This is a genomic window from Arthrobacter sp. CDRTa11, from assembly GCF_026427775.1.
Classification (GTDB): Bacteria; Actinomycetota; Actinomycetes; order Actinomycetales; family Micrococcaceae; genus Arthrobacter.
This window is the reverse complement of sequence record NZ_CP044532.1, coordinates 2,974,662-3,436,034: the sequence shown is the minus strand read 5'-3', so window position 1 is coordinate 3,436,034 and position 461,373 is coordinate 2,974,662. Positions and strand designations below refer to the sequence as shown.

Annotated in this window: 414 protein-coding genes, 12 tRNA genes, 1 other RNA gene, 3 pseudogenes and 4 riboswitches (2 of these 434 running past the window's edge); of the genes and pseudogenes, 295 read left to right on the top strand and 135 right to left on the bottom strand. The window is 64.3% G+C overall.

From position 1 onward, the window contains the following. Together F8G81_RS15490 and F8G81_RS15485 are read left to right on the top strand one after the other, a co-directional pair. A protein-coding gene (locus F8G81_RS15490; RefSeq protein WP_267275579.1) for an NAD(P)-dependent alcohol dehydrogenase crosses the window boundary here: on the top strand, positions 1–1,122 show its 3' portion. 54 nt of this gene lie to the left of the window's left edge; only the last 1,122 of its 1,176 coding nucleotides appear in the window; the start codon falls outside the window, past its left edge; its stop codon occupies positions 1,120–1,122. Then, entirely contained in the window at positions 1,119–1,547 is a 429-nt protein-coding gene (locus F8G81_RS15485) for an HIT family protein (RefSeq protein ID WP_267275578.1), read from the top strand. Before F8G81_RS15490 ends, F8G81_RS15485 begins: the two co-directional genes overlap by 4 nt. Before the next feature lie 20 nt (positions 1,548–1,567). Here F8G81_RS15485 and hrpA read toward each other — a convergent pair whose 3' ends face one another. Next, positions 1,568–5,614, bottom strand: coding sequence for an ATP-dependent RNA helicase HrpA (gene hrpA / locus F8G81_RS15480; protein WP_267275577.1), 4,047 nt, complete (start codon positions 5,612–5,614; stop codon positions 1,568–1,570). A gap of 71 nt (positions 5,615–5,685) precedes the next feature. Further along, positions 5,686–5,853 (bottom strand): hypothetical protein, encoded by a 168-nt coding sequence (locus tag F8G81_RS15475; RefSeq protein ID WP_267275576.1) that lies wholly within the window; start codon positions 5,851–5,853, stop codon positions 5,686–5,688. An 81-nt stretch (positions 5,854–5,934) separates the two neighbouring features. Here F8G81_RS15475 and F8G81_RS15470 point away from each other — a divergent pair, with 81 nt between their 5' ends. Further along, the gene (locus F8G81_RS15470) at positions 5,935–6,903 is read left to right on the top strand and encodes a GlxA family transcriptional regulator (RefSeq protein ID WP_267275575.1); all 969 of its coding nucleotides are present in this window, start codon (positions 5,935–5,937) and stop codon (positions 6,901–6,903) included. On the opposite strand, the gene F8G81_RS15465 is transcribed toward F8G81_RS15470, so the two are convergent. Together F8G81_RS15465 and F8G81_RS15460 are read right to left on the bottom strand one after the other, a co-directional pair. Continuing rightward, a complete protein-coding gene (locus tag F8G81_RS15465) occupies positions 6,900–7,274 on the bottom strand; it encodes a protealysin inhibitor emfourin (RefSeq protein WP_267275574.1) in 375 nt (124 codons plus the stop codon). The genes F8G81_RS15470 and F8G81_RS15465 overlap by 4 nt on opposite strands. Positions 7,275–7,330: 56 nt before the next feature. After that, a complete protein-coding gene (locus F8G81_RS15460; protein ID WP_267275573.1) occupies positions 7,331–8,404 on the bottom strand; it encodes a M4 family metallopeptidase in 1,074 nt (357 codons plus the stop codon). Positions 8,405–8,735: 331 nt separating this feature from the next. Here F8G81_RS15460 and F8G81_RS15455 point away from each other — a divergent pair, with 331 nt between their 5' ends. Next, positions 8,736–10,247: an HNH endonuclease signature motif containing protein gene (locus F8G81_RS15455; RefSeq protein ID WP_267275572.1), complete on the top strand. Its 1,512-nt coding sequence runs from the start codon at positions 8,736–8,738 to the stop codon at positions 10,245–10,247. A gap of 486 nt (positions 10,248–10,733) precedes the next feature. On the opposite strand, the gene F8G81_RS15450 is transcribed toward F8G81_RS15455, so the two are convergent. From F8G81_RS15450 to F8G81_RS15435, 4 genes are all read right to left on the bottom strand, one after another. Continuing rightward, positions 10,734–10,806, bottom strand: a tRNA-Arg gene (locus F8G81_RS15450). Positions 10,807–10,929: 123 nt separating this feature from the next. Beyond that, positions 10,930–12,528, bottom strand: a complete 1,599-nt coding sequence (locus tag F8G81_RS15445; RefSeq protein WP_267275571.1) for a ferredoxin--NADP reductase — start codon at positions 12,526–12,528, stop codon at positions 10,930–10,932. Further along, positions 12,525–13,400, bottom strand: a complete 876-nt coding sequence (locus F8G81_RS15440; RefSeq protein ID WP_267275570.1) for an FAD:protein FMN transferase — start codon at positions 13,398–13,400, stop codon at positions 12,525–12,527. Before F8G81_RS15440 ends, F8G81_RS15445 begins: the two co-directional genes overlap by 4 nt. Positions 13,401–13,403: 3 nt before the next feature. After that, on the bottom strand, positions 13,404–13,871 hold the full coding sequence (locus tag F8G81_RS15435; RefSeq protein ID WP_267275569.1) for an FMN-binding protein: 468 nt from the start codon (positions 13,869–13,871) through the stop codon (positions 13,404–13,406). Between the two features lie 189 nt (positions 13,872–14,060). Here F8G81_RS15435 and argS point away from each other — a divergent pair, with 189 nt between their 5' ends. The 10 genes from argS (at position 14,061) to F8G81_RS15385 (ending at position 27,097) form a co-directional block, all read left to right on the top strand. Beyond that, complete coding sequence (argS, locus tag F8G81_RS15430; RefSeq protein WP_267275568.1) at positions 14,061–15,710, top strand: arginine--tRNA ligase; 1,650 nt, start codon at positions 14,061–14,063, stop codon at positions 15,708–15,710. 11 nt (positions 15,711–15,721) lie between these two features. Then, on the top strand, positions 15,722–17,182 hold the full coding sequence (lysA, locus tag F8G81_RS15425; protein ID WP_267279246.1) for a diaminopimelate decarboxylase: 1,461 nt from the start codon (positions 15,722–15,724) through the stop codon (positions 17,180–17,182). Continuing rightward, positions 17,183–18,535 carry a homoserine dehydrogenase gene (locus F8G81_RS15420; RefSeq protein WP_267275567.1) on the top strand — a complete coding sequence of 451 codons (1,353 nt, stop codon included), beginning with the start codon at positions 17,183–17,185 and terminating at the stop codon, positions 18,533–18,535. After that, positions 18,536–19,642, top strand: a complete 1,107-nt coding sequence (thrC, locus tag F8G81_RS15415; protein ID WP_267275566.1) for a threonine synthase — start codon at positions 18,536–18,538, stop codon at positions 19,640–19,642. Position 19,643: 1 nt separating this feature from the next. After that, positions 19,644–20,618 (top strand): homoserine kinase, encoded by a 975-nt coding sequence (thrB, locus tag F8G81_RS15410; protein WP_267275565.1) that lies wholly within the window; start codon positions 19,644–19,646, stop codon positions 20,616–20,618. 295 nt (positions 20,619–20,913) lie between these two features. After that, positions 20,914–23,193, top strand: coding sequence for a transcription termination factor Rho (gene rho / locus F8G81_RS15405; protein WP_267275564.1), 2,280 nt, complete (start codon positions 20,914–20,916; stop codon positions 23,191–23,193). Positions 23,194–23,434: 241 nt separating this feature from the next. Beyond that, positions 23,435–24,508, top strand: coding sequence for a peptide chain release factor 1 (prfA, locus tag F8G81_RS15400; RefSeq protein WP_267275563.1), 1,074 nt, complete (start codon positions 23,435–23,437; stop codon positions 24,506–24,508). A 13-nt stretch (positions 24,509–24,521) separates the two neighbouring features. Beyond that, a complete protein-coding gene (gene prmC / locus F8G81_RS15395) occupies positions 24,522–25,391 on the top strand; it encodes a peptide chain release factor N(5)-glutamine methyltransferase (RefSeq protein WP_267275562.1) in 870 nt (289 codons plus the stop codon). A gap of 15 nt (positions 25,392–25,406) precedes the next feature. Next, positions 25,407–26,342, top strand: a complete 936-nt coding sequence (locus F8G81_RS15390) for an L-threonylcarbamoyladenylate synthase (RefSeq protein WP_267275561.1) — start codon at positions 25,407–25,409, stop codon at positions 26,340–26,342. Beyond that, entirely contained in the window at positions 26,339–27,097 is a 759-nt protein-coding gene (locus F8G81_RS15385; RefSeq protein WP_267275560.1) for a WecB/TagA/CpsF family glycosyltransferase, read from the top strand. The genes F8G81_RS15390 and F8G81_RS15385 overlap by 4 nt, the downstream gene beginning before the upstream one ends. On the opposite strand, the gene F8G81_RS15380 is transcribed toward F8G81_RS15385, so the two are convergent. Next, positions 27,094–27,990, bottom strand: a complete 897-nt coding sequence (locus F8G81_RS15380) for a glycosyltransferase (protein WP_267275559.1) — start codon at positions 27,988–27,990, stop codon at positions 27,094–27,096. The genes F8G81_RS15385 and F8G81_RS15380 overlap by 4 nt on opposite strands. Positions 27,991–28,294: 304 nt before the next feature. Between F8G81_RS15380 and F8G81_RS15375 the strand changes: the two genes are divergently transcribed. The 14 genes from F8G81_RS15375 (at position 28,295) to F8G81_RS15310 (ending at position 41,803) form a co-directional block, all read left to right on the top strand. After that, complete coding sequence (locus tag F8G81_RS15375) at positions 28,295–29,407, top strand: MraY family glycosyltransferase (protein ID WP_267275558.1); 1,113 nt, start codon at positions 28,295–28,297, stop codon at positions 29,405–29,407. 96 nt (positions 29,408–29,503) lie between these two features. After that, the gene (locus tag F8G81_RS15370; protein ID WP_267275557.1) at positions 29,504–29,986 is read left to right on the top strand and encodes a hypothetical protein; all 483 of its coding nucleotides are present in this window, start codon (positions 29,504–29,506) and stop codon (positions 29,984–29,986) included. Beyond that, entirely contained in the window at positions 29,979–30,308 is a 330-nt protein-coding gene (locus F8G81_RS15365) for an AtpZ/AtpI family protein (RefSeq protein ID WP_267275556.1), read from the top strand. Before F8G81_RS15370 ends, F8G81_RS15365 begins: the two co-directional genes overlap by 8 nt. Positions 30,309–30,399: 91 nt before the next feature. Further along, positions 30,400–31,200 (top strand): F0F1 ATP synthase subunit A, encoded by an 801-nt coding sequence (gene atpB, locus F8G81_RS15360; RefSeq protein ID WP_267275555.1) that lies wholly within the window; start codon positions 30,400–30,402, stop codon positions 31,198–31,200. Between the two features lie 80 nt (positions 31,201–31,280). Continuing rightward, positions 31,281–31,484, top strand: a complete 204-nt coding sequence (atpE, locus tag F8G81_RS15355) for an ATP synthase F0 subunit C (protein WP_009356484.1) — start codon at positions 31,281–31,283, stop codon at positions 31,482–31,484. 51 nt (positions 31,485–31,535) lie between these two features. Next, positions 31,536–32,087: a F0F1 ATP synthase subunit B gene (locus F8G81_RS15350; RefSeq protein ID WP_267275554.1), complete on the top strand. Its 552-nt coding sequence runs from the start codon at positions 31,536–31,538 to the stop codon at positions 32,085–32,087. Further along, positions 32,087–32,914: a F0F1 ATP synthase subunit delta gene (locus F8G81_RS15345; protein ID WP_267275553.1), complete on the top strand. Its 828-nt coding sequence runs from the start codon at positions 32,087–32,089 to the stop codon at positions 32,912–32,914. Before F8G81_RS15350 ends, F8G81_RS15345 begins: the two co-directional genes overlap by 1 nt. Positions 32,915–33,000: 86 nt before the next feature. Then, on the top strand, positions 33,001–34,638 hold the full coding sequence (atpA, locus tag F8G81_RS15340) for a F0F1 ATP synthase subunit alpha (RefSeq protein WP_267275552.1): 1,638 nt from the start codon (positions 33,001–33,003) through the stop codon (positions 34,636–34,638). Positions 34,639–34,714: 76 nt separating this feature from the next. Further along, positions 34,715–35,605 (top strand): F0F1 ATP synthase subunit gamma, encoded by an 891-nt coding sequence (locus tag F8G81_RS15335; protein ID WP_267275551.1) that lies wholly within the window; start codon positions 34,715–34,717, stop codon positions 35,603–35,605. Between the two features lie 78 nt (positions 35,606–35,683). Next, positions 35,684–37,138, top strand: coding sequence for a F0F1 ATP synthase subunit beta (gene atpD, locus F8G81_RS15330; RefSeq protein ID WP_267275550.1), 1,455 nt, complete (start codon positions 35,684–35,686; stop codon positions 37,136–37,138). A gap of 1 nt (position 37,139) precedes the next feature. Then, entirely contained in the window at positions 37,140–37,424 is a 285-nt protein-coding gene (locus F8G81_RS15325; RefSeq protein ID WP_247042889.1) for a F0F1 ATP synthase subunit epsilon, read from the top strand. 10 nt (positions 37,425–37,434) lie between these two features. After that, positions 37,435–37,866 carry a DUF2550 domain-containing protein gene (locus F8G81_RS15320; RefSeq protein ID WP_267275549.1) on the top strand — a complete coding sequence of 144 codons (432 nt, stop codon included), beginning with the start codon at positions 37,435–37,437 and terminating at the stop codon, positions 37,864–37,866. Between the two features lie 5 nt (positions 37,867–37,871). Then, a complete protein-coding gene (locus F8G81_RS15315; RefSeq protein WP_267275548.1) occupies positions 37,872–39,182 on the top strand; it encodes an alpha/beta hydrolase in 1,311 nt (436 codons plus the stop codon). Continuing rightward, positions 39,179–41,803 (top strand): bifunctional lysylphosphatidylglycerol flippase/synthetase MprF, encoded by a 2,625-nt coding sequence (locus F8G81_RS15310; protein WP_267275547.1) that lies wholly within the window; start codon positions 39,179–39,181, stop codon positions 41,801–41,803. The genes F8G81_RS15315 and F8G81_RS15310 overlap by 4 nt, the downstream gene beginning before the upstream one ends. A gap of 246 nt (positions 41,804–42,049) precedes the next feature. Here F8G81_RS15310 and F8G81_RS15305 read toward each other — a convergent pair whose 3' ends face one another. Beyond that, a complete protein-coding gene (locus F8G81_RS15305; protein ID WP_011692441.1) occupies positions 42,050–42,253 on the bottom strand; it encodes a cold-shock protein in 204 nt (67 codons plus the stop codon). Positions 42,254–42,563: 310 nt separating this feature from the next. Next, entirely contained in the window at positions 42,564–43,259 is a 696-nt protein-coding gene (gene nucS / locus F8G81_RS15300; RefSeq protein ID WP_267275546.1) for an endonuclease NucS, read from the bottom strand. Positions 43,260–43,353: 94 nt separating this feature from the next. Here nucS and F8G81_RS15295 point away from each other — a divergent pair, with 94 nt between their 5' ends. Together F8G81_RS15295 and F8G81_RS15290 are read left to right on the top strand one after the other, a co-directional pair. Next, positions 43,354–43,722 (top strand): ATP/GTP-binding protein, encoded by a 369-nt coding sequence (locus F8G81_RS15295; RefSeq protein ID WP_267275545.1) that lies wholly within the window; start codon positions 43,354–43,356, stop codon positions 43,720–43,722. Positions 43,723–43,795: 73 nt separating this feature from the next. Continuing rightward, entirely contained in the window at positions 43,796–44,596 is an 801-nt protein-coding gene (locus F8G81_RS15290; protein ID WP_267275544.1) for an alpha/beta hydrolase, read from the top strand. A gap of 66 nt (positions 44,597–44,662) precedes the next feature. Here the strand turns inward: F8G81_RS15290 and F8G81_RS15285 are convergent, their stop codons facing one another. Then, on the bottom strand, positions 44,663–46,036 hold the full coding sequence (locus F8G81_RS15285) for an AI-2E family transporter (RefSeq protein ID WP_267275543.1): 1,374 nt from the start codon (positions 46,034–46,036) through the stop codon (positions 44,663–44,665). A gap of 207 nt (positions 46,037–46,243) precedes the next feature. Here F8G81_RS15285 and F8G81_RS15280 point away from each other — a divergent pair, with 207 nt between their 5' ends. The 8 genes from F8G81_RS15280 to F8G81_RS15245 all read left to right on the top strand — a co-directional run bounded on the left by F8G81_RS15280 (position 46,244) and on the right by F8G81_RS15245 (position 55,783). Beyond that, a complete protein-coding gene (locus F8G81_RS15280; protein ID WP_267275542.1) occupies positions 46,244–48,043 on the top strand; it encodes a hypothetical protein in 1,800 nt (599 codons plus the stop codon). Between the two features lie 69 nt (positions 48,044–48,112). Further along, positions 48,113–49,129, top strand: coding sequence for a tetratricopeptide repeat protein (locus F8G81_RS15275; RefSeq protein ID WP_267275541.1), 1,017 nt, complete (start codon positions 48,113–48,115; stop codon positions 49,127–49,129). Further along, complete coding sequence (locus tag F8G81_RS15270) at positions 49,129–50,226, top strand: NADH:flavin oxidoreductase/NADH oxidase (protein ID WP_267275540.1); 1,098 nt, start codon at positions 49,129–49,131, stop codon at positions 50,224–50,226. Before F8G81_RS15275 ends, F8G81_RS15270 begins: the two co-directional genes overlap by 1 nt. Before the next feature lie 142 nt (positions 50,227–50,368). Next, complete coding sequence (locus F8G81_RS15265; RefSeq protein ID WP_267275539.1) at positions 50,369–51,163, top strand: ABC transporter ATP-binding protein; 795 nt, start codon at positions 50,369–50,371, stop codon at positions 51,161–51,163. Further along, positions 51,145–52,716 carry a transporter gene (locus tag F8G81_RS15260; RefSeq protein WP_267275538.1) on the top strand — a complete coding sequence of 524 codons (1,572 nt, stop codon included), beginning with the start codon at positions 51,145–51,147 and terminating at the stop codon, positions 52,714–52,716. The genes F8G81_RS15265 and F8G81_RS15260 overlap by 19 nt, the downstream gene beginning before the upstream one ends. Positions 52,717–52,757: 41 nt before the next feature. Then, a complete protein-coding gene (nagB, locus tag F8G81_RS15255) occupies positions 52,758–53,540 on the top strand; it encodes a glucosamine-6-phosphate deaminase (protein WP_267275537.1) in 783 nt (260 codons plus the stop codon). 108 nt (positions 53,541–53,648) lie between these two features. Further along, positions 53,649–53,990 carry a DUF3039 domain-containing protein gene (locus F8G81_RS15250; protein WP_056349372.1) on the top strand — a complete coding sequence of 114 codons (342 nt, stop codon included), beginning with the start codon at positions 53,649–53,651 and terminating at the stop codon, positions 53,988–53,990. Continuing rightward, a complete protein-coding gene (locus tag F8G81_RS15245; protein WP_267275536.1) occupies positions 53,990–55,783 on the top strand; it encodes a DEAD/DEAH box helicase in 1,794 nt (597 codons plus the stop codon). The genes F8G81_RS15250 and F8G81_RS15245 overlap by 1 nt, the downstream gene beginning before the upstream one ends. Positions 55,784–55,865: 82 nt before the next feature. Here F8G81_RS15245 and F8G81_RS15240 read toward each other — a convergent pair whose 3' ends face one another. After that, a complete protein-coding gene (locus F8G81_RS15240; RefSeq protein ID WP_267275535.1) occupies positions 55,866–56,504 on the bottom strand; it encodes an isochorismatase family protein in 639 nt (212 codons plus the stop codon). Continuing rightward, positions 56,504–57,832 carry a nicotinate phosphoribosyltransferase gene (locus F8G81_RS15235; protein ID WP_267275534.1) on the bottom strand — a complete coding sequence of 443 codons (1,329 nt, stop codon included), beginning with the start codon at positions 57,830–57,832 and terminating at the stop codon, positions 56,504–56,506. The genes F8G81_RS15240 and F8G81_RS15235 overlap by 1 nt, the downstream gene beginning before the upstream one ends. Positions 57,833–57,963: 131 nt before the next feature. Between F8G81_RS15235 and clpS the strand changes: the two genes are divergently transcribed. The 6 genes from clpS to rdgB all read left to right on the top strand — a co-directional run bounded on the left by clpS (position 57,964) and on the right by rdgB (position 62,388). After that, complete coding sequence (gene clpS / locus F8G81_RS15230) at positions 57,964–58,347, top strand: ATP-dependent Clp protease adapter ClpS (RefSeq protein WP_267275533.1); 384 nt, start codon at positions 57,964–57,966, stop codon at positions 58,345–58,347. Further along, on the top strand, positions 58,340–58,906 hold the full coding sequence (locus F8G81_RS15225; RefSeq protein WP_267275532.1) for a DUF2017 domain-containing protein: 567 nt from the start codon (positions 58,340–58,342) through the stop codon (positions 58,904–58,906). The genes clpS and F8G81_RS15225 overlap by 8 nt, the downstream gene beginning before the upstream one ends. A 102-nt stretch (positions 58,907–59,008) precedes the next feature. Continuing rightward, positions 59,009–60,076: a glutamate racemase gene (gene murI / locus F8G81_RS15220; protein WP_267275531.1), complete on the top strand. Its 1,068-nt coding sequence runs from the start codon at positions 59,009–59,011 to the stop codon at positions 60,074–60,076. Continuing rightward, positions 60,073–60,870: an MBL fold metallo-hydrolase gene (locus F8G81_RS15215; protein ID WP_267275530.1), complete on the top strand. Its 798-nt coding sequence runs from the start codon at positions 60,073–60,075 to the stop codon at positions 60,868–60,870. Before murI ends, F8G81_RS15215 begins: the two co-directional genes overlap by 4 nt. An 85-nt stretch (positions 60,871–60,955) precedes the next feature. Continuing rightward, positions 60,956–61,714 (top strand): ribonuclease PH, encoded by a 759-nt coding sequence (rph, locus tag F8G81_RS15210; protein WP_323809194.1) that lies wholly within the window; start codon positions 60,956–60,958, stop codon positions 61,712–61,714. Then, a complete protein-coding gene (rdgB, locus tag F8G81_RS15205; protein ID WP_267275529.1) occupies positions 61,711–62,388 on the top strand; it encodes an RdgB/HAM1 family non-canonical purine NTP pyrophosphatase in 678 nt (225 codons plus the stop codon). Before rph ends, rdgB begins: the two co-directional genes overlap by 4 nt. A gap of 164 nt (positions 62,389–62,552) precedes the next feature. Here rdgB and F8G81_RS15200 read toward each other — a convergent pair whose 3' ends face one another. Beyond that, entirely contained in the window at positions 62,553–63,329 is a 777-nt protein-coding gene (locus tag F8G81_RS15200; protein ID WP_267279244.1) for a DedA family protein, read from the bottom strand. A 68-nt stretch (positions 63,330–63,397) separates the two neighbouring features. Between F8G81_RS15200 and F8G81_RS15195 the strand changes: the two genes are divergently transcribed. Together F8G81_RS15195 and F8G81_RS15190 are read left to right on the top strand one after the other, a co-directional pair. Continuing rightward, on the top strand, positions 63,398–64,417 hold the full coding sequence (locus F8G81_RS15195; protein ID WP_267275528.1) for an exonuclease domain-containing protein: 1,020 nt from the start codon (positions 63,398–63,400) through the stop codon (positions 64,415–64,417). Between the two features lie 92 nt (positions 64,418–64,509). Continuing rightward, positions 64,510–65,076, top strand: coding sequence for a DUF4395 domain-containing protein (locus tag F8G81_RS15190; RefSeq protein ID WP_267275527.1), 567 nt, complete (start codon positions 64,510–64,512; stop codon positions 65,074–65,076). Here F8G81_RS15190 and F8G81_RS15185 read toward each other — a convergent pair. Continuing rightward, the gene (locus tag F8G81_RS15185; RefSeq protein ID WP_267275526.1) at positions 65,063–66,214 is read right to left on the bottom strand and encodes an ADP-ribosylglycohydrolase family protein; all 1,152 of its coding nucleotides are present in this window, start codon (positions 66,212–66,214) and stop codon (positions 65,063–65,065) included. The two genes, F8G81_RS15190 and F8G81_RS15185, sit on opposite strands and share 14 nt — an antisense overlap. Before the next feature lie 172 nt (positions 66,215–66,386). Between F8G81_RS15185 and F8G81_RS15180 the strand changes: the two genes are divergently transcribed. From F8G81_RS15180 to F8G81_RS15165, 4 genes are all read left to right on the top strand, one after another. Next, positions 66,387–67,490 (top strand): MIP/aquaporin family protein, encoded by a 1,104-nt coding sequence (locus F8G81_RS15180; RefSeq protein ID WP_416377058.1) that lies wholly within the window; start codon positions 66,387–66,389, stop codon positions 67,488–67,490. Positions 67,491–67,561: 71 nt separating this feature from the next. Continuing rightward, positions 67,562–68,806 (top strand): exonuclease SbcCD subunit D, encoded by a 1,245-nt coding sequence (locus F8G81_RS15175; protein WP_267275525.1) that lies wholly within the window; start codon positions 67,562–67,564, stop codon positions 68,804–68,806. Continuing rightward, a complete protein-coding gene (locus tag F8G81_RS15170; protein ID WP_267275524.1) occupies positions 68,803–71,841 on the top strand; it encodes an AAA family ATPase in 3,039 nt (1,012 codons plus the stop codon). Before F8G81_RS15175 ends, F8G81_RS15170 begins: the two co-directional genes overlap by 4 nt. A 113-nt stretch (positions 71,842–71,954) precedes the next feature. Beyond that, positions 71,955–73,346: an MFS transporter gene (locus F8G81_RS15165; protein WP_267275523.1), complete on the top strand. Its 1,392-nt coding sequence runs from the start codon at positions 71,955–71,957 to the stop codon at positions 73,344–73,346. Between the two features lie 17 nt (positions 73,347–73,363). On the opposite strand, the gene F8G81_RS15160 is transcribed toward F8G81_RS15165, so the two are convergent. Further along, positions 73,364–74,098: an IclR family transcriptional regulator gene (locus F8G81_RS15160; protein WP_267275522.1), complete on the bottom strand. Its 735-nt coding sequence runs from the start codon at positions 74,096–74,098 to the stop codon at positions 73,364–73,366. 177 nt (positions 74,099–74,275) lie between these two features. Here F8G81_RS15160 and F8G81_RS15155 point away from each other — a divergent pair, with 177 nt between their 5' ends. The 3 genes from F8G81_RS15155 (at position 74,276) to F8G81_RS15145 (ending at position 77,851) form a co-directional block, all read left to right on the top strand. Next, a complete protein-coding gene (locus F8G81_RS15155; RefSeq protein WP_267275521.1) occupies positions 74,276–74,812 on the top strand; it encodes a flavin reductase family protein in 537 nt (178 codons plus the stop codon). Positions 74,813–74,865: 53 nt separating this feature from the next. Further along, positions 74,866–76,320: a 4-hydroxyphenylacetate 3-monooxygenase, oxygenase component gene (gene hpaB, locus F8G81_RS15150; RefSeq protein ID WP_267275520.1), complete on the top strand. Its 1,455-nt coding sequence runs from the start codon at positions 74,866–74,868 to the stop codon at positions 76,318–76,320. A 199-nt stretch (positions 76,321–76,519) separates the two neighbouring features. Continuing rightward, positions 76,520–77,851, top strand: coding sequence for an MFS transporter (locus F8G81_RS15145; protein WP_267275519.1), 1,332 nt, complete (start codon positions 76,520–76,522; stop codon positions 77,849–77,851). 159 nt (positions 77,852–78,010) lie between these two features. Here the strand turns inward: F8G81_RS15145 and F8G81_RS15140 are convergent, their stop codons facing one another. From F8G81_RS15140 to F8G81_RS15125, 4 genes are all read right to left on the bottom strand, one after another. Beyond that, entirely contained in the window at positions 78,011–78,658 is a 648-nt protein-coding gene (locus F8G81_RS15140) for a phosphoribosyltransferase (RefSeq protein ID WP_267275518.1), read from the bottom strand. A 208-nt stretch (positions 78,659–78,866) separates the two neighbouring features. After that, a complete protein-coding gene (locus tag F8G81_RS15135; RefSeq protein ID WP_267275517.1) occupies positions 78,867–79,694 on the bottom strand; it encodes an alpha/beta fold hydrolase in 828 nt (275 codons plus the stop codon). Between the two features lie 17 nt (positions 79,695–79,711). Further along, positions 79,712–79,858, bottom strand: a complete 147-nt coding sequence (locus tag F8G81_RS15130) for a hypothetical protein (protein ID WP_267275516.1) — start codon at positions 79,856–79,858, stop codon at positions 79,712–79,714. Positions 79,859–79,927: 69 nt separating this feature from the next. Next, on the bottom strand, positions 79,928–81,307 hold the full coding sequence (locus tag F8G81_RS15125; protein ID WP_267275515.1) for an amino acid permease: 1,380 nt from the start codon (positions 81,305–81,307) through the stop codon (positions 79,928–79,930). A 269-nt stretch (positions 81,308–81,576) separates the two neighbouring features. Here F8G81_RS15125 and F8G81_RS15120 point away from each other — a divergent pair, with 269 nt between their 5' ends. From F8G81_RS15120 to F8G81_RS15100, 5 genes are read left to right on the top strand one after another with little or no spacing between them, the layout of a single operon-like run. Continuing rightward, positions 81,577–82,287, top strand: coding sequence for an NUDIX hydrolase (locus F8G81_RS15120; protein ID WP_267275514.1), 711 nt, complete (start codon positions 81,577–81,579; stop codon positions 82,285–82,287). After that, the gene (nadA, locus tag F8G81_RS15115; protein ID WP_267275513.1) at positions 82,284–83,597 is read left to right on the top strand and encodes a quinolinate synthase NadA; all 1,314 of its coding nucleotides are present in this window, start codon (positions 82,284–82,286) and stop codon (positions 83,595–83,597) included. The genes F8G81_RS15120 and nadA overlap by 4 nt, the downstream gene beginning before the upstream one ends. After that, positions 83,594–85,366: an L-aspartate oxidase gene (gene nadB, locus F8G81_RS15110; RefSeq protein WP_267275512.1), complete on the top strand. Its 1,773-nt coding sequence runs from the start codon at positions 83,594–83,596 to the stop codon at positions 85,364–85,366. The genes nadA and nadB overlap by 4 nt, the downstream gene beginning before the upstream one ends. Continuing rightward, positions 85,359–86,246, top strand: coding sequence for a carboxylating nicotinate-nucleotide diphosphorylase (gene nadC, locus F8G81_RS15105; protein ID WP_267275511.1), 888 nt, complete (start codon positions 85,359–85,361; stop codon positions 86,244–86,246). The genes nadB and nadC overlap by 8 nt, the downstream gene beginning before the upstream one ends. 7 nt (positions 86,247–86,253) lie before the next feature. Continuing rightward, entirely contained in the window at positions 86,254–87,411 is a 1,158-nt protein-coding gene (locus tag F8G81_RS15100; protein ID WP_267275510.1) for a cysteine desulfurase family protein, read from the top strand. A 61-nt stretch (positions 87,412–87,472) separates the two neighbouring features. On the opposite strand, the gene F8G81_RS15095 is transcribed toward F8G81_RS15100, so the two are convergent. Genes F8G81_RS15095 through F8G81_RS15080 form a run of 4 tightly spaced genes read right to left on the bottom strand, consistent with a single transcriptional unit; the run spans position 87,473 to position 90,278 of the window. After that, on the bottom strand, positions 87,473–88,210 hold the full coding sequence (locus tag F8G81_RS15095) for a VOC family protein (RefSeq protein WP_267275509.1): 738 nt from the start codon (positions 88,208–88,210) through the stop codon (positions 87,473–87,475). Between the two features lie 40 nt (positions 88,211–88,250). Next, positions 88,251–88,754: a GtrA family protein gene (locus F8G81_RS15090; protein WP_267275508.1), complete on the bottom strand. Its 504-nt coding sequence runs from the start codon at positions 88,752–88,754 to the stop codon at positions 88,251–88,253. A gap of 17 nt (positions 88,755–88,771) precedes the next feature. Beyond that, positions 88,772–89,617, bottom strand: a complete 846-nt coding sequence (locus F8G81_RS15085; protein WP_267275507.1) for a fumarylacetoacetate hydrolase family protein — start codon at positions 89,615–89,617, stop codon at positions 88,772–88,774. Position 89,618: 1 nt separating this feature from the next. Then, positions 89,619–90,278, bottom strand: coding sequence for a DUF1684 domain-containing protein (locus tag F8G81_RS15080; protein WP_267275506.1), 660 nt, complete (start codon positions 90,276–90,278; stop codon positions 89,619–89,621). A 167-nt stretch (positions 90,279–90,445) separates the two neighbouring features. On the opposite strand from F8G81_RS15080, the gene F8G81_RS15075 reads away from it, so the two are divergent. Beyond that, positions 90,446–91,279 carry a hypothetical protein gene (locus F8G81_RS15075; protein WP_267275505.1) on the top strand — a complete coding sequence of 278 codons (834 nt, stop codon included), beginning with the start codon at positions 90,446–90,448 and terminating at the stop codon, positions 91,277–91,279. Between the two features lie 74 nt (positions 91,280–91,353). Beyond that, complete coding sequence (locus tag F8G81_RS15070) at positions 91,354–92,160, top strand: transglutaminase-like domain-containing protein (protein WP_267275504.1); 807 nt, start codon at positions 91,354–91,356, stop codon at positions 92,158–92,160. Positions 92,161–92,199: 39 nt separating this feature from the next. On the opposite strand, the gene F8G81_RS15065 is transcribed toward F8G81_RS15070, so the two are convergent. Beyond that, the gene (locus F8G81_RS15065; RefSeq protein ID WP_267275503.1) at positions 92,200–92,682 is read right to left on the bottom strand and encodes a MarR family winged helix-turn-helix transcriptional regulator; all 483 of its coding nucleotides are present in this window, start codon (positions 92,680–92,682) and stop codon (positions 92,200–92,202) included. Next, positions 92,682–93,791: an LLM class flavin-dependent oxidoreductase gene (locus tag F8G81_RS15060; RefSeq protein WP_267275502.1), complete on the bottom strand. Its 1,110-nt coding sequence runs from the start codon at positions 93,789–93,791 to the stop codon at positions 92,682–92,684. Before F8G81_RS15060 ends, F8G81_RS15065 begins: the two co-directional genes overlap by 1 nt. Positions 93,792–94,056: 265 nt before the next feature. On the opposite strand from F8G81_RS15060, the gene F8G81_RS15055 reads away from it, so the two are divergent. Beyond that, on the top strand, positions 94,057–95,949 hold the full coding sequence (locus tag F8G81_RS15055; protein ID WP_416377057.1) for a DUF222 domain-containing protein: 1,893 nt from the start codon (positions 94,057–94,059) through the stop codon (positions 95,947–95,949). Positions 95,950–95,986: 37 nt separating this feature from the next. Here F8G81_RS15055 and F8G81_RS15050 read toward each other — a convergent pair whose 3' ends face one another. The 6 genes from F8G81_RS15050 to bcp form a co-directional block, all read right to left on the bottom strand. Further along, a complete protein-coding gene (locus tag F8G81_RS15050) occupies positions 95,987–99,214 on the bottom strand; it encodes an efflux RND transporter permease subunit (RefSeq protein WP_267275501.1) in 3,228 nt (1,075 codons plus the stop codon). Between the two features lie 108 nt (positions 99,215–99,322). Continuing rightward, entirely contained in the window at positions 99,323–100,825 is a 1,503-nt protein-coding gene (locus F8G81_RS15045; protein ID WP_267275500.1) for a malate:quinone oxidoreductase, read from the bottom strand. Positions 100,826–100,904: 79 nt separating this feature from the next. Beyond that, entirely contained in the window at positions 100,905–102,578 is a 1,674-nt protein-coding gene (locus F8G81_RS15040) for an ABC transporter substrate-binding protein (RefSeq protein WP_267275499.1), read from the bottom strand. A gap of 130 nt (positions 102,579–102,708) precedes the next feature. Beyond that, entirely contained in the window at positions 102,709–103,383 is a 675-nt protein-coding gene (locus tag F8G81_RS15035; protein WP_267275498.1) for a fasciclin domain-containing protein, read from the bottom strand. A gap of 311 nt (positions 103,384–103,694) precedes the next feature. Then, positions 103,695–103,776 (bottom strand) — tRNA-Leu (locus F8G81_RS15030). A 147-nt stretch (positions 103,777–103,923) separates the two neighbouring features. Then, positions 103,924–104,397: a thioredoxin-dependent thiol peroxidase gene (bcp, locus tag F8G81_RS15025; protein WP_267275497.1), complete on the bottom strand. Its 474-nt coding sequence runs from the start codon at positions 104,395–104,397 to the stop codon at positions 103,924–103,926. A 96-nt stretch (positions 104,398–104,493) separates the two neighbouring features. Here bcp and F8G81_RS15020 point away from each other — a divergent pair, with 96 nt between their 5' ends. The 5 genes from F8G81_RS15020 (at position 104,494) to F8G81_RS15000 (ending at position 107,897) form a co-directional block, all read left to right on the top strand. Continuing rightward, positions 104,494–104,949 carry a MarR family winged helix-turn-helix transcriptional regulator gene (locus F8G81_RS15020; protein ID WP_267279241.1) on the top strand — a complete coding sequence of 152 codons (456 nt, stop codon included), beginning with the start codon at positions 104,494–104,496 and terminating at the stop codon, positions 104,947–104,949. Positions 104,950–104,958: 9 nt separating this feature from the next. Further along, entirely contained in the window at positions 104,959–105,561 is a 603-nt protein-coding gene (gene epsC, locus F8G81_RS15015; RefSeq protein WP_267275496.1) for a serine O-acetyltransferase EpsC, read from the top strand. A gap of 71 nt (positions 105,562–105,632) precedes the next feature. Beyond that, on the top strand, positions 105,633–106,268 hold the full coding sequence (locus tag F8G81_RS15010) for a hypothetical protein (protein ID WP_267275495.1): 636 nt from the start codon (positions 105,633–105,635) through the stop codon (positions 106,266–106,268). Then, positions 106,268–106,489 carry a helix-turn-helix domain-containing protein gene (locus F8G81_RS15005; RefSeq protein ID WP_267275494.1) on the top strand — a complete coding sequence of 74 codons (222 nt, stop codon included), beginning with the start codon at positions 106,268–106,270 and terminating at the stop codon, positions 106,487–106,489. Before F8G81_RS15010 ends, F8G81_RS15005 begins: the two co-directional genes overlap by 1 nt. Before the next feature lie 145 nt (positions 106,490–106,634). Continuing rightward, positions 106,635–107,897, top strand: a complete 1,263-nt coding sequence (locus F8G81_RS15000; protein WP_267275493.1) for a hypothetical protein — start codon at positions 106,635–106,637, stop codon at positions 107,895–107,897. Between the two features lie 85 nt (positions 107,898–107,982). On the opposite strand, the gene F8G81_RS14995 is transcribed toward F8G81_RS15000, so the two are convergent. The 3 genes from F8G81_RS14995 to F8G81_RS14985 form a co-directional block, all read right to left on the bottom strand. Further along, positions 107,983–108,058: transfer RNA gene (locus F8G81_RS14995), tRNA-Lys, on the bottom strand. A 116-nt stretch (positions 108,059–108,174) separates the two neighbouring features. Further along, positions 108,175–109,359, bottom strand: a complete 1,185-nt coding sequence (locus F8G81_RS14990; protein WP_267275492.1) for a PQQ-dependent sugar dehydrogenase — start codon at positions 109,357–109,359, stop codon at positions 108,175–108,177. Continuing rightward, entirely contained in the window at positions 109,313–110,575 is a 1,263-nt protein-coding gene (locus F8G81_RS14985) for a hypothetical protein (protein WP_267275491.1), read from the bottom strand. The genes F8G81_RS14990 and F8G81_RS14985 overlap by 47 nt, the downstream gene beginning before the upstream one ends. A 218-nt stretch (positions 110,576–110,793) precedes the next feature. Between F8G81_RS14985 and F8G81_RS14980 the strand changes: the two genes are divergently transcribed. From F8G81_RS14980 to F8G81_RS14920, 13 genes are all read left to right on the top strand, one after another. Beyond that, complete coding sequence (locus F8G81_RS14980) at positions 110,794–111,729, top strand: LysR family transcriptional regulator (protein ID WP_267275490.1); 936 nt, start codon at positions 110,794–110,796, stop codon at positions 111,727–111,729. A gap of 142 nt (positions 111,730–111,871) precedes the next feature. After that, a complete protein-coding gene (gene ilvD / locus F8G81_RS14975; protein ID WP_267275489.1) occupies positions 111,872–113,593 on the top strand; it encodes a dihydroxy-acid dehydratase in 1,722 nt (573 codons plus the stop codon). Between the two features lie 366 nt (positions 113,594–113,959). Next, positions 113,960–115,867 (top strand): acetolactate synthase large subunit, encoded by a 1,908-nt coding sequence (locus F8G81_RS14970; RefSeq protein ID WP_267275488.1) that lies wholly within the window; start codon positions 113,960–113,962, stop codon positions 115,865–115,867. Positions 115,868–115,869: 2 nt separating this feature from the next. Next, a complete protein-coding gene (gene ilvN, locus F8G81_RS14965; RefSeq protein WP_056628144.1) occupies positions 115,870–116,382 on the top strand; it encodes an acetolactate synthase small subunit in 513 nt (170 codons plus the stop codon). 96 nt (positions 116,383–116,478) lie between these two features. After that, positions 116,479–117,504 (top strand): ketol-acid reductoisomerase, encoded by a 1,026-nt coding sequence (gene ilvC, locus F8G81_RS14960; RefSeq protein ID WP_267275487.1) that lies wholly within the window; start codon positions 116,479–116,481, stop codon positions 117,502–117,504. Between the two features lie 125 nt (positions 117,505–117,629). Beyond that, positions 117,630–119,219: a phosphoglycerate dehydrogenase gene (gene serA, locus F8G81_RS14955; protein ID WP_267275486.1), complete on the top strand. Its 1,590-nt coding sequence runs from the start codon at positions 117,630–117,632 to the stop codon at positions 119,217–119,219. Between the two features lie 195 nt (positions 119,220–119,414). Next, on the top strand, positions 119,415–122,210 hold the full coding sequence (locus F8G81_RS14950) for an ABC transporter permease (RefSeq protein WP_267275485.1): 2,796 nt from the start codon (positions 119,415–119,417) through the stop codon (positions 122,208–122,210). Next, complete coding sequence (locus F8G81_RS14945; RefSeq protein WP_267275484.1) at positions 122,207–122,962, top strand: ABC transporter ATP-binding protein; 756 nt, start codon at positions 122,207–122,209, stop codon at positions 122,960–122,962. The genes F8G81_RS14950 and F8G81_RS14945 overlap by 4 nt, the downstream gene beginning before the upstream one ends. 33 nt (positions 122,963–122,995) lie before the next feature. After that, on the top strand, positions 122,996–124,555 hold the full coding sequence (gene metG, locus F8G81_RS14940) for a methionine--tRNA ligase (protein WP_267275483.1): 1,560 nt from the start codon (positions 122,996–122,998) through the stop codon (positions 124,553–124,555). A 270-nt stretch (positions 124,556–124,825) separates the two neighbouring features. Continuing rightward, positions 124,826–125,638: a hypothetical protein gene (locus F8G81_RS14935; protein WP_267275482.1), complete on the top strand. Its 813-nt coding sequence runs from the start codon at positions 124,826–124,828 to the stop codon at positions 125,636–125,638. A gap of 126 nt (positions 125,639–125,764) precedes the next feature. After that, positions 125,765–126,502: a class F sortase gene (locus F8G81_RS14930; protein WP_267275481.1), complete on the top strand. Its 738-nt coding sequence runs from the start codon at positions 125,765–125,767 to the stop codon at positions 126,500–126,502. 93 nt (positions 126,503–126,595) lie between these two features. Then, entirely contained in the window at positions 126,596–127,648 is a 1,053-nt protein-coding gene (locus tag F8G81_RS14925) for a 3-isopropylmalate dehydrogenase (RefSeq protein WP_267275480.1), read from the top strand. Positions 127,649–127,815: 167 nt separating this feature from the next. Then, positions 127,816–128,928 carry a branched-chain amino acid aminotransferase gene (locus F8G81_RS14920; protein WP_267275479.1) on the top strand — a complete coding sequence of 371 codons (1,113 nt, stop codon included), beginning with the start codon at positions 127,816–127,818 and terminating at the stop codon, positions 128,926–128,928. 131 nt (positions 128,929–129,059) lie between these two features. On the opposite strand, the gene F8G81_RS14915 is transcribed toward F8G81_RS14920, so the two are convergent. Then, the gene (locus tag F8G81_RS14915) at positions 129,060–129,659 is read right to left on the bottom strand and encodes a hypothetical protein (RefSeq protein ID WP_267275478.1); all 600 of its coding nucleotides are present in this window, start codon (positions 129,657–129,659) and stop codon (positions 129,060–129,062) included. A 117-nt stretch (positions 129,660–129,776) separates the two neighbouring features. On the opposite strand from F8G81_RS14915, the gene F8G81_RS14910 reads away from it, so the two are divergent. The 8 genes from F8G81_RS14910 (at position 129,777) to F8G81_RS14875 (ending at position 137,697) form a co-directional block, all read left to right on the top strand. Next, complete coding sequence (locus tag F8G81_RS14910; protein WP_416377056.1) at positions 129,777–130,580, top strand: MBL fold metallo-hydrolase; 804 nt, start codon at positions 129,777–129,779, stop codon at positions 130,578–130,580. A gap of 43 nt (positions 130,581–130,623) precedes the next feature. Beyond that, positions 130,624–131,400 carry a fumarylacetoacetate hydrolase family protein gene (locus tag F8G81_RS14905; protein WP_267275476.1) on the top strand — a complete coding sequence of 259 codons (777 nt, stop codon included), beginning with the start codon at positions 130,624–130,626 and terminating at the stop codon, positions 131,398–131,400. Positions 131,401–131,458: 58 nt separating this feature from the next. Then, entirely contained in the window at positions 131,459–132,994 is a 1,536-nt protein-coding gene (gene gltX, locus F8G81_RS14900; protein WP_267275475.1) for a glutamate--tRNA ligase, read from the top strand. Beyond that, positions 132,994–133,731, top strand: coding sequence for an HAD family hydrolase (locus F8G81_RS14895; RefSeq protein WP_267275474.1), 738 nt, complete (start codon positions 132,994–132,996; stop codon positions 133,729–133,731). Before gltX ends, F8G81_RS14895 begins: the two co-directional genes overlap by 1 nt. A 134-nt stretch (positions 133,732–133,865) precedes the next feature. Then, a tRNA-Gln gene (locus F8G81_RS14890) sits at positions 133,866–133,937 on the top strand. A gap of 127 nt (positions 133,938–134,064) precedes the next feature. Further along, positions 134,065–134,140, top strand: a tRNA-Glu gene (locus tag F8G81_RS14885). Between the two features lie 159 nt (positions 134,141–134,299). Then, entirely contained in the window at positions 134,300–136,084 is a 1,785-nt protein-coding gene (locus F8G81_RS14880) for a dynamin family protein (RefSeq protein WP_267275473.1), read from the top strand. After that, positions 136,081–137,697 carry a GTPase gene (locus F8G81_RS14875; RefSeq protein ID WP_267275472.1) on the top strand — a complete coding sequence of 539 codons (1,617 nt, stop codon included), beginning with the start codon at positions 136,081–136,083 and terminating at the stop codon, positions 137,695–137,697. The genes F8G81_RS14880 and F8G81_RS14875 overlap by 4 nt, the downstream gene beginning before the upstream one ends. A 63-nt stretch (positions 137,698–137,760) precedes the next feature. On the opposite strand, the gene F8G81_RS14870 is transcribed toward F8G81_RS14875, so the two are convergent. Together F8G81_RS14870 and F8G81_RS14865 are read right to left on the bottom strand one after the other, a co-directional pair. Continuing rightward, a complete protein-coding gene (locus tag F8G81_RS14870; RefSeq protein WP_267275471.1) occupies positions 137,761–138,300 on the bottom strand; it encodes a DUF1697 domain-containing protein in 540 nt (179 codons plus the stop codon). Positions 138,301–138,389: 89 nt separating this feature from the next. Then, positions 138,390–139,109, bottom strand: a complete 720-nt coding sequence (locus F8G81_RS14865; protein WP_066292257.1) for an IclR family transcriptional regulator — start codon at positions 139,107–139,109, stop codon at positions 138,390–138,392. A gap of 123 nt (positions 139,110–139,232) precedes the next feature. Here F8G81_RS14865 and leuC point away from each other — a divergent pair, with 123 nt between their 5' ends. The 6 genes from leuC to F8G81_RS14835 all read left to right on the top strand — a co-directional run bounded on the left by leuC (position 139,233) and on the right by F8G81_RS14835 (position 145,761). Next, on the top strand, positions 139,233–140,687 hold the full coding sequence (gene leuC / locus F8G81_RS14860) for a 3-isopropylmalate dehydratase large subunit (protein WP_267275470.1): 1,455 nt from the start codon (positions 139,233–139,235) through the stop codon (positions 140,685–140,687). 8 nt (positions 140,688–140,695) lie between these two features. Further along, on the top strand, positions 140,696–141,298 hold the full coding sequence (leuD, locus tag F8G81_RS14855; protein ID WP_267275469.1) for a 3-isopropylmalate dehydratase small subunit: 603 nt from the start codon (positions 140,696–140,698) through the stop codon (positions 141,296–141,298). A gap of 121 nt (positions 141,299–141,419) precedes the next feature. Next, a complete protein-coding gene (murA, locus tag F8G81_RS14850; protein ID WP_267275468.1) occupies positions 141,420–142,745 on the top strand; it encodes a UDP-N-acetylglucosamine 1-carboxyvinyltransferase in 1,326 nt (441 codons plus the stop codon). A gap of 9 nt (positions 142,746–142,754) precedes the next feature. Beyond that, positions 142,755–143,558: a lysophospholipid acyltransferase family protein gene (locus F8G81_RS14845; RefSeq protein WP_267275467.1), complete on the top strand. Its 804-nt coding sequence runs from the start codon at positions 142,755–142,757 to the stop codon at positions 143,556–143,558. After that, positions 143,555–144,607: an NAD(P)H-dependent glycerol-3-phosphate dehydrogenase gene (locus tag F8G81_RS14840; RefSeq protein ID WP_267275466.1), complete on the top strand. Its 1,053-nt coding sequence runs from the start codon at positions 143,555–143,557 to the stop codon at positions 144,605–144,607. The genes F8G81_RS14845 and F8G81_RS14840 overlap by 4 nt, the downstream gene beginning before the upstream one ends. A gap of 2 nt (positions 144,608–144,609) precedes the next feature. Beyond that, positions 144,610–145,761, top strand: coding sequence for a D-alanine--D-alanine ligase family protein (locus F8G81_RS14835; RefSeq protein WP_267275465.1), 1,152 nt, complete (start codon positions 144,610–144,612; stop codon positions 145,759–145,761). Between the two features lie 50 nt (positions 145,762–145,811). On the opposite strand, the gene F8G81_RS14830 is transcribed toward F8G81_RS14835, so the two are convergent. Then, on the bottom strand, positions 145,812–146,318 hold the full coding sequence (locus F8G81_RS14830; RefSeq protein ID WP_267275464.1) for a DUF3515 domain-containing protein: 507 nt from the start codon (positions 146,316–146,318) through the stop codon (positions 145,812–145,814). Positions 146,319–146,428: 110 nt separating this feature from the next. On the opposite strand from F8G81_RS14830, the gene thiL reads away from it, so the two are divergent. The 4 genes from thiL (at position 146,429) to rsmD (ending at position 151,479) form a co-directional block, all read left to right on the top strand. Continuing rightward, positions 146,429–147,469: a thiamine-phosphate kinase gene (thiL, locus tag F8G81_RS14825; RefSeq protein WP_267279240.1), complete on the top strand. Its 1,041-nt coding sequence runs from the start codon at positions 146,429–146,431 to the stop codon at positions 147,467–147,469. A gap of 22 nt (positions 147,470–147,491) precedes the next feature. Further along, positions 147,492–148,514, top strand: a complete 1,023-nt coding sequence (locus tag F8G81_RS14820) for a DAK2 domain-containing protein (protein ID WP_267275463.1) — start codon at positions 147,492–147,494, stop codon at positions 148,512–148,514. Next, complete coding sequence (locus F8G81_RS14815; protein ID WP_267275462.1) at positions 148,504–150,783, top strand: ATP-dependent DNA helicase RecG; 2,280 nt, start codon at positions 148,504–148,506, stop codon at positions 150,781–150,783. The genes F8G81_RS14820 and F8G81_RS14815 overlap by 11 nt, the downstream gene beginning before the upstream one ends. A gap of 66 nt (positions 150,784–150,849) precedes the next feature. Then, on the top strand, positions 150,850–151,479 hold the full coding sequence (rsmD, locus tag F8G81_RS14810) for a 16S rRNA (guanine(966)-N(2))-methyltransferase RsmD (RefSeq protein WP_267275461.1): 630 nt from the start codon (positions 150,850–150,852) through the stop codon (positions 151,477–151,479). Positions 151,480–151,505: 26 nt separating this feature from the next. Here the strand turns inward: rsmD and F8G81_RS14805 are convergent, their stop codons facing one another. Then, on the bottom strand, positions 151,506–152,288 hold the full coding sequence (locus F8G81_RS14805) for a spermidine synthase (protein ID WP_267275460.1): 783 nt from the start codon (positions 152,286–152,288) through the stop codon (positions 151,506–151,508). Positions 152,289–152,299: 11 nt separating this feature from the next. Further along, the gene (locus tag F8G81_RS14800) at positions 152,300–153,529 is read right to left on the bottom strand and encodes an aminotransferase class I/II-fold pyridoxal phosphate-dependent enzyme (protein ID WP_267275459.1); all 1,230 of its coding nucleotides are present in this window, start codon (positions 153,527–153,529) and stop codon (positions 152,300–152,302) included. Positions 153,530–153,572: 43 nt separating this feature from the next. On the opposite strand from F8G81_RS14800, the gene coaD reads away from it, so the two are divergent. From coaD to ftsY, 9 genes are all read left to right on the top strand, one after another. Further along, positions 153,573–154,073, top strand: a complete 501-nt coding sequence (coaD, locus tag F8G81_RS14795; protein ID WP_267275458.1) for a pantetheine-phosphate adenylyltransferase — start codon at positions 153,573–153,575, stop codon at positions 154,071–154,073. Positions 154,074–154,197: 124 nt separating this feature from the next. Continuing rightward, positions 154,198–154,722, top strand: coding sequence for a YceD family protein (locus tag F8G81_RS14790; protein ID WP_267275457.1), 525 nt, complete (start codon positions 154,198–154,200; stop codon positions 154,720–154,722). 36 nt (positions 154,723–154,758) lie between these two features. Continuing rightward, positions 154,759–154,962, top strand: coding sequence for a 50S ribosomal protein L32 (rpmF, locus tag F8G81_RS14785; RefSeq protein ID WP_003806041.1), 204 nt, complete (start codon positions 154,759–154,761; stop codon positions 154,960–154,962). Positions 154,963–154,983: 21 nt separating this feature from the next. Continuing rightward, positions 154,984–155,712, top strand: a complete 729-nt coding sequence (gene rnc / locus F8G81_RS14780) for a ribonuclease III (protein WP_267275456.1) — start codon at positions 154,984–154,986, stop codon at positions 155,710–155,712. A gap of 8 nt (positions 155,713–155,720) precedes the next feature. Beyond that, on the top strand, positions 155,721–156,710 hold the full coding sequence (gene mutM, locus F8G81_RS14775; protein WP_267275455.1) for a bifunctional DNA-formamidopyrimidine glycosylase/DNA-(apurinic or apyrimidinic site) lyase: 990 nt from the start codon (positions 155,721–155,723) through the stop codon (positions 156,708–156,710). Positions 156,711–156,863: 153 nt separating this feature from the next. After that, positions 156,864–158,189, top strand: coding sequence for an MFS transporter (locus tag F8G81_RS14770; RefSeq protein ID WP_267275454.1), 1,326 nt, complete (start codon positions 156,864–156,866; stop codon positions 158,187–158,189). After that, a complete protein-coding gene (locus tag F8G81_RS14765) occupies positions 158,186–159,286 on the top strand; it encodes a hypothetical protein (RefSeq protein WP_323809193.1) in 1,101 nt (366 codons plus the stop codon). The genes F8G81_RS14770 and F8G81_RS14765 overlap by 4 nt, the downstream gene beginning before the upstream one ends. Positions 159,287–159,424: 138 nt before the next feature. Beyond that, the gene (smc, locus tag F8G81_RS14760) at positions 159,425–163,075 is read left to right on the top strand and encodes a chromosome segregation protein SMC (protein WP_267275453.1); all 3,651 of its coding nucleotides are present in this window, start codon (positions 159,425–159,427) and stop codon (positions 163,073–163,075) included. 91 nt (positions 163,076–163,166) lie between these two features. Next, the gene (ftsY, locus tag F8G81_RS14755) at positions 163,167–164,375 is read left to right on the top strand and encodes a signal recognition particle-docking protein FtsY (RefSeq protein WP_267275452.1); all 1,209 of its coding nucleotides are present in this window, start codon (positions 163,167–163,169) and stop codon (positions 164,373–164,375) included. A 1-nt stretch (position 164,376) separates the two neighbouring features. Here ftsY and F8G81_RS14750 read toward each other — a convergent pair whose 3' ends face one another. After that, positions 164,377–165,615, bottom strand: a complete 1,239-nt coding sequence (locus tag F8G81_RS14750; RefSeq protein WP_267275451.1) for an MFS transporter — start codon at positions 165,613–165,615, stop codon at positions 164,377–164,379. Between the two features lie 225 nt (positions 165,616–165,840). On the opposite strand from F8G81_RS14750, the gene F8G81_RS14745 reads away from it, so the two are divergent. Continuing rightward, complete coding sequence (locus F8G81_RS14745) at positions 165,841–167,205, top strand: ammonium transporter (RefSeq protein ID WP_267275450.1); 1,365 nt, start codon at positions 165,841–165,843, stop codon at positions 167,203–167,205. Beyond that, on the top strand, positions 167,202–167,540 hold the full coding sequence (locus F8G81_RS14740; RefSeq protein WP_267275449.1) for a P-II family nitrogen regulator: 339 nt from the start codon (positions 167,202–167,204) through the stop codon (positions 167,538–167,540). The genes F8G81_RS14745 and F8G81_RS14740 overlap by 4 nt, the downstream gene beginning before the upstream one ends. A gap of 89 nt (positions 167,541–167,629) precedes the next feature. On the opposite strand, the gene F8G81_RS14735 is transcribed toward F8G81_RS14740, so the two are convergent. Beyond that, positions 167,630–169,036, bottom strand: a complete 1,407-nt coding sequence (locus F8G81_RS14735; protein ID WP_267275448.1) for a glucose-6-phosphate dehydrogenase — start codon at positions 169,034–169,036, stop codon at positions 167,630–167,632. A gap of 84 nt (positions 169,037–169,120) precedes the next feature. On the opposite strand from F8G81_RS14735, the gene ffh reads away from it, so the two are divergent. Both ffh and F8G81_RS14725 read left to right on the top strand, forming a co-directional pair. After that, positions 169,121–170,698: a signal recognition particle protein gene (gene ffh / locus F8G81_RS14730; RefSeq protein ID WP_267275447.1), complete on the top strand. Its 1,578-nt coding sequence runs from the start codon at positions 169,121–169,123 to the stop codon at positions 170,696–170,698. Between the two features lie 129 nt (positions 170,699–170,827). After that, the gene (locus F8G81_RS14725; RefSeq protein ID WP_267275446.1) at positions 170,828–171,562 is read left to right on the top strand and encodes an alpha/beta hydrolase; all 735 of its coding nucleotides are present in this window, start codon (positions 170,828–170,830) and stop codon (positions 171,560–171,562) included. A gap of 94 nt (positions 171,563–171,656) precedes the next feature. Here the strand turns inward: F8G81_RS14725 and thiC are convergent, their stop codons facing one another. Further along, complete coding sequence (gene thiC, locus F8G81_RS14720) at positions 171,657–173,516, bottom strand: phosphomethylpyrimidine synthase ThiC (protein WP_323809192.1); 1,860 nt, start codon at positions 173,514–173,516, stop codon at positions 171,657–171,659. After that, positions 173,512–173,619, bottom strand: a riboswitch (TPP riboswitch). It overlaps the preceding gene by 5 nt. Positions 173,620–173,679: 60 nt before the next feature. Between thiC and F8G81_RS14715 the strand changes: the two genes are divergently transcribed. The 18 genes from F8G81_RS14715 (at position 173,680) to F8G81_RS14630 (ending at position 187,591) form a co-directional block, all read left to right on the top strand. Next, positions 173,680–174,180, top strand: a complete 501-nt coding sequence (locus F8G81_RS14715; RefSeq protein WP_267275445.1) for a GNAT family N-acetyltransferase — start codon at positions 173,680–173,682, stop codon at positions 174,178–174,180. Positions 174,181–174,183: 3 nt separating this feature from the next. Next, complete coding sequence (locus F8G81_RS14710) at positions 174,184–175,266, top strand: amidohydrolase family protein (RefSeq protein WP_267275444.1); 1,083 nt, start codon at positions 174,184–174,186, stop codon at positions 175,264–175,266. 110 nt (positions 175,267–175,376) lie between these two features. Next, entirely contained in the window at positions 175,377–176,252 is an 876-nt protein-coding gene (locus tag F8G81_RS14705) for a VOC family protein (protein WP_267275443.1), read from the top strand. 125 nt (positions 176,253–176,377) lie between these two features. After that, positions 176,378–176,827 carry a hypothetical protein gene (locus F8G81_RS14700; protein WP_267279237.1) on the top strand — a complete coding sequence of 150 codons (450 nt, stop codon included), beginning with the start codon at positions 176,378–176,380 and terminating at the stop codon, positions 176,825–176,827. 212 nt (positions 176,828–177,039) lie between these two features. Then, entirely contained in the window at positions 177,040–177,453 is a 414-nt protein-coding gene (gene rpsP, locus F8G81_RS14695) for a 30S ribosomal protein S16 (RefSeq protein ID WP_267275442.1), read from the top strand. Between the two features lies 1 nt (position 177,454). Continuing rightward, positions 177,455–177,697 carry an RNA-binding protein gene (locus F8G81_RS14690; RefSeq protein ID WP_267275441.1) on the top strand — a complete coding sequence of 81 codons (243 nt, stop codon included), beginning with the start codon at positions 177,455–177,457 and terminating at the stop codon, positions 177,695–177,697. A gap of 177 nt (positions 177,698–177,874) precedes the next feature. Then, positions 177,875–178,420, top strand: a complete 546-nt coding sequence (gene rimM, locus F8G81_RS14685) for a ribosome maturation factor RimM (RefSeq protein ID WP_267275440.1) — start codon at positions 177,875–177,877, stop codon at positions 178,418–178,420. After that, complete coding sequence (gene trmD, locus F8G81_RS14680) at positions 178,421–179,236, top strand: tRNA (guanosine(37)-N1)-methyltransferase TrmD (protein WP_267275439.1); 816 nt, start codon at positions 178,421–178,423, stop codon at positions 179,234–179,236. A 242-nt stretch (positions 179,237–179,478) separates the two neighbouring features. After that, positions 179,479–179,838 (top strand): 50S ribosomal protein L19, encoded by a 360-nt coding sequence (rplS, locus tag F8G81_RS14675; protein WP_267275438.1) that lies wholly within the window; start codon positions 179,479–179,481, stop codon positions 179,836–179,838. Between the two features lie 81 nt (positions 179,839–179,919). Further along, on the top strand, positions 179,920–180,597 hold the full coding sequence (gene lepB, locus F8G81_RS14670) for a signal peptidase I (RefSeq protein WP_267275437.1): 678 nt from the start codon (positions 179,920–179,922) through the stop codon (positions 180,595–180,597). After that, the gene (gene lepB / locus F8G81_RS14665) at positions 180,598–181,431 is read left to right on the top strand and encodes a signal peptidase I (protein WP_267275436.1); all 834 of its coding nucleotides are present in this window, start codon (positions 180,598–180,600) and stop codon (positions 181,429–181,431) included. Between the two features lie 2 nt (positions 181,432–181,433). Next, complete coding sequence (locus tag F8G81_RS14660; protein ID WP_267275435.1) at positions 181,434–182,180, top strand: ribonuclease HII; 747 nt, start codon at positions 181,434–181,436, stop codon at positions 182,178–182,180. 54 nt (positions 182,181–182,234) lie between these two features. Beyond that, positions 182,235–182,561, top strand: coding sequence for a DUF2469 domain-containing protein (locus tag F8G81_RS14655; protein WP_267275434.1), 327 nt, complete (start codon positions 182,235–182,237; stop codon positions 182,559–182,561). Positions 182,562–182,695: 134 nt separating this feature from the next. Then, the gene (locus tag F8G81_RS14650) at positions 182,696–183,052 is read left to right on the top strand and encodes a YraN family protein (RefSeq protein WP_267275433.1); all 357 of its coding nucleotides are present in this window, start codon (positions 182,696–182,698) and stop codon (positions 183,050–183,052) included. After that, positions 183,053–184,597 carry a YifB family Mg chelatase-like AAA ATPase gene (locus F8G81_RS14645; RefSeq protein ID WP_267275432.1) on the top strand — a complete coding sequence of 515 codons (1,545 nt, stop codon included), beginning with the start codon at positions 183,053–183,055 and terminating at the stop codon, positions 184,595–184,597. It begins immediately after the preceding gene. Positions 184,598–184,609: 12 nt separating this feature from the next. Next, positions 184,610–185,794 carry a DNA-processing protein DprA gene (gene dprA / locus F8G81_RS14640; RefSeq protein WP_267275431.1) on the top strand — a complete coding sequence of 395 codons (1,185 nt, stop codon included), beginning with the start codon at positions 184,610–184,612 and terminating at the stop codon, positions 185,792–185,794. A 51-nt stretch (positions 185,795–185,845) separates the two neighbouring features. Next, the gene (locus F8G81_RS14635) at positions 185,846–186,772 is read left to right on the top strand and encodes a tyrosine recombinase XerC (protein ID WP_267275430.1); all 927 of its coding nucleotides are present in this window, start codon (positions 185,846–185,848) and stop codon (positions 186,770–186,772) included. Positions 186,773–187,087: 315 nt separating this feature from the next. Further along, entirely contained in the window at positions 187,088–187,591 is a 504-nt protein-coding gene (locus F8G81_RS14630; RefSeq protein ID WP_267275429.1) for a DUF3145 domain-containing protein, read from the top strand. Positions 187,592–187,739: 148 nt separating this feature from the next. On the opposite strand, the gene F8G81_RS14625 is transcribed toward F8G81_RS14630, so the two are convergent. From F8G81_RS14625 to aceE, 6 genes are all read right to left on the bottom strand, one after another. Continuing rightward, positions 187,740–188,975, bottom strand: coding sequence for a beta-ketoacyl-[acyl-carrier-protein] synthase family protein (locus tag F8G81_RS14625; RefSeq protein ID WP_267275428.1), 1,236 nt, complete (start codon positions 188,973–188,975; stop codon positions 187,740–187,742). Positions 188,976–189,137: 162 nt separating this feature from the next. Further along, the gene (locus tag F8G81_RS14620) at positions 189,138–189,383 is read right to left on the bottom strand and encodes an acyl carrier protein (RefSeq protein WP_056335424.1); all 246 of its coding nucleotides are present in this window, start codon (positions 189,381–189,383) and stop codon (positions 189,138–189,140) included. A gap of 85 nt (positions 189,384–189,468) precedes the next feature. Next, complete coding sequence (locus tag F8G81_RS14615; RefSeq protein ID WP_267275427.1) at positions 189,469–190,530, bottom strand: beta-ketoacyl-ACP synthase III; 1,062 nt, start codon at positions 190,528–190,530, stop codon at positions 189,469–189,471. Continuing rightward, on the bottom strand, positions 190,527–191,456 hold the full coding sequence (locus F8G81_RS14610; protein WP_267275426.1) for an ACP S-malonyltransferase: 930 nt from the start codon (positions 191,454–191,456) through the stop codon (positions 190,527–190,529). Before F8G81_RS14610 ends, F8G81_RS14615 begins: the two co-directional genes overlap by 4 nt. 88 nt (positions 191,457–191,544) lie before the next feature. Continuing rightward, on the bottom strand, positions 191,545–192,789 hold the full coding sequence (locus tag F8G81_RS14605; RefSeq protein ID WP_267275425.1) for a PucR family transcriptional regulator: 1,245 nt from the start codon (positions 192,787–192,789) through the stop codon (positions 191,545–191,547). Positions 192,790–192,961: 172 nt separating this feature from the next. Further along, on the bottom strand, positions 192,962–195,730 hold the full coding sequence (gene aceE, locus F8G81_RS14600) for a pyruvate dehydrogenase (acetyl-transferring), homodimeric type (protein WP_267275424.1): 2,769 nt from the start codon (positions 195,728–195,730) through the stop codon (positions 192,962–192,964). A 398-nt stretch (positions 195,731–196,128) separates the two neighbouring features. Here aceE and F8G81_RS14595 point away from each other — a divergent pair, with 398 nt between their 5' ends. The 7 genes from F8G81_RS14595 (at position 196,129) to F8G81_RS14565 (ending at position 201,224) form a co-directional block, all read left to right on the top strand. Further along, positions 196,129–196,548 (top strand): DUF3052 domain-containing protein, encoded by a 420-nt coding sequence (locus F8G81_RS14595; protein WP_267275423.1) that lies wholly within the window; start codon positions 196,129–196,131, stop codon positions 196,546–196,548. Beyond that, complete coding sequence (locus F8G81_RS14590) at positions 196,545–197,048, top strand: peroxiredoxin (RefSeq protein ID WP_416377055.1); 504 nt, start codon at positions 196,545–196,547, stop codon at positions 197,046–197,048. The genes F8G81_RS14595 and F8G81_RS14590 overlap by 4 nt, the downstream gene beginning before the upstream one ends. Before the next feature lie 6 nt (positions 197,049–197,054). After that, the gene (locus F8G81_RS14585) at positions 197,055–197,975 is read left to right on the top strand and encodes an NAD-dependent protein deacetylase (protein WP_267275422.1); all 921 of its coding nucleotides are present in this window, start codon (positions 197,055–197,057) and stop codon (positions 197,973–197,975) included. Positions 197,976–198,109: 134 nt separating this feature from the next. Next, a tRNA-Val gene (locus F8G81_RS14580) sits at positions 198,110–198,185 on the top strand. A 147-nt stretch (positions 198,186–198,332) separates the two neighbouring features. Continuing rightward, positions 198,333–198,620 (top strand): hypothetical protein, encoded by a 288-nt coding sequence (locus F8G81_RS14575; protein ID WP_267275421.1) that lies wholly within the window; start codon positions 198,333–198,335, stop codon positions 198,618–198,620. A 297-nt stretch (positions 198,621–198,917) separates the two neighbouring features. Beyond that, on the top strand, positions 198,918–199,715 hold the full coding sequence (locus F8G81_RS14570) for an IclR family transcriptional regulator (RefSeq protein ID WP_267275420.1): 798 nt from the start codon (positions 198,918–198,920) through the stop codon (positions 199,713–199,715). A 159-nt stretch (positions 199,716–199,874) separates the two neighbouring features. Then, entirely contained in the window at positions 199,875–201,224 is a 1,350-nt protein-coding gene (locus tag F8G81_RS14565; protein WP_267275419.1) for an MFS transporter, read from the top strand. Between the two features lie 175 nt (positions 201,225–201,399). Here F8G81_RS14565 and F8G81_RS14560 read toward each other — a convergent pair whose 3' ends face one another. Together F8G81_RS14560 and F8G81_RS14555 are read right to left on the bottom strand one after the other, a co-directional pair. Further along, positions 201,400–202,452 carry a D-2-hydroxyacid dehydrogenase gene (locus F8G81_RS14560; RefSeq protein WP_267275418.1) on the bottom strand — a complete coding sequence of 351 codons (1,053 nt, stop codon included), beginning with the start codon at positions 202,450–202,452 and terminating at the stop codon, positions 201,400–201,402. 50 nt (positions 202,453–202,502) lie between these two features. After that, positions 202,503–203,234 (bottom strand): FadR/GntR family transcriptional regulator, encoded by a 732-nt coding sequence (locus F8G81_RS14555; protein WP_267275417.1) that lies wholly within the window; start codon positions 203,232–203,234, stop codon positions 202,503–202,505. A gap of 238 nt (positions 203,235–203,472) precedes the next feature. Here F8G81_RS14555 and gndA point away from each other — a divergent pair, with 238 nt between their 5' ends. Further along, the gene (gndA, locus tag F8G81_RS14550) at positions 203,473–204,909 is read left to right on the top strand and encodes an NADP-dependent phosphogluconate dehydrogenase (RefSeq protein ID WP_267275416.1); all 1,437 of its coding nucleotides are present in this window, start codon (positions 203,473–203,475) and stop codon (positions 204,907–204,909) included. 121 nt (positions 204,910–205,030) lie between these two features. Further along, positions 205,031–205,864, top strand: coding sequence for an oxidoreductase (locus F8G81_RS14545; RefSeq protein ID WP_267275415.1), 834 nt, complete (start codon positions 205,031–205,033; stop codon positions 205,862–205,864). 2 nt (positions 205,865–205,866) lie between these two features. On the opposite strand, the gene epsC (F8G81_RS14540) is transcribed toward F8G81_RS14545, so the two are convergent. From epsC (F8G81_RS14540) to msrA, 3 genes are all read right to left on the bottom strand, one after another. Continuing rightward, positions 205,867–206,451: a serine O-acetyltransferase EpsC gene (gene epsC / locus F8G81_RS14540; protein WP_267275414.1), complete on the bottom strand. Its 585-nt coding sequence runs from the start codon at positions 206,449–206,451 to the stop codon at positions 205,867–205,869. Positions 206,452–206,490: 39 nt separating this feature from the next. Next, positions 206,491–207,426 (bottom strand): cysteine synthase A, encoded by a 936-nt coding sequence (gene cysK / locus F8G81_RS14535; RefSeq protein WP_267275413.1) that lies wholly within the window; start codon positions 207,424–207,426, stop codon positions 206,491–206,493. A 64-nt stretch (positions 207,427–207,490) separates the two neighbouring features. Next, complete coding sequence (gene msrA / locus F8G81_RS14530; protein WP_267275412.1) at positions 207,491–208,015, bottom strand: peptide-methionine (S)-S-oxide reductase MsrA; 525 nt, start codon at positions 208,013–208,015, stop codon at positions 207,491–207,493. A 99-nt stretch (positions 208,016–208,114) separates the two neighbouring features. Here msrA and F8G81_RS14525 point away from each other — a divergent pair, with 99 nt between their 5' ends. Further along, complete coding sequence (locus tag F8G81_RS14525) at positions 208,115–209,044, top strand: Nif3-like dinuclear metal center hexameric protein (protein WP_267275411.1); 930 nt, start codon at positions 208,115–208,117, stop codon at positions 209,042–209,044. Positions 209,045–209,105: 61 nt separating this feature from the next. Further along, positions 209,106–209,843, top strand: coding sequence for a zinc ribbon domain-containing protein (locus F8G81_RS14520; RefSeq protein WP_267275410.1), 738 nt, complete (start codon positions 209,106–209,108; stop codon positions 209,841–209,843). 65 nt (positions 209,844–209,908) lie between these two features. Here the strand turns inward: F8G81_RS14520 and F8G81_RS14515 are convergent, their stop codons facing one another. Further along, positions 209,909–210,673 carry a YaaA family protein gene (locus F8G81_RS14515; RefSeq protein ID WP_267275409.1) on the bottom strand — a complete coding sequence of 255 codons (765 nt, stop codon included), beginning with the start codon at positions 210,671–210,673 and terminating at the stop codon, positions 209,909–209,911. 99 nt (positions 210,674–210,772) lie between these two features. Here F8G81_RS14515 and rnpB point away from each other — a divergent pair. From rnpB to F8G81_RS14495, 4 genes are all read left to right on the top strand, one after another. After that, positions 210,773–211,163, top strand: an RNA gene (gene rnpB, locus F8G81_RS14510) — RNase P RNA component class A. A 350-nt stretch (positions 211,164–211,513) separates the two neighbouring features. Then, a complete protein-coding gene (locus F8G81_RS14505; RefSeq protein ID WP_267279235.1) occupies positions 211,514–212,956 on the top strand; it encodes a glyceraldehyde-3-phosphate dehydrogenase in 1,443 nt (480 codons plus the stop codon). An 80-nt stretch (positions 212,957–213,036) separates the two neighbouring features. Next, positions 213,037–213,246 carry a hypothetical protein gene (locus F8G81_RS14500; protein WP_267275408.1) on the top strand — a complete coding sequence of 70 codons (210 nt, stop codon included), beginning with the start codon at positions 213,037–213,039 and terminating at the stop codon, positions 213,244–213,246. A 127-nt stretch (positions 213,247–213,373) separates the two neighbouring features. Next, on the top strand, positions 213,374–214,174 hold the full coding sequence (locus tag F8G81_RS14495) for an HNH endonuclease family protein (protein WP_267275407.1): 801 nt from the start codon (positions 213,374–213,376) through the stop codon (positions 214,172–214,174). Between the two features lie 54 nt (positions 214,175–214,228). Here the strand turns inward: F8G81_RS14495 and def are convergent, their stop codons facing one another. The 3 genes from def to orn all read right to left on the bottom strand — a co-directional run bounded on the left by def (position 214,229) and on the right by orn (position 215,785). Then, entirely contained in the window at positions 214,229–214,801 is a 573-nt protein-coding gene (def, locus tag F8G81_RS14490) for a peptide deformylase (RefSeq protein WP_267275406.1), read from the bottom strand. Positions 214,802–214,914: 113 nt separating this feature from the next. Continuing rightward, a tRNA-His gene (locus F8G81_RS14485) sits at positions 214,915–214,987 on the bottom strand. A gap of 129 nt (positions 214,988–215,116) precedes the next feature. Further along, positions 215,117–215,785: an oligoribonuclease gene (gene orn, locus F8G81_RS14480; RefSeq protein WP_267279234.1), complete on the bottom strand. Its 669-nt coding sequence runs from the start codon at positions 215,783–215,785 to the stop codon at positions 215,117–215,119. 195 nt (positions 215,786–215,980) lie between these two features. Here orn and mptB point away from each other — a divergent pair, with 195 nt between their 5' ends. Then, positions 215,981–217,537, top strand: a complete 1,557-nt coding sequence (mptB, locus tag F8G81_RS14475) for a polyprenol phosphomannose-dependent alpha 1,6 mannosyltransferase MptB (RefSeq protein ID WP_267275405.1) — start codon at positions 215,981–215,983, stop codon at positions 217,535–217,537. Between the two features lie 60 nt (positions 217,538–217,597). Here the strand turns inward: mptB and F8G81_RS14470 are convergent, their stop codons facing one another. Next, entirely contained in the window at positions 217,598–218,305 is a 708-nt protein-coding gene (locus F8G81_RS14470) for a DNA alkylation repair protein (RefSeq protein WP_267279233.1), read from the bottom strand. Between the two features lie 67 nt (positions 218,306–218,372). On the opposite strand from F8G81_RS14470, the pseudogene F8G81_RS14465 reads away from it, so the two are divergent. Further along, positions 218,373–218,498: pseudogene (locus F8G81_RS14465) on the top strand (type I methionyl aminopeptidase); the annotation flags it as partial. Between the two features lie 94 nt (positions 218,499–218,592). Further along, complete coding sequence (locus F8G81_RS14460) at positions 218,593–219,495, top strand: aldose 1-epimerase family protein (RefSeq protein WP_267275404.1); 903 nt, start codon at positions 218,593–218,595, stop codon at positions 219,493–219,495. A 76-nt stretch (positions 219,496–219,571) separates the two neighbouring features. On the opposite strand, the gene F8G81_RS14455 is transcribed toward F8G81_RS14460, so the two are convergent. After that, a complete protein-coding gene (locus F8G81_RS14455) occupies positions 219,572–220,258 on the bottom strand; it encodes a GNAT family N-acetyltransferase (protein ID WP_267275403.1) in 687 nt (228 codons plus the stop codon). Positions 220,259–220,398: 140 nt separating this feature from the next. On the opposite strand from F8G81_RS14455, the gene F8G81_RS14450 reads away from it, so the two are divergent. Then, positions 220,399–221,193 (top strand): sugar phosphate isomerase/epimerase family protein, encoded by a 795-nt coding sequence (locus F8G81_RS14450; protein ID WP_267275402.1) that lies wholly within the window; start codon positions 220,399–220,401, stop codon positions 221,191–221,193. On the opposite strand, the gene F8G81_RS14445 is transcribed toward F8G81_RS14450, so the two are convergent. Further along, on the bottom strand, positions 221,169–221,927 hold the full coding sequence (locus F8G81_RS14445; protein WP_267275401.1) for an alpha/beta hydrolase: 759 nt from the start codon (positions 221,925–221,927) through the stop codon (positions 221,169–221,171). The two genes, F8G81_RS14450 and F8G81_RS14445, sit on opposite strands and share 25 nt — an antisense overlap. A 2-nt stretch (positions 221,928–221,929) precedes the next feature. Continuing rightward, the gene (locus tag F8G81_RS14440) at positions 221,930–223,024 is read right to left on the bottom strand and encodes a LacI family DNA-binding transcriptional regulator (protein ID WP_267275400.1); all 1,095 of its coding nucleotides are present in this window, start codon (positions 223,022–223,024) and stop codon (positions 221,930–221,932) included. Positions 223,025–223,224: 200 nt separating this feature from the next. On the opposite strand from F8G81_RS14440, the gene F8G81_RS14435 reads away from it, so the two are divergent. Genes F8G81_RS14435 through F8G81_RS14425 form a run of 3 tightly spaced genes read left to right on the top strand, consistent with a single transcriptional unit; the run spans position 223,225 to position 226,462 of the window. Further along, entirely contained in the window at positions 223,225–224,394 is a 1,170-nt protein-coding gene (locus F8G81_RS14435) for a Gfo/Idh/MocA family protein (RefSeq protein WP_267275399.1), read from the top strand. After that, positions 224,394–225,608, top strand: a complete 1,215-nt coding sequence (locus F8G81_RS14430) for a dihydrodipicolinate synthase family protein (RefSeq protein WP_267275398.1) — start codon at positions 224,394–224,396, stop codon at positions 225,606–225,608. The genes F8G81_RS14435 and F8G81_RS14430 overlap by 1 nt, the downstream gene beginning before the upstream one ends. Then, positions 225,605–226,462: a sugar phosphate isomerase/epimerase family protein gene (locus F8G81_RS14425; protein ID WP_267275397.1), complete on the top strand. Its 858-nt coding sequence runs from the start codon at positions 225,605–225,607 to the stop codon at positions 226,460–226,462. Before F8G81_RS14430 ends, F8G81_RS14425 begins: the two co-directional genes overlap by 4 nt. A 109-nt stretch (positions 226,463–226,571) precedes the next feature. On the opposite strand, the gene F8G81_RS14420 is transcribed toward F8G81_RS14425, so the two are convergent. After that, positions 226,572–227,993: a xylulokinase gene (locus F8G81_RS14420; RefSeq protein WP_267275396.1), complete on the bottom strand. Its 1,422-nt coding sequence runs from the start codon at positions 227,991–227,993 to the stop codon at positions 226,572–226,574. 80 nt (positions 227,994–228,073) lie between these two features. Then, on the bottom strand, positions 228,074–229,261 hold the full coding sequence (gene xylA, locus F8G81_RS14415) for a xylose isomerase (protein WP_267275395.1): 1,188 nt from the start codon (positions 229,259–229,261) through the stop codon (positions 228,074–228,076). A gap of 254 nt (positions 229,262–229,515) precedes the next feature. On the opposite strand from xylA, the gene F8G81_RS14410 reads away from it, so the two are divergent. Continuing rightward, on the top strand, positions 229,516–230,742 hold the full coding sequence (locus F8G81_RS14410) for an ROK family protein (protein ID WP_267275394.1): 1,227 nt from the start codon (positions 229,516–229,518) through the stop codon (positions 230,740–230,742). 457 nt (positions 230,743–231,199) lie between these two features. Here F8G81_RS14410 and F8G81_RS14405 read toward each other — a convergent pair. Then, positions 231,200–231,272: transfer RNA gene (locus F8G81_RS14405), tRNA-Arg, on the bottom strand. Between the two features lie 215 nt (positions 231,273–231,487). On the opposite strand from F8G81_RS14405, the gene F8G81_RS14400 reads away from it, so the two are divergent. From F8G81_RS14400 to ettA, 3 genes are all read left to right on the top strand, one after another. Beyond that, positions 231,488–232,060: a single-stranded DNA-binding protein gene (locus F8G81_RS14400; protein WP_267275393.1), complete on the top strand. Its 573-nt coding sequence runs from the start codon at positions 231,488–231,490 to the stop codon at positions 232,058–232,060. 97 nt (positions 232,061–232,157) lie between these two features. Further along, the gene (locus F8G81_RS14395; RefSeq protein ID WP_267275392.1) at positions 232,158–232,772 is read left to right on the top strand and encodes a DUF6993 domain-containing protein; all 615 of its coding nucleotides are present in this window, start codon (positions 232,158–232,160) and stop codon (positions 232,770–232,772) included. Between the two features lie 46 nt (positions 232,773–232,818). Next, the gene (ettA, locus tag F8G81_RS14390) at positions 232,819–234,501 is read left to right on the top strand and encodes an energy-dependent translational throttle protein EttA (RefSeq protein WP_267275391.1); all 1,683 of its coding nucleotides are present in this window, start codon (positions 232,819–232,821) and stop codon (positions 234,499–234,501) included. 104 nt (positions 234,502–234,605) lie between these two features. Here the strand turns inward: ettA and F8G81_RS14385 are convergent, their stop codons facing one another. Continuing rightward, the gene (locus F8G81_RS14385; protein ID WP_267275390.1) at positions 234,606–235,586 is read right to left on the bottom strand and encodes an acyl-CoA thioesterase; all 981 of its coding nucleotides are present in this window, start codon (positions 235,584–235,586) and stop codon (positions 234,606–234,608) included. 63 nt (positions 235,587–235,649) lie between these two features. On the opposite strand from F8G81_RS14385, the gene F8G81_RS14380 reads away from it, so the two are divergent. After that, entirely contained in the window at positions 235,650–236,324 is a 675-nt protein-coding gene (locus F8G81_RS14380; RefSeq protein WP_267275389.1) for a hypothetical protein, read from the top strand. Between the two features lie 46 nt (positions 236,325–236,370). On the opposite strand, the gene F8G81_RS14375 is transcribed toward F8G81_RS14380, so the two are convergent. Together F8G81_RS14375 and F8G81_RS14370 are read right to left on the bottom strand one after the other, a co-directional pair. Continuing rightward, entirely contained in the window at positions 236,371–236,823 is a 453-nt protein-coding gene (locus F8G81_RS14375; protein WP_323809190.1) for a globin, read from the bottom strand. 4 nt (positions 236,824–236,827) lie between these two features. After that, entirely contained in the window at positions 236,828–237,514 is a 687-nt protein-coding gene (locus tag F8G81_RS14370) for a mechanosensitive ion channel family protein (protein ID WP_267275388.1), read from the bottom strand. A gap of 120 nt (positions 237,515–237,634) precedes the next feature. On the opposite strand from F8G81_RS14370, the gene F8G81_RS14365 reads away from it, so the two are divergent. Continuing rightward, on the top strand, positions 237,635–238,627 hold the full coding sequence (locus F8G81_RS14365; protein ID WP_267275387.1) for an epimerase: 993 nt from the start codon (positions 237,635–237,637) through the stop codon (positions 238,625–238,627). A gap of 92 nt (positions 238,628–238,719) precedes the next feature. Here the strand turns inward: F8G81_RS14365 and F8G81_RS14360 are convergent, their stop codons facing one another. Then, the gene (locus F8G81_RS14360; protein WP_267275386.1) at positions 238,720–239,193 is read right to left on the bottom strand and encodes an OsmC family protein; all 474 of its coding nucleotides are present in this window, start codon (positions 239,191–239,193) and stop codon (positions 238,720–238,722) included. A gap of 22 nt (positions 239,194–239,215) precedes the next feature. Further along, a complete protein-coding gene (gene pepN, locus F8G81_RS14355) occupies positions 239,216–241,783 on the bottom strand; it encodes an aminopeptidase N (protein ID WP_267279231.1) in 2,568 nt (855 codons plus the stop codon). A 180-nt stretch (positions 241,784–241,963) separates the two neighbouring features. Between pepN and F8G81_RS14350 the strand changes: the two genes are divergently transcribed. The 3 genes from F8G81_RS14350 (at position 241,964) to F8G81_RS14340 (ending at position 244,493) form a co-directional block, all read left to right on the top strand. Next, entirely contained in the window at positions 241,964–242,998 is a 1,035-nt protein-coding gene (locus tag F8G81_RS14350; RefSeq protein WP_267275385.1) for a hypothetical protein, read from the top strand. Between the two features lie 110 nt (positions 242,999–243,108). After that, positions 243,109–243,603 (top strand): ribose-5-phosphate isomerase, encoded by a 495-nt coding sequence (locus F8G81_RS14345; protein ID WP_267275384.1) that lies wholly within the window; start codon positions 243,109–243,111, stop codon positions 243,601–243,603. Then, entirely contained in the window at positions 243,603–244,493 is an 891-nt protein-coding gene (locus tag F8G81_RS14340; protein WP_267275383.1) for an Fpg/Nei family DNA glycosylase, read from the top strand. Before F8G81_RS14345 ends, F8G81_RS14340 begins: the two co-directional genes overlap by 1 nt. On the opposite strand, the gene F8G81_RS14335 is transcribed toward F8G81_RS14340, so the two are convergent. Continuing rightward, entirely contained in the window at positions 244,490–245,182 is a 693-nt protein-coding gene (locus F8G81_RS14335; RefSeq protein WP_267275382.1) for a hypothetical protein, read from the bottom strand. The genes F8G81_RS14340 and F8G81_RS14335 overlap by 4 nt on opposite strands. A 225-nt stretch (positions 245,183–245,407) precedes the next feature. Continuing rightward, a tRNA-Gly gene (locus F8G81_RS14330) sits at positions 245,408–245,481 on the bottom strand. Positions 245,482–245,642: 161 nt separating this feature from the next. Here F8G81_RS14330 and F8G81_RS14325 point away from each other — a divergent pair. The 6 genes from F8G81_RS14325 (at position 245,643) to F8G81_RS14300 (ending at position 250,907) form a co-directional block, all read left to right on the top strand. After that, a tRNA-Pro gene (locus F8G81_RS14325) sits at positions 245,643–245,717 on the top strand. An 80-nt stretch (positions 245,718–245,797) separates the two neighbouring features. Beyond that, positions 245,798–247,195, top strand: coding sequence for a trigger factor (tig, locus tag F8G81_RS14320; protein ID WP_267275381.1), 1,398 nt, complete (start codon positions 245,798–245,800; stop codon positions 247,193–247,195). A 234-nt stretch (positions 247,196–247,429) separates the two neighbouring features. Further along, positions 247,430–248,053: an ATP-dependent Clp protease proteolytic subunit gene (locus F8G81_RS14315; protein ID WP_267279230.1), complete on the top strand. Its 624-nt coding sequence runs from the start codon at positions 247,430–247,432 to the stop codon at positions 248,051–248,053. 37 nt (positions 248,054–248,090) lie between these two features. Beyond that, positions 248,091–248,750, top strand: coding sequence for an ATP-dependent Clp protease proteolytic subunit (locus F8G81_RS14310; protein ID WP_267275380.1), 660 nt, complete (start codon positions 248,091–248,093; stop codon positions 248,748–248,750). A 174-nt stretch (positions 248,751–248,924) separates the two neighbouring features. Then, the gene (gene clpX / locus F8G81_RS14305; protein ID WP_267275379.1) at positions 248,925–250,205 is read left to right on the top strand and encodes an ATP-dependent Clp protease ATP-binding subunit ClpX; all 1,281 of its coding nucleotides are present in this window, start codon (positions 248,925–248,927) and stop codon (positions 250,203–250,205) included. An 87-nt stretch (positions 250,206–250,292) separates the two neighbouring features. Next, entirely contained in the window at positions 250,293–250,907 is a 615-nt protein-coding gene (locus F8G81_RS14300; protein ID WP_267275378.1) for a DsbA family protein, read from the top strand. A 360-nt stretch (positions 250,908–251,267) separates the two neighbouring features. Here F8G81_RS14300 and valS read toward each other — a convergent pair whose 3' ends face one another. Beyond that, positions 251,268–253,901, bottom strand: coding sequence for a valine--tRNA ligase (gene valS, locus F8G81_RS14295; RefSeq protein ID WP_267275377.1), 2,634 nt, complete (start codon positions 253,899–253,901; stop codon positions 251,268–251,270). A gap of 101 nt (positions 253,902–254,002) precedes the next feature. Between valS and F8G81_RS14290 the strand changes: the two genes are divergently transcribed. Then, complete coding sequence (locus F8G81_RS14290; RefSeq protein ID WP_267279229.1) at positions 254,003–254,800, top strand: SDR family oxidoreductase; 798 nt, start codon at positions 254,003–254,005, stop codon at positions 254,798–254,800. Here the strand turns inward: F8G81_RS14290 and F8G81_RS14285 are convergent. Both F8G81_RS14285 and F8G81_RS14280 read right to left on the bottom strand, forming a co-directional pair. Then, on the bottom strand, positions 254,740–255,861 hold the full coding sequence (locus tag F8G81_RS14285) for an endonuclease/exonuclease/phosphatase family protein (RefSeq protein WP_267275376.1): 1,122 nt from the start codon (positions 255,859–255,861) through the stop codon (positions 254,740–254,742). The genes F8G81_RS14290 and F8G81_RS14285 overlap by 61 nt on opposite strands. A gap of 88 nt (positions 255,862–255,949) precedes the next feature. Next, positions 255,950–256,996: an endonuclease/exonuclease/phosphatase family protein gene (locus tag F8G81_RS14280; protein ID WP_267275375.1), complete on the bottom strand. Its 1,047-nt coding sequence runs from the start codon at positions 256,994–256,996 to the stop codon at positions 255,950–255,952. A gap of 362 nt (positions 256,997–257,358) precedes the next feature. Here F8G81_RS14280 and ileS point away from each other — a divergent pair, with 362 nt between their 5' ends. The 4 genes from ileS to ndk are packed head-to-tail and all read left to right on the top strand — an operon-like array spanning position 257,359 to position 262,954. Then, positions 257,359–260,694, top strand: a complete 3,336-nt coding sequence (ileS, locus tag F8G81_RS14275; RefSeq protein ID WP_267275374.1) for an isoleucine--tRNA ligase — start codon at positions 257,359–257,361, stop codon at positions 260,692–260,694. Positions 260,695–260,697: 3 nt separating this feature from the next. Then, positions 260,698–262,056: a bifunctional folylpolyglutamate synthase/dihydrofolate synthase gene (locus tag F8G81_RS14270; RefSeq protein WP_267275373.1), complete on the top strand. Its 1,359-nt coding sequence runs from the start codon at positions 260,698–260,700 to the stop codon at positions 262,054–262,056. 3 nt (positions 262,057–262,059) lie between these two features. Beyond that, the gene (locus tag F8G81_RS14265) at positions 262,060–262,497 is read left to right on the top strand and encodes a DUF4233 domain-containing protein (protein ID WP_267275372.1); all 438 of its coding nucleotides are present in this window, start codon (positions 262,060–262,062) and stop codon (positions 262,495–262,497) included. A gap of 37 nt (positions 262,498–262,534) precedes the next feature. Continuing rightward, positions 262,535–262,954: a nucleoside-diphosphate kinase gene (ndk, locus tag F8G81_RS14260; RefSeq protein WP_267275371.1), complete on the top strand. Its 420-nt coding sequence runs from the start codon at positions 262,535–262,537 to the stop codon at positions 262,952–262,954. Between the two features lie 134 nt (positions 262,955–263,088). On the opposite strand, the gene F8G81_RS14255 is transcribed toward ndk, so the two are convergent. Further along, positions 263,089–263,766, bottom strand: coding sequence for a vitamin K epoxide reductase family protein (locus tag F8G81_RS14255; RefSeq protein ID WP_267275370.1), 678 nt, complete (start codon positions 263,764–263,766; stop codon positions 263,089–263,091). Between the two features lie 456 nt (positions 263,767–264,222). On the opposite strand from F8G81_RS14255, the gene F8G81_RS14250 reads away from it, so the two are divergent. The 14 genes from F8G81_RS14250 to F8G81_RS14185 all read left to right on the top strand — a co-directional run bounded on the left by F8G81_RS14250 (position 264,223) and on the right by F8G81_RS14185 (position 281,123). Further along, positions 264,223–267,630 carry an Rne/Rng family ribonuclease gene (locus F8G81_RS14250; protein WP_267275369.1) on the top strand — a complete coding sequence of 1,136 codons (3,408 nt, stop codon included), beginning with the start codon at positions 264,223–264,225 and terminating at the stop codon, positions 267,628–267,630. 265 nt (positions 267,631–267,895) lie between these two features. Then, a riboswitch (TPP riboswitch) is annotated at positions 267,896–267,993 on the top strand. Continuing rightward, positions 267,976–269,589: a bifunctional hydroxymethylpyrimidine kinase/phosphomethylpyrimidine kinase gene (locus F8G81_RS14245; protein ID WP_267275368.1), complete on the top strand. Its 1,614-nt coding sequence runs from the start codon at positions 267,976–267,978 to the stop codon at positions 269,587–269,589. (Overlaps the previous riboswitch by 18 nt.) Positions 269,590–269,929: 340 nt before the next feature. Next, positions 269,930–270,238 (top strand): 50S ribosomal protein L21, encoded by a 309-nt coding sequence (rplU, locus tag F8G81_RS14240; protein WP_247045937.1) that lies wholly within the window; start codon positions 269,930–269,932, stop codon positions 270,236–270,238. A 59-nt stretch (positions 270,239–270,297) separates the two neighbouring features. After that, positions 270,298–270,561, top strand: coding sequence for a 50S ribosomal protein L27 (rpmA, locus tag F8G81_RS14235; RefSeq protein ID WP_009372867.1), 264 nt, complete (start codon positions 270,298–270,300; stop codon positions 270,559–270,561). Positions 270,562–270,679: 118 nt separating this feature from the next. Next, complete coding sequence (gene obgE, locus F8G81_RS14230) at positions 270,680–272,269, top strand: GTPase ObgE (protein WP_267275367.1); 1,590 nt, start codon at positions 270,680–270,682, stop codon at positions 272,267–272,269. Between the two features lie 4 nt (positions 272,270–272,273). Further along, positions 272,274–273,410 carry a glutamate 5-kinase gene (proB, locus tag F8G81_RS14225; protein ID WP_416377146.1) on the top strand — a complete coding sequence of 379 codons (1,137 nt, stop codon included), beginning with the start codon at positions 272,274–272,276 and terminating at the stop codon, positions 273,408–273,410. A 26-nt stretch (positions 273,411–273,436) separates the two neighbouring features. Further along, positions 273,437–274,801, top strand: a complete 1,365-nt coding sequence (locus tag F8G81_RS14220; protein WP_267275365.1) for a glutamate-5-semialdehyde dehydrogenase — start codon at positions 273,437–273,439, stop codon at positions 274,799–274,801. 76 nt (positions 274,802–274,877) lie between these two features. After that, positions 274,878–275,102 carry a hypothetical protein gene (locus F8G81_RS14215; RefSeq protein WP_267275364.1) on the top strand — a complete coding sequence of 75 codons (225 nt, stop codon included), beginning with the start codon at positions 274,878–274,880 and terminating at the stop codon, positions 275,100–275,102. 55 nt (positions 275,103–275,157) lie between these two features. Beyond that, positions 275,158–275,772, top strand: coding sequence for a nicotinate-nucleotide adenylyltransferase (gene nadD, locus F8G81_RS14210; RefSeq protein WP_267275363.1), 615 nt, complete (start codon positions 275,158–275,160; stop codon positions 275,770–275,772). 8 nt (positions 275,773–275,780) lie between these two features. Beyond that, complete coding sequence (locus F8G81_RS14205; RefSeq protein ID WP_267275362.1) at positions 275,781–277,073, top strand: hypothetical protein; 1,293 nt, start codon at positions 275,781–275,783, stop codon at positions 277,071–277,073. 47 nt (positions 277,074–277,120) lie between these two features. Beyond that, positions 277,121–277,522: a ribosome silencing factor gene (gene rsfS, locus F8G81_RS14200; protein WP_267275361.1), complete on the top strand. Its 402-nt coding sequence runs from the start codon at positions 277,121–277,123 to the stop codon at positions 277,520–277,522. A 101-nt stretch (positions 277,523–277,623) separates the two neighbouring features. Beyond that, a tRNA-Ala gene (locus F8G81_RS14195) sits at positions 277,624–277,696 on the top strand. A 197-nt stretch (positions 277,697–277,893) separates the two neighbouring features. Then, a tRNA-Ala gene (locus F8G81_RS14190) sits at positions 277,894–277,969 on the top strand. Positions 277,970–278,318: 349 nt separating this feature from the next. Beyond that, the gene (locus F8G81_RS14185; RefSeq protein WP_267275360.1) at positions 278,319–281,123 is read left to right on the top strand and encodes an AAA domain-containing protein; all 2,805 of its coding nucleotides are present in this window, start codon (positions 278,319–278,321) and stop codon (positions 281,121–281,123) included. Positions 281,124–281,328: 205 nt separating this feature from the next. Here F8G81_RS14185 and F8G81_RS14180 read toward each other — a convergent pair whose 3' ends face one another. After that, positions 281,329–282,633 carry an SAM-dependent methyltransferase gene (locus tag F8G81_RS14180; protein ID WP_267275359.1) on the bottom strand — a complete coding sequence of 435 codons (1,305 nt, stop codon included), beginning with the start codon at positions 282,631–282,633 and terminating at the stop codon, positions 281,329–281,331. 204 nt (positions 282,634–282,837) lie between these two features. On the opposite strand from F8G81_RS14180, the gene F8G81_RS14175 reads away from it, so the two are divergent. The 7 genes from F8G81_RS14175 to F8G81_RS14145 all read left to right on the top strand — a co-directional run bounded on the left by F8G81_RS14175 (position 282,838) and on the right by F8G81_RS14145 (position 290,159). Beyond that, positions 282,838–283,209 carry a zinc ribbon domain-containing protein YjdM gene (locus tag F8G81_RS14175; protein ID WP_267275358.1) on the top strand — a complete coding sequence of 124 codons (372 nt, stop codon included), beginning with the start codon at positions 282,838–282,840 and terminating at the stop codon, positions 283,207–283,209. 16 nt (positions 283,210–283,225) lie between these two features. Further along, positions 283,226–284,326, top strand: coding sequence for an FAD-dependent oxidoreductase (locus F8G81_RS14170; protein ID WP_267275357.1), 1,101 nt, complete (start codon positions 283,226–283,228; stop codon positions 284,324–284,326). Positions 284,327–284,330: 4 nt separating this feature from the next. Beyond that, on the top strand, positions 284,331–285,536 hold the full coding sequence (locus tag F8G81_RS14165) for a class I SAM-dependent methyltransferase (protein WP_267275356.1): 1,206 nt from the start codon (positions 284,331–284,333) through the stop codon (positions 285,534–285,536). A 187-nt stretch (positions 285,537–285,723) separates the two neighbouring features. Next, the gene (locus F8G81_RS14160) at positions 285,724–286,926 is read left to right on the top strand and encodes an ROK family transcriptional regulator (protein ID WP_267279228.1); all 1,203 of its coding nucleotides are present in this window, start codon (positions 285,724–285,726) and stop codon (positions 286,924–286,926) included. 120 nt (positions 286,927–287,046) lie between these two features. Further along, a complete protein-coding gene (locus tag F8G81_RS14155) occupies positions 287,047–288,399 on the top strand; it encodes an extracellular solute-binding protein (RefSeq protein WP_267279227.1) in 1,353 nt (450 codons plus the stop codon). 60 nt (positions 288,400–288,459) lie between these two features. Beyond that, complete coding sequence (locus F8G81_RS14150; protein WP_267279226.1) at positions 288,460–289,281, top strand: carbohydrate ABC transporter permease; 822 nt, start codon at positions 288,460–288,462, stop codon at positions 289,279–289,281. After that, positions 289,278–290,159, top strand: coding sequence for a carbohydrate ABC transporter permease (locus F8G81_RS14145; protein WP_267275355.1), 882 nt, complete (start codon positions 289,278–289,280; stop codon positions 290,157–290,159). Before F8G81_RS14150 ends, F8G81_RS14145 begins: the two co-directional genes overlap by 4 nt. A gap of 33 nt (positions 290,160–290,192) precedes the next feature. Here the strand turns inward: F8G81_RS14145 and F8G81_RS14140 are convergent, their stop codons facing one another. After that, positions 290,193–290,396: a hypothetical protein gene (locus tag F8G81_RS14140; protein ID WP_267275354.1), complete on the bottom strand. Its 204-nt coding sequence runs from the start codon at positions 290,394–290,396 to the stop codon at positions 290,193–290,195. Between the two features lie 153 nt (positions 290,397–290,549). Here F8G81_RS14140 and F8G81_RS14135 point away from each other — a divergent pair, with 153 nt between their 5' ends. The 8 genes from F8G81_RS14135 to metE all read left to right on the top strand — a co-directional run bounded on the left by F8G81_RS14135 (position 290,550) and on the right by metE (position 299,574). Then, positions 290,550–291,557, top strand: coding sequence for an AAA family ATPase (locus tag F8G81_RS14135; RefSeq protein ID WP_267275353.1), 1,008 nt, complete (start codon positions 290,550–290,552; stop codon positions 291,555–291,557). Positions 291,558–291,563: 6 nt separating this feature from the next. Further along, a complete protein-coding gene (locus tag F8G81_RS14130) occupies positions 291,564–292,448 on the top strand; it encodes a DUF58 domain-containing protein (protein ID WP_267275352.1) in 885 nt (294 codons plus the stop codon). After that, complete coding sequence (locus tag F8G81_RS14125; RefSeq protein WP_267275351.1) at positions 292,438–292,908, top strand: hypothetical protein; 471 nt, start codon at positions 292,438–292,440, stop codon at positions 292,906–292,908. The genes F8G81_RS14130 and F8G81_RS14125 overlap by 11 nt, the downstream gene beginning before the upstream one ends. Continuing rightward, positions 292,908–293,927, top strand: coding sequence for a vWA domain-containing protein (locus F8G81_RS14120; protein WP_323809242.1), 1,020 nt, complete (start codon positions 292,908–292,910; stop codon positions 293,925–293,927). The genes F8G81_RS14125 and F8G81_RS14120 overlap by 1 nt, the downstream gene beginning before the upstream one ends. Continuing rightward, the gene (locus tag F8G81_RS14115) at positions 293,924–294,979 is read left to right on the top strand and encodes a VWA domain-containing protein (RefSeq protein WP_267275349.1); all 1,056 of its coding nucleotides are present in this window, start codon (positions 293,924–293,926) and stop codon (positions 294,977–294,979) included. Before F8G81_RS14120 ends, F8G81_RS14115 begins: the two co-directional genes overlap by 4 nt. Further along, on the top strand, positions 294,976–295,785 hold the full coding sequence (locus F8G81_RS14110) for a hypothetical protein (protein WP_267275348.1): 810 nt from the start codon (positions 294,976–294,978) through the stop codon (positions 295,783–295,785). The genes F8G81_RS14115 and F8G81_RS14110 overlap by 4 nt, the downstream gene beginning before the upstream one ends. A 340-nt stretch (positions 295,786–296,125) precedes the next feature. Beyond that, positions 296,126–297,094 carry a methylenetetrahydrofolate reductase gene (locus F8G81_RS14105; protein ID WP_267275347.1) on the top strand — a complete coding sequence of 323 codons (969 nt, stop codon included), beginning with the start codon at positions 296,126–296,128 and terminating at the stop codon, positions 297,092–297,094. Between the two features lie 137 nt (positions 297,095–297,231). Continuing rightward, positions 297,232–299,574: a 5-methyltetrahydropteroyltriglutamate--homocysteine S-methyltransferase gene (gene metE, locus F8G81_RS14100; RefSeq protein ID WP_267275346.1), complete on the top strand. Its 2,343-nt coding sequence runs from the start codon at positions 297,232–297,234 to the stop codon at positions 299,572–299,574. 106 nt (positions 299,575–299,680) lie between these two features. Here metE and F8G81_RS14095 read toward each other — a convergent pair whose 3' ends face one another. Further along, on the bottom strand, positions 299,681–300,187 hold the full coding sequence (locus F8G81_RS14095; protein ID WP_267275345.1) for a DUF2004 domain-containing protein: 507 nt from the start codon (positions 300,185–300,187) through the stop codon (positions 299,681–299,683). A 46-nt stretch (positions 300,188–300,233) separates the two neighbouring features. Next, entirely contained in the window at positions 300,234–301,151 is a 918-nt protein-coding gene (locus F8G81_RS14090) for a LysR family transcriptional regulator (RefSeq protein ID WP_267275344.1), read from the bottom strand. Positions 301,152–301,651: 500 nt separating this feature from the next. Here F8G81_RS14090 and nrdH point away from each other — a divergent pair, with 500 nt between their 5' ends. The 4 genes from nrdH to nrdF all read left to right on the top strand — a co-directional run bounded on the left by nrdH (position 301,652) and on the right by nrdF (position 305,764). Beyond that, positions 301,652–301,897, top strand: coding sequence for a glutaredoxin-like protein NrdH (gene nrdH / locus F8G81_RS14085; protein ID WP_267275343.1), 246 nt, complete (start codon positions 301,652–301,654; stop codon positions 301,895–301,897). A 54-nt stretch (positions 301,898–301,951) separates the two neighbouring features. Next, positions 301,952–302,509, top strand: coding sequence for a class Ib ribonucleoside-diphosphate reductase assembly flavoprotein NrdI (nrdI, locus tag F8G81_RS14080; RefSeq protein ID WP_267275342.1), 558 nt, complete (start codon positions 301,952–301,954; stop codon positions 302,507–302,509). 68 nt (positions 302,510–302,577) lie between these two features. Beyond that, positions 302,578–304,698, top strand: coding sequence for a class 1b ribonucleoside-diphosphate reductase subunit alpha (gene nrdE, locus F8G81_RS14075; RefSeq protein WP_267279225.1), 2,121 nt, complete (start codon positions 302,578–302,580; stop codon positions 304,696–304,698). Between the two features lie 91 nt (positions 304,699–304,789). Next, on the top strand, positions 304,790–305,764 hold the full coding sequence (gene nrdF, locus F8G81_RS14070) for a class 1b ribonucleoside-diphosphate reductase subunit beta (protein ID WP_267275341.1): 975 nt from the start codon (positions 304,790–304,792) through the stop codon (positions 305,762–305,764). A 182-nt stretch (positions 305,765–305,946) separates the two neighbouring features. Here the strand turns inward: nrdF and F8G81_RS14065 are convergent, their stop codons facing one another. The 8 genes and pseudogenes from F8G81_RS14065 to F8G81_RS14030 all read right to left on the bottom strand — a co-directional run bounded on the left by F8G81_RS14065 (position 305,947) and on the right by F8G81_RS14030 (position 313,275). Further along, a complete protein-coding gene (locus F8G81_RS14065) occupies positions 305,947–306,753 on the bottom strand; it encodes an SCO1664 family protein (protein ID WP_267275340.1) in 807 nt (268 codons plus the stop codon). Beyond that, positions 306,753–307,307, bottom strand: a complete 555-nt coding sequence (locus F8G81_RS14060; RefSeq protein ID WP_267275339.1) for a DUF3090 domain-containing protein — start codon at positions 307,305–307,307, stop codon at positions 306,753–306,755. The genes F8G81_RS14065 and F8G81_RS14060 overlap by 1 nt, the downstream gene beginning before the upstream one ends. 24 nt (positions 307,308–307,331) lie before the next feature. Continuing rightward, positions 307,332–308,024, bottom strand: coding sequence for an MSMEG_4193 family putative phosphomutase (locus F8G81_RS14055; protein ID WP_267275338.1), 693 nt, complete (start codon positions 308,022–308,024; stop codon positions 307,332–307,334). Between the two features lie 127 nt (positions 308,025–308,151). Next, positions 308,152–308,607, bottom strand: coding sequence for a VOC family protein (locus tag F8G81_RS14050; RefSeq protein WP_267275337.1), 456 nt, complete (start codon positions 308,605–308,607; stop codon positions 308,152–308,154). Positions 308,608–308,629: 22 nt separating this feature from the next. Beyond that, a complete protein-coding gene (locus F8G81_RS14045; protein ID WP_267275336.1) occupies positions 308,630–309,769 on the bottom strand; it encodes a PDDEXK nuclease domain-containing protein in 1,140 nt (379 codons plus the stop codon). A gap of 38 nt (positions 309,770–309,807) precedes the next feature. Continuing rightward, positions 309,808–311,235 carry an HNH endonuclease gene (locus F8G81_RS14040; protein ID WP_267275335.1) on the bottom strand — a complete coding sequence of 476 codons (1,428 nt, stop codon included), beginning with the start codon at positions 311,233–311,235 and terminating at the stop codon, positions 309,808–309,810. A 55-nt stretch (positions 311,236–311,290) separates the two neighbouring features. Beyond that, positions 311,291–312,186 (bottom strand): annotated as a pseudogene (locus F8G81_RS14035) (hypothetical protein). 9 nt (positions 312,187–312,195) lie between these two features. Then, positions 312,196–313,275 carry an SPFH domain-containing protein gene (locus F8G81_RS14030; RefSeq protein ID WP_267275333.1) on the bottom strand — a complete coding sequence of 360 codons (1,080 nt, stop codon included), beginning with the start codon at positions 313,273–313,275 and terminating at the stop codon, positions 312,196–312,198. A 101-nt stretch (positions 313,276–313,376) separates the two neighbouring features. Between F8G81_RS14030 and F8G81_RS14025 the strand changes: the two genes are divergently transcribed. Further along, a complete protein-coding gene (locus F8G81_RS14025) occupies positions 313,377–314,114 on the top strand; it encodes an NUDIX hydrolase (RefSeq protein WP_267275332.1) in 738 nt (245 codons plus the stop codon). Between the two features lie 244 nt (positions 314,115–314,358). Here the strand turns inward: F8G81_RS14025 and F8G81_RS14020 are convergent, their stop codons facing one another. Next, a complete protein-coding gene (locus F8G81_RS14020; RefSeq protein WP_267275331.1) occupies positions 314,359–315,720 on the bottom strand; it encodes a hypothetical protein in 1,362 nt (453 codons plus the stop codon). Between the two features lie 2 nt (positions 315,721–315,722). Further along, positions 315,723–315,906, bottom strand: a riboswitch (cyclic di-AMP (ydaO/yuaA leader). Positions 315,907–316,006: 100 nt separating this feature from the next. After that, positions 316,007–317,122, bottom strand: coding sequence for an acyltransferase family protein (locus F8G81_RS14015; RefSeq protein WP_267275330.1), 1,116 nt, complete (start codon positions 317,120–317,122; stop codon positions 316,007–316,009). Between the two features lie 199 nt (positions 317,123–317,321). Between F8G81_RS14015 and F8G81_RS14010 the strand changes: the two genes are divergently transcribed. After that, the gene (locus F8G81_RS14010; protein WP_267275329.1) at positions 317,322–318,785 is read left to right on the top strand and encodes a protein adenylyltransferase SelO; all 1,464 of its coding nucleotides are present in this window, start codon (positions 317,322–317,324) and stop codon (positions 318,783–318,785) included. Between the two features lie 57 nt (positions 318,786–318,842). Here F8G81_RS14010 and F8G81_RS14005 read toward each other — a convergent pair whose 3' ends face one another. Further along, the gene (locus F8G81_RS14005) at positions 318,843–319,316 is read right to left on the bottom strand and encodes a YybH family protein (protein WP_267275328.1); all 474 of its coding nucleotides are present in this window, start codon (positions 319,314–319,316) and stop codon (positions 318,843–318,845) included. Positions 319,317–319,454: 138 nt separating this feature from the next. Here F8G81_RS14005 and F8G81_RS14000 point away from each other — a divergent pair, with 138 nt between their 5' ends. Then, positions 319,455–320,438, top strand: coding sequence for a dienelactone hydrolase family protein (locus tag F8G81_RS14000; protein WP_267275327.1), 984 nt, complete (start codon positions 319,455–319,457; stop codon positions 320,436–320,438). 461 nt (positions 320,439–320,899) lie between these two features. Here F8G81_RS14000 and F8G81_RS13995 read toward each other — a convergent pair whose 3' ends face one another. Further along, on the bottom strand, positions 320,900–321,721 hold the full coding sequence (locus tag F8G81_RS13995; RefSeq protein ID WP_267275326.1) for a C40 family peptidase: 822 nt from the start codon (positions 321,719–321,721) through the stop codon (positions 320,900–320,902). A 3-nt stretch (positions 321,722–321,724) separates the two neighbouring features. Continuing rightward, a riboswitch (cyclic di-AMP (ydaO/yuaA leader) is annotated at positions 321,725–321,929 on the bottom strand. Between the two features lie 258 nt (positions 321,930–322,187). On the opposite strand from F8G81_RS13995, the gene F8G81_RS13990 reads away from it, so the two are divergent. Beyond that, on the top strand, positions 322,188–323,504 hold the full coding sequence (locus tag F8G81_RS13990; protein ID WP_267275325.1) for a lytic transglycosylase domain-containing protein: 1,317 nt from the start codon (positions 322,188–322,190) through the stop codon (positions 323,502–323,504). Between the two features lie 54 nt (positions 323,505–323,558). Here F8G81_RS13990 and F8G81_RS13985 read toward each other — a convergent pair whose 3' ends face one another. Continuing rightward, a complete protein-coding gene (locus tag F8G81_RS13985; RefSeq protein WP_267275324.1) occupies positions 323,559–323,945 on the bottom strand; it encodes a cupin domain-containing protein in 387 nt (128 codons plus the stop codon). 162 nt (positions 323,946–324,107) lie between these two features. Here F8G81_RS13985 and F8G81_RS13980 point away from each other — a divergent pair, with 162 nt between their 5' ends. Genes F8G81_RS13980 through F8G81_RS13970 form a run of 3 tightly spaced genes read left to right on the top strand, consistent with a single transcriptional unit; the run spans position 324,108 to position 325,565 of the window. Then, positions 324,108–324,470 carry a TraR/DksA family transcriptional regulator gene (locus tag F8G81_RS13980; RefSeq protein WP_267275323.1) on the top strand — a complete coding sequence of 121 codons (363 nt, stop codon included), beginning with the start codon at positions 324,108–324,110 and terminating at the stop codon, positions 324,468–324,470. Continuing rightward, positions 324,467–325,132, top strand: a complete 666-nt coding sequence (locus tag F8G81_RS13975) for a DNA alkylation repair protein (protein ID WP_267275322.1) — start codon at positions 324,467–324,469, stop codon at positions 325,130–325,132. Before F8G81_RS13980 ends, F8G81_RS13975 begins: the two co-directional genes overlap by 4 nt. Continuing rightward, positions 325,125–325,565: a DUF1810 domain-containing protein gene (locus F8G81_RS13970; RefSeq protein WP_267275321.1), complete on the top strand. Its 441-nt coding sequence runs from the start codon at positions 325,125–325,127 to the stop codon at positions 325,563–325,565. The genes F8G81_RS13975 and F8G81_RS13970 overlap by 8 nt, the downstream gene beginning before the upstream one ends. Positions 325,566–325,574: 9 nt before the next feature. On the opposite strand, the gene F8G81_RS13965 is transcribed toward F8G81_RS13970, so the two are convergent. Further along, complete coding sequence (locus F8G81_RS13965) at positions 325,575–326,468, bottom strand: glucose 1-dehydrogenase (RefSeq protein WP_267275320.1); 894 nt, start codon at positions 326,466–326,468, stop codon at positions 325,575–325,577. A gap of 131 nt (positions 326,469–326,599) precedes the next feature. Further along, positions 326,600–327,106: a metallophosphoesterase family protein gene (locus tag F8G81_RS13960; RefSeq protein ID WP_267275319.1), complete on the bottom strand. Its 507-nt coding sequence runs from the start codon at positions 327,104–327,106 to the stop codon at positions 326,600–326,602. Between the two features lie 72 nt (positions 327,107–327,178). On the opposite strand from F8G81_RS13960, the gene F8G81_RS13955 reads away from it, so the two are divergent. Together F8G81_RS13955 and F8G81_RS13950 are read left to right on the top strand one after the other, a co-directional pair. Then, entirely contained in the window at positions 327,179–327,382 is a 204-nt protein-coding gene (locus tag F8G81_RS13955) for a DUF1918 domain-containing protein (RefSeq protein ID WP_267275318.1), read from the top strand. Between the two features lie 63 nt (positions 327,383–327,445). After that, positions 327,446–328,024, top strand: coding sequence for an NUDIX domain-containing protein (locus tag F8G81_RS13950; RefSeq protein ID WP_267275317.1), 579 nt, complete (start codon positions 327,446–327,448; stop codon positions 328,022–328,024). 38 nt (positions 328,025–328,062) lie between these two features. On the opposite strand, the gene F8G81_RS13945 is transcribed toward F8G81_RS13950, so the two are convergent. Beyond that, a complete protein-coding gene (locus F8G81_RS13945; protein ID WP_267275316.1) occupies positions 328,063–328,770 on the bottom strand; it encodes a class I SAM-dependent methyltransferase in 708 nt (235 codons plus the stop codon). Between the two features lie 36 nt (positions 328,771–328,806). Continuing rightward, positions 328,807–329,484, bottom strand: a complete 678-nt coding sequence (locus tag F8G81_RS13940; protein ID WP_267275315.1) for an endonuclease/exonuclease/phosphatase family protein — start codon at positions 329,482–329,484, stop codon at positions 328,807–328,809. A 149-nt stretch (positions 329,485–329,633) separates the two neighbouring features. Between F8G81_RS13940 and F8G81_RS13935 the strand changes: the two genes are divergently transcribed. Both F8G81_RS13935 and F8G81_RS13930 read left to right on the top strand, forming a co-directional pair. Next, positions 329,634–330,437: a thioesterase family protein gene (locus F8G81_RS13935; protein WP_267275314.1), complete on the top strand. Its 804-nt coding sequence runs from the start codon at positions 329,634–329,636 to the stop codon at positions 330,435–330,437. A 37-nt stretch (positions 330,438–330,474) separates the two neighbouring features. Then, positions 330,475–331,254 (top strand): lipoate--protein ligase family protein, encoded by a 780-nt coding sequence (locus F8G81_RS13930; RefSeq protein ID WP_267275313.1) that lies wholly within the window; start codon positions 330,475–330,477, stop codon positions 331,252–331,254. Here the strand turns inward: F8G81_RS13930 and F8G81_RS13925 are convergent. Then, on the bottom strand, positions 331,242–332,174 hold the full coding sequence (locus F8G81_RS13925; protein ID WP_267275312.1) for an EamA family transporter: 933 nt from the start codon (positions 332,172–332,174) through the stop codon (positions 331,242–331,244). The genes F8G81_RS13930 and F8G81_RS13925 overlap by 13 nt on opposite strands. 68 nt (positions 332,175–332,242) lie before the next feature. Here F8G81_RS13925 and F8G81_RS13920 point away from each other — a divergent pair, with 68 nt between their 5' ends. Beyond that, entirely contained in the window at positions 332,243–333,118 is an 876-nt protein-coding gene (locus tag F8G81_RS13920; RefSeq protein ID WP_267275311.1) for a LysR family transcriptional regulator, read from the top strand. A gap of 12 nt (positions 333,119–333,130) precedes the next feature. Here the strand turns inward: F8G81_RS13920 and F8G81_RS13915 are convergent, their stop codons facing one another. From F8G81_RS13915 to F8G81_RS13905, 3 genes are all read right to left on the bottom strand, one after another. Further along, on the bottom strand, positions 333,131–333,709 hold the full coding sequence (locus F8G81_RS13915; protein WP_267275310.1) for a DinB family protein: 579 nt from the start codon (positions 333,707–333,709) through the stop codon (positions 333,131–333,133). 54 nt (positions 333,710–333,763) lie between these two features. Next, positions 333,764–334,573 (bottom strand): alpha/beta fold hydrolase, encoded by an 810-nt coding sequence (locus tag F8G81_RS13910; RefSeq protein WP_267275309.1) that lies wholly within the window; start codon positions 334,571–334,573, stop codon positions 333,764–333,766. 94 nt (positions 334,574–334,667) lie between these two features. Next, positions 334,668–335,114: a hypothetical protein gene (locus F8G81_RS13905; protein WP_267275308.1), complete on the bottom strand. Its 447-nt coding sequence runs from the start codon at positions 335,112–335,114 to the stop codon at positions 334,668–334,670. A 634-nt stretch (positions 335,115–335,748) separates the two neighbouring features. Between F8G81_RS13905 and F8G81_RS13900 the strand changes: the two genes are divergently transcribed. Together F8G81_RS13900 and F8G81_RS13895 are read left to right on the top strand one after the other, a co-directional pair. Beyond that, positions 335,749–335,892, top strand: a complete 144-nt coding sequence (locus tag F8G81_RS13900) for a hypothetical protein (RefSeq protein ID WP_267275307.1) — start codon at positions 335,749–335,751, stop codon at positions 335,890–335,892. 98 nt (positions 335,893–335,990) lie between these two features. Continuing rightward, positions 335,991–338,195, top strand: coding sequence for an FG-GAP-like repeat-containing protein (locus tag F8G81_RS13895; RefSeq protein ID WP_267275306.1), 2,205 nt, complete (start codon positions 335,991–335,993; stop codon positions 338,193–338,195). A gap of 38 nt (positions 338,196–338,233) precedes the next feature. On the opposite strand, the gene F8G81_RS13890 is transcribed toward F8G81_RS13895, so the two are convergent. Further along, a complete protein-coding gene (locus tag F8G81_RS13890; protein ID WP_214959633.1) occupies positions 338,234–338,491 on the bottom strand; it encodes a mycoredoxin in 258 nt (85 codons plus the stop codon). Between the two features lie 133 nt (positions 338,492–338,624). Here F8G81_RS13890 and F8G81_RS13885 point away from each other — a divergent pair, with 133 nt between their 5' ends. Then, positions 338,625–339,356, top strand: a complete 732-nt coding sequence (locus F8G81_RS13885) for an SOS response-associated peptidase (protein WP_267275305.1) — start codon at positions 338,625–338,627, stop codon at positions 339,354–339,356. 25 nt (positions 339,357–339,381) lie between these two features. Here the strand turns inward: F8G81_RS13885 and F8G81_RS13880 are convergent, their stop codons facing one another. Continuing rightward, positions 339,382–339,804 carry a VOC family protein gene (locus tag F8G81_RS13880; RefSeq protein ID WP_267275304.1) on the bottom strand — a complete coding sequence of 141 codons (423 nt, stop codon included), beginning with the start codon at positions 339,802–339,804 and terminating at the stop codon, positions 339,382–339,384. Positions 339,805–339,823: 19 nt separating this feature from the next. On the opposite strand from F8G81_RS13880, the gene F8G81_RS13875 reads away from it, so the two are divergent. Next, a complete protein-coding gene (locus F8G81_RS13875) occupies positions 339,824–340,144 on the top strand; it encodes a chorismate mutase (protein WP_267275303.1) in 321 nt (106 codons plus the stop codon). Positions 340,145–340,204: 60 nt separating this feature from the next. Here F8G81_RS13875 and F8G81_RS13870 read toward each other — a convergent pair whose 3' ends face one another. Further along, a complete protein-coding gene (locus F8G81_RS13870; protein WP_267275302.1) occupies positions 340,205–340,594 on the bottom strand; it encodes a hypothetical protein in 390 nt (129 codons plus the stop codon). A gap of 158 nt (positions 340,595–340,752) precedes the next feature. On the opposite strand from F8G81_RS13870, the gene F8G81_RS13865 reads away from it, so the two are divergent. The 6 genes from F8G81_RS13865 (at position 340,753) to pdxS (ending at position 348,998) form a co-directional block, all read left to right on the top strand. Then, the gene (locus tag F8G81_RS13865; RefSeq protein ID WP_267275301.1) at positions 340,753–341,094 is read left to right on the top strand and encodes a DUF6504 family protein; all 342 of its coding nucleotides are present in this window, start codon (positions 340,753–340,755) and stop codon (positions 341,092–341,094) included. Continuing rightward, a complete protein-coding gene (locus F8G81_RS13860) occupies positions 341,091–344,579 on the top strand; it encodes a DNA polymerase III subunit alpha (protein ID WP_267275300.1) in 3,489 nt (1,162 codons plus the stop codon). Before F8G81_RS13865 ends, F8G81_RS13860 begins: the two co-directional genes overlap by 4 nt. A 116-nt stretch (positions 344,580–344,695) precedes the next feature. Further along, entirely contained in the window at positions 344,696–346,705 is a 2,010-nt protein-coding gene (gene thrS / locus F8G81_RS13855; protein WP_267275299.1) for a threonine--tRNA ligase, read from the top strand. Between the two features lie 20 nt (positions 346,706–346,725). Then, entirely contained in the window at positions 346,726–347,313 is a 588-nt protein-coding gene (locus tag F8G81_RS13850) for an HIT family protein (RefSeq protein ID WP_267275298.1), read from the top strand. Beyond that, positions 347,303–347,926, top strand: coding sequence for a phosphatidylinositol phosphate synthase (gene pgsA, locus F8G81_RS13845; RefSeq protein ID WP_267275297.1), 624 nt, complete (start codon positions 347,303–347,305; stop codon positions 347,924–347,926). The genes F8G81_RS13850 and pgsA overlap by 11 nt, the downstream gene beginning before the upstream one ends. A gap of 145 nt (positions 347,927–348,071) precedes the next feature. Then, positions 348,072–348,998: a pyridoxal 5'-phosphate synthase lyase subunit PdxS gene (gene pdxS / locus F8G81_RS13840; RefSeq protein WP_323809188.1), complete on the top strand. Its 927-nt coding sequence runs from the start codon at positions 348,072–348,074 to the stop codon at positions 348,996–348,998. Positions 348,999–349,233: 235 nt separating this feature from the next. Here the strand turns inward: pdxS and F8G81_RS13835 are convergent, their stop codons facing one another. After that, positions 349,234–351,246: a M3 family metallopeptidase gene (locus tag F8G81_RS13835; RefSeq protein ID WP_267275296.1), complete on the bottom strand. Its 2,013-nt coding sequence runs from the start codon at positions 351,244–351,246 to the stop codon at positions 349,234–349,236. A gap of 84 nt (positions 351,247–351,330) precedes the next feature. On the opposite strand from F8G81_RS13835, the gene F8G81_RS13830 reads away from it, so the two are divergent. Continuing rightward, positions 351,331–352,572, top strand: coding sequence for a CapA family protein (locus tag F8G81_RS13830; RefSeq protein ID WP_267275295.1), 1,242 nt, complete (start codon positions 351,331–351,333; stop codon positions 352,570–352,572). Positions 352,573–352,586: 14 nt separating this feature from the next. On the opposite strand, the gene F8G81_RS13825 is transcribed toward F8G81_RS13830, so the two are convergent. Both F8G81_RS13825 and F8G81_RS13820 read right to left on the bottom strand, forming a co-directional pair. Further along, entirely contained in the window at positions 352,587–353,339 is a 753-nt protein-coding gene (locus F8G81_RS13825) for a type 1 glutamine amidotransferase (RefSeq protein WP_267275294.1), read from the bottom strand. Further along, the gene (locus tag F8G81_RS13820; protein WP_267275293.1) at positions 353,336–354,628 is read right to left on the bottom strand and encodes a Mur ligase family protein; all 1,293 of its coding nucleotides are present in this window, start codon (positions 354,626–354,628) and stop codon (positions 353,336–353,338) included. The genes F8G81_RS13825 and F8G81_RS13820 overlap by 4 nt, the downstream gene beginning before the upstream one ends. Before the next feature lie 90 nt (positions 354,629–354,718). On the opposite strand from F8G81_RS13820, the gene pdxT reads away from it, so the two are divergent. The 9 genes from pdxT to F8G81_RS13775 all read left to right on the top strand — a co-directional run bounded on the left by pdxT (position 354,719) and on the right by F8G81_RS13775 (position 364,624). Beyond that, positions 354,719–355,429: a pyridoxal 5'-phosphate synthase glutaminase subunit PdxT gene (pdxT, locus tag F8G81_RS13815; protein WP_267275292.1), complete on the top strand. Its 711-nt coding sequence runs from the start codon at positions 354,719–354,721 to the stop codon at positions 355,427–355,429. 3 nt (positions 355,430–355,432) lie between these two features. Continuing rightward, positions 355,433–356,188 carry a YebC/PmpR family DNA-binding transcriptional regulator gene (locus F8G81_RS13810; RefSeq protein WP_267275291.1) on the top strand — a complete coding sequence of 252 codons (756 nt, stop codon included), beginning with the start codon at positions 355,433–355,435 and terminating at the stop codon, positions 356,186–356,188. 35 nt (positions 356,189–356,223) lie between these two features. After that, entirely contained in the window at positions 356,224–356,802 is a 579-nt protein-coding gene (ruvC, locus tag F8G81_RS13805; RefSeq protein ID WP_267275290.1) for a crossover junction endodeoxyribonuclease RuvC, read from the top strand. Positions 356,803–356,892: 90 nt separating this feature from the next. Continuing rightward, entirely contained in the window at positions 356,893–357,537 is a 645-nt protein-coding gene (gene ruvA / locus F8G81_RS13800) for a Holliday junction branch migration protein RuvA (RefSeq protein WP_267275289.1), read from the top strand. Further along, a complete protein-coding gene (gene ruvB, locus F8G81_RS13795) occupies positions 357,530–358,618 on the top strand; it encodes a Holliday junction branch migration DNA helicase RuvB (RefSeq protein ID WP_267275288.1) in 1,089 nt (362 codons plus the stop codon). The genes ruvA and ruvB overlap by 8 nt, the downstream gene beginning before the upstream one ends. Positions 358,619–358,806: 188 nt before the next feature. After that, positions 358,807–359,202 carry a preprotein translocase subunit YajC gene (gene yajC, locus F8G81_RS13790; protein WP_267275287.1) on the top strand — a complete coding sequence of 132 codons (396 nt, stop codon included), beginning with the start codon at positions 358,807–358,809 and terminating at the stop codon, positions 359,200–359,202. 113 nt (positions 359,203–359,315) lie between these two features. After that, entirely contained in the window at positions 359,316–361,073 is a 1,758-nt protein-coding gene (secD, locus tag F8G81_RS13785; protein WP_267275286.1) for a protein translocase subunit SecD, read from the top strand. Beyond that, a complete protein-coding gene (gene secF, locus F8G81_RS13780; protein ID WP_267275285.1) occupies positions 361,073–362,092 on the top strand; it encodes a protein translocase subunit SecF in 1,020 nt (339 codons plus the stop codon). The genes secD and secF overlap by 1 nt, the downstream gene beginning before the upstream one ends. Positions 362,093–362,230: 138 nt before the next feature. Beyond that, a complete protein-coding gene (locus F8G81_RS13775; RefSeq protein WP_416377054.1) occupies positions 362,231–364,624 on the top strand; it encodes a RelA/SpoT family protein in 2,394 nt (797 codons plus the stop codon). On the opposite strand, the gene F8G81_RS13770 is transcribed toward F8G81_RS13775, so the two are convergent. The 3 genes from F8G81_RS13770 to F8G81_RS13760 form a co-directional block, all read right to left on the bottom strand. Further along, positions 364,505–365,191: a type IV toxin-antitoxin system AbiEi family antitoxin gene (locus F8G81_RS13770; RefSeq protein WP_267275284.1), complete on the bottom strand. Its 687-nt coding sequence runs from the start codon at positions 365,189–365,191 to the stop codon at positions 364,505–364,507. The two genes, F8G81_RS13775 and F8G81_RS13770, sit on opposite strands and share 120 nt — an antisense overlap. Before the next feature lie 137 nt (positions 365,192–365,328). Next, on the bottom strand, positions 365,329–366,879 hold the full coding sequence (locus tag F8G81_RS13765) for a DUF349 domain-containing protein (RefSeq protein ID WP_267279222.1): 1,551 nt from the start codon (positions 366,877–366,879) through the stop codon (positions 365,329–365,331). Between the two features lie 457 nt (positions 366,880–367,336). Continuing rightward, positions 367,337–368,143: a peptidylprolyl isomerase gene (locus F8G81_RS13760; RefSeq protein ID WP_267275283.1), complete on the bottom strand. Its 807-nt coding sequence runs from the start codon at positions 368,141–368,143 to the stop codon at positions 367,337–367,339. Positions 368,144–368,382: 239 nt separating this feature from the next. Between F8G81_RS13760 and hisS the strand changes: the two genes are divergently transcribed. Further along, positions 368,383–369,741: a histidine--tRNA ligase gene (gene hisS, locus F8G81_RS13755; protein WP_267279221.1), complete on the top strand. Its 1,359-nt coding sequence runs from the start codon at positions 368,383–368,385 to the stop codon at positions 369,739–369,741. 99 nt (positions 369,742–369,840) lie between these two features. On the opposite strand, the gene F8G81_RS13750 is transcribed toward hisS, so the two are convergent. After that, positions 369,841–371,085 carry an APC family permease gene (locus F8G81_RS13750; protein WP_267275282.1) on the bottom strand — a complete coding sequence of 415 codons (1,245 nt, stop codon included), beginning with the start codon at positions 371,083–371,085 and terminating at the stop codon, positions 369,841–369,843. Between the two features lie 108 nt (positions 371,086–371,193). On the opposite strand from F8G81_RS13750, the gene aspS reads away from it, so the two are divergent. Both aspS and F8G81_RS13740 read left to right on the top strand, forming a co-directional pair. Next, the gene (gene aspS / locus F8G81_RS13745) at positions 371,194–372,963 is read left to right on the top strand and encodes an aspartate--tRNA ligase (RefSeq protein WP_267275281.1); all 1,770 of its coding nucleotides are present in this window, start codon (positions 371,194–371,196) and stop codon (positions 372,961–372,963) included. A 151-nt stretch (positions 372,964–373,114) separates the two neighbouring features. Further along, on the top strand, positions 373,115–373,912 hold the full coding sequence (locus F8G81_RS13740) for a GNAT family N-acetyltransferase (RefSeq protein WP_267279220.1): 798 nt from the start codon (positions 373,115–373,117) through the stop codon (positions 373,910–373,912). 7 nt (positions 373,913–373,919) lie between these two features. Here the strand turns inward: F8G81_RS13740 and F8G81_RS13735 are convergent, their stop codons facing one another. Continuing rightward, a complete protein-coding gene (locus F8G81_RS13735; RefSeq protein ID WP_267275280.1) occupies positions 373,920–374,594 on the bottom strand; it encodes an acVLRF1 family peptidyl-tRNA hydrolase in 675 nt (224 codons plus the stop codon). Between the two features lie 78 nt (positions 374,595–374,672). Between F8G81_RS13735 and F8G81_RS13730 the strand changes: the two genes are divergently transcribed. From F8G81_RS13730 to nusB, 14 genes are all read left to right on the top strand, one after another. Beyond that, a complete protein-coding gene (locus tag F8G81_RS13730) occupies positions 374,673–376,115 on the top strand; it encodes a replication-associated recombination protein A (protein WP_267275279.1) in 1,443 nt (480 codons plus the stop codon). Between the two features lie 256 nt (positions 376,116–376,371). Beyond that, complete coding sequence (gene rpsD / locus F8G81_RS13725; RefSeq protein WP_111905420.1) at positions 376,372–376,998, top strand: 30S ribosomal protein S4; 627 nt, start codon at positions 376,372–376,374, stop codon at positions 376,996–376,998. A gap of 144 nt (positions 376,999–377,142) precedes the next feature. Continuing rightward, positions 377,143–377,517, top strand: coding sequence for a DUF948 domain-containing protein (locus F8G81_RS13720; RefSeq protein WP_267279219.1), 375 nt, complete (start codon positions 377,143–377,145; stop codon positions 377,515–377,517). Positions 377,518–377,533: 16 nt separating this feature from the next. After that, positions 377,534–377,776: a hypothetical protein gene (locus tag F8G81_RS13715; RefSeq protein ID WP_267275278.1), complete on the top strand. Its 243-nt coding sequence runs from the start codon at positions 377,534–377,536 to the stop codon at positions 377,774–377,776. Between the two features lie 114 nt (positions 377,777–377,890). Beyond that, complete coding sequence (gene alaS / locus F8G81_RS13710) at positions 377,891–380,569, top strand: alanine--tRNA ligase (RefSeq protein ID WP_267275277.1); 2,679 nt, start codon at positions 377,891–377,893, stop codon at positions 380,567–380,569. 8 nt (positions 380,570–380,577) lie between these two features. After that, complete coding sequence (ruvX, locus tag F8G81_RS13705; protein ID WP_267275276.1) at positions 380,578–381,177, top strand: Holliday junction resolvase RuvX; 600 nt, start codon at positions 380,578–380,580, stop codon at positions 381,175–381,177. Next, a complete protein-coding gene (gene mltG, locus F8G81_RS13700) occupies positions 381,174–382,943 on the top strand; it encodes an endolytic transglycosylase MltG (RefSeq protein WP_267275275.1) in 1,770 nt (589 codons plus the stop codon). Before ruvX ends, mltG begins: the two co-directional genes overlap by 4 nt. After that, a complete protein-coding gene (locus tag F8G81_RS13695) occupies positions 382,940–383,821 on the top strand; it encodes a shikimate dehydrogenase (protein ID WP_267275274.1) in 882 nt (293 codons plus the stop codon). Before mltG ends, F8G81_RS13695 begins: the two co-directional genes overlap by 4 nt. 26 nt (positions 383,822–383,847) lie before the next feature. Continuing rightward, the gene (gene aroC / locus F8G81_RS13690) at positions 383,848–385,047 is read left to right on the top strand and encodes a chorismate synthase (protein WP_267275273.1); all 1,200 of its coding nucleotides are present in this window, start codon (positions 383,848–383,850) and stop codon (positions 385,045–385,047) included. Positions 385,048–385,106: 59 nt separating this feature from the next. After that, the gene (locus tag F8G81_RS13685; RefSeq protein WP_267279218.1) at positions 385,107–385,616 is read left to right on the top strand and encodes a shikimate kinase; all 510 of its coding nucleotides are present in this window, start codon (positions 385,107–385,109) and stop codon (positions 385,614–385,616) included. After that, positions 385,613–386,704 (top strand): 3-dehydroquinate synthase, encoded by a 1,092-nt coding sequence (aroB, locus tag F8G81_RS13680; RefSeq protein WP_267275272.1) that lies wholly within the window; start codon positions 385,613–385,615, stop codon positions 386,702–386,704. The genes F8G81_RS13685 and aroB overlap by 4 nt, the downstream gene beginning before the upstream one ends. After that, entirely contained in the window at positions 386,704–387,222 is a 519-nt protein-coding gene (locus F8G81_RS13675) for a tetratricopeptide repeat protein (RefSeq protein ID WP_267275271.1), read from the top strand. The genes aroB and F8G81_RS13675 overlap by 1 nt, the downstream gene beginning before the upstream one ends. 156 nt (positions 387,223–387,378) lie before the next feature. Continuing rightward, positions 387,379–387,942 (top strand): elongation factor P, encoded by a 564-nt coding sequence (efp, locus tag F8G81_RS13670; RefSeq protein WP_267275270.1) that lies wholly within the window; start codon positions 387,379–387,381, stop codon positions 387,940–387,942. After that, complete coding sequence (nusB, locus tag F8G81_RS13665) at positions 387,942–388,352, top strand: transcription antitermination factor NusB (RefSeq protein WP_267275269.1); 411 nt, start codon at positions 387,942–387,944, stop codon at positions 388,350–388,352. The genes efp and nusB overlap by 1 nt, the downstream gene beginning before the upstream one ends. 90 nt (positions 388,353–388,442) lie before the next feature. Here nusB and F8G81_RS13660 read toward each other — a convergent pair whose 3' ends face one another. Then, positions 388,443–389,237 (bottom strand): SDR family oxidoreductase, encoded by a 795-nt coding sequence (locus tag F8G81_RS13660; RefSeq protein ID WP_267275268.1) that lies wholly within the window; start codon positions 389,235–389,237, stop codon positions 388,443–388,445. Between the two features lie 99 nt (positions 389,238–389,336). Between F8G81_RS13660 and F8G81_RS13655 the strand changes: the two genes are divergently transcribed. Continuing rightward, entirely contained in the window at positions 389,337–389,777 is a 441-nt protein-coding gene (locus tag F8G81_RS13655; protein WP_267275267.1) for a protein-tyrosine phosphatase family protein, read from the top strand. A gap of 19 nt (positions 389,778–389,796) precedes the next feature. On the opposite strand, the gene F8G81_RS13650 is transcribed toward F8G81_RS13655, so the two are convergent. After that, entirely contained in the window at positions 389,797–391,089 is a 1,293-nt protein-coding gene (locus tag F8G81_RS13650; RefSeq protein WP_267275266.1) for a PrsW family intramembrane metalloprotease, read from the bottom strand. Positions 391,090–391,268: 179 nt separating this feature from the next. Between F8G81_RS13650 and pyrR the strand changes: the two genes are divergently transcribed. The 13 genes from pyrR (at position 391,269) to F8G81_RS13585 (ending at position 406,391) form a co-directional block, all read left to right on the top strand. Further along, positions 391,269–391,856, top strand: a complete 588-nt coding sequence (gene pyrR / locus F8G81_RS13645) for a bifunctional pyr operon transcriptional regulator/uracil phosphoribosyltransferase PyrR (RefSeq protein ID WP_267275265.1) — start codon at positions 391,269–391,271, stop codon at positions 391,854–391,856. Continuing rightward, positions 391,853–392,866: an aspartate carbamoyltransferase catalytic subunit gene (locus F8G81_RS13640; protein WP_267275264.1), complete on the top strand. Its 1,014-nt coding sequence runs from the start codon at positions 391,853–391,855 to the stop codon at positions 392,864–392,866. Before pyrR ends, F8G81_RS13640 begins: the two co-directional genes overlap by 4 nt. Further along, on the top strand, positions 392,866–394,227 hold the full coding sequence (locus tag F8G81_RS13635; protein WP_267275263.1) for a dihydroorotase: 1,362 nt from the start codon (positions 392,866–392,868) through the stop codon (positions 394,225–394,227). Before F8G81_RS13640 ends, F8G81_RS13635 begins: the two co-directional genes overlap by 1 nt. Continuing rightward, positions 394,227–394,745, top strand: coding sequence for a hypothetical protein (locus tag F8G81_RS13630; protein WP_267275262.1), 519 nt, complete (start codon positions 394,227–394,229; stop codon positions 394,743–394,745). Before F8G81_RS13635 ends, F8G81_RS13630 begins: the two co-directional genes overlap by 1 nt. 4 nt (positions 394,746–394,749) lie before the next feature. Beyond that, the gene (gene carA / locus F8G81_RS13625; protein ID WP_416377053.1) at positions 394,750–396,039 is read left to right on the top strand and encodes a glutamine-hydrolyzing carbamoyl-phosphate synthase small subunit; all 1,290 of its coding nucleotides are present in this window, start codon (positions 394,750–394,752) and stop codon (positions 396,037–396,039) included. Then, positions 396,039–399,398: a carbamoyl-phosphate synthase large subunit gene (carB, locus tag F8G81_RS13620; RefSeq protein ID WP_267275261.1), complete on the top strand. Its 3,360-nt coding sequence runs from the start codon at positions 396,039–396,041 to the stop codon at positions 399,396–399,398. Before carA ends, carB begins: the two co-directional genes overlap by 1 nt. Then, positions 399,391–400,260: an orotidine-5'-phosphate decarboxylase gene (gene pyrF / locus F8G81_RS13615; RefSeq protein ID WP_267275260.1), complete on the top strand. Its 870-nt coding sequence runs from the start codon at positions 399,391–399,393 to the stop codon at positions 400,258–400,260. The genes carB and pyrF overlap by 8 nt, the downstream gene beginning before the upstream one ends. 109 nt (positions 400,261–400,369) lie before the next feature. Continuing rightward, a complete protein-coding gene (gene mihF / locus F8G81_RS13610; protein ID WP_267275259.1) occupies positions 400,370–400,687 on the top strand; it encodes an integration host factor, actinobacterial type in 318 nt (105 codons plus the stop codon). Positions 400,688–400,735: 48 nt separating this feature from the next. Then, positions 400,736–401,308: a guanylate kinase gene (gmk, locus tag F8G81_RS13605; protein ID WP_267275258.1), complete on the top strand. Its 573-nt coding sequence runs from the start codon at positions 400,736–400,738 to the stop codon at positions 401,306–401,308. Between the two features lie 39 nt (positions 401,309–401,347). Next, positions 401,348–401,608 (top strand): DNA-directed RNA polymerase subunit omega, encoded by a 261-nt coding sequence (gene rpoZ / locus F8G81_RS13600; RefSeq protein WP_267275257.1) that lies wholly within the window; start codon positions 401,348–401,350, stop codon positions 401,606–401,608. Between the two features lie 48 nt (positions 401,609–401,656). Then, the gene (coaBC, locus tag F8G81_RS13595) at positions 401,657–402,889 is read left to right on the top strand and encodes a bifunctional phosphopantothenoylcysteine decarboxylase/phosphopantothenate--cysteine ligase CoaBC (RefSeq protein ID WP_267275256.1); all 1,233 of its coding nucleotides are present in this window, start codon (positions 401,657–401,659) and stop codon (positions 402,887–402,889) included. 78 nt (positions 402,890–402,967) lie between these two features. Continuing rightward, positions 402,968–404,203 (top strand): methionine adenosyltransferase, encoded by a 1,236-nt coding sequence (gene metK, locus F8G81_RS13590; protein ID WP_267275255.1) that lies wholly within the window; start codon positions 402,968–402,970, stop codon positions 404,201–404,203. A 49-nt stretch (positions 404,204–404,252) separates the two neighbouring features. After that, positions 404,253–406,391: a primosomal protein N' gene (locus F8G81_RS13585; protein ID WP_267275254.1), complete on the top strand. Its 2,139-nt coding sequence runs from the start codon at positions 404,253–404,255 to the stop codon at positions 406,389–406,391. On the opposite strand, the gene F8G81_RS13580 is transcribed toward F8G81_RS13585, so the two are convergent. From F8G81_RS13580 to F8G81_RS13565, 4 genes are read right to left on the bottom strand one after another with little or no spacing between them, the layout of a single operon-like run. Continuing rightward, entirely contained in the window at positions 406,388–407,479 is a 1,092-nt protein-coding gene (locus F8G81_RS13580) for a glycosyltransferase family 4 protein (protein WP_267275253.1), read from the bottom strand. The two genes, F8G81_RS13585 and F8G81_RS13580, sit on opposite strands and share 4 nt — an antisense overlap. Continuing rightward, the gene (locus F8G81_RS13575) at positions 407,476–408,405 is read right to left on the bottom strand and encodes an alpha/beta fold hydrolase (protein WP_267275252.1); all 930 of its coding nucleotides are present in this window, start codon (positions 408,403–408,405) and stop codon (positions 407,476–407,478) included. Before F8G81_RS13575 ends, F8G81_RS13580 begins: the two co-directional genes overlap by 4 nt. An 11-nt stretch (positions 408,406–408,416) precedes the next feature. Next, positions 408,417–409,283, bottom strand: coding sequence for an aldo/keto reductase (locus F8G81_RS13570; RefSeq protein ID WP_267275251.1), 867 nt, complete (start codon positions 409,281–409,283; stop codon positions 408,417–408,419). A gap of 23 nt (positions 409,284–409,306) precedes the next feature. Continuing rightward, positions 409,307–410,269 (bottom strand): sugar-binding transcriptional regulator, encoded by a 963-nt coding sequence (locus F8G81_RS13565; RefSeq protein ID WP_267275250.1) that lies wholly within the window; start codon positions 410,267–410,269, stop codon positions 409,307–409,309. Between the two features lie 156 nt (positions 410,270–410,425). On the opposite strand from F8G81_RS13565, the gene F8G81_RS13560 reads away from it, so the two are divergent. After that, positions 410,426–412,222: a glycerol-3-phosphate dehydrogenase/oxidase gene (locus tag F8G81_RS13560; RefSeq protein WP_267279216.1), complete on the top strand. Its 1,797-nt coding sequence runs from the start codon at positions 410,426–410,428 to the stop codon at positions 412,220–412,222. 99 nt (positions 412,223–412,321) lie between these two features. Further along, a complete protein-coding gene (gene glpK / locus F8G81_RS13555) occupies positions 412,322–413,836 on the top strand; it encodes a glycerol kinase GlpK (RefSeq protein ID WP_267275249.1) in 1,515 nt (504 codons plus the stop codon). A gap of 42 nt (positions 413,837–413,878) precedes the next feature. Here the strand turns inward: glpK and F8G81_RS13550 are convergent, their stop codons facing one another. After that, positions 413,879–416,155 carry a PEP/pyruvate-binding domain-containing protein gene (locus F8G81_RS13550; RefSeq protein ID WP_267275248.1) on the bottom strand — a complete coding sequence of 759 codons (2,277 nt, stop codon included), beginning with the start codon at positions 416,153–416,155 and terminating at the stop codon, positions 413,879–413,881. Positions 416,156–416,490: 335 nt separating this feature from the next. Between F8G81_RS13550 and leuS the strand changes: the two genes are divergently transcribed. The 4 genes from leuS to F8G81_RS13530 all read left to right on the top strand — a co-directional run bounded on the left by leuS (position 416,491) and on the right by F8G81_RS13530 (position 423,128). Next, positions 416,491–419,016 carry a leucine--tRNA ligase gene (leuS, locus tag F8G81_RS13545; RefSeq protein WP_267279215.1) on the top strand — a complete coding sequence of 842 codons (2,526 nt, stop codon included), beginning with the start codon at positions 416,491–416,493 and terminating at the stop codon, positions 419,014–419,016. A 55-nt stretch (positions 419,017–419,071) separates the two neighbouring features. Beyond that, on the top strand, positions 419,072–420,076 hold the full coding sequence (locus F8G81_RS13540; RefSeq protein ID WP_267275247.1) for a DegV family protein: 1,005 nt from the start codon (positions 419,072–419,074) through the stop codon (positions 420,074–420,076). An 85-nt stretch (positions 420,077–420,161) separates the two neighbouring features. Next, the gene (locus tag F8G81_RS13535; RefSeq protein ID WP_267275246.1) at positions 420,162–421,124 is read left to right on the top strand and encodes a ComEA family DNA-binding protein; all 963 of its coding nucleotides are present in this window, start codon (positions 420,162–420,164) and stop codon (positions 421,122–421,124) included. 24 nt (positions 421,125–421,148) lie between these two features. Then, positions 421,149–423,128 carry a ComEC/Rec2 family competence protein gene (locus F8G81_RS13530; protein WP_267275245.1) on the top strand — a complete coding sequence of 660 codons (1,980 nt, stop codon included), beginning with the start codon at positions 421,149–421,151 and terminating at the stop codon, positions 423,126–423,128. A gap of 424 nt (positions 423,129–423,552) precedes the next feature. On the opposite strand, the gene F8G81_RS13525 is transcribed toward F8G81_RS13530, so the two are convergent. From F8G81_RS13525 to F8G81_RS13520, 3 genes and pseudogenes are all read right to left on the bottom strand, one after another. Further along, positions 423,553–424,680, bottom strand: a complete 1,128-nt coding sequence (locus F8G81_RS13525; protein ID WP_267275244.1) for an NAD(P)/FAD-dependent oxidoreductase — start codon at positions 424,678–424,680, stop codon at positions 423,553–423,555. 78 nt (positions 424,681–424,758) lie between these two features. Then, a pseudogene (locus tag F8G81_RS23595) lies at positions 424,759–424,833 on the bottom strand (ATP-binding protein); the annotation flags it as partial. Positions 424,834–424,863: 30 nt separating this feature from the next. After that, complete coding sequence (locus tag F8G81_RS13520) at positions 424,864–426,024, bottom strand: glycosyltransferase (RefSeq protein WP_267275243.1); 1,161 nt, start codon at positions 426,022–426,024, stop codon at positions 424,864–424,866. A gap of 289 nt (positions 426,025–426,313) precedes the next feature. On the opposite strand from F8G81_RS13520, the gene F8G81_RS13515 reads away from it, so the two are divergent. The 3 genes from F8G81_RS13515 to F8G81_RS13505 all read left to right on the top strand — a co-directional run bounded on the left by F8G81_RS13515 (position 426,314) and on the right by F8G81_RS13505 (position 428,417). After that, positions 426,314–426,757 carry a hypothetical protein gene (locus F8G81_RS13515; RefSeq protein WP_267275242.1) on the top strand — a complete coding sequence of 148 codons (444 nt, stop codon included), beginning with the start codon at positions 426,314–426,316 and terminating at the stop codon, positions 426,755–426,757. 167 nt (positions 426,758–426,924) lie between these two features. Continuing rightward, positions 426,925–427,941, top strand: a complete 1,017-nt coding sequence (gene holA / locus F8G81_RS13510; protein WP_267275241.1) for a DNA polymerase III subunit delta — start codon at positions 426,925–426,927, stop codon at positions 427,939–427,941. A gap of 92 nt (positions 427,942–428,033) precedes the next feature. Beyond that, positions 428,034–428,417: a DUF1304 family protein gene (locus F8G81_RS13505; protein WP_267275240.1), complete on the top strand. Its 384-nt coding sequence runs from the start codon at positions 428,034–428,036 to the stop codon at positions 428,415–428,417. Positions 428,418–428,530: 113 nt separating this feature from the next. On the opposite strand, the gene rpsT is transcribed toward F8G81_RS13505, so the two are convergent. Together rpsT and F8G81_RS13495 are read right to left on the bottom strand one after the other, a co-directional pair. Then, positions 428,531–428,791 (bottom strand): 30S ribosomal protein S20, encoded by a 261-nt coding sequence (gene rpsT / locus F8G81_RS13500; RefSeq protein ID WP_066291556.1) that lies wholly within the window; start codon positions 428,789–428,791, stop codon positions 428,531–428,533. Positions 428,792–428,958: 167 nt separating this feature from the next. Then, positions 428,959–429,564 (bottom strand): type II toxin-antitoxin system PemK/MazF family toxin, encoded by a 606-nt coding sequence (locus F8G81_RS13495; protein ID WP_267275239.1) that lies wholly within the window; start codon positions 429,562–429,564, stop codon positions 428,959–428,961. A 176-nt stretch (positions 429,565–429,740) separates the two neighbouring features. Here F8G81_RS13495 and lepA point away from each other — a divergent pair, with 176 nt between their 5' ends. Both lepA and hemW read left to right on the top strand, forming a co-directional pair. Continuing rightward, positions 429,741–431,594, top strand: coding sequence for a translation elongation factor 4 (gene lepA, locus F8G81_RS13490; protein WP_267275238.1), 1,854 nt, complete (start codon positions 429,741–429,743; stop codon positions 431,592–431,594). Between the two features lie 36 nt (positions 431,595–431,630). Continuing rightward, entirely contained in the window at positions 431,631–432,860 is a 1,230-nt protein-coding gene (hemW, locus tag F8G81_RS13485) for a radical SAM family heme chaperone HemW (RefSeq protein WP_267275237.1), read from the top strand. 22 nt (positions 432,861–432,882) lie between these two features. On the opposite strand, the gene F8G81_RS13480 is transcribed toward hemW, so the two are convergent. Both F8G81_RS13480 and F8G81_RS13475 read right to left on the bottom strand, forming a co-directional pair. Further along, a complete protein-coding gene (locus F8G81_RS13480) occupies positions 432,883–433,302 on the bottom strand; it encodes a DUF4870 domain-containing protein (protein WP_267275236.1) in 420 nt (139 codons plus the stop codon). A gap of 138 nt (positions 433,303–433,440) precedes the next feature. Next, positions 433,441–434,286 carry a DUF3097 domain-containing protein gene (locus tag F8G81_RS13475; protein ID WP_267275235.1) on the bottom strand — a complete coding sequence of 282 codons (846 nt, stop codon included), beginning with the start codon at positions 434,284–434,286 and terminating at the stop codon, positions 433,441–433,443. A 143-nt stretch (positions 434,287–434,429) separates the two neighbouring features. Between F8G81_RS13475 and hrcA the strand changes: the two genes are divergently transcribed. From hrcA to F8G81_RS13460, 3 genes are all read left to right on the top strand, one after another. After that, complete coding sequence (gene hrcA / locus F8G81_RS13470; RefSeq protein WP_267275234.1) at positions 434,430–435,443, top strand: heat-inducible transcriptional repressor HrcA; 1,014 nt, start codon at positions 434,430–434,432, stop codon at positions 435,441–435,443. An 81-nt stretch (positions 435,444–435,524) separates the two neighbouring features. Then, positions 435,525–436,652 carry a molecular chaperone DnaJ gene (gene dnaJ / locus F8G81_RS13465; RefSeq protein WP_267275233.1) on the top strand — a complete coding sequence of 376 codons (1,128 nt, stop codon included), beginning with the start codon at positions 435,525–435,527 and terminating at the stop codon, positions 436,650–436,652. Positions 436,653–436,654: 2 nt separating this feature from the next. Beyond that, positions 436,655–437,437 carry a 16S rRNA (uracil(1498)-N(3))-methyltransferase gene (locus F8G81_RS13460; protein ID WP_267275232.1) on the top strand — a complete coding sequence of 261 codons (783 nt, stop codon included), beginning with the start codon at positions 436,655–436,657 and terminating at the stop codon, positions 437,435–437,437. A gap of 50 nt (positions 437,438–437,487) precedes the next feature. Here F8G81_RS13460 and F8G81_RS13455 read toward each other — a convergent pair whose 3' ends face one another. Next, a complete protein-coding gene (locus F8G81_RS13455) occupies positions 437,488–438,372 on the bottom strand; it encodes a GerMN domain-containing protein (RefSeq protein WP_267275231.1) in 885 nt (294 codons plus the stop codon). Positions 438,373–438,816: 444 nt separating this feature from the next. On the opposite strand from F8G81_RS13455, the gene F8G81_RS13450 reads away from it, so the two are divergent. The 5 genes from F8G81_RS13450 to F8G81_RS13430 all read left to right on the top strand — a co-directional run bounded on the left by F8G81_RS13450 (position 438,817) and on the right by F8G81_RS13430 (position 444,336). Then, positions 438,817–439,905, top strand: a complete 1,089-nt coding sequence (locus tag F8G81_RS13450) for a PhoH family protein (RefSeq protein ID WP_267275230.1) — start codon at positions 438,817–438,819, stop codon at positions 439,903–439,905. Then, on the top strand, positions 439,902–440,375 hold the full coding sequence (ybeY, locus tag F8G81_RS13445; RefSeq protein WP_267275229.1) for an rRNA maturation RNase YbeY: 474 nt from the start codon (positions 439,902–439,904) through the stop codon (positions 440,373–440,375). Before F8G81_RS13450 ends, ybeY begins: the two co-directional genes overlap by 4 nt. Next, complete coding sequence (locus F8G81_RS13440) at positions 440,372–441,703, top strand: hemolysin family protein (protein ID WP_267275228.1); 1,332 nt, start codon at positions 440,372–440,374, stop codon at positions 441,701–441,703. Before ybeY ends, F8G81_RS13440 begins: the two co-directional genes overlap by 4 nt. Further along, positions 441,654–442,661 carry a GTPase Era gene (gene era, locus F8G81_RS13435; protein WP_267275227.1) on the top strand — a complete coding sequence of 336 codons (1,008 nt, stop codon included), beginning with the start codon at positions 441,654–441,656 and terminating at the stop codon, positions 442,659–442,661. The genes F8G81_RS13440 and era overlap by 50 nt, the downstream gene beginning before the upstream one ends. Before the next feature lie 97 nt (positions 442,662–442,758). Next, positions 442,759–444,336, top strand: a complete 1,578-nt coding sequence (locus F8G81_RS13430; protein ID WP_267275226.1) for an LCP family protein — start codon at positions 442,759–442,761, stop codon at positions 444,334–444,336. Between the two features lie 61 nt (positions 444,337–444,397). On the opposite strand, the gene F8G81_RS13425 is transcribed toward F8G81_RS13430, so the two are convergent. Further along, a complete protein-coding gene (locus tag F8G81_RS13425) occupies positions 444,398–446,350 on the bottom strand; it encodes a M13 family metallopeptidase (RefSeq protein WP_323809187.1) in 1,953 nt (650 codons plus the stop codon). A gap of 253 nt (positions 446,351–446,603) precedes the next feature. Here F8G81_RS13425 and leuA point away from each other — a divergent pair, with 253 nt between their 5' ends. The 3 genes from leuA to F8G81_RS13410 all read left to right on the top strand — a co-directional run bounded on the left by leuA (position 446,604) and on the right by F8G81_RS13410 (position 450,027). Further along, positions 446,604–448,343: a 2-isopropylmalate synthase gene (leuA, locus tag F8G81_RS13420; RefSeq protein WP_267275224.1), complete on the top strand. Its 1,740-nt coding sequence runs from the start codon at positions 446,604–446,606 to the stop codon at positions 448,341–448,343. An 83-nt stretch (positions 448,344–448,426) separates the two neighbouring features. Next, the gene (recO, locus tag F8G81_RS13415) at positions 448,427–449,179 is read left to right on the top strand and encodes a DNA repair protein RecO (RefSeq protein WP_267275223.1); all 753 of its coding nucleotides are present in this window, start codon (positions 448,427–448,429) and stop codon (positions 449,177–449,179) included. Positions 449,180–449,181: 2 nt separating this feature from the next. Further along, the gene (locus F8G81_RS13410; RefSeq protein ID WP_267275222.1) at positions 449,182–450,027 is read left to right on the top strand and encodes an isoprenyl transferase; all 846 of its coding nucleotides are present in this window, start codon (positions 449,182–449,184) and stop codon (positions 450,025–450,027) included. Positions 450,028–450,056: 29 nt separating this feature from the next. Here F8G81_RS13410 and F8G81_RS13405 read toward each other — a convergent pair whose 3' ends face one another. Then, complete coding sequence (locus F8G81_RS13405; protein ID WP_267279214.1) at positions 450,057–450,800, bottom strand: alpha/beta fold hydrolase; 744 nt, start codon at positions 450,798–450,800, stop codon at positions 450,057–450,059. A 134-nt stretch (positions 450,801–450,934) separates the two neighbouring features. After that, entirely contained in the window at positions 450,935–452,014 is a 1,080-nt protein-coding gene (locus F8G81_RS13400; RefSeq protein WP_267275221.1) for an alpha/beta hydrolase, read from the bottom strand. A gap of 127 nt (positions 452,015–452,141) precedes the next feature. On the opposite strand from F8G81_RS13400, the gene F8G81_RS13395 reads away from it, so the two are divergent. Beyond that, on the top strand, positions 452,142–453,236 hold the full coding sequence (locus tag F8G81_RS13395) for a quinone-dependent dihydroorotate dehydrogenase (protein WP_267275220.1): 1,095 nt from the start codon (positions 452,142–452,144) through the stop codon (positions 453,234–453,236). A gap of 92 nt (positions 453,237–453,328) precedes the next feature. Here the strand turns inward: F8G81_RS13395 and F8G81_RS13390 are convergent, their stop codons facing one another. Continuing rightward, positions 453,329–453,931: a DUF3043 domain-containing protein gene (locus F8G81_RS13390; RefSeq protein WP_267275219.1), complete on the bottom strand. Its 603-nt coding sequence runs from the start codon at positions 453,929–453,931 to the stop codon at positions 453,329–453,331. Between the two features lie 188 nt (positions 453,932–454,119). On the opposite strand from F8G81_RS13390, the gene F8G81_RS13385 reads away from it, so the two are divergent. The 5 genes from F8G81_RS13385 (at position 454,120) to F8G81_RS13365 (ending at position 459,359) form a co-directional block, all read left to right on the top strand. After that, positions 454,120–455,580 (top strand): dipeptidase, encoded by a 1,461-nt coding sequence (locus tag F8G81_RS13385; protein WP_267275218.1) that lies wholly within the window; start codon positions 454,120–454,122, stop codon positions 455,578–455,580. Between the two features lie 194 nt (positions 455,581–455,774). Then, the gene (locus F8G81_RS13380) at positions 455,775–456,164 is read left to right on the top strand and encodes a HesB/IscA family protein (RefSeq protein ID WP_267275217.1); all 390 of its coding nucleotides are present in this window, start codon (positions 455,775–455,777) and stop codon (positions 456,162–456,164) included. A gap of 186 nt (positions 456,165–456,350) precedes the next feature. Beyond that, on the top strand, positions 456,351–457,223 hold the full coding sequence (gene coxB / locus F8G81_RS13375; RefSeq protein ID WP_267275216.1) for a cytochrome c oxidase subunit II: 873 nt from the start codon (positions 456,351–456,353) through the stop codon (positions 457,221–457,223). A gap of 10 nt (positions 457,224–457,233) precedes the next feature. Continuing rightward, positions 457,234–458,961 carry a cytochrome c oxidase subunit I gene (ctaD, locus tag F8G81_RS13370; RefSeq protein ID WP_267275215.1) on the top strand — a complete coding sequence of 576 codons (1,728 nt, stop codon included), beginning with the start codon at positions 457,234–457,236 and terminating at the stop codon, positions 458,959–458,961. Next, the gene (locus F8G81_RS13365) at positions 458,958–459,359 is read left to right on the top strand and encodes a cytochrome c oxidase subunit 4 (protein WP_267275214.1); all 402 of its coding nucleotides are present in this window, start codon (positions 458,958–458,960) and stop codon (positions 459,357–459,359) included. Before ctaD ends, F8G81_RS13365 begins: the two co-directional genes overlap by 4 nt. Positions 459,360–459,521: 162 nt before the next feature. On the opposite strand, the gene F8G81_RS13360 is transcribed toward F8G81_RS13365, so the two are convergent. Beyond that, entirely contained in the window at positions 459,522–459,815 is a 294-nt protein-coding gene (locus F8G81_RS13360; protein WP_267275213.1) for an HPr family phosphocarrier protein, read from the bottom strand. A gap of 176 nt (positions 459,816–459,991) precedes the next feature. On the opposite strand from F8G81_RS13360, the gene F8G81_RS13355 reads away from it, so the two are divergent. Further along, the gene (locus F8G81_RS13355) at positions 459,992–460,783 is read left to right on the top strand and encodes a GntR family transcriptional regulator (RefSeq protein WP_267275212.1); all 792 of its coding nucleotides are present in this window, start codon (positions 459,992–459,994) and stop codon (positions 460,781–460,783) included. Positions 460,784–460,886: 103 nt separating this feature from the next. Here F8G81_RS13355 and F8G81_RS13350 read toward each other — a convergent pair whose 3' ends face one another. Continuing rightward, on the bottom strand, positions 460,887–461,373 hold the end of the coding sequence (locus tag F8G81_RS13350; RefSeq protein ID WP_267275211.1) for a cytochrome b. Its footprint extends 1,190 nt past the window's final position; the window shows 487 of its 1,677 coding nt (coding positions 1,191–1,677); its start codon lies off the right edge, out of view; it ends in the stop codon at positions 460,887–460,889.

Genomic DNA, 461,373 nt, shown 5'->3' with positions numbered 1-461,373 from the left:
GACCGCCCTGCTTCTCCTGCGAACAGCGATGACCTCCTGGCCGGCAACCGCCTCGCGGCCGCGTATGGTGCCGTCTCTGACAACAGCGGCCTGGTGCCCCTGACGCTGGCACGGCGTGCGCCCAAAGACGACGACGTCGAGATCGCCATTGACTTTTGCGGCCTCTGCCACTCCGACGTCCATGCAACGCGTGGTGAGTGGGGATCACAGCACTATCCGCTGGTGCCGGGCCATGAAATCGTCGGAACTGTCAGCCGCGTGGGGTCTGCCGTCGATGATTTCTCCCCGGGCGACCTGGTGGGTGTGGGTTGCATGGTGGACTCCTGCCGTGAATGCGAGAGCTGCCTTGAAGGACTGGAGCAGTACTGCGAGAACGGCATGACCGGGACCTATGGGGCCCCGGATGCACGCAACGGCGGGTCTGTCACCCAAGGTGGCTACTCGTCCGCCGTAGTGGTTGACCGGCGCTACGTGGTCCACGTTCCCGGGAACCTGGACCCGGCTGCCGTGGCCCCGCTGCTCTGTGCCGGCGTCACCACTTTCTCTCCGCTGCGTCACTTCAATGTGGAGGAAGGCGACGTGGTGGGCGTGGTGGGCCTGGGCGGGCTGGGGCACATGGCCGTCAAGCTTGCCAAGGCCATGGGAGCCGTGGTTAAAGTCTTCACGACCTCCGAGTCGAAGGTCCCGGCGGCGCTGGAGCTGGGAGCGGATGAAGTCATCCTTTCGGCGGACAAGGACGCCATGGCTGCTGCTGGCCGGAGCATCGATGTCATCATTGACACCGTCGCGGCACCCCACGATCTGAACCCGTTTTTCCGCACCCTGCGCCGGGACGGCGCCTTGTTCCAGCTGGGATTGCCGTCGGAGGCCATGCCTCCGGTCAATCCCGGTGCGCTGATCCGCCGTCGGATAGCTTATGCGGGTTCGCTCATCGGCGGGATCGCCGAAACGCAGGAAATGCTCGACTTCTGTGCTGAACACGGCGTGGTTGCGGACATCGAAATAGTGCGGGCAGACCAGCTGAATGAAGCCTACGACCGCATGGTGGCAGGCGACGTTAAATATCGGTTTGTGCTGGATACCAGCACACTGCAGGCTCCGGCCAAGGAGGCAAACGCATGAGTACCCTGTTCACCAGGATCCTGAACGGTGAAATTCCGGGCCGCTTTGTCTGGCGCGAACCCGACGTTGCGGCGTTCCTCACCACCGGCCCGCTGGCCGATGGCCACACTCTGGTTGTCCCTACTGAAGAGGTGGACCGCTGGACCGATGCGTCACCGGAAACGCTGGCGAAGGTGATGGAAGTGGCACGGCGGATTGGCGCTGTCCAGGTGGAGCTTTTCAACGCCCAGCGTGCCGGGCTCATCGTGGCAGGCTACGAAATCAACCACTTCCACGTCCACGTCTGGCCGTCCCAGAGCATGGCAGACTTCGACTTCGCCTCGGCGGACCAGAATCCGGACCCCGCTGTATTGGACGCGAACGCGGAGAAGCTGCGTGAGGGATTGAGGGCGGCAGGCTACGGGGAGTTCGTTCCGGAAAGCTAGACGATGATGTGGCTCAAGGCCTAGGCAGGGGCCAGGGCTTTGTTCAGCACGGCCCGGATCCGCTTTTCCGACACGGAGTAGGCCGTGCCGAGTTCGACGGCGAAGAGGCTCACCCTGAGTTCTTCGATCATCCACCGGACCTGCCTTAGCTCTGAACCCGCCTGCCGCCCCGGGAGAAGGGCGGAGACGGCGTCGTCGTAGTCGTCCTCCAGCCGCTGGATGGCAGCCATGTGGAGCGCATCGCGCTGGACATTGCCCGGCAGGCGTTCCAGCCGTTTTTCTACGGCGGCGAGGTAGCGGGGGAGTTGACTCAGCTGTGCGTACCCGGTTTTGGCCACAAATCCCGGATACACCAGCTGTTCCAACTGGCTCTTGACATCATTAAGGGCGCTGATCAGGGCCAGGCTGGTGGTTCCCCGGAGCTGCTTCTCGATCCGCCGGGTGCTCGAGAGGATGCGCTCCACCACGGCTGTCACGCCGAAAACGGTATCGATCAGTTCAGCCCGGACCTGCTCGTAGAGGGCGTCAAAGGCTTCGCGGTCCCAAGGCAGTTCCACCGGCGTCAGCTTGTCGATGGCAGCGAGGGCGCAGTCAGCTATCAGCGCGGATACAGAGCCATGGGGATTCTGGCTGAAGGTCAGTTTCTCGATGTTGTTCAGGTGCTCCAGCACATACCGGTCGGGCGCGGGCACCCTAAGGGCCAGAAGCCTGATGACGCCGCCCCGCATGGACTCCAGCTGTTCGGAGGGCGTCTGGAAAACCCGGAGCGCCACCGACCTGCCCTCGTCCACCAAGGCAGGGTAACCAGTAACGGAGTGTCCCTTGACCGTGTTGCTGACCTGCCGCTGAACGGTGCCGAAGGTCCAGGTGGTCAGGCCGCTGAGTTCCCTGAAACCGGCGGACGCGGTTTGCCCGCCTGCACCGGCCTCGACGTCACCACGGCCTCCGCCTGCAGTCCGGCCGCCCGCCCGGCCTCCGACTCCGCCTCCGTCCGAGGCTCCGCCCCTGGAGCCGTTCCCGTGGGCGCCTGGACCTGTGGTCCCGGGGGTTGCTCCCAGGGATTCTGCGATGGCACGGCGGGTTGCCGGTGCCAGGCGCTCCTGGAGCACTCCAAGGTCCTTGCCCTCATCCAGAACCTTGCCCGTGCTGTCCACTACTTTGAAGCTCACGCGGAGGTGCGGCGGTACGGCTTCCCAATTCCAGGATCCCGGCGGGATAACGTGCCCGCGGATCCGGCGCAGGGCCAGTTCCAGCGACGCTTCCAGTTCGTCAGTGGCGGGATCAAAATCGGCTTCGAGGGCCGCCACTGCCTGCCGGGCAATGTCAGGGGCAGGCACGAAGTTCTTGCGGATCTGTTTGGGCAGCGACTTGATCAGGGCCGTCACCAGCTCAACACGCTGCCCGGGAATCAGCCAGCGGAACGGGGCATCATCAAGCTGATTCAGGAAAAGGACCGGCACTTCAGCTGTGACGCCGTCGGACGGATTAGGAGGTGAGCCGGGAGCTACAGGGTGGAATTCGTACGTCAGCGGCAGCTCAAAGCCCTTGTGGTACCAGGTCTTGGGATAGGCGTATTCGTCCAGCTCCTCGGCATCCTCACTGAGGAGGAGGGACTTGTCATAGTCCAGGAGGTCCGGATTCTTCTGCCGGGCTTCCTTCCACCACTTGTCGAAGTGCCGCTCGGACACCACCTCGGGTCCGATCCGTGCATCATAGAACTCAAAGAGTGTCTCGTCGTCCACCAACAGATCGCGGCGGCGCATCCTGGCCTCGAGCTCCTCAACCTCCAGCAGGAGGGCCCGGTTGCGGTGGAAGAACTTGTGGTGGGTCTTCCAGTCGCCTTCCACCAGGGCGTGCCTGATGAAGAGTTCGCGGGCAAGAACAGGGTCTACCCGGCTGTAGTTGATCCTCCGCTGCGGGATGATGGGCACGCCGTACAGCGTGACCTTTTCATAAGCCATCACGGCGCCCATTTTGGTGGACCAGTGGGGTTCGCTGTAGCTGCGCTTGACGAGGTCCGGGGCCACCTGTTCCGCCCATACAGGATCGAATTTGGCTGCCACGCGCGCCCAAAGGCGGCTGGTTTCCACCAGCTCGGCAGCCATGACAAACGTTGGCGACTTCTTGAACAGGGCCGAGCCCGGGAAGATCGCGAAGCGGCTGCCGCGGGCACCGGCGTACTCACGTTTGCGCTCGTCCAGGATGCCGATGTGGCTGAGCAGCCCCGAAAGCAGGCTGATGTGGATACCGTCGTGGTTGCCCACCGGATCGGCAAGTCGCTTATTGTCCAGGCTGATGCCCAGGGGCCTGGCGAGCTGGCGGAGCTGGGCAAAAAGGTCCTGCCACTCACGGACCCGCAGGTAGTTGATGAACTCATTGCGGCAGAGCCGTCGGAACTGGGTGGAGGACAGTTCCTGCTGCTTCTCCTGCAGGTAGTTCCACAAATTCAGGAATCCGGTGAAGTCCGAGTTCTCATCACGGAAGCGGGCGTGCTTCTCTGCGGCGAGCTGCTGCTTGTCCGTTGGGCGCTCGCGCGGGTCCTGGATAGTCAGGGCAGCAGCGAGGATCATCACTTCGCGGACACAGCCGCGTCTGCCCGATTCGACGATCATCCGGCCGAGCCTCGGGTCAACAGGCAGCTGGGCCAGTTGCTGTCCGACGGCGGTCAGCCCGCTCTTGTTTTTGCCGGCACCGTTTCGTGTGTTGCCATCTCTGTTGTGGTCGCCGTCGCCGTTACCGGTGCCGTCTTCGAAGCGGACAGCGCTCAGGGCGCCGAGTTCGCGAAGGAGGGTGACGCCGTCGTTAATTGCACGCGAATCCGGAGGCTCCACGAACGGGAACTTTTCGATGTCCTTAGGGCCGCGGGCAACGCCCATGGCCGTCATCTGGAGGATGACGGCCGCGAGGTTTGTACGAAGTATTTCAGGATCGGTGAACAACGGGCGTGACTCGAAGTCCTCCTCGGAGTAGAGCCGGATGGCGATTCCATCCGACACGCGTCCGCAGCGCCCGGAGCGCTGGTTTGCCGATGCCTGCGACACGCGCTCAATGGGCAGGCGCTGGACCTTGGTGCGGTGGGAATAGCGCGAGATGCGTGCCGTGCCCGTATCGATGACGTACTTGATGCCCGGAACCGTCAGGGACGTCTCGGCCACGTTGGTGGCCAGGACGATGCGACGCTTGCTTCCCGGGTGGAAAACCTTGTGCTGTTCCTGGAGGCTGAGGCGGGCAAAGAGCGGGAGCACCTCGGTGCCGGCGAGCCTGCGGTTGGACTGAATCCGTGCATTCAACGCCTCCGCCGCATCGCGGATCTCGCGTTCGCCCGAGAAGAAGACCAGGATGTCGCCCGGTGCCTCGGTGGCTAACTCGTCTACGGCGTCGCAGACGGCGTCAAGGGGATCCCGGTCTTCCTCCAGTTCGTCGTCGGAGGCGCTTTCCTCATCCGCTCCGCCCGCCGGCTGGGACAGCGGCCGGTAGCGTATCTCCACCGGGAAAGTACGGCCGGAAACCTCGACGATGGGGGAGGGCGCTTCGTCACTGCCGAAGTGCTTGGCGAAGCGCTCAGGGTCGATGGTGGCCGAGGTGATGATGACTTTCAGGTCCGGCCGCTGAGGCAGGATGCGCTTGAGGTAGCCCAGGATGAAGTCAATGTTCAGGCTGCGCTCATGGGCCTCGTCAATGATGATCGCGTTGTACTTGCGCAGCAGCCTGTCCCGCTGGATTTCGGCCAGCAGGATGCCGTCCGTCATGAGCTTGACCTTGGTGGCGCTGCTGACTTCCCCGGTGAACCGAACCTGGAAGCCCACCTCCTGGCCAATTTCCACGCCGAGTTCCTCTGCGATGCGCTCAGCTACGGTCCGGGCGGCCAGCCGTCGGGGCTGGGTATGACCGATCAGCCCGTTTTCACCAAGGCCGAGTTCGAGGCACATCTTGGGGATCTGGGTGGTCTTACCGGAGCCGGTCTCCCCGGCGATGATGGTTACCTGGTTGGCGGCGATGGCCGCCATCAGGTCCTCGCGGCGCTCGGAGACCGGCAGCTCGGCAGGATAGGAGATATGAAATGTCATGGCTGCTGACAGTCTACTGGGAAGTTGAGGCCGCTCCCCGTACGCTGCCGCAGTCCGGATGCGCCTGCGGGTCAGAAGATCCGCAGGGAGTAGCTGCTGCTGGGCAGATCCAAGGCAGACCACTCATGGTGGGAGGAGACGGGGGGAGTGTGTCCGCCGCCATCGCGCAGGAGCGCTGAGAAGGTGGCGGCCAGGATGAGGAGGAGCAGGATAACGATGATGAGTCCGAAGATTTCCATAGCTCCATCGTTCTCCGACGGCACCTTAAGGAACAGTGGCAGAAATGACCAAAAAGCTATAATTTCTGCCACAATGGAAGCATGCTCAAAAAAGTGGCAGTCATCGTGGTTTCCAACTTTTCCATCTTCGAATTCGGCACCGCCTTTGAGGTGTTCGGGATAGACCGGTCCGCGCGCGGCACCGGCGTCCCGGCCTTCGATTTCCGCGTTTGTACGCCGGAACCCGGGAGCGTCAAGCTCAAATCCGGCCTTTCCATGGACGTCAGGCTGGGCCTGGAGGCAACAGAGGATGCCGACCTGGTGATCATGACTCCCTACGGGCGGGACGAGGATGTTCCGGAGTCCGTGCTGGAAGCTTTGAGGGCCGCCGACGCCAGGGGAGCGTGGGTGATGTCCATCTGCTCCGGAGCGTTCGCCCTGGCCCGCGCCGGACTGCTGAACGGCAGGCGGTGCACCACTCATTGGCACTACTCCGCCGAACTTGCCAGCCGATATCCCGACGTGCAGGTGGACGAGAACGTGCTCTACGTGCAGGACGGCAACGTCATCACAAGCGCCGGGACGGCCGCAGGAATTGACGCATGCCTCCACCTGGTCAGGGTGGAACTGGGGGCGAATGTGGCTGCCGCGATTGCGCGTGACATGGTGGTGCCACCCCACCGCGACGGCGGCCAGGCCCAATTTATCGAGCGGCCGATGCCCGCCTGTGGCTCCGCCCCGATGGAGGAGCTGCTGCGCTGGATGGTGAAAAACCTGGAGACCGAGCACACCGTTGGTGAGCTCGCGGCCCGCGTGCACATGTCGCCGAGGACTTTCGCCCGGCGGTTCCGGTCCGAGACGGGGGCAACGCCTGCTGCCTGGCTCAATTCGCAGCGGGTACTGCGGGCCCAAGAGCTGCTGGAGTCCACTGACCTGAATATTGATGAAGTGGCCCGGGAGTCCGGCTTTGGCCATACCGTCCTGCTACGACACCACTTTGCCAAGGTGTTGGATACAAGCCCCCAGTCCTATCGGCGCGCCTTCCGGGGTCAGTTGGCGGACGCGATTTAGGCCTGACCCAGGTTGGGTCCCTGTTCTTGGTGGGGTCCACGTTCCTGTTGCTGTTCTTGTTCCTGCTGTCGACTGGAATGGGCATCTTCTGCCGCGGCGCGGGCGGTGTCCACCAGGACGCGCCAGGGGCCAGTGACGGCTTGCTCCGGCAGCGCCGCCCGGCGCGGCCCTGCCTGGATGGAGTAGATAAAGCGGTCAGGTTGGGTTCCGGTGCTTTCAGCCGCTGCCCTTGCCGTCCTGGGCACTGCATCCCAGGGGCAGGCCTCGACAATCGGCTGCCATTGGCTCTTGGCGCTCTCGGTTTCCGCGTTCACGGTCCACACCCTGGTAAAGGCGGCGATGCCGCCGCTGCGCTCCACGCTGATCTTCATGGCCTGGTACCTGGGCTTTCCTGCAGCCTGGCCGGCTGGCCCCACCAGGCGTTCGACTAAACCTTGACCTTCACAGTTTCCCATGCCTGCAGCACGGCGTCATGCTCTGGTGAGCCTGGCCCGAAGAGTTCCACTGCCGAGGACGCTGTGGCCCTTGCAAAGACGCCGAAGGTTGCTGTTACAGGCAGCGAGCCAGAGGTCAGGGCGTCGTACCAGATTTGCCCCGGCGCCTCCCATGCGTTGGAGCCCAGGGCTTCGGCCACGAGGTAGAAGGCGCGGTTGGGGATGCCGGAGTTGATGTGGACGCCCCCGTTGTCCGCGCTGGTCCGCACGTACGAGTCCATGGAGTCGGGCTGCGGATCCTTGCCCAGAACGTCGTCGTCGTACGCTGTTCCGGGGGCCTTCATGGAACGGAGGGCCGCGCCTTCCACCTGAGGAGTAAAGAGTCCCTCGCCGATCAGCCAGCTGGCTTCTTTGACGGATTGCTTGTTCACATACTGCTCCACAAGGGCCCCAAAAACATCTGACATGGACTCGTTGATGGCACCAGCCTGATTCCGATAGGCCAGCCCCGCGGAAAACTGGGTCACGCCGTGGGCAAGCTCATGGCCTATGACGCTCAATGAACGTGTGAAGCGCTGAAACACCTCACCGTCACCGTCGCCAAAAACCATCTGGCGTCCGTCCCAGAAGGCGTTGTCGTAGAGCTTGCCGAAATGCACGGTGGCGTCGAGCGGAAGCCCTTCGCCATCTATTGAATTACGGCCAAAGAGGTCGGCGTAGAGGCGGTGGGTATGGCCCAGTCCGTCGTACGCTTCATCGGTTGACGCGTCCCCGGATGCGGGCTCGCCTTCCTTTCGCACCAATTTGCCGGGGAGGGTTTCGGTGCCGCCCGCATCGTAGACGCTGCGTTGAGGTTGGCCCGGCCGCGCATGCCGTACCGTCACGGGAACGACAGGCGCGGGCTGCGTACGCGCCGCCTGGAAGGACCTGACGTGAACCAGTGCTTCCTTGGCAGCCCGGGCGGCGGCCGAGAACTGAGGTGCATCCTGGCGGGCCAACCGCCGCAGCAGATAGGGCGGAATGATTGAACAGTGCGCGGTTGAAAAGTTCTGTGCTGGCAATTGCATGGTGTGCCCCCTGAAGTTGGTTGAAACAGACTACGAGGGGACCCTGACAATACGAGGAAGCAACACCCTTGGCAGCGGAACGGGCACTTGAGCCTCCGGCTTGGCTCTACCAGGACACTTAAGCCCCTCGACCCTGCGCGAACGGGCACTTCAGCCCCTGTCCGTCTGGCGGCCGAGGCATAGGGCGTCGGGCTGGAATGAGCGGGCCGGAAGAGCTCGGCGGGGGCTGGACGGGATGCCGTTGCCCCTGCGTTTGCGGGTGCGGAACGTTTTTGGGAGCGGGCGAGCTTCGGGACGGTTAAATGTCGGTGGCTGCTGACAAGCTAAGGGTATGGACAACGGGGAAGTCTTGCAGGCGATAGAGGCACCTGGCTCTGCCCTCGTCACGATCGAAGCGGACTCCTCCTCTGCCGCCACAGGTTCTGATTCTGGTTCTGGTTCTGGTTCTGGCGCAGGGTCTGAGGCTGATGCTGGTTCTGATCCCCTGAGGGATTTGGCGGAGGAATGCCTGGCCGAGATGGCGGAGGCTGCCCGCGATGAGGCCCGGGCCGCTGCGCGGAAGGCCCGCGCGGCCGCCACCTACGCGGACACCTGCCGGCGCATGCTTCCCCCGTCGGCCTCGCTGCACGAACGCTCTGCGGCGGAAATGGGCATGGTCGCTGAGGTCGCCTGTGTCCTGACCATCAGCGAAGGCACCGCCTCAGCGTTCCTGGTCCAGTCCCGCCAGCTGAGCACCGAACTGCCCCGCACCCTGTCCGCCCTGCAGGCCGGGGCGCTGTCCTGGCAGCACGCCCGGATCCTCTGCGATGAAACCACCGGCCTGGGCCCCGCCGGCGCGGCCGCCCTGGAAACCCACTTCCTGGACCCCGACGCCGCCAAGGCTTCCCGCGCCTGCCTTGCCGGGGACCTCACACCCTCCCGGTTCCGCGCCAGGGCCCGGACCTGGCGCGAACGCCACCACCCCGTGAGCATCGAAACCCGCCACGCCAAGTGCGTCCTGGACCGCCGGGCCGAATACACCCCGGACCGCGACGGCATGGCCTGGCTCTCCGCCTACCTGCCCGCAGACCAGGCCGCCGCCATCTGGGAACACACCACCACCACAGCCCGGGCACTCCAAGGCCCCACCGAGCCCCGCACCCTCACCCAACTCCGCGCCGACACCCTCGCCACCGCACTCCTCAGCGGAGAAACCACGAACGGCGAAAAGAACCGGCCCACTGGCGGCGAAGAGCGCACTCCTGATGACGACGCAGAGCGCACAGCCGGGCAGGTCCCGCCGCCACGGGCCCAGGTACTGGTCACCGTGCCCGTCTTCTCACTCCTGGGCCTCACGGATGAACCAGCCACCCTCGACGGCCACGGCCCCATCCCCGCCTCCATGGCCCGGAACCTGGTCGCCAACGGAGCCCACTCCTTCCACCGCGTCCTCACCGACCCCCGCGACGGCGCACCACTGGAAATCGGCAGAACCAGCTACCGCCTCACCACAGCCATGCGCCGCTGGCTCAGACTCCGCGACGCCAAACGCCCCTTCCCCGGCTGCAACAACCACTCCCTCGACAACGAAGCAGACCACCTCCTCGCCTGGGCAAACGGCGGCACCACCGGCATCAACAACCTCGGCCAACCCTGCCGAAAACACCACCACCTCAAACACCACTCGGCCTGGCAACCAACCCCAGCCAGCAAAAACCAACCACCCGGCTGGACCTCACCCACCGGCCGCCACTACAACAGCGAACACCAAGACTGGGAACCACCCACCTGGCCGGACCAGATGGCAGAGATTTTCCCTGCAGGCGACACAGAACACTGTCCGGAGCTGGAACCGGACCTTTAATCCGAGCAAAAACCGCCGCTCGAGCCTGCCTTTATCCCGAGCAAAAACCGGCGCCCAGGTCTGCCTTAATCCCGAACGCTGACCGGCGCCCAAGCCTGCCTCAATCCCAGGCAGTGTCCGGAGCTCAAACCTGCCTTAATCGGTAAGCTCGTCCGGATCGAAAATGGGCCTGATGCCCGGACACAGTCCGGAGAGGGATCCGGGCTTCGCATGTGGAGTTAAGTGACCCGCGTTCCTGGATCGTAACGCTGACATGTACAAGCCCCCGACCCCGCTGCCGGCTGCCCCAAGCCTTCGATCCAGACATGGCAGTTTTCCAATGTGCTGTGCGCACAGTGCGACGGCAGACTGGGCACCGATGACTGCCAAGCAGGTTCTTCTCATCACTTTGGCACGGCTGCCGAAGGGTTAATGGCTGAGCGCCTGGCATATGGGGGAGGAACCAAAAAACCCCGCCGCTTGTGTAAGCGGCGGGGTTTTTCTCTGTGCCCTCGATAGGATTCGAACCTACGGCCTTCTGCTCCGGAGGCAGACGCTCTATCCCCTGAGCTACGAGGGCATTTCCCGGATCCTGCCGTTGCCGGTGGGACGTCCTAGAGCTTAGCAGCAAGGTGGCCTGCAAGGGAAAATCGCCCTCTCCCTCAGCCCGGAACCGGATGCGCTTAGCCGCGGAACATCCGCATCAGTAGCCCGCGAAAGAGTCCACGTGCACCCTTCGTGCCCCAGCTTTCTTGGCAGCGCCCCGCAGGGACGCGACACTGGCCGGCGAACCGGAAACGTACACCTCGCGTTCTCCAATGTCCGGCACCAGAGCCTGGAGGGATGCGGCATCCAGCCTGGAGCCTCGGGCGGCGGTTTCACCCGAGGCCCCGTTTCCGGAATCCATGCGAGACCCAGTGATTGTTCCCGCGTCAGTAATGAACGGGGGAGGGGCTGAACCGTCGGCGAGCCGGGCCAGGATCTTGGCTCCGGAGTTTTTCAGTTCCTCTGCGTAGGCGATTTCTTCAGCATTCCTGGCCAAAAGGAGCAGGACAATGTCACGTTGCTGGGCAGCTCCGGATGCAAGATGCGCCAGATAAGGCGTGATGCCAATGCCGGCGGCGATCAGCAAAACAGGAGTTTGGGGATCGCGCGGAAGGACAAAGTCCCCTCCCACGGACGTGGCTGTCACCGTGTCGCCCGGCTCCAACGACAGCAAGACCTTCTTGGCGGCAGAGAGCGGCTCGGCGGTCCGGACTCCGAACTTGACCGCTCCGGCGTCGGGCGCGCTGGTCAGGCTGAACACCCGGCGTCGGCCCTTACCATCGGACTTGGCATGCGGAAGGTCCAGCTCCATGTATTGTCCGGGCCGAAAGCGGACAGGGCGGGAGGGCTCGAAGGCGAACTCGGTGGTGGTGGGTGTTAACGGCCGGGCGCCTATAAACCGCAGCCGCAATCCACCGCGCTGGCCCACCATGAACGCCAAAAGGTTGCCCACCAGCAGGGCGAGTTCGGGAGAGTTGGCCACAAAGCCGAAGTTGTACGGCACCGCAAACAGCACCCCAACCACTGCCGCGAGCACCAGCTGCTGCCATCGGCGTGGGGGCAGCGTCAGCGGCTCCGTCAGCATAAAACCGACAAAGAACAGCACCGGGCGCTGGGCCAGCGGCTGCCACAACGCCATGGCCGCGGTCATGCCCGACTGGAGCAGTTCCACGGCGACGATCGACGTAGCCGCAACGGTGAACACCGCCGCCATGAGGAACTTCCTCGTGCGGTACAGGACCAGGAGTATGCCGGGCACCAACAGCCACAGCATTGCCGGGGTTGCCGCCCACCAGGTGGCGATGTTGAGTCCAGTCAGGCCGGTGACAAAAGCGCCCAACGCTGCCGGGTTGAAGATATGGCGGCCGCGCCAGGCAAGGGCGTACTTGGAGGCCGACGCGAGTACACAGGCCAATGCCACGCCGGCCATGTCCACGGGCACAAGCGTCGGCCAGAACAGGAAATAGAGGAGCAATCCGGTAATCAGCGAAGATTCTGAATGCGGGCGGACATGGAACAGGACCGCAAGCCCGCGGTTCGAGGAATATGTCAGGCCAAGGCACAAAGCCAGGTGAACCAGCATTTCCGGGATGCCAAAGGTTAGCCATCCGAGCGCATTGAGCAGCAGGCTGTAGCCCGCCAGCGCGGCGAGCACCAGGAGAATAAGCCGGTACATGGTGAACCTGCCGAGCACCGTATCCAGCCGCGCGGCGGGGGAGAGGGCTGCGCCGGTTTTGGGGGCATCAACGGAGCTCATGTGAACAGTGTCCCTTCAAATCCTGCCGAGTAGGCAGCGCTTCCATCGGAAAAAACCGTAAGCCAGGAAAAGTCGAAGGTCTTCTCCAGATCAGCCCCGGGAACAAAAAACAGGGCGGTGGCCAGCCCATCGGCCAGCAGCGCGCTCTCGGCCATGGCCCACGTTGCCACTGCTGTCCTGACCGGGCGGCCAGTGGTTCCATCCAGCACGTGGTGGAGGCCGTCACCCCAGGATCGCCGGTTTGACGCGGACGCGCACAGGGACATGCCGCCGGGCAACTGCATCGTCCCGATGGCTTTGCTGGAGTCGTACGGGTGTTCGAGGGCCACGGAGAGTGGTTCGGAACTGCCGTTCAGGAGGTCCCCGCTCGCATCGACCAGGAACGTGTCCACTCCGCAGGACCGCAGTTCGTCAGCCAGGAGATCAACCAGCATGCCCTTGCCGGCCGCGCCGATGTCCAGTACCAGCGGGACGGAGGTGGTCAGCACGCGGCCGTCCCAGTCCAGGACGTCCTCCCAGCGCAGTGCGGGCAAGGCCTCCCCGGCGGGACGGAGGGTATACCGGGCGTCGTAGCCCAGGCGTTCGAGACTGCCTCCGATCAGGGGAGTCATGGCGCCTCCACTGATTTCATAAAGGGAGCTGTACAGGCCTCCAAGGGCAATGGCTTCGCCCGGCATTTCATAGCGCCCCGCCCGCCGGGCCATGGCCCCCACAGTGGAGTCCTCCCGGAAACGGGACCAGTCGGCGTCGTAACGCTCCACGAGCGCCAGCAGCCGCACACGCACGGAAGGATTCAGCGGTACCGGCGTGGAAACGTCCCAGCGCGTGCCGATCCCGTCAAAGCTGAAGTCTTCCCAGTGCGTGTGCGGCACTGCCTACTTGGCCTCCGACTTGATCTTTTCCACCGCGTCGTTAAAGCCGCCGCTGGTTAGCGATGACCCGGCCACCTTGGAAACCTTGATTTCGTCGATGCTCTTGCCGACCACCTGGGCCGCGATGCCGCCCGCGAACTCCCCTTGGAATTTGCGCGTGTTCGGATTGGACGGGTGCTGGGTGATCTCGACGGCGGTGACCTTGCCCGAGGCGAGTGTCAGTTCCACGCCAACTGTTTCGGTGCCGTTGGGCGAGACATACGTTCCGTCGGCGTTGTACGTTCCGTCCTTGTAGGTGGAGCCGCTGGTGGCCAAGGAGGACGATGTTGCCGCGGGCGCGCTGCTGGAGGTGCCACCGGCGGGGGTTGCAGGCGTGTTCTGAGTGGCGGAGGGTGCGCAGCCGGCCACCGTTCCAATAAGGGATATGCCGGCGATTCCGGCGAAAACACTCTTGCGGACTGACGGTCTCATGTAGGGGCTCGTTTCGTTGGCGGGGGGTGCTTACGCTGATCACAACGTCGGATTCAGCGTAATGGTTCATTCTGTGTTCTTCGCCAGCAGTTCCTGTGAAAGAGCCGCACGCCCGCTGTGAAGGAAGCCAGGCGCAATGACCGGACATGCCAAATTCCTCCACGTGGCGGGCCCCGGTAGGCTAGAGGCGTGACTCCCGAAGAACTCTCCCTCGCCATATCCGCCTGCCTGAAGGATGCCGTCGCCGCAGGCGAAATCGCCCTTGCTGTATCAGCCGTGCCTGCCGAGGTGCGAGTGGAGCGTCCTAAGAACAGGGAACACGGCGACTGGGCCACCAACATTGCCCTGCAGTTGGCCAAGCAGGCCGGGACCAACCCGCGGGAGTTTGCCACCATCCTCAGTGCCCGGCTGAAGACGATCTACGGCGTTTCGGCCGTGGACATCGCGGGGCCGGGATTCCTCAATATCACCGTTGACGCTGCGGCAGCAGGTGCTTTGGCCAAGGTCATCGTGGAAGCCGGACCTGCCTACGGAACCACTTCCGTGCTGGCCGGCCACGTGGTGAACATGGAGTTCGTCTCGGCGAACCCCACCGGTCCGCTGCATATCGGCCATACCCGCTGGGCCGCCCTGGGCGACTCCATCGCCCGTGTGCTGCGCGCCTCTGGAGCGGAAGTCACCGCGGAGTACTACATCAACGACGCCGGTACCCAGATGAACGTTTTTGCCCAGTCGGTGTACTCGCGGCTCCACGGCCTGCCGGTTCCCGACGGCGGCTACCCCGGACAGTACATTGCCGACCTCGGCCACGAGGTGCTCACCGAACACCCGGATATCCGTGAACTCACCAAGGTGGCCGCGATTCCCGTTATTCGGGCCGCCGCCTACAAGGCACAGATGAAGGACATCAGGTCCACGCTTGCGGACTTCGGCGTCCACTTCGACGTCTACTTCTCCGAACAGGAACTGCACGACGCCGGGGCGATCGAAAGTGCCGTCGCCCGCCTCCGTGAACAGGGACATGTTTACGACGACGGCGGCGCCGTCTGGCTGCGCACCACCGACTTTGGGGACGACAAGGACCGGGTGATGATCCGGGCCAACGGCGAGCCAACGTACTTCGCCGCCGATGCTGCCTACTACCTCTCCAAGAAGGACCGGGGCTTCACCGAGAAGATCTACCTGCTGGGCGCAGATCACCACGGGTACATCAACCGGCTCAAGGCCATCGCGGCCTGTGCCGGCGATGACCCGGAGGCAAACATCGAGGTGCTGATTGGCCAGCTGGTCTCCGTCAACGGAGCGAAGCTGTCCAAGCGCGCCGGCAACATCATCGAGCTCAAGGACCTCATTGACTGGCTGGGCAAGGATGCGGTGCGGTATTCACTGGCCCGTTTCCCAGCGGACTCCCCGCTGACGCTGGATCCTGACCTCCTGAAGAAGCACAGCAACGAGAACCCTGTGTTCTATGTGCAGTACGCCCACGCGCGCTCACGCGGTGCTGCCCGGAACGCCGTTGCCGCCGGCGTGGACCGCAGCGCCTTCGACGCGTCTGTGCTGGACCACGCCACGGAAAACGAGCTGCTCTCCTACCTGGGAAGCTACCCGTCGATTGTTGCCATGGCCGCTGAGCTGCGCGAGCCGCACCGCGTGGCCCGCCACCTTGAGGTCATCGCCGGCGCCTACCACCGCTGGTATGACGCCTGCCGCGTGGCTCCCCTGGGTGACGAACCGGTCACCGACGTCAACCGCACCCGGCTGTGGCTCAACGATGCCACCAGCCAGGTACTGGCCAATGGCCTTGACCTCCTTGGCGTCTCTGCGCCGGAACGGATGTGAACACCGTGTCAGTGCAGACCGGACAGGCAGCGTCCCCCTTGGCTCCCGGCTGGCTGTCGGTGCCGGCGGACCTGAACGCCCTCCACGAACCCATGTGGGCGGGCAGCGTGAAGCGGAACAACGACGGCGTCCTGACAGTGGGCGGACTCGACGTCGCCGCCCTGAAGGAACAGTTCGGAACACCGCTTTTTGTGATGGACGAGGCCGACTTCCGTGCCAGGGCACGCGCGTTCAAAGACTCCTTCGACGCTGCGTTCGCTGATATTTGCGGGGGAGTGGACGTCTACTACGCCGGAAAGTCCTTCCTCTGTACCTCCGTGGTGAAGTGGGTGGAGGAAGAGGGCCTGCGCCTGGACACAGCCTCCGGTGGCGAGCTGGCAGTAGCCGCGCGCGCCGGCATTTCAGGTGAGCGTGTGGCACTGCACGGTAACAACAAGTCCGACGCCGAGATCAACCGGGCGCTGGACATGGGCCTGGGCCGGATCGTGGTGGACAGCCTCGATGAGCTGGTCCGCGTCGGCGCCATCGCCCAGCACCGCGGCGAACAAGCCAAGGTCATGCTCCGCCTGACGCCTGGTGTCCATGCCCACACTCATGAATTCATCGCCACTGCCCATGAGGACCAGAAGTTCGGCCTGTCCATGGCCGAAGACTCCACCGACAAGGCAGGCCTGTCCGCAGCCGAGGAAGCCGTGGCAGCAGCCTCGGCGCATCCGGGCATTGAACTGCTGGGCCTGCATTGCCACATCGGATCCCAAATCTTCGAGCCGGACGGCTTTGCGCTGGCAGCCGAGAAACTCCTGCGCTTCCTCGCCGCCATGCAGGAGAAATACTCCGTAACGATGCCTGAACTGGACCTCGGCGGCGGCTACGGAATTGCCTACACTCCCGTTGACACCCCCCGCCCCGCAGCTGAAATAGCGCAGGCGATGGCCGCCGTCGTACGTTCCACGTGTGCCGAACTGGGCATTACGGCACCCCGGATTTCCATCGAACCCGGCCGGGCCATCGTTGGCACCACTACCTTCACGCTGTACGAGGTGGGCACGCTGAAGACCGTCCGCGTCGACGCGCCTGCCAAGGCGGAAGGGCCGGAGAACGTTACGCATCCGCGTCGCTATGTGTCGGTGGATGGCGGCATGAGCGATAACGCCCGCCCGGTGCTCTATGACGCGGATTATTCGGCGATTCTTGCCTCCCGCACGTCCTTGGCAGCTCCGCAGCTGTCCCGCGTGGTGGGCAAACATTGCGAGAGCGGCGACATAGTTGTTAGAGATGTATATCTGCCCGAGGACGTGGCAGCCGGTGATCTGCTTGCTGTACCGGGTACCGGCGCCTACTGCTGGGCCCTGTCGAGTAACTACAACTATCTGGCCCGGCCGGGCGTTGTCGCGGTGCGCGACGGATCTGCCCGGTTGATTGTCCGCGGGGAAACCGAAGAAGATTTGCTCAACCGCGACATGGGAGTCTGAATGACGGAAATGCGAACCCTGAAAGTAGCCCTGCTGGGCTGTGGCAACGTTGGGGCCCAGGTTGCGCGGATTCTCATTGAGGACGCCGACACCCTTGCCGCCAGGACCGGTGCAAGGCTGGAACTCAGCGGCATTGCCGTGCGAAACGTCAACGCCCGCCGCGATGTTGACCTGCCGCAGGAACTGTTCACCACCGACGCCGACACCCTGGTGAAGGATGCCGACCTCGTGATCGAGTTGCTCGGCGGGATTGAACCTGCCCGCTCGCTGATCGTTTCGGCCCTCCGCAACGGCGCCGGCGTGGTCACCGGCAACAAGGCCCTGCTGGCCCAGGACGGTCCTACGCTCTACGAAGAGGCCGACAAGGCAGGCGTGCAGCTTTCCTACGAAGCCGCAGTTGCCGGCGCCATCCCCATCCTGCGGCCCATCCGCGACAGCCTGGCCGGGGACCGGATCACCCGCGTCCTGGGCATCGTCAACGGCACCACCAACTTCATCCTGGACCAGATGGACACCACCGGCGCGCAGTTTGAGGACGCCCTGGCAGAGGCCCAGCGCCTCGGTTACGCGGAGGCGGACCCCACCGCCGACGTCGAGGGCCACGATGCCGCCGCCAAGGCTGCCATCCTCGCCTCGCTGTCCTTCCACACGCGGTTCGCCCTGGAGAACGTGCACTGTGAAGGCATCACCTCGGTGACCGCGGCGGACATCGCCGCAGCCAAGGACGCCGGCTTTGTCATCAAACTGCTGGCCATCGCAGAAAAGCTTCCTGCCGCAGGCACGGACGCAGGCACGGACCTAGGCACGGAAACCAACGGCACCGAAGGTGTATCGGTGCGCGTGCACCCCACCCTGCTTCCGCGCGAACACCCGCTCGCCGCGGTGCACGGTGCTTTCAACGCTGTCTTCATCGAGGCTGAGAACGCCGGCGAACTGATGTTCTATGGCCAGGGCGCGGGAGGAACTCCGACGGCGTCTGCCGTACTGGGCGATCTCGTCTCCGCGGCCCGCCGAATCGTGCTGGGCGGCCCCGGACGCACCGAGACCACCACAGGACACGTTCCGGCCCTGGGCATCGAGTCCTCCACCACCAGTTACTACATCGGGCTCGACGTCGCGGATCAGCCGGGCGTGCTGGCCCGCATCGCACAGCTCTTTGCCGAGCATGGCGTCTCCATCGAAATCATGCGGCAGACCATCCACAAGGACACAGCGTCCAACGTGGAATCCGCCGAATTGCGGATTGTCACGCACCGCGCATCCGAGGCTGCCCTCGCAGCCACCGTCGAGGCCGTGAAGGGCCTGGACGTTATCAATTCAGTTACATCCGTTCTGCGGGTAGAAGGAGTCTAAGTGGCTCACCAATGGCGCGGCGTTATCCGCGAATACGCTGACCGTCTGCCCGTGACGGAATCCACCCGGGTCATCAGCCTGGGCGAGGGCGGCACCCCGCTGGTCCACGCGCAGAAGCTCTCCGAACTGACTGGTTCCACCGTGTACCTCAAGGTCGAGGGGATGAACCCCACCGGTTCTTTCAAGGACCGCGGCATGACCATGGCCATGACGGCCGCCGTTGCCTCCGGCGCCCAGGCTGTTGTCTGTGCATCCACCGGCAACACCTCAGCCTCCGCCGCCGCTTATGCCACGGCGGCCGGCCTGAAGTGCGCTGTGCTGGTCCCGGAGGGCAAGATCTCCATGGGCAAGCTCAGCCAGGCGATCGCCCACGGCGCCACGCTGCTCCAGGTTGACGGCAACTTCGACAACTGCCTGGACATTGCCAGGAAGCTGGGGGAGTCCTACCCCGTTTTCCTGGTCAACTCCGTCAACCCGGCCCGCATCCAGGGCCAGAAGACAGGGGCCTTCGAGATCGTCGATGCCCTCGGCGACGCCCCGGACATCCATGTGCTCCCCGTCGGCAACGCCGGCAACATCACGGCATACTGGAAGGGGTACAAGGAATACTCGGCCCCGTTCGAATCCGAGACCGCCGGAACCCTTCCTGCCGTGTCCACCAGGACCCCGCAAATGTGGGGCTTCCAGGCTGCCGGCGCGGCCCCCTTCGTGGCGGGCCACCCCATCACCGAACCTGACACCATTGCAACCGCCATCCGGATCGGCAACCCCGCCTCCTGGGACGGAGCGATCGAAGCACGGGATGAGTCCGGCGGATTCATCGATGCCGTAACGGACGAGGAAATCCTGGACGCCCACCGCTGGCTCTCCGCCCGCGAAGGTGTCTTTGTGGAGCCCGGCTCCGCAGCCGGTGTCGCCGGCCTGCTCAAGAAGCACGCCGCCGGTGAGGTTCCTGCCGGCAAAACCATCGTCATCACGGTCACCGGACACGGCCTCAAGGACCCCCAGTGGGCCCTGCGCACCGAAGACGGCAGCGACGTACAGCCCGTCAAGGTCTCCAACGACGTTGTGACGGTTGCGGCCGAATTGGGACTGGAAGAAAAATAGCGTGGACGCCACCTCGCAGACCACTGTTGGGCTGCCACTCATCGACGCCGGACAGCAGGTAACGGTCCGGGTCCCGGCCACCAGCGCAAACCTCGGGCCGGGCTATGACAGCCTGGGATTGGCGCTGGCGCTCTATGACACCCTGACCGTGGAGAGCCTGGAGACGGACGAACTCGTCTTTGAGCTCAGCGGCGAGGGGGCGGATACGCTTCCGCGGGATTCCAGCCATCTGGTGATCAAAGCAATGGAGGCCGCTTTCGCGCGTCTCGGTTACCGCCACGGCGGCTTGAAGGTCACGGCGGAAAATGTGAACCCGCACGGCCGCGGGCTGGGATCCTCGGCATGTGCCGTGGTGGCCGCCGTTTCCGCGGCCAACGCTTTGGTCCCGGCGCAAAACCGTCGGGGCCGGGACTGGGTTCTGCAGCTCACCAGCGAGCTGGAAGGACACCCGGACAACGTGGCACCGGCTATTTTTGGCGGACTGGCGCTGTCCTGGCAGGACAGTGACCGGTACAGCAGTACCTGCGCAACGGTGGCAGAGTCGGTCGTTCCCATAGTTGCCGTGCCTGACTATGAGCTTTCCACCGAGGCGGCCAGGGCATTGTTGCCTGCATCAGTGGCTCACCACGCAGCAGCCATGAACTCGGGCCGCGCCGCGCTGCTGATCCTCGCGCTGACGCAAAAACCGGAATTCCTCCACGCCGGAACAGAGGATTACCTCCACCAGAGCTACCGCGCCGCGGCCATGCGCCCCAGCGCAGCCCTCATCACGGCCCTCCGCACAACAGGACGGGCGGCCGTTGTCTCCGGCGCCGGGCCCACGGTACTGGTCCTCGCCAACGGCGAGGCCGAAGCCGCCGACGTCGTCAGGTTCATCGAAGACTTCACCCAGGCCAACACGCCTGACATTGCCTGGCGCGTGATGAAGCTGGCAGTGGACGTCGAAGGTGCTAAGGTGGACTTGCACCGGCGGTAGTTCCGCCTATCTGATCTTCCATTGCACTTAGTTGCTGTTTGGTCTCCTACTGCGCAATATTTTCCGGTGCCGCCTGCTTGGTCTGTCGCAGGAACCCGCAGCCTCATTGTCTGCCCTGAACCGTCAGCCCGCCGTTCCGTTAATGCGGAACGGAAGGTGAATCAGTATCCGGCCCTGCTGGCCGAAATCCAACCGGCAAGGCCGAAATCCCGGCTGCAGATCTGAACCTGCAGCCCAGATCAAATCATCGCGTCCAGCTCCCAGTCTGGACGCCGTCGAGGGGGAAGGATCCTTCGTGACCGAAACCACTGAGCTGTCTTCAGCTGTGGAACTATCATCTTCTGCTGCCGGATCATCAACGGCCGCGCCCGCAAAGAGCAGCGGCCTTGCCGGCCTGAAGCTCGCCCAACTGCAGGCACTTGCCAGCCAGTTGGGTATTTCCGGCGGATCCCGCATGCGCAAGGGGGACCTGGTTACTGCCATTTCCGCCCACCGTTCGGGCACGCCGGTCACCAAGGCCCAGGTCAAGGGCACTGAGAAGGCGACCGAGAACAAGGCCGCTCCCGCCGCAGCAGCACCGGTTGAGGCAGCCAGCGAAGCTGCGGAGGCCCCGGCCGCCGAGGGAACCCGGGCACGTGGCCGCGGCCGCAGCCGCCGGGCCGGAAGCGACGGCGTTGTTGCCGCTCCCGCCTCAGAGGCTCCTTCCGCTGAAGCTCCCGCCGCATCAGTAGCCCCCGCCGTCGAAGCGCCCGCCGCCGAATCGGGCGAGACCGCGGCCGAAGGCGCCGGCGAGCGTCGCCAGCCCCGCACCCGTAACCGCCGCCGTGGAGAAGCAGTTGCCTCTGCTCCTCTGGCTGCCGAAGCCGTTGAAGCCGCAGCAGAGCAGCCTGCTGCCGAGCAGCGCACGGCAGAGCGCATTGAGTCGCAGCCCGTCGAGTCCGGTGACGGTGCACGGGCGGACCGAAGCAGCCGCACCCGCGGTGCCAGGGATAGTGCCAGGGATAACGCAGCCCGCGAGACCCCGGTACGTGAGACCCCGGCACGCGAGACACCTGCACGGGATACCCCGGCACGTGAGGCTGCCGACGGCGGCCGCGACAACGCAGGCCAGCGTGACTCCTCTCAGCGTGACGCCGGCCAGCGCGATTCAGGCCAGCGCGACGGCAACCGGCGGGAAGACACCCGGGAGATCGGCCGGGACAGTGACGATTCAGACGGTGGCAGCCGCCGGAACCGCCGGAACCGCCGCGACAGGAACGACCGCAACGACCGTTCAGGCGGCCAGGACGGCCGGGACAGCCGCGACAGCCGGGACAACAACTCCCGCAACGACCGTTTCCGTGACCGCAACGACCGCCGCCGCGGACGTGCCCAGGGCCCTGACGTCGACGACGTCGAGGTCACCGAGGACGACGTCCTGCTGCCGGTAGCGGGCATCCTTGACGTCCTGGAGAACTACGCGTTCATCCGTACGTCCGGCTACCTGCCGGGCCCGAACGACGTTTATGTGTCCCTGGCCCAGGTCAAGAAGTACAACCTGCGCAAGGGCGATGCGGTGGTTGGCGCCATCCGCGCTCCCCGCGATGGCGAAGACCGCAGCCAGCAGTCCGCACGCCAGAAGTTCAACGCACTGGTCCGCGTCACGTCAGTGAACGGCAAGACGTCCGAAGAGCTGAAGGACCGTGTCGAGTTCGCCAAGCTGGTGCCGCTGTACCCGTCCGAGCGCCTGCGCCTCGAGACCGACCCCAAAAAGATCGGTCCGCGTGTCATCGACCTCGTGGCACCCATCGGCAAGGGCCAGCGTGGCCTGATCGTCTCGCCGCCCAAGGCCGGCAAGACGCTCATCCTGCAGTCCATTGCCAACGCCATCACCACCAACAATCCTGAGGTCCACCTCATGATGGTGCTCGTGGACGAACGCCCCGAAGAAGTCACGGACATGCAGCGCACCGTCAAGGGTGAGGTCATTGCCTCCACCTTCGACCGTCCCGCCGATGACCACACCACTGTTGCCGAACTCTCCATCGAACGCGCCAAGCGCCTCGTGGAGATGGGCATGGACGTGGTGGTCCTGCTGGACTCCATGACCCGCCTGGGCCGCGCCTACAACCTGGCAGCACCGGCCTCCGGCCGCATCCTGTCCGGTGGTGTGGACTCCGCAGCCCTGTACCCGCCGAAGCGCTTCTTCGGTGCTGCCCGCAACATCGAAAACGGCGGCTCGCTGACGATCCTGGCAACGGCACTCGTGGAGACCGGGTCCAAGATGGACGAGGTCATCTTCGAAGAGTTCAAGGGCACCGGCAACATGGAGCTCCGCCTGTCCCGCCAGCTGGCAGACAAGCGCATCTTCCCGGCCGTGGACGTCAACGCGTCCGGCACCCGCCGCGAAGAGAACCTGCTTTCCCCCGAGGAAGTCAAGATCATGTGGAAGCTGCGCCGCGTCCTCTCCGGGCTCGAGACGCAGCAGAGCCTTGAGCTGCTGACCAACAAGATCCGGGAGACCCAAAGCAACGTCGAGTTCCTGATGCAGGTCCAGAAGACGACGCTTGGTGCGAAGTCCGATAACGACAAGTAGCTAGTTTAGGGGCGGGGTGCGGATGCCTCGCGTGGTTCGCCACGCGGGTTTTCCGCCCCCGCCCCTTCGCGTGGTGGCCATGTCCTGACGGACTTGGCCACCACGCTCCGGCAGGCCCGATGCCACTCCCGGGGCGGAAAACCCGCGCGTCGTGTGCCCGGGTCACCGTTTGCCCGGCCTGCTTTGGGAATGGATTCCTGCGCCCCACTAAAATAGGGCGCAGAACGAAAGGTTTTGAAAAATGTTTGAGTCCGTACAGGGCCTGCTTGATGAGCATGATGCTATCCAGGCGCAGCTGGGGGATCCTGCTGTTTATGCTGACCAGCGGCTTGCCCGGAAGCTGGGGCGGCGCTCCGCTCAGCTGAACGGCATTGTGGAGGCTTACAACAAGTGGCATGCCATTGAGGATGACCTTGCCGCGGCCCGGGAGATGGCGGGGGAGGACCCTGAGTTTGCTGCCGAGGTGCCGGTGCTGGAGGCTGCCCTGGAGGAGGCTGCCGCCAAGCTGCGCCGGTTGCTCATTCCGCGCGATCCTGATGATGCCCGCAACGTGATCCTGGAGGTCAAGGGTGGCGAAGGCGGCGACGAAGCTGCCCTTTTCGCCGGGGACCTGCTGCGGATGTACACCCGGTACGCGGAATCGCGCGGCTGGAAGACTGAACTCATCTCAGCCACAGAATCCGATCTTGGCGGGTACAAGGACGTCCAGATGGCCGTTAAGGGCAACTCCAACGATCCGGCTGAAGGCGTCTATGCCCGGCTGAAGTTCGAAGGCGGTGTGCACCGCGTCCAGCGTGTGCCCGTGACGGAGTCGCAGGGCCGCATCCACACCTCGGCTGCCGGTGTGCTGGTCCTGCCCGAGGTTGACGAGCCCGAAGAGCTCGAAATCAACCAGAACGACCTCAAGATCGATGTCTACCGGTCCTCAGGCCCCGGCGGCCAGTCCGTGAACACCACTGACTCAGCTGTCCGCATCACGCACCTTCCCACCGGGATTGTGGTGGCCATGCAGAACGAAAAGTCGCAGCTGCAGAACCGTGAAGCCGGCATGCGCGTCCTGCGTGCCCGCATCCTGGCGCATCAGCAGGAGCAGATCGACGCCGAGAACTCGGCCCAGCGGAAGTCCCAGATCCGCACCATGGACCGTTCCGAGCGCATCCGCACCTACAATTACCCGGAAAACCGGATTGCCGACCACCGCACCGGTTACAAGGCGTACAACCTTGACCAGGTCATGAACGGCGACCTGGAGCCGGTGATTCAGTCAGCCATCGAGATGGACGAACAGGCACGCCTGGACGCTATCGGGGAATAGCTGCGGGATCAGAATGACCATCAGCTCCGGGCAGTCCCTCGCCGCTGCCGTCAGCGAAGCAACTGCCGTACTCCAGGACGCCGGCGTTCCCAGTCCCCGCGTGGATGCGGAGCTGCTGGCGGACCACCTGCTGGGTGTTGGGCTGGGCCGGTTGCGGGCCTTGATGCTGGGTGATGCACCCGCACCGGAAGGCTATGCCGAGATTGTTGCCGAGCGGGCGCGACGGATTCCGCTGCAGCACATCACGGGTGTAGCTCATTTCAGGTACCTTGAGCTCGCCGTCGGGCCCGGCGTGTTTATTCCGCGTCCTGAAACCGAATCCGTGGTGCAGCTGGTGATTGACCATGTCAAGGACATGCCGCACCCGCGGATTGTGGACCTGGGAACTGGTTCCGGCGCGATTGCCGGTTCACTTGCGCACGAGATCCCCGGCGCTGACGTCCACGCCGTGGAGTACAGCGCCTTCGCCCACGCGTGGGCAGCCAGGAACCTGGCGCCCTTGGGCGTCAAACTTGTCCTGGGGGACCTGCGGAACGCGCTGCCCGAGCACAACGGAACGTTCGACGCCGTGGTGTCCAACCCGCCGTACATCCCCGCCGAAGCCGTCCCGAACGAGCCGGAAGTGGCCCTGCACGATCCCCCGGAGGCGCTTTACGGCGGGGGAGCTGACGGCATGGAACTTCCGACGGCGGCAGCGGCCTCAGCCGCGCGGCTGCTGGTTCCGGGCGGCTACTTCGTGATGGAACACGCCGAGGTGCAGGCGGCCTGGATCGCCACCATGATGAAGCGCGCCGGCGTCTGGACGCGGATCACCACGCATCTGGATCTCAACGGCAAAGAACGCGCCACCAGCGCCACGCTTGCCGGTCCGCCTCCTGAGTGATGAAAGAATAGGCCAGTGACCACAACCTACGACTGCACGTCCGATGATCAGCGCGCCCTGGGACTGGAGCATGCCCAGCGTGCCATCAGCGAAAAAAAGTGCGTGGTATTGCCCACCGACACGGTATACGGGATCGCCGCGGACGCCTTCTCACCGCACGCAGTCACCATGCTGCTGGTCTCCAAGGGACGCAGCCGGACCATGCCTCCGCCCGTCCTGATCCCGCGCCTTAACGCGCTGGACGGACTGGCCACAGATGTTTCCGCGGACGCACGCAAGCTCGCCGAGGCTTTCTGGCCCGGCGGACTCACCCTGATCCTGCATGCCCAGCCATCGCTGGACTGGGACCTGGGGGAGACCCGGGGAACCGTTGCCCTCAGGATGCCTGCAGACGAGGTTGCCCAGGACCTGCTCACGCTCACCGGGCCCCTGGCTGTGTCGTCCGCCAACCGGACCGGCCAGGCGCCGGCACAGACGGCCGCCGAAGCACGTACCCAGCTCGCCGACTCCGTGGAGGTCTACCTCGAGGGCGGTGTCCGGCCGCTCAACAGTGCCGAAGCCGTGCCTTCCACCATTGTGGACGCCACCGGCCCTCTCCTGCGCGTGGTGCGCAATGGCGCCGTGACGCTGGCGCAGTTGCGTGAACACGTGCCGGGTGTCCTGGGGCTGGGAGAAGTTCCGATGGCCGAGGAGCCGGCCGCGGAAGAAGAGCCGGCAAAGGAAGAGCCACTGGCAGGGGAAGAAGTCCCGACAGCGATCGCGGCACCGGAGGTGCCTGCAATGGAAAAGACGCCGGAGGCAAAGCCCGAAGCTGACAAAACCCAGGCAGTCCCTGCAGACTCAGTTCCTGTAGACGCAGCCCCAGTAGACGCAGCGGGGCCGGAGCAGGGCACAACGCAGCCTGCTGTGGCGGAGCGCGCCGCCGGACCGCGGGAATCCGACGCCGGATGACGCTGGCTCGGCAGCAGATTCCTGTCCTGGGCATTGACGCCACACCCCTGAAGGTAGCCGAACTGATGGATGTCCTTGAAGGTTTTGTGGCCGACGGGACCACCAGGACCGTCCTTGGACACAACCTGCACAGCGTTACGCTTACCCATTCGGACGCGGCATTCCGTGCACTGTACGAAGACAGCGACGTCGTGCTTCTCGACGGCGCACCCGTCCTGTGGTTGTGGAGCAGGTCCCGCAAGGCCTCAGGGGCCGTGATGGATTACCGGCTGGGTTCCACCGACTGGATCCCTGCCCTGGGCCAGGTGGCCGGCCTTGAGCGGATCGCAGTCATCGGGGCAGGACCTGAAGCAAACGCCAAGGCAGTCCTGCGGCTGGAGGGTATTGTGCCGTCGGCCACGGTAGTGGGTATTCCCGGCGAAGGCTGGAATGACAGCGCCGAAGAAGCCGCAGCCGCGTGGCTCGAGGAGCAGCGGCCCCAGCTTGTCCTGCTCGGATTGGGCATGCCGCTGCAGGAGTCCGTGCTCCAGCGCCGGATTGGTTCACTGCCGCCGGCGATCTATTGCACCGTTGGCGGGGCCATCGAACAACTGGCGGGAATCCAGAAGCTCGCACCCCGATGGCTGGGCAGGCTCGGCCTGGAGTGGGCATGGCGGCTGATCCTGCACCCCCGGCGGGTTGCCTACCGGGTGTTCGGCGAGCCATGGGTGCTGCTCTGGCTCCTGGCCCGCCGCCGCCTCCGGCGGAACCCCTAGAACTTCTGGTCCTCCAGGGGAGCGAAGCCCTTGGCCCGCAAACCGGTGGTGAACGACCTCGCCCAGTCCAGGAAACCGGGCAGGTCCCTGCGCTGGGCAAAATAACCAACATAACCGCCGACGTCGGCCACTAACGATTTGACGCGGAAGTAGCGCCTGATCAGGTAACCGCGATTGCGGTAGTAGTAGTAGCGCTTGAACGCCGACTCCGGCACAATCACATGCCAGCCGGCGCCGTAGACGTGCTTGGTTTCGGTGAAGGCATGCGGATGGGTGATGGCAGTGGTGGTGACAGTGCCAAAGCGGATGCCCGCCTTCCGCAGGCGGATGGTGAAGTCCACTTCGTCGCCGCGGATGAAGAGGCGCATGTCCGGCAGGCCCACTTTGAAAAAGACGTCAGAGCGGATCAGCGCGCCGTTGAAGAAGTGGCCGTCATCCGGCATGAAGCCAAGCTTTTCCACCTCTGCCCGGTCGTGGGTAACCTTGCCGTCCAGGCGGAAGAAAAAGGACAGCCGGTCCGGATGGCCCGGCGCCGTCACCAGCGGGACCACAGCCTCAAGGTCGCGTGCCTCGGCCTCGCGCAACAGCGTGGCCAGGCATTCGGCGTCGGCCGGCTCGGCGTCGTCGTCCATCATCCAGATCCATTTGGCACCGCTGGCAACAGCTTTGAGGGCGGCGAGGGCAAAGCCGCCCGCCCCGCCGAGGTTGGCCTCGGAGCGGACGTAATCGACGTTGGAATGCTTGGCGGCCACGTCCCTGGCCGGTTCCGTGCCGCTGTCAACGAGGCAAATCGTGTCCACCGTTGCGGACTGGGCGTTGATGGCGTCCAACAGGACAGCCAGCTCTTTGTGACGGTTAAATGTCACGGCGGCGACAGCAACCCGAACGGGCATGGGATTCCTTTCAGCATGGCCTTCAGGGTGTTCCCCGCTCGCAATGCGCCAGTGTGGCGCGAAGCCATGGAGCCGTTGGCGCTAGTATCTTGACTAGAGTCCACTGTAATACAGCCCTGTAAGGCACTGCGTACAAGAAAACGTACTGCCTGCTGCGCGCCCGGCGACGGAGAAGTTTCATTTATCGAAAGTCAGATTCCCGGCCAGTGAGCCCATCAATCGAGGAGCACCTGCACGGGCAGCAGCCTGAGCCTGCGCCCTTTCCAGGGCCTGCAGGGCACACCGACGAAACGGCCGCCATCGCATGATTATGTACCTGCTCATGGGCTTGACGGCTGCCGTCGTGTCCTATTCGATGACCTGGCTTGCCCGCGTGATCGGCAACAGGCTTGAACTGCACATGCCCATCCGCAGCCGGGATATGCATTCCACCCCGGTATCACGTCTCGGCGGCGTAGCGATCTTCCTGGGGGTGATGGTTGCGCTGATTGTGGCCAGCCAGTCCTTTTTTGTGAAGGACATCTACCGGAACAACTTTTCCCCATGGGGGATCCTCGCCGGAGCCGCGCTGATCGTGCTGGTGGGCGTAGCCGATGACCTGCTGGACATCCGTTGGTGGGTAAAGCTCATCGGACAAAGTGCCGCAGCCCTGGTGGTGGCCATCTGGGGAGTCCGAATGACCATTGTCCCCTGGGTACCGGAACCGATCACTTTGGACAATGAGATGCTCAGGGTGGGGCTGACTGCCGGGCTGATCGTGACCACCATGAACGCCTTCAACTTCATCGATGGGCTGGACGGCCTGGCTGCCGGCGTGGCCATCATCGGCGGCACAGCATTCTTTTTCACCGCCTACTGGGTGCACCGAAACGCCGTACTCCTGGACTATTCGGACCTGGCGACGCTCATCACCGCCGTAGTGGTGGGCAGCTGCATCGGATTCCTGCCGCACAACTGGTTCCCCTCCAAGATTTTTATGGGAGATTCCGGGGCAATGCTGATCGGCCTGCTGATGTCCGCTGCCGGTATCGTCTCCACCGGCCAGATCACCTCAGGCCTGTACGACCGCGCCAACGGTATTTCAACCGTCATTCCCATCCTCCTGCCGTTCGCCGTGCTGTTCCTGCCGCTGCTTGACCTGGGCCTGGCAGTAGTACGCCGCACAGCCCGCGGGCGTTCGCCATGGTCTGCGGACCGCGGCCATCTGCACCACAAGCTCCTGGACATCGGCTATTCGCACCGGACCGTGGTGATCCTGATGTACCTCTGGACTGCCATTCTGTCCTTTGGGGGGCTGGCTTTTGCAGTGTTCCCGTGGCAGATCGTGCTCTCGGTTGACCTCTTCGCCACTCTGGTTATGGGCCTGATCACCGCGTGGCCGTACCTCAGCCGCCGTAACGACCAGGCGCCGGCGTAACAGCGTTAAGGAAATATTTCTATCTCGTGTAGAATTCAGGGGCGGCCAAACGCTGCCTTCACTCAGCTCTGCCAAGCCACAGACGATCGGGATCCCATGACCTCCAACGCCGAATCCGGACATGCGTCCGGCTCCGGACCCGTTGGTGTTTCAGGTCCCACTGGATCATTGTGGCTGGGGCTCCTGCGGCTCAGTTCGCTGGCAGCCGCGGCCGGCCTGGCCGTGTGCTCCGTGCCCGCCGCGCTTCTGGATGGCGTCAACGGCGCCTTCTCGGTTGTCCTTGGCGGCCTGCTGGTTATGGCATTCTTCGGAATCAGCCTCCTGGTGGGCCATTTCGTGGGGCGCAGCAACCCCTCCGGTGCCATTGGGGTGTTCGTTGCGACGTACTTCATCAAGGTGGTCGGGTTCGCGGTTGTCCTGTTCCTGATCGGGGCACCGGAATGGCTGCACGGCCGTTGGTTCCTGATCGGTGCAGTCGTCGCAGTGCTGCTGTGGCAGGCCGCGGAGCTTTACGGCTTCAGCAAGGCACGGCTGCAGATCTACAACGACCCCGAGACCAAGGAACGGCACGATGTCTGACCGGAAGCGAGTGGGAGACAGCGACGCCTCCAAGCACCAGGTAACCGGTTCCGCACCTGGTGTTTCGGCTGAGAATAACGACGGCGGATACAACGCCGGGATAGCCGTCTTTAGCTACATAATTGGCGGAATCATCGTCTGGAGTTTGATAGGGTGGGGTCTGGATTATCTGTGGGGAACGCGCTGGTTCGTGCTCGCAGGCGCTCTGCTTGGAGCCGTCGGAGGTTTTTACCTTTCCCACATGCATGGCCTCACCAGTACTCGAAAAAATGCGGGGGATCGCCCTGCTGCCAGCGGGCCGTCCAAGGACGGCAAACACTAATGCCAAATAATTTCACATGGGGAACAGCAGGCCTAACGGCTGCCGGTCCCTGCCCAACGCCCAATGATGGACACTGCAGAGAGGAAACGCGTTGATCGCGCTTGCGCTCCCGGCCCAAGATTCAGGAGAGTTTACTCCTCCTGGAATTAACGAAATGCATTTGCCGGCAATCCTGCCGTGGGGTGCTGCAGAGGGATTCTCCAAGCAGATGCTGCTTGTCCTGCTCTCTGTTGTCTTTATCGCCGTCTTCTTCGTGCTTGCCGCACGCAAGCAGCAGCTGGTACCCGGCAAGCTCCAGTTCGCCGGCGAGGCAGCCTACGGCTTCGTCCGCAACGGAATCGCCAAGGACATTATCGGCGGCAGGGACTTCATGAAGTATGTCCCGCTGCTGTTCAGCCTGTTCTTCTTCATCCTGGTGAACAACATCTACGGGGCCATCCCGTTCTTCCAGCTCCCCACGTTCTCACACGTCGGCGGCGCCTATGTCCTGGCGGGCATCGTTTACTTCACCTGGATCGCCATCGGCATCAAGAAGAACGGCCTGCGCTACTTCAAGCTGGCCACGGTGCCCTCAGGCGTTCCCTGGTACATCCTCCCGATCGTTATCCCGATCGAAATCATCTCCAACTTCCTGGTCCGGCCCGTCACGCACAGCCTCCGTCTGTTCGCGACCATGCTCGCCGGGCACCTCATCGTGATGATCGCCGGTTACGGCATCGAGTTCCTGATCATGCAGGAGAACGTCCTGCTGAAGGGCACGTCCCTCCTGGTCCTGGGCGGCGCCATCGCCATGTACATGCTTGAAGCACTGATCATGGTCCTGCAGGCCTATGTGTTCACCCTGCTGACCGCGATCTACATCGAAGGCGCACTTCACGCCGACAGCCACTAGGCTCCCAAAAAACTTCCCCTCGCGGGGATGAAGCAACCCAAACAACCTGCCACATGGGTGGCATCTTGAAAGGAAGAAAAATGGAAGGCAATCTCAACCTCGTAGGTTACGGTCTGTCCGCAATCGGAGGTGGTATCGGTGTTGGTCTCGTGTTCGCCGCTTACATCAACGGTGTGGCACGCCAGCCGGAAGCCCAGCGCGTCCTGCAGCCGATCGCGTTCCTCGGCCTCGCGCTGACTGAAGCCCTCGCCATCCTCGGCCTGGTCTTCGCCTTCGTTCTCTAGTCTTCAGAACAAGCGAACATCAAGAACCGAGTAGATAAGGACGGGTGAATTATGAACCAGGTGATCATCTCAGCCGCCACAGAGGGCGAGACTAACCCACTGGTACCCAACGTCTGGGAAATGGGCGTTGTCCTCGTCGGCTTTGCTGTCCTCATGTTCATCGTGGTCAAGTTCGTTGTCCCGATGTTCGAGAAGACATTCGCAGAGCGCGCTGAGGCAATTGAGGGCGGCATCGCCAAGGCCGAGAAGGCCCAGGCGGAAGCTTCTGCAGCCCTCGAAGAATACAAGCAGCAGCTCACGGACGCCCGCGCAGAGGCCAACCGCATCCGTGAGGAAGCACGTGCCGAAGGCGCCCAGATCCTTGCCGATCTGAAGGAAAAGGCTGCCGCAGAGTCCGCGCGCATTACCGCGCAGGCGCACACGCAGATCGAATCAGAGCGCCAGGCGGCAGTTGTCTCCCTGCGCTCCGAGGTTGGTTCACTTGCTACCACGCTTGCCGGCCGCATTGTGGGCGAAGCCCTCAATGACGACGACCGCGCAAGCCGCGTTGTTGACCGCTTCCTGGCAGATCTGGAGAGCCAGAACGCAGGTGCAGCTAAGTAATGGCAGGTGTATCGAGCGAATCGCTGACCAAAGCGCTGGCTGAGTTGGAAGCCAAGCTTCCTACGGCTTCGCTGCAGTTGGCTAAGGAACTCTTCGGCATTCTGGGAACGGTGGACACGTCGGCTGGACTGCGGCGTGCGCTTACTGACCCCTCCCGCAACGGCGAAGAAAAGGCGGCGCTGGTCCGGCAGTTGTTTGGCGGAAAAGTTTCCGCCGATGCTGTTGAAATTGCGAGCGGACTGGCCGGCTCACGCTGGGCATCTGCACGCGATATCGGCGATGCACTCGAGACCCTTGCCGCTTCGGTGGTTATCGCCGTCGCTGAAAACAAGTCGGCCGTCTCAGCCTCTGGAATCAGCGGGCTGGAAGAGCTGGAGAACGATCTGTTCTCCTTCAACCAGGCCGTTGCCTCCAACCACGAGGTACAGCGTGCTCTGTCCGAGCCGCAAGCAAGCGCTGCAGCGAAGACAACCTTGGCCGAGAAGCTTGTTCCTGGAGCAAGCGAGGAAGCAAAGGTCCTGATTGGCCAGGCAGTGTCCCAGCCCCGCGGTATCAAGCCCACCCGGCTTGTGGCGCGGTTTGCAGAGCTGGCAGCAAAGCGCCAGCTGCGCTGGATCGCAACGGTCAGCGTTACCCGTCCATTGACGGAGACGCAGGCCAGCCGGCTCCAGGCCGGGCTGAACGCCCTTTACGGGCGTGAGCTCAAGGTCAACATCAACGTTGACCCAACGCTTATTGGCGGTATCCGGATCCAGGTGGGCGACGAAGTGGTTGACGCTTCCGTTGTTACCCGTCTGGGCCAGCTCCACCGTCAGCTCGCCGGCTAAACCGGACAAAGCACAACCTTAACTGATAGAAACCCCGGTCATCGTGAGCAACGATGATCACGAAAACAGGAGAGCAGGGACTGCAGATGGCCGAATTGACCATCAACGCCGACGACGTCCGTAATGCGCTGAACGAGTTCGCGGCGTCCTACGAACCCGGAAACGCAGAACGCGTAGAGGTCGGCCGCGTTACCACCGCAAGTGACGGCATCGCCCGTGTTGAGGGCCTTCCCTCGGTCATGGCGAACGAGCTGCTTCGCTTCGAAGACGGCACTCTGGGCCTGGCCCAGAACCTCGACGTCCGCGAGATCGGTGTTATTGTCCTCGGTGACTTCACCGGGATTGAAGAAGGCCAGGAAGTTCACCGCACGGGACAGGTTCTGTCCGTACCCGTCGGCGACGCATTCCTCGGCCGCGTGGTGGACCCCCTCGGTGTCCCCATCGACGACCTCGGCGAAATCAAGGCCGAGACCACCCGTGCCCTGGAACTCCAGGCTCCGGGCGTCACCCAGCGCAAGTCAGTGCACGAACCGATGCAGACCGGCCTCAAGGCTATCGACGCCATGATCCCGATCGGCCGCGGCCAGCGCCAGCTGATCATTGGTGACCGCCAGACGGGTAAGTCGGCCATCGCCATTGACACGATCATCAACCAGAAGGCCAACTGGGCTTCCGGTGATGTGACCAAGCAGGTCCGCTGCATCTACGTCGCGATCGGCCAGAAGGCGTCGACCATCGCTGCCATCCGCCAGACCCTCGAGGACAACGGCGCACTGGAGTACACCACCATCGTGGCGTCCCCGGCTTCTGACCCCGCAGGCTTCAAGTACCTGGCACCGTATGCAGGTTCTGCCATCGGCCAGCACTGGATGTACGGCGGCAAGCACGTCCTGATCGTGTTTGATGACCTGTCCAAGCAGGCTGAGGCCTACCGTGCAGTGTCGCTGCTGCTCCGCCGTCCGCCGGGACGCGAAGCCTACCCGGGCGACGTCTTCTACTTGCACTCCCGCCTCCTGGAGCGTTGTGCCAAGCTCTCTGACGAGCTGGGCGCCGGTTCCATGACCGGCCTGCCGCTCATCGAGACCAAGGCAAACGACGTCTCGGCCTACATTCCGACCAACGTCATCTCCATCACTGACGGCCAGATCTTCCTCCAGTCGGATCTCTTCAACGCCAACCAGCGTCCCGCTGTTGACGTGGGTGTCTCTGTGTCCCGCGTTGGCGGTGCCGCACAGGTCAAGTCCATGAAGAAGGTCTCCGGTACCTTGAAGCTGGACCTGGCCCAGTACCGCGACATGCAGGCATTCGCCATGTTCGCCTCGGACCTGGATGCTGCCTCACGCCAGCAGCTGACCCGTGGCGCACGCCTGATGGAACTGCTCAAGCAGGGACAGTACGCGCCGTTCCCGGTCGAGGACCAGGTTGTCTCGATTTGGGCCGGCACCAACGGTTACCTCGACGACGTTCCCGTGGAAGACATCAACCGCTTCGAGGCAGGCTTCCTGGAGCACCTCAAGCACCGGTCCTCCATCCTGACCACGCTTGCACAGACCAACGTCCTCGACGACGACACCGCCGCCGCACTGAAGACCGCCATCGTGGACTTCAAGCAGGGCTTCTTCGGGGAAGGCGACAACCACCTCGTTGGCGCCGGCCACGAGGAGCACCAGGCCATCGATGAGGCCCAGGTCGACCAGGAAAAAATCGTCAGGCAGAAGCGCTAGTTTCGCTGGCAGGGACTGCCGGGACCCCTCGCGGTTCCGGCAGTCCCGGCCAACGGGATCTTAGGAAAGGATAAGTATGGGAGCCCAGATTCGGGTCTACCGCCAGAAGATCAGCTCGACGACGTCGATGCGCAAGATCTTCAAGGCGATGGAACTGATCGCTACCTCGCGCATCGGCAAGGCCCGCGCACGCGTAGCAGCTTCACTGCCTTACGCGAACGCGATAACCCGCGCCGTTTCTGCTGTCGCAAGCCAGAGCGAAATCGACCACCCGCTGACCACCGAGCCGGAGCAGATCCGTCGCGCAGCAGTCCTGGTAATCACCTCGGACCGCGGCCTGGCAGGGTCATACTCCGCAAGTGTGCTCAAGCAGGCGGAAGGTCTTAACGAACTGCTTCACGCCGAAGGCAAGGAAGTAAAGACGTACCTCGTCGGCCGTAAGGCGCAGGCGTACTTCGAGTTCCGGGGCCGGGAGTACACCCGCGTATGGACCGGCGGCACTGACGCACCTGAATTCGAAACGGCACGCGAAGTTGGCGAGGCACTCCTTGCGGATTTTGCCACGGACTACGAAGAGGGCGGCGTGGACGAAATCCACGTTGTCTACACCCGCTTCAAGTCCATGGTGACGCAGGAACCCACAGTGGTCCGCCTGCTTCCGCTCGAAGTTGTTGAAGAGCAGGCTGCATCGGAATCCGAGCTCCTGCCGCTGTACGAGTTTGAGCCGGAAACCGAGCGGGTACTTGACGCTCTGCTGCCGCGCTACATCGAATCGCGCCTCTTTGCGGCGATGCTGCAGGCGGCGGCTTCCGAGCTCGCGGCCCGCCAGCGGGCGATGAAGTCTGCAGGCGATAACGCTACAGACCTCATCAAGAAGTACACGCGTCTGCGCAACACTGCCCGCCAGGCTGAGATTACGCAGGAGCTTTCAGAGATTGTGGCCGGTGCCGACGCGCTTGCGTCCTAACCGCCAACAGCCTCAGATCAGCTGTACCTGCACCACAAATAAACGTAACCACGCCATCTACTGAGTGAAGTGAGAGAGATGACTGCCACTGCTACCGAACACGTAGCCGCAACGTCCGGTGCCACCGGCCGTATTGCTCGTGTCATTGGCCCGGTTGTCGACGTCGAATTCCCGGCTGACGCAATCCCCTCGATTTACAACGCCCTCACCGCTGAAATTACCCTCAACGGTGTGACCCGGCCCATCACGTTCGAGACCTCCCAGCACCTGGGTGACAACCTCGTCCGCGCCATCGCCCTGCAGGCTACCGACGGACTTGTCCGCGGCACGTCTGTCGTGGACAGCGGTGCCCCGATCTCTGTTCCCGTCGGCGACGGCGTCAAGGGACACATCTTCAACGTCCTGGGCCAGCCCCTGGACATTGCCGAGTCGGAGCTGGAGACCACCGAGCGCTGGCCGATCCACCGCAAGGCACCGTCTTTCGCCTCGCTTGAAGGCCAGACTGAAATGCTGGAAACCGGCATCAAGGTCATCGACCTCCTCACCCCGTACATCAAGGGTGGAAAGATCGGCCTCTTCGGTGGCGCCGGCGTCGGCAAGACCGTTCTGATCCAGGAAATGATCACCCGTGTGGCCCGCAACTTCGGTGGTACTTCGGTATTCGCCGGTGTTGGCGAGCGTACGCGTGAAGGTAACGACCTCTGGGTTGAAATGGAAGAGGCAGGCGTCCTGAAGGACACCGCCCTTGTGTTCGGCCAGATGGACGAGCCGCCTGGAACGCGTCTGCGCGTGGCACTGTCCGCCCTGACCATGGCGGAGTACTTCCGCGATGTGCAGAAGCAGGACGTGTTGCTCTTCATCGACAACATCTTCCGCTTCACGCAGGCAGGTTCCGAGGTTTCCACCCTCCTCGGCCGCATGCCGTCGGCCGTGGGTTACCAGCCCAACCTTGCAGACGAGATGGGCCTCCTGCAGGAGCGCATTACGTCCACCAAGGGCCACTCCATCACCTCGATGCAGGCCATCTACGTCCCCGCAGATGACTACACCGACCCGGCCCCGGCCACCACGTTCGCGCACCTGGATGCCACCACGGAACTTTCCCGTGAAATTGCATCGCGCGGCCTGTACCCCGCCGTGGACCCGCTGACGTCCACCTCCCGAATCCTGGACCCCCAGTACATCGGCAAGGATCACTACAACACGGCTGTCCGTGTTAAGCAGATCCTGCAGAAGAACAAGGAACTCCAGGACATCATCGCCATCCTCGGTGTTGACGAACTGTCGGAAGAGGACAAGATCGTCGTGTCGCGTGCACGCCGCATCCAGCAGTTCCTTTCCCAGAACACCTACACCGCCAAGCAGTTCACCGGCGTCGAAGGCTCCACGGTTTCCATCAAGGACACCATCGAAGGCTTCACCGCGATCTGCGACGGCGACCTCGACCACATCGCAGAGCAGGCGTTCTTCAACGTCGGCGGCCTGGATGACGTTGAGCGCCAGTGGGCCAAGATCCAGGAACAGACCAAGTAAGATGGCTGAGCTTGAGGTTGAGATTGTCGCAGCGGACCACTTCGTGTGGTCCGGAGCGGCCAAGATGGTCAAGGCCCGCACCAGCGATGGTGAAATCGGAATCCTGCCCGGCCACTCGCCCCTGCTGGCGATCCTGGCCGAAGGTGAACTGGCGATTCAGCCGGTTTCCGGTGACCGCATTGCCGTAGTTGTTGATGGCGGATTCTTCTCCGTCGACAACAACCGCGTGGTTATTGTTGCTGACAACGCCCAGCTGGGTGACGCGGCTACTGCTGGGATCCGCTAGCACGACCTTGATGGACGCACCGAGTCTTCCGTTCATCGCCATGGCAATCATTTTTGGATTGCTGATATTTGCACTGTGCCTTTTCGGGGTGCGCCGCTTCAATCTGCGGCGCGCCCTGGGCACGGTGGACGCCTCCATTTGCATTGCTGGAAACAGCTGGCAGATGGGGGTTTGTCGTTATCAGGACAACGACCTCGAATGGTTCCGGCTGCTCTCGCTCAGTGTCCGCCCCAAACATAAGTTCAAGCGCAGTTCCCTGGAGCTCCTTGGACGCCGCAAACCCACCGAGTCCGAGGCCGTCAAGGTCCAGCCCGACGTCGTGATCGTTGAATTGCGGTACGAAGGCCAGGACCTGCGGCTCGCCATGAAGTTCGACGCCTACACCGGCTTGTCGTCCTGGCTTGAAGCCGGACCCGTTATCGGCGTAGGCACCTGGCGCTAGCTGCCGTGGATTTTGTTGCTGACATCCGCCTGACCGACGGACCGGTTTTCTGGGCTGCCTGGATCCTCGGGGTAGCAGCGGCCGCCTATCTTGCCTGGCGCCCGCCCCCTTTCCGTCCCCGCCGGTGGCTTCTGGCAGTTGGCCTGGCCATTGTTGGCGCCGCCGCCCTGGTGGCCGCGGTGCACTGGGCCCTGATCTACGTTTTTTCCACCTTCCCGGAAGATCTCCCGGACGACGTACTGTTCTGGAGCGTCCCACCCCTGGCCGCCCTGATCGTGGTGCTGCTGCGCCTGCCCGGCGGTTCGTGGCGTCAGCGGAGCACTGCCGGCGTAGGCCTGCTCCTGGTATTGCTGCTCTCTGCGGTGCAAATCAACGCCTACTTCGGCCTCAACCGCACTGTCAGCGACCTCACGGGCACGGCTGTAGCGCGGATCCCCGTCCTTGAACCCGACTTAGTGCGGCGCGCGGATGCGGCTGCCCTGTTGCCGCTTCAAGGATGGCAACCCCAGGAAGAACTGCCCGGGGAAGGGGTGCTGCGCAAGGCCTACATCCCAGGCGATGCTTCCGGGATGGACACCAGGGAGGCCTACGTCTACCTGCCGCCGGCCTACTTCGCCGCCAACCGGCCTGCCCTTCCGGTCCTGCTGCTTTTTTCCGGCCAGCCCGGCGGGCCTGCTGATTGGCTGACGGGAGGAGCGCTGCGCGCACACCTGGACACTTTCGCTGCGGGCCATGGCGGGGTGGCACCCGTGGTGGTGGTGGCGGACCCCAACGGTTCCCAGTCCGCGAATACGCTGTGCATGGACAGCCGCATTGCACCTGCCGATACCTATCTGTCCAAAGACGTTCCGCGTTGGATCAGCGACACCCTCAGTGTGGATCCGGACCACCGGCACTGGGCTGTGGGCGGGTTCTCCTTCGGCGCAACATGCGCACTGCAGATGGGCACGCGGCACCCGGACATCTTCAGCTCCGTGCTGGCATTCTCCAGCGAAGTGGAGCCTGCCCTGGCGAAGGAGCGGCAGAAGACCATAGACGCCTCTTTCCCGGGGGACACCGCCAGCTTCGAGAGCCTGACACCGCTGTCCGTCATGGGACGGACACGATTCGATTCCTCGGGGGCCTATTTTGCGGCAGGGGAGCGGGACCCGGAGTTCGTGGGCTACATGGACACGCTGGCAGACGCAGCCCGTAAGGCAGGCTTCACAGTCGAGGCCAGGCAGGTGGAAAAGGCCGGGCATTCATGGGACACCCCGTCGAAGGGAATGGCGGACGGACTGGCCTTCCTGGCCGGCCGCTGGGGCCTGCTGCAATGAGCGCGGACCCGGAGATCCGAACTGCCGCGCTGGCCTGGCATACGGTAGGACGCCCCACCTGGAAGCTGGCGGTGGCCCGCCTCCGTTCAGCGCCGTTCACCCTGACTGTTCTGGGCATTTTCCTGCTGACTGGCGCCATAAGCGGGAGCTTCCTGAGCGGCCCGCCTGAGTCGCTGCTGGATCTCGCGGGCGTCAGCGGGCCAGGGTTGAAATCCGGCAGCTGGTGGACACTCTTTACCTCGCTGTTCTTCGCCACCAACCCGCTGGCCTATGTGCTGGCATCCCTGATGATTCTGCTGCTGCTGGGCCTGGCTGAGAGCAGGCTCGGAACACTTCCCACCGCGGCCTTGTTCCTTGGCGGCCAGTTTGCCTGCGTCACCTTGTTTCTGCTGATTACCCAGCTGGCCCGGTATGCGGGGGACGGCTGGCTGGGCCTGATGGCTGACAGCATGCTTATCGGACCGTACGCCGCCGTCCTGACCGTTTCCATGGCGGCCAGCGGGAGGCTGCCGGTCCTCTGGCAGCGAAGGCTGCCCACCATCCTGCTGTCGGTTTCCCTCCTGCTGGTTCTTTACGTCGGACACCCCGAGACTGTCATCGGACTCCTGGGAGCAATCCTGGGACTGTCGGTCCGCTGGTGGGTCCGCGGTGACCACGGCCCGTTCCGCCGGCACCGGTCCACCGGCCGTGAGACCAGGAACCTGCTGGCCCTGACCGTTGCCGTTTTTGCGGTGGGTCCCATCCTGACCGCCGTCGCCCGGACGCCCACCGGTCCGCTGGCCCTCCTGCGTGATATTGTCCTCAACCCCTTGCCTACGCTCAACCAACTTGAGTTGTACTGCGGCACCACCGTGCAGGCCTCGTGCCTGGAGGCGGGCCGGCAGGGCTTCGCAGGCCCCTTCGGATTGGCGCTGGCCGTGGTTCCCGTGGCCCTGCTTCTTATCTGTGCGGACGGGATGCGGCGGGGCCGCCGAATGGCGCTTCGCATCGCACTGGCCCTCCAGCTTGCCGTCACGGCATTGGCAGCCGTCTACCTGGCGCTGTTTGCCCTGATCCCGCATTTTCCGTCGGGCCGGCACACAGCCGCCATGGGATCCGGCTTCGCGCATATCCTGCCGCTCGTGACAGTACCCCTGCTGTTGACCCTCCTTTTGTGGTTCAACAGACGCCAGTTCAGGGTTGAAACTCCTCCCTCCTACAGGCGCGCCCTGGTGGCCGTGGTGGGTGGAGTGTGGATTGCCCTGGCAGGTGCATACAGCCTCGCATGGTGGGGAGCCGGCGGAATGGCACGCGACGGAGGACTGTTTGGCCTGCTGGCTGAGCTGGCACGGCAGTACCTTCCCGTTCCGGTCCCCAACGTCTATCACCGGGTGTTCTCGGAACGGGACGGCCTGGAATCCTTCATCTTCGCTTACTCGGGACCGGCGTTCTGGGTTGTCGCCCTCGCGGGAGTCTGGGCAGTCCTGATGGGACGGCACCACAGCGGCGATCCCGGCAGCACCAACAAGGCCCGGGTGCGCAGCCTCCTACAGCAGGGAGGTGATTCCTTGTCCTGGATGGCCACCTGGGATCCCAACATCTATTGGTTCAGCCCGGACCACCAGGGTGCCGTGGCATACCAGCAGCACGGCAGCGTTGCGCTCACCCTGGCTGGACCCTTTGGCGCCCCTGACGGGCATCACAGGGTGGCTGAAGGATTCCTGGGGCATTGCAGCAGCAGGGCACTGATCCCTGCCTTCTACTCCTGCGATGACAGGCTGTGGCCGCTCCTTCGGGACCGGGGGTTCCACCGGGTGCCGGTGGCCCAGGAGACCAGGCTCGCGGTCAGGGAGCTGGAATTCAAGGGCAAGGAATGGCAGAACGTGCGGACCGCCCTGAACCGCGCTGCCAAGATGGGAGTCAAGGCGGTCTGGGGAACGTACAACGGGCTGCCCGCGGCCCTTCGCGCCCGCCTCAGTGAGGTTTCTGAAGAGTGGGCGGCCGCCAAATCGGTACCGGAAATGGGATTTACCCTGGGCGGCATGGATGAGCTGATGGACGACGAGGTCCTGTGCTGCCTCGCCGTGGACGCGGAAGGCAACGTGCACGGCGTCACCAGCTGGCTGCCCGTTTACGACGGCGGGAGGCTGGTCAGCCGGACCCTGGACGTTATGCGGCGCGGTGCCGGGGGATTCCCGGGAGTGATGGAGTTCCTCATCGCCTCAGCGGTGCTGGAACTTCGGAAATCAGTGGAGGTCATCTCCCTGTCCGGTTCCCCGCTGGCACGGGGGCCGGCGGACAGCCAAACAGCAAGCCCCACGGAGGCAGACCGGGTTACAGAGGGAGACCGTGTCACCGATGGCGACCCTTTGGATGAGGGAGAACCGGTCCCGGAGGAGCCGGTGGTGGCGGAGAACCTCGTGCGCATCCTGGATGTGGTGGGGCATGCCCTGGAACCCGTGTACGGCTTCCGGTCGTTGGCAGCCTTTAAGTCCCGGTTCAAGCCTGACTACCGCACCCTATATCTGTACTACCAGGATCCGCTTCAGCTGCCGGCGATCGGCCGGGCCCTGACGCGTGCCTATTTGCCCGGCCTTTCGCTTCGTCAGGGTGCACGCCTGCTTCGGGAAATTGTGACTTGATTCGCCGCTGATAGTTCATGCATTGACAACATTTGTGACACGTGTTGTCGTTTGGGAATTCCGCTCGGTTCCACTGAGTAATTCCGTCCGAGTCCACTGGTCCGATTCCAGTGGCGTCCGATTCCACAGGCCATCGGCTCAGCACGAGAATGGTCTCCACAAGACTGGTCTTTAACAAAAATGGTCCCCGGCGAAAGCCGGGGACCATTGATGTGCAGAAAGCCGCTGAGGGCCTTCGGCGGGGGACTAGACCAGCGTTACGCCGGTAGCCTGGGGACCCTTGGCGCCCTGACCGATTTCGAACTGAACGCGCTGGTTCTCGTCGAGGGTCTTGAAGCCACCGGTCTGGATCTCAGAGTAGTGAACGAAGACATCGCCATCGGAGTCATCCGGGGTGATGAAGCCGAAGCCCTTTTCAGCGTTGAACCACTTGACGGTTCCCTGTGCCATTTATTTCTCCTCATTGTGGAACTTGTCTAAGTCCAGCACACCTCGTGCTGGACTTGGTCACTCCGCGAGAAGAATCCTGGATTGCCGTTTCCTGTGGAATCGGCGCTGCAGGAGCTTCGCGCTCGCAACATGTCTTGCGAGCATGAAAAACACCTACACAAAGACTGGTCTAAGAATTTCATGACAGTTCCGTCTGGTCAACGGTCTAAGCGCCCATTCCTGGAAATTTTAGGTAAAAATCGCGTGAAGCCCCTCGTCAGGCGCATGTACGCCATCGCGGCGGTGAGGCTGACCAGGCAACGTAAAGCAGTCAGAAGAGCCGTGATTCGGTGTCGTCAACCCCGCGCATGGCGTCGTAGTCCAGCGTGATGCAGTCAATTCCGCGGTCATTCGCCAGAACCTTGGCCTGCGGTTTGATCTGCTGGGCGGCGAAGATCCCGCGGACAGGAGCAAGCAACGGATCCCTGTTCAGAAGTTCAAGATACCGGGTCAGTTGCTCCACCCCGTCAATGTCACCCCGGCGCTTCAGTTCTATGGCAACGGTCGCTCCGTCGGCGTCACGGGCGAGGATGTCCACGGGGCCAATGGCGGTGAAATACTCTCGCCGGATCAGGGAAAAGCCCGAGCCAAGTGTCTCGATCTGTTCCGCCAGCAGCCTCTGGAGGTCCGCCTCCACACCGTCCTTGATGAGGCCTGGGTCAACGCCCAGATCGTGTGAGGACTCGTGGAGGTGTTCATGGATGTTGATAATCAGGCGGTCGTCGGTCTTGGCCGACTGCACGGTCCACTGCTCAAGGACTCCCAACTCCAGGTCCACCTCGTCCGGGGACGAAACACGGAGGGTGGCCGGCGGACTCATCCAGTTCAGCGGCTTGTAGGAACCGCCGTCGGAATGGACCAGCACCGACCCGTCGGCCTTGACCAGCAGGAGCCTGGTGGCAAGGGGGAGATGGGCTTTGAGCCGGCCAACATAATCAACGGAGCATCGGGCTATGACAAGTCGCACGCCGTACAGACTACCGTCTCACCGGCCGCCGAATTTCCACGGCCGCCCGGACCGGGCCTGTCACGGGATGCCGCTGCTGGGGCAGAATGGAGGCATGCCGCGTTCCAACCGACCCCGCCGTCCTGTCTCCGGAAAAGGCGGCGGAGCTGCAGGCAGGGGCACCGCTAAGGGCGCGGGCAGGAAAGGCGGCGGCGAGGTGCCCGAACTTGACCTCGAACGGTCCCGTGCCGGCATCGCCCGCCGGGAAACTGCCCCCGACGGCGACTGGATGGTCAGGTCCATCACCGCGAAGAACGCGGAAAAGACCTATATCTGCCCCGGCTGCTCCACAGCTGTTCCGCCGGGAATCGCGCACCTTGTGGTGTGGAAGGATGACCACCTGTTTGGTGCCGCGGCGGGACTCGCGGAGCGCCGCCACTGGCACAGCAACTGCTGGGTCTCACGGAGTTACCGCTACCGCTAGCGCCGGGGCGGGTCGGTGACCGGAGCACCCCCTTCGTCTATGCCTCCCCGCGCGGGTCGCTAAGCTGGCAGGCATGACTTTTGATCCGGCGTCGTACGAATTCAACCAGCCTGATGGCCCGTCAGCCATCCGCGCGTCCTCAGTCCTCCCCGCCAAACGCGAAAACGTGGAACTCCATACGGAAGACGGCCACACCCTGGTGGGCGAGCTGGCCTTGCCGGAATCCGGCCCGATCAATGCCACGCTGATCACCCTGCACCCGCTGCCCACCCACGGCGGCTTTATGGATTCGCACGTGTACCGCAAGGCGTCGTACCGGCTGCCTGCACTCGCCGGCGTCGCGGTCCTGAGGTTCAATACGCGCGGAACAGCCTCGCCCCGCGGTACCAGTGATGGCTCCTTCGAAGAAGGGATTGGGGAGCGTTTCGACGTCGAGGCAGCAGTCAGGTTTGCCGCCGAAAGGCAACTCCCCAACCGGTGGCTGGTGGGCTGGTCCTTTGGGACGGAGCTCGCGCTGATGTACGGGGCCACGGAGCCCGTGGCGTCCAGCATCGAGGGCGCCGTGCTGCTTTCGCCGCCGCTTCACCGGGCAACTGATGAGCACCTGCGGTTGTGGGCCGGAAGCGGCAAGCCCCTGACGGTCCTCGTGCCCGAGCATGATGACTACCTCCGGCCCGCAGAGGCAGCGCAGCGGTTCAGCCTTGTACCCCAGGCCCGCGTCGTGGGCGTTGACGGGGCCAAGCACCTTTGGGTGGGCGAGAAGTACGCAGCCCGGGTCCTGAACGAGATTGTCGATGAAGTGACTGAGGCCGGGTCCGGACCCGGCGGCCTTCCGCAGGAGTGGGACGGCCCCGTGGCCACGGCTGCTGCCTAGCTGTCACACACATGGAACGGTATCGGACACCTGGTACAGCACGGGCCCTCCATTGACGGCTTCCGCCTAGTGTTTGTCCTGCCGGACGATATAGATCTCTTTGACCAGCAGGAGGGTTGCGGCGGCCGTGGGGATGGCGATCAGGGCACCCAGGACACCCAACAGGCTGCCCCCGGCAATGACCGAAATAACAGCCACGGCACCGGGCACCGCGACGGCCTTCTGCATAATGCGCGGTGAAATGAAGTAAGCCTCGAACTGCAGGTAGGCGAAGTAGCAGATCGCGTAGATTGCGGCCGTCTGCCAGCCCTCGGTCAGGGAGACCAGGAGCACCACAACGGCAGCGATCAGTCCGCCGACCAGCGGGATGAACGCGAGAAGCGCAACCACAAACGCCAGCAGGACCGCAAAGGGGATGCCCAGGATGGACATCACGATAAAAGCGAAGGTGGCGTTCAACAGGGCCACGCAGGCCTGTCCAATGACGTAGTTGCCCACGGACCGGGTGATCTCCTCCGAGAGGGCCTCCACCCGGGCGCGCCGGGAGCGTGGCGCCAGGCGGTAGCCCCATTTCTTCATGGCCGGCAGGGCGGCGAGGAAATAAAGGCTCAGCACCAGGACGATCAGGGTGCCAAACAGCCCGTTGGCCAGCGTGGAGCCGAAGCCCACCACACCGCCGAAGATGCCGCTCATGGCCTGGGGATCGTTGACGAACTTATCGAGTTCTTCAGAGATGCGGTCGCGGACGCCAAACTGGTCATCCAGGCTGCGGAAGAACTCGGAATCGATGAAGTCGCGGACCCAGGTGGGCGCCTGCTCCACAATCTCAGTGACCTGTTCAACGATGGTCGGGATCAGCGTGGCAAAGAACCCGACGACCGCCGTCACCAGCACCGTTACCGCCACAAGAATTCCCGCCGGGCGCGGGATCCTGCGGCTCTCCAGCCATCCCACCACCGGTTCCAGGCCCAGGGCAATAAACAGGGCGGTCACGATCCACAGCAGGAGCTGGGTGTTGTTGGAACCGATCCAGTACACCAGCAGCGCCAGCCCGACGCCCACCGTCCCCATGAATCCCAGGTACAGGGGATGCTGGGCGGACATCCTTGGCCCGGGATTACCGAACTGCGGCGTTACCCGGGTGGCCTCGGCCTCCTCAACCTCTTCATGGTGTGAGTACTCCGGCGGCATCTCAAAACGGAGCCGTGGCTGCGCGCCGGGAAGTGGCTGGCGCAGCCTGCGCACAACAGAGCCAAGCGCCGCGGCCGATCCCGCCCGCCAACTGGCGCGTGCCGGTTTCGCCTGCCCTTCGTGTGAGCGCTGCCCTTCCGGTATGCGCCGCATTTCCGGGCTGGCCGGCCGTTCAGGGCTGGGCTGCAGGGAGTCACCGGCGGCTGGATTGTCCTGTCCAGCGGGGGACTCTTCCGTCTTGTCAGTCACTGCGTTTTGGGGCCTGTTCCGTCCGTGGCGCCGCCGTTGCGGGCCGGTGTGATGATCATCGCAAACACTATCAGCAGCCTTGTCAACAGCAGGAAGGAAAGCCGCGCCAGGGCCGCCACGCGGGACGGCCTGCTCCGTCCGACTGAGGTATTGATAACAAAACGGTTACTATTGAACGTAAACCCCCGCTGATGATAGGTGTTTCCTTTGCGTTTCAAGACTGCAGTCGCACTCGTGCTGCTCGGCCTGCTGACCCTTTTGGCCGGCATCGGCCAGAAGACCATCTGGGCTCCGTCCGAGACTTTTACAGTCTCGGTTCCCACGGATGCCACCCAGGCTCCACTGACCGTCATTGACCAGAACCTTCGCACGCTCCACGGCGGAACCGTCACGATCAATATCCAGGGTGAAGGCAACTTCACCCTCGCGGCAGGACGGCCGGACGATGTGGACGCGTGGGTGGGCCCAACAGCCCACAACACCATCACGGGGGTTGCCGACGACGGGAAGTCCCTCCAGCTCGAACACGCCGACGGCGAAGCCACCGCGCCCAGCCCGGCCGGCTCGGATTTGTGGGTAGCCAGTGAAGACGCGAGCGGTGAACTTGACTATTCCTGGACTCCGCCGGCAGATGGTGAATGGTCGCTGCTGCTGGCCTCGGACGGAACCAAACCTGCCCCGTCCTCCATCTCCATGACGTTCCCGAACGATACCTCCACCCCGTGGGCCGTCCCGCTGATGGTCATCGGCTCCTTGCTGATTCTCGCGGGAATCGTCGTCGCGGCGCTGTTCTCCGGCGGCACCTCCCGCGGACCCAAGGGCGGGAACGGAAGCGGCGGTGGCAGCCTGTTCGCCCAGCGCGCCCGGGCCAAGGCGGAGGCACGGTCCACCGCCCCGCTCGGCACGATGGCCGCCGGACCGGAGGGATCCCCGTCTGCGTCCCCGGCTCCGTCTGCGTCTCCGTCCTCGTCCAGGTCCACCGTCATGACAGCAGTGGCGGCCGTGGTTGCGGCTGTCCTGGTGGCCGGAACCGGCGCGGTTGCCAGCGCCAGCTCAGGGCCTGCCCCGGCCCCGTCCCCGGAACCCACCGGAAACGCCTCCGAAACCGCTGAGGAAGCACCCGTATCCCCGGTGCTCCTCGATGCCCAGTTCCGCCGCATCCTGGAGCAGGTGTCCAGCGCCACCGACGCGGCCGATGCCGCCAAGGACGCCGGACAGCTTGTCCCCCGCGTTGCCGGAACGGAGCTTGAGGTCCGCACGCAGAACTACAAGATCCGCTCGCAGGTGGGCGCGTATGAGGCCAGGATGCCCGTGCGCTCAACCAAGCTCCTCACCACCGTGGTCACGAGCAAGCGTGACTGGCCCAGGTCTGTCCTTGCTGTCACCCAGGGGGAGGGGAACGTTGTTCCCCAGTTGCTGACCCTGGTTCAGCTCACGCCGCGTGATAACTACAAGCTGGTCGAGACCACACCACTCCAGCCGGGCACCACCTTCCCTTCGATTGCGCGGGGCGGAACCGAGACGCTGGCAGCGAATGACAAGTCCGGCCTGCTTTACAGCGGCGAGGAGGCCCTGGCCGGCCTCGCGGACCGCCTCACAACACCTGATTCGAGCTTCAAGGACAAGCTGGTGGAGGGCGAATCCTCGCCCTACATCGCCGACACCCTCTCCTACCAAGCTGAAGTTGTGAAATCCGGCGAGAACGGCAACTTTGCCTTCACCCACAAGGTGGTTCCGGAAAGCGTAGTGGTGTTCCGGACGGCTGACGGCGGGGCCCTGGTTCTGGGCCGCATCAACTTCGGGTTTGATGGCACGCCCAAGGCTGCAGGCGACAAACTGACCATTGGGGACGACGCCGCGGCGCTCGCCGGCGGCAAGGAAACCACCACCGGAATGGTCCTGAGTTTCGCTGAGTCGACGGCGGTCTACATCCCGCCGGCAGGATCCACCGACCCCATGAAGCTTGTGGCCGCAACGCGTGGCCTGGTGGGTGCCAGCTTCAAGTAGGGAAGGGAAGCAAACACCCTCCTGACCTGATTACCCCCGGCAGCGGCTGGAGTGGCTAGAGTGGAAAGCATGAGTTCGCCTGCTTCCCGCCCTGTCCCTCCGGCCGCTGCCAACCCGCTTAACCTGCGGGGCGCCATCGATCTTTCCTCGCTGAAACAGCGCTCCGCCCCTCCTGCCGCCGCCGCTCCTGCCTCGGCGGCGGAGCGTCCGGGTGCTGCTGCGCCAGGAGGCGCTGAAGCGGGCTCCGGCTCCGTTGATGCCGGCCAACGCCCCCTGCGGGTCGACGTCACGGAGGGAAATTTCCAGGACCTCGTGGAGCTCTCCGCGCAGGTGCCGGTTGTCATCGCCCTGTGGGCCACGTATTCACCTGAGTCCGTGCAATTGCTGGAAACCCTTGAGCGGCTGGTGGATACCTACGCCGGCCGCCTGGTTCTCGGCGCAGCCGACATCGATGTTTTCCCCCAGCTTGCACAGGCCTTCCAGGTGCAGGCCGTACCCACCGCCGTGGCCGTGGTCAAAGGCCAGCCGGTGCCTTTGTTCCAAGGCGGCGCCGACGAAGCCCAGATACGCAGCCTGCTGGACGAACTGCTGAAGGTGGCCGCGGCCAACGGGGTCACCGGCAGCCTGGGCGGCGCAGCAGCGGAGGAGGCCGGACCGGCGCCTCTTCCCCCTCTGCACCAGGCAGCCTACGACGCCATTGAAGCAGGGGACTACGACGCCGCGGCAACGGCATACCGGCAGGCTCTCAATGAGATGCCGTCCGACTCCCTTGCCAAGGCCGGTTTGGCCCAGGTGGAGCTGATGGCCCGCCTGCAGAAGCTGTCGGCACAGGACAGCGAGGCGCTGCGCACCCTGGCAGCCGATGAACCGGACAACCTCGACGCACAGCTCGGCGTTGCTGACCTGGACGTCGCCGGCGGGCATGTGGAAGACGGCCTGGCCCGCCTGGTCAGCTTTATCGGCCGGAACTTCGGACCGGAACGGGAAACCGCCCGCATCCGCCTCCTGGAACTCTTCGAGGTCGTCGGGACCGGAGACGAACGCGTGTCAAAAGCCCGGCAGGCCCTGGCCAGGGTCCTGTTCTAGTGCCGGCACTTTTCCAGCCGCTGAAGCTCCGTCAGCTGGAGCTCCCGCACCGCGGCTGGGTTTCACCCATGTGCCAGTACAGCTGTGACCCCGACGACGGCCCCGGAGTGCCCAACGACTGGCACCTGACGCATTTGGGATCCTTCGCCGTGGGCGGTGCTGCCCTGATCCTGACCGAGGCGGCAGCCGTGAATGCCGAAGGACGGATCAGTCCCCGCGACGCGGGCCTCTACAGTGATGAACAGGCCGAGGCCTGGCAACGGATCACCGCATTTGTGCATAAGCACGGCGCCGTTAATGTGAGCATCGGTGCCCAGCTCGCCCATGCCGGCCGCAAAGCCTCCACGTACTGGCCATTTTCCGGGAAGCGCGGCAGCGTCCCGGCGGCCGACGGCGGCTGGTCCACGGTGGGGCCGGTGCCAGCAGCTTTTGACGGGTACGCCGAGCCCGAGGCAATGACAGAGGAACAGATTGGCAGTGTGATTTCTGATTTTGCTGCTGCCGCCGTCCGAGCGGTTGACGCCGGGTTCGACACCGTCGAGATCCACGGTGCCCACGGCTACCTGCTGCACCAGTTCCAGAGCCCGCTGATCAACACCCGGACAGATGCGTGGGGCGGGGACGAGGCGGGACGGAACCGCCTGATGCTCGCCGTGATCGATGCCGTCCGCGGTGTCATCCCTGATTCCATGCCGCTGTTGCTGAGGATATCGGCCACGGACTGGGCACCCGGAGGGATCGACGTCGAGGCTTCCGTCCGTCTGGCTGCGCTGGCAGCCGAGCACGGAGTGGACCTCGTGGACGTCTCCAGCGGTGGGGCTGTGGCACACCAGCAGATCAAGCCCGGCCCTGGCTACCAAAGCGGCTTTTCCGAACGGATCCGTCGGGAAGCGGGTGTGCCCACCGGGACGGTGGGACTGCTTACCTCCCCGGGGCAGGCGGAGCACGCCGTGGCAACCGGGCAGGCGGACGGCGTCTTTATCGCCCGCGCTGCCCTGCGCGATCCGCACTGGTGGCTGCGGGCAGCCTTCGAACTTGGGCACAACATCACATGGCCGCCCCAGTACGAACGGGCTGTGCCCAGGCATTCCTTTTAGCTGATCGGTTTAGCCGATTGTCTTAGCCGGTCTTCCAGCCGGTTCACCCCGTTTCCAGGGCCCACACCCCTGGCCCGTACTCCTTTGTCCCTACTCCCAGCGGAGGACCCCTCCAGCTCCGCCCCGGGTCTAGGGTGGCAGTATGACTGATCCGCATCCTGATCCGGTGGTGGGCGCTGGCCCTGTTCCCGCCCTCTCCATCCGTGGCCTCGCCAAAAGATTCGGCGGAAAAATCGCCGTGGACGGCCTCAGCCTTGATGTGCCTGCGGGATCCTTTTATGGAATCGTGGGCCCCAACGGCGCCGGCAAGACCACCACCCTCTCCATGGCAACCGGACTCCTGCGCCCGGACTTCGGCACCGCCGTCGTACACGGCGTGGACGTCTGGGCCCGGCCGCTGGAAGCCAAGAAACTGATGGGCATCCTTCCCGACGGGGTCCGGCTCTTTGACCGGCTCACCGGCGAACAGCTGGTGACCTATGCCGGGCTGTTGCGGGGGATGGACAAGGATGTGGTCTCTGCCCGTGTGCCGGAGCTCCTGGCGGCATTGGATCTGGGCAAGGATGCCGGCACGCTCGTGGTGGACTACTCGGCAGGCATGACCAAAAAGATCGCGCTCGCGTCGGCGTTGATCCACGCGCCCCGTGTCCTGGTTCTGGATGAGCCCTTCGAATCGGTGGACCCCGTCTCGGCCTCGAACATCCGCGCCATCCTGGAGCGGTATGTGGCATCGGGCGGCACCGTCATAGTCTCCAGCCACGTCATGGACCTCGTCCAGCGTATGTGCGACCACGTGGCAGTGGTGGCTGCCGGACGGCTGCTTGCCGCCGGGACCGTGGATGAAGTGCGGGCGGGAGCTTCCCTTGAAGACAGGTTCGTCCAGCTTGTCGGCGGCCGGACTGACGCGGAAGGCCTGGAATGGTTGCGCACCTTCTAAGGCTCAAGCTGACCCTGCTCCGCAACGGCCTGCGGCGCAGTCCCTGGCAGCTGGTGGGCATGGCCTTCGGCGGGCTCTACGCGCTGGGGCTGGTGGCCGCGCTGGTGGTGGCCCTGATGGTACTCCGTGGCGAAGACCCCGGGCTCGCCAACACCATTGTGGTGCTGGGCGGTTCCGCGGCCGTCCTGGGCTGGGGCATTATTCCGCTCGTGGCCTCGGCGGCCGACCTGACCCTGGACCCTGCCCGCTTCACCACCTCAGCCATTCCGATGCGGCAGCTTTTGGCCGGCCTGGCTCTCGGCGGGCTGATAGGCATCCCGGGGCTGGCCACGGCGCTGGTTGCCCTTGCCACTGTGTGGACCTGGTCCCGCGGCCTTCTGCCGGCCATTGCGGCACTGGTGGGTGCCGCCGTCGGCATCCTCACGTGCATCGTCCTGTCCAAGGTGGTGACCACCGCAACAGCCAGCCTTGCCGCCTCCCGCCGCTTCAAGGACGTCAGCGCCATTGTCTTTATGGTTCCGCTGGTCCTGATGGGCCCCATCGTGGCAGGAGTGACTCAGGGTATCGCCGCCTCTGCCGGCTTCCTTCAGGAGCTCGCCGGGACCCTGTCCTGGTCCCCTCTCGGCGCAGCCTGGTCCCTGGGTGGGGACGTTGCCCTGGGACGGTCGGCTGATGCTGTGGCCAAGCTGTTCATCGCCGCTGCCACCCTGGCCGGGCTTTTCCTGTGCTGGAAACTCCTCCTAGAGCGGGCCCTAATCAGCCCGCCCTACTCCGGAAGCGGAAGCCGGAAGGGCGGGAAAATGGGGCTGTTCGCCCTCCTTCCCGCTACGCCTGCCGGGGCAGTGACCGCCAGGTGCCTCACCTATTGGATCCGGGATCCGCGGTATGCGGGGTCCCTGGTGGTCATCCCGTTGCTGCCCGTCCTGCTGTTGTTCCAGGGAAGCCAAACCGGCGACTACGGGAGCCTGGCCTTTGCCGCTCCCTTGGCTGCCTTCCTGCTCGCCTGGTCCATTTCGGCCGATGTCTCGTACGACAGCACGGCCTTTGCCCTGCACCTGGCCACGGGAGTGCGTGGCGTGCACGACAGGCTTGGACGGGCCTTGGCCTGCCTGGCGTTCGCGCTGCCCGTGGTACTGATTTTCGCCGTCGGCCAGTTTGCGTTCACCGGCGGATGGGAGGGATTGCCAGGGCAGCTGGGCATGAGCCTGGGAATCCTGTTTACCGGGCTGGGCCTGTCATCAGTGGTATCTGCCCGCTACACCGTGGCCGTTCCGTTGCCCGGGGACAGCCCGTTCAAGAAGCCGCCGGGCAGCGTAGGGCAGACCCTGGCCGTTCAGTTTGCCGGGATGGGCATCCTGGCACTTCTGGTCCTGCCGGAAGCTGCGCTCGTTGTCGCCCAATGGGTGACCGGCAACCCCCTGTTCGGATGGCTCAACCTTGCACTGGGCCTGATCCTCGGACTGGTCATTTTTGTGGCCGGCGTCAGGATTGGGGGAAGATGGCTTGACGCCCGCGGGCCTGAGCTGCTGGCCCAGCTTGTTGTTAACCGCTGACGCCAGGCGCCACAGAATGGCCACCAGAAAGGTGAAGATCCATGGAAGTAGTTATCCTCCCGGGCACCAGGCAGATCGGTCAGCTGGCGGCCGGGGCGATCGATGACCTGCTGCGGCGCAAGCCGCAGGCGGTTTTGGGACTCGCCACCGGATCATCGCCTTTGCCCATCTACGACGAACTGGCGGCGAGGCACGGGCAGGATGGGCTGGATTTCAGCCAGGCGCACGCATTTGCACTTGATGAATATGTTGGCCTGGAACCTGGCCACCCGGAATCCTATCGGGAGGTGATCCGCCGCGAGTTCACCAGCCGGGTCAACATCGCCCCGGAAAATGTCCACAGCCCCGACGGGACCGCCAAGGACATCCTGGCCGCCTGCAGCGCCTACGAGGAATCGATGCAGGCCCTGGACGGCGTGGATCTCCAGATCCTGGGGGTCGGAACCGACGGCCACATCGGCTTCAATGAGCCTGGTTCGTCCTTGGCTTCGCGGACCCGCATCAAGAGCCTGATCGAGCAGACCAGGCGGGACAACGCCCGCTTCTTCAAGAGCATCGCCAACGTCCCGCACCACGTGGTGACCCAGGGCCTGGGCACCATCATGGAGGCCAGGCACGTGGTCCTCGTGGCTACGGGAGCGCAGAAGGCCCAGGCCGTGCGCGACTTCGTGGAAGGACCTGTGTCAGCGATCTGCCCGGCTTCGGTCCTGCAGTTCCATCCGCACGCCACCGTCCTGCTTGATGAGGCTGCGGCGTCATCCCTGAAACTGGCAGACTTTTACCGCCACACGTATGACAACAAACCGTCCTGGCAGGGGCTTTAGCGGAACCCCGTACTGCCGGGAACGGCCTGCCTGGGTGGGTGCGGCAGCCGCGGCGGCCGCAAAACGCCTCCTCCCGGCGTCGAACGCCACCAAGCGGGAAAGGCTAAGATGGATGCCATGACTAGCATGACGGACCCTCTCGAAAACGACCCAATGCGCGAGCTTTCCGGGGCTGGAACGTCCACGGCCACCATTGAGCGCGAGGAACTGCGCCAGGAAGTGGAGCCCGGCGACCGGGAACGCTTCTCGCACTACGTTCGCAAAGAAAAGATCATGGAATCCGCGCTGACGGGCGATCCTGTCATTGCCCTGTGTGGCAAAGTGTGGACGCCGGGCCGGGATCCGCAGAAGTTCCCGGTCTGCCCGATGTGCAAAGAGGTTTATGATGGCCTCCGCCCGGGCAACGACGGCGGCAAGGGTCCCGGAGGGGACTCGGGCAACAACAAGTAGTGACGGAAACACTGTTTGGCGGTCCCACCCTGCCTCCGGCTTATCCGGAACGCGCAGCCTGGGGAACCGCCCAGAAGCTCCGTGCCTGGCAGCAGCAAGCGCTTGACCTCTACTTCCGGACCAGTCCCAGGGATTTCCTTGCAGTGGCGACGCCCGGGGCCGGCAAAACCACGTTCGCGCTGCGTGTTGCCTCCATGCTCATCGAATCCGGTGCCGTCAACCGGGTGACCATCGTTGCCCCCACCGACCACCTCAAAAGGCAATGGGCAGACGCTGCGGCCCGCGTGGGAATAGCCATCGATCCCAACTTCAAGAACTCCGACGGGCAGCACGGCCGCGGCTTTGTGGGAGTTGCCGTGACGTACGCGCAGGTTGCCAGCAAACCCCTGCTGCACCGTGCCAAGACTGAAGCTGCCCGCACCCTGGTGATCCTTGACGAGATCCATCACGGCGGCGAGGCACTGTCCTGGGGCGACGGACTTCGGGAGGCTTTCGACCCCGCCATTCGGCGCCTGTCGCTGACAGGCACGCCCTTCCGCTCTGATACTTCACCCATTCCCTTTGTTGAGTACGCGGAGGACCGGGACGGCATCAGGCGCTCCAAGGCCGACTACACCTATGGCTACGGCAACGCGCTGCGGGACCACGTGGTGCGCCCGGTCATGTTTATGGCCTATTCGGGCCAGATGCGCTGGCGTACCAGCGCCGGGGAGGAGATGGCTGCTTCCCTCGGCGAAGCCGCGGTGACCAAGGACGTCACATCGCAGGCGTGGCGGACGGCCCTGAATCCCACGGGCGAGTGGATTCCCGCCGTCCTGGCCGGTGCCGACAAGCGTCTCAGTGAGGTCCGCCGGACAGTCCCCGACGCCGGCGGCCTGGTCATTGCCACAGACCACGATGATGCCAGGGCCTATGCGGGCCAGCTGAAGAGGATCACCGGTGAATCACCCACCGTGATCCTTTCCGATGACGCGAAGGCCTCCAGCAAAATCGAGGAGTTCACGGCAAGTGAGAAACGCTGGATGGTGGCCGTCCGGATGGTGTCCGAAGGCGTCGACGTTCCCCGTCTGTCCGTGGGCGTCTATGCCACCTCCACCTCCACGCCGCTGTTCTTCGCCCAGGCAGTGGGCCGCTTTGTGCGTGCCCGCAAGCGGGGTGAAACGGCGTCCGTCTTCCTGCCGTCGGTGCCGCAGCTGATGGCACTGGCCAACTCCATGGAGGCCGAGCGGGACCACGCACTGGACCGGCCGGAGAAAGAGGACGGCGACGGCCTTTTCAACCCCGAAGATTCCCTGATGGCGGAGGCCAACCGCGAAGACAAGGCCTCGGACAGCCTCACCAAGGGAAAATTCGAGGCCCTGGATTCGCAGGCCTCGTTCGACCGGGTACTTTTCGACGGCGGCGAGTTCGGCACCGGGGGAGAAGTGGGGTCAGAGGATGAGCTGGATTTCCTCGGGATCCCCGGGCTGCTTGACGCCGAACAGGTGGGCACCCTCCTTCGCCAGCGCCAGCACGAGCAGCTGAACAGGAAGAACCGCAGGACACCACCGGCCTCGGCTGACCCTGCCGCCGGTGCGGCACCTGGCGTACCCGACCACCGGATGCTGATGGACCTGCGCAATGAGCTGGCCAAGAATGTTGCGGCGTGGTCTGCCCGGACAGGTACCCCGCATGGCGTGGTGCACACGAAGCTCAGGACGGTCTGCGGCGGCCCTCCCGTGGCGCAGGCAAACGAGGAGCAGCTGCAGTCCAGGCTGCGAAAGCTTCAGGACTGGTTTATCGGACGGAAGTGACCGGCCTGCCTTAGGTGGCCGGGGTCCGAACAGGCCGCGTCACGAATACGGCTGCGGAATGAGAAGCGGGGCGGCGAGGGCGTCAGAGGACGTCTACGCCGCCCAGTTCCATCTCGGCAACAGCGTCTTCGAGGTCGTCCGCGATGCCGGCCGTGAGCGAGCGGATGACGGTGACGGAGTAGCCCGCCTGGACGGCGTCCAGGGACGTGGCCATCACGCAGTAGTCCGTGGCGATCCCCACCACCACAACATCCTCGACGTCGTGGCTCTGGAGCCAGTCATCAAGGCCGATCGCTTCGTCCGACGGCGGGAAATTATCGGGGCTGATGTCGTCAGCAACCGCCGCAGGCTGGCGCTCTCCGGTGGGAACGGCGTCCTCGGGGGCCAGGAGGCCCTCGAATCCCGAGTACGCTGCCGCGAACTGTCCCTTCTGGAAATAGGCCTGGATGTACTCGGTGTCCAGGTCCGGATGGAGTTCAGCGCCACGGGTTCCGGCCACGCAATGCGGGGGCCAGCTGTCCTTAAAGTCGGGGGAGTCCGAGAAATGCGCACCGGGATCAATGTGCCAGTCCTGGGTGGCAACAATGTGGTCGAACTCAAGATGGTGGGCGTCGACATAGTCGCTGATGGCCGCGGCAACACGGGCGCCGCCGGCCACGGCAAGGGAACCGCCTTCGCAAAAGTCGTTCTGGACGTCAACGATGATCAGGGCCCGGGACATTAGTTCTCCTCATAAGTGGTGGGGATGGCGGGCTCGCCGCGCTGGAGCCGGTTGACCACCGGCGGAAGTTCGGCCATGCTGTCGGCATGCCGCTGACGGGCGCGGAGCACACCCTCGTGGCCGGTCCAGCCCGGCAGCAGTTCGCCGTTCTTCATGAATTGCTGCAGCAGCGGGCGGTCGTTGCCGTCGTCCTCGGGCCGGTGCCCGATCCCCACGATTTCCTCACCCGCGATGCCGTGTTCATTGAGCCTGCGCAGCGCATACTTGCGCCCGCCCATGCTGGCCTTGTTCTTGGCCGATTTCGCCACCGACACGAAGGTGCCGGCGCCGTCGGTGCGGCTGACCAGCTTGTAGACCATACTGGCGGTGGGTGCCCCGGACCCGGTGACGAGGGACGTGCCCACGCCGTAGGAGTCAACGGGCGCGGACTGCAGCGCTGCGATGGCAAATTCATCAAGATCCGACGTCACAACGATCTTGGTGTTCACGTTGCCCAGGTCGTCCAGCAGTTGGCGGACCCACTGGGCCTGTGCCACGAGATCGCCTGAATCGAGGCGTACTGCCCCCAGCTTGGGCCCCGCCAGGTCCACAGCCGCGCGGACCGCCGTTTCGACGTCGTACGTGTCCACCAGGAGGGAGGTTCCGGCGCCCAGCGAGGCCACCTGGGCCTCAAAGGCATCCCGCTCAGTGTCGTGCAGGAGCGTGAAGGAATGCGCCGCGGTGCCCACCGTCCTGATGCCATACCGGAAGCCGGCCTCCAGGTTGGACGTGCTGTCGAAGCCGGCGATATAGGCGGCGCGGGCGGCGGCCGGGGCCGCCTCCTCATGGGTCCGGCGCGAACCCATTTCAATACAGGGCCGGTTGCCGGCAGCGGAAATCATCCGGGACGCTGCCGAGGCAATGGCACTGTCATGGTTCAGGACCGAGAGCAAATAGGTCTCCAGGATGCAGGCCTCGGCGAACGTCGCCTCCACTATCAGGATGGGGGAGTGGGGGAAGTACGCCTCGCCTTCGGCGTATCCCCAGATGTCCCCCGAGAACCGATAGCCGGCCAGGTAGTCCAGCGTGTCCTGGTTGACCACGCCCGTCCGTTGAAGGAATTCCAGCTCGCTGTCGCCGAAACGGAAATTAGCGATGCCTTCCAGCAACCGTCCCGTTCCCGCGACGATCCCGTACCGGCGTCCGTCCGGCAGCCGACGGGCGAAGGCTTCGAAGACGGATTTCCGGTGCGCCGCGCCCGAATGAAGCGACGCCTGCAGCATGGTCAGCTCGTAGTGGTCCGTATAAAAAGACGTGCGGGGATGGTCCCAGCGTGCAGAGGTACTCACAAATTCACTCTAGTCCCCACCGGCTCCCACGTCTCGCTTCGCTTCGCCGCGGGGCCCTCCCCACCGGCTCCCACGTCTCGCTTCGCTTCGGCCCATCCGGCGTGGGCCCATCCTCCCCATAGAATAGACAGATGACTTCAAGCGTTGCGCTCGGCCCTGATACGCAGGAGGGCACCCGGACCGGAACAGAAACCTCCCAGGGTTCCCTGACCGCACCGGACATCCCCTGGAACCTGGTGATTTGGAACGATCCCGTTAACCTGATGAGTTACGTCAGCTACGTGTTCCAGAGCTATTTTGGCTACCCGGAGAGCAAGGCCAACAAGCTCATGATGGAAGTCCACAAGAAAGGGCGCTCCATTGTTGCCCACGGCAGCAAGGAGCAGGTTGAGCGGCACGCCGTCGCCATGCACGGCTTTGGCCTGTGGGCCACCGTTGAACAGGCAAGCGGCGGACGGGGCGGCAACCCGGGCAAGCCGGGCGGCTCCGGGCAGGGCAAGGGAAAACGTGGCTAAGGCATTCAAATACGGCCTCAAAGGCATCACAGGTTTCCTCGAGCCTGCCGAGCGTGAGCTCCTCCGGAGCCTTATCGATGACGTCATCTCCATGCTTGAGCCGGAGGAACGGGCCAACCAGGATCCCCTGGCAGCATTGATCGGGCTGGACATGGACGTCCGTGAGCCCACGGACCGCGCCGTGAAGCGGCTCCTGCCCAACGTCATGAAAAACGACGACGGCGCGTCCCTGGAGTTCCGCCAGCTCACCGAGCGATCGCTGCGCGAGACAAAGATCGGCGCCCTGCGGGCGGCCGCGCTGGACCTTGACAAGGACGAAATCGTCCTGACTCCGGAAGGTGCCCGGCATTGGTCCATGGCCCTGAACGACGTCCGTCTGGTGCTGGCCGAGCGCCTGGACATCCGGGACGAAGAGGACGCCGAACACGTCCACCTGATGCAGGACTGGTCCCAGGCGGAGGACGTGGAGAGTTACCTCGCCCTGGTCTATAACTTCGCCACCTGGCTCCAGGAATCGCTGGTGCAGGCGATGCTCACGTCCATGGACACCAAGGCGTAGCATACGCTTTGGCCCTGCGCTCGCCCTGCCTTTGGACCGCTCCGCAGCGGCCTTTTCCCGCGGACTGTGACAAATTTGACATGAGTCGGACGCCACAATGAGATGGCTGAGCCGTCCGGGAAGACCTATCCTCGAATAATCATGACAACAGCCTCGAGCATGGACCCGTCAGCAGCAGCTGCATCCGCGTCCCCAGCCAGCACCAGCCCCGGCGCTCTCCTGGGATCCCGGCCTATCGGCGTCTTTGATTCCGGCGTTGGCGGACTGACAGTGGCACGGTCCATCATTGACCAGCTGCCCAACGAATCCATCCTGTACGTCGGGGATACGGCCCACGGGCCGTACGGACCGCTGCCGATCGCCGAAGTCCGGGCCAACGCACTCGGTGTGATGGACGAACTCGTGGACTCCGGCGTCAAGCTGCTCACCATAGCCTGCAATTCGGCGTCGGCCGCTGTCCTGCGTGATGCCCGCGAGCGGTACACCGCACGGTACGGAATTCCTGTCATCGAGGTGATCCAGCCGGCTGTCAGGCGCGCCGTGGCCGCCACACGCAGCGGCAGGATCGGCGTTATAGGCACGTCCGCTACGGTGGGCTCCCGGGCCTATGAGGATACTTTTGCCGCCGCGCCGGACCTGGACATCACCTCCGTTGCCTGTCCTGAATTCGTCAGCTATGTGGAGGCCGGCATCACCACAGGTCCGGCGCTGCTGGCCGTCGCGGAGGAATACCTGGCCCCGCTGAAGGCTGCAGGGGTGGATACGCTGGTGCTGGGCTGCACGCACTATCCGCTGCTCACCGGTGTCATCTCCTACGTCATGGGCGAGGACGTCACCCTGGTTTCGAGCGCCGAGGAAACGGCCAAGGATGTGTACCGCGCCCTGGCCACCCACGATCTTCAGCGGACAACGGCAACGCCGCCGGAGCACCACTTCATCGCTACCGGTGACGCCGGCCAGTTTGAGGCATTGGCCCGCCGGTTCCTGGGGCCTGAGGTACTGTCTGTCCGCCATGTTGATCATGTGGCCGCACAGTATCCCACCGGCAGCCTGGCCAGGATCACCCCGGAAATGATCGCCGCTGCGCAGGGCGCCTCGGCAGCACGGGCCACACCGGCGCCCAGGGTCTCCAACTTTGTGGGCAACGGAACCGGAGGTTCCGGCCTGTGAAGCTCACCATCGTCGGCTGTACAGGTTCCTTCCCCGGGCCTGGCTCGCCGGCGTCGTGCTATCTCCTGACGGCGCACGACGGCGAGCGGACCTGGAAGATCGTGATGGACCTCGGCAGCGGTGCGCTGGGGGCGATCCAGCGCTATACCGATCTTGAAGACATCGACGCCATCTTCCTGACGCACCTGCATCCTGACCACTGCATGGACCTGTGCGGGCTCCACGTTGCGGTGCGCTGGAAGCCCGGCGGATGGGGCCGCGGCCGGATCCCGGTCTGGGGACCGGCGGCCACTGCAGACCGGATGGCAACGGCGTACGGCCTGGAACTGGATCCAGGCATGCATGAGGAATTCGACTTCACCAACTGGACCGAGAGGGAGCCCGTGAAGCTGGGGCCCTTCACCGTGACTCCGTTTGCCGTCAACCATCCGGTGGAGGAGGCCTACGCCCTCCGGGTGGAGGTCACCGAACCGGATAAGGAAGGCAACCAGGTCTCACGGGTCCTGACGTATTCCGGGGACACTGACTCCTGTACCGGGCTGGAGGAAGCCGCCAAGGACGCGGACCTGTTCCTGTGTGAAGCCGCCTTTGAGGAAGGCCGGGACGACGGCATCAAGGACGTGCACCTGACCGGCAAAAGGGCCGGTGAGGCGGCTGCTGTGGCCGGTGCCCGGCGTCTTCTGCTGACCCACATTCCCGTCTGGACGTCCCAGACAAAAGTCATGGCCGAGGCGAGGCCGGTTTTCGGCGGCGACGTTGCGGTTGCCGTGGCCGGGGTGCACTACACCATTTAGGTGCGGCTGCATCCTGCCCGGCCCAGTCCTGCCCTTAGCTTATCGACTCGCGGAGCAGGTCTCCGCGAGTCGATAAGCTAAGGGCATGACTTCTGAAGCAACTGCAGTTCCTGTCGTGCGCGCGGACGGCCGCGCTCCCGACCAGCTCCGTCCCATCAGCATCACCCGCGGATGGTCCAAGCAGGCCGAAGGATCGGCCCTGATCGAGTTCGGCAACACCCGGGTGCTGTGCACGGCTTCCCTCACCGCGGGGGTGCCCCGCTGGCTCAAAGGCGAAGGCCGCGGCTGGGTCACCGCGGAATACGCAATGCTTCCGCGTGCAACCAACACCCGTTCGGACCGTGAGTCGGTCAAGGGGAAAATCGGCGGCCGCACGCATGAGATTTCCCGGCTGATCGGCCGTTCGCTGCGCTCCATTATTGACACCAAGGCCCTGGGCGAGAACACGATAGTGCTGGACTGTGACGTGCTCCAGGCCGACGGCGGTACCCGGACAGCCGCGATCACGGGGGCCTACGTTGCCCTCGCCGACGCCATCCGGTTTGCCCGGGACAACAAGCTGATCGCCAAGAACGCCCAGCCCCTGGTGGACACCATCGCTGCCGTATCGGTGGGAATCATCGACGGCGTCCCCATGCTGGACCTGCCCTATGTGGAGGACGTCCGCGCCGAGACCGACATGAACGTCGTTGTCACGGGCTCGGGGAAGTTCGTGGAGGTCCAGGGCACCGCCGAGGGCGCGCCGTTCGACCGTGACGAACTTAACAAGCTGCTTGATCTTGCCCTGCTGGGGACCACCCAGCTGGCCGCCATTCAGCGTGAGACGCTCGCGGACGCCCTGTGAGCCTGCCGGATCCGGGAACTGCGGGGCAGGGCGGGGCGGCTCCCCGTTTGGTCCTGGCAACCCATAACAAGGGCAAACTGAAGGAACTGCGGGAAATCCTCCGCGGCCAGGTCCCCGGGCTCGACGTCGACACCCAGGTGGTGGATGCCGCGGCGGCGGGGGCGCCGGACGTCGTCGAGACAGGAATCACCTTCGCCGAGAATTCGCTGCTAAAGGCGCGTGCGGTTGCTGCCGCCACCGGACTGGTGGCCATCGCTGACGATTCAGGGCTGGCCGTGGACGTCCTAGGCGGTGCCCCGGGAATTTTTTCAGCGCGCTGGGCCGGCAGGCACGGTGATGACGCAGCCAACCTGCGGCTCCTGCTGGACCAGCTCTCCGATGTGCCGGATGAGCACCGCGGCGCCGCCTTTGTCTGCGCCGCCGCGCTCGCCGTTCCAGGGGACAGCGACGGCGGGGAACGCCGTGAAGTGGTGGAGTACGGCCAGCTTGAAGGCGTCCTCCTGCGGGAACCGCGGGGCGACGGCGGTTTCGGCTACGACCCCGTGCTGCAGCCCGCCGGCGAGGTCCGCAGTTGCGCTGAACTGTCGCCGGCCGAAAAGAACGCGATCAGCCACCGTGGCCAGGCCTTCAGGGCGCTGGTCCCAGCGATCGTCGAGGCACTGGGCGGACGCTGACACCGGTCTAAGCGCGGTGAAAGTGCCACGGTAAGGAACTGCTGCGGTAAGGAACTGCTGCGTCGTGGAACTGCGACTCCGTGAAACACCCGCTGGAAGAAACGTCAGGGCGCCCCACAGTTGGGGCGCCCTGACGTTATTCCGGTGTGTAAAGTCCTGCCGGCTTAGTGCTTGGGGTGCGTCTTCCGCTCGTCCTCGGGAGCATGTTCCTCGATGAACTCATCAACGGGATCGGTTCCGAAGGCAGCCGCCTGGCGCTTGGCCGAGATTCCCCGGAGCACTTCAATGCCGATGGGAATCACCGAGACCAGCACAATGACGATAAAGATGATGTCCAGGTTCTCGCGGACCCAGGGAACCCTGTCACCCAAAAGATAACCGAGGAGCGTGACGCCGCCGCCCCAGAGGACTGCGCCGATCACATTGAAGAGGAAGAACTTCTTCTTGTCCATCTGGGCAACGCCCACGATGACCGGCACAAACGTGCGGATGATGGGGACGAAGCGGGCGAGGATCAGTGCCTTGCCGCCGTGCTTTTCGAAGAAGGCATGGGCATTTTCAACGTTTTCCCGCTTGAACAGCCGGGAATTCGGCTTGTTGAAGATGGCCGGGCCGGCCTTGGACCCGATCAGGTAGCCGGTCTGGTTGCCGATGATGGCCGCCACAATAATGAGCAGCGACAGCAGCCAGACATTGAACTTGATGGTGTCGGTGGCAACCAGCAGGCCGGCCGTGAACAGCATCGAATCGCCCGGCAGGAAGAAGCCCACCAGCAGGCCGGTTTCGGCAAAGACGATGCCGCAGACCAGCAGCACAACCCAAGGGGCCAATGCCGGGTCAGCAAGGAAAATTTGAGGGTTCAGCCAGTCGGGCAGGAAGGAGGCCAGCGGTGGCTGGACCGGTCCCGCACCGCCCAGCATGGGCACGGCAAAGTCACTGATCGCAAGAAAGTTCACTTACCTAGGGTACTTGAAGGGCGCGCGGACTATTCGGCGGTAAAGTGTGGCGCGTGGGTTTGGACTTTACGGCGATCGACTTCGAGACTGCCAACGGCTTCCGGGGTTCGCCGTGCGCGGTGGGCCTAACAAAGGTCCGTGGCGGGCAGGTGGTGGAGGAAGCGTCCTGGCTGATGCGCCCGCCCCGTAACCACGATCACTTTGACCACCACAATGTGAGGATCCACGGCATCCGTGCCCTGGATGTTGCCGGGCTTCCGCGGTTCGGCGAACTTTTTCCTGAAATCGGCGCCTTCATCGGTGATGACATCCTGGCCGCCCACAACGCCGCTTTTGACCTGGGTGTCATCCGCTCCGGCCTCGAAGTTTCCGGACTGCCCGGCCCGGCCTACGACTACGTCTGTACCGTGATGCTTTCCCGGCGCTGCTATTCCCTGGTTTCCAATTCCTTGCCGTTTGCAGCAGAGGAAGCGGGAGTCCCGCTGGTTAACCATCACGACGCGGCCGAGGACGCGCGCGCCTGTGCCGGCATCCTGATCGACATCGCGTCGCGCAACGGCGCGAACAGCATCGCGGAACTCTACTTGTCGCTGGGGCTCTCCTTGCCCCACCAGCAGGCGTTCGATCCGGCAACGGACCCCCTGTCCAAATCAAGCCTCACAGCCATAGCCGGCGCTGGTCTGTCCGGCGGGTCCGGTGGGGCGTTGGTCCAGGGCTTTCGCTCCGGCTGGCCGGAGGAGGGAGCAAACCCCCTTCCCAACGCAGATGCTGAACAAGACCACCCGCTGTACGGCCAGACCGTTGTCTTCACGGGCCAGCTCGCTATGGGAAGGCCACAGGCAAAGGTCCTCTCGGCGGAATTGGGCGCCCGGCCTGAAAGCCGGGTGACAGCCCGCACCACGGTGCTGGTGGTCGGAGACGGCTTCGTGGCATCGGACCTCCGCTCCGGCAGGCTCACAGGTAAGGCGCGGCGCGTCCTGGAACTCCATGACCGCGGCCAGCTGATCGAGGTGCTGTCCGAAGGGGAGTTCCTGCAGATGGTGGGCGGTTATCCGGCAGTGGCGAGCGCGTAGGGAACTTCCTTGGAGCAGCGGCCTTGGAGCTGCGGCGTTCATGTGGCGCAACAATCCTTTCCTGCCGGGCGGCAGGCTCCTAGATTTGCAGCATGACCAAATCCGCAGGCACCAAGCCCACTGACGCCCCAGCGGCGGACGTCCGGAATTCCCCGGCACCCGTCAAGACCGGTGTGGACTGGCGTACCGTGTTTGCGTTCCCCAACCCGGTCAACGAATACGCTGCCCGGATCACCGCAGGGCTGGTGGTGCTGCTCGCTGTCGCAACGCTGCTGACCGGCTCCGGCTGGGGTCTGCTGCTGATCGCCGGAGGATTCTGGCTGCGGGTGCTGTTTGGGCCCCGGATATCGCCGCTGGCGCTGCTTTCGGTCAAAGTCCTGGCGCCCCGCCTGGGGCCGGCAAAACTTGTTCCCGGACCGCCCAAGCGCTTCGCGCAGGGAATGGGCGCCTTTGTTTCCACCACAGCACTGGTCCTGTTCCTTGCAGGCGCCGCTCCAGCGGCATGGATTGTCCTGGCTGTGCTGGTGGCGGCGGCATCGCTTGAGGCCTTTGCCGGCTTCTGCCTGGGCTGCGTGATCTTCGGATTGCTTCAGCGCCGCGGACTCATTCCTGAGGACATTTGCGAGGCATGCAATAACGTTCCGCTCAGGCGGTCGTAACCCCTGCCATCAAATCGGCCATTCCGCGGATGACGTCCGGGGCCTCGAGCGCGTCCAGCCAGGGCGCCGGCAGGCATGGCTCGCCGTAGTATGCTCCCAGGATATTTCCGGCGATGGATCCCGTGGAGTCGCTGTCCCCGCTGTGATTGATTGCCACCGCCATGGCGGCCCGGAAATGCTCCTGTGGATCCGCAGTCGGTGGGACAGAGTCTGAATTGTTCGCCGTGCCCGTATTGTTGCCAGTGCCAGCCGCGTGTGCAGGCCCGGCGTCCCGCGCCGGGTCGGTCACCAGTACAGCGTAAAGTCCGACGGCGAGTGCCTCCTCGGCAACCCAGCCTTCGCCCAGTTCCATGACCAGGTCCTCGGGGGACAGTACGGCTGAGCGGCTAAGGCGCACAGCTGCTTCCAGCCTCTGCACCAGCTCGGGTGCCACGCCGTCAATGTCGTGCACCCCGGCGAGGACCGTGCCGGCCGCCGCGCGAAGGCTGTCGCCGGAAACCAGCCGGTGGATCAATAGGCTGAAACTGCCCGCGCTCTGCCGGGCCGAGGGATGTCCGTGGGTCAGGCAGGCAGCGTCGGCACTCAGTTTGTAGATGGCGTCGGGCGTGATGTGGGGGATGAGCCCAAACGGTGCAGACCGCATCACGGTGCCGCAGCCCTTTGACTGCGGATTGACGGGACGAAAAGTTGTTCCCATTTCCCCTGTTGCCAGTCCGCTGAGGCAGGCGTTTCCCGGGGCCCGGCGGTGCTTGAGCACCTCTTGCCCGTCAATCCACCGCGGCTGGGGGACCGGGGCGGACGGCGGAGCGGCCTCGCCCTGCGTGGACAGCCAGCGGAGATAGGCCAGCCACAGGCAGGCGTTGACGTCCGCACCCACCCCGGAGTTGGCCCATTCAATGGCCTCCACCAGCCCGTCCACGGTGTAAAGCGTCATTTGGGTGTCATCCGAAAAGTGGCTGCCGCCGTCGAGCGCTGAAAAGTCCGTGAGCCCGTCCGCACCAAAGCGCCGGCGAATGGTGTCGATGGAGTCGAACTCGACGGCGTAGCCCAGGGAATCACCCAGTGCTCCACCCAGGAGACAGCCATGGATGCGGGACGCCAGCTGTGGCACGCCAAAGGGGCCGGGATCTGTGGTCATATGAGTAAATTTACCGTGGTGGCCACCACTGCCTGAACCGGCGCCCGAACCGGCGCACAGCCCGGACCCAGCCAACATCCAGATAGTCTTGGCACAATACAGATGCCGAACGGGGACATCCTGTCCTGTTCCGCCCCATTCAGGACCCCCATCACAAAGGACTGCAATACCCATGACCATGCCTGTTCGCGCCCATCATTCTCCTGACGACGGCCAGCCAGGTGGCGGCGCAGCCGAAGTCCGGCACGGACTGCTGGCGAGGCTCTCAGCGGAAGCGTTCGGGAGTCTGTTCGTGGTGGTGGCCGGCCTGGGCGTACCGCTGTTTTCGATCCCGCAGTCCAGCCCCTTGCCGGCCGCGCTGGCCGCAGGCCTTGCCGTCACCGCCGCCATGCTTGCCTTTGGCTATGTATCGGGCGGGCATTTCAACCCTGCGGTGACAGTGGGCAACGCGATTGCAGGCCGGATCAGCCTTGGCGGGGCGGCAGCCTACGTCGGTGCGCAGCTGGTGGGTGGCCTTGTTGGAGCCCTCGCCCTTTTCGGCATCCTCCGCACTTTGCCCAGCATCCAGGACAGCCGGACCGCCTTCGACACCGTCACAGCGGGATTCGGCGAGCATTCCATCATCCAGGCCCCGCTGGCGGGAGTCCTGCTGCTCGAAGTTGTCGGCAGCGCCCTCCTGGTTGCCGTTTTCCTGAGCGCCACAGCCCGGAACAACCTGAACAAAGCCGCGGCGCCGGTTGCCGTGGGCCTCGCTTTCGCGGTGCTGCTGCAGCTGGGCCAGGCCGTGGGCAATGCCCCCTTCAACCCCGCCCGCGCCACCGCCTCGGCGCTGTTCAGTTCAAGCTGGTCCCTCGAACAGCTATGGGTGTTCTGGGTTGCCCCGCTGGTAGGAGCGGCCATTGCCGGGCTTGCCTTCCGTGGGTTCGCCACATCTCCGGACTCTGCAGCACCGTTCGCCGGCACGGCCACCCAAAACGCCACCGACGACGCCGCCGACGACGCTGATGACGACCTGGATGACCCTGACATGCACGCCGCCAGGGACGGGGAGCACACGGACGGCGATGACAGGCTCGCCCCCAGGGACGGGGAGCACTCCGACAAGGCAGATGACGCAGTAGCAGGCACTGTTACGCGGGTTGCCGGATCGCCGGTTGCCCAGACGGTGACGCCTCATAAAGATGCCAGGGCCGATGCCACACGTGGTGGAGCAGCGGACGGCGGCCGCAACGGCCGGGATGAGGCGCAGGACTTCTTTGAGGGAAAGCGCGGCTAGAGGACTGCTGAACGACGCTGGCTGCTGCGGCGGTTGCCGAAACTGTCGGTGGCAGCCGCTAGCGTAGAAATATGCGGTTATTGCACACATCTGACTGGCACCTTGGCCGGTCGTTCCACGGCGTTGGAATGCTGGACGCCCAGCGCTCTTTCGTTGATCAGCTCGTCAACGCTGTCTCGGAACAGGGCGTTGACGTCGTCCTGATTGCCGGCGATGTGTATGACCGCGCCCTCCCCGGCGTGGATGTGGTTGACCTGCTGGATGACGCCCTGGTGCGGATCACCTCAGCAGGGGCAAAGGTAGTGCTCACCAGCGGCAACCATGACTCTGCCATCAGGCTGGGGTTTGCCTCACGGCTCCTCGAACAAGGCGGTGTGCACCTTCGGACCCGGCTGGCGGACCTTGACCAGCCGCTGCTGCTGCCGCTTGATGACCAGGCCACGCTTGATGACCAGGCCACGCTTGATGACCAGGCCCCGCTTGATGACCCAGCCCAGTTTCATCACCCGGCCCAGGGGGCCGTGCTCGCCATTTACGGCATTCCCTGGCTGGAGCCCCGCCTTGTTGCCGAACAGCTGGGTGTGGACACAGCCAGCCATTTTGAGGTCACCAGGGCGGCCACCGGGCTGGTCCGCCAGGACCTTGAACGGCGGAGGTCAGGGAGCACGGTCCACGCGGTGGTCCTGGCGCATACGTTTGCCAGCGGCGGCATCAGCTCCGACAGCGAACGCGATCTCAGCATTGGGGGAGTTGGCGCCGTTCCGCTGGATCTGTTCGACGGCTTCAGCTACACGGCCCTGGGCCATCTGCATGGCCGCCAGTGCCTTTCGCCGGAAGTACGGTATTCGGGGTCTCCGCTGGCCTACTCCTTCTCAGAGGCCCAACACACCAAAGGGGCCTGGCTTATCGACGTCGGCCCTGAGGGCGTGACGGACGTCAGTGAACTTCAGTGGGAAGCGCCGCGGAAGCTGGCTGTGCTGCGCGGGGAGCTGTCAGACCTGCTGGAATCCGCAGAACACGCCTGGGCGGAGGATGCCTACTGCCAGATCACACTGACCGACGCCCAACGGCCTGCCCAGGCCATGGAGCACCTCCGTGCCCGTTTTCCGGACACCCTGGTTCTGGGATTCGATCCGCAGGGCGGGGCCTCTAAAGTTCCGGCAAGCTACAGCAGCAGGCTGGCGCAGGCCCAGGATGACCTGTCCGTCTGCTGCGGTTTCCTGGAGCACGTGCGCGGGCGCGATGCCACAGAGCCTGAGCGCCAGGCGCTGGCCTCCGCACTGGACAACGTGCGCCTGCAGGAGGCGTCGCTGTGAGGATTCATCGTCTAACGGTTTCGGCGTTCGGTCCCTTCGCCGGCACAGAGGAAGTCGACTTCGACAGGCTCAGCGGGCATGGCCTGTTCCTGCTGAACGGTGCCACTGGTGCCGGCAAAACCAGCGTGCTGGATGCCATTTGCTTCGCCCTCTATGGATCGGTGCCCGGCGCACGGCAGGAGGGCAAACGCCTGCGCAGCGACCACGCGGAACCTACCCTCGAGCCGGCGGTCACCTGCGAATTTTCCGCCCAGGGACGTCATTTCGAGGTCACCCGGTCCCCGGCCTGGGACAAGCCCAGCGCCCGCGGAAAAAACGGCTTTACCACCCAACAGGCCAAAACCCTCCTGAGGGAGAAGGTGGGTGGGGCCTGGACGGAAAAGTCAGGACGCAACGATGAAGCCGGTGCGGAGATTACAGCCCTCCTGGGGATGGACCGGGATCAATTCACCCGCGTCGTGATGCTGCCCCAGGGCGACTTCGCGGCCTTCCTTCGGTCCAAGGCAACCGACCGGCTGGAGCTGCTGCAGAAGCTCTTTGGCACTCAGCGCTTTGAAGCCGTCGAACAGGAGCTGGTGCACCAGGCGCAGGCCGCAAGGAACGACGTCGCTCGCCTCAATGGTGAGCTGGATCTGCTGGCATCCCGTGCCTGGTCCGAGGCATCCGCCGTCGGGATTGACACCTCTTCGGCCCCGCCACCGGAAAACGCAACGGCCAGGTTGGGATGGCTCCATGCAGCTGTCGCCGAGCGCGCCACGGCACTCTCCGGGGTGGCAGAGGAGGCGGACGCTTCGAGCCGGATAAAGGCCGGGCAGCTGGAGACCGAGGCCGCGCGGACGGACCGGCATCGACGGCTCGCTGCCGCCGCGGCACGGAAGGCCACGGCAGAGGCCTCCCTTGCCCTGTTGCAGGATCAGGCGGCCCGCCTTGAACGGCACCGCCAGGCGGAGGTCCTCGGCGGGCACCTCCAGGCGGTGGACAGCAGCGAGGCGCAGCTGCGCCATGCCACCGGTGCCATGGAATCAGCTTTCACCCTGCTGCGCATGGCGGCGGAAGAGGACACGGAGCTCTCCGACGCCGGTACGTGGACTGCCGATGCCCCCGATGCTGCGGCGGAACTCAGCCGCCTGCGTTCCCTCCTGGCGGTTGTGGAGGGCCGGCTTCCCGACGAGGAGCGGCTCCGCACCCTCTCTGTCAGAAGCGTTGCGCTGAAGAACAGGCAGGCGGAACTTGCCGCAGAAGCAGCTGAGCTCAGCACGCTTCTGGGATCGCTGCGGACGGAACAGGCAGGACTTTCCGGAGTTCTTGAGCCGCTGGAGGAGGCGGCTTCAGCTGCCGTCCTTCACTCCAAGGAAGCAACTGCAGCTGAGGAATTGCTTGACGTAGTACGCCGTTACGGCTCGGCTGTTGAAGCGAAGGGCCTGGCGAAGGAACGCCACGAGGAATTCCGCGGTGTCCTCCTGGAGAAGAAGAGCCGTTGGCTTGACCTTCGGGAAGAAAGATTGGCCAACGCCGCGGCGGAACTCGCAGCCGGGCTGGCCGAGGGAAAGCCCTGCGCTGTCTGTGGAAGCCTGACCCATCCGTCCCCGGCGGAGGCTGCCGCCTCAGCCCTGGGACTCAGCCAGGCGGAAGAGGACGCCCACCAGGCCGTGGAGGCCGCGGAAACACGTCTCGCCGGACTTGCCACCAACCTGGGGGAGGCCAGCCAACTGGTGGCGGTCCTCGCCGGCCAGGGCGGGAACACCCCCGAGGCCGAGGCCGTCCGGGCCGCAGACAAGGCGCGCCGGGCCGCAGTTGCCTCCCAGGACGCCGCGGACAAGGTCGCCGCCATCCGCGGGCAGCTGGAGTCGCTGGAGGCAAGAATGGCAGCCACCGAATCGGCACGAACCAAAGCAGAGTCGGAACGTGCACAGGCGGCCTCCACGTTGTCCGAGGTGCTGGACCAGATGGCCTCCCTGGACCAGGCGCTCGCAGGCCTGCGCTCGGGCCACGGAAGCCTCACGCACCGCCTGCGTTCCCTGCAGGATGCTGCCCGGACGCTCGAAAAGGCCGTGGACGCCCAGGTGCAGCTGGAGAAAGCCAAGGCAAGGGCGGCCGACGCACGCCGGCAGCTGGAACTTGCTTTGCCCGAGACCGGATTCAGCAGCGCGGAGGAGGCCCGCTCCCAGCTGTTGCCAGGAGGAGAGGCAGCGTCGCTGCAGGCCGAGGTACGCGAAGGCTACGATGAACAGGCGCGGATCGCCGAGCTTTTCGCCTCTGAAGACATCGTGCTGGCCGCGAAGGAACAGGCGGCGGGCATCGTAGGGGACGGTGCGCGGTTGGCAGAACTCCGTGAGGAGGCTGAGCAGGCTGAACAAGGAGCCCGCGAGGCCCGCCTTGCTGCGGGGTTGGCCCTGCGCTCGCTGGAGTCGCTGATGGCCATCCAGCGGCAATACGAGGACCTTGCGCACTCGGGACGCGGGCCGAGGGAGCGTGCAGAGCTTCTGACGTCGCTGGCAGAGACCGCAACTGGCCGCGGAGACAACAGCTACCGCATGAGCCTGAACAGCTACGTCCTCGCCGCCCGCTTGGAGCAGGTGGCTTTGGCGGCATCAGAGCGGCTCGTAGCAATGAGCGACGCCCGCTACCTGCTGCAGCACACAGACGCGAAGGCCGCCCGCGGTGCCAAGTCCGGGCTGGGCCTGGAAGTGGTGGACCAATGGACAGGGCACCGCCGGGATACCTCCACGTTGTCCGGCGGGGAGTCGTTTATGGCGTCCCTGTCGTTGGCGCTCGGGCTGGCAGACGTTGTGCAGCAGGAGTCCGGCGGCATCCAGATTGAAACCCTGTTCGTGGATGAGGGGTTCGGCAGCCTGGACGAGCAGTCATTGGAACAGGTGATGGACGCCCTGGAAGGGCTTCGCGACGGGGGACGCGTTGTGGGTCTGGTAAGCCACGTCGCCGAAATGAAGCAGCGCATTGGAACGCAGCTGCAGGTGGTCAAGGGCCGCAACGGATCCACCCTTCGCATCTCGGACGCCGTGGAACCGCCCTGATCCTGGCTGCGGACAAGGCGATCTGCGGCATGGAGGATATAATCAAAACCGTTACCGGGTTGCGCGCATCGGGAGGAGGGACGATGCGCACGACATAAGTTGAGCCCGGAATCTTGAACCCTTCGACCCTCCCTTCCCAGACCTCCTCCACGGCCACAGCGGAGACTGACGTCCCCACGGCCCCCCCAAGCAATCGGTTTGCGAGGCTGCCGCTGCTCGCTGGCCGCAGCTTCATTCCACTGGGCCTGTTTGCCCGGCTGCCACTGGCCATGCTTACCGTGGGCGCCCTCACCCTCACCACCTCTGTCTCCGGCTCCTACGCAATGGGCGGCACTGTTGCTGGTGCTGTCGGAATCGGCTCGGCGGTGGGTGCACCGTTGCTCGGGGCGCTCGCCGACCGGAGGGGCCAGCGCCCCGTCCTCCTTGCCGCCGCAGTCCTCAACGCGCTCGCCGTCGCGGCCCTTATTGCCGTGGCGTCCGCCATGGGTGCAGCCGGGGCTTTTCCCGCGGCAGTGTTTGCTGCGGCCTTCCTGGCAGGTGCCAGCTGTCCACAGGTGGGTCCGTTGGCCCGCGTGCGGTGGATGGCACTCACCTCGGGCAGCGCCCGCGCGGGGAACACCGCCGATCTGGATACGGCCCTGTCCTACGAGAGCACGGCAGACGAAGTCACCTTCGTCCTGGGGCCGGCACTGGTGGGAATCCTTGCCAGCCTGCTGGCGCCGTGGCTCCCGCTCGCTGTCGCCGCAGCCCTGACCATTACCCTGGTCCCTGCCTTCGCTGTCCACAGGACGCACAAAGCGGTTCCACGGAGCAGCCGGGTTCCACGTAGCAGGGCAGTTTCAGGGAACAGCGCGGTTCTACGTGGCAGTGCAGTTTCAGCTGCCGGCGCTACATTCCCGGCAGTGGTTATATTGCCCGTCCTGGCCATGGTCTGCATGGGGACCTTCTTCGGATCCGCGCAGACAGCACTCAGCGCGTTCGGGGCCAGCTTCGCCAGTTCCGAGGCGGCCGGGCTGCTGTATGCAGTGATGGGGCTGAGTTCAGCGGCAACCGCATTGTGGGTCGCCTACTGGCCGCGCGGGTTTGCCGTCTCCCTGCGCTGGCTAGTGTCTGCTGCGCTGATGACTGCTCTGTCCGTCCTGCTGCTGGTGCCGGTCTCCGCAGGCGGCATGGTGGCCGTCCTGCTCATCCTGGGACTTCCTGTCGGGCCGCTGATGGTCACTGTATTTTCCATCGGCGGACTGGTGGCCCCGGCCGGGCGCCTTGGAACGGTGATGACGGCCCTTGCCAGCGGAATCGTTGCCGGTACTGCCCTGGGATCCTCGCTGGCCGGCCAGCTGGCGCAGGCGCACGGCTACGCGGCGGCTTTTCTGGTGACGGTGGGCGCCGCGACGGCGCTGTTGCTGCTCGGCCTGGCCACCGCCGTCGTACTCCGGCGCAGGGATGCCAGAGCAGCGGCTACCTGCGCGGTACCGGACGCTCCGGAAGGGTTGGAAGGCCTGTGAAAAGGGACCGGCGGCGGCTATGCCAGCTGGCGTTCGATCCTGGCCGCGCTTTCGGCGAGTGCCTTGCCTACTGTGGCGGGGTCATGGGCGGAGCGGATGTAGACGACGGCGAGCGCCGCCGGCCGGCCGCCCGGAACCCGGACAGGGGCTGCCAGCGATGACACGCCGGCGATGACTTCATCGTGGCTCGTCGAATACCCGGCCTGGCGGGCTTCCGCGGCCTCGGGCCTGTAGGGAATGCCGTCTGAAAGCTGATTCCATTCCGTTTCGGTCAGCGCAGATTGGATGGCGATGCCGGGGGCCCCGGCGTTGATCGGGTGCCGCGTGCCTGGGTGCTGGGCCACAGTTGCCCCTGAATGCCGTGGTTCAACCGTCACCAGGGTGATGCATTCGTGATGGTCCCAAACCGTGACGAACGCAGTCATGCCGAGGGTGTTGGCCAGATGGGTGAGTTCGGGCAACGCCGCAGCCTGGAGGTTCCGGGAAACGCCCCGCGCCAACACGGCAAGCCCCGGGCCGGGCTGCACCCGCCCGGCGTCGTCGCGCACCAGCAGTGAGTGGTCCTCGAGGGTGCGCAGAATCCGGTACGCCACCGAACGGTGCACGCCCATGGCATCTGCCAGCTCCGCAATGGTCAGGGGGTTCTGGGCAGCAGCCAGGATTTCAAGGGCGCGAATACCCCGGGAAAGGGTCTGCGAGGGCGAGGCCTGCGCGGGCGCTGTCCCGGCAGGGGCGGCGGCTGTGGGGTTCATGAGTCCATCCTAGGCGGCTGTGGCTGGGGACCTGGCAGGTCTTGTTTTGCCTGATGTATCCGAGTACCGTCCTATATAGGAACTGGTAGTTCGAATATAGAACTGATTATAGAAGTAAACAGAACTACCCGCCATGGCAGTCCAGAACTCAATGTGATCGCACCTGAGGGATCAACGATGATGTCCAAGCCGCGGAGCCAGCCTGAGCGTCCGGTCGCAGGCCGTGCCTCAGCGCCGCGGTTCCATCACTTCCGGGGCAGCCTGGGCCGGTTCGCCACAGGTGTAGCCATTGTGACTTTCGATGGTGCCACCAAACGCCACGGCATCACAGTCAATTCCTTCATGTCGGTGTCCCTGGAACCGCCCCTGGTGCTGGTGGGCATCGCGCGAAGCGCCAAAGCCCATGATGAACTAGCCGGCCGGCCGTTTTCCGTTAACATCCTGGGCGCCGAACAACGCCAGCTGGCCATGCACTTTGCCGGCTGGCCTGGTGCGAAGCCTGTGTGGGTGGAAGGCGCCACCGCCCCGCGGCTCGCCGGAGTCCTGGCCTATTTCGAATGCACACCGTGGGCCGCGTACGACGGCGGGGACCACACGCTCTACGTGGGGGAGGTGACCGACTTCAACTACCGCAGGGGTGATGCCCTGGCTTTCGCCAACAGCAGGTTTACCACCCTTCCTGAGAGCCAGCTTGGCATTGAGGAACTCCTCTGACTGCCACTTCCATCAGGCCATCACATCAGCTCAAAGACGACTGGAGAAACAAGATGGGCATCCGTACCGGCCAGCAATACCTGGACAAGCTCAATTCCATGAAGCCCCACGTGGTGATCGGTGGCGAGGTGGTTACCGAGAACATTGCTGAGCACCCGGCCTTCGCCAACGTGGCGCACACCTATGCGCGGCTCTTCGATATGCAGCACGAGCCTGACTACGCTGAGGCCCTGACCTATGACTCACCCAGCACGGGGGATAAGGTCAGCGCCTCCTTCCTGATTCCGCGGACCAGGGAGGACCTGGCCCACCGCAGGGCGGCCATCCGGACCTGGGCGGAGTATTCCAATGGTTTCCTGGGCCGCACCGGGGACTATATGAACAGCGCACTCACCGCACTGGCCGGAGCTGAAAAATGGTTCGCCCAGGCGGATCCGATGTTTGGCGAAAACATCCGGGCGTACTACGAACAGTGCCGGGAAAGTGACTTGCTGGCCACCCATACCCTCATTCCGCCGCAGGCCAACCGGTCCGTCTCCGGATCGGAGCAGATGGGCGGCCAGCTTTCCGCTCGGGTGGTGGAGGAACGCGACGACGGGATTGTGGTCAAGGGCGCCAGGATGCTGGCAACCATAGGCCCGATCGCCGACGAACTGCTGGTGTTCCCGTCCACGCTCCTGCGGGCCACACCGGAGGACGCCCCCTACTCGTATGCCTTTGCAGTTCCCAACGATGCCGACGGCGTGCGCTACCTGTGCAGGGCGTCGCTCTATCACGGCGGAAGCGCGCACGACGAACCGCTGGCCAGCCGGTTCGAGGAAATGGACGCGGTGGTGGTTTTTGACAACGTCTTTATCCCCAACGAGCGGATCTTTATGCTCGGCCACCCTGAGCTCTGTAACGGGTTCTACTCCGAAACCGGCGCGGGAGCCCTGATGACGCACCAGGTGGTTACCAGGACCATCGCCAAGAGTGAGTTCTATCTGGGCCTGGCCTCCGAAATTGCCGATTCAATCGGCATTGACGGTTTCCAACACATCCAGGAGGACCTTGCCGAGCTGATCCAAACCGTTGAGATCGGCAAGGCGCTGATGACGGCGTCGGAAGCTGAAGCTGCGGTGAATGACGACGGTGTGATGCTGCCCCGGTGGTCCACGCTCAATGCTGCCCGCAACTGGTACCCCAAGGTGGCCCAGCGGTTCCCGCAGATCATCCGAAAGTTCTGCGCCTCCGGGCTGATGGCCCTTCCCGGCGAAGCGGATGTGGCCAGCCAAGCGCTCCCGGACATCGAAATGTACCTGCAGGCCAAAACACTCACCGGCCCGGAACGTATCCGGTTGTTCAAGCTGGCATTCGATGCCAGCATCTCGTCGTTCTCAGGCCGGCAGGGGCTCTACGAGTACTTCTTCTTTGGTGACCCTGTCCGCATGGCCGGAGCACTGGTGAACTCCTATGACCGGGATCCTGCCCGCGCCAGGGTCCGGGAGTTCCTGGCCCGCACTGGATGAGGGGCGTGGGACCGGCGGCCGCCGGGAAACCCCACTTGGGACAAAAACCGTTCCGCGGAGAAGGCCGTGCCAGGACAAAAAACCCGGCAGGCGTGTTCTCCCTCACAATTCCGTAGTACCCTACTAACTAACTGACCGTTCTGTCGGTAATCCTGAAGGCGTCCCGGCAGCACTGCCGCCGATAAACAATGGAGTTTCAATGACCACACCATCCAAGGTGGACACCCTTGCCGGTCCCAGCACCCGGCAGGAGGAACGCAAAGTCCTGGCCGGAACCCTCGTCGGCACCACCATCGAGTGGTACGACTTCTTCATCTTTGCCCAGCTGACAGCCACGCTGCTGTCACCCCTTTTCCTGGCGCCGCTCAACGATTCCAACCCAGGCCTCTCGCGGATCCTTTCGTTTGCCCTCATCGGCATCAGCTTCCTGTTCCGCCCGCTGGGCGCAGTGGTTGCCGGCCACCTCGGCGACCGGCTGGGACGGAAGGCAATGCTCGTCTTCACCCTGGTGATGATGGGTGCCGCCACCGCCCTGATCGGCATGCTGCCCACCTACGCGCAGATCGGCGCCTGGGCTCCCATCCTCCTTATCCTCCTGCGGATTATCCAAGGCTTCTCGGCCGGAGGTGAATGGGGCGGAGCCGCGCTGATGGCGGTAGAACACGCACCACTGAACAAGCGCGGCCTGTTCGGGGCCTACCCGCAAATCGGCGTGCCGATCGGCATGATCCTGGCCACCGGCCTGTTGTTCTTCCTCAACAGCAACATGTCCAGGGAGGACTTCGCCGCCTGGGGCTGGCGCGTGCCGTTCCTGCTGTCCATCGTGCTGATCATCGTCGGTTACCTCATCCGCCGGGCCGTGGCTGAAAGCCCGGTCTTCCAGGAAATGGCTGAACGCAAGAAGGAAAGCAAGGCGCCGCTGGGCGAGCTGATCCGCAGCCACAAGAAGCCGGTCCTGTACTCGACCATGATCTTCATTGCGAACAACGCGGCCGGGTACCTGCTGATCGCTTTCTTCATCGCCTATGCCACCAGGACCCTGCAGATGCCCACGCCGCAGGTGCTCCTGGCCACCACCCTGGCATCCTTCGGCTGGCTTATCTTCACCCTGGCGGGCGGCTGGCTCTCGGACCGCATCGGTCGGGTCAAGACCTTCCTCACCGGCTACGCCATCATCTTTGCCTGGATGATCCCGATGTTCGCCCTGATCGACACCAAAAACATCTGGTTCTACGGCCTGGCCCTCTTTGTCCTCACCATCGGGCTGGGGCTGTCCTACGGTCCGATGTCCGCGATGTACGCCGAGATGTTCCCGGCCAACGTCCGTTACTCGGGCATCTCCATCGGCTATGCCTTTGGCGCCATCCTGGGCGGCGCCTTCGCCGCAACCATCGCCGAAGCACTGCTGCAGGCAACCAAGTGGACCGGGTCCATTGGCATCTACATCATGATCCTGTGCGTGATCTCGGCAGTTGGTGTCTTGCTCGCCAAGGAAACCAAGGGGCGGCCGCTGGGTGTAAGCCACCACTAAACAGAGATCGCTGGGCCAGGCGGCGGACATCGACCACAAGGTCGATGTCCGCCGCCTGGTGTTGTGCCCACACAGTTTGGGTCGTGAATGACCGCAGCAGGCAGCGTAGCTATCAGCGCCGCGCAGGGATGGTGCCCAGGCCGGCCCAGAAGCACCTGGTTACTGGCCGAGCAGGCTGATTGCGTCCTCATCGGTGAGTTGCTCGAAATGCCGGTAGAAGCTTCCCACGGCGCGGAACTTACCCGGCAGGTGCAGGCACAGGACAGCATTGCACACACGCGACACGGAGGCCTCCGCCTCCAGCGAACCCACCGGCGCGGCGGCTACAACATGCGAGGCGCCGGCCGCGCGGACGGCCTCGACGGCGGCCCTCATAGTGGCTCCGGTGGCCAGGCCGTCATCAACCAGCAGGACAGTCTTGCCGGTGAGGTCCTGATCCGTTCCCGGATAGGTTTCGGCGCGGCGCAGCAACTCGGCCCGCTGCCGCCCCTCCACCTCATCAAGCCACTCCTGCCGGACGCCGTGCTCCAGGATGCGGTCCACGAGAGGCTTGTTGACGAGCCGCACAATGCGGCCCCGGGACCAGGCAAGGGCTCCGTAGGCTGTCTCGTCATGACCCGGAATGCCGAGCTTGCGGACCAGCACGGCACCCAGGGGCAGGTAGAGGGCTTTGGCCGCCGCAGCCGCTACAGGGATGCCTCCGCGCGCCAGTCCCAGGACGATTGCGTCGGGGCGTTCCCTGAACTGCGTCAGTACCGCGGCCAGGCGCTCGCCGGCATCTGTGCGGTCTTCAAAACGCATGGTCATTGGTCCCTCTCCGGCTCTTCCGCCCCCTTGTCCAGACTACTTTCCAGCCTACCGTCCGGACGGTCGCCGGAATACGGAAGCAGGCCGGTTGGGCGGCGGAAACCAGGAAAGACCGCGCGCCGGGCGCCGGGAACGCACTACTCCGCCGGGCCGGTCGCCAGGAGCCGAGGAACGCTCCGGGTGGGCGCCGGGCTGGCAGACGTACCTGTTAAACACCGAGGAAGTCGATGGCACCCTGCTTGAAGGCCCTGCTGGTGATGGCGTTGGTGTGCGTCCGGCCCGGCAGCACCAGCTGCTCAGCCATTGACCCCGCCTTGATCCCCAGCTCAGCGAGCTGCGGCATGGTGCTGGCGCGCTCATCCTGGTCCCCGGCCACCAGCAGCATGGGCATGTGGGGCACGGCCTCGGCAGGATCGTACGGCTCGGCCTTGATCGCCTCGACCAGAGAAAGCAGCGCAAAGATATTGTTGCTCGGCAGCAGCATGGCCATCTTTAACAATCCCGCCGTGGACTCGTCCTCGATGGGCGTGCCATCCGCGAGGTAACGCTGCGCAGCCACGAGGTCGAAAGCGGCCAGGGGATCGGCGATGTTCGGCCCGCCCAGAACCAGCCGGTGGACAATCTCCGGCTGGGTTGCCCCGAACTCCCAGGCGAGCCGCGAACCAAGGGAGTAGCCAATAATGTCCAGCCCGCTGGAAGGGTCACCCTCCTGCAAAGGCCGCACGCCGGCGTCGAACGCTATCTGGAGAAGATCCGCCCGGATCCGGCTGGGGGAGTAGGAATCCCGGTCCTCCGGCGCGCCGCTTCGGCCGTGGCCCGGCAGGTCCACGGTGATGACGCGCCGGCCAGCTTCGAGGAGGGCCGCCAGCCAGCCAGTGTCCTCCCAGTTGAGTTTGCTGGACGAGGAGAACCCATGCAGCAGCAGCACAGGCCTGAGCCCGGCGTCCTGTTCCGGATCATGCACCCCGACATAGAGCTGCGGATCGGTTCCTTCCACTGTGTGGGAATGCATCGATCCTGTATGCCTGCCGCTCATGGTGTCAGTCCTCATCATCAGGTACGGCGCTCAGGCGGACCCCGCGCCTCGAACACAATCAGGGGCTCGCCGACATTGATCCTGTCACCGGGGCCACCGAAGGTACGCACCACTTTACCTGCCTGTGGACCGGGCAGTTCAACAGCGGATTTGCCGGTTTCCATTCCACGTCCCCACCCAAGTGGGTCGCACTAACTGCCGTTATGAGGACCCATTACGACAGATCGCGCTACCTACTTGGGCTGCCGGGCCCGGGAAGTGACACGCGCGCCCAGCCAGCACGCCGCCGCCAGCGCGGCAACCAGGGCAAACGTGCTGAACAGCTGGCTGCGGCTGCTTTCGGCACTGAAACCCACGGCAAAGATGAGGCCCAGGAGTACCAGGCCAAAAATCGTGAGCCGCGGAAATCCCTTCATCCGCAGCGGAAGGGGAGTGCCGCTGCTGTCCGCGCGCCGCCGAAGAATCAGCTGTGAAACCAGCGCCGTGCCCCAGACCACCAGGCAGGTGGAGCCCACCAGTTGGAAGAGGGCAGGAAGGATCCGTTCCGGGAACAGCAGTTCCAGGACGGTGGCGATAAAGCCGAAGGCCACTGATACGCCTACCGCCAGCATGGGCACGCTGGCGCCGCTGAGCCGGGACAGGAAGGCGGGCGCTTCGCCACGCTGGGAGAGCGAATACACCATCCGTGATGCACCGTACAGGTTCGCGTTCAGTGCCGAGAGGAGTGCGACGACGGCCACCAGGGTGATCGCCGTGCCGGCGCCGGGTATGCGGGCGGCGTTGAGCACCCCCGCAAAAGGAGAAGCAAGGCTTTCGGACGTGGCCGGAAGGACCGCTGCTATGACAAAGACGGAGCCGATGTAGAAGACCAGGATGCGCCACACCACGGTTCGGATCGCCTTGCCCACGCTGTGCTCAGGATCCTCGGTTTCGGCGGCCGCCACGGAAACGATCTCTGTTCCGCCGAACGCGAAGATCACCACAAAGAGTGCAGTGGCGATGCCGCCGAGTCCCGCGGGGGCGAAGTCGGAGGTGATGTTCCCCAGCCCCGGCGACGCCACGTCAGGCAGGAGGCCGAGCAGAAGGGCAAGCCCGACGGCGAGGAAGAGAACGATGGCGGCCACCTTAAGAATGGCGAACCAAAACTCGAACTCACCGAAGTTGCGCACGCCGGCCAGGTTGATGGCCGTGAACACCACCATAAAGATCAGGGCCAGTGCCCAGACGGGTACGACGGGCCAGACCGAGAACAACAGGCCGGCCGCGCCCAGGGCCTCGGCCGCGATCACCACCACCAGCTGGAGCCACCACAGCCAGCCAACGGTGGCGCCTGCCGTTTTTCCCAATGCCCCCTCCGCATAAACGGAGAAAGCGCCGCTGGTGGGGTTGGCGGCGGCCATTTCGCCGAGCGCCCACATCACCAGGATGATAAGGGTGCCCGCGACCAGGTAGGAGACGAGCACCGCCGGACCGGCTGCCTGGACTCCGGCGCCGGAGCCAAGGAACAATCCGGCGCCGATCGCGCTGCCCAGACCCATCATGGTCAGCTGTCGCGGTTTCATGCTGTGGCCGAGCTGGGTCTCCGGACGCACCTGCGTGGACTTCATCGTCATGCCTTGAACCTTCTTGGGGTGTAGGTGGTGGGGTCCTCGTGGGACCACTCGAATGTACAGCCTTGGCCGAATTCATGATGGCTTCCTGCACGGAACCTATGGAGGAATTTGTTTCATCAAAGCGCCAGGATCCTGACAAGGTGACGTGCCGGCTGATGCAGTACCAGGAGAATCCGCAACATTTTGATTCGGCGGAGGCTGGCCGTAGAATGAGTTCTGGTCATCATGACCATAACTAGGGAAGTCGCTTAGAGGGTGGGTGAGTAACCATGTACGCCAGTTCAGCCAACGTCGCCGAGCGGCAGGCGGCACCCCCTTCGCTCGCCATCTCCACTGTCATCTTCGCCCTTCGGCCCAGCGAAGCCTCGGGCCGGCCCACCCTGTGGATCCCCTTGGTCCGGCGGATCCGCGAGCCCTACAAAGGGCTCTGGGCCCTGCCGGGCGGGCCCTTGTCACACTCGGAGTCCCTGCAGGACGCGGCATCCCGGAACCTCCAGGAGACCACCGGCCTGGCACCCACCTACCTTGAGCAGCTCTATGCTTTTGGCGGCCTCCACCGCTCGCCCACCCAGCGCGTTGTTTCGATCGTCTACTGGGCGCTCGTGCAGCCCACGGAAGCGGCGCTCGCTGACGAATCGGAGAACGTCAAATGGTTCCGCGCAGACCGGCCCGGCGACCTTGCCTTTGATCACAATGCCATCGTCGACTACGCACTCTGGCGCCTGCGCAACAAGCTTGCCTACGGCTCGGTTGCCTATCACCTGCTGGGGGAGTACTTCACCCTGGCGCAGGTGCGCGAAGTCTACGAGGCGGTGCTGGACCGCCAACTGGATCCGGCCAACTTCCGCCGGCAGCTCAAGTCCACACCGGAGATCGAAGAGACCGGTGAATACCTCCAGGGCGGCAAACACCGCCCGCCACGCCTCTACCGCTTCACCGGCCGCCCCGGCCTTGACCCAGATAACAGGAGTACTCCATGAGCAGCGTCAACACAGCAATCCAGCTCATCACGCGGGAACAGGCCGAAAAGGCCGCCAGCGGCGCTGCCGGCAAGACTACATGCAGCCCGGCACTTGCCAAGGGTCCCTGGGACTATGACCTCGCCGAGGCGCTGGCGGGTGTTCCTGCCTACGGCCCCGGCGCATCAAGTGCCGATGTTGCCCCGGCTGCCACCCCGCGCCAGGGCCAGCTTCCCGAACAGTACAAGCTTGCCAGCGACGCTGAGCTGGATAGCCGGATCCGGGCGGCCAAGGCTGCCCTGGGTGACCGGGCAGTGATCCTGGGGCATTTTTACCAGCGCGACGAAGTGATCCAGTACGCGGACTTTGTGGGGGATTCGTTCCAGCTGGCCAATGCGGCCCTGACCAAACCCGACGCCGAAGCCATCATCTTCTGTGGCGTGCACTTCATGGCCGAGACGGCAGACATCCTCTCCACGCCGGAACAGGCAGTCATCCTGCCCAACCTGGCAGCTGGCTGCTCCATGGCGGACATGGCGGACACGGACTCTGTGGAAGAGTGCTGGGAGCAGCTCGAAGAGATCTTCGGGACCGAGCCCGACGCCGATGGCCGGGTGCCGGTTATTCCGGTCACCTACATGAATTCCTCCGCCGCTCTGAAGGCCTTCTGCGGTGAACACGGCGGAATCGTGTGCACGTCCTCCAACGCCAGGACTGTCCTTGAATGGGCCTTCGAGCGCGGGCAGCGCGTCCTCTTCTTCCCGGACCAGCACTTGGGCCGCAACACCGCCAAGGCCATGGGCGTGCCGCTGGAGCAGATGCCCATGTGGAACCCGCGCAAGGAACTGGGCGGCAATAACGAGCAGGCGCTCCTTGATTCCCGCGTAATCCTGTGGCACGGTTTCTGCTCCGTCCACAAGCGCTTCAACGTGGCCCAGATCGAAAAGGCGCGGGCGGACTTCCCCGGCGTCCAGGTCATCGTCCACCCGGAATGCCCCATGGAGGTGGTGGACGCCGCCGATTCGGCAGGATCCACTGACTTCATCAAAAAGGCGATCGCCGCCGCCACCGAGCCCACCACGTTCGCGATCGGCACCGAGGTCAACATGGTGAACCGGCTGGCCGCAGAATACCCGCAACACACCATCTTCTGCCTGGACCCGGTCATCTGCCCCTGCTCCACGATGTACCGGATCCACCCCGGATACCTCGCCTGGGTCCTCGAGGAACTCGTCGAAGGGCGCGTCGTCAACCGGATCACCGTGGCGGACGCCGTGCAGGCGAACGCCAGGACCGCGCTCGAGCGCATGCTTGCCGCTAGGCCGTCATGACCAGGGCCTCCGTGCACGGGACTTCTGTGCCGCAGCGGCTCATCGTCGTCGGAAGCGGCATCGCCGGGCTCTACGCCGCCCTGCTGGCGGCGGATGCGGGCGCGGAGGTTGTGCTGCTCACTAAGGGCGAGCTCGCTGAAAGCAATACGTACTACGCCCAGGGCGGCATCTCCGCAGTGCTTGCCGATCCGGCGCCCGGCGACACCGTGGCGGCGCACATTGCAGACACGCTCAACGCCGGCGCCGGCCACTGCAATACCGAGGCGGTGCGCGTCCTTTGCTCGGAAGCGCGGGAGGACATTGCAGGGCTGGGACGTTTCGGCGTGCGTTTCGACCTGGCCCACGACGGCGGCCCGGCCCTGGGACTTGAGGCTGCCCACTCCGCGCCGCGGATCCTGCATGCCGGCGGGGACGCCACAGGGGCCGGGGTGGCGAATGCACTCATCCGGGCCGTGCTGTCACGCAGCACCGACGGGAAGATCCAGCTGTACGGCGGAGCCCACGCCACAGCCTTGCGCCAATCCCATGGCAGGGTTTCCGGAGTTGATTTCAGCCAGGGTGGCCGGAGCCTGAGCGTGTCGGGCGACGCCGTGCTGCTGGCCACCGGCGGTGCCGGCCAGCTCTTCGCTCAGACCACCAACCCTGCAGTGGCCACCGCCGATGGCCTGGCCCTTGCCTGGCGGGCCGGGGCCGCCGTGTCCGATCTGGAGTTCTTCCAGTTCCACCCCACCTGCCTCGTTCGCACAGGAGCAACAACGGATCCGGAAGGGGACCAGGACCCGCTGCTCATCTCCGAAGCGGTCCGCGGTGAAGGCGCCGTCCTCCTGGACACACACGGCCTCAGGTTCATGCCCGACTACCACCTTGATGCCGAACTGGCACCCCGGGATGTTGTGTCCCGCAGCATCGCCCTTCACCTGGCAAAACTGGGCGATCCCAACGGCCACGTGTACCTTGACGCCCGCCTCATCGAGGCCGCCAAGGGCCCCGGGTTTCTCGAAAAGCGGTTCCCCACCCTCAGCCAAAAGACCCGCGAAGCCGGCCTCGACTGGACCCGCGACCTTGTTCCGGTGGCGCCTGCCGCCCACTACTGGATGGGCGGCGTCACCACCGACCTCTCCGGCCGGACCAGTGTGCCCGGGCTCCTGGCCGCCGGTGAAGTTGCCTGCACAGGAGTCCAGGGCGCCAACCGGCTCGCCAGTAACTCGCTCCTCGAAGGTCTCGTCTTTGGCCGCCGCGCTGTTGAAGCATTCCTTAGCGACCCACTGGCTGGCGCGTCGCTCGACGCTGTTCCTCCGCTCGCTGTCTCGGCCGCAAGCGGCCTCCCCTTGACGCTCGCTTCCGGAACACCCTCGAACGACGAACGGAAGCCCGGCTTTGGTGCCTCCAAGGCGTTGCCGACCGTAGGGGAGCACCGGTTCTCGTTCGCTCCGGTTTCAGGGCAGTCGTTTTCCCGGGCTGCCCTCCGCCGCTTGATGACTGCCAATGCCGGGGTGCTGCGGAATGGGGTGCTTTTGCGGGAGGCTTCGGAGACGTTGGCGGGGTGGGCCGCCGTCGTGCGTCCTGAAATGGTTCCATTGTCCGAGGATCCACGGGTGCATGAGGATGCCAGCCTCCTGCTCGCCGCGCAGCTGCTGGTCCGCGCTGCCGGGGAACGCCGGGCGTCCTTGGGGGCGCACTACCGGAGCGACAGCGTTGATGGCGCCGCCATCCATGAACTTGAGGAGACCTACCAGATGCGCCCGAAAGCGAGCCTTGTCCATGACTAATGCCTCCCTGTTTGACCTGGCCCTCCCGGCGGCACCGGTGCGGGAGATCCTGGAGCGGGCTTTCGCGGAGGATGCCCCTGCGGGGGATATCACCTCGCAGCTGCTGATCCCGGCAGAAGCCCGGGCCACGGCTGTGCTGAACGCACGCGTCCCTGGCGTGCTCAGCGGCGCCACCGTATTCCGGGATGCCATGCTGCTGGTCGATCCGGAGACCGAGGTGGAACTGCTGCTCACTGACGGTGAAACGTTCGACGCCGGCACACCCCTTGCGCGGGTCAGCGGCAGCGCACGCTCTGTGCTGCTTGCCGAACGGGTGGCACTGAACCTGGTGCAGCGGATGTCGGCCATTGCCACGAAAACTGCCGAGTACGTCAAGCTCGCCGAAGGCACCGACGCCAGGATCACAGATACGCGAAAGACCACCCCGGGCCTGCGGATCCTGGAACGGTTCGCTGTCCGGTGCGGCGGCGGGGCCAACCACCGGTACAGCCTCTCCGATGCCGTGCTTGCCAAAGACAACCACCTTGCCGTGATGACCGGCGGGGACCCGGGCAGGCTCACCGGCCTGCTTGCCGCGGCAAAGGCCAAGCTCGGCCACACCACGCACTTCGAAGTTGAAGTGGACAGGATGGACCAGATCGAACCGGTGCTGGCCGCCGGGGTGGACACCATCATGCTGGACAACTTCACCCTGGATGAGCTCAAGGCAGGAGTGGCGCTTGTGGACGGCCGCGCGACGGTGGAGGCCAGCGGCAACGTCAACCTCCAGACGGTGGCCGGAATCGCTGGTGCAGGCGTTGACGTCATCTCCGTCGGTGCCCTGACCCACAGTGTGGCCGCCCTGGACCTGGGGCTCGACGTCGAACTGACGGTGGGGTAGGCAGGCCATGATCTTCCTTGACGCGGCCGCCACCACCCCCGTGCGGCGCGAGGTGCTGGATGCGATGTGGCCGTATCTGACCGGTGAGTTCGGCAACCCGTCCAGCCACCATTCTCTGGGGGAAACTGCCGCGGCTGCGCTCTCAGGGGCCCGGGCTGCCGTTGCCGGGGTGCTCGGCTGCAGGTCCGGCGAGGTGACGTTCACGTCCGGCGGCACCGAGGCGGACAACCTGGCCGTTAAAGGCATCGCCCTGGCGCGGCAGGCCGCAGATCCGGTGCTGAACCGGGTGGTGATCAGCGCCGTCGAACATCCTGCCGTGGAGGAATCGGCACGGTACCTGGAGCGGTTCCACGGTTTCGCCGTGGACGTGGTTCCCGTTGACGGAACAGGGCTGGTGAGCCCGGAAGCACTTGAGGCGGTGCTCCGGCCGGAGACTGCGCTGGTCAGCGTGATGTACGCCAACAATGAAGTGGGGACAGTCCAGCCCATCGCCCGATTGGCTGCGCTGGCGCATTCATGCGGCATCCCGTTCCACACGGACGCGGTTCAGGCCGCCGGCTGGCTGTCCGTTGACGTCAAGGCGCTGGGTGTGGATGCCCTGAGCATCTCCGGCCACAAACTTGGTGCGCCCAAGGGGTGCGGGGTGCTCTACGTCCGGGGCCGCACGCGGATTGAGCCGCTGGTCCACGGCGGCGGCCAGGAACGCGGCCGCCGCTCGGGGACGGAAAACGTTGCGGGCGCTGTGGGGCTTGCCACTGCCCTCACCATGGCGCAGGCCCAGCAGCTGCAGGCCGCGGAGCGGGTGGCGGCCCTCCGCGATGCCTTCATCGCGTCGGTGCTGGCCGGCGTTCCGGAGGCTGTGCTGACGGGCCACTCGACCGAGCGTCTTCCCTCCGTGGCGTCCTTTTGCTTCCCCGGTACCAGTGGTGAGTCGGTGCTTTTGGAGCTGGAGCGCAGGGGTGTTGTGTGTTCAAGCGGTTCGGCCTGTGCCGCCGGTTCCGATGCGCCATCGCCTGTCCTGACGGCTCTGGGCATCGAGGCCGAGGTGGCACAGACGGCGGTACGCTTCAGTTTTGACTCGTCCGTGACCGCCCTGGACCTGGAGACAGCAGCGCAAGGCATCCGGGACGCCGTCGCAAGCGTCCGTTCCCTTGGCTTGGCGTGATGGCGCATTAGCACCTAACCAGGGTGACCTAATCGGAAACTGACCGGGCAGAGGTTCCGGGTCAGCGTGGGGAGAGCACGCAGAAGTCGTTGCCCTCGGGGTCAGTGAGGCACGCCCAAGGGACATCACCCTGGCCGACGTCGGCGGCAGTGGCCCCCAAGGCCAGCAGCCGGGCCACCTCCGCTGCCTGACCGTCACCAGGGCTTGGCATCAGGTCGAGATGAACGCGGCCGCACACTGCCTTGACCGCGGGCGTGCGAACAAACTCCAGATATGGCCCCACACCCTTGGCCGAACGCAGCCTAGCCTGATCATCTGTCACCTCGTGCACGGTCCAGCCCGTAGCCTCGCCCCAGAACCGGGCCATGGCCCGAGGGTCCGTGCAGTTAACCACCACGGCGGCGATGGGCCCGGTATCCCGGTGGATCCGGCGAGGCTCCAGTACCCGGAACATGTTGCCCTCCGGATCTGCCAGAACGGTCCAGGGCACATCATTTTGGTCAAGGTCAGCCAGCGTTGCACCAAGCCCCACCAGGTGCGTCACCAGCTCCGCATGATGGGCCGCGGAAGTGGTGCCGAGATCGAGGTGCGCACGGTACTTCACCGTCTCGGGGTCCGGAACGGTAACCACATCGACGCAAACGGCTGAGGGGTCCGGCCAGTCAAAGCCCATCGGTTCGACGTTGGTCACGCCTGGTCCCTCGCTGGAAACTCCCCAGCCAAGCGCTTCGGCCCAAAACCGGCCGAGCGCTGAGTCATCCCGTGCCTTGAAATTCACCTGAACGAGTTGGAGTCCCATGCCGCCATATCCTAGTAGTCGGGGACGCCGGATGACGCTGTCAGCGGTGGCGGGCCCGGCGAAAGATCCAGTGCCGCAACATGGTGAAGCGGACTGCCGTGGCCAGGAAACCTGACAGCGTGGTGGTCAGGAGTTCATCGGACACCGTGGCTTCCGGGCGCAGCCAGTGCAGGACGCCCAGGCTTCCCCCGGTGATGACCAGGGCAACGGCAATCACCACCAGGCCGTTCAGGTGGTCGCGTGCCATCCGGCCCTGCCCCTCGATTTTGAAAGTGAATCTGCGGTTGAGGGCCGTATTCATCATGGAGGTCAGGACAAGGGCGGCAGCGTTGGCCAACTGAGGACCCAGCCAGGGGCGCAGTAGCGCATACAGACCCAGGGAAGTGGCAGTGCAGATGATGCCCACGCCGGTGAAACGTATGAGCTGCCGGAGCACGGGAAACCGCAGTATTCCGCGGTAGTGCTTGGTGGCCGGTGCCCGCCTTGTTGCGGGTTGGCTGCGGGGCTGCTGCGTCAGTTGGGCGGGCGCAGCAGGGGAATCCATGGGTCAAGCCTGACACATCAGGCGCTGAAACCCTCCCCGGAGCCTGCCTTGACCGGGTTTGAAAGTTCGCCTATTCCCTCCACGCGGCACGTCACGGTGTCACCGGGAACTATCGGGGCGCTCTCCGCCGGGAAGCCGGTGAGGACCAGGTCGCCGGGGTGGAGCGTCATAAACGATGTCAGGTAGACAAGGATTTCATCCACTTTCCAGCCCAGGTCAGCTGTGCTTGCCGCTCTCAGGTGGGTGCCGTTATGGACAATGCTGATGGCAAGGTCCGAGTCGTCCAGGCCGGTGACAATCCATGGCCCGGCCGGCGTGAAAGTGTCCTGGCTCTTCGCGCTGATCCACAGTTCATCCGTTTTCTGCCGGTCACGGGAGGTGACATCGTTGCCGATGGTAAACCCCAGGACCGCGCTGCGGGCATTCGCGGTAGTCAGGCTTTTGGCCTTTGTACCCACAACAATGGCCAGTTCCGCTTCGGGATCTACATGGCCGGACCCGGCAGGCAGCTCAATGGCATCGCCGGGGCCAATGACGCTCGTGGCCGCCTTGTGGAAGGCCTGTGGCGGCATGTCACGCCCGGCCTGGCCCGTGTTGTGCGCCATGCCCAGGACATTGGCCGGAACGCAGGGTGCCAGAAAGGTAAAAGACTCCTCCGTCACATGGTCGCCGATTTCCCAGCCGGCCCGCGGGGCGCTGCCGGCGTTGGCCGGGGAACCCGGAAACGGGGTGGCCACTACCGTCCAGAGGGTGCCCGCCGGGCTGGTGACGTCGGTGCTTCCGTTCGCGACGAAGAACTGCTCACCGGCTGATGCAGCCGGGAGCGGACGGACCCGGGCCAGCCGGCGTGGGGCAGGTTCCACGTCAGTACAGCTCGCCCACCGGGATGTCCACGGCAAGCCTGTTGGATGGCCCCGCAAGAGGGGAGGTCCATGCGTCGTTGTATGCGGAGGACGGGTTGTAGGCGAAATTGAAGTCCAGGACGAATTCCGCCGCGGGGCCCGAGCCGCGGACGCCGAGGAAGGCGCCCATGCTGGTATCCAGCAGGTACCGCCCGTCGCCGTAACTGCCACGGGGCTGGCCTGACGTGGCGTCCCTGAAGGGGACAAAAATGCCACCACCATAACCGTGCAGCTTCCAGACCGCGAGCTGGCCCATCTCCGGAAGATCAAACGTGCCCAGGCGGACAAAACGGACAGTTCCCTCGGTGGTTTCGACTGTCAGCTCCCGCCCTGCACCCTCTTTGGTCAGGGGCACATGGAAGCGGTAAATCGGATCGTAGTCAGCGGTCTTCAGCCCGGAGAAGCGTGCCTTGTCCTGCTCGGTCAAGGCAGATGCCGGATGGGTGGCAAACATGCGGTCGCGTTCCTGCCGCCAATAGCTGTGCGCCTCGGCGGGGTTCTCCACGGCGATTTTCCGCACCGTGTCGTAGAGGGCAAAGGTCCGCAGCCGCCAGTCTGCACTATCGATGGCGGAGATGTCCGCCAGGCTGCCTTCGGCCGTGCCGTACTGCTGATCCGCCATAACCCCAAGCCTAGTCCGTCCGGCCACCGCAGCCCGCCGGACCGCGACACACAGCGAGCCGCGCCTTAACAGCCGCTCCTGGTACAGGTGCCCGTGCCATGGGCGAAACGCTGACGCCTGTCCCCATCAGCACCAACGCCTGTGGCTAATACAGCTAGGCTGGCTCCATGACAGGCAAGGCAACGATGGGCGGACTGCGGATCGCGGCAGTACTGCTGGCAGGGGGCATCCTGGCCGGCTGCGGCGGGCAAGGCCAATCGGCGCCCTCATGGACCGCTCAGCCGGACGCGTCCTCCGCTGCCGATTCCGACGCCGGCGGAACAGCCAGCCCTGCGGCCAAAGAACCGGTGCCTGGTTCAGGTTCGTCGGCGGCAGGTTCAGCATCCGCGGACGCAGCGTCCCCCGATGCATCAGCCCCGGCGACGGCGTCCGCATGGAAGTCCTTTTCGGATCCAGGTAAGACGGTCAGCTTCGAGTTGCCGGAGGAATGGATCGCCCAGTCGGTTGCTCCCGAGGAAGGAACCCAGGCCGGAGCGCTGAAGATTGAAGTGAAAAAGCAGGACGGCACAGTGGTCGCTGTCCTGAAGACCGGGCTTCCGCCGTCGGCGTCCGAATGCCCGGAAGCGGCACGCAGGCCGTACACCGTGATCAGCAGCCTTCCGGTGGACCTCCCGGCGCTGGCCGGGGAAGGCACCATAGCTCCGCATGTGGTGTTCCGTGTGATCCAGGGCTACCGGTACTTTGGCTCGTACGGCATCACCAACATTGTGGGCGGAGCCGACGGCCAGGCCTGCGAGCTGCGGAACGTTGTCCGTGGACCAGCCGGGAAGGGCGACTATTCCTTCGGCGACCTGGGAACGCTCAAGGCTTTTGCCCCGGACGAAAAGGTGGCTCCCGCCAAGGCGTTCGATACTCTGGGACAGGCGGCAAAATATGCCCAGGAGAGCCCTGAATTCGCCAATGTCCAACGGATGCTAATGTCTCTGGAGATCAAGAACTAATCCTGCTGCCGGCTGTACCAAGGCCCGGCGGGAGCGGCGGCCATCCTGCTGCCAACCCAATACTCCGGAGACTCATGGAACGCACCGTTGCAGCACGCCTGGTATTCAAGACGGTGGCCGACACAAAGGCTGCCCTGGCCGTTGCCGTGGCCAAAAACCCTGGCTACTCCTCCTTTTCCGAATCCCTTGCCGTCACGGTGGGCGGCGAGCCGGTTCCGGTGACGGAGCTTCCGGACCACCACGGGGGACGGATGCACTACATGGAGTTTGCCGACCCCTCCGAAGTCACTGTTGACTATTCAGCAACGGTGACAGGGCAGGCCCTCCCTGAGGAAGCCTCACTGGCGGACCTCATCCGTTACGTCCGGCCCAGCCGCTATGCCGAATCCGACAAGCTCCTGCCCACGGCCTATGCGGAATTCGGCGGCCTGCACGGTGAGGAACTGCTGCACGCTGTCAGGAACTGGGTGTACGGCGAGCTGAGGTACATCAGCGGCTCGTCGAGGGGAACGGACGGGGCGGTGGAGACGCTCCTGAACCGCCGCGGGGTATGCCGGGACTTCGCCCACCTGGCCATTGCTCTGCTCAGGTCGAAGGACATTCCTGCCCGGCTCGCGGCTGTCTACGCCCCGGGCCTGAGCCCCATGGATTTCCATGCCGTAGCTGAAGCGCACGTCAACGGCGCGTGGCACATCATTGACCCCACCGGGCTGGCGCCCAGGGAGTCAATGCTCAGGATCACGGCGGGAAGGGATTCCGCCGACACCGCGTTCCTGTCCACCATCGGCGGCAGCCTGACCCTGAACCAGATGCGCGTCACCGCTGTGGTCAACGGAAACCTGCCGGTCGAAGACCCCGCCAGGCTGGTTGTGCTGGCCTGACAGGCTGCGCCGTCAGGAGAGGCTGTACTGTCCTGAAGGCTACTTCACCGGCTGTTTTGCCGGCCGGGCACCCACGGAGTTCTTGAGCTTCTCAGTCAGGCGCTTCAGTTCCTTTTGCTCGGCTGCGGTAAGGGCGGGCCCCATCAGGCCGGCGATGTCGCGGACGTGCTCACGGCCTATCTCCTTCTGCAACTCCACCCCGGCCTCGGTCAGCTTCAGCAGCACGCCGCGGCCGTCGTCGGGAGCCGGTGTCCGCGCCACAAGGCCGCGTTTCTCCAGCCTCTCCACCAGCCGGCTGAGGCTGGACTGGCTCAGCAGGACATGGTCGTTCAGTTCGTTGAGCCGTAGCCAGCCGGAAGGACATCTGGAGAGCGTGAAGAGGACGTCATATTCATTGAGTGCCAGCTTTCGAAAGGCGGGCCCCGACTGAAGCTTCCGCATCACCGCTACCTGGGCCCGGAACAGGGACTCCCATGTTTCAGCGGCGAGGCGGACAGGGGATTCAGATCCTCCGCGGCTCATCACGCCTCCGACGGTGCGGGTTCGGCGCTCTGGGCAGCCATCAGGGTGGCAACCCGGCCGGCATGCGTGGGCGGATCCGGAACGTGCGCCGGCTTCAGTGCGGCGTATTCCTTGCGGAGGACAGGGAGGACTTCCTCGCCGAACAGGTCGAGTTGCTCAAGCACTGTCTTCAAGGGCAGGCCCGCGTGGTCGATCAGGAACAGCTGGCGCTGGTAGTCGCCGAAGAACTCCCGGAATGTCAGGGTCTTCTCGATGACTTCCTGCGGGCTGCCCACCGTGAGCGGGGTCTGCGACGTGAAGTCCTCCAGCGACGGGCCGTGGCCGTAGACAGGAGCGTTATCGAAGTAGGGGCGGAACTCCTTCACGGCATCCTGCGAGTTCTTCCGCATGAAGAACTGGCCGCCGAGGCCCACGATTGCCTGGTCCGCCTTGCCGTGCCCGTAGTGCTCGTAACGCTCGCGGTAGAGGCCGATCAGCTGCTGGTAGTGCTCCTTGGGCCAGAAGATGTTGTTCGCGAAGAATCCGTCACCGTAGTAAGCAGCCACTTCCGCGATCTGCGGCGTGCGGATGGAACCGTGCCACACAAAGGGAGCGACGCCGTCGAGCGGCCGCGGCGTGGACGTGAAGTTCTGCAGCGGGGTCCGGAATTTCCCGGACCAGTTCACGGTGTCTTCATCCCAGAGCCGGCGCAAAAGGCTGTAGTTCTCGATGGCCAGCTCCACGCCGTCCTGGATGTTCTTGCCAAACCAGGGGTAGACCGGCGCCGTGTTGCCGCGGCCGAGGACGAGATCCACCCGTCCGTCCGAGAGGTGCTGGAGCATCGCAAAGTCTTCGGCGATTTTCACAGGATCGTTTGTGGTGATGAGCGTGGTGGCCGTGGACAGGATGATGCGCTCGGTCTGCGCCGCGATGTAGGCGAGCGTAGTGGTGGGGGAGGAGGAGAAGAAGGGGCGGTTGTGGTGCTCGCCGATGGCGTAGACGTCCATGCCGATTTCTTCGACCTTCTTGGCGATGGCCACCGAGGCTTTGATGCGCTCGTTCTCACTGGGGGTGCGGCCTGTGGTGGGGTCAGTGGTGATGTCACTGACGCTGAATACGCCGATCTGCATGATGTGCCTTCCGTTGCTGGCTTCTCCGGGCTTGTTTTAACTGTACCCGAAACTAGATGCATTTGCATCTATCGTCTCATGTAACGCACGACAGCTGCAGTTATTCCCGTGACGTGGCTTAGCCACGAACGGGGCTCGGGCGGGCAATCTGATGCACGACGACGGCGACGCGGCGATGCGCTACGCCGTTCAGTTTCAGACGCTTCTGTTTCGGGGCCCGAGTTCGGGCGGCGTTTTTGTCAGACCCTGATGGGATGCTTTTCTTATGGACAGCACGGGTGCCTGGACAGCAGGGAGCGGGGCGGGAATGGAGGCTGCCACCGGCCCTGGGATCGCGGGTTCCCTGGCTGCTGTTGAAGCCTCCACTGCTGCCCTTGGCCAGATCATCAGGCCCACTTTGGATGACAGCACTGCTTTGGATGACAGCACTGCTTTGGATGACAGCACGGCTGGCCCTGGCTCAGCTGGTGACCTGGACCGTCATCCGATGCTGGACGCTGATCCATTGCGCCGGCGGCTCGACGCCTACTTGAAGGGGCTTGCCGAGCTCGCCCGCACCGAAGCAAAACATGCGGCACTGAAGGTACATCTGGCCGCTGGAATCGTCGAGCTGGAAGAGGCCATCGCCGTCCCGGCTGTGACTGCGCAGGATGCCACGGCGCAGGAAATGTCGGTCGTCGCGGAGGTAGCGTGCGCCCTGACAGTCAGCGAACGCGCCGCGGGTGCCCTGATCTCTGAATCGCAGGCGCTGACCAGCGTCCTGCCCCAGACCTTGTCCGCGCTGCAGGAAGGCAGCCTTTCATGGCAGCACGCCCGGATTATGGTTGACGAAACCAACAATCTGGACCCCGACGGGGCCGCGGCGTTAGAGGCGCATTTCCTGGACCCCGGGGCACCCAATCCAGCCCGCGGAGTCGCGGCCGGTGAGCTCGTCCCGTCACGGTTCCGCGCCAGGGCCCGTTCCTGGCGCGAACGCCACCACCCCGTCTCCATCGAGAAGCGCCACGCCAAGGGAGTCCAGGACCGGCGGCTGGAGTACCAGCCGGACCGCGACGGCATGGCCTGGCTCTCCGCGTACCTCCCGGCCGATCAGGCCTCCGGGATCTGGGATCGGACCACCACCGCCGCACGCGCCCTGCAGGGCCCGCACGAAAGCAGGACCCTCAGCCAGCTCCGCGCCGACCTGGCCGCCACCTGGCTCCTCACCAACAACACCACCGGCACCCTGGCCGCAGCCACAGCAATGGCCGACGACGGAACGTTGGGCGGAAATAACGGTGAGTTTCATGATGGGATCGGCACCAGGCTCGGCACCGGCATTGGCAGCGGCGGTGGTGTGCCGTCGCCGACAGCGCAGGTGCTCATCACCGTCCCGGTCATGGCCCTCCTGGGCGCCACCGACGAACCGGCCACCCTGGACGGCTACGGGCCCATCCCGCCGTCCATGGCCCGGCGCCTCATCAGCGACGGCGCCACGTCGTTCATGCGGGTCTTGACAGACCCCCGCGACGGCGCACCACTGGAAATCGGCCGGACCAGCTACCGCATCACCAAAGCGATGCGCCAATGGCTCCGGCTCCGGGACGGCAAATGCCCCTTTCCCGGCTGCAACAACCACTCCCTGGACAACGAAGCAGACCACCTCCTCGCCTGGGCCCGCGGCGGCACTACCGGCATATCCAATCTCGGACAGCCCTGCCCAAAACACCACAGACTAAGGCACACCACGGCCTGGACCCCAACCGGAGCCAGCAAAAACAAACCACCCGGCTGGACCTCACCAACAGGACGCCACTACCCCAGCGAACAACCCGACTCGGAACCACCCCACTGGCCGGAGGAAAGAGCGGATACTCACGCTGGCCTGGACCTGATCGACGGAGTTTCTTCATTCCTTGATCTCGTTGGTGCCGACCCGGCTTATTTTGAGCAGTCTGGCCTATCCCTGCCCGATACTGGTCTGCCCGATGCTCTACTGACTAATGCTGATCAGCCCGATACTCATCTGCCAGATATTCATCCGCCGCATCCTGACTCGAGGAATGCTGATCTGTTTGAAGGCTGCGCGCCAGACAGTGACGTGGACGACGCCCACCTGCCTGCGGATCCGTTCCCGGAGTGGTACTCCTTTATGGCCGCGGATACCCGGGGTGCCTGACAGGTTTCGGGTTTGCCGGGAGGGGGCGCGGAACTCTCTATTCAGGTTCCCCGGCAGCAGCGCGGCGGCCTGTTGCCTTGGGGATCATCCCGGTGGTCCAGTCACGGAACTCGGCGTCGACGTCGTTCGCCTGCTCGAACTCCGGGTGTCCGTGCATGGCGCTGAGCAGCGCTTTCTTTTCGCGCCGCCCTTCCACCAGCCGGTACAGCACAGGAACCAGCACCAGCGTCAGGGCGGTGGAGGAGACCAGGCCGCCGATCACCACAACAGCCAGAGGCTGGGAGATGAAACCGCCGCCCCCGGTCAGACCCAGTGCCATGGGGGTAAGGGCAAAGACCGTGGCGAGCGCGGTCATCAGGATGGGCCGGAGTCGCTGCCGTGCCCCATGCGTAATGGCATCCGCCACGACCATGCCGGGCTGGCCGTTGCGCGGTTGGCGATACTGGTTGATGAGGTCAATGAGCACAATGGCGTTGGTCACCACGATTCCCACCAGCATCAGCATGCCAATGAGGGAAGGCAGCCCCAGCGGAACACCGGTCACGAGCAAAAGGGCAACCGCGCCGGTCGCCGCGAACGGGACGGACACCAGCAGGATCAGCGGCTGGATAAGGGACTTGAACGCGGCCACCATGATGACGTAGACGATGGCAATCGCTGCCAGCAGAGCCAGGCCCAGCTGCTGGAAGGACTCCGCCTGCTGGGTAGTGGCGCCGCCGATTTCAGCGGTGACTCCCGGGGGGAGAGCCACTGACGTGAGCCGTTTCTGCACCTCCGCGTTGACGGCGCCGAGATTGGACCCCGACGGCGTCACTGACACTTTGGCGGTTCGCTGCCCGTTGCTGGCGGTGATGGAGACCGGAACATCCACCTGCTCCACGGAGGCGATGCTGCCCAGGGTCACGAGGCCTGCGGCGGCAGGAAGAGGGATGGCCCGCACAGCGTCTATGCTGGCGAATTTGGTGCCTTGGCCGATCTGGACGGGAAAGTCATTGGTGTCGATCCGGACTGTGCCGGCAGGGACGGGGCTGATGGTTGAGGCCAGGACGCCCGCCACCTGCTCTTCGGTCAGCCCTGCCGCCACCGTTCTGGCACGGTCCACCTTGACCTGGACAACAGGCTGGCTGGCCGCGAGGTTGGTGGTGACTTCGCTGGTGCCCGGCACACCCGTCATGGCCTGGACCATGGCATCGCTCGCTGTGCGGAGATCCGCGGACGTTGCCGCTTTCAGGGTGATGTCAACGGTTGAGGACGTGCCGAAGCCGCCTTGTTGCGTCCCCACAGAAATCTTCCCGGAGTCCGGCACCTTGGCCAGCTCATTCCGGACAGTCTCCTGCAGCCGGGCCTGGTTGACCTTCTCATCCGTGACCACTGTAAAGGTGGAGTTGGACGCCCCGGACGATGTCAGGGCAGCAAAGCCTGTTTGTGCGTTGCCTGAGGTGACCTGGACGTTCTTGACGCCGTCGATGCTGCGAATGACTTCTTCAAGCCGGATGGCGGCAGCACTGGTGTCCGCCAGGCTTGTTCCGGCCGGCAGCACCTGGCGGACGGTCATGCTGTTCTGGCCGGAATCGCCCAAAAGGTTGGTTGCCAGCAGGGGCGTCATCGCGGCGGTGCCTCCCAGCACCAGGGCAGCGGCCACCAGCGTCACGACAGGGTGCTTCTGGGTCTTGGTGAGGATTGGGAGGTAACCGCGCTGCAGCGGCCTCTTTTGTTCGGCCTCCTGCGCCTTTGCCCGGGCAGCCGCCGCTTCGTGGCTGGCCGTTGCGCCATCCGTTGATGATCCTGCACGGGTTGGAGACTTCAGGAACCAGTAGGCGAGAACGGGGACGATCGTCAGGGACACAAGCAGGGAAGCGAGGAGAGCCATGGTGACGGTCAGGGCGAACGGGCGGAAGAGCTCGCCGGCCAGTTCCCCCACAAACGCAATGGGCAGGAAGACAGCCACCGTGGTCAGGGTCGAGGCCGTGATGGCACCTGCGACTTCGCGGATCGCCGTCAGGATCGCAGTGACCTTTTCCTCTCCGTAGCTGAGGTGGCGTTTGATGTTCTCGATCACCACAATCGAGTCGTCCACCACCCGCCCGATCGCAATGGTGAGTGCGCCCAGCGTGAGGATATTCAACGAGTAACTCGTGGCGGACAACCCGATGAAGGTGATCAGGAGGGAGAGCGGGATGGAGATCGCAGTGACTAAGGTGGAACGCACGGACATCAGGAACACCAGGATCACGCCGACGGCAAAGCCCAGCCCCAGCAGCCCTTCGGTAGTGAGGTCCTTGATGGATTTCTCGATGAAGGGGGCCTGGTCGAACACGGCCGTGAACTTGGCGTTGGAGCCGAGTTCGGCTTCAAGCTGGGCCAGGGAGTCCTTTACCGCGTGCGAGATGCCTACGGTGTCGCCTTCGGGCTTTTTGGTCACGGAGACGGCCAGCGTTTCCTCGCCGTTGGTGCGGGTTATGGATGTCCTTGGATCATCCTTGAGACTGACGTCTGCCACCGTCCCGATGGTGGCCGAATCCTTGGCACCGCCGAGGGGAAGGGCTTTGATGGCGTCCAGTGAATCCACCGGGCTGCCAACCTGCAGCGAAAGCGTTTTACCCTGTTCTTCTATGGTGCCTGCGGGAACCAGTGCACCGTTGTTGGTCAGGGCATTCCGGATGGACTGGATGGTGGCGCCTTTGGCAGCCATGGCGTCGGCACGGGGAAGGATTTCGATGTGCTGGGTGGCGCCGCCTGTCACATCGGCGCCCCGGACGCCGTCGATCTTCTGGAGCGCGGGAACGCTGAGGCGTTGCAGATCGGCGTTCAGGTCGCTGAGCGGTTTGTCCGATGACACGGCCAGGAACACGATGGGGAAGTCACTGATGCTGCCGGCGATGGCCCGCGGCTGCACGTCCTCGGGCAGGGAGCGCTTGGCATTTGAGATGGCGCGGTCGATCTGGTTCCGGGCCCGGTCCAGGTTGGACCCGTAGGTGAACACCATCGTGATCTGCGAAACGCCGTTGCGTGACGTGGAGGAGGTGGACTCCAGGCCTTCGACGCCGTTGAGCGCAGTCTCCAGAGGCGCGCTTACCTGCTTGTCCACCACCTCGGGTGACGCGCCGGGCATGGCTGTCAGGACAGTGATCTGGGGAAACTCGATGGAGGGTATGAGTTCCTGCTTCAGCGATGACATGGTGATCACCCCGAACACGGACGCGAAGACTGTGATCAGAGCGATCAGGGCCCGGTTTGCCAGTGAAAGTTGTGCCAGCCGGAACATCGCGTGGACTCCTGTGGGGTTGACGGACTGCTGTGGACCGGATCTGCCGCCCCTCCGCGTTCGGGTCCCGGCCTGAAGACCGGGACCCGAACGAAAGACCCTGCAGGGTCAGCGTGAGGCCGAGACGCCTTCCAGCTGAAGAGCCTTGGCCGTTGCCCTCTCGAGCTCCTCCGCCAGTTCCGGGTTGTCATCGAGCTTGACGCCGTAGCCGGGCATCATGTCCTTGAGCTTGGACTGCCACCCCTTGAAATTCTTGGGGAACGCCTTCTGCAGCAGTTCGATCATGATGGGCACCGCGGTGGAAGCTCCGGGTGATGCTCCCAAAAGGGCACCGATGGAACCGTCGCGGCCGGCAATGACTTCGGTACCGAACTGAAGCACGCCGCCCTTCTTCGGGTCTTTCTTGATGATCTGTACACGCTGGCCGGCGGTGATGAGTTCCCAGTCGGTGTCCTTGGCCTCCGGGTAGTACTCCCGGAGCGCTTCGACCTTGTCTCCGTGGTTCTTCGCCACTTCCTTGATCAGGTAAGCCGTCAGGTCCATGTTGTCCTTGGCCACGGCCAGCATGGGGATGACATTGCTGGGGCGGATGGACAGCGGAAGGTCCAGGTACGAGCCGTTCTTCAGGAAGTTGGTGGAGAAGCCGGCATACGGTCCGAACAGGAGGGAACGCTTCCCCTGGACGTAGCGGGTATCCAGGTGCGGCACGGACATGGGCGGGGCACCCACAGAGGCCTGGCCGTAGACCTTGGCACTGTGCTGCGCCGCGAGCTTCTCATCCGTGCAGCGGAAAAACTGTCCGGAAACCGGGAAGCCGCCGTAGCCCTTGCTTTCCGGGATGCCTGAGGCCTGGAGGAGATGCAGCGCTCCGCCGCCGGCGCCCACAAAGACGAACTTCGCGTGAATCTTCCCGTGTTCCCCGGAAGCCGGGTACTTGAGCGAAAGGTCCCAGCCGCCGTCGGACGCCTTTGAGATCCCGGTCACCTCGTGGCCGTAGTTGGTCTCGACGCCATTGTTTCCCAGGTACGTGACGAGCTCGCGGGTGAGGGCACCGAAGTCAACGTCTGTGCCTTCCGCGGCCCGCGTGGCGGCGATGCGTTGCTGCCGATCCCGGCCCTTGACGATCAGCGGCGCCCACTTGGCAATCTGGGTGTGGTCTTCGGAATACTCCATGCTTCGGAACAGGGGGTGGGACTTCAGCGCCTCGTAGCGCGTCCGCAGGAATTTGGTATTGTCCTCGCCGATGACAAAGCTCATGTGGGGGACGGTGTTGATGAAGCCCTTGGGCGAGCCGATCAGCGACCGTTCCACAAGGTGGGCCCAGAACTGCCGGGAGAGCTGGAACTGCTCGTTGATCAGCAGTGCCTTGGAAGGGTCCACCGAGCCGTCTTTGGCTGCGGGGGAATAGTTGAGCTCGCAAAGGGCGGCATGTCCCGTTCCGGCGTTGTTCCACGGATCCGAGCTCTCCAGCCCGGGCTGATCCAGCCGTTCGAAGAGGGAAATGGTCCAGTTGGGTTCAAGCTGCTTGATGAACGCCCCCAGCGTGGCGCTCATGATGCCGCCGCCAATCAGGACGACGTCGGCATGTTTGGTCTTGGAAATGAAGGTCACAATCAGTCTCCGATAGCAGCGGCTCTGGCTGTCACAGAATATCCCCGCGCGGCCCGCATACTGAAATTGGTCCGGCCCGTCAAGGCTTTAGCTGCACCTTCGTGAAAACTTCATTTAAGACAGGGGACGCAGGGTAGCTGATGACCCGGTCCGAGAGTGCCAGCGCCGAAATGGGGAAGGCGATGGGGACAGCGGGGACGGAGGCCGCTATCTGGGCGTTGATGGTGTGGTACTGCTCGTCACGTTCCTTGCCTTCCGGCATTCCGCGGGCCCTGTTGATCTTGGAGAAGACCTGGGCGTCCTGGTATCCGAACTCGCCGTTCTTCTCGCCAAAGAGCGGGCCCACAAAGTTGTCGGCATCCGAGTAGGCGCCGTTCCAGCCGAGCAGGTGGAGGGCGTGGTCGCCGGGGGACTGGACTTTCTGGAGATACCCGTCTGACCACTCCACCGGTACTGGCTTGATGTTCAGCCCGACGGCGGTCAGCTGGCGGCTGATTTCGGCGTACACCTTTTCCGGCGTGGGCAGGTACGGCCGCGTGGCGTTGAGCGGGTAGTAGAACCGCAGCTCCTCGCCGTTATAGCCTGCCTCGGTGAGGTAGGCCTTGGCCTTGACGGGGTCATGGCCCAGCGACGGAGCGTTGTTGTTGAAGCCGCTGATCTTGGGCGGAACAAACTGTGTGGCCTGGGCGGTGTTGTCGATGAAGAACCTGCGGATCAGCGTGTCTTTGTCGATCGCCATCTCGATGGCCTGCCGGATCCTGGTGTTCTGCAGGATGGGCACCTCCTGGTTCATGCCCAGGTACATCACCGAGAACGGGTCCCGCTGGACAATCTGCTTTCCACGCTTGACCAGCTGATCGAAGTTGCCCACCGTGACGGCGTCGTATCCGTCGATGGCGCCATCCAGGAGTGCCTGGAGACGCGTCTGCGGATGGTCATACGTGACAAATTTGAGGGTGGCAATCTGGCCCCGCTCACCCCAATACTTTGGGTTGTTGACGAGCGTGACGCTCGCTTCATCCCAGGCCGCCAGGCTGAACGGCCCGGTTCCCACCGGGTTGGTGGCGAAGGCGGACAGGGCTTGTCCGCCCTTGGTCTTGTCAAGGATGTCCGCGGTGCCGGAGGCAAGGGCAGCCGGGGACGCCATGGCAAAGGCGGGCAGCGTCAGCGCCTGGAGGAAAGCAGTGAAGCGCTGGGTGAGGTCGATGCGCACACTGTCGGCGGAGAGTGCGGTGCAGCTTTTGAAGATGGACAGCGACGCCTCATCGGAGTGGGCCTTGAAGACGCCCTTGAAGGAACTTCCCGGAGCCTGCTTCCGGAGTCCTTCAGAGAAGGCGAACCACCGGTTGAAGTTGGCGCACACGGCGTCGGCGTTGAAGGGGGTGCCGTCCTGGAAGGTGACGCCGCTTCGGAGCTTGAAGGTGTAGCTGCGGCCTTCGTCGGATTCATTCCACTCCGTGGCGAGCAGCGGTGTGGGTTTGCCCGTGGTTTGGTCCACACCGACCAGGCCTTCCAGGATCTGCCGGGTGATGCGGTGGGACTCCACATCGTTGGAGAGTGCGGGGTCCAGCCCCAACGGCTGGGATGCCGTGCCGAAGTTAAAAATCGCCGACGGATCGGAGGCTCCGGTGGTGGCCGCTGGAGACGTTGGCGAAGGAGCGGGCCCGGGGCCTCCCGTGCATGACGTTACTGTCAACGCCAGGAGAACGGCGCCGGTCTTGATCACCGTTCGCCGCGATGTACTGCTGGGCACGCTCTAATCACCTCTGGGCTGATGGCAGGCACCGCGGACTGCGGACCGGGCCCAGTCTAGTTGACCGACCTGAGGGCAAGGCTGAGGCCCGGCATGTGCAGGCCGGGCCTCAGTTTTTTATGCCCTGACGTTACTTGGGCATCAGCACCGAGTCGATCAGGTAGACCGTGGCGTTGGCAGTCTGGACTCCGCCGCAGATCACGTTCGCGCCGTCCACCATCAGGGCGTCCTTGCTGCCTGTCACGGTGACGGAACCGCCCTGGACCGTGGCGTGGGTGCCGGCGATCTTGTCAGGGGTGATCTGGCCGGGAACCACGTGGTAGGTCAGGATTTTGCTCAGGAGGGCGTCATCCGTCTTGAGTGTTTCGATGGTGGCTGCATCGATCTTGGCGAAAGCGTCATCCACGGGGGCGAAGACCGTGAATTCACTGCCGTTGAGGGTGTCCACCAGATTCACCTTGGGGTTCAGCTTGCCGGACACGGCAGCTGTGAGGGTGGTCAGGATGGGGTTGTTTGAAGCGGCCACCGCAACGGGGTCCAAAGCCATTCCGGCTACCGACCCTGCTCCGGTGGGGACCTTTTCCGCGTAGCCTGCGCAACCGGGGCCAACCAGGTTTGCTGCCGGGTCCATGGCCGCCGATGAACTGGCCGACGGCGATGGCGCCATGCTGGACTCTGACGGTGCCGCTGCGGGAGCCGAGGAGTTCGGCGACGTTGCCGCGGTCCCGCCACAGGCGGTCAGGCTGAGCAGGGCTGCAGTTGCAACGCCTGCGACGGTGAAGGTTGTGCGCTTGAATGACTGCATTTTGGTTCTCCTTGGTTGTGCCGGTGTGTTGCCCGCCGCATGCTTGCCGCCGGCAGCGTGGCTTGTTCCGACTCTGGTTCCAACTGTTATTGCGGGCACCTGCCCCTGGCCGGTGTCTCAATGGGTATTCGGGGACTGCCCGGCAACGGATGGGTGGAACTCAAGGAGTTTTTTTGAAACGGCGGAAAACGGGTGCCGGGAGGTGCCGCAGAGCGGCGGTTAAATGCAGGCGGTTAAATGCAAGAATCCCGGGCGGCAGGGCCCGGGATTCTTCTTGGTGCTGTCTGTACTTCTTGATTTTGTCTGGCTTGTGCGCAAGGGGGGACTTGAACCCCCACGCCCGAAGGCACAGGAACCTAAATCCTGCGTGTCTGCCAATTTCACCACTCGCGCTTGATGACTGCTGCCGCTGGCCAGGGCCGATGGTGCCAGACCGGGGGAAAACGTACGACGGCGGTTATCAGGTTCCATTGTAGCGTCGGGTCTGCGGGGATCCCGTCAGCCCGTGCCCTCCGAAATTATTCAGCGTGAAGAATCAGGCTACCCATCAAGCTTGAGGTCGCGGCGCAGTTTGGCCACGTGCCCGGTAGCCCGGACGTTGTACTGTGCCACCTTCACTTTGCCCTCAGGATCCACCACGATCGTGGAACGGATAAGGCCCTGGTAAGTCTTGCCGTAGTTCTTCTTTTCACCCCAGGCACCGTAGGCCTCCGCCACCACATGGTCCTCATCCGAGAGCACCGGGAAGCTGAGGGTCTCCTTGGCGGCAAAGGCCGCCAGCTTGGCAACGGGGTCGGGTGAGATTCCCAGAACCTCGTAACCGGCAGATTGGAACGACGCCAGATTGTCGCGGAAGTCGCAGGCCTGCTTGGTGCACCCCGGTGTGGACGCGGCCGGGTAGAAGTAAACGATGGTGTTGCGCCCGAGCCGCGAGGCAAGGCTGACGTCCTGTCCGGAGGAGTCCTTCAAGGTGAAGGCGGGTGCTTCAGCGCCGGTCATAAGTTTGTCTGCCAATGTTTATCTCCTGGTTGCGGGCGGGACACACCAGTTTAGTAAGTGCAGGGGACCGGTGCGAATCGGCACTTGGCTATACTTGCTGGTATGCCTGATATGGATCACTGGCCCACGGGGCGCCTCTTGTCCACTGCGGCCCGTCTCGTTGAACACTCGTGGAATGAAAAGCTCGGCGCCATTGGATTAACCCACGCCGGTGTGATCGCCATTGAGGTTCTCGCGGCCCAGGGGCCCATGACCCAGGCACAGCTGGCCCAATATGTCCGCGTTCAGGCCCAAACTATGGGCAAAACGCTCAGCAGGCTCGAAACCCACGGCCACATTGCCCGTGTCCGGAGCACGTCGGACCGCCGAAGCCACGTTGTGTCGCTGACTGAACGTGGCAGGGAAGCAGTGGCTGCGGCCGTGGAAATGGAGCGTTCCGTGCTTGCTGCCGCATCCATTGATCCCGACGCGCTGCGCCAGGAGCTTAAGGCAGTAGTCCGTGAGCTGGCCAGCCAGTTCGCTTCTCCTGCAACCAGGGCATTGGTCGACGGCGCACCCCTCGCCTAGGTCTGGCGAGTGAACTTCATGCTGCTTCTGCGGGAGGACCTGCAGGCAGCCAAAGACCAGGATCCAGCGGCGTCGAGTCTCCTGGCAGTGGCTTTCCTATATTCGGGCGTCCACGCTGTCTGGAGCCATCGCGTGGCGCATGCCCTGTGGCAGCACCGGAGGCTCAAAGGTGCGGCCCGCCTCATCTCCCAGCTATCAAGATCCCTCACCGGGATTGAGATCCATCCCGGCGCCACCATCGGCAGGCGGCTCTTCATCGACCACGGGACCGGCATAGTGGTGGGCGAAACTGCCGAAATAGGTGACGACGTCCTGATGTACCAGGCAGTGACCCTGGGTGGCCGGGCGCTGAACAGGACGAAGCGGCACCCAACCATCGGCAACCGCGTCATGCTGGGTGCCGGAGCAAAGATCCTTGGCCCCGTGGTGGTGGGAGATGATTCCGCGGTGGGTGCAAACGCCGTCGTCGTGCGGGACGTCCCGGCGCAATCTGTCGCAGTGGGGATCCCGGCTTTGACGCGTCCAAAGGATCCTGCCGCGCCGGCCGAGCCGCGCAAGGACTTCCTTGATCCCGCACTGTTGGTTCCGGCGGGATCGCCTTCCGCTCCTTGACCCATCCCTGCGCAGCCCGTAAGTTATCGAATATCGTTATTAACGTTTATCGATAACTTATTGGGGGATTCATGAAAGCCAGCAGCCGCGCCGACCGTCCAGTCCGGACCAGGAAGATCGTGTCCAGGGCGGATGCGCTCTTCCTGATGATCGCCTCAGCAGCCGCCGCCATCGGTACCACTTTTCACACCGTAACCGCCGTTGTGGGCCTGGGATCTGGCCCGACAACCTTGACCGTTCCACTGGCTGCTGCCCGTCAGGACCCCGTGGGGCTGGTTCCAGGAGCGGAAGGCCGGTATACGGAAATGGAGCTGACCATCTCTGCCGTTCCGGTTGATGAAGCCGTGTTCCTGGCCTGGTCTGCAGCGTTGAACCAGGTAGGCATCCTTGCCGTGGCACTGCTGGTGTTCCTCCTTGGCTTCCGGTTTATGCGCGAAAGGCTGTTCACTCCCGGGTCCGACGTAGTCGTAGGTATGTGCGGCATTGTCCTTGCCGTGGCAAGCACTGTTGGCCAGCTCCTCGGCGCTGTCGGCAAGACGCGGCTGGCCGAAGCTGTAGGTGCCTATCAACCCACTCACGGGGAAACGATCGTGTTTGTCGGCGAAATCAATCTGCTTCCTTCCCTGGCGGGGCTGATGTTGCTGGTGATCGCCGGGGTGTTCCAATTCGGCCGCCGCCTCCAAAAAGACACGGAGGGTCTGGTCTGATGCCTGCTGACGACGTTTCAGCTATTCAGTGCAGGCTCGATGAGTTGCTAACCGAACGGGGCGTGACGCTGACGGAGTTAAGCAAGCGGGTAGGCGTGAGCCTGGTGAATCTTTCCGTCTTAAAGAACAATCACGCCAAAGCCATCCGGTTTTCAACGTTGACTGCCATCTGCGAAGCGCTGGAGTGCGAGGTAGGGGACCTCCTGGTCTGCCGGCCCTGATGATCGCTTAGGCCCCGAAAGATATACCTCCAGGACTTAGTGGGCTGGCTGCTCTTGCCACGTCTACCTCAAGCAGCGACCCTAATACAACCAGCGACATGGCCGTCAACGGCGGGTATAACGGGACAGCAGGAGGTCATTTTTCATGAAGAAGCTTTTAGTCTTGCTTGCCGCCACGGCACTGGCACTGGTTGGGTGTCCGGCACCGACGAATTCCGGCAGCCCCGTCCTTGACCTGCCTCGGGTGCCATGGGAGGGCGCGTCGGCGTTCTACGAGAAATTCCCGGTCACGAAAGCGGCAGGATGGGCAGACCGCAGCTTCTTCCCCATAGGCAGTTGGTGGAACAACTTCAGTAGCGACGAGAACGTAAAGTTCGACAAGGCGCATGGACTGAACACCTATTTCGAAGTCAATCCGGACTCGGATCCCGATCTTCTGGCGGCGAACGGAATGACCTACATTGGGCACTTGAAAAGCGCGAAAGCCACGGCGGAGAGCACCAGGTCTGCCGACATGCTCCCCGACGAGATTGACGGCCGCTACGACCCGCCGTCAGTTGGCATCGCGGAACTGCAGCGGATCATTGACGAATACGGAGACACGGGAAGGATGAAGTACAACAACTTCACCGCCGTCGTCGCCAGCAAATACAACAATGACCAGATCACTGCCGGCAACACCTACGTGAACATGGTGGACGGCCCCGTCTCCGTTGACGGGTACTGGTACACGGACACCCATTGCAGCGACAGGCCGTACGTGGACTGGTCATTCGTTCCTGTCAATGAATCCCACTGCCGCACCGCCTCCAGCTACGGGAAAATGGTCAAATCAGTACGTGAGCGGGTGGCTTCGGACGGCATCCTTCAGCCGGTGTACGTCTTCGTTGAACTCATGGGAGGCGGCACGGAATCAACAGCCTCCAACGAGTACATCTCCCCGGCCGAGATCCAGGGCGCTGTCATGAACGGCATCATCAACGAGGCCCGCGGCGTGGTCTACTTCAATCAGTCATTCAACGGCGCCTGCACCGGGGGTAACCTGATCCGTCAGGTCCAGGTCGACCCGAACCATTGCATGGCGGACAACATCGCGGGCATGAGGGAAATAAACCTCAAGATCAAGTCCCTCGCACCCATCTTGAACACGCAATCGTACGTGCACACATTCGGGCCGAACCTGGACACCATGCTGAAAACCCATGAGGGCGCGGCCTACATTTTCGCTATGCCAAGCGGTGAGGAAACCTCTGCACCGGGCGAGCGGACCTTTACTCTCCCGAAGGGTATTACCGGGACATCGGTGGAGGTAGTTGGCGAGGGCCGCACATTGCCTGTGATGGACGGCAGGTTCTCTGACAGCTTCGCAGCCGAGTACACCCACCACGTCTACCGCGTCACGCTCTAAAGGTCTACCGCGTCACGCTCTAAAAGACAGAAGGGAAAGAAAAAACCCCGTCTTCATGGCTTGTGGCCTATGAAGACGGGGTCCGTGGTGCACCCCCCGGGACTTGAACCCGGAACCCATTGATTAAGAGTCAATTGCTCTGCCAATTGAGCTAGAGGTGCATCTTTTGTTTCGATCTCCGGGGGCTTTTTCTTTCCCCGTTGATCTCCGCAACGACATGAAACTCTACACGAACTTTCAGTCCAAGTGAAATCGAACGGATACCCCTTTCGGGCGTTCACCCGGGAGCGGCCAGAACCAGCACAAAATCAGGGTTTTGGTTGTTGCTCAGGAGCCAAAATCGCCCGTCCGGAGACCTTACGACGTCCCTGATCCGCCCATATTCACGAGTGAAGTACGCCACAGGTGTGCCGGCGTTCTCACCATCGAGGGGGACCGTCCAGAGCCGCTGGCCGCGCAGTGCCCCGAGGTAGGCAGTGGAACCAACAATCTCCAGGCCACTGGGGGAAGAATCTGCCGTGGAAGGCCACACAACTTTTGCGTCGATGAAGCCTTCCCTGCCCGGGGCGCCGGTCACTTCCGGCCATCCGTAGTTGCCGCCCGGCTGGATCAGGTTCAGTTCATCGTTGACGTCCGGTCCAAATTCACTGGCCCAGAACCGCCCGGCACTGTCCCACGCCAAGCCCTGGACGTTCCGGTGCCCCAGGCTGTAGACGGCGTTGCCGAACGGGTTTCCGGGAGCGGGGTCCCCGTCAGGCGTCAGCCTCAGGATCTTGCCGCCCAGGGCGTTGGAGTCCTGGGGTTGATTCCGCCGCTGCGAGTCACCGGTTCCCACATACAGGAAACCATCGGGGCCAAACCTGATCCTGCCGCCGTTGTGGGTGGACGCCTTGGGGATGCCGGTAAAGATGACCTCCGTTTCGCTCAGGGACAGCGACCCGTCGGCCCCTTCCCGGAGGTCTACCCGGGCAATCCGGTTATCCTGCTCGGCGGTGAAATAGACGTAAAGGTAATGGTCCGTGGCGAAGGCGGGCGACACCGCGAGCCCCAGGAGGCCACCTTCGCCGCCCGGCTCCACGCCGGGGACCTGCCCGATGCCGGTCGCGCTGCCTTTACGGACAGCCTTGAGAAGGGCCGAGTCCCGCTCCGAGATGACTGCGGTTCCGTTCGGTAAAAAGACGGCGGCCCACGGGATCTCAAGTTGCAGGTCCAGTTGTTCCACCACCTGTGGTGCGGAAGGGGTGCCGGTGCTGGGGATCGCACTGGTATTTGAATCAGTGCCGGTGCCAGTAGCGGTACTGGTGCTGCCGGTGGGCACGCCATTGCCTTCACCAGTGCAGCAGGCAAGCAGCAGTGCCAGGCACAGAGGCATGGCGGCGGCAACGGCAAGCCGGCGCAAAGGCAACGGAGAAGTGCTAAAGCCGTTTCCTTCGCGGAGCCCGGAAGCCGGCAGCCTCGGCATGTGCCGGCGATTCAAACCAGACTCCGGCCCGGGTCTGCTCATAGTCCGGATGCCCCTCCTCGTAGTAGGTCATGGTGGCGGCGTCACCTTTGACGGTGTAGTCCGCTGGACCGCTGCCGTCAGGGGCGGGTGATGCCGAGCCCTGGCCGTATGGCTCCTCTGCGTCCAGATGGCTGGAAGGCTCGGCGCCTGGTGCGCGTTCCGCGTCGGCCTCCTGCGGTTCTGCTGTGTGGCTCGCTGAGGTTTCGACAGCTGCTGATGACTGCGTCCGGTCCAGTGTCTCCGTCGCGGCTGCGTTGTCAGGCACGTCCGGTTGTGCCATGCGCCCGGCGGTAGCGGTGTCATCGGCCGGGCGGCCTTCGACGCCGGCCTTTGCACCTGCCCCCTCAGCCGGCATGGCAACGGCGTCAGCATCTTCAAGGGCTGCAGTTTCAGCACCCGGAAGGGTGGGTGAATGGGGGCCGGTGTATTCCGGGTTGTGTACGTGGGCTGTGGCGCCGGACGATTCACCCTCGCTTCCCTGGGACAGATCTCCCTGCGGAGCCTCCGTCCGCGGCACTGCGGTGGATCCGCTGGCTTCGGACCACTGGGTCTCCCACTCGGCCGCATCTTCCTCCCGGCGCTTCTCCGCCTGCCGCCGCGCCTCCTCCTGGATCCGCGCATCCTCCTGCCGCTGCGCCTCCTCCTGGAGTCGATCGTCCTCCTGGATCCGCGTTTCCTCCAGCCCGGGCCCCGGTTCCTGGCCAGGCCCGCCGGCTTCGGCCCCGGACCCAGGTTCAGCCCCTGTCCCAGCTTCAGCCGCGGTCTCACGTTCAGCTTCAGCGGCGGTGCCGGTGGTGTGCGCCGCGTCGCCTGTTGCCTCGTTGCCGCCGACCATCGGGCCGTGGGAGGGGGAAGCGGCGGGTCCTGCCGTAGCAGGATGCCGGACGGGCTCAGTGTCCCGCCCGGCGGCGGTGGACAGCTCCGGCGCCTCATCCGCCGTCGTCGGGGGAGCGGGTTCGGCAGGCCGGCCAAAACCCGCGGCGCCGGCGATTCCAGTGGTGGCCGCCGCCTCGGCGGAGGCTGCGGCGCTGCCTCCCTCAAGGGCGCCGTCGGCCCGCACTCCTCCGGTACGGCTCCCGGAGTCACTGGTATTCGCGGACCTGCTGCGGTTCAGCAGCCACCAGACAACACCGACGATCAGCACAATGAGAATAATCCAGAAGACAAAATCCATAACAGAGCCCTTCGGTCCGGATGGCAAGGTTGCCGTTCCCCGACGGTACGTCGGCCCGGACTGGACTGTCTAGGTTTGTGTCCTGCTCCTGTATCCGCAGGTCAGGCTGAAGCGGCGCCTGGATAACAGAGACTTCGCCTTTCCGTTGACGGCCCGCTCCGGTGGTCGTCTGTTCGCCCCGGCAAGGGAGCAGGCCGGCTGTGGCGTAGCCTCACTCCATGGACTTTAAGCGGCTCCGGATTCTGCGTGAACTTGCCGACCGGGGTTCGGTGGGCGCCACGGCGGAAGCCATGCATGTCACCCCGTCCGCCGTGTCGCAACAGCTCAGGACCCTGCAGGATGAACTGGGTGTGGTCCTGATGGAAAAGTCCGGCAGGGGAGTACGGCTGACCGAGGCCGGCCAGGCGATGGCATCCGCTGCGGCGGACGTCTCCACTGCCATGGCCAGGGCCGAGGCCACTATCGACACCTACCGGCAGGGCTGGCAGGCCCACATCAGGGCAGCCTTTTTCCCTAGTGCTGCTGAAATGTTCCTGCCGGGCCTCCTGCACCGGGTGAAGGCCATCGAGGGGATGCACTTTGAGGCCCATTTTGAGGATCCGGGAGTTGCCGGGTTTGCAGGGCTGGCAGCGGACTACGACATTGTCCTGGCCCACAGCGTGGACGGGCCAGAGGTCTTTTCCACGCACGGCCTGGTGGTGGTTCCGCTGCTCAATGAACCGCTTGACGTCGCTATGCAGGCCGGCCATCCATTGGCGGGCAGGCCGCGGGTGACCGCCAGGGACGTGGTTGGCTACCCCTGGATGGGTGTACCGGACGGCTTCCCGTTCGACGCTGTTCTTCGCCAGATCGAAAAACAGGCAGGCTCAACCGTCATCAGGGCGCAGCTGTTTCCGGACCTCAGGGTTCTTGAAGCGCTCGTCAGTGCAGGCCACGGGCTTTCGCTCCTGCCGAGGTATACCTCCGCAGCCAATCAGGGCCGGGGCTTTGTGCTCCGTCCGTTGGTGGGCGTCCCCGCCAGGCGCACCATCGTGGCGCTGGCCCGCCCCGACGTCGCTGCCAGGACCACTGTCCGGGAGGTTCTGGAGATGCTCAAGCTTGAAGCGGCATCAGTGGCCGACGGCGCTGCGCCGGTGAGTCCTGACACGCGCTGAAGTATCCCGCCAAGTTTGAATCTCAATATGTGAGACGCGCGTCCACCATATGATCGAAATATTCTCTGATTTGGGCTCGATTTGGACTTAACAGACCGTTCCGTGTCGTTGGGCCCCTGATTCGAGCCATAGACTTTGACCCATGAGTGAGGACACCCAGATCGCGACCCAGAACAAGCCAGACATCAAGCCCCGCAGCCGTGTGGTTACCGACGGAATCCACGCAGCGCCCGCGCGCGGCATGTTCCGCGCGGTGGGCATGGGTGACGATGACTTTGCCAAGCCGCAGATCGGCGTCGCGAGTTCCTGGAATGAAATCACTCCCTGCAACCTTTCCCTGAACCGATTGGCCCAGGGCGCCAAGGAAGGCGTCCACGCCGGCGGCGGGTTCCCCATGCAGTTTGGCACCATCTCCGTTTCGGACGGCATCTCCATGGGGCACGAGGGCATGCACTTCTCCCTGGTCTCCCGCGAGGTCATCGCCGACTCCGTGGAAACCGTGATGCAGGCCGAGCGGATCGACGGCTCCGTGCTTCTGGCCGGCTGCGACAAGTCCCTCCCGGGCATGCTGATGGCCGCGGCCCGCCTGGACCTGGCCAGCGTCTTCCTCTACGCCGGCTCCATCATGCCGGGCTGGGTCAAGCTGGAGGACGGCTCCGAGAAGGAAGTCACCCTGATCGACGCCTTCGAGGCCGTGGGTGCCTGTGCCGCGGGCAAGATGAGCCTGGGCGACCTGGAGCGCATCGAAAAGGCCATCTGTCCGGGCGAGGGTGCCTGCGGCGGCATGTACACGGCCAACACCATGGCCTGCATCGGCGAAGCCCTGGGCATGTCCCTTCCCGGCTCAGCGGCGCCGCCCTCGGCAGACCGCCGTCGTGATGAGTTTGCCCGCAAGTCCGGCGAGGCTGTGGTGAACCTGCTCCGCCTCGGCATCACTGCCCGGGACATCATGACCAAGAAGGCTTTCGAGAACGCCATCGCCGTGACCATGGCCTTCGGCGGCTCCACCAACGCCGTCCTGCACCTGCTGGCCATCGCCCGCGAAGCCGAAGTCGAGCTCACCCTGGACGATTTCAACCGCATCGGCGACAAGATCCCGCACCTGGGCGACCTGAAGCCGTTCGGCCGCTACGTCATGACCGACGTCGACAAGATCGGCGGCGTGCCGGTCATCATGCGTGCACTGCTCGACGCCGGCCTGCTGCACGGCGACTGCCTCACCGTCACCGGCAAAACAGTCGCGGAAAACCTCGAAGCGATCAACCCGCCGGACCTCGACGGCAAGATCCTGCGCGCCCTGGACAACCCGATCCACAAGACCGGCGGCATCACCATCCTGCACGGCACCATGGCCCCCGAAGGCGCCGTGGTTAAGAGCGCAGGATTTGACGCCGACGTCTTCGAAGGCACAGCTCGGGTGTTCGAGCGCGAGCAGGGTGCCCTGGATGCGCTGGACAAGGGCGACATCCAGAAGGGTGACGTTGTGGTCATCCGCTACGAAGGCCCCAAGGGCGGCCCGGGCATGCGCGAAATGCTCGCCATCACCGGTGCCATCAAGGGCGCCGGGCTGGGCAAGGACGTCCTGCTCCTCACCGACGGCCGTTTCTCCGGCGGCACCACCGGCCTGTGCATCGGCCACGTCGCCCCCGAAGCCGTCGACGGCGGCCCCATCGCCTTCGTCAAGGACGGGGACAGGATCCGCGTTGACATCGCGGCCCGCAGCTTCGACCTGCTCGTTGATGAGGCGGAACTGGTATCCCGGCGGGTCGGCTGGGAGCCGCTGCCGGCCAGGTACACCAAGGGTGTCCTGGCCAAGTATGCCAAGCTGGTGCACAGCGCTTCCACCGGCGCATACTGCGGGTAGCAAGCACGTACGCGGCGGCCAAACCCAACTAGATAGCGCTAACTGTCGTTTTGAGCGCTCAATACGACAGTTAGCGCGACCTAGTTGGGGGAGGGCGCCAGCTCGTGGACAATGACGTCCACATGGTGAGATGCGGTAAGGTCACATTGACACGTATCCCGCCAGAGGGAAAACTGAACGCATGATCTCGTTCGTTACCGGCTGCACTGCTGCAGATGCAGTAGTCGTCCTTACCAGGCGCGTGGCTCAATAGCCCGACTGGTAACGAACCGTCACGCGCAAACCCCTCGAAGAGCCGCCAGGCTGAGGGGTTTTTTTATTTCCCGCAGTTTCCAAGAATAAAGATGATCCACAAGGAAGAGTCCGATGAGCAAAGGATCGCCGATCAGCCCCTCGCTGATGGCTACTAAGTCCGCTGGAGCCCACAAGGCTCCGGAACGTGCCGACCGATCGGCTGACGCCGTCGCTGTTGTCACCGACCTTGCTGCAGTCTCTCCTGTCCTTGGGCCGAACAACGTTGTACCCCCAACGGTGATGACCGGCTCAGAAGCTATTGTCCGCTCGCTCGAAGAACTCGGCGTCGACGACATTTTTGGTTTGCCCGGTGGCGCGATCCTGCCTACCTACGACCCCTTGATGGCCTCCAGCATGAATCACGTTCTGGTCCGTCACGAACAGGGAGCCGGCCACGCCGCGCAAGGCTATGCCATGGTTACCGGAAGGGTGGGTGTGTGCATTGCCACCTCCGGCCCCGGTGCAACCAACCTCGTTACTGCCATCATGGACGCCCACATGGACTCCGTGCCGCTCGTGGCCATCACCGGCCAGGTGTCCAGCGGCGTCATTGGCACTGACGCGTTCCAGGAAGCGGACATCGTCGGCATCACCATGCCGATCACCAAGCATTCCTTCCTGGTGACCAACCCCAACGACATCCCGCATGTGATGGCCGAGGCCTTCCACCTGGCTTCCAGCGGCCGGCCCGGCCCGGTGCTGGTGGACGTTGCCAAGGACGCCCAGCAGGGCCAGATGACGTTCTCCTGGCCCCCGAAGGTGGATCTTCCGGGCTACCGCCCCGTCACCCGGGGACACAACAAGCAGGTCCGCGAAGCGGCAAAGCTGATCGCGGCGGCCACCAAGCCTGTCCTGTACGTGGGCGGCGGCGTGGTCAAGGCGCACGCTTCAGCCGAGCTCCGTGAACTGGCCGAACTCACCGGAGCGCCGGTGGTCACCACCCTGATGGCCCGCGGCGTGTTCCCCGACTCCCACCCGCAGCACGTGGGCATGCCCGGCATGCACGGCACGGTGTCCGCCGTGACCGCCCTGCAGCAGTCCGACCTCCTCATCACCCTGGGCGCCCGCTTTGACGACCGCGTGACAGGCATCCTGAAGACCTTCGCTCCGAACGCCAAGGTGATCCATGCCGATATCGATCCGGCGGAGATCTCCAAGAACCGTACGGCGGACGTGCCCATTGTGGGGTCGGTCAAGGAAATCATCCCCGAACTCACGGAAGCTGTCCGCACCCAGTTCGACACGTCCGGCGTCCCCGACCTCACCACCTGGTGGGCCTTCCTGAACAACCTGAAGGAAACCTATCCGCTGGGCTGGACGGAACCGGATGACGGACTCAGCGCCCCGCAGCGGGTCATCGAGCGGATCGGAGCCCTGACCGGGCCCGAGGGCATCTACGTTGCCGGCGTTGGCCAGCACCAGATGTGGGCTGCCCAGTTCATCAAGTACGAGCGTCCGCACGCCTGGCTCAACTCTGGCGGGGCCGGCACCATGGGCTATGCCGTACCGGCCGCCATGGGTGCCAAGGTGGGGGACCCGGACCGGGTGGTGTGGGCAATCGACGGCGACGGCTGCTTCCAGATGACCAACCAGGAACTGGCCACGTGCGCGATCAACAAGATCCCCATCAAGGTTGCCATCATCAACAACTCGTCCCTGGGCATGGTCCGCCAGTGGCAGACGCTGTTCTATGAAGGCCGCTACTCCAATACCGACCTGAATACAGGGCACGACACCGTCCGCATCCCGGACTTCGTCAAGCTGGCTGACGCCTACGGCTGCGCCTCCTTCCGCTGCGAACGCGACGAGGACATCGACGCCACCATCCAGAAGGCACTCGAGATCAACGACCGCCCCGTCGTCATCGATTTTGTGGTGAGCCCCAACTCCATGGTGTGGCCGATGGTGCCCGCCGGAGTAAGCAACGACCAAATCCAGGTTGCCCGCAACATGACCCCGGAATGGGAAGAGGAGGACTGATCATGAGCCGCCACACACTGTCCGTTCTGGTCGAAGACAAACCCGGTGTACTGACCCGCGTTGCTAGCCTTTTTGCACGCCGTGCCTTTAACATCAACTCCCTGGCCGTTGGACCGACGGAAGTTCCGGGCATGTCCCGGATGACCGTCGTCGTCGACGCCGATGGTGACCTGATTGAACAGATCACCAAGCAGCTCAACAAACTGGTCAACGTGATCAAGATCGTTGAGCTGACCTCCGAATCTTCCGTACAGCGAGACCACATCCTGGTCAAGGTACGTGCGGATGCCGCAACTCGTCTGCAGGTGACCCAGGCTGCAGACCTGTTCCGTGCTTCAGTGGTTGACGTCTCCACAGACTCCGTAGTCATTGAAGCAACAGGCCACCCCGAAAAGCTCACCGCGCTGCTCTCAGTGCTCGAGCCCTTCGGCATCCGCGAAATTGTGCAGTCCGGCACCTTGGCCGTTGGACGGGGATCCCGCTCCATGAGTGACAGGGCATTGCGCTCCGCGTAGGACACAGCCCAGAGCAGTCCTACGAGCGAAAAGCCCGTGCAGTACCGCAGCAAGACTATTTACACCAGAGAATCCACTCAAAAGGAGACACCCAAAGTGACTGAAATGTTCTACGACGACGACGCCGACCTGTCGATCATCCAGGGCCGCACCGTCGCCGTCATCGGTTACGGATCCCAGGGCCACGCGCACGCCCTCAGCCTGCGCGATTCCGGCGTCGACGTCCGCGTCGGCCTGAAGGAAGGCTCCAAGTCCCGTGCCAAGGCCGAGGCCGAGGGCCTGCGTGTCCTGAACGTTGCCGAGGCAGTTGCCGAGGCCGACCTCATCATGGTCCTCACCCCGGACCAGGTCCAGCGCCACGTTTACGCGGAAGACATTGCCCCCAACCTGCAGGCCGGCGACGCCCTGTTCTTCGGCCACGGCTTCAACATCCGCTACGGCTACATCCAGCCGCCGGCTGACGTTGACGTCGCCCTGGTTGCACCGAAAGGCCCGGGCCACATCGTGCGCCGCGAATTCGAAGCCGGCCGCGGCGTTCCCGACCTCATTGCCGTGGAGCAGAACGCTTCAGGCAAGGCCAAGGAACTGGCACTGTCCTACGCCAAGGCCATCGGCGGCACCCGTGCGGGCGTCATCGAAACCACCTTCACCGAAGAGACCGAAACTGACCTGTTCGGCGAGCAGGCTGTCCTTTGCGGCGGCGCCTCGCAGCTCATCCAGTACGGCTTCGAAACCCTCACCGAGGCCGGCTACAAGCCGGAGGTGGCCTACTTCGAGGTCCTCCACGAGCTCAAGCTCATCGTTGACCTGATGGTCGAGGGCGGCATCGCCAAGCAGCGCTGGAGCGTTTCCGACACCGCCGAATACGGCGACTACGTCTCCGGCCCGCGCGTCATCACCCCCGAGGTGAAGGAAAACATGAAGGCTGTCCTCGCGGACATCCAGAGCGGTGCCTTCGCCAAGCGCTTCATCGACGACCAGGACGCCGGAGCTCCCGAGTTCGCCGAGCTGCGCAAGAAGGGTGAAGACCACCCCATCGAGGCCACCGGCCGTGAACTGCGCAAGCTGTTCTCCTGGATCAAGACCAACGACGACTACACCGAGGGCTCCGTAGCCCGCTAGGCCATGCTTTTCGCATAGCCCCGGCACCGGACAAGGCCGGGTTCACACTTCACAATGTGGGCCCGGCCTTTCCGTCGGCCTAGACTTGTTATATCCCCCCAGGACTGCAACGCAGAGGATCAGCCGTGTCAAAACCCGTAGTACTGCTCGCCGAAGAACTTTCGCCCGCCACCGTCGAGGCCCTCGGCCCGGACTTTGAAATCCGCCAGACCGACGGCGCCGACCGTTCCCAGCTGCTGTCTGCGATCGCCGACGTCGACGCCATCCTGGTCCGCTCCGCCACGCAGGTGGACGCCGAAGCCATTGCCGCGGCCAAGAACCTCAAGGTCATCGCCCGCGCCGGCGTGGGCCTGGACAACGTGGACATCAAGGCCGCCACGCAGGCCGGGGTCATGGTGGTCAACGCTCCGACGTCGAACATCGTCTCCGCGGCAGAACTGACCGTTGGGCACATCCTCAGCCTGGCCCGCCACATTCCGCAGGCCAGCGCGGCCCTGAAGAACGGTGAGTGGAAGCGCTCCAAGTACACCGGAATCGAACTGTTCGAAAAGAAGGTCGGCATCATCGGCCTGGGCCGCATCGGCGCCCTCGTGGCCGCCCGCCTCCAGGGTTTCGAAACGGAGATCCTCGCGTACGACCCCTACATCACCTCGGCCCGCGCTGCACAGCTTGGCGTCAGGCTCGTCACCCTGGATGAGCTCCTGAGCCAGGCTGACTTCGTCACCATCCACATGCCCAAGACGCCGGAAACCGTGGGCATGCTCGGCGCAGATGCATTCACCAAGATGAAGTCCACCGCCTACGTGGTCAACGTTGCCCGCGGTGGCCTTATCGATGAGGAAGCCCTCTACGCTGCCCTCCAGGACCGGCAGATCGCCGGCGCCGCGGTGGACGTTTTTGTCAAGGAGCCCAGCACGGACCTGCCGTTCTTCGCCCTCGACAACGTTGTGGTCACCCCGCACCTCGGTGCCTCCACCGACGAGGCGCAGGAAAAGGCAGGCGTCTCGGTTGCCAGGTCCGTACGCCTGGCCCTGGCCGGCGAGCTGGTTCCGGACGCCGTCAACGTCGCCGGCGGCGTGATCGCCCCCGACGTCCGCCCGGGCATCCCGCTGATCGAAAAGCTGGGCCGCATCTTCACCGCCCTGACGCACGCCTCGCTGACCCAGATCGATGTCGAAGTAGCCGGCGAGATCGCCGCCCTGGACGTCAAGGTCCTGGAACTTGCGGCCCTCAAGGGCATCTTCGCCGACGTTGTCACCGAGCAGGTTTCCTACGTCAACGCCCCCGTCATCGCGGAACAGCGCGGCATCAATGTCCGCCTGATTACGACGCCGGACGCCGAGGACTACCGCAACGTCCTGACCATCCGGGGTGCTTTGAGCGACGGCTCCCAGATCTCCGTGGCCGGCACCCTGACTGGCCCCAAGCAGGTGGAGAAGCTGGTTGGCCTCAACGGCTATGACGTGGAGATCCCCATCAGCGAGCACCTTGTGGTGGTGGCCTATGCCGACCGCCCCGGAGTGATCGGCACCATCGGCCACATCCTGGGCATGAACAACATCAACATCGCCGGAATGCAGGTGGCGCGGCAGGCTGAGGGCGGGCAGGTACTGGCACTGCTCACCATCGACAGTTCCGTTCCGCAGCAGGTCCTGGACGCCATCAAGGCCGGAATCGGCGCCGAGATGGTCCGCGAAGTGGACCTCGAGGACTAAGAACCGCACCACGTGAACGGCGGATTAACGTCGGCCACGTATGATTGGCCGGTCTGCTTACAATGACTGGGTCCTGATTCAGGACACACATCCGGCAGGCCGGCCAATACCTTTTGCACACCCCGCAGGTAATCCTTTAGCTCCGCCCGGCGGACGTGGGGGTGCACACACGCAATCCAGGTTTCAGGGAGCCCAATGAACGCCGTCCAGAGGTTCATCAGAAGCAAAGTGCTGCTGCTGACCGCGGCCATCTTGATCGCAGCCATGTGCTTGTCGGTCCTCGTCCAAGGCCAGTCGCAGGCCGCGCTCAACCGGACCGTGGATGAGAATTCACGCGGACTTTACGATGTCCTGGTCCAGGCCAAGGCGGGGTCCGGCGCGCTGATGCAGCCGGAAATCGCCAACGGCGGCGGCGGAATCAGTTTTGACCAGCTGGAGGCCATCCGTGACCTCACGGGTACGTCGGTGGCAGCTCCCATCAGCCTGGTATCCAGGGTGACGCAGAACCTCGAGGCGCCCCGGCTTGATGCCATGGACTACCTTGGCTACAACGCCGGGCTGGCAGGCACTGCCACAGCCGACCAGGCTGCGGGCGCCACCGAGCCCAGCAAGTGGCCGGCTGCGGAGTCGGTCCTGAGCGACACTCCCAAGACCTACCGGCTGACGGCCAGCGCAGTCAGCTCCGACGGCGTTTCCGAGCAGACGCTCTTCAAGTCCACCGCCGAAGGCACCCTGGGCAAAGGCAAGCTTGTGGAGGAGAAGGCCGCCGGCGGAAGCAGCATCCGGATTGCCCCGCCGGCCGGGGAAACCGGCATCAAGTTTCCCGCGCCAGCCGGCGGATCCGAGCACAACCTCTTCAACCTTTCAGTCTCCTTGCCGCTGTCACCGGAGGTGACAGAGTCGGTGGTGGCTGTTGATCCCGTGGCAGAACGTGCGCTGCTGGGCTCCGCAGGCGACTTCCTGGCGCCGCTGGAAAAGGCGCCCCCGGCTGATGCCCGCAATGCCGGCGCCATCGGACGGCATTTCGAAAGCCTCTTCACCAACGGCATCAGCATGCAGGACCTGGCAGACGGGCCCGACTTCCTGGGGGTCAAGCTCAAGTACTGGGCTCCCCTGATGACGCAGTACCAGCAGGCCAAACGCAACGGACTGCTCACCGCGGATTCCCAGGCCATCCCGCTGATTGTGCGTTCAGGCACGTCCCTTGACCTGAAGTACAACGTCAAGATCGAGGAAATCGACGCGTCCGGCAAAGTGGTCAAGGACGTTGGCACGGCGACGCGTTCCCTGGACAAGGACTACCTGCCGTTCGTTTCCAAGGATCCCTTCGCGCTGTCCTGGCCTGGCTCCACGGATCACTCCGACCTGCTGGGCAACACCGGAAACTTCAATCAGGGCCTGTACACTCCTGCAGCCTGGAGCACCGACTTTGCGTCTGCCCCGAAGTACACGGACGGCAGCACGGCCGACAACGGCGCAGTTGAAAAGTCAGCCGTTCCCGGCGACTGGGTCACCGTCAACCGGCTGCCCGAAAAGAGTGCCAGCGGCGCTTCGGTGGACCAGACCCAGCGCGACCCCGTGGATGAGCGTTCCTACCGTGAAGACCTGGCAACAGGGGAGAAGCTCGCGGCACCGCTTGCCATGGTCTACGGAACGTTTGACCCCTCCGCCGTCGAAAAGGCCGCCGGAGACGTCAACAGGCTGCCCCTGGGCGGCTACGACCCCACCCCGTTGACGCTGACCAAGGACGCCGAAGGAAAGGCCGTCACCGAAACCGAACTCAAGCCCTCGCTGAGCGCGACCGGGCTCGCCAGCCAGTCCGCCGGCGCCATCACCGACTACTACGGCCTGGCCGCCGCCCGCGGCTACAAGGACAACGCCGCGGTGATCGACGCCGTGCGCGTCCGCGCCAAGGCCCCCGGCAGCTGGAAGCAGGCCCAGCCCGACGTCGAAAAGCTGGCCGGCGAGATCCGTGCCATGGGCCTGGAAGCCACCGTTGTGGCCGGTTCCGCCCGCGAGGACGCCAGCATCTTTGTTCCCGGATACTCCAAGGACGACGCCGGCAAGGAATCGGACCTGGGCACTGTCCAGCAGTCCTGGGTCCGGCAGAACGCAGCCGATGCCGTCTCCGGATCCCTCACCGGCACCAACGTCACGCTGCTCTTCCTGACACTTTGTGGGGCCGCGCTTCTGACCGGCGCGTCCACTGTCAGCTACATCCGGAAACGCAAGCAGGAAGCCGGCACCCTCCGTGCCATGGGCTGGACGCAGGGCCGGATCCGGAATTGGGTTCTCGAGGAATTCGCGGTGGGTGCTGCACTGCTTGCAGTAGCAGGAATTGCCCTGAGCCTGCTGAGCTGGAGCCTGGCGACCGTGATCGTCTCGGCGTCGGTCCTGGTCCTGTATGCGGCTGCGGCGTTCTTCGCTGCGCAGCAGTTGCGCCACCGTGACGAGGTGGACCAGGAACCGCAGCATGACGAACGGCTGATCCCCGTCGACTCGCCGCTGACGTTCGCCAACCGGCAGCTGAGCACCAACAAGTTCAACACCCTGTCCCTGGCGGTGGCGGTTGGCGTGTTTGGAGCAGCCGTCGGCGGACTGGTTGCGCTGCTGATCGATATTCCCCGCGCGGCCGGCGCCAGTGCACTCAGCGGCCTGGCAGCCGCCAGCATAGCTTTGCCAAGCATCCTCCTTGCGCTGGCCGGAGTGACGGTTGGGCTGGTGCTGACCCTGGTGACCGGAAGGTTTGAGCTCACCGCCAAACGCCAGTACCTTGGCATCCTCGAGGCCATGGGCTGGAACCCGGACATGCTCCGGCAAGTCCGCTTCTTCGAGAACGCGCTCGTGGGAACGGTGGCCCTGCCGCTGGGAGTCCTGGGCGCGCTGGGCATAGGAATGCTCCTTGCCCCGTACGCTGCACTGTGGGCCGGAGTGGCCGGCCTTGTGGCTGTGATTTGCTGGATACCGATTGCAACGAAAGTGGTCCAATGACAAACCAGACGAACGTTCAACGGAGCCGCCGGGCCGACTCCGGTGGAGGCCCTCTCCAGACGCGCGCCAACACCATCGTCAAGGCTGCAGACCACGGGACACCGCTGGAGCTCAGCGATGTCACCATCCGCTATGGCGGTGGCAAGGGCGGCGCAGAGTCCGTCAGCGTCGTGGAGGGTTTTGACCTCACCCTGCACGCCGGTGAGATGCACTGCGTTGCCGGCCGAAGCGGCTCAGGCAAGACCAGCATCCTGACCGTGGGCGCGGGACTGACGCTGCCGACGTCGGGCCGTGTTTTCTGGGAGGGTGACTCCCTCGAAAGCATGGGCGACGACGAAATCGCTGACCGCCGCCGGGCCCTGATCGGCTACGTTGACCAGGGCGGCGCCCTGATTGACGGCATGAGCGCACTCGAGAACGTGCTCCTGCCGGCCGTCCCGGACGGCGAAGTGGACCAGCGCCGTGACATGGCAAAGGACCTGCTCGATCTTGTGGGGTTGGGCCGCCGGATGCGCCACCGTCCCGCCCAGCTCTCCGGTGGTGAACGCCAGCGCGTGGCCATTGCGCGTGCGCTGATCCTGGGCACCCGCGTGCTGGTGGTGGATGAGCCCACCGCAAGCCTGGACCGGGCCTCAGCGAACCGCATCATCAGCATCCTCAAGGACACCACCAACGACGGGATCGCGGTGCTGGTCGCTTCCCACGATCACGAACTGGTTCGCCTTAGCGATACGCTGACTGAACTCATCTAGCCTGTCCCTCCGCACCAAAGGTAACGTCCGCTCGTGACTGCAACAGAGAAACCACCGTTCTACATCACCACGGCCATCACCTACCCGAACGGTGTGCCGCACATCGGGCATGCGTATGAGTACATCGCCACTGATGCCATGGCGCGCTTCAAGCGGCTGGACGGCTATGACGTGATGTTCCTGACCGGCACGGACGAGCACGGCATGAAAATTGCCCAGACGGCCGAAAAGGAAGGCATCAGCCCCAAGGAACTGGTGGACCGCAATGCCGAGGTCTACAAAGCTGCACATTCCGCCTTGGGAATCACGTACAACCGGTTCATCCGCACCACGGACGCTGACCACTACGCGGCGTCGCAGGCCATTTGGAAAAAGATGGAAGCCAACGGCGATATCTATCTGTCGAAGTACGAAGGCTGGTATTCCGTCCGGGATGAAGCCTTCTACGTCGAGGACGACACCCTGGTTAAGGACGACGGCGTGCGTTACTCGAAGGAGACGGACACCGAAGTGACATGGACTGCTGAGGAGAGCTACTTCTTCAGGCTGTCCCAGTACCAGGACCGGCTCCTTGCCCTCTATGAGGCTCAGCCGGAATTCGGTGCCCCGCAGTCCCGGTTCAACGAGGTCATCAGCTTCGTCAGGCGTGGCCTGGAGGACCTCTCCATCAGCCGCACCACTTTTGACTGGGGTGTTCCGGTTCCCGGCAACCCCAAGCACGTGATGTATGTCTGGGTAGATGCACTGACGAACTACCTCACGGGCGTTGGCTACCCGGACGTGGATTCGGCGTCGTTCCGCAAGTTCTGGCCTGCCGACGTCCACATCATCGGCAAGGATATTTCCCGCTTCCACGCCATCTACTGGCCGGCTTTCCTGATGAGTGCCGGGCTGGAACTGCCCAAGCGCGTAATGATCCACGGCTTCCTGCACAACAACGGCGTCAAGATGTCCAAGTCGCTGGGCAACGTGGTGGCCCCGGCAGACTTTGTGGCCCAGTACGGCCTTGACCAGGTGCGGTTCTTCTTCCTTCGTGAAGTTCCGTTTGGTGCCGACGGCAGCTATAACCACGAGGCCATTGTGGGACGTATGAACTCGGACCTGGCCAACAACTTTGGCAACCTGGCCCAGCGTTCGCTGTCCATGGTGGCCAAAAACTGTGCAGGCGTTGTTCCGGCGCCGGGAGATTTCTCCGCCGCGGACTCAGCTCTGCTGGATCAGGCCAACGGTCTTCTTGAGACCGCGCGGGCCGCTTTCGAAAAGCAGGAATTCAGCCGTGCCCTGGAAGCGATCTGGGGCGTACTGGGGGATACCAACGCCTACTTTGCCGAGCAGGCGCCCTGGGTGCTGCGCAAGACCGACGTCGAACGGATGAACACTGTCCTGTACGTGACGCTGGAGGTGCTGCGGATCGTGGCCATCCTCGCCCAGCCCATTATGCCCACCGCAACTGCACAACTCCTGGACACCCTTGGCCAGCCGCAAGGCCAGGCACGGCAGTTTGCCGCGCTCACCACACCGATCGCCGCAGGGACCGCATTGCCGGCGCCGGCCCCCGTCTTCCCCAAGTACGAGGAACCGGCCGAGGGCTAGAGTACGTTCGGCCGGGCTACTTGGCCCGGCCCGAAACAGGTACTGCAACGGCCCCACCAAGTACCGTCTGTCCGCCAAAGCGGGTACTGAGTACTGGAGACGGGCAAGTATGCGGGTCCGTAGCCTAGATCCGTAAGCGAACTGATGATTCACATCTGGGAGAACCGTCGCCCCGATGCCGTCTGTTTGCTGTTTGACCCGTCATCAAGGGGCGGTCGCCGTTTTCCCTCGTGTCTGATCAGTTCGACCAGACAATGGACGGAGACGGAAATGAAACGGATCCTTGCCGCACTAGGAGTCACGGGCCTTGCATTGTTGGGCGCCACGGCCCCGGCAACCGCGTCGCCGGCGGAATCACCCGGCGGCGGCGAAATGATCACCATCTGCCACGCAACGGGATCAAGCACCAACCCGTACGTGCAGATAACAATGAACGTCAACGGTCTTCACGGCCATGGGAACGCCAACCACCAGCTCAGCGAAGACATCATCCCGAAGAACAACGGGACCGTCCTGCCCGGCGGCAGCAATCTGGACAAAGTTGATTGGTGGAATGCGGGTTGCGTGAAACCGGGGGGAGCGGTCACTCCTCCCAACGGGAACGCGGACCACAAAATAACCATCTGCCACGCTACCGGCTCAGCATCCAATCCGTTTGTGGTTATCACTATCTCCTTGAACGGGCTCAACGGGCACGCCAACGCCAACCACCAGCTAAGCGAAGACATCATCCCGCCGAACAGCGGAAACATTGTGCCCGCTGGACAGAACTGGACGGCTGAAGGACAGGCAACATTCAACAATGGCTGTGTTCCCGTCAAGCCGCACGTAGTACCCCCGGGCAAGCCGGTTGTGCCAGGTGCCGTCGTTCCCCGCGGGGCAGCAGCCGGGCAGCCGGGTGGCGCCGGAGCGGTGGCGACAAACCAGGGGTTCAACGTCCAGACTGCCGTGACAGGCTCAACCGACACTGCCCTCGCCCCATGGATGGGCGGCGTCGTGGCCCTGTTGCTCGCAGCCGCCGGGGTGGCAGTTCACAGGAAACTGGCGACAGGTGGAGTCTCCGGAGGCAAGCGCCAGGAGTGACGGCGCCCGCTGGCGCCCCAGACGGCGTCGGATGATCCACCGGCAGGCGCCGTGCCCGAAAAGGTGCACGGCGCCTGCCCTTCATCAGTACTCATTCACCATGTCCGGCAGCTTCGCGAGGAACCCATGGATACTGATCACCAGGCGGGAACGTTGACAGCTGCAGGCAGCGGCAGTTGGCGCCGGGCGATGATCTTTGTGGTGCTGTGCGGTGTCCTGGGTTACCTGGTGGTGGCCCTCATCCCACTTCTGGCCGGCGGCGGAAGCGGTATTGGATCGGCCCCGGATCCGGCGCCGGCATCAGCCCCGGCTGCTGGTCAATGGGCAGAGGACCCCGCTCCGTCCGGTCCGGAGTCTTCCAGTCCGGTGCCTTCCGATCCGCAGCTTTCAAGTCCGCCGGTGGCGGCAGTCCCGGCTGGTCCTGCCGCGGCCCCGCCGCAACGGCTGGTCTACGCGGCCGCAGGGATTGATGTGGCCGTTCATCCCTTGGATCCAAATGGCGCGGATGTTGCTGCCAGCACCATCATTCCGCCTTCCACGATCGACGGTTACTGGCTGACGCCGTTTGGCATGCCGGGGGAGGGGTCCGTCAACACCACCTACATCGTCGGCCACAGCTGGGCGGACATGGAGGCACCCTTCAACAGGCTCAGCACCATGGCGGCGGCAGGGGACAGGTTGACGGTGGCCACCTCAACGGGCGAGCTGACGTACCAGGTGGATCAGGTCACCACGTATGTTAAGTCCGGACTCAAGGACAGTCCCGTGTGGGATGTGGCGCCCCACCGGCTGGTGCTGATTTCCTGTTACACCGGTGACCTGTGGGGCACCAACGTGGTTGTTATTGCTTCTCCCGTTGGATGAGGTTGATGTGCAGGAGGACGGGCCCAAGGCAGCTCCGTTCATATCGTGAGACAGCTTGACCAGAATGTGGATGACTTGGCTACCCTAAAATACATGAGCGCATCCACTATTGATCTGGCTGTCATCCCCGGTGACGGCATCGGCCCCGAGGTCATCGCCGAGGCACTGAAAGTCCTCGAAAAGGCAGTGGCAGCGGAGGGCGTGGCCCTTCAGCAGACTCACTACAAGCTCGGCGCCGAGCACTGGCTGGCCACGGGTGAAACGCTGCCGGATGAAGTCCTTGCAGACCTCCGCACCAGGGATGCCATTCTCTTCGGCGCAGTGGGCGCCGCTCCCGGTGACACCAGAATTCCGTCCGGCATCATCGAACGCGAGATGCTCCTCAAGCTGCGCTTCAGCCTGGACCACTACGTCAACCTCCGCCCATCGAAGCTCTTCGGGACGGTGGGAAGCCCGCTGGCCAATCCGGGCGTCATCGATTTTATCGTGGTGCGCGAGGGTACCGAGGGCCCCTACGTCGGCAACGGAGGGACGCTGCGCGCCGGCACTCCGCACGAAGTAGCCACCGAGGTCTCGCTCAACACCGCCCACGGAGTTGAGCGGCTTGTCCGCGATGCCTTCCGACGCGCCAGCGCCCGTGATCGCAAGCATGTCACCCTGGTCCACAAGCACAATGTGCTTGTCTACGCGGGCCACCTGTGGAAGCGCACGGTTGAGGCCGTAGCGCAGGACTTCCCAGAGGTCACCCACGATTACCTGCACGTTGATGCCGCGACCATCTTTATGGTCACCAACCCCTCGCGCTTTGACGTCATTGTCACCGACAACCTCTTCGGCGACATCCTGACGGACCTCGCCGCTGCCGTCACAGGCGGCATTGGGCTGGCCGCGTCGGGCAACATCAACATGGACCGCACCGCACCGTCCATGTTCGAACCGGTCCACGGCTCTGCACCGGACATCGCTGGACAGCAGAAGGCAGATCCCACTGCAGCGATCCTCTCGGCTGCGCTCCTCCTGGACCACCTTGGCTACGCTGCGGCGGCACGGAAGATCGAAGCTGCCGTCACTGCCGACGTCGAAAACCGCGACGGCGGCGCCCGTAGTACCAGCGCCGTCGGGGATGCCATCACGGCAGCCCTCTAGACGCGGCACGGCCGGCCCATGCGCTTGAGGCGCGGCACGGCCGTACGCTGCGCTGAGGGCTGGGCGTTTGGGCCCTGCGCGGCGGCGTAAGCTAGTTTCGAATCACCAAATGCTGCCTGTGGTTCAACGCTGAACCACTTCCACAGGCAGCCGATCGTGGAGGAACCATGACTCAGACTGCCCCTGGCGTCGAATTCACCCAGCAGCTCTCGGCAACCCCGAAGTCCGCTGAAGAGCGTAACGCCATCCTGGCCAACCCGGGATTTGGCGATTACTTCACCGACCACACCGCCATCGTCGACTACAGTGTGGACGCAGACGGCAACGGCGGCTGGCACAACCCGCGCATCGAGGCGTATGGCCCGATCTCCCTGGATCCGTCGGCCGCTGTGTTCCACTACGGCCAGGAAATCTTCGAGGGGCTCAAGGCCTACCGGCACGCCGACGGCTCCATCTGGACCTTCCGCCCGGAAGCCAACGCGGCACGTCTGAACAAATCCGCCCGCAGGCTTGCCCTTCCGGAACTGCCGGCGGATTACTTCCTGGGAGCCATCCGGGAGCTGGTGGCGGCCGACAAGGAATGGGTTCCCTCCGGTGACGGCGAGGCCCTTTACCTGCGTCCGTTTATGATCGCCACCGAAGCCTTCCTGGGCGTACGTGCGGCCCGCGAAGTCTCCTTCCGGGTGATCGCTTCCCCCGCGGGCAACTACTTCGGCCGGGAACTCAAGCCGGTCTCCATCTGGATCTCCCGCGATTATGCCCGCGCGGGGCGGGGCGGCACCGGGGACGCCAAATGCGGCGGGAACTACGCGGCTTCCCTCATCGCGCAGCAGCAGGCAGAGGCCAACGGTTGCAAGCAGGTCCTCTTCCTGGACCAGTTCAATGACAATGCCATCGAGGAACTTGGCGGTATGAACGTCTTCTTCGTGCTGAAGGACGGCTCCCTCGTGACGCCGGCGCTGACCGGAACCATCCTGGAAGGCATCACCCGCATGTCCGTCATCCAGGTGGCCAAGGACATGGGCCGGGAAGTCACCGAGCGGAAGATCACGCTGGATGAATGGCGCGATGGTGTGGCAACGGGAGAGATCGCCGAGGTCTTTGCGTGCGGCACGGCAGCGGTCATCACTCCCATCGGCGTGCTGAAGGACGACACCGAGTTCATCGGTTCTGAGGACGCCAAGGCAGGGGAGACCACCATGGCCATCCGCGAGCAGCTCCTGGGTATCCAGACCGGCACGGTTCCCGACACTCACGGGTGGCTGACGCGCCTGGCTTAGGCGGGCTTTTCACCCAAAGAATTACGACGGCGGTTGGCCGGCACTTGCTCCAAGACGGGCAGGAGTGCCGGGCGGCCGCCGTCGTGCTGTGGTCCCGGTGGTCCCTTTGGTTCAGGGGCCTGCCCCGGGAATCAGCGCCGGGCGGCCTTCCGGGCGGCATTTTTCATGGCCTTCCGGGAAACGGGTTTCAGCGCCTTCCGTGCCGCTTCTTCGGCCAGGACACTGCTGCGGCGGGCATCGATAATGTCATTCCACAGCGTGGTGGCAAAGACGCCGCCGTCCTGCGCGTAGACGTCATACGGGTAATCAGCAAAAACGGCCGGCGTGGTGTTACCCGTGGGCAGGTCTTCCCCCGTTACCTCGGCCACAGCGTCCGCAAAGGCCCAGGTCCGGGTCAGATGCCTGGTCAGGTTCTCCTGGACAAAGATATTGGCATCACCCGCTGCGGCGGCACGCTTCAGGAGGGACTCCAGCTCTTCGGTCAGGGAGCGGGCCGCCACCTTTTCCACCGGCTGTGAACCCGATCTGAGGTCTTCGGCGACAGCATCCACTTCCTTGCGCCAATCGGAGGTCTCGCGGAACTTTCGCCACGTGGGGAACCACACAACTGCGCCGGTCGCGTGGTTGTGGATATGCCGGAGTCCGCTGTTCTTCTCCGTCGCGGCGTGGTCATGGCCGCCGGAGTCCGCTTCGGCGAGGAGATCTGCAAGGGTGGGGGCTGTGTCGCTCATGGTTTCCGGGTCCGGCTTCCTGGTGGAGTTCGTGTGGTCTTCACTGGTGGTCAACCCTGGCTGTGCGTTGTTCTATTCCGGCAGGGGTGGCTGTGCAGGGGAGGATGCAAAGATGGGATGGTGACTTCAGCTTCCGGCCCCATCCTGCAGGGCAGCTCAGCCCTGACGCAGTTCATCCTTGCCCCCAACCCCGGACCCATGAGCCTGGAGGGAACCAACTCATACGTGTTGCGGCCAGCCGATGGTGGCGCCGCCGTCGTGGTGGATCCCGGGCCGCTGGACGAAGACCACCTGCGGGCTCTTGCCGGCGCCGGACACGTTGAACTCATCCTCGTCACACACCGGCACGCCGACCATACAGCTGGCTCGGCGCGGCTGTCTGAACTGACGGGGGCTCCGGTGCGGGCTGCGGATCCCGGCCACTGCCATGGCGGCGGGACGCCCCTGTCCGACGGTGAGCCCATCCATGCTGCCGGACTGGAGATCCGCGTCCTGGCCACGCCGGGCCACACCTCCGATTCTGTGTGTTTCCACCTTCCGGACGACGGCCCGCAAGGCACTGTGCTGACTGGCGACACCATCCTGGGCCGCGGCACCACCATGCTGGACTACCCCGACGGAAGGCTCGGGGACTATCTGGCGTCCCTGGACCGGCTGGAGATGATCGGCGCCGCCACCGTCCTCCCTGCCCACGGTCCCGTCTTGCCGTCCCTTGAGACGATCACCCGCGCCTACCGCGACCACCGCCAGGAACGGCTGGCCCAGATCCGCGCCGCCCTGGACCGGCTGGGCCGGGACGCCGCCATTGGTGCCGTGACGGACGCGGTGTATTCCGACGTCGAACCTTCCGTCCGACGGGCAGCGGAAATGTCCGTTGCCGCGCAGTTGGACTACCTGCGGGGAGAATCCGGGCTCCGGTGACCGCCGCCGGAGCGCGCCGCCCCAAGACTGTAGGGTAGGAACCATGCGTATTGCCCGGTTTGTAGTCGATTCTGATCCCCTCTACGGCGTTGTTGAAGGCCAGCCTGGCAGTGAAGAAATCACTGTCATCAACGGCGACCCCTTCTTCAACGGAGTGGAGCGCACCGCTGTCCGCCACAAGCTGGAAGACGTGCGGCTCCTCGCGCCGATTATTCCGCGCAGCAAGGTCATCGGCGTCGGCCGGAACTTCGTGGAGCACGCCCGCGAGCTGGGCAACGAGGTACCCGCCCAGCCGTTGCTGTTCCTGAAGCCGAACACCTCAGTGGTGGGCCCCAACGACCCCATCGTGCTGCCTGATTTTTCGGAGGAAGTCTCCTTTGAGGCCGAGCTGTGTGTGGTCATCGGCCGGATCTGCAAGGACGTTCCTGAGGAACGGGTGGATGACGTCATCTTCGGCTACACCTGCGGCAACGACCTCACCGCCCGTGATGTGCAGAAAACCGACCTGCAGTGGGCCCGGGCCAAGGGCTTTGACACCTCCGCGCCGCTGGGGCCGTGGATCGAAACGGAGCTGGACACCGAGGACCTCCAGATCCAGGGCAGGCTGAACGGAGAGCTCCGCCAGGACGGCAGCACCAGCCAGATGATCCGTGGCGTCCGGGAGCTGGTATCCATCGTGTCGCAGGCCTTCACCCTGCTGCCCGGGGACGTCATCATGACCGGAACACCGGCCGGTGTGGGCCTGGTTGAGGCCGGGGACCGCTACGAAGTGGAAATCGAGGGCATCGGGAGCCTGTCCAACCCCGTGGTCCGACGGTAAGCTGCACCGATTCGGGCGCCCGGCCGCCCGCCTGGCAGGCGGTAAAGTTGGAGTCACTATGACTACTCCTTCTGCGCCCGACGCCGTTTCCAGCTCCGCCCTCCCTGAAGTCACCGGTGAAGTTACCGCCGATACCCCTGTCCGGGTCCGGTTCTGCCCGTCGCCCACAGGCACCCCGCACGTTGGCCTGATCCGTACTGCCCTCTTCAATTGGGCCTACGCCAAGCACACCAAGGGCACCTTTGTGTTCCGTATTGAGGACACGGACGCGGCGCGTGACTCGGAGGAGAGCTACCAGCAGCTGCTCGAGGCGCTGAAGTGGCTCGGCATCACCTGGGAAGAAGGCGTCGAAGTGGGCGGCCCGCACGAACCGTACCGCCAGTCGCTGCGGCTGGACCTGTACAAGGACGTCGTCGCGAAGCTGCTGGACGCAGGCTATGCCTACGAGTGCTATTCCTCCCCGGAGGAAGTGGAGGCCAGGCACCGGGCCGCAGGCCGGGACCCCAAGCTGGGCTATGACAACTTTGACCGTGAACTCACTGCGGAGCAGCTGGCCGCCTTCAAGGCCGAGGGCCGGCAGCCGGTGCTGCGCGTGCGGATGCCTGACGAGGATGTCACGTTCGACGACGTTGTCCGCGGGGAAATTACCTTCAAGGCCGGAAGCATCCCCGACTACGTGATTGTCCGGGCGGACGGATCCCCGCTGTACACCCTGGTGAACCCGGTGGATGACGCCCTGATGGGAATCACCCACGTATTGCGCGGGGAAGACCTGCTGTCCTCCACCCCGCGCCAGGTCGTCCTGATCCGCGCGCTGATGGAGATCGGCTTCGCCAGCTACATGCCGGTCTTTGGCCACCTTCCGTACGTTATGGGCGAAGGCAACAAGAAGTTGTCCAAGCGCGATCCGCAGTCCAACCTCTTTCTGCTCCGTGACCGGGGCTTTATCCCGGAAGGGCTGCTGAACTACCTGTCGCTGCTCGGCTGGAGCCTCTCCGCCGACGAAGACATCTTTACGGTGGACCAGCTCATCGAGAACTTCGATGTCCATGACGTGCTGGCCAATCCCGCCCGCTTTGACATCAAGAAGGCCGAGGCCATCAACGGCACGCACATCCGTATGCTCGCCCCCGAGGATTTCCGGGCGCGCCTGGTTCCCTATCTCCGCGCGGCGGGCCTGGTGGGGGAGACCCTGACGGACCGCGAAGAGTACATCCTCTCTGAGGCGGCTCCGCTGGTCCAGGAGCGGATCGCGCTCCTGGGGGAAGCGCCGGAAATGCTCGCGTTCCTGTTCAAGGCCGACGACGCCATCGACGTCGCGGACGACGCCCGGAAGGGGCTGCCGGAGAACCTCACCGAGGTCCTCGATGCCGCCATTGCCGCCCTGGAACCCATCGAGGACTGGGAGCCGGAAAACATCCAGACCGCCCTCAAGCAGGCACTTGTGGAGGACCTCGGCATCAAGCCCCGGCTCGCCTTCGGTCCCGTCCGCACAGCAGTCTCAGGGCGCCGGATCTCCCCGCCGCTGTTCGAATCCATGGTCATCCTGGGCAAGGACCCGTCCCTGACCCGGCTCCGCTCCTTCCGCGGCTGATGAACGCATCCAGTCCAGCCGCCGACGGAGTCCTGGCGACACGCTTCGGTACCATCCGGGGAGTCCTCTTCGACATCGATGACACCCTGGTTGACCTTGAATACTCCATGACCACCGCCCTGCGCGAGGTCAGCGAACACCTCCTTCCCGGCCTGGACCAGGCCGGATGGGCGAGGTTCGGCAGGATCTTCACCCATGAAACCACTCACTACTACGACAGGTACCTGGCGGGGGAGCTGACCTTCAATGACCAGCGGCTGCTGCGTGGACGGGCCGCGCTGGGGCATTTCGGCGTGGAACTCGCCGACGGTGAGGAAGCGCACCAGTGGGTGAGCGCGTACGCCCGGTTGCAGCCAGGCTACGTGAGGGCCTTTGACGACGTTGAGCCGCTCCTTGATCTCCTTGATCAGGCAGGCATCCCCTACGGTGCCGTGAGCAACAATGTGCACGATTATCAGCGGGCAAAACTGGACGGCGCCGGCCTGGAACGCATCACGCGGCTCGTCGGCACGGACACTGTCGGTGTAGCCAAGCCCCAGCCGGCGATCTACCTCGAGGGCGTGCGGCTCCTGGGGACCGAACCCGGGGACACGCTTTTTGTCGGCGACAACCGGCTGCTCGACGCCGAAGGGGCGACGGCGGCAGGTTTGCTGGGCGTCTGGCTCAACAGGGTGGGCGAACCGCCACAGGGGTTCGATGGAGACATGATCTCGTCGCTGGAGCAGATCAGGAGCTAAGCGGCTGTGCGCTGCCAGAGGCGCAGCCGCCGCTCCCGATTTGTGCGAGCCCCAAGTCTCGGGTAAAGTAATTTCTCGTGCTGAGGGGCACGGAGCACGGGTTGAGGCCCGAAAATCCGGCCCGAAAGTATCATTGGGATATGGTGTAATTGGCAACACTACGGTTTCTGGTACCGTCATTCTAGGTTCGAGTCCTGGTATCCCAGCTCTGATTTACACGCAGGAATGCAGGCAAAATCAGGGGTTTCCAATCGGTTCGCCGATTTGAAACACTCGCCGGGTGTGTGAAATACTCACTTGGCTGGCCGGCTGAAACGCCGGTTGGAAGTACGCGGCCCCATCGTATAGCGGCCTAGTACGCTGCCCTCTCACGGCGGTAACGCGGGTTCGAATCCCGCTGGGGTCACCAATGGAACGGTCCCGGGCATCAGCCCGGGGCCGTTTTCGTTTTCCCGAAACCACGCTGTTAAATCACGCGGGTGAACCTGGGGCCGCTAACCCTGAACCCTTGACCGGAGAGTCGGCCCAGGGCCATCGCAAAAGGCTGCTGAACTGGCATGATGATGCTGTGAGCTCCAACGATCATCCTCCCGCCAGGGCTCCTGCCCAGGGCTCCGCCCAGCCGGCGGCGGCTGCCCTCGGGCTGCTGGAAGCCGTACGGCGGGACCTGTCGCAGGTTTCCCTGCCGCTTGCCCTGCCGGCTGCCGGCCGGGCACGGCAAGAGGCCCGGAATGCACTCGCACAGCTGGACGACTACATCCTGCCGCGTTACCGCAGCCTGGACGCACCGCTGCTTGCCGTCGTCGGAGGCTCCACTGGTGCAGGCAAATCGACACTCGTCAACGCGCTGGTAGGCCACCCGGTCACGCGTTCAGGGGCCATCAGGCCAACCACCCGCCAGCCCATCCTGCTCCACCACCCTGCGGATGCGCCGTGGTTCGAAGATCAGCGCGTCCTGCCCACGCTCAGTCGGATCAGGGGCACGCTGGCCACTGATCCTGTGCCCGCCAGCCGCGCCGGAGTGACTCCGGACGCCGCCGCAATATCCTCGCTGGTGCTGGTGGCGGACCGCGCTGTCCCGCAGGGCATAGCGGTTCTGGACGCTCCCGACGTCGACTCCATCTCCGACGACAACCGCAGGCTCGCCGGGCAGCTGCTGGCCGCCGCTGACCTTTGGGTTTTTGTGACAACGGCCAACCGCTACGCCGACGCCGTTCCCTGGCGGCTCCTGCTGGACGCGGCCTCGCGCGACATCATGGTGGCCGTGGTGCTGGACCGGGTTCCGCCCGAGGCTGAGGCTGAAGTGAGTGCCGATCTCCTGGCTTTGCTGCACAAGGAAGGCCTCGGTGCAGCAGGACTGTTTATCGTGCAGGAGACGGAGCTCGATCCACTGGGGATGCTGCCTCCGCACGCAGTGGAGCCGCTGCGACGCTGGCTCCAGGAGCTCGCTGCTGACGCGGCACGCCGCTCTGAGATCGCCCGCAGGACGCTCAACGGAACCGTCAGGGCACTGGCGGGACGCGTGGCGGGGGTGGCTGAAGCGCTGCAGGATCAGCAGCGCGCCGCGGCAACCCTGGAGGCTGACGCCCAGGGCGCCTACCGGGATGCTGCCGCACGCATCCTGGACGCCACCAAGGACGGCGCCCTGCTTCGCGGGGAAGTGCTTGCCCGCTGGCAGGACTTCGTGGGGACCGGCGAGTTTTTCCGGAACCTGGAACAGAACATTGGCCGCTTCCGGGACCGGGTGGGAGCCTTCTTCCGGGGTGAGCCTGCTCCCGCCGTCCAGGTCGAAGTGGCCATTGAGACAGGGCTGCAGGCCGTCATCCTGGACGAGGCAGCCAACGCGGCGGAGCAGACCGACCAACGATGGCGTTCAGACCCGGCCGGCCGGGAGCTGCTTGGAACTGATGACCTTTCCGGGACGAGTCCCGGATTTGCGGACAGGACCGCCGAAGAGATCAGGGCCTGGCAGGCCAGCCTGATGGAACTGATCCGGACCGAGGGCCAAGGCAAACGGACGCAGGCCAGGTTGCTGTCCTTCGGCATCAACGGGCTGGGCGCCGCGCTGATGATTGTGGTGTTCTCCATGACGGCCGGCCTGACCGGGCTGGAAATCGGTGTGGCTGGAGGTACCGCCGTCGTAGGCCAGAAGCTGCTGGAGGCCGTCTTCGGTGAGGACGCCGTCCGCAGGCTCGCCCAAACGGCGCGCGAGGACCTCCACATCCGCTGCCAGCAGCTGCTCCGGGTGGAGCAACAGAAGTTCCTTGACAGGCTCCCGGAGTCAGACCCGGATGCTGCACGTGTGCTGACAGGCCATTCCACCGCCCTGGCACAGCTGGCGGACTACGCATGAGCCGCCACGGTGATGCCCGCGAATCGTTGCAGCTGGACCGCCGGCTTGATGCCCTGAACGATGCCCGCCAACTCGCGGACGGGGTGCTGCCGGATGAGCCGCTGGAGGAAGTGCTCCAGCTCCTGGAACGCGCCAGTTCCCGGCGTTCGCTGTCCGCGGACCACACGGTGGTGGGGTTTTTCGGTGCCACAGGCAGCGGGAAGTCAACGCTGTTCAACGCCGTCAGCGGCGCCGAAATCGCGACGGCGGCGGCGCGGCGGCCCACCACATCGGAACCTTTGGCAGGGGTCTGGGGAGTGGAGGGCAGCGAACCGCTGCTGGACTGGCTGGAAGTCCGCAGCCGGCACCATGCCGCCCCCGTTGACGGATTCGCGGACGAAGGCACGGGACTGATCCTGCTGGACCTCCCGGACTTCGATTCCACCAGGGCGGCTAACCGTGAGATCGTGCAGCGCATGGTGGGCCTGGTGGATGTCCTGGTCTGGGTGCTTGACCCGCAGAAGTACGCCGACGCCGCCGTCCACAATGACTTCCTGGCGCCCCTGGCCGCCCATGGTGCCGTGACACTGGTGGTGCTCAACCAGGTGGACCGGCTGCCTGAAAAGGACGTGGGACCGGTCCTGGAATCCCTGAAGGGGATCCTGGCCCGGGACGGGCTGGGAACGGTTCAGGTCCTGGGCGCATCGGCACTGCACGGTACCGGCGTGCCCAGGGTGCGCAGCGCCATCCGGCACGTTGCGCTGCAGCGCCAGGCATTGTCACAGCGGCTGGCCGCCGATGTGGGGAAGGCTGCCCGCCTGCTTCGGGAGGCGTCCGGCGACGGCGAAGCGGCAGGAGTCAGGCCAGCCACCACCTCACGCCTTACCGATGAGCTGGCCACAGCTGCCAATGTGCCCCTCGTGGTGCGGGCCGTGGCGCGTTCCTACCGGCTGGAATCCACCCGCCGCACCGGGTGGCCTGTGACACGCTGGCTCTCGCGGTTCAGGCCCGATCCGCTGCGGCGGCTCAACCTCCGCAGCGACTCGCCGGCGGAATTGAGCCGGACCTCCCTTCCACCGGCAGGGGCCCCGGAAAGGGCCAGAACCGATGCAGCAGTCCGTGAATTCGCAGACCATGCCAGCGCGGGCGCCCCTGGCCCCTGGCGTGCGGCTATCCGGGGTGCAGCCCGTGAGGGGAGGGAACGGCTGCCGGACGCCCTGGACCAGGCCATCGCGGGCACCGACCTCCTGGCATCCAGGAAGTCATGGTGGTGGGGAGTGTTCAACGTTGTCCAATGGCTGGCGCTGCTGACTGTCCTGGCCGGCCTCGGCTGGCTCGGAGTGCTCGCCGCGCTGGGGTACTTCCAGATGCCGGTCCCGGAGGTCCCGCGCGTGGAAGGGTGGCCAATCCCCACCCTGATGATTGCCGGCGGTGTGGTCCTTGGCATCTTCCTGGCCGTGACCGGGAAGTTTATTGCCGCGGCGGCAGCGAATGCACGGTCGGGGAAGGCCCGGAAGCGCCTCAGGAATGCCGTGGCGGACGTAGCGCAGGAGCTGGTGGTGGAGCCCGTGGAAGTGGAGATCAGCCGGCTCAAGGCGTTCAACGCGGCGCTGAAGACGGCCATCGGCAAGTGAGCCGCGGCAGCACATTATGCGCGGCACCACTATTTGCCGGCACCACTATTTGCCGGCACCACTCTATGAGAGCGCGGCGGCCGCGTCACGGACCTTGATCAGTGTCCTGAGGTTGCGGGTGGTGGTTGTTGCCTTGAATCTTGCCTTGGACGATATCTTGCTGAAAGGGCTGTCCAGTGTCCCGCCCGCGGGGGCGAGCCAGGCCAGGGCCTCCGGTCCAAGCCGCTTCTGCTCCGAGCCCTCAAGGGCGGCGCCGGCGGCATCGAGCTCGTCCAGCATGGCGGCGTCGGAGGCCAGCGTGATGTAGGTGTGGGTTTCCCTGTCGTCCTCCGGGTAGGGGCAGGCCTCCACCAGCTCGGCCACCCGCCCGGCGGCCAGGACTACCACCCAGGCGTCGTAGCCAAACGAGGTCCGAAGGCATTCCTCGATCTGCTGCTTGACGGCGGCGGCGCCTTGCTCACTGGTGAGCACCACATTTCCGCTGGCGAGCAGGGTCTTGACGTCCGCGAACCCGCAGGACGTGAGGGCGTCCCTCAGGTCTGCCATCCTGATGTTGATTCCGCCCACGTTGATGCCACGGAGAAACACTGCGTAACCGCTCATATGGAACAGCCTAACTTTGGGAACAGCCTGGCTTCGGGAACAGCCTGTGCCGGGGATGCTCCGGACCGGGGAGCGCCGAAGGTACGCGGTCAGTCGTTGTTCTTGCGCAGGGCTTCGGTAAGAATCCTGCCGGCGTTGCAGACCACTTCGGCGTGCAGCCGGCCCGGCTGGCGGGTCAGGCGCTCGATGGGGCCGGAAATGGATACTGCAGCGATCACGCGGCCGGAGGGCCCGCGGACCGGCGCTGACACGGAAGCGACCCCCGGCTCACGCTCGCCAAGGCTCTGGCCCCAGCCCCGCCGTCGTACTCCTGCCAGCACAGTAGGCGTGAAGCGCGCGGACTGAAGGCCTTCCAAGAGGCGGTCATGGTCTTCCCAGGCCAGGAGCACCTGCGCGGCAGATCCTGCCTTCATGGACAGCTGGGTACCAACAGGGATGGTGTCACGCAGGCCAATGGGACGTTCGGCCGAGGCGACGCACACGCGCCAGTCCCCCTGCCGGCGGAAGATTTGCGCGCTTTCCCCGGTGGCGTCCCGCAGCTGCATCAGGACGGGACCTGCGGAGGCGATCAGCCGGTCCTCCCCGGCAGCGGATGCCAGTTCGACAAGCCTGCTGCCCAGCACAAAACGCCCCTGGATATCGCGGCTTACCAGCCGGTGATGGACCAAGGCCAGGGCGAGCCTGTGGACGGTTGGCCGGGCCAGCCCTGTCGCCGCCACCAGCTGTGCCAGGGTGGTGGGGCCTGCCTCAAGTGCATCAAGCACATGGGCCGCTTTATCAATGACTCCGACTCCACTAGAATTGTCCATGTAATGATATTGCCGTCTCAATATCTGAGATGCAAATGTTTCGGCTGGCATATTCCACAGCCGTCCTGATTCAGTGTTAATAGCAGTCAATCAGCAGTCAAGCAGCAGTGAAGGGAGATGGCCGTGGCAAAGACACTGGCCGAGAAAGTCTGGGACGCACATGTGGTGCGTAAAGGCGACGGCGAAGGAGCCAACGCCCAGCCAGACCTCCTCTTCATCGACCTGCACCTGGTTCACGAGGTCACGTCACCGCAGGCATTTGAAGGCCTGCGCCTGGCCGGCCGGAAGCTGCGGCGCCCGGACCTGACCATCGCCACCGAGGACCACAACACGCCCACCCTGGACATCGACAAGCCCATTGCCGACCTGACCAGCCGCACCCAGATCCAGACCCTGCGCAACAACTGCGCGGAGTTTGGCGTCCGGCTGCACTCGCTCGGCGATGCCGAGCAGGGGATTGTGCACGTGGTCGGCCCGCAGCTCGGCCTGACGCAGCCCGGCATGACAGTTGTCTGCGGTGATTCGCACACGTCCACGCATGGCGCCTTCGGGGCGCTGGCCATGGGAATTGGCACCTCCGAAGTTGAGCACGTCATGGCCACGCAGACCCTGTCCCTCAAGCCGTTCAAGACCATGGCAATCAACGTCGAAGGCACGCTGCGCCCCGGTGTCAGTGCCAAGGACATCATCCTGGCCGTGATTGCCAAGATCGGCACCGGCGGGGGCCAGGGCTACGTCCTGGAGTACCGCGGTTCTGCCATCCGTTCGCTGTCCATGGAAGCCCGGATGACCATCTGCAACATGTCCATCGAGGCCGGCGCCCGTGCTGGCCTGGTCGCGCCGGACCAGACCACCTACGATTACATGTTTGGCCGCCCGCACGCGCCCCAGGGCGCAGAGTGGGACGCCGCCGTCGAGTACTGGAACACGCTGCGGACCGACGACGACGCAACGTTTGACGTTGAGGTGGAGCTCGACGCCGACACCCTGGAGCCGTTCGTGACGTGGGGGACCAACCCCGGACAGGGTGTTTCGCTCTCCTCGAAGGTTCCCTCGCCCGAGGACTTCGGTGACGAAAACGCCAAGGCCGCCGCAGAACGTGCCCTTCAGTACATGGGCCTGGAAGCCGGAACGCCCATGAAGGACATCCGGGTGGACACCGTGTTCCTGGGCTCCTGCACGAACTCTCGTATGGAGGACCTCCGCGCAGCCGCGGACATCGTCCGCGGACGGCAGAAGGACCCGAACATCCGGATGCTGGTGGTACCCGGTTCGGCCCGTGTGCGGCTCGAAGCCGAAGCTGAAGGCCTGGACAAGGTCTTCAAGGACTTCGGCGCCGAATGGCGTTTCGCCGGGTGCTCCATGTGCCTTGGCATGAACCCGGACCAGCTTGAAGTGGGCGAGCGCTGCGCGTCCACCTCCAACCGCAACTTCGAAGGGCGCCAGGGCAAGGGCGGCCGCACCCACCTCGTCTCTCCGGTGGTGGCAGCAGCCACAGCTGTCCGCGGCACGCTGAGCTCTCCCTCGGATCTTGATCCCGCCCCGGAATCCGCCGCCACCCGCACCAACGCAGCCTAGGACACGCCATGGAAAAGTTCACCACGCACACCGGAATCGGCGTCCCGCTGCGCCAAAGCAACGTTGACACGGACCAGATCATCCCTGCCGTCTACCTCAAGCGGATCACCCGCACAGGCTTTGAAGACGCACTGTTCTCGGCCTGGCGCAAAGACCCGTCCTTCATCCTGAACCAGGCGCCCTTCAACGCCGGCTCCGTACTGGTGGCAGGCCCCGACTTCGGCACCGGCTCGTCCCGTGAACACGCCGTGTGGGCGCTGAAGGACTACGGCTTCAAGACGGTCCTGTCCTCCCGGTTCGCGGACATCTTCCGCGGCAACTCCGGCAAACAGGGCCTGCTGGCCGCCGAGCTCGCCCAGGATGACATCGAGCTGATCTGGAAAGAGCTGGAGAACGCCCCGGGCACTGAAGTCACTGTTGACCTGGTGTCCAAGACAGTCATCTGCGGCAACATCGTGGCTCCGTTCGACATCGATGATTACACCCGCTGGCGCCTCCTCGAGGGCCTGGATGACATCGGGCTCACCCTCCAGCACGAAGCGGACATCACCGCCTACGAGGCCACCAGGCCGGCGTTCAAGCCCACAACACTGCCCGCACGCCTTTCCTGAGGAGGACAGACGCCACGCCGGCCTCCGACGCCCCTTATTTCGGTTCGGTAAAGCGACCTCCTATGCTTAGCAGGAGCCTTTGCAAGGATTTGGGGGCGAGTAATCGTAAGGAAACCGGTATATGAGTAGTGTTCTGACAATCCGCGGCGGCGTCCCGCTTACAGGCCGTGTCACCGTCCGCGGGGCCAAGAATTTGGTTCCCAAGGCGATGGTGGCAGCGTTGCTGGGAAACGAACCGTCGGTGCTGCGGAACGTTCCGGAAATCAAGGACGTGGAGGTTGTCACCTCGCTCCTGCAGCTGCATGGAGTAACGGTGGTGAAGGATCCCGTCACCGGGGACCTCACCCTTGACCCGAAGGCTGCCAAGACTGCTCCAAGCACTGCCATCGACGCGCATGCCGGCGATTCCAGGATTCCCATCCTGCTGTGCGGGCCCCTCATCCACGCGATCGGCGAGGCCTTCATCCCGGATCTGGGCGGCTGCAAGATCGGCGACCGGCCCATCGACTACCACCTCAACGTCCTGCGCCAGTTCGGCGCTGTGGTTGAAAAGCGGCCTGGCGGCATCCACATCTCCGCACCCAAGGGTCTGCACGGGGCAAAAATATCCCTTCCCTATCCCTCTGTCGGCGCTACCGAACAGGTGCTGCTCAGCGCCACCCGTGCCGAGGGCATCACCGAACTCGAGGGCGCAGCCACCGAGCCGGAGATCATCGACCTCATCGCGGTCCTGCAGAAAATGGGCGCCATCATCAGCGTCCAGACGGACAGGACCATCCGCATCGAAGGCGTCCGGGACCTGGGCGGTTATAACCACCGCGCCCTCTCAGACCGCAACGAATCGGCGTCGTGGGCATCAGCTGCCCTGGTGACGCGGGGAGACATCTTTGTCGAAGGTGCTTCCCAGCGGGACATGATGACGTTCCTGAACACCTACCGCAAGGTGGGCGGCGGCATGGACATCGGTGAGGACGGCATCCGTTTCTACCACCGGGGCGGGAAGCTCAGTCCACTGGTCCTGGAAACCGACGTACACCCCGGCTTCATGACCGACTGGCAGCAGCCGCTGGTGGTGGCCCTGACCCAGGCCGAGGGCGTCTCGATCGTGCACGAGACCGTCTATGAAAACCGCTTTGGGTTCACAGACGCCCTGATCAGGATGGGCGCCAGCATCCAGGTGCACCGCGAATGCCTGGGAAGCGTGCCCTGCAGGTTCGGCCAGCGCAACTTCCTCCACTCCGCCGTCATTTCCGGACCGATGCAGCTCAAGGGCACCGACATCGACGTCCCGGACCTGCGCGGCGGTTTCAGCCACCTGATCGCCGCCCTCGCTGCCACTGGCACGTCACGGGTCACCGGGATCGACATCATCAACCGGGGCTATGAGCGGTTCACGGAAAAGCTTGCCGGCCTTGGGGCCGATTTCGACATCACCTCAGCAAAGTAGCGGTGGACAGTGAAGGAAACGGCCAAAAGCCAGGCCACGTTTGTGGTCATCGCCGCGATAGCGCGCACCCTGCTGAACCTCATGATGGCCAAAAAATGGGAAGGCACCGAGAAGCTGCCGCCCGGCGGCTTTATCGCCGCGCCCAACCACTGCACCGAAATCGATCCCCTGATCGTGGGGCACCTGCTCTACAACCAGAAGCGCGCGCCGCACTTCCTGGCGAAGGCCTCCCTCTTTAAGGTCCCGGCACTGGGCTGGATCCTGCGGGCCACCAAGCAGATCCCGGTGGAACGCTCGACGGCGGGAGCCAACCGGTCGCTCCAGCTCGCCCAGGAGATCGTGGCGGAAGGTGGCGCGATCATCATTTATCCCGAGGGCACGCTGACGCGCGACCCCGACCTGTGGCCCATGAAGGGCCACACCGGGGCAGCCCGGCTGGCTCTGGAAGCTGGAATTCCCGTGGTGCCCATCGCCCACTGGGGTGCCCACGAAGTGTTTCCCCGCTATGCCAAGGGCTTCCACCTTTTCCCGCGCAAAACGTCGCGGGTTGTGGTGGGTGACCCGGTGGATCTGAGCGCCTTTTCCGGCAGACCCCTGGATAAGGCCACACTGACAGCTGCCACGGACGCCATCATGGATGCCGTAACGGCGCTGCTGGCCGGAATCAGGGGAGAGGAGGCCCCCGCCGAGCGGTGGGACCCCTCCAAGCACAACCAGGCCAAGCACGGGCGGTTTGTGGAAGGCGGTCCCCGGCCAGGTGGCTCTGATGAACCGTCGGCTAGCGGTACTGCCCGCGAGGCGGACGGCACATGACGGCTGACGGAAGCCACCCGGGCGCTGCGAAGTCTGTCGCTGTCCTTGGCGCAGGCTCGTGGGGGACCACGTTCGCCAAAATCCTCGCCGATGCTGCCACCGCTGCCGGGGACAAGCGGAGCATCAGGCTATGGGGCAGGCGCAGCGAAGTGGTGGAGCAGATCAACAGCAGCCACCGCAACTTCCAGTACCTCAAAGAAATCCCCTTGCCGGACGTCATTGTGGCCTCCATGGATGTCCGTGAAGTCCTTGACGGCGCAGACCTTGTTGTACTGGCCGTCCCGGCACAATCCCTCCGGCTCCAGCTTCGCGAGTGGAAGCCCATGATTGCTCCGGACGCCATGGTGGTTTCCCTGATGAAGGGACTGGAACTCGGCACCGATGCACGCATGAGCGAGGTCATCGGCGAAGAGCTGGGGATCCCCAGTGGCCGCATCGCCGTGGTGTCAGGACCAAACCTTGCCATGGAAATTGCCCGCGAAGAACCCACCGCTTCCGTGGTGGCGTGCACGGACGCCGCTGCAGCAGGCTGGATCGCACGAAGCTGCACCGCTCCGTACTTCCGCCCCTACACCACCACGGATGTCGTGGGCGTGGAAATCGGGGGCATCGTCAAGAACGTCATCGCGCTTGCCGTGGGCATCTGCGAAGGAAAGCAGATGGGGGACAACACCAAGGCCTCAGTCATCACCCGCGGGCTGGCAGAGACCTCCAGGCTGGCGCTTGCCCTGGGCGGCGAGGCGCAAACCATGGCGGGACTGGCCGGGCTGGGCGATCTCGTGGCTACCTGCTCGTCGCCACTGTCCAGGAACCATACAGCCGGCCGGCTCCTGGGCGAGGGGCTCACGCTGGACGAAGTTGCCCAGAAGATGACCCAAACCGCGGAAGGCATTAAGTCCGGCCAGGCCGTGCATGAGCTCGCCGGAAAGCTGGGTGTGGAAATGCCCATTACTGCCGCGGTGGTTGCCGTCCTGGCGGGCAAACTGTCCGTTGACCAACTGGGGCCGCTGTTGCTGGCCCGGGACCTGAAACCCGAAGGCGATTACTGACAATGTCCGAAGAAGACAAACTGGCTCCGGAAGCTTCAGCCGCTCGGCGGAAACCAAGAGTGGCGGTGCTGTTTGGCGGCCGTTCCAGCGAACATGCGGTGAGCTGTGTAACCGCCGCCGGCGTTCTCGGCGCCATCAACAAAGACAAGTACGACGTCATTCCCATCGGCATTGCCAAGTCGGGGCAATGGGTGCTCGCTGCCGCGGACACGGCCCAATGGTCCCTGTCCTCGGCGTCGCTGCCGGAGGTGCCGCCGTCGTCGAAAACAGTGACACTCGCCGAAATCGGCGGAGACCACCAGTTGATCGTCGCTTCCCCCAACGAAGTGCCGCAGGAACTCGGAACCGTTGATGTGGTCTTTCCCCTCCTCCATGGTCCCTTTGGTGAGGATGGCACCATCCAGGGGCTCCTGGAACTTTCTGACACCCGCTATGTGGGCGCCGGGGTCCTTGCCTCGGCCGTAGGCATGGACAAGCACTACATGAAGGTGGTTTTTGAGGCAGCCGGGCTCCACGTGGGGCCCTACGTTGCCGTCACTGACCGGCAATGGCTCAAGGACCCGGAAGCGGTCCGCAAACAGGTGGACCTGCTTGGTTTCCCGGTGTTCGTCAAACCGGCCCGGGCCGGATCATCCATGGGGATTTCCAAGGTGGACTCCATGGAGGGGCTGGACGCCGCCGTCGAGGAAGCACGCCGGCACGACCTCAAACTGGTTATCGAGGCAGGCATTACAGGCCGTGAAATCGAGTGCGCCGTATTGGAAGGCCGTGGAACGGATGCCCCACGCACCTCCATGCCCGGTGAAATCTCGGTAGCGGGCGGCAGCCACGAGTTCTACGATTTCAACGCCAAGTACGTCGAAGATGACGCCGCCGCACTTAGCTGCCCGGCTGACATCCCGGAAGAAGCCATCGCCCGGGTGCGGGATCTGGCGGCTGCTGCCTTTGATGCGGTGGGAGCCGAAGGGCTCAGCCGAGTCGACTTCTTCTACACCCCCGACGGCGAAGTGATCATCAACGAGATCAACACCATGCCGGGATTCACGCCCAAGAGCATGTATCCCCAGATGTGGGCGGCGTCCGGACTGAACTACGCGGAACTGATTGATGAACTGATCTACCTTGCGCTGAACCGGAAGACGGGCTTGCGCTAACGGTCTTGCATTTCGCGGGCGCGGCCTCAGGGTTTTGCGCTGGTGCTGCTTTACTGGGTGCTGCCGGGCAGGTTCTGCAGTTCCTGCTGGCCTACGCAGTTCCGGGTAGCGGGAATTTTCCCTGCCGCGCCGGAAAGATCGGCCAGGACAGTGGCGGAAGGGATCTTTTCCGGATCCAGCAGGATTTCGGTGGCAGGCTCGCGCCCGAACGTGGTTAGCGTGTAGACAGGGTCGCCCTCCTTGATGACCCAATCGATGCCATTGACGCTAACGCAACGGTCCGTCGTGGGCCCCGGTACGTTGACACCGCATCGCAGGACCACCACTGAGGGATCCCCCCAGGCTGCAGTGGCCTGGCTGTTCGTCTTCCTCAGGCCGGCGTCGCCGATGGAGTCCGGGAGCGCCACCATCATGGGGGCGCAGGCTGGATTGGCGGCGTCTTTCGCGGCAGTCACGTCCACAACGGGCGAGCAGGCGGTGAGGGCCGATCCGGCCAGTGCCCCGGCCAGCAGGATGCCGAAGGCGCGGACAGGCAGGGATGAAGGGCGGCAGTGCATATAACCCAGCCTATCGCCGCAGCGGAATCCGCGAGGACCCCGCGCTTTCGCCGACCCAGCCCGCAATGTCAGTCCGGCGCTGTAGCGTAGGTGGCGTGCCTGAGAACCCCATGCCTGAAGACCGCCAGCCGGGTAACCCCGGGGCTGTTGGTGAATTGTCCGAATCCGAACTGCTGTCCAGGATCTTTCCGCGCCTCGACATGGAGGGCCGGCATGGCTCGGCTGTCGTGCTTGGGCCCGGTGATGACGCCGCCATCATCGCTTCTCCGGACGGCAGGACGGTCATCAGCATTGACACCCAGGTACAGGACCAGGATTTTCGGCTGCTATGGCCCAACGGATACCGCACAACAGGCTACGACGTCGGCTGGAAAGCCGCGGCGCAGAATCTCAGCGACATCAACGCCATGGGTGCCACTGCCACGTCCATGGTGGTCAGCCTGACCCTGCCTCCGGAAACTCCGGTCAGCTGGGTGGAGGACCTGGCAGACGGCCTGACGGCGGGAATCCGAGAGCTGGGTGCGGTGGACTGCTCCGTGGCCGGCGGCGACCTGGGCCGCGGCCGGGAAATTTCCGTCTCCGTCGCCGTCCTTGGCACACTCTCGGGGGGAGACGCAGTGCTGCGTTCCGGTGCACGTCCGGGAGATGTCCTGGCGTTTGCCGGTACGGTTGGCCGGGCAGCGGCTGGATTGGCGCTGCTGGAATCGGACCGGGACGTCACCACCATCAACCCGGAACAGCGGGCACTCCTGGATGTCCAGTGCAGGCCCCTGCCCCCATTGTCGGCCGGACCGGCTGCCCGGCTGGCCGGCGCCACCGCCATGCTGGACGTTTCGGACGGGCTCGTCCGCGATGGCGCACGCCTGGCCAGCGCCAGCGGCGTTGTCCTGGACCTGGACCCGCAGGAACTGAAGCGGCTGGCGGAGTGCCTGGCGCCGGCGTCGGACTTTCTGGGCACCGACCCTTTGGTGTGGGTCCTGGGCGGCGGCGAGGACCACGGACTCCTGGCCACATTTCCACCGGACATTCAGCTGCCTCCCGTATTCACTGCGATAGGCTCAGTACAAGCCTTGGGGACGAACGAAAGCCCGGGCGTCAAAATTTCAGGCCACACCGCTGACACCGGGGGATGGGATCACTTTGCAGACTAAGGTTGCAGCCAACGCCCAAGCGATGAAGCGGTGGTTGGGCAAGGCCGAAACAGCCATCGGCAACCACAGCGACCGCCTGAATGCCATCAATATTTTCCCTGTTGCCGACGGCGATACCGGTACCAACCTCTACCTCACCGTTCGGGCCGCAGCACAGGCCGTCCATGCATCGGGCGCCGGGCAGTCTGCCGGGCAAGCCGCAGCCGGGCAAGCCGGCGCCGCTCAGGCCGACGTCGGCGCGGTCCTCGCAGCAGCCGGACAGGCTGCCATGGAGCAGGCACGGGGAAACTCTGGCACGCTGTTCTCGGTTTTCCTGTGCGCCGCGGCTGAGCCGCTGGCCGGCCATACACGGCTCACGTCCACCCTGCTTGCCGCGGCCCTGAACCGCGCACAGATCCGTGCCTGGTCCGCCCTGAGCGATCCCGTTCCCGGCACCATGCTCTCCGTGATGGAGGCGGCAGCCCGCGCCGCAGCCTCCGTCGATGCAGGGCAGAACGGCGACGACAGCAACCACGCCCTTGGCCTGGCACTCGACGCCGCGGTCGAAGGGGCACTGGCCGCGGTAATCCGCACCGAAGGCCAGCTGGACGCCCTCCAGGCCGCGCACGTTGTGGACGCCGGCGGGGTGGGCATGCTCCTGATCCTGGACTGCCTCCGCTCGGCTGTGCTCGGGGAGGAGCTGCAAAGCGAACTCCTTGACGGCCTGCACGGCTACGACGTCCAAGATCCGCACATCCACAGTGACATGCCGGACGACGACGGCGTGGAAGTCATGTGCACCATCAGCCTCTCGCCCCTCCATGCCGCCACACTCCGGCAGCGTCTGGACGAGATCGGCGAGTCCGTCATCATGAGCCAGGTTGGCACTGCCGCGGATGCCGACGGCAACTATCGCTGGCGCGTCCATGTCCACGTTCCCGACCCTGACCCTGCCGTCCGGCTCATTCGCTCCCTCGGGGATCCTACGCACATCACCGTCAGCGAACTCGCCCTGCCCCGCGACTCCCAAACAGACCCGGTGAACATCAATGGGCATGAGCGCTGAACTTGACCTGGGCCTTGAACGCCGGATCGGAAAGCGGTCCGCCGCCGTTATAGAGAAGCATCTCGGCCTGACCACTGTGGGCGCCCTCCTGAATTACTTCCCGCGCCGCTACCTGAGCAGGGGCGAGCTGACACCCATCAACGAGGTTCCGCTGGACGAGGACGTCACGCTGATCGCCCGCGTGCTCTCCAACACCACCCGCTCCATGCGGGCCCGGCGGGGAACCATTACCGACGTCGTCATTTCCGACGACGACGGCAAGGGAGGCCTCCGGCTGGTGGGAGGCAGCGACTATCGAGGCAAAGTCCCGGGAACCCTCAAGGTCAGCTTCTTCAACGGATATCGTGCCAAGGCTGAGCTCCTGCAGGGACGCCGGGCCTTGTTCTCGGGCAAGGTCACCCGGTTTGGGGGCTCCCTGGGGCTGACCAACCCCGATTTCCTCCTCCTGGACGAAGACCCCTTCACCCAGGGAAAGGATCCGGAGCAACTGGCGGCCATGCCCATTCCGATCTACCCGGCCACGGCGAAGCTGACCAGCTGGTCCATCCAGAAGGTCATTTCCACCCTGCTCGAAACAGTGGATCTGGGCACCCTTCCCGACCCCCTTCCCTCCGCGGTTTCGGCCCGGGAGAAATTCCTGCCGGTGGCCGAGGCCTATCGGCTCATCCACGCACCGGAGACGGACAACGACTGGCAGCGGGCCCGGGACCGCTTCCGGTACCAGGAAGCCCTGGTGCTGCAGTCCGCCCTGGCCCGGCGCCGCGCGCAATGGGCAGCGGAGGAAGCCATGGCGAGGCGTCCCGTACCCAACGGGTTGCTTACGGCGTTCGATGCCCAGCTGCCCTTTACCCTCACAGCAGGGCAGGCAGCCGTGGGGAAAACCCTCGCTGCTGAACTGGCGCAGGACCATCCCATGAACCGCCTGCTGCAGGGCGAAGTGGGTTCAGGAAAAACCATCGTGGCGCTCCGGGGCATGCTGCAGGTGGTGGATGCCGGCGGGCAGGCAGCCCTGCTTGCACCCACTGAGGTGCTCGCGGCCCAGCACTTCGAATCGATCCGCCGCATCCTGGGCCCCCTGTCCCGGGACGGTCTGCTGGGTGGCTCCGGTACAGGTTCCGGCGGTGAGGCCGTGCAGGTCACACTGCTCACCGGGTCCCTCCCCACCGCCGCCCGAAAACAGGCCCTGCTGGACGCCGCCTCGGGCACTGCCGGGATTGTGATCGGAACCCACGCGCTGCTCAGCGACAACGTCTCCTTCTATGACCTGGGCCTGATTGTGGTGGACGAGCAACACCGTTTCGGCGTGGAGCAGCGCGACGTCCTGCGGTCCAAGGCCAGCAAACCGCCGCACCTGCTGGTGATGACAGCTACGCCCATTCCGCGGACGGTCGCCATGACGGTCTTCGGCGACCTCGAAACGTCGGTACTGGATGAGCTTCCGGCCGGCCGGGCGCCCATTTCCACCCATGTGGTGGGGCTCGCCGAAAATCCCGGCTGGGCGGGCCGCATCTGGTCCCGCTCCCGGGAAGAGATAGACGCCGGGCACCAGGTCTATGTGGTGTGCCCCAAGATCGGAACGGACGACGACGGCGACTTCAGCCCGGGGGAGGCGGAACCTTCCGCCGCTGACCTGGCCGGCGACGGCGCCGCCCGTGAACTCGCGTCGGTGACGTCCGTCGTCGAGCATCTCCTCCAGGAACCGTCCCTGGCAGGGGTGCCGGTGGCAGCGCTTCACGGCCGGCAGGACCCCGCGGTCAAGTCGGCTGCCATGGCCGATTTCGCGGCGGACCGGACCAAACTGCTGGTGTCCACCACGGTGATCGAAGTGGGAGTTGACGTGCACAACGCCACCCTGATGGTCATTCTCGACGCCGACCGCTTTGGCATCTCCCAGCTGCACCAGCTGCGTGGCCGGGTTGGCCGCGGAGGCCTGCCTGGAACATGCCTCCTGGTCACAACGCTGGAACCCGGCCACCCGAGCCGGCGCAGGCTGGACGCGGTAGCGGCCACCACCGACGGGTTCGAGCTCTCCCAGGAAGACCTGAAGCTCCGGCGCGAGGGCGACATCCTGGGCGCGTCGCAGTCAGGTGGCCGTTCCACGCTGAAACTGCTCAGGGTGCTCGAACATGAGGACATCATTGCCCGCGCCAGGGAGGACGCCCAGGAAATTGTGCGCTACGACCCGGCGCTGGCGCTCCACCTGCGGCTGGCCCAGGCCATCGACGAGTATTTGAACCCCGAGAAGGAGGCGTTCCTTGAACGTGGTTAGCGCGGCAGCCCCGCAGGGAACAGCCGGAACAGCCGGGAGGCCTGACTGGAATGCCGGGGCAAAGCCATGAGCCGGATCATCGCAGGAGCGGCCGGCGGAACACCGCTGGTGAATGTTCCTGGTTCGCTCACACGTCCCACCACGGACCGCGTGAAGGAGGCGCTGTTTTCCCGGCTTGACGCTTTCGGCATTATTGCCGGTTCCCGTGTCCTGGACCTTTACGCGGGGTCCGGGTCACTCGGTGTGGAAAGCGGCAGCAGGGGCGCCGGCGCGGTTGACCTGGTGGAGTTCGATGCCAAGGCCAGCTCCGTCTGCCAGCGCAATGCTGACCTGATCAACGGTGTGCTCGGGCGCAAGGCTGTGACGGTACACCGGTCCAAGGTCGAGTCCTTCCTGGAACGCACCGCACCTGACATCCGTTGGGACCTGGTGTTCCTGGACCCCCCTTACCCGTTGGATGAAGCTGCCCTCTCAGCGGTCCTTGACAAGGTTTCCCTCCATTTGGCGCCCTCAGCCGTGGTGGTGGTGGAACGTTCCTCCCGTTCGCCGGAACCTGGCTGGCCGGACGCCATGGAACGTTTTGCCGAGAAGAAGTATGGGGAGACCAGGCTTTGGTATGCCGAGCCCTCGGTGCCAGACGTTATTGAGCTGGACGAGCCCTTTGACGAGCTGAGGTCAGCCGACGGGGAAGGCTGAAGCCGGAGCGCCGGACGTACGGCACCTCAGCCGGCTAAAACGTCCAGGTCCACTCCGGCCAGCACCCGTGCCGGGTGGGGCCCGCGGGCTGCCAGTTCGGAGCTCCATTCGCCGGGCCAGGAGTCCTGGGTTCCGGCAAGGATGATGTTGCCGGGGTGGCGTCCGGCAAACATGCCGGCTTCAGCGAAGGCAGCAACGTCGTCCATGGCGCGCCGCATTGCGGCCACTTGGCTCCGCACCAGGGTGAGTCCCGGTTCGTCGCCTACGTTCACGATGAGCAGTCCGTGCGGAGCAAGCCGCGCGCGGGCCTCCCGGTAAAACTCGGTGCAGGCGATATGTTCCGGAGCCTCCGGCCCAGAGAAGATGTCCAGGATGACGACGTCGAAGAGCAGTCCCGGCTCCAGTTCCGCCAGGGCATCCCGGGCATCGCCGATGACGGTGTGCAGGACCGTTTCTTCCGGCAGGGGGAGTTGCTGCAGGACAAAATCCAGCAGTTCCCGCTCAAGCTCAACCGCATACTGGACCGATCCGGGCCGGGTGGCCTGGATGTAGCGGGCCAGGGTCAGTGCGCCCGCCCCGAGGTGGAGGGCGGTGATCGGCTTCCCCACCGGAGCTGCCAAGTCCACAAGATGGCCGATCCGGCGCAGGTATTCGTAGAAGATTTCTTCGGGGTGGGCAAGGTTCACGTGGGACTGCTCTGCGCCGCCGATGCTCAGGATGTACGCACCCTCCACCAGGGCATCAGGCTCAATCGTGGCGTGCTGGCCTGTAGTCCGCAGGAACCGCGTGGACCGCCTGGACCGTCCCAAGGTGTCCGCCGTCACAGTTTTCCGCTAAGGGTAGCCAGCCGGGCGGCTGCCTCCTCAAGCACCTCAATTTTTTTGCAGAAGGCGAACCTCAGCAGGCTGCGCGTACGTTCAGCTCCCTGCGGGTGGCAGAACACTGGCAAGGGGATGGCGGCCACTCCCACCAGCGACGGCAGCCTGCGGGCCAGGTCAACGGAATCATGGATGCCCAGGGGTGCTGTGTCCACGTTGACGAAGTACGTCCCTTGCGGTGTATACACGTCGAAACCGGCGGCGCGAAGGCCTTCGCTGAGGATGTCGCGCTTGTGCCGGAGCGTGGTCCAGATGCCGTGGTAAAAATCGTCCGGCAGAGCCAGGCCGGTGGCGATCGCAGCCTGGAACGGCGTCCCGGAGCTGTAAGTGAGGAATTGCTTCACGGTGCGGATCGCCGAGACGAGCTCTTCAGGGCCGCTGAGCCAGCCGATCTTCCATCCGGTGAAGGAGAAGGTTTTCCCTGCCGAGGAGATGCTGACCGTCCGGTCCGCAGCGCCGGGCAGGCTTGCCACGGGTATGTGGCTGACGCCGAAGGTCAGATGCTCATACACTTCATCGGTGATGATGAGGCAGTCATGCTTCCGGGCAAGGTCGACGACCCGCTGCAGGACCTCGCGCGGGAACACCGCGCCGGTAGGGTTGTGCGGGTTGTTCAGCAGGACCACCTTGGTGCGGTCGCTGAAGGCGGCCTCCAGAGCGGCCATGTCGGGGAAGAACTCGGGGGCCAACAGGGGCACCGTGACATGCGTCGCGCCTGTGAGCCCGATGACGGCACCATATGAATCGTAAAAGGGCTCGAATGTCAGTACTTCGTCGCCGGGCCCGGCAAAGGCCAGCAGGGACGCCGCGATGCCTTCGGTGGCGCCGGTGGTGATGATGACCTCGGACTGCGGGTCCGGGGACAGCCCGTAGAAACGCTGCTGATGCGCGGACACTGCTTCCCGAAGTTCCAGGAGGCCCTTGCCCGGGGCATACTGGTTGGCGCCGGAGGCAACGGCAGCCTGGACTGCCGCCTTGATTTCGGCAGGACCGTCCTCGTCCGGAAAGCCCTGGCCCAGGTTGATGGCGCCTGTCTGCACAGCCAGCGTGGTCATCTCTTCAAAAATGGTGACACCCAGTCCGCCGTCCGGCCCCAGCAGGTTGGCGCCCACGGCGGCACGCCACCAGGGTGCCATGGCCGTCGCAGTGAAAAGTTCCCTTGGTGCGTGCATCCAGTCATGGTATCCCGGCGTCCGGATACGGTAGGTTCGGAGCATGAGACGTGCTGTCTGCCCCGGATCCTTTGACCCCATCCACAACGGCCATCTCGAGGTTATTGCGCGTGCCGCAGGCCTTTTTGATGAAGTCATCGTTGCCGTGTCCACCAATATTGCGAAGAAATACAGGTTCAGCCTGGAGGACCGGATCGACATGGCCCGCGAAACCCTGGCGTCGTTGAAGGGCATCGTGGTGGAGCCTGTAGGGGAGGGGCTCCTGGCGGAATACTGCCGGCAGCGCGGTGTGTCCGCCATCGTCAAGGGACTGCGGTCATCATCGGATTTCGACTATGAGCTTCCCATGGCCACCATGAACCGCCAGTTAAGTGGGGTGGAAACCGTCTTCCTGCCTGCCGAATCCCACTACCTGCATCTGTCATCAACGCTGATCAAGGAAGTGGCCGGACTGGGCGGCAGTGTGTCCGATTACGTGCCGCGTTCCGTGCAAAAAAGGCTGCTGGGTGGCGAGTCGGCGCCCGATCAGCGGGCGAGAGGGTAGGCTAGTCCGGTACTTCGGCGCGTATCGGTGGCCTGGTTTGAGTCCTTGCGGTTCTTCAGGCTAAGATAATACGTCGGTCATATGTTCAACAGGAGTTCTCATTAAACGAGATGCTAGTTCGCCCTTGGCGTTCGACGTCAAGGACCTTGGGCGCAGCCCGGGAAGTATGCGGACATTGACGGAACATGTACCCGCACCAAGTGACCTTGGTGTGGCACTCATTGGCGTGCAGGAAGGCTCGGACATCGGGCTGGATCTGCGGCTTGAGGCCGTACACGAAGGAATTCTGGTATCAGGAACCGCGATTGCCCATGTAACTGGGGAATGCGGACGATGCCTGGATCCCCTTGCGTATGACCTTGAGGTCAATGTGCAAGAACTTTTCTTCTACGAAGGCGTCCTGCTTTCGGATGAAGAAGATGATGAAGAGCAACGTCGAGTCGAGCACGATGTAATCGATCTTGAACCGGTGTTGCGGGACGCAGTCATAACCATGCTGCCGTTCCAGCCGGTGTGCCGGGAAGACTGCCAGGGCCTTTGCTCCGAATGTGGAGTTCGCCTGGAAGACGAGCCGGGGCACCACCACGAGGTCTTGGATCCTCGCTGGGCTGCCCTAGCTGATATGGCTAAGCCTGACCGGCAAAATTGATTTGTACGTGTTTGTCTAGAGAGAAATGAGTTAGCCGTGGCTGTTCCCAAGCGGAAAATGTCTCGCTCGAATACCCGCGCCCGCCGCTCCCAGTGGAAGGCAACTGCCCCCCACCTGGTGAAGACCATTGAGAACGGCCAGGTTACTTACAGCCTGCCGCACCAGGCAAAGGTCGTTACCGACTCGGCTGGCACTGCGCTGTTCCTTGAGTACAAGGGCCGCAAGGTCGCGGACGTCTAATCGGCCATTCAGGCTGACATGATGTCTTCAACTGAAGAGCTTCTGAAGCGTCTCGGTGTCTCCATTGACGCCGGGACGCTTCGTCTTGCGCTCACACACCGTTCCTACGCCTACGAAAACGGCGGCATCCCCACCAACGAGCGGCTCGAATTCCTGGGCGACTCCATCCTGGGGTTCTCGGTCACGGATGCCCTGTACCGGGATAATCCAACGCTGCCCGAAGGTGACTTGGCCAAGCGCCGGTCCGCTGTGGTCAGCACCCGAGCCCTGGCCGGCATCGGCCGCAGCCTTGGCATCGGCGACTACATCTACCTCGGACAGGGCGAAAAGCTCACTGAAGGCAAGAACAAGGCCTCGATCCTGGCGGACACCATGGAGGCGCTCATCGGCGCCACCTATGTGTCCAATGACATCGAAACCGCCCGCCAGCTGGTGATGCGCCTGATCGGCCCGCTCCTGAAGGATGCCGGCGCCCTTGGCGCCGGGACGGACTGGAAGACCAGCATCCAGGAGCTGGCAGCCAGCCGGCAGCTTGGCAGCATCCACTATGGAGTGGAGGGATCCGGGCCGGACCACGCCCGCACCTTCACCGCTGTGCTGTCCATCGGCGGCACGGCGTACGGCCGGGGATCCGGCCATTCCAAGAAGGAAGCCGAACAGGTGGCCGCCGCCGACGCATGGCAGGTCCTCACCGGGGCTCCCGGTGCCGTGGTTTCAGGCGATTCCGCCGACTCCGCCGCCAGCGTCTAGGCGCCGCAGTGCCCGAACTGCCGGAGGTGGAAGTTGTCCGCCGCGGACTGGTCAACTGGGTCAGCGGCCGGACCATCACCGCAGTGGACGTTGTGGACCAGCGGTCAATCCGGCGGCACGCCCTCGGCCCGGAAGACTTTGCCGGCAACCTGGCGGGGGCCACTGTCCTGGACGTGGTGCGGCGTGGGAAATTCCTGTGGATGCCTCTGCTCGACGCCGAATCGGTTCCCGCCGCTGCGGCGTCCCCGCATGCGGATACCGCATCCTCCGGCCAGCCTCCCGCCGTCGCCCTGATGGCACACCTTGGCATGAGCGGCCAGCTGCTGATGCAGGACAGCACGGTGCCTGACGAGAAGCACCTCAAGGTCAGGCTGCATCTCAGCCCGCGGGATGGCATGCCCAACCAGCTCCGGTTCGTGGACCAGCGCATTTTTGGCGGCCTGTTCGTCACGTCCATGATTCCCACGGACGACGGCGGCCCCGGAGGCCTCGCCGAATCCCCCCTTCCGCTGATTGCGGAGGAAGCCGCCCACATTGCCCGGGACCCGCTGGATCCGGCGTTCTCCTTCGACCTGTTCTACCGCAGGCTCAGGAAGCGGAAGACCGGCCTCAAACGTGCCCTGCTGGATCAGGGGCTGGTGTCAGGAATTGGGAACATCTACGCCGATGAAGCGCTGTGGCGGGCAAAACTCCACTATGCCCGGCCCACTGACACCCTGCGGCGGGCCGAGGTGGAACGAGTTCTCGCTGCCGCCAGGGAGGTCATGCTGGACGCCCTGGCCGCGGGCGGGACGAGCTTCGATTCCCTGTACGTCAACGTCAACGGCGCGTCGGGATACTTCGAACGTTCGCTGAATGCCTACGGCAGGGAAGGGCAGCCATGTTCCCGCTGTGCCGCCAGAGGAATCACGTCGGCCATCCGCCGCGAACAGTTCATGAACCGCTCCTCCTATACGTGTCCCGTGTGCCAGCCTCGCCCACGGAACGGCCGCTGGTAGGTCCTGCCCGCCGAACGGGGGCAAGTGTGCGGATTCTGCGGTTTCCCAATGTGGAATCCGCTGACAGACTGGGGCCATAACGCAGCGCCCTGCCGGATGGCAGTCGGTGCAGCCGTTAGTACGTCCAGTCCATCAGCAGGAACCAGGCAGCCCTTGTACATTTCGATGTCGGACCGCACCGGCGGCCAGAAGAACCGGCAGGACGGCGCGCCGCCCGCCGGACCGAACGCCATGTTCCGGCTGTCCCCGGTGATCATCTGGCTGGGCATCGTCAGCATGATGACCGACATTTCCTCCGAGTCTGTTTCAGCCATCCTGCCCCTCTACATCACCGGTTTCCTGGGGTTGTCCACCATCGCCTTTGGCATTATCGATGGCATCAACCAAGGTGCCAGCGCCATTGTCCGGATCGGGGCTGGGTGGGTATCGGACCGGACAGGGCATCCCAAACGTGTTGCCGTCGCTGGCTATGGACTGTCAATGGTTGCCCGGATCGGGTTCCTCTTCGCGGGCGGGTTCTGGGCGATCGCCGGGGTTGTCACGGGCGACAGGATCGGCAAGGGCATCAGGACGGCACCACGTGACGCCATGATCTCCGAAGCGGCACAACCGGACTACTTGGCACGGTCATTCGGCGTCCATCGAATGCTGGATAACATCGGTGCCGCCGCGGGGCCCCTGATAGCTTTCCTGGTGCTTCTGGCCATTCCCAACGGCTTCAGCACCGTTTTTGTCGTCTCCCTGGCCTTTTCAGTGATCGGCGTCGCCGTTCTGGTGCTGATGGTTCCCGGCCGGGAGCGGCGGGAACGACGCGCCCAAGCCAGCGCCGGCCGCCTGCCACAGTCTTTCCATGGGTCAGGACTCCACTGGCCAGGACTCCATTGGTCAGCGCTCCGGTGGTCACGCCTGAGGGAGCAGGGGCTGGCCCGGCTCCTGGTCACTGCTGGACTGCTGGGCATCCTGACAATCGGGGACGGCTTCATTTACCTGATCCTGCAGGACAGGGAGTCTTTCGCGGTGCAGTGGTTTCCACTCCTCTATGTGGGAACCAACGCAGCCTTCCTGCTGTTTGCCGTGCCGCTGGGAAGGCTGGCTGACCGCTGGGGACGCGTACCTGTGTTCCTGGCCGGCCATCTGGCCCTTCTGGCATGCTACCTGCTGGCGGCGGTGCCTTTCGGCGGCCTGGGCGCCACCGTGGGCTGCCTCATTCTGCTCGGTGTCTTTTATGCTGCGACGGACGGTGTCCTGGCCGCACTTGTCAGCCAGCTCTCTCCGCCCGAGAAGGTAGGCACAGCCCTGGGGGCGGCACAAACAGTGGTGGCGCTGAGCCGAATGGCAGCAGCAGCAGGATTCGGTGTGCTGTGGTTCGCCATCGGACCTGTGACCGCCGTGGTGTGCGTGGCTGTCCTGCTGGTGGCGGCCTTGGGCGCGGCTACGGTGCTGATGCGCGGGATAACCACGAGCGCAGCGGCATCATGAGCCGCAGCGCAGCGCCGCCCCAGGCAAAAGTGGCCATACCGGCTGAGCCCGCACTGGCCCCTGCAGGTATGGGGCGGAGCAGGCGGCGGCAATGGCTGGTTCTGCTGGCCGTGGTGCTGCTGACAGTTGGCGGTGCCGGTGTCTACGCCATATCGGCAATCCAGGAAGCCAGGACCAGCCAGGAAGCGGCGCCGGCGGTGGAAGTGGCAGCCGCCGACGGTCTCCCGGCCGAGCCGTTTGTGATGTTCCGCAACACCGCTGCGGGCCAGGGCTACGGCCAGGCCGCAACTGTCCTGCTGACAGACCCGTCCGGCCGCCGGGCCCTAAGTGGACACAGCTGCGACAGGGTGTACGCCGCCCGGGAGCTGGTGAGCTGCTTGCGCATCAAGAACGAAGTGCCCACAAACTTTGAGGCCGCCACGTACGACGCCGCGTTGGAACCCATGGAATCCTGGGCACTGCCCGGTATCCCCAGCAGGACACGGATCAGCTCCGATGGCTCCCTGCTCGCTTCCACTGTTTTCGTCACCGGGCATTCCTATGCTTCGGCAGGTTTTTCAACCGAGACCGTGATCCGCGGGATGGATGGCGGCATTCTCCACGGAAACCTTGAAGATTTTGCGCTTCTTTCCGGGGGTACACAGATTAAGGCGTCGGACCGCAACATCTGGGGCGTCACTTTTGTCCCCGGGCAGCCGGACGCCTTCTATGCCACAGCTTCGTCACAGGGCAGGATCTGGCTGGTGCGGGGAAGCCTGAAGGACAGGACACTGACAGTAACCGGCGAAGGCATTGAATGTCCCTCTGTCTCGCCCGACGGTGCGCGGATCGCTTACAAAAAAAGCGAGACCGGAACCCTCTTGGGCCACCGCAACATAGCCATTCTGGACATTGCCACGGGCGCGGAAACGGTCCTGGCCGAACAGCGCGACATCGACGACCAGGTGGAATGGCTGGACGAAAATACGGTGGTCTACGGGGTCCCGCGTGATGGCACAGGCCAGGACAGCGACATCTGGTCCCTGGCCATCGAACCTGGAGGGCAGCCAGCAGTGTTCATCGAACACGCATGGTCGCCGGCCGTAGTCCGGCAGTAGACCTGTTCGGGTGCATGTGCAGGACGGGTACGCTGGTACGGCGGAAATACGCACCAGTTGCGCTGCAAATGGGCTGCAACACAGTAGATTTGGGGCAGCAGAGCAGCCTCTTCAGCCATTCAGGAGATCCGAAACACCTTGCACCTCAAAAGCCTGACTGTCCGGGGGTTCAAGTCGTTTGCGTCCGCCACGACCTTCGACTTTGAACCCGGCGTCACCGCTGTGGTGGGACCCAACGGCTCAGGGAAGTCCAATGTAGTGGACGCCCTGTCCTGGGTGATGGGGGAGCAGGGGGCAAAGACTCTCCGCGGCGGCAAGATGGAGGACGTCATTTTCGCCGGGACGTCCGGACGCCCGCCACTCGGACGGGCCCACGTCTCGCTGACCATCGACAACACCGACGGCGCGCTCCCCATCGAATACAGCGAGGTCACCATCTCGCGCACGCTCTTCCGGACCGGCGGCTCTGAGTACGCCATCAACGGGGCCGGCTGCCGGTTGCTGGACATCCAGGAACTGTTGTCCGATTCGGGGCTGGGCCGGGAGATGCACGTCATCGTTGGACAGGGCCAGCTGGACAAGGTGCTGCATGCCACTCCGGAGGACCGCCGCGGATTCATCGAGGAAGCCGCCGGCATCCTCAAGCACCGGCGGCGCAAGGAAAAGACGGTCCGGAAACTGGAGGCGATGCAGGCCAACCTGCAGCGGCTCAGCGATCTCACCGGAGAAATTCGGCGCCAGCTCACTCCGCTGGGAAAGCAGGCAGAGGTGGCCCGGCGCGCCCAACGGGTGCAGTTTGACGTGCGGGACGCCCGGGCCCGGCTCTTGGCTGATGACCTTGTCCAGCTGCAGGGTGCCCTTGACCAGGACGTGGCGGATGAGGCTGCGCTGAAGGCGCGGCGGGGCGTGGTGGAGCAGGAACTTGACTCAGGGCGCAGGCGGCAGGCCGTCCTGGAGCAGCTGGCGGCTGAGGCGACGCCGAGACTCAACGCTGCGCAGGACACCTGGTACCGGTTGTCTGCAGGCCGTGAACGGCTCCGATCCTTGGGTTCCCTGGCACAGGAGCGGAGCAGATTGCTCGGTTCCGTCAACTCCGAACCCTACTCGGGGCGGGACCCAGAGCAGCTGGAACGGCAGGCTGCCCAGGTGCGCGCGGAATTGGCGGAACTCGAACGGCACATCCTGGACAAACGCAGCGCCCTTGACACGGCGACGGCAGCAAAAGTGGAGGCGGAGCAGGCCGCCCTCGCCGAGGACAAGCGCCTCACCGCGGTCCTGCGGGCAGCTGCCGACCGCAGGGAAGGGCTCGCCCGGCTCGCAGGGCAGGTCGGTGCGGCAAGGTCACGGGTGGAATCGGCGCAGGCGGAGCTTGGCAGGTTGAGGGAGTCCCTTGCCGCCGGAACCGAGCGCCGCCGCCGGGCACAGGAGGAGTTCACAGCCCTGGAGAGCCAAGTGGCAGGGGTCGAGGAAGGCGAGGAAACCCTCGACGCCGACTACGAGGACGCCACTACCGAACTGGAATCTGTCCTCCAGGAGATTAAGGACGCCGCCTCCGCCATGGCTGAGGACGTCCGCGAACGTGATGCTTTGGTGGCACGCAGGGACGCCCTGCAGCTTGGGCTGAGCCGGAAGGATGGTGCGGAGCATGCGTTGAATTCCGGGCTGTCCGGTGTCGCCGGAACCCTTGCCTCACGGCTCAGCGTTGAGCCGGGATTCGAAACTGCCATTGCTGCCGCACTTGGCGAGGCCTCCGAGTCCATAGTGGTGAGGGACGCGGCGGCCGCCGTCGCCGTCGTTCAGCTCCTGAAAGACGACGACGCCGGACGCGCCTCGCTGCTGCTGGAATCGGCGCTGACGTCCCCAGGACAGGATGCAGCAGGACAGCATGCCGGAGGGCAGGATGCAGCAGGACGCCGTGGTGGGCAGAAGAACGGCGCGGAGAACGGACCATTGCCCCCTGGAGCCCAGTGGGCCCTTGACCTCGTCACAGCATCCGGGGAGGGCATCAGCGCCATTGCCTCCCTGCTTGCCGGCGTTGCCGTCGTCGAGGACCTGCAGGCGGCCGCAGCGCTGATTGCAGGCAGACCGGCACTGACGGCAGTCACCATGGCCGGTGATATTTTCACTGCCCTGAACGTCACTGGCGGTTCCGCGAAGGCGCCCTCACTGCTTGAGGTGCAGGCCGCCGTCGATGATGCCGAAACCCGGCTGGCTGACGTGACCGCCCGCATTGAACGGAACAGGTTCGCCCTGGCCGGTGCCGAGGCAAGGAAGGCCGCAGCGCAGGAGCGGACGGATGCCGCGCTGGACAGGCTGCACGAATCAGACGCCAGGCTCGCGGCGGTCGCGGAACGGCTGGGTCACCTGAATTCGGTCCTGCGCAGTGCCGTGGGCGAAAGTGACAGGCTGGCCGCGTCCCTGGCCAAGGCGGAGGCCAACGTGGGCACCGAGGAAGAGGCGCTCGCGGCCATCGCAGCGCGGCTCGCCGCCGCGCAGGAGGCTCCCCTCGAGGAAGAACCCTCCACCGGGCAGCGGGATGCCCTGGCTGCAGCTGCGGCCCTGGCCCGCTCGGCCGAGATGGAGGAAAGGCTGGCGCTGCGCAGCGCGGAGGAGCAGCTGACAGCCACCAGGAACCGGGCCGCCTCACTGGAACGCGCGGCTGCCACCGAACGCCGCGCCCGCGAGGAGGCAGCAGAGCGGGCACGCCGACGCCAGGTCCAGGCGCGGAAGGCAGCGGCTGTGTCAGCTGCTGTCGGGCGAAGCCTCCGGTTCATCGACGTGTCCCTGGAGCTGGCCAGGCATGAACGCGACCTGGCGGAAGAGAACCGGGAAGAGCGGGACCGCGGGCTTCTGGAAATACGGACAGCGAATGATGCCCTCGCCCGCGAACTCGCAGAGCTGACCGACTCCGTCCATCGCGATGAACTTGCCCGCGCCCAACAGCGGGCCCGGATCGAAGCCCTGGAAACCCGCGCCGTCGAGGAACTGGGCATCACCCCTGACATGTTGGTGGCCGACTACGGCCCGGACGTACCGGTGCCGGTTCCGGCGGAAGAAAACGCAGACAAGTGGGCGGCCCTCCGGGCGCCGGTTGACGAACGTGGCGCGCCCGTGGTCGAGGGCAAGCCCTTTGTCCGCGAGGAGCAGGAGAAGCGGCTCCGGAAGGCCGAGCGTGACCTCGCCAGCCTTGGCCGGGTGAACCCCCTGGCACTGGAAGAATTTGCCGCCCTTGAGGAGAGGCACCAGTTCCTTAGCACCCAGCTGGAGGACCTGAAGGCCAGCCGCAAGGACCTGCTGGACATCATCAGGGAAGTTGATGACCGCGTCCAACGCGTGTTCGCCGAGGCGTTCGAGGATACCCAGACGCAGTTCGTCCGGGTCTTCGCGAGGCTCTTCCCCGGCGGGGAGGGCCGCCTTGTGCTGACAGATCCGTCGGATATGCTCACCACCGGCATCGAGGTGGAGGCGCGGCCCGCCGGCAAGAAGATCAAGCGGCTTTCGCTGCTGTCCGGCGGGGAACGCTCCCTCACAGCCGTCGCCCTGCTGGTGGCCATTTTCAAGGCGAGGCCTTCGCCTTTCTACGTCATGGACGAGGTAGAGGCCGCTTTGGACGACACAAACCTTGGCCGGCTGATCACCATCTTCGAGGAACTCAGGGAATCAAGCCAGCTGATTGTCATCACCCACCAGAAGCGGACCATGGAAGTCGCTGACGCGCTGTACGGCGTCACCATGCGCGGAGACGGCGTCTCCACGGTCATTAGCCAGCGTTTGGGCGCGGACGTGTAGCTGCCTCTGGTGCTTGCAGCAGTACTTGCCGGCGTGCCAGCTCCGATGGAGGGCCGGAAAACGCCTGCTGCCTTTGTGAGAAGCTAGGGGAGTGAATGACATCCTCCCTATTATTCTGTCCATTGTTGCTGCCCTGGCGGTTCTTGGCGGGCTGATTCCTGTCCTGATGAAGACACGGAAGAACATCACCCAGTACCCGGGCACGCGCGACGCCAACGATCCCGCAGCCCAGCAGGGTGGCGGAACGCTGCTGGAGGACGCGCCGCCGGCGACTGCCGAGCGCAAGGCGCCTGCCGGCGTCGACATTGAGGACCTGGAGACAGCTGACGTACCGGATGATGCAGCGGGCCTGGAAACAATCCAGGTTGAAACCCCTCTTCCGGTGGCCGGCCGGCTTACCCGCCTGCGGGAGCGGCTGGTCCGCTCCAACAACATCCTGGGCAAGGGCCTCCTGGCCCTGCTGTCGAGCGACAAAATTGATGAAGACGTCTGGGACGAGGTGGAGGAGACGCTGCTGCTGGCGGATCTGGGAACCGAACCCACCATGCAGCTGGTGGACGCCCTGCGGGAGCGCGTGAAGGTGCTGGGCACCCGGACCCCCGAGCAGGTCAAGGCGCTGCTTCGGGAAGAGCTGATCAAGCTCGTGGACCCCACCATGGACCGCAGGCTGCACATCGACCGGCACGCCACGACGCCCGCCGTCATGATGGTGGTGGGTGTTAACGGCGTAGGCAAAACCACCACAGTAGGCAAGCTCGCGCGCGTCCTGGTGGCGGAGGACAAGGACGTCCTCCTGGGCGCGGCGGACACGTTCCGCGCCGCCGCCGCCGAACAGCTGGCAACGTGGGGCCAGCGCGTCGGGGTTCCAACGGTGAAGTCCGACGTCGACGGCGCCGATCCAGCCTCGGTCGCCTATGAGGCTGTTAAGGCAGGCATCGAGCAGGAAGTCGACGTGGTGATGATCGACACCGCCGGGCGCCTGCAGAACAAGGTGGGCCTGATGGACGAGCTTGGCAAGGTCAAGCGGGTCATCGAAAAGCTCGCCGAAGTGGACGAGGTGCTGCTCGTTCTGGACGCCACCACCGGCCAGAACGGACTGAACCAGGCGCGCGTGTTCTCCGAGGTGGTCAACATCACAGGCATTGTGCTGACCAAACTGGACGGCACTGCCAAGGGCGGAATCGTCGTCGCCATCCAGAACTCGCTGGGCGTGCCGGTGAAGCTGATTGGCCTGGGCGAGGGCGCCGATGACCTCGCTCCCTTCGAGGCGGAAAGCTTTGTGGACGCGCTGCTGAACTAGCTCAGCGCTTGGCCTTCAGGGTCTCCGGCGTGGCGGTCCACGCCGCAGCGGCCAGCACCAGGACGCCGCCGGTCACCCCGAACGCCCAGCCGTATCCCAGCCGGTCCGCGAGAAGGCCGGCCAGGACGGGCCCGGCAATAGCGCCGATATCGGAGGTCATCTGGTAGGCAGCAAGCACCCGCCCGCCGGAACGTTCGGAGCCGATGATGTCGGCCACGGCAGCCTGCTGCGCCGGACCCAGGATGCCGGCACCAATTCCGGCCACCGCCGAGGCCGCCAGGAAGTACGCCAGGTCCGATGTGAAGCCGATGGCCGCTGTGGAGATTCCGGTGACCAGCAGCCCTGAGACCATCATGGGGCGGCGGCCCAGGCTGTCAGCCAGGCGTCCGGAAAACGCCAGGGCCACCGCGTTGCCTGCCGCGAACACGGCCAGCGCCAAGCCGGCGGCTTCCGGGCCCGACCCCAGCGCCGCAACGGCAAACAGGGGAACCGTGGCCATCCGCACCCCGAATGTGGCCCAGCCGTTGGCGAAGCTGGAGACCAGCGACGATCGGTAGGCGCCCACCCGCAGGGCCTCGCCGAACCGCATCTCCGGGGCTCCTGTCCCGGAAGCCCGGGTACCTGCAGGCCGGTGGCTGAGCTGGGTCTGGACCACGGCAGCCGCCAGTACCAGGGCCGCCGCATATGCCAGGAAGGGCACGCGCAGGCCGAATCCTGCCAGCATTCCGCCAACGATTGGACCGCACACGTTGCCGATCAGGAAGGCGCTGGCATACGCCCCGGACACCCTGCCGCGGCTTTCCGCCGGGGCCAGCCGGACCACCAGTGCCATGGAAGCCACGGTAAACATCACCGAGCCCACGCCGCCGAGGCCACGGAAGACCAGCAGCTGCCAGTAGTCCTGGGCAAAGGCGCATGCCGCGGTTGAAGCCGCCACAATCAGCAGCCCGCCAACGTAGACCGGCCGTTCGCCCACCCGGCCGATCAGGGCCCCGCCGGCCGGCGCGAACACCAGGCGCATCATGGCAAAGATACTCACGATGACCGCCGCGGCGGTGGCCCCCACATCAAAGGTTGTGGCGAATTGCGGCAACACGGGTGCAACAAGTCCGAATCCAAGGGCAATGAGGAACGCTGCAACCAGCATCACCTTGATGTCGCGCGGAAGCTTTGGCCGCTGCGGGCGCAGGATGGCGAAAATCCGCGCTGTGGCGCCGCTCACACGGGCTGTGGCAGTCATGATGCAGGTGTCCTTGCAGTCGTGGTCAATGGGTGCCGGGGGAGCGCTGAAACATAACCGTAACAAGCCAGATATGCACCATTTACTTCCTAGAGGTTCTTGTAACAAGCCAGCAATCTAAATCCTCCGCACGCGAAACACGGCGCGGACAAACTCTTTACAGAACGCAAACGGCGTTGGCAGGCGGAGAATTCCGCAGTATCGATCATAGGGAGGACGTGCACCATGGAACTTACCGCAGGTCACGTATGGCTCATGGTGGCGGCGGCACTCGTGCTGTTCATGACACCGGGTCTGGCATTTTTCTACGGCGGCATGACGCGCGCCAAAGCGGCACTGAACATGATGATGATGAGCTTCATCTCCATCGGCATCGTGAGTGTTGTCTGGGTGCTCTGGGGTTACTCCATGACCGGCGGTGAAGGCTTCCTGCAGATGGTTGGGAACCCCTTCGCCAGCTTCGGCCTTGAGGGCGTCAACACGGCAGAGTCGCCGGAAGGCCTCATCCTTGTCGGCTACGGCGCAACCTTCGCCATCATCACTGTGGCCCTCATCAGCGGCGCCATTGCGGACCGCGCCAAGTTCGGCGCCTGGACCGTGTTCGTGCCGGTGTGGGTAACACTGGTCTACTGCCCGCTGGCCTACATGGTCTGGGGCGGCGGCCTCTTCGGTGCTGAAGGCGCCATCGGCCAGGCCCTTGGCCCGGCCATCGACTTCGCCGGCGGCACTGTTGTCCACATCAACGCCGGTGTGGCCGCGCTGATCCTCGTCCTGATCATTGGCAACCGTAAGGGCTTCGGCAAGGACCCGAACCACCGCCCCCACAACATCCCGTTTGTTATGCTCGGCGCGGCCATCCTCTGGTTCGGCTGGTTCGGCTTCAACGGCGGCCTGGCCGCTACCGCTGAGCAGGGCGGCCTGATCTGGGTCAACACCCTCGCAGCACCTGCCGCAGCCATGATCGGCTGGCTCATTACAGAACGAATCCGCGACGGACACCCCACATCCCTGGGTGCAGCATCAGGTGTTGTCGCTGGTTTGGTTGCCATCACCCCCGCCTGCGCAAACGTCAGCCCCCTGGGTGCCCTCGGCCTCGGCCTCATCGCCGGTGCAGCCTCTGCCCTTGCAGTCGGACTCAAGTTCCGCTGGGGCTTCGATGACTCCCTGGACGTTGTGGGTGTCCACCTTGTGTCCGGCATCATCGGCACCGTAGCCCTTGGCTTCATCGCCCTGCCCGAAGAGGGCGTCGGCGGCGGCCTCTTCTATGGCGGCGGCTTCACCCAGCTCTGGGCCCAGCTTGCGGCAGCGGGCATCGCCATCGCCTACTCCGCGATCCTGACAGCCCTGATCGCCTTCGCCATCCACAAGACCATGGGCTTCCGCGTTTCGCAGGAGCAGGAAGCGGTTGGCGTTGACCTCAGCCTGCACGCAGAGACCGCCTACGAGTTTGGTGTTGGCGGCCACGGCGGAAGCTTCCAACCGCTGCATGAACTGATCACCGGCAAGGCACATGACGCTGCACCATCTGAGGCAAAGTCAGGCGCCAAGAAGACGGAGCCGGCATCAGGCAAGGAAAGCGTGGGGGCATGAAACTGATTACAGCAATCGTCAGGCCGGAGAAGCTCGAAGCAATCCGGGAAGGCCTGGAAGCATACGGCGTCCAGGGACTGACGGTCAGCGCGGCCAGCGGCTACGGCAGGCAGCGCGGCTACACGGAGGTCTACCGTGGGGCAGAATACAACGTGGACCTCCTGCCCAAGATCCGGGTAGAAGTGCTGGCCACCGACGAGCAGGCCGATGACATCCTCGATGTGATCATCGCCAGCTCCAACACCGGCCGCGCCGGCGACGGCAAGGTCTGGACCGTAGATGTTTTCGAGGCAGTCAGGGTGCGCACCGGAGAACGCGGCACCGCCGCAATCTAGGCCGCCGCACACTAAACGCCACACAGCTCCACAGCAGGGCGGGCAGGAAACCTGGAAGGGTTTCCTGCCCGCTCTGCTTTTTGGTGGTGTCAGTCCGCTTCTGCCGGGCTTGACCATCCCGCCGGCCCCGCGGACCCGGCGTCGTACTCCTCCAGCGGTACCGTGCCCCGGGACCAGGCCTTCAGGACGGGCTCCACGATCCGCCAGCAGTCCTCTGCGGTGTCACCGCGGACGGACAGCAGCGGGTCTCCATTCAGTACGCCCTCCAGCACTTCGCCATAGGGAAGGAGATCGGAGCCGCTGAGCTCGGCATTGAGGGTGGTGCGGCCCAGGCTGAAAATGTCGCCGGGGCCGTTCACATCGACGTCGAACTGCAGCGTGTCCGGCCCGAAGCCGATCCGGAGCTGGTTGGGCGAGTCCACGCCCGTGAACCCGGCCGGCAGGTGGGGGACTGGGCGGAAGGTGACTACTGCTTCCTTGCGCTTCCCGCCCAGGGCCTTCCCGGAGCGCAGGATGAAGGGAACGCCTTTCCAGCGCCAGTTGTTGATTTCCACCTGGACCTCGGCCAGGGTCTCAGTGCCCCTGGCCGCATCCACACCCTCCTCGTCGGCGTAATCGGGGATATTCCGTCCTGAGACCGTGCCCGCCGTGTACCTGGCCCGGCGGGTGGATTTTGCATAGGGGGCGCTGATGCTGCTGGCTCGGAGCACGGTAGAGATGGCGTCCCGCAGGTCCCGCTCGCCGATGCTGGCCGGCGGTTCAATGGCCATCAGCGCCATGATCTGCAGGAGATGGCTCTGGATCATATCCCTCAAGGCCCCAGCGCCGTCGTAGTAACGGGCGCGTCCCTCAAGGGCCAGGTCTTCGTCGAAGATGATCTCCACCTTCTCCACATGCTCCCTGTTCCAGACCGGCTCCAGGAAGTTGTTGGCAAACCGAAGGCCCAGGATGTTGAGCACCGTGGCTTTGCCCAGGAAGTGGTCCACCCGGTGGATGTGGTCTTCAGGCACCAGGGACGCCAGGGTCTCGTTGAGGGAACGGGCAGATGCCTCACCCGATCCAAAGGGTTTCTCCATGACCAGCCGCGTGCCGGCAGGCAGCCGCCCGCCGCGCCGCAGTGCCTCGCAGGCAAGCTGGCTGACCCGCGGCGGGAGGGCGAAGTAAACAGCGGCGGGACCGTCCAGGCCCGCCACCAGGGAGGCCAGCGGACCCTCCCCAGTAACGTCCACCTGGTGGTAGGTGGTTTCCTTCTCGATGGCCGCCAAGGCCCGCTGCCCGGCCGCGTCCGCGGACCCGGCTGCCTCCGCGAAGGCATTGTGGACGCGGTCCCGCCACTGTTCCGGAGTCCAGGGGTCGGAGCCGGCCCCCACCAGGTTCAGGCCTCCTGCACGGCCGCTCGCCAACAATCGGGCGAGGCCGGGCAGGAGCAGCCTTCCGGTCAGGTCGCCTGAAGCGCCGAGGATGAGCAGGGTTTTTACAGTTGTTTGGCTCGTCACCTTGCCAGCATGCCACCATGCCGGGCTGACTTGGTACCCTAGATAGTCGAGTCCCGTACATCCACTGAAAGAAGTGCACGGCGCGTGTTCAATTCACTCTCTGACCGGTTGACAGCAACCTTCAAGAATCTCCGTGGCAAGGGCCGCCTCACTGAGGCCGATGTCGACGCCACAGTCCGCGAGATCCGCCGCGCCCTCCTGGACGCCGACGTTGCCGTTCCGGTGGTGCGTGAATTCACGGGCCGGGTCCGTGAACGCGCCCTGGGTGCCGAGGTCTCCGGGGCACTGAACCCGAGCCAGCAGATCGTCAAGATCGTTAATGAGGAACTCGTTGAGATCCTCGGCGGCGAGACCCGCCGCATCCGGCTGGCCAAGAACGGGCCCACCATCATCATGCTCGCCGGCCTCCAGGGTGCCGGCAAGACCACCCTTGCTGGCAAGCTGTCCAAGTGGCTGAAGTCCCAGGGCCACAGCCCCATCCTTGTAGCGTGCGACCTCCAGCGCCCCAATGCCGTTACCCAGCTCCAGGTAGTGGGCAAGCGCGCCGGGGTGCCGGTTTTCGCCCCGCACCCAGGCGCCACGTCCGAACTTGAGCATCCCGCTGGCGATCCTGTCGCCGTCGCCCGGGCTGGTGTTGAGGAAGCACGCCAGAAGCTGCACGACGTCGTGATCGTGGACACCGCCGGCCGTCTCGGCGTGGACGCCGAGATGATGGAGCAGGCACGCCAGATCCGCAAGGCGATTGTCCCCAACGAAGTGCTCTTCGTCATCGACGCCATGATCGGCCAGGATGCGGTCAACACGGCGATGGCCTTCGATGAAGGCGTCAACTTCACGGGCGTTGTGCTGTCAAAGCTCGACGGCGACGCCCGCGGCGGTGCCGCGCTCTCCGTTGCGTCCGTGACCGGCAAGCCCGTGATGTTTGCGTCCACCGGCGAAGGGGTGGACGACTTCGAGCTCTTCCACCCGGACCGGATGGCCTCACGCATCCTGGACATGGGCGATGTCCTGACGCTCATCGAGCAGGCCGAGAAGTCCTGGGACAAGGACGAAGCCGCCCGGATGGCGAAGAAGTTCGCCGACCAGGAAGACTTCACCCTCGATGACTTCCTGGCCCAGATGCAGCAGATCCGCAACATGGGCTCCATGAAGAAGATGCTGATGATGATGCCTGGTGCGCAGAACATCCGCCAGCAGCTCGAGCAGTTCGACGAACGCGAGATCGACCGCGTGGAGGCCATCGTCCGCTCCATGACGCCGCACGAGCGCGTCGCCCCGAAGATCATTAACGGCTCCCGCCGCGCCCGTATTGCCCGCGGTTCGGGTGTGCATGTCTCAGAGGTCAACGGCCTGCTGGAGCGCTTCGCTCAGGCACAGAAGATGATGAAGAAGATGGCGCAGGGCGGCATGCCCGGTATGCCCGGTATGCCGGGAATGGGCGGCCCGGGCGGCGGTAAGAAGGCTGTCAAGAACGCCCCGAAGAAGAAGGCGCGCTCCGGAAACCCGGCCAAGGCAGCCCAGGAACTCCGGGAAGCTGAAGCCCGCCGGGCAGGTGCGGCGAAGGCCCTTCCCACCGGTGCGGCGTTCGGCCAGCAGTCAGGCGACTTCGATCCGTCCCAGCTCAACCTGCCCAAGGGCTTCGACAAATTCCTCGGCAAGTAACCCGCAGCCTCAACTAAGCAGCCCAACTGGGTCGCAGTTAACGCTCCGAAACCCGAGTTTCGGTGCGTTTACTGCCACCCACTTGGGTGGTGCCGCCGGGATGTCGGAGCCGTGGATTAGGGTTGGGTCATGTTCAAGCAGAGGGTAGTGTTCGTCCACGGCGCCGGAAGCTTCGGCGCGGCGGCATGGCCCCGCCAGCATGGCATGGCACTGACCTATGACGCCCTGTTCCTCCGGCGGCACGGATTCGATCCCGTGGCCGAACCTGTGGAATCGTCCTTTGCAGCCGATGCCGCCATCGTCCTCCGGTCCCTGGCTGATGACGGCCGGGGCGCTGCCGGCGGCCACGTTGTGGCGCATGCCCAGGGCGCCATCTCAGCCATGCTGGCCGCCGTCGAACGCCCGGACCTGGTGCTTTCGCTGACCCTCGTGGAGCCGGCCTGCCTGTCGCTCACCGCCGAACTGCCCGCCACCGCGGCACACCGCGAACTGATGCAGCCGCTCTTTGATGTCCGCCACCAGCTTGGGGATGAGGACTTCCAGCGGGAGTTCGTCCGGCGGGTGTACGCGGCGGATCTGCAGGAGCCGGCCACCGTGGAGGAGAAACGGTCCGCGCGCCGGCTCCGGCTGCAGGCTCCCGCCTGGGAAGCCCCGCTGCAGATCGTTCCCGGTGTCCCCACGCTGGTCCTGACCGGCGGCTGGGAGCCCCTCTACGAAGAAATCGCCGGGTACCTCAGGGAGACCGGCGCCATGCACCGCCATGCCGCCGGCGGGCACCGGCCCCAGGATTCCGCCGAGGGTGACCACTGCATCCGTTCATTCATTGCCGAAGCCAGCCGGCGCCTGCAGCCGCGGGCGTCCTGACGGGCGTTTCCCACCCTGCCTGCCTCCCAAGGATCTACCGCAGATCTCCGTCCGGCAGGCCCCCAAATGCCTGCCGGACGGAGCTTGAAGCCCGCTAGTGGCGGGCGCTTTCGGGGAGCCGCAGCTCAGGCAGGTACACCTTGCCGCCGGCGGCGAGGAACTCCTGGCTCTTTTCCCGCATTCCGGCAGCAATCTCGGCCTCCGACTGCGGGGTGTCCCGGGAGCCACCGGAAGCATAATCACTGCTGCCGTATTCATCCCGAATGTCCTGGCTGATCCTCATGGAACAAAACTTGGGACCGCACATGGAGCAGAAGTGTGCCGTTTTGGCCGGTTCCGCGGGCAGCGTTTCGTCATGGAAAGCCTCGGCCGTGACAGGGTCCAGCGACAGCGCAAACTGATCACGCCAACGGAACTCGAACCTGGCTTTGGACAGGGCATCGTCCCGTTCATGGGCGCCCGGGTGTCCTTTGGCGAGGTCGGCTGCGTGGGCCGCGATCTTGTAGGTGATCACGCCGGTCTTGACGTCGTCCTTGTTGGGCAGGCCCAGGTGCTCCTTGGGCGTGACGTAGCAGAGCATCGCCGTTCCGTAGCGGGCAATTTCCGTGGCGCCGATGGCTGAGGTGATGTGGTCATAGCCAGGGGCAACGTCAGTGACCAAGGGGCCAAGGGTATAGAACGGTGCGCCCTTGCAGAGTTCCTGCTGGCGTTCCACATTCTCGCGGACCAGGTGGAACGGCACATGGCCGGGGCCTTCCACCATCACCTGCACGTCGAACTCCCAGGCCCGCTGGGTCAGCTCCGCCAGGGTGTCCAGTTCGGCAAACTGCGCCGCGTCGTTGGCGTCCGCCGTCGCTCCCGGCCGCAGGCCGTCGCCAAGGGAGAACGCGACGTCGTACTTCGCGAAAATCTCACAGAGCTCGTCAAAGTGGGTGTAGAGGAAGTTCTCCTGATGGTGTGCCAGGCACCAGCCCGCCATAATGGCACCGCCGCGGGACACGATCCCGGTTACGCGGTTGGCGGTCAGGGGAACGTACCGCAGCAGAACCCCGGCGTGGATGGTCATGTAGTCCACCCCCTGTTCGCACTGCTCGATGACGGTGTCGCGGAAGATCTCCCAGGTCAGTGCATTCGCTTCACCGTTGACCTTTTCCAGCGCCTGGTAGATGGGCACCGTGCCGATCGGGACCGGAGAGTTGCGGATGATCCATTCGCGGGTGGTGTGGATGTCATCCCCGGTGGACAGGTCCATTACGGTGTCGGCCCCCCACTGGGTGGCCCACTGCAGCTTGTCCACCTCCTCAGCGATGGAACTGGTGACGGCCGAGTTGCCGATGTTGGCGTTGATCTTCACCAGGAAGGCCTTGCCGATGATCATCGGCTCGGACTCCGGATGGTTGATGTTGTTGGGGATAATCGCGCGTCCGGCCGCGACCTCGCTGCGCACCAGCTCCACATCGCAGTTCTCGCGGAGGGCGATGAACCGCATCTCTGGAGTGATGGTGCCCTGTTTTGCGTAATGCATCTGGGTCACCGTCCGGCCGGCGACGGCGCGGCGGGGCTCGGGCTGCGCTCCCTTCCACTCCGCCGAAGCTGCTCCGCGGCGCACGGCGGAACGGCCGTCGTCGAGCAGGTTCCGCTCCCGGCCGCTGTACGGCTCGGTGTCGCCCCGTTCGTTGATCCATGGAGAGCGGAACGGCGCCAGCCCAACCACCGGATCGCTGCCCGGGCCGGCGGTCCGGTAGATCCTGAACGGGCTGTTCGCCTGGCCGTTCGGAGAGGGCTCCAGGGCAATCTCCGTCACGGGAACCTGGATTCCCGAGGCCTCGTCCTTGATGAAAGCCAGCGAATGCGACTTCAGCGACTGTGTGTCAGCGTGCCGGGATTGGTCTCCCTTTTCAGTGCCGGCAGTTTCATTTTGGGCAGGGGGCAGCAGTTTTTCTTGCGTATTCACGAGAATACTCACTTCCTTCGCCGGCATTACCCGGACAGGTTCAACGGTCGCAGGCTGCGTTAGCCCGATCTCAGCCCTTGCAAGGGCACCCGTGTGGTCAAGATGAAGCTACCACAGCCTGCGCGGGAGGACGTTGTCACATGCCCGGTGCTAGCCTGACGGCGTGACTGACTCGAATGAGGCACCCCGGATCAGACCTGCGGAGCCAGCCGATCTGGGTTGCTTGCCACAGCTGGAAGCCGCAGCGGACGCACAGCTTCAGGACGCGCTGGGCGGAGTTCTGCTCCCGGCGCCGCAGCCAACCCCGGCCCTAGGTTCGCTCTTTGTCCTGGTATCGGGACGTCCGCCTGCTGGATTCGCCCGGGTCGATGTGGTGGACGGCCTGGCTCATCTCGAGCAGCTTTCGGTCCACCCGGCAGCTGGCAGGCGGGGCCTCGGCAGGGCATTGGTTGAAGCCGCCGCAGATGAAGCACGGCGCCGGGGGTTCAAAGCGATGACGCTGTGTACCTTCGCTGACGTCCCCTTTAATGCCCCGTTCTACGCCAGGTGCGGCTTCGTGGAATTCCCGGCTTCAGGGCCCGGCCTTGCCGCTCTGCGGGCCCACGAAAAGCGACTCGGGCTTGATGCCCTGGCTCCGCGGCTCACGATGAGGAGGGAACTCTAGGCCATGGCCGGAGTCATTAAATTCAGTGGAACCGTTCTCACGGGACCGGGCCAGGAACGCCGCGGATTGTGGTCGGTGGATGGCAGGCTGACCTTCCACCGTCCCCAGAGGGCTCCGGACAGGGTCCTCTCAGGCTGGGTGCTGCCAGGTTTTGTGGACGCGCACTGCCATATCGGCCTGGGCGGGGGCGGTGCCGTGGCGGACGAAGTTGCCGAAGAACAGGCCCGCACCGACAGCGACGCCGGGACACTCCTGGTCAGGGATGCCGGCGCCGTCAGTGATACCCGCTGGCTGCAGGGCAAGCCAGGCATGCCCAGGATCCTCCGGGCAGGCCGCCACATTGCACGGACAGGCCGCTACCTGCGGAACTTCGCCGTCGAAGTGGAGCCCGGCGGGCTTGTTGAGGCGGTCCGCAAGCAGGCACGTGCCGGCGATGGCTGGGTCAAGCTGGTGGCGGACTGGATCGACCGTGGTGCGGGTGACCTGGCGGCGTCGTTCCCTCCCGCCGTCGTCAGGGATGCCGTTGAGGCAGCCCACGACGAGGGCGCCCGGGTGACAGCGCACTGCTTCGCAGAAGAGACCCTGGACCACATGCTGGATGCAGGGATCGACTGTGTTGAGCACGCCACCGGGCTGCTGCCACGGCACCTCCCCAGGTTCGTAGAACAGGGCGTCCCCATCGTGCCCACACTCATCAACATCGCCACCTTCCCGGGGATCGCTGACCAGGCTGAAGCAAGGTTTCCGCGGTATGCCGCCCATATGCGGGCACTCTGGGAGCGAAGGGCAGAGCGGGTGCTTGAGGCTTTTGAGGCCGGGGTCCGGATTTATGCGGGCACCGATGCCGGAAGCGTCATCAGGCACGGGCGGATCGCGGACGAGATCCTGGCGCTCCATGAAGCCGGACTTCCCATGGCTTCCGCCCTCGACGCCGCCTGCTGGAGTGCCCGGAGCTGGCTGGGGGCGGACGGCATCTCCGAGGGCGCGCCTGCGGACGTTGTGCTCTGCCAAGAGGATCCGCGGACGGTGCCGGAAACTGTTGCCAGGCTCCAGAACGTGGTGCTGGGCGGGCATCTCATCCGCTGAACTTATCCTCTGACAAAAGCTGGCTTTCGCTGGGAATAAATTGAAGCTTCAAGTAATTGAGATAAGTAAGAGGCCACGACCCGCGATGGCCATTGACCCGGGAGTGTTCAATGACTTCAGAAGCCGCCAGCCAGGATCTTCTTCCTGCCAGCCTCACCATGGGCACGGTGATGCTCAAAGTGGGAGATATGAAGCTCATGACCGATTACTACCAGCGTGCCCTCGGGCTTGAGGTGGTGGCCGAACAGGACGGCGGGCTTTACCTGGGCCGGCTCGGCAAGCCGCTGGTGCACCTCGCCCCCGCGCCAGGCTTGAATCTTCCAGGCAGGGGAGAGGCCGGCCTGTTCCACACAGCGCTGCTCTTTGATGACCAGCCTTCGCTCGCTGCCACCGTGGCCACCGTGGCGCAGTATGACCCCCGGTCCTTCACGGGCAGCGCCGACCACCTGGTCAGTGAGGCCTTCTACTTCAATGACCCCGAGGGCAACGGCATCGAGCTCTACTGGGACCGCCCGCGTGAACGCTGGTCCTGGAACGGCAAGGACGTGGTGATGGACAGCCTCGCCCTGCCGCCGCAGCGGTACCTGCAGGAGCACCTGACCCAGAAGTCAGTGGACAGCCAGCTGGGCGCTGCGGCGGGTGTGGGCCATGTCCACCTCCAAGTGGGGGACGTACAGACGGCCCACGCCTTCTACGTTGGCACCCTCGGATTTGAAAAGACCGCAGGCTGGCATGGCCAGGCGCTGTTTGTCTCCGCCGGCCGCTACCACCATCACATGGCCATGAACGTGTGGAACAGCCGTGGCGCCGGTCCCCGGCGGGACACGCTGGGCCTGGGCGAAGTGCTGATCGAAGTTCCCTCAGGTGACGACGTCGGCGCTCTCGCCGACCGCCTGAAGGTTGCCGGAGTCGCCGCCCACCACACCGGCGCGGAGCTGCGCTTTGAGGACCCATGGCGCAACAGGATCCGGGTCGCCGTCCGCTAGCTATTGCTCTGGGTCGGTGCAGCTGTCCGGGCACGGCTGTGGGTTAAGCTGAATCCGAACGGCCGGGGCGGCGCTAAAGCGCTGCCTTCCCGGGCCGTACCGTCGACGGAATGAGGGCGATTCCCATGGGCTTTACCGAACTGTTTGTGGCAACCCACGACGCCGCGCTTAAGCGCGCACGCGACCTGGACGAGCGGGGCGCGTCCACGGGTTCGCCCGCCGGGCAGGGCCTGCGGATCCCCGGAATCAGCGACTTCGAAATCGAACAGCTGGGCGATCTCGCCGGAGCCGCCGTGCATGCCGGAGGGGCGGACTACGAACTGGCCATGGTGGACGTGGCCAGTGACTCGCTGCTCGGGGTTCCGCCGGCGATGGTGCGGGCGCTCGCGGATCTGCTCAGCTATGAGACCGAAGGAGAGGGCAACGTCCTGGACGACGTCGCCGAAAAGTGGGCGGCCCAGGACGACATGCCGTTCGGAGCCGAAGACGCCCGCAAGTACGTCCAGCAGCTTGCCGAGCTGGCCAGCGGAATCGACGACACGGACCGCACCGGGCTGTACGTCTGGTCCTCCTGAGTGTCCGGCCCGGCCCGTCTGGGTTCCTTCGCCGCCAGCCCCACGTGTCAAGTCGAAATCCATCCGCTGATCTGGCACAATAGACAGGTACTCGATCTGCGTGGCCCCTCTCTCCGCGTCCGGATCCTGTCCTTCGAACCCTCAAGTATGGCCCGCCCCACGGGTGCAGAACGCAGGTTCACCCCCTTTCTGAAACAGGAGTGACCACAAAAGTGGCCGTAAAGATTCGCCTTAAGCGCTTTGGCAAAATGCGCGCACCGTACTACCGCATCGTCGTCATGGACGCACGCTCCAAGCGTGATGGACGTGCCATCGAAGAAATCGGCAAGTACCACCCCACCGAAGAGCCCTCATACATCGAGGTTGACACGGACCGTGCCCAGTACTGGCTCGGCGTCGGCGCACAGCCGTCCGAGCAGGTTGCCGCGATCCTCAAGATCACCGGTGACTGGCAGAAGTTCAAGGGCCTGCCGGGCCAGGAGGGCACCTTGAAGACCAAGGTCGCCAAGCCTGCCTTCGTTACCCCTGAAAAGGGTTCTGTGATCATCCCGGAAGCCATCACCAAGAAGGCTAAGAAGGACGAAGCCCCGGCCGAGGCCGAAGCAGAGACCACCGAGGCTGAGTAGATTGCTGGCAGAAGCGCTCGAACACCTGGTCCGCGGAATCGTTGATTCCCCGGAGGACGTCAAGGTCAGCTCGAAGAACAACCGCCGCGGGGACACCCTCGAGGTACGCGTTCATCAGGATGACCTCGGACGGGTGATCGGCCGCCAGGGCCGCACGGCACGCGCATTGCGCACCGTCGTCGCGGCATTGGCAGGCGGCGAACCGGTCAGGGTCGACGTCGTCGATACCGACCGCCGCCGCTAGCGCGCCCGCAACACCAGTTTTGCTCCGGCCCCTCCACCAGTAAACGGTGGAGGGGCCGGAGTGCTTTCACAGCAAAAAGCGCTGGCTTCATGGCAATAGCGCACTGACGATCCAACGACCACGATAAGACGCGGACACCAGCGCCGCATATTCAGTAAACGGGAAAAAGAGGAACAGATGCAGCTTCAGGTGGCACGAATCGGCAAACCCCACGGGATCCGTGGGGAAGTGACGGTCCAGGTCTTGACTGACGCCCCGGCCGACCGGTTCGTGCCGGGCACCGAGTTCGTCGTCGAACCCGCCTCCCTGGGCACGCTCACGGTGGAGAGCGCACGCTGGAACAAGGACATCCTGCTGCTGGCCTTCGACGGGATCGAAACCCGGAACCAGGCGGAAACCCTCCGCGGCGCCAAGCTCTTCATCGAGACCGAAGAACTGGACGAGGACGACGACGAAGGCTGGTACGAGCACGAACTCGTCGGACTGGAAGCGCGTGTTGGCTCCCGTGTAGTGGGAAAGGTCTCCGGCCTGCACACCATGCCCGTGCAGGATCTGCTGGTGGTTGAAACACCCGACGGCAAGGAAATCCTCATCCCGTTTGTTGAGCAGATTGTTCCCGAGGTCAACGTCGCCGAAGGATTCGTCCTGGTGACTCCGCCGGAAGGACTGTTCGACGTCAACGCCGAGGACACCGAAGGCCGCGCTTCCGGGGAAAACGCCTAGATGCGCATCGACGTCGTCAGCATTTTTCCGGAATATCTGGCGCCCCTGGAACTGTCCCTGATCGGCAAAGCCCGGCAGGACGGCCTGCTGGACCTGCATGTCCATGACCTGCGGAATTTCACCACCGACAAGCACCGGTCGGTGGACGACACGCCCTACGGTGGCGGCGCCGGCATGGTGATGAAGGCGGAACCGTGGGCCCAGGCGCTGGCATCGGTGGCGGAAGCGCGGCCGTCAGAAGGAGGGGGCAAACCCGTCCTTATCGTCCCGTCGCCGGCGGGGGAGCGCTTCACCCAGGCGCTGGCCCACGAACTCGCGGAGGAGGACCAGTTGGTCTTCGCCTGCGGCCGCTACGAAGGGATTGACGAGCGGGTTATTGAGTGGGCCGAGGAGCATTTTACTGTCCGGCCCATGAGCCTTGGCGATTATGTTCTGAACGGGGGCGAGGTAGCGGTGCTGGCCATGGTGGAAGCCATCGGAAGGCTGCTGCCGGGCGTTGTTGGCAACCCCGACTCCCTGGTGGAGGAGTCCCATTCGGATGGTCTCCTTGAATACCCCGTGTACACGAAGCCGGCCAGCTGGCGGGAACGGGACGTTCCGGCCATCCTGCTGAGCGGCAATCACGGCAAAATCGCACAGTGGCGCCGCCACGAACAATACCGTCGGACAGCGGAACGCCGCCCTGACCTCCTGACGACGTTCGACGCCGGGAAGCTGCCCCGTGCAGACCGGACGTTCCTCGCTGAACTGGGATACGACGTCGTCGAGGGACGCCTCCGTCCCCGCCCTGGCTCCGGCAGCGCACCTCCCGCCTGACGGGCTGGTGAAGCGGTTGGCTGTTGGCCTCCGAATGTGGCAAAATTAGTCCTTGTGTCTGCTGGGTCCGCACCTGCCACAGGGGGAGCGCGGCCAACAGCTAAGACAACCCGGTGCCGCCAATCATTGACGGGACCGGACCCACAAAATTTTCGACGGCAATTTCCGGTGCATCCTGTGCGCCGGGCTTGGCCGCCGTGACCCAAAGTGAATGACCTGTGGCGTTTACCAGGAGTAGCACTATGCATATTCTCGATTCCGTAGACTCAGCCTCGCTGCGCACCGATGTTCCTGAGTTCCGCGCGGGCGACACCCTCAAGGTCCACGTGAACATCATCGAAGGCAAGAACTCCCGTGTCCAGGTTTTCCAGGGCTTCGTCCTCGGCCGCCAGGGTGACGGCATCCGCGAGACCTTCACGGTCCGCAAGGTCTCCTTCGGCGTCGGTGTTGAGCGTACCTTCCCGGTACACTCCCCGATCATCGACAAGATCGAAGTAGTCACCAAGGGTGACGTGCGCCGCGCCAAGCTGTACTACATGCGTGCACTGCGCGGCAAGGCTGCCAAGATCAAGGAAAAGCGGGACTTCAGCACCGCCAAGTAGGGTCTCTTCGACCTACGGCAGGCCCCAGCCGTACAAGGCCAGCGCCGGAGCCATTCGCAACAGCGCACCAGGATACGGATCATGGACCAGACAAAACGCCAGCCCAGAAGAATGGGCTGGCGTTTTGCGTTCCTTGCACTTGTCCTTGCGGTGGCAATCAGCGGACTGGTCCGCTCCCTGTGGCTGGATGTTTTCTTCATTCCGTCAGAATCCATGGAGCCTGTCCTGGAGGGCGGGGACCGTATCCTGGTGTCCAGAACTGCCTTTGACCCCGAGGCCATCCGTCGCGGCGACATTGTGGTCTTTGACGGCCGGGGTTCGTTCGCCCCGCTCAACAGCGGAAAGGGTCCCCTGGCCGATTCTTTGGCAGCTGCCGGGCAATGGCTGGGGCTGACAGGCTCTGAGACCACGTTCGTCAAGCGGGTCATCGGGCTACCCGGGGATGCGGTGTCCTGCTGTGACTCGGCTGGAAAAGTCACAGTGAACGGTCAGGCCATTGACGAGTCTTACGTTTTCGACGGCGACAAGCCCAGCACGCAGGCGTTTAGCGTGATTGTTCCGGAGGGAAGGCTGTGGCTGCTTGGAGACCACCGTTCCGCTTCGGCGGATTCACGCAGCCTGCTGGGCGCGCCGGGTGGCGGAATGGTTCCGCTGGACCGGGTGATTGGCAGGCCGGTCCAGATCCTCTGGCCGCTTGATAGATTTGCAGCATTACCACGGCCGCCAGCGGCAGGACCAACAACAGAGGACGGACAGTAGATGCCCGAGAACCAGCCACGGACACCTGAGCCGGGCCCTGAGGGAGCCAGCCAGGCAAGTGCGGCCGGCACTGCCCGTTCAGCCGACGCGACGGCGGCGGGGGAAGCTCCGGAGGCCCCGGCCTCCGGACGGCGTTCCGCAGCCCCGCAACCGGAGGCCTCACGCCCCAGCCCGGTGTTCGTCTGGCTCAAGGAAGTTGCCACGGTGGTGGTCATCGCCGTGGTCCTGTCCTTCCTGATCAAAACCTTCCTGTTCCGGGCCTTCTGGATTCCGTCCGAGTCGATGGTCAGCACCCTCGATATCGATGACCGCATCTTCGTCAACCTCCTTGTCCCGGAACCCTTTGCGCTTTCCCGGGGTGACGTCGTGGTGTTCCGGGATACAAAGGGCTGGCTGCCGCCGGTTCCGGAGAAGACCGATGGCCCCTTCACTTGGGTCCAGGACGGCCTGATCTTTGTTGGCCTCCTGCCGGACAATTCCCAGCAGCACCTCGTCAAGCGTGTCATTGGACTCCCGGGGGACCACGTGATCTGCTGCGACGCCGGCGGTAAACTGGCCATCAACGGATCCGCTGTTGACGAAAGCTACGTCAACAGTGCCGAAACCCCACAGATCCGCGACTTCGACGTTGTTGTTCCGGAAGGGAAGGTCTGGGTCATGGGAGACAATCGCAACCACTCCGCTGATTCCCGTGCCCACATGGATTCCAACGGTGGTTTCATCGATCTCACGGACATCGAGGGCAAAGCCGCCGTCATCGCCTGGCCGCTGAACAGGATCACTGCCCTTGATAACTACCCGGACGTGTTCCGGAACGTGCCGCCGGCAGGCTAGCCATGTCCAATGCACTGCCTGCAACGCCCGCCAAGGTGCCTCTCCGCCCCGCCACGGGCATCCACTCAAAACCCCCCACGCTGCGCCATGAGCGGTCCTTCAAAGCGCAGGGAGTCCGCTACCTCGCCGGTGTCGACGAAGTGGGCCGCGGTGCGCTGGCAGGCCCCGTGAGCGTCGGTATCGCCGTCGTGGATCTGGAAACGCAGAAGTCGCTGCCCGGGGTCCGTGACAGCAAGCTGCTCAACCCGGCGGAGCGGGAACGCCTGGAACCACTGGTCCGCAAATGGAGCCTCGCGTCGGCGGTGGGACATGCGTCCGCAGCCGAAATCGACGCGCTCGGCATCATCGCCGCCCTGCGACTGGCAGGAACCCGCGCCTGGTTTGAGGTCCTCGCCGCCGGGGTTACGCCGGACCTGGTGCTGCTTGATGGGAGCCATAACTGGCTGTCGCCCGCCGAGCAGCCCTCCCTGTTCGACGAGATGACGGTCGACGGGTCGAACCTGCGATGCGACGCTCCGGTCCACACCCGCATCAAGGCTGACATGCAGTGCCTGAGTGTTGCGGCCGCCAGCGTGATCGCCAAGGTGGAACGTGACCAGCAGATGTGCGGGCTGCACGCCGAATACCCGGATTTTGGCTGGAATGAAAACAAGGGATACGCAACTCCCTTCCACCGGGACGTGCTGAGGGCCGCAGGACCCACGCCGTACCACAGGGTGAGCTGGAACCTCCTGGGCGGCGAACTGTAATGACGGGCCCTTGCGGTGGCGCCAGCGGTACGGTGAATGGTGCAAGATGGAAGCATGAGCGCTGAGGATCTTGAAAACTATGAAACCGACATGGAGCTGCAGCTCTATCGTGAATACCGCGATGTCGTCGGGCTCTTTAGCTACGTTGTCGAGACAGAACGCCGCTTCTACCTGGCCAACCATGTTGACCTCCAGGCCCGCAGTGCCGACGGCGAGGTCTACTTCGACCTGACGCTGCAGGACGCGTGGGTTTGGGACGTCTACCGCTCGGCGAGATTCGTCAAGAATGTCCGCGTCCTCACCTTCAAAGACGTCAACGTCGAAGAGCTTCCGCGCAATGAAGAACTTGCCATGCCCAAGGACGTTGACCTCGGCAACTGATGCGCGCAGGAAGCAGGATCACTGCTCCTCCACATTGCCCCGAAACAGCCTGACTCTAGCCACGTTTCCCACATAGGCAGCTGGCCCTCTGTCCTCCGCTGACTGGCCCCCGCAGGCTGGTTGCGGAGGTAGACATGAAATCCAAAGACCTGTTGGGCCGGCGCGGCGAAGAGCTGGCCGCCGTATATCTTGAGTCAGTTGGCATGCTGGTGGTGGAGCGCAATTGGCGCTGCCCGGACGGCGAAATCGACATCGTGGCCTTGGACGCCGATGCCCTGGTCATAGCGGAGGTGAAGACCCGCCGCTCCCTGGACTACGGCCATCCGTTTGAAGCCGTGGGCCCGGAAAAACTCGCCCGCCTGCACCGGCTCGGTTCCGCATGGTGCCGGGACCGGGAGCTCCGCATGCCGCTGCGGCGCGTGGATGTCATCTCCGTGCTGGACGACGGCGTTGGCGAACCGCTGGTGGAACACCTCAAAGGGGTGGGGTAGATGGCGTTGGGCCGGACCTACTCGGTGGCACTGGTGGGCCTCAACGGCTACATCGTCGAGGTTGAGGCGGACATCGGCCAGTCGCTGCCGGCGTTTGTGATCCTGGGCCTCCCGGACGCGGCGCTGAATGAAGCGAAGGAACGCATCCGCTCCGCGGCGAAGAACTCGGGAATTCCATTGAGCCGGCGGAAGATCACCGCCAACCTGATTCCGGCCTCCCTCCCCAAACGGGGTTCCGGGTTCGATCTTGCGGTGACAATGGCCGTGCTGCGGGCGGCGAATGACATTAGGCCCACCGGGCGGACCGTCTTCATGGCCGAACTTGGGCTGGATGGCCGGCTTCGGCCGGTGCGGGGCATTCTTCCTGCCGTGATGGCTGCAGTGCAGGCCGGGTATCCGGAGATCGTGGTGGCACAAGCCAACCTGGCTGAGGCGTCACTGGTGCCGGGTGCGAATGTCAGGGGCTACCGCACGCTGGCCCGGCTTGCCCTCGACTTTGGTGCGGACCCGCAAGAACTTGCGCTGGACTTCGAGCCCCAGGACGAGGCCAGTCAAGGGGATGCCCCGGGGAGCACGCAGGCGGTGCCGGATATGGCCGACGTGTCCGGCCAGGGCGATGCCCGGCGTGCCCTGGAGGTGGCGGCGGCAGGCGCCCACCACCTCCTGCTCACCGGCCCTCCGGGCGCAGGCAAGACCATGCTGGCGGAAAGGCTGCCCGGCCTCCTGCCGGACCTGGCCGACAACGAGGCCATGGAAGTCACGGCCATCCACTCGCTCTGTGGCCTGCCGTCCTCGGCCGTCCAGCTCCTCCGGCGGCCGCCCTTTGAAAACCCCCATCACTCGGCCACGGCAGCCGCCATCATCGGCGGCGGCTCAGGGCTGCCGCGTCCGGGCGCGGCGTCCCGGGCACACCGTGGCGTGCTGTTCCTGGACGAGGCGCCGGAATATGAACGCCGGGTGTTGGATGCCCTCCGCCAACCCCTGGAGAGCGGCGAACTGGTGATTCACCGGTCAGCTGGCACCGCGGCCTATCCGGCGCGGTTCCAACTGGTTCTCGCCGCCAACCCGTGTCCCTGCGGGAAAGCCTCCGGCAAAGGACTGGACTGCATATGCACTCCCATGATGCGGCGCCGTTACCTCGCCCGGATGTCCGGCCCGCTCCTGGACCGCGTGGATATCCAGTTGCAGGTGGAGCGCGTTTCACTGGCCGACTTCGGCCAGGCAGGTTCTGAAGAGGACACCGCCTCCGTGGCGCAGCGGGTGGATGACGCGCGCCGCCGCCAGGCCGACAGGCTGCAAGGCCTCGGGCTCGAAACGAATTCCCAGGTTCCGGGGCGGATCCTTCGCGGCGGACTCCGCCTCCCCGCCGCGTCCACAAGGATTCTGGACCACTCACTGGAGCGGGGAGTCCTGACGGCCCGGGGCTACGACAGGGTGCTGCGGCTGGCGTGGACCTTGGCCGACCTGGCACACCGCGACAAACCCGACACCAACGACATCGGCCAGGCACTGGGCCTCCGGCAGGCTGCCTCGGCAGCCGCGTGAAGAAAGAGACTCATGGACAACGAACGGATCGCCCGCGCAGCGCTGTCGAGGCTTATGGAGCCCCAAGACGCGGCCGGCCTCGCGCTGGTGCGGGCTGCCGGAGCCACCGATTCGCTGAAGATCGCGACAGGCCAGCTGAAGGCTGGGCCGGCCTTGGAACAGGAAATTACGGGGCTGCTGGCGGACAACGGTGCCGGGGCCGGCTGGGGAGGCATTACGGCGGCGCTCAAACGCTGGGCGCCGCGCATTCCCGATCTGGCACCCGAACGGGACCTTGCCACCATGGCACGCCTGGGTGGCCGGCTGATCATCCCCTCGGACGCACTGTGGCCTGCCCAGCTTGCCGATCTTGGCATCCACGAGCCTCTGTGCCTGTGGTGGCGGGGCTTGGAGCAGCCGTTGCCAGCCGCAGCACAATGTGTGGCTCTGGTGGGGTCCCGCGACAGCACCAGCTACGGTGCCTCTGTGACAGGAGACCTTGCCTATTCACTGGCTCAGCGCGGCTTTACGGTGGTGTCCGGCGGTGCCTACGGTATTGATGCCCACGCCCACAGGGCAGCCCTGGCCGGTGGTGCAGGGCCACTGCCCACCATCGCTGTTATGGCAGGCGGTGTGGACCGGTTCTATCCGTCCGGCAATGAGGACCTCCTGCGTGCGGTCTGCAACCAGGGCGCCGTGATAGCTGAGGTTCCGCCGGGATCGGCACCAACCCGTTACCGCTTCCTGCAGCGGAACAGGCTTATTGCTGCCATGTCCGCGGTCACCGTGGTGGTGGAGGCCCGCTGGCGTTCAGGCGCACTCAATACCGCCCATCATGCCGAAACCCTCGGGAGAGCGGTGGGTGCTGTCCCCGGGTCCGTGCACAGTGCCAATTCGGCCGGTTGCCACAGGCTGCTCCGGGACGGAGGCGCAGTCTGTGTCACGGATGCCGCGGAGATCGCCGAACTGGCCTCACCCAGCGGTGAATCACTTCTTGAGCCCAAGGGCGGCCAAGCAGCCGTCCACGACGGACTGACCCTGGAGGACCTCATCCTCCTGGATGCCCTTCCCCTAAGATCCACCAGTTCGGTGGAAAAACTCAGTGCGGTAGCCGGGCTCAGCCAGGAGTCCGTGCGGGCAGGGCTTGGCCGTCTCGGCTTGCTGGGGCTTGCCTTGTCGGAGAGGGGAGGCTGGAAACGGGCCAAGGAATCAGGCTAGTTTCCTGTGTCCGTACCTGTCTTTGGCGGCAAAGACTGGGAAAGTAGGAAGGTGGAGACTCCGGAACTGCCCCCCGCGCTCGAGCAGGCAATTGATGATTTTTCCAGGTATCTGGCGGGAGAGCGTGCCAGGTCCGCCCACACCCTGCGGGCCTACATCTCGGATCTCCGGAGTCTGCTGCAGTATGCCGCCTCCGAAGGCGTGACTGACCTCCCCGGCCTCGAACTGGGAACGCTCAGACGGTGGCTGGGAATCCAGAGCCAGGGCGGGATGTCCCGGTCCACCGTGGCGCGGAGGTCAGCCACGGCCAGGTCCTTCACTACCTGGGCCATGCGGGAAGAACTGATGGAAACAGATCCTGCCTTGCGGCTGCGGGCTCCAAAAACCGGGAAGTCACTGCCGGGGGTGCTGCAGTCCCAACAGCTGGGGCGGCTGCTTGGCAACCTGGAGGAAGCCGCCGCCGCCGGTTCGCCCATGGCTGTCCGCAACCGGGCCATGGTGGAGCTCCTGTATGCCACCGGTCTCCGGGTGGGTGAGCTCGCCGGCATGGATGTGGATGATCTCAACCCGGACCGCCGCACACTGCGGGTGATCGGCAAAGGCAACAAGGAACGGACAGTCCCGTACGGTGTTCCTGCCGCCGTCGCCGTCGACGACTGGCTCCGCAGGGGCAGGCCCGCGCTGGCCAAGCCTCACAGCGGGCCGGCCCTCTTCCTTGGATCGCGTGGCAACAGGGTGGACCAGCGCCAGGTCAGGGCCGTCGTGAAGGAGCTCTTTGAAGCACTGGGGGACACCTCCGCTACCGGGCCCCACGCCTTGAGGCATACCGCGGCCACGCACCTCTTGGACGGGGGCGCGGATCTCCGGGCCGTCCAGGAGATCCTGGGCCACAGCAGCCTCGCCACCACTCAGATCTACACCCATGTCTCTGTGGACCGCCTGAGGAAGAGTTATCAGCAGGCACATCCAAGGGCGTAATTGGGGGTAGTACCATGCATGACAATAAATCCGCGGCATTCTTTGTTGGGAAAATATCCGTCAAAAGCCAGTGTGGCGAATTGCACTGGCGTAATTAGGCGGCGTACGGCACAATAAGAGTCACGTCCGGCAACTTTCAAGTGTCGCTTGAAGCTCTCTCGTTTCACGCTTCACCGCAAGTGACGGACATGGCTTAACAATCAAGAAAATTCAATAGTCAGGCAGGGAATACCGCCGCCGTGAGGGCTACGGCGCAGGAGTTCCATCCAGGCAGAGGTCGTTGGGGAAGACGTACCTACAGCTATGGAGGATGGAATGTCTGTTGCAATGACCCGCGGTGTGCTGTTCGTTCACTCGGCCCCTACTGCACTGTGCCCGCATGTCGAGTGGGCCATCGGATCCGTCGTGGACAAGCGGACGGACCTTGAGTGGACCCCTCAGCCTGCTGCGCCCGGAATGTTCCGCGCCGAGCTCTCCTGGACGGGAACGCCCGGAACCGGAGCGCAGCTTGCCTCGGCCCTGCGCGGCTGGGCCCACCTCCGCTATGAGGTCACCGAGGAACCGAGCCAGGGTGTGGACGGCGGCCGCTGGTCCCATACCCCCGAGCTGGGCATCTTCCATGCTGTGACTGACGTGCACGGCAACATCATGGTCTCCGAGGACAGGATCCGTTACGCCTACGAGTCCGGCGCCGGTGACCCGTCAGCCGTTTACCATGAGCTCTCCCTCGCGCTCGGCGAGGCGTGGGACGAAGAGCTCGAACCCTTCCGCCACGCAGCAGAAGGTGCTCCAGTCCGCTGGCTGCACCAGGTGGGCTGACTGCGGTCTGGAATCGATGGCGTCGCAAGCCACGTTCCTGCAGTGCAGGATCTGACCTTATGCTCCCCGGCAAATACTCCATAGCGAAAAGAGGGACCCCGCCAGCTGCGCAGTAGGCAGCGGGCGGGGCCCCTCTTTGGCGTCGGTGCTAAACGCTGCGTACCGCGATCACAGCGTTGTGCCCGCCGAAGCCGAAAGAGTTGCTCAGTGCCACAATGCTGCCCGCGGGCAGGTCACGGGCGGAGGTGACGACGTCGAGGGGGATCTCCGGATCCTGGTTTTCCAGGTTGATGGTCACCGGAGCCTTGCGTTCGTAGACAGCCAGCACCGTGAGCACGGCCTCCACGGCGCCCGAGGCGCCCAGGAGGTGACCCATCTGCGATTTGGTGGCGGAGACCGCCACATGGTCGATGTGGTTGCCGAGGGCAGCGCGCAGGGCGGTGTACTCCGGCTTGTCACCCACGGGAGTGGACGTGGCGTGGGCATTCACATGCACCACGTCTTCAGCCTGGATCCGGCCGTCGAACATCGCTGCCTTAAGCGCGCGGGTGGCACCCAGTCCCTCAGGGTCCGGGGCGGTGATGTGGTAGGCGTCCGCCGTGACGGAGGTACCAGCCAGCTCGCCGTAGATGCGCGCACCACGGGCCAGGGCATGCTCCTCGGCTTCGAGGACCAGGGCACCGGCGCCTTCGCCCATGACAAAGCCGTCGCGGCCAAGATCGTAGGGACGGGAGGCCCGCTCGGGCTCGTCATTGCGGCGGGAGAGTGCCTGCATGGATGAGAATGCGGCCAGGGGCATGGGGTGGATGGCCGCTTCGGCGCCGCCACACATCACCACATCGGCCTTGCCGGAACGGATCAGGTCCAGGCCAAGGTGCATGGCTTCGGTGCCGGAGGCGCAGGCCGACACAGGGGTGTGGGCGCCGGCGCGGGCACCCAGGTCCAGGCTGACGGCAGCAGCGACGCCGTTGGGCATCAGCATGGGCACCGTCATGGGGAGGACACGGCGGGGTCCCTTTTCCTTCAGGGTGTCCCAGGCGTCCAAGAGCGTCCAGACGCCGCCGATGCCGGTGGCGAAGGCAACCGCCAGACGGTCGTGGTCCACTTCGGTGATGCCCGAGTCCGCCCACGCCTCGCGGGAAGCGATCACGCCGAACTGGGTGGAAGGATCCATCCGCTTCGCTTCGACCCGGCTCAGGACGTCCAGGGCAGGAGTGCTGCAGCGTGCGGCAAAGTGGACGGGAAGCTCATACTTGGCAACCCAGTCATCCTCCAGGGTGCGGGCACCTGAGACCCCTTTCAGCGCGTTCTTCCACATAGTGGGTACGTCGCCGCCGATGGGCGTGGTGGCACCCAGACCGGTAATGACTACTTTGCGTGTCATGGGATCACTCTCTGTCGGTGGGCAGGCCGTGTCCGGTTTGTCCGGCGGGGTCCCGCGTAAAGGTATGCGGCAGCTGAGTGCCGGAATGAATGCGGTGGATTGCCGGTCCGGGTGAAAGTCCGGACCGGCAATCCAGCCAGCCGTAATCGGCTGAAGCCGTGGCTAGGCCTGTGCGCCGGAGATGAAGCTCACGGCGTCACCGACGGTCTTGAGGTTCTTGACCTCTTCGTCCGGAATGCGCACGCCGAACTTCTCTTCAGCGTTGACCACAATGGTCATCATCGAGATGGAGTCGATGTCCAGGTCCTCGGTGAAGGACTTGTCCAGCTCCACAGCCTCAGGGGCCAGGCCGGTCTCTTCGTTGACGATTTCAGCCAAGCCGGCCAGGATCTCTTCGTTGCTAGCCATTGATGGCTCCTTTTCTTGTTATTGCCGGCAGGGGCTGCCGGAAACGGTTCAAACCGCGGGTGCGGCCTGTTTGGGGCGTTCGTTCCTAGGGGAGGACGATGACCTGGGCGCCGAAAACCAGACCGGCGCCGAAGCCGATTTGGAGCGCGAGTCCGCCGCTGAGCTCCGGGTTCTCCTGGAGCAGGCGGTGGGTGGCCAGGGGGATGGAGGCAGCCGAAGTGTTTCCGGCGTCAGCGATGTCACGGGCAACGGTGACCGTTTCAGGCAGCTGAAGCTTCTTCACCATTTCGTCGATGATGCGCATGTTGGCCTGGTGGGGGATGAAGGCCACCAGGTCTTCTGACCTGATACCGGCGGCGTCCAGGGCCTGCTGGGCCACTTTCGCCATTTCCCATACTGCCCAGCGGAACACGGTCTGCCCGTCCTGGCGGAGGGTGGGCCAGAGGTCCTGCGCGGCGGAAATGATAGCCAGGTCGTCGGACTCGTCTGCCTGGCGGGCGGAGGCGCTGAGATCGCGGACGTCGAGCATGGAGCGTGTCATGCCGATCGCATCCCACTTGCTGCCGTCGGAGCCCCAGACGGAGGGACCGATGCCAGGGGTGTCAGAAGGCCCGATCACTACCGCACCGGCTCCGTCGCCAAGCAGGAACGAAATGGTCCGCTCGTGGTTGTCGATCACGTCGGAAAGCTTTTCAGCTCCCACCACGAGGACGTAGTCGGCGGCCCCGGAACGGACCAGGGCGTCGCCCTGGGCGATCCCGTAGCAGTACCCTGCGCAGGCTGCGGAGATGTCAAAGGCGGGCGCCGGGGTTGCACCAAGGCGGTCGGCCAGGCTCGCCGCGGCCGAAGGGGTGGCGTACGGGTGTGTAACAGTGGACACGATCACCGCGCCCAGCTGGGAGGCTTCTATGCCTGCGTGCTGCAGGGCCTCACGCGCGGCGCCTTCGGCCATGTCGATGACGCTGACGTCGGCTGCGGCACGGTGCCGCGTGACGATGCCTGTGCGCTGGCGGATCCACTCGTCGGAGGAATCGATCCACTGGCATACGTCGTCGTTGGTGACGATGATGTCCGGGCGGTAGGCACCAATTCCAAGGACACGGGTGTTCTCGTTGACCGGGGCCTGTTTCAGTGTGGGAACGCTCATGCCTTTCCCTCCAATTCTGCGAAGAGTGCCAGGGCGGCGGAGAGGTCGTCCGGGGTTTTCACGGCAACCGTTTTGACGCCAGGCATGCCGCGCTTGGCAAGGCCGGCCAGGGTTCCGGCAGGGGCCAGTTCAATGACACCCGTGACGCCGCGTTCCACCAATGATTCCATGCACAGGTCCCAGCGGACAGGGCGGGACACCTGGGCGATCAGGCTGTCCACGGCGGCGTCGCCGTCGGTGACTTCGCGGCCGTCGAAGTTGGACAGCAGGGGAACCTGCGGCTTCTGCGGCTTCAGTTCCGGCTTGAGGGCTTCCAGCGCGCTGACAGCGGGGGACATGTGGCTGGTGTGGAAGGCTCCTGCAACCTTGAGCGGAATGACGCGTGCTTTCGCCGGCGGGTTCTCAGCCAGGGACTGAAGCTGCTCAAAGGTTCCGGCGGCGACGGTCTGGCCCGCACCGTTGACATTGGCCGGGGTGGCCCCGGAGGCCTCGATTGCCGCGAGGACCTCCGCCGGGTCCCCGCCCACCACGGCACTCATGCCGGTGGGGGTCACAGCAGCGGCGGCGGCCATGCTGTTGGCACGCTCACGGACAAATGTCATGGCTTCCTGCTCGGTGAGTACCCCCGCAAGTGCGGAAGCCGTGATCTCACCGACAGAGTGGCCTGCCAGGATCACGGGCAGCGAGCTCAGCTCGACGTCGAACAGGGAGCTGGCGGCAACCAGGCCTGCGGCGACAATAAGGGGCTGCGCCACCGCGGTGTCCTTGATGGTTTCCTCGTCCGAGGTGGTCCCATGAGCCGTCAGGTCGATGCCTGCTATCTCGCTGAGGGAGGCCAACTGGCCTGCCACCGAAGGCAGTTCCAGCCAAGGGGCCAGAAATCCCGGGGTCTGTGAGCCCTGTCCAGGGCAGACTATTGCAAGCACGTATCCAGCTTTCCAAATGACAGTGTGATCCAGCGGTGTTTCTCTACACCAAGCTCAGGGGGTCAGGTTGTAGGAAGTCTACAACGAGTCAGCTCTGATTCCGCGCCGGATGACGCTCCACGGGAGCCTTCGGGGGTGCCGAAAGGCGCCCCACAACCAGCGCTGCCTGCAGCACAAACGCCTCGCGCGGAAGGAGCGGATCCCAGCCCGTGACGTCACAAACGCGCTTCAGGCGGTACCTGACGGTGTTGGCATGGACGAAAAGTTCGCGCGCGGTTGCCTCGAGGGAGTGCCCCAGCTCCAAGTAGGTACCCAGCGTTTCCACGAGCCCGTTGGAGGCTGCGACGAGCGGGCGGTAGATGTTCTTGACCAGGGAACGGCGGGCAGCCTCATCACCGGAGATGACGCGCTCCGGCAGCAGGTCGTCCGCTGCCACCGGCCGGGGAGCCGACGGCCAGGCCCGGGCGGCTGTCAGTCCGGCAAAAGCGGACTGCGCTGATCCGCTGGCTTCCAGCAACGACCCCGCCTCCGGTCCGTAGACCACGGGACCGGGGGCGAACATCTCGCTGAGCTTCAGGTACGCAGTTTCACGGTCCTGGACGCCGCCGAGGATCAGGATCAGACGGTCACCCTGAATCCCCACCAGCGCATCCTCGGCATAGCGCCCGGCGATGCGCCGCAGCTCGCTGACGTAGCTCGCGCTGGGCTCTGACGGCGAATTTCCCACCATAACGGTGAACCGTTCCTGGGCCTTCCAGCCGAGGGCGGCGATCCTGGAACGCAGCGCGTCGGTGTTTTCCCCGCGCAGGATGGCATCGACGATGAGTGCTTCAAGCCTCGTGTCCCATGATCCACGGGATTCTGCAGCCCTCGCGTAGACATCGGCCGCGGCGAAGGCCACTTCCCTGGAGTAGCGCAGTACGGCCTCGCGGAGCGAAGGCTGGTCGGCCTCAGGGGCGATCACAGGAACCTGGTCCTCAACCACCTCGACAACAATCCGGATCAGCTGGAGGGCTTTCTGCAGGCTAATGGAGCGGGTCAACTCTGTGGGAGCAGTGCCGAAGACATCTGTCAGGATCCACGACGGCGAGCTGGGGCGCTCATACCAGGTGACAAAGGCAGCGATGCCATTCTGAGCCACCATGCCCAGGGCAGAGCGCTCATCGGAGCTCAGCCGGCTGTACCACGGCAGTGATTTTTCCAGCTGGCGCAGGGTGGTGGTGGACAGTTGGCCCACGCTCGCCCGCAGCTTTTTCAGGGTTTCGGATTTCTCCGGTGTCATGCTGCGCGAGGACGGCTTGCGCTTCCCAGACGGGGTGGTTGGCTCTGGCATCCTTCGAGCATACGGTGCCTGCTGTGCAAGCTCCATTTTGTGCAAAGGCTACAACAGGCCTTATCGGGGCATCGCCTGATGAACGGACGGAAGAAACGACGGCGGCGGCCCCGCCTTTCGGAAGGGGCCGCCGTCGTCGGTTTGTGTCAGGGAGTCGTTGCCGGGACCGGCGTTACGACTCGCCGCCGGCGTTGCCGGTGGAACCGGCATTCACGTTGTGCAGCCGGTACTTTTCGATGGCCTTGATCGGCGCCTGGGCGTCCACCTCACCACGGCGTGCGAGCATCTCGAGGGAACGGACCACGATGGAGTGGATGTCGTTCTTGAAGAAGCGTCGCGCTGCGGCGCGGGTGTCCGAGAACCCGAACCCGTCAGCTCCGAGCGAAGCGAACTCGTTCGGCAGGAACTGGCGGATCTGGTCCGGAATGGCCTTCATGTAGTCCGAAACAGCCACGATGGGTCCGGTGGCGCCTGCCAGCTGCTGGGTGACGAATGGGACGCGTCCGGGCTGGCCGGGGTTGAGGAAGGCTTCTTCCTCGGCAGCCATGGCGTCGCGGCGCAGTTCGTTCCAGGACGTGACGGACCAGACGTCGGCTGAGACGCCCCAGTCATCGGCGAGGAGCCGCTGGGCCTCGATGGCCCAGGGGACGGAGACGCCGGAGGCCAGGATCTGGGTCCGCGGGCCGTCGATCTTTGCCGGTGCCAGCAGGTAGATGCCCTTCAGGACACCTTCTACGTCCAGCTCGTCCGGTTCGGCAGGCTGGCTGATGGGCTCGTTGTAGACGGTGATGTAGTACATCAGGTTCCGGTCCGTCGAGTCCGGTCCGTACATCCGCTCGATGCCGTCGCGGATGATGTGGCCCATTTCGTACCCGTACGCGGGGTCGTAGGTGACAACGGCCGGGTTCGTTGACGCGAGCAGGGGGGAGTGCCCGTCGGCGTGCTGCAGTCCTTCGCCGGTGAGGGTGGTCCGTCCTGCGGTGGCGCCGATAATGAACCCACGGGTCATCTGGTCCGCGGCTGCCCAGAAGGCATCACCGGTGCGCTGGAAGCCGAACATGGAATAGAACACGTACACCGGAATCAGCGGTACGCCATGGGTTGCGTACGCTGTGCCTGCGGCGGTGAATGCTGCCACGGCCCCGGCTTCGTTGATGCCCGGGTGGATCAGCTGTCCCTGTGCGGATTCCTTGTACGCCAGGACAAGGTCCCGGTCCACGGACAGGTAATTCTGGCCCTTGGGGTTGTAGATCTTGGCCGTGGGGAAGAACGCGTCCATGCCAAAGGTCCGGGCCTCATCGGGAATGATCGGCGCGATGTGCTTGCCGAAGTTCTTATCCCGCATCAGGTCCTTGAGCAGCCGGACGAATGCCATGGTGGTGGCGGCCTGCTGTTTGCCGGAACCGCGCTTGGCAACTTCGTACGTGCTCGCGTCGGGCAAAGCGATGTCGGCATGCTTGGAACGGCGTTCCGGCACGGCCCCGCCAAGGGCTGCGCGGCGTTCCATCATGTACTGGATCTCCGGCGCATCAGTACCCGGGTGGTAGTACGGCGGCTGGTACGGGTCCTTCTCCAGCTGTTCGTCGGTGACCGGGATCCGCAGGTGGTCGCGGAACTTCTTCAGGTCATCCAGCGTCAGCTTCTTCATCTGGTGCGTGGCGTTGCGGCCCTCGAAGTGGGGACCCAGCCCGTAGCCCTTGACCGTTTTGGCCAGGATTACCGTTGGCTTGCCCTTGAACTCGGTGGCTGCCTTGTATGCGGCGTAGACCTTGCGGTAATCGTGGCCGCCGCGCTTGAGGTTCCAGATCTGGTCGTCCGTCAGGTCTGCGACCATGTCCTTGGTCCGGGGAGTCCTGCCGAAGAAGTGCTCGCGGACGAAGCCGCCCGATTCGGCCTTGAACGTCTGGTAGTCGCCGTCGGGCGTTTCGTTCATGATCTTCACCAGCGAGCCGTCGGTGTCCTTGGTGAGCAGGTCATCCCACTCCCGGCCCCAGACCACCTTGATGACGTTCCAGCCCGCGCCGCGGAAGAACGCCTCCAGTTCCTGCATGATCTTGCCGTTGCCGCGAACCGGGCCATCAAGGCGCTGGAGGTTGCAGTTGATCACGAAGTTGAGGTTATCGAGGTTTTCATTCGCGGCGAGCTGCAGCAGGCCGCGGGATTCGGGCTCGTCCATTTCGCCGTCGCCCAGGAAGGCCCAGACTTGCTGGTCCGAGGTATCTTTCAGGCCCCGGTTATGCAGGTATCGGTTGGACTGGGCCTGGTAAATGGCGTTCATGGGCCCGATGCCCATGGACACGGTGGGGAATTCCCAGAAGTGCGGCATCAGCCGCGGGTGCGGGTAGGAGGACAGGGCATGGCCCTCCCGGGACTTTTCCTGCCGGAACCCGTCCAGGTCTTCCTCGGACAGGCGTCCTTCCATGAATGCACGGGCGTACATGCCGGGGGAGGCGTGGCCCTGGAAGAAGACCTGGTCGCCGCCGCCGGGGTGGTCCTTGCCACGGAAGAAGTGGTTGAAGCCCACCTCATACAGTGTGGCGGCGCCGGCGTAGGTGGAGATGTGCCCGCCCACTCCGATGTTCGGGCGCTGGGACCGGTGCACCATCACGGCCGCGTTCCAGCGCATGTACGCCCGGTAGCGGCGCTCGAACTCCTCGTTGCCCGGGAATTCGGCTTCCTGATCAACCGGGATGGTGTTCACGTAGTCCGTGGTGGTCACCATCGGCACCCCGACGCTCTGCGCGCCGGCGCGCTGCAACAGGCTCCGCATGATGTATTGGGCACGCTCGGTGCCCTGTTCCCTGATCAGTGAATCCAGGGACTCAACCCATTCGGCGGTCTCTTCCGGATCACGATCAGGCAGCTGGTTAGTCAACCCACTGAGGATATGGGAGGTATCTTCTCCTGCAGCCACGTCCAACCTCTCTTTGCGCGCATGCATCGGCGCCTCAGGCCGGGCAGGGTGGCTGTCCGGCGTAAATGCGACGTGTGCGACGTATCGGTTACAACAGCCCGGTCATGTGCGCCGGGCAGGGTCCTATCACGTCTATGTCTGCCTGAAGTTCCAGGGCGGTCGCCCCGCAGGCATAGTCGTCATGAGTCACTCTAACTCTGACCGCGCGGCGATGCGTAGCCGCGTCCTTGGCGCCCCTGTTGTATTTCGCCGTCATACTGGTTGTGTGACGAAAAGCCGCTGCGATGCGGGTTGTCCGTGCCGGATGTGACGCAGAATATGGCGGATCACGGGGCAGGCAGCTTGAAGCGCAGGCACAAAGGGTGTTGGCTTGGAGTAATGGACATCACTATGCGCACTGCATGTATTAGGCATTGGAGGAACACGTGAGCGAGGCCGACGCCGCCACTTCGGTAAATGTGGCGGAAAAATTGGGTTTCAAAAATGGGGATCTGATTCAGGAGTTCGGTTACGACGATGACGTCGATTTCGACTTACGTGACGATATTGAGGATCTCACCGGATCCGAACTCCTTGATGAGGACGACCACGACGTCGTAGACGCCGCCGTTCTCTGGTGGCGGGCCGACGACGGTGACCTCGTGGATACGCTCGTGGAACCCCTGACCACCCTGAGGGAGGGCGGCGTCATTTGGGTCCTCACGCCAAAATCCGGACGGCCAGGCTACGTGTCGCCGGCGGACATCCAGGACGCAGCCCCGACTGCCGGTCTTCACGTCACCACCTCGGCGGGTGTCTCCAAGGATTGGAGCGCAACGCGGTTGGTGCTCCGGAAGAACAAGTGACAGCATCCCTTGCCGGGACGGATGCCCTCCTGGCAAACGTCCCCGCGATCGGTGCGTCCGCACCCGACTTTGAGCTTCCCAACCAGTTCGGTGAGCCTGTCAGGCTGTCATCGTTCCGGGGGCAAAACGTGGTGCTGGTGTTTTACCCTTTCGCGTTTTCCGGCATCTGCACGGGTGAACTGTGTGAAATCAGGGACAACCTGGCCTCGTTCGAGGACAGCAATGCCGTAGTCCTCGCCATCTCGGTGGACAGTAAGTTCAGTCTGAGGGCCTATGCCGAGAAGGAAGGGTACGGCTTCGACCTGCTGGCAGACTTCTGGCCGCACGGGGCCGTGGCCACTGCCTATGGCGTCTTTGATCACCAGAGCGGAATGGCGCGGCGCGGGACGTTTATCATCGACCCGGCCGGAATCGTCCGGTATGTGGTAGTTAATCCCCGCGGCCAGGCACGTGAGCTGGCCGAGTACAGGGATGCTTTGGCGGGCCTGGCCCAGGCCTGATTTCCAATGGATCAGCAGCGGCGCGGGATCGGCCTGACAGGCTTCGCCAGTATGCCGGTCCTGCAGCCCCCCGCCCTGTCACAGGATGACGTTCGGGTCCTTGGCAGCATCCGCGAACTTCTGGCCGGAAAGCGGCTGGCGCTGCTCACCGGTGCGGGCCTGAGCACTGATTCAGGGATCCCGGACTACCGGGGCCCCGGCGCGCCCGTGCGCTCGCCCATGACGTACCAGGAGTTCATAAGGGACGCCGCCAACCGGCAGCGTTATTGGGCCCGGAACCACATCGGCTGGTCCCACCTGCGGCATGCAGATCCCAACCAGGGACATCATGCAGCTGCGGAAATGGAGCGGCGCGGACTTCTCACCGGCCTGATTACGCAGAATGTGGACAGGCTGCACGAGGATGCCGGCAGCTTCAACGTGGTGGACCTGCATGGGCGCTATGACCAGGTGGTGTGCCTGGACTGCGGGCGCAAGTATTCACGGCGCCTACTTGCCGCGGTGCTGGAGGAGCTCAACCCGGGCTTCCTGGAGAAGGCCACCGAATCAGGCCTCGTCGAGATGGCTCCCGATGCAGACGCGACGATCGATGACCAGGCGCTGATCAGCAGCTTTGTGATAGCCGTCTGCCCGGCCTGCGGCGGAACCCTCAAGCCGGATTTTGTGTATTTCGGCGAGAACGTCCCCAAGGGACGGGTGGAGCGGTCCTACTCCATGGTGGACGAGGCCGGCGCCCTGTTGGTGGCGGGATCGTCCCTCTCCGTGATGAGTGGACTGAGGTTTGTCCGGCACGCCTCAAAGAGCGGGAAGCCGGTGGTCATTATCAACCGGGGGCCAACCCGCGGGGATGAGTTGGCCACGATCAAACTTGTTGCCGGGGTCAGCGAATCACTGACCTGGCTTGCGGCCGAGCTGCCCCCGCTGTAAACCCCTCCTGGCCGTAAACCTCTGCCTCGCTGTAAACCCTGCCCAACCTGCCGCCGATTGGCGTTTGGCCATGAAGGTCAGGTAGAGTCTATGTTCGTTGGTTGAAGCGCGGAGACGCGTAAAACAACGGTTTTGGGTCTTTAGCTCAGCTGGTAGAGCGCCACGTTTACACCGTGGATGTCATCGGTTCGATCCCGGTAGGACCCACCAAACGAAACCCCGCTGTTCCAGGTTATTGGCCTGAAGCAGCGGGGTTTTTTGCGTCCCGGACGGACCCGGACCCCGACGCTTCCGTCCCGGTTAGGGCTCCTGGCGGCCGCAATTCTGGTTGTCGGTGCCCGCCCCTACTCTTTCCCCATGGAACATGTGCTCGTAAGAAGCGTGAAGGGAAATCCGACGACGGTGGTTGCCGGCGGCAGGGAGTGGACAGTAGGTGCCGAACCAGTCAGATGGTTTGAACGCGTCAGCTGGTGGGAGGGCCAACGCCGCATGCCCAGGGGGCTCAGCCGGATGGACGTGGAGGTCCTGCAGTTGCAGGTTCGGCTGGGAACCAATGAGAGCTCGGCTCTGACCACCATGCTGCTCGAACGCGATGGTTTGGGCGGCGGCTGGTTGCTGAGGGAGTCGATTGCTGATGCCGCCTGATGGCCCGGCATTCCCACATTGTCCGGACCTGCCTGGTCCGATTGCGGCTGGGTCGTCCGGGCATTGGAAAACCCTCCACCGCGACTATTGGGGGATGCCGCGGTGGAGGGTCTGAAATGAATATACCGTGAACTTCCGGAAACAAAAAACTTCTTCGGATCATGTCGGTGATGTTGCGTAGATGTTGCGCCGATTTCCCACCTGATCCCCGAGCGGAACCTCGGCTGAGCCATTAGGATGGTTACTGTTCAGCTGAATGAACAAGCAACCCAGCAATGATGCCGACGAAGGAGAATCATGGCCGATTCCCGTACCACCCGCACCTCCGAGGGATTGGGCAGCACCTCACCGGCGCCGGCAGTCACACGTGCGGCGGCCGTGCTGGAGGCCCTTGCGGCCTCTCCCACCGGGAGCCTGACGCTGAGCGATCTTGCCAGGGAGCTGGGCATCCCGAAATCATCCACCTCAAATCTTCTCCTGGCACTGGAAGAGGCCCGCCTGATCAACCGCCAGGGAGCTGACTTCACGTTGGGCCGCAAACTCGTGGAGCTTGGTGCTGCCTATCTCAGCAGGCTCGATGAGGTGCAGGAGTTCTACCGCTATTGTGAACAGGCTCCCACGCTCTCCGGAGAAACCGTCAGGATAGCCATGCTTGACGGAACCAACGTCATCTACCTGGCGCGGTACGAGGGCCATCCCGCCGTTCGGCTGACGTCCAACATCGGGGACAAGATGCCGGTATCGCTGTGTGCCGTGGGCAAGGTCCTGATTGCGCGCCTCCACGAGCACGATATTGAAGCCCTGTTTCCTGACGATGCCGAGCTTCCTGTACTGACGCCCAAGTCACTGCGCACAGGTGCGGAACTCAAAGCGCAGCTGCAGACCATCCGTGAACAGGGCTATGCCTTTGAGGACGAGGAATCCACCACCGGCGTGGTGTGTTTGGCAGTAGCCGTGCCCACCCACGGGGCGCACGGACCAAGCCTCGGGCTCTCCGTCACGGCGCTCAAGGCAACCTATTCCGACGAGCAGGGCGCCAGCATGGTCAAGGAGCTCAAGGAACTGGCCCGTTCGTTGGGCAATCCCATGGGCTGACACTGCGCTTCGCCATGTAACAGGCGGGCAGTCTAAAAATATTTTCCTTGCACCCTGTTCAACTTGCTGTACGCTGTTCAACATAGTGATCCACACAACAGGTGTCGTTGCTATCCCACCAGGCCAACGGGGGCCTGGGAGTGTTTGAGGGAGTTCTTTGTGACAACTCGTACTAAATCACCGCAGGCTGACCTGGACGGCGCCGTCGTCGAACCGGAGCAGCTGCGAAGGGCAACTCTTGCCAGCTCGGTAGGCTCCGCGCTTGAGTACTACGACTTCTATATCTACGGCCTGGCGTCAGCTCTCATCTTTGGACCGCTTTTCTTTTCGCCTTTGGGTGAAAGCGGCGCTGTTATTGCTTCCTTCGCCACCTACGGTGTGGGCTTTGCCGCCAGGCCGTTCGGTGGCGTGGTGTTCGGCTACATCGGAGACCGCTTCGGCCGGAAGATGGTGCTGATCCTCACCATCGGCCTGATGGGAATGGCAAGTTTTGCCATCGGCCTCCTGCCCACCTTTGAGCAGGCCGGGATGCTCGGCGCCGTACTGCTGGTCGCCTTGCGCATCCTCCAGGGGCTGGGCGCCGGTGCTGAGCAGGCAGGCGCCACCACCCTGATCTCCGAAGTGGCCCCGCGCCGTCGTCGTGGTTTCTTTGCCGCCCTGCCTTTTGTTGGCATCCAGCTCGGCACCCTGCTCGGGGCGGGAACCTTCGCCCTGATGGCACTTGCCGACAAGGAAGTCCTGCAGGGCTGGCTCTGGCGGGTACCCTTCCTGGCCAGCGTCATCCTGATCGTCATCGCCGTCTTTATCCGGCTCCGGCTCAAGGAGACTCCGGTCTTCCAGGAGCTCGAGAAGCACAAGGCCGTGGTCAAGAACCCGGTAGGCCAGATCTGGAAGCACTCCAAGAAGAACGTGCTCATCGGCATCGGCCTGCGGATGGGCGAGAACGGAAACTCCTCGATCTACTCCGCGCTCCTGGTCTCCTTTATCAGCCTGCCGGCCGGCATCTTTCCGGGCGACAAGTTCATTGGCCCCACAGGCCTGCTGATTGCTGCCGGATGCGCAGCCGTCATGGTTGTCACGTTCGGTGCCTTGTCCGACCGGTTTGGGCGGGTTCCTGTCTACCGCTATGGCGCACTTTTCCAGGCCATCATTGCACTCCCGGCGTTCTACCTGGTCACGCTGGGCAACGTCACGCTGGTGTGGGCCGTCATGGTGGTGGGTATCGCCCTGGGCGTGCAGTCGATGCTCGGCCCGCAGTGCGCCCTGTTGCCTGAACTCTTTGGCTCGCAGCACCGGTTCACGGGCGTGGCCCTGAGCCGCGAACTCTCGGCGGTTCTCGCCGGCGGCTTCGCGCCGATGATCGGCGTTGCCCTGCTGGCTGCCACCAACCACTCGTGGCTGGTGCCGGCGCTGTACTCCCTGGTCTTGGCGTCGATCTCCTTCGCCACCACGTTCTTTACTCCAGAGACCAATGGCCGCGACCTTGTCCTCGTGGAGGATGCACGATAGCCGTAGCTCCTTCCCTGAAGGCGGCCTCCCGGGAATCCGGGAGGCCGCCTTTTGCCTGCACTGAAAAGTGGGCACAGCAAAGGCCCCGGCCCGGGTTCCTGTTTCCGGAAACCTGGCCGGGGCTCTCTGTAGAGGGCTCTATCGCGCTCTATCCCACTAGGGTGCAGGCGGGCTGCTAGTAGAAGTGAACAGTATCTACGAGGTGGGGAAGGTCGCCGCCGTCGAGGAAAGTCCTCAGGTTGCCGCAGAAGCGTTCTGCGATCAGGCGGTTCTCGGCTGCGCTGAGTGCGGAGGTGTGGGGAGAGACCATGACCTTGGGATGGTTCCACAGCGGGCTGTCCTGGGGGAGCGGCTCAACGGCGAAAACGTCCAGGCACGCATAGGAAACCTGGCCGTTGTCCAGCGCTTCCAGCAGGGCGGCCTCCTCCACTACTGTGCCGCGGCCGACGTTGACAAAGACCGTCCCGGGCTTCATGGCGGCAAAGACCTCCCTGTTAAAGAGGCCTTCCGTAAACTCCGTGCCGGGCAGTGTATTAACGACGGCGTCGGCAGAGGAAAGCAGCCCGGCGAGGCCATCATTGCCGGCCACCTGCTCAATTCCCTCGATCGTCTCCACACTGCGTTTGGTGCCGCTGACCTTCATGCCCAGTGCGCGGGCAATCCGCGCCGTCTCAAGGCCAATTTCGCCGAGGCCTGTCACCACCAGCGTGGAACCATTCACCAGCCGCGTGGGCGTGCGCAGCTCCGGCCACACTTTTGCGGACTGATCCTGGGCCAGTTCCGCGCTGCGCTTGAAGCCATTGAGGATTCCCAGTGCGGCAAACTCAGCAAGGGGCAAGGCGTGGACGCCGGCCGATGTGGTCACCTTGAACTTCTGCAGGGTTTCCTGGTCCAGGCCCGATGCCTTGACGGCGCCGCCGGCACCCGCGGCCATGGCGTGTACCCACTGCAGCTGTGGGTTCTCGCGGGCAATCCGCGCCAGGCCCGCAGGGCTTTCGTTGGGCAGGCCGTACAGCACCTGCGCCTGGTTGAGCATGGCCCAGTAGCGTTCCTCCTGCTCAGGAGTGCGCTTGAAGCCTGGATCCCCGGAGTGGTCTGCCGGGAAGCGTTCCGGCGGCAGGAGCTCCGGATCGTAGAGGACGGTGATGGAAGGGTCTACGGCGCGGATGCGGTCCACCAGCTCTGCTTCGAGCGGGACGGCGACTGCGACGGTTGTCGTAAGCGTCATGTGTTCATCATACTGAATGGCGGCTAAAATACTGAACACATTTGTTTACGTTAAGTGGGGCGACGGACCGGGATGAACACCCGGGGCTGATCAGTCCAGGTTCCAGACATCCGTGTCATGGTCCGGCGCATGATCCTTTGCGAGGCTTCCCTGGCGGCGGCGGCGTCGCCGGCGGCCACGGCTTCCGCCAGGTCCACGTGCCATTGCAGTGCCGCCTCGTGTGGATGATCCGGCATGAGGCCATGAACTGTCCGGCCGGTCAGCGTCTCGGCCACCTGGCCCATCAGGTTGGCAAACATCTCGTTGCCGGATCCGGACAGCAGGACCGAGTGGAAGGCGATGTCGAGTTCCAGGAAGCGTGGAACATCCCCGGCGAGGCCGGCATCGCGCATGTCATGGGCGATATCCACCAGCTCCCGGCGGAGGCGCTCGGGCGCATTAAGGGCGGCCAGTTCAGCGGCGGCCGGCTCGACGGCGGAGCGGAGCTCGGCCAGCGACCGCAGCTGGGCTCCCCGTGCATCGCTCGAGAGCCGCCATCGGATCACCTGGGCATCAAAGGGGTTCCAGCTGCTTGATGGCAGGACCCGGATGCCCACGCGTTTGGTGGTCTCAACCAGCCCCAGGGACTGCAGCACGCGCACTGCCTCGCGGATCACGGAGCGGGAGACCTTAAGTTCCTCTTCAAGCTGTTCCGCCAGCATCACGTGGCCGGTGGGAAGATCGCCGGCGACGATCCGGGTGCCAAGATTCTCTATGGCTCGGTGGTGGAGACTGCTTGACATGAAGATAAGCCTAATGCGCCTTCGGGCCCGGAGCCTCACGCATGCCCAGGCCGGGGCTTTGTTCCCGGCAGCGGCCTACACTTGCTGGCACTGGCGTTCCACAAAGTGGGCGTGGCTTTTCTGAAACGCTCTGAATATATATGCTTTATTCGGATCCCTTGGTTCGTAACTTACGCTCCGCCGCCCAACGCGGGGCCGACTGCACATCCCATTGCACGGAAATGAATTGGAGTTTTTGATGTCAGCACACATCGGTGTCACCGGCCTTGCGGTGATGGGGGCCAACCTGGCCCGCAACCTGGCCCGGAACGGCTTCACCGTCGCCCTGCACAACAGGTCGGTAGAGAAGACTGATGCACTGCTCGAGAAGCACGGCACGGACGGCGACTTCGTCCGGACCGAAACCCTTGAGGAACTGGTTAATTCCCTGGAGAAGCCCCGCCGCGTGCTGATCATGGTCAAGGCCGGCAAGCCGGTTGACTCTGTGATTGAGCAGCTTGAGCCTCTCCTTGAAGCCGGCGACATCATCATCGACGCAGGCAACTCCCACTATGAGGACACCCGTCGCCGCGAAGCCGCACTGGCCAAGAAGGACCTGCACTTCGTGGGCGTCGGAGTTTCCGGTGGCGAAGAAGGCGCCTTGAACGGACCGTCCATCATGCCCGGCGGCTCCAAGGAGTCCTACGACGCACTCGGTCCGCTGCTCGAAAAGATCGCCGCCAAGGTGGACGGCGAGCCCTGCTGTGCCTGGGTGGGCACCGATGGCGCCGGCCACTTCGTCAAGATGGTCCACAACGGCATCGAATACGCCGACATGCAGGTCATCGGTGAGGCATTCGACCTCCTGCGCTCAGGCGCCGGCATCGAGCCGGCCGAACAGGCCAAGATCTTCACCGAGTGGAACAAGGGCGACCTGTCCTCCTTCCTGATCGAGATCTCCGCTGAGGTCCTGGGCCACGTTGACGCCAAGACCGGCAAGCCCTTCGTCGACGTCGTAGTTGACGCCGCAGGCCAGAAGGGTACCGGACGCTGGACGGTCATCTCCGCCCTGGAACTCGGTTCCCCGGTTTCCGGCATCGCGGAGTCCGTTTTTGCCCGTGGCCTCTCTTCCCAGGCTGAGCAGCGCAGGCTCGGACAGGAGCTGCTTGCCGGCGAGGAAATCAACGTCGAGGTTCCGGAAACCTTTGTCGAAGACGTCCGCCAGGCACTGTACGCCTCCAAGCTGGTCTCCTACGCGCAGGGCATGGACATGCTGACGTCCTCCGCCAAGGAGTACGGCTGGGACCTCAAGCTGGACGAAATCGCCTCCCTGTGGCGCGCAGGCTGCATCATCCGCGCTGAACTGCTTAAGGACATCACCAAGGCTTACGCCGCGGCCGAGAAGCCCGCTAACCTGCTGTTCGCGCCGGCCTTCACCAAGGCCATCGCCGAGGCACTGCCGGCCTGGCGCCGCGTGGTGGCCACCGCAGTACAGCTGGGCATCCCGGTGCCGGTGTTCTCCTCCTCGCTCGCGTACTACGACGGCCTGCGCCGCAAGCGCGTCGCCGCCGCCCTGATCCAGGGCCAGCGGGACCTCTTCGGGGCCCACACCTACGGCCGTGTAGACGCCGAGGGCACGTTCCACACCCTGTGGGGCGAGGACAAGTCCGAGATTGAAGCAGTAGACACGCACTAGCTTCGGCTAGAGCCACGGCGCAATACTGAGACAGCTCCGGCCGGCAGTTCCCGCTACTCTGGGAGCTGCCGGCCGTTGCTGTTTCCAGCGGAAAGGTATCCGCCCAGCGAGGGAGTCCAGTATGGCCCAGCCAGTAGCGATCGTTACCGGAGCCTCAACCGGGATCGGCTTCGAAGCAGCCAGGAAGCTCGCCAGCCACGGCTTCACGGTCTATGCGGGGGCCCGCCGGGTGGATCGTATGGAACCGCTCAAGGCCCTCGGAATCCATGTCCTGCCGCTCGACGTGACGGAGGACGAATCGATGCGCGCCGTCGTCGCTCGTGTGCTGGAAGAACGCGGCCGCGTCGACGTCCTGGTCAATAATGCAGGATACGGCTCGTTCGGGGCGCTGGAAGAAGTTGACCTGGCGGAGGGACGCCGCCAGTTCGATGTCAACGTCTTCGGACTCGCCAGGATGACCCAGTTGGTCCTGCCCGCCATGCGCAAAGCAGGACGGGGCAGGATCATCAACATCTCATCCATTGGCGGTAAATTCTATGAACCGCTTGGCGCGTGGTACCACGCCACCAAATTTGCTGTCGAGGGGATGAGCGATGCCCTGCGGCTCGAACTGAAGCCCCACGGCATCATGGTGTGCATCATCGAGCCAGCCAGTACCCAGACAGAATGGGGAGGGATCTCCGCCGAGGGCCTGCTGGCCAGCAGCGCGGAGGGACCGTATGCCGCCCAGGCCCGGCATATTGCCGCCGTCCTGGCATCGGCCGACCAGTCATGGACGGCAACGAGGCCGGACGTGATCGCGGAGGCGGTGGTGCGTGCCGCGGTTTCCGGCCGGCCGCGGACGCGTTATCCAGTGGGCAGGGGTGCCGGAGCCATTGTGGGCCTCAGGCGGCTCCTGCCCGACCGCCTTTACGACGCGCTGGTCGTGGCAGTGCTGAAACGGGTGGCGCGCTAGCGTCAGAGATGGTATTCGATCTCGTATTCAGCCGGGTCCACGGCGGGTTTGGTCTCCCGCTGCGCGTCCCGGTGGCGCCATTTGGCAGGAACGCCGGTAACGATAGATTCGGGCGGGGCGTCCTTCACCACAACGGCGTTGGCTCCCACCGCGCTGTCCCGGCCAATAGTAATGGGGCCCAAAATCTTGGCACCCGCGCCGATGGTCACGCGGTCCTCGATCGTGGGATGCCTTTTGACCTTGGCCAGCGAACGACCACCCAAGGTGACGCCATGGTAAATCATGACGTCCTCACCAATTTCGGCGGTTTCTCCAATGACGACACCCATGCCGTGGTCGATAAAGAAGCGCCGGCCGATGGTGGCTCCCGGATGAATTTCGATACCCGTCAGGAAGCGGCCCAGCTGGGAAACGAGCCGGGCCGGGAAGCGCAGGCCGGGGTTTTGCCAGAGGCGATGCGTCAGCCGGTGGATCCAGATGGCGTGCAAACCGGAGTAAGCGAAAAAGTTCTCAAAAGAACCTCGAGCCGCCGGGTCGTGGGACCGGGCGGCGTCGAGGTCTTCTTTTAGTCTTGCAATAAAGCCCACAAAGTTCTTTCTACAGGAAACGGGCGGAAGGCGGGCTGATCAGCCTCGGATGTCGTCATAGAGCACGGTGGAGATGTAACGCTCACCGAAATCGCAAACGATCGCCACAATCAGCTTGCCCGCGTTCTCCGGGCGCTTTGCCAGTTCCAGTGCGCCCCAGACGATGGCGCCCGAGGAAATGCCGCCGAGGATGCCTTCGCGGATGCCGAGGTCACGGGCAACTGCCACGGAGTCTTCCAGGGTGGCGTCCAGGACCTCGTCGTAGATGTTGGTGTCCAGCAGCTCGGGGATGAAGTTGGCGCCCAGGCCCTGGATCTTGTGCGGGCCAGGGGCTCCGCCGTTCAGGATGGGGGAGTCCTTGGGTTCCACAGCCACAATCTGGACGTCCGGGTTGCGCTCCTTCAGGAACTGTCCGACGCCGGTGATGGTGCCGCCGGTGCCCACACCGGAGACAAAGATGTCCACCTTTCCGTCCGTGTCCTTCCAGATTTCCTCTGCGGTGGTTTCGCGGTGGATCCGGGGGTTGGCCTCGTTGGCGAACTGCTGGGCCCAAATGGAGTTCTCGGTGTTGGCCACGATTTCCTGGGCCTTCTCCACGGCGCCCCGCATGCCCTCGGAGCCAGGGGTGAGGACAATCTCGGCACCAAAAGCGCGCAGCATAACGCGGCGCTCGGTGGACATCGTCTCAGGCATGGTCAGGATGACTTTGTAGCCGCGGGCTGCGCCCACCATGGCCAGGGCGATGCCGGTGTTGCCGGACGTGCCCTCCACGATGGTGCCGCCCGGCTTGAGGGCGCCCGACTGTTCGGCGGCGTCAATGATGGCCACGCCGATGCGGTCCTTGACGCTGTTGGCAGGGTTGTAGAACTCAAGCTTGACGGCGACGGTGGCGTCCAGCCCTTCGGTCAGCCGGTTCAGGCGGACCAGGGGGGTTCCGCCAACAAGCTGCGTTACATCGTCATAGATCCGTGCCATGTACATATGCCTATCTCTGAAGAGTGAATACTGAGGTCAGCCTAACGAGGGGACCCAAGCGCTGCTAAGCATTAAGCCATGCAGAGTAATATTTCCTCGCCTTGGCGAGCTTTGGATTGATGATCACCTGGCAGTAGCCCTGCTCGGGGTGCTTGCCGTAGTAGTCCTGATGGAAATCCTCCGCCACATGGAAGCGGGGGAGCCGGCTGACCTCCGTCACGATCGGATTGGACCACAGCGCCTGGTTCCGTTCAATCGCTTCCTCGAAGAGGATCTTCTCCTCAGTGGTCTCGTAGAACATGGACGAGCGGTACTGCGTGCCGACGTCGTATCCCTGGCGGTTGAGCGTGGTGGGATCGTGCAGCGCAAAGAACATGTCCAGGATGACTTCGGCAGGAATGACGCTTTCGTCAAAAGTCACGGCAACCACCTCGGCATGCCCGGTGGTTCCGCTGCAGACGGAGTAGTAGTCCGGGCACGGGTCATGGCCGCCGGTGTAGCCGGACACAACCGAACTGACGCCCTTGGTTTTCTGGTAAACGGCGTCGAGGCACCAGAAGCAGCCCCCGCCAAGTACAAAAGTTTTCATGACCTCTTCAATGGTTGGAAGCACCGGATGATTCCCCCTCCACCTTACGAGACTGTGACGCGTGCTGGGCAGGGGGCCGGATGGGGTAAAACTGAGTCTATGGAACCTGTAAACACCGGTGTTGCAGACGCTGGGAAGCGCGATGCCGATGCCCCGGCCGGGGATGCTTCTGCCGAAGACACCACTGATGCCCCCACCCTGGGCCAGCTGCTCTTGGCGGTGGAGGAACTTTGGCCGGAGTCGCTCGCCGAGGACTGGGATGAAGTGGGGCTCGTAGCCGGGCACCCGTCAGCCCCGGTCTCCCGGGTGATGTTCGCCGTTGACCCCACCCTGGAGGTCATAGAGGAAGCCGTGGAGTGGGGCGCTGAACTGCTCATCACCCACCATCCGCTGCTGCTCAGGGGAGTCACGTCAGTGGCGGCCACCACCGCCAAAGGCAAAGCCATCCATCGTCTTATTGAGACTGGAACCGCGCTGCTGACCGTCCACACCAATGGTGATTCCGCCGTCGGAGGCGTCTCGGATGTCCTGGCGGACGCCCTCGGTTTGGAGGACGTGGCCCCGCTGACCTCAGCCGCCAATGGATTGCCTGAGGAAGGAATTGGGCGGGTGGGAGTCCTCGCCGATGTCATGAGTCTGGGGGACTTCGCCGCGCGCGTGTTCGGCATCCTTCCCTCTGTTGCCGGGGGAGTCCGGGTGTCCGGCGACAAAGACGGCCTCGTCCGCCGCGTTGCGGTGTGCGGCGGGGCAGGAGACTCGCTGTTCAGCCAGGTGCGCGCCAGCAACGCGGACGTGTACGTCACGGCGGACTTGAGGCATCACCCCGCGTCCGAAGCCAGGGAAGCAGCCGTGAACGACCGGCCGTATCTTATTGACGTCTCGCACTTCGCCAGCGAATGGCTGTGGCTGCCTGCTGCCGCCTCTGCACTGGGCAACGTGCTGGCAGACCAGGGCCACGACGTGGAGATCCAGGTAAGCACCACCAACAGCGACCCCTGGGACTTCATTCTGACTCCGGGCGGGGACTAGAGTCTATAAAGCGCCCGCAGGGTGCCCGGTTCCGGCCGGATGGGATCAAGCGGAGGTACTAGTGGCTAAGGCAGCACCGGCGGAACAGTTGAAGTTGCTCGAACTGCAGGGGTTGGATGCCAGGCTGAAGTCCTTGTCCAACCGTCGCCGTGCCCTTGAGTCCGATCCGCGGATCGAGGACCTGCAGTCTGCCCTTTCAGTAGCCAACGGCGAACTGGGCGCAGCAAAAATGGCTGTCCACGACGCCGAAGCCGAACTCAAGCGCGCAGAAGCCGACGTCGAACAGGTGGCCTCCCGCATTGAACGCGACGAGGCCCGGCTCAACAGCGGCACCGGGCTGTCCAAGGACCTGGTGGCCCTGCAGAAGGACCTTGTCTCGCTCAACAAGCGGCGCTCCGACCTCGAGGACCTCGAACTTGAAGTGATGGAACGCCTTGATTCCCTGCGCGCCAAGCAGGCGGCCCAGCAGCTGATCGTGGACAACATCCAGGGCTCGTTCGGCGCCATCCGGGCCGAACTGGACCAGGAACTGGCCGAATTGGAAGCCGAAGCCGCCGTTCTCCGCGGCAAGCGTGCCGAGTTTGCTGCCGGCCTGGACGCTGGAATGCTTGCGGTGTATGAAAAGACGCTGGCTAAACGCGGCGTGGGCGCGGCCCGCCTGTTCCACGGAACCTCGGAGGCATCCGGGATGAAGCTGAGCCCCGGCGACCTCGCGGAAATCAAGGCAGCGGCTGAGGATGACATTGTCTTCTGCCCCGACTCCGGCTGCATCCTGGTCCGCTCCGCCGAATGGAACTGACCCACACCCCCAACTAAGTAGCGCTAAGTGTCGTTTTGAACCCTCAAAACGACACTTAGCGCGACCTAGTTGGGCAGGATGATGTTCAGCGCGTGCGGTTTCCTGGCTGAACCCTCCACCAGTTCGGCTTCCCACTTCTCCTTTGCCGCGTTCAGCAGCTGCGCCGGGTTCTGCGGTGTGTTGCCGCGCCTTGCCAGGAGGTGCCGGGCGAGCTCGCCGCGGGTATGTTTCGCGAAGTGGCTGACCACTTTCCGCACGCCATTAACCTCAGTAAAGACGTTGACCGCTACGGTCTGGGCCGGCGGCGGGGTCCAGGCAGCGGCATAGGTGCTGGAACGGCAGTCCACCAACAGATGCCCCGCAGTCAGCGGCTTGAGGGCCTCTGCAAGCTGCGGTTTCCAGAAAGTGGCGAGGCGTCCGACGTCGGGCAGTGACGTTCCCATCGACAGCCGGTAAGCGGGCACCCGGTCAGCAAAACGGATGGCTCCCCAGAGGGCGGAAACCACCAGGACCGATTCATCCGCCTTGCGGCGCTGCACCGGCGTCAGGCTCCGGTAACCCAGGGCGTCATAAAGGACCCCGGAATAGATCTGGTGCGCAGGAGCCGCCGGTTCGGCGTGCAGCCGGGTGTTACGGTCGACGTCGTCCCTCAGCGAAGCACCCACGCCCAGCAGCGTGAGCGCGTCCTCGTGCGCGCTGACCGTTCCCAGTGCTTCCAAGACTTTCGCCCGGTACGTGTTCAACACGGGAAAGCTCAGCGAAGGCCAGTCGACGGCGGATCCGGCTGCTGCAGGGGTCTTGCCTTCAGAGGGGGGAAGCAGAATCAGCACCGTTCGATCTTACCGGCGGCCCGGGGGAGGAACGGCACGGTCTCCGGCCCGGCCCTGCGTCCGGTGGGTTCGGTGTTGCAACGTAGAATGGATGTCGGATGGGTTGACCAGGCGGCCGCGCGTCACGCAAGTGGCTCGAGGAACGTCCGGGCTCCGCAGAGCAGGGTGGTGGGTAACGCCCACTCGGGGTAACCCGCAGGCCAGTGCCACAGAGAACAGACCGCCTGCCCTTCCCCGTCTTTGGGCGGGGAAGGGCAGGTAAGGGTGAAACGGTGGTGTAAGAGACCACCAGCTTCCCGGGTGACCGGGAAGGCTAGGTAAACCCCACCCGGAGCAAGGCCATACAGGGCACGTTCGAGGGCTGCTCGCCCGAGTGCCCGGGTAGGCCGCTGGAGGGCGCCGGCAACGGCGTTCGTAGATGGATGGCCGCTACTCCCGCGCTGGTAACGGCACGGGAGCACAGAACCCGGCGTATCGGTCAGCCCATCCACCCACCCACTTAGGGCTGCTTGTACGGCCCGCTTTTTACGGGCCGCTGGCCACCTCCGGCCATGCCTGGATGAGGCCCATGTGAGAGATTTCACGCGACACAAGCCCTTCAGAGCAGCCCGCGCCAATCTAGAATGGAACACGGACGTAGAAGTTCTCCGCCGGAGTTGCGTTCGCAGCCGGCGGTTTTTCTTTGCACACGACCCAGGCACCAGGGGTGGACCGAATCCCGCCGGTGCCGGTGCCCCTGGACATCATCAGGTGGCGACAACCGCCTACGAGGACGTATGCGGCTGAACCGAGGAAGGTAGTTCTGTGAGCCAGACGTCAGATTCTTGTCTTGATACATGGATGGGCCGGGAGGCCCTCGCTGAGGCCATGATTCCGGTGATCGGCCGGCTGTACCGAGAGAATAACGTGGTGACCAGCATCCACGGCCGCAGCCTGATCAACAAGTCCACCATGAACATCCTTAAGGCGCACCGCTTCGCCCGCCGCATGAGCAAGGATGAGCTGCTGCTGGAGGAAACCGCGCCGCTGCTCAACACCCTCGCCGGGCTTGAGCTCGGCGCTGCTGCCATTGACATCGCCCGCCTCAACCAGAAGTTCAAGGCAGAGGCCAATGGCGCCACCCTGGAGGAATTCCTCCGCGCCGAGCTGGCGGAGATTGTTGGCAAGCGCGGCGGCGACGACCGCACCAGCACCGACGTCGTCCTGTACGGTTTCGGCCGCATCGGCCGCCTGCTGGCACGCCTCCTGATCGAAAAGGCAGGCGGCGGGCACGGCCTGCGCCTGCGCGCCATCGTGGTCCGCCGCGGTTCAGACAAGGACCTGTCCAAGCGCGCCAGCCTGCTGCGCCGCGACTCTGTGCATGGTTCCTTTGAAGGAACCATCCGCGTGGATGAGGACGCCAACACCATTACCGCCAACGGTGTCCAGGTACAGGTCATTTACTCGGACAACCCTGCCACGATCGATTACACGGCCTACGGCATCAAGGACGCCCTGGTGGTGGACAACACGGGACGCTGGCGTGACGCCGAGGGCCTGTCCCAGCACCTGCAGAGCAAGGGAGTGGCCCGCGTCCTCCTCACGGCTCCGGGCAAGGGCGATCTGAAGAACATCGTTCACGGCATCAACCACGGCACCATCCAGGACTCGGACACGATCGTCTCCGCAGCCTCCTGCACCACCAACGCCATCACCCCGGTCCTGAAGGCCATCAACGACAAGTTCGGCGTCATCCACGGCCATGTGGAGACCGTCCACTCCTTCACAAATGACCAGAACCTGATCGATAACTTCCACAAGGGTGACCGCCGCGGCCGTTCCGCCGCCCTGAACATGGTCATCACGGAGACCGGTGCCGCCAAAGCAGTGGCCAAGGCCCTGCCCGAACTCCTGGGCAAGCTCACGGGCAGCTCCATCCGGGTTCCCACGCCGGACGTCTCCCTGGCGATCCTGAACCTCAGCCTGGAAAAGGGCACCACCAAGGACGAAATCAACGACTACCTTCGGGAGATGTCGCTGCACTCGGAGCTGCGCAAGCAGATCGACTACATCGATTCCCCCGAGGTGGTCTCCACCGACTTCGTTGGTTCCCGCCGCGCCGGCATCGTTGATGGCCTGGCCACGATCTCCAACGACAAAAACTTGGTCCTCTACGTCTGGTACGACAACGAGTTCGGCTACAGCTGCCAGGTAGTCCGCGTCATGGAAGAGATGGCAGGGGTCAACCCGCCCGCCTTCCCCGCCAAGGAAAGCGCAGCAGCCCTGGCCGCTATCGCCGTCTAGCCTGGCGAACGCCGGCAGTTCCCGACATTTTCCCGGCTGGTTCACTGGAATCAGCCGGGAAACGGGACCAGACTGGTGGCATGGACAACGACGCAACCCTTCAGCACGAGACCACGCTTGAGCATGCCCTGGACGTGGCAAAGGCAAACCACAAGGAAGCCGTCCGCCTCCTTGAACAGGCCCGCGCAGCCTACAGTTCGGGGGATATCGGTGAGGACCGGGTGCGCCAGCTGGAAAGTCTCCTGCAGCTGGCCGAGGAAGATCTCCGGCGGGTGATCCGGGAACAATAGCTCCGGGAACATTAACCTGGCTCCAGCACCGGGCACCTTCCCTCCACACTGTGCATAACACGCCCGGTGTCAGTGGGGTGCCCTAGGCTCTTCTGGTGCACTGCATCTCCGGAGGGGCGCCCCGCCCATGACAGTCAGCTGGTCTGCCTATCGCCGTGCCCGCCGCCGCTCCCGGCAGGCGTGGGCGCTGCTGTTGGTCCTGGCCGTTTCGGCAGTCGCTGCGGGCGTCTGGTTTTTCACCGCGGGGCAGTTCGCAGCCACCGAACCGGCCATTGGAGGTCCCAGCGAGGCCCCCGTTTTCGACCCAACATGGATGAAGCCCGTGGCTCCGGTCCACCCGGTACCGTCCGGCCCGGCGGTTGCCGCGTTGGAAGCGTTGCCCGTCAAAGGGCGGGCGGCGAAGAACAACTACGAACGGGAAGCGTTCGGGCAGGCCTGGCTGGATGTGGACCGGAACGGCTGTGATACCCGCAACGACATCCTGCGCCGGGACCTGGCGTCCGTGGACTTTACCGAAGAATCAGCCTGCAGGGTGGCCGCGGGCTCCTTCCATGAGCCCTACACGGGGGAAATGGCCCACTTCCGGCGAGGACCGGAGTCCAGCAAGGAAGTCCAGATCGACCATGTGGTTGCACTCGCCGACGCCTGGCAGAAGGGCGCGCAGCAACTGACAATGCAGCAGCGTCAGAGCCTCGCCAACGATCCCCTGAACCTCATCGCCGCAGACGGGCCCGCCAACCAGCAAAAAGGAGCGGGGGACGCGGCCACGTGGCTGCCGAAGAACAAGGCTTTCCGCTGCCACTATGTTGCCCGGCAGATTTCGGTTAAGGCCGCCTACGGTCTTTGGGTGACGCAGGCGGAGAAAGAGGCGATGAAACAGGTCCTGGGCTCTTGTCCCGGCCAGCCCACCATCCGCCCGTCACACTAGGCGAAGCAGTGCCTGCACAGTGCCAGGGCTCAGTGCTTATGGGACTGCTCAGTCCTAGTGGCCGAACGGGTCCGGATCCACGCCAGGCATCCAGGTGAGCCCCGGAACTCCCCAGCCGCTTTTCTTGGCCTGTTTGAGGGCCTTCCGCTGATACCTGGCCAGAAGCCGGTCGACGTAGAGCTTGCCGTCCAGATGGTCGTATTCGTGCTGGATCACGCGCGCGAACCAGCCCGTCGCTTCAAATTCGACAGGTTTCCCGTGTTCGTCAAAGCCCTGCACGCGGGCCCATTCTGCGCGCTTAAGGGGGTACTGGCCGCCCGGAAATGACAGGCAGCCCTCCTCCTCTTCGTCGGGATCGGGGAGGGCGCCCGAGATTTTTGACAGGGTGAGGACAGGGTTGACCAGGGCACCGGCGGGGGGAGCGCCGTCATCGTTCGCGAATTTGTACACGAAAATCCTCTTGCCCACTCCGACCTGCGGTGCTGCGAGGCCGACGCCGTTTGCGGCATCGTTGGTTTCAAACATGTCGGCAATCAGGGTCCGGAGATCGTCGTCGAACTCTTCCACTTCGGCGGCCCGGCGGTGCAGCACCGGTTCCCCCCAAATGGTGATTGGCAGAACTGTCATGTCAGGCGGTCCTCCAGGTTCGCGGCGTGACGCCGGCATTTGTGCAAAAAGAAGGCCGCACCGGATATCCGGTACGGCCTCCAAGCGAACGGCTACTGCTGCCGCTCCGTAAGGGTGAGCTACGGGGGTTGAACCCGCGACCTCCTGGACCACAACCAGGCGCTCTGCCAACTGAGCTAAGCCCACCATGTGCCGTTCAGATCTTCCGGCTAACCGGCTCTCTGGAAAGGCAACTCAAATAGCTTACCTGCTCGCCGGGGCAGGTTTTGCCACTTTTGTGGTTTTTGCCAAAAAATCCCGGAAACGTGCCGCAGATTACTTGTCGGAGAGTCCTGCAACGTTCCCGGAGGCGGCTTCAGACGCGGCTTCGCCGGCTGTACCAGCAGCAGCAGCCGCGGTTTGACCAGGAGCGGCCACCTCGCTGCCAGCGGCAATACGCTTGGAAATCTGCTGGGCGGTTACGCTGTCGGGACCCGGTGCAGGCACAAAAACCGCCTCCCGGTAATACCGCAGTTCGTCGATGGAATCCTTGATGTCCCCGAGGGCGCGGTGGCCACCCTTTTTGGCGGGCGACTGGAAATAGGCCCTGGCGAACCAGCGGCGCGAGAGTTCCTTGATGGTGCTCACATCGATCACGCGGTAGTGCAGGTGCTCCACCACCGCGGGCATGTCACGGGAGAGGAAGACCCGGTCCGTTCCCACCGAATTGCCGCCCAGGGGCGCCTTCCGGGGATCCGGTACCCACTTTTCGATGTACTCCAGCACGGCTGCCTCGGCCTCGGCCATGGTCTTTCCGTACGGCAGTTCCTTCAGGAGGCCCGAACGGGTGTGCATGTCCCGGACGAAGTCGTTCATCTGGGCCAGCGCGGCCTCGTCGGGCTTGATCACCACGTCCACTCCTTCACCCAGAACGTTGAGTTCGGAGTCAGTCACCAGGGCCGCCACCTCGATCAAGGCGTCGTTCTTGATGTCCAGGCCGGTCATTTCGCAGTCGATCCAGACGATGCGTTCGTTAGATATAGGCACCGGACCAGCCTACCGTTTCGCCCCGTGAGAGCCGTCCGATGCTAGGATTTCGGGTACACGGCGGTGGCCAGTCCACCGCTGAACTGAGCCTTGGCCGGTCTGCGTGGCCCGCCGGGCGGAAGCGAGCAACGCAAGAGATTGGACGATCCTGAGATGACGGCGCCCGTGCCTGCGACAGAGGAGATGGACGCCACCACGATCCCGGGGACCGCTGCGGACGAGGTGGACAACGCCCTGTCGCCACTCATTGCCGGTTTTATCGGTTCTGTCTTTATGATGATCGGCTCACTGGGGGTCGGGTGGCTCGCGCCGGTCTCAGAGCTGCGCCGGATGCCGCTGTTTATCTGGATGCGCACCGAGGCCGTTGGCGTTGCCCTCTCGATAGTGCTCCTGGCTATCGGCGGCATGCTTTTGGTCCGCGCCTGGCTCCGCTTAGGACAGCGCGTCAGGGTGTGGGGACTCCAGGCCCGCCGGGCAACACTGCAGGCCGTTGTGGCCTGGGGCCTGCCCATGATGTTCACCGTCCCGCTGTTCAGCCGGGACGTGTACGCGTACATCGGCCAGGGCCGGCTGATGGTGGAAGGCTTCAACCCGTACGAGAACGGCATCTCGGCCCTGTCCAACTATTTCCAGCTGGGTGCGGACAAGATGTGGACCGAAGCCCCCGTGCCGTATGGGCAGTTGTTCCTCTGGATCGAGCAGTTCGTTGTCTGGTCCACCAACGTGCACCCCGAAGCCAGCATCATGCTCTTCAGGCTGGCTGCGCTGATCGGCATAGTGCTGTGCATCATCTATGTCCCCAAGCTGGCCGACCTTCACGGCGTCAACCCGCACCGGGCCCTCTGGCTCACCGCTGCGAATCCGCTGTTCCTTACCAACTTCATCGCCAGCGTCCACAACGACGCACTGATGATTGGCCTGGCCCTCGCCGGCCTTTACTACTGCGCCACGCGAAGGGTGGTCTTTGGCATTGTCCTGGTCACCCTTTCCATCTCGGTCAAACCGATCACGATCGTTTTCCTGCCATTCATTGGCCTCCTCTGGGCAGGCAAGGGCGCCAGCTGGCCCCGGAAGTTCCTTTACTGGGGGCTTACCGCAGGATTGTCCCTGGCGCTCCTTTTCGCGATGAGCCGGGTGAACGGCTTTGGATTCGGCTGGATCAATGGGCTCTCGGCGCCGGGAAGCATCTGGATCTGGTACGCCCCCGTGGGCCTGATGGGCCTCGTGGTCGCGTCCATTGCCAATGCGTTCAGCCTGGACGGTTGGGGACTCGCCAAATGGGTGTACGACGCCGGCAAGGTGCTTGCCGTGGGCATCGTCGCCTGGCAGATTTTCAAGGGTGACCATGACCGCCTGATGCGGCGGCTGACCCTGGCCTTCGCGGCGATCGTTCTGCTGGCACCCATGATCCAGTCCTGGTACGTCGTGTGGCTCATTCCGCTGTTTGCGGTCACGGGCATCCGCGATGACTGGCAGGTCAAGGCCCTCTACTTCATCGTTTCCTTCTTTATGGTCTATGCCATCTCGGACCAGCTTGAAGTCTTCCCGTACCTGCAGACAGAGGACCTGGGGCTTGCCCTGACGCTGGCGCGGAACGCTGCAGCCATCATCGCGCTGATGTTCGCCCTGTACCTGATTTTCCTTGACCCGCGCACCAAGCACCTGTTCAGCAAGTCGGATCAGCCGGTAACCACGCGCCCCATCATCTGACGGCCCAACCGGGTAGCGCTAACTGTCGTATTGAGGCTCTAAAACGACAGTTAGCGCGACTTACTTGGGCTGGACAGCAGGCTCCAGGTTCCGCAACGCTTCCCGGCGGGACAACGGGCTCATCTCAGTGCTGTGTTCAGCCACAAAGGACCTGACCCACTCCGCGTCGGTCTTGGCGTACTCCCGCAGCGACCAGCCAATGGCCTTTCGGACGAAGAACTCCGGATCCGCCAGGTTCGCCTCGATCACGTCACGCAGCAGTTCGGTGTCGGTGGCGGCCTTGGCCTTGAGCTGCGCAGTGATGGAAGCCCGCCTGATCCAGAAATCCCCGTCCCTGCTCCAACTCCGCAGCACCTCGGTCATCGTTGGCCGGTGGGCCTGCAGCAGGTCACAGATCCGGTGGGCCACGCCGTCAGCAAAGTCCCACCAGGCGCCGGTGCGGATGAGTTCCTCATAGACAGGCAGCATCAGGGGATCTCCGGCTGCGATGCGGAGGCCCGTGAGGTCGATCGCCGCATAGCGCTCCTCCCGCCAGGCGGCATTGCGCCAAAGTTCCAGCACGGTGGAGCGCAGTTGCTCCACCGAGTCGAATGGGCACTCGGCAGCAGCAGCCGCCGTCAGCCGCCGGACATCGGGGACCCTGACGCCCAGGGACGGAACAGCGGACTTCATGTACGCCTGCACTCCAGCCGCGCGTACAGGATCAGCGTGTTCCACCAGTATTTTGCGGATCGCGGCCAGCAGCCTCCCATTAACCGCCGTGCTCATCATGCGGCAACTCTAGCCATGGTGCCGCCCAGGCCCAAGAGCTCCCGAAGGACCGGACGATGTCAGCAAGGACGATTACTACCACGACGACGACGAATGGACCCTGCGCTCCGCCAACGGCCGCCGGGCGGCACACAGCGAACACACCGTTGCCATTACGGCCGGGGGCCCGGTAGTCCTGACCCTTCCGTAGCTTCCGGTGCTGCCTCAAAAATATCCGCAGAAGGATCCGTTTGCGCTATTCTGGTTAGCGCTAACAACTCGCTGGAACGCAGAGGATCCACAACATGCAGGATACGGAACACAGCATTGCATCCGGGCCGTATTCGGCCATCATCACCACCCGCGGCGGGGCGCTCCGCGAGCTCAAGCATGAAGGCCGCCACCTTTTGGTCACCTTCGGGCCGGAAGGGGCAATCCCGGACTATCGCGGCGTCGTTTGCGCGCCCTGGCCCAACCGCCTCGCTGATGGCTCCTACAGCTACGCCGGGGAGCGCTTCCAGGCAGAACTCAATGAGCCGGAACGTGGATCGGCCCTCCACGGCCTGGTCCCCGGAGCGCTCTGGGAGCTCCGCCAGAAGGACGCCAGTTCGGTCGCCCTCGGCTGCACGGTGGACGCGAGTGAGGCCTACCCCACCGGCCTGGATGTCACCGTCACCTACCGGCTGTCCGACGACGGGCTTCGTTGCACCGTGCACACGCTGAACGCAGGCCTGGCTCCTGCGCCCTACGGTGTTTGCCCGCACCCCTACCTGCTGGCCGGGTCCTCTCCGCTGGATGAATGGACCCTGGAGCTGCCGGCGGATGAGTTTATGGAGGTAACGCCGGACAGGCTCCTGCCGGTAGGCATCCAGGCGGTGGAAGGACACGAGTTCGACTTCCGGGCTGCACGGCGCCTTGGCGCAATAAAGATCGATCATGCCTTCACCGGCATCAGTTGGGACAACCAGGAACACGCTGCCGTCCGCCTGCTTGATCCGGCGGGGACCGGAGTGGAGCTGGAATGGGACCGGAAGTGGCCGTGGGTGCAGGTGCACACGGCAGACAAGCCCTCCGGCAAGGACAGGCTGGGTCTCGCCGTCGAACCCATGACGTGCCCGCCAGACGCCTTCAACTCGGGCACCGACGTCATCCACCTTCAGCCCGGCGAATCCCACGAAGCCAGCTGGACCATCCGGACGCTCAGCTAACGCAGGGCCTGCGGGGGTCAACCCCGATGACCGACCGAAGCGCCGGCCGGAGAGCCAATCGCAGTCCTGCGGATGGTCAATGATCCAGCTGGAGGCGTACTACTGCCCGGCCGGGGACAGCCGTGCTGACAACCTTGAATCCGGCCTCCAGGAACAGGTTGAGGGTGCCGTGGTACAAATCCGCTGCTCCCGCCTTGGGCCTCAGCGAAGGATCCACGGGGTAGCCCTCCAGGATACGCGCACCGTTGGTCCCGGCATGCTCGACGGCGGCCTGCAGCAGGGCGGCAGCCACACCGCTGCGGCGGTGCCGGGGATCCACCACAAAGCAGGTGACGGCCCAAATAGATTCCGGGGCCCTGGCCGGGGCCCCGCCGGCTGCTCCTTCTCCGGGGGCCAGTTCGCCGGTGACAGTTTCGGGGGAGGCTTCGTCGTCCGTACCGGTGTCGCCTGCCGAAGCCTTGGCCCGGCGCAGCAACTGCGAGTTGAGGACCCGCGGGTAGCATTCACGGGGTTCCACCGCGCACCAGCCCACAGGTTCCCCGTCACGGTAGGCAAGGACGCCTGGTGCGGGCGTGCCGGCGTCGAACCTCTCCTTCAACAGTGCCTTGCGGGCGGCCGGATCAAGCGCCGAGTATTCCGGCCCGGTCAGCGCGAAGTACCGGCACCAGCAGCGGGAGGGCTCTCCCCGCGTTCCGAAAAGCCGCTCGACGCTTTCCCAGCCGGCTGCGGCGGTGGCCAGGTGTCCGGCTGGATGGTTTTTCATGCGTACAGGTTAGTCCCTGCAGTGCACTTAATCCCTCGAGTTCACAGTTTACTTGGCAAGCGCGTTCCCGATAATGTGGACTGCGATCCCTCCCCTCCCGCTTCCTCCGGCCGGGGGCTGCTGCAACGGAAAGAGCGTCAATGACTCCTGAAGAGCACACCGGACTGGCGGACTGGAACAGGTCCCGCCTCACCCCCGGGATCTGTTCGGTGACCCTGCGCCAGAGCAGTATCCGGGACGTGGTGGAGACTGCCGCGGAGGCCGGCCTGGCCGGCATCGAGTGGGGTACTGACGTACACATTCGTGATGAAGAATCCGCGGCCGAGGCGCGGGACGCAACGGCGGCGGCCGGGCTCGAAGTTTTGTCGCTGGGTTCGTACTACCGCGTGGGCAGCTTCGGCGACTTCTCCCTTCCCGCTGATCTTGCCGTTACCCTCGGCGCCCCCCGCATCCGGGTCTGGGCAGGTAGCCAGGATTCGGCCGACGCCGGTGCGGACGTCTGGGATCAGGTGGTCCAGGACGCCCGGCGGATAGCGGGACTCGCCAGTGAACGAGGCCTGGAGATTGCCTTCGAATATCATGGCGGAACCCTGACCGACACACCGGACACCGCAGTGCAGCTGGTGAAGCAGGTGGACCGGGACAACGTGCGGACCTATTGGCAGCCCGCCGTCGGGCTCTCGGACCAGGCGGCGCTGGCTGCCCTGCACACTGTTCTCCCGTACGTCTCGGGAGTGCACTGCTTCTCCTGGTGGCCCCAGCAGGAACGGCTGCCGCTCAGCGGCCGGAAACAGCTCTGGCAGTCAGTGGCCGACATCCTGCGCGAAGCCGGACGGCCTTTCGACATGATGCTCGAGTTCGTTGCGGCGGACCTTCCGGCGAACGTGGGCCGTGACGCCGATTTCCTGAATCACATCACGCTGGGCGAGGACTGAGCCCAGCCCCACCGCGTCAGCCAGCCGGCACAAAGGGAAGTCCACTGGTCCGGCCCTGGGTCGTCCGGGGAAAGCCCCAGCCCATGACGCCCGTGCGGAAAGACGTGGAGCTCCGCCGGAACACCGGCCCGGACCAGCGCGGCGGCGTAGGCCAGGCTGTGGTGGGCCGGCACGGCGGCGTCATCCGCCGTGTGCCACAAAAAGGCCGGGGGAGTGGAAGAGGTGACCTGGAGGTCTGCCGAGACAGCCTCCAGCAGTTCCGCCGACGGAGAGTCGCCGAGAAGGTTGTCCACCGACCCTTGATGGACAGCATCTGTGTATGAGATGACCGGGTAGCAAAGTACCGTCAGGTCGGGTATGGCTCCCGGAACATCCAGGGTGGAATCTCCTGTGGCCGTCGCCGTTGACAGCGTCGCGGCAAGGTGGCCGCCGGCGGAAAAGCCCAGCACGCCCACCCGGGCGGTGTCCACCGCAAGCCCGTGGCTGCCCTCGCGGATCTGGAGGAGTGCCTCCTTGGCATCCTCCAAGGGCGCCGGATGACGGTGCGGTGCCACCCGGTACCGCAGCACGTACGCGTGGATTCCCAGGGACGCCAGCCACTCCGCCACAGGCTCTGCCTCATGGCCGGCCTGGCGAGCGTAGCCTCCTCCCGGGAGGATGAGCATGGCGGGCCTGGCCTCATCACTGCCGGCACTGCCCGCTGCGGCCACTGCCGTCAGGGAACCTGGAAGCATCCTTAGGCGGCCGTCTCAGTACTGCGCCGAAGCGTGACATGGCCCGAAATGGACCATTCGTCGTCGTCGTCCTTGCCGGGGCCGGCGCCGGCGGGGGTGCCGCCAGCACTGCGGGCGGCGAGTCTTCCGATTTCCTCGAGGGGGAGATGCACGGTGGACAGGGCAGGACGGAAATCCCGCAGGGTTTCGATGTCGTCAAAGCCGGCAATGGTGGCATCGCGGGGAATGCGGAGTCCTTCAGAACGCAGCGCCGCGGCGGCCCCGATGGCCATGACATCGTTCACGGCAAAAATACAGAGCCGGCTGCTGCCGGCATTTGCGCCGCTGCCGTCCCGTCCAGCCTTGATGCGGGCGGCCAGGGCGAGCCCTGCTTCATAGCCCCCGGACCGGTTGAAGGCGGTCCGCAGGACTTCGGCGGCCGGCCTTCCTGCCTGTGCAAGCCCCCGCTGAAACCCGCGTACCCGGTCATCGGAGGTGAAAAGGCCTTCCGGCCCGCCGATGATGACAAAGTGGTCTTCATGTGAGGCGGCGAGCTCAACGGCGAGGTTGGCGGCCAGCTCCTCATTCGGAACCGGAATCACATGGTAGCCGTCCGTAGCTGTTGCGCCCACGACGGCGTGGCCTACCACGCCCACCCTGCCTCCGTTGCGGCAGTACCGGTCCAATTCCGCGGCCAGTTCGGCGTTGCCTTCGCTGTCCTCGGGCCGGGCCGAGCGCGAACCGGCGATCACGATGGAATCGGCCCGGCGGGCCGCGAAGGCCGCCACCGCCTCCTTCTCGCCTGCGGGAGCGCCTTCCGTGCTGGCCAGCAGCACCATCTTGCGCTGCTCGCGCGCCGCTTCCTGCACACCGCGGGCAATCGCCGCAAAATAGGGATCTGCGATGTCATGGACAATCAGCCCGATCAGGCCCGAGCTCGACTTTGCCAGGCCCTGCGCCTGGGCATTGGGAATGTAGCCAAGCGAATCCGCCGCCTGCCGGACCCGGTCCGCGATGTCCTTGCCCGGTTTCCGTGCAGAGCCGTTGAGGACACGGGATGCCGTGGCGGGGGATACACCCGCAAGCCGGGCCACCTCGGTGAGGGTACTTGCAGCCACGGCAACTCCTGTTCGTGCTTGTTATGGTCCTGTACACGCACCATATATGCGCGATTTACGCTGACCACATTATGGCAGTTTCAGGATCCTTTCGGAAAGCGCTTGCCAATTCCGCCCCGCCAGGTGCATCATAGAACCAGTGGGAATGCGCTTTCCCGAACCAGCTTGAGTAACTACTGCTCACTCACCGTGGAGGACACATGGGCTTCGAAACAAAGACGATCCGCATCGCCATGAACGGCATCACCGGGCGGATGGGTTACCGGCAGCACCTGCTGCGTTCCATCCTTCCCATCCGCGACGCCGGAGGCTTCACCCTGGAGGACGGCACCAGGGTTCAGGTCGAACCCATTCTGGTGGGCCGCAACGAAGCCAAGATCCGCGAACTTGCCGAAAAGCACAAGGTGTCCCAGTGGAGCACGGACCTTGATGCAGTCATCAGCGATCCCACCGTTGACATCGTCTTCGATGCCTCCATGACCAGCCTCCGGGCAGCCACCCTCAAGAAGGCCATGCTGGCCGGCAAGCACATCTTCACCGAGAAGCCCACGGCAGAAACCCTTGAGGAAGCCATCGAACTGGCCCGCATCGGCAAGGAAACCGGCGTCACCGCCGGCGTTGTGCACGACAAGCTGTACCTGCCGGGGCTGGTCAAGCTCCGCCGCCTGGTGGATGAAGGCTTCTTCGGCCGCATCCTCTCCATCCGCGGCGAATTCGGATACTGGGTCTTTGAAGGCGACATCCAGGCCGCCCAGCGCCCGTCCTGGAACTACCGCAAGGAAGACGGCGGCGGAATGACCACTGACATGTTCTGCCACTGGAACTACGTCCTCGAGGGCATCATCGGCAAGGTCAAGAGCGTCAACGCCAAGACCGCCACGCACATCCCGGCCCGCTGGGACGAAGTCGGCAAGGAATACAAGGCCACCGCCGACGACGCCTCCTATGGCATCTTCGAACTGGAAACCCCTGGCGGCGACGAAGTCATCGGCCAGATCAACTCCTCCTGGGCCGTTCGCGTCTACCGGGACGAACTGGTTGAATTCCAGATCGACGGCACCCATGGCTCCGCCGTTGCAGGCCTGAACAAGTGTGTGGCCCAGCAGCGTGCCCACACGCCCAAGCCGGTCTGGAACCCGGACCTGCCCGTCACGGAATCCTTCCGCGACCAGTGGCAGGAAGTCCCGGCCAATGCTGAGCTGGACAACGGTTTCAAGCTGCAGTGGGAAGAGTTCCTCCGCGATGTTGTGGCCGGCCGCGAACACCGCTTTGGCCTCCTCTCGGCTGCCCGCGGCGTTCAGCTCGCCGAGCTCGGCCTGCAGTCCAACGACGAACGCCGCACCATCGACATCCCGGAGATCACGCTCTGATGACCTCACTCATCCTTCCCTCGCACGACGGCGGAACCCGGGAGTACCGGCTTCAGGGCGGCACGTCCTGGGCACGGCCCGTGGCTCCGCTCACCTCGCGCCGTGCCTACGCCGCCGCGCATGTGATTCCCGAAGTCCTGGCGGACAACACCCCGGGCGCACCGGCACGCCTCGACTGGGATGCCACCATGGCATACCGGCACGAACTGTGGTCCTACGGCCTGGGCGTTGCCGATGCCATGGACACCGCCCAGCGCGGAATGGGCCTTGACTGGGCAGCCACCCAGCAACTCATCAAGCGCACCGGTGTGGAGGCCGCCTCCGTGGTCTCGGCCGGGAACGTCGCCACGGCCGGAAAGACCGTCCGGGACCTCGTCTCCTGCGGGGCGGGCACGGACCAGCTGGACATCGCATCGCTGCCTGCCGGTGAAGCCGGCCTGAAAGCAGTTCTGGACGCCTACCGCGAGCAGATCGAGGTTGTAACCGAAGCCGGGCCGAAGGTCATCCTGATGGCGTCGCGGGCTTTGGCCAAGGTCGCCACCGGCCCCGAGGACTACCTGAAGGTGTATTCGACGCTGCTCCAGGAAGTGGACCAGCCCGTTATCCTGCACTGGCTGGGCACCATGTTCGATCCCGCCCTGGCCGGCTACTGGGGGAACGACGACGTCGCTGCCGCCACCGAGACGTTCCTGGGCCTCATCCGTGATAATGCGGACAAGGTGGACGGCGTCAAGGTATCCCTTCTCGATGCCAGCCACGAAGTGGCGCTCCGCGCAGCCCTGCCCGAAGGGGTACGCCTCTACACCGGCGACGACTTCAACTACCCGGAACTGATCGACGGCGACGGCAGCCACCACTCGGACGCCCTGCTGGGCATCTTCGCGGCGATATATCCCGCCGCCTCGGTGGCCTTGCAGAACTACGACGCCGGCGACGCCGCCAAAGCCCGCGAGATCCTGGATTCCACCCGCGAACTTGGCAAGCACATCTTCAGCGCTCCCACTTTCTACTACAAAACAGGCATCGCTTTTATGTCGTGGCTCAACGGCAAGCAGCCGGGCTTCCAGATGGTGGGCGGCCTGCACTCGGGGCGTTCGGTATGCCACCTGGCCAAAACCTTCGAATTGGCCGATCAGGCCGGGCTGCTGAAGGATCCGGCACTGGCAGCCTTCAGGATGTCCGATTACCTGCGCATCAACGGAGTAGGCGTATGACAGCGAATTCAGAACGTTCCCCCTTTTCACGCCTCTCCCTCAATACCGCCACTACCAAGAAGTGGACGCTCGCCGAAGCGGTGGAGGGGTGTGTCCGCGCCGGACTGCCCGCCATCGGTCCGTGGCGGGACCGCGTCGAGGAGGCAGGCCTGGACAAGGCCGCCAAGCTCATCAAGGATGCCGGCCTGAGGGTTTCGTCCCTGTGCCGCGGCGGCTTCCTGACCGCTGCCGATGCTGAAGGCCAGGCCGCGGCGCTGGCTGACAACCGTGCCGCCGTCCTCGAGGCTGTTGCGCTGGACACGCAGGAACTGTTCTTGGTGGTCGGTGGGCTGGCCCCGGGGGAGAAGGATGTGGTCGCCGCCCGGCAGCGTGTGGCAGACCGCCTCGCCGACCTGGTTCCGTTCGCCTCGCAGAACGGAATCCGCCTGGTTCTGGAGCCGCTGCACCCGATGTATGCCGCGGACCGTGCGCTGATCTCCACCCTGGGGCAGGCCCTGGACCTCGCGGCCCCGTTCGACGCTAAGGACGTTGGCGTCGCCGTCGACACGTTCCACGTCTGGTGGGACCCGGAACTGAAGGCGCAGATAGAACGCGCCGGCAGGGAAAACCGGCTGGCCTCCTACCAGGTCTGCGACTTCAACATGCCCATCGCCGCGGACCCGCTGCTGTCCAGGGGATTTATGGGTGACGGCGTCATTGACTTCGCGACAATTGGCACCTGGGTGCGCGATGCCGGTTACACCGGCGACATCGAGGTTGAAATTTTTAATCAGGAGATCTGGGACACCGACGGCGACGCAGTCCTGGAGACCATCAAGGCACGCTACGCGGAACTCGTTTTGCCGTACGCCTGACCTGATCCAGACCGCGGGCCCCTGCTAACGTCACGGCCGGGGCCCGCGCCCCACCACCAGAAGGACCTGCACCGCATGGCGGTGCAGGTCCTTCTGTCTGCTGTGGCAACTAGGCCGCGTAAGCGCCGGCGTGCCTGCGGTAGCTCGCCAGGATGCCGACGTCGGAAGCCTCGGCGGTGAATTCCACCCCTTCCGTTCCCCAGCCAGGGAAAGCACCGGTGAGCACAGCGGCGGCCTGGCGGGCGGCGCCGTCGGCCACATATTCCCCGGGTGCCGGAACAATGCCGGGCAAGCCCAGCAGCTGGCTGGCAGCCTGCTGGACCGCCGGCGACTGTGCCCCGCCGCCAATCAGGATGATGCGCCGGGCCTGGACTCCCTGTGCCTGCAGCGCCGCAAGCCCGTCGGCGAGGGAACAGACCACACCCTCGACGGCGGCACGGGCCAAGTTCTCCGGCGTAAAGTTTTCACGCGTCAGGCCATGCAGCGATCCCGTGGCATTGGGCAGGTTCGGCGTGCGCTCGCCGTCGAAGTAGGGAACCAGGGTGAGCCCTCCCGCTCCCGGCGAAGCCGCCAGTGCCAGGGCATTGAACTCATCCAGGGTGACGTCCAGCAGGGCAGCGGTGGCATCGAAGATCCGGGTTGCGTTCAGGGTGCACGCCAGCGGCAGGTAATTGCCCGTGGCGTCGGCAAAACCGGCCACCAGCCCGGAGGCATCAGCCGACGGGGTTGAGGAGACGGCAAATACTGTCCCGGAAGTGCCTAGAGACAGCACCACGTCCCCCACTCCCGCCCCAACACCCAGGGCAGCGGCGGCGTTGTCCCCGGCGCCGGGACCGATGAGCGCGCCTGCCGGTGTCTTCCCGGCGATGTCCAGCGGGCCAACGACGGCGGGAAGCCGGGGAACGTGGCCCAGCGCCTTTTCGAGGGCATCTGGGAGGTACTCGCCGGCAGCCGCGGAGTAGTATCCGGTACCCGAAGCGTCGGAGCGGTCGGTGCGAAGAGCGGCCAGTCCTGCCTCACCGCTGCCAGGCCCGAACCCGGCCAGGCGCCAGGAGAGCCAATCGTGGGGGAGGCAGACGGCGGCCACCCGGGCGGCGTTTCCGGGCTCGTTCTCGGCAAGCCAGCGCAACTTGGTCAGCGTCAGCGAAGCCACGGGGACCGTGCCTGTGGCGTCAACCCAGTGCCTTGCCCCGGCAGCCGGGTCTCCGTTGCCCGCTTCGGCGATGATGTCCACTGCTGCCTGCGCAGAGCGGGTGTCATTCCACAGCAATGCGGGCCTGATGACGTTGCCGTCCCGGTCCAGGCACACCATGCCGTGCTGCTGGCCGCCCACGGACACGGCCGCGACGTCGGACAGCCCGCCGGCGTGGCCGATGGCCTGCTGCAGCGCGTCCCACCAGGCGTCCGGATGGATTTCGGTGCCATCAGGATGGGACGCCCTTCCCTGCCGGACCAGGAGGCCGGTGTCCGCATCCCGGATCACCACCTTGCAGGATTGGGTGGAGCTGTCGATGCCGGCTACGAGGGCCATGGGGAACCTTTTTCTGAAGGCCGCCGCCGGGCCCCGGGCCCGGCGGCGGAGAGTGGTGTCAGTCCGATTCTTTGGCTGGCTTAGCGGGCGTTGAGCAGGTGCTCGATGGCGAGCTGGTTAAGCCGTACAAAGGCAAAGGAGCGTTCGCCGGCCTTGTCGGCGTCGAAGTCCTCGAAAGCGCCGGCGTCGGCCAGGAGGTCCGCGGTGGTTTCGCCGGCGGCCAGGGTGGATTCGCCGAGTTCGAAGACGCCCGAGGCGGTCAGGGCCTCCTGCACTGCCGGGTCGGCGCGGAACGCGAGCGCCCTTTCCTTGAGGAGCAGGTACATGGACATGTTGGATCTGGCTGATTCCCAGACGCCGTCGTAGCCGTCGGTGCGTGAGGGCTTGTAGTCGAAATGGCGCGGGCCGTTGTACTTCGGTCCGCCGTTGGGGAAGCCGTTTTCGAGCAGGTCTACCGTGAAGAAGGCGCTCGTGAGATCGCCGTGGCCGAAGACGAGGTCCTGGTCGTACTTGATGCCGCGCTGGCCGTTGAGGTCGATGTGGAAGAGCTTGCCGGCCCACAGGGCCTGGGCGATGCCGTGGGTGAAGTTCAGCCCGGCCATCTGCTCATGCCCTGTTTCCGGGTTCAGGCCCACGATGTCGCCGTGTTCGAGCTGGGCGATGAAGGCCAGGCCGTGGCCGACGGTGGGGAGGAAGATGTCGCCGCGGGGTTCGTTCGGTTTGGGTTCCAGGGCGATGCGGAGGTTGTAGCCCTTTTCCTTGATGTACGCGGCGGCTGTGTCCACGCCCTCCTTCATCCGGTCCAGGGCTGCTGAGAGGTCCTTGGAACCGTCGTATTCGCTGCCTTCCCGGCCGCCCCACATGACAAATGTTTCGGCTCCGAATTCGGCGGCCGAGTCGATATTGCGCAGCACCTTGCTCAGGGCAAAGCGGCGGATGGATCGGTCATTGGAGGTGAATCCGCCGTCCTTGAAGACCGGGTGGCTGAACAGGTTGGTGGTGACCATCGGAACCTTGAGGCCGGTCTCCTGGAGCGCGCCCCGGAAGTTCTTCAGGATCAGTTCCCGCTCCGAGGCGGTGGCGTCGAAGGGGACCAGGTCGTTGTCGTGGAACGTGATTCCATAGGCGCCGAGCCCGCTCAGCTTGTGGACCGCCTCCACGGGATCCAGGGCCTGGCGGGTTGCCACGCCAAAGGGGTCAGCGCCGGTCCAACCAACAGTCCAGAGGCCGAAAGTGAACTTGTCTTCGGGAGTGGGCAAAGCTGTCATGATGCGTCCTTGCGTCGTGGGTGAGCGGGAGATACCGGACAGAACCGAAATCCGCGAGTTAGTTTATCGCTTGAACTATATAAGCGGGAATGAGCTAAGGTCAATAGGAACGGGCCTGCTGGAGAGCCCCACTTCACCCGAGGAGGCTGGCTTTGGCGGAATCAATGGCGACTTCAACGGCGCCTTCACTCGCGGCGCCCGTGGCGGCTCCCCGCGGGAAGGCTGGAGGTCCGGACAGCGGGGGTCCGGGGAGCATGAGTGACGTCCGCAGAAGCAACCTGGCCCTGGTCCTGGGCCGCATTTCCCAATCTGCCCCAGGAAGCCATCTCACTCGGGCGCAGATAGCCGCTGCCACCGGACTCACCAAGGCCTCAGTGTCCAGCCTGGTCCTGGATCTGCTGGATGCCGGGATTGTCCGGGAAATCGGACTGAACCCCCAGGGTGAGCGCGGGCGTCCCGGTGTGGGAGTGGAACTGAATCCGGCACGGGCTGTGATGGGCATGGAGATCAACGTTGACTACATTGCAGCAGGCCTGGTGGATCTTTCGGGCACCTTGCTGGCTCAGGAGACCCGTGAGCGTGACAACCGGAACATTCCCGCCGGCCCTGTAGTGGCAGCCCTGGCCGAGCTGGTCTCGGACCTTCGGGAAGTGGCACTGGCCCAAGGGATCACTGTCCTGGGCGGGGGACTGGCGGTTCCGGGCCTTGTTGACGACAGGACCGGGACCGTGATCATGGCCCCCAACCTCGGCTGGGACTCTGAGGTCCTGGACCTTGGGTCTGTCCTTCCCGGGGCGCCGCTGGGCACCCGGCTTTTTAACGAGGCCAATGCAGCGGCACTTGCCGAGCTCCGGTACCGGCCAGCCGCCGGCACCGACTTTGTTTTTGTCTCAGGCGAAGTGGGCGTCGGTGGAGGTTTGGTGATCGGTTCGGAGCTTTTCACTGGGCCGGACGGCCATGCAGGGGAACTCGGACACGTGGTGGTCCATCCGGAAGGTTCGGTATGCTCCTGCGGCGGAACGGGGTGCCTGGAAACCATTGCCGGCCAGGACGCGATTTTTGTGGCCGCCGGCATTGGCTCGGGCATAAAAGATGCCGGACAGGTCCAGCAGCCCGGTGGCTCATGGGGGCATGCCGCACTCTCAAGATCCGAAAGCATAGCTCGGCTGCTGGCCGCGCTCCGCAGGGATGACCCTGCGGCAGTCACGGCAGTATCCCGTGCCGGGCACTACCTTGGGGTGGCGATCGCCTCCACGGCAAGGCTGCTCAACATTTCCTCGGTGGTGCTTGGCGGCCACTTTGCGCTCCTGGCCGACTGGCTCCGGCCGGCGCTCGCGGAAAGCCTCACCACTTACGCCCCCGGAAAAGTCCCGCCTGGACAGATCAGCTTGTCCGCCGTGGGGGAGGCGGGCGCACTCCTCGGTGCCGCCGGCAGCGTGGTGCGGTCCCTCGTTGAGGCCCCGCACCGGCTGCAGGCATAGTCCGGCGGAGCTAAACCATAGAAGGCTGATCCACAGCGGAATACAGCACCTGCTATATATGGCTGGGGCGGGAGCTCAGCCCGGGAAATCAACGTGTCGTTCTAGACCCGTGGTCATGCCCGAAAAATCGAGTACTGGCTACTCGTGCATCCCGCTGCAAGAATCGATTAACTGGTGCTGCCGGCGGGATTCAGGGCCAGTGTCCCTCACTTCGGTCACCGCCGGCGCCATCATCGCGTTACCTGTCCACAAGGCTCCGCAATGCGGGGCCACTTCCAAAACGGGAGGGATGCCATGCATATCACTGTGCACACCGGCGATGAATCAGAACCCATGGATTGCCCTCATCAGTTCGTCGGGCGTTGTGACATATGCTCGGCGCCGGCGGGAGAGGTAAATTCCGAAATCAAAAGCGGCCCTGACACGTAATTCCCTATGCCAGAGCCGCTTTTCTGTGTGCCCCAGGAGGGAATCGAACCCCCGACCGGCGGATTAGAAGGCCGCTGCTCTATCCCCTGAGCTACTGGGGCACGTTGGCAACCGGGCCTGAAGTCCGGCGCAAAAGAAGTTTACATTGCCCGGCGGGCGGGCGGTGTCATCGTCCCTGCCCCGCCGCTCTTGTCCTCAACAGGGCCCTTTCCCGGTGCCTTATGCACATACGGCAGTCCGTCTCTGCCAGCCTCCCGCCGGCCGCGCAAAGCTGGTTGTGCCGCTAAGGCAAGACCATTCGAGACAGGACACGAAGATGAGTGACAACATTACGGTCCGTGGCTTCGTCGCCACGGAAATCAAAAGCTCCACCACCCCAGGCGGCGTCGGCACGGCTTCCTTCCGCCTTGGATCCACGGACCGGCACTACGACCGTGCTTTGGGCGCCTGGGTTGATGGCAACACCAACTGGTTTACGGTTCAGGGCTACCGCCAGCTCGCGGGAAACATGGGCTGCAGCATCAAGAAGGGCCAGCGCGTGATCGTTGTGGGGCGTCTGAAGCTCCGGAGCTGGGAGAAAGAAGGGCGGGTTTATTACGCAACCGAAATTGACGCAGAATCCGTAGGCCACGATCTGATGTGGGGTTCGGCAAACTACATCCGCACAGCGTCCAAAGGTCCCTACTTAGTGTCGGATCAGGGCGCGGAAGCACAGTCGGAGGGTTCCTTCCCGGCAGGTTCGGAGGACGCAGCCGGCGAATCCGGCAGCGGCGAGGCTGGGGATGACCCGGCCGGCGACGGATCCGCAGCGATCTACCTCGAGGACGCCAACGGCGAGCTCATCCCGGTCGATCCGGAAACGGGGGAACTAGCGGACGCAACTGCCTAGCCAGGGAGTTGCATGCTGTCTCCCGGACACGCGGGGTACACGCGCATTGGCGTGGGTCGTGACCGTCCGTATCCTCAACGCGTGGCAGAATGGCGGCATGAAGCGCGCCACGGAACACCGCAAAAAGAATCACGTCGGTGTCCTGTTGGCGGTTCGCCAAGAGCCCACGGCCTCCTTCGGCCGTGTGTGGGCCGGATGCGTCGTTGTTGCGGCGTCACTGTCGGTTGCGGTGTCGCTGTCGGCCTGTACAGGCGGTGCCCAGTCCAACGGGGACAAGCCGGGGGCCCCTGCCGCAACAACAACGCAGGCCCCGTCACCAGCAACTCCGTCATCATCCCCGCCTGAGGCTGCAAGCCCCGGTGGTGCCGCAGCGGGATCCTCCTCCGCAGCAGGGGGACGCGCTCCGGCGGAGGATCCTGCCACCGCCGTGCTCAGGCAGACCGTCACTGATGTGCTGAGCCGGCTCGCTGCCGGGACACCGAAGCCGGCTACTGCCCAGGTGACTGAGGCCCTGACCGGTGCCGGCATCGCGGCAGCTGCCTTGGAAGTGTCCCAAAGCAGCACGCCAACAGGGCTGGAAGCTGACGCTGTCGAAGCCGCTGTCCTGCAGGGGAGTGACTGTGTTGTGGGCCAGATTCGTGACGGCGGCGTAGCAGTGACTGTTCTTCCCGTCCTGGCCACCGGCAAGTGCTTTGTAGGCTCAGCCGCCTGAGGTCCCGAATGTGAGATATACCCGCCAACCCACTAGATTTGGAACTATGGCGGAATTTATCTACACAATGACCAAGGCCCGTAAGGCCGTTGGCGAAAAACTTATTCTTGACGACGTAAGCATGTCCTTCTTCCCTGGCGCCAAAATTGGTGTTGTTGGCCCGAATGGTGCCGGTAAGTCCACCATCCTCAAGATCATGGCCGGACTGGATACTCCCTCCAACGGCGAAGCCCGGCTCAGCCCCGGCTACTCGGTGGGGATCCTGCTCCAGGAGCCGCCGCTGAATGAGGAAAAGACGGTCCTGGGCAACGTCCAGGAGGGCGTTGGCGAGATCTACGGCAAGATCCAGCGGTTCAACGAGATCTCCGAGGAAATGGCCAGCCCGGACGCTGACTACGACACACTGCTTGAAGAAATGGGCCACCTGCAGGAGGCCATTGACGCCGCCGACGCCTGGGACCTGGACTCCCAGCTCGAGCAGGCCATGGACGCCCTTCGGTGCCCGCCGGCTGATGCCGATGTCACCATGCTTTCAGGCGGTGAACGCCGCCGGGTGGCGCTCTGCAAGCTTCTTTTGCAGAAGCCTGACCTGCTCCTGCTCGATGAGCCCACCAACCACCTTGACGCCGAAAGCGTGCTCTGGCTGGAGCAGCACCTTTCCAACTACGCCGGCGCAGTCCTGGCCGTTACCCACGACCGGTACTTCCTTGACCACGTGGCCGAATGGATCGCCGAGGTGGACCGCGGCCACCTCTACCCCTATGAGGGCAACTACTCCACTTACCTGGAGAAGAAGCGGGCGCGCCTGGAGATCCAGGGCAAAAAGGACGCCAAACAGGCCAAGCGCCTCACCGAGGAACTGGAATGGGTCCGCTCCAACGCCAAGGGCCGCCAGACCAAGTCCAAGGCCCGCCTGGCGCGCTACGAGGAAATGGCCGCCGAAGCGGACCGCACCCGGAAGCTCGATTTCGAAGAGATCCAGATTCCGCCGGGACCGCGCCTGGGCGGGCTCGTCCTGGAGGCGAAAAACCTCCAGAAGGGCTTCGACGACCGGATCCTGATCGACGGGCTGTCCTTCAGCCTTCCGCGGAACGGCATCGTGGGTGTCATCGGCCCCAACGGCGTGGGCAAATCCACGCTGTTCAAGACCATCGTGGGGCTGGAACCGCTCGACGGCGGAGAGCTGAAGATCGGCGACTCCGTCAAGATCTCCTACGCCGACCAGAACCGTGGCGGCATCGACCCCAACAAGTCGTTGTGGGAGGTCGTCTCAGACGGCCTGGACTACATCCAGGTGGGCCACGTCGAAATGCCGTCCCGCGCCTACGTGGCCGCTTTCGGCTTCAAGGGTCCGGACCAGCAGAAAAAGGCAGGCGTGCTTTCCGGTGGTGAGCGCAACAGGCTGAACCTGGCACTGACCCTTAAGCAGGGCGGTAACCTGCTGCTGCTTGACGAACCGACCAACGACCTCGACGTCGAGACCCTCAGCAGCTTGGAGAACGCGCTGCTTGAATTCCCCGGCTGCGCCGTGGTGGTCTCGCACGACCGGTGGTTCCTGGACCGGGTGGCAACCCACATCCTCGCCTACGAAGGCGACGACGAAAACCCGTCCAAGTGGTACTGGTTTGAGGGCAACTTCGAATCTTACGAAGAGAACAAGGTGGAGCGACTCGGACCCGATGCGGCCAAGCCTCACCGCGTCACGCACCGCCGCCTGACCCGCGACTAAATCAGCAGACAAGGAAGCCGGCACCCACCAAGGGTGCCGGCTTCCTGCCTGTCAGGATTCTCTCCGGTCGGAATCAGGCTTGCCAGGACGGGATGAGGGGACGCTCAGTCCCGCTCAGCTTTTCGGATCTGGTGTTCCAGCACTTTGGACTGGAAGGCGCCCACCACCTTGTTCTTCAGATCGGTGGGGACCCGGACCATTCCCTCCTGGGCCACCGACGCCACATGCAGCCCGTCCCGGTTGAAGATTTTGCCGGTCGCGAGGCCACGGGCACCCTGGGCACTGGGGGACTCCTGAACGTAGAGCAGCCACTCGTCCACCCGTGCCGGACGGTGCCACCACATGGCGTGATCCAGGCTTGCCACGTTCATGCCCGGCGTAATCCAGCTCAGTCCATGCCGGCGCAGGATTGATTCCAGGATGGTGTAGTCGCTCGCATACGCCAGGGCCGCCCGGTGCAGGTTGGGATTGTCGGGCATGGGGCCAAAGGTTTTCATCCAGACAGCGTTCCGTGCGTCCTTTTTGCCCTTCGCCGAGACGTAAAGGGGCGGGTCCACATGCCGGATATCAAACGGCCGCTCGTAGGACCAGTGGCGTGCCACCGGATGATCGAACTTGCCTAACAGGTCCGCGGTGCTGGGAAGCGACTCGGGGTCCGGGATGCCCTTGGGCATGGTGGATTCGTGCTCGATGCCTTCGTCCTCGCCCTGGAAGGAAGCAATCATGGAGAGGATGGGCACGCCGTCCTGGTAGGCGTGGACACGGCGGGCCGAGAAGGAACGGCCGTCGCGCAGCCGCTGGACGCCGAACGTGATGGGCTGATTGGCATCCCCGGGCCGCAGGAAATACCCGTGCATCGAATGCACAAAGCGGTCAGCATCCACCGTCCGCATGGAGGCGATGAGGGACTGCGCCAGCACCTGGCCGCCGAACACCCGCTGATGGGGCTGCTGCTGTGAGGGTCCCAGGAAAATGTCCTCGTCCGTCCGGGCGCCCTCAAGCTGGCCAAGATCCAGGAGTTTGATGAGCGATGAGGTGGGGTCGCCGCTGGGCGGCGCCAGCAATCCGGCTTCGGCTTCAGTCATGGTTCGACTCTAGACGCCACCCCGGACGCGCTCAACTGAGGTGCAGACGGTAGTGTTCTTAGTGTGTCTGATCTCCTCACCCAGTCCTTCCGGTTCTCAGATCCGCGCGATCTCGCGGACCTGCGCACCTTCGCCACGCGTGCCAAGGCAATCGACGACGGCGCCATCCGGCTTCAGGCGGCAGGCTCAGTACTCGCCGCCTACGTCTGTGTGCTGAGGCCCCGGTTGCTGGGTGAAGCCACCCCCACCATCCTGGGCCTTCGCACCATGGGCCTGGCGGAACGGTCCGCCGTGGATGTCACAGTTCCGCTTTCTGCGGTTCTGGACCGGCTGGCCCGGGCCGGGGAAGCCGACGTCGAACTTCCGGTTCCGCCGTCCACCGTCAGCGAATCCTGGACGGGAGTCAGCGCGCCCAGGACGGGCTGGGAACTGGTCACTTCCGTTCCCGACGCCGATCTGCGCCGGGCCGCCGAAGCAGGCATCACTGAAGTGGCGGGGATAGTGCCGGATAAACCCGGGGCCCTGATCGTCAATAACGCGCGGGCAGCAGTTTGGGGCAGGGCGCTCGATGAATCGGGAGTGCCGGCGGGAGCAGCCTTCGCCGCGCTGACCCTGGGGTTCCTCGCGGACGGGGACCAGAAGCTGTACCGCGCGGGCCGCTGGTACCGTCTGACGGGAACACGCGGCCATGTCCTGGTGCGGACCGGCAACGGCCTTGGCCTGACTTCCGGAGCCTGAGCCCCGGATCTTGAACCCCGGAGCCTGAATTCCAGAGCCTGAAGCCTCAGGCCCCGGATGCGCTGTTGACCATGGACAGCGCGGCGCGTTCCATGTAGTCCCAGAGTGTTGTTTCATACAGCGGGGGCAGCTCAAGTGCATCAACGGCAGCCCGCATATGGAACAGCCAGCGGTCCTTCGCTTCCGGCGTGACCTGGAACGGCATGTGGCGCATCCGCAGCCGGGGGTGGCCGCGTTCCTCGCCGTACGTTGTGGGGCCGCCCCAGTACTGCTCCAGGAACATAAGGAACCGCCGTTTTGCCGGGGCCAGATCCTCTTCCGGATACATGGGCCGCAGCAACGGATCCGTTGCCACGCCGTCGTAGAAAACGTCGATGAGCCGCACGAATGTCTCGTGGCCTCCCACGGCATTGTAGAAGTTGTCCGTGTACCCGGGCTGGCTGAACGGATCGTTCTGCATCAGCTGGCGCGGCTGCTGCGGTTCGGCAGGTGTGGTCATGTAGCTATTCTCCGGCCTTTTGCTCAGACTTTTTGTTGTCGGCGGTGTGCCCGGCCCCAGCCTCGTCAGTGCCGGCGTCGGGGGCGTCAGGCAGCGGGACATAATTGCCCTGCGAACGGTTTCCAACGCGAAGGATCTCGCCGTTGCGGAGGTACCAGATGGCACCGTCCTCGGAACGGACCCGGGTAATGCGCAGGCCCATGGACTCAACAACGCCCACCACCTCGCTGGTCTCGATGACATCACCGATCCCGTACTGGTCCTCAATGGTGATAAAAATGCCGGCCAGGAAATCGCGGATGAGCTGCTGGGCACCAAAACCGATGGCCACACCCAGGATTCCTACGCTGGTCAGCAGCGGTGCAATGTTGATGTCGAGGTTCTGCAGCACGTACATGATGGTGATCACGGCCACCAGGACCCCCACGATGCTGTTCAGCAGGGAGCCGATGGTTTCCGCTCGCTGTACACGGCGTTCGTGGTCCAGCGCCCGGAGTGCCGGTGCCACCCACTTGAAGTGCGGCTTCTTGAACAGGTTGCTGCCGGAGGCCACCCGCCTGCTGATCCGGGAGATGAGAAAGGTTGCCACCAGCCAGACGGCAACACCGATGCCAAGGCTGATGACGATGCCCGGAACGCTGATTCCATCGGATTGGGAGTTAAGGGGTGTGATCGACAACGTGCTGAACATACGTGGGGTTGCTCCTTGGGGATCACCGGCGGCGGCCGGGATAACGTTCGTCGGCTGCGCAGGTTCGCCCAGCGCATAAGACTCTGTCCTCCCTTAACCCTAGCGCCGTAGCTTGTACTCATGCGCATCCTGATCCTGGGCGGAACCGCCTTCCTCTCCGCAGAAGTTGCCCGGCAGGCTGTCGCCGCCGGTCATCAAACAGCATGCTTGGCCCGTGGTTCAGCGGCGGAACCGCCGGAGGGTGTCCGGTGGCTGAAGGCAGACCGTTCACTGGGCGCGAACAGCTACACAGAGGCGGCAGGAGAGTGGGACGCCGTCATAGAAGTGGCACGGGATCCTGCCCTGGCCAGGGAGGCTTTGGCGGCGCTGGCCGGCCGTGCAGCCCACTGGACGTTCGTTTCCAGCTGTTCCGTCTACGCTGACCACTCTGTGCCCTCTGCGGACGAGGACGCGGACCTCCTGCCGCCCCTGCCGGTGGGGACGCCGTCGACGCCGGAGAACTACGGGGAATCGAAGTCGGCCATTGAGCAGGCCACCCTGGAGGCTGCCCCCGGCAAAGCCCACTTTTGCCGGGCCGGGCTGATCAGCGGTCCCGGCGACCCATCCGACAGGTACGGGTACTGGCCGGCCAGGTTCGCCCGGGACAGCCAGGCCGCACTTGTCCCCGACATTGCCGGCCACGCCACTCAAGTCATCGACGTCCGGGACGTTGCCGCGTGGATTCTTGACGCCGCGGGCCGCGGTATTACAGGGCCGCTCAACGCGCTGGGGGAGCAGGTTCCGTTCGGCGAGTATATTGCCGCGTCGCGGAGCCTTGCCGGCCACCAGGGGGAAGTTGTGCCCGCCGCTGAAGACTGGCTGGTGGAACAGGGCGTCGAATATTGGTCGGGACAGGACTCCCTGCCGCTCTGGCTGCCGCCGGGCCATGACGGCTTCTGCACCCGCAGCAATGCGGCCGCGAGAGCGGCCGGCCTCACCCTGCGCCCCTGGCAGGAAACGCTGGAGGACACGCTCGAGGACGAACGCCGTCGGGGGCTGTCCCGCGAACGGAAAGCGGGCCTCACGCCCGCCACGGAAGCACGGCTGGTCAAGGAGCTGCGCGGAGCCCTCTAAGCCCCACCCCAACTGACCCGCAGATAACGCACTCAAACGTCGTTTTGAGTGCGTTACCTGTTACCCAGTTGGGGGAGGGGAGGCAGGAGGTGTCAGGCCGTCAGCGTCACGGGTTCATGGTGCACGGGGAAGTTGACGCTGCGTGCGATGAAGCACACCTGGTTGGCCTCGCGGTGCAGCTCCTCCGCGAGTGCAACATGGGCCGGGTCCGCCAAAGTCACCTGCGGGTGCAAGGTCACCGACTCGAACTGCCCACTGCCGTCCCGGTTCAGCCGCATCATTCCCGTGGCATCGTCCTGGTAATCCGTGACCACCACGCCGTGCCGCACCGCCACATGAAGGAAGGACAGCATGTGGCACTGGGCCAGCGCGGCCAACAGCAGTTGCTCGGGGTTATACCGTGACCTGTCCCCATGGAAGGTGGGGTCGGCGGAGCCCTTCAGGACCGGCAACCCCGGGATCTGGACGTCGTGGTCGCGGGAGTACCCGCGGTAGGAGGACGTGCCGTCTCCCAGGTTGCCGGTCCACCGGACGGTCAGGGAATAGTGGTGTTCACCCAGGCTCATGTGGCCAGTCTAGACACCGGGTCTAGACATCGCCGGGCAGGACATCGGCAGCCCGTGCGCGCAGTGCCCGGGCAACGCCGTCGCGGTTTTCCAGCATCATCCGCCGCAGCGCGGCGCTTTCCGCGGGCAGGGCCGCCAGGAAGCCATCGGTGCGGTCGATGGTCGCCTGGGTGGTCAGCAGCGCCGGATACAGGCCGACGACGATCTGCTGGGCCAGCGCGTGGGTACGGGTAGCAACGATCCCGGGAACGGCCTCGAAGTACTTTTCCGAGTACGGCTCCAGCAGCGAGCGGTCCAAGACGCGGGAGAAGCCGGCAACTGCGGAGTTTTGGAGCGCGTTCGAGAGTTCGCCCTTGACCACGATCGACTCCCAGGCCTCGGCCTTCGCCTCGGGCGTTGGAATGGCTGCCTTGGCCTGGGCCGCGGCGTTCTGTCCGCTGGCGGTGTTGTCCCGTGCCATCTCAGCGTCGATCTGTTCCTGGCCGAAGCGCCCGCCAACCACCAGCGAGGTCAGCAGCTCCCAGCGAAGATCCTGGTCCACCGTCAGCCCGTCCAGGATGAGGGAACCGTCCAGGATGCCCGCCACCTTGTCCAGCTGCGAACTGCTGCGTGACAGCAGGGCAAAGGACTTGATGAACTGCAGCTGCGCGTCGGACCCGCCGGGAACGGAGGACGCCAATTCCCAGAGGCGATCCACGGCGGCCACAATGGTGGCCTCGCGGTGCTTTTCGGCAACATAGAAATTCAGTGTGGTGGCAAGCTGGCGCAGCTGCACCAGGATCACGGAGGAATCCGACTCGGCGGCCACGTTGGCCAGGATCAGCTCCACATAAAGCCGCGCCGGCGTCTCCCCGTCGCGGGCGGCGTCCCAGGCCGAGTTCCACACGAGCGTCCGGGGCAGGCTGGCGCTGAAATCCTTCAGGTGGGCTGTGGCGGTAGCCAGCGAGCGTTCATCCAGCCGGACCTTTGCATACGCGAGGTCGTCGTCATTGACCAGGATCAGGTCAGGCTGCGCCATGCCGGCCAGGGCGGGAACCTCCGTCCGCTCGCCGTCGACGTCAAGTTCCTCCCGGTGGACGCGTTCGAGCTTGCCGGCGCTGTTGAGGTTGTAGAAACCCACCGCCAGCCGGTGCGGACGGATGGTGGGCCAGTCCGTGACAGCGGACTGGAGGATGGCGAAGGAGGTGAGCTTTCCCTCTCCGTCCACGTCAAGTTCCGGTTTGAGGGTATTGACGCCGGCCGTCTCCAGCCACAGCCGTCCCCAGAGGTCCAGGTCGCGGCCGCTGGCCTTCTCCAGTTCCACCATCAGGTCGCTGAGTTCGGTGTTCCGCCAGGCGTGCTTGGCGAAGTACTCGCGGACACCGGCCATAAATTGCTCCGGCCCCACCCAGGCCACAAGTTGGCGGAGCACCGAAGCGCCCTTGGCATAGGTGATGCCGTCGAAATTGACTTCCACATCCTGCAGGTCGTTGATCTCGGCAAAGATGGGGTGCGTGGTCGGCAGCTGGTCCTGGCGGTAGGCCCAGCTCTTCTCCACGGAGGCAAACGTTGTCCAGGCGCTCGTGAAGGACGTGTTCTCCACTGCCGCGAGGTGGGACATGTATTCGGCAAAGGATTCGTTCAGCCACAGGTCGTTCCACCAACGCATGGTCACGAGGTCCCCGAACCACATGTGGGCGAGCTCGTGGAGCACGGTGATGGCGCGCCGTTCGATCTGCGCTCCGGTGACTTTGCTCCGGAACACATAGCCTTCCAGGATGGTCACGGCGCCTGCGTTTTCCATGGCGCCGGCATTAAACTCCGGCACAAACAGCTGGTCATACTTTTCGAACGGATAGGGGCAGCCGAACTGGGCTTCGAAGAATTCGAACCCCTGCCGGGTCAGTTCAAAGATGTTGTCCGCATCGAGGTACTGCATCAGGGACTTCCGGGCGAAGATGCCCAGCGGAATGACCCGCCCATCCGAACTGGCCACTTCACTGCGGACCGACTGGTACGGTCCCGCGATCAGGGCCGTCACGTATGAGGACAACCTCGGCGTGGCAGCGAACTTCCAGACCGAGCGGGCTCCGCCGTCGTCTCCGGGAGTGGTCACCTGGGCGGCCGGTGTGGGGGAGTTGGAGATGAGGTCCCAATGCGACGGCGCGGTGACCGTGAAGGCGAACGTGGCCTTGAGGTCCGGCTGCTCAAAAACTGCGAACATCCGCCGCGAATCCGGCACCTCAAACTGGGTGTACAGGTAGACCTCGTTGTCTACGGGATCCACAAAGCGGTGCAGGCCCTCACCGGTGTTCATGTACGGGGCGTCGGCCACCACCGTCAGCTCGTTCTCGGCGGCGAGGCCGGTCAGCTGGATGCGAATCCCGTCCGACACGGTCTCCGGGTCCAGGCTGCGGCCGTTGAGGGTCACGCTGTGCACGGCATGCGTGACGGCGTCGATAAATGTGGAGGATTCCGGCCGGGCCGTGAATCTTACTGTGGTGGTGCTCCCAAAGACCTTTTCGCCTTTGGTCAGGTCCAGGCTGACATCGTAGGACTCAACGGCGATCAGTTCGGCGCGCTCACGGGCTTCGGCGCGCGTCAGGTTCATACCTGGCAAGTGGTGCCTCCAGAAGGGGTTGCGGTTGCCGGCGTGCAAGGGCCTGCGCCGACACTGTGAAGTCATTCTTTCAGTTCTTGCCGTGTTGGCAAGTTGTCCGGATCACACCCGATGCGCCTGCCGGCGGTTTTCGGGACGATGCACAGGAGGCAGCAGGAGTAGCGTTAACGCATGGGAAAGTTCAGGGACGCGGTAGATGCAAAAGCGCTGCGGTTCGCCGTGGGTTTCCCCCTGGTACTGGCCGCCGCGTTCGTATTTTGCGCGTTCCTGCTGCGCCCCGACCTCCCGGACCCGCTGGCCATCAGCTGGAATGCCGACGGCGGCGCCTCCTTCGCGCCGTTCAGCGCCTATGCGGCTGGCAGCGCGGTGATCATTGTGGCCGTGGGCTGGCTGGTCCTTTTCCAGGCGGTGCCGGTCTCCCGGCCTGCCGTGCTGCGCAGGGTGATGATGGGCGGCGGGCTGTTCCTGAGCCTCTTTGCCGCAAGTATCCTGGCTGCCGGGCTGGTGGGGCAGACCGGCCTGGCCGACGCACGGGAGTCCCGCCTGGACCTCACGGTGCTCGCGCTCGGCAGCGGCGCCGCACTGTGGCTCGGCGTGATCATGGGCTTTGTGTTCAAGGTGGACAGGCAGTGGACGCCGGAGGACGACCAGGCCTTTGAACTTGCCGTCGCCCGCGAACTGGATCCGGATCTGACCCGGGATTCCATCCGTCTGTGGGTACACGCCCGCAGCTCAGTCTTCGTCATGATCGCCGTGGCAAGCGTCTTCCCGGCGGCGCTCATCGCGATCGTGCTGCCCTGGGTGGGGGTGCTGCTGGTGGCCCTGGCCCTTGTTGGCGCCGGTTTCCTGTTCGCCAGGGTCAAGGCGGACCGGAGCGGACTGCGGGTCCTCGTCGCAGGTGTTGTGCCCGTCATGGAAGTACCGGCCAAGGAAATTTCCCAGGCCAGCGCCTCGGAGGTGCGGGCAGCCGACTACGGCGGATGGGGCTACCGCCACCACAGCGGCACCGAGGCGATGCTGGTCAGCAGCGGTCCCGCCGTCGTCCTGCGCACCACAGACGGACACAATATGGCTGTCAGCGGCGGCAGTCCGGCGTCGGCGGCCAGGCTCGCCGAAGTCCTCACCCGCGTAGCAGCCAGGGCGCACGGCGGCGGTGCGCCGGGTGCAGCGGCCGGCGGCCCTGGTCCGGCTCCCGGTACTGGCTGACGCGGAGCCTCACAGGACGCCGGAGTCCTAGTATTCTTGTCCGTGTTGATCTGATCCCGGCCCGGTTCCAGCCCGGCTGACCCCAGTGCTTATAACGAACGGATACTGTCGTGACTTCTTCCCCTGCCTTCCCGCGGGTCCACATCGCCACCGACCACGCAGGAATGGAACTCAGCGCCCACCTGGTCAGGCACCTCACGTCCAAGGGGTATGACGTGGTGGACCACGGGCCCAAGGTCTATGACGCCCAGGATGACTACCCGTCCTTCTGCATCAACGCCGCGCTCGCGGTGGTGGCCGACCAGAAAGCAGGCGTCCATGCCCTGGGCATCGTCCTGGGCGGCTCGGGCAACGGGGAGCAGATCGCCGCCAACAAAGTCAAGGGAGTACGGGCTGCGCTGGCGTGGAACCACTCCACCGCCACCCTGGCCCGCGAGCACAATGACGCCAACGTGGTGGCAGTGGGCGGCCGCCAGCACACGGTGGAGGAAGCCACGGAACTGATCGAAGCCTTCCTGGCCGAGCCTTTCAGCAACGACGAACGCCACATCCGCAGGATCGGCAAGATCGCCGCGTACGAAGCCACCGGCGAGGTCATCGAGTAGTGCCCGAAGGCCATTCCGTCCGCCGGCTGGCCCGCCAGTTTGCCGACGTCTTCTGCGGTGAGCGCCTGGCCGTCAGCAGCCCGCAGGGACGCTTTGCCGCCGGCGCGGCGTTGCTGGACGGGCACACCTTGACGGATTCCCGGGCCCACGGCAAGCACCTTTTCCTGCATTTTGACCACGCAAGGGTGCTGCATGTGCATCTCGGACTGTACGGCGCCTGGGACTTCGGCGGCGACCCCAGCTTCCGGGGTGCCTCCAGCATCGGCGCCCCCCGGAAAGTGGGGGAGCGGGAGATATTCGACGACGGCGGCCCGGCCGAGTACACCGGCCCGCCGGATCCCCGTGGTGCTGTGCGCGTCCGCCTGGTCAGCGCCCACGGCTGGGCGGACCTGCGCGGCGCAACCACATGCGCCGCCATCACCGAGGGTGATGCGGCCACGGTTCTGGCCAGGCTGGGACCCGATCCGCTGCGGAACCTGCCGGCGGACCGAGGGCGCTTTGTAGCTGGTCTTCAGTCCCGCAAGGCGCCCATCGCAGGACTGCTGATGGATCAGAAGGTGATTGCCGGCGTCGGAAATGTCTACCGGGCAGAAGTGCTGTTCCGCCAGCGCCTTAATCCGTGGCGGGCGGGCAATGAGCTGTCCGTCCTGGCTGCGGGACAGCTATGGGATGACACTGCGGCGGTGATGTCCGACGGCGTACGTGACGGGCGGATCATCACCACGCCTGCGCTCTACTGGGGAGACGGTGACGGCCTGCCTGCAGGCGATGCAGCGCACTACGTTTACAAGCGCCAAGGGCGGCCGTGCAGGGTCTGCGGCGAGCCGATTGCGCTCGCTGAGCTGGCTGGCCGCAAGCTTTATTGGTGCCCCGGCTGCCAGCAGGCCTAGGCGGAGTTGCTCCGGAACGCCGGTTCAACGGAATCCACGGCGTAGGCTTTGGTGGCCGATCGGAGCAGCGGACGACGCAGCCGCAGGTGGTACGGTCCATCCCGGAACGTAGCCCGGGGGTCCAGTTGGACTGTCAGGCGTGGTTCGCCGTGAACGGCGTCCAGCCGCACCACCATGCCGTCCCGCCGCCCGTCCACGAACAGCATGGTGGCAGGCTCCACAGCTGTGTTCCGGAGGACTTCCTGATACTCCACACCGGCCGCCAGGAAGAGAATTCCATGGGCAACGCCGATAACCCTCAGCGGGATCGTGGCATCAGGCGGCAGGGCTTCCGCGAGGAGCGGGGGCGGCAGCCTGTCCGCCCGCGCAGACGGCACTCCGCGTGTCTTCCTGGGCCGATCGCAGTCCGTGCACGGAGTCCTCGCCCCGATGTCCGCCAACAGCGTCACCAGCAGCCCCCTGGGTGCGTGGTCCCATTTGTCGGCCACGGCCTGGCACCAGTCCGTATGGTAAGTGGTTCCTTGCTTCATCACAAAGGCCTGGTCAGGGCCGAGGACCGGCACCCCGTTGTGCCGTGAGGCCGGCTCCACAGGCTTGGGCTCGCCCAGGCCCCCCGCGCCTGAACCGGCGGGGTTGATCCTGAAGTACTTCTGGATCAAGGAATTGGGTTGCCTCTTTGGTTTTGGCACGGAATTGCCTGGCCTTTCTGTCCGGCGAAGTGCGTTACGTGCGTCCCCCTCCACAAGCCCCCTCATGAGCTTGCTGGCTTTTCCCTCCGGTTGCTAATCGTGACTTTCCGCGGTGCACTCCCTGCCATGCACGCCAAAACGACGAAGGGCCCCTCGGTGAGGGGCCCTTCGTTTTCGTCCTTGCGCTTTCGCCCTTGGACGAATATCTGCTGAACGAATATCTGCTGGAGGGGACGACGGGAATCGAACCCGCGTAATCAGTTTGGAAGACTGAGGCTTTACCATTAAGCTACGTCCCCGGGGGAACTGCAGTTCCAGTCTAGCTTTTTGCTGCTTTTCCTGGTGTCTGCGTTTCTTCCGGGCTGGCTGTTCAAGCCGGATACAACTAAACCTAATTCATACCCCAAGTGTCAAATGTGCAAACACGGCCGGTATGACCGTAGACTTGCCTGTGCACTTACGGGGTGTAGCTCAGCTTGGCTAGAGCGCCTGCTTTGGGAGCAGGAAGTCGCAGGTTCAAATCCTGTCACCCCGACTCTGCGGCCCGGACCACACGGCCTGGACAAAACATTGCGTTTGCAGAATCCATCCAACAAACCCAGGAGTACTTAGACCGTGAAGAGCGCTGTCGAGAACCTCACCCCCACGCGGGTCAAGCTCAATGTTGAGGTCCCCTTTGAGGAATTGAAGCCCAGCATCGACGAGGCATACAAGACTGTTGCTTCGCAGATCCAGGTCCCTGGCTTCCGTAAGGGCAAGGTCCCCTCCAAGCTGATCGATCAGCGCGTTGGCCGCGGCTACGTCCTGGAGACCGCCATCAATGAAGGCCTCAACGGCTGGTACCAGGCCGCGGTACAGGAATCAGGCATCCGCCCGCTGAGCCGTCCCGAGGTTGAGATCACCGAAGTACCGGACCCCACGTCCACCGACGGCGAGCTGAAGTTCCACGCCGAGGTTGACGTCCGCCCCGAGATCGAGCTGCCTGACTACGCCGGCATCAAGGTTGAGGTTGCGGCGGCAGAGTCTTCTGACGAAGACGTTGACAAGGCACTGGATGAACTGCGTGGCCGCTTTGGCACCCTCAAGTCCGTAGACCGCCCTGCGGCCGACGGCGACTTCCTCACCATCGACATCACTGCCACGGTTGACGGTGCAGAGGTTGACTCGGCTTCCGGCCTGTCCTACCAGGTAGGCGCCGGCACCATGCTCGAAGGCCTGGACGAAGCCGTCACCGGCCTCAGCGCCGACGAGGACGCCATCTTCGACACCACCCTGGTGGGCGGCGAGCACGCTGGTGAAGCCGCACAGGTCAAGGTTGTCCTGAAGGCCGTCAAGGAGCGCGAGCTTCCTGAGGCCGACGACGACTTCGCGCAGCTGGCATCGGAATTCGATACCCTCGCCGAACTCCGCGAGGACCTGGCCAAGCAGGCCGCTGACTCCAAGATTGTTGAGCAGGGCGTCGAGGCACGTGACAAGGTCCTGGACAAGCTCGTTGAGCTGGTTGAGGTTCCGGTTCCGGACTCCGTCGTCGAAGAGCAGCTCGAGGCCCACTTCAAGGAGGGCAACGACCACGGTGAAGGCGAGCACGACACAGAGGAGCACCGCGAAGAGGTCAAGGCCAACACGGCCCGCGCTTTCCAGAACGAAATCATCCTTGACGCCATTGCTGAGAAGGAAGAAGTCAACGTCAGCCAGAATGAGCTGATCGACTACATCGTCTCCACTGCCAGCCAGTACGGCATGGACCCGAACCAGTTCGCGCAGATCATCGACCAGAGCGGCCAGGTCCCCATGATGGTCTCTGAGGTCCGCCGCCGCAAGGCGCTGGCCGTGGTCCTGGGCCAGGCAACTGTCACCGACACCGACGGCAAGACCGTTGACCTCAGCGACTTCGTCCGCCCCGGCGGCGAAGAAGAGGCTCCCGTGGTGGAGGCTGAGGACGCCGGTGTCTCCGACGAAGAGGCAAAGACCGAAACTGTAGCCAACGACGATCCCGCTGCCGTGAAGTTCTAGCACGCACCGGCATTGCCATTGCACCAGCCCCTGGACCCTGCGGTCCGGGGGCTGCCTGCTTTAACCGCCCCGCTTCATCGGCTGCGCCGGGATCGTGCGCCGTCAGCGAACAGCGCGATTCCGGCGAACAAATCGACCCCCAAAACGGTTAGTGTCCAAGTAGTGAAGTTCAGTGATGTCACCGTCACCAGCGAGAGGTAAGTACACATGTCACAGCACCCCGAGGCCCCACGGATGGCCACTGTCGATCCGGCAACCCAGGATAACTACATCTACAACCGCCTCCTCAAGGAACGGATCATCTGGCTCGGCTCCGAGGTGCGCGATGACAACGCAAACGCCATCTGCTCCCAGCTGCTGCTCCTGTCCGCCGAGAATCCGGAAAAGGACATTTACCTCTACATCAACTCTCCCGGCGGTTCCGTCACGGCAGGCATGGCCATCTATGACACCATGCAGTTCATCCCCAACGACGTCGTGACAGTGGCCACCGGGCTTGCCGCATCCATGGGCCAGTTCCTGCTCTCCTCCGGTACCAAGGGAAAGCGCTATGCCACTCCCAACGCCCGCGTCCTGATGCACCAGCCCTCCGGCGGCATCGGCGGCACCGCGTCGGACATCAAGATCCAGGCTGAACTGATCCTCCACATGAAAAAGGTCATGGCGGACCTTACCGCCGAGCAGACCGGCCAGACCGTGGAGACCATCCTCAAGGACAACGACCGTGACAAGTGGTTCACGGCCACCGAGGCCCTCGAATACGGCTTCTTCGACAAGATTGCGGCCCACGCCGGATCCGTTTCCGGCGGCGGCGGAACCGCCAACGGATCATCAGGTGAATCGGCATCCGAGAAATAACCCGGCACTTTCGAAAACTCAGATCAGGAGCAACAAAATGACCTACAACTTCGGATCGACTGCCGGTAACCTTCCGACCAGCCGCTACGTACTTCCCCAGTTCGAGGAACGCACGCCCTACGGCTTCAAGCGCCAGGACCCCTACACCAAGCTCTTCGAGGACCGCATCATTTTCCTCGGTGTCCAGGTGGACGATGCCTCCGCTGACGACGTCATGGCCCAGTTGCTGGTCCTGGAATCCACGGACCCGGACCGAGACATCACCCTCTACATCAATTCGCCGGGCGGTTCCTTCACCGCAATGACGGCGATTTACGACACCATGCAGTACATCCGCCCCGAGATCCAGACGGTCTGCCTGGGCCAGGCTGCCAGTGCTGCGGCGGTCCTCCTCGCGGCGGGCACGCCGGGCAAGCGGCTGGCCCTTCCGAACGCACGGGTCCTCATCCACCAGCCTGCACTCTCCGGCGGCCAGGGCGGCCAGGCGTCAGACCTGGAGATCCAGGCTGCGGAAGTCATGCGGATGCGTTCCTGGCTTGAGGACACCCTGGCGCACCACTCGGGCCGGACCTCCGAGCAGGTCAACAACGACATCGAGCGCGACAAGATCCTGACGGCAGAGGAGGCCATGAACTACGGCCTGATTGACCAGGTGCTTGACTCACGCAAGATCAAGCCGCAGGCGATTACCAGGTAATCACCTCTTCGTGCCGGTGCGGCCCACTTCATTTAGGCCGCACCGGCCTTCGCTTTCCACCCTTGGTGCCCAAAGTGACTTAGAGTGGATGTTGTCATGGCGGTCCTCCCAGGCGGTCTTGATTCCAGCAACGGTGCAAAGCTGCCTGGCAGCAAGATACTAAGGGGTTCACATATGGCTCGGATTGGCGAGAGCACGGATCTGCTGAAGTGTTCTTTCTGCGGAAAGAGCCAGAAGCAGGTGCGGAAGCTCATTGCCGGGCCCGGTGTCTACATCTGCGATGAATGCATTGAACTCTGCAACGAGATCATTGAGGAAGAACTCGCGGAAGTCGCCGATCTGGGAAGTTTTGAACTGCCCAAGCCCCGCGAGATCTTCGACTTCCTGCAGGAATACGTCATTGGCCAGGAACCTGCCAAGCGCTCCCTCGCCGTCGCCGTTTACAACCATTACAAAAGGATCCAGGCAGGCCACGCCCCGAAGAGCGGCAGCCTCGCCGACGGCGGCCACCACGACGACGTCGAAATCGCCAAATCAAACATCCTCCTGATCGGCCCCACAGGCTGCGGCAAGACGTATCTGGCGCAGACGCTTGCCCGCCGGCTCAACGTGCCGTTCGCGGTGGCCGACGCCACAGCCCTGACCGAGGCCGGCTATGTGGGCGAGGATGTGGAGAACATCCTGCTCAAGCTCATCCAGGCCGCGGATTACGACGTCAAAAAAGCCGAACAAGGCATCATCTACATCGATGAGATCGACAAGATTTCCCGGAAGAGCGAAAACCCGTCCATCACCCGGGACGTTTCCGGGGAAGGCGTCCAGCAGGCGCTACTGAAGATCCTCGAAGGCACCGTCGCCTCGGTACCGCCGCAGGGCGGCCGGAAGCATCCGCACCAGGAATTCATCCAGATCGACACCACCAATGTCCTGTTCATCGTGGCGGGGGCCTTCGCAGGCCTGGAAGAGATCATCGGATCCCGCTCCGGGCGGAAGGGCATCGGTTTCGGAGCCCCGCTCAACGATGCCAGCAACAAGGTGGACTCCTACGGTGAAGTCATGCCGGAGGACCTGCTGAAATTCGGGCTCATTCCCGAGTTCATCGGCCGGCTGCCAGTGATCACCACGGTATCCAGCCTGGACCGCGAGGCCCTCATCCAGATCCTCTCCACACCCAAGAACGCCCTGGTCAAGCAATACCAGAAGATGTTTCAGATCGACGGCGTGGAACTGCTTTTCGACGACGACGCCCTGGACTCCATCGCCGATCAGGCCCTTGAGCGCGGTACCGGTGCCCGTGGCCTGCGTGCCATCATGGAGGAAGTCCTGCTGCCGGTCATGTTCGATCTCCCGAGCCGTGAGGACGTCGCCAGCGTCGTCATCACCGCTGACGTGGTGCTCAGCAAGGCTGAGCCCACCATGATTCCGCATGAAACGAAGCGCCGTAAATCAGCCTGACCTGGCCGCGGCGAGTTCCAGCGGTCGCCCTGACGTCCATCCCGCATCTCCACTGTGTCCCGTCCGCGTCCCCGGAGGAAATTACCCATGACTGAAACTGCCACCAACCAGGCTGACTTCTGGTTCGATCCAATCTGTCCCTTCGCCTGGATTACGTCCCGCTGGATCGGCGAAGTGGAAGAAGTGCGCGACATCAGGACCGTCTGGCATGTCATGAGCCTTGCTGTCCTTAACGAAGGCCGCGAGCTGGACCCCGGGTACCGTGAAGCCATGGACAAGGCCTGGGGACCGGTTCGGGTCATCATCGCGGCGAAGGAGCAGCACGGCGATCACGTCGTCAAAGCACTTTACGACGCCATGGGCACCCAGATCCATGAGGGCGGCGAGAAGGATTACGGCATCGTCATCAGCAAGGCGCTGGCTGAATGCGGCCTTCCTGCCGGGCTGGCCGAGGCTGCCACGACAGATGCCTTCGATGCCCAGCTCCGGGCCAGCCACGAAGAGGGCATCTCGCTGGTGGGCCAGGATGTTGGCACTCCGGTGGTGGCCTTCAACGGCACTGCCTTCTTCGGGCCGGTCCTGACCCGCATCCCGCGCGGGGAGCAAGCCGGCGGGCTATGGGACGCCACCGTTGCCCTGGCCTCCTACCCGCATTTCTTTGAGATCAAGCGCAGCCGCACCGAGCGCCCCCAGTTCGACTGAAGTCCCGCCTGGGAGCGGTTTAGCACTGGCAGGAGCCCCGGCAGAATTACTCTCATGTAGTTCTGCCGGGGCTCTTGCGCATGCACATGCACGGGACCAGAATGGGTCTTACCCACTTCGAAAGAAGAGGGACGCAAGAACCAAAGATTCAGTGATATGTATCCGACGCAGCCATCGGCAAAGCCGGATACAAGCTACCAGTGACGAGGTAGGAAGACCTGAAGATCTGAGGATCTTGCCAGACCATCAAAGACGTCACCGGATGGCCGAAAAGTCGAAGCCCCACCAACGGCAAAACGCTGATGGGGCTTCCCCTTTGCCCTCAAACAGGGCGGCCGGCCTGGATCAGGCAGTGCTCGATCAGGCAGTGCTGGATCCGGCGGGCGCGGTCCCCTCGGCAGGTGCAAGGACAACGTCGCTGACGGTCAGCTCCCCGTCGCCCGCAACCAGAGTCAGTTCCCGGGCATTGGAGGCTGCCTTCAGGTCGCCCAGCCCGGCCTTGAGCTGGGTGGTGAGGGATTCCGTGGCGGTGATGGTTGCCGACAGGACCTCCGTGCGCTGCTTGACCTTCGCCTCGGACTTGGCCTTGCGTACGCCGCTCAGCGCCGTGCCGACGGTGGCCAGCAGGGTGGTGTCGCCGTCGATCTCCACAGCAGCCGGCCACTGGGCCCGGTGGACGGAGCCGTTGCGCCACCAGCCCCACACCTCTTCTGTAGCGAAGGGCAGGAACGGGGCGAACAGCCTGAGCAGGGTGTCCAGGCTTGTGGCCAAGGCAGCCAGCACTGATGCCTGTTCCTGCTCGCCGGCCGCACCATAAGCGCGGTCCTTGATGAGCTCCACATAGTCATCGGTGAACTGCCAGAAGAAGCTCTCCGTGATCTGCAGGGCCCGGGCATAGTCGTAGTTCTCAAAGGCCTTGGTGGACTGGCGCACAACGTCTGCGAGCTGGGCCAGCACCGCACGGTCCAGGGGATTGGTCAGGACCGACAGGTCGCCGGACAGGACTGAGTCCTCCGTGGCCCCGAGGTTCAGGACGAACTTGGAGGCGTTCAGGAGTTTGATGGCCAGGCGCCGGCCGATCTTCATCTGGGCAATCTCATAGGCAGTGTCGGCGCCAAGCTTTGCGGAGGCGGCCCAGTAGCGCACAGCATCTGAGCCGTACTCCTCCAGGACGTCGGTGGGCACCACCACGTTGCCCTTGGATTTGGACATCTTCTTGCGGTCCGGGTCCAGGATCCAGCCGGAGATGGCCGCATGCTTCCAGGGCGCGGAGTTCTCGAGCGCATCAGCGCGCACCACCGAGGAGAACAGCCAGGTGCGGATAATGTCGTGGCCCTGCGGACGAAGGTCGAACGGGAACACCTTGGCGAAGAGTTCCGCATCCCGGCTCCAGCCGCCCACGATCTTCGGTGTCAGCGAGGACGTGGCCCAGGTATCCAGAATGTCGGCGTCGCCGGTAAAGCCGCCCGGCACATCACGCTGGGCCTCGTCGAAGCCAGGCGCTGCATCAGCGGCCGGGTCTACCGGAAGCTGTTCGTCAGCGGGCACGATCGGTGCGTCATAGTTAGGGTTGCCGTCGGCGTCCAGCGGATACCAGACGGGGATGGGCACGCCGAAGAACCGCTGGCGGGAAACCAGCCAGTCACCGTTCAGGCCCGCGATCCAGTTCTCGTAGCGCGAACGCATAAAGGCCGGATGGAAGTCGATTTCATGGCCCCGCGCGATCAGGCGTTCGCGCCGGTCTTCGTCCCGGCCGCCGTTGCGGATGTACCACTGCCGTGACGTGACCACCTCAAGGGGCTTGTCGCCCTTTTCGTAGAAGTTCACCGGGTGCATGATCTTTTTGGGTTCGCCGTCGAGGAGGTCCTCCGCCGCCAGGCGTTCCACCACTGCTTCCTTGGCGCTGAAGGCGGTCTTGCCCGCGATGGCGGCGAAGGCCTCGCGGCCGGCGTCGGTGGTGATCCAGTCAGGCGTCTCGCCCACGATCCTGCCGTCACGGCCCACGATGGCACGCGTTGGCAGTTGCAGTTCACGCCACCAGGTGACGTCGGTCAGGTCGCCGAAGGTACACACCATGGCGATGCCGGAGCCCTTGTCTGCCTTGGCCAGCGGGTGGGCCATGACCTCAACCTCAACACCGAAGACCGGGGAAGTGACCTTCTTGCCGAACAGCGGCTGGTACCGTTCGTCGTCGGGGTTGGCCACCAGCGCGGCGCAGGCGGCCAGCAGCTCGGGGCGGGTGGTCTCGATATAGATCTTTTCGCCGTCCTCGGTGAAGAACGGGTAGCGGTAATACGCGCCGGCCACTTCGCGGTCCTCAAGTTCGGCCTGGGCCACCGCGGTCCGGAACGTCACGTCCCACAGCGTGGGGGCTTCTGCCATGTAGGCATCACCGGCAGCCAGGTTGGCCAGGAAGGCGCGCTGGGAGACTGCCCGGGAGTTCTCGTCAATGGTCCGGTACGTGAGGGCCCAGTCGACGGACAGGCCAAGAGTCTGGAACAGGTTCTCGAAGACTTTCTCGTCCTCAACAGCAAGTTCTTCACACAGCTCGATGAAGTTCCGGCGCGAGACGACGTCGAAGTCGCGCTGGTTCTTGGCGGGCTGGGCCGGCGGACGATAGTTGGCGTCGTAAGCGATGGCTGGGTCGCACCGCACGCCGTAGTAGTTCTGTACACGGCGTTCCGTGGGGAGGCCGTTGTCGTCCCAGCCCATCGGGTAGAAGACGTTCTTGCCGATCATCCGCTGGTATCGGGCCAGCACGTCTGTCTGGGTGTAGGAGAACATGTGACCTACATGCAACGATCCCGACGCCGTGGGCGGGGGAGTGTCGATGGAGTAGACCTGGTCACGGGTGGTGTCCGGGTCGAACTTGTAGGTCCCTTCGGCAAGCCAGCGCTGCGTGAGGGCAGCTTCGAGCCCTTCAAGGGCAGGCTTGTCCGGAACGTTGATAGGGGCGGTGGAGGGCGTGTCTGTACCCTGATGTGTTTCAGCCATTTGCCAATTGTTTCATGGTCTCTTCATCCCGGAGCACTGTGGTCCTGCCGCAGCCCGCTGATGCCGTTACTGTGGGTGCCATGACTGAGGAGTTCCAGGAGATGACAGCACAAGACAAGGCGGGCCAGAACAGGGCGGCACAGAACAAGACGGCGCAGAACAGGGCGGCGGTAGTCACGGGCGCCAGTACCGGCATCGGCGAGGCGACAGTGCAGGCGCTCAGGGCCGACGGTTGGACGGTCTTCGCCGTGGCACGCCGCGCCGAAAGGCTTGCCGCCCTGGAAACCGAAACCGGCGCCGTCGCGATTCCTGCTGACATCACCGAAGACGTTGACGTTGCGCAGCTGCTGGCCCGCGTGACGGAGGCAGGAGGGATCGGAACGCTGATCAACATTGCCGGCGGAGCAAGGGGTGCCGATCCTGTGGGTGCGGCCAGCAGTGAGGACTGGGAGTGGATGTACCGGGTCAACGTGCTCGGCACCATGAAGCTGACCCGGGCGTTCCTGCCGATGCTGCGCGCCAACGGGGAAGGAACTGTCCTGAACCTGACGTCCACGGCCGGCCTGGTGGCGTATGAGGGCGGCGCCGGCTACAACGCAGCGAAGTTTGCCCAGCACGCAATGACGGGGGCGCTGCGACTTGAGGAAGCAGAACACAACATCCGCGTCATCGAGGTGGCTCCCGGCCTTGTGCAGACTGAGGAATTCGCGTTGAACCGGCTCGGTGACCGGCAGGCCGCCGAAAAGGTCTACCAGGGCGTCGAGAAACCCCTGACCGCCGCGGATGTAGCGGATGTGGTGCGGTACGCCGTGAGCGCCCCGCATCACGTCAATCTCGATCAGATCGTAATCAGGCCTGTTGCCCAAGCCGCCAACCACAAAATTATCCGCAGGGGCTGAGTCGGGCTGACGTGGGCTAGGGCCGGTCGGGTGGCGGGGATGGCGAGGGTTGCCAGGACTGCCGCGTGATCCGTTCCCTCCACCGGGTGGATTTCATACCCGGAGCTGCCCACGCCCGGGCTGGTCACCAGGTGGTCGATGGCGATGCCGGGAAGCATGAGGCCTTCCATGGGCCAGGTGGGGACCAGCCTTGAGCCGGCCGCGACACCGACATCCACAAGCCCGGACTGGTTTCCACCGGGGCTGGCGTCTCCGGGATGCCCGGCAGCCAGCAGTTCCCGGAACTCAGGATGGTCAAAGGTCGCGTTGAAGTCGCCGATCAGGAGCCGGTTGCCGGGGCGTTCCGCTGACCTTCCCAGGGCTGCGAGGTCGCTGCGCCATTGCTCAACCCGGTGGTCAACCGGCGGCAGTGTATGGACATTTGTCACTTCGAGCACTGCTATGGACGATCCGTGGCGGGCTGTCAGGCGGACCGTTGGCATCTTGAAGGGTGTGTCCGGGATCAGGCCCACCTGCTCCAGGGGGAAGAGCGAGTACACCGCGCTGCCCGCCGCGTCGTCGGTGGGGTCGCTGATCCTGTGCGGCAGCAGCACGTCCAGGCCCTCGGCTGAAAGCCTGTCCTGCAGGTCCTGGGAGTGCTCCTGGACAGTCAGCAGGCCCACGCCCTTCTCCCGGACAAGGCGCACGATGCCGGCGGCATCTGCCTGGCCGTACTCAGAATTGATGGTCATGGCCTTCAGTTCAACGCTGGCCCCTGTCATGTCGGCTGCCGGGCGGCTTGCATCCAACGGGAAAAGCCAAAACGCCTGGCAGCCAAGGAGCAGCGCCGCCACAACCTGCTGCCACCGGCGCCTGCCCAGGAGAGCCAAGAGGAGCGATACCGCAGCGGGCAGCGCCAGCCATGGGGTGAAGGACAGGAGCTGGACCACCAGTACCGGCCATTCGGCAGGAACGGCCCGGAAGGCCGAGAGGACCGCCACCGGGACAGCGGCAATGAGCGACAACCAGCTGAAGAGCGCTGCAGGGCGCGTTTTTGCGCGGACCCGGGTGGAAACAGTCATGCACAGAGTCTAGGCAGCCGTTGCCATCACACCGCACCGGCTCTGTATGCGGCGCTCGCGCGCAGTCACCGGTGCATGCCGCCCTCAGTCACCGGGGCAGGCTCAAGGTGGCCACAACAGCGGAGTGATCGGTTCCTGCGATCTTGACGGTGTCGAACGTCAGTACCGTGATACCTGGGCTGACCAGCACATGGTCCAGTGCCACAAACGGCGGAATCCGGCTGTTCTGCGGCCAGGTGGGGGCCAGCCCTTTGCCCACTGACGCAGCGGCGTCTGTCAGCCCCGTATCCAGCAGGGCGCGGAACTCGCGGTGATCATGCCCCGCATTGAAGTCACCCAACAGGATGACCGGGGGAGACCCTTGCATATCCCGCCTGAGTTCGCCGAGCTGCCGCAGCTCGGCGCGCCAGTAGGGCGTGTGGCCTGGGCGCGGAGAGTCGACATGCACGGCAGTGAGATACAGGCCTTGCCCGCCACCTGGAATAGTTGCCACCGCCCGGCTTTGGTAGAAAACGCTGCCCGGTACCCGCTCCACGGTCTGCAATGGGAAGCGGGAGAAGATGCCGCTGCCCGTGCCCGCCCAGTCAACGTCCAGTGCCCGGTGGGAGAATTCGGCTGCCACTCCTGCCTGGTCCAGCGACTCCAGGCTGGCATGGGCCAGCTCGGGCAGGGCCAGCACGTCAACCTTCCGGGCCCGTGCCTCGGCCAGGATGGCACCCGCGTCAACCCCGGGGGGCCCCACATTGAGGGCCATCACCGTCAGTTCACGGCCTGCGTCCGCGCTGGCAGCCTGCGCCGCCGCTTCCGGGTCCATTCCGCCCTCCGGAAGGACCCGGGGCAGGACCATGCCAAGCTGCACCACCAGCACGCCAGCCACCACCGCAGCCAGAAGGGTCCTGCTGCGTCGGAAGTCCAGCCAAACGGCCAGCAGCGCGACCATGGCGGACACCAGTGTCACCATCACGGTTGCCGGGAACACGGACAAGAGCTGGATCCAGGGCGTGCCGAGGTCCCACGGCACCAGCCGCACTGCGGTCAGGCCGGCGCCTGGAAGACACAGGAGGAAAGCTATGACCCAGCAGAAGGCACTGCTGCGGCGGAACTGTCGCCGCCCGTTGGTGCCGCCGCTCTCCATCCCCCCATTATTGGTGGCCTGGCCCGCACTTCCAACGATTCCGCGGTTCCAGTTGGGCCCTGCCCAGGAATGGCGGTGAACGCCCTGGCGATAGTAGACTCGAACTTGGCTATGACCCGGCTATCACCGGTGAGCTTCCGGAAGAACGCGTTTTGGGCCGGTTGGCCCGCATCGTCAGTAGAACCGGACGGGTAAGCCCGTCACAGCAGTAATGAGCGGCCGGTAGGCAGTCCCCTTTCGTGGGGGCGTTACCGGTAAGTGAGGTGGTACCGCGGTCAGCGTGCAGTCCCAGGACAGCACCGAGGCCGTCCTCGCATCCTGAACGGAACATGTGTTCATCAGCTCAACCCAGGATGTCGAGAATGACGTATTACCCCAAAGCCTCAGCCTCAGCTTCCGGCAGCGCGGCGGCCACCGTGCCCGCCTCCGTGAAGTTCCCGGAGATCGAAGAGCGCATCCTGAAGTACTGGGACCAGGATGGCACCTTCCAGGCAAGCATCGACCAGCGAAGTGCCGATGCGCCCGGCGGCGAGCCCGGCAGCAACGAATTCGTCTTCTACGACGGCCCTCCTTTCGCCAACGGCCTGCCACACTACGGCCATCTGCTCACCGGCTATGCCAAGGACCTGGTGGGGCGCTACCAGACCCAGCGCGGCAAGCGGGTCGAGCGCCGGTTCGGCTGGGACACCCATGGGCTGCCCGCCGAGCTGGAGGCAATGAAACAGCTGGGCATGACCGACAAGACCCAGATCGAGGCCATGGGCATCGACAAGTTCAACGACGCCTGCCGCGCTTCGGTGATGAAGTACGCGGATGAATGGAAGAGCTATGTCACCCGCCAGGCTCGCTGGGTTGACTTCGAGAACGACTACAAGACCCTCAACGTCGAGTACATGGAATCCGTCCTCTGGGCTTTCAAGCAGCTGCACGAAAAAGGCCTGACGTACAACGGGTACCGCGTGCTGCCGTACTGCTGGAAAGACGAGACGCCGCTGTCCAACCATGAGCTGCGCATGGATGACGACGTCTACAAGAACCGCCAGGACCAGACAGTCACCGTCACCTTCCCCATCACAGCCGGAACGTCCGCGCTCTCGCAGGAGTTGGCAGGAGTCCAGGCGCTCGCCTGGACCACCACACCCTGGACCCTGCCCACCAACCTCGCGCTCGCCGTCGGGCCTGAAATCACCTATGCGGTGCTTCCAGCCGGCCCGCACGGGATCAAGGCCGCGTCGCCGGAGGCTCCCGTCACCGGAAGCTTCCTGCTGGCCGCTGACCTGCTGGGCACGTACGCCAAGGATCTCGGCTACGACGATTTCGACGCCGCCGCAGCCGCCGTTACGTCCACGCACACGGGCGCGGAGCTTGAGGGCCTGCAGTACGAGCCGCTTTGGCAAGATTTCAGCGACACCGAGAAGTTCGGCACCCAGAACGCCTGGCGCATCCTGCCGGCAGACTACGTAACCACCACCGACGGCACCGGCATCGTGCACCAGGCGCCGGCCTACGGCGAAGATGACCAAAAGATCTGTGAAGAGGCCGGTATCCCCGTGGTGCTGTCGGTGGATGAAGGAGCAAAGTTCCTGCCGCTGTTCAAGCACGGCGACCTGCATGACATCGCGGGCCTGCAGGTCTTTGAGGCGAACAAGCCCATCACCCAGGTACTTCGTGCGCAGGGCAGGCTGGTCCGGCAGGCAAGCTACGAGCACAGCTACCCGCACTGCTGGCGCTGCCGCAATCCGCTGATCTACCGTGCGGTGTCGTCCTGGTACGTGGAGGTCACCAAGTTCAAGGACCGGATGTCCGAACTGAACCAGGAGATCAACTGGATCCCCGGCAACGTCAAGGAAGGCCAGTTCGGCAAGTGGCTGGCCAACGCCCGCGACTGGTCCATCAGCCGCAACCGCTACTGGGGCAGTCCCATCCCGGTATGGCAGTCATCCGACCCTGAGTTCCCGCGGACCGACGTCTACGGTTCACTGGCAGAGATCGAGGCCGATTTCGGCCGCCTGCCGCTGAACAAGGACGGCCAGGTTGACCTGCACCGCCCCTTCATCGACGAGCTGACCCGGCCCAACCCGGACGATCCGCGCACCCCCGAAGAGGGGCAATCCGTGATGCGCCGGGTGGAGGACGTGCTGGATGTCTGGTTCGACTCCGGATCGATGCCCTACGGCCAGGTTCACTACCCCTTCGAGAACGAAGCCTGGTTCGATACCCACAACCCCGCCGACTTCATCGTGGAGTACATCGGCCAGACCCGCGGCTGGTTCTACATGCTGCATATCCTCTCCACCGCGCTGTTCGACAGGCCGGCCTTCCGCAACGTCATCAGCCACGGCATCGTGCTGGGCTCTGACGGGCAGAAGATGTCCAAGAGCCTGCGCAACTACCCGGACGTCTCAGAGGTCCTGGACCGTGACGGCTCGGACGCCATGCGCTGGTTCCTGATGGCCAGCCCCATCCTGCGCGGCGGCAACCTCGTGGTCACCGAGCAGGGAATCCGCGACGGCGTCCGTCAGGTCATCCTGCCGCTCTGGAACGTTTACAGCTTCTTCACGCTGTACACGAATGCTTCCAACGGCGGTAAAGGGTACGACGCCACCCTGCGCTACGACGGTTACCAGGACACCCTTGACCAGTACCTGCTGGCCAACACCGGCGACCTGGTCCGCAACGTCACTGGGCATTTGGACGGCTACGACATTTCAGGGGCCTGCGATGAACTCCGCAGCTACCTGGACATGCTCACCAACTGGTATGTCCGCCGCAGCCGCCAGCGCTTCTTCGACGAGAATGCTGACGCTTTCGACGCCCTCTACACGGCGCTGGAAACCGTCTCACGCGTGGCTGCCTCGCTGCTGCCGCTGGTGTCCGAGGAAATCTGGCGGGGCCTGACCGGCGGGCGCTCCGTGCACCTCGCCGACTGGCCCGATGCGGACCTGTTCCCGGCCAACCCGGCCCTGGTCGAAGCGATGGACCGGGTGCAGCAGATCTGCTCCACCGGATCTTCACTCCGCAAGGCTGCCAACCTCCGCGTCCGTCTCCCGCTGCAGGAGCTGACCGTTGTGGCACCGGGCGCGGATGCGCTGGGAGGCTTCGCCGCCGTCGTCGCCGAAGAACTGAACATCCGTTCCGTCAGGCTGCTCGACGCCGAGAGCGCCTCGCCCGAGGAGTTCGGCATTGAGCAGAAGCTCGTGGTGAACGCCCGGGCAGCGGGTCCGCGCCTCGGGAAAAACGTCCAGCAGGCCATCAAGGGATCCAAGTCCGGCGACTGGTCAGTCTCCGAGGCAGGCGTTGTCACGGCCGGCGGCCTGGAACTGGAACCGCAGGAATACACGCTGGAGACCGTAGTGGCGGAAGCCGCGGCCGGCGCCGGTACTGGTCCAGCCACCAGGGCGGCCGCCGTGCTTCCCGGCGGAGGTTTTGTGGTCCTCAACACTGAGGTCACCCCGGAGCTTGAGGCTGAGGGCATTGCCCGCGACATGGTCCGCGCCATCCAGCAGGCACGCAAGGATGCCGGGCTGAACGTCAGCGACCGTATCCGGACGGGTATCCAGGCACCCAGAAGCATGGTGGAAGCCATCAAGGCCAACGAAAACCTGGTCGTCGCCGAAACGCTCACAGTAGAACTTCACATGTCCTCCAGCGGAGATGACACTGAACTGCAGATCACCGTCGAAAAAGTAGAGGCCTAGGACATGAGCGACGAATTCTCCGTTGAGAGCGTCTACGCCGAGTTGCTCGGCCGGGCTCCGGAAAACAAGATGGAACCCCGGTTGGCGCCGCTGTTCCGCGCCATGGACGTGCTGGGGGAGCCAAACAAGGCCTTCCCGATCATTCATGTGACCGGGACCAACGGCAAAACCTCCACGGCCCGGATGATTGAAGCCGGCCTCCGCGCCCACGGACTGAGTACGGGCCGCTACACCAGCCCGCACCTGTCCAAGGTCACCGAGCGGATCAGCATTGACGGCCACCCGGTATCTGATGCCACGTTTGTCCGGATCTGGGATGAAATCCGCCCGTACCTGCAGATCGTGGACGACGAACTGACGGCGGCCGGTGAACCCCGGCTGACCTACTTCGAATGCCTCACCATCCTTGGCTTTGCCATCTTTGCCGATCAGCCTGTCAACGTCGCGGTGATTGAAGTGGGCCTGGGCGGCATCACCGACGCCACCAACGTAGGGGACGGCCAGGTGTCCGTCATCACGCCCATTTCCCTGGACCACACAGACCTGCTGGGTGATACCACCGAGGACATCGCGTATGAAAAGGCCGGCATCATCAAGCCCGGCGGGTACCTGATCAGCGCAGCCCAGCCGGTGGATGCTGCCCAGGTGCTGCTCGAAAAGGCCAAGGACGTGGGTGTCCCGTTCCGGTTCGAAGGCGTGGAGTTCGGCGTCGAATCCCGGACGGTTGCCGTGGGCGGCCAGGTGGTCAGCATCCAGGGCATCGCAGGCCGGTATCCGGAAGTCCTCGTACCGCTGCACGGCGCGCACCAGGCCCAGAACGCGGCTGTGGCCGTGGCCGCACTGGAAGCGTTCTTCGGCGGCGAAAAGGAACTCGACGCCGAGCTGCTCCAGGAAGCATTCGCCAGCGTCACCTCGCCCGGCCGCCTTGAGGTTGTCCGGACAGCGCCCACCATCATCGTGGACGCAGCGCACAACCCCGACGGCATCCGTGTTTCCGCCGAAGCGATCCAGGAGGCCTTCAGCTTCAGCAAGCTGGTGCCGGTGGTGGGCGTGCTAAAGGAAAAGGACGCCGAGGAAATCCTTCGCCAGCTCAAGGAATCCTTGGGCGAGGTGGCCGATGAGTACTGCTTCACCCAGTCCAACTCCCCGCGGGCGGTGCCCGCCGCCGAGCTCGCGGAGCTTGCCGTGGAAATGGGCTTCGGCGAGGACAACGTCCACATAGCCGAGAAGCTCGACGACGCCCTGGAATGGGCCGTTGAACGTGCAGAGGCGAACGACGACCTCTCCGGCGGAGTGCTGGTGACAGGCTCCATCACTCTCGTCGCCGAAGCGCGGATCCTGCTGGGAAAGACGGAGGCTTAGCCGATGGCCAGGCTGACGAAAGCCCAGCGGGAGTGGCGTCCGGGAATGCCGAAAAAGCGCCGCTCAACCAAGGTGATGTTCGCCTCCACTGTCCTGCTGCTCGAGGCCTTTGTGGCATTCTTCGCCACGCTGGCCGTCTTTGGGCTCAAGCTGGGAGAGTTTCCGCCGGCGCTGATCCTGGGTGTTGGCATCGCCCTCAGCGTGGTGATGATCCTCGCCTGTGCGGTGCTGGCAAAGCCCTGGGGAATCGCCCTGGGGTGGATCCTGCAGATCGTGCTGATTCTTATCGGCATCGTGGAACCCATGATGTTCCTGGTGGGTGCGCTCTTTGGCTTGGCCTGGTGGTACGGCATCCGTACGGGCATCAGGATCGATTCCGAGGCGGCCCAGCGGGAACTCGAGCAGGCACAGTGGAACGCCGCGCATCCCGAAGCCTCGTAGAATTGTCCCGAAACCCCACCAACGCATTGGAGCAACCGTGAGCATTGAGCGCACCCTGGTTTTGATTAAGCCCGACGGCGTGGCCCGTAACCTGAGCGGCGCCATCCTGAGCCGCATCGAGGCCAAGGGTTACACCCTTGCCGAGCTGAAGAAGGTGGACGCAAGCCGTGAGCTGCTGGAGCAGCATTATGAGGAACACGTGGGCAAGCCGTTCTACGAGCCGCTCGTGGAGTTCATGCTCAGCGGCCCGGTAGTGGCGGCGATCTTCGAAGGCCACCGCGTCATCGAAGGCTTCCGCTCCCTCGCCGGCACCACGGACCCCACGACGGCAGCACCCGGCACCATTCGCGGCGACTTTGGCCGCGACTGGGGCCTGAAGGTGCAGCAGAACCTTGTCCACGGATCAGATTCGGTGGACTCCGCGGAGCGCGAAATCAAGATCTGGTTCCAGGACTAGGTTCTTTTCGGATCGAATCCTTCGCCCACTATGGCGCGAACGAACACTTGAGGCCCCTGTTTTGAAAGGAACAGGGGCCTCAAGTGTTCGTTCGCGCTGTCTGTGGGGGCTGTGTGGTGGGGGTGCGGCTGGAACTAGAAGCCTGAGGTTCCCACGAACACCTGGATAAAGGCGAAGAAGATGGTGGCGATGACAGCCACGTACAGCAGCGCGGTCACGATCCAACCCGACTCGCCCACGATACGGGCGGCACCGGCAGGCACCGGGATGGCGCCCTGCGTGATGTTCCGGACTGTCACCCAGACGAACAGGGGGATCATGGCAGCCCAGACCACCATGCAGAACGGGCACAGGATGTGGATTTCATACAAGGCCTGGAACCACAGCCACACCACAAACGCAAAGCCCAGCGTCACGCCCGCCTGGAGTCCCAGCCAGTACCAGCGGGCAAAATTGGCGCCGGCCAGCAGGGCCATGCCCGTGGTGATGATGACCGCGAAAGCGACGATGCCAATGAACATGTTGGGGAACCCGAACACGGAGCTTTGCGGCGTCTGCATTACCTGACCGCACGAGATCCACGGGTTAACGTCGCAGACAGTGGTGTGGTTCGGATCCTTGAGTACCTCGAGCTTTTCCAGCACGAGGATTCCGGAAGCCAGCCAGCCGATGGCCCCGGTGATGACCAAAAGCCAGCCAAACGGCCGGTTTCGGGCCATGGGTGGCACGCCAGCGTCCGTGATGGGTTCCGGCGCTGCCACGGCGGCTGAGGCCGGGCTTCCGGCGCCCCTGGCAGGGGAGATACTGGGCATGGTTCGTTGCGTCCTTTGCATCGGGTGCTCCTTGCCCTGATTGTAACGCCGGCGGCTGGGGACGGGACTCAGCCTGCAGAACCAGCCACTGACCGGATGCGGTTGCCTCCGCCGTCTTCGAGCCGGTGTGTGAGAGAATGAACGTGGCTGGAGACCGACCCACATTCGGACTCCGGTCCGGTGGCTTGTTCCCAAGACCGCCAATGATGAGCAGGGCAGGCATCGGATTCTCTGATCCGGCTTCCCGCAATTCCATTGGTCGGCACCTGGTTGTGGCGTGTAGAACAACGGGTTTTCAGAACACAGCCGACGGCTCCCACGGGCTGCCGCACCCCACTGCCGGTGCGAACCTGGGAGTATCCACTTGACTTCTGTCAATGCCTGCGGGTTTTGACAATATGTGCCCCAATGGGTGCCGGATGTGGCGGTACGTCAGGGGCAGGAGTGTTGCCACATATGGAAAATGAACAAGTCCTAGCCGTTAACGACAATGCAGCAGTTAGCGATGACGCGGGAGCCCCGGAAGCTCCGAAGAAAGCCACCAGGACCCGGCGGAAGGCTGCCCCGGCAGCAAGTGAGGCCATGGAGACAGCCGTGGCGGACGCATCCGCAACGGGCGCCCCGTCGGCGGACGCACCTGTCGCAGAGGCCCCGGAAGCCAAGGCGCCTGTCCGCCGCACACGCGCCCGCAAGAAGGCTGACACAGCAGAGCCCCTTCCTGCCTTCGCTGTAGAGGAGGCCGGCACCGTCGTGAATGATCAGCCTGCCGCCGCCCAGCCTGACCCGGAAGCTGCCGCTGCTGGTCCCGACGCCGAAGCCGAGGCGAAGCCTGTGCGCCGTCGCCGTGTTGCCACCCGCAAGATGTCCGCCGCCGAGCCAAGGTCCGCAGCCGAGCCACTGTCCGCCCCGGCGGCCGAACCCGTGGCCGCCGAAGAAGAAACGTCCGCAGGTCAGGAAGTCGCTGCTGAAGACGCCGCTGCCCCCACGGACAGGGAGCTTGAAACCGCACCAGAGCCTGAAGCCGCACCGGCACCCGAGCCGGCAGTGGAAGCCAAGGCCGAGGAAGCAGCACCGGCCGCCAGCCCCTTTGGATCGCTTTTCCTGGAGCCGTCGCCCACGTCTGTGCTGTTCCAGGCCCCGGACCTGAGCACCGTGGTCCGCCAGGCTCCTCCTGCTCCGGCTGCAGCTGTGGAAGAAGCAGAGGACGACGACGCCGAGGACGGCTCCGGCGATGACGCCGGCATCCGCGGCCGGCGCCGCAGCCGTGGCCGCCGCGGACGGAGCCGCACCGGCGGCCGTGACCTTGAGGGTGATAGCGCCGAAGGCGCCCAGGACAGCACCGCGGACGACGCCGATGAAGAGTCTGCCGGTCAGGCTGAAGAGGGCGTGACCTCCCGCCGCCGTCGCCGTCGCCGCCGCGGTGAGCAGGACCTCGAACTTACCGGTGGCGGGGACGATGACCCGCCCAACACAGTGACCCGTGTCCGTGCTCCCCGCGCCGTTACCGAGCCGGTAGTCAACAACCGGGTGACCAGTGTCAAGGGCTCCACCAGGCTCGAAGCCAAGAAGCAGCGTCGCCGGGAGTCCCGCGACACTGGCCGCCGCCGCACCGTCATCACCGAGGCCGAGTTCCTTGCCCGCCGGGAGTCGGTGGACCGGCAGATGATCGTCCGCCAGCGCGACGACAGAATACAGATCGCAGTGCTGGAGGACGGCGTCCTGGCTGAGCACTTCGTCTCCAAGACGCAGCAGGATTCGCTGATCGGCAACGTCTACCTGGGCAAGGTCCAGAATGTGCTGCCGTCCATGGAAGCAGCCTTCGTTGACATCGGACGCGGCCGCAACGCCGTGCTCTATGCCGGCGAAGTGAACTGGGAGGCCGTCAACCTCGAAGGCAAGCAGCGCCGCATCGAGAACGCGCTGAAATCCGGAGATACCGTCCTGGTCCAGGTCACCAAGGACCCCGTGGGCCATAAGGGCGCACGCCTGACCAGCCAAATCTCCCTTCCAGGCCGCTACCTTGTGTACGTGCCCGGCGGATCCATGACCGGAATCTCACGCAAGCTGCCCGACGTCGAACGTAACCGCCTCAAGCGCATCCTGAAGGACCGGCTCCCGGAGCACGCAGGCGTTATTGTCCGCACCGCCGCCGAGGGCGCGTCCGAGGAGGAGCTCACCCACGACATCAACCGGCTGCGGGCGCAGTGGGAGGGCATCGAAGGCCAATCCACGTCCACCAAGATCCTCGCCCCGGAACTGCTGTACGGCGAACCGGACCTCACCATCAAGGTGGTCCGCGACGTCTTCAATGAGGACTTCTCCAAGCTGATCGTCTCCGGCGAGGAGGCCTGGGACACCATCGAGGCCTACGTCACCTATGTTGCGCCTGACCTGGTGGGCCGGCTGGAAAAGTGGACCAAGGATCAGGACATCTTCGCGGCCTGGCGGATCGATGAGCAGATTCACAAGGCACTGGACCGCAAGGTGTTCCTGCCGTCGGGCGGTTCCCTGGTGATCGACCGCACTGAAGCCATGACAGTGGTGGACGTCAACACCGGCAAGTTCACCGGCAGCGGCGGAAACCTTGAGGAAACCGTCACCAAGAACAACCTGGAAGCGGCCGAGGAAGTTGTCCGCCAGCTCAGGCTCCGCGACATCGGTGGCATCATCGTCATCGACTTCATCGACATGGTGCTGGAGTCCAACAGGGACCTGGTGCTGCGCCGGATGGTGGAGTGCCTGGGCCGCGACCGTACCAAGCACCAGGTGGCCGAGGTCACCTCGCTGGGCCTTGTCCAGATGACCCGCAAGCGGATGGGTACAGGGCTTCTCGAAGTCTTCGGAGAGCAGTGCGAGGTCTGTGCCGGCCGCGGCATCGTCACCCACGATGATCCCGTGGAGCACCGCCGGGCCAACATTGTTGCCGCCGAGCACCACGTACAGCGCTCTGACAGCCGCCCGGACGCCCAGCGCCCGGAACGGACGGACGCCCAGCGGACCGAAAACCAGCCGGGCGCACGTCCGGACCGCAAACGGCGCCGCGGACGGGGAGGCCAGCCGCTGGACGTGGCTCCGGCTGCACCCATCCAGATCCACACGGTCCACCCCGATCCCAGCGACGCCGAGCGCCATGCCAAGGCTGAGGCCACCAGGGCGGCTCTTGCCAACATTGCGGCCGCAGCACACGCGGCGCACCTGCACGACGACGAGGCGGCCCAGGCTGCCGCCCGCGGAGTTCAGGCACAGGCCTCCCCGGAAGCAGAGCAGGCCACGCCTGCTGCAGTGCCCGAGCGGCACCAGCCTGACACGTCAGGCCGACCTGCGGCCGTGCTGACATTCGGCGGTGAGCAGGTGGTGCTGCCGTTCGTGGAGCACGCCGAGGACCAGGCACAGAAGCCGGCGCTGACACTGGACCGCCTGGCTGAGGCATTCGCCCACCTGGGCGAGCCCGCTCCGGCAGAGGAACGCCTGCAGGCTGCCCTTCCGCAGGCGGAGCCCGAACGTGTCCAGGCGGAGCAGGCCGGGCGTGAGCAGGCCGGGCGTGAGCAGGCCGGACGTGAGCAGATCCAGGCGGGACGTCCTGCCCGCCAGCCGGAGCCCGCGGTGGAGGAGAAGGACTACTCCGACCACACGGCTGAGCAGTCACGCTCCCGCCGCCCGCGCCGTAACAGGAGCGCCAGCCGTGCCCAGGGTGCTGCCAACGCCACCTCGGTGGAACACCACGAAGGTACGCACACAGCGCCGGAAGGACACTCGCATTCGGCCAAGGCCCCGGAGCCGGCGAAGGTTGCCACGGGGGACCGGACGGCCGGAGCCGAGGCTCCGATCATTTTGGGCGTAGGAGTGCCGGCGTCGGAACTCTAACAGCAGGGTTCTAAGAGCAGGAGCTGCTGGCAGCAGGAGCTTTGCTCGGCGGAGCCGCGCTGTCGGGATGCCCGGCTGGGCCGTGATTTCTCACGGCCCAGCCGGGCATTCGCCTTTAAGGCACTCGCCTTTTATGGCACTAGCCTTTATCTGGCATGCGTTCTTAACAGGGGGCTGCAGTCGGGGGTATCCACGGAGGGAACAGCACTGGACGCAGCCCCGGCGTCACCTTTAACAGGGATTCCACCCAAAAACGCTACGCTGGGTGACTGACACGGGGTGCCGCGCAGAAGGCCGGCTGAGATCCACACCCGTTGAACCTGTCCGGCTAGCACCGGCGAAGGGATGTCTTCTTTGTCGTCAACATCAGTCCTGCCTCCAGCAGCGCCCGCATCAGCAACAGCAACATCAACGCAATCCACCCTGACGCAGCCCCAAGCGGCCGGCGTCCTGCGGGACATCCCACGCGTCCTGTCCATCGCCGGTTCCGATCCCTCCGGCGGCGCCGGCATCCAGGCCGACCTGAAAAGCATTGCGGCCCACGGCGGCTACGGCATGGCTGCCATCACCGCCCTCACCGTCCAAAACACCCAGGGTGTCCGTGCCGTGCACGTTCCCCCGGCCTCGTTCCTGGCCCGGCAGCTGGATGCCATCAGCGACGACATCACCGTTGATGCGGTCAAGATCGGCATGCTCGGTGATGCCGACGTGATGACTGCTGTGCGCAGCTGGCTGGTGAAGGTGCGCCCCGCCGTCGTCGTCCTGGATCCTGTGATGGTGGCCACCAGCGGGGACCGGCTGCTCGCCGAATCGGCTGAGGCTGCGCTTCAGGGGCTTTTACCGCTGGCGGACCTGATCACCCCGAACCTGGCGGAACTGGCGATACTTCTTGGCGAGCCGCAGGCGGGAAGCTGGCCCGAGGCGCTGGAGCAGGGCCGGCGGCTGGCCGCCGCCACGGGTGCCACGGTCCTGGTCAAGGGCGGCCATCTCGACGGCGGCGATTGTCCGGATGCCCTGGTCAACACCGGGGGAGTGCTCTCTGAGGAAGTGGTCGTAGTGCCAGGGGCAAGGATCCGCACCCGCAACAGCCACGGCACCGGCTGTTCGCTGTCCTCGGCAATGGCTACCACGCAGGCACGGCTGGGCGATTGGGAAGCCTCCCTGCGCCAGGTGAAGCCTTGGCTTGCCGCCGCGCTGGAGGCTTCCGCCGAGCTCGAGGTTGGATCGGGCAACGGGCCCATCCATCATTTCCATCACGTTCAGCAACCACAGCCGGGGCCGGCAGATGCCGGACGGACACCTCCGGCGCCGGGGGACTTCGCCGACGTCCTGTGGGCAGCAGCGGCGCCGGACCTTGAGGCCATCTACGGACTCGAGTTCATCCAGGACCTTGCAGACGGCAGCCTGGCCGAAAAGCACTTCGCCTACTATCTCGCCCAGGACGCCACGTACCTGAACGGCTATTCCCGGGTGCTCGCCCGTGCCAGCGCCCTGGCCCCCACCGAGGCGGAGCAGCTGTTCTGGGCCAGGTCTGCCCAGCAGTGCCTGGAGGTTGAGTCCGAGTTGCACCGCAGCTGGCTCAGCACCAGGACCACGGAGACGGTCCTGGGTCCTGTCACCAAGTCTTATGTCGATCATCTGCTCGCTGCCTCGGCTTCAGGCAGTTATGCGGTGCTGGTGGCCGCAGTGCTTCCGTGCTTCTGGCTGTATGCGGAGGTGGGCAAAACGCTTCACGCAGAATTCCTGGCAGCGGGCGAACCGGCTGCCCACCCGTACGCCGCCTGGCTGCGGACCTACGCCGACGAAGACTTTGCCGCCGCCACCCGGCAGGCAATAGCCATGGCGGACGACGCCGGGCGGCGGGGATCGGAGGATGAGCGCGCAGCGATGATCCTGGCATTCCGGCAATCCTGCCGTTTCGAGGTCGAATTCTTCGACGCGCCGCGGCTGCACGCCTGATCGCCTGCGGGCGCCGGAGCCGGTATGATAGTCGGGCACGGTTCCGGATGTCAGTGTGCCGCCCACCTTGTGGTGCCTATCACAGACAACCCGCCGGAACCAGCCTCATTTGCGGCCGAAGGCAAAATTAGCGTATTCTAGATCTTCGGTGCTTACGCCAACACTTGGGTTATGACCCTGGAAGCAGCCCGCTTGGACAACGAGCGGATATTGCAACCGGGATAGCTCACGGGTTCCTTTGCGAATCCACGGCGTTGAGGCACAGCGGGAGCCAGCCAAACATGGACCCAGGTTCCGCACGCAAATTTAGTAATAAACGTCGAGAGAAGTGAGTTCCCAAGTGGTGTACGCGATTGTCCGCGCAGGCGGCCGCCAAGAGAAGGTTTCCGTTGGAGACTTCGTTACCCTGAACCGCGTCACCGGTGGAGCCGGCAGCACCATTCAGCTGCCCGCACTGCTCCTGGTAGACGGTGACAAGATCACGTCCGCCGCTGCGGACCTGGCCAAGGTAACTGTTACGGCTGAGATCCTCCAGGACCTTCGTGGTCCCAAGATCGTCATCCAGAAGTTCAAGAACAAGACCGGTTACAAGAAGCGCCAGGGTCACCGTCAGGAACTGACCAAGGTCAAGATCACTGGTATCAAGTAACTAGCGTTACTGTTCAGGTTTTCAGCAGATTCCCCAGAATTTAGAGGCAGGCATTTCAAATGGCACATAAAAAAGGCGCGAGCTCCACTCGCAACGGTCGTGACTCCAACGCCCAGTACCTTGGCGTCAAGCGCTTCGGTGGCCAGGTAGTTTCCGCAGGCGAAATCATTGTTCGCCAGCGCGGCACCCACTTCCACCCGGGTGCAGGCGTAGGCCGTGGCGGCGACGACACACTGTTCGCACTGACCCCGGGCGCTGTCGAATTCGGCACCCGCCGCGGTCGCCGCGTAGTCAACATCGTTGCTGCTGCAGCTGCAGAGTAACATCCAGTTCTGAAGCGGTGGAGCGGGCCATTTTTGGTCCGCTCCACTGTTCTTTTAACCGCATTACAATCATCTTGTCGCCTCCGGGCGTCCAGGAAACAGCACTGAGGAGATCCACGTGGCGAGCTTTGTAGACCGGGTAGTACTGCATGTATCCGGCGGTACCGGCGGTCACGGCTGTGTCTCCGTCCACCGTGAAAAGTTCAAGCCCCTGGGCGGACCCGACGGCGGCAACGGCGGCGACGGCGGCGACGTCATCCTGCGCGTTGACCACCAGACCACCACGCTGCTGGACTACCACCACGCCCCGCACCGCCACGCCACCAATGGCGGCCCCGGCATGGGGGACTGGCGCGGCGGAAAGAAGGGCGAGACCCTCATCCTCCCGGTCCCCGACGGCACCGTGGTCAAGTCCAAGGACGGCACTGTCCTTGCTGACCTCGTCGGCGAAGGGACCGAGTACGTCGCGGCCGCGGGCGGACAGGGCGGGCTGGGAAACGCCTCGCTGTCATCCCAGAAGCGCCGTGCGCCGGGCTTTGCACTCCTCGGTATCGAAGGCGAATCAAGCGACGTTGTCCTGGAGCTCAAGTCCATCGCGGACATCGCCCTTGTTGGCTTCCCCTCTGCCGGGAAGTCCAGCCTCATCGCTGCTATGTCGGCCGCACGTCCCAAGATTGCCGACTACCCCTTCACCACGCTGATCCCCAACCTCGGCGTGGTCCAGGCTGGAGATGTCCGGTTCACCATTGCCGACGTCCCGGGCCTGATCGAAGGCGCCAGCGAGGGCAAGGGCCTGGGCCATAACTTCCTGCGCCATGTGGAGCGCTGCGCCGCGCTGGTGCACGTGTTGGACTGCGGCACCCTGGAGTCGGACCGTGATCCTCTCTCGGACCTGGCGATCATCGAGGCGGAACTAGAGAAGTACGCCGTTGATATGAGCTACGCGGGTACCGACGGTGAGGTTGTCCCGCTGAACCACCGGCCGCGGCTGATTGCGCTGAACAAGGTGGACCTGCCGGACGGCAAGGACATGGCTGAGTTCGTCCGCCCCGAACTGGAGTCACGCGGCTACCGCGTCTTCGAGATCTCGGCCACCAGCCATGCGGGCCTGCGCCAGCTCGGCTTTGCCATGGCGGAAATCGTCCAGTCGGCCCGTGACACCCTGGCCGCCGCACCGCCCAAGGTGCAGCCTCCGGTCCTCCGGCCCCGCGCCGTCAATGAGTCCGGGTTCAAGATCCGGCGCGAGGAAAAGAACCTCGAACCGCTGTTCCGCGTCCTGGGCGAAAAGCCGGTGCGCTGGGTCAAGCAGACAGACTTCACCAATGAGGAAGCTATCGGCTACCTGGCGGACCGCCTGGCCAAGCTGGGCGTGGAGAACGAACTGTTCAAGCAGGGCGCCAAACCCGGTGACACCGTGGTAATCGGCGAAGACGACGGTGTGGTCTTCGACTGGGAGCCCACCATGATGGCCGGAGCGGAGCTGCTTGCTGCCCCCCGCGGCACCGACGTCCGCTTCGCCGACATCGGCGACCGTCCCACCCGTGGCCAGAAGCGTGACGAGCAGCAGGAACGCAAGGATGCAAAGGCAGCCGCCCGGGCAGAGCTGGAAGCCGAGCGCAAGGCCGGCATCTGGACCGAATCCGTCAGCAGCCGCCGGATCGCAAAGCCTCTCAAGGAGAGTGGACTGGGCGCAGAAGATGACCAGTAGCACCATGGCCGCGGTACCGGCAGACCGGTCCGCGGACAGAAGTGTGCTCTCGGCGGCACGCAGGATCGTTGTCAAGGTGGGCTCGTCGTCGCTGACCAGCATCAAAGGCGGCATCTCGGAAGAGGCCCTGACCGCCCTTGCAGACGCCCTGGCGGCCAAGCGGAACGCCGGCACCGAGATTATCCTGGTGTCCTCCGGCGCCATTGCGGCCGGCCTCGCGCCCCTCGGACTGGCCAAGCGTCCCCGCGACCTGGCCACCCAGCAGGCCGCGGCCAGCGTGGGGCAGGGCCTGCTGATGGCACGGTACACGCAGGCGTTTGGTGCCCACGGTGTAACCGTCAGCCAGGTCCTGCTCACCGCCGATGACCTGATGCGCCGAAGCCAGCACACCAACGCGTTCCGCGCCCTGGACCGCCTCCTCAACCTCGGTGTGGTGCCGGTGGTCAATGAGAACGACACCGTGGCCACCCACGAGATCCGGTTCGGCGACAACGACCGGCTGGCCGCCCTCGTCGCGCACCTCGTCAGGGCTGACGCGCTGGTACTGCTGTCCGACGTCGACTCCCTGTATGACGGCCCGCCGTCCCACGGTGCCAAGCGCATCCCCCTGGTGGAAGGCCCGCACGATCTGGACGGTGTTTCCATCGGCAAAGCCGGCAAAGCCGGGGTTGGTACCGGCGGGATGATGACCAAGGTGGAAGCCGCCACCATTGCGGCCGGCTCCGGAATCCACGCCCTGGTCACCTCTACGGCCAACGCCGCCGCCGCCCTGGCCGGCGAGGACGTGGGCACCTGGTTTACCGTCAACGGGGCCCGCAAGCCCGTCCGACTGCTCTGGCTGGCGCATCTTGCCTCCGTGCACGGCCGGCTGATCCTGGACGACGGGGCGGTCAAAGCCGTGCGCCACCGCCGCACCTCACTGCTCCCGGCCGGCATTTCCGCTGTGGACGGGGACTTTGAAGCGGGCGACGCCGTCGAGATGGTGAGCTCCGACGGGACCGTCATTGCGCGCGGCCTGGTTAACTACTCTGCGGCCGAGCTGCCGCAGATGCTGGGCCGATCCACCAAGGAACTGGGCAAGGCCTTGGGACGCGGGTATGACCGTGAAGTTGTTCACGTTGATGACCTGGTGCTGGTCTAAGTCTCCGGCTCGCCTAAACTTGGATCATGACTGAGGCACTGATCCATAATTCTGCTGCGATTTCCGGGGACAACACTGCGGTTTCCGCTGCTCCGCAGACACCGGATTCTTCTGCCGTCCCGCTGTCAGTTGAAGACGTCGAAGCGGCGGTACACGCCGTGGCTGACCGTTCACGCCATGCGGCACGCCGGATGGCGAGGGCCAACCGCGCCTGGAAGGACCGAGGGCTCCAGGCGATCGGTGCGGCGCTGCTGGAGCGGAAGAACCTCATCCTTTCTGCGAATGCCAAGGATGTCGCCGCCGGCAAGGCCAACGGCACCTCTGCAGCCCTGCTGGACAGGCTCACGCTGACGGAAGCCCGGATCGACGGACTCGTGTCCGCCCTGGAGAACCTGGCCACCCTGCCGGACCCGGTGGGCAACGTGGTCCGCGGCCAGACCCTTCCCAACGGGCTGCGCCTGCGCCAGGTCAACGTACCCATGGGCGTTGTGGCGGCGATTTACGAAGCCCGGCCCAACGTCACCGTAGACATCGCGGGACTTGCGCTGAAGAGCGGCAACGCCGTTATCCTCCGGGGCGGCACTGCCGCCGCAGCCACCAACGAGGCGTTGGTCCACGTGATCCGGGAGGCGCTGGACTCGGTGGGGCTGCCGTCCGATGCCGTGCAGACTGTAGACCAGTACGGACGCGAGGGCGCCAACGCCCTGATGGGTGCCCGCGGCCGTGTGGATGTCCTGATTCCCCGGGGCGGACGCGAACTCATCCAGACTGTCGTTAAGAACTCCGCTGTGCCCGTCATCGAAACCGGTGAGGGCAACGTGCATATCTTCATCGACGAGTCGGCCACGGAGGAGATGGCGGTAGAGATCCTCCTGAACGCCAAGACACAGAGGCCCAGCGTCTGTAACACGGTGGAGACCCTGCTGGTCCATTCGCGGTCCACCGTGCTGCCCGCAGTCGCTGCTGCCTTGCGTGGCGCCAACGTCACCCTGCATGCCGACGATCGCGTCCGCGCGGCCCTGCCTGCTTCCATCGAGTCGGAGCCGGCAACCGACGAGGACTGGTCCACGGAGTATATGGACCTCGATCTCGCAGTGGCCATGGTGGACAGCCTGGATGAGGCAGTCCAGCACATCCGCACCTGGTCCACCGGTCATACCGAGGCCATCCTGACCAACGACCTCTCGAATGCCGAGCGGTTTATCGCCGAGGTGGATTCCGCGGCCGTCATTGTCAATGCCTCCACCCGCTTTACCGACGGCGGCGAGCTTGGCCTGGGTGCAGAGGTGGGTATCTCCACCCAGAAGCTGCACGCCAGGGGTCCGATGGGGCTGACTGAACTGACCACCACCAAGTGGATCGTGCAGGGCGAGGGCCAAGTCCGCGGGTAGCAACGCGGTAACATAGTACAGAAGTCCTGAACGGCGGGAAGATCCGCCGCCACATCCTTGAGCCTTAGGGGAGAAAATGCTGCTCCAGCAGATAGCCACGTCCACTGCAGAACATGAGGAACTCGCCCCGCTGTGGGCCGAGCCGTGGGTGTTTGGCGCTGTGATTTTCGCCATCCTGCTGGTCATGATGTTCATCACCCTCTCTTACTCGAACCTCGGCAACCGCCACGCAGCCACGGAAGAGCACGCCGATCCGCACCGCCAGCACCCCAACAAGCACGACCACGGCCAGGGCCACTAACATTTCACGCGTCCTGCACCATAACGGTGCCAAGGGCCGGCTGCGGCTGGGCGTGATGGGCGGGACGTTTGATCCCATCCATCACGGCCACTTGGTCGCGGCCAGTGAAGTGGCTGCCAAGTTCGGCCTGGACGAAGTCGTTTTTGTTCCCACCGGGCAGCCTTGGCAAAAAACGCACAAGCACGTCAGCGAGCCCGAGCACCGCTACCTGATGACGGTGATCGCCACCGCATCGAACCCCCGCTTTACAGTCAGCCGGGTGGACGTTGACCGTCCGGGCCCCACGTATACGATTGATACCTTGCGTGACCTGCGGACCCAGCGTCCGGACGCTGATCTGTTCTTCATCACCGGCGCTGATGCGCTTGCCCAGATCCTGTCATGGAAAGACATCGACGAACTCTGGTCCCTGGCGCATTTCGTCGGGGTGACCAGGCCAGGTCACATACTCGACGGCATGGGCCGCAAGGACGTCAGCCTGCTCGAGGTGCCAGCCATGGCGATTTCGTCGACAGACTGCCGCGCCAGGGTGGCCGAGCATAACCCCGTCTGGTATCTCGTGCCGGACGGCGTTGTGCAATACATCGCAAAATATGGACTGTACTCCAAGGGGACAACGCCCACGGACGTACCTGCTTCCGAAACAGCCGAACCAGCCAGCACTGAATGAGTTTTTAAATGAGTCAGGAACAGCCCCCCGTCCGCAGCCGCCGCGAATTGCGGCAGGCCAGAGATGAGCAAAAGGCTACCGGGTCAACAGGCCCGGGCCAGGTTTCGCCTGCCTCAAAACAACCGCCTTCAAGGCCGGCAGAATCACCCAACGAGCTTCAGGCCCAGCGTTCGTCGCAAATCCGGGCGCGTGACCGTGCAACGCTCCGCACGCTGAAGGAACTCGAGGAAAAAGAGGAACAGCTGGCGGCCGGCGGCCCTCCCACCCGCAGGCAGCGGCGGCTTCAGCAGCTCAAGGAGCAGGCCGTCACGTCGGCCAACCCGATTGTTCCGCCCGCCCCGGACAAGGCGCCTGACTCCCCGCGGGATGCCGCTGCTCAAGCCGTGCCGGTGCAGCCTGCCCCATCGCAGCCTGCTCCGTCCCAGCCTCTTGCTTCTCAGCCTGCTCCCTCTTCGTCTGCTTCCTCTTCGAGGGGGGCCGGCATTCCGGATGGCATCAGCGTTGAGCAGGCACTGGCCGCGCGGTCCCTGATTGCCGAACAGGCCAAGAACCAGCTCGCCAAAATGGAGCACATCGCTTCATTGGACCCCGAGGCCGTTGATCCCGATATTCTCGCTGAGCAGATTGCGCTGGCGGAACGCGCCGCCGTGCTTAACCGCCGGGCCATGGCGAAACAGAAGCTCGCCGAGCAGGCGGCCCCGCAAACATCGGCCTCTCAAACACCGGCACCGCAAACATCGTCGATGCAGGCATCAACGCCGGCCGCACAGCCCGCCGTTTCCCGGCCGGCCCCCTCGGCAACGAGCAATCTCGCGATGGTCACGCCCCTGGAGTTTGTCCAGGTCCCGGGCGTGGACCGTCCTGTCATGAAGCCGCCCGCGACTTCCTACGTGCCGGTGGTCACCAACCCCGGTCCGCGGTTGCAGCCTTCCAACGGCAAGGGGCGGAAACCCTCCACCAGTGCTAGTCCGGCAGGCACCGGTCCTTCGGCAGCCGCCAGCGGCCGCTCAGGGGTTATTGCCCGTGCTGAAGCAGCTGCCCGGGCCGCACGGTCCAGGCCCGCTGTGTCCGTTCCGGCCTCCCGGCCGGCAAGCACACCGGCAGGAAACCTGGATGACCTTTTTGATGACCATCCCCGCATCCCCGCCCGTTCCGCCCACGGGCTTGAACCTTTGGATGCGGCCACAGCAGGGCTGGCCCGCGCCAAGCGGATGCGCCTCGTGCAGTTCGCGGTCCTGGCCTTCGGGATCGTCGCCCTCATATCCGGCATCATCCTGATCATCAGCGGCATCACGCGCTGATCAGGCTGAGCCACACAACAAAGCTTAGAAAAACAACAAGGAGTCACGTGTCTGCATCAGATTCATCCATATCCATAGCCCGCCAAGCCGCCAAGGCCGCCGCGGACAAGATTGCCCAGGACATCGTTGCCCTGGATGTCAGCGAACGCCTGGCGCTTGCTGACGTCTTCCTGATTGCCTCAGCACCCAGCGAACGCCAGGTCAACGCCATCGTTGACGGCATTGAAGAGGAACTTTCGAAGCAGGATCTCCGCCCTGTGCGGCGCGAAGGACGCTCCGGCGGACGCTGGGTGCTGCTGGACTACTCTGACATCGTCATCCACGTCCAGCACGAAGAGGACCGCGTTTTCTACGCACTGGAGCGCCTGTGGAAGGACTGCCCGGTGGTGGATTTGCAGCTGGGAGACGACACTTCTGCGAAGGCCACAGCCTCCACTGAAGCGGAATAACCGGCGTCGGCAGGTTCGAATATGCCCGATTTGGAATTTTCGGAAATGCTGTTCTAAGATATTTGAGTTGCTCCGGGGAAACCGCGGAGCAATGAAGATTCGGGGCTGTGGCGCAGCTGGTAGCGCACCTGCATGGCATGCAGGGGGTCAGGGGTTCGAGTCCCCTCAGCTCCACCGGATGATCCGCCGGAATCGAAAGATTCCGGCGGATTTTTTGTTGTCCCAAAGGAGTGCAGCCAGGATTTCCGCCGCCTCCATTCTCATCCTGACTGGGCTGGTGACGATGTTCCCCGATTGGCATCTGGGCCCAATCTCCACTAAGCTAATCAGGTTGCTTCGCGGACCCAGGTCAGCAGAGTAAACAAAGTTTTGGGGCTGTGGCGCAGCTGGTAGCGCACCTGCATGGCATGCAGGGGGTCAGGGGTTCGAGTCCCCTCAGCTCCACCATATTGACGGTGTTTGAATCATCAACGGAGTCAATGGACTAAGCGAGTGCGGCATACGGAAAGGGAACCACCAGTTTGGTGGTTCCCTTTCCGTTTCGCTAAGGATAGTAGCTGCAGAGTGCCCCGTTCCGTTTGTTTCCTGGGTGAGGTGGCCTTCAGATCATACAAACGCGGTTCTAGATCGGTGGCCGGTAGCAACTCCCCCCAGAATGTGCAGATGATCCAACCGTGCGGACTGGGAATGGCTGCTGGCAGACCTTGAGCCGAGTCGGTATGAGAGGATCGGTGCTACGTCGGACGCCATCTTTTGGACGCTGACACCGCCCTGCAGAACCAACGAGGAGACCAACGTGGTTGATCCCCGCTCTGAAGCGGTGATGTTCTGGTCGGTTGAGCAAGCCCGCTGGAAGGACAAGACTGCAGAAGTCGAATTTCACGCGGTGGACGGCGACGCCACGCTGGTGCGGTTCACCCGCGGTCGCAAAACGTATCGCTACGGGGCTGGGAAGGTACTTTCACTGTCCGACCCGGTCGAGATTCCGTTCGCGGATGACGACTGGATCGAAGTTTGCGGTAACCGATTGCGTGATGCCACCAGTATTTACAGGTTTGAGGGACCTGCCGGGGCTTGGCTACGGATCTTTTCAGGCGGTGAGTCGTCGGTACGGCATGAGCTGTTTGCGGAGCAGGACGTGCGCATCCTTGGAAGTGTTATGCGGGACCCGGGAGCTGGGCGCGTACTGGCATATTGGCGCCGCATCGTTTCATCGATGCCTCATATAGACAACGAAGCCAATCCGCTGCAGTTCGCGTACAACCGATTTAGAGATGTACATCCAGAGAGCGTCCTGGCGCGGTATCTGACTGGGCAACCTATAGGCGACGGCGAGGATCCCGCTGTTGGCCCGATCTTTCCATTTGATTCCAATCTGAGCCAGCGCACGGCAGTACAAAACGCGTTGCGGTTCCCTATATCCGTTATCGAAGGCCCACCAGGTACGGGGAAGACTCAGACAATTCTGAACGTGATCAGCACGCTTATCGCTACACCAGGCATGAGCGTCGGCGTGGTCTCGTTTAACAATGCCGCAGTGGAGAACGTCCGAGCCAAACTAGAGCGGGAAGGCTATGGTTACGTCGTCGCCAACCTTGGGCGTCGCGAGAAGCGAGACCTGTTCTTCAACAGTCAAGTAGCCCGAAATTCCACCGTTGATGAGATGTTGAAGGTGGCCAAGGTGGCTAGCCCGGAAGCCTCTGAAGTCGCGGTCCTCGCAGCCCGCCTGAACGTTCTTCAAAATGTGCAGTGGAGCCTAGCGGCACTGAAACAGGAGGCGGAAGCGCACAGACTGGAGCGCGAACACTTCCTACGATTCCTCCATGGCCAGGACATCCGCGATCTCGACGGGCTGCCACTGTTGCGCCGCTCATCGGAGCACCTTCTCAGCTATCTTGTGGACACCCAACTCGAGGAACACCGATCCCGACCTCTGAGATGGCTGCGCAGACTACGGCTGCTAATCAAGTATGGTCCTCTACGCGGCACCGACCAGAGCGACACGGACCTGCTGTTACGTGTCCAACACGCTTACTACGATCGCCGTATTGCGGAGCTGGACCAAGAAATCACAATATTTGAACGACGCCTCGAACACGAGGACCTTCCCGGTCAATTAGAAGAATATCGGGTTTTGTCGGAGCGGACGCTTCGCACCGCTCTCCGGGACCGTTACGCGAGTCAGGAGCGCGTCGAGTATGACTCGCGTTCCTATCGGCGTAAATTCGGTGCCTTCAACCGTGACTATCCAGTCATTCTCAGCACATGCCATTCACTTCGCGGGAGTATCGGTGAGGATCAGTTGCTTGATTACTTGATCATCGATGAGGCATCCCAAGTCGACCTCCTCACCGTTGCGTTGGCCCTATCATCCTGCCGACGTGTCGTCGTGGTTGGTGATCAACGACAACTTGCGCACATCGTCGACGAGAAAGCATGCAAGGACACAGTTCCCCCTGCGCCTGAGTACGACTACCGGGCCCACAGCATCCTCTCTTCGCTGCAGTGCCTCTATGGGGCGAGTTTGCCAACGACGATGCTGCGGGAACACTACCGCTGCGATCCAGCCATCATTGGGTTCTGCAACGAGAAGTTTTATGGTGGCCAGTTGATCCCGCTCACCACCAGCACGCCCGATTCTCGCCCGATGATGTTGGTCCGAACCGTTGAAGGCAACCACATGCGCGAGCACCGGGGCGGTGGGCGGACAAACCGACGTGAGGTGGACGTCATCCTGAATGAGGTGATCCCGCACTACTGTGCTGACATCTTCCTGGAGGACATCGGCATCGCTACCCCATATCGGCGTCAGGTCACCGCTGTCACCGATGCGCTCAGCTCTGCCTTTGGGCCACAGGGCGGCGTCGAGGCGGACACCGTGCATCGGTATCAAGGGCGTGAGAAAAGAGCGGTTATCATGAGCGCAGTCCTGGATGACAGTGCCAACGGCCGCGGGGGCGTACGGTTCGTTGATGACCCACGGCTTGTGAATGTCGCTGTCTCCCGAGCCGCAGAACGCTTCATCCTCGTCACCGATCACCGGATGCTGCCCACCAGTCGTAACCTTCGGGACCTCATGGGCTACATTCGCTACCGAGACCCAGAAAATGAGATCGTCGACAGCACCATCGTGTCGGTCTTCGACTTGCTGTATCGCAGCTACTCGGCGCGGCTGCGGCCCCTTGCCGCCCGACTGCGCGGGCAGCTGCCGCAGCGATCGGAGGACATCGTGTGGACGATCCTTGGCGACATCCTTAGCCAGGAACAGTACGCAGGACTTGAGGCGGTACCCCAAGTCCTGGTACGGAACCTAGTACCGAGGCTGGCCGATCTGACAGGCGGACAGGCTGCGTTTGTCCGCCGTCGCTCGTCGGTCGATATCGTCGTTTACAACCGCGTCACCCGTTCACCGCTCCTCGCCATCGAGATCGACGGATTCGCGTATCACGAGAACAACCCCGTTCAGTTGGCCCGCGACATGCTTAAGAACGAAGTCCTCGCTGCCGTCGGCCTACCACTGTTGCGGTTAAGGACCACTGGCAGTGAAGAGCACAAACTCATTACCCAGGCGCTGGACCATAGTCTGGGAAGAGCCTCTTAGGCGTGGGTACGGGTGTAATGACGACCCGCCTGCGCGTGGGTACGGCGGTCTCGCCGCGATCAAAGAGGCTCGATGAGGATGCTCGCGATGGCGTGCCGTTCCAGCTCCACCAACAGGATTCACTATCCACAAAAAAGAGCCACCCGTCAGGGTGGCTCTTTTTTCTGTTAGGCAACCACTTTTCTCTCAAGCAACCAATGCTGAGTCAGAGCCATTCCGTCCGGCGCAGCGGGGGCTGGGCTCCGCCGCGCCGTTGCACCAGAACCTGGTTCACTCCTGTGAGGCCGGCCTCAAATCCCAGGGCGCTCGATGCCATGTACAGCCTCCAGACCCGGGCCCGGCCCAGACTGGTGAGCCCGACGGCCTCGTTCCAATGATCCTCGAGCCGCCGGACCCAGGCCCGCAGGGTCAGCGCGTAATGCGGCCGCAATGCCTCGACATCCAGGATCTCCAGCCCGCCGGACTCCAACGCCGTCACCATCTCGCCAAGGCTCAGCATTTCGCCGTCCGGGAAGACGTAGCGCGGGATAAACGAGTCCGGATCAGGACTGGTGGGACCGGCATTCCAGGAAATGGCGTGGTTGAGCAGCCGGCCGCCTGGGCGGAGCAAATCATGCAGCCGGGCGACGTAGTGCGGCGTCTGTTCCCGGCCTACATGCTCGGACATGCCAATCGAACTGATGGCGTCGAACGGCCCATCGTCAACATCGCGGTAGTCCTGGACCCGGATGTCGATGTGCTCTGTCAGCCCGGCGTCGGCTGCGCGCTTACGGGCCAGCAGCGCCTGCTCGTTGGAGAGCGTGACGCCAACCACCGTGACGCCGTAATGCTGGGCGGCATGCAGGGCGAAACTTCCCCAGCCACAGCCCACGTCCAGTACCCGCATCCCGGGCTTCAGGCCCAGCTTGCGGCACACCAGATCCAGCTTGGCCTGCTGGGCGGCGTCCAGCCCTGCCGGCAGGTCATCCTCGTGGCCCGCCGGGTTTTCCCACACCGCGCAGGAGTAGACCATCGACGGCCCCAGGACCAGGGCGTAAAAGTCGTTGCCGACGTCGTAGTGGTGTGAGATCGCGGCCGCGTCCCGGCGCTTGGAATGCCGCTGGCCCTGACGGTAGATGCGTGCTTCCTCCGGCGGGGGAGACGGGTTGGGGCCCAGGGCACCGAGCCGTACGGCGGTCCTGAAAAGCGTCCAGAGTTCTGCCGGCGTAAGGGGCCGGAATGGCCCCGGTTCGGCGAATTTGCCTGCCGAGCTCAGTGCCTTGAAAGCGGCGAAAATGTCGCCCGGCGCATCCACTTCCCCCGCGACATACGCCCGGCTCAGCCCCAGCTGTCCGGGTGACCAGAGAATCCGGCGCAACGCACGCCGGGAGCGGAATTCAATCACCGGGGCATCCGGAGGGCCTGCCTCCGACCCGTCCCACGCCCGCAGCCGGAGCGGGATCTCCTCGGTGCCCAGTACGATGGCAAGCGCCTTGGCCAGCCGTGATGCAGCGCCCGTTGTTTTCGTCATGATCGTTTTCCCCTCTCCCCGGGTCCGGCATTCAGGTCACCAGCGGGGGATCCATCCCGTCGCCAACACTCCTGAACGCGTTCCATGGGCCAACCCTAAGGCCGCTCCCTTCTTCTGTCAGTGATTTGGGCAGAAGTGATTTGGGCTGAAGTGGCAGGTCAGGCGGGCGGCTGCCGCCTTGGTCCGCGCGCATATCATGGGGATGTGAACCCCACCCTTCCTCCATGCCCTGAATGCTCCAGCGAATACACGTATGAAATGGGCGCCCTCCTTGTCTGCCCGGAATGCGGCCACGAATGGCCTGCCCTTGCCGCCGGGCCCACAGGTGACGGGGAGGATACTGACGGCGGCGGAGCCCGCGTGATCAAGGATGCGGTGGGCAACGTCCTGGCAGAAGGAGACACCGTCACCGTCATCAAGGACCTGAAGATCAAAGGCAGTTCCAGCGTCATCAAGGTGGGTACCAAAGTGCGGGGCATCAGGCTTATTGACGGAGTGGGGGATCACGACATCGACTGCAAGGTGGACGGCTTTGGTCCTCTGCAGCTGAAATCATCAGTGGTGAAGAAGGTCTAGGCAGAGCCGGCATCCGATGGAAACCTCCTTTACCGACGTTGTGGTTATTGGCGCGGGCCAGGCCGGGCTTTCTGCCGCCTATCACCTCCAGCGCCGGGGGCTGGAGTACACAGTGCTCGACGCCGAAGCGGGCCCGGGGGGTGCCTGGCGGCACCGCTGGAAGAGCCTGCGGATGGCCACCGTCAACGGCATCAGCGACCTCCCCGGCATCGGCAAACCCGCCGTGGATCCGGCGGAACCCAGCTCGGAATTCCTGACCCGCTACTTTGACGCCTACGAACAGGAACTCGGGCTGGCCGTCCGGCGGCCCGTCAAAGTGGCCGCCGTCGCCAGGGAGGATGCGGATCCGGCCGGCAGGCTCCGAATCAGCACCAATGCCGGTGACTGGTCGGCCAAGGCAATCATCAACGCCACAGGAACTTGGACCAGGCCCTTCTGGCCCATCTATCCCGGCCAGTTCACGTTCCGCGGCAGGCAGCTCCATGTGGCTGACTATGTCTCGGCCAACGAGTTCCGGGGGCAGCACGTGATTGTGGTGGGCGGCGGGATTTCCGCCGTCGGCCTGCTGGACGAGATCTCCCAGGTCACCAGCACCAGCTGGTTTACCCGGCGCGAGCCGGAATGGCGGGATGCAGAATTCGATGCCCAGGCCGGGCACAACGCCGTCGCGCTGGTGGAGGAACGTGTTCGCCAGGGGCTGCCGCCGCAAAGCGTCGTGGCCGTCACCGGGCTGATCTGGACGCCCGCCCTGCGGGCGGCAGCACAACGGGGGGCACTGGACCGACGTCCCATGTTCACGGCCATTGAGCCCGACGGCGTCCGGCTTGCGGACGGAGGCCTGGTCAAAGCGGACGTGATCCTGTGGGCGACGGGCTTCCGCGCCGAGCTTGAACACCTGGCCCCTCTCCACCTTCGCGGACCGGGAGGCGGCATTGCCATGGACGGAACCCAGGTGGCCGCCGAGCCGCGGGTTCACCTTGTGGGCTATGGGCCGTCGTCGTCCACCATCGGTGCAAACAGGGCCGGCAGGGCAGCAGTGGCGGCCCTCCTGAAGCTTCCCGGCCTGCGGCCGCAGGCGGAGGCGGTAGATTTGCCTGACCCCAAGATTTTGGCTTGACCGCATGAGCCAGGAACTTCCCACCGATAGAACAGGCGGCACCCAGCACGTGGCACGGAACAGTCTCGAGGATGTCTTCGGAGCACTTCGGCGGCACCCGGACGTGGAAGCGCCCAACCTCCAGGCATGGGACGCCACAGACAGGCTCCTCCTGGAAGCCGCTGCAGAGCTGGCCGACGCCGACAGTAAAGTCGCCGTCATCGGTGACCGCTACGGCGCACTCGCCCTCGGCTGCCTGTCGGTCCTGGGCATCCGAACTGTCAGGGTGCACCAGGACCTCATCACGGGGGAGCGTGCGCTGCGAAACAATGCCCTGGCACTGGGCCTGGGCTCCGACGCCGGGGGAGCCGGAGCCGGGTTTGTCCAGTTGCCGCTTGGCGAGGAGCTGCTGTCCGGCGCCGGCATTGTCCTCCTGCAGCTGCCCAGAAGCCTTGCGGAGCTTGAAGAGATTGCCGATGCCGTGGCGCGTTACGCAGCACCGGACACCGTGCTGCTGGCCGGCGGCCGCGTCAAGCACATGTCGCTGGGCATGAACGCGGTTCTGGAACGGCATTTTGGCACGGTCCAGCCGCAGCTTGCCCGGCAGAAGTCCCGTGTCATCCTGGCCCGTGGCCCACAGCCGCCCTCGGGGCCGGTTCCTCTTCCCCCGGTGGAACACCTGCCGGAGCTGGGACTGGACGTTGCCGCGCACGGAGCCGTGTTCGCCGGACCGCGGCTGGACATCGGCACGAGGTTCCTCCTCACATTCCTGCCGAAGATGCCTGCCGCCCGGAACGCCGTCGACCTGGGCTGCGGCACCGGCATCCTGGCTGCCATGTATGCCCGGGAATACCCTGATTCGACGGTGACGGCAACTGACCAGTCGGCGGCGGCCGTCGCCTCCGCCCGGGCCACTGCCCGGGCCAACGGACTCGGCCAGAGGATCAGTGTCCTGCAGGATGATGCCATGAGCACCATGCCGGACGGAAGTGCTGACCTGATCCTGCTGAACCCGCCGTTCCACCTGGGGTCAAGCGTCCATGCCGGCGCCGGAATCAAGCTGTTCGAGGCGGCCGGACGGGTTCTGGCCCCCGGCGGTGAGCTCTGGACGGTGTTCAACCGTCACCTGCACTACCTGCCGGCGCTGGACCGCCTGGTTGGCCCTACCACCGTCAAGGGTCAGAACCCCAAGTTCACGGTGGCGGCCAGCCGGAAGCTGCCGTTGGGATAGGCACGGTGACGGCCTGCGGCCCAGCCTGCCCTTTCGGCTGCGCGCCGTACCCCAATTCCGCATCTGGGCGCCCGTCAAGGGGTAACGTACGATTCAGACATCATTCATTTTTGGCCGAAGACGTTTAGGGGACACCGTGTCCGAGATCCGCCAGCCCTCGCCAAGGCGCGGAACCAACCTGCCCAGGATGGGGGACTTCAACCTCACCGTCATCCTGGACGCCATCCGCCGGTCTTCCGGCGGGCTCAGCCGGGTGGAGCTCGCCCAGATCGTGGGCCTTTCACCCCAGACGATTTCCAACATCTCCCGACGCCTGCTGGACCAGCACCTGATCATTGAAGCAGGCAAGGAAGGCAGCGGTCCGGGAAAGCCGCGCACCATCCTCCGCCTCAACCCGTCCGGCATGTACGCCATCGGCGTCCACCTGGACCCCGCCGTGACAACCTTTGTGGTGCTGGACCTGGTAGGCGCGGTGGTTCAGCACTCCAGGATCAAGACTCCCGGGGGCAACGATCCGGCCGCCGTGATCTCCACCATTGCCGCGGAAATCGTGCAGCTCGTGGCAGACTCCGGAGTGGACACCGCCAAGATCGCCGGCCTGGGGCTGGCGGCTCCCGGCCCCATAGACCTGGATAACGGAACAGTGGTGGAGCCGCCGCTCCTGCCCGGCTGGGACCGGGTGGAACTGCGCAACGCCCTGGCTGAGGCCACCGGTTACTCCGTGCTGGTGGACAAGGACGTCACCAGCGCCGCCGTCGCCGAAACGTGGGCGGGCGGCCCCAGCGGCGCCGGCAGTTTCATTTTTATGTACATGGGGACCGGCATCGGCTGCGGCATCGTGCTTAACGACGAAGTGGTCCGCGGAACGTCAGGTAACGCCGGCGAGATCGGGCACATCATCGTGGACCCGGACGGTCCCTCATGCGACTGCGGTCTGCGCGGCTGCGTGAAATCATCATGCATCCCGCAGGTGCTGGTGGCCCAGGCAGAAGCAGCCGGAATCCTCGAGGGTACCCGGCCGGCCACCACGGGTGCCGAGGTGCAGGAGAGTTTTTCCCGGCTGTGCGACCTCGCCGATGCCGGCGACACCCGGGCCCTGGGCATCATCGACAAATCCGCCACCCTGGTGGCCCGCGCCGTAGCGGTGGTCACCAACACCCTGGACGTGGAACGGGTGGTGTTCGGCGGACCTTTCTGGACCAGGATGTCCCAGCGCTACCTGGAGAAGGTGCCCGGCCTGCTGGACGCAAACAGTGCAGCGCGCAAGATCCACACCATCGAAGTGGTTGGTACCGGGGTAGGTGAGGATGTGGGCGCCATCGGTGCGGCGTGCCTGGTCCTGGAACATATGCTGGCTCCCCGGGCCCAGCGCCTCCTTCTCGAAAGCTGAACCGACTTCACAAACCGTGGCGTCTTGCCTGTTGCGGGGGGCCACTCTAGCATGTGGATATCGCCGCGGCTGGGGGCCCGCAGACAACGGGGACTGCCGCCATTGACTGAATGGAGCACCATGCGTCGCCGGGCACTGAAAATTACCTCCCTCATCGCGTCCGCAGCCTTTGCCTTGGCTGCCTGTTCCCCTGCTTCTCCCGAAGCCGAGACGAAGACCCTGAAGGTGGTCTACCAAAAAACCAATTCCTTCACCGCCCTGGACGATATGTTCAAAGCGGCCAAGGCAGAGTTTGAGGCCGCCCACCAGGGCGTCACGGTTGAGCTGGAGCCCATCCAGGCCGATGACGCTGACTATGGCACCAAACTTGCCCTTGCCCTGCGTTCCCCTTCCACGGCCCCTGACGTGTTCTACGAAGACACGTTCAAGGTCCGCTCCGACGTCGACGCCGGTTACTTGCTGAAGCTGGACAGCCACCTGCAGGAATGGAAGGACTGGGACAGTTTCGACGACGGCGCGAAGGCCGCCGGACTGGGCGACGACGGCGGCACGTACGCAGTCCCGGTCGGCACCGATACCCGTGCCATCTGGTACAACAAGAAGGTTCTTTCAGCCGCCGGCGTCAGCGTCCCGTGGGAGCCGCGGACCTGGCAGGACATCCTGGACACGGCCAGGAAGATCAAGGCCAACGACCCTTCCGTGGTGCCGTTCAACATGTATGCGGGCAAAGGCACCGGTGAGGGAACCGTGATGCAAAGCTTCTATGAGCTCCTCTATGGAACGGGGTCGGAGCTGTACGACGCCGACGCCAAAAAGTGGGTAGTTGGCTCGACGGGCTTTACCGACTCGCTCGCCTTCCTCAAAACCCTGTACGACGAGAAACTGGCCGTCTCCCCGGCCGAGGCCCTTGATGCGAACGTCTGGAAAAAGGTGTTCGGCGAATGGCTCCCGCAGGGAAAGATGGGCGCCACGGTGGAAGGATCCTACTCGCCGTCGTTCTGGCAGAAGGGTGGAAGCTACGAATGGCCCGGATATGAGCAGGACATGGGGGTGGCCGCCTTCCCCACCCAGAAAGGCCAGGCACCCGGGGGAGTCAGCATGTCCGGCGGCTGGACACTGGCCATCGGTGCGGGCACCAAGGATCCGGATCTGGCTTTTGATTTCCTGAGCACTGCCCTGAACCAGAAGAATTCCCTGGCCTTCAATATCGCCAGCTCACAGATCGCCGTCCGGAAGGATGTTGCAGCAGATTCCGGCTACCAGGCCGCCAACCCGTTCGTGAAGGACGTGTCCGAGCTGGTGTCCGTCACCCGCTACCGGCCGGCAACTGCGGATTACCCCAGGATTTCCGCTGCCGTCCAGGAGGCCACGGAAGCCGTCATCACCGGCGCGAGGTCCCCGGAACAGGCAGCCGCGGACTACGACACCGCCGTCAAAGGCATCGTGGGCGAAGACAAAACCGTCCGGAAGTAGCCGGTGCAGGTTCTCCGCAGCAGGGGGTGGGTCCGTCTCCTGCCGGTGGTTCCAGCGGTCATGCTGCTGCTGGTTTTCCTGGCCGGCCCCATCCTGTGGGCGTTCCATGCGTCCTTTACCAACGCCGCCCTGACAGGACGGAACGCCCGCAGCCCGGCCTGGGTGGGACTCGAAAACTATGCGCGGCTGTTCGCGGATCCGGTCCTGCCACTGTCCCTTGGCCTGACTGTCCTGTTCGTGGGCGGCTCTGCCATCCTCGGCCAGAACATCCTGGGCCTGTCCATCGCCGTGCTGATGCGGCGGGCCAGCCGGTCCGTGTCCGCCGTCGTGGGTACCGCCGTTGTGGCCGCCTGGGTGCTTCCGGAGATTGTGGCCGCCTTCGCGGCGTATGCGTATTTCAGCCGTGACGGCACCCTGAACCAGCTGCTGGCCGGGCTTGGAGTGGGGCAGCCGGACTGGCTCTATTCGTTTCCGATGGTGGCGATTATTCTCGCGAACGTCTGGCGCGGCACCGCGTTCTCCATGCTGGTGTACCGGGCCGCCCTTGACGACGTACCAGGCGAGGTCACGGAAGCGGCCGTGATGGACGGCGCAGGCGGCTGGCAGCGGCTGGCCTATGTCACCCTTCCCATGATCCGCGGCAGCATAGCCACCAACCTGATGCTCGTCACGCTACAGACCCTGGCAGTTTTCACCCTGATCTGGGTGATGACAGCCGGCGGGCCATCGAACGCCAGCACCACCCTCCCCGTCCTGGCGTACCAGGAGGCCTTCAAGTTCGGTGACATAGGCTACGGAACTGCTGTTGCCTCGGTGCTGATCCTCATAGGCGTGGTGTTCGGTGCGGCGTATATCCGGCTTCTCCGGGATCCCAAACCATGACGACGGCGGCACGCGCGAGGCGTACCCGGCGCCCGGCTGCCCACGGCTACCGTTCCGTGGCGCAGCAGCGTGCCCGGATTCCGGCGGATGCCGCCCTGCTGCTGATCGGCGTGAGTTTTGTCCTGCCCTTGCTGTGGCTGCTGCTGGCGTCCCTGGACTCCGGGGCCGGGCACCAGACCCGCCTGCCCGAAGAACTGTCGCTGGCGAACTTTTCCGCGATCATGACAACAGGGCTGCTGTTCCAGCCTTTGTGGAACAGCCTCGTGCTCTCTGCCGGGACCGCCGCCGTAACCCTCGTGGCAGCCGTCCTGGCCGCCTATCCGCTGTCCCGCTACCAGTCCAGGTTCAACAGGCCCTTTATGTACACCATCCTGTTCGGGACCTGCCTGCCGATTACGGCCATCATGGTGCCGGTGTACGGGCTGTTCGTCCAGCTGCGGCTGCTGGACTCGATGCCGGCCACCATCTTCTTTCTGGCCACCACCGCGCTGCCCATGGCCATCTGGATGACTAAGAACTTCATGGACGCGGTGCCCGTGTCCCTGGAGGAGGCAGCCTGGGTTGACGGCGCCTCAGGGCTGACAGCACTGCGCACCATCGTCCTGCCCCTGATGCGCCAGGGGCTGGGCGTCGTCTTCATCTTTGTGTTCATCCAGGCCTGGGGGAACTTCTTTGTTCCATTCGTGCTGCTCCTGTCCGAGGCGCGGCAGCCCGCGGCTGTATCCATCTTTAGCTTCTTCGGACAGCACGGAGCGGTTGCCTACGGCCAGCTGGCCGCGTTCTCCATCCTGTATTCACTCCCGGTGCTGGCCCTCTATGTCATCGTGGCAAAGGGAGCAGGCAGTTCGTTTGCGATGTCCGGCGCTGTTAAGGGCTGAGCCATCGCTGGCCGGGGCCTGAAAAACAGGGCGTCAGTCGATATCCTCAATGACCACTCCAAAGGGAATGCTCTCATCGATGTGGGCCTGGTGCCCCGTGGAGCCCGGATTGTAGGTAACCCGGACACCATGGAGCTGGTCGGCAGCCGACTGCTGCAGAACAGGCTTGACCGTGAGGACAAACATCTCGTCCTTGTCGTTGAGAAAGTTCTTGTAACTGGCTGGAAGCTCGCTCATTTCAACAGGATAGACCTGACCTGCGGCAATGGGGAGGGCTGCCCATTGCCGCTTTCCCGGCAGCTGGCTTGGATAGGATGGCGGACAGAGTGATGCGGACCGGCCAAGCCTGCCGCCACATTGGTCCAGGGCCATTTATCAGGGGGAAATCCAGTGCTTCAAACCAGCTTGTCCGCGAGAATAGAACCGGCGGCCCTGGCACGCGCACTGCAGGTCGTGGCGAACATATCCCGCAGCTTTGACGCCAAGATGGTGGGCCAGACGCGGCTCCGCGAATCGCTGCTGGTGGGCCTGCTGACCGGCGGGCACATCCTGCTGGAAAGTGTCCCGGGACTCGCCAAGACCACCGCCGCGCAGACAGTGGCCGAAGCCGTCAGCGCAGAATTCCGCCGGATCCAGTGCACCCCTGACCTGCTGCCCAGCGACATCGTTGGGACGCAGATTTACGACGCCGCCAAAGGCACCTTCGTCACGCAGCTGGGGCCTGTGCACGCCAACATCGTCCTGCTCGATGAGATCAACCGGTCCAGCGCGAAAACCCAGAGCGCCATGCTGGAGGCCATGCAGGAGCGGCAGACCTCGATCGGAGGCGAGGAATACCGGCTGCCGTCCCCGTTCCTGGTGCTGGCCACGCAGAACCCGATCGAGCAGGAGGGAACCTACCAGCTGCCGGAGGCCCAGATGGACCGGTTTATGCTCAAGGACGTGCTGGACTACCCGTCCCCGGCGGAGGAAGCAGAGATCATCCGGCGTATTGACGCCGGCATCTTCACCCCCGAGCAGAAGCCGGCGGCCGCTGCCTCCTTGGAGGCGGTGATCGGGGTCCAGGACCTGGTCAAGCGGATATACATCGATCCGGCCATCATCAACTACATCGTGGGCCTGGTGTACGTCACCCGGAACGCGGAGCAGTACATCGACCGCCGGCTGGCCGGCTTCATCGAATTTGGCGCAAGCCCGCGGGCAAGCATTGCCTTCAGCCAGGCAGCGCGGGCAGTGGCGCTGCTCAACGGGCGGGACCACGTGGTGCCGGAGGACGTGAAATCCCTGGCCCACCGGGTGCTCCGGCACCGCCTCATCCTGGGCTTCGAAGCCGTGGCGGAGCAGGTGCCGGTGGAGAACATCATCGACGCCGTCGTCGCCTCTGTCCAGACACCCTGAGCCGGCGTGACAAGCCTCCTTCAGCGCGTGAAGGCGAAGATGGCCATCTTCGCCCACCGGAAAGCCCGCGGCATGCTCGACGGCGAGTACGGCTCGGTTTTCCGTGGACGCAGCCTCGACTTCGACGACCTCCGTGCCTACATCCCCGGGGACGAGGTACGGGACATCGACTGGAAGGCCTCCGCCCGCTACGGGTCCCCGCTGATCAAGCGGTATGTGGCCGTCCGGCGGCAGACCGTGCTGCTGATCACCGATACCGGGCGGAACATGGCCGCGGAGTCCTATGACGGTGAGCCGAAGAAGGACATTGCCGTGATGGCCCTGGGAGTCATTGGCTACCTGGCGCACCGGCACGGTGACGTGGTGGGTCTGGTGTGCGGCGACGCCAAAAGCACACGCTCCATCCCGGGCAAGGCAGGGGAGGCCCATCTGGAACGACTCCTGGGCATCGTCCATTCCGGCCCCGGCCTGGACTCCGGTGCCAGCCGGATCGAGGCGCAGCTGGAGTATGTTGCCCGGAGCGTCAAGGGCCGGTTCCTGCTGTTTGTGGTGGCCGATGAGATCGCCGCAGACCCTGCCACCGAGCAGCTGCTGCGCCGGCTCAGGGCACAACACGAAATCCTCTGGCTCACCATCCGCGACGCAGAACTCGCCGGGACGGACCAGGCACTGCTGGACTCCCTCAACGTGGCCGATTCATCGATGCTGGCAGGGCACCTGGCGGACTCTCCGTCGGTGGCTACGGCCTACGCCCGGGCCGCCGCGGAGCGGGACGCCGGCCGGCACGCCATGTTCCGCCGGACCGGGATTACCGAGGGCCATGTGGCCAGCAGCCACGGCGTTATGACGGAACTCTTCGCCCTCCTGGAGAGGCACCGGCGTGCAGGATGATTCCGGCTTCTATCCGCCCCTCCAGTACAGCCCGGTGTGGATGTGGCTTGGCGTCGCGCTGCTGGCACTCGTCTTGGGCTGGTACGCCTGGGTTTTCCTCAGCACCCGGCAACCCCGCCGGCAGCCCGAAGCGCCGCGGTTCACGCCGCCGTCGGATGTTGCCGTACTCAAGGAGGCATACCTGCAGCGGATCGACGCCGTGGCAGCCGACGCTGAGGCCGGCCTGCTGACCGCCAGGGAATCGCACCAGGAGCTCAGCCTCCTCGTACGGAAATTCGTGCGGGACGTCACGGGCGTGGACGCCCCCAGGATGACCCTTGCAGAGCTGCAGCGGCACCCGCTGCCCGTGGCCGCCCACGCCGTCAGCCGGATCTATCCGGGGGAGTTCGGGCCCGGGCCGCTGCCGCCCGTTGCCCGCTCTGCTGAGTCTGCCCGCGAGGCGGTGCGGTTGTGGAACTGATGTTCTGGTGGATGGTCCCCGCAGCGGTGGCCGCTGCCGCCGTCGGAGGCTGGCTGGCTTTCCGGGCCGGTTCAGGGGACAACGCACGACGGCGGCCGGTCGCCAACGCTGACCGCCTCACGGCGCTGCCCGAGTACCAGGCAGCCCTCCGACGGCACCGACGCTGGCTAATTGTCGCCGCCGCCGCCGGCATCACCTTGCTGGTGTCGGCCGTAACCGCAGCGGCCAGGCCTGTTGAACTGACCACCATCCGCCCGGAGCAGCGCAACCGCGACATCATGCTGTGCCTGGACGCCTCTGGCTCCATGAGCAGCGCCGACGCGGCCGTGGTGGACGTCTTCGGGGAACTGGCGCGGGAATTCGACGGCGAACGGATCGGGCTCACCATCTTTGACAGCAGCGCCATACAGGTGTTTCCACTGACGGACGACTACACATACGTCCAGGAACAGCTGAAACTGGCCCGCGACGCCTTTGACGGGACAGCCGGCAGCTCAACCTTCCTGGAGGGCACCTGGAACGGACGCGGCTCGTCGCTGATCGGCGATGGGCTGGCCTCCTGCGTCGAAGGCTTTCCCGGCGCGGGCAAAGCCCAGAATGCCACCGCTGCCCAGGACCCGGACCAGAGGGCCTCACAGCGCTCGCGGTCGGTGGTGCTGGCCACGGACAACTTCCTGTCCGGCGAGCCCATCTTCACCCTGGAGCAGGCCGGTGCGCTGGCGCGGGAGAAGGGCGTCCGCGTCTATGCACTGAACCCCGGTGACTTCGATTACGGCACCGACCCCGAACAGCCCGGTGCCCAACTCAGGGTTGCCGCGGAGGCCACCGGGGGCTCCTATCACGCGCTGGACAGCCCCGAGGCCGTGGCGGACATCGTCCGGACAGTCCAGCAAACGGAAGCCGCAGCGATGCAGGGTGCGCCCCGTGCTGTGGTGACGGACCTTCCGGACGTTCCCCTGGCGCTGGCCCTGCTGTCCGGCCTGGTGCTGGCCGGGGCATCCTGGAGGCTGAGGCCATGACCCTGCAACCGATTTTGCCATGGTGGATCCTGGGGCCAGTTATCGCCGTGGCGTTGCTCTTCCTGGGCTGGAGGCTGGTCCGTGCCGGCAGGCAGCAGCCCCGTGCTGTCCGGGAGAAACTGGCGGGCGTCCAGCTGCGGGACTGGCTGTTCAGGAGCGCATTGGTGCTGTTGCTGCTGGCAGCTGCCCTGCGTCCCGGTGTCCCCGGCGGATCGGCAGGGGCGGCAACAACGGACGTTAACGTCTTCTTTGTTGTGGACACCACCAGCAGCATCGTGGCAGAGGACTACGGGGATTCAGCCCCGCGGCTGGACGGGGTGCGCCGGGACATCCTGGCCATCGCGGAGGAACTGGCCGGAGCGCGTTTCGCCCTGATCACCTTTGACAACAACGCCACAGTCCGGATGCCGCTGACTACCGACACCACCGCCCTGGACACCCTGGTGACTGTCCTGGAGCCGCAAGTGACTGACTATGCCAAGGGCAGCAGCGTCACGGTGGCCGGTACCCTGCTCACCGAACGGCTCCAGGCCGCCCGCGACAGCCATCCGCACCGACCACGGATCGTCTTCTACCTGGGAGACGGTGAGCAGACAAGCGCCAAGGCCCCCGCGCCCATCAGGGTGGAAGACGGGCTGATAGACGGGGGAGCGGTGCTGGGTTACGGCACACGGGAAGGAGGCCGGATGAAGGAGAACACCGGACGCGGCATGGGGCAGGACTCCGACGGCGGATCAGCCTACATCCAGGACCGCAGCGGGGACACCAGGAAGGATGCGGTCTCCGTCATCGATGAGGACCGGCTGCGGGACATTGCGGGCCAGCTGGGTGTGCCGTACGTCCACCGTTCGGCAGGCGATCCTTCCGGTCCCATGATGACGGGGGCCGAACCCGGAACGCTGCAGCGGGCGCCGGAGGACGGCAGCCTGGAGGGGCGGACCGAACTCTATTGGGGCCTTGCCGCGCTCGCTGCGCTGCTGGCGATCAGGGAGTCGGCGCTGGTGCTGCGGCAGTGGAGGCAGCTGCGGCCGGCACAGGGGGGCCTGAAATGATCCATCGAACTGGCGGCCCCGTCGGCGGCCCCGTCGGCGGGCTGCGGCGGCGCAGGCGGCGGCTCCTGGTCTGGTCCGGGTTGCCCGTTCTGTTGGGGCTGTGCCTCGCGGCCAAGCTCATCACTGCCGGGTACCTGGCCGGTGCTGCTGCCCATGCTTTTGACGCCCGTGACAGTGAGGCAGTGGCGGCAGCGGCGGCGGGACTGCGGACCGCCAACTTTTTTGAAACCCACAAGGCGCCCTTCGCCGAGGGTGACGCGCTTGTCCTGGCAGGGGATTTCACCGGTGCACGCCAACGCTTCGAAGAGGCCCTCGCCCAGGCCGCACCCGACGACGAATGCGTGATCCGGGTCAACCTGGTGCTGAGCATTGAACGGCTGGGTGATGCCCGGCTCGCGGCAGAGGACACCGGCGCGGCCGGAAAGCTGTTCGACGATGGACTCGCCGTGGTGGATGGCGCTCCCGAGGGCTGCTTCCCGCCCGCAGCAGGGGCCGGAGAAGCCGGGGGAGAAGCCGGTGGGGACGCCGCTGGAGACGCCGCCGCCGACGCCGGGCAGAAGCTGGAACAGGCAGAACAGCGGCTCAAGCAGAAATCAGAGGAGGCAAAAGACGGGAACAGCCAGCCGCAACAGCCCGGGACTGACGCCGGCCAGCCGCCGTCGGAGCCTGATGCGGGAAGCGAAACCCAACTCGAACAGCTCAAGGACAGCACCCGGGAATCCCAGCGCCAGCGCAGTGACGGCAAGGAACGGGACGAATATCTCCGCGACGATGACTACGGACCGGGACCGGACCGGCCATGGTAGCTGGACCTCCCGCCGTCGTCGGCGAACAATATTCTGTCCTTCTCCGAAATAGAGCGTAAAACTGCGTCTTAATTCGGTGGCCAACTTGAACGCTCTTCCCGCGGCTCATAGAGTTCTAAGCAAGTTACCGAGGTAACGTGTCAGCGATCCTCCGCTCTGGAGGGTGTGGGTGCCCCCATGTGGGCCTGACATTTGCTCACGGAAACACTTCATGACAGGCGTAACAGTCGCGGCTGCGTCCCTGTGGAGTTTTTCCGTGTTCCCCAAACTCAATTCATTGCCGGCCTACCGTCACATCTGCTGACCGGTGGCTAACAACGATCCAAAGCCAAGGACGCAAATGTCACCCCCAAGCCTTATTGAAGCGCACCCAAATCTATCGGACACCGCCACTCCTGTGGCGCTCTCCTACGAACTCTTTCCGCCACGCTCTCCGGCCTCGGCAGAGTCCCTCTGGAACACCATTCGGGAACTGGAGACTACGGACCCGGACTACGTCTCCGTTACATATGGTGCCGGTGGCTCAAACCGGGACACCGCCGTCCAGCTCATTCACCGGCTCCTGCTGGAAACCACGCTCCGGCCGGTGGCCCACCTGACCTGTGTGGGCAACACGCCCGAGGAACTGGCGGAGATCATCGGTGACCTGCTGGACACCGGTGTGCGCGGCATCCTGGCGCTGCGCGGTGACCGTCCGCAGGATGGCTCACCGCCGGTTGTCGGCTCACTTCGCTACGCCCAGGACCTGATCGAGCTCATCCGCCGCGTGGAGCAGCGCCGTTCAGCATTGCTGTGCGCCGGCAAAATCGCCGTTGGCGTGGCTGCCTACCCCACCCGTCACCCGGAATCGCCCACCGAGGACCACGACGTGGAGGTGTTGCTTGCCAAGCAGCGCTCCGGCGCCGACTTCGCCATCACCCAGGTCTTCTTCCGCGCTGAGCAGTACGCGGACCTCCTTCGCCGGGCCCGCCGTGCCGGGGTCACCATCCCGATTATCCCGGGCGTGATGCCATTCACCAGCCTGCGCAGGGTCAACCGGCTGGGTGAACTCAGCGGCGTAGAGCCGGCACCGGAACTCCTTGCCCGCCTCGCTTCTGCGGACACCGACGCCGAGAGGCTCAAAGTGGGCGTCCGGGCCACGGTGGATCTGGCCAAAGCCGCCCTCGACGCCGGTGCGCAGGGAATCCACCTCTACACGTTCAACGAACACCAAAGCGCGTTGGAGGTGCTGGACAAGCTGGATCTTCCACGCCATTCCCGCTCAGCCAGCCGCCGAAGCGCCATCGCCCGGCGCCAGCTCGCCAGCTAGCCCCCGAGTCGCCAGCTGGCCAGCGCACCAGCTTGCCAACGCGCCTGCTGATCAGCGCGCCTGCTGATCAGCTGCAGCTGACATTCGATCATTCGCCAGAACATTCAAGCTTCCACAAACACTTGAAGGAATCACCCATGCCTGAAAAGACCATTTCCGCCACCGCATTTCCCGCCGCATCGATCCTCGGCTACCCGCGCATCGGACGCCGCCGTGAACTGAAGAAGGCCATCGAAGCCTACTGGGCGGGCAAGATCGACGCCGCATCACTGGACGCGGCTGCCAAGGAAATCCAGCTGGGCACGGCCAAGCGCCTGCAGAGCCTGGGCCTGACTGAGGCTGCCGCCGTTCCGGGCACCTTCTCCTACTACGACCAGGTGCTCGACGCAGTTGCCCACCTGGGAGCGGTGCCGGCGCGCTTCGGTAACCTGCTCAACGCAGAGGGCCAGCTGGACATTGACGGGTACTTCACCCTGGCCCGCGGCACCAAGGACGAGCAGCCGCTGGAAATGACCAAGTGGTTCGACACCAACTACCACTACCTGGTACCGGAGATCGGCCCGGAAACCAACTTCGCGCTGACCTCCAACCGGATCGTTGAAGAGTTCGAGTTCGCGCTGGCCAATGGCGTAGAGACCCGCCCATACATCGTGGGCCCGGTCACCTTCCTGCTGCTGAGCAAGGCTTCCGACGACGCCCCGGCCGGCTTCAGCCCGCTGTCCCGCCTTGAGGATGTCCTGCCGGTCTACACCGCGCTGCTGGAGAAGCTGGCTGCCGCCGGTGCAAGCTGGCTCCAGCTGGACGAGCCCGCCCTGGTTGTCGACCAGGACACCTCCGCCGGGGAGATCCAGGCCGCTGTTGCCCGCTCATACGAGGTCCTTTCAGCTGTGGCCAGCCGCCCGCAGCTGTTCGTTTCCACCCCGTACGGTGCGCTGAACGAGCAGTTCGGCACCCTGGCCGCTACCGGCATTGACGCCCTCCACATCGACGTCTTCAAGGGCGCCGTTCCCGCTGCCGCCGAGCTGTCGGCCTTGGGCAGCAAGACCCTGGTGGCGGGTGTGGTGGATGGCCACAACATCTGGCGCAACGACCTGCAGGCCTCGGCGGACAAGGTCGCCGAGCTGCAGAAGTCGGTGGCTACCCTGGCCATCAGCACCTCCACCTCCACCCAGCATGTCCCGCACGACGTCGACGAAGAGGTCCAGCTGTCCGAGCAGCTCCGCAGCTGGCTGGCGTTCGCTGACCAGAAGGCTGTGGAAGTTGCCACCCTGGCAGGACTGCTGACCGACGCGGCTGCTGTCCAGCCGGCCATCGACGAGGCCACCCGCATCATTGCCTCCCGCGCCACCGCCGAAGGCGTCCAGCGCGCCGACGTTCGGGCCCGCACCGCGGCCCTGACCCCGGCCGACTTCAGCCGCTCCGAGTACTCGGTCCGCGAAGCTGCGCAGGAAGAAGCGCTGCACCTGCCGCCGCTGCCCACCACCACCATCGGCTCGTTCCCGCAGACGTCCGAAATCCGTTCCGCCCGTGCCCGCAACAACAAGGGCGATCTCACCAACGAGCAGTACGAGCAGCTCATGAAGGACGAGATCAAGCGCGTTGTGGAGCTGCAGGAAGAACTGGGTTACGACGTCCTGGTGCACGGCGAGCCCGAGCGCAACGACATGGTCCAGTACTTCGCCGAGAACCTCGAAGGCTTCGACGTCACGGTGCATGGCTGGGTCCAGTCCTACGGCTCACGCTGCACCCGCCCGTCCATCCTCTGGGGCGACGTCACCCGCAGTGCCCCCATCACGGTGGAGTGGGCCAAGTACGCTCAGTCCCTGACAAGCAAGCCCATGAAGGGCATGCTCACCGGTCCGGTCACCATCCTGGCCTGGTCCTTCGTCCGCGATGACCAGCCGCTGGGCGAGACCGCAAACCAGGTTGGCCTGGCCCTGCGCGACGAGATCTCAGACCTCGAAGCTGCCGGCATCAAGGTCATCCAGGTGGACGAGCCCGCCCTGCGCGAGCTGCTGCCGCTGCGCAAGGCCGATCAGGCCGCCTACCTGGACTGGTCCGTGAACTCGTTCCGCCTGTCCACCGCAGGTGCCGCAGATGCCACCCAGATCCACACCCACCTTTGCTACTCCGAATTCGGCGCCATCATCGACGCCATCGATGGGCTGGACGCTGACGTGACCTCCATCGAGGCCGCACGCTCACGCATGGAGGTTGTCCACGACCTTGAGTCCCACGGCTTCGGCCGCGGCGTTGGTCCGGGCGTCTACGACATCCACTCGCCCCGCGTTCCGGGCGAGCAGGAAGTCACGGAGCTGCTCAGCACCGCAGTCAAGCACGTCCCGTCCCGCCAGCTCTGGGTCAACCCGGACTGCGGCCTGAAGACCCGCGGCTACGCCGAGACCGAAGAGTCCCTGCGCAACCTCGTTGAGGCCACCAAGGCGGTCCGCGCCGGCCTGCTGCAGGCAGCGAAGCAGTAGCAGCCAAGTAGTGCAATAACTGAACAAAGCAATAACTGAACAAAGTACGACGCCGGCTGTTCACCTGAAGTGACCAGCCGGCGTCGTGCTTTTTAAGCTGTTGTTTCTAGGACTCCCAGAGAATTTCGTCGTCCACCACACCGTCTTCATCCGCGGACGCCACCAAGACTTCGTCGGTGAAATGCGCGCCAAGGGTGAAGTCCAGGACGAAATACCGTTCGGGCTGGCCGGGGAAGATGCCCACGTGCCCAAGCTTGAGCGCTTTGAGGAACACGGCATTGGTGAGCTGGCTGCGGTCCTCAACGCCGAAGACTTTCTTCAGGTGTTCATCCTTGAGGGCGTTGCAGTGGAAACGAAGGTACTCCTGCGGGCTGGTGCCTTCCTGCTCCAGCTCCTCCGCGATCATTTCCCGGACCTCGTCCACGAGCTCGGGAAGATAGCGGAGACGGTAGTCCACCTTGTGCATGGCCGCTTCGTCGAAGTGGTCGTGCGCGTTGATGTTCAGGTCGAGCTCCAGCTCATGGCCGCGCAGTTCATGTTTGGCGGCGATGTTGTGATCCCGGCCGTGATTGAGCTCGATTTCGCCGAAGTGCTGGCTCGCTACCCTGTTCATACCTTCAACATAGACCCCAACAGCAGCGCATTTCCAGCATTCGGGATTATTTCCCTGCAGTTCCCAAACCAGCCAGAGTTTCAGCCAACAGGTCAACAAAAAGCTGGACCCGGGCCGTTTTCGTTTCGTTGATGAGGAGCGCGAAAACGTTGCGGGCGAGGCGGATTTCGGGGACGTCCAGCACCACCACGCCGGCCGGGCGGTGAAGCAGGGCGAGTTCCGGGACCAGCGCGGCGCCGAGTCCGGCGGCTGCCATTTCCAGGCTGGCGTGGAAGTCGTCACTGTAGGCCACCACACGGGGATGCAGGTTGCAGCTGGCGAACAGCCGCTCGATGACAACGGCATCGCTGGTCCCGGGATGATGCATGATCCAGGGCATCTCGGACAGATGGTCTGCCGCGACCTTGGCGTCCGTGCGGAAGCCCCAGCCCTTGGGAAGAACCACCCGGAAATTGTCGTCGCCGATCCACTGCCGGTTGATGGTGTGCGGCCAGGCCAGGCCGGACTGGCCCACCTGGAAGACCAGCGCCACGTCCAGCTCTCCGCCGGTCCGGAGGCCCTGGATGGTCTGGGCGGGTTCCGCCACGGAGACCCTGAGATCGATGCCGAGTTCCTTCCAGGCGGGGTTCTTCAGGATCCGGGGGAGTACGTATGTGGCCAGGCTGGGAAAGATGCCCAGCCTGAGTTCCTGGCGGCTGGCGTCCTGGGCTTTGGACGCCGCAGCCATCAGGGCCTCGATGTCTGTCAGTACCTTGGCTGCATGCCGGCTCATCACCACGGCCGCCTCCGTGGGCACCACGCTGCGGGCGGAGCGCTGGAAGAGGACCACCCCCGTATCCCTTTCCAGGGCGGTCATCTGCTGGGAAACGGCGGACGCGGTGTAGCCCAGCCTGGCAGCGGCGGCCGCGAAGGAGCCCAGCCGGGTGACCTCGAGGAGGGTCTTCAGATGTACGGGATTGACCACTGCAGTCTTTCTGATCAGGCCGGAAGAGAGCCGGAAGTATGACGGGCCTGAAGGGCCGCTTCATTCTGGCACAGGAACGGGTGCTCTTGGTCACTCCCGCCAGTCCGGCGCGGGGGGTTTCGGCCCCATATGTAGTGTCCGGCACCGGGTGCGACACGCCGTCTGCGAGGCGACACGCTGGGCGTTAATTGTGGCTAAGTACTCCACAGGGTGTGGATTTCGTCCTCGGAATCCGCTGAATCCCGGACATTTTGAAGGACCTTGCCTGTGGATTAACGGTGCATTAAATGACATACTTGTAATACATCATCTTGGGGTTCCAAAGAGGCGCCTGCACTACATGTAGTATCTAGATACAGGTTGAGCGGAACATTAGCGCAGACATCAAACTGAAGACCGGCCGCGCAGGCGGCATGCAGGCAAGGGCAGTATCGGACACGGAAATCGTTCGGAACGGCCCGCCTACGAAGAGCGAAGATTCGACAAAGGGGACAGGGACCATGACCGTAACGGTTTACACAAAGCCGGCTTGTGTTCAGTGCAACGCAACCTACCGTGCGCTGGATAAAAAGGGCATCACCTACCAGAGCGTAGACATCTCACAGGACGCCGATGCCTTGGAGCGCCTGAAGGCTTTGGGCTACATGCAGGCCCCTGTTGTCGTCACCGACCAGGACCACTGGTCAGGCTTCCGCCCGGACAAGATCGAGGAACTGGCACTGTCTGCTGTTCCCTCCGTAGCCTAGGACGCATTCTATTTCCTGCCGTCCGGCAACTTTCCTGCAGCTGAGGTGACTCCCATGGCAGCATTGGCAACGGCCGGAGCCTCCGTCAAGGAGAGGCGCGCCGGCCAGGCCAACCGTTCAGGCTCTGCACAGCACATTGACCCGGCGCAGCGCGAGGGTCACGTACAGGGCGGTTCACACCAGCCCGTCACTACGCAGAGCCAGCTCATCTATTTTTCCTCTACTTCCGAGAACACCAGCCGTTTTGTCGCAAAGCTTGGCCGCGACTCGGCCCGGATCCCGCTCCACGCCAAGGACGCGCCCCTCCTCGCCACCAGGCCATTTGTACTGGTGGTGCCCACCTACGGCGGTACAGGGGGAGAAGGGTCGGTGCCCAAACAGGTCATCCGCTTCCTGAACAACCCGCAGAACAGGGAACTGATCCGCGGCGTCATCGGTGCCGGCAATACAAATTTCGGGGACAACTACTGCATGGCTGCGGACATCATTTCCGCCAAATGCCAGGTCCCGCCCCTCTATCGATTTGAACTTATGGGAACGCCGGAAGACGTTACCCGGGTCAACCAAGGATTGGATAAGTTTTGGACACGACTGTCTCAGACACAGAAGTAACCAGGGCCGAAGGCCAGGGCACCCGCGCCGGGGCCGAAAAGCTGGGCGCCGCCGTCGAGAAGCCCGAGATGCCTGCCGCCTACAAGGGCCTGGGTTATCACGAGCTGAACGCGATGCTCAACCTGTATGGCCCCAACGGTGAGATCCAGTTTGAGGCTGACCGCGAAGCCGCGCACCAGTACTTCCTGCAGCACGTGAACAACAACACCGTGTTCTTCCATGACCTGGAGGAGAAGCTCGACTACCTGGTGAAGAACCAGTACTACGAGCGCGAGACCCTCGACCAGTACACGATGAACTTCATCCGTGAGCTCTACAACCGTGCCTACAAGAAGAAGTTCCGTTTCGAGACCTTCCTGGGCGCGTTCAAGTTCTACACGTCCTACACCCTCAAGACTTTCGACGGCAAGCGTTTCCTGGAGCGCTACGAGGACCGCGTCTGCATGGTGGCCCTGCACCTGGCCCGTGGTGACGAGCAGCTTGCCCTGCAGATGGTGGACGAGATCATCGAAGGCCGCTTCCAGCCGGCCACCCCCACCTTCCTGAACGCCGGAAAGAAGCAGCGCGGCGAGCTGGTCTCCTGCTTCCTGCTCCGCATCGAAGACAACATGGAGTCGATCGGCCGCTCCATCAACTCCGCCCTGCAGCTGTCCAAGCGCGGCGGCGGTGTGGCGTTCGCCTTGACCAACATCCGTGAAGTGGGCGCTCCGATCAAGCAGATCGAGAACCAGTCCTCCGGCGTTATCCCCGTGATGAAGCTCCTCGAGGACAGCTTCTCCTACGCCAACCAGCTCGGTGCCCGCCAGGGTGCCGGTGCCGTGTACCTGCACGCGCACCACCCGGACATCTACCGCTTCCTGGACACCAAGCGGGAGAACGCCGACGAGAAGATCCGCATCAAGACCCTCTCACTGGGCGTCGTGATCCCGGACATCACCTTTGAGCTGGCCAAGAAGGACGAGGACATGTACCTGTTCTCGCCGTACGACGTCGAGCGCGTCTACGGGATGCCGTTCTCCGACGTTTCGGTCACCGAGAAGTACTACGAGATGGTGGACGATTCCCGGATCAAGAAGACCAAGATCAAGGCGCGTGAGTTCTTCCAGACCCTCGCCGAGATCCAGTTCGAATCCGGCTACCCGTACATCATGTTCGAGGACACCGTAAACCGGGCCAACCCGATCGACGGCAAGATCATCATGTCCAACCTGTGCTCGGAGATCCTCCAGGTTTCCCAGCCCACCACGTACAACGATGACCTGTCCTACGCGGACACCGGCAAGGACATCTCCTGCAACCTGGGCTCGCTGAACATCGCCAAGACGATGGACTCGCCGGACTTTGGCCTGACCATCGAGACGGCCATCCGGTCCCTCTCTGCGGTCTCGGACATGTCCAACATCACCTCGGTGCCGTCCATCGCCAAGGGCAACGACCAGAGCCGCGCCATCGGCCTGGGCCAGATGAACCTGCACGGCTACCTGGCCCGCGAGCGGGTCCACTATGGCTCCGAAGAGGGCCTGGACTTCACCAACATCTACTTCTACTCGGTGGTGTTCCACGCCATCCGCGCCTCCAACAAGCTGGCCATCCAGACCGGCCAGACCTTCGGCGGCTTTGAGAAGTCCAATTACGCGTCGGGCGAGTTCTTCGACAAGTACACGGAGCAGGAGTGGGTGCCGCAGACCGAGAAGGTCGCGGAACTGTTCAAGAACATCCACATCCCCACCCAGGATGACTGGCGCGAGCTGAAGGCTTCCGTCATGGAGCACGGCATCTACAACCAGAACCTGCAGGCAGTCCCGCCGACGGGCTCGATCTCCTACATCAACAACTCCACCTCCTCGATCCACCCGGTGGCGTCCAAGATTGAGATCCGCAAGGAAGGCAAGCTGGGCCGCGTGTACTACCCGGCGCCGTACCTCACCAACGACAACCTGGAGTACTACCAGGACGCGTACGAGATCGGCTACGAGAAGGTCATCGACACCTACGCCGCTGCCACGCAGCACGTGGACCAGGGCCTGTCCCTGACGCTGTTCTTCAAGGACACCGCCACCACGCGCGACATCAACCGGGCCCAGATTTACGCCTGGAAGAAGGGCATCAAGACCATTTACTACATCCGTCTCCGCCAGCTCGCGCTGGAGGGAACTGAGGTTGAGGGCTGCGTTTCCTGCATGCTTTAATCTTCAACTAAATCGTGCCAGTACGACGGCGGGTGCCCGCCCGCCGTCGTACGCTTAACTTCAAAGAACAACCCAACATTTAGGGGATGACATGACCGAGAAGGTCAAGCTGCTGACGCATGTCGAAGCAATCAACTGGAACCGCATCCAGGACGACAAAGACGTGGATGTCTGGAACCGCCTGGTCAACAACTTCTGGCTGCCGGAGAAGGTGCCGCTGTCCAACGACGTCCAGTCGTGGAACACGCTGACGCCCGCTGAGCAGCAGCTCACCATGCGCGTGTTCACTGGCCTGACGCTGCTGGACACCATCCAGGGCACCGTCGGCGCTGTCTCTTTGATCCCGGATGCGCTCACCCCGCACGAGGAAGCCGTCTACACGAACATCGCTTTCATGGAGTCCGTGCACGCCAAGAGCTACTCCTCCATCTTCTCCACGCTGGCTTCCACCAAGGAGATCGACGAGGCGTTCCGCTGGTCCACCGAGAACGAGAACCTTCAGAAGAAGGCCCAGATCGTCATGGACTACTACCAGGGCGATGACCCCCTGAAGCGCAAGGTGGCCTCCACCCTGCTGGAGTCCTTCCTGTTCTACTCGGGCTTCTACCTGCCCATGTACTGGTCCTCACGGGCCAAGCTGACGAACACGGCCGACCTGATCCGCCTGATCATTCGCGACGAGGCCGTGCACGGCTACTACATTGGCTACAAGTTCCAGAAGGGCCTGGAAGGCCTGTCCGAGGAGCGCAAGCAGGAGATCAAGGACTACACGTTCGAGCTGCTCTTCGAGCTGTACGAGAACGAAGTCCAGTACACGCACGATCTCTACGACTCCGTTGGCCTGGCCGAGGACGTCAAGAAGTTCCTGCATTACAACGCCAACAAGGCGCTGATGAACCTGGGCTATGAGGCCATGTTCCCGGCGTCAGTCACCGACGTGAACCCGGCCATCCTTTCCGCCCTGTCGCCTAACGCTGACGAGAACCATGACTTCTTCTCCGGGTCCGGTTCTTCGTACGTGATCGGCAAGGCCGTCAACACTGAAGACGAGGACTGGGACTTCTAGCCTTTTTCCTCCTGCTTTTGGCTCAGCCCTTCCGCGCATGAACGTGGAGGGGCTGAGCTGTTAAAGTCCTCGTTCCGCGGTCCGTTTTACTCACGAGGACTGGCTGCAGTACAGCGACCACATGCCCCTGATTTTGGACATCGAACAGCCCCCGCGAGTCATACAGACTAAAACGTTTGCCTTCAACGTAAGTCGGCTGGCAAAGCCTTGCCGTAACTCCTCCAGAAAAGCGGCCAGGGCACCGCAGCCATCTCACCGCTCGGGGCCGGGAACCGACCCGCCAAACGCAACCGGGCGCAGCGTGTGGCGACCGACGCAATTTCTTCGGCGGTGAGCAGGTCCGCCAGGTTTCGGCCCAGCTCACCCTCCAGTCCTTCGCTCACACGGTCGATGCCCTCAAGTTCCTCGACGGTCAGAGCGTCTCCCAGCCACCCCCACAGCACCGTGCGCAGCTTGTGGTCGCGGTGAAAGGTAAGCCCGTGGTCCACGCCGTGCCGGTGTCCATCCGTCATGGCAAGGATGTGGTCGCCTTTGCGGTCGGCGTTGTTCACGACGACGTCGAACACCGCCATGCGTCTGAGCGCCGGAGAGTCCTCGTGTATGAGGGCGATCATACGTCCGTTCTCATCCTGACCTTCGAGGACGTGTTTCCAACCGATCTCCGGTACGTCGTCCGACGCAATGAGGTCCACCGCGTTCTGGTCGGGGTCTGACTCCTGCCACAGCTGCACCATCCCTTCGCCCAAAGGACCATCGCGCAGCCAGGTGCGTGGCACTACATTCCAGCCGAGGACCTCCGAGACCAGGTAGGCGGCAACCTCTCGGTGGGCAAGGAAGCCGTCGGGAAAATCCCACAGCGGTTTTTCCCCGGCTATGGGCTTATAGACGACCGTCGTATCGCCGATGCTGCCCAGGAAGGTGGCGTTCGACGCCGTCGTGATGCGTCCGGTGAGCGTCAGCTCGGCAGTCAGCAGGTCGGGCGCGGGCATCAGACCTCGGGAAGAGTGCAGACGTGTCCGTCTGGGTCCACCGGGTAACCGCACAGTGGGCATGCGGGACGCCCAGCGCCCACAACCTCACGGGTGCGCTTGGCGAAAGCACGGGCGGCACCAACCGGCATCCGCACCAGCAGCATTTCGGGCACTTCAGCGTCATCCTCTTCAGGCGATTCGTCGTCGTTATCAATGTCGACATCGGTGATCGGGTAGGCCTCTATGACGACCTGCGCCGTCGTCGGGTCCCAACCTAAACTCATGGCGCCGGTCCGAAACTGCTCCTGAACGGCCTCGAGCTGGTCATTGTCAACCAATTCAACGGGAGTACTCGTGGGAACGCTGTGAGGGTTTCCCTCTACGCTGAGAAGCTGGTCGAGAATTTCGTCGATTTTATCTGCGAGCAGAGCCGACTGCTGCTTCTCCATGCCGATACTTACGATCTGAGTCCCTGCCCGCACCTGCAGGTAGAACGTCCGTGCCCCCGGAAGGCCAATGGTGCCAACGACGACCCGATCAGGCCAGTCAAACTCATGAATACGTGTAGGCATAAGAGCATTTTAGGCACAGGCGCTTCATGACGCCTGTTGCCCTGCACCGCCGCCCACCGGCGCATCGCCGGCGTGGATGCCGTTCGACAGCCAGGACAGATCCCCGGCGTCGGTGTTGGTCGCGTGGACGCTTGGCCGACGGGCGCTGTAGCGCACGATCGATACGGAGGCAGGGCTTACATTAATGCGCTGGAACAGGTCGAGGTGCATACCCAGCGCGTCGGCGAGGATCGATTTGATGACGTCACCGTGACTCACCGCCACCCATACGGCTCCTGGCCCGTACTCGGCTTCGAAGGCTGCATCGTGGCGTCGGATTGCTGCTACCGCCCGGGCCTGCATCGCGGCCATGGATTCACCGCCGGGAAAGACGACGGCGGACGGCTGCGATTGCACAGCCGACCACAGATCTTCGGTTGCGAGATCAATGAGCGTGCGGCCCTGCCACTGGCCGTAATCGCACTCGGTAAGATCGGGTTCCAACGGCGCATACGGAGTGCCAGCCTGGCGATCGAGGATGAGCTGGGCGGTCTGCTGACAACGCTCGAGAGGGCTCGATACCACCCCAACTAAGGGCACTGCCTCGAGCCGCTCTCCGGTCAAAACCGCCTGCTGGCGCCCGACCTCGTCCAGGCTGACGCCGGCGGCCCGGCCGGCCAGCAGTCCAGTGGCATTGGCTGTGGTGCGTCCGTGCCGCACGAGAAGAACTGTCGCCATCCACCTAGCCTAACCATCCACTCGGACGGCAGTGTTTACCCACCCTTTGGGAACTTGCCGCTGGCCCCAACCAAGCAATTCTGAAAGACCTTGGAACCTCAGAAGGTCAGGTGAGGGCGAAAGCGGCTCAGGGCTTTTTGTAGCCCGGGTTGTGGACATGGTCAGCGGCCGGTTCGAGTTCCTGGAAAAGCGTCACCTGAAGGCCGGCCGGCGCCGAAAGCCGGGAGTTCAAGGACCGCCACGGGGTTTCCCGCGGCGTGGCGATCAATTCAGCTCCCGCTTCCACAAGCTCAGTGGTTACAGCTGCTGTGTCGTCCACTTCGAAGGCCACCCGGAGCCTGGCACTGGGCTGGCCATCCGCTTCCACCCGGTCGATGAGCTTTACCTGGGCCGGGTTGGACAGCTCAAGGGTGGCACGCCCGGCATCCAGTATCGTGACGCGAGCGTCGCCCTCTCCCTCGTAGGCTTCCTGCTCGGGGAGGCCCAGTACATCGCGATAGAAGATCAGGGCCGCTTCGTAGTCCTGAGCCTCCACGACGAGGCGGAGCTGGCGGACGGTGGGCTTAGGGGCGTCAGTAGTCATGCTGTAGCGTACGCCGCTGGCATTAATCTGTGGAGCCGCCGTCGCCTAACAGCGGTTGCGAAAGTTCCGCCTCAAGTTCGCTGATGCTGGGCAGGGTTGCAGTGAATTCCTCAGGCAGAGCCCGCACGATCTCGGACTCCCACTCGGCAATACCAATCGGCTTGGAGAAGCCACGCAGCGAATACTCTGCCACCACATTGTTCTTGGTCTTGCACAGTAAGAGCCCGATGGTCGGCTGGTCCTGGGCGTGTGCAAGCAGATCATCAACGGCCGACATATACATGTTGACCTGACCCAGATACTCGGGCTTGAACGCGGTGGCCTTGAGTTCGATCACCACGAAGCAACGCAGCTTGAAGTTGTAGAACAGCAGGTCAGCGAAGAATTCGTCGGCGCCGATGGTCAGCCGCACTTGCCGGCCCACGAACGCGAAGCCTTGGCCCAGTTCCAGCAGGAATTTCTCCACATGCAGAATGAGTTGGCCCTCGAATTCGCGTTCGTTTCGCTTGCCCGTCATGGAGACGAAGTCAAAGACGTATGGGTCCTTGAAGGACTGCTGGGCGAGATGAGAGTCCGACGGCGGCAACGTTGACTTAAAGTTGGTGATGGCCTTGCCGGAACGTTCATACAGCCGCGTTTCGATTTGCTGACCGAGAAAGCTATGGGACCACCCTTCCTCTATGGCGCAGGCCATGTACCAGAGCCTTTCCTCAGGCACTGCCAGCTTCTCCAGCAGCAGCACGTGGTGGCTCCAGGGCAATGTTGCAGACGCCATCTGCAACATTGTGATGTCCGGCCATGCGCTGGCAAAGGCCTTCATATAGCGCAGATTCCGGGGCGAGAAGCCCCGGGCGTCAGGAAACCTGGCCCGAAGGTCGGCCGACAGCCGGGTGACAACCTTCGAACCCCAGCCTTCTTTCGATTCACGTTCCAGCAGCTCGCGTCCAATAGACCAGTACGAGTGCACGAGCTCCTGGTTGGCCGCCGAAACTGCCCGGTACCGGCCCGAGCTGATCTCCTGGGCAACGGATTGCAATAACTCGGGGTACCAGTCCGGCATTCCGGAAGCCGCTGGCGTTGATTCGAAAGACGCAGGAGAAGACATCGGCGGGTGGGTTCCTTTCGGCGTGGATATTCCACGAGCCAAGGTATCGGCGGGCACAGACATTCCTGACGTGCACAGTTGAACGCCACGGGGCCCTAGCCTGCGAGTTGGTTTCCTCGCGTCGATTTGGGCCATGGATTCCATGCACCGGCTCCGGGCAGGGGCGGAGCCGTTGAAAAGTAGCTGTGCCCCGTAGGCGTGGTGAGTTGCAGGGTATGGCGCGGCCCTGGCCGAGGCCTGGCCTTCCAGCCCGAAACTTCCTTTGTGTGGTTGCAGGCTTCGCAGAGTCCTGCCCCATTTGAGCCGCTGGTTGGGCCGTCAGTGTGCCACGGAATAATGTGGTCGAAATGGCGGATGGGCGCGTCACAGTAGGGCGTGCGGCAGGCATCATCACGGGCAGTCAGGAAGCGCCGCAGACCTGCCGGGAAGAGCCGGGCCTTGGAGTCCATGGCCAACAGCTCGCCCGAGGCCGGAGCGGTATAGAGCCTGCGAAGCCAGACCTTGAAGGAGTCAGGCGAAGAGTCAGCGGAGCCAGCGGTGACAGCAGGGTCAGCGCCACCAGTCCCGTCGGTTCCGGTTTTCCCAGCGGACCCACGTCCTCCGAGCTTGATGGTTTGCCGGGCCCAACCCGCCGGGACCACGCCATAGCCCGCCAGGCGGGCTGGCTCGCTGTCCCCCTGGAAAAGAGTGCGGTCCGTCATAACGAGCTGGATCTCCACGCCGGAGACGCCCCCAGGAGTACCGGTGACGCGTTCCACGAGGGCATCGGCCATCAGCTGCCCGCGGGAACGAGTCTCACCGGCAGAACGGGCGGTGTCGGCATGCCGGCTGAGTGCTGCGTGCACCGCTACGCCTTCGGCGACAGGCAGCAGCGCGGTCAGGTAAGTCATGGTGTCCGGCGCCGGGCGCAGACTGACGCACCGCTCCGAGGCAGCATGGCTGGCCCGTTCGGTCATGGAGCGGGGATCCCTGCGGTAAGCAGCTGCACGTGCCGCTGCGATGATGGCACGGTCTCCGGCGCCAGTGAAGGTTCCCTGATCTGCGCTGAGTTCCTCATCCACTGCGCAGCGGTCTTCAGCGCTCAGGCATGCCGTCTCCTTCACCAGCAACGTGGCACGCCATTCGTTCAGCTGGCCACTGTCCAGCGCGGCCAGGGTGTGCGGCATCTCAGTGACAAGGGCTTTGGCAAGGCCCAGCAGGCGGCCTCCGCGCGCAGGGGACTCGCGCCTGGCAAGGGCAATCTGGGCGCCGACGCCCTGCCCTTGTTCCTGAGCCGGGATTCCCTGTTCGGCCTGCTTTTGGCGTTCGAGGCCATCAAAGGTAACCGCAAGCCGGGCTTGCTCACCGCTGATGGCCGCTTTTAAGTCCTCAAGCCCGCGGATCCTGTGGATCAGCCCGGCGCTGTCAGAAGAGCGCCGGTTGCTTTTCGCGGCAGAAATCAGGACACGCACGGCCTCATGCCAAGGGTCCACGTCACGTTGCGTAGCCGCCTCATGCGGTTCGGTTTGCCGAGCACCTTCCATAGCCAAAGTCTTCCATCGACCACTGACATTAATGGGTGCCGCCGGCGCTCATGCCCTAAGCCACCAGCCGTAGCGGCCTTTCGCCTAAGCGGACTGTGATTTCCTGCCCCCACGAAGCGCTGAGGCGGTCATCCTCCATGCCGTCGCCAACACCACAAGCTGATCGGACGCCACGGTAATCCGGAGTGCTTCGCCGGCCTGCAGCACACCCTCGGTCAGCGACGTGCCGCTGATGGGGGAGGGCCAGGCCTCGCGGACGAACCAAGCGAGCCGGGGGTCCGTGGGAGCCGGCAGAGCGCGTCCTCCACGCTCGACGGCGATGGATGCACACCATCCGGTGGCGCCTGTGCCGGTGGAGACAATCAGCCCGGACGAGGACTGCCGTTCCGTCTGGCCGTGATGGGTGGTGAGTTGGTACCGGGCTGACTGGTGGGAGGCGTGCCCGATGAAGACCTCGTTTAGGGCGGAGAGTTCCTGCCCGTCGTCGAGGATTGCTGTCACGGTGGCGAGTTCGGCACAGTTCCATTGCGCGGGCCCCGCTGTGGCAGCTTTGTTAAGAAGCTTTGCCGCTGCGGCCAGCGTGTGCCGGACCAGGACGCCGGGATTTGCTCCTGGCTCGGGATCAATGCCGATGACTGGCTGGCCGTTGAGGTACTTCGCCGCGTTTGCCACCAGTCCGTCCTGACCCACCACCGCGATGATGTCCTCCGGTGTCAGCAGGAAACGGCTCAGATCCGTGCGCTCCACCTCGGCTTGGCGCCACTCCGACGGAATCGCGGCCCTTACCGTAACCAGGGCTGCGGTGATCCGATCGTGGCGCTCCTGGACATCCTGCAGGTTGCGGCCCCGGGTGCGGAGGAAGAATTCGGCCTGGCCCCGGGTGGCGTGCCGGTCCAGAAGTTCCTGGAGCTCGGTCCGCCGGTGGACGATGACTAAACGCGGTTTTGCCATGACGGGATCCTACTTGCCGGATGTGCCAGTGTTGCCAGCGAGGCCGGCGCTGCCTGCGGCCAGAGGGCCTGCAGCAACCGGGGCGGGGCCGCCGGCTGGTTCCCGGAAAAGCCCGGCCAGCGCACCGCTCAGCAAATCCGGAGTGATGGTGAGGTTGCCGATGTTGGGCAGCGATCCTGCGGCCTCCCGCAGCGCCAAAGCCAGCAGCGTAGCCTGCTCCATACCCCGGTAAACCTCCATGGTGGCGGCCTCTCGGGCCGCGGCTGCATCGCCCACCAGCCGGATCTGGTTTGCTTCCGCATCTGCGCTGATGCCTTGGCGCTCGGCCAAGGCGTGCGCGTCGATCAGTCCGGCCGCGGCCTTTTCCTCTGCCGCACGCCGGGCATTGGCGCCTTCCTGGGCCACCAGGTGCTCGCGGCGGGTGGCCAGTTCGATCTGGCTGGCCATCTCGTTCTCGGAAATGGTTCGCTCACGTTCGACGGCGACGGCGCGGCGTTCGTAGACGGCGCGGTCTGCTTCCGCCTGGAGCTGTTCGCGGACCGGCGTCTGAAGGGCCCTTTCGACGTCTGACTCGGGCCTGACGGCCAGAACCTGGACTCCAAGGATCTCAATACCAGTCGACAGGAGTCGGGTGTCCGCCCGCAGGGCCTCGGACAGCACGGTGCGCAGTTGGCTCACCCCACGTGCCAGGGCCTCAGCGAGGGTTGTGGTTGCAATCTGGTCGATGGCGTGGCTTTGACACAGCTGGCCGATGATGGTGGCCACCTGTTCCCTCCCGGTAGCCGGGCCCGCGCCGGCCGGCTGCAGGCCGAAGTCGAGCCGGCTGGACACGGCCACCGGGTCGATGAAGCGGTAGGTCACGTTCGCTTGGATACTGACGTCCTGGTGGTCACGGGTAATGGCGTGGAAGAGGGTGGGCAGTTCCTGATCATCAACGGGAATCTCGCTCAGCACGGAGTTCGCGGGCCGGTACCAGAAAGCCTGCCCAACTCCCTGGTGGCGGACAGCGCCCTTCTGAAGGTGTACAACGTAGCCGGTGGGGCTGCCCAGGAAATGGTTGATCCAGGGGTAGCGCTTGATGTGGGCCATGACTTCTCCTGAGGTGTTTTCTCGTCACTTTGACGATAATGAAAGAATAGCCATGACCGCGATTTATTGTCAAGGTGACGATAACTTCCTAAGATGAGCTCATGCCTGAACACCGCCCTTCTGACCCCGCACTCTTCCCGGTCACTGTCGACGTCGTCGCGCTCACCGTGGCCGATGGCACCCTCAAGGTCCTGCTTATTACCCGGCTCATCGAGCCCTTCCGCGGCCGGCTCGCCCTCCCCGGCGGCTTTGTGCTTGCCGGTGAGGATCTGCCAACCGCAGCCGCCCGCGAACTGGCGGAGGAAACCGGCGTTGAACAGGTCCCCGGGCATTTGGAGCAGCTGGGGAGCTATGGGCCCAAAGGGCGTGACCCTAGGGGGGATGTTCTCACAGTGGCTCACTTACTGCTTGCTCCGAACTTCCCGGTGCTGTCTGCCGGAAGCGACGCCGAGCATGCCGCTTGGTATCCTGTCAGCCGCGTCCTTGACGGCGACCTGAAGCTGGCCTTCGACCATGAACGCATCCTCGCTGACGCCGTGGAGCGGGCCAAGTCCAAGCTCGAATACTCACCGTTGGCGGCTGTCTTTTGCGGCGAAGAATTTACCGTCGCCCAGCTGAGGGCCGTTTATGAGGCGGTGTGGGGCAGTCGGCTCGATCCCAGGAACTTCCACCGTAAAGCGACGGGGACGCCCGGTTTTCTGGAGGAAACCGGGCGCATGACGACGGGCGACGCCGGCCGCCCAGCTGCGCTTTTCCGCCTGGCCGGGCCGTCCCGGCCAGCGGCAGGGCAGCCAACGCGCGCCGTCCTCAACCCGCCCCTCATGCGGCCGCGTGACTGACGCCCGGCAGGTCAGCTGGCGCTGCCGCGACCACCGGCGGCTGGCGACCGCTGGCTCTGCCACCCGACGGATGGCGCGGAGACTGCTCTAAGGAGCCGTGAATTAACGAGAACAGCCCCCGCTCGCGAATGATGCGCGCGGGGGCTGTTTCTGATTGAGAGGTTGTTGAGAGTTAGGTGTGCGCCATTCCTGGTGGATTGGGACAGTCTGTTGGTTTGGAGGCCTGCCCGGGTGCCCCTGTTGCTCAGTACCAGTTGTTGGCGGCGCGGAACTCCAGGGCTTTGGCCGGGGAACCATGGCGCTGCTTGATGTAGCTCAAGCCTCGCTCCACCTGGCTGGGCCGCCACTTGGTTGACGTGTCCCAGAGGGCGTTGAGGGCATTCATCTGTTCCGGACCCCATCCATACGACGCAAGGCGGCCGCTGGCATATGAACGCGTGTCCACTGCTTCTTCTGCCGTGCCGCCATCGGCTGCGGACGGCACAGCTGTTGCCGTCGGCGAGGGAGCCACTGATGCGGTCATTGGCGCGGGTGCAGCGGTGGTGGCCGGAACTGGTGTGGTGGTGGGTGCCGGCACAGCGGGGGCTGGTGCCGGTGACGCAGGTGGTGCGGTCGTCGGGGCAGGTGTGCCCGCCGGGGCCTGCGCTGCCGGCGGCGCGGCAGGCGATGCCGGTGCCATGGCAGGAGGCTGAAGGTTTACGGACGGGCCTGTCGACGGCGGAACTGCGGCGGGGGAAGCAGCTACGATTCCGGCCAGGGTGGGCGCGTCAACCGGCATGGGAAGGTCGGCGACGGTTGGCAGCGAGGAGGCAAGTGAACCGCCGGCCGCGGGTACGTCAGTGGTGCCGGGAACGGCCTCTGCCGGCCCGCTGCCCGCTGTGCCCGGGGGAGTGGAGGTGCCTGGCGTGGGGGCGGTGCGGCCGTTCACATATGTGGGCCGGGATCCCATCGTGGCCCGTGTTGCGTCCTTTCCAGCCGGGGCGTCCTGGGCGGACGCCTCCTTACCGAAAAAGGGCAGTTCGGTGGCTTGGCTGGCGGTACCGACGGCAAGCACCACGGCCAGGGCGCCGGTAACGACTGCCATCCGGTGACCCATGACCCGAACCGAAGCTGCTTTCCTCAGGATGGCCTGGGGATCGGAGCTGAAGGCGGCGGCTCTCTGCGGGGTTAGTGTCGGGGCAGGAACGTCGTTGGCGGCCGCACCACGTGCAGCCTCCTCGGGCTTCCCGGCCTCGCGTCGCGCCCTCCCGCGCCGGAGCGCTGTGGGAGCAGCACTGGGCGCCGGCGTAGCCAGGACTGCGGGTGCGGCTGTGAGTCCGTTTTCCGGAGCGGGACTCGAGGACGCTACGACGGGAAGTGCTTCGGTTGCGGGAGATGCTGCCTCCGCCCTGGGCGCTGATTGCGGTGCAGGCGGCACCTCGAAGGCCGGGCGCCTGTCCCTGCTTCGTCGCAGTGCCGCGGAGGCCTGTCCCGCGGGGGAAGACCCGGCGTCTGGCTTTTCCGCTTCGGAACTCGTTGGGGTGAGTGGAGTGGTGATGGCGTGCGCAGTGTCTGCGCGGTGTCGCCCGGCCCGAAAAGGGCGCGACTGATCCAGCGAACGGGACATGATGGTTGCCTCTCAACGCCTGCGGAGTTAGCTGTCGGGTTCGGAAGAGGTCAACCGGCCGGCACGTTAAACGTGACGGCTTCACCCCAAGGGCCGCTGGGCAGCGGCCCGAAGACTGTGGGTCCCCCGTCTCTGCCTTAATGTGTCGGGAGTCCGGGATGTGGCAGAGCTCGGCGTCAGCCCGGACGCGGCCCGATCTAGATGGGCCACCCCAAAACCGTACAGGAACAGCCCCCTAAAGTCACGTTTAGGTAACAAGGAAATCCGGGTCGGTGCGTCACCTTGCTCATCCCCGCATTTCAGCGGCCTGCCAAGTGTTCCATCGCTCCTCGTAGTACCTGTCAAAGCGGGCACGAGCCATCCGTCCCAGCCTCTCCACGGTGTGCCAGCTGATAAACGCCACCAGGAGGGTCAGCAGGATCGCCGCCACAGCCACGAGTGGCGGCAGATCCGCCGTCGAGCCTCCGTTGAGCCAGAGAATGACGATGTAGTTCCAGAGGTACGCCGAGTACGAAATTGTGCCCAGGGCCTGCAAGGCGCGGGTCCACGCCGGCATCATCTTAGTTCGCGACGCGGCCAGCACCACCAGGACGGCGGCGGCGGCCATGGCCAGCGGCCCGCCAAGGAAGAAGAAGGCCGGCGACTCGTTGGCCTTGGGGACGAAAACCAGGGTGGCCAGGACAAATACGGAGGTCAGCAGCGCTGCCTGCCGGAGACGGTGGCCTTTGAACCAGCCGAAAATATGGACACGGTACATCCGCACGCCGGACCCCACGATCAGCCCGAGGCCCCACGTCGTGGGCAGGGCATAAACCAAGGAGTGAAGCTGCGGGGCGAGGATGAGCATCGCCAGCACGCTCGCCGTCATCAGCGAAAGGACGACGGCGGCAGACCAGCCCAGCAATCTTCCCTGGCGGTGCCGCCGCATCGCGAAGAGCAGCAGCGCCGGCCAAATCAAGTAGAACTGTTCTTCCACCGCCAGGGTCCAGAGCGGTCCGATGGCCATGCTGACATCGAAGGGCAACGGCAGGTCCTTCAGGTAACCGAAACCTGCCAGCAGGGTGTAGCCGATGATTCCCTTTGACCTGTCCCCGAGCACGTCTGCAGTCAACTCAACGACGGCGTACACACCAAGGAAGGCCACCAGCGCAGGGAGCAGCCGGAAGGCACGGTGGGCGTAAAAGCGTCCGTACCGGATCCTGCGATGCCTTTCCACGTCCTTAAGCAGCACGCCGGTGATCAGGTAACCGCTCAAGACGAAGAAGACAATGACGCCGACGATGCCGGCACCCTGGAATATTCCGGGCCAGGAATGCCCCAAAAGTACGGCACCAACCGCGGCACCGCGAAGAACGTCCAGGCCATCGAGCCGGGGCAGCACCGTGGTTCGCGGAGCAGCCACTGCCGCGGGTCTATCGATAAGTAAGGTCACATATCCTCCGGGAGCCTCTGCACGGGCGGTTCCAGGTTCAGCTCAATCAAGGCAAAACCAACCCTTGTCTGACGTGAATGTGATTGTGGCGAGCGTGCGCCGTCTTCCAGTCTCTCGGACTTTTCTGGACGAAACCTGACGGTCAGGGCATCGCCGCTATCCTTAAGAGATGACTGCCGCAGCTGAATCCACCGTTGTCCTTGACGGTCGCTTCGCCCGAGAGTTCGCTGAAATGGCCATTCCCTGGCGGGCCGAGGAGGCTCCTGACCCGCGCCTTCTTGTCCTAAACGGGCAGCTCGCAACAGAGTTGGGCCTCGATCCGGCCTTCCTGGAAACCCCGGAAGGGCTTCTGCTGCTGATCGGAAACCGTGTCCCTGCGGGTGCCACACCGGTGGCGCAGGCCTATGCAGGCCATCAGTTCGGCTGGTACGCCCCGCGTCTGGGTGACGGGCGGGCCCTTCTGCTCGGTGAAGTGGCGCACGCGGACGGCCGGCTCCGCGACCTCCACCTCAAAGGCTCCGGGCGCACACCGTTCGCACGCGGCGGTGACGGCCTCGCCGTCGTCGGGCCCATGCTGCGTGAGTACATCGTGAGTGAAGCGATGCACGCACTGGGCATCCCCACCACCAGATCCCTCGCCGTGGTGGCAACGGGCCGGCCGGTCCAGCGCGAAACCGTGCTGCCGGGAGCCGTGCTGACGCGGGTGGCCAGCAGCCATCTGCGCGTCGGCAGCTTCCAGTACGCCCGGGCCGCGGATGACATCGGCCTCCTGCGCCGCCTCGCCGATTATGCAATCAGCCGCCATCACCCAGCTGCCGCCGGGGCTGAGAATCCCTACCTTGCCCTGCTTCAGGCTGTCGTCGCAGCCCAGGCCTCGCTGATGGCGCAGTGGATGCTGGTGGGGTTCGTCCACGGTGTGATGAATACGGACAACATGACCATTTCCGGCGAGACCATCGACTACGGTCCGTGCGCCTTCCTGGATGCGTTCAATCCGGCCGCCGTCTACAGCTCCATCGACGAGGGTGGCCGGTACGCCTACCGCAACCAGCCGCTGGTTGCTGAGTGGAACCTGTCCCGGCTCGCCGAAACGCTCCTTCCGCTCATCCACGAGGACCAGGACGAAGCGGTGGCGCTGGCGGTGGAATCACTGGAAGCGTTCCGCGGGCAGTACAGCACCGCCTGGTCCGCAGGCATGAGGGAGAAGCTGGGACTGCACCGCAACGCCGACGACGACGCCACCTCGCCTCTGGTCGATGAGCTGCTGGCTCTCCTCCAGGAAAGTCCGGTTGACTACACCTTGTTCTTCCGTAACCTTGGGATGGCCGCGCGCGGCCAGGCAGAGCCCGCGCGGCGAATGGTTCTGGCCCTGGCGGCGTTCGATGCGTGGACGGAGCGCTGGCGCGCCTTGAACCCCGACGCCGGCCTGATGGACCGGGTCAACCCCGCCTACATCCCCCGGAACCACCTCGTGGAGGAGGCCCTGGCTGCCGCTACAGAGGGGGATCTGGATCCGTTCAGACGGCTTCTTGACGCGGTGACCTCACCCTACGAAGAGCGCCCCGGCCTGGAGCGCTATGCTGCCGGCGCGCCGGAAGACTTCGGCCCGTACCGGACTTTCTGCGGCACCTGACCCCCTGCGGCACCTCACCCTGCGGAATCTGAACTCCGTGGAATCTGAACAGGGCAGCTATCCGGCAGTGTCCGGCGTCGTGTCTGCACCCTTGAGGCGGCCCAGTTGGGTGCGCGTGAGTTCAACATCGCCTTCCGGCAACGCATCCCCGTGGCGAAGCACGATCTTCCACTTGCCGTCCTCGCGCCGGAAGATTGTTGTTACCCGCAGGGTGTAGGGAAGTGGATTCGCCCCTGCCACCGATGCTGTGGTGTGCTCGATGCCCACGACATACGCCAGGTCCCCGCTGACCTCGGCGGCAGTAACTTCGTAGTCGAATGCGGTGCAGTTTGAAAAGCGGCCCGCCAGGACCTCGAAGAAGGGGATCACCTCGTCCGCACCGGTAACCGTCCTGGCAGCACCGAAAAGAGTCACGGGATCGGTGCGGGACCAAAGGGCCGTGCGGGGTCCGGCATCGCCGTTGTGCAGGGCTGTGTCGGCCGCCGTCAGAGCGGGCATAACCTCCGCCAGGAATGCATCTGCATCGTCCATGGCAATCCCTTCGTTGTGGCTTACGCCTTCATTTTGGAGAGGCGCCGGCCTGGCCGCAAGGGTCTGGGGAAACTTGGTACCCTTGCCCCGCGGCTGAGTTCGGAGGAGGATATTCGGCACGATCGAGGAAGGCCCGTCATGATTGAACTTGGCAAGTTTGAGAAGTATCTGATCGAGGAATTCTTCGACGATTACCGCGCCGGGGCCATGACGCAACGCACGTTCACGCGGCGGGTGGCGTTTATTACTGGAAGCATGGCAACGGCGTCCGCGGCGATGCTGCTGGTCGGCTGCACACCGGACGAGGTGCCGGGCAGCAACGACCCCATGCCGAGTCCCGAGGGGACCAGCGCAGCAACCGGTACCGGGTCAGCTGCTGCCGCGGACGGTGCAGTACCCGGGGCGAAGAGCCCGCTGTCCGTGCCGGAGGGAGTGCCAGGATTAACGACGGCGACTGTCCGGTTCTCCTCCGGCGGTACCGAAATCAGTGCTTATCTTGCCCGGCCGGAGTCGGGTGCAGCCGGACCGGCAGTGCTCATCTGCCATGAAAACCGCGGGCTCGTGCCGCATATCCAGGACGTGGCACGCCGTTTTGCGCTGGAGGGCTATGCGGCCTTGGCGCCTGATCTGCTGAGCCGCGAGGGAGGGACCGCCAGCCTGAACGCGGATGCCGTTCCCGGTGCGCTGACGCGGGCCGGGGCGCAACGGCACCTCGCAGACTTCGCTTCGGCTTTTAGCTACCTGCAGTCCCAGGACTTCGTGGATCCTGGGCGGATCGCCATGAACGGTTACTGCTTTGGCGGCGGGATCACCTGGCAGGCGGCAACGGAATTCCCCGGGCTAAAGGCCACCGCAGCCTTTTATGGACCTGCTCCCGATCTGGACAAGGTGTCCGCGATCAGGGCCGCGGTCTTTGGTGTGTACGCCGAACGTGATCAACGGATCACCGGTGCCATGCCGGCTCTTAGGGACGCGCTGGAATCCCATAACATCCGCCACCAGCTGACCGTCTATCCCGGCGTCGACCATGCGTTCCACAACGATACGGGGAACCGCTACGAGCAGGCCCAGGCTTCGGCTGCCTGGGGCGACACACTGGCTTGGTTCCGCCAGCACGTCTGACGCGTGCCGAGCCCAATGTGGCCGGGACAGACGTTGCAGGGCGGGCTACGGTTCGTGCCCGCACACCCGCCCCGGACAGTGGCCCATCAGCCGACAGGGTGTCCGTGGTCGCAGGTTGATTCCCCTTCCCGGACCTCATGCCCCTGGATGCACGTCACTGCCGGCGGCAAGGGAGAGTCGTGGGATATGAAAAACAGGCTGCTCGGCCCGTGGCTCACACCCGCGTCCTCCCGCTGAAGCCAGGAGCGGTGCCCGTGCTTCTGCTTCCCGGGGTTTTCCTCGCTCTTTTGGTGATGCCCAAACGGATTCCTGATCACGATAACCGCTTGCCTTCCACTGTGCCTCCGCTGCGACGATGCAGCGATGAACCGGTGCATCTATTTTAGGCTTCGCCGCCAGTACGTGCTCAGACAAAAACGGCGGGCGGGAAGATATCCCGCCCGCCGCCTTGCCTTGCAGGATTACGCGACTCGGACGAACGAAGCGCCGGAGAGCCAGCTGAGGGAGTGAACCTCGGTCTTGTAACCGTCCACGCCGCCGCTGACGACCTGGCCGTTGCCGGCGAAGACGCCTACGTGGCCGGCAGTGATGACCAGGTCACCGGGTGCGGGGGTGCCCACAACGCTGCCGTACTGGAAGAACTGACCCGGGGCCAGGTCGCCCACACTCTTACCAACGGAGCGCAGTGCCTTCTCCACCATGGCGGTGCAGTCCTGGGTCACGCCCAGCTGGGAGTAGGCGGAAGCCAGGATGGCCGCGCCCTTGGAGCCGGAAACAGCCAGGGGAGCGGGTGCCGGTGCCGAAGCTGCCGCAACGCGGACGGCGGGGGCGGGTGCCGGGGCAGGTGCCGGTGCGGGCGCAGCCGTTCCGGCGCCGGGGATCTTGATCTGGTTGCCCGGGTAGATGATGGTTGCCATGGACATGCCGTTAGCCGAGAAGACCGAGTTAAGGCTTACTCCGTAACGGGCGGAAATTGCACCAAGGGTGTTGCCGGAAACGACTGTGTGGACCGTGGCTGCAGCTGCTGCCGGGGCTGCAGCTGCAGGGGCCGGTGCTGCGGCCTGTGCTTGGACCTGAACATTGGCAGTGCCGTTATCTGGCGCGTGGGTTCCGGCCTGGGCAGGTGCCCCGATACCGAACAGGAGGCCCGATGCGGCAGCAACAACCATGCCGGACCTTCCAATGTTCATGGCATTTGACTTGGCAGTGGCTGACAAGCCTTCGAGGGCAATTGATCGGCTGGGGGTCGCGCGATGACGGGCGGTGGTGGAGTTTTTTGACACGGTGATTCGCCTCTCCCATGCCTGCGAGGTGAGCTGTCGGGTTCGGGTCGGAGACACCCGGCCGGAAACGCGCCCGTGCGGGACGGAGCGTTACCGACTTAACCCCAAGGCCTCTTCTGAGAAGGCCGTGGAAGCGTGGTTCCCCCGTCCCTGCCAGTTGGAAAGCGACTGGATCCCGGTCAGCGGCAGGGTTCGGCATACTGATGGGAATGTCCCGGCTGAAACCGGGGCACCGAAAGAGGTTACCTTCTGCTCCGGGGTATTGTCACGTTACGGTAACAAGTAGTAACTCTTCGGCGCGTTGGCTTGGCTTTACCGTTACGAACTGCTTGTCGCAACGGTGACCATGGAGAAGCACGGAATGCTGGATGGCAGCTCAACAAAGCCAGGGCCACGTCACGCCTTCGTAAAGATGTTGAAAGCTATGACGTTCCGCACACTCGATTGCCCGGTAGGCTGACAAACTATGTCCCGGTTTGGTGTGAAGGTGAAGCGTCGCGCTGTTGCCGGCGTGCTGGCATTTGCCCTGGTGAGCTCACTTTCACTGCTGCCTGCCCATGCCGACGACCACCTTCCGCCGGACGGATATCCCTCTTGGCAGGACGTGCAGAATGCCAAGCAGAGCGAAGCCGGCAAGGCTGCCGAGATAGCTAGGATCGATGACCTGCTGGGCGGTTTGCAAAGCCAGGCAGAAGCCCTGGGTGCTGCAGCCGTCACCTCAGCCGCCGATTACGCTGTAGCCGAGGCTGCGCTTTCGGCAGCCACGTCACGGATGGATGTCCTGACGACACAAACTGATCAGGCAAACGCCCAACTCGGCCAGTACAAGAAGGAAATCGGAGCCCTGGCCGTACAGTCCTACAAGACCGGCGGAACCAACATGGGCTTCTTCGTGGCCCTGGACGCGCTGCAGACCAACAGCATCCACGGCCTCAACATCGTTCAGATCGTGGGCGATAAGACGGCCGCCCTCGTGAACAAAACAGCAGCGGCAGAGAAGGCATCGCGCGCCCTGTCCGAGCAGCAGCAGGCAGCCAAAGCCGAGCGTGAACGGTTGGCGGACGAGGCCAAGGCCAAGCTGGCAGCGGCGCAGGCAGCCCAGCAGGCGATGACCGCGCAAATTGCTGAACACCAACAGCACAGCCAGGAACTGACGGCGCAGTTGGCCTCCCTCAAAGGAACAACAGCGGCGGTGGAAGGCGAATACCGGCAGGGCCAGGCAGCGCTTGCCGCCTATGAGGCAGCCCAGGCGGCAAAACGTGCCGCGGCGGAGGAGCAGGCGCGCCGCCAGGCCGAGGACGCGGCAAAAGCCGCAGCCCGCGCTGCCGCCCAGCGTCCTGCTAATCCGGGACTCCCTCCTGCCGGTCCAGCGGCCCCCGCGCCCGCCGCGCCGGCCCCGGCCCCGGCGCCGCCGCCAAGCCAGACGCCGGCCCCGCCGCCCGTCGTCGTGCCTTCCGTTCCGGGCGGCGCCGTCAACGATCCGGCCGGGGCCAAAAGCTATGCCTCCTCCAGGCTGCCGGCCTATGGCTGGGGCCAGGACCAGTTCCAGTGCCTCGAGCGGTTGTGGACGAAGGAATCCAACTGGCTGACCACGGCCACCAACCCGTATTCGGGTGCCTACGGCATTGCCCAGGCGTTGCCGCCCGGAAAGTATGCCACTGCCGGGAGCGACTGGCTCACGAACTACAGGACCCAGGTGGAGTGGGGGCTGAACTATATTGCAGACCGGTATGGTTCACCGTGCGGCGCCTGGAACCATTCGGTGGCTTACAACTGGTACTGAGCCGCTGGCTGGAGTTGCCCGTTGGCTGGATTGTCCCGTTGGTTAAAGCGGCCGCTAGGCGGAGTCCACGGGCGCCTTGGCAAATTCGGCGGCGCTCATAAATTCAACTGCAACAAAGTCCTGGTTGCCTTCAACCCAGGAATCGTGGCCGGGTGGAATGGTGTACGAGTCACCGGCACTGATGTTGATGCGGTTGCCGTCTGTTGTTTCGACCACAAGGTCCCCGGAAACGCAAAAACCCACATGGCTGTTCTGGCAGGATTCCGTGTGAACAACGGGCTTGATGCACTCAGACCAACGCCACCCCGGCTGGAACGTGAAACGTCCCAGCGTATAGTCTCCGACCGTTACAACGTCCACTTCTGTCTTGTCCGGACGCCTTTTTTCATCGGGTGAATTGTGGGATTTAACTTCCAGTTGCGTGACCACATTGGCAGGCATTGCATTCCCTCTTTCAACTGTTTTTCGGCGCTTACGCTGCTAGCTTGCTCCGCCTTTTATCCGGTTGTCGATAGCTAATTAATGTGCCACTTTCTGGCCCGGGAAACTAGAAGCCCGGGGCGCGAAAAACGCATCCGAAACAACCGCGCTAGGCTTTTTCCCATGGCTGATTTTGAACGGTTTCGGATCCTGCTGGAGGAAGAGCGGCAGCGCAAACTGGCGCTGCTTCCGGCCCTCCGGGCGGACATCAGTTCAGCCAACGCAGCCCGGCAGGACTCCAATGTGGATGACGAACATGACCCGGAAGGCGCCACTATCGCCTTTGAACTTTCCCAGGCTTCGGCCCTGCTGAAACAGAGCAGCGCCGGGCTCGCCGAGATCGAAGCGGCCCTGGAAAGGATTGCCCACGGCAGTTACGGAACTTGTGCCGTATGCGGAAAACCGATTGCAGAGGGCCGGCTCGAGGCACGTCCCTGGACTGCTGTGTGTATCGCCCACGCGAGCGGCAAGCGGACGGCGGAATGAGCGATCCAGCCGACTTCATCGACGCGGCCCTGCAGCGTGAGGGTTCCTGGCGGCGGGCGGAGGAGGCCAAGGCGCGATGGGGCAGCGCTGTGCAGTTCTACGGCTCATCCGTCGGCGCTGTCCGGGGGACTGTGCGCGACGCCCTTAGGCGCTATCCGGATCTTCAGCACGATGACGTCACTGCCCTGAGCTCGGAACTTTGGGCGGTCCCGGTGTTCGAACGCCGTCTGGCGGCCGTGGTCCTGCTGCAAACCAAGGTCCGGCTGTTGAGGAATTCCGACCTGACCAGGATCGAAGGCTTCATCCGGTCCGCTCGGCTGGAGGCTTTGGTGGACCCACTGGCCGTGGACGTTGTGGGGCCGCTGCTTGCCAACCTGGCGCCGGGTGAACCGGTCCGCGGCCAGGCTGTCGTGGACCGCTGGGTCCATGACCCGGACGCCTGGCTCCGCCGCGCCGCCCTTCTTGTGCCGCTGCAGGCGCTCAGGTCCGGAAGTGGTGACTGGGATGCCTTCGTCCGCCTTGCTGGGCGGATGCTGGAGCAGGGCGCCGGGCGGGCGGACGGTGAAGTGATCCAGGACGCTATATCCTTCGTAGTGTCCGAGATGGCAAAAAGGAGGCCCGACCTCCGGCTCAACTCACCCCCGGGAGGGCACCATGGCTGACGCGTTCAATCTGGAACGGTTCGTCGCCGCGCAGGACAGCGGCGGAACCTACGAGCAGGCCCTGTCCGAGCTGCAACTCGGCAAGAAGACCGGGCACTGGATGTGGTTCATCTTTCCGCAGCTCGCAGGCCTTGGCAATAGCGAGATGTCGCAGCGGTACGCCATCGGCTCGCTGGAAGAAGCCCGGGCCTATCTTGAGCACAGCGTGCTGGGCCCACGGCTGCTGGAGTGCGCCCAGGCCCTCACAGACTTTGCAGACAGGACGGCCGAGGAAATCCTCGGCGCCATCGACGCGCGGAAACTCCATTCCTCCATGACGCTGTTCCTGCGCGCAGCCCCGGGGGAGACGGTGTTCAAGGCGGTGCTGGCGCAATTCTTCGACGGCCTGCCTGACGAAGCCACCGATTCGCTGCTCCGCTCGGACGAAGAGTAAACGTGTGCCTTACGGCGTCGGATTGCCGCCGTTGACGTTCAACGTTTCTCCGATCACAAAGCTGGATTCGGGAGATGCCAAGAATACATATGCCGGCGCCAGCTCGGCCGGTTGACCGGCGCGGCCCAGGGGAGTGGACTGCCCGAACTCCGGCAGGGCTTCCTTCGGCTGGCCGCTGCTGACCTGCAGCGGCGTCCAGATAGGCCCCGGGGCCACGGCATTCACGCGGATGCCCTTGGGAGCCAGTTGCTGGGCAAGGCCCTTGGTGAAGTTGTTGATGCTGGCCTTGGTGGTGGCGTAGTCCACCAGTGTGGGCGACGGGTTGTACGCCTGGATTGACGTGGTGTTGATGATGGTTGAACCGGCCGGCATGTGCGGGATGGCTGCCTTGCTGAGCCAGAACATGGCATAAACGTTGGTCTTCAGCGTGTGGTCAAACTGCTCGTCGGTGATCTGGGTGAGGTCCTCCTGGGCCACCTGCTTTCCCGCATTGTTGACCAGGATGTCTATGCTGCCCAGGACGGCGACGGCGGTGTCCACCAAATCACGGCAAGCGGCGGGATCCTTGAGGTCACCCGGGACTTTAATCGCTTTGCGGCCTGCCGCTTCAACCAGGGCGGCGATGCGTGATGCGTCAGTCTCCTCCTGGGGCAAATAGGACAGAACGACGTCGGCCCCTTCCCGGGCGAACGCGATGGCCGCCGCAGCCCCGATCCCCGAGTCAGCGCCCGTGACGATCGCCTTGCGGCCATCGAGGCGTCCGGTACCGCGGTAGGTTTCCTCGCCCAGATCCGCCTTTGGCTGCAGTTCGGCGTCCAGGCCGGGCTCTGGCTGGTGCTGTTCCGGCGGGGAGATCTTTTCATACGCCGTTACTGGATTTCGGAAGGTGTACTGGTCCGTCATGGTGGTCCTCCTGAGGGGTATGTATGGAACACGACAGGTGGTTCGTCTGGCATGCATCATCAAGCAGTACGAAAGCTAAGCATGCTTAGGATTCCAGCCTAGGCAATCAGGAGGGTGCCTGCCAAGCCGCTTCAGTCCCTGCTAACCTCCATCAGGCGGACGTCCCGCAGATTGCCGGCGTCGGCCACTGCGGTCATGTAGGTGCACACGGGCTGCCGGCGGCGGTCGGTGGGCGAACCCGGATTCAGCAGCCGCAGCCCGCCCGGCGAGGTGGTGTCCCAGGGGATGTGCGAGTGTCCGAAGACCAGGACGTCTGCCGTGGGGAACTGCTCATCGCAGCGTCCTTCCCGGCCTTTCGCCGGGCCCGTTTCATGGATGACCGCGAACTTAACCCCCTCAAGGGCCACGGCTGTGCTTTCGGGAAGCCTGCTGCGCAGTTCAGGTCCGTCGTTGTTGCCATAGACGCCCACCAGCCGGCGGCTTCGCTGCTCGAATTCGTCCAGGAGCGCAGCTGTGACCCAGTCACCGGCATGGAACACCACATCGGCATTTTCGACGGCGGCCCACACCTGCCGGGGGAGTGCCCGGGCGCGGTTCGGGACGTGCGTATCGGAGACCAGCAGAAGGTTCAGTGGCATAGCTGAATCTTCGCACGGGGACCTGTTCGCGGGTCCGCCTGAGTCGTAACCTAGGGCTGGGAGGTGATTGCCATGGAGGCAATGCAGGGCGACCGCATCATCGTTCGGGGGAGGACTGTTGGAGCATCTGACCGGCACGGGGTGATCGTTGAGGTCCGCGGGGAGGAAGGCCATCCGCCGTATCTCATCCGTTTTGATGACGGACACGAAACCGTGATGTATCCCGGCGGTGATTTCGCCGTCGAACGCGTTCACGAAGACGGCCACACGGGGTAGTCCCGGACACGGGCCGGGCAGGTGATGCTGCAGGTGTCAGGGCGGACCTGACAGACTGGAACGATGGATCACTCATTGGCTGGCACGTCGCCAGGTGCGACCCCACCGAACACCGCGCTCCAGGGCCCGGACTTACAGGAGGCAGCGCTGGAGCGGCCGCCCGTGCGGACAGGCCCCCGGGACCCTGGTGACGCCTGGGTTGAGGGGGAGCACGGACGTTTTTGGGGCAGGTTCGGCGCAGCCGGAGTCCTGGCCTATGATCCCGGCAAGGGGGTGCTTCTCCAGCACCGGGCGGCCTGGAGCCACAACGGTGGAACGTGGGGGCTGCCGGGCGGAGCCCTGCACGAGGGCGAAGACGCCGTGGCAGGTGCCCTGCGGGAAGCGTACGAGGAAGCCGCGGTGCCTTCAGCGAGCGTCAGTGTCCTCTTTACGTCGGTCCTTGACCTCGGCTACTGGTCCTACACGACGGTGGTTCTGCTCGTGACGGACGCTTTTGATCCCGTGATCAGCGATCCGGAGAGCATCGAGCTGCAGTGGGTTCCGCTGGCTGAGGTGGCCACAAAGGAACTGCACCCCGGATTCGCAGCGTCCTGGCCCGCCCTGCGCCCCAAAATGCTGGACCTCACGGCGGGCCGGCCGTAACGGAGTGAAAACTGGGTGGCGCCGGATCCAGTTCCGGACTAATGACGCCGCGTGGCTTCGAACACCATCAGGGGGCTCTTTTCCTCCACCGGTTCCCGGGTCCAGTTCCTCCAGACGCCGGTCACGTCAAAGCCGGCAGCATCCAAATCGCTGACTACCTGGGCCTGGCTCAGGAATGACAATGACAGCGTCTCCACGATATCCTCCCCGGTGTCCATCAGGACGTTGTGGCAGGTCAGAGTCACGATGCCTGCCCCATCCATTGAAGAAACCTCCTTCCATTCCATCAGTTGGCCGATGATGGAATCGCGGGTAGTAAGGGTCTTCTCCTTGGTCCAGTTCTCCCAGGAACGGGCCAGAACGTTTCGCCGCTCGAAAGCCAGTACGCCGCCGGGCCGAAGTCCCCGATGGATGTCGCGCAAGGCACGCCGCCAAGCCGCGCCCGTGATGTGTTGGGCAACATTGCCGCTCATGACCACCACGTCTGCCGCTGAATCCCCAATCGCTGAGGAATCGCCCAAGATCCAGGCAACCTGGCCGGCTCCCGGCCGCCTGCGTGCGTAGCCGAGCATTGCCGGAGACGGATCGATCCCGATGACCTTACGGTCCTCTCGGCAGAAGGTCACGGTCAGAATTCCGGTGCCACAGCCAAGATCGACGACGGTCTCTGCGCCGGCCTCATTTGTCACAGCCCGAAAGAAATCGTGATCGGGGCCGTCAGGGTTATCCGTGTCGTACAGCTCCACGAGGAGAGGGTGGTAGTCAGGCAAAAGCCCGGGCCATCAGTAGTCCTTGCCGTACTCGGCCGTTACCAGAATCGGCAGGTGATCGGACTTGCCCCGCGGCAGGGTTTCCACGTTTCCGATGTCCAGTCCCAGGGATGTGGCGAAGTCGAAGTGGCCCCGGAACACCTTGTAGCGCGTGTACGTCCGGCGGTCACTGAGGGACAGCGCGTATCCGGAGTCCTTCATGTGGGCATGGAGGTTCTTGGTAAAGAACGGATAGTTGAAGTCGCCAACCATCAGTGTCATCAGGCCGCTGCCCATGGTCAGGAGTTCCGCATGGGCGGCGTGGATCTGCTTCCGCCGCAGCGAATTGGAGGCGGTCAGCGGTGCGGCATGGAAGGAACCGATCACCAGTTCGTGCTCCGTCTCGTTGTCCACCACCCTGGTGCCGATGAGGCGCTCGTGCGCCGGCGCAAGCACCCTGTCATGCATGGACTTCTTCAGCGCAAAGGACTGGGTATCCAAGGCCGTGAAGCGGCTGGTGCGGTAGTAGATGGCGAGACCAAGGCGGTTTCCCTTGGTGGTATCAGCCAGGTGCAGCGGCCCGAGGGTTTCCGGCAGGTCGCTGGAATCCACCTCTTGCAGGCACAAGGCATCGATCTCGAAATTTCGGGCGAGCGCGAGAAGCTCGCCGCTCGCTTTGTGCTTGCGAAGGTTGTAGCTGATGACGCGCATCGGTGGAACACCTCTTTTTCGAGGGCTGCTGACAGGACCAGTTCCTGAGTCTACCCAGACGACGGTCCGGGAACGGCAACATTTCGCCGCGTCCGCTGCCATCCCCGGCTAGAGTTATTCACGATTCACTCAACTCCGGAGGGCCAACCTTGACCAAAGAACTGCCCGAACTTGCCGAAGGCAACTTCTACTACCAGGCGCTTGGCGGCGGCCGTTTCCGCTCCACCATCCATGCCCAGGGGGCGTGGAACGAGCACGAACAGCACATGGCGCCCGCCTCCGGACTGATGGCGGACGTCCTGGAACGACACCACCCCCGCGGGGACATGCGGCTGGCCCGGCTGAGCTACGAGATCCTGGGACTCATTCCCGGCGGAGAATTCCAGATCGAAACCACCACCCTCCGCCCCGGACGCACCATCGAGCTCCTCCAGGCCGAGCTCGTCGCCAACGGCCGTGTTGCCATCCGCGCCACCGGCTGGCGGATGATTACCAGTGACACGAGCGCCGTTGCCGCCGTCGAGGATTCTGCCATTCAGGGACCGGACGAATGCAAGCCGTACGACGGCGCGAGCGTCTGGCCCGGCGGCTACATCCGCTCACTGGAGATGCGTGTGGCGGAAGGCCACCGGCCAGGAGCCGGCAAGGTCTGGCTGCGCACCGAACACCCGCTCACAGATCAGGACGACAGCGGCGACCTCGCCCGGCTGATGGGCATGGTGGACACCGCCAACGGCATTGCCGCCCGGGTCCCGCCCGGCAAGGACAGCTACGCCTTCCCCAATCTGGACCTGCAGATTCACATGTATCGCAGGCCCGACGGCGAGTGGCTGGGACTGGACAACGCGGTCACCTTCGGCGCGGACGGGATCGGCCTCACGTCCACGGTCCTGCACGATCTTCAGGGACCCTTTGGGCGTGCGGAACAGATTCTGACGCTGCGCAGATCGTGACGCTGCCCGCAGCAACCATCCATTGACAAGGAACACTATGACCATCAGGGAGTTCAGCCCCATGCAGGACGCCGAGCGCGGACCCCTTGCCCTCACGGTGGTGCGGCAGGAGCACTCGCTCGGGGCGGCACAGGACCTTGAGTTCGGGCTTGACGTGCTTGGCATGGCAAAGACCGGCCGCATCGGTCCGACCCTGAGGCTGTACCGTCCCAAACCAACCGTGGCATTCGGTCAACGGGACACCCGTCTGCCCGGCTTCGAAGCCGCCGCCCGGGCGTGCCGGGATCATGGGTTTGAACCGTTGGTCCGCAAAGCCGGCGGTCGTGCCGCGGCGTACCACCAGGGGACCCTGGTGGTAGATCACGTGGAGCCCCACACCGACGCGATTGCCGGTTCCAAGGGCAGGTTCAGTTTCTTTGGCGAACTGCTGGCGCAGGCCCTGCGGGACGCAGGAGTCCAGGCCGCCGTCGGCGAAATCCCGGGGGAGTACTGCCCCGGGGAGTTCAGCGTCCACGGCACTGATCCGGACGACGGCGCCCATCAGGTGAAGCTCATAGGCACGGCACAGCGGGTGGTGGCCGGCGGGTGGCTGTTCAGTTCGGTGATCGTGGTGGAGGATTCTGCCCCCATCCGCGCAGTGCTGACTGACAGTTACGCCGCCCTTGGCCTTGACTGGGATCCCGCAACGGCCGGGGCGGTCAACGACCTTGTTCCGGGCCTGGACGTCCCCGCCATTGAGGACGCCGTCCTTGCCACCTATGCCAGGCACGCCTCGCTCCGGTATGCCGAGTTCGGCAATTATTTTCAGGACGCTTGAACCGGGGGCCCGACAGTCCCGGTTCTGCGCCCTGCCAGCCAGATAGCCACGGCGTTCGCGGCAACGATCATCCCTATGCCCACCCATTGGTGGAGTACGAGGACCTGTCCCAGTATTACCGTTCCTGAGAGTGCGGCGAGGATGGGGTTGATGCTCATGAAGACGCCGAAGAATCCGGCAGGCACGTGGCGGAGTGCGACGAGATCGGCGGCATAGGGAATTACCGAGCAAAGGACTCCGGCCGCGACGGCGTACAGAAGCGCGGGACCGGTAAACACTCCTTGCATTAGGAGATAGCCAGCCACGGGAAGGTAGAAAACCAGGGATACCAGTGTCCCCGCGGCAGGAGCCTGCAGACCTGGCAGCCGCTGCCCGGCGACTCTGTTCAAGAGGATGTACGCTGCCCAGCAAACGGCGGCGGCCAGGCCGATGCCAACACCGACGAAGTCACTGCTGGGACCGGGCATGACGAGAACATACACACCCATGCCGGCACTGAGCCCACAGACCAGATCCCAACGGCTCCTTGAGGCCAGTAGCGCAACGGCCAATGGTCCAAGGAACTCCAGGGTGACGGCAAGCCCCAGCCCGATTCGGTCGATGGCAACATAAAGGCAAATGTTCATCAGTGCGGTGGCCACTCCCAGCAGGAGTATGGGCCACCATTGCTGCCAGGTGAACCGATGGAAGGCCGGGCGGGCAACGGGGAGGAGTATCGCGGCAGCCACAAACTGCCGAACGGCCACAACGCCCGCCGGTCCGATGACGGGAAAGGCATGTGCACCGATCCCGGCGCCAATCTGATTGCTGAGCCCGCTTCCTGTCATGCCGAGGACACCACGGGTAATCGACGAGCTGGACCGGTGAATCGCCTGGCCTTGGTGTTCCTGGGCCGTACCGTGTAGTGGCTGAGCTTCCATAACCGAAGTTTCCCGGCCCGGACCGCGGATAAGAAATGCATTTGATGGGCTTTTTATACGATGAGCGTATGGATGTAGAACTGCGGTACCTTCGTGCTCTGGTGGCGGTAGTGGAAGCCCAAACGTTCACCGACGCCGCCATCGACCTCGGAACGTCACAGGCCGCGGTGTCCCGGTCCGTTGCGGCGCTGGAACGGGCGCTGGGTGTGCGCATTCTGCAAAGGACAACGCGCAGCATCACACCCACTCCTGCCGGGGAACGGATCATTGAACACGCCCGGCGCGTCCTGTCCGAGATCGCGCTCCTTGAACGTGCAGCCAGGGATCAAAACAGTGAACTGAAAATAGGGTATGCATGGTCGGCGCTGGGTGCCCGGACCGCAGCCCTGCAACGGGAATGGGCACTGACCCACCCGGATGTGAGCCTGGTGTGGGTCCAGACATATGCCGCATCGGGAGGGTTGGAGGACGGCTCCTCTGACGTTGCTATCGTTCGGCGTCCGATCAGTGATAACCGCTTTGCTGCCACATTCATCGGCGAGGAAGGCCGCTATGCGGCCGTGGCCGCAGAGGATCCACTGGCGCGGAGGCGTTTCCTCCGGATGGCAGACTTCGCCGGGCGTACGCTGGCCGTCGACCTGCGCACCGGAACTACCACGGAAGACCTCTGGACAGGATCGGCGCGGCCGGCATCGCTGCGCCAGGTGCAAGGCGTCGATGAATGGCTGATGCTTATCTCCACCGGGCAAGCCATCGGGATGTCCTCAGAGGCCACCGCAGCGCAGAATCCGCGGCCGGGCGTCGTGTACCGGCTCGTCCGTGATGCCCCGTCAATCTCGGTGTTCCTTGTCTCTCGGCGTGGCGATCCTTCAGCCCTTGCCGCAGATTTCACCAGGCTTGCCCGGAAAACGTTCGGCCCTGACGGCACGGCTGAGACGATGTGAATGCAGGAGGCCCTAGCCCCCTGCCTCGCGTGCTGCCGTCTCGATCTGAGTTCGAAAGGCAGCCCATTCTTCTGAGGTGCGGCCCGGCAGATTGGGATCTTGGGGACCGTTGCCCACTGTGCCGTCGATCAACTCTCGCAGGATGTCGGCATGCCCGGCGTGCCGCGCTGCCTCAACGCACATGTGGACCAGGATCTGATGCAGGGTTACGCTGCGGCGTTCGGGCGTCCACCAACTTACTTCACCCAAAGAATCCAAAGTGAGTTGCTCTATCGTCGCGTCGCTATGCCGGCAAGAGAAGCCGTAGAAGTCGAGGATATCTGCCCGACTCTCATCTGCCGTGGCCCACATATCGGCATCAACATCCGAGTCTCCAGTTAGCCAGGGAAGGTCCCGGTTATGCGGCCTCCCGAATACTCCACTGAAGTATTCCAATTGCACACCGCCGACGTGCTTCACCAAGCCAAGGAGATTGGTGCCCGTGGGCGTCATAGGCCGGCGAATATCGTACTCCCCAAGGCCATCAAGTTTCGCGAGAAGGTCCGCCCTTCGAAGGCGAAGGTATCCAAGCAGGTCAGCTTTTTGATCCATAAGGACCACTCTGCCCCAAAGCGCCACAGGCAATGGAGCCAGACGCGCAGATGGTCAAGGTCGGATGGGGCTGCTGAGCGAACGCAGGAACGTCCTCACCTCGGAATTGAAGGCGTCGGCGGCCTCTATGTTGCTCAGGTGTCCGACGCCGGGGAGTACGACGAGCTTCGATGCAGGTATTTTCGTGTGTAGTTCTTTCCCGACCGCCAGCGGAGATCGAGCGTCGCGTTCGCCATGCAGCACCAGCGTCGGGACGTCGATATCAGGGAGGATGCCGCGCAGATCGGCATTCGCCATTGCTCGGAGCATGGTCAAACTGGCACGGGGGTGGATACCGGACATAAGTGCGAGTGTCCGTTCGGCCATTTCTCGCGGTGCAGACTCGGTGAGCATGCCCGGCAGGTACTTAGGCAGCCAGTCGTCGGGAGGCTGCGTGACGTCCTCACTGATCAACTTGACGCGCCGCTGCACCTCGTCGGCTGGCAGGGAGCCGGCCCAGCCTGCGTACGCTCCGGCCAGGATCAGGCTTCTGGGCAGGGTCCGGCGTCGTGCATAGAGCGCCAGGGCAAGCGCGCCGCCGAACGACAGCCCAAGGATGTGCGGGCGAGTCAGGTTGAGAGCCTTTGTAAACTCGGCCAGGCTGTCGGCGTACTGTTCCATGGAAAAAGACTCGGGCGGATCGTCGGATCCCCCGCAGCCTGGAGCATCCCAGGCGACGACATCGAACTCGTCATCGAGGGCGTCGAGCTGCGGGCCCCAGGATCGGCTGTCGAATCCAAAGCCGCCATGGAGAAGGACGAGGGGATCGCCCGATCCCGCACGCCGGTAGGTGACTTTGAGGCCGGACACCGTAACTGCGCCCACCTACGTATATTGGCATCCGTAACCAAGCCTGACAACACTACGCGGACGGTAAAGGGTGCCTCGACTCCACAAGGCGTGCGTCCAACTCCAGTCATCAATCCACAACTATGGACATCGGCAACCCGAACCCAGGCTTGGAGGGGGCGATGCGGTCCAACTGCCAGCCATCCTTGGATGTCCGGAACCTCGCGGTCTGCGGTAACGAGTAGCTGGACGGGACGTTGCTCGGGCCATTCGCAGTCGACGCGAGGTATTCCTCCGTCAATTCCGTGAATTGGATGATCGCCTCCGACCCGCTCACATTGACGGATTCAACGGTTACCTTCGTAGAAAAGGACGTGTACCAGAAACCAGATGACTTGAATCCGGCCTTCGACCGCGTCACCGCAGGCAGATCCCGTGCGCGCTTGGTCAGGTAGGCTTCCGTTGCCTGCTCATCTGCCAGGCGCGGAGCTGGAGGTGTGTCGAGTACGGTGCCGTTGCGGTCCTCGACAGCTGCCTGGATGATCACGGTGAACTCGGACGGTGACCCGCTGGGCACAGCAGCGGGAGATCCCGCCGTGTGTGACCCTCCTGTGGTCTGACACCCGGACATAGCAAACCCGAGCAACATTGCCACTGCGGCTAAGGTGCGTGCGTACTTCATCATGATCCCCCGTCATTGATGTCATCCAGACTCGTTGCCGCCCGCCTGGTCAACATTCAGTATGTCCCCCTAGCTTGGATAAGGGAGCACGGCCTGCCCGCCAAGCCAGGAAAAGTCCCGCTGTGGCGGCTCCACCGGCGTAGTTATACGGAGAGGACCAAGAGCCCTCCGGAGCAGGTTGAATACCTGCGATAACAAAAACAGCCAAGGACAGGAGAATTTCTACGGTCGCCTGCAGGCGGCGTGACCGGTAGTCAGGGTAGGCAAGCCGCATCAGCGGGACCAGCGGCAACAGGAAGGCTGTGGGGTTGAAGTAAAAGCTGCTGAAAACAAAGATCGCGGACGCCCCAGCCAGGAGCGGAAAGAACAACAGCGGATTCGGATCTGGCCGTCGTGGGGGCCAGATCCCGGTCTCGCTCAAGCCTAGGCATGCGCTGAGTATGCCATCCTCCATGCTGCCGCGTGCTCGCTGAAGCCCAATTGCGTGTCTTGGGATTCAGGGCACCGACGGGCACATAGGGTCGGATACATGGAAAGAGACGCATCCGGTGAACTGGAGGGGCAGAGCTCGATCAACGAACTGCTCAGTGAACCGGTTGGCGTGACTCATTTCCAGATGGTCCTGCCGCTGCATGTCCAGCTGCCGTCGGGGGAGTTCCGGCGCTTGTCGTGACGTGCAGGACGGCTCAGATAGAAGGCGCTTCTCTCTCCCGACGCGAAATATTGTGGCTTGTTGATAGGCCCCGGGCTGCTGGCTGTAAACTTCGCTGATTGCTGCGATGGTCGCGCGCTGGATTTTTGGGGGTTGAGCCTTTGGCTCGTCAGGGTTTTTCCACGTCGTCTTCCCGTAGTTTTGGCTACCGAATCTCTGCCGTTCTGGCTGCTGCGGCCATAGCCGCGACGGTTCTGGTCGGCATCGCTCCCGTACGCGCACATGCGGACATGATTGCAGACCGCATTGACAGCCAGACGCCATACGCGCTGGCAGTGAACGAAACGACGAACACGCTCTATGTCACCAGCGAACGGTTCAACATGTTGACCGCAGTAGACATGGCCACAAAGTCAGTAAAGACCATTCCAGTCGGAACAAGGCCACGCCAACTGGCCGTGAACGAGATCACGAATAAGATCTACGTTGCGAATTCCGGTGCTTCCTCAGTGAGCGTCATCGACGCCGCCGCCGGTACTACCAAGACGGTGCCCCTGCTCGGCAATCCCTCTGCGATAGTTGTCAACGAGGTAACCAACAAGGTGTACGTCAAAAATGGCGGCCCTAACGGTCTTACTGTCATTGAGGGCGCCACCGATGTAGCGACGTCCTTCCCAGCGGTGGGTTCCTCTCAACCCTTCAGCGACAAGTCTGTCGCTGTCAATGAGAAGACCAACAAAATCTACAGTGTTCCCCCTCTCGGCAATCATGTGACGGTCCTGGACGGGGCTACAAACGCCATTACTACCGTCCCCGTTTGCTCGGGCACTCATGGTTTGGCAACCAACGACACCACAAACACGGTGTATGTGACCTGCCCTAAAGCGCAGACGATAGTAGCCATTGATGGCGCTACCCACTCGGTCCAAAGCATCCCAACAGGCAATGACACCAACCCTCAGGAAGTGGTTGTAAACCGCACGAACAACAAGGTCTATGCTCTGAACTATTTCAGCATGACGATTCTGGACGCCGGCTCCAACACTTTGGTAACCGTTCCAACTGGAGACTTCCCAGCCACCCTTGCCGTGAATGAGGCAACCAGCAAGGTCTACGTAGCTGAATACTACGGAAGGAACCTTAGGGTCTTCGACGGTGCAACCAACGCCTCGGGCCTCCTCCAGGTGTCTGGCTATCCCGGCCCAATGGCCGTGGATTCGAAAAGGAACAGGATCTACGTTCGCTCCTTGTCCGGGTCTGAAGATCGGATCAGCGGGATCGTCGTTGTCGACGGCAAGAGCATGGCCCCGACACTCTCGGCCGCTGTGCCACCGCCACCTGGCAAGGTGGGTGTCCGTTATGAACACCTGTTCAAGGCGACAGGATCCCTTACTCCGAGTTTCATAGTGACCAATGGTTCGCTGCCGCCCGGCTTATCACTTGGAGCGAATGGTTTACTGGCAGGAGTCCCCACAACCGCCGGGACCTTTTCATTCCGCGTCTCGGTCAGCAACGGTTACAGTCCTGACGCCATCAGCCCGACTCAAACGATCACCATCGCCCCCGGCCCATTGACTCACGACTTTAACAGTGATGGGAACCCCGACGTCCTTTCCCGAGATGGTGATGGCACCTTGTGGCTGTACCCCGGAAATGGCGTCGGTGGTTGGCAAGCGCGGGTGCAAGTGGGGCAGGGCTGGAACGTTATGACCTCGGTCATAGCTCCCGGCGATTTCAATGGTGACGGCAATTCCGATCTGTTGGCCCGCGACTCGAGCGGAATTCTGTGGTTGTATGCCGGAAACGGTAACGGTGGCTGGATTGCCAGGGTCCAAGCTGGTTCGGGATGGAACGTCATGAAGGAAATCACAGCCATTGGCGATCTGGACCGTGATGGAAGAGCCGACGTCGTGGCCCGGGACTCGGACGGTCAGCTGTTGCACTACCGGGGCGATGGGCGAGGCGGGTGGTTTAGCCAGAGCATCATTGGTTCCGGCTGGAACATCATGACTGCGATGGTAGGCCCGGGCGACTTCAGCGGTGACGGCTTGGAGGATCTCCTTGCCCGCGACACTGGGGGCACCCTATACCTCTATACGGGCAATGGAGTCTCCGTGGCCGGCGCGGGTTATGCAGTGGGCTCCGGCTGGAACGTCATGACGGCGATCGTGGGACCGGCCGACTTCAACGGGGACGGCAACGTGGATATTCTGGCCCGCGACGCCGGCGGAGCCCTGTGGCTTTACCCGGGCAACGGCTCCGGCGGGTGGCTACCACGCACGTTGGTCGGCTCCGGCTGGAACGTCATGACCATGATCATTTAGCAGCATGACCATGGTCATCGAGCAGTTTCATAAGCCGTCTATGCGGCGAGACGGCTTTTGACTTCGGCAGCTGACGGGTTGGTGGCTGCTGTGCCGTCCGGGAAAAGCACGGTGGGCACGGTGCGGTTGCCGCCGTTAATCTGCTCCACGAGTTCGGCTGTCCCATCGACTTCCTCGATGTTGATTTCCGTGTAGCCGATGCCCTGCGCGTCCAGCTGCTTCTTGAGCCGGTTGCAGTAGCCGCACCAGGTGGTGGAAAACATGGTGATGGTGCCGGATTCGGGGGTGAAGTCCACAGAGTTCTCCTATGCGTTGAAGGGGTTCATTCCCATCAACGGTATCCTGCCCGCCGCTATTCCCCGCGCCCGCGCCGGCGTATGACAGTGCCGGGGGCCATGGCATGCTGGAGCCATGTGTGGACGCTATGTAATGGCACGTGCCGTGGGGGACCTGCTGGCGGAGTTTGATGCCGGGCTGGAGGAAGAGGTGCACCTCCCTCCCTCCTGGAACGTGGCGCCAACCGATGATGTGCCCATCGTCCTGGAGCGGCTCATCGACGGCGGGCCGGTTCGGCAGCTGCACGTGGCACGCTGGGGGCTGGTTCCGTCGTGGGCGAAGGATCCCGGCATCGGAGCCAGGATGATCAACGCCCGGAGCGAGACAGTGCTGGAAAAGCCGGCATTCCGTAAAGCGATGAAATCCAGACGCTGCGCCGTTCCTGCTGACGGCTATTACGAATGGAAGCAGGGCGCAGGCAAGGCGAAGCAACCGTATTACGTGCACCCCGGAAACAGTGCGGGGCTGGTGTTTGCCGGGTTGTACGAATGGTGGAAGGATCCGTCCAAGGCGGAAGGGGAGCCAGGCCGGTGGATGCTCTCCACCTCCATCCTGACCGCGGATACCCCGCCGCCCGGGGCCGAGTCAACAGTATTCGGCAAGCTCACCGCCCTGCATGACCGGGTGCCGATCCCGATGGACGCGGCCACCATGGAATCCTGGCTCGACCCGCACGCCCAGGACCCCGCTGCCCTGGTGGACCTGGTCCGCGCCGGGGTGAAGGGCGTCGCTGCCGACTGGCACGTGGAGTCTGTAGGCCGGGACGTGGGAAACGTGCGCCACAACTCGCCGGAGCTCATCCGGCCCGTGGAGGCACTGTTCTAGTACCACCCATGAACGGTGACTTGCCCTAGATGGTGACGCTGCCGGCGTCGTCCACTGACCAGGTGGGGTTGTAGGCAACCTCCCAGCGGAACCCATCCGGATCGGCGAAATAGCCGCTGTACCCGCCCCATGGCTGTGTAACTGGCTCCGCAACGATGACGGCACCGGCAGCAGCTGCCTCGGCCATGACGCGGTCCACGTCCTCAGGGCTGGCCAGGTTGTGGCTGAGGGTGATGTGGGGGACCGGCCCCGGAGGACTCACCCCCGCCTCCGCCTGCATTTGCCCGGCATCCCAAAGGGACAGCGTCAGCCCGTGGTTAACCTGGATAAACAGCACATCACCCGGAATTTCCTTACGGACCGGCCAGCCGAGTCCTTCCACATAAAAGCGGCGGGACTCCGCGACGCTGCGGACACCCAGTGAGATGAAGTCGACTCTTGGCTGCATGCTTCGATACTGTCATGTGATGGAGATAACTCAAGGAAGCGACAAAGATGCTTTGGCGGACAAGGAACAGCTTGCCGCAGTCCGCATAGCAGTCGATGAAGTGGACGAGCAGATCGTGGGCCTGATTGCCCGTCGGGAACGCCTGATACGGATCGCAGGGACCCTGAAGGGGGACGACGCAGAAGTGCGCGCTCCCGGCCGGGTCGAGAGGATCATCGAACACGTCCGTTTAGCCGCGGAAAAGAAGGACATTGATCCTGACATTGTGGAATCGACGTACCGTGCCATGATCACGGGCTTCATCGAACTCGAAATGAAGGTCCACAAAGGAAACAGCTGAAGCTGACCCTGGGGGCGTCTCTGCGCTCCCGGGAGGCTTCAGTCGCTTTAGAGTGCTTCCCTAGATCGCTTCCTCAACGGGGACTCCGGACTGGAACTCCCGCCCGTCGGCCTCGCTGAAGGCTGACATAACGTGGCCCTTGCCCAGCCCATGGATAACGGCCAGGGGAAAGCTGCCGGTGATGGTGTTGCCGGAGTGGGTGACACCACTGAGATCATAGTTCTCTTCGATGCCCTGGTCATGGCTGAACGAGTAGCAGGCTATAGCCTCCCCGTTCATGAACTCTATGCCGAGCCGTCTTTGTGATGAATAGTCGGGATCGGCCGCCATGAGCCCCACCACATAAGCACCCGATCCCGGGATATTGCCGTCTATATCAAAAGTGGCCACAAGCGTGGAGTCTTGGGCCTTGATGCTTACGTGCTTGAGGAGTGCGTCATTGGTGGTCATGGCACCATCCTGCTCCCCTGCTGCCCCGTCCGTCCACCCCTGTCTAGGTTTTGTCTGGGCACCGGCGTAGACTTGAATTGTTCGAATATGTATTCGAACAGCTGTCATTGGCTGAGTAATTTACAGTCAGGTGACAGCTCCGTTTCCAGGGAGGCGCAATGGGCATGTTCAGCGAATCCGTTGACGTTGTCTGCACCCCTTCAGGCCAGCCGCTGCAGCTTCAATGGGCCGGGCGGCAATACACGGTGTGCGCGGAACCTGTGCGGTGGTACGAACGCAGGCAGTGGTGGGCGGAGGAAAAGCGTGCGCCGCTGGGAAGCGGGCCAGGCCTGGTGGACCATGAAATTTGGCGGGTCCAGGTCCTGGCTGCAGACACCCCCAATGGTTCGGGCGGCAGCACTCCCGCTGAGCCCCTCACCCTTGATCTGACCAGGCATGTCGGCAGCGGCCGCTGGAGGCTGCTGCGGATCCATCACGGAATCCAGCCCAGAACAGCATGACTTTTACGCACCTCCACGTTTCCACCGCCTTCAGCGCCCACTACGGCGTTTCCTGGCCTGATGAGCTTGCCCAGGTTGCCGCCGCAGATGGTGCCACTGCGCTCGCCTGCACGGACAGGGACGGCCTGTACGGCACCATCAAACACCTCAAAGCCTGCATGGCTGCCGGGATAGACCCCATTGTGGGTGTTGACCTTGCGGTCCTTGATGACGACGGGGACCACCGCACCCAGGTTGCTGGCCGGGTAGTGGTGCTCGCCCGCGGAAACAACCGGGGAGCGGGCTACCGGGCATTGTGCCGGCTGGTCTCGGATGCCCATGCCCGCACTTCCGGAAAAGCCGGGGGAGTGGTGCCGGTGGCAGTCACCCGGGCAGAGCTCGCATCCCGGACCTTGGACCCACTGACCCTCAAGCCAGTACTCACGGTCCTGATCGGACCCGATTCCGACGTCGGACTGGCCATCGGCGGACGGCGTTACCTGCGTCCTCGCACACTTTTTAAACGCTGGCTGGACGCCATGCCGGCAGGAACAATAGTGGCCGAGGTTGTCTCCCAGCTCAGCGCCCCCGGCTCACCGTTGAGTACCGCCCATGCAGTACGAATGCTCAAACTCGCAGAGGAGCACCACGTTCCGGCCGTTATCACTAATGCTGTACGGTACTGCGCCGAGGATGGCGCCGCCACGGCTGACGTGCTGGATTCTGCTCGGACCCTCAAGTCCCTTCCTGAGCTGGCCGCCGAACCCCTGCTCCAGCCCAACGGCCAGGGCTGGCTGAAAACATCAGGGCAGATGCTCCTGCTGGCCAGGGAGATCATCCACGCCGCAGGGTACGGCGCTGCTGACCTCAAACAGCTGATGACACAGACCGAGGCGCTCGCCGACCTGTGCCGGATTGACCCGGTGACGGATATGGGCTGGAAGCAGCCGGTGGTGCCCGAAACATCAATCATCGGCATAGACCAGGACCCCCAGGTTGAACTTGTCCAGCGGTGTGAGGCCGGGATCGGACAGCGGTTCCCGGGAATTTCCGGTACTGCCGAACATGAGATGCGCCATCGCCTCGATCATGAACTGGGGATCATCCAGAACCTTGGTTTCTCCTCCTACTTCCTCACAGTGGCTGAGGTGTCCAGGATGATCCTGGATATGGGGGTCAGGGCGGCGGCCCGCGGGTCGGGCGCTTCAAGCCTGGTCAATTACCTGATTGATATCAGCCAGGTGAACCCCCTCCAGCACGACCTCGTCTTCGAACGGTTCCTGTCCCGTGACAGGGGCACCCTTCCAGACATTGATATCGACGTCGAAAGCGCTGAGCGGCACAACGTCTACCGGAAGATCTTTGACCGCTTTGGCGCCGAGCGCGTCACGCTCATGAGCATGCAGAACGGATACCGTGCCCGCGGTGCGGTCCGTGATGCGGGGATGGCGCTGGGCATGGATGACGGCGATGTGGGGGAGATCGCCAAACAGCTGTGGCGCTTTTCTGCCCGGAAGTTCCGCGAGGCGCTCGCCGAGAAGCCAGAACTTCGGGAGTTCGCCGGGCGGGTGGAACAACGGGGATTTGCCGAAAACCAGCAACTGGACCTGCTCGTGGACCTCACTGAGCGGCTGGACCGGCTGCCCCGCCATATTTCCATGCACCCCTGCGGAGTGATCCTGGGCGACGCCACCCTGCTTGACCGGACCCCTGTCCAGCCCAGCGGGCTGGGGCTGCCCATGAGCCAGTTCGACAAACACGACATGGATCCCATGGGCATGCTCAAGCTCGATGTCCTGGGGGTCAGGATGCAGAGTGCCATGGCCTTTGCAGTCAGGGAAGTCATCCGGATCCACCCTTCCAAGGCTGAGGTGGTCGCCGCCGGTGCCCACCCCTCCGGCCCTGATGGTTCCGGGCCTGACTACATTGCCGAGAATGGCCACATTAACCTCAACGCCGTGCCCCTTGATGATGAGCCCACGTATGAGCTGATCCGCAGCACACATACGCTGGGCTGTTTCCAGATCGAATCCCCTGGCCAGCGTGAGCTGGTGGGCAAGATGGCGCCGCGCGACTTCAACGACCTCATCATCGATATTTCACTTTTCCGGCCAGGACCCATGAAGTCGGACATGGTGCGGCCGTTCCTGGAGCACCGGCACGGGTTCGCGCCGGAGGTCTATCCGCATCCTGACCTGAAACCCGTGCTTCAGGAAACGCACGGGGTCACCGTTTTCCACGAACAGATCCTGAAGACCTTTGATGTCATGACACGCTGCGGCCTGGCCCGGGCCGACGAATTCCGCCGCGCACTGGGCAACGAGGCCCTTGAACCTCAAGTGGAGGAATTCTTCCGCCGGGAAGCCCGCGCCAACGGGTATACCCCGGAGGTCGTGGATAAAGTCTGGGGAACCCTGAAATCCTTTGGAAGTTTCGGTTTCTGCAAGGCGCACGGAGCGGCGTTCGCCGTGCCCACCTACCAGTCTGCCTGGCTAAAGGCCCACCACCCCGAGGCTTTCCTGGCCGGGTTGTGGGAGCACGATCCGGGCATGTACCCCAAACGCCTCCTGGTGGCAGAGGCACGCAGGCTGGGCATCCCCATACTGCCGTTGGACATCAACCGCAGCCAGGCGGAATACAGGGTAGAACGGGTCATCGAAGGGCCGGACCGGGGCAAGCTGGGGATCAGGCTGAGCCTCAAAGGGATCTACGGCGTATCCGGGGCTGAACTCAAACGGATCGTTGCCGGCCAGCCCTATGATTCCCTGGCGGACCTCAGGGCACGGTCCCGGCTGAGCAAACCAAGCATCAGGAGGCTGGCCCAGCTTGGCGCCTTTGATTCCCTGCACCTGGAGTCCGGCGGGAGCGCCAACCGCGCAGACCTTGTCCACCACCTCCAAAAGCTTCAATCCACGGGTGCTTCCCGCAAGGGTATCGAGGTCATCGAGGGCCAGCTGGCCCTGCCCCTGGGGGACGTGGAACTGCGGAACGTCAAACCGGGCCTGCCCGCACCCACGCTGGTGGACAACGTGCGCGCGGAGCTTGATCTGATGGCCATTGATGTCAGCGGGCACTTGATGGACAGCCACCGGCCCATGCTGGACAGGCTCGGCGTCACCACGGCGGATAAACTGCTGGGCCTGCGCAACGGAACTGAAGTGCTGGTGGCCGGAGTGCGAATCGCCACCCAGACACCGCCCATGCGCGGTGGCCGGCGGGTTGTTTTTATCAGCATCGACGACGGCACGGGCTGCGTCGACTCCGTCTTCTTCCATGAGGCGCAGGAACAGGCCGGACTGCTGCTGTTCGGGACCAGGCTGCTCCTGATCCGGGGAACCACCCGGCGGACCGGTCCGCGGGGAATCAGCCTGAGTGCCAGCATGGCCTGGGACCTGAGCCGGGTTGAAACCCTGCCTTTCCCGCAGTCCAGTCCGGAGACCACCGACATTCCGCATCCATTGGACGGAATCAGCCGCAGCCTTGCCATTACCGGGATGGGCGGCTGAGCGGGCCGCGCGTCCCGTTGGTCGGCCTCTCTGGAAACCGATAGCATTGACGGTGGCTGGCTGTGGTCCCCGTATGCCACAAGCTATGAAGCCTTAACTTTGAATAGGAGACACCCGTGTCAGATGCCCAGCAGATCACCCTCATCGTCGATGGCGAAGAGACCAAGGTGACTACCGGGACAACCGGGGCGGAACTCTTCTTTGAGCGTCGCGACGTCGTTGTTGCCCGTGTCAACGGCGAGTTGAAGGACCTGGACCAGGAACTGCCCGAAGGTGCAGAGATCCAGGCCGTCACCATTGGTTCCCCCGACGGACTGAACGTGCTCCGCCACTCCACGGCCCACGTCATGGCCCAGGCTGTCCAGCAGCTGCGCCCGGATGCCAAGCTGGGCATCGGACCATACATCACTGACGGTTTCTACTTCGACTTCGATGTCGCTGAGCCGTTCACCCCCGAGGACCTCAAGACCCTCGAAAAGATGATGCTCAAGATCGTCAACCAGAACCAGAAGTTCGTCCGCCGCGTGGTAAGCGAGGACGAGGCCCGTGAGGCCATGAAGAACGAGCCCTACAAGCTGGAACTGCTGGGCAAAAAGAACGACGCCGCCGAAGCCGGCGAAGGGGTCAACGTCGAGGTCGGTGCCGGGGACATCACCATCTACGACAACGTGGACCGGAAAAGCGGTGACAGCGTCTGGTGCGATCTCTGCCGCGGCCCACACCTGCCCAACACCAAACTCATTTCCAATGCGTTCGCACTGACCCGTTCCTCCTCCGCTTACTGGCTGGGCAACCAGAAAAACCAGCAGCTGCAGCGCATCTACGGCACCGCCTGGCCCACGAAGGACGAGCTGAAGGCCTATCAGGAACGCATTGCGGAAGCGGAACGGCGCGATCACCGCAAGCTCGGCGTGGAGCTGGACCTGTTCTCCTTCCCGGACGAACTGGGCTCCGGCCTGCCCGTCTTCCACCCCAAGGGCGGCATCATCCGCAAGGAGATGGAGGACTACTCGCGGCAGCGCCACGTCGACGCCGGGTACGAGTTCGTCTACACACCGCACATCACCAAGGGCCACCTGTATGAGGTTTCTGGCCACCTTGACTGGTACAAGGACGGCATGTTCCCGCCCATGCGGGTTGATGAGGAACTCAACGCTGACGGAACCGTTCGCAAGCCGGCACAGGACTACTACCTGAAGCCGATGAACTGCCCCATGCACAACCTGATCTTCCGCTCCCGCGGCCGTTCCTACCGTGAGCTGCCCCTGCGGCTCTTCGAATTTGGTTCCGTCTACCGGTACGAAAAGTCCGGTGTGGTCCACGGACTCACGCGTGTCCGGGGTATGACCCAGGACGACGCCCACATCTACTGCACCCGCGAGCAGATGAAGGACGAGCTCACCAAGACCCTGAACTTCGTGCTGGGCCTGCTCCAGGACTACGGCCTGAACGACTTCTACCTCGAGCTGTCCACCAAGGACCCCGAAAAGTACGTGGGTGACGACGCCGCCTGGGAAGAAGCCACCAATACTCTCGCCGAAGTCGCGCAGGAATCGGGCCTTGAACTGGTGCCGGATCCGGGCGGAGCTGCGTTCTACGGCCCGAAGATCTCCGTGCAGGCCAAGGACGCCCTGGGCCGCACCTGGCAGATGTCCACCATCCAGCTGGACTTCAACCTCCCGGAACGGTTCGAGCTGGAGTTCCAGGCGGCTGACGGCACACGTCAGCGTCCCGTGATGATCCACCGCGCTCTTTTCGGCTCGATCGAGCGCTTTATGGGTGTCCTCACCGAACACTATGCCGGAGCGTTCCCCGCCTGGCTTGCCCCGGTGCAGGTAGTGGGCATTCCGGTGGCCGAGACCTTCAATGACTACATGTTCGACGTCGTCGGTCAGCTTAAGGCGGCGGGCATCCGCGCCGAGGTGGACATCTCCTCGGACAGGTTCCCCAAGAAGATCCGCACGGCAAGCAAGGACAAAATCCCGTTTGTCCTGATCGCCGGCGGTGACGACGCCGACGCCGGAGCAGTGTCCTTCCGTTTCCGCGACGGCAGCCAGGACAACGGCGTGCCGGTGGCCGAAGCGGTCAAGCGGATCACAGAAGCCGTCCGTAACCGGACCAGCTAGCGGAAACGGACACAGAGACGGTGCAGGAGAACACAGCGGCGGGGTATCCAGGGGATGCCGGCGTCACCGACGATTTTGATCTCGCCGGCGTTCCGGATGCTTTCCAGCGCCTGTGGACTCCGCACCGGATGGCCTACATCAAGGGCGGCCAGCACCAGTTCAAGGACCAGAACGACTGCCCGTTCTGCGTAGGGCCCAGCCGGTCCGACGAGGAAGCCCTCATCGTTTACCGCGGGAAAACCTGCTATGTCGTGCTAAACCTGTTCCCCTACAATCCCGGCCACCTGCTGGTCTGCCCCTACCGCCACGTTCCCGACTACACGGACCTTACGCTCGAGGAGACCGGGGAATTCGCCGAGCTGACCCAGACGGCCATGAAGGTCCTGCGCAAAGTGGCTAACCCCGGCGGCTTCAATATCGGCATGAACCAGGGTGTCGTGGGCGGCGCAGGAATCGCCGCCCACCTGCACCAGCACATCGTTCCGCGGTGGGGCGGGGACGGCAACTTCTTCCCCATCATCGCCCAGACCAAGGCAATCACCCAGACGCTGGATGAGGTCCGCCAGCAGGTTGCCCAGGCCTGGCCCGGGGAGACGGATGCTGAATAGGCACGCACGCGGCTTTTTTACCGCTCTGTTCACTCCGCTTGCCCGCTGGCTGCTGAAAATCGGCGTCTCTGCTGATGCGGTCACGGTGGTTGGAACAGCCGGAGTGGTGGTTGGGGCCCTGGTCTTTTACCCACTGGGCCAGCTGTGGTGGGGGACCCTGTTCATCACCGCCTTCGTCTTTTCCGATGTGCTGGACGGCATCATGGCAAGGATGCGCGACTCCGGGGGCCGATGGGGCAACTTCCTGGACTCCACGTTGGACAGGATCGCAGACGGTGCCCTGTTTGCCGGCCTGTCCATCTGGTTCTTTACGGGTGGCGCCGATTTCGCCATTGGCGCCGCGGCCGTGATCTGCCTGGTCCTTGGCATGGTGGTTTCCTACGCCAGGGCCAAGGCAGAATCGCTGGGGTTCACGGCCAACGTTGGTATTGCCGAACGGGCTGAAAGGCTCGTCTCGGTCCTGGTTGTTACAGGATTTACGGGCCTCGGCCTGCCAAGTGTCGTGCTGTTGGTGACGTTGGGCCTGCTGGCCGTGGCCAGCCTGGTCACGGTGGTGCAGCGGATAGTGGGAGTCCACCGCCAGGCCCTGGCCGAGAGTGCCCCCTCGGATTAGGCGTGATTAAGCCCTCTGGCCGCCGTGGGACTAGTATTGGAACTGCCCGGTCAATGGATCCGGCAACCCGGAGCGTGTTCATTTCGGCAGCTTGATGCCGCTTTCACGCCCGGCGAAGGTCATCTATCTACCCATAGGGGTTTTTGTGTCTACACCTGATGTAAGCAGCGAAGCCGGTTCGTCCGCGAACAGCGTCACGGGCAGCAAGCGCGTCAAGCGCGGCATGGCCGAGATGCTCAAGGGCGGCGTCATCATGGACGTCGTCAACGTCGAGCAGGCCCGCATCGCCGAAGACGCCGGTGCCGTTGCAGTGATGGCGCTGGAACGCGTGCCGGCTGATATCCGCGCCCAGGGCGGCGTGTCCCGGATGTCGGATCCGGACATGATCGACAAGATCATCGAGGCCGTGTCCGTGCCGGTCATGGCCAAGGCCAGGATCGGCCACTTTGTTGAGGCGCAGATCCTGCAGTCCCTGGGCGTTGACTACATTGACGAGTCCGAGGTCCTGACCCCGGCCGACTACGCCAACCACATCGACAAGTGGGAATTCACCGTTCCCTTCGTCTGTGGTGCCACCAACCTTGGTGAGGCGCTGCGCCGGATCAACGAGGGCGCGGCGATGATCCGGTCCAAGGGCGAGGCCGGCACCGGTGACGTTTCCAACGCCACCACGCACATGCGCCAGATCCGTGCCGAGCTGCGCAGGCTTTCCTCGCTGCCCGAGGATGAGCTGTACGTTGCCGCGAAGGAACTGCAGGCCCCGTATGAACTGGTCAAGGAAGTAGCGCTCACGGGCAAGCTTCCGGTGGTGCTGTTCACCGCCGGCGGCATCGCCACCCCTGCGGACGCGGCGATGATGATGCAGCTCGGCGCCGACGGCGTGTTCGTCGGCTCCGGCATCTTCAAGTCCGGCAACCCGGCCCAGCGCGCCGCCGCCGTCGTGAAGGCCACCACCTTCTTCGATGACCCGGACGTTATCGCCAAGGCCTCCCGTGGCCTGGGCGAAGCCATGGTGGGCATCAACGTCGACGAGATCCCGCAGCCGCACCGCCTCGCCGAGCGCGGCTGGTAACTTCCGCCCTCTTTAGTCGCCTTGGGGGCGCCGGACGGCGTCATCCTCGGCGCGCTATTCCCCGCGCGTTGTCGGCAGCTAAGTAGCTGCTTGCGGCGCGGGGCCCCTTTTACGCGCGCTGCCGGATAACACCGCCCCTCGCCAAAGGGCGTTTGCTTCTGAAGTACGACGCCGGTTCCTCACCCTTGTTGGTGGGGGACCGGCGTCGTACTTCTTTAAGTGGGGCGGGGCTGGGCTACTCCAGGCCGCGGCGCTTTAGCAGGGGTTCCAGGTTGGCTTCGCGGCCTCGAAGGCTGCGGAACGACTCCAGTGGGTCCCGGCTGTTGCCGCGGGACAGCAGCTCCTGGCGGAAGCGCTCTCCGTTGGCACGGGTCAGGCCGCCGTTCTCCGTGAACCAATCGACCGTTTCCGCGTCCAGGACTTCGCTCCAGATATAGGAGTAGTAGCCTGCCGCGTAGCCGGCCCCGGCGAAGATGTGCTGGAAGTACCCCGACCGGTACCGTGGCGGGATCAGGGCATGGGCCACTCCGGCTGCGGCCAGCGATTTGGCTTCGAACGCCAGGACGTCCTCAGGGATCCCGTTACTGTCCAGCACGTGCCATGCAAGATCCAACAGCGCTGCACCCAGATATTCGGTAGTGGCGAACCCTTCGCCCCAGAGCCGGGACTCGTTGAGCCTGTCCACGACGTCCTGCGGCAGCGGTTCGCCCGTGGCATGGTGCCGGGCATAATTCCCCAGCACTTCAGGCCAGAGGATCCACATCTCGTTGACCTGGGAAGGGTACTCCACGAAGTCCCGGGGGACTGAAGTCCCGGAGAAGCGCGGATACCCTACGTTGGAGAACAGGCCGTGGAGCGCATGGCCGAACTCGTGGAAAGTGGTGCGCAGCTCGTCCAGCGTCAGCAGCGTGGGTTCTCCGGAAGGCGGCTTGGAAATGTTCAGGTTGTTGATGACCACAGCCTGGGTACCCAGCAGGCCGGACTGTTCAACCAGCGAATTCATCCAGGCCCCGCCCCGCTTGGACTCCCGGGTGTAATAGTCACCCAGGAACAGCCCCAGACCGCTGCCGTCCTCGTTCCGGACCTCCCAGACGCGGACGTCCGGGTGGTAGCCCGCAAGGTCATTCCGTTCGTGGAAGGTAATCCCATATAGCGATGTAGCCGCATGGAACACGCCGTCCTGGAGCACGCGGTCCAGCTCAAAATACGGCCGGAGGCCCTGCTCATCGACGGCGTATTGCTCCCGGCGGACCTTGGCAGAGTAGAAGGCCCAATCCCAGGGCTCCAACGCATGGCCGGCGATCTCCGCAAGGGCCGCCGCTTCGGCGTCAGCATTCCGAACTGCTGCCGGTGCCAGCCTGTTCAGCATGGCCTGGACCGCTTCAAAGTCGGGAGCGGTCTGCCGGTCCACTTCCAGTTCCGCGTAGTTGGCAAACCCGAGCAGGGCGGCCTTTTCGGCACGGAGTTCCGCCAGCGACCGGACCAGTTCCAGGACATCAAAGCTCCCGCCGTCGCTTCCCCTGCTGACGGAGGCTTCAAACAGCCGACGGCGGATGTCCCGGTTCTCAAGCGAGGCAATGGCCGGCTGGTTGGTGGGCTGGATCAGTGTGAGCAGGAACTTTCCTGGATGGCCGGCGGCGCGGGCAGCTTCCGCCGCAGTGGCGATATCATCAGCCGGCAGGCCGGCCAGCTCGGCTTCGCTGTCCAGCAGCAGCGCCGCGGATTTCATCCCCTCCTTCACGCGCTGGCCGAATTCGGTGCCCAGGCGTGACAGCTCTGCGTTCACCGCTTTCAGCCGCTCCTGGGCAGGGCCGTCCAGTTGGATGCCGGACTGCCGGAATTCCTTCAGGTAATCCTCCACCAGCCGGGCGGACTCGGGATCGCAGTCCGCTGTGTCAATCGCGGCGAACCGGTCAAAGAGCCGGCGGTTGAGGAACACTTCGTCCTGGTGCGCAGAGAAGCGCGGGGACAGCCCTGTTTCAAGATCGCGGATTTCGTCGGACGCATCTGCCGACACCAGCGTGAAAAAGGAGGCAGAGGCCCGGTTGAGGAGCTGTCCCGCGCGCTCCATGGCCTCGGCGGTGTTCCGGAAGGTCGCCGGCTCCGGGTTGTCCACGATGGCCCGGATCTCTTCGAGATGTTCCGCCAGGCCGGCGTCGACGGCTTCGGCATAATGCCCGGAGTGGATGTCGGCGAACGGCGGCAGCCCGTAGGGAAGCGTGCTGGAGGTCAGGAGGGTATTTGTCATGAAGTAAACCTTTCACAGCACGGCACGCTTCTCAATGCTCCAAATGCGCGTCATTCTGGAGGGTCGGAATCTAGAATGTGGCCTATGGGGAACTTGCTTGCCACTGGTGCTGTCCGCGTTCGCGCCGCGGTTTTTGCTGCTGTGTTCACGGCGGTGCTGGCGGGCTGCGGCCTGGTGGCGGAGCAAAACACTCCCTCAACGTCAGCCGGCCCGGCTCCGGTCCAGGCAAGCCCCACACCGTCACCCACGCCAACTCCTACCCCCACCCCGGGTGAAGGGCCGCCCTGCCCCACGATCCGGTGCACATCGGTACTGATGACAGGCGACATGCTGGTGCACACCCAGCTCTGGCAGCAGGCCACGGCGGATGCCGCGGCGGCAGGGAAGCCCGGCCTGGACTTCGTTCCGTTGCTGGAGGGTCAGCGCAGGTACATCCAGGCCAGCGACCTCGCCATCTGCCACCAGGAGACACCCGTGGCCGGTCCGGAGGGGCCATTTTCCGCCTACCCGTCCTTCAACGTTCCACCCCAAATCATCACCGCCGCCAAAGCCGTCGGATACCAGGCCTGCACCACGGCCAGCAACCACACGATCGACCGGGGCACGGACGGCCTGCTCCGCACGCTTGACGCCCTGGACGCCGCGGGCTTGAAGCACACTGGTTCCTACCGCACGGAAGCTGAGTCCCAGGGAATCCTGATCATGCAGACCAAGGCCGCGAAGATCGCCATCGTCGAGGCGACGTACGGGCTCAACGGCCAGTACCCGGACTACGCCTGGCAGGTGGACATGCTTGATGCGCCAACCATGATCGCCAAAGCCCAAAAGGCGAGGGCAATGGGCGCGGACATCGTGCTTGGAGCCATGCACGCCGGTGATGAGTACGCCAGTGAAGCGAACGCCCAGCAGCAGGAAGTTGCCCATGCGTTGGTGGACAGCGGACAGTTCACCATGATCTACGGGCACCACACACATTCCGTGCTGCCCATCGAAAACTACAAAGGCACCTGGATTGTGTATGGCCTGGGGAACGGCGTGACAGAACTCTCGCCCTGGTACGTGGTCAACAACGAAGGGCTCCTTGTGCGGGCACAATTCAGCCAGGACGCGTCGGGTAAATGGTCGGCCGCAGACCTGGCCTGGGTGCCGTCAGTGATTGTCCGGGACCCCTACCGCTGGTGCCCGGTAGCCTCCGACGCGCCGCAGGGCACGTGCGCGTCACCGGAAGCAGATGCAGCCACCAGGCAGCGGACCGCCACCGTAGTGAACTCCATGGGCGCTGCCGCTGCCGGCGCGCACGAACTCCTCATCACGCAGGAGCGCTAAAGGAAACAGTTGCCTCAGCGGGGCCGGCGGGCGGCGTGCTCGCGGGCCAGCACCGAGTAGCGGTCATCCGGGCTGCCAGGGATGAAAGTGCCGTACTTGCGTTCCGCGGCCGTCCTGATCAGGAAATCGGCGATCGCAGGGTTCTTGGGCAGGAGGGAGCCGTGCAGGTAGCTTGCCACAATGTTGCGGTAGCGGGCGCCTTCGTGGCCGTCGCTGCTGTTGTTTCCCATTCCCTTGGGCACGGTTCCCAGCGGCCGAACGCCAGGGCCCAAGGTGGTCTGGCCGCTGTGGTTCTCGTACCCGAGCACTTCGCCAAACTCGCTGGTGGAGACTTTGACGTTGCCGATAAGACGTTCATCGGTGCCATGCGTTTCCACGTCCAGAACCCCGATCCCCGGAATCACTGCCCCCGTGCGTGTCTTGAAGAAGCGTCCGAAGAGCTGGTATAGGCCGCAGATGACCAGCATGGGTGCACCGTCCTCGGCCAGTTCCGTCAGGACACCGGCCCGGGACTGGAGGTCGTCCTGGATGACCAGCTGGCCGCTGTCCTGGCCGCCGCCGCCCACGATGATGTCCACGTCATCCGGGAATTGGTCCCCGACGTTGTATTCCACCAACTCGGGGGTGTACCCGTGCCAGCTGATGCGCTGGCGGAGAACCAGGGCGTTGCCCCAGTCTCCGTAAATGTTCATGTCACGTGGGTACAGCAGTACAACCCGGATGGTGCCTTTGCTGCCTGGTTGTGATCCATTGGGTCCGGAAGTCATGAGACAACCTCCACGGTGGTGATTTTGGACAGCTCGCGGCGGATGGCCAGCATCGCCGTATAGGTGCAGAATATCCTTTTTGGCCTGTCCTTCGCGTCCCGGATGAAGTCTGCCAGAGCAGGTGCTATATCCGGATCCACGGCGCCGACCGGCACTTCGTCATACTGCAGCCGCAACGCCATGTCATAGGCGCGGGATCCGGTCAGCTGGTCCACGCCGCCGTCGCGGAGTGATTCAAACTCCACATCCCAGAGCCAGGACATGTCCCTGCCGTCGGCATAGTTGTCGTTGATGGCGATCATGGTGGCGTAGCCGCCTGCCGGGAACGACTTCAGGCCAAGGCGGAAGCCGCTGGGGTTCTTGACCAGGACCAGATCCAGCGGCTGCCCGTCAACGGTGAGGCTTTCGCCCCGGCCAAATGCCGGTTCCACCTGCGACAGCGCGGTCAGCAGCGTGTTGTGGTCTGCAGTGGCGGCGCCGCTTCCGCAGATGCTGCGGGCCAGGGCCAGTGCGGCCGCGGCATTGAAGATGTTATAGACCCCGCGGAGCCGCATCGCGGTGGTGACCGTGACGCCGTCGTACTCAAAATCGGCGTTGTCCGGCCCCACCCGGCGGAGCACGACGTCGGCCGGCGGTTTGTCGGGGAGCGGGGCGGGTGCGGGGCTTCCGGGCGCCGCCCGCATGTCGTCGTCGTTGGGAAAAGTGCTGAGCAGGGAGTCGTCCAGGCCGAAGTAACGGACTTCCTGGCCGGTGAGCGTATCCGCTATGCGCGCCACCCGCGGGTCTTCACGGTTCAGCACCACTGTTCCGGTGGTGTTGGCCGCGACGTGCTGCAGGAGCTGGGCTGTCTTGTCGATCTCACCGAAGCGGTCAAGCTGGTCACGCAGCACGTTCAGCAGGAGGCTGTAGCGCGGCGGGACGCGGTTCACAAAGTGGACGGCGTGGGCTTCATCCAGTTCCAGGACCGCGACGTCGGCTTGGAGCCGTCCGCGCCAGTCCACCTCTCCCAGCAGGGCAGCAGCCACGCCACGGGTGAAGTTGCTTCCGGTGCGGTTGGTGAAGACCTTCAGCCCCTGGCTTTCCAGGAGTTCCACCACCATCTTGGTGGTGGTGGTCTTGCCGTTGGTGCCGCTGACCACAGCCACCCCGTGAGGGAGGGTTGAGAGCGTCCGCTGCATAAAGCCGGGGTCGATTTTTTCGACCACCAGGCCGGGCAGGGCGGACCCTCCGCCCCTGAGCCGGGATACCCGACGGACCAGCTTGCCGAGCGGAATACTGAAGTAAAGCATGCTCTGTAATATATCCCAGCAGCGGCATGGAACCTGGCCCCGCACGGTCCGGGCGGAACATGCGGCCGGCATCGGCATTATGCTGAAGGGATGACAAACCCCCTTTCGGCAGCTCCTGCACGCGTGGGCTCAGGCCTGCGGATCGGCGTCCTGGCTCTTCAGGGCGATTTCCGCGAACACCTGCGCGCCGTGGAGGCGGCCGGTGCTGCCGGCGTCGGAATCCGTCGTGCTTCCGAACTTGAGGGCCTGGACGGGCTGATCATTCCCGGCGGCGAATCCACGGCCATCGACAAGCTGGCGCGGGCCTTTGATCTGGCGGAGCCGCTGCGGGCCCGGATCAAGGACGGCCTGCCGGTATACGGTTCCTGCGCAGGAATGATCCTGCTGGCGGACCACATCGCGGACCCAGCCACCGATCTCGCCGGCGAACCCCAGCAGACCTTCGGCGGCCTGGACATCACCGTTCGCCGCAACGCCTTCGGGCGCCAGCGGGAGTCGTTCGAGACCGATCTTGACTTCAAAGGGCTGGACTTCAGTGCCACTGAGGCCGGCACCCCTCCCGTCCATGCTGTCTTCATCCGCGGTCCCTGGGTGGAGCGCGTGGGCCCTGAGGTGGAGGTCCTGGCCCAGGTGGAACCTGCCGACCCCGAGCATGCGTCCCACGCCGCGCCCCTGCCCGGGACGGCTAGAATTGTTGCCGTGCGCTCAGGCCAACTGCTGGCCACCTCCTTCCACCCGGAAGTGACTGGGGAAAAACGCGTACACGAACTTTTTATTCGAATGATCAGAGGAGAAGCGTAAAGCATGTCAGGCCACTCCAAATGGGCGACGACCAAGCACAAGAAGGCCATCCTCGATAGCCGCCGGGCCAAGTCGTTCGCCAAACTGATCAAGAACATCGAAGTTGCCGCCCGCATGGGCGGACCGGACCTGGCCGGCAACCCGAGCCTGGAACTTGCCGTCACCAAGGCCAAGAAGACCTCCGTGCCCGCAGACAACATCGACCGTGCCATCAAGCGCGGCGCCGGCCTGACCGGTGAAGTGGTGGACTACACCGAGATCATGTACGAATGCCGCGGACCGCAGGGTTCTGCGCTGCTCATCGAGTGCCTCACGGACAACAAAAACCGTGCCGCCTCCGAAGTGCGGCTGGCCATTTCCCGCAACGGCGGCACCATCGCCGATCCCGGTTCTGTGAGCTACCTCTTCAGCCGCAAGGGCGTTGTGTCCCTGCCCAAAAAGGACCTGACCGAGGACGACGTCCTGATGGCGGTCCTGGATGCCGGCGCAGAGGAAGTCAAGGACAACGGCGACAGCTTCGAGATCCACTCCGAGCCCACCGACCTGCAGGCCATCCGCGAGGCCCTCAAGGAAGCCGGGATCGAATACGACACCGATGAGGCCGAGTTCGTCCCCTCCATGCAGGTGCCGCTGGATCTCGACGCCGCCAAGAAGTTCATGAAGCTGGTGGATGCCCTGGAAGAGCTCGACGACGTCCAGAACGTCTACAGCAACGCCGACCTCAGCGACGAAGTCCAGGCCGCCCTGGAAGCCGAGTGATTCTCCGCCTTGCGGACTAGCACTGTTTCCGGGCCGTGACGCTGCGCGTCCTGGGGGTTGACCCCGGGCTCACCCGCTGCGGCATCGGCGTCGTTGACGTCGAACGGAACAGGCGGGCCACCATGGTGGCCGTCGGGGTGGTGGGCACCTCCCCGGGAGAGACTCTGGACCAGCGGCTGCTGGTCATCGCCCTGGCCATTGATGACTGGCTGGACAGATACGAACCCCACGTCCTTGCCGTCGAGCGTGTTTTTTCGCAACTCAACGTCAGCACGGTGATGGGGGTGGCCCAGGCCTCGGGGGTGGTGATCGCCGCCGCCGCCCGGCGCGGGATCCCGGTGGCGCTGCACACGCCGTCGGAAGTCAAGGCTGCGGTCACCGGCAGCGGCACGTCCAACAAGGACGCCGTGACCAAGCTGGTTACCAAGATCCTTCGGCTCGACGAGCCGCCGCGCCCTGCCGACGCCGCCGACGCCCTGGCCCTTGCCATCACCCACGCCTGGCGTGCGGGCAGCGGCGCCGCCGTGGCCACCACCGGCCCCGGCAGTTCCTCGCTGACACCTGCCCAGCGGGCCTGGGCTGACGCGGAGGCGAAGGCGCGCCGCGCGCGCTGATTGTCCGGGCGCCTTGCTAGGGTATTCGTAGATATGTTCGGATAGCCGGTTTTGCACCAAACACACCGGCGGTACACCAGGAGCCCGGCCTTGATCAGTTTCCTTCGCGGAACAGTAGCGCACGTAGGTCTTTCCACGGCCGTGATTGACCTCAACGGGGCGGGCATGAGCGTCAACGCCACCCCGCAGACCCTCAGCCGGCTGCGCACCGGCGAAGAAGGAAAACTGTTTACGTCGCTGATCGTCCGGGAGGATTCCCTGACACTTTTCGGGTTCTCCTCCGACGACGAACGTGAAGTTTTCGATGTTCTCCTCAGTGTCAGCGGGGTCGGCCCGCGCCTTGCCCTGGCGGTGCTGGCGGTCCACGAACCCGAAGCCATCCGGGTTGCTGCCCACACCGGTGACAGCAAAACCTTCACAAAGGTGCCCGGGATCGGCCCCAAGGTGGCAGGCAGGATCGTCCTTGAGCTCGCCGGAAAGCTGGTGCCGCACGGCACCGCGGGCGCGGTGGCCGCGGCCACCCCTGCGGAAGCGGCCTGGAAGCCACAGGTGGTGGCCGCCATGACCAGCCTTGGCTGGTCCGAAAAGGACGCCGCCTCGAGTATCGAGAAAGCGCTGGCGGACGAACCCGAAGTTTCCTTCCGCGGCAACGTGGCAGAAATCCTGCGCACCACCCTTCGCTGGCTTGGCCAGGACGGCGCCCGGGCCGGCAACCGGGTAGGCAGCCGTGGCTGAGCCCTCGGTGGTGGCCGCGGTGGAAGAGCCTGAGGACCGGGCCATCGAGGCCGCGCTTCGGCCCAAGAACCTGGATGATTTTGTGGGCCAGCACAGGGTCCGCAAGCAGCTCTCGCTGGTCCTGCAGGCTTCAAGGATGCGCGGCCGGAGCGCCGACCACGTCCTCTTCTCCGGCCCGCCGGGGCTGGGTAAGACCACCTTGGCCATGATCGTGGCCGCCGAGATGAACGCGCCGCTGCGGATCAGCAGCGGTCCCGCGATCCAGCATGCGGGGGACCTGGCCGCCATTCTTTCCTCGCTCTCCGAGGGCGAGGTTCTGTTCCTCGACGAAATCCACCGCATGTCCCGGCCGGCCGAAGAAATGCTCTACATGGCCATGGAGGACTTCCGGGTGGACATAGTGGTGGGGAAGGGCGCCGGTGCCACCGCCATTCCGCTTGAGCTGCCGCCGTTCACCCTGGTGGGCGCCACCACGCGGGCCGGACTCCTGCCAGGCCCGCTGCGGGACAGGTTCGGGTTCACCGGGCACCTGGAGTTCTACTCCGTGGCCGAGCTGGAACTGGTTCTCAGGCGGTCCGCCGGCCTACTGGACCTCAAGGTCAACTCCGCCGGGTTCAGTGAAATCGCAGGACGGTCCCGTGGCACACCCCGTATCGCCAACCGTCTGCTTCGCCGTGTCCGCGACTGGGCCCTGGTGCATGGCATCGAACAGATAGATGCCCGCGCCGCCTCCGCCGCGCTGGATATGTATGAAGTGGATAAGAAGGGCCTGGACCGGCTGGACCGTGCCGTCCTGGAGGCGCTCATCACAAAATTCGGCGGCGGGCCCGTGGGCCTGTCCACCCTGGCCATCGCGGTGGGGGAGGAGACCGAGACCGTCGAAACGGTGGCTGAGCCGTTCCTGGTCCGGGAAGGACTGCTGGGACGAACTCCGCGTGGCCGTATTGCCATGGCCCCCGCCTGGACCCACCTTGGTTTTGCCGTTCCGGCCGGAGTGTTTGGGCAGGAGCCCCTGGATCTGTTCAGCACCGATCCTGACGATGAAGAATCTGCGGCGGATTGGCCTCCGAACGGCCAATAGCACCGTCCTTTCAGGTTTTCCCTTTAGACTGGTATGACGCCCGGCACGTTCGGGTCTTTGTTCCCGCAGGCGGCATTATCAGCCGCCGGTGGACGGCACACAGTTTTCCGCCAGGCCACACGGTTCAAAGCGGACGCTGCCTACACCAAAATACGCCAGTACAGAACGGAAACATCCCTGTGGATCCAATGAACATCGTCTTGTTCGCCATGCTCGGAATCTTTATCTTTATGATGTTCCGCCGCAACAAGAAGACCAAGGAGCAGCAGGCGACGCTGCAGTCCCAGTTCGCCCCTGGCGTTGAGGTCATGACGAGCTTCGGTCTCTTTGGCCGCATCGTCTCGATGGACGATGAAGAGAACAAGGTCGTCCTGGAGCTTTCACCCGGCAACCTTGCCACCGTCCACCGCCAGGCCGTCACCAAGATTGTTGAACCGGCCGTCATTGCCGAGGACGAGCCGTCCGTTGTCCCCAACGATGCTTCGTCCCTGACCGCGGACGAATCAGGGCCAACCGCACCTGCTGCCGAGACGCCGGACGAAACCCTTAAGCGCCTCAACGACGAAGGCAAAAAGGACAGCTAGCCGGGCTGCCGCACGGCAACCCTCGCTACCACGCGTCTACGGCTTCGGATCTGCCGCCGGTAAGAGCACGGGCTCGCACCGGCGGTCCTCCGTAAATAAGAGAAAGATCAACAATGGCACGAACTGGCCCCAAAAACTCAGCGCTCAGGGTGCTGGTCTGGCTCGGCGTAATTATCGCCGTGCTGACCGCAGTCCTGGCCGGCGGCACCATGTCCGGGCAGGCAAGCTGGGCTCCCAAGCTGGCGCTGGACCTTGAAGGCGGCACGCAGATGATCCTGGCGCCCAAGGTTGAGGGCAATTCGGACATTAATGAGGAGCAGCTCAACCAGGCGGTGTCCATCATTCGCCAGCGCGTTGATGGTTCCGGTGTGGCTGAGGCGGAGATCAGCACGCAGTCCGGCCGGAACGTTGTGGTCAGCCTCCCGGGCACCCCGTCATCCCAGACCCGGGCCCTTATCCAGGCTTCGGCGGATATGAACTTTCGCCCCGTCCTGCTGAATGGACCAGGTGCAGCTGTTCCCGCTGAGTCGCAGACGCCGGAGGAACAGCTGCCCAAGCCGACAGCCGAGCCTGCCAACAGCAGCGACATCAACTGGATCACCCCTGAGCTCTACCGCCAGTTCGAAAGCCTTGACTGTGACAACCCGGCCCAGGACCGGCAGGAACGTTCAGAGCCCACCAAGCCTCTGGTGACATGTGAGCCCGCCACTGCGTCCTCGCCCGCGGTCAAGTACATCCTCGGCCCCGTCGAGGTTAAGGGCACCAACATTGTGACGTCCTCGTTCCAGCTGCAGCAGGGTGCGCAGGGTGCCGTCACGAACGAGTGGGCAGTCAACATCCAGTTCAACGATGAAGGCACCGCGAAGTTCAAAGAGGTTACCGAGCGCCTGAACCAGTTCTACGTCGCAGCCGGCGGTGACGCCGGAACCGACCCAAAGGCCCAGTTCGCCATTGTCCTGGATGACCAGGTCATCTCTGCGCCCCGCGCCCTTGCCGTCATCACCGACGGGCGGCCGCAGATCACCGGCGGATTCACCGAGCAGTCGGCCAAGGCACTGTCCGACCAGCTCCGCTTTGGCGCGCTGCCCATCAGTTTCGAAATTCAGAGCGAGCAGCAGATCTCCGCAACCCTCGGTGGCGAACAGCTCCGGATGGGACTCCTCGCCGGTGTTATCGGCCTGCTCCTGGTGGTGGTGTATTCGCTGTTCCAGTACCGTGCGCTGGGCTTTGTCACCATTGCCTCCCTGGTGGTGGCCGGTGTGCTGACGTACCTCGCCATCGCTGTCCTGGGCTGGACCGAGAACTATCGGCTCTCCCTGGCTGGCGTCGCCGGCATCATCGTGGCCATCGGCCAGACCGCTGACTCCTTCATTGTTTACTTCGAGCGAATTCGTGATGAGCTTCGCGAGGGCCGGGGACTTGTTTCCGCCGTCGAGAACGGCTGGAAGCGGGCCAAGCGCACGGTCCTGGCCTCGAAGGCCGTGAACCTGCTGGCTGCCCTGGTGCTGTACTTCGTGGCTGTTGGCAACGTCCGCGGGTTCGCTTTCACCCTCGGGCTCACCGCCATTGCCGACCTCATCGTGGTGTTTATGTTCACCCACCCGACGCTGCGGCTGCTGGCGCGCACCAAATTCTTCGGCGAGGGCCACCGTTTCTCCGGCCTTGACCCGAAGCGCCTTGGCGCAGTCCCGCTGTACCGTGGCGCCGGGCGCCTGCGCACCCCCGAGGCCAAGCCCTCGGTGGTCCGTGCAAAGAACAGCGGAGCAGCAGCGGAGGCAGAACGCAGGATGACCATCGCGGAACGCCGCCTCGCTGAAAAGCAGGAGCAGCTCGCCGGCTCCTCCAAGAGCGCAGCCAAGGAGAACAAGTAATGTCCAGCTTCGCCAATTTCGGTAACGAGCTTTACACCGGCAAGCGCTCCTACGACTTCGTGGGTGCCAAGAAGATCTGGTTCCTCATCGCGGTGGTTGCCGTCGCGCTGTCAATCCTGATCCCGGTCGCCAAGGGCGGGTTCAACCTGGGGATCGAGTTCCGCGGCGGTTCCGAGTTCACCGTCTCGAATGTCAAGACCACCGATGCTGCGGCCGGCGAAAAGGCGGTCCAGGATGTTGTGGCCGGGAGCATTCCCCGGGTGGCCAACGTAGCCGGAACCACCATGCGCATCCAGACTGACAAGCTCACGGATGAAGAGACCCTCAAGATCAAGGAAGGCCTCACCGCCGCCTATGGGGTGACCGACAACGAGGTGACATCCACCTTTGTGGGACCGACGTGGGGGGCTGACGTCACCAAACAGGCCCTGCTCGGTCTGGTGATCTTTGTGGTGCTGGCCGCCGTGCTGATGGCGCTGTACTTCAGGACGTGGAAAATGTCGCTCTCGGCGATTGCGGGCATGGCGGTGACAATGTTCATCACCGCCGGAGTCTACGCGCTGAGCGACTTTGAAGTGACACCGTCAGCCATCATCGGCTTCCTTACCGTGCTCAGCTACTCGCTGTATGACACGGTGGTAGTGTTCGACAAGATCCGCGAGAACACGGCCGACATTGATGCCTCAACCCGCCGTACCTTTGGTGAGGAGGTCAACCTCGCCGTGAACCAGACCCTGGTGCGCTCCATCAACACCATGATGGTTGCCATCCTGCCCGTTGGTGCCATCCTCTTTATTGGTGCCGGGCTGCTGGGGGCGGGCACCCTTCGCGACCTTTCGCTGGCGCTGTTCGTCGGAATCCTGATCGGCACGGCCGCCACCATCTTCATCGCCGCACCGATGTACGCCTGGCTTCGCCAGAACGAACCTGAACTGGTGAAGCAGGCCAAACGCGTGGAGCACCGCCGGGCAGAGACGGCGGCACGGGCAGCCGCTCCGGCCGCGCCCGCCCAAGCCTGAGCGAAACCTGCAGGAGCGGGCCGGATTGCATCGGAATACCGATGCAATCCGGCCCGTTCGCATTTAAGGGCCGGTTACAAATGTGTACTGACGGAGGAATAGACTGAAGTAATTAAACGGGTTGTGAGGGGTGCTTCATTGGAAGAACGTTCGGCGTCGGCGCCAACGGCAAACGGGGATAACAGTCCAGGCCCCGGACCGCAGACCGGGCTGGCCGCTTCCGGCCGCCCCGGCCCGGTGATACCCGTGGACAACTCGGGTTCGCGTGCCACCTTTCCCGGACGCAGGGAACGGACCCGGTCCCGGCTCGCACGCCTCACCGGGCGCAGTGCGGTCAATTATTCGCCCATCCTTGAGCCGCTGCTGCGGACCGTCCGGGCAAACAACCCCAAAGAAGACTTTGACCTCATCCAGCGCGCCTTCGACGTCGCTGAGCGCAGCCACCGCGGCCAGAAGCGCAAAAGCGGCGACCCCTACATCACCCACCCGGTGGCGGTTGCGACCATCCTGGCGGAACTCGGGCTGAGCGGCACCACCCTCGCCGCAGCACTCCTCCATGACACCGTGGAGGACACTCCGTACACGCTGGCGGACCTGAAGCGGGATTTCGGGCCGGAAGTTGCCATGCTGGTGGACGGTGTGACCAAGCTGGACAAGGTCAGCTTCGGTGAAGCTGCCCAGTCTGAGACAGTGCGCAAGATGGTCGTGGCCATGGCCAAGGACATCCGCGTCCTCATGATCAAGCTGGCCGACAGGCTCCACAATGCCCGCACCTGGCGCTTCGTCTCGGCCGAATCCTCTGCCCGCAAGGCGCGCGAAACCCTGGAGATCTTCGCACCACTGGCGCACCGCCTCGGGATGAACACCATCAAGTGGGAGCTGGAGGACCTGTCCTTTGCGGCCCTATATCCCAAGGTCTATGAGGAAATCGTCCGGATGGTGGGGGACCGCACCCCGGAGCGGGAGAAGAGCCTGGGGGTCATCCGGGACCAGATCACCGAGGACCTCAGGACCGCCCGGATCAAGGCCACCATTACCGGCAGGCCCAAGCACTATTACTCGATTTACCAGAAGATGGTGGTGCGGGACAAGGACTTCGACGACATCAACGACCTCATGGGTGTCCGGGTGCTGGTGGATTCGGTCCGGGACTGTTATGCCGCGCTGGGCACCATGCATTCGCGCTGGAATCCGCTGCCGGGGCGGTTCAAGGACTACATCGCGATGCCCAAGTTCAACATGTACCAGTCCCTCCACACCACCGTGATCGGCCCGGGCGGAAAGCCTGTGGAGATCCAGATCCGGACGCACGAAATGCACCGGCGCGCTGAGTACGGTGTGGCGGCGCACTGGAAGTACAAGGACCAGCCAAACCGGACGGCCACCGGACCGGGCAGCCCGCGCGACGGCGACATGGGTTGGCTCAGGTCCCTGGTGGACTGGCAGCAGGAAACCTCCGATCCCGGCGAATTCCTGGACTCCCTGCGCTTTGAGATCAACGCCCGGGAAGTTTTTGTCTTTACCCCAAAGGGCGAGGTCATGGCCCTGCCTGCCGGATCCACCCCCGTGGACTTCGCCTATGCCGTGCATACCGAAGTGGGGCACCGCACCATCGGCGCCAGGGTAAATGGCAAGCTTGTTCCGCTGAACAGCGAGCTGAACCACGGCGACTGGGTGGAAATCTTCACCTCGAAAGCAGAAGGCGCCGGCCCCAGCCAGGACTGGCAGCACTTCGTTAAGAGCGCCAGGGCCCGGAACAAGATCCGCCAGTGGTTCAGCAAGGAACGCCGCGAAGAGGCGATTGACCGTGGCAAGGAACTGTTGACGCGGGCCATGCGGAAACAGAACCTTCCCCTCCAGCGCCTGATGACACATGAAGCTCTGGCGGCCGTGGCTGCTGACTTCAAATATGTGGACATCTCTGGCCTGTACGCCGGAGTGGGCGACGGACACACGTCAGCCCAGTCCGTGATGGAAAAGCTCGTCGAAAGCCTTGGCGGGAACGAAAGCACCGACGAAGACATCACCGAAGTCAGCATCCCCACGCAGGTCACCAAGGCCCGGTTCTCCGATTCCGGCGTGGTGGTCCGCGGGGTGGGGGACGTCTGGGTGAAGCTTGCCCGCTGCTGCACCCCTGTCCCGCCCGATCCGATCCTCGGCTTCGTTACCCGGGGCTCCGGGGTGTCGGTGCACCGCACGGACTGCACCAACATCTCCGACCTTAAGGACCAGCCGGACAGGATTGTTGATGTGGACTGGGCACCCACACAGTCCAGTGTTTTCCTGGTGGAGATCCAGGTGGAAGCGCTGGACCGCAAGTCGCTGCTGTCCGATGTCACGCGGGTCCTGTCAGAGAACCATGTGAACATCCTTGCGGCCAGCGTGCATACCTCCACGGACCGTGTGGCAATCTCAAAGTTCGCGTTCGAGATGGGCGACCCCAAGTACCTGAGCCACGTGCTCAGCGCTGTGCGGCGGATCGACGGTGTCTTTGACGTGTACAGGACTACAGGCAACAAGCGCCGGAGCTAGCAGGGCAAGCTTTTCCAGGGCGGCCTTTTTGTGGGGCACCCTGGGCGTCGATTCAATGGCCAGGATCAGGAGGCGCAGCTTCACGTCCTTTTCGGGCCGGGCCAGCAGCCCCTCCAGAGCGGGGATGGCCCGCTGGGCTTCCACATGGAGGGCAATGTCCAGGGCTGTCCGCAGCGGACTGGAGACCATCAGCCCACCCAGGCTGACGACATCAAACGGGCCCAGCCTGACCTCGTGGAGCGTGCACCCGCGCGTGTTGCGCAGGCTGGAGACCCGGCGTTTGGCATCCACCAGGAGTGCCAGCCGGTCCGGCTCCGCAGCACAGCCGTAGATCCAGGCAGCAGTCATGCGCCCGGCAACCACCCGTTGCCTGATGCCTGCAGGCACATAGTTGGCCGCGGCCCTTGCACGCAGTTGCGGTGAGGTGTGGGTGTCCGGAAGTGAGTAGCCCTGCTGGTGGAACCGGGCCAGCACGCCGTCGGCAGCAAGCGATTGGAGTTCTGGCCAGCTAAAGGGCCGCCCCGGTGAATATAGGTCCGGGTACTCGGGTGGGGATGCTGCAGCCATCCAGCCATCTTGCCGTGCTTGCCCACAACGAGACAGGTCCGGCTCCGGTTATGTGGATAACCGGAGCCGGACCTGCGTTACGCTGATCTGCTCATGCCGTGCGTTGGATTCCCTACGGCGGATCGAGGAACGGCAGCTTAGGAGAGTTCGCTGGCTGAACGCTGGATCTGGTCCAACCAGGCCTGCCGTGCCTCGAGCGCTTCCCGGGCGGACTTGATCTTCCGCTGGTCCCCGGCTTTCTCGGCCTTGGCCAGGTCATCCTGCAGACCGGCGATAGCCGCCTCCAGCTGGGACAGCGCGCTGTTGGTGCGGGCCTTGGTCTCAGGGTTGGACCGCTGCCAGTTTTCCTCTTCGGCGTGCCGAACGGCGTCTTCTACCTTGCGCAGGCCCGCCTCGATCCGTCCCATATCCGCACGGGGGACCTTGCCGGCTTCTTCCCAGCGGTCACGGACGGACTGGAGCGCCTTCTTGGCGGCAGCCAGATCCTTGACTGGGAGGATGGAGTTGGCTTCAACCAGGAGCGCTTCCTTCACGGTAAGGTTTGCCGCGTATTCCTGGTCGATCTCCTCATTGGCGGCCTGCCGCGACGTGAAGAAAACATCCTGGGCAGCACGGAAGCGGGCCCACAGGGCGTCGTCGTCCTTCCGGCTGGCACGCGGGGAGGCTTTCCATTCGTCCATCAGGCGGCGGTATTCGCCCGCGGCGTATCCCCAGTCCGTTGACGTGGAGAGGGCCTCAGCCTCAGCGATGAGCTTTTCCTTGGCAGACTTCGCGGCCGAGTTGTTGCTGTCCAGCTGGGAGAAATATGCCCGGCGGTGGCGGTCAAAAACGGTGCGCGCAGCACGGAAGCGCTTCCACAGGGCGTCTTCGTTGCTGCGGCCCAGCCGGACGCCGCTCTTCTGTGCTGTCTTCCAGCTTTCGAACAGTTCGTTCATCCGGGCGCTGGAGGTCTTCCACTGGATCTGGGAGGGATCCTGGCCGGAGATTTCCTCTGCCTCGGCCACGATCGCTTCCCGGGCGGCCATCTCTGACGCGCGGACGGCGTCGTGCTCTGCCTTTTCGGTTTTCTCCAGTTCCGAAATCTGTTCGGAGAGCCTGTCCAGGCGGGCCTCTGCCGCACGCAGGTCACCCACCATGTTCCGCTCGGCCAGCTGCTCACGGAGGTGGTTGACGGTCTTCTGCATGTCCGTGCTGGGCGCCTTGGAACTGACGCGCTGCTCGAGGAGGACGATCTGGGCTACGACGTCGTCGTATTTCCTGGCGAAGTAAGCAAGGGCTTCGTCATCGCTGACCCCGGGGTACTGGCCCACGGGGTGCTCTTCACCGTCGATGGTCAGGAAGACGTGCCCGTCGCCCTCGACGCGGCCCCAACGTGCCGCTTCTGCCAGAGAGGTAGCGGAAGCCACAGGTGCCGGAGCTGCGGCGGGTGCCGCGGCGGCCGGTTTGGGACGGGCTGCGAAGGCTGCGGGCGACGGTGCCGGACGTGGTGCCGGAGTGGGCACCGGCGCAGCGGCGGGGGCGGCTGATTCTTCTGGAGCGGGAACAGCTGATTCTTTTGGAGCGGGGGCTTCAGCAGCAGCAGGTGCACCGGCTTCCGCCGGCGCCGCGGATTCGGCGGGCGCCTCAGAAGGCGCGTCCTCCGTTGCCGGCGCCTCAGCGGAAACATCCTCCGCGGCGACATCCTCCACAGGTGCGTCGGCGGCGGGTGCACCCTCCGTGGCGGATTCGGCGGCTTCTTCAGCGGCAGGCTCCTCGGGCGCAGCGTCCGGCACCACAGCCTCTTCGGCTTGTTCGGATTCAGCGTGTTCGGACTCAGCCGGTTCGGCTTCGGCCGTTGCGGATTCGCTTGCTTCCGGGGCCTGTTCCGCGGGGGACTCCTGGGCTGCTGGTTCGGCAACAGCCTCGTCAGCTGCTCCCTCTGCAACTTCTCCCTCGTCAACCGCAGGCCCGCCGGTTACGGCCTCGTCATGTGCTGCGTCGCCGGCCACGGCCTGTCCAGCCGCGGTCCCGTCTACCGTGGGCGTCGTCGCCTCGGTCAGGTCTGCTGCTGTTTCGTCGGATTTCTGACTGTCTGTCACCGCTAAAAGTCTTTCGCTTGGAGGGAAATACTCACGTACTGCACCGCAGTCCCAAGGACCGGGCTTCCTACTTCAGAGAAAACGAGTCTATCGTGACTGGTTCCGCGGGTGCGCCGTCTGTGGCATTTCCGCCTCCCGCGATTCCGGCGGCAGCTATATTCGTCACCACGTCCAGTCCTGATGTCACCTTGCCCACCACGCTGTAACCGCCGGCGGTATCGGCCGGTATGACCGTGTCCTTATAGACGATGAAGAACTGGGTCCCGTTCCCATAGGCGTTGTTTCCGGACCTGGCCACCGCAATGGTGCCGGCAGGATAGGTGTTGTCCGCGGGCGTGTTTTCCAGCGGGCCCCAGTTGTAGTCCGGGTCCGAGGCGCCGTCACCGGTCTTGGACCCGCACTGAAGCAGGCCGAAGGTTTCGCTCGTAGCCAGCCGGTGGCAGTTGGAGCCGTTGTAATAGCCCTGGTCGCTCAAGGACTTAAAAACGGCAGCAGCCTGCGGTGCCTTGGTGCCGTCGAGTTCCACCCCTACCGTCCCCCTGTTCAGCAGCAACTCGCCGGTAAATACCTTGCCGGCCGCGGTGTCCGGGGCCGGAATGTTGGCGGCGTTCGTGGGCGGGGCGGACGGCGTGGGGGAGGCCGACGGCGTCTTCAACCCTGCCTCAGCTGCCGCGAATTCCTCTTCGGTGGGGTTGCCGGCAAAGGCCGTGAGCTGAAGCACGACGGCGAGCACCACCGCGGCGGTACCCGCACCGATGGCGATCATATTGTCCCGCTTGCGCCGTTTCTCCTGCTCCCGCCGCAGCTCGCGTTTTGCTTCCATCTGCTGGATGCGCCGTTTGGCTTCGCGGGCACTGCGTGAACTGGCCGCCAAGGGTCCTCCTGTTTGTCTGGCTGCGTTACGGCCCGCTGGACGGCCCGTGCGCACGATGTCTGTCGGCACCGGTTTAACGCCATGCTCCGCCCCATTAGAGATGCAGGCGGAAGGCGCATAAACTGACTGCCGCACATAGTTTATGCATGACTGGCTGGACTGCCGCCGTTCTGGCCCCGTTTCGGCCCGAATGCCGGGCAAAGTCCCAGGCACCCTTCATCAAGAGGAGAATTTCCACCATGGCACGCACCGCCTCCCTGTCCGGCTTCCCCGAGTGGCTTCCCGAGGAGCGGCTGGTGGAGCTGCATGTGCTGGATACGCTGCGCCGGGTTTTCGAGCTGCACGGCTTTGCCTCGATCGAGACGCGGGCCGTAGAAACCGTGGGCCAGCTGCTGCGGAAGGGCGAGATCGACAAAGAAGTCTATGGACTGAGCCGTCTCCAGGATGATGAGGACGACGCCAAAGCGGGCAAGCACGATCCCCACGCCCTGGCCCTGCACTTCGACCTCACAGTGCCCTTTGCCCGATACGTCGTGGAAAATGCCGGTTACCTGGCCTTCCCGTTCCGGCGTTACCAGATCCAGAAGGTCTGGCGCGGCGAACGTCCCCAGGAGGGCCGTGCCCGGGAATTCACCCAGGCAGACATCGATGTAGTGGGCGACGGCGAGCTGCCGTTCCGCTATGACGTGGAGATCGCGCTGGTCATTGCCGAGGCGCTCAGCGCCCTGCCCATTCCGGACTTCCGGCTGCGCATCAACAACCGCAAGCTGGCCGAAGGCTTCTACCGCGGCATAGGCCTGGATGACACCGCAGGGGTGCTGCGCAGCATCGACAAGCTGGAAAAGATCGGCCCCGCCAAGGTGGCCGAACTCCTGAAGACCGAGCTCGGCGCCAGCGATGAGCAGGCCCAAGCGGCGCTGCAGCTCGCCGCAATCCGCACCGAGGACACGTCATTTGTGGCACAGGTCCGCGCGCTGGGTGTCAGCAATGACCTCCTCGACGAGGGCTTGAACGAACTTGAACAGGTAATCGAGGCGGCGGTGCAGCGTGCGCCCGGCAAGGTTGTGGCCGATCTCAGCATCGCCCGCGGCCTGGACTACTACACCGGAACGGTAGTGGAGACAGTCCTGGTGGGGCACGAGCAGCTGGGGTCCATCTGCTCCGGCGGCCGATATGACGCCCTGGCCAGCAAGGGCAACCGCAAGTTTCCCGGCGTCGGCCTCTCCATTGGCGTCACGCGTCTGGTGTCCAGGATCCTCAGCCAGGACTTGGCCAAGGCCTCGCGTTCCGTGCCCACAGTTGTCCTGGTCGCCCTCACCAACGACGACAGCTGGGGTGCAGCACAGGACGTCGCGGCCCAGCTCCGCGAACGCGGAATCGCCACCGAAGTGGCGGCGAAGGCCGAGAAGTTCGGCAAGCAGATCAAGTTCGCGGACCGCCGCGGAATTCCTTTTGTCTGGTTCACGGACGACGACGGCAATCACCAGGTCAAGGACATCCGTTCCGGAGACCAGGCCGACGCCGACCCCGCACAGTGGACGCCGCCGTCGGAAGACCTTTCTGTCCAGGTGAAAACGGTGGCGGCGCAGCCGGTCTGAGCGGGCCACGGCCGAAACGGGGCACTTCGACACGGACACGCCGTGCTTTGAGCCGGTTTCGGGGGTCCGGTGGAGCAAAGTGCCCCACGACGGCTGGAGTCAGCGGCGCAGCCGGAGCACCAGGAAGCGGCCGGCTACCCCGGCCGCCAGCACCAAGGCCATGCCCAGCACAGACATGGCCGGCAGGGTGAAGGCCAGGAGAAGGCAGCTGAAGAAGCCCACGCCATTGAGCCACCGTGGCGCGTGTCCGGGGTGCTCGGCCAAGGTGTAGGCGGCAGCGTTGGCCACCGCGTAGTAGATCAGCACGCCAAAGCTGGAGAATCCCACCACGGTCATCACGTCCGTGGTCAGCAGCAAGAGGATCACGACGGCGCCCACTGTCAGTTCCGCCACAAACGGAACCGTGTGCTTGCCCCCAACACGCGCCAACGGGCCGGGCAGGTCCCGTTCCCGGGCCATGGCCAAGGTGGTCCTGCCCACCCCTGTAATCAGCGCAAGGAGGGCGCCGAGGCATGCCGCCGCCGCGCCGGCCTGCACCAGGGGAGCGCCCGCAGCCAATCCGGAGTTCAGAACAGCATCGAGCAGGGGCGCTCTTGAGGCGGCGAGTTGGCCGTCAGGCAGGTGGTTCAGCAGCAGCAGCGCCAGTGCCAGGTAGATGGCAAAGGCAGCGGCAAGGGCAGCGAGAATGGCGCGGGGAATGGTCCTGGCCGGATCCTTGACCTCTTCACCCAACGTCGCAATCCGGGCGTAACCGGCAAAGGCGAAGAACATCAGGCCCGCCGCGGGCAGAATACCCCCGGCGCCACCCAGGGCGTCCGTCTCGGCCGCAGTTCCGGCAGGATGCGGGCCAGCAATGCTGGCGATCGCCACAAAGACCAGGGTGGCAAGCACAACACACAGCAGGATCCTGGTCAGCAGCGCCGTGCGGGTGATCCCCAGCAGGTTGACCACCGTCAGAGCCACCACGGCAGCCACCGCCACCGGGATGGCGTAGCCCGGGGCCACGTAGTGTCCGAACGTCAGGGCCATGGCTGCGCAGGAAGCGGTCTTGCCTGTCACGAAACCCCAGCCGGCCAGGAAGCCTGGCCATTCGCCCAGCCGCTCCCGGCCGTAAACATATGTGCCGCCGCTGGACGGATACCGCGCGGCAAGTTCCGCCGAGGCGACGGCATTGCAATAGGCCACGGCCCCGGCAATCAGCACCGACAGCACCAGGAAGTTGCCCGCCAGGGCCGTCGCCGGAGCGAAGACAACGAACACACCTGCCCCGAGCATGGAGCCGAGTCCGATCGAGGTGGCGTCGAACACGCCGAGCCTGCGCTGAAGTTGCTGATGCGCGGTCATGGAGCCGGTAGTCCCTTTCGAACGGGTAAACTCAGACAGGATCGTTCCCGGAACGATCCTATTCAATTTCACTCTGCTTTCCCGCTGTCTCCTTCAGAAAGGCGTGCTGTGCTGCGCACACATGACCTCGGATCCCTTCGCTCCGAGCACATTGGACAAACCGTAACCCTGGCCGGCTGGGTGGGCCGCCGTCGTGATCACGGTGGTGTCGCATTCGTGGACCTGCGCGATGCCTCCGGCGTTGCCCAGGTTGTGGTGCGTGAGGAAGAGGTCTTCCACGGTCTGCGCAACGAGTACGTCCTGCAGGTCACCGGCACTGTCTCCAAGCGGCCCGAGGGCAACGAGAACCCGGCGCTGGCCACCGGCGAGATCGAGGTCATGGCCGACAAGGTGGTCATTCTCAACACCTCCGAACCCCTGCCCTTCCAGATCGATGAGCACGTTGAAGTGGGCGAGGAAGCGCGCCTGAAGCACCGCTACCTGGACCTGCGCCGCCCTGGCCCCAGCCGCAACCTCCGGCTGCGCTCCGAAGCCAACCGGGTAGCCCGCGAGCTGCTTCACACCGAGGGCTACGTCGAGATCGAGACGCCCACCCTGACGCGCTCGACGCCGGAAGGCGCCCGGGACTTTGTGGTTCCCGCCCGCCTGGCGCCGGGTTCCTGGTACGCGCTTCCGCAGTCACCGCAGCTTTTCAAGCAGCTGCTGCAGGTGGGTGGCTTCGAGAAGTACTACCAGATTGCGCGCTGCTACCGGGATGAGGACTTCCGCGCAGACCGCCAGCCGGAGTTCACCCAGCTGGACATCGAAGCCAGCTTCGTGGACCAGGACGACATCATTGCCCTGGGCGAAAACATCGTCAAGGCTGTATGGAAGCTGATCGACGTCGAGATCCCCACACCGATCCAGCGCATCACCTATGCGGACGCCATGGCGCGGTACGGCTCTGACAAGCCTGACCTTCGTTTCGGCGTGGAACTGACCGAGCTCACCGAGTTCTTCAAGGACACCAACTTCGGGGTCTTCAAGGCACCGTACGTCGGCGCTGTGGTGATGCCCGGCGGTGCCTCGCAGCCGCGGCGGACCCTGGACGGCTGGCAGGAATTCGCCAAGCAGCGCGGGCACAAGGGACTGGCCTACGTCCTTTTCAAGGAAGACGGGGAACTGGCCGGGCCGGTTGCCAAGAACCTGACGGACGCCGAGCGCGACGGCCTGGCGGATGCCGTGGGCGCCAGGCCCGGCGACTGCATCTTCTTTGCGGCCGGGGAGAAGTCCTCGGCCCGCGCCCTCCTGGGTGCCGCCCGTGTGGAAATCGGCCACCGGACCGGACTGATCGACCCCAGCGACTGGGCTTTCTGCTGGGTGGTTGACGCGCCGATGTTCGAACCCGCTGCTGCCGCCGTGGCCTCCGGCGACGTCGCCGTTGGTGCCGGCAAGTGGACGGCAGTCCACCACGCCTTCACCTCACCCAAGCCCGAGTTCCTGGCGACGTTCGACAAGGACCCGGAATCGGCTTTGTCCTATGCCTACGACATCGTCTGCAACGGCAACGAAATCGGCGGCGGATCCATCCGTATCCACGAGCGCGATGTCCAGGAACGCGTCTTTGAACTGATGGGCCTGGATAAGGAAGATGCCCAGACAAAGTTCGGCTTCCTGCTGGAGGGCTTCAAGTTCGGTGCGCCGCCGCACGGCGGCATCGCCTTTGGCTGGGACCGCGTGGTGGCACTTCTGGCAGGTGTCGAGTCCATCCGCGACGTCATTGCCTTCCCGAAGACCGGCAACGGCTACGACCCGCTGACCCAGGCACCGGCCCCCATCACCGCGCAGCAGCGCAAGGAAGCCGGCGTGGACTTCAAGCCGGAAGCCAAAAAGGCCTAGGCGAAAGTCCGGCACCAAGCCGGCACCCGCGGCCCGGCCGCCGTCACAACAGCTCGTGAACTGAAGGCTCCCCTGGAAAGGGGAGCCTTCAGCGCTTAGTGCCCCCAGTCATCGGCCAGGGGGAACCCGCCAGGAGGAAACAGTGCCCACGATGGAAACGTACGAGGCCCTGATGGATGCCGCCTGGCCTGCTCCCGAGCGGCATGACACGGGGGAGTGGACGCTCCGGGCCGCGGGCGGTGTGACGCAACGGGCCAACTCTGTCTGGCCTCAAGCCGAAGCCCGGGACATTCCCGGTGCCGTCCGCGAGGCTTCGCTGTGGTACCGGCGGCGCAGGCTGCCGCCGATTTACCAGGTCACCGACACTCCGCGCAACGCAGCCCTGAACGCGGTGCTGGATGCGCAGGGCTACACGCGCCAGTCGGAAACCCTGATCATGGCCCGCAGTTCCGGTCCGGACACAAGCCGGACTGCTCCAGTCCGGCCGCCCGGCCGCCCGGCAGCGGAATTGTCGGACCAGCCCACGGATGAGTGGCTTGACTTGTGGTGGAGCGTTGACGGCCGGGGCGGCGCCCCGGAACTGGAAACCGCCCGCACCATCCTGACCGGGTGTCCCTCCCTGTATGCACTGGTGAGGTCCGACGACGGCGCTCCCGCCGCCGTCGGACGCCTGGCCCTTCCCCTGGCCCCTCCCTTGGCGGGGGGTGGCTGTTATGGCGGCATCTACGGGATGGCTACACGGCCGGGTTTGCGCCGCCAAGGGCTCGCTGGCCGGGTGTTGCATTCGCTCATGGAAGGTGCAGCGGAAGCCGGCGCCGAAGAGCTGTGGCTGCTGGTGACGGCGGCGAACACCGGGGCGCAAACCCTTTACGCTAAGGCAGGTTTCCGGGAAGCGGGCCGCTACGCGTACCGGCAGGAACGGCCACTCCGCGCCCGGACCGGATGCTGAGAGACGCTTACGACACGGGGTCGGTTACCTGGATCCGCACCGCGCACGCATCCACAGCCGCCTTCTGAACCACCGCTGCTTTGGGGTCAGGCACATCGAGGTACGCGAGCCGTGGCACCCGTGCATAAGCTGACAGGCGCGGATCCTCCAACACCAGGCCAACCAACGTGCGGTCCCCTCCCGGAACGACATACTCGAAGGATTGGCCGGAGAACACCAGGCGGGCCTGCTCGGCGGCGGCCTGCAAAAGTGAATCAGCCTGGTTGGACCGGCGCCGGGCAAACCTCTGCTGCGACTGGCCTCCGGCCGCCGTCTTTGACTGCACATACTTGGAACCCACTTTGGACGTGAGAATGACACCCTCGCTGGCCACCGCAAGGCCGTAACCTCCACGCCGGACCAGGACCAGGGCCAGCCGCCGGGGCTGGGAGGCGAGGGCTGCCAGCCGTTCCAGTTCGTCAGCCCCGCGTCCCGGACGGCCATCCACCGGCCAGGGAGCCTGGAGGAGCGCAGTGGCGCCGTCTGCAGCGGTGAGCCGGACGCCGTCGTCCTCCTCAGTGAGCCCGAAGCCGCCGTGAGCGGCGCCGAAACGGCCTGCCCAGCCCAGCAGTCTGGACCCCGGCACAAAGGCCGTCCGGACGGACGCGGGACGTCCGCCGCCGGCTGGGGCGGATGCGGTCATTGCGGGATCCTTTGGGATGGATGGAGGGCTGGCGGAGAACTGGGAATTCGATGGGTGAACTGCAAGTAGCCTATCTATGTGGATGATCTCTTCGGCCAAGGGCCCGGTAACGACGACGACGAAGGCACCGAACCGTCGCCGGCCGGGGGAACGGCGGGCAGGTCAGCTTCGGGGGCCAAGGCCTCCCCGCGAAGCCCCCTTGCCGTCAGGATGCGCCCACGTACGTTGGATGACGTTGTTGGCCAGCAGCACCTGCTGGGCAAGGGGTCACCACTGCGCCAGCTTGCAGCGGGCGCCAACGCTGCAGGGCCTGCCGGTCCCAGCTCGCTGATCCTCTGGGGCCCGCCCGGAACCGGGAAGACAACCCTGGCCCATGTCATCGCCAGGGGGCCAGGGCGGAAGTTTGTGGAGCTGTCCGCGGTCACCGCCGGGATCAAGGACGTGCGGCGCGTGATGGACGACGCGTTGACTGCCAGGGATCTGTATAAAACCACCACGGTTCTCTTCCTTGATGAGATCCACCGCTTCAACAAAGCCCAGCAGGACGCCCTGCTGCCGGGGGTGGAAAACCGCTGGGTGGTCCTGGTGGCGGCAACCACGGAAAACCCGTCCTTCTCGGTTGTCTCGCCGCTTCTGTCCAGGTCCCTCCTGCTCACGCTGAAGCCCCTGACCGATGACGATATCGAGGGGTTGCTCCTCCGGGCTGTCACTGACGTACGCGGGCTCAACGGGAAGGTGGAGCTCAGCGCAGAGGCGCTTGCCCACCTGGTGCGGCTTTCCGGCGGGGACGCACGCCGCGCCCTGACCGCCCTCGAGGCAGCGGCCGGGGTTGCCTTTGGCGACGCCGACGACGTCGACGGCGCAGCCGGTGAAACAAACGCTCCCATCATGGTTGAGCTGAAGCACACGGAACGGGCCCTGGACGTTGCAGCCGTCCGGTATGACCGGGTCGGCGACCAGCACTATGACGTTGCCAGCGCCTTCATCAAATCCATCCGGGGCTCTGACGTGGACGCGGCCCTGCACTACCTGGCCCGAATGCTGGAGGCGGGGGAGGACCCCCGGTTCGTTGCGAGGCGAATAGTGATCTCGGCCGCCGAAGACGTTGGCATGGCGGATCCCACGGCACTTCAGACCGCCGTGGCCGCTGCACAGGCCGTCCAGCTGATCGGCATGCCGGAGGGGCGGCTCGTGCTGGCCGAAGCCGTGGTGCACCTTGCCACGGCACCGAAATCCAACGCTGCCTACCTGGGGATCAACAAAGCTGTTGCCGACGTCCGTGCAGGATTGGGCAACGGGATCCCCCCGCACCTGCGCGACGCCCACTATCCCGGATCAAAACAGCTCGGGCACGGCCTCGGCTACAAATACGCCCACGATGCCCCGCATTCGGTAGCCACCCAGCAGTATCCGCCCGATGACCTCGTGGGCCGGAACTACTACGAACCCACGGCCAATGGCGCGGAACGGGATATTGCCGTACGGCTTGAACGGCTCCGAAAGATCATCCGCGGCGACTGAGTCCGTCCTAAGGAAGTAGCAGGCCCGTCGGAGGGAAGTAGCTGGCCCGCTGAGGGAAATAGGGGAAAACCGGGCAACACTGGTAAGATTGTTCGTTGTCTGGCAAGGCACAGACGCACACCCCCGCTGATTTCAGTATTCCATGCTGTTTGGTTGGGGTTGCCCTGCGCCCAGTAGCAAAAGGCAGCGGTTGGCCGATGCTCTCCATCGTGGAGGCCAGTAACACTGACACACCGCAGATATTGGAAGGACACAAGTGGCTAACAACACTCGTGCTCGCCGTACAGCACGCCTCTCGCGTGCACTCGGCATCGCTCTGACCCCCAAGGCCGCCAAGTACATGGAGCGCCGTCCGTACGGCCCCGGTGAGCATGGCCGTGCCCGCAAGAAGCAGGACTCCGACTACGCCGTACGTCTGCGCGAAAAGCAGCGTCTGCGCGCCCAGTACGGCATCCGCGAAGCCCAGATGACCCGTGCCTTCGAAGAAGCACGCCGCACCAAGGGCCTGACCGGTGAAAACCTGATCGAACTGCTCGAAATGCGTCTTGACGCCCTCGTGCTGCGTGCAGGTTTCGCCCGCACCATCGCCCAGGCCCGCCAGCTCGTGGTGCACCGCCACATCCTGGTTGACGGCATCCGCGTTGACCGCCCGTCCTTCCGCGTAGGCGAAGGCCAGCTGGTCCACGTCCACAGCCGCAGCGAAACCATGGTTCCGCTCCAGGTTGCAGCAGCCGGCGCACACCGCGACGTCCTGCCCCAGGTTCCGGCCTACCTGGACGTCAAGCTTGACGCCCTGCAGGCACGCCTGGTCCGCCGCCCGAAGCGCTCCGAGGTTCCCGTAACCTGCGAAGAGCAGCTCGTCGTCGAATTCTACGCACGCTAGATTTCACCAGCGCATCCAGAGAAGCCCGTGGCAAGCGCCGCGGGCTTCTTTGTATGTAAGGTACTTGGGGGACATCTGCGGAACGCGCGGCGTGCGCAGACGCAGTTGGAGCAGATCCACAGAATTTCGAGGAGATGAATGTCTATGTCTGGTGGCGATATTGCCGGCCTGATCGCTGCCGGGGTGTTTGCGCTCCTGGTGCTGCTGCTGGCCGTGCCGATCCTGAAGCTCGGGAGGGTGTTGGATGAGGTCCGCACCTCCATCCGTTCCATCAGCGACGGCGCCACTCCACTCATGGACGAAGTCACCGCCACGGTGTCCACCACCAACCAGCAGCTGAAAAAAGTGGACGGCATTGCCTCCAACGTTTCCGATGCCTCCGCGAACCTTTCCGCGCTGTCCTCCCTGGTTGCCGCTACGGTCGGGTCACCGCTGATCAAGGTGGCAGCCTTCAGCTACGGCGTCCGCACCGCCCTGGCCAACCGCAAGAAGCCCGCCGCCGGCCGTCGCAGCCGCTAAGCCACCGGAGAAGAACATGAAACGACTTGTTTGGATGGGAATCGGCGTCGCCATCGGCATCATCGCTTTCCGCAAGATCAGCGAAGCGCAGTCCAATCTCCAGTCCAACCTGGGGCCGGAGGGCCTGAACCGTGCCGTGGGCAGGCTGACTGACGGCCTCTATGAATTCGCCGACGCCGTCCGCTCCGGAATGCAAGAGCGCGAGACCGATCTGCGGACCGCCCTTGGCGTCGAGTCCCAGGACCTGGCCCGCCGCTGACCCGCGGAAACAGCGGAGAATTAAACCAGCAGTTCCGCTCATCCGGAGCTGCCGTCTGAATCAAAACTCTCACGCGAGGAAAAGCGTGAACCAAGAAGGGTATGTAATCAACTCATGAAGTCGCAGGAGATCACAAAGCGCTGGGTGGACTTTTTTGTCAGCAAAGGCCACACCGCGGTTCCCTCCGCGTCCCTGGTGTCCAGCGACCCGTCCCTGCTGTTCACCGTTGCCGGCATGGTTCCCTTCATTCCCTATCTGACTGCGCGCGAAGAAGCACCCTACTCCCGCGCCACCAGCGTGCAGAAGTGCATCCGCACCGGTGACATCGAAGAGGTGGGCAAGACCGCCCGCCACGGCACGTTCTTCCAAATGTGCGGCAACTTCTCCTTTGGCGACTACTTCAAGGAAGACGCCATCAGGTTCGCCTGGGAACTGCTCACCACCAGCGTGGACGACGGCGGCTACGGCCTTCCGCCCGAACTCCTCTGGGTGACCGTCTACGAAGAGGACGACGAAGCCAAAGACCTGTGGCTGAAGAACACCGGCGTCCCCGCTGACCGGATCCAGCGGATGGGCAAGGCGGACAACTACTGGCACACCGGCCAGCCCGGACCGGCAGGGCCCTGCTCCGAGATCTACTACGACCGCGGCCCGGCCTACGGCGTGGAAGGCGGCCCCCTCGCCGACGAGAACCGGTACGTGGAAATCTGGAACCTGGTGTTTATGCAGTACCAGATCGACAACGTCCGTTCCAAGGACGACTTCGACATAGTGGGTGAGCTGCCGAAGAAGAACATCGACACCGGGCTCGGCATGGAGCGGCTCGCCATGATCCTCCAGGGTGTCGAAAACATGTACGAGACCGACCAGGTCCGTCCGGTCATCGACAAAGCTGCTGAACTCTCCGGCCGTGAATACACCTCGGCGGAAACGCCTGATGATCCGCACCACACGGACGACGTCCGCATGCGGGTGGTCGGGGACCACATCCGCTCAGCGCTGATGCTGATCGCCGACGGCGTGACGCCCTCCAATGAAGGCCGCGGGTACGTCCTGCGCCGCCTCATCCGGCGTGCCGTCCGCTCCATGCGCCTGCTCGGCGTCGAAAAGGCCTGCCTGCCTGACCTGCTGCCGGAATCCCGCGACGCCATGAAGGGCGTCTACCCGATCGTGGAGACGGACTTCGACCGCATCAGCCGCATTGCCTATGCTGAAGAACGTGCCTTCCTTCGCACCATCGCCTCAGGCACCGCCCGGCTTGAAGATGCAGTCACCGAATCCAAGGCTGCCGGACGTCCGCTCTCCGGTGCCGACGCGTTCGCGCTCCACGACACTTACGGCTTCCCGATCGACCTCACCCTGGAAATGGCTGAGGAAGCCGGGCTGAAGGTGGACGAACCTGAATTCCGCAGGCTCATGCTTGAACAGCGCCGGCGCGCCCAGGCGGACGCCAAGGGAAAGAAGGGCGGCCACGCGGATCTCAGCGCCTTCCAGGAACTCCTGGCGCAGGGCGAGACCGTCTTCACCGGTTACACCGACCTTGACGGCGAGTCCCGCGTCCGCGGCATCCTCAGCGGAGGCCAGAAGGTGGGCCAGGCGTCCACCGGTGACGAGATTGAGCTTGTCCTGGCAGAGACGCCGTTTTATGCCGAAGCCGGCGGCCAGGCAGCCGACACGGGCCTGATCACCGGCGACGGGTTCGTCGTCGAGGTCCTGGACGTCCAGCGCCCGCTGAAGGGACTCAGCGTCCACAAGGCAATTGTCCGCGAAGGCGAGATCGGCTCCGACGCCCTGGTGCGGGCAGCGGTGGACCGGGAACGGCGCCACGCCGCCGAGCAGGCGCACACCGGTACCCACATCGTCCATGCGGCGCTGCACCAGATCCTCGGCCCCGAAGCTACCCAGCGCGGTTCCTACAACAAGGCCGGCTACCTCCGCTTCGACTTCGCCTGGGGCGAAGGGCTCAGCCCTGCCACCAGGTCCGAGATCGAGGAAGTCTCCAACCTGGCCATCCGCAACAACCACCGCGTCGAAACCAAGGTGATGGGGCTGGCTGAAGCCAAAGCCCTCGGCGCCATGGCGCTGTTCGGTGAGAACTACGGCAGCGAAGTCCGGGTGGTGGAGATCGACGGCGCGTGGTCCCGTGAACTGTGCGGCGGCACGCACGTGCCCAGTACGTCCCAGATTGGAAGCCTTTCGCTCCTGGGCGAACAGTCCGTGGGCTCAGGCAACCGCCGTGTTGAGGCGTTCGTGGGCATGGACGCGTTCCGCCACCTGGCTGCTGAACGCGCCCTGGTGACCGAACTGACGGAAATGCTCAAGGTGCCGTCCGGCCAGCTGGCGGACAGGATCGCCGTCACCCTGGCGAAGCTGAAGTCGGCTGAGAAGGAACTTGAACGCCTCCGGAAGGAACAGCTGGCGGCAGCCGCCGGGCAGCTGGCCGGAACCGCGAAGGACGCGGCCGGCGTCAGCGTTATTGCCCACGACGCAGGCCAGGTCAGCGGCGCGGATGACCTCCGCGGCCTTGCGCTGGACCTGCGGAACCGCCTCGGTTCCGCCCCGTCAACCGTGGCTGTGGCAGGGGTCAGCAACGACCGGCCCATGATCCTGGTGGCCACCAACGAAGCTGCCCGGGACGCGGGCGTCAAGGCCGGAGCCCTGGTCCGGCTCGCTGCCGGCATCCTGGGCGGCGGCGGCGGTGGCAAAGACGATGTTGCACAGGGCGGCGGGACCGACGCCGGCAAAATCACACCGGCGCTTGCCGCCGTCGTGGATGCCATCTCCCGGCGATAAAGCATCCCGTGACCAATCCTGCTGCATCCGGCGACTACCCCCAGGGCACCAAACTGGGGGTGGACGTCGGCACCGTCCGTGTGGGGGTGGCCATCTGCGACCGGGACTCGATCCTGGCAACGCCTTATAAAACCCTGGACCGCAATCCGAAGAAGAACTCTGACATCCGGATCATCGCATCCCTGGTTGAGGAACTCGGCGCTGTCCAGGTCATTGTGGGCCTTCCCCGCACCATGAAGGGGGAGGAACACGCCTCCGCGAGGATGGCAACAGAGTACGCGCAGCTGGTCGCCGCTGAGCTCGAAAACCGTGGCCTGGACGTGCCTGTCAACCTCGTGGACGAGCGTCTGAGCAGCGTCTCAGCCCACCGGAACCTTCACGAAGCTGGCATGAGCAGCCGAAATCACCGTAAAGTAGTGGATCAGGTTGCGGCGGCAGGAATACTCCAGCACGCCATCGACATGCAAAAAGCCAGGGGAACGGATGTTGGCAGCCGCGTGAGTGCGCCTGTCCGTCCGGGGCACTCCGGGTCGGTTAAGGCAGATCTGATTGCAGAAGCCGCCCCGGAGGACAAGACACGATCTTCAGAAAACGGAAGGCTACAGTGAGCCCGGCCAACATTGACGACTCCTCCGGTAACACCAGCAGCGGTGCGGCCAGGCCGCTGACCCGTAAAGAGATCCGGGCGCGGGAAAAGTCCCTGCACACGGAAGGCAACAGTGTGGTCCCGGAACAGGCCTACGAAACCGGCGAAGATTTTCCTGCAGCAACAGCGGCAGAGGTACCTGAACCCGTCATCGAGCCAATGGCAAGGCCCGTTACTGAGATTCCCGCGGAGCCGGTGATTCAGCCCTGGCCAGAGCCTGGGGCACAGGCCGCTCCTGCAGCTCCCGCCAGTTCGCCCATCCCCGCGGCACCGGATACACCGCCCTCCATCCAGGAAGTGGAACCTGCCTACGCGGTGGGAAGGGCGTATGACGACGCCGCAGCAGATGAGGCGCTCCATACCGCCGTCCACCCTGTTCCCGTCCACGCGGCCGTCCACCATGAGACCGTCCATCCTGAGCTCCATCCCGCGGAAGCACCTCATACCGTCCATGGCGATGCCGGTCATGTGGGGGCCGATGGACTCCACGATGAGGCGTATGGGCATTATTACGAGCCGGAGGGCACGCACCACGCGGACGGGCAGCATCATGACGCCTATCATTCCGCGGACTACCTCGAGGACCAGCACCACGATGAACACCACGACGGACACCACCATGAGGGCGTCCTCGGCGGCGCAACAGCTGTCTCCGTAGTGGCCGGTCCCTCCAAGAAGGTCCGCCGGCGGCGCCGGTTCCTTGCCCTGTTTTTGACCCTTGCAGTGTTTGTTGTTGCCGTCGCAGTCGGTGCGCAGTTCCTCAAGCCACTGCTCGGAACAGACAAGGCAACCGATTATCCCGGACCCGGTACGGGGGCAGTCCAGGTGACCGTGGAGCCCGGCCAGGGCCCGCGGGCGCTGGCCACTAACCTCGAAAGCCAGAAGGTGGTTGCCAACGCGGACACCTTCCTGCAGGCTTTCACAGCTTCCGGTGCCACGCTGGCACCCGGTGACTACACATTCCGGATGGAGATGAAGAATTCCGACGCCGTTAATGTCCTGGCCGGTAAGGACAAGGGCAAGGTGATCTACTTTGCCCTGAGCGCGGGCCTGCGCATCGGGGAATCCCTGCAGGCTATTTCTGAGGGTTCCGGAGTGCCGGTGGACCAATTGAAGGCGCTCAGCGATACCCCCGCAGAGTTCGGCCTTCCGCCCGCCGCCAAGAACCTTGAGGGTTTCCTGGCACCGGGAGAGTACCGTTTCCCGTTGGGCACACCGGCGAAGGACATCCTCCAGTCGCTGGTCAAAGCCACGACCGATGAGCTGGTCTCCCAGGGCATCACTGATCCCGCGAAACAGTACGAGGCCGTCATCGTGGCGAGCATTGTGCAGGCGGAAGGCGGGCAGGCCGACTACGGAGACGTTGCGGGCGCGATCTACAACCGGCTGAAACCCAACGACCAGACCGGCGGCTTCCTGCAGGTGGATTCCGCGGTCACGTATGGGCTTGGCACCAGGAGCTTCAACTTCACTGACGCAGAGCGCCAGGACAAGGGCAACCCCTACAACACGTATGCCAACCCCGGCCTTCCGCCAGGTCCCATTGGCTCACCCGGCAAAACGGCCATAGATGCAGCCGCCAAGCCCAAAGCCAACGAGTATCTGTACTGGGTGACCATCAACCTGGACACCAAGGAGACCAAATTCTCCAAGACCCTGGCCGAGCACAACGTGTATGTTGACCAGTACAACAAATGGTGCGAAGCGAACGTAGGCCGTTGCGCATGAGCCTGAGGGCCGCCGTCCTGGGTCATCCCATCAGCCATTCGAAGTCGCCCGCCCTGCATATGGCTGCGTACGCCAAGCTGGGGATCGACATCAGCTACACGGCCATCGATGTCACCGAGGCCGATTTGCCGGCGCTTATGCACGATGTCCGTGGCCAGTCGGGCTGGCGGGGACTTTCCGTCACGATGCCGCTCAAAACCGCTATGGTTCCCGAGGTGGACGAAGTCCGTGGTGTGGCCCGCATCCTTGGCGTGGTCAATACTGTTGCCTTCGAGGATAACGGCACCATGGTCAGGAGAATTGGTTACAACACCGACGTCGCCGGAATCGTGAACGCCGTCCGTAATGCGGGGGTTGCCGCCTCGCCGGCTGCTGTTGTCCTGGGCGGGGGCGGAACGGCCGCGTCTGCCGTGGCGGCACTCAAGGACCTTGGCACAGACCGGGTGCAGGTGTTTGTGCGCGACACGGCGAGGGCCACGGAGGCCCGTGCGGCCGCGGCAGGAGTGGGCCTGGCCATCGACGTCCGGCCGCTGACGGAAGCGGCCAGCGCTATGGCGGGTGCCGACGTCGTGATTTCGACATTGCCGCCCCATGCGGCAGACGGGCTGGCCGATGAACTCGCCGATGAACTGGCGAAGGGACCGGCCTCCGTCGGCACCGGGACCGGCGTGCTGCTGGACGTGGCCTACGATCCCTGGCCCAGCAGGATCGCCGATGCCTGGCAGTCCGGCGGCGGTTCCGTGGTCCCCGGTCTGGAGATGCTGCTGTACCAGGCTGTGGAGCAGGTGCGGCTTTTTTCCCGTCGCGGGGACGAAGTTAACGCAGCTGTCATAGATGTGATGTGTGACTCAGTCGGGCTTCCCCGGCGGGAGTACTGACCGCCATACGTGGCAGGATGGAAATTATGTTGCGTTGGTTGACTGCCGGTGAATCCCATGGCCCGGCCCTGATGGGAATTATTGAAGGCGTCCCCGCCGGTGTGGAACTCACCAGCGGGCAGATCGCCGATTCTCTGGCCCGCCGCCGCCTTGGCTACGGCCGCGGAGCGCGGATGAAATTTGAGCAGGACGTGGTGACCATCCTTGGCGGCGTCCGGCATGGCCTCACCCAGGGCGGCCCGGTGGCCATCCAGGTTGGCAACACCGAATGGCCCAAATGGGAGCAGATCATGTCCCCGGATCCCGTTGATGCCGAGGTCCTGGCGGACCAGGCACGCAACGCCCCGCTGACACGTCCCCGCCCCGGACATGCAGACTTCACCGGGATGCAGAAGTACGGCTTCTCCGAAGCCCGGCCGGTGCTTGAACGCGCCAGCGCCCGTGAAACGGCCACCCGCGTGGCCATGGGCACGGTGGCTGCGCAGTTCCTCAAGCACCTGGGCATCGAACTGGTCAGCCACACTGTCTCGATCGCCAGTGTCACCGTGCCGGAAGGCCGTCCGCTGCCCGTCCCGGCTAACGTGATTGCCCTGGACGCGGACCCGTTGCGTTGCTTTGACCGCGACACATCCAACGCCATGGTGGCTGAAGTTGATGCGGCACATAAGGAAGGCGAGACCCTTGGCGGCGTTGTCGAGGTCCTTGCCTACGGACTTCCGCCGGGACTTGGAAGCTACGTGCACTGGGACCGCAGGCTCGACTCCCGGCTGGCCGCTGCACTCATGGGCATCCAGGCCATCAAGGGTGTGGAAGTTGGCGACGGCTTCCGTACCGCTGCGCGCCGTGGATCCGCAGCGCACGACGAGATCGTCAAGGACGCCGACGGCAGGATCATCCGCACCAGCAACCGCGCAGGCGGGATCGAAGGCGGCATGAGCATTGGTGATGTGCTCCGCGTCCGGGCGGCCATGAAGCCGATTGCCACCGTTCCGCGGGCACTGAAAACCATCGATGTCACCACGGGGGAGGCCGCCAAGGCCCACCACCAGCGTTCGGACGTTTGTGCCGTGCCGGCAGCAGGCGTCGTCGCTGAAGCCATGGTGGCGCTGGTGCTGGCGGAAGCCATCACCGAAAAGTTCGGCGGCGATTCAGTCGCGGAGACTGCACGTAACATCAAGGGCTATCTGGACAACATTCCGGCATCCCTGGACTCGATCGGCCAGTAGTGCCCTCCGGCAGCAAAACCGGTTCCGTTGGGAACCGGCCCATAGTGCTTATCGGCCCCATGGCCGTGGGCAAGTCAGCCATCGGCCACCAGCTTGCCCAGCAACTCGGGGTCCCCTTCGTGGACACCGATGCAGTCATTGTGGGAAACCATGGCTCCATAGCTGACATCTTTGCCGGCCGGGGAGAGCACGCGTTCCGGGAGATCGAGGCGCGGACAGTGGCAAGCGTGGTGGAGGACGCAGCCGGTTCGGCAGCGGTGATTTCGCTGGGTGGCGGTGCCGTGCTGGACTCGGGAACGCAGCAACTGCTGGGCCGCTGCACCGTGGTCTATCTCGAATGTGATGCCGACACAGTGGCAGGCCGGATCGCCCGCAATTCAGGCCGTCCGCTGCTTGCCGGCGATGCCATGGCCCGCTGGACGGCATTGTTCGCCACCAGAAAGCCCGTCTACGAACGCCTGGCCAATCTGGTCCTGGACGTCCGCCACGGCTCGGTTGCCGAACTGGGACGCCGGCTCGAAGCTGCGCTGCGGGTATTCGCAGCTGCCAAACAGGAAGTTGAAAATTGAGCGTCGAATCAACAGTCATCAGCGTTACCGGCGAGTCCGCCAGCCAGAACTACGACGTCGTAGTGGGCCGCGGCCTCCTGGGGAGCCTTCCGGCCTTGCTGGGGGAGCGCGTCCGACGGGTGCTGGTCATCCACCCCAGGGCCCTGCGGCTCACCGGCGACACCGTCAGGGACGAGCTCGCCGCCGCGGGCTTTACCTCCCTGACCGCGGAAATTCCCGACGCCGAAGAAGGCAAGCACATCCAGGTGGCCGCGTTCTGCTGGCAGGTCCTGGGCCAGAATGACTTCACCCGGTCCGACGCCATTGTGGCCGTGGGCGGCGGCGCAGTGACGGACCTTGCCGGCTTTGTGGCCGCCACTTGGCTGCGCGGGGTCAAAGTAATCCACATGCCCACCAGCCTGCTGGGCATGGTGGATGCCTCCGTGGGCGGCAAGACCGGCATCAACACCGCCGAGGGAAAGAACCTGGTGGGGTCCTTCCACCCGCCCGCCGCAGTGCTGGTGGACCTTGACACCCTGAACACGCTGCCGCGCAACGAACTGATTTCCGGAATGGCCGAAGTGGTTAAATGCGGCTTCATCGCCGATCCAACCATTCTGGACCTCGTCGAAAAGGATCCGGAGGCAGTGGTTGATCCACAGTCCGCCGTGCTGCGGGAGCTTATTGAGCGGGCCATCGCCGTTAAGGCAAAAGTTGTTTCCGAGGACCTCAAGGAATCGGGACTTCGGGAAATCCTGAACTACGGCCACACGCTGGGCCACGCCATCGAACTGGTGGAGCGCTACTCCTGGCGCCACGGTGCCGCAGTCTCGGTGGGGATGATGTTCGCGGCCGAGCTTGCCCGCAGTGTGGGCAGGCTCACCGACACAGACGCCGACAGGCACCGCAGCATCCTGGAGACCCTGGGCCTGCCCGTCACCTACCGGCGGGACCGCTGGCAGGGGCTGCTGGACGGAATGCGCCGGGATAAGAAGTCCCGCGGGGACCTGCTCCGGTTCGTTGTCCTGGACGGCATTGCCAAGCCGGGCATCCTGGACGTGCCGGACACCTCGCTGCTTTTCGCGGCCTACCAGGAGATCGCTTCCTGATGCAGGGCGCCTTGGAGGGAACCACAGACTGGCCTGAGGCAGGCTTCCCGGGAATCCGGATCAACCCGCAGACGCTGCTTCCCCAGATCGTTAACGACGACGTATGCCGCGAGGCCCTCGCCGCCTCTGCCGACCCCGCGGACCATATCTTTGTCCTGCTGGTGGAGGGCCATGCACCGGAGGCCGCCGAACTGCTGGCCGAGGCACGCTTCAAAGACCCCGAGTCGTTCCGGCTGCGTGCCTTTGAAGCGGAGGTGCTGCGGGTCTCCAACCGCCCGGACAGGGCAGTGGAACTGTTCCGGCAGCTGCTCGCCGAAGTTCAGGGAACGCCCCGTGAAGCGCTGGTGCTCCAGTTCCTCGGAAAGACCCAGTACACCGCCGGGCAAACATCCGCGGCCGTTGAATCTTTTGCCCGGGCGCTGGATCTGCGGGTTGCTGAATCCGCGGACGCCGCGCAGATCTACTCGTCCACGGTGGCCCTGCAGCGCGCCCGCGAGGTCCTGGACCTCGCCTGCTGACAGCCTTTGCATCGGGACCGACAGAAGCCCTGCCGTCTTACCGGTAGAATGGTTTTTGGATTTTTGATAAACACGCGCTGGCAGGCCGTTTGGCATGCCTGGCCGGCATAGAACGTCTGACACAGTGACCAGACAGATAGAAACCAGAGGAAACCAGTGGCAACCACTAACGACATCAAGAACGGAACGGTCCTCAAGCTTGAGGGCCAGCTCTGGAACATCATCGAATTCCAGCACGTCAAGCCTGGCAAGGGCGGTGCGTTTGTACGGACCAAGATGCGGAACGTGATGTCCGGCAAGGTTGTGGACAAGACGTTCAACGCCGGCCTCAAGATCGAGACCGCCACCGTGGACCGCCGGGACTACCAGTACCTGTACCAGGACGGTTCGGACTTCGTGTTCATGGACACCTCCGACTACGACCAGATCACCGTCTCTGGTGCCACCGTGGGCGACGCCACGAACTTCATGCTCGAAAACCAGATGGTCAACATCGCCATCCACGAGGGCACCCCGCTGTACATCGAACTCCCTCCCAGCGTTGTCCTCGAAATCACGTACACCGAGCCGGGCCTTCAGGGCGACCGCTCCTCCGCCGGCACCAAGCCGGCCACCCTCGAAACCGGCTACGAGATCCAGGTACCCCTGTTCGTTGAGAACAACACCAAGGTCAAGGTCGACACCCGCGACGGCAGCTACCTCGGCCGGGTCAGCGAGTAGTGAGCGCACGCGGAAAGGCCCGTAACAGGGCACTGGATGTTCTCTTTGAAGCTGAGCAGCGCTCCGTTTCTGCCTTTGATGTACTGAGGGCCCGGCGGGAGAAGACCGACCAGATCGTGAACCCGTACACGCTGGAGATCGTCGAAGGCGTGATCTCGCAGCAGACCGCCATTGACGAATTCCTCGAGACGTATTCGCAGGGCTGGACACTGGACCGGATGCCTTCGGTGGACCGTATCATCCTGCGGATCGGCACCTGGGAACTGCTGTACAACGACGACGTTCCCGACGGCGTCGCCGTCAGCGAGGCCGTGGCACTGGCCAAGACGCTCTCAACTGATGAATCGCCGTCGTTCATCAACGGGCTCCTGGGGCGCCTGCAGCAGCTGAAACCGTCGCTGCTCGCCTAAGCTCCTACCTAACCTGCCGAGCCTCACAAACGAAGCACCCAAAGCCCCTGCCGGGTCACCCTGGCCGGGGTTTTTTGGGTTTTCCACGCCTTAGTGTTTCGCGAGCCACTGGGCCCAGGTGGTTGTTCCCAGCCGCCCGTCGGTGCAGGTTTGCGGACCGCCGGCCCCGATGGCAAAACCAGGCAGCGGAAACTCCAGGATTCTGTGGTGGACGTCCCGGGCCGCCTGGTATTGCCGGGCGATGTCCGCCTGGGACAACACCTCGGGCCCGGCAAAACACGGACGGTCACCCGCTGGCCCCGTCCCCAGAGATTCGACGACGTAGGGAGCAAATTCGGCTGAGTCGCCCGGCTGCATGCGCAGGTTCGAGGGAGCAATCCAGAGGCGCTGCTTCCTCATGTGGTCATGGAACCTGGCCAATAGCCAATAGAAAGGCGTGGCCGGGACAATCGTCCACGGAACCGCGGCGCTCCGGACGATGTTCTCCGCCTCCGCCTTCCGCCGGAGATAGGGAACCTTGGACTGTTGGACTCCCACTATTGACACATGCAGGAAGTGCTCCACTCCGGCGCGCTGCGCTTCGTCCAGGAGCTGTCGGGTTCCGTGCACGTCCACGTCCGGAGGGCTGGTCACAAAGTCCACCGGGAGGAAATGGCCTCTCCGGGCAGCCGGGGAAAGTGTCGCGGCATGAACTATCGCGCGGACCCCGGATACCGCCTCCCGGATTCCCCGGCCCGTAGCGAGATCGCCTTCGACGGTTCTCACATCGGCCCCTGCGCGCGGTGTCCGCGACAAAACACGTACCCGGTCGCCCCGCTCCAGAAGCAGCCGGACGACGTCGGTCCCCAGATGGCCCGAGCCTCCTGTCACTAGCACCTCATCCATAGCTGGACTCCGTTTCCCCAGGGACGGTGCGGGGTGGTTGCCGCGGCGGCCGTCATGTCCTTGGGGCCGTTCTACCACGGGCCCATCTAGCATGGAATGGTGTCAGAAACGTGGGATCCGGGGAGTCCCGGCGTCGTGGTCCTGCCCAGCGGGCGAACGGTGCGGGGCAGGGCGCTGCGGCAGCCGCAGCCGGACGGGCCGCAGCCGCAGCACGGCCTGTATCTCGCGGGCCACGAGCCCCCGATGGTTCCGTGGACGTCGCGGTGGCTCCGCTGGCCTGACTTCAGGCTGCCCGCCGACAAAGCTGAAGCCAGAAAGCTGTTGGAGGAAGCCTGGCGGAACGCAGCCGAGCTCCGCGTGGAAGTCGCCTGCTGGGGCGGTCGGGGACGCACCGGGACAGCGTTGGCGTGTATCGCTGTGCTGGACGGCGTTCCACCGGCAGAGGCCGTAGCGTATGTGCGTGCCCGTTACGATCCCCGTGCGGCCGAAACGCCCTGGCAGCGGAAGTACGTCGCCCGCTTCGGCCAGGGTAACGCCTGAGCCGGTGGGGCGGCGGGTATCAGCCGGCGACCGCTGCCCGCAGCGCGAGGATGTTGTGGAGCTGCTGCCGTTCCTCGGCCTGGTGCAGCTGGACGTCCCGGCCGCTGAGGATCCGCTGCCGGGTGAAGGCGAGCTGCGTGGCCGCCTTGACGAAGGCCTTCATTTGCGGCCTCCGGTTGTAGCTGCCCGCCCAGTTCAGGGCGCTCCGGCGGCCGCCTGGAGTGGCAAGCATGGCAACCTCTGACGGAGTGAACCAGCCGGCCGCGGCGTATTCCAGCAGCCTCTGCCGGGTGAGCCGGTTTTCGGCAACGCGCAGCAGGATGATGCCGATGATGGCCAGGACAAAGATCGGCACCTGGACCAGAATGTACTCCACCAGGAAGCCCTGACCCATGCTGTTCCACCGGTTGTGCAGGAACATGGCTGGCAGCAGCCCAATGAAAAAAGCCGCCACCGAAGCGCCCGAGTGCCAGCGGCGGGCGGCAAACCCCATAATCAGGCCGGTGGTTCCCGTGAAGATCGCGTGCGCGAACGGGGACATCACGCCGCGGAGCAGGAAGATCTGGGCCAGATCCGAGGCAGGACTCGCGGACTCGGCAATGGCCCGGCCGAAATAGAGGATGTTTTCCGTGAAAGCGAAGCCGCCGGCAATGGTGAAGGCGAAAACAACACCGTCCACGGGCCCGTCGAAGTGCTTTCGCGCCATCAGCAGGAGCAGCAGCAGCCCCAGCGACTTGGCGAACTCCTCCACCACCGGTGCCTGAATGGTGGCCATGTACGTCCGGAAATCCGCCTCGTCGGCGAACTGGAAGGCCAGCGCAAAAAACGGCTGGACCAGGAGCGTGACGGCGATGGACACTGCTGCTCCCCAGGTAAAGGCAAAGAGTAGGAGACGCTTGGGCTCCGGTTCCCAGCGGTCAATGACATAGACAGCGAGCAACACCGCCGAGAGGGGGACCAACGAGGCAACGAATCCCACCAGGAACCCACCAGTTCCCGTATTCGCCAGCAGGAACGGGACCACCAGGAACAGGCTGAGGAAGGCCAGGACACCGCCGCCGATGGTCAGGGCGAGCAACCCCGGAGACGGTGTGCCGATAGTGCTCCCGGCGGCGCTGCGCATCTGCGGCGGCACCAGGGGATGACCTTGGCCGGCATTGACTGGTCCGGCTGCATTTCCGGGTGCCGGCCGGTAGTACTGCGGATCCACGTGGCCCATCCAGGTGGGGTTGGCCTGGCCGGGGAGTGGGCCCTGCGGGCCTGGGGGCCGGCTGGGTTGTCCGTCGGCGGGCGGAAAGGGGTGCATCGACATGAAGAAAGCCTATGGTTCCTGCATTCGGTAACCAAAGCAACGCGCACGGGCGGAAGGCCCGGGTGTGACCATAAACGCCCCGCTTCGGGAAGGAACGGATCAGGCGGTGTGGTAATTTTGGAAGGCAAATGTTCCTTTTTTAATTCCGTCCTGTGAGGCGGGGAAAGGGGAGACGAGCGTTGACTTCTGTCACCAACGCACCGGTTCCAGCCAGGGTTGTCCTCAACCAGGCCGATATAGACCGTGCACTAACTCGTATCGCCCATGAGATCCTCGAGGCCAACAAGGGCTCCAAGGACCTGGTCCTGTTGGGCATTCCGCGCCGCGGCTACCCGCTGGCCGTCCGGCTGGCTCGAAAGATCGCCGCCACAGACCCCTCCGTGGACGCCGCCGCAATCGTAGGTCAGCTTGATGTGACCATGTTCCGCGATGACCTCTCCCACCAGCCCACCCGGCCGCCGTACCCCACGCAGCTGCCGCGGACGGGAATTGATAACAAGGTTGTGGTGCTCATCGATGACGTCCTGTACTCAGGCCGCACCATCCGCGCTGCCCTTGACGCCATCATCGACCTGGGCCGCCCCCGGATCGTCCGGCTTGCCGTCCTGATCGACCGCGGACACCGTGAACTGCCCATCCGGGCGGACCACGTGGGGAAGAACCTGCCCACCTCCTCTGCCGAAAAGGTCCGTGTGCGCCTCGAAGAAACCGACACGAACGGAGACGGTTCCGCCGTCAACGAAGTAGTTATTGAGGGCGGCGCGTGAAGCACCTGCTCTCCACCGAAGACCTCAGCCTTGCCAACGCCGTCCGTATTCTGGATACCGCAGAAGAAATGGCGGCAGTGGGGGAGCGGGAAGTCAAAAAGCTTCCGGCCCTGCGCGGACGGACCGTCGTCAACCTCTTCTTCGAGGATTCAACGAGGACCCGGATCTCCTTTGAGGCCGCAGCGAAAAGGCTGTCCGCCGACGTCATCAACTTTGCGGCGAAGGGCTCCTCTGTCTCCAAGGGGGAATCCCTCAAGGACACGGCCCAGACCCTTTCGGCGATGGGCGCCGACGCCGTCGTGATCCGCCACTGGGCTTCCGGTGCGCCGCACCGGCTCGCCGCCACGGACTGGATCGACGCCGCCGTCATCAATGCCGGCGACGGCACCCACGAGCACCCCACCCAGGCACTGTTGGACGCCTTCACGATGCGCCGGCACTGGGCGAAACTGTCCGGAAACGGATCCATCGGCGCCGACCTTAAAGGGATGCGCGTGGCCATCGCCGGCGACGTCCTGCACTCGCGGGTGGCGCGCTCCAACGTCTGGCTGCTGCGCACCCTGGGCGCTGACGTTACGCTCGTCGCCCCGCCCACCCTGCTGCCCATCGGCGTCGACAAGTGGCCCTGCAAGGTGAGCTACAACCTGGACGAAACCCTGGAGCAGGGCGTGGACGCCGTGATGATGCTGCGCGTCCAGGGTGAGCGGATGAACGCTTCCTTCTTTCCCTCCACGCGTGAATATTCACGCCGCTGGGGCTTTGATGACAACCGGCTCCTGGCGCTGGACAGCCTGGGAATGAAGGACACCATCATCATGCACCCCGGTCCCATGAACCGGGGCCTGGAAATTTCCGCTGCCGCCGCCGACTCGCCCCGGTCCACCGTGCTTGCACAGGTCCGCAACGGCGTCTCCGTCCGGATGGCCGCCCTGTACCTGCTGCTCTCCGGGGATACCCGCGAACCAGCCGTAAACACTGGGATTGCCCAGTCCACTAAGGAGAGCAACTGATGGCCGAGAACAACGGAACCTACCTGATTCGCGGCGCCGCGATCCTGGGCGCCGGCGCTGAGGACCTGCTCATCCGCGACGGCCTGATCGCTGAGCGCGGGACTGACCTGTCGGCTGACGGAGCCACGGTCATCGAGGCGTCCGGCCTGGTGGCCCTGCCCGGCATGGTGGATGTGCACACGCACTTGCGCGAGCCGGGCCGTGAAGACGCTGAAACCGTGGAGACCGGCACAAGGGCCGCTGCCCTCGGCGGATTTACCGCCGTCCACGCCATGGCCAACAGCATGCCGGTGGCAGACACCGCCGGCGTGGTGGAGCAGGTTCACTCCCTAGGGCGCACCGCAGGCTGGGTGGATGTACGCCCGGTGGGCGCCGTGACCGTAGGCCTGGCAGGGGAGCAGCTTGCCGAACTCGGCGCCATGGCCGATTCCCGCGCCCAGGTCCGCATGTTTTCGGACGACGGCATTTGCGTCCACGATCCCGTGCTCATGCGCCGGGCCCTGGAATACGTCAAGGCGTTCGACGGCGTCGTGGCCCAGCATGCGCAGGAACCCCGCCTCACAGCCGGCGCCCAGATGAATGAGGGCGAAGTTTCAGCCGTGCTGGGACTGACGGGCTGGCCGGCGGTGGCGGAGGAAAGCATTATTGCCCGCGACGTCCTGTTGACCCAGCACGTGGACTCCCGCCTGCATGTCTGCCACGTCTCCACCGCAGGCTCGGTGGAGATAGTCCGCTGGGCCAAGGAGCGGGGCATCAACGTCACCGCCGAAGTGACACCGCACCACCTCCTGCTCACCGACGACCTGGTGCGGAGCTACGATCCTGTTTACAAAGTCAACCCGCCGCTGCGCACAGACGCGGATGTGCAGGCACTCCGGGCCGGGCTGGCGGACGGCACCATCGACGTTGTGGGCACCGACCACGCCCCGCACCCCAGCGAGCACAAGGAATGCGAGTGGGCGCAGGCCGCCATGGGCATGACAGGCCTGGAGACGGCACTGTCCGTGGTCCAGCACACCATGATCGAAACCGGGATGATGACGTGGGCCGACTTTGCCCGGGTCACCTCCACCGCTGCTGCGCAAATCGGCCGCCTGACCGACCAGGGCCGTCCGTTGGAAGCCGGTGAGCCCGCCAACGTCATCCTTGTGGATCCCGCCGCGCGCTGGACCGTTGACCCCTCCAAGATGGCAACGATGGGCCGTAACTCACCCTTCGCCGGAAGGGAGCTTCCGGGCAAGGTGGTTGCCACCTTCTATAAAGGCCACCCCACCGTCCTGGACGGCAAACTCAACACCCCCTACCGGGAACCGGCCGCCACAACCCCCGCTGTCACCGCCCCCGGCGGGATAGGCGCCTGATGGACAAAATCCTCCCCGGCCTGGCCATGCTGGCCATCATCGCCGTCGTGTTTGTCCTCATCTGGATCGGTTGGCGCAACCGGCTCAGGCGGCAGGCCGACGTCGAACCGTTGCCCGCCCTGCCTGCCGCCCCCGGGCCTGCCCTCACCAGCGCGGAGGGCCAGTACGTCGCCTCCACCACCGCCGGTGACTGGCTGGACCGGATTGCCGTGCATGGCCTTGGAATCAGGACCAACGCCGTACTCAGCGTCTATCCCTTCGGTGTCTTCTTCGACCGGTCCGGTGCCCCCGACGTCTTCATCCCGGCGGCTGACCTGAGGTCCGTCCGGCAGGACAGCGGCATGGCCGGCAAGTTCGTCGAAAAGGACGGGCTCCTGGTGGTCAGCTGGAGGCTGGGCGCGCACGAGCTCGACACCGGTTTCCGGACCCGCCACGCCGCCGACAAAGACACCCTTTTTGAATCCCTTCAGCAATTGATCTCCGCAGCCCCCCAGGCAGATCCCCACAGTGGAAAGTAAGACAGTGACGAAAACAGAAGTGACAGCGAACCCGGTGCCTGCACATCAGGCAGCCATTTCCACCCCCGCCGCGCTCGTGCTGGAAGATGGCCGCATCTTCCGCGGCAGCAGCTACGGGGCAACCGGAACCGCCTTGGGTGAAGCCGTCTTCGCCACGGGAATGACCGGCTACCAGGAGACCATTACCGATCCCTCCTACGCCCGCCAGCTTGTGGTCCAGACGGCTCCGCACATCGGCAATACCGGCGTCAACAGCGAGGACGCCGAGTCCCGCCGCATCTGGGTGGCAGGCTACATCGTCCGTGACGCCGCCCGGCGCCCTTCCAACTGGCGCTCCGAGCGGTCCCTTGACTCCGAACTCATCGAGCAGGGCATTGTGGGCATCCAAGGTGTGGACACCCGGGCCATCACCCGCCACCTGCGAGAGCACAAAACGATGCGCGCCGGCATCTTCTCCGGCGACGCAGCCCAGGCCACCGACAAGGACCTCGTTGACGCCGTCCTGGCCAGTGCACCCATGGAGGGCGCACGGCTGGCCGAGGAAGTCAGTGTGGACCAGGCCTACGTTGTAGAGCCGCAGGACCACGGCTGGGAAGGCGAACCGCGGTTCAGCATCGCCGCGATCGACCTCGGCATCAAGGCCATGACCCCCATCCGCTTCGCGGAACGCGGCGTCCGGGTCCACGTGCTCCCCGCCACTGCAACGCTCGAGGACGTCAAGGCCGTCAACCCGGACGGCTTCTTTATGTCCAACGGCCCGGGCGACCCCGCCACCGCGGATGCCCAGGTAAAGCTGCTGCGTTCGGTACTGGATGAGAAGCTGCCCTACTTTGGCATCTGCTTCGGCAACCAGATCCTGGGCCGCGCCCTGGGCTTTGGCACCTACAAGCTGCGTTACGGCCACCGTGGCATCAACCAGCCGGTCATGGACCGCCGCACGGGCAAGGTGGAGATCACCTCCCAGAACCACGGCTTCGCCGTGGACGCACCGCTCGACGGCGCCACGCAGGCTCCCGAGGAGCGCTACGGCCGTGTTGAGGTCAGCCACATCAGCCTGAACGACGACGTTGTTGAGGGCCTGGCCTGCCTGGACATTCCCGCTTTTTCCGTCCAGTACCACCCGGAAGCTGCAGCGGGGCCGCACGACGCCGCCTACCTGTTCGACCGCTTCATCGACCTCATGGAGGGAACGCGGGATGGCAGGACCGCCAACCTCTCCAAGGACCCGGTTGACTCCGCCCACCCCGCTGGCGCGGAACACAAAAACGACAACAAGACTGAGGACAAGAAGTAATGCCCAAGAGAACTGACCTTAAGAGCGTCCTGGTCATCGGTTCCGGCCCGATCGTCATCGGCCAGGCCGCTGAATTCGACTACTCAGGCACCCAGGCACTTCGTGTCCTCAAGGAGGAGGGACTGCGGGTCATCCTGGTGAACTCCAACCCGGCCACCATCATGACCGACCCCGAGTTCGCCGATGCCACCTACATCGAACCCATCACCCCCGAGGTGGTGGAGAAGATCATCGCCAAGGAGCGCCCGGACGCCATCCTGCCCACATTGGGCGGACAGACCGCGTTGAACACCGCCATCGCCCTGGACAAGAACGGTGTGCTGGAGAAGTACAACGTGGAGCTGATCGGCGCCAACATTGCCGCCATCGAACTGGGCGAGGACCGCGAGAAGTTCAAGGGCGTGGTGGAGCGCTGCGGCGCCGAATCCGCCCGCAGCCACATCATCCACACCATGGACGAGGCCCTCAAGGCCGCCGAGGACCTCGGCTACCCCATGGTGGTCCGCCCGTCCTTCACCATGGGCGGGCTCGGATCCGGGCTGGCGTACACCGAGGATGACCTCCGCCGCATCGTGGGCCAGGGCCTGCAGTACAGCCCCACGTCCGAGGTGCTGCTCGAAGAGAGCATCCTGGGCTGGAAGGAATACGAGCTCGAGATGATGCGGGACAAGAACGACAACGTGGTTGTCGTCTGCTCCATCGAGAACTTTGATCCCGTAGGCGTCCACACCGGCGACTCCATCACGGTGGCGCCCGCACTGACCCTCACCGACCGCGAATACCAGCGGCTGCGTGATATCTCCATCGCCGTAATCCGCGAAGTGGGCGTTGACACCGGCGGCTGCAACATCCAGTTCGCCATCGAACCGGACACCGGCCGCGTGGTGGTCATCGAGATGAACCCCCGTGTGTCCCGCTCCTCGGCGCTGGCATCGAAGGCTACGGGGTTTGCGATTGCCAAGATCGCCACCAAGCTCTCCCTCGGCTACACCCTGGACGAGATCCCCAACGACATCACGCAGAAGACGCCTGCCTCGTTTGAGCCCACCCTGGACTACGTCGTCGTCAAGGTTCCACGGTTCGCCTTCGAGAAGTTCCCGGCCGCGGACAACACGCTCACCACCACCATGAAGTCGGTGGGCGAGGCCATGGCCATGGGCCGCAACTTCACCGAGGCACTGCAGAAGGCGCTCCGCTCCCTGGAGCAGAAGGGATCGCAGCTGGACTTCAGCTCCGTCCCCGAATGGGAAGTGCCGGAGCTCATCGAAAAGGCCAAGCGCCCCACCACGGAGCGTCTGCACCAGGTGCAGCGGGCCCTGCTGGGCGGCGCCACGGTCGAGGACCTCTACGAGGCCACCAAGATCGACCCCTGGTTCCTGGACCAGCTGCAGCTGCTGAACGAGATCTCCCGCGAGATCCGCCAGTCCGGTGCCCTGACCGTGGAGATGCTCCAGCGCGCCAAGCGCCACGGCTTCTCCGATGAACAGATTGGCACCCTGACGCACAACTCCGAAGCCGTGGTCCGCGGAGTGCGCCAGGCCCTGGGCATCCGCCCGGTGTACAAGACAGTGGACACCTGCGCCGCCGAGTTCGCCGCCTACACCCCGTACCACTACTCGTCCTATGACGAGGAGGACGAGGTGGCGCTGCACTCCAAGCCGTCCATCCTGATTTTGGGCTCGGGGCCCAACCGCATCGGTCAGGGTATCGAGTTCGATTACTCCTGCGTCCACGCCTCCATGGCGCTGCGCAAGGCCGGCTACGAGACCGTGATGGTCAACTGCAACCCGGAGACGGTGTCCACCGACTACGACGTTTCCACCCGCCTGTACTTCGAGCCGCTGACGCTTGAGGACGTCCTGGAGGTCATCGCGGCCGAGGAACGCACCGGCGGCGTGATGGGCGTGTTCGTGCAGCTCGGCGGCCAGACTCCGCTGAAGCTGGCGCAGCAGCTGGCAGACGCCGGTGTCCCCATCCTGGGCACCTCTCCGGAAGCGATCGACCTTGCCGAACACCGCGGCGCGTTCTCGCGGGTCCTGGACAAGGCCGGCCTGGTCTCCCCGAAGAACGGCACCGCCGTGTCCTTCGAGGACGCCAAGAAGATCGCCGACGAGATTGGCTACCCTGTCCTGGTCCGCCCTTCCTACGTGCTGGGCGGCCGTGGCATGGAGATCGTCTACGACGAGCCCAACCTCTCCCGCTACATCGCCAACGCCACGGAGATCACGCCGGACCACCCGGTGCTGATCGACCGCTTCCTGGAGGACGCCGTCGAAATCGACGTCGACGCGCTCTTTGACGGCACCGACATGTACTTGGGCGGCATCATGGAGCACATCGAGGAAGCCGGCATCCACTCCGGTGACTCCGCCTGCGTCCTGCCTCCCATCACGCTGGGCAGCAACGTGCTGGAACGGGTCCGGACCGCAACCCGGGCCATCGCCGAGGGCGTGGGAGTTCGCGGCCTGATCAACATCCAGTTCGCCCTCGCCTCGGACGTCCTTTACGTCCTGGAAGCCAACCCGCGTGCTTCCCGGACCGTGCCGTTCGTGTCCAAGGCCACCGGTGTCCAGATGGCCAAGGCCGCAGCCCTGATCGGCACCGGCGTCACCATCGGCCAGCTCCGTAGCGCCTACAAGATGCTGCCGGAGACCGGCGACGGTTCCACCCTGCCGCTGGACGCTCCGGTGTCCGTCAAGGAAGCCGTGCTGCCGTTCAGCCGCTTCCGTACGCCCGAGGGCAAGGTGGTGGACTCGCTGCTCGGCCCGGAGATGCGCTCCACCGGTGAAGTGATGGGAATCGACAAGCACTTCGATACCGCCTTCGCCAAGAGCCAGGCAGCCGCCAACAACGCGCTGCCCACCGAAGGCAAGATCTTCGTCTCCGTCGCCAACAGGGACAAGCGTTCGGTCATCATGGGCGTCAAGCGCCTCTCCGACCTCGGCTTCGAGATCGTGTCCACCGGCGGAACCGCGGACGTCCTGCGCCGCAACGGCATCCAGGCCACCCCGGTGCGCAAGGTAGCCGAAGGCAGCAGCGCCGAGGGGGAGGGCACCATCGCGGACCTCGTCATTGCCGGTGAGATCGACATGGTCTTCAACACGCCCTCCGGCGGCGAAGCCCGCAGCGACGGTTACGAACTCCGTGCCGCTGCCACGTCAATCGGCATCCCCTGCATCACCACGGTGGCCGAGTTCAACGCCGCCGTGCAGGCGATTGAGGCCATGCGCACGTACGAATGGTCCGTGACCAGCCTTCAGGAGCACGCTGCAGCGCTGAAAGCCTCACAGGAGGCAGTGCTGGAGAAAGCCGCAGCGCAGAATGCGGCACGGGAGAACGCAGTCGCCCAGAATGCCTGAGGCTGCATCTACCGCTGCCAACCCCGGCCGGGAGTCCTTTGGCTCCCGGCTGGGGGCGGCCATGGCCGTCCGTGGTCCCTTGTGCGTGGGCATTGACCCGCATCCGGCGCTGCTGCAGGGCTGGGGGCTGAACGACGACGCCGCCGGGCTGCGCCGCTTTTCGCTGACGGTCCTGGAGGCGGTGAGTTCCCTCGCTGCCGCGGTCAAGCCGCAGGTGGCGCTCTATGAGCGCCACGGTTCCGCCGGAATGGCCGTGCTGGAGGAGGTGCTGGCCGTTGCCCGGGATGAGGGTGTCCTCACCATCGCCGACGCCAAGCGCGGCGACATCGGCTCCACCATGGCTGCCTACGCGGATGCCTGGCTGCGGGACGGTTCGTCCCTGGCCGCTGATTCGGTCACCTTGAGCCCTTATCTGGGATTCGAGTCGCTCCGGCCTGCACTGGACCTGGCAGCCGACCACGGCCGGGGCGTGTTTGTCCTGGCGCTGACCTCCAACCCGGAGGGCGCCTCGGTGCAGCACGTCGGCGGCGGCGATTCGGTGGCCCGTCGGATCACCGAGTCAGCCGCGGCTGAAAACCGCAGGTATGCGGATTCCCTCGGCTCCGTTGGCCTGGTGGTCGGGGCTACCGTGGGCAGCGCGTTGGCCGAACTCGGCCTGGACCTGCAGGCTGTCCGCGGCCCCATCCTTGCTCCTGGCCTTGGCGCCCAGGGTGCCACCCCCGCGGACCTCCGTAGGACGTTCGGCCCCGCGTACCCGCAGGTTCTGGGGACATCCAGCCGTGACATCCTGGCCGCCGGCCCGGAAATCCAGGGGCTCAGGGATGCGTCACTGCGTACCCTGGACGGCCTGCGCGGAGAATAGGTGCCCGTTTGCGCGGACGCATTGATTCAGGGGGCACCAAAGGGTAGGTTCAGGAAAAGTCCAACGGCGGACGCCTTGGATCGATCCGACGAATCCGGAGGTGAACCAGATGAGCCTGCGACCCTTATCCGAGTCGGAACGGGCTGACGCTCTCAACAAAGCCGCTGCCGCCCGGGCGGCCAGGGCTGAAGCGAAAGCGCGGCTGAAGAACGGCGAAACCTCGGCCGCGGACCTCATCAGCTCCGCGGCCAAGGACGACGCCCTTGCCCGGATGCGGGTGGTGGAGCTGCTGGAGGCGCTGCCTGGCATCGGAAAAGTCAGGGCTGCGGCCATTATGGACCAGCTGGGCATTGCTGCCTCGCGGCGGGTCAGGGGCCTGGGCGTTCACCAGCGCCAGGCGCTGGTAGATTTTATAGACGAGAAGTAGGGCGGACCACCGGCCGCCTGTATCCGAAACTGCGCGGCAAAGGAATACGTGAGCAAGAAACCGGGACTGACAGTCCTCGCTGGTCCGACGGCTGTTGGCAAAGGCACCGTGTCCACCTATATCCGGGACAACTACCCGGGCGTCTGGCTGTCCGTATCAGCCACCACCCGTGAGCCGCGGCCCGGAGAGCGCGACGGCGTGCACTACTTTTTCAAGACCGCCGAGGAGTTTGACAGGCTGATCGAGGCAGGTGAACTCCTGGAGTGGGCAGTGGTCCACGGGAAGAACCGCTACGGCACCCTGCGGAGCACCGTTGACCGCGCCATCGCGGATGGCCGCTCCGTCCTGCTGGAGATTGACCTGCAGGGCGCACGGCAGGTCAAGGAAGCCGTTCCGGACGCCCAGTTCGTCTTCCTTGCGCCCCCCAGCTGGGACGAAATGGTGCGCCGGCTGGTGGGCCGGGGCACCGAAACGGCCGAGGAACAGCAGCAGCGGCTGGAAACCGCTAAACTAGAGCTTGCCGCTGAACCGGAGTTCGATCACACCGTCATCAATGATGACGTTCGCCGGGCAGCGGACGAGCTTGTTTCACTCATGGGGCTGACCCCGAACCCGCGCTAGGCGCCGGAACGCATCAGCCCGTTAGAATTTGGAGAATTCGTGGCCACGAACCTTGAAGGCATCATCAACCCGCCGATCGACTCACTGCTTGAGGCAGCCGATTCCAAGTACGGCCTGGTGATCTTCGGCGCCAAGCGTGCACGTCAGATCAACGCTTACTACGCCCAGCTGCACGAGGGCCTGTTTGAATACGTCGGCCCGCTCGTTGACACCAAGCTCAACGAGAAGTCGCTGTCCATCGCCCTGCGCGAGATCAACGAAGGCAAGCTTGTATCCACGCCGATCGAAGCTGCCGAGTAACACAGCAGTTGTCGAAAACCAGACAGATTGCCTGTTGACGGAGGTCACGTGCGCATAGTCCTCGGAGTCGGGGGAGGGATTGCCGCCTACAAGGTGGCATCGCTCCTCCGGCTTTTTACTGAAGCGGGCCATAACGTGACGGTGATTCCCACCGAAGCCGCCACGCGCTTTGTCGGCGTTGCCACCTGGGAGGCCCTGTCCGGCAACCCCGTCAGCAACAGTGTCTTCGATGACGTCCACCAGGTCAACCACGTGCGGCTGGGACATGAGGCGGACCTCGTTGTCGTTGCACCGGCCACCGCGGACCTCATCGCCCGGGCCGCAGCCGGCCTGGCTGACGACCTCCTCACCAACACCCTGCTGATGGCCCGGGGACCTGTTCTTTTTGCCCCCGCCATGCATACGGAAATGTGGCACAATGCGGCCACCCGCGCCAACGTGGAGACGTTGCGTGGACGCGGCATAGCAGTGCTTGATCCTGCCAGCGGACGCCTGACGGGCACCGACTCCGGGCCGGGCCGCCTGCCCGAGCCGCAGGACATCTTCGACGCCGCCATCGCCCTGACCCAGGGACAGTCGGACTACCAGCTTCCCCTGGCCGGGCGCACCGTTACCATCAGCGCAGGCGGAACCCGTGAACCGCTGGATCCTGTCCGCTTCCTGGGCAACCGCTCCTCAGGCAAGCAAGGCGTTGCCCTGGCCGTGGCTGCACGCAACGCCGGCGCCACCGTGCGGCTGCTCGCTGCCCACATGGACGTTCCGGCGCCGGCCGGCGTCGAGGTCGTGACCGTGGAGACTGCCCTGCAGCTGCGTGAAGCGGCGCTGGCAGCGGCAGCGGATTCCGACGTCGTGATCATGGCGGCGGCTGTGGCGGATTTCCGTCCCGCCGAGATCTCCGACACAAAGATCAAAAAACGCGATGACACCGCGGACCCCATTATTACGCTGATCCGGAACCCGGACATCCTCCAAGAGCTGGTGGAGGTCCGCGGGATGTCCCGCCGCAGCCAGCTGATCGTCGGGTTCGCTGCCGAAACCGGCGACGGCCACGGGGATGTGCTGGCGTATGCCGAAGCCAAACTGAAACGCAAGGGCTGCGACCTTCTGGTGGTCAACCATGTGGGCACCGACAAGGTCTTCGGCCAGGACACCAATTCCATCGTCATCCTGGCCCGTTCCGGTTCCGATCCGCAGCTTGCCTCGGGAACCAAGAGCGAGGTTTCGGCCGCCATTATCAGCCGGATCGGCCTCGAACTGAACCACGTTTCGCCCCGCGCCTGACAGCAGTCGAACCATCGTTTCCTTAGCACGGGGACACACGCCGACGGACGTTCGATTCCCAACCAGTAAGGTAGTTGAGTGACTTTACCGCTGCACATTCCCCAGACCCACGGGGCTACGCCCTCCGCACTCCGGCTCTTCACCTCGGAGTCCGTCACTGAAGGCCACCCGGACAAGATCTGCGACCAGATCAGCGATGCCATCCTGGACGCCCTGCTTGCGAAAGATCCGGAGTCCCGCGTGGCCGTGGAGACGATGGCAACCACGGGCCTGGTCCATGTGGCCGGTGAGGTCACCACCGACGCCTATGTCGAAATTCCTCAGATCGTCCGCGAGACCATCCTTGGAATCGGCTACGACTCCTCGGCCAACGGCTTCGACGGCGCCCGTTGCGGCGTCTCCGTGTCCATCGGGCAGCAGTCAAACGACATCGCCGGGGGAGTCTTCAACTCCCTGGAAGCCCGCGAGGGCCGCCAGGAGGACGACTACGACCTTCAGGGTGCCGGCGACCAGGGCCTGATGTTCGGCTACGCCAGCGACGAGACAGCGTCCTACATGCCGACGCCGATCTGGCTCGCCCACCGCCTTTCCGAACGCCTCACCGAAGTCCGCAAGTCCGGCGAGCTTTCCTACCTTCGGCCCGACGGCAAGACCCAGGTCACCGTGGGATATGACCGCGACGTGCCCGTCTCGGTCGAAACCGTGGTGATTTCCAGCCAACACGCCGAAGGCACCAGCCTGGACAGGTTGCGGGCGGACCTCGCAAAAATCGTGATTGAGCCGGTGCTGGCGGCCGCCAACCTGGACATCTCCCGGGCGGCCAACATCCTGAACCCGGCCGGCGAATTTGTCATCGGCGGGCCCGTGGGCGATGCCGGCCTGACCGGCCGCAAGATCATTGTTGATACGTACGGCGGCATGGCCCGGCACGGCGGCGGAGCCTTCTCCGGCAAGGACCCGTCCAAGGTGGACCGTTCCGCTGCCTACGCGATGCGCTGGGTCGCCAAGAACGTTGTAGCGGCGGGGCTGGCCAAAAGGGCCGAAATCCAGATTGCGTACGCCATCGGCCAGGCCCGCCCCGTGGGCACCTACGTTGAAACCTTCGGCACGGAAACCGTGGACCCGATGCGGATCAGCGAGGCCATCGCTGAGATCTTTGACCTCCGCCCCCGCGCCATCATCGACGCCCTTGACCTCAAGCGGCCCATCTATGCCAAGACCGCCGCTCATGGCCACTTCGGGCGGGATGACCCTGACTTCACCTGGGAGCGGCTGGACCGTGTGGACGACCTCAAGGCCTTCTTCAACGCCTAGGTGCGTGCTGCCCGCCGTAAATGTCGGCGCCACGTGATTGGCTGAACACATGACCGCCGAAGGAAATGGCGCTGTCCAGCTTTCCCTGCTGCAGGGATTCCCGTCCAGGGCGCCCCAGTCAGGCCCTCCTCTGGCGGCGCACCTGCCGGTGGCCAGGGTGCTGGTTGAATCCTCATTGCCGCATCTGGACCGCCCCTTTGATTACAGTGTGCCCGCAGGGCTGGATGCTGAGGCGCAGGCGGGCGTTCGGGTCAAGATCCGGTTCAACGGCCAGGAGTTGTCCGGCTTCATCATTGAGCGCGTGGCTGAATCCGATGCGGGCCATACGTTGGTGCCCCTGCAGAAGGTGGTCTCGCCGGTATCCGTCCTCACCCCCGAGGTCCGTGAGCTCATCACGGCTGTGGCCGCACGCTACGCAGGGACAGTCAGCGACGTCCTTCGGGTGGCCATTCCGCCGAGGGTGGCGCGGCTGGAAAAGGAATTGTTGGCCGAAGCCAGCGGGCCCGATGTGGACAGCCGATCTGTTGCGAACGGCGGGCCGTCTACGGACGCCGTGCCCACTTCCGGCGCACTCCCTGCTTCCGAAGGCGGCTGGGCAAGCTACGCCAATGGCCAACCCTTTATCCGGCACCTTCAGGATGGCGGCGCACCACGTGCCGTCTTCAGCCCGCTGCAGGGGTTTGGGCCCTCCGCCTGGCCCCGGCTCATTGCCGAAGCCGTGGCTGCAGTGCGCGGATCAGGCCGCGGCGCCGTGGTGGTGGTCCCTGACTACCGCGACTTGCAGCGGCTGGAAGACGCACTCGCTGAACTCCTCCCTGCCGGGGACATCGCGCGCCTCACTGCCGACGACGGTCCCACACCCCGCTACCGGAACTTCCTGCGCATCCTCGACGGATCGGCACGCGTAGCCATCGGCACCAGGTCTGCGGCGTATGCTCCCGTGCGGAATCCGGGCCTGGTGGTCTGCTGGGATGACGGGGACGATCTCCACATCGAACAGCGGGCACCCTACGCCCACGCCCGCGAAGTCCTCCTGCTGCGCGCTGAGCAGCAAGGCCTGGCCTGCCTGATGGCGGCGCACACCCGAAGCACTGAGGCACAGCGCCTGGTTGAGGCTGGTTGGGCCATGCCCGTCGACGCCGGGAGGGCAGTGGTGCGCCGGACTGTACCCCGGGTCCTGAATACCGCCGACAGCTTTGAACAGGAAAGGGACCCCCTAGCGCGGATCGCGCGGCTGCCCGGTGCGGCTTGGCGCGCGGCCAAGGAGGGGCTTGAACGCGGACCCGTCCTGGTGCAGGTGGCCCGGGCAGGCTATGCCCCGTCCCTGGTGTGCGAAACCTGCCGCGAAACTGCACGCTGCGGCTCCTGCCAGGGGCCCTTGGCCGTCACGGGCGCCACCGGCAGTTCCGCCGTTCCGCAATGCCGCTGGTGCTCCACCCCGGCGCCCGAATGGAGCTGCACGCATTGCGGCGGCCGGGCACTCCGCAAAGGGGCCACCGGAGTCATGCGCACAGCTGAAGAGCTGGGGCGGGCCTTTCCCCGCAAGACGGTGATTACCTCCTCCGGAGGCCACGTCAAGGCCGGCGTGGGCAGTGCCAAGGCGCTGGTGGTGGCCACCGTGGGCGCTGAACCGGTTGCTGACGGCGGATATGCCGCGGCATTGCTCCTCGACGGCGACTCCCTCCTGCGGCGGGAGAACCTGCGCGCCGGGGAGGACACCGTACGCCGCTGGTTTAATGCGGCAGCGCTGGTGCGTCCGGCATCGGAGGAAGGCCTGGTGGTGATCACCGCGGCGGACACCGGCGCAGTGGGTGCATTGCTTCGCTGGGACCCTGCGGGCTACGCCCAGCGGGAGCTGGCCCTCCGGGCGGAGTTGCGGCTGCCCCCCGCGGTCCGGATCGCCTCCGTCACCGGGCCGCGTGCCGCCGTCGAGCATTTCACCGGAGGCGTGGAAAAGCAGCTGGAATCGTCGGGTGTAACGCTTCGGGTGGCAGGTCCGGCTCCGCTGATCCTGACTGGTCCTGCCACACCACGGCGCTCCGGGGAGGATGTCCGTACCCTGCTGTTCTTTCCCTATGGGCAGGCCGCCACCGTCACCAGGACGTTGCGGGCGGCGCGTGCTGCCGCGGCGGCCAAGCGGAGCGAGGAACCGGTACAGGTCAGGCTGGACGGCGTGGACGTCCTCTAGCGTGCCGCCCCCCGGCGCGCACGCATGGTGACAATGTCGTGGGCCACGTCCACCAGTTGCCGGGCGGATTCTTCCCAGCTGAACTGCTGGGCACGGGCCACCGACAGACGGGAAACCTCCTGCCAGTGGCCGTCGTCGCGGAGTTTTTCCACGGCGGCGGCAAAGCCGGAGGGCGAGGCAGGATCCACGTAGGAGGCCGCCTCTCCGCCGACTTCCCGGAAGATTGGAATGTCGCTGGCGATCACCGGCGTGCCAAGGGACATCGCCTCCACCAGGGGGAGGCCGTACCCCTCAGCCTGGGAAAGCGTAACGAGCGCTGTGGCCCGCTTCAGCAGGGCGGAATACTCCTCATCGGTGACACCGTTGTGGAAGACCACCTTCGCCCCCGGCGGGACCATGATTTCCAGTTCCGCGCGGCGTTGCGGTGAAATCCTGCTCAGCAGATGAAGGGTGAAATCCGGAAGTTCGGCCATCCCTGACACCATGGTTTCCACGTTCTTGTAGGACATAAACGAGCCCATGTACACCAGGGAATGGTCTGCCCCGGCGGCCGGATCCCGATGTTCCTGCGCCGGCTGCGGCGCGTTGCTGATGATCCTTACCGGCCGCTCTGTGAGCCGGTACTTGGCCATCAGGGCTTCTGTGGTCCTGCTGACCGTGGCCACGATGTCAGCCCGGTTGAGGAGCAGCCGCTGCGGCCAGAACGCCTTGTGGTAGAGGCGCCACAGCAGCTGCACCGGTGCGGGGAGGAAGTCCGGCGGCGCGGAGTGCTCGTAGTAGATCAGGTCATGAAGGGTGAGGACCAGGCCGTACTTGCGTCCCCAGCTGCCCATCGTTTGCATGGGGCAGACAACAACGTCCGCACCGAGGGGGTTCACCTTGCGTGCCACGAACAGCTCGAGGGGGGACAGCGGGCTGTTGATCAGCGTGTAGGGAACGTCCGGCAGCAGCGCCAGTTGGCGGGGGTCGCTGATGAGCATGGACACATCGGCAATTTTTGCCGTGGCCGCGATGAGGCTGGCTCCGTAGCGGCTGATCCCGTCATGGTGGTCGGTGCGGGTGAATCGTGCATCGATGACTATTTTCATGCGGGATGGTCCTTCAGGAAGCTGCTGATAAAGCGGGCGGCAGGGCCGGGGGTTTCGTAGTGGATCAGATGTCCGACGCCGGGAATCACCTTGAGGGAGCAGTCGGGCAACAGCGCGGCCAGCCGGTGCTGGTCCGGGAGCGTGGCGATTTCGTCTTTTTCACCGGCAATCAGGAGCACCGGCAGCGTCAGTTTGCCGGCCACCTCCGCCACGTGGCTGCCCACCGACGCGGTGAATGACTCAAGGAGGCTTTCCCTGTTGGCGAAGGCGCTGAAGTAGGCGTGGTGCTGGCCGTGGATGAAACGCCGCAGTTCCTTGTCCCCGGTTTTGGCCATGGCTTCGCTCATCACCCGGACGATCAGCGGGCTGCGCAGCAGGGAAAGCCCCAGTGCTCGGGGAAGCCGGGCCGCCAGCCGGTAGTAGAGGACGGCAAGCTTTGTCATGATTCCCTTGGGCCCTTCCAGCGCCGGCGCGGCAATGGGGTTGATCAGGATAAGGGGATTGACGGCGCCGGGATGGGCGGCCACAAAATGCGCGGCGATGATGGAACCGAAGGAGTGTCCCAGCAGCACAGTGTCAGGGCCGAGATCCAGGGCAGCCATGAAGTCAGTGATGAACCTGCCATAGCGTTCCACCGTGTGCGGGCCGGCTGCAAAGGCCTCGGAGCTGCCGAAGCCCGGGAGGTCGGGCATGATGATCCGCATCCCTGGAAGCTGGTCAGCCACGCGGAGCAGGCCGTGATGATCGCCGCGGAAGCCGTGGATGACCAGGATGGTGCGGGTATCCGGTGTCACGCGGGCCGGCTCGTAGGTCCAGTAGGCCACTGCTGTGCCGTCCAGTTCGGTTACCGAGGCGGTGGTCCTGGTTTCCAGCTCCGGGCTGATGTAGGAGGGCGTGCTGGATGGCTGGGGGTGGGCGGTTTTCATGTCCCTCGGTCCTAGTTGACGTTGTCCGGGTGGGAGCCGGTCCGCTGCCCGCGCTCAAGTTCCGCGAGCGCGGCCATGTCACGGTCGGAGAGTTCGAATCCGAAGATGTCCATGTTCTCCCGGATCCGGGTCTCGGAGCTTGCTTTGGGGATCGCGATGTTGCCCAGCTGGATGTGCCACCTCAGGATGACCTGTGCGGGAGTGCGCCTGTGCTCGGCTGCACACGCCTGTACGACAGGATCAGCAAGCACCTGTCCCCGGCCCAGGGGGCTCCAGGCCTCGGTCCGGATCCCCAGGCCCTGGTGCTTTTCCCTCAGCTCCGCCTGCTGCAGCCAGGGGTGGAGTTCGATCTGGTTGACGGCCGGGACCACCTCGGCCGAGTCGAGTAACCGGTCAAGGTGGGCGGGCTGGAAGTTGCAGACTCCGATCGCGCGGACCTTGCCTTCCCGGTAGAGGGTCTCCATGGCCCGGTATGTTTCCGTGAAGAGCCCACGCCTGGGGCAGGGCCAATGGATGAGGTACATGTCCACATAGTCAAGGCCGAGGTTCACCATGGACGTATCGAAGGCGCGGAGCGTTGCGTCATACCCCTGGTCGTCGTTCCACACTTTCGTGGTGATAAAGAGGTCGTTCCGGGACATGCCCGGTGAAGCCTCACCTGAGCCGCCGGTCTCCTCCAGCGAGGACAGCGAGCTGATGCCCCGCGCCACACCCGTTTCGTTCCTGTACATGGCGGCTGTGTCGAAGTGGCGGTACCCCGCGCCCAGCGCCATGGCCACCAGTGACGCAGCTTCCGTCGTCGGGACCTTGTACAGCCCGTATCCCAGCTGGTCGATCAGCACGCCGTTGTTCAGGCTGAGCCGGGGTGAGGTTTTCATAGCAATGACTCTACCCACTCGCCTCAGGAGACGCCGTCGAATGCCACGAGTCGGCGTGCTGTGGCTTCATCCAGGATGAGGTCAGTCGCGAGACCGGCGGTGAGCGCCCCGCGCAGGCCATTGATCTTGGAGGCGCCGGATACCACGCAGATCCGCCGCCGTACCTGCCGCAGCTGATCCAGGGCCGGCCCGGTGGACCGTTCGTTCAGTACGATGCCGTCAGAGGACCCATCACCCCGGAAGAAAACGGTGGCAACGTCGCCCACAACATCTGAGTTGGCCAGGATTTTCAGGTCGTTTTCATCAAGGTAACCACCGGAGTAGACGTGGCTGGGAAAGTCGGCGTCCACGGAACCCACGCCGAAGATGGCCATGCTCATCCTGGACTGGAGTTCCAGGACCCGCTGCACGCTGCGTTCATTCCACATGGCCGTTTTGGTGCCGGCGTGGTCGAAAAAGGCCGGAACGGGGAACTGCTCCACGCGCGCTCCGTAGGCGCTGCCAAAGCGGCGCATGATGTCGCTTGCGTATGTGATGCCCGTGGTGTGCATGTTTCCGGCTCCGTTGAGCTGGACGATCACGCTGTCGTGGGTAATTTTCCGGGTCAGGTGACGGCTAACTGCGCTCAATGTCGATCCCCAGGCCACACCGATAATCGCCTTGGAGTCCACCAGCGGCCCAATGGTGCGGGCAGCCTGCCTCGCCACCCGGTCCAGCGTTTCCGCCTCATTAAGGGTCTCCAGCACCGGGACAACGTGGGCGTCCACGTTGAACTCCTTCCGGATCATTCCTTCCAGTTCCGGGCCGGTGTCCATCGGGTTCCGGATTTGGATTTGCACAAGACCCGAGTTCCGGGCAGTTGAGAGAAGGCGGGAAACAGTGGAGCGGGACGTTCGCAGCTCCCGCGCGATGGCATCCATGGTCAGGTCCTGGAGGTAATACATCTGTGCGGCCCGGAGGGCATCCGCGTGGCGGGTGGTTGCCATCTAAACGTCCATTCTGCACGTTTGTGCATAGTGCTTGACTGTATTTTCCATTGCTCCAAAGAATAGACGGAGAACGGCGGCCCACGTCCATGTGGCCGCACACCAAACCCAAAGGAGTTTATTTTGGCCTGCAAGGATTCACTGGCCGCCAGCGCCATGTCTGCACGGGCGGCTGGGCCGCGTGCTTCAGTGCAGGGCCTGCGCCGGCGCCCGCACGCGCGAGTGCTGATCGTCGGGGGAGGCATTAATGGTGTCGGCACATTCCGCGACCTCGCCCTGCAGGGCGTCGACGTGGCGCTGGTCGAACGCGGCGACTATTGCCAAGGGGCCAGCGGCGCGTCGTCCCATATGATCCATGGCGGCATCCGCTACCTGGAAAATGGGGAATTCCGCCTGGTCCGGGAGTCAGTGGTGGAGCGCAACCGGCTGCTCCGCATTGCACCGCACTACGTGAAGCCCCTCCAGACCACAATCCCCATCTTCAGCACTTTCTCCGGTGTGCTCTCGGCTCCCGTGCGGTTCCTCACGCACAAGCAGCAGGGCAAACCCAAAGAGCGCGGGGCGTTCCTGATCAAGCTTGGCCTCAGCCTGTACGACTCCTTTTCCCGTGACGGCGGCAGCGTCCCGCGGCACCAGTTCCGTGGCCGCAGGAAATCCCTCGCGGACCTGCCGCACCTCCACCCCGGCATTAAGTACACGGCCACCTACTTCGACGCCTCGGTCCATAACCCGGAACGCCTGACGCTGGATGTCCTGCAGGATGGCGAGAAGGCAGGGTTGGCCAGCCCCGGCGCACCGGGCACGGCCCGGGCCAGTAACTACCTTTCGCTCCATGCCGTGCAACCGCCTGCAGCTTCCGCCGGCGCAGGATCCGGCGCCGTTTCTGCCAGCACAGGCTCCACCGTCCAGCTGCGGGATGAACTGACCGGCGAGCTGTTCGACTTTACGGCGGACATCATCATTAACACCACGGGTGCATGGGTGGATCTGACCAACCAGGCGATGGGTGCCGCTTCGTCCTTTATGGGCGGCACCAAAGGCTCCCACATTGTGCTGGACCACCCGGGCCTCCTCGAAGCCTGCCAGGGCCGGGAGATCTTCTTCGAACACACAGACGGCCGGATCGTGCTGATCTACCCCATGGGGGACCGTGTCCTGGTGGGGACCACCGATGTGGACGCGGACATGGCCCAGGATGCGGTCTGCACAGACCAGGAGATCGCCTACTTCATTGACCTGATCGGCCATGTCTTCCCGGACATCACAGTCCGGCAGGAACACATCGTCTACACGTTCTCCGGCGTGCGTCCCCTGCCCAGGCACGACGAAACACAGCCCGGGTTTGTCTCCCGCGACTACAGGATCGAACGGCGCGGCCCGGAACACAACGGGACGGGCGCCGTCGTCCTCAGCCTGGTGGGTGGCAAATGGACCACTTTCCGGGCCATGGCCGAGCACCTGGCAAACGATGTCCTCGCCGAGCTGGGCATGGAGCGGAAGGTGTCGACGGCGCAGCTTGCCATCGGGGGCGGCGCGGGCTTCCCGCCGGACGGGCATGGAGTCCAGAAGTGGATCAAGAGCCATATGTCCGCAGGCCGCGATGCCCACCGGACCGAAGTGCTCCTGACGCGCTACGGAACCCGGGCGGAGGAGGTCATCAGCTTCCTCGACGCCGGTCCGGACCGGCTGCTCCACTCGACCCGGGAGCTCAGTGTCCGCGAACTGGAGTTCATGGCCCGGCATGAGCAGGTGGCCCACTTGACCGACGTCCTGATCCGCCGCACGTCCCTCGCCTTCAGGGGACTGATCACCGGCGAACTGCTCAACGAGCTTGCCGACGTCCTGGCCGCGCCGCTGGCCTGGGATAACGGAATGAAGGCAGCAGAGATCCGGCACGCACAGGACGTGCTCGAACGCTTCCACCGCGTGCAGGTTGACAGCCTGGTCGGATAAAGGCCGCATGGAGCGGCATCCCTCCACAGCTGATCCCCGGTGCGATCATTGCAAGGGCGGGAGCCAGTCAACAGCCGTCATCAAGACAAGGACGTCAATATGAACCAGTACGTAATCGCCATTGACCAGGGCACCACCAGCTCCCGCGCCATCATTTTTGACCACAGCGGAAACATCGTCTCCTCCGGCCAGATGGAGCACGAACAGATTCTCCCCCAGGCAGGCTGGGTGGAACACAATCCAGCTGAGATCTGGAACAACACCCGCGAGGTCATTGGCTCCGCACTGTCCAAGGCGAACCTGACGCGGCACGACATCGCCGCCATCGGGATCACCAACCAGCGCGAGACTGCTGTGGTGTGGGACAAAACCACCGGTGAGGCCGTCTACAACGCCATCGTCTGGCAGGACACACGCACGCAGGACATCGTGAACGAGCTGGCCAAGGACGGCGGGCCGGAGAGGTTCAAGAAAAAGGTGGGCCTTCCGCTGGCCACCTACTTTTCCGGGACGAAGATCAAATGGATCCTGGACAACGTCGAAGGCGCCCGGGCCAGGGCGGAGGCCGGCAGCCTCGTCTTCGGCAACACCGACGCCTGGATCCTGTGGAACCTGACCGGTGGAGTGGACGGCGGCGTCCACGTCACGGACGTGACCAACGCTTCCCGCACGCTTTTTATGGACCTCGAAACGCTCACCTGGGACGAGGAGATCCTCGATATTTTCGGTGTTCCTCTGAGCATGATGCCGGCCATCAAGTCTTCTTCCGAGGTGTACGGGACGGTCCACACCTCGCAGTTGCTGCGTGAGGTTCCCGTGGCGGGCATCCTCGGCGACCAGCAGGCCGCCACGTTTGGCCAGGCCGCGTTCCAGGCCGGTGAAGCGAAGAACACCTATGGCACCGGCTGCTTCCTGATCTTCAACACCGGCGAGGACATCGTCCACTCCAAAAACGGCCTGCTGACCACGGTGGGCTACAAGCTCGGCGACGCCGCCCCGCACTACGCCCTGGAAGGCAGTATCGCCGTCACGGGGTCACTCATCCAGTGGCTGCGGGACAACCTGGGCCTGATCAGCAGCGCGCCCGAAGTGGAAACCCTTGCGGCCTCGGTCAAGGACAACGGCGGCGTGTACATTGTTCCGGCGTTCTCCGGACTCTTCGCCCCGTACTGGCGCTCCGACGCCCGCGGCGCCATCGTGGGCCTGACCCGGTTCGTCAACAGGAACCACATTGCCCGGGCCGCGCTGGAGGCCACGGCGTTCCAGACCCGCGAGGTACTGGACGCCGTCAACGCCGACTCCGGCGTTCCGCTGACCGAGTTGAAGGTCGACGGCGGCATGGTCGCCAACGCTGCCCTCATGCAGTTCCAGGCTGACATCCTTGGAGTCCCGGTCATCCGGCCGAAGGTGGTGGAGACCACCGCTCTGGGGGCCGCCTATGCCGCGGGCCTCGCCGTCGGCTTCTGGAAGGACCTGGGCGAACTCTCGGCCAACTGGTCCGAGGACAAGCGCTGGGAACCGCAGCTGGACCAGGCCGAGGCTGACCGCCAGTTGCGGCTGTGGAAGAAGGCAGTCACCAAGTCAATGGACTGGGTGGATGAGGACGTGAAGTAGCTGGTTTTTTTGACGGAAGCCGCACCTGCCCCGCCCGCTTCTTCAGGCGTTGCGGGTTTCTACAATGCCGGCGCTGCCGTCGACCGTGACCAGCTGGCCGGTGCGGAGGAGTTGGGTTGCGTTGCCGGTTCCTACTACTGCAGGGATGCCGTATTCGCGGGCGACGAGGGAAGCATGGGCTGCGAGGTTGCCGCCGTCCGTGACCACGGCAGCAGCCTGGGCAAAGAGCGGGGTCCACGCGGGTGCCGTGGCCTTCGCCACCAGGACCTCACCGGGCTGAAACAGGGCAAATTCCTCCGGACCGTCCACCACGCGCACCCTTCCTTTCGCGCGTCCCGGACTTGCCGGATGGCCCGGCAGCGCCCCGGCGGGCACCCGCCTGGCAGTGCGAGCGCTGTTGGCTACCCTGTCGAAGGTGTTGCCGATCAGCGGCGGGAGCTTGCCCAGCCACAGCGGTGCCACCAGCTTCCTGTGGCGCAGCCATTCTTCGCGCCGGCGTTCCACGACCTTTTGCTGTGGGGGTGTGTCGGGACGCAGTGCGTGTTTTGTCAGGAAAAAGACGTCCTCCGGCGTATCGATGATTCCGCGAGCGCAAAGATCGCCGCCGATCCCCAGGGCTGAACGCCGCAGGAGGGGCCAGCCAAGGGTGAAGTCACGGCTCTGCTCCTCGCGCAGCAGGGCATAGTGCTGGGCAACGCCGAGGAGCCTGTCGAACCTGTTCAGCAGCCGGGATCCTTTGAGCGCAGCGCGGCAGGCCGCTTCAGCTTCCCGACGGCGGACCGCGGCGGCCATGGCAGCCGCCGACGGAGCGCCGGCGGCGCTGCCGTTGCCTCGCATCAGGGAAACCCGGTCAGGTTCCTCCCCGGCCGTCTTGTGGTACCAGTCCAGGCTGTACACGGCGTGCGGGACGTTATCAGGCAACGTGGGGGAGAGCCCTGCCAGGAGCACCTGATAGCCGTTGGTTTGCCAGTTCCCGGAGTCTCCGTCGGCGCCCGTGAGTTTGGCGAGATGGCGGCGCCAGAATCTGGCGAGGACCAGCTCCATCTTCCAGGCCGCACCCCCGGTGGCGGCAAAATACCAGAGGTATTCGCCGGCTGCCCGGGCCACCTGCTCCACGGTCTCTTTGAGCTCCTCCACGGTGGCCTGGCCCGCACCGGCGCCGGAGAGTGACCGGTAGGCGGGGAGGCAGGTGGTTCGCCATTCCTCTTCGAGGTCCCGCAGCACCGATCTGTCGGCGCCCCGGGGGTCGAACATGGGCCGGACCACCAGGTTGAAGAAGAACGGCAGAGACCGCGGCCTGCCTCCGAAGAGCAGGTGGGGCAGCGCCCGCGGCGTTGGCGGCGCAACGTAGTACCAGCCATTGACTAGGCAGTGCCCCATCGGGACTGTGACGCCCACCGCTCTCTCCACAGCCCCGTTGTAGGCAGCGTCGATGCCGGGAATCACCCAGTCCATAAACAACGGAGTGACGGGTTCGGGCAACCATTCGCCTAGCCGGAAGTTCCTCAGCCAGGCCCCTTTCCCCGGCGGATCCCAGGCTACGGGATCGGGCAATGCCGTCATGGGACGGGCCTGCAGGATGAACACCGCGCCGCCATGGTCCACCGCCCACTCGACGTCCTGGGGGCAGCCAAAATGCGTGGCGACCTTTGCGGCCGCGGCGGCCACCGCCGTCGCGCTTTCCAGCGAAAGGACACCTCCGGCTCCGCGGGTCAGGGCCGGCTGGCCGGCGCGGACTGTCCATTCCTCGCCCGTCTCCACGCCCGAAACCAGGCCCTCGGCGAGGCCGGGAACAGCAGAGATGACGGTTTCGTCGCGGGCGCCGGTGAGGGGGTTGGCGGTGAAAGCAACACCGGCGGCGGCCGGATCCACCATCTGCTGCACCAAGACTGCCATTCCGGTCGCGGCTGTGTTATCCCGCGAACCTGAGGGAACAGCGGTCTGGTAAGCCCGCACCCGGCCAGCTTCAGCGGAGGCGAAGCACCTGCTGACAGCATCCTCAAGACCGCCGGCGGGCACCCGAAGGTAACTTTCGTACATTCCGGCGAATGACGCCCCGGGAAGGTCTTCCGCGACGGCCGAGGAACGAACGGCAAAAGGTCCGGGTCCGGTGGCAGCAGCCGCTGCCTGCAGTCTGTCCCCGGGCCCGTTTCCCGCGTCAGCGTCACTCTCCAGCGCAGCCCTTGTCACCACAAATCCCGGAGGGACCGGAAATCCGGCGGAGGCCAATGCTGACAAGGCTGCCGCTTTTCCGCCAACGGACTCCCTCGTCAGTGCCGTGGACTGCCCCAGGCGGGGAAACGGGATATCTTCGCTCACGGGAGTCACCGGTCCTGATGGGAGGCAGTGTTTGGGAAGCAGTGTTTAGGAGGCAGTATTGCGGCCTTCAGTCTAGTTGCGGCGCATGGTGGGGGACAGGGCGCAGGGGCGGCGGGCGTGCCCTCATCCGGTGGCCTGCGTGCGCTAAAGTAGTTCTATGCGTGCGATCCTTCTGCTTAGCTAGCCGCCCGGCGTCCGGACAGAAACGGATTGCCGCGCGGCAGCCCCTCCATGGAGAGGGGCTTTTGTGTGTCCGGGCCTGTTCCGGGCCGGCGGCAGGAGGATCAGACAGTTATGGCAGCACCGATGCCGTGACAGAACAGAAGAGGGCAGCAGTGGGCGTTCAGCCGGAAACAGAGACCGGAACAGCAGCAGTGACGGCGGAAGGACCCGACGAGGGTGCCTACAGCTTTGCCGCCATGGAGGCCAAATGGCCGCAGGTGTGGGAGGACCTCAAGGTCTTCACGCCCGTCGACGACGGTTCACGGGAGCGCCGCTATGTGCTGGACATGTTCCCCTACCCCTCAGGTGACCTTCACATGGGCCACGCCGAGGCCTTCGCCATGGGTGATGTGGTTGCCCGCTACCTGCGCCAACAGGGTTATGACGTGCTGCACCCCATCGGCTGGGACTCCTTCGGCCTCCCGGCCGAGAACGCGGCCATCAAGCGCAATGCGCACCCCAGCGAGTGGACCTACGCCAACATTGAAACGCAGGCGGCGTCCTTCAAGCGGTACGCCATCTCCGCTGACTGGTCCCGACGGCTGCACACGTCCGATCCCGGGTACTACCGCTGGACGCAGTGGCTGTTCAAGCGCTTTTACGAGCGCGGGCTGGCCTACCGCAAGGACTCTCCGGTCAACTGGTGCCCCAAGGACCAGACCGTGCTGGCCAACGAACAGGTGGTCAACGGCGCCTGCGAACGCTGCGGAACGCCAGTCACCAAGAAGTCCCTGAACCAGTGGTACTTCAAGATCACCGACTATGCCGACCGCCTCCTGGATGACATGGACGAGCTCCGCGGCCACTGGCCCGAGCGTGTGCTGGCCATGCAGAAAAACTGGATCGGCCGGTCCGAAGGCGCCCACGTCACCTTTGTCATCGAGGCCGACGGTGGCAAGCCCGCCAAGGACGTCACCGTCTTCACAACACGCCCGGACACCCTGTACGGTGCCACCTTCTTTGTGGTTGCCGCGGACGCTCCGCTCGCCGTCGAGCTGGTCACGGAGGAGCACTCAGCCGCCCTGGAGGCGTACCGCGAGCAGGTCAAGGCGCTCACCGAGATTGAACGCCAGTCCACCGAGCGGGAGAAGACAGGCGTCTTCACCGGCCGCTACGCCATCAACCCGCTCAACGGCGAGAAGCTGCAGGTCTGGGCTGCCGACTACGTCCTGGCCGATTACGGCACGGGTGCCATCATGGCAGTCCCGGCCCATGACCAGCGGGACCTCGACTTCGCCAGGACGTTCGGCCTTCCGGTCCGGGCTGTCCTGGACACCGGCGAGGAAGACCCCGCCGTCTCCGGCAAGGCGACCGCCGGGGAAGGAACCCTGATCAACTCCGGCGCCCTTGACGGCCTGCCGAAGGCTGAGGCCATCCCCGCCGCCATTGACATCCTGGAAAAGCAGGGCACGGGCGAAAAGTTTGTCAACTTCCGCCTCCGCGACTGGCTGCTCAGCCGCCAGCGGTTCTGGGGCACGCCCATCCCCATCATCCACTGCGCAGAGTGCGGGGAAGTCCCGGTGCCGGACGAACAGCTGCCCGTCACCCTGCCCGACAACCTGCGCGGCGAGGACCTTTCCCCGAAGGGCACCTCTCCTCTGGCCGCGGCCGAAGCCTGGGTCAATGTGGACTGCCCCAATTGCCATGGTCCAGCCAAGCGCGACACGGACACCATGGACACGTTCGTTGACTCCTCCTGGTACTTCCTGCGCTTTGTTTCGCCGGACTACACCGAAGGACCCTTTGATCCCGCGAAGATCAATGACTGGATGCCTGTGGGGCAGTACGTGGGCGGCGTGGAGCACGCCATCCTGCACCTGCTCTACGCACGGTTCTTCACCAAAGTCATCCACGACCTTGGCATGATCGACGCCGATGAGCCGTTCAGTGCGCTGCTCAACCAAGGGCAGGTCCTCAACGGCGGCAAGGCCATGAGCAAGTCCCTGGGGAACGGCGTGGACCTCGGCGAGCAGCTGGACAAGTACGGCGTGGATGCCGTGCGCCTGACCATGATCTTCGCTTCCCCGCCCGAAGACGACGTGGACTGGGCGGACGTTTCGCCGTCGGGTTCTGCGAAGTTCCTGGCCCGCGCCTGGCGCCTGGCGCAGGACGTGGCCAGCGATCCGGGCGTGGACGTTACAGCCGGTGACCGGGCCTTGAGGTCCGTGACCCACCGCGTCATTGCCGATGCAGCCGATCTGCTGGACAACAACAAGTTCAACGTTGTGGTGGCCAAGCTGATGGAGCTGGTTAACGCCACCCGAAAGGCGATCGATTCCGGTGCCGGGGCAACAGATCCTGCCGTTCGTGAGGCAGCTGAAGCAGTCGCGGTCATCCTGAGCCTCTTCGCCCCTTACACGGCAGAGGACATGTGGAACGCCCTGGGCCACCCGGCCTCTGTGGCTAACGCCGGCTGGCCTTCCCACGACGAATCGTTGCTGGTACAGGACACGGTCACCGCCGTCGTCCAGGTGCAGGGGAAAGTCAGGGACCGCCTGGAGGTGTCCCCGGACATCACTGAGGAGCGGCTGCGCGAGCTGGCGCTGGGCTCGGAAAACGTCCAGCGGGCACTTGACGGCCGCGGCATCCGCACCGTGATCGTGCGCGCCCCTAAACTGGTGAACATCGTCCCGGCCTAGCCGGTCCCGGCCGCCGGATCCGTCCGGCGGCCGGCCATGACTCCAGGAGGCACCCTTGCCAGACCGTGATGCCGCCGCCTGGACCTGGCTCCGCGCCCGCCTCGGGGCCCTTCGTCCCGTACCCCGGCCAGAGACTGACGCCGCGCCGTCCCCCGGCGGCGGTACTGCTGTGGTCACCGATTCGGCAGCGGCGCTTCCCGCAGAATGGGTAGCGGCCTTCTCCGGCGACGGGCGGCTCACCGTGATCCCCATGCCCGTGATGGTGGGCGAGGAAATCTATGGTGAGGGCGAGGACGACATCACCGAAACCATCTCGCTGGCGCTGGCCACAGGCAAGTCGGTCAAGACCTCCCGCCCGTCTCCGGGGCAATTTGAGCAGGCGTTCGTGGCCGCTGAACGCCGGGGTTACCAGGCTGTCGTCTCACTCCATATCTCGGGCGGGTTGTCCGGGACCGCTGACGCGGCCAGGCTGGCCGCGGGCAGGGTTGGAATCCCCGTGGAGGTTATTGATTCCGGCACAGTGGGGATGGCCCAGGGCATGGGCGTGCAGGCCGCAGTGCTCGCCGCTGCCGAGGGGCAGGATGCCGCGGCAGTCAGGGCGCTGGCGGAGGAGCAGCTGGCACGGACCAAGGTGTATTTCTATGTTCCCAGCCTTGAGCAGCTGCGCCGCGGCGGAAGGATCGGGGCGGCGGCGTCCCTCCTGGGAACCATGCTTGCCATCAAGCCCATTCTCGCCGTCGAAGACGGAAAAATCGTGCCATTGGAAAAGGTCCGTTCAGCGGCCAGGGCCGTCGCCCGGCTCGAGGAGATAGCGGCGGCCGATGCTGCTTCCCGCCCCGACGGCCAGGTGCGCCTCGCCGTCCATCACTTCGGCAATCCGGCGGAAGCAGAAGGGCTGGCTGCCAGGCTGGCCGCCGCGCTGCCCAACATCCCGCCCGCACAGATCAGTTCACTGCCGGCAGTTCTCGCGGCGCACGCGGGGCTGGGGGTCCTTGCGGTGATCGTGGGGGAGACTGGCCCGCTGGCCCAGCCTGAAGACCTGCCCGGGCTTTCCCCGTAGTTCCCGCTTTCCACCTCGTTCCCGCTGTCCACATAGCGTCAGCCTGGCCTGTTGCCGGCGCGTCCGGTTCCCTAGCGTGGGGCCTATGTCACGCCGGGATGCTGGAACAACAGCGGGTCAGGGGGCGCGCCACGCCAGGGACCGGCTGCAGTCCACCCTGGGCAGCCGGCCCCGCGGGCTGCTCCTGACAGACGGTGGCCAGGAAATCTTTGAGTACGACGGCGGAGCGGACCTTCCTGCGCAGGAAACCGGCGTCCATGGCTCCGGCTCCGGGCGCCATCCGCCGCGGGATGCAAGGGCAGGGAGCGTGGCCGGGGCGGGCCCCTCCGGGTCAGCGGGCACGGCCCAAAGGGGTCCCGCCCTCAGGTGGCGGCTCGGAGCCCGCGTGGCTCTGCTCATCTGCATCGCCGCAGTACTGGCCGGCGCCTGGTTCTGGTGGCAGGTCTCCCAGGGAGAGCCCCACGTGATTCCACTCAGTGACGTCAGCGCTGCCGGGAGTCCACCGGGCGCCCCGGGCGGGACGACGGATAAGCCGCCCGAGGGTGATGTGCCTGCCGGTCCAGGCGCCGGGGATCCCTCAGCCGGGATCCTCATTGTCCATGTCGCTGGGGCCGTCGCCAGCCCAGGGGTGGTGCAGTTGCCTTCTGGGAGCCGGGTACACGAGGCGCTTGCGGCGGCGGGCGGCGGTACCTCAGCCGCTGACCTGAATCGGCTCAACCTGGCTGCGCTTCTGGCGGACGGGCAGAAGGTCTATGTTCCGCTGCCCGGCGAACCCCTGCCTTCTGATTCCTCCGGCATCGCCGCGGGGCCGTCGGCAGGCGGTGCTGGCAGCGGCGGGGCTGCCTCCGGACCCGGTGGCACAACGAACCTGAACACCGCCGGCATCGAAGAACTCGATGCGCTGCCCAAGGTGGGACCGGTCCTGGCCCAGCGCATCGTGGACTGGCGGAAGGAGCATGGACCATTCAAAACCGTTGAGGAACTCGATGCCGTGGACGGCGTGGGGCCCAAGATGCTCGAAACACTGCTTCCCCTCGTGAGCGTCTAGTGCGCGCCGGTGAAGGAACGGCCGGTGGCTAGCCGAAGCCCGTGGAGCCGGTACATCGAATCGGCCGTGCGGGTCCGGGATACTCCTGGAACAGCGGAATCTCCGGGCCGGCAAGCTACGGAGTCCCCGGCTTCCCGGCGGCATCGGGCCGCGATTTCCGTGCCCGCTGGGCTGGACGAACGTTTACGTGGAAAGCTGCGCGGCCGGGATCGCCGCGAGGCAGCGGCTGAGGCGCCACGGCGCCGCACGGACGTGAGGCTTGGGCTTCCTGCGCTGCTGGTCTGGTGTGCGGCCCTCGCTGGCGCCTGGCTGTCACCGGAGGCGCTGATGATCCTGTGCGGGGTCCTCGTGTGCGTGGGCGGCCTGCTGTTCGCAGCGGCGGCCCGGGGGAGGGCCGCAGCCAGCGCTGACCGGGGCGGTGGTGCAGCTTGGCCAGTCCGGATCTTTGCCGGCCACCGGCGGCCTTCAGTCGTCCCGCTCGTCCCGCGGAGCTTTCTGCTGACCACCTCAATCGCCCTGGTACTTTGCGCCGCCGCCGCCGCTCATTCAGCCGTCGCATCATCCCAACGCAACAACGGAGCCCTTGCTGACGCCATAGCGGCCGGCAGCTCGGCGGTTGCCGTCCTCGAAGTGTCCGGCTCCCCACGTGCCCTTGTCCCGGACGGTTCCTCCGGGTTGCTGGGCCGGTGGAGCGTGCCGGCCATGACTGTTGAAATCACCACCGGCGGCCACGTGATCCGCACCCGGGCGGAGCTTGTTGCCATGGGCGGGGACGCCTGGGGAAGCCTGGTACCCGGCCAGGTCGTCAGGACTACCGGCAAGCTGAAGGCCGCCGACGCGGGCCAGCCCGAGGCCGGGATGCTCGCTGCGTCCTCGGCTCCCGCGGCCCTCTCCGCTGGTCCTGGCTGGCAGGAAGGTGCCAAGGACCTGCGCAGCCGCTATGTTTCAGCGTCCTCCTTCCTGTCGGCCGATGCCCGCGGACTCCTGCCCGGCATGGTCACAGGAGACACCAGTGCCCTGGATGAGGGGCTGAATGCCGCCATGAAAACCGTGGGGATGACTCATCTGACCGCGGTCAGCGGTGCCAACTGCAGCCTGGTGCTGGGTGCCCTCCTGTTGGCGGCCAGGAGCCTGCGGCTGCCGCGGCTTCCCGCGGCGGCTCTTGCCCTGTCCGGGCTTGCCCTGTTTGTAGTGATGGTGGGTCCTGATGCCAGTGTCCTGCGTGCAGCGCTGATGGGCTCGATCGCCCTGGCATCCTTGGCAGGCGGGCGCTCCGGCCGTGGCCTGAGTTTCCTTTGCCTGGCCGTCATCGGCCTTCTCCTGTTTGATCCGGGGCTGGGTACCAGCTTCGGGTTCCTGCTGTCGGTGCTGGCCACGCTGGGCATCATTGTCCTCGGGCAGCGCATGGTGGACTGGACGCCGGCGGTCATTCCACGATGGGTGGCGGCCGCCGTCGCGGTGCCGCTGTCCGCGCAGCTACTGTGCGGTCCGGTGATCGTGCTCCTTCAGCCCCAATTCTCCACGTACTCCCTGCTGGCGAATGTGCTGGCCTCGCCATTGGTGGCGCCCGTAACGCTGCTGGGTACGGCAGCGGTGCCGCTCGTGGTCCTGGCCCCTTGGGCGGCCACGGTGCTGATCGCGGTCGCCGGCACCTTCGGTGCCGGCGTCGCGTGGACCGCCAGGTTCACTGCTGCCCTGCCCGGGGCCTCGCTGGCGTGGCCCGAGGGAGTCTTTGGGCTTCTGACGATGGTGTTGCTGTCCGCGCTTAGTGTGGGCGTCGTGTGGATGGTCGTCCGGCCCCGGCACGTGCTGCAGATGGTGAGGGTGCTCCATGGCCGCACGGAGCACTTGCTTGAGCTGATTGAGAGCCGTGGCCACCGTAGCCGCCATTATGGGGTTGTAAAGCGACTTGCGGCCCCGAGCCCTCGCGCCGGTCCAGCACCACACTGCCATGTGACGGGATGTAGCCCCGGTCGGAGTGGTGCTGCATGCAGCCCAAAATGACTCATGGGCATGCCTTACCGGTCCCGCACCAAGGAGACGGCCACAAGTGAGGAGCGTGCAGAATGCCTACGACTGGTACCGGCAATCTGCGGACCGCAGTGGTACCGTCTCGTTCAACAATCTCCTCGTCATGTCAGTCAAGCAGGGACAGCAGTGGATGGTTGATGAGACCGACCTCGAAGCTGCGCTTGCCAGCCACCGGCGCGAAGAAACCGGAACCCGAGCACGTACTCGAGGTTCCCGACGATCGCGACGAATCTCGAGGGCCGTGACTAACAGCCGGAACACGCCGAGTGTCCGCCGCCGCACGACGCCCGGGGCGCGGGTGCGACGGGGGCCGGGCATGCCTCCACGCTGGCCGCCCCGGCTCTGCCACCCGGTCCTGCGACACCCGAACGCCCGGGGCCCGAACGTGCGAGGCACGTCAGGCCCCGAACCAGCGGGCGCGTCGCACCGCGCCGAACTCCGCCTTCTCAGCGGCGTACGCCGGCGACGGCCCCAGGAGCGGCGCGGTCGGCCCGCCGTCAGCGTGGAAGTCGACGTCGACGCGACCGACGTCGCCGTGGCCGAACTCCAGATAGCAGAGCCCGGTGCCCCCGGATGCAAGTCCGCCGGCGCCTCGGATGCTGCGAACGATGCCGTCCGCGACGACGTGGGCCGCGCTCTCGGCGAAGGTGCCGGCCTTTGGGATCCCGGTCTCGGCGCAGTCGCCGATCGCGTACACCCCGGCGTACGGCGTCTGCAGCGTCACGCGGTCGACCGCGACCCAGCCGTCCTGCGTCAGGCCCGCCTCGACGAGCACGTCGGGCACCTTGTGGGTCGGGATGCCGATGAACAAGTCGTACGGCTCGTCGTGGTCCTTGAATTGCGCGACCTGCGCGTCGGGGTCGATCCCGTGGATCCGGTGGCGTTTCGTGTACGCGATCCCACGCTCGGCCATCGCGCGTTCCAGCGCGGCCGATGTCTGGGGCGAGACCGGGATGGGCGAAGGCTGCGGACTGACAATGTGAAGGTCGCTGCCCTCGCGTATGCCGCGTGCGACGAGCCGGTCGTGGAGCAGCAGGATCGCCTCGTATGGAGCCGGCGGGCACTTGAACGGGATGGAGAGCACGGCCAGCATCACCCGGCCGCCGCGGAATGCCGCCAGTTCGTCGCGCAGCCGCTCGGCGCCTGCGACCGTGTAGTACTCGAACCCTCCGTCGGCGAAGCCGGGTGTCGCGGGGATATCGTAGTCGGCACCGAGGGCGACGACGATGATGTCGGGATCGTAAACCGCAGCATCGGTGACGACGTGCCGCGTCCCCGGGTCGATCGCGAGCACCCGCTCCTGGCGGAATTCCACACCCGGAGTGCTGATCTCGCGGTACGGGATCCGCACTTGTTCCGCGTTCTGCTGCCCGAAGAGGACCTCCAGCTTGGAGAAGCCAAACACGAACGCGTCGTGCTGGTCAAAGAGGGTGACGTCGACCTCGCCGGCAAGGCGCTCCGACAGTGTGCTCGCGAGTTCCAACCCTCCGAAGCCGGCGCCGAGGATCATGACGGTTGTTGTCATGCACCTCATCTTGCGCCTTGGACGGTCTGGCGTCCATGCCCGATGGATGATGCCCGTCGGGGCTCGATACTCTGCGGCGTTGAGGTCCCTGATCTTCAGAACGCGTTCGATCTGCGGGATTAGTCGCTCGAGGAGTCGGAAGTTGCCGCGGGTGGCTGCAAGTTCAAGCCCTTGCTGCTGATTTCAGGGACCGTGCCCGATCATTTCGATGCGGTCGGCTCCATTCCGCGCTCCGTTTTGGGCACGGAGGCGTTCGCCCGTGCGTGCGGTTGCAGCGATGATCGCGTGGTCGGTGAGAATGTCGTTGATGGTTTTGGCGATGGTTTCCGGGAGCGAATTTGCGGGGAGGGCGCGGCCGAGCCTGTTGCGTTCGATGGTGTGGCCGATCAGAGGTTGGTCGGATGAAGAGTTCAACGGCAGCACCAGCAGGGGGATGCCGTGGGCGAGGGCTTTGAGGGTCGTCGAGTGTCCACCGTGGCCGATAACGAGGTCGGCGTGGGGCATGATCTGCGCGTGGGGGATGCGCCCGCGGAGCTCCACATTGGCTGGAAGTGTCGTCTGATCGATTTGTACAGGCACTCCGCCGGTGGTCACTATTGCCCGCACTGCTGATCTGCCATTTGCACGTTGGCCCAGGGCGGTGATGATCCTCTGGTACACGTCGTCCTGGTTCTTCTGCCAGGCGGTGCTGAGGCTGACCAGGACGAGCGGCGGGCTCCCGGGGGCGCGTGGGGCGGGGGGACTTGCCTGCTCGGTTGTGCCGATCCAGTCGAACGCGATCCGGCAGCTTCCTCTCCCGGCTGGATCTATGTCCCGGTCGGTGGGCAGGAGTCGCGCGGCGCACCGCTCAAGGAGAGCCATGGGGCCAAGCCCAAACGGCCGGAGCAGCGCGTTCAGGGCAGGGTTGCCCATGCCCTGCTCCCAGAACTTCCCGAGCGAATGGAACAGCACAACGGTCGGGGTCCCGGTGTTGAGGGCTTCCCGCAGCGAAGTGAGCATGACGCCGTCGACGACGATGACGTCGGCACGTTGGCTGGTAAGCAGGAAGCGCACCTCCCGGGTCGTCCTTCGCCCGAGCGCCATCCGCATCAGCGCAGGCCCATGGCCGAACTTCCCTGTAGGCAGCGTGACGTCCATCTGAGCCAAGGCGGGCAACTCCACCGTCGTCACATCTGCGGGAGCGGAGTGCTGGGGGCGGGCACGCACGCCGACAATGGTGACGTGATGGCCGCGACGCGCGAGCTCTCCGGCGATCGCGAAAGTTGGCGGGAGGTTCCCCCCAATGTCACCGCTGAGGAACAGTACGTCCAGCGGCCCGTGACGAGATCGCTGATGGTCGGTCATGACGGGATGGGCACGATCAGCATTCTCAGGCTCATGAACCCATTATCACCGCGTCCACCCCGGGCTGACAGGAACTTCTTCCCCTTGACTGCCCGGCACAGGTTCGCGACTTGACGCGGCGATAGTCCAAACGCTGTACTTTCATCTGGGGGTGGCAAAATTCTGGGAGCCGGGGCATGTCCTGACCGGTGACATTGGCCGGGCGCACTTATTCCGCCGGTCGCCCCGATTCTGGCCTGCCAGGACCTCCCGCGAACCGGCCACCAGGCCAACCTTTGAAAGGCTCCACATGCGTCTCCCTGTTATGTATTCGTTCACGGCGGCAACAGCCGTTGCCGCCGCACTCATCGTCAGCGGATGTTCCATTGCCGCACCAACTCCGGCGCCCGACCCCACAACCGAAACCTCGTCCTCCGCCGCGCCTGCACCTGCTGGCGCCAACCTTGCCGACGCCGTATCGGGATGCGGACTTGACGGCGCCGACGGAGTAGAGCTGACCGCGGACAGGACAAAGCTTTCCATCGACACCAAGGGTCCCCGGGAAACCTCCGGAGCAGCGATGACCGATGTTCAATGCGTGCTGGGCGCCCTGGAGGTCCCGAAAGACATCACGTCGATGATGAAGCTCACCACCTCCACGGCAGAACCCACCGACGCTGAGTGGGAAAATCTGGGCTTCGCCTGGAACTACAGCCCGGAAAATCATTTCCGGCTTGCCATCGTCCAAGTCTGAGTATCCCGCGAAGGCGCTTCCGGAACCGGATGGGGCGAAACACGGCGTCTAGGGCCTGCCTGGAACAGAGCCGTTAGGGGCCCAGCCGGGCACAGCGGCCGCTTGGTGCCAGGGGTCCGCCGTGGCAGGCTTAGATACCGCACCAACGTTTCCAGGAGGAATCCACCATGGCCGCTGCGCCAACTGCCCGAACCCGCACGGCGGCGTCCAACACGGCCACGTGGCGGGACGTGGCCCCGGCCGCGGTGGTGCTCGTGGGCGGTCCGGAAGAGTACCTCGGGATTCGCGCAATGGACCAAGTGCGGTCCCAGGTGCGGACAGCCTCTCCTGACGTCGAGGTGACACGGATGAACGCGGGCAGTTACGAGGCCGGAAGTCTGGCCATGAACGTCAGTCCCTCCTTGTTCGGCGAGAGCAAGCTGATTGAAGTTGAAGGCGTCGAATCCATGAATGAAGCCTTTCTGTCCGATGCCTTGGCATACCTGGCCCATCCCGAACCGGATGCCGTACTGGTCCTCAGGCATGCCGGCGGGGTACGGGGCAAGAAGCTATTGGATGCCGTCAAAGCCGCGGGCTGGCCGGTGGTGGATTGCCAGCCACTGAAAAAGGATGCAGACAAGGCGGCGTTCGTGACTGCTGAGTTCCGGGCGGCCGGCCGCCGGATTGAGGCTGACGCGGTCCAGGCACTTGTTAACGCCGTGGGTGCCAATCTTTCCGAGCTGGCGGCGGCGTGCAGCCAGCTGATCGCTGATGCCACCGCGGCTGTCACCACGGACATGGTGGACCGCTATTACGGAGGCCGGATTGAAGCCACGGCATTCAAAGTAGCCGACGCCGCGATGGCCGGAAACGGGCCGGCGGCGCTCTCCACACTCCGCCACGCGCTGGCCACGGGGGCTGATCCTGTTCCGCTCGTTGCGGCTCTGGCCGCAAAGCTCAGGACAGTCGCCAAGGTGGCCGGCGCCCAGGGATCTTCCGCGCAGATCGCCAGGGAGCTGGGGATGCAGCCGTGGCTGGTGGAACAGGCCCAACGCGACGTTCGCCGTTGGACGCCTGAAGGATTGGTCCGTGCCATCCAGGCCACGGCCGAGGCGGATGCACAGGTCAAAGGACTCTCCCGGGACCCCGTCTACGCCGTCGAACACGCTGTGACCGTGATCGCCATGTCGGCAAGGCAGCGCTGAGTCTGCAGAACTCTTGAACGCCCTTCACGCAACGGCGTATCCTGCACGGGAAAGGCTGCAGGGCATGCGGTCTAGGCTTGGGGAGGGTGTGGATGAATCTACTGAGCCAGATTTTTGCCGGAGCGACGGCATTGGCACTGATCGCCGTCGGCCTTCTGGAGATATCGTTTCATGGCGATCGCCGCCTTTACCGCATCTTCTTGATCAAGCCTGAAAATGTTCAGGCCGTGCGTATGTGGGCGATGAACGTTGGCGCCTACAACATCGCGTTTGGTCTTGGCATCGCCTCAGGGCTGTGGATGGTGAACTTCTCCGGGAACGCAGCTGGCGGGTCAGCAATAGTGATTTTCTGCTGTGCGAGCCACGTCTTCCTCGGCATCTGGCTGTGGATCACAGAGAAGCGCCTGCTCACCAGCGCCATCGGACAGGCACTTTTTCCCGGTCTGGCGTTATTCTTTTACTTTTTCTTCCGGTGAAGCCGTGCTTTGGTGTTCGCCAAACGAACCGCCTCAGGAAGGCTGCTTAAAGATGTGTGGCCGGCACCCAAGGGGTGCCGGCCACAACCATCAGTTCAGGTGAACTGGAAACCTTACAGTGCGTTGACCTTCTTGGAGATCGCAGACTTGCGGTTCGCTGCGTTGTTCTTGTGCAGAACACCCTTGCTGACAGCCTTGTCCAGCTTGCGGCTGGCAGCAACCAGGGCAACAGCAGCTGCATCCTTGTCGGTGGACTCAACGGCGGTGTTGACGGCGCGGATGGCCGTCTTCAGCTCAGACTTGACTGCGTTGTTGCGCAGGCGAGCCTTCTCGTTGGTGAGGATGCGCTTCTTCTGGGACTTGATATTAGCCACGTGTGAACTCTCTTTTTAATGCGGAAATGGTCTAGAGGGCTTTCAGATTGGCCATTGACTGAGCGGCGTGGGGATACCTATGGCGGCCAACCATCAGTGGCCGTCGACCTGCACGGACACACAGCTATAAAGAATAGCAGTTCACCGGGACGGTGGCCATTTGGCGCCTACTTCCAGCCGTGTCGCCGGCGGAGTCCTGAAGCAACCACGTCGAAGCGCGCCCTGTCCAGCACGGCACCCTCCCGGCGGATACTCTCAGGATTCAGCTGCAGCACCCTTCCGATGTTCGCTTCGCTCGGCCGGGACTGCCGGTCCCAGCTTCCAGTCCCCACATCCACGTAGTCGTCGGCATCCGCAGGGTGCTGGTCATGATCTTTGCTGGTCAGCATGAGCGCCAGTAAGTGCGGCCCGTTATGGCCGACCAGCAGAACAGGGCGGTCTTTCCCGCGGCTGTGGTCCTCCTCATACGGAACCCACGCCCACACCACTTCTCCGGGGTCAGGGGCGCCATCCGTTTGGGGCGCATAGCGGACGGTGGACGTGCCGCTGAAATCCCCGGCGTACGCGGCCTGCGCGGCGGACGAAGGCGACGGCGGCGCGGACGGCCGGGAGGCGGAACGCGGTGCTGCCGGCCGCCGCGGTTTAGTCGTCCCCGCCGCTTGCCTGCGGGTTCCCGGGTCGGCAGGCGTGCCAGCGGCGCCGGCGCGGAACCTGTCAAGAATCCGAAGGGAGGTCTGGACGGCCTGGGCCAGTGAGCGGAGGTTTATTGGCATGGGGCAACCCTATCCCGGGGCAGGTTCCGGTGTTTGGCTCAATGAGTTAACCCCGGAATGCAGTGCCGGGCGCCGCGACGTGGGACACTGGAGGTTCCAAATATGCGGTACATCCGCAGGGTGCAGACGCTGCGTCCTGGCGGCGGCCGCGTGAATGCCAACAGTAAGGACCCTGCGTGTCTCCCATGGCCCGCACCGCCCCGGTGCCCGCCGCGACAGATCCGGCCATCATTCGGAATTTCTGCATCATCGCGCACATTGACCACGGCAAGTCCACCCTGGCCGACCGCATGCTGCAGTACACCGGAGTCGTTCAGTCCCGCGACATGAAGGCGCAGTATCTGGACCGTATGGATATTGAGCGTGAACGCGGTATCACCATCAAGTCCCAGGCAGTCCGCATGCCCTGGGAACTCGACGGCATGAGCTACGCACTGAACATGATCGACACCCCCGGGCATGTCGACTTTACCTACGAGGTCTCCCGCTCGCTCGCGGCGTGCGAAGGAGCCATTCTCCTGGTGGATGCGGCGCAGGGCATCGAGGCCCAGACGCTCGCCAACCTGTACCTGGCAATGGAAAACAACCTCACGATCATCCCGGTCCTGAACAAGATCGACCTCCCGGCAGCGCAGCCGGAGAAGTACGCGGCCGAACTGGCCAGCCTGATCGGCGGCGACCCGGAGGACGTTCTGCGCGTTTCCGGGAAAACCGGCATGGGCGTTGAGGCGCTGCTGGACAAGATCGTCCGCGACCTGCCGGCCCCGCAGGGCGATGCCAACGCCCCTGCCCGCGCCATGATTTTCGACTCCGTTTATGACACCTACCGCGGCGTGGTCACTTACGTGCGGGTGGTGGACGGCATGCTGCACCCGCGCGAGAAGATCCAGATGATGTCCACCCGGGCCACGCACGAACTCCTCGAAATCGGTGTGAGCTCCCCGGAGCCCACCCCCTCTAAAGGCCTGGGCGTCGGCGAAGTGGGGTACCTCATCACCGGGGTAAAGGACGTCCGCCTGTCCAAGGTCGGCGACACCGTTACCAACATGGCCAAGCCCGCCTCCGATTCGCTTGCCGGCTACGCGGACGCCAAGCCGATGGTCTTCTCGGGTCTCTACCCGCTGGACGGCACTGACTATCCTGTGCTGCGCGATGCACTGGAGAAGCTGATGCTCAACGACGCCGCGCTGGTGTACGAGCCCGAGACGTCGGCGGCACTGGGCTTCGGGTTCCGGGTGGGCTTCTTGGGCCTGCTGCACCTGGAAATCACGCGTGAGCGCCTGGAACGTGAATATAACCTGGACCTGATTTCCACGGCCCCCAACGTGGAATACGAGGTGACCCTGGAGGACAAGAAGGTAGTCCACGTCACCAACCCCAGTGAATACCCCACGGGCAAAGTGGCGGAGGTCCGCGAACCTATGGTTTCGGCCACCATCCTTGCGCCCAACGAGTTCGTCGGCGCCATCATGGAGCTGTGCCAGAGCCGGCGCGGCGTGATGGGCGGCATGGATTACCTCTCCGAGGACAGGGTGGAAATCCGGTACCGCCTGCCGCTGGCCGAAATCGTCTTCGACTTCTTCGACATCCTTAAATCCAAGACCCGCGGCTACGGTTCGCTGGACTGGAAGGCCGACGGCGACCAGGTGGCTGACCTGGTCAAGGTGGACATCATGCTCCAGGGCGAGCAGGTGGATGCCTTCTCTGCCATCACCCACCGGGACAAGGCCTACGCCTACGGCGTCATGATGACCACCAAGCTGCGTGAGCTCATCCCGCGGCAGCAGTTTGAGGTCCCCATCCAGGCGGCTATCGGGTCCAGGATCATTGCCCGCGAAAGCATCCGGGCCATCCGCAAGGACGTCCTGGCCAAGTGCTATGGCGGTGACATTTCCCGTAAGCGCAAACTGCTGGAAAAGCAGAAGGAAGGCAAGAAGCGCATGAAGATGGTGGGCCGCGTGGAAGTGCCACAGGAGGCCTTCATCGCCGCCCTGACCACAGACGAGTCCAAGGACAAGGCCAAGAAGTAGTGATGCCCGTGGCCGGAAACACCGGAGGCCGCACGAATGCCTAGCGTTCTTCCCCTTGGCGACCCGGCGCCGTCGGACGGTCTGCTGCCTGCACAGGCGGTGTACGGTGCGGCGGACCGGGCCTTCGGGCTGTATGTGCACATCCCGTTTTGCGCCGTCCGCTGCGGATACTGCGACTTCAACACGTACACGGCCACTGAACTGGGCGGCGGAGCCTCCCAGGATGCCTACGCCGACACCGCCATCTCGGAGGTGCAGCTGGCAGCACGCGTGCTCCCGCAGTCGGGTCTTCCCGGCCGGACGCTGAGCACCGTCTTCTTTGGCGGCGGCACGCCCACGCTGCTTCCGGCGGAGGACCTTGCCCGTATCCTGCGCGCGGCCATCGGTGAGTGGGGCATAGAACCCGGAGCCGAAGTGACCACCGAAGCGAACCCGGATTCCGTCACCCCGGAGTCGCTCGCCCTGCTGAAGGACGCCGGCTTCACCAGGGTTTCCTTTGGCATGCAGTCAGCGGTTCCGCACGTGCTCAAGGTCCTGGACCGTACCCATACCCCCAGCCGTGTGCCGCAGGTGGTTCAATGGGCGCGGGAGGCCGGGCTGGCTGTCAGCCTGGACCTGATCTATGGGACCCCGGGGGAGTCGCTGGTGGACTGGCGGCACACCCTGCTCACAGCCCTGTCCTACGAGCCGGACCACATCAGCGCCTATGCACTGATTGTGGAAGACGGAACCAAGCTGGCCGCCCAGATCCGCCGCGGTGAAGTTCCAGGGATCGACGACGACGACCACGCCGACAAATACGAACTCGCCGACCAACTGATAGCCGAAGCGGGGCTCAGCTGGTACGAAGTGAGCAACTGGGCACGGACGCCCGGCCAGGCATGCCGGCACAACCTGGCCTACTGGCGCGGCGACGACTGGTGGGGCATCGGCCCGGGAGCCCATTCGCATGTGGGCGGTGTGCGCTGGTGGAACGTCAAACACCCCACCGCCTACGCCGGACGGCTCGCCCAGGGACTCTCACCGGCGGCCGGCCGGGAAACGCTCGACGACGCCACCCGGGATCTGGAACGGATCATGCTGGGGGCGCGGCTTGAATCCGGAGTCAGCATCGGTTCGCTGGGGGAGTCGGGCAGGAAAGCAGTGGCCGGACTCATCGCAGACAGCCTGGTGGATCCCGTGGCGGCATTCCGGGGGCAGCTGGTGCTAACCCTGAAGGGCCGCCTGCTCGCCGACGCAGTGGTCCGCAGGATCCTTCCCGACTAGCGCGGGGTTCAGCGCGCGTCCCCTATTTGATCCAGCGCAGGTTGTACTGGTAACGGTGCGGCTGGCCGCGGTTCACGTGGATACCGGCCGCCACGGAGTAGCAGGTCAGGGCGATCCAGATCAGGGTGGCGATGACGGCAAAAATGTTGCCCACCAGGGGGAGGAAAACAAGGATGTTGGCCACCACAGCTGCGATGGTGGGAGGCAGGCTGAAGTTAAGCGCCTCCTTGGACTCCTGTGCGGTGAACGGCCCCCGGTCCCGGAAGATGAGGTAAATCAGCAGGGACGGGACGCATCCCAGGATCCCGCCGAAGTGGGCCAATGTGGCCCATTGGCGGTCTTCGCTCGCCGTGAGCGGCAGCGCATTTGCGGGAACGCCATGGTACTCGGAACGGCCCTGGCCATCCTGGTTGTCCCTGTGTTCACGTGCGTTTTGTGCCACGGTGTCTTCCTTTGAACGTGCAATGGTGCTTTGTGTGGAACTGCCGGACAGAGGCAAAAACTGCCTCCGCCGTACCAAGAATACTGGGTCGGCGCCGGAAAGGGCGTGTTGGCCGTCCTGGCGCCGGCGGCGTGAAAGCTAGGGCACAGTCAGGAAGTCGATGACTTCCTCCACGCGGCCAAGCAGCGATGCTTCCAGATCCGCATAACTGTGGACAGCACCCAGCAGTTTCTGCCAGCCCAGGCCAATGTCCTCCTTGGTGGAGTGGGGCCAGCCGAAGGCCGCCAGGATTCCTGTCTTCCAGTCCTGCCCGCGCGGAACCACCGGCCATTTGTCGATGCCCAGCACGGCGGGCCGGATGGCCTGCCACACATCCACATAGGGGTGCCCCACGATGAGGACGTTGCCCGCCGCACCCGGTGATCCCATCACCGCATCGGCGATCCTGGACTCCTTGGAGTCCGGCACCAGGTGGTCCACCAGGACCCCCAGCCGCCGGCCTGGCCCGGGACTGAAATCGGCGACAGCCCCTGCAAGATCATCGATTCCGTGCAGAGGTTCGACGACGATGCCCTCCACCCGGAGATCGTCCCCCCAAACCTTTTCCACCAGTTCGGCGTCGTGCTTTCCCTCCACCCAAATCCTGCTCGCCTTGGCCACTTGGGCCCGCTGGCCGGCCACCCTTACCGAACCGGAGGCTGTCCGGCCGCCTGATGCGGCAGCCTGCCGGGGAGCGGGGGGCATAAGCCGGATGGGCCGGCCCTCCAGGAGGAACCCAAAACCCAGGCGGAAGGACCGCGACTTGCCGCGCCGGTCCTCCAGCGCCACAACATGCATACCGCCGGATTTCTCCACGCGTGTGACAGCCCCCACCCAGCCGGACTGGACGTCCTCCAGTACCATGCCGCGTTCCACGGGAATTTCAGGCAGCTGGTTCCTTGCGGGGGCGGCTATCTCCTGCGGTCCCCAGTTCTGGTATTGCATGGATGCACTCCGCCTTGCACTAGATCGTGGCCCGGAATTTCGCCCGGAGCGGTACCAATGCTAACAACGGGGTGAGACATATTAGACTGTTAGCACTTAGGCACGTCGAGTGCTAACCCTGAAACCGTAGATGGAGGTGGAGTGTGAGCGAACCACGCAAACTGGAAGTACTGCGTGCCATCGTTGAGGACTATGTGCACTCCCGGGAGCCCGTCGGTTCGAAAGCGCTCGTTGAGCGCCACCATCTGGGCGTGTCCAGCGCCACCATCCGAAACGACATGGCAGCCCTGGAGGACGAGGGGCTGATCACCGCCCCGCACACCAGCGCCGGTCGGATCCCGACGGATAAAGGCTACCGGCTGTTCGTGGACCAGATCTCGGCCGTAAAGCCGTTGTCCCCGGCGGAACGGCGTGCCATCCAGTCGCTGCTGGAGGGCTCGGACGATCTTGACGACGTGCTGGACCGCACGGTCAGGCTGTTGTCCCAGCTGACCAACCAGGTAGCGGTGGTGCAGTACCCGCACTTGAGCCGCGCCTCAATCCGCCACATCGAATTTGTGCTCCTGGGGCCCCGGAAGGTCCTTGTGGTGCTGATCGCGAACACCGGCAAGGTGGAGCAGCGCGTGATCGACATCGGCCAGGACCTGGGGGATGATGCCATCGCCGGACTCCGCGCCAGGTTCCTTGGCTCACTGTCCGGGACCCCGCTGAGCATGCTGACGCAGTCGCTTCCGGCTGTGGTCTCTGCTGTCAGCCCCGGCCAGCGGCAGGCAGCACAGGCCCTGGCACACGGGCTGGAAAGCCTGGCGCACAACAGCCGTGAAGATCGTATGGTCATGGCTGGCACGGCAAACCTGGCAAGGTCCAACGTGGATTTCCCGCTGAGTATCGGGCCGGTGCTCGAAGCCCTCGAGGAACAGGTGGTGATGCTGCGCCTGCTCAGCGAGATGGCGCAGGACCCCCGCGGCGTTACAGTCAGTATCGGCCGGGAAAATCCCTACGACGGCCTGGCCGAAGCCTCGGTGGTGGCCACCGGGTACGGTCCGGACAGCACGGCAAAGATCGGTGTTCTCGGTCCCACCCGGATGGACTATCCCACCACCATGGCCGCCGTCCGGGCAGTAGCCCGCTATCTTTCACGAATCTTGGGCCCGTGATACCGGGTCCAGAAGGTTCCGGCACGAAGAGCAGTACGGGCAGTACAACTGCAAGCGTTACAACAAGGAAGAGATAAAAACTTGAGCAGCCACTACGACGTCCTGGGAGTCTCGCCGGAAGCCACCGGAGAAGAGATCAAGAAGGCCTACCGGAAGCTTGCCCGCACCCTCCACCCGGACGTGAATCCCGGTGACGATGCGTCCGATCGCTTTAAAGCTGTGACGCACGCCTACGAGGTGCTTTCGGATCCGCAGAAGCGCCGCGTATACGACACCACAGGCAATGAGAACGGCACGGACAACGGGTTCGGTGGCGGTGGGTACGCCGGCCAGGGCTTTGCCTTCCAGGATATTTTCGATACCTTCTTTGGTGCCGGCGGCTCGTCCGGGCCGGCTTCACGCGTGCGCCGGGGACAGGACGCGCTGATCAGCGTCCGCATTGAACTTCGTGACGCCGTCTTTGGGGTTAATAAGAAGCTCGAAGTGGACACGGCCGTCACCTGCCCTACCTGCAACGGTTCGTGCTGCCGCGAGGGAACGCACCCCGAACGCTGCGACATCTGCGGCGGAAGCGGCCAGGTCCAGCGTGCAGTCCGTTCCATCCTTGGCCAGGTCATGACGGCGGCGCCGTGCGGTACCTGCGAAGGATTTGGAACCGTCATCAAGGACCCCTGCAACGAGTGCAGCGGGCAGGGACGCATCCGCAGCCGGCGCTCCCTGACCATCAAGGTACCCGCCGGCGTTGCCACCGGAACCCGCATCCAGCTCTCGGGCCAGGGCGAAGCAGGCCCCGCGGGAGGCCCCGCCGGTGACCTGTACGTCGAAATCCGGGTCAACAATGACGCCACGTATGTCCGCGACGGCGACGACCTGCACGCCACGCTCAACATTCCCATGACGGCGGCCGCACTCGGAACGGAACTCGCGCTCGAAACCTTCGACGGGCTGCAGGAGATCGATGTCAAGGCCGGCACGCAGTCGGGCGAAATTATCACCCTCCGCGGCCTTGGGGTGACGCACCTGCGCGGCTACGGCCGCGGCGACCTGAAAGTGCATCTGCAGGTTGAAACGCCCTCTAAGCTGGACGCGGCCCAGGAAGACCTCCTGCGGCAGCTGGCAAAGTTGCGTGGTGAGCAGTTTACCGAGGGGAAGCTGGCCGCCAGCGGCGGTGTCTTCGCCAAACTTCGGGACCGGCTCGGTAACCTGTAGCGGTGAGCAATCCGGTTTTCTTCAGCGCGGCCGGGTCCTTGGACCAGATGGTGCCCGGCCGCCGATTTGTCCTTGAGGGGCCGGAGGCACGCCACGCGGCGACGGTCAAGCGCCTCGCCCCCGGGGAGTCTGTGGATATCGCTGACGGCGCAGGCAAACGCCTGACGGGGACTGTTATCTCGGCACAGCCGGCCGAACTGACGGTGGAATGCTCGGCTCTTGCCGTCGAGGAACGCCCTGACGTCCGGCTGGTCCTGGTCCAGGCGCTGGCCAAAGGGGACCGCGATGAACTCGCCGCGGAAACGGCAACAGAACTTGGCATCGACGCAGTGATCCCATGGCAGTCCGAACGCTCCATTGTGCGCTGGAAAGGTGAGCGTGCTGCCAAATCCCACGCCAAATGGCAGTCGGTTGTTGCGGCAGCGGCCAAACAGGCCCGGCGGGCCTGGATCCCGGAGGTGCGTGCCGCCGTCGATACCCAGGGCCTGGCCGCCGCTGTAGCGTCAGCGGATTTGGCCGTGATTCTGCATGAGGATGCTGTCCGGCCGCTAAGGTCCGTCCTTGAGGCCTGGCAGGATTCGGCCACCGGCACCGGTCCCCGGGAAGTCCTGCTTATTGTAGGGCCGGAGGGCGGCATCAGCCCCCGGGAAGTAACGCGGCTCTGCGATGTTGGCGCTGTGACGGCGCTCCTGGGACACCATGTGCTTCGTTCCTCCACAGCCGGGCCGGCCGCGGTGGTGCTGGCAAGCGACGTGCTGGGCCGCTGGGCTGCACCCGCTGGCTGAATCCAAACTACGGGCCGGACGGAAAACTATGGGATCGGAACCAGCGGCCTCTAGCGGACACTGAAGCCGCGGGTGTCCACGTTCAGGTCCTGGCGGTTTCCCACGGTATCCAGCTGGGACACCCGCAGCTCATAGTTGCCAGGTGTAAGGGTCAGCGCCAGAGTGAACACGCCTGACTGACCCGGCTCGGCGGCGGCGGTTGTTTCGCCCGTCAGGAACGGAGTCATGTCCCCGTTGTCCTGGACCTCCAGGATCTGCCAGCGGAGCTTGCCGCCGGGAGCTGTGCTGCGTCCAGTGATTTTGACGCTGCCGTCAGGCACGTCCACACCTTCCTGCGGGTCAATGATCCACACAGGCGCCACCATGCCGGCGGTACGGGACATCAATGTCCCAAGCTTGATGTGGTTGAAGGCGAGATAGTCCGTATGACCGTCCACCAGAACCATCACCTGGATCTGCTGGCCCGAGTCGATTAGGCCGGAACTGGCGCCCGCCGCGGTGGCAGTGTAGACCAGCTGCTGAATGGCACGGGCAGCCATGTCGGCGTCCAGATTGCTGTTGAAGGCATCCTCTGAGACGTCGACGGTGATGACGTTCTTGCCGGAGATCGACGTGGCCAACTTCTTCGGGTTCTGCCAGGGAGTGAAGAAATCCGGATCAAGCGGCTTGTCAGACATCATGGAACGCAGTGCACGGGTGACCGGGTTCTCCTGCTCGGGCACATCCCTGAACTCCCTGTACAGGAAAACGTTGTTGTTGCTGCGGCCGATCCAGTAGACCGGCGCCTTACTGGATGACTGCGTGGTTTCCAGCGGGGCACTGGTGGAAGGTGCGCCGGGAGGGAGGCTGCTTTCCGCCCCGATGGTGGGCGAAGCCAGTGTCGGCTCGGGGCCGGGGGCGGCGATGCAGCCCGTGAGGACAAGGACAACAGGCATGAGACCCAGGAGGCCTGCAGAGCGGACCCGTTTCCAGAGTGGTCCCGCGGCAAGGGGCGTCGCTCTTCCCGGCACTGTGATGGCCTGTCCTTTCTGCCTGTGTGGGCCGGTCCCCGGACGGCCTGGATTTCCAGCTTTACGCTGAATTTCCAGCATGGCACAGGCAGCCTTGCCGTTATTGCCGGATGCCGTCTCCGGGCCCAACTGCAACGGGAACGATATGAGGCCGATATGAAGTTGATACCTAATGACGGGAACCGCCTCCCCCTGATGCGCCTTTTTCTGCGGTGGAACGCAGGGCCGCCAATCCGCGGCGGGCTTGTGCTGGCGTAAGATAGGAGGAATCCGGTGACCGTCGGCGGGCGGCAAACGCCCCGCCGTTCGAACCGTCATCCGCAGTGTTTACTCGAAGTGAAGGGGACCTCAGGCCCGCGGGCCGGCACCATGACTGAATCAGCGAACGGAAAGCGCCGGTTGAACACCGGAGAGCGCGCCGCAGGAGAATTCCCGCATACCCTTCCTGGTGTTCGGACGGAGGTGGTTCTCTTTGACAACTCCGATCAAATGGTTCAATCGCTCGGCAGCCACGACGAGGCCTTGCGCTTCATTGAGGAACAGTTCCCGGCCGTTAATTTCCATGTCCGCGGAAATGAGCTCTCCATCAGTGGGCCTGCCACAGACGTTCCCCGGATCATGCGGCTGCTGCATGAAGTGCGCGAACTGGTGGCACGCGGTACCGTAATCAGCCCCGCCGTGCTTCAGCAGCTTGTTGTTTTACTGCGCAGCCAGTCACTGCAAAACCCGGTGGACGTCCTGACCCATGACATCCTTTCCAGCCGCGGCAGAACCATCCGGCCCAAGACGCTGAACCAGAAAAACTACGTTGACGCGATCGACGAAAACACCGTCATTTTCGGGATTGGCCCCGCCGGTACCGGCAAAACCTACCTGGCCATGGCCAAGGCGGTTCAGGCACTGCAGCAGAAGGAAGTCAGCCGCATCATCCTGACCAGGCCTGCCGTCGAGGCGGGTGAACGGCTGGGTTTCCTGCCGGGGACGCTGAGCGACAAAATCGATCCTTACCTGCGCCCGCTCTACGACGCCCTGCACGACATGATGGACCCCGAATCCATTCCGCGCCTGATGGCCGCGGGAACCATCGAGGTGGCGCCGCTGGCCTACATGCGCGGCCGGACACTCAATGATGCGTTCATCATCCTCGACGAGGCGCAGAACACCACGCCGGAACAGATGAAGATGTTCCTGACCCGCCTGGGATTCGGCTCCAAGATGGTGGTCACCGGAGACGTGACGCAGGTTGACCTGCCTTTTGGCACCAGGTCTGGGCTGCGCATCGTTGAAGAGATCCTGCAGGGCATCGAGGATGTTAACTTCTCCGTCCTGGACGCAACGGACGTAGTCCGGCACCGCCTGGTGGGCGACATCGTCCGGGCCTACAGCCTCTGGGATGACGTCCAACGGAACCGGGTCAAGCATTCAGTGGCCAGGGAGAAGCGGGCGGAACACGCGTGAGTATTGAAGTAAACAACGAATCCGGCATCCAGGTGGATGAGGCGGAGCTTGTTGCCCTGTCCCGGTACATCTTCGAACAGCTGTATATCCACCCGCAGGCGGAACTTTCCATTCTCCTGGTGGACGAGCCGGCGATGGAGAAGCTCCACATCGAGCTGATGGACGAGCCAGGCTCCACCGACGTACTTTCGGTGCCCATGGACGAACTCACTCCCGGCACTCCGGACCGCCCCACCCCCCAGGGGATGCTCGGCGATATCGCAGTGTGCCCGCAGGTGGCCCAGGTCCAGGCAAAGAACGCCGGCCACGCGCTGCAGGATGAGATGCTCCTCCTGACCACGCACGGTATCCTGCATCTCCTCGGTTACGACCATGCCGAGCCTGAGGAGAAGGCCGAAATGTTCGGCCTGCAGCGCGAACTGCTTTCAGGCTTCACGGGCAAAGAAGCACCCGCCGAGACCACGCAGTGACGCCCCTGCTCCTTGTCTTTATGGCTTTAGCCTTCCTCAGCATTGCCGCGCTTCTGACGGCGGCGGAGGCCGCTTTCAACTTCCTTCCGCGGCATGACGCGGAAGAAGCGCTCATCAAGAGCCGCGGAAACGCAATGAAACGGATCCTGGCGCAGCCAGTGGCGCACATCCGGGCGCTGCGTTTTTGGCGGATCTGGTTCGAGATGGCCTCCGCCGTCGCCGTTGCCGTCCTGCTCCACAGCCTGCTGGATAATGTATGGCTGGCCGGGCTGGCAGCCACAGGAATCATGGCCCTCGTCGGATTTGTGATCGTGGGAGTCTCCCCGCGGCAACTCGGCAGGCTTCATTCTGCGGCCGTGGTGCGCTTCACGGCACCGTTGATCCGTCTGCTGACCTGGGTGCTTGGCCCCATTCCTGCCTGGCTGGTGGCGTTGGGCAGCGCTGCAGCCCCCGGCGCGCCCGTCGGCGACGAAGCCTTTTTCAGCGAACAGGAATTCCGTGAGCTGGTGGACAGGGCAAGCGAATCGGACATGATCGAAGACACCGAGGCGGAAATGATCCAGTCCGTCTTCGACTTCGGCGATACGCTGGTGCGTGCCGTCATGGTTCCGCGGACGGACATCCTCAGCATTGACGCCGGCTCCAGCCTCCGGCGGGCCATGTCCCTTTTCCTGCGGTCCGGTTACTCCCGCATCCCGGTGATTGGGGAGAGCACGGACCAGATACTGGGCATCGTGTACCTCAAGGACGTTGCCGCAGCCCTTCACGAGCTGGCTCCCGACGCCGAGCCGCCGCCCGTGGAAGCCCTGGCGCGTGAAGTCCGCTATGTTCCGGAATCCAAGCAAGTCAGTGACCTGCTGCGTGAACTGCAAAAGGAGTCAACGCACGTTGCCATCGTTATCGATGAATACGGCGGCACCGCAGGCCTTGTCACGCTGGAGGACCTCATCGAAGAAATCGTCGGCGAGATCGTGGATGAATATGACACCGAAAGCGCCGAAGCCGTAGCCCTGGGAGGCGGCTCCTTCCGGGTAAGTGCCCGGATGAGCATCGACGATCTTGGCGAACTGTTCGATATCGAACTCGACGACGATGAAGTGGACACCGTGGGCGGGCTCCTTGCCAAAGCCCTGGGCCGCGTCCCCATCGTGGGGAGCACCGTGGAAGTAAGCGGCGTGTCCCTGCGGGCCGAACGGCTCGAAGGGCGCCGCAACCGCGTCAGCCACATCATTGCGGCGCCGGCACCAAAAGTAGACACTGACCTTGAAGACCTCCTCAATGAGGCGGAAACAACCCAGCAGGGAGTTCCACGTGAGCAAGAAAAATAGGCCGCTGGCCAACCAGGATTCTGCCAACCAGGACTTCGGCGGCTTCCGCGCAGGCTTCTCGGTGCTCGTTGGCCGGCCCAACGCCGGCAAGTCCACCCTCACCAATGCGCTGGTGGGCAAGAAGGTGGCCATCACCTCTGCCAAGCCGCAGACCACCCGTCACACCATCCGCGGCATCGTCCACCGCGAGGATGCGCAGCTGATCCTGGTGGACACCCCGGGCCTGCACCGCCCGCGCACCCTGCTGGGCAAACGCCTCAACGACCTTGTGGCTGACACGCTGGCCGAAGTTGACGCCATCGGTTTCTGCCTGCCGGCCAACGAAAAAATAGGTCCCGGGGACAAGTACATCGCCGCCCAGCTGGCTGCCATTGGACGAACGCCGCTCATCGCCATTGTCACGAAGGCGGACCTGGTGGACCGCCAGGCACTGACCGAACAGCTCCTCGCCGTCGCGGCCCTCGGCCGCGAAGTACTGGGGGAGGACGGCTGGAAGGACATTGTTCCGGTTTCCGCCGCCGACGGCTTCCAGGTGGACACTCTGGCCGATGTCCTGATCAGCCACATGCCGCCGTCGCCACCGCTGTACCCGGACGGTGAACTGACCGACGAGCCCGAGGCCGTTATGGTGGCCGAACTCATCCGTGAAGCAGCCCTGGAAGGAGTCCGGGACGAACTCCCGCACTCCCTGGCAGTGGTGGTGGACGAAATTGTGGCCCGCGAGGGCCGCGCAGAAGACAACCAGCTCCTTGACGTGAGGGTCAACCTGTATGTTGAGCGTCCCTCGCAAAAGGCCATCATCATCGGAAAGGGTGGCAGCCGGCTGCGCGAAGTGGGCACCAACGCCCGGAAAGGCATCGAAGCGCTCCTGGGCACACGCATCTACCTTGACCTTCATGTGAAGGTCGCCAAGGACTGGCAGCGGGATCCCAAACAACTGGTAAAACTCGGTTTCTGATGCGCTTCCACCACCGTCACGGCCAGTCACCGGGCGTTTTCCCAGCCTGAACAACTAAAATGGGCCGGATCCAAATGTTCAGAGGAAGGTACACCCTGTGGTGCAACGCCGCGACAAACGCGACAATGGAGCTGACCCGTCAGCCGGAACCGGGCCAGTTTCCCGTCACGCGGAAGGCACCGCCGTCGGCTCCGCCCGTCATCTCGGAGCGCAGCCAGGGATGCCGGCGTGGCTGAAGGTGATCGCGGCCATCCTCTCAGTCTTGGTAGTCGGAGGACTTGCCTTTGCCGGGTTTTGGTTCTTCCGGCTGCAGTCGAACATTACCAAGGCCCCGCTGACCGCAGGCTCGGGTACGGCGAACCCGGTAAACGACTCATCCGACAGGATGCAGATCCTGATCCTTGGCTCGGACACGCGGGACGGAAAGAACTCCGCATACGGTACTGCAGAGGATTCCTCCGGCTACGGACAGTCGGACGTCATGATGCTGATGGACATCTCCGCCGACAACAAGCGCGTCAATGTCGTCAGCTTCCCCCGGGACCTCCTGGTTGACATCCCCGAGTGCACTGACCAGAAGACCAAACAGGTCTACCCGGCCAGGAGCAGTGTCATGATCAACGAGGCCATGGCTGAGGCCGGCATCGGCTGCGCTGTGGACACCGTGAACAAGCTGACAGGGCTCGAAATCGACCACTTCATGATGGCGGACTTCAACGCCGTCAAGGAGCTTTCCAACACGGTCGGAGGGGTGGAGGTCTGTATCAGCGACCCCGTTTATGACCCCGATTCCCGTCTGCGGTTGCCGAAGGGGACGTCCTCCGTGGAGGGCGAACAGGCGCTGGCCTTCCTGCGCACACGGCATGCCTTCGCCGACGGCGGGGACCTGGGCCGCATTAAAGCCCAGCAGGGATTCCTGTCGTCGCTCACACGGAAAATCAAGGACGAGGGTACGCTGTCAGATCCCGCCAAGATGCTCCGGATTGCCGATGTCGTCACCCAAAACCTCACAGTCGATGAGGGACTGGCATCCGTTCCGTCGCTCCTGACCATCGGAAACCGCCTGAAGGACATTGACGTCAGCAAGGTGGCGTTTGTCGCCGTGCCCACCACCACAGCAGTGGCAGACCTTAACCGCCTCCAGATCGCCGAACCCGCAGGATCGCAGTTGTTCTCAGCCCTCCGCAAGGACGTCGATCTGACGGACCCCACGGCTCCGACCCCCACCCCTACGGCCACTCCGTCCCCGACGGACAGCGCGCCTGCCCCGGCGCCGACTGAAACACCGGCGCCACCCTATGACAAGTCCGTGCAGCCCGTCACCGTGGCGAACGGAACGGGTGTCCCCGGCCGTTCCCAGGAAATTGCCCAGGCGTTGATTTCCGGAGGCTTTATCCAGCTTGGGCAGCTGGAAGCGGCACCGGTGGCGCAGTCTTTGGTGTATTACGGACCGGAACACGCCGATGTGGCCGCCGACGTGGCTGCACTGCTGGGGATCCCGGCCGAGCAAGTACAGTCCGCCCCGGCGTTGATCGGTGTGCAGGTCTACCTTGGCGAAGATTTCTCCTCGGGCATCACTTACGGGGCCACGCCTGTGCCCAAGGACATCGTGAACCAGACTGCGGGGGACGCCCTCTGCCAGCAGGCCAACCCGGCGCTCATCGTCCAGGGCTGACCGGCACCAGGCTTCCGGACAGACACAAATGGGCCCGCCATTGGCGGGCCCATTTGTGCTGCTACCAGATGCTGACGCGCTCCTCCGGTGATCTCCACATGCCGTCCTGGTCCGTGACGCCGAAGGCCTCATGGAAGGCGTCCAGGTTGCTGGCGATGGCATTGGTCCGGAACTCGTTGGGGGAGTGTGGATCCGTTGCCAGCCTTCGGACGGCCTCTTCGGTCCGGATGACCTGGCGCCAGCCGGCGGCCCAGGATGCGAAGAAGCGCTGCTGGCCGGTCAGCCCGTCCAGTACCTCGGGCTCCGCGCCGTCCAGGCTGAGGAGGTAGGCCTTGTAGCCGATGGTCAGCCCGCCCAGGTCGCCGATGTTTTCGCCGAGGGTGAGCTTGCCGTTGACGTAGTGCCCCGGCGCGGCATAGGGGGAGAGGACCTCGAACTGGGCTACAAGCTTTGCGGTCAGTGCCTCGAACGCCTTCCGGTCTGCCTCCGTCCACCAGTTCCGGAGGGCGCCGCCGCCGTCGAACTGTGAGCCCTGGTCGTCAAAACCATGACCGATCTCGTGGCCGATGACAGCGCCGATCCCGCCGTAGTTGACGGCGTCGTCGGCGTCCGCGGTGAAGAACGGCGGCTGCAGGATGGCAGCCGGGAAAACGATCTCGTTGAGCATTGGGTGGTAGTACGCGTTGACGGTCTGGGGAGTCATCAGCCACTTGTCCAGGTCCACCGGTTTGCCCACCTCGTCAAGGTGCCGGTCGACGTCGGCATTGTGCGCGCGCTCAACGTTTCCGAGGAGGTCGGCCGGGTCGATTTCCACGGCAGAGTAGTCGATCCATTTGTCCGGGTAACCGATCTTGGCGCGGAAGGCGCCCAGTTTCCGGAGCGCCTCTTCCTTGGTCTGCTCACCCATCCACTCAAGGTTCGTGATGCTCTGGCGGTACGCCTCAATGAGATTGGCCACGAGGGACTGCATCCGGGCCTTATGCGTTTCAGGGAAATGACGTGCGACATAAATCTGGCCCACCGCTTCACCCAGGGCTGCCTCGACGACGCCGACGCCGCGCTTCCAGCGGTCCTTGTTCCGGGGCGTGCCGCTGATGGTGGTGCCGTAGAACGCGAAGTTGGCATCCACAAAAGCCGAGGACAGGTAGGGTGCAGCCGCGCTGATCACGCGCATGGCCAGCCACTCCTTCCAGACGGACAGGGGCTCGGATTCAAGCAGTCCGGCCGCGCCGCTGAAGAAATCCGGAGTGCTCACCACGATTTCCTGCCGCTTGTCCGCATCGATCCCCGCCGATTCGAACCAGGTGCCCATCAGCGGGAACAGGGATACGGCCTCTTCTGCCGTCTTGAGGTTGTAGGTCTTTTGCGGGTCCCGGAGGGTGACGTTGTCCCAGTGGTGGGAAGCCAGTTTGGTCTCCAACCCGATCACCCGGCCCGCGGCGGCCTCAGCATCCTCCAGGCCGGCCAGGGAGAACATGGTCCGCACGTGGTTGCCGTACGCCGTGACCATGGGGGCGAATTTCTCCTCCCGGTAATACGATTCGTCCGGCAGGCCCAATCCTCCCTGGCCCGTGTAGAGCAGGATCCTCTCCGGGTTGCCCGCGTCGGGTGCCGGGTAGATGTAAAAGAGGCCTGAAACGTCAGACCGGAACAGCCGCCCGACGAGGGAAACGAGTTCGCCCGCCGTGGTGGCGGCAAACACCTCGGCCAGCCGGTGCCGGATAGGCTCCATCCCTTTGGCCTCCACCGTGGCTTCATCCATGAAGCTGTTGTAAAGGTCGCCTACCTTCCGCTCTATCCCGCTGGCCTCTTCGCCCTTGCCCGCGGCTTCCTCGATGATGTCCCGGACCGCAATCTCGGCGCCGTCGCGGAGGGCGGTAAAGGTTCCTTCCAGCGGGCGGTCGTCGGGAATTTCGGTGGCCTTCAGCCATGCCCCGTTGACGTGCTGGTACAGGTCATCCTGCGGCCGGACGGTGTGATCAATGTTGGACAGGTCGATCCCCGAGATGGGCACGGAAGCTCCTTTATATGAGGGCCGCGGCCGGCGCTGGCACCGCTGCGGCGTCTGCATGATGGACGTTAGGGACGGTAGTGCTCTTTCATCTTACGCACCCGTGTTACTCTCAAATGGTGCGCGCAGAGCTCCTTCTCCTTAGCTGCCGCGGCGAGGCCTCAGACGCGATCTAGCGCAAGGCCACCCTCGCTGCGGAGTTTGTGTTGCCCGGCCACCCTTTCAGAGAAGAACCACAGAAAAGGCCCCGAAAGTAATGCGAAACGCACAAAAGCCCTCAGGAATGCCCGCCCACCGTTACCGCCCGTTCCAGGAACTGATCACTGTTGAACTGCCGGACCGGACCTGGCCGGACAAGGTCATCACCCAGGCCCCGCGCTGGTGTGCCGTTGACCTGCGGGACGGTAACCAGGCCCTCATCGATCCCATGAGCCCTGCCCGCAAGATGAAGATGTTCGATTTGCTGGTGCGCATGGGCTACAAGGAAATCGAAGTCGGCTTCCCCTCGGCATCCCAGACCGACTTCGACTTCGTCCGCCAGCTCATCGAGGGCAACCACATCCCGGACGATGTCACCATCCAGGTTCTGACGCAGGCCCGTGAGCACCTGATCGAGCGGACCTATGAGTCCTTGGTCGGTGCCAAGCAGGCCATCGTCCACCTGTACAACTCCACCTCAGTCCTGCAGCGCCGCGTGGTGTTCAACCAGGACGAGGACGGCATCCTGGACATCGCGCTCCAGGGCGCACGGCTGTGCAAGAAGTACGAGGAAACGCTGGTGGATACGCACATCACCTACGAATACTCTCCGGAGTCCTTCACCGGTACGGAACTGGAGTATGCGGTGCGCGTATGCAACGCCGTCGCCAATGTTTTCGAGGCCTCCGCTGACAGCCAGGTCATTATCAACCTGCCCGCCACCGTGGAAATGGCCACTCCGAACGTTTATGCCGATTCCATCGAATGGATGAGCCGGCATCTGCACCCGCGCGAAGGAATCATCCTCTCGCTGCACCCGCACAATGACCGCGGCACCGGAGTGGCGGCCGCCGAGCTCGGCTACATGGCAGGTGCGGACAGGATCGAAGGCTGCCTCTTCGGCAACGGTGAGCGGACCGGCAACGTGGACCTGGTCACGCTCGGCCTGAACCTGTTTGTGCAGGGCATCGATCCCATGATCGACTTCTCGGACATCGACGACGTCCGCCGGACGGTGGAGTACTGCAACCAGCTGCCCGTGGCCGAGCGGGCCCCCTACGGCGGAGACCTCGTCTTTACGGCGTTTTCCGGCTCGCACCAGGACGCCATCAAGAAGGGCTTCGAAGCCCTGGAGCGGGATGCCGCCGCGGCGGGAGTCAACGTGGCTGACTTCACGTGGCAGGTCCCGTACCTGCCGGTAGATCCCAAAGACCTGGGGCGCAGCTACGAGGCTGTCATCAGGGTCAACTCCCAGTCCGGCAAGGGCGGCGTTGCCTACCTGCTCAAGAACGAGCACAGCCTCGACCTGCCGCGGCGCGCGCAGATCGAGTTCTCCGGTGTTATCCAGAAGCGCACAGACACCGTCGGCGGCGAAGTCAGCGGCACCCAGCTCTGGCAGGCATTCCAGGACGAATACCTTCCTTCCGGCGCTGCCGACGGACAGTGGGGACGCTATTCGCTGGGCTCGGTCAGCACCGAAACGGACGACGACGGCGGCATGACGCTGCATGCTTCCCTCACCATTGACGGGGTTCAGGTCCGCCGCACGGGCACCGGAAACGGGCCCATTGCCGCACTGCTGAACATCCTGCACGAAGACGGCGTGGACGTCCGTGTCCTGGACTACAGCGAACATGCCCTGTCTGAGGGCGGCAACGCCATGGCGGCGGCCTATGTGGAATGCGCCGTGGGCGAGCGCGTCCTCTGGGGAATCGGCATCGACTCCAACACCAGCATGTCATCGCTCAAAGCAGTGATCTCCGCCGTCAACCGCGCCATCCGGGATTCCCGCGCCTAAGCCGGAGCAGCGTTGCGCGCCGGCTTCCCGGCGCGCAACGCTGGCAGTGCCCCTTTTGCGAGAAGACAGTGCGAAGATAAACCGTGGTCCAACAATCATTTGCCGCCCGTGCATACCGGGATGACGCTGTTGTGCTGCGCACCCATAAACTCGGCGAGGCAGACCGCATCATCACGCTGCTGACCAAGCACCACGGCCAGGTCAGGGCGGTTGCGAAGGGTGTCCGGCGGACCAGCAGCCGCTTTGGCGCCCGGCTGGAACCCTTTATGGTCGCCGACCTCCAGCTGGTGTCCGGCCGTTCCCTGGACATTGTTACCCAGGCCGTTGCCAAGGGCGCGTACGGCGGCAATATTGCCGCTGACTACGGACGGTACACGGTGGCTGCGGCCATGACGGAGACAGCCGAAAAACTCACAGACGTCGACGGCGAAGCCGGGACGGCGCAGTACAACCTGCTGGTCGGAGCGCTGGCGTCCCTGAGCCGGGAGGAACACGCCCCGGGGCTGATCCTGGACTCCTATCTCCTGCGCGCTTTGTCCACCGGCGGCTGGGCGCCCAGCTTTACGGTCTGTGCGCGGTGCGGGAGCCTGGGTCCCCACATCGCTTTCTCGGCGCCGCTGGGCGGTATGGTCTGCGGCAATTGCCGGCCGCCCGGCTCGCCTGCGCCGGCCGCCGAGACGGTGGTCCTGCTGGCTGCCCTCCTGACGGGCGACTGGCCGACGGCGGACGCGTCGTTGCCCGTTCACCGGCGGGAAGCGGCCGGGCTGGTGGCCGCCTACCTGCAGTGGCACCTTGAGCGTGTCCTTAAATCCCTCAAACATGTGGAGCGTACCTGACAGTGGCCCTGGGAAAAAAGAACAACCCTTCACGGAAGCGGACTGCCCCCGTCGTGGCGCCGTATCCCCATCCTTCCGGCGCGACCGCTCCGGCCATCCCCGCTGAATTCATTCCGCGTCACGTTGCCATTGTCATGGACGGCAACGGCCGGTGGGCAAACCAGCGCGGCCTGCCCAGGATCGAAGGACACAAGGCGGGGGAGCCTGCGCTCCTGGACGTCATGGCTGGCGCCATTGAACTGGGCATCGAGTACGTCAGCGTTTACGCGTTCTCCACGGAGAACTGGCGCCGCTCACCGGAAGAGGTGCGGTTCCTGATGGGATTTAACAAGGATGTGCTGCGGCGGCAGCGGAACCAGCTCGATGAGTGGGGGGTCCGGGTGCGCTGGTCGGGCCGCCGTCCCCGGCTTTGGGGATCTGTGATCCGGGAACTTGAAGAAGCTGAGGCCTATACCGTGGGCAACAGCACGTGCACATTGACCATGTGTGTTAATTACGGCGGACGGGCCGAAATCACTGATGCGGTATCGGCCATCGCCGAGGAAGTGGCGGCGGGACGCCTCAAGCCCGGAGCCATCACGGAGAAGACCATCCAGAAATACCTCGACGAGCCTGACCTGCCGGACGTTGACCTGTTCCTGCGGAGTTCGGGCGAGCAGAGGCTGTCCAACTTCCTCCTGTGGCAGTCAGCGTATGCGGAGTTCGTCTTTATGGACACGCTGTGGCCTGACGTGGACCGGCGCACCCTCTGGGAGGCCGTGGAGATCTACGCCCAGCGGGACCGGCGCTACGGCGGCGCCGTGGATGCCGCCCGGCCTGGCCTCACGACAGGCGGCGGCTCCGTTTAGTCCGGCTGGGGCTGGTGCCGTCAAGAGTACTACCGTTGCCCAGTGAAGAACTCCGCCACTTGGGTGAGAAGAGCAGCTGGTGCGTAATCAAGTGCCCCGTGGTCAGATCCGGGAACTGCGCTGCATCTTCCTAAGGGAAGGCTGCCCGCGAGCGACTCGGCAACGAGCCGGAAGAAAGTATCGCTGCGTGCTCCGTAGAGTACAAGTACCGGAATTGTTATGTCTGCGTAGCGCTCGGCGCTGGGCTGGTTGGCGTGCAGCCAAGCAATCTCCTTGACCGAACTGCCTACGGTGCCCCGCCATGAACGCCCCTTGCGGGTTGCCCTGGAGATGCACCACAACAACAGCCGGAAGGCAGGATCCGGGAGTGGTGTTTCCCGAAGGTTGGTGGAGATTCCCTTGCCAATGACGGCAACCGCCCGGGCCACATCCCCGCGCTGCACCGCATCTTCAAGGGCAGGAAGAAAACCTGTTGGCACCAGGCCTCCAATATTGGGCACGGGGTCGTAGACAGCAATGCGGCTTGCCGGCAATTGAAGCGCAGCTTCGAGGACAACCGCCCCGCCGTAGCTGTGCCCGAAGACGGCCGTGCTGCCTGTTGCATCCATCACAGACCGGAGGTCCGAGATCTCGGTTGCCATGGAATAATTCTCGGGCTGGGGGCTGGAGCCCGGTCTGCCCCTGCGGTCATAAACATGGACAGGGAGGGATAGACTCAACTTCCTCGCAGCCCTGAAGTATGTTGCTGCGGCCGTGTTGGTTCCACAGACCATGACCACTCCCGGTCCCTTCCCGAAGCTGAAAAGGTGAAGCTGGCCGCCGTCGGACGTCCTTATGGATTGTTCAGCCATAGCCACTCTTTTGCGGGCTGCCTTGGGAAGGATTTCGCCCGCATCCCACTCTTCCGTCATCTCCTGCCCCCGCCGTCGGGGGCGTCCGACAGGGTGCCGCCGCTTTCTTCCGCCCCCGTGTCCGGCTCGCCGTAACCCCGGAGCCAGCGCGACAAGCGTGCATACGCGTCCGCGCGTACCTTGGCCGGCGAAAGAAAAACGTCGTGCAGGGCGCCGTCGATCCGCTCCACCGTCACCGTGCGCCCAAGAGTCAGTGCCCGCAGCGCGATGACATTAACGTCAAGGACAGCATCCGTCCGGCGCATTTCTTCGGTCCAAAACGGGCCGTTGGCGCTGCCCCGGGACAGCAGGACCAGAATCGGAATGTCGATGCCCAATCCACGTGCCACCTTGGCATGACCGGCAAGAACGGCATGCAGCCAACCGGCCCGCAGCGGGAAAGCCATGGGGGGCCTGTACTTGTCATCCAGCGCCCATTCTCCGTCTGCCGAGCTGCTGATGGTCCGCCAGTAGAATCCCCGTTCGGGAAGGCGGAGGACCGCCTCGGGGCGGAAGCGGGCCACCGGGCCCACCATGGTGGAGGCCGCCCGGCGGACCAGCGAACTGCCGTGCATCTCAAGCCATGGACTGTTCAGCACCAGCGCGGAGATGGTGCCGGGATGGTTGCTCACCCAAAGGGCCGCAACCAGGCCGCCGGTGGAATGTCCCATCAGGGTGAGAGGGGCCGGCCGGGATTGCTCACGGTGCTGGCTGTCAGTGTGTTGCCTGTCAGCATGGTTGCTGTCAGCGGCAATAATGCCGATTGCCCTGCCGATCTCGGCGTCGTAGTCGGCCAGGTCCGCCACATATCCTCCCGGCGTTTCCGGGCGCAGGCTCCTGCCGTGGTTGTGCATGTCCAGTGCGTAGAAGTCGTAGCCCCGGCTGCTCCAGAACCGGGCCAAATCCACGTTGAAGAAATAATCGCTCCAGCCGTGGAGGAACAATACGGTCCGGCGTTCGCCTGCCGGAGGGACTGTATCTTCGTTTCCCGGCCGGTACCGCACCAGAGTGGCAGTCCGCTCCAAGCCGTCGTCGCCTGCCGCCCGGAACGTATACGCCTCGAAGCCTTCTCCGAGGATGTCAGCTTCCCAGGTCATGGATTCATGCTAGCCCGCACGATCTACTCCTGAGTAGAATTCGGTGACTTGAGGTGGCGGGCCCCTTTCCGGCAGGGCCGAGAGGGCCCGGTTTGGTCTGGGCCGCGCGAGACGGAAAACTAGACGCATGCGCGTATATCCCACATTCTTCAGACTTGCATTTTCATGGATGGACGCCGAACGCGCCCACAAGATCGGATTCAAGGGGATCAGGCTCGCGCATACCACCGGTGCCAGCCGGCTCCTGCAGCGTTTCACGGCTCCTGCGCCGTCACTTCAGACCACCGCCTTCGGCGTGACGTTTCCTTCGCCTTTCGGTCTCGCAGCCGGTTTCGACAAGGAAGGACACGGCATCGAGGCACTCACCGAACTTGGCTTTGGCCATGTGGAAGTGGGGACCATTACTGGCCAGGCGCAGCCCGGCAACGAGAAGCCCCGTCTCTTTAGGCTGATCCAGGACCGTGCTGTGATCAACCGGATGGGCTTCAATAACGACGGCGCGGTGGCGGTGGAGCCCCGGCTGAAGGCTGCCCGGGACGCGCTGCGCCGCCGTTACCCTGATGTGCGGCCGGTGATCGGCGTCAACATCGGTAAAAGCAAGGTGGTTGAACTCGACGACGCCGTCGGTGACTACCTCCTGAGCGCCCGAAGCCTCGCCCCGGCGGCAGATTACCTTGTGGTCAACGTCAGTTCGCCCAATACGCCCGGCCTGCGTCTCCTGCAGGATGTTCAGACATTGCGCCCGCTGCTGACTGCGGTGGGGGAGGAGGCCGACAGGGCCGCCGGCAGGCACGTTCCCCTGCTGGTCAAGATCGCACCTGACCTAAGCAACGAAGACATCGACGACGTCGCACGGCTGGCTTTGGACCTTAAACTCGATGGCATTATTGCCACCAACACCACCATCGCCCGGACGGGACTTAAGTCACCGGCGGAAGCCGTCGAAAAATGCGGACCGGGCGGATTGTCGGGGGCTCCGCTCAAGCAGCGCTCCCTGGAGGTGCTCCGCAGGCTCAAGGACGCAACGGGGGACAGCATCACCCTGGTGGCTGTAGGCGGCGTTGAAACCGCGCGGGATGTCCAGGAGCGGTTGGACGCCGGGGCAACGCTGGTACAGGGCTACACCGCTTTCCTTTATGAAGGTCCTTTTTGGGCCGCCCGGATCAATCGGCAATTGGCGAAAAGCCGCCGGTCTGACAAGGTGCGGAACAAAAGCTCCTGACAACAGAGGCAAAAAGTAAAACCCCGGCGGTTGGACCGCCGGGGTTTTGTTTTGCAAAAGGTGTCATCGGAGCTGATGACAGTCCGGAACTGTCAGGCGGGGTATTCCCCGCGCTTGACCAGCGGCTTGGGCAGTCGGAGTTTGCGGAACTGCAGCGACCGCATGGAGCCGTACCAGACGGTGCCGCGCTCCACCTCGCCGAATTTCTCCGTGAGCTTCTTGCGGAGTTTGCGGGAGAGGATGAATACATCCACGAAGACTGCCAGGAACATCACCCAGAAGCCGCCCAGGACGTAGATCATCAGGTCACTGGACGCCGGGACAAGCAGGGAAATGATGACAAAGACCAAGGCGCCGAACATCAGGTACTCACCCAGGCTGAAACGTGCATCCACGTAGTCCCGGGCGAAGCGCTTCTGCGGTCCCTTGTCGCGCAGCGGCAGGAACTTTTCGTCGCCGGTATCCAGTGCCTGCCGCATTTTCTGCCGCTGGTCCTGGATCGCCTGGCGTTCGGCAACCTTGGAAGCCTTGCGGTCCTCCGGCACCAGGGGCCGCTTCCGGGCCGCTTCCTGGGCTTTGCGCTTGGGCGTGGGCGCGCCCTTGCCCGCTGCCGCGTCCTGCCGGGCAGCCGCTTCGGCAGCCTGCTGGTCTATTATTTCCTGCGCCGAGGGCGCTTCCTTTTTACGTCCGAACACCAGAACAGAATACCTTGCGGGGACACCGCCATCGTCGTGGAATCGAGGTATGACGGCGGCCGTCCCTGCGCCGCCGGAAAGTGCCCGGAATTACGACGCCGGCCGGGCACACTGCCGGATACGCTGCCGCGTACGCCCCCGGTGCCGCTTCGAGGCGGCGGGGATACGGCGAAGGTATTGTTTTGGCCATGACGCCCACTCCAGCGGCAACCCCGCGAAATTCAAGCAGCCCGTACTCCAGCAACCCTGTACCGGGCACCTCTGCCGGTTCCATCGATGCGCAGGAACTGCGGAGCGCAGTCAGCCGGTCCTTTGATGCCACCCTGGCCCAACTCGCCGGGTTGGTGGCCATTCCAGGCATCGCCTGGCCCAGTTTCGATCCCGCGCCGCTGGAACGCAGCGCCCAGGCCGTTGCGGACCTGCTCCGCGCCAGCGGCCTGGACGATGTTGTGATCCTGCGGTGTGACAAGAAGGACGGCACCCCCGGTGGCCCCGCCGTCGTCGCCCGCCGGCCGGCGGCTGAAGGAAAACCGACGATACTCCTGTACGCCCACCACGACGTACAACCCCCGGGTGACCCCGCCCTGTGGGATACCGAACCCTTTGCCGCCGTCGAAAAGGACGGCCGTCTCTATGGCCGCGGTGCCGCCGACGACAAGGCCGGGATCATGGCCCACGTGGCGGCCTACACTGCCGTGGCGGAGGTCCTGGGATCTGAACTGGGCCTGGGAGTGACGTTCTTCTTCGAGGGGGAGGAGGAGGCAGGATCCCCCACGTTCCGAACCTTCCTGGAGGCGCATCGCGACCTGCTCCGGGCGGACGTGATCGTGGTGGCGGACTCCAGCAACTGGAAGGTGGGGATCCCTGCGCTGACCACCAGCCTTCGCGGCCTCGTGGATGGAACCGTTGAAGTGCAGGTACTTGACCATGCGGTCCATTCAGGCATGTTCGGCGGCCCGGTGCTGGATGCGCCCACGCTGCTCTCCCGGCTGATCGCCACTTTCCATGACGATGAAGGCAACGTGGCCATCCAGGGGCTCGTCTCCCAGGACAACGTGGCAGTGGATCTCACCGAAGCCGAGTACCGCGCCGACGCTTCCGTGCTGGACGGGGTTCAGCTCGCGGGATCGGGCACCATCGCTTCACGGCTGTGGACCAAACCCGCCCTGTCCATCATTGGCATTGACGCGCCGGCAGTTGCTGTGGCTTCAAACACGCTGCTCCCGCGGGCCAAGGCGAAATTCAGCCTGCGACTGGCCCCCGGACAGGACCCAACCGATGCCATGGAAGCCATGCGGGAGCACGTCCAGGCACATGCACCGTTCGGCGCCAAGGTGGTGTTCACTCCGGGAGAAAGCGGAAGCTCATTCCTCACGGATACGTCATCGAAGGCTGCCACCCTGGCTTTGTGGGCACTGGGCGAGGCGTGGGGAGTCCCGGCTGTGGAGATGGGAATCGGCGGATCAATCCCGTTCATCGCGGACCTTATCGAGGTCTATCCTGACGTGCAGATCCTCGTCACGGGCGTGGAGGACCCCGATTCAAGGGCCCACAGCGCCAACGAGTCCCTCCACATCGGAGACTTCAGGAACGCTGTGGTGGCCGAGGCCCTGCTGCTGGCGAGGCTCAATGCGGACGGCCTGGCCTAAGCCCTGGCCAAAAATGACGGCGACGCCCGCATGCCTCCGTCTTGTCGGGAACAACGGCAGTCCTCCCATGGTTACGTCAGAAGTTAGAGCTACAGGGCTGACCGAAGTAGCATGTAGCTATAGCCCATACCGTTCCGTAGGGGCAGGCACCGTTCAGGCGGGGCCGCCAGGACCGTCCTAAGAAGGTAGGCCATATGAGCACCGCAACCAATGAGAACAGCACCGAAACCACCAGCGCTGCCAGTGATGAACTGGCCGCCCACGAGGTCAAGCTGACAGACATCGCAGCAGGCAAGGTACGCAGCCTCCTCGAGCAGGAAGGCCGGACCGATCTCCGCCTCCGCGTTGCCGTCCAGCCCGGCGGCTGCTCGGGCCTCATTTACCAGCTCTACTTTGACGAGCGGCTCCTTGACGGAGACGCTGTCCGTGATTATGACGGCGTCGAAGTAGTAGTGGACAAGATGAGCGTGCCCTACCTCAGCGGCGCAAGCATCGACTTCGAGGACACCATCTCGAAGCAGGGCTTCACCATCGATAACCCGAACGCAGGCGGCTCGTGCGCCTGTGGCGACTCGTTCCACTAACCCGGTCTTTTCGCCCGGTGCCGGCGCCGTGGTCCCCGTCCGTGAAAACGGCACGGGACCGCGGCGCCGACATGTGGGCGAAATGCCCGGGGGACCGGTAAGCTCTACACCGAGTAGTAAAACTTTTAGTGTGCCCGGGAAGCCAGCGGCTGCCCGGGCAACAGCAACAAGTAGGAAGGGCCGTCTGTGAGTTCGCAGAACCGAACCGGCAGCCGACGCAAAACGATCACCTCGATCTCAGGCCTGGCAGTAGCCGGCGCGTTGGTTTTGACCGGATGTTCGCCAGAGGTAGAGAAGGGGTGGCTGCCCACCGAGCGTGGCACCACCAATCACACTGACCGCATCATGGACCTCTGGGTCAACTCATGGATTGCCGCACTTGTTGTGGGCATCATCACTTGGGGCTTGATCGTTTGGTGCATCGTTGCCTACCGCCGCCGCAAGGGCACCATTGGGTTTCCGCGGCAGACCAGCTTCAACCTCCCCCTTGAAGTCTTTTACCTGACCATCCCGCTCTTTATGGTGCTGGTGTTCTTCTACTTCACCGACCGGGACCAGCAGGCCATTGATGACCGCTCCCAGCCGGCCGACGTCGTTGTTGACGTACGGGGCAAGCAGTGGGCATGGGACTTCAACTACAAGTCCGGTGACGTCATCCGCGAAGACGTCCATGAGGCCGGGGTGCAGGCGCACCTGACTGGCGAAACCCTGGACAAAGAGAAACTCCCCACGCTGTACCTGCCGGTTGGCAAGTCGGTTGACCTGGAGCTGAACTCCCGCGACGTCATCCACTCCTTCTGGGTTCCGGCCTTCCTGCAGAAGCGGGACATGATCCCCGGGAAGACCAACTACATCAGGTTCACCCCCACCAAGGAGGGAACCTACGACGGTAAGTGTGCTGAACTTTGCGGCGAATACCACTCCGAGATGCTGTTCCGCGTCAAGGTGGTGTCCGAGGCTGAGTTCCAGGACCACATGAACCAGCTGCGTGAAGAGGGCAACACCGGCCTCCTCGGCGAAGAGTACGACCGCAACCCGAACCTGAACGAAACAAAGTAAGGGGAGCGACGTGGCTACTTACACTCAATCCGCACCCGCCGGCGTCCTCGAGGCGCCCGTGGTTCCCAAGTCCAAGGGGCGCATCGTCGTCAACTGGATCACTTCCACCGACCACAAAACCATCGGGTACATGTACCTGATCGCGTCCTTTGTGTTCTTCTGCCTCGGCGGCGTCATGGCGCTCCTTATCCGTGCAGAGCTGTTCGAACCTGGCATGCAGATCCTGCAGACCAAGGAGCAGTACAACCAGCTGTTCACGATGCACGGCACGGTAATGCTGCTGATGTTCGCCACCCCGCTGTTTGCCGGGTTCACGAACGTCATTATGCCGCTGCAGATCGGTGCCCCCGACGTCGCGTTCCCGCGGCTGAACGCCCTGGCATTCTGGTTCTTCCTCTTCGGCTCAACCATTGCCGTTTCCGGTTTCATCACGCCGCAGGGCGCAGCCTCCTTCGGCTGGTTCGCCTACGCACCGCTCTCGAACACCACCTTCAGTCCCGGTATTGGCGGGGATCTGTGGGTCTTCGGTCTGGCGCTCTCCGGCTTCGGCACCATCCTGGGCGCGGTCAACTTCATCACCACCATCGTCTGCATGCGTGCTCCCGGCATGACCATGTGGCGGATGCCCATCTTCACCTGGAACGCCCTGGTCACGTCCATCCTGGTACTGATGGCGTTCCCGCCGCTGGCCGCAGCCCTGTTCGCGCTTGGCGCTGACCGGCGGTTCGGTGCCCACATCTTCGACCCCGAAAACGGCGGCGCCGTCCTGTGGCAGCACCTGTTCTGGTTCTTCGGCCACCCCGAGGTCTACATCATCGCGCTGCCGTTCTTCGGCATCGTCTCGGAGATCTTCCCGGTCTTCAGCCGCAAGCCGATCTTCGGCTACAAGGGCCTGGTCTACGCCACCATCGCCATCGCCGCCCTGTCCGTCACCGTGTGGGCGCACCACATGTACGTGACCGGCTCCGTGCTGCTGCCCTTCTTCGCCTTTATGACCATGCTGATCGCGGTGCCCACCGGCGTGAAGTTCTTCAACTGGATTGGCACCATGTGGCGCGGTTCCATCACGTTTGAGACGCCCATGCTCTGGAGCATCGGCTTCCTCATCACCTTCCTGTTCGGCGGCCTGACCGGCATCATCCTGGCGTCACCGCCGCTGGACTTCCACGTCTCGGATTCCTACTTCGTGGTGGCGCACTTCCACTACGTGGTGTTTGGCACCGTGGTGTTCGCGATGTTCGCCGGCTTCTACTTCTGGTGGCCTAAATTCACCGGCAAGATGCTTAACGAGCGCCTTGGCAAGATCCACTTCTGGCTGCTGTTCCTGGGCTTCCACGGCACCTTCCTGATCCAGCACTGGCTGGGTGTCGAAGGCATGCCCCGCCGGTATGCGGACTACCTCGTGGAGGACAACTTCACCTGGATGAACCAGTTCTCCACCATCGCCTCGTTTGTCTTGGGAGCGTCCCTGATTCCGTTCTTCTGGAACGTCTACATCACCTGGCGCAGCGCCGAAAAGGTGCAGGTGGATGACCCGTGGGGCTTCGGCGCCTCGCTGGAGTGGGCCACGTCCTGCCCGCCGCCGCGGCACAACTTCACATCATTGCCGCGGATCCGTTCGGAGCGCCCGGCGCTGGACCTGCACCACCCGGAACTCTCCCAGGTCCACACAGTCCAGTCGCCTGCCGTGGCTGCTGCTGCCCTTGGTAACGCCGACCAGAAGGACACCGCCAAGTGAAAATCGAATCATGGATATTTGGAGCCGGAGTTTTCTTCTTCGTACCGGTCTCAATCGTTTACGGTTTCCTGACGGACTGGCATGAGTGGGTTGGCACCCTGGGAATCCTCCTCGTAGGCGGGCTGGCCGGCATGATTGGCGGCTACCTTGGTTTCACCGGGAAGCGCGTTGGTATGCGTCCGGAAGACCGCAACGACGCAGAAATCCACGAAGGTGCCGGCGAGCAGGGGCACTTCAGCCCCTGGAGCTGGTGGCCGCTGGTCCTGGGCCTGGCTTGCGCCGGTGGATTCCTGGGTATGGCAATTGGTTTCTGGATCGTCTTCATCAGCGCTGGACTCGCAGTCATAGCCCTCGTCGGCTGGGTTTACGAGTACAGCCGGGGAGACCACGCACACTAGCATTTCGGCGAGCGTATTTGCGCTCCGCCTCTGAACTGCTCCTCGAAAGTCGGACTGAGAATTCAGGTCCGGCTTTCGGGGAGCAGTTTTTGTATGAGGGCGCCAGGTTCTGAAAACCTGAGTTACTGTTACTTGCCGTTGTGAAGCAGCGCTGGCAGCGCCTTAGTGGGCCCCCTGCGACTCCAACAGGTCGGCGAGCATGCTGAGGGCCCCCTCCGCTGTTTGGAGGCCTGAATGTCCCTCCAGGGCCGCATCCCGAATGGAGAGCTCCACTTCACACCCGTAGTGGAAGTCTGCGGTCATGACTTCCAGCAGCGAGCGGGCATCTACGCCTTCAATACCTGCCTTGCTGATGGTGACCGGCAGCCCGGTGTCGGTCACGGCCCTGACGAATACAGCAGCTGGTCTGGCATGAAGGCCGATCGACGCCGACACCACGGCCTTGTGAATGGGCAACGGGACTCCTTTTGTCACAACGGCCCCCTCCGTCAATTTTCAAATTTTCCTGTCCAAATATATCCGCCGGGATGTATGGGCTCCCAAACCGGCCGGCATGTGGCCACCACTGGTCTAGACCTCCGCCGGTTTAGCTTAAGATTGGATGGTGAACAGAGAAGCAGGGGCTCCGGGCCATGGCCGGTAGCGCAGGCGCCGTCGCAGGCGAGATAGACCGTAGCAGCGGGACTGCCATCTACATTCAGCTGCGCGAGATCCTTCGTTCCTACATTGCGGACTCCTGCCCGCCTGGATCGGCACTGCCTTCGGAACGGGACCTTGCCGAACGCTTTGGCCTCGCGCGAATGACTGTGCGCCAGGCCATCGATGCACTGGTCGGTGAAGAGGTCATAGAACGCGTAGTGGGCCTTGGCACGTTCGTCCGCAAGCCAAAGCTTGACCTGCAGGTCAAGCTGACCTCGTACAGCGAGGAGATGCAGCGCCGCGGCATGGTGCCGGCCGCCAAGGTACTGAGCTTTGAGCAGATCGCTGCCAGCGCCTTCCTGGCCCGTGAGCTTCAGCTGGAGGAGGGAACGGCCCTGGTGCGTTTCCGCCGCCTTCTGCTGGCGGACGGCGAGCCTATGAGCGTGGATGAAAACTTCATTCCGGCGCACCGGGTGCCGGGGCTTTTGGACGGTGAACCGCCCACATCCCTCTACAACGTGCTCAGCGAGCAGTTCGGGCTTGTGATGGAGTGGGGCGAGGACATGATTGAAGCGACGGCGGCATCGCCCTCCACCGCCCGGCTACTCAACGTCGACGTCGGATCACCGCTGCTGAAGATCCAGCGGCATGCGTTCGTGGCCCGGGCCATGGTGGACTACTCCGTCTCGTACTACCGCGCTGACCGTTACAAGCTATGGGTTCCGCTGCAGCGTCCGGGAGCGCGGCCGGCCCGAAATCATTCGTCCGGCTACCGGAACCCGTAGCTGTTATAGCCCTGGTTCCCAGGGAACCAAATAGAAGCACGGCACAAAAAGGAAAGGCCCGATCATGAGGACCGGGCCTTTCCTTTGTGCTGTGGTAGCTGTCTTAGTGGCTGAGGCTCTTGCTTTCCTCGGCTGCTTCAACTGCCGGGTGGGCGTGGTGGCCGTGTGCTGCCTCCAGCTCCGCGGGTGTGGCCGGGGCTACGCGGTCCTCGAAGAACCACTGTGAGAGCCAGGCGCGCTGCTTCTCCTTGCGGGTGACGATGCCGTGATCGTTGGGCACTGCCGGAAGTGGTGCCGGTGACTCGAAGCCAACCAGCTTGTAGCGCTTGTACTCGTCCAGCGGCGCGTGCACCTCAATGAACTCACCATGCGGCAGTCGCACGATGCGTCCGGTCTCACGGCCGTGGAGCGCGATTTCGCGATCCTTGCGCTGAAGTGCCAGCGCGACGCGTTTGGTGACGATGAACGCGATGATCGGGCCGATGAAGAAGAGCGCCCGGAGCCAGTAGGTGACATCGTTCAGCGACACATGGAAGTGCGTAGCGATGAGGTCCGAGCCGGCAGCTGCCCACATCACGCAGTACCAGACG

Coding starts and splice junctions, on each gene's coding strand:
- F8G81_RS15485 (WP_267275578.1), top strand. CDS start 1,119: ATGAGTACCCTGTTCACCAGGATCCTGAACGGTGAAATTCCGGGCCGC.
- hrpA (WP_267275577.1), bottom strand. CDS start 5,614: ATGACATTTCATATCTCCTATCCTGCCGAGCTGCCGGTCTCCGAGCGC.
- F8G81_RS15475 (WP_267275576.1), bottom strand. CDS start 5,853: ATGGAAATCTTCGGACTCATCATCGTTATCCTGCTCCTCCTCATCCTG.
- F8G81_RS15470 (WP_267275575.1), top strand. CDS start 5,935: ATGCTCAAAAAAGTGGCAGTCATCGTGGTTTCCAACTTTTCCATCTTC.
- F8G81_RS15465 (WP_267275574.1), bottom strand. CDS start 7,274: ATGAAGATCAGCGTGGAGCGCAGCGGCGGCATCGCCGCCTTTACCAGG.
- F8G81_RS15460 (WP_267275573.1), bottom strand. CDS start 8,404: ATGCAATTGCCAGCACAGAACTTTTCAACCGCGCACTGTTCAATCATT.
- F8G81_RS15455 (WP_267275572.1), top strand. CDS start 8,736: ATGGACAACGGGGAAGTCTTGCAGGCGATAGAGGCACCTGGCTCTGCC.
- F8G81_RS15445 (WP_267275571.1), bottom strand. CDS start 12,528: ATGAGCTCCGTTGATGCCCCCAAAACCGGCGCAGCCCTCTCCCCCGCC.
- F8G81_RS15435 (WP_267275569.1), bottom strand. CDS start 13,871: ATGAGACCGTCAGTCCGCAAGAGTGTTTTCGCCGGAATCGCCGGCATA.
- F8G81_RS15420 (WP_267275567.1), top strand. CDS start 17,183: ATGACGGAAATGCGAACCCTGAAAGTAGCCCTGCTGGGCTGTGGCAAC.
- prfA (WP_267275563.1), top strand. CDS start 23,435: ATGTTTGAGTCCGTACAGGGCCTGCTTGATGAGCATGATGCTATCCAG.
- prmC (WP_267275562.1), top strand. CDS start 24,522: ATGACCATCAGCTCCGGGCAGTCCCTCGCCGCTGCCGTCAGCGAAGCA.
- F8G81_RS15385 (WP_267275560.1), top strand. CDS start 26,339: ATGACGCTGGCTCGGCAGCAGATTCCTGTCCTGGGCATTGACGCCACA.
- F8G81_RS15380 (WP_267275559.1), bottom strand. CDS start 27,990: ATGCCCGTTCGGGTTGCTGTCGCCGCCGTGACATTTAACCGTCACAAA.
- F8G81_RS15375 (WP_267275558.1), top strand. CDS start 28,295: ATGATTATGTACCTGCTCATGGGCTTGACGGCTGCCGTCGTGTCCTAT.
- F8G81_RS15370 (WP_267275557.1), top strand. CDS start 29,504: ATGACCTCCAACGCCGAATCCGGACATGCGTCCGGCTCCGGACCCGTT.
- F8G81_RS15365 (WP_267275556.1), top strand. CDS start 29,979: ATGTCTGACCGGAAGCGAGTGGGAGACAGCGACGCCTCCAAGCACCAG.
- atpE (WP_009356484.1), top strand. CDS start 31,281: ATGGAAGGCAATCTCAACCTCGTAGGTTACGGTCTGTCCGCAATCGGA.
- F8G81_RS15350 (WP_267275554.1), top strand. CDS start 31,536: ATGAACCAGGTGATCATCTCAGCCGCCACAGAGGGCGAGACTAACCCA.
- F8G81_RS15345 (WP_267275553.1), top strand. CDS start 32,087: ATGGCAGGTGTATCGAGCGAATCGCTGACCAAAGCGCTGGCTGAGTTG.
- atpA (WP_267275552.1), top strand. CDS start 33,001: ATGGCCGAATTGACCATCAACGCCGACGACGTCCGTAATGCGCTGAAC.
- F8G81_RS15335 (WP_267275551.1), top strand. CDS start 34,715: ATGGGAGCCCAGATTCGGGTCTACCGCCAGAAGATCAGCTCGACGACG.
- atpD (WP_267275550.1), top strand. CDS start 35,684: ATGACTGCCACTGCTACCGAACACGTAGCCGCAACGTCCGGTGCCACC.
- F8G81_RS15325 (WP_247042889.1), top strand. CDS start 37,140: ATGGCTGAGCTTGAGGTTGAGATTGTCGCAGCGGACCACTTCGTGTGG.
- F8G81_RS15320 (WP_267275549.1), top strand. CDS start 37,435: ATGGACGCACCGAGTCTTCCGTTCATCGCCATGGCAATCATTTTTGGA.
- F8G81_RS15310 (WP_267275547.1), top strand. CDS start 39,179: ATGAGCGCGGACCCGGAGATCCGAACTGCCGCGCTGGCCTGGCATACG.
- F8G81_RS15305 (WP_011692441.1), bottom strand. CDS start 42,253: ATGGCACAGGGAACCGTCAAGTGGTTCAACGCTGAAAAGGGCTTCGGC.
- F8G81_RS15295 (WP_267275545.1), top strand. CDS start 43,354: ATGCCGCGTTCCAACCGACCCCGCCGTCCTGTCTCCGGAAAAGGCGGC.
- F8G81_RS15290 (WP_267275544.1), top strand. CDS start 43,796: ATGACTTTTGATCCGGCGTCGTACGAATTCAACCAGCCTGATGGCCCG.
- F8G81_RS15275 (WP_267275541.1), top strand. CDS start 48,113: ATGAGTTCGCCTGCTTCCCGCCCTGTCCCTCCGGCCGCTGCCAACCCG.
- F8G81_RS15265 (WP_267275539.1), top strand. CDS start 50,369: ATGACTGATCCGCATCCTGATCCGGTGGTGGGCGCTGGCCCTGTTCCC.
- F8G81_RS15260 (WP_267275538.1), top strand. CDS start 51,145: ATGGTTGCGCACCTTCTAAGGCTCAAGCTGACCCTGCTCCGCAACGGC.
- nagB (WP_267275537.1), top strand. CDS start 52,758: ATGGAAGTAGTTATCCTCCCGGGCACCAGGCAGATCGGTCAGCTGGCG.
- F8G81_RS15250 (WP_056349372.1), top strand. CDS start 53,649: ATGGATGCCATGACTAGCATGACGGACCCTCTCGAAAACGACCCAATG.
- F8G81_RS15240 (WP_267275535.1), bottom strand. CDS start 56,504: ATGTCCCGGGCCCTGATCATCGTTGACGTCCAGAACGACTTTTGCGAA.
- clpS (WP_267275533.1), top strand. CDS start 57,964: ATGACTTCAAGCGTTGCGCTCGGCCCTGATACGCAGGAGGGCACCCGG.
- murI (WP_267275531.1), top strand. CDS start 59,009: ATGGCTGAGCCGTCCGGGAAGACCTATCCTCGAATAATCATGACAACA.
- rph (WP_323809194.1), top strand. CDS start 60,956: ATGACTTCTGAAGCAACTGCAGTTCCTGTCGTGCGCGCGGACGGCCGC.
- F8G81_RS15190 (WP_267275527.1), top strand. CDS start 64,510: ATGACCAAATCCGCAGGCACCAAGCCCACTGACGCCCCAGCGGCGGAC.
- F8G81_RS15185 (WP_267275526.1), bottom strand. CDS start 66,214: ATGACCACAGATCCCGGCCCCTTTGGCGTGCCACAGCTGGCGTCCCGC.
- F8G81_RS15180 (WP_416377058.1), top strand. CDS start 66,387: ATGACCATGCCTGTTCGCGCCCATCATTCTCCTGACGACGGCCAGCCA.
- F8G81_RS15175 (WP_267275525.1), top strand. CDS start 67,562: ATGCGGTTATTGCACACATCTGACTGGCACCTTGGCCGGTCGTTCCAC.
- F8G81_RS15160 (WP_267275522.1), bottom strand. CDS start 74,098: ATGAACCCCACAGCCGCCGCCCCTGCCGGGACAGCGCCCGCGCAGGCC.
- F8G81_RS15155 (WP_267275521.1), top strand. CDS start 74,276: ATGATGTCCAAGCCGCGGAGCCAGCCTGAGCGTCCGGTCGCAGGCCGT.
- hpaB (WP_267275520.1), top strand. CDS start 74,866: ATGGGCATCCGTACCGGCCAGCAATACCTGGACAAGCTCAATTCCATG.
- F8G81_RS15145 (WP_267275519.1), top strand. CDS start 76,520: ATGACCACACCATCCAAGGTGGACACCCTTGCCGGTCCCAGCACCCGG.
- F8G81_RS15140 (WP_267275518.1), bottom strand. CDS start 78,658: ATGACCATGCGTTTTGAAGACCGCACAGATGCCGGCGAGCGCCTGGCC.
- F8G81_RS15135 (WP_267275517.1), bottom strand. CDS start 79,694: ATGAGCGGCAGGCATACAGGATCGATGCATTCCCACACAGTGGAAGGA.
- F8G81_RS15130 (WP_267275516.1), bottom strand. CDS start 79,858: ATGGAAACCGGCAAATCCGCTGTTGAACTGCCCGGTCCACAGGCAGGT.
- F8G81_RS15125 (WP_267275515.1), bottom strand. CDS start 81,307: ATGACGATGAAGTCCACGCAGGTGCGTCCGGAGACCCAGCTCGGCCAC.
- F8G81_RS15120 (WP_267275514.1), top strand. CDS start 81,577: ATGTACGCCAGTTCAGCCAACGTCGCCGAGCGGCAGGCGGCACCCCCT.
- nadA (WP_267275513.1), top strand. CDS start 82,284: ATGAGCAGCGTCAACACAGCAATCCAGCTCATCACGCGGGAACAGGCC.
- nadB (WP_267275512.1), top strand. CDS start 83,594: ATGACCAGGGCCTCCGTGCACGGGACTTCTGTGCCGCAGCGGCTCATC.
- nadC (WP_267275511.1), top strand. CDS start 85,359: ATGACTAATGCCTCCCTGTTTGACCTGGCCCTCCCGGCGGCACCGGTG.
- F8G81_RS15100 (WP_267275510.1), top strand. CDS start 86,254: ATGATCTTCCTTGACGCGGCCGCCACCACCCCCGTGCGGCGCGAGGTG.
- F8G81_RS15095 (WP_267275509.1), bottom strand. CDS start 88,210: ATGGGACTCCAACTCGTTCAGGTGAATTTCAAGGCACGGGATGACTCA.
- F8G81_RS15090 (WP_267275508.1), bottom strand. CDS start 88,754: ATGGATTCCCCTGCTGCGCCCGCCCAACTGACGCAGCAGCCCCGCAGC.
- F8G81_RS15080 (WP_267275506.1), bottom strand. CDS start 90,278: ATGGCGGATCAGCAGTACGGCACGGCCGAAGGCAGCCTGGCGGACATC.
- F8G81_RS15075 (WP_267275505.1), top strand. CDS start 90,446: ATGACAGGCAAGGCAACGATGGGCGGACTGCGGATCGCGGCAGTACTG.
- F8G81_RS15070 (WP_267275504.1), top strand. CDS start 91,354: ATGGAACGCACCGTTGCAGCACGCCTGGTATTCAAGACGGTGGCCGAC.
- F8G81_RS15065 (WP_267275503.1), bottom strand. CDS start 92,682: ATGAGCCGCGGAGGATCTGAATCCCCTGTCCGCCTCGCCGCTGAAACA.
- F8G81_RS15060 (WP_267275502.1), bottom strand. CDS start 93,791: ATGCAGATCGGCGTATTCAGCGTCAGTGACATCACCACTGACCCCACC.
- F8G81_RS15055 (WP_416377057.1), top strand. CDS start 94,057: ATGGACAGCACGGGTGCCTGGACAGCAGGGAGCGGGGCGGGAATGGAG.
- F8G81_RS15050 (WP_267275501.1), bottom strand. CDS start 99,214: ATGTTCCGGCTGGCACAACTTTCACTGGCAAACCGGGCCCTGATCGCT.
- F8G81_RS15035 (WP_267275498.1), bottom strand. CDS start 103,383: ATGCAGTCATTCAAGCGCACAACCTTCACCGTCGCAGGCGTTGCAACT.
- F8G81_RS15020 (WP_267279241.1), top strand. CDS start 104,494: ATGGATCACTGGCCCACGGGGCGCCTCTTGTCCACTGCGGCCCGTCTC.
- F8G81_RS15010 (WP_267275495.1), top strand. CDS start 105,633: ATGAAAGCCAGCAGCCGCGCCGACCGTCCAGTCCGGACCAGGAAGATC.
- F8G81_RS15005 (WP_267275494.1), top strand. CDS start 106,268: ATGCCTGCTGACGACGTTTCAGCTATTCAGTGCAGGCTCGATGAGTTG.
- F8G81_RS15000 (WP_267275493.1), top strand. CDS start 106,635: ATGAAGAAGCTTTTAGTCTTGCTTGCCGCCACGGCACTGGCACTGGTT.
- F8G81_RS14990 (WP_267275492.1), bottom strand. CDS start 109,359: ATGCCGAGGCTGCCGGCTTCCGGGCTCCGCGAAGGAAACGGCTTTAGC.
- F8G81_RS14985 (WP_267275491.1), bottom strand. CDS start 110,575: ATGGATTTTGTCTTCTGGATTATTCTCATTGTGCTGATCGTCGGTGTT.
- F8G81_RS14980 (WP_267275490.1), top strand. CDS start 110,794: ATGGACTTTAAGCGGCTCCGGATTCTGCGTGAACTTGCCGACCGGGGT.
- ilvD (WP_267275489.1), top strand. CDS start 111,872: ATGAGTGAGGACACCCAGATCGCGACCCAGAACAAGCCAGACATCAAG.
- F8G81_RS14970 (WP_267275488.1), top strand. CDS start 113,960: ATGAGCAAAGGATCGCCGATCAGCCCCTCGCTGATGGCTACTAAGTCC.
- ilvN (WP_056628144.1), top strand. CDS start 115,870: ATGAGCCGCCACACACTGTCCGTTCTGGTCGAAGACAAACCCGGTGTA.
- F8G81_RS14950 (WP_267275485.1), top strand. CDS start 119,415: ATGAACGCCGTCCAGAGGTTCATCAGAAGCAAAGTGCTGCTGCTGACC.
- F8G81_RS14945 (WP_267275484.1), top strand. CDS start 122,207: ATGACAAACCAGACGAACGTTCAACGGAGCCGCCGGGCCGACTCCGGT.
- F8G81_RS14935 (WP_267275482.1), top strand. CDS start 124,826: ATGAAACGGATCCTTGCCGCACTAGGAGTCACGGGCCTTGCATTGTTG.
- F8G81_RS14930 (WP_267275481.1), top strand. CDS start 125,765: ATGGATACTGATCACCAGGCGGGAACGTTGACAGCTGCAGGCAGCGGC.
- F8G81_RS14925 (WP_267275480.1), top strand. CDS start 126,596: ATGAGCGCATCCACTATTGATCTGGCTGTCATCCCCGGTGACGGCATC.
- F8G81_RS14920 (WP_267275479.1), top strand. CDS start 127,816: ATGACTCAGACTGCCCCTGGCGTCGAATTCACCCAGCAGCTCTCGGCA.
- F8G81_RS14915 (WP_267275478.1), bottom strand. CDS start 129,659: ATGAGCGACACAGCCCCCACCCTTGCAGATCTCCTCGCCGAAGCGGAC.
- F8G81_RS14910 (WP_416377056.1), top strand. CDS start 129,777: ATGGTGACTTCAGCTTCCGGCCCCATCCTGCAGGGCAGCTCAGCCCTG.
- F8G81_RS14905 (WP_267275476.1), top strand. CDS start 130,624: ATGCGTATTGCCCGGTTTGTAGTCGATTCTGATCCCCTCTACGGCGTT.
- gltX (WP_267275475.1), top strand. CDS start 131,459: ATGACTACTCCTTCTGCGCCCGACGCCGTTTCCAGCTCCGCCCTCCCT.
- F8G81_RS14895 (WP_267275474.1), top strand. CDS start 132,994: ATGAACGCATCCAGTCCAGCCGCCGACGGAGTCCTGGCGACACGCTTC.
- F8G81_RS14875 (WP_267275472.1), top strand. CDS start 136,081: ATGAGCCGCCACGGTGATGCCCGCGAATCGTTGCAGCTGGACCGCCGG.
- F8G81_RS14870 (WP_267275471.1), bottom strand. CDS start 138,300: ATGAGCGGTTACGCAGTGTTTCTCCGTGGCATCAACGTGGGCGGAATC.
- F8G81_RS14865 (WP_066292257.1), bottom strand. CDS start 139,109: ATGGACAATTCTAGTGGAGTCGGAGTCATTGATAAAGCGGCCCATGTG.
- leuD (WP_267275469.1), top strand. CDS start 140,696: ATGGAAAAGTTCACCACGCACACCGGAATCGGCGTCCCGCTGCGCCAA.
- murA (WP_267275468.1), top strand. CDS start 141,420: ATGAGTAGTGTTCTGACAATCCGCGGCGGCGTCCCGCTTACAGGCCGT.
- F8G81_RS14840 (WP_267275466.1), top strand. CDS start 143,555: ATGACGGCTGACGGAAGCCACCCGGGCGCTGCGAAGTCTGTCGCTGTC.
- F8G81_RS14835 (WP_267275465.1), top strand. CDS start 144,610: ATGTCCGAAGAAGACAAACTGGCTCCGGAAGCTTCAGCCGCTCGGCGG.
- F8G81_RS14830 (WP_267275464.1), bottom strand. CDS start 146,318: ATGCACTGCCGCCCTTCATCCCTGCCTGTCCGCGCCTTCGGCATCCTG.
- thiL (WP_267279240.1), top strand. CDS start 146,429: ATGCCTGAAGACCGCCAGCCGGGTAACCCCGGGGCTGTTGGTGAATTG.
- F8G81_RS14820 (WP_267275463.1), top strand. CDS start 147,492: ATGAAGCGGTGGTTGGGCAAGGCCGAAACAGCCATCGGCAACCACAGC.
- F8G81_RS14815 (WP_267275462.1), top strand. CDS start 148,504: ATGAGCGCTGAACTTGACCTGGGCCTTGAACGCCGGATCGGAAAGCGG.
- rsmD (WP_267275461.1), top strand. CDS start 150,850: ATGAGCCGGATCATCGCAGGAGCGGCCGGCGGAACACCGCTGGTGAAT.
- F8G81_RS14800 (WP_267275459.1), bottom strand. CDS start 153,529: ATGCACGCACCAAGGGAACTTTTCACTGCGACGGCCATGGCACCCTGG.
- coaD (WP_267275458.1), top strand. CDS start 153,573: ATGAGACGTGCTGTCTGCCCCGGATCCTTTGACCCCATCCACAACGGC.
- rnc (WP_267275456.1), top strand. CDS start 154,984: ATGTCTTCAACTGAAGAGCTTCTGAAGCGTCTCGGTGTCTCCATTGAC.
- F8G81_RS14765 (WP_323809193.1), top strand. CDS start 158,186: ATGAGCCGCAGCGCAGCGCCGCCCCAGGCAAAAGTGGCCATACCGGCT.
- F8G81_RS14750 (WP_267275451.1), bottom strand. CDS start 165,615: ATGACTGCCACAGCCCGTGTGAGCGGCGCCACAGCGCGGATTTTCGCC.
- F8G81_RS14745 (WP_267275450.1), top strand. CDS start 165,841: ATGGAACTTACCGCAGGTCACGTATGGCTCATGGTGGCGGCGGCACTC.
- F8G81_RS14740 (WP_267275449.1), top strand. CDS start 167,202: ATGAAACTGATTACAGCAATCGTCAGGCCGGAGAAGCTCGAAGCAATC.
- F8G81_RS14725 (WP_267275446.1), top strand. CDS start 170,828: ATGTTCAAGCAGAGGGTAGTGTTCGTCCACGGCGCCGGAAGCTTCGGC.
- F8G81_RS14710 (WP_267275444.1), top strand. CDS start 174,184: ATGGCCGGAGTCATTAAATTCAGTGGAACCGTTCTCACGGGACCGGGC.
- F8G81_RS14705 (WP_267275443.1), top strand. CDS start 175,377: ATGACTTCAGAAGCCGCCAGCCAGGATCTTCTTCCTGCCAGCCTCACC.
- F8G81_RS14700 (WP_267279237.1), top strand. CDS start 176,378: ATGGGCTTTACCGAACTGTTTGTGGCAACCCACGACGCCGCGCTTAAG.
- rimM (WP_267275440.1), top strand. CDS start 177,875: ATGCAGCTTCAGGTGGCACGAATCGGCAAACCCCACGGGATCCGTGGG.
- trmD (WP_267275439.1), top strand. CDS start 178,421: ATGCGCATCGACGTCGTCAGCATTTTTCCGGAATATCTGGCGCCCCTG.
- rplS (WP_267275438.1), top strand. CDS start 179,479: ATGCATATTCTCGATTCCGTAGACTCAGCCTCGCTGCGCACCGATGTT.
- lepB (WP_267275437.1), top strand. CDS start 179,920: ATGGACCAGACAAAACGCCAGCCCAGAAGAATGGGCTGGCGTTTTGCG.
- lepB (WP_267275436.1), top strand. CDS start 180,598: ATGCCCGAGAACCAGCCACGGACACCTGAGCCGGGCCCTGAGGGAGCC.
- F8G81_RS14660 (WP_267275435.1), top strand. CDS start 181,434: ATGTCCAATGCACTGCCTGCAACGCCCGCCAAGGTGCCTCTCCGCCCC.
- F8G81_RS14655 (WP_267275434.1), top strand. CDS start 182,235: ATGAGCGCTGAGGATCTTGAAAACTATGAAACCGACATGGAGCTGCAG.
- F8G81_RS14650 (WP_267275433.1), top strand. CDS start 182,696: ATGAAATCCAAAGACCTGTTGGGCCGGCGCGGCGAAGAGCTGGCCGCC.
- F8G81_RS14645 (WP_267275432.1), top strand. CDS start 183,053: ATGGCGTTGGGCCGGACCTACTCGGTGGCACTGGTGGGCCTCAACGGC.
- dprA (WP_267275431.1), top strand. CDS start 184,610: ATGGACAACGAACGGATCGCCCGCGCAGCGCTGTCGAGGCTTATGGAG.
- F8G81_RS14630 (WP_267275429.1), top strand. CDS start 187,088: ATGTCTGTTGCAATGACCCGCGGTGTGCTGTTCGTTCACTCGGCCCCT.
- F8G81_RS14625 (WP_267275428.1), bottom strand. CDS start 188,975: ATGACACGCAAAGTAGTCATTACCGGTCTGGGTGCCACCACGCCCATC.
- F8G81_RS14620 (WP_056335424.1), bottom strand. CDS start 189,383: ATGGCTAGCAACGAAGAGATCCTGGCCGGCTTGGCTGAAATCGTCAAC.
- F8G81_RS14615 (WP_267275427.1), bottom strand. CDS start 190,530: ATGAGCGTTCCCACACTGAAACAGGCCCCGGTCAACGAGAACACCCGT.
- F8G81_RS14605 (WP_267275425.1), bottom strand. CDS start 192,789: ATGCCAGAGCCAACCACCCCGTCTGGGAAGCGCAAGCCGTCCTCGCGC.
- aceE (WP_267275424.1), bottom strand. CDS start 195,730: ATGCATGCGCGCAAAGAGAGGTTGGACGTGGCTGCAGGAGAAGATACC.
- F8G81_RS14585 (WP_267275422.1), top strand. CDS start 197,055: ATGGATCAGCAGCGGCGCGGGATCGGCCTGACAGGCTTCGCCAGTATG.
- F8G81_RS14575 (WP_267275421.1), top strand. CDS start 198,333: ATGGAACATGTGCTCGTAAGAAGCGTGAAGGGAAATCCGACGACGGTG.
- F8G81_RS14570 (WP_267275420.1), top strand. CDS start 198,918: ATGGCCGATTCCCGTACCACCCGCACCTCCGAGGGATTGGGCAGCACC.
- F8G81_RS14560 (WP_267275418.1), bottom strand. CDS start 202,452: ATGACGCTTACGACAACCGTCGCAGTCGCCGTCCCGCTCGAAGCAGAG.
- F8G81_RS14555 (WP_267275417.1), bottom strand. CDS start 203,234: ATGTCAAGCAGTCTCCACCACCGAGCCATAGAGAATCTTGGCACCCGG.
- gndA (WP_267275416.1), top strand. CDS start 203,473: ATGTCAGCACACATCGGTGTCACCGGCCTTGCGGTGATGGGGGCCAAC.
- F8G81_RS14545 (WP_267275415.1), top strand. CDS start 205,031: ATGGCCCAGCCAGTAGCGATCGTTACCGGAGCCTCAACCGGGATCGGC.
- cysK (WP_267275413.1), bottom strand. CDS start 207,426: ATGGCACGGATCTATGACGATGTAACGCAGCTTGTTGGCGGAACCCCC.
- msrA (WP_267275412.1), bottom strand. CDS start 208,015: ATGAAAACTTTTGTACTTGGCGGGGGCTGCTTCTGGTGCCTCGACGCC.
- F8G81_RS14525 (WP_267275411.1), top strand. CDS start 208,115: ATGGAACCTGTAAACACCGGTGTTGCAGACGCTGGGAAGCGCGATGCC.
- F8G81_RS14505 (WP_267279235.1), top strand. CDS start 211,514: ATGGGCCGGGAGGCCCTCGCTGAGGCCATGATTCCGGTGATCGGCCGG.
- F8G81_RS14500 (WP_267275408.1), top strand. CDS start 213,037: ATGGACAACGACGCAACCCTTCAGCACGAGACCACGCTTGAGCATGCC.
- F8G81_RS14495 (WP_267275407.1), top strand. CDS start 213,374: ATGACAGTCAGCTGGTCTGCCTATCGCCGTGCCCGCCGCCGCTCCCGG.
- def (WP_267275406.1), bottom strand. CDS start 214,801: ATGACAGTTCTGCCAATCACCATTTGGGGGGAACCGGTGCTGCACCGC.
- orn (WP_267279234.1), bottom strand. CDS start 215,785: ATGACCGGCCTGGACATCAAGAACGACGCCTTGATCGAGGTGGCGGCC.
- mptB (WP_267275405.1), top strand. CDS start 215,981: ATGACGGCGCCCGTGCCTGCGACAGAGGAGATGGACGCCACCACGATC.
- F8G81_RS14470 (WP_267279233.1), bottom strand. CDS start 218,305: ATGAGCACGGCGGTTAATGGGAGGCTGCTGGCCGCGATCCGCAAAATA.
- F8G81_RS14460 (WP_267275404.1), top strand. CDS start 218,593: ATGCAGGATACGGAACACAGCATTGCATCCGGGCCGTATTCGGCCATC.
- F8G81_RS14455 (WP_267275403.1), bottom strand. CDS start 220,258: ATGAAAAACCATCCAGCCGGACACCTGGCCACCGCCGCAGCCGGCTGG.
- F8G81_RS14450 (WP_267275402.1), top strand. CDS start 220,399: ATGACTCCTGAAGAGCACACCGGACTGGCGGACTGGAACAGGTCCCGC.
- F8G81_RS14445 (WP_267275401.1), bottom strand. CDS start 221,927: ATGCTTCCAGGTTCCCTGACGGCAGTGGCCGCAGCGGGCAGTGCCGGC.
- F8G81_RS14435 (WP_267275399.1), top strand. CDS start 223,225: ATGGGCTTCGAAACAAAGACGATCCGCATCGCCATGAACGGCATCACC.
- F8G81_RS14430 (WP_267275398.1), top strand. CDS start 224,394: ATGACCTCACTCATCCTTCCCTCGCACGACGGCGGAACCCGGGAGTAC.
- F8G81_RS14425 (WP_267275397.1), top strand. CDS start 225,605: ATGACAGCGAATTCAGAACGTTCCCCCTTTTCACGCCTCTCCCTCAAT.
- F8G81_RS14420 (WP_267275396.1), bottom strand. CDS start 227,993: ATGGCCCTCGTAGCCGGCATCGACAGCTCCACCCAATCCTGCAAGGTG.
- xylA (WP_267275395.1), bottom strand. CDS start 229,261: ATGACAGCTTTGCCCACTCCCGAAGACAAGTTCACTTTCGGCCTCTGG.
- F8G81_RS14410 (WP_267275394.1), top strand. CDS start 229,516: ATGAGTGACGTCCGCAGAAGCAACCTGGCCCTGGTCCTGGGCCGCATT.
- F8G81_RS14400 (WP_267275393.1), top strand. CDS start 231,488: ATGAGTGACAACATTACGGTCCGTGGCTTCGTCGCCACGGAAATCAAA.
- F8G81_RS14395 (WP_267275392.1), top strand. CDS start 232,158: ATGAAGCGCGCCACGGAACACCGCAAAAAGAATCACGTCGGTGTCCTG.
- ettA (WP_267275391.1), top strand. CDS start 232,819: ATGGCGGAATTTATCTACACAATGACCAAGGCCCGTAAGGCCGTTGGC.
- F8G81_RS14385 (WP_267275390.1), bottom strand. CDS start 235,586: ATGACTGAAGCCGAAGCCGGATTGCTGGCGCCGCCCAGCGGCGACCCC.
- F8G81_RS14375 (WP_323809190.1), bottom strand. CDS start 236,823: ATGACCACACCTGCCGAACCGCAGCAGCCGCGCCAGCTGATGCAGAAC.
- F8G81_RS14370 (WP_267275388.1), bottom strand. CDS start 237,514: ATGTTCAGCACGTTGTCGATCACACCCCTTAACTCCCAATCCGATGGA.
- F8G81_RS14365 (WP_267275387.1), top strand. CDS start 237,635: ATGCGCATCCTGATCCTGGGCGGAACCGCCTTCCTCTCCGCAGAAGTT.
- F8G81_RS14360 (WP_267275386.1), bottom strand. CDS start 239,193: ATGAGCCTGGGTGAACACCACTATTCCCTGACCGTCCGGTGGACCGGC.
- pepN (WP_267279231.1), bottom strand. CDS start 241,783: ATGAACCTGACGCGCGCCGAAGCCCGTGAGCGCGCCGAACTGATCGCC.
- F8G81_RS14350 (WP_267275385.1), top strand. CDS start 241,964: ATGGGAAAGTTCAGGGACGCGGTAGATGCAAAAGCGCTGCGGTTCGCC.
- F8G81_RS14315 (WP_267279230.1), top strand. CDS start 247,430: ATGGCCACTGTCGATCCGGCAACCCAGGATAACTACATCTACAACCGC.
- F8G81_RS14310 (WP_267275380.1), top strand. CDS start 248,091: ATGACCTACAACTTCGGATCGACTGCCGGTAACCTTCCGACCAGCCGC.
- clpX (WP_267275379.1), top strand. CDS start 248,925: ATGGCTCGGATTGGCGAGAGCACGGATCTGCTGAAGTGTTCTTTCTGC.
- F8G81_RS14300 (WP_267275378.1), top strand. CDS start 250,293: ATGACTGAAACTGCCACCAACCAGGCTGACTTCTGGTTCGATCCAATC.
- valS (WP_267275377.1), bottom strand. CDS start 253,901: ATGGCTGAAACACATCAGGGTACAGACACGCCCTCCACCGCCCCTATC.
- F8G81_RS14290 (WP_267279229.1), top strand. CDS start 254,003: ATGACAGCACAAGACAAGGCGGGCCAGAACAGGGCGGCACAGAACAAG.
- F8G81_RS14285 (WP_267275376.1), bottom strand. CDS start 255,861: ATGACTGTTTCCACCCGGGTCCGCGCAAAAACGCGCCCTGCAGCGCTC.
- F8G81_RS14280 (WP_267275375.1), bottom strand. CDS start 256,996: ATGGAGAGCGGCGGCACCAACGGGCGGCGACAGTTCCGCCGCAGCAGT.
- ileS (WP_267275374.1), top strand. CDS start 257,359: ATGACGTATTACCCCAAAGCCTCAGCCTCAGCTTCCGGCAGCGCGGCG.
- F8G81_RS14270 (WP_267275373.1), top strand. CDS start 260,698: ATGAGCGACGAATTCTCCGTTGAGAGCGTCTACGCCGAGTTGCTCGGC.
- F8G81_RS14265 (WP_267275372.1), top strand. CDS start 262,060: ATGGCCAGGCTGACGAAAGCCCAGCGGGAGTGGCGTCCGGGAATGCCG.
- F8G81_RS14255 (WP_267275370.1), bottom strand. CDS start 263,766: ATGCCCAGTATCTCCCCTGCCAGGGGCGCCGGAAGCCCGGCCTCAGCC.
- F8G81_RS14250 (WP_267275369.1), top strand. CDS start 264,223: ATGGAAAATGAACAAGTCCTAGCCGTTAACGACAATGCAGCAGTTAGC.
- F8G81_RS14245 (WP_267275368.1), top strand. CDS start 267,976: ATGTCTTCTTTGTCGTCAACATCAGTCCTGCCTCCAGCAGCGCCCGCA.
- rpmA (WP_009372867.1), top strand. CDS start 270,298: ATGGCACATAAAAAAGGCGCGAGCTCCACTCGCAACGGTCGTGACTCC.
- proB (WP_416377146.1), top strand. CDS start 272,274: ATGGCCGCGGTACCGGCAGACCGGTCCGCGGACAGAAGTGTGCTCTCG.
- F8G81_RS14220 (WP_267275365.1), top strand. CDS start 273,437: ATGACTGAGGCACTGATCCATAATTCTGCTGCGATTTCCGGGGACAAC.
- F8G81_RS14215 (WP_267275364.1), top strand. CDS start 274,878: ATGCTGCTCCAGCAGATAGCCACGTCCACTGCAGAACATGAGGAACTC.
- nadD (WP_267275363.1), top strand. CDS start 275,158: ATGGGCGGGACGTTTGATCCCATCCATCACGGCCACTTGGTCGCGGCC.
- F8G81_RS14205 (WP_267275362.1), top strand. CDS start 275,781: ATGAGTCAGGAACAGCCCCCCGTCCGCAGCCGCCGCGAATTGCGGCAG.
- F8G81_RS14180 (WP_267275359.1), bottom strand. CDS start 282,633: ATGACGAAAACAACGGGCGCTGCATCACGGCTGGCCAAGGCGCTTGCC.
- F8G81_RS14170 (WP_267275357.1), top strand. CDS start 283,226: ATGGAAACCTCCTTTACCGACGTTGTGGTTATTGGCGCGGGCCAGGCC.
- F8G81_RS14165 (WP_267275356.1), top strand. CDS start 284,331: ATGAGCCAGGAACTTCCCACCGATAGAACAGGCGGCACCCAGCACGTG.
- F8G81_RS14160 (WP_267279228.1), top strand. CDS start 285,724: ATGGGGGACTTCAACCTCACCGTCATCCTGGACGCCATCCGCCGGTCT.
- F8G81_RS14155 (WP_267279227.1), top strand. CDS start 287,047: ATGCGTCGCCGGGCACTGAAAATTACCTCCCTCATCGCGTCCGCAGCC.
- F8G81_RS14150 (WP_267279226.1), top strand. CDS start 288,460: ATGCTGCTGCTGGTTTTCCTGGCCGGCCCCATCCTGTGGGCGTTCCAT.
- F8G81_RS14145 (WP_267275355.1), top strand. CDS start 289,278: ATGACGACGGCGGCACGCGCGAGGCGTACCCGGCGCCCGGCTGCCCAC.
- F8G81_RS14140 (WP_267275354.1), bottom strand. CDS start 290,396: ATGAGCGAGCTTCCAGCCAGTTACAAGAACTTTCTCAACGACAAGGAC.
- F8G81_RS14120 (WP_323809242.1), top strand. CDS start 292,908: ATGTTCTGGTGGATGGTCCCCGCAGCGGTGGCCGCTGCCGCCGTCGGA.
- F8G81_RS14115 (WP_267275349.1), top strand. CDS start 293,924: ATGACCCTGCAACCGATTTTGCCATGGTGGATCCTGGGGCCAGTTATC.
- F8G81_RS14110 (WP_267275348.1), top strand. CDS start 294,976: ATGATCCATCGAACTGGCGGCCCCGTCGGCGGCCCCGTCGGCGGGCTG.
- F8G81_RS14105 (WP_267275347.1), top strand. CDS start 296,126: ATGTCACCCCCAAGCCTTATTGAAGCGCACCCAAATCTATCGGACACC.
- metE (WP_267275346.1), top strand. CDS start 297,232: ATGCCTGAAAAGACCATTTCCGCCACCGCATTTCCCGCCGCATCGATC.
- F8G81_RS14095 (WP_267275345.1), bottom strand. CDS start 300,187: ATGAACAGGGTAGCGAGCCAGCACTTCGGCGAAATCGAGCTCAATCAC.
- nrdH (WP_267275343.1), top strand. CDS start 301,652: ATGACCGTAACGGTTTACACAAAGCCGGCTTGTGTTCAGTGCAACGCA.
- nrdI (WP_267275342.1), top strand. CDS start 301,952: ATGGCAGCATTGGCAACGGCCGGAGCCTCCGTCAAGGAGAGGCGCGCC.
- nrdE (WP_267279225.1), top strand. CDS start 302,578: ATGCCTGCCGCCTACAAGGGCCTGGGTTATCACGAGCTGAACGCGATG.
- nrdF (WP_267275341.1), top strand. CDS start 304,790: ATGACCGAGAAGGTCAAGCTGCTGACGCATGTCGAAGCAATCAACTGG.
- F8G81_RS14065 (WP_267275340.1), bottom strand. CDS start 306,753: ATGCCCGCGCCCGACCTGCTGACTGCCGAGCTGACGCTCACCGGACGC.
- F8G81_RS14060 (WP_267275339.1), bottom strand. CDS start 307,307: ATGCCTACACGTATTCATGAGTTTGACTGGCCTGATCGGGTCGTCGTT.
- F8G81_RS14055 (WP_267275338.1), bottom strand. CDS start 308,024: ATGGCGACAGTTCTTCTCGTGCGGCACGGACGCACCACAGCCAATGCC.
- F8G81_RS14050 (WP_267275337.1), bottom strand. CDS start 308,607: ATGACTACTGACGCCCCTAAGCCCACCGTCCGCCAGCTCCGCCTCGTC.
- F8G81_RS14040 (WP_267275335.1), bottom strand. CDS start 311,235: ATGGAAGGTGCTCGGCAAACCGAACCGCATGAGGCGGCTACGCAACGT.
- F8G81_RS14030 (WP_267275333.1), bottom strand. CDS start 313,275: ATGGCCCACATCAAGCGCTACCCCTGGATCAACCATTTCCTGGGCAGC.
- F8G81_RS14025 (WP_267275332.1), top strand. CDS start 313,377: ATGCCTGAACACCGCCCTTCTGACCCCGCACTCTTCCCGGTCACTGTC.
- F8G81_RS14020 (WP_267275331.1), bottom strand. CDS start 315,720: ATGTCCCGTTCGCTGGATCAGTCGCGCCCTTTTCGGGCCGGGCGACAC.
- F8G81_RS14010 (WP_267275329.1), top strand. CDS start 317,322: ATGACTGCCGCAGCTGAATCCACCGTTGTCCTTGACGGTCGCTTCGCC.
- F8G81_RS14005 (WP_267275328.1), bottom strand. CDS start 319,316: ATGGACGATGCAGATGCATTCCTGGCGGAGGTTATGCCCGCTCTGACG.
- F8G81_RS14000 (WP_267275327.1), top strand. CDS start 319,455: ATGATTGAACTTGGCAAGTTTGAGAAGTATCTGATCGAGGAATTCTTC.
- F8G81_RS13990 (WP_267275325.1), top strand. CDS start 322,188: ATGTCCCGGTTTGGTGTGAAGGTGAAGCGTCGCGCTGTTGCCGGCGTG.
- F8G81_RS13985 (WP_267275324.1), bottom strand. CDS start 323,945: ATGCCTGCCAATGTGGTCACGCAACTGGAAGTTAAATCCCACAATTCA.
- F8G81_RS13980 (WP_267275323.1), top strand. CDS start 324,108: ATGGCTGATTTTGAACGGTTTCGGATCCTGCTGGAGGAAGAGCGGCAG.
- F8G81_RS13975 (WP_267275322.1), top strand. CDS start 324,467: ATGAGCGATCCAGCCGACTTCATCGACGCGGCCCTGCAGCGTGAGGGT.
- F8G81_RS13970 (WP_267275321.1), top strand. CDS start 325,125: ATGGCTGACGCGTTCAATCTGGAACGGTTCGTCGCCGCGCAGGACAGC.
- F8G81_RS13965 (WP_267275320.1), bottom strand. CDS start 326,468: ATGACGGACCAGTACACCTTCCGAAATCCAGTAACGGCGTATGAAAAG.
- F8G81_RS13960 (WP_267275319.1), bottom strand. CDS start 327,106: ATGCCACTGAACCTTCTGCTGGTCTCCGATACGCACGTCCCGAACCGC.
- F8G81_RS13955 (WP_267275318.1), top strand. CDS start 327,179: ATGGAGGCAATGCAGGGCGACCGCATCATCGTTCGGGGGAGGACTGTT.
- F8G81_RS13950 (WP_267275317.1), top strand. CDS start 327,446: ATGGATCACTCATTGGCTGGCACGTCGCCAGGTGCGACCCCACCGAAC.
- F8G81_RS13940 (WP_267275315.1), bottom strand. CDS start 329,484: ATGCGCGTCATCAGCTACAACCTTCGCAAGCACAAAGCGAGCGGCGAG.
- F8G81_RS13930 (WP_267275313.1), top strand. CDS start 330,475: ATGACCATCAGGGAGTTCAGCCCCATGCAGGACGCCGAGCGCGGACCC.
- F8G81_RS13925 (WP_267275312.1), bottom strand. CDS start 332,174: ATGGAAGCTCAGCCACTACACGGTACGGCCCAGGAACACCAAGGCCAG.
- F8G81_RS13920 (WP_267275311.1), top strand. CDS start 332,243: ATGGATGTAGAACTGCGGTACCTTCGTGCTCTGGTGGCGGTAGTGGAA.
- F8G81_RS13915 (WP_267275310.1), bottom strand. CDS start 333,709: ATGGATCAAAAAGCTGACCTGCTTGGATACCTTCGCCTTCGAAGGGCG.
- F8G81_RS13900 (WP_267275307.1), top strand. CDS start 335,749: ATGGAAAGAGACGCATCCGGTGAACTGGAGGGGCAGAGCTCGATCAAC.
- F8G81_RS13885 (WP_267275305.1), top strand. CDS start 338,625: ATGGCACGTGCCGTGGGGGACCTGCTGGCGGAGTTTGATGCCGGGCTG.
- F8G81_RS13880 (WP_267275304.1), bottom strand. CDS start 339,804: ATGCAGCCAAGAGTCGACTTCATCTCACTGGGTGTCCGCAGCGTCGCG.
- F8G81_RS13875 (WP_267275303.1), top strand. CDS start 339,824: ATGGAGATAACTCAAGGAAGCGACAAAGATGCTTTGGCGGACAAGGAA.
- F8G81_RS13870 (WP_267275302.1), bottom strand. CDS start 340,594: ATGACCACCAATGACGCACTCCTCAAGCACGTAAGCATCAAGGCCCAA.
- F8G81_RS13865 (WP_267275301.1), top strand. CDS start 340,753: ATGGGCATGTTCAGCGAATCCGTTGACGTTGTCTGCACCCCTTCAGGC.
- F8G81_RS13860 (WP_267275300.1), top strand. CDS start 341,091: ATGACTTTTACGCACCTCCACGTTTCCACCGCCTTCAGCGCCCACTAC.
- pgsA (WP_267275297.1), top strand. CDS start 347,303: ATGCTGAATAGGCACGCACGCGGCTTTTTTACCGCTCTGTTCACTCCG.
- F8G81_RS13835 (WP_267275296.1), bottom strand. CDS start 351,246: ATGACAAATACCCTCCTGACCTCCAGCACGCTTCCCTACGGGCTGCCG.
- F8G81_RS13830 (WP_267275295.1), top strand. CDS start 351,331: ATGGGGAACTTGCTTGCCACTGGTGCTGTCCGCGTTCGCGCCGCGGTT.
- F8G81_RS13825 (WP_267275294.1), bottom strand. CDS start 353,339: ATGACTTCCGGACCCAATGGATCACAACCAGGCAGCAAAGGCACCATC.
- F8G81_RS13820 (WP_267275293.1), bottom strand. CDS start 354,628: ATGCTTTACTTCAGTATTCCGCTCGGCAAGCTGGTCCGTCGGGTATCC.
- pdxT (WP_267275292.1), top strand. CDS start 354,719: ATGACAAACCCCCTTTCGGCAGCTCCTGCACGCGTGGGCTCAGGCCTG.
- F8G81_RS13810 (WP_267275291.1), top strand. CDS start 355,433: ATGTCAGGCCACTCCAAATGGGCGACGACCAAGCACAAGAAGGCCATC.
- yajC (WP_267275287.1), top strand. CDS start 358,807: ATGAACATCGTCTTGTTCGCCATGCTCGGAATCTTTATCTTTATGATG.
- secD (WP_267275286.1), top strand. CDS start 359,316: ATGGCACGAACTGGCCCCAAAAACTCAGCGCTCAGGGTGCTGGTCTGG.
- secF (WP_267275285.1), top strand. CDS start 361,073: ATGTCCAGCTTCGCCAATTTCGGTAACGAGCTTTACACCGGCAAGCGC.
- F8G81_RS13770 (WP_267275284.1), bottom strand. CDS start 365,191: ATGGCTGCAGCATCCCCACCCGAGTACCCGGACCTATATTCACCGGGG.
- hisS (WP_267279221.1), top strand. CDS start 368,383: ATGGCACGCACCGCCTCCCTGTCCGGCTTCCCCGAGTGGCTTCCCGAG.
- F8G81_RS13750 (WP_267275282.1), bottom strand. CDS start 371,085: ATGACCGCGCATCAGCAACTTCAGCGCAGGCTCGGCGTGTTCGACGCC.
- F8G81_RS13740 (WP_267279220.1), top strand. CDS start 373,115: ATGGAAACGTACGAGGCCCTGATGGATGCCGCCTGGCCTGCTCCCGAG.
- F8G81_RS13735 (WP_267275280.1), bottom strand. CDS start 374,594: ATGACCGCATCCGCCCCAGCCGGCGGCGGACGTCCCGCGTCCGTCCGG.
- F8G81_RS13720 (WP_267279219.1), top strand. CDS start 377,143: ATGTCTGGTGGCGATATTGCCGGCCTGATCGCTGCCGGGGTGTTTGCG.
- F8G81_RS13715 (WP_267275278.1), top strand. CDS start 377,534: ATGAAACGACTTGTTTGGATGGGAATCGGCGTCGCCATCGGCATCATC.
- alaS (WP_267275277.1), top strand. CDS start 377,891: ATGAAGTCGCAGGAGATCACAAAGCGCTGGGTGGACTTTTTTGTCAGC.
- F8G81_RS13695 (WP_267275274.1), top strand. CDS start 382,940: ATGAGCCTGAGGGCCGCCGTCCTGGGTCATCCCATCAGCCATTCGAAG.
- aroC (WP_267275273.1), top strand. CDS start 383,848: ATGTTGCGTTGGTTGACTGCCGGTGAATCCCATGGCCCGGCCCTGATG.
- F8G81_RS13685 (WP_267279218.1), top strand. CDS start 385,107: ATGGCCGTGGGCAAGTCAGCCATCGGCCACCAGCTTGCCCAGCAACTC.
- F8G81_RS13675 (WP_267275271.1), top strand. CDS start 386,704: ATGCAGGGCGCCTTGGAGGGAACCACAGACTGGCCTGAGGCAGGCTTC.
- F8G81_RS13660 (WP_267275268.1), bottom strand. CDS start 389,237: ATGGATGAGGTGCTAGTGACAGGAGGCTCGGGCCATCTGGGGACCGAC.
- F8G81_RS13650 (WP_267275266.1), bottom strand. CDS start 391,089: ATGTCGATGCACCCCTTTCCGCCCGCCGACGGACAACCCAGCCGGCCC.
- F8G81_RS13635 (WP_267275263.1), top strand. CDS start 392,866: ATGGCCGAGAACAACGGAACCTACCTGATTCGCGGCGCCGCGATCCTG.
- F8G81_RS13630 (WP_267275262.1), top strand. CDS start 394,227: ATGGACAAAATCCTCCCCGGCCTGGCCATGCTGGCCATCATCGCCGTC.
- carB (WP_267275261.1), top strand. CDS start 396,039: ATGCCCAAGAGAACTGACCTTAAGAGCGTCCTGGTCATCGGTTCCGGC.
- pyrF (WP_267275260.1), top strand. CDS start 399,391: ATGCCTGAGGCTGCATCTACCGCTGCCAACCCCGGCCGGGAGTCCTTT.
- mihF (WP_267275259.1), top strand. CDS start 400,370: ATGAGCCTGCGACCCTTATCCGAGTCGGAACGGGCTGACGCTCTCAAC.
- F8G81_RS13585 (WP_267275254.1), top strand. CDS start 404,253: ATGACCGCCGAAGGAAATGGCGCTGTCCAGCTTTCCCTGCTGCAGGGA.
- F8G81_RS13580 (WP_267275253.1), bottom strand. CDS start 407,479: ATGAAAATAGTCATCGATGCACGATTCACCCGCACCGACCACCATGAC.
- F8G81_RS13575 (WP_267275252.1), bottom strand. CDS start 408,405: ATGAAAACCGCCCACCCCCAGCCATCCAGCACGCCCTCCTACATCAGC.
- F8G81_RS13570 (WP_267275251.1), bottom strand. CDS start 409,283: ATGAAAACCTCACCCCGGCTCAGCCTGAACAACGGCGTGCTGATCGAC.
- F8G81_RS13565 (WP_267275250.1), bottom strand. CDS start 410,269: ATGGCAACCACCCGCCACGCGGATGCCCTCCGGGCCGCACAGATGTAT.
- F8G81_RS13560 (WP_267279216.1), top strand. CDS start 410,426: ATGTCTGCACGGGCGGCTGGGCCGCGTGCTTCAGTGCAGGGCCTGCGC.
- glpK (WP_267275249.1), top strand. CDS start 412,322: ATGAACCAGTACGTAATCGCCATTGACCAGGGCACCACCAGCTCCCGC.
- F8G81_RS13535 (WP_267275246.1), top strand. CDS start 420,162: ATGTCACGCCGGGATGCTGGAACAACAGCGGGTCAGGGGGCGCGCCAC.
- F8G81_RS13525 (WP_267275244.1), bottom strand. CDS start 424,680: ATGACAACAACCGTCATGATCCTCGGCGCCGGCTTCGGAGGGTTGGAA.
- F8G81_RS13520 (WP_267275243.1), bottom strand. CDS start 426,024: ATGACCGACCATCAGCGATCTCGTCACGGGCCGCTGGACGTACTGTTC.
- F8G81_RS13515 (WP_267275242.1), top strand. CDS start 426,314: ATGCGTCTCCCTGTTATGTATTCGTTCACGGCGGCAACAGCCGTTGCC.
- holA (WP_267275241.1), top strand. CDS start 426,925: ATGGCCGCTGCGCCAACTGCCCGAACCCGCACGGCGGCGTCCAACACG.
- F8G81_RS13505 (WP_267275240.1), top strand. CDS start 428,034: ATGAATCTACTGAGCCAGATTTTTGCCGGAGCGACGGCATTGGCACTG.
- F8G81_RS13495 (WP_267275239.1), bottom strand. CDS start 429,564: ATGCCAATAAACCTCCGCTCACTGGCCCAGGCCGTCCAGACCTCCCTT.
- hemW (WP_267275237.1), top strand. CDS start 431,631: ATGCCTAGCGTTCTTCCCCTTGGCGACCCGGCGCCGTCGGACGGTCTG.
- F8G81_RS13475 (WP_267275235.1), bottom strand. CDS start 434,286: ATGCAATACCAGAACTGGGGACCGCAGGAGATAGCCGCCCCCGCAAGG.
- F8G81_RS13455 (WP_267275231.1), bottom strand. CDS start 438,372: ATGCCTGTTGTCCTTGTCCTCACGGGCTGCATCGCCGCCCCCGGCCCC.
- F8G81_RS13450 (WP_267275230.1), top strand. CDS start 438,817: ATGACTGAATCAGCGAACGGAAAGCGCCGGTTGAACACCGGAGAGCGC.
- era (WP_267275227.1), top strand. CDS start 441,654: ATGAGGCGGAAACAACCCAGCAGGGAGTTCCACGTGAGCAAGAAAAAT.
- leuA (WP_267275224.1), top strand. CDS start 446,604: ATGCGAAACGCACAAAAGCCCTCAGGAATGCCCGCCCACCGTTACCGC.
- F8G81_RS13405 (WP_267279214.1), bottom strand. CDS start 450,800: ATGGTCTGTGGAACCAACACGGCCGCAGCAACATACTTCAGGGCTGCG.
- F8G81_RS13400 (WP_267275221.1), bottom strand. CDS start 452,014: ATGACCTGGGAAGCTGACATCCTCGGAGAAGGCTTCGAGGCGTATACG.
- F8G81_RS13395 (WP_267275220.1), top strand. CDS start 452,142: ATGCGCGTATATCCCACATTCTTCAGACTTGCATTTTCATGGATGGAC.
- F8G81_RS13385 (WP_267275218.1), top strand. CDS start 454,120: ATGACGCCCACTCCAGCGGCAACCCCGCGAAATTCAAGCAGCCCGTAC.
- F8G81_RS13380 (WP_267275217.1), top strand. CDS start 455,775: ATGAGCACCGCAACCAATGAGAACAGCACCGAAACCACCAGCGCTGCC.
- F8G81_RS13355 (WP_267275212.1), top strand. CDS start 459,992: ATGGCCGGTAGCGCAGGCGCCGTCGCAGGCGAGATAGACCGTAGCAGC.